Raw genomic sequence first — 461,373 nt, 5'->3', positions numbered from 1 at the left:
CGAGAGGCTTGGCGTGGGAGGTGCGTCCGTCCATTTCTTGATGGACCGCGTGGAAGCGATCGACCGTGAAGTCGGCGTTCCATTCGGCTGGTTTTTTCTGATTACGCATGGCAATCGCGTCGAGCCGGAGGTTGGTCAAACCATCGCCAAGGGCCTCCGCGATCAGCGTGTCATCTTGCCCAATCGGGATGCTCGAGTGCTTCTGCGCTGGGCCGAACGGCCGTATGGATTCTAAGAGGACGACGGCTGCGGGAAGCTGGCTTTGCTCGACTTGTCGGGACGGATGTCCGTTGCAGGTCCTGCGATGATATCGACCGCGTCCTCGTTAGAGCGTTTCACATTTTGATTGAAGCATAACCTGAGTTTGCGAAGTAGTTGGCGCATTCGCGGGGCTGGACCTCCTGGACGAGGTGACCGATATGGCGCCAGGTGTCCTCGAGGGTGCGCTTCTGGGCTTGCCGCATCCAGTGTTTGATCTTGGAAAATGCCTGCTCGATCGGGTTGAGGTCGGGCGAGTATGGCGGCAGGTACCAGAGCCTGGCGCCAGCCGCCTTGATCATCTGTCTGACAGCGTTCGACTTGTGGCTTCCGAGATTGTCGAGAATGACGATATCGCCCTCGCGCAAGGTCGGCAGGAGCAGGTGCTTCACGTAAGCGCGGAAGCATTCGCCATTGATCGGGCCGTCGAAGACGAAGGGTGCCGTGAGTTGTCCTTGCAGTAAACGATCTGCGTCTTCGTCGGATGCATCTGAAGTCCGCACACTTCCAGCCTCGCTTGAAGCTCCGCCTTAATGGCTTCTGCTTCTTGCTCGGTCCGGCAGTGCACCAGTCCGTCATCGGCATACCGACACCAAGGAAGGTCGGGATGTGTCCGCGCCATCCAGAGATCAAACGTATAATGCAGGAACAGATTGGCCAGTATTGGGCTGATCACGCCCCTTGAGGGTTCCGCGGATCCGCTCAACGAGCTTCCCGTCCTTTTCCCTTGATGCCGTCAGCCATCTTTCGATGTAGAGCAGCGCCCATTTGCATTTCACGTGTCTCCGGACCGCCTTCAGCAAGAAGATCATGCGGGAGATTGTCAAACAGTCCTTTGATGTCGAACTCCAGGACCCAATCATATTTCCAGCACCGCTGACGCGTGACGCCCACGGCGTCCAGAGCCGATTTTCCTGGCCTGTGACCGTAAGAGTCCGGCAGGAAGATGGATTCCAGTTCCGGCTCAATCATCCGTTTGACCACCATCCGATCGCTGATAGTGGGCACACCTAAAGTCCTTTCGCCGCAGGTCTTCTTTGGAATGGAGACGGCGAGCACCGGAGGTGGAAAGTACACCCCCGACGACATCCGATTCCAGATCTTGTAGAGATTCCCTGCAAGGTCTTTCTCGAACATCTCGAAGGTCTGTCCGTCCACTCCAGCCGCTCCGCGATTGGATTTGACCGCCTTGTACGCTTCGTACACTCGCCGCTTCTCAATCGAGAACGGCTTGTTTATCGCACTGTTCGAAGTCATCCTGTTTCCAGTTGGTCCAAGAGTACGACTACCTGACCCGATCCCTTTGCTCCGTCCCCATTACAGGGCCCTCAACGCTCCTACGGATCGGTCCGCCCCAGTCTCTTGCATCGGTACTCCCGCCTCGCGGTTGGCACCGCTTGCGCTTCTCCCTTGGCATCAAGAGCCTGGTTCCTGCAGTTCCACGCGAAAGCCTGTGTCCGACTCACGCCCCCTCTACGCCGGTCGCCGCCCGCCCAGTCGTCAGGCATCTGGCGGACGTGTCCCAGGTTGACGAGACGGTCCTGGTTTTGACGACACTTGAATTAATAACGACGCGTCTCAGGAGGGTTCACTTTCGTTCGTCTTTCGGACACTCACCTGCTCGGTATATTCCGAACTTCTGATCCGACGCTCACCACCACAGCTCTTTACCGCAGCAGCTCGGATTGGTTTGAGACCCGCCCCTGAAAGCTGATCTCGGGGGCCCGCCCCCATCTTTCTCGCAGCTTCACCATCGGTCTTAGTTCATTTGAACTCCTTCCGCTGTCTGCAGCACACTCTCATCGATGAAGACGAGCCGGCCCGGATCGAGCCCGGCCTGCCAAGATCGCCAACGCAGGCGCCTACGAGAGACGTCGGCGCGAGCCTGTTCGAGGGCGAACAGTGTTCTTTTGAACCGCAGCCCCTCCCGGCGCAGGAACAGCCAGACTGCGTTGTGTGAGACCTTGACCCCACGGGCTGCCAGCTCTGCCTTCAGACCATGCAGCGTCAGGTGCGGCGTCTCGGTGATCCGCTCGACGATGAAGGCCCGGTGCGGATCAAGCACAGGCTTGCGGTGACCACCCATCTTGCCGGGGGCTACCGAGCCGGTCGCTCGATAACGCTGAGACCACTTCACGACTGACGAGACCGCAACGCCAAACCGTTCCGCCACAGATCGGCAGCTCTCACCCTTGGCAACAGCGGATACCGCGCGCTTACGCAAATCGTTGGAAATTGGTCGGACCATCAGATGCTGGCCTCCAGCCCAGCCAGCATCTTGAATCATATTCGCCCCAGATCCGGGATCCCTTCCGATTCAATAAATCTGTGAACCGCTCTAGGTCGGAGTTCGACCCGTACGGAGCCTCCGTTTCCAACATCCTCCAATGCGGCTTTCCAGACCCGCCGTATTGCCCGGCCGAGTGTGGCGGGATCAACTGGACAGTCTGTGACGAGCGGAACCATGACATTGCCGGTCACGCCGGCCGCTTCGTAGGCTTTGATGATCGCGAGGGTGGCGCGAGAGGCGGCGACCACTGACATCGCTTCGACGAGATCGAGGGGGACGATGCCGTTGGTTTTCGGTGTCCGGACGATGGGGATTGTGGCTGTTTCGATCGTCAAGTTCGCGTCCGCGCTCGATTGGTCTGCATCCTAGTATCGGTTGGCCATAGTGGTGCAACAAATCTTTGCGTGTCAACCCCCGGTAGTGATACCGCCCTGCGCAGTAGGGCCGCGTGATGCTGATCGATCGCGCAATGATGTATTGTCGTGTGGATGCGCCGTCGGCGGCTCCATCACCGGGGCACCGAAGGTGCGCTCGATGGAAATTATTGCGGAAATCGAGCGCGTGGCGCGAGAGGTATATTGCGGGGCGATCGGCTTCAACGGGCACATGGACACGAACATTGCGATCCGCACTGTCACGATCGACGACGACCTGGCCGTATTTCATGCCGGCGGTGGAATAACGGTGCTGTCGGACCCAGAGGCCGAATCGAGGAGACGCTCGCCAAGGCTCAGCGGATCTTTGATGCATTTCGTGCTGAAGCAGCTGGTGCACTTTGATTGCCATCATTGACAACTACGATTCCTTCGCCTTCAACATTGCCCGCTATTTCCGCGAGCTTGATCAAGCAACGGAGGTCGTCCGAAACGACTTGGCGAGCATCAGCGATCTTGTTGGCCTCAAGCCGCGCGCGGTCAGCCTTGTACTCAAGTTGCCGGTCCTGAATTTGGATCCGCAAGGAACATCGCCGCTGCCGGACCTTCAATTCGCTGGACTGATAAGCGTTCACAGGGTAAGTGCCGGCAAAGGGGGCAAACGTGAACGAAGACTCACCGGCACCGCGTGACATTCATCTGCTTACTACCGACACACTGCTCGCCGATTTGATCGGCGGGCGAGCCGTCGCTGTCGCCGCGGGCGACCATCTTTCGATAGACTCAGACGATGCCCGCGCGGTGTTGGATTGGTATCGCCGCAATCGGGGCAAGTGGGCCGGTAATCTTTCCGCAGGCGACGTCGAGGCAATCATCAACGTCATTGGGACGGAGCCGCCGACGCTGGAGACCGCGGCTGATGATGGTCAAGCTCGCACTGTCAAAGTGTTGCGGCTGGTAAAGGTCGTCGCACACCGGTTTGCTGGGCTGCACGTTTACGGTCGTTCCACCGCGCCTCCCGACACGTTCGTCTTCGAATCTGGCAAGACTGTCACCTAGGGCGCCGATGGTTCGGGCAAGACGTCCATCGCCAACGCCATCGTCTGGTGTTTGACCGGTCACCTCATCCGCTCCCAGCGCCCACCCGAGGAGGGACCGACCGAGTTCGTTTGCGAGGCCGCGCGCAACGACGACACGGTAACGACGCACCCGATGTCGGCAATCACGCCTATGCCACACAAAGCTAGCGATCTGCCTGCGGACGGCGAGGCGATTCCAGCCGACAGTTGGGTCGAGCTAACCTTCGTCGACGCCCACGGTGACCCGCTGCCACCCCTCCGCCACCAGGAGGGCCGCACCCCGCGCGGCAAGATCACCGAGACACCGCCCGATCTCGACGCAATCGGCATCGACCCAATTGCCTCGCGCATTGCGACGACCATGCCCGCGCTGCTGCCGTTTCTGGCGGTCGGCTCTACGTCGCAACTCGGCGAGGCAGTCGCCCGCCTGACCGGCCTCGCTGACCTCGTCGATCTCGCCAAGCATGCCGGTAAAGCGTCCGAGCGGATTGCCAAGCGCACGACCAAGGAACTCGAAGCCCAACGCATCAGTCGTAGAACGCTACCAGCAGGCTGCCGACGACCTCGCCGGCGCCGTCGCGGAATTTCCCGCCATCGCATTCGAAGGAGATGCACCTGCGGTCGATGCTGAGGATTCCAAAGGCGGAATCCAGAAGATCAATGAGCATTTCGCGGCCCTGAAGGCGACGGCACTGGCCAAGGCGCGCGAAGTATTGGGCGAACAATTCAACCCCGAGGACAAGAAGGCCCGCGACGACCTCGAGGCGAGCATTCGGCCAGCCATCGAACAGCTATCGAAGCATCTCAGCGAGTTGCCCTCCATCGCGCGGCTCTCGGCCCTGTCGGCGAGCGCCGACGAGATCGCGGTGGTCGCCAGACTGTTGGCGCAGATCGATGCCGAGGCGGCGACGCTGGCCGCGCTTGCTGCGAGCCCCGACCGCGCGCGGCGGGCGCAGCTGTACGCTAGGCTTTCCGCCTGGATGCACGAGCATGGCCATGCCGATGACGGCATGTGCCCGGTTTGCGTCGGCCCGCTCCACGGGGAATGCGATCCGGTTACTGGTAATACGGTCAGCGACCACCTAGCGGAAGCCACGCGAGACCGCGAGGTTATCGCGCGCACCGTCGCCGAATGTCGTCGCACTGGTGCAGTCGCCTCCTCCAAGATCTTCCGCCTACCCTCGCGAAGGAAACCCGCGGCGACTTGCCAGGGTCACCCATCGACTTATTGAGAGCTGGATTGATTGACGAACTGTTCGGGACGGAATCGTTCCGCGGTGCGCTATCGGCGCTTCGCGCCGATGCTTCGGCGCTCGTGGATGAGCGCCTCGCGACTTTGCCTGCCTTCGAAGAACCGGACACTCGTGTGCTGCCTGCCGTATTGGTGACTGGAACGACGGCGTTGCAGCGGATAGTCGACCGCACTGTGCGTGCGTTGGCGTTCGCCGAATGGCGCGGAGCCAACGCCGCAGCACTGAAGAGTTTCCTCCAGCCGTTCGGCGCGGCCAGGACGGTGCCGCCGACGCGAGCCGGGCGATCGGCCGCCGATTGTCATCGCTGCTCGCGATCGTTGAGGGCGTCGCGCCGCTTAATACCGCGATCGAATATGTTCGCCGGATAGAAGCCGCCCGCGTGGAACATGCATCGAAGCAGGCGCGTATGGACGCCTGCTGCAGGGCCGTATCCGCGCTTGATCTGCTTGTGCCACTCGCCGAGCTCGCCCAGTCTCAGGTTGAGGCGCTACGGGCGAAGCTGCACAACCGGTCGGAGCACTGGCGGCGCGCGATCTACCGCAACGCGACCGGCTTTGCTCCCGACCTTACCGGAACTGGTATGGACGCACGGGGCGTACTTGAGCTCAAGGTCGGCCGCGAGGGCGTGACCGCACCTGCCCAGCATGTCTCCAACGCTTCTGCGCTGCGCGGCGCGCTGCTCGGCTTCTTTCTCGCCTTCCGCGAGCACGTCCTCACAACCCGCGGCGGTCTGTCATTGCTGGTGCTCGACGACCCGCAGAATGCTCGACAACGACAATCGCGAGCGCCTCGCGCGAGGTTTGGCTGGGCTCGCCGAGGCGGGCGCTCAGCTTCTAGTGACCACCCACGATCGCAAGTTCGCCCGCTCGCTCGTTGCCGAGAATCGTGCCGCCGACCGCGTTGAGCATCTATCTGTCCACCCGGTGAACGCGGTGCGGCCGACTCTCATCGTCTCGCCAGCGATCGAGGAGATCGATCGCGGGCGCCACGCGTTTCATATGAACTCCGATTCCGCTTCTGACGCACAGAACTATGCGGCCTGCGCGTCTTCCTCGAATCGCGGCTCGGTGATCTATTCGATGATGTTGCTCATCCCGCGTATGCCACATCGACGAAGCCGCTGACGCTCATCCCTCTGATGGACAAGCTGCGCGGGCTCGTCTCGATCGGGACAGGCGAACTGTTTGCCAATCCGGTCGTCAAGCGGTTCGCGGAGGATACCGCCCTCGCCGAAGGGGCGGAGCCGCGGCGTGTCCTCAACACGTCGCACCACGACAAGGCGTCGATCAGCTACATGGACGTAAAGGCTGTCGAAGCCGACTTCGCGCGGCTGCGGACCAGCATCGAAAAGGTCCACGAACAATTTCGCTTGTACCGGTGGCGCGAGCCACTCGCGCCTTCCGAGAGCAGAACGGACGTCGCGCCCTTGCGGCCGATCATCCGCCCCACCTTTTCCGTTCCGCTCTGCCCAGAAATCGCCGCGTTCGTCGGCGAATTGCCCGTGGGCGGGACGCAAGATGTTGCTGTCGAACGGCTTAGTGGCGAATGGTTCGAGGGCAAAGCGCTCTTCTACGTCCGCGGCGACACGTTGGGCTTTGCTATCCCCGGCGGCGCGGTCGCGATCGTCGAGGTTGAACCTTATCCTGGCCGCGACCAACATCTTGTGATTGCTCAGTATCGCAATCGAGTGCTGGCACGACGGCTGGTGACGTCACGTGGCGCAATCGGTGTCTCGCTAGCTGCGCAGATGCCCGACCCGCGGACCTCGCGCCCGACACTGACGTTCGACGAGAGCAAGCTGCGCGTGCACCGCATTGTCGGCGCAATCTTCACCGATATGCCGCCGCCGCCTGGAAGTGGCGAGGCAACGCCTGTCGATATGGTGCCGGAGCTTGCGCACGTCGTCGTCGCTTACCGCGTCAGAGAGGACAGCGCCGTTCCACTCGCGCTTCCCGGTCAGATCATTTTGGGCGGCGCCGAGCTAACAATTGGCTATCTCGATCGATGGGAGAACACACTTGTCGCAGTAACGCTCGATGATGGTACGAGCATTCTCAAGCGGGTCGGTGCCCGTCTGCCCGGTAAGTTGGCTCACCTCCGCCAATTCGAGACGATCGGCGGCCTCGGTTCGTCGATTGTCCTCGCGACCGAGGCGACCGATATCTTCGGCGTGATACCGACCTTGGTCACTGCGCGAGGAGTCGTTGGCGTGCTGTATGATTGCGCGTGATCAGGCGACGGAGTCGTTCGGATCGTTCGCAGGTACACCGAACGCCCGTTTTCTAACAGAGAGTGCAGATAGTCGCCTCACTGCTATCGGCCAGTCTTTGCAGTTCCCGAAATTGAAGTCGCCCGCAATCTCATCCAATTTCAACCTCGCCCATCGAGATCCTAAAGAAGATCAACGCCGCTGCGGTGCTTTGTCGGCGATGCGATTACCATCGGCAAGGCCCCTGCATAGCCGATGGCGGCTTGAGGAATAGCCTCGGCAGCGCGCTCCGCGTGCTGGCTCACCGGCCGGGCTCGTGAACGAGCCCACCCGCCGTCCGGCTTCGATCCCTCGCGCTGATGCCGTCTACCCGTCAGGCCACGTTCTTTATCGGAACCCCGCGGGGTTCGAGAACCGCGGTCGCCACATGCCCGTCGAAAGCTGTGCGGGCAACGCCGACCAGATGCTGATGATGAGTGAAGAAGAGCACTTGCGTCTTTTCCGCCAGCTGTTGCAGGACTTTGAAACCAGCCGCAGCCCGCGCATCGTCATAATTGATGAAAAGATCATCGGCGATAAATGGCGCTGGCGCGGAATGCGTAAGATACTCTTCTACGGCAGCGATGCGTAAGGCCATCAACAACTGATCGGCCGCGCCTTCGCTCAGTCCTGATACTGGGACGGCGCCTCCATCCCCGCGCAGACCCGCTAGGTGCGGAACATCCTTCTCATCGTATGCGAGCGTAAGCCGTTCGAAGGAACCGGCGGTCAGGATCGAGAACAATTCCCCGGCTCGCTTGAGCAGCGGCGCCTGCTTTTCACGCCGGAACCGCTCGATCGCCCATCTGAGGATCACCGACGCCGAACGAACGCGCGCATATTGCGCGGCAGCGTCGCCGCCGACGGCCTCGAATACGCGCTCGGTATCTTTACTGTGCTGGATATTGGTCAGTTGCCGCTCCCGGACCTCTTCGAGCGATTTCTTCAAAGTCTGTTCCCGCGCCGCAGCCTGGTCGGGATCGTTGCTGTGGCACTCCTCGGCGAGAACCACTAGGCCAAGACCGTCACCATCGGCTTCGAGCGTCGCGCAACCGCGCCCGTTCATCCTTGAGCGCGCGTTGTTGGTCAGACCGCTGAATAGCTTCGCGCAACGCGTCGATCGTTCCAGCGCCGGCCGCCCGTTGGAGCCCTGTCATAATGACCCGCGCGTCATTTCTCGACCTGTCGCAGTCGTCCAGCTTCTTCTGAAGATTTTCAACCGCTTCACTCTTCTCGTTAAGTGAGTCACGCGCCTGCTTCGACGCATTCAATCGTGCATGAAGCTTGAGGGCGGCCTCGTCTGCGTCCTCACCCGCCAGCTGCACCGACACCGATGCAACGAGCCTTTCGACCTCCGTTGCAAACGCCTTGATGTCGCGCTCGATCTTTCCGATTCGCTCGTGCTGCAAGTCCGCAATCTTAACTGACGTCTCGCGCATCTGGTCGATCGCGTCGATTTGCTCCTGAATGGTCTCAATGGGACCTTCAGCCGAAAGACTGAGCGCCGCCAAGGCGTCCTTCCACTGCGCATTCCAGGCGGCGCGTTCTTTCTCGGCGCCCTCGACCACACCGCGCTTGCGCTCGACGTCGGCCTTGAGCTTCCGCTCATCGAGCGCAAGCTCGGTCCGCTTTTGCGCATTCGCCTCTTCCGTGCGGATGCGCACTTCCGCCGTCGCCAAAATGCCGTTCAGGGGCAGGCTGCCTGCCGAGGCCGCAATCGCCGTATCCTGCAGCAAGCCCACTAGCTGTCGCTTGGCTTCTGCGATTTCGTGTTGCAGCGACGTTGCCGAGCGAGCTGCGCCGTCGCGCTTGGCGATCTGATCCAGCAGATCGGCCCTCGCGTCGAGCCAGTCGAGCATCTCGTCAGGGGGCAACGGGCCATCCGTGACACCGTTCCACATGCCGGCCCAGGCATGGCCAAGGCGCTCCGCTCTGCAGCTAACGAGGCAAGTTCTTGCTTGTTGGAGTCGAGAGCGTCTTGCTGGTCGGCGATCTGCCGAGCCAGCACCATGGCCGCAGCCGTCGACTCTGCGTTCTGAAACCGCTGATCCGCCGCCGCATCGGCATGGCCGACAGCCGTTTCATAGGCGTGGAGCAGCGCGTCGCCATCTGCGAAGGCGCGCTCTTCCGATTCCGGCACTGCGATATTGTCGACATGCCGACGCCTGATGATAGGCCATCCTGCGTCCCGGCGTTCCCGCAGCTTCGTCAAATCCTCGGCCGACACGATCTTTTCATCGGATACCAACCGCGCGTAGGACTTTCGATTGTTCTCGACAGCCCGAGTCGGATCGCGGATAGCCGCTTGCTGGCTTTGAGTACGGCCTTCAAGATCGCGCACCGCGTCGCGATGTGCCTTCACTGCGGCTTCGACCAGGATTTTCATGGCGCGCAAACTCGTCTCGTCAACGACCGCGGGATTCATCATCGCCATTTGCTGCCGACATAGTTCATCCGCGTCCCGATACTCTCGCTGGGTAGCCAGGAGAGGAGCGTCAAGATCGCCCAAGGCGGAAGTGGATTTGACCACGCCCGCCAAGCCCGACAGATCCTGGGGGGTCCCGATCGCCTCAATGCGAGCCTGGAGATTGGCCAGCTTTTCGCCCGCGTCTTCAAGGGTCTTCTGGGCATTCTCGACGGCCGCAAAGCGGCCGCCGCGAGAGGTCAGCAAGCCTTGCACGGCCGAAGCTTTGGCACGCGGCGGGATTCTATCAACCAGCTCGGCGGTCTCACCCGTCCAAGCCAGTTCGGACGCGGCCCACTTGAGAGCGTCTTCCGCCGCTGCGAGCTCCGCCCGCCGCTTTGGCAATCAGCTCTTCCCGAAGCGAGCTGGATTCTGAGCTTGGACAGGCGTTCGATCTCCGCCTCATGGAGCAGAACGTTATCGTCTATCGCGATCGCGGCGCGCTCAGCGCTGAACGTTGCTATCTGTTTCTGAAAGGCTGTGATGCGCGCCTCCGCGGCGGCGTTATCGGCCGACGCCTTGTCGAATTGCTTCGCGGCATCAGCGGGCAGATCGGCAACGACGCCGAGGGCCGTTATCTCGTATTCGATTTCGCCGAGACGCCGTACGTTGCGATAAACGCGCCGGACGCGCACGATTTTGGCGAGCTCGGCGACTTGCTCTTCGATCTCTTTCTCGATCTGGACACAGCGTCGCGCGCCTCTTCATAGGCGGATTTCAGCTCCTGCCATTTGGTCGCGGTGACCGTGTGTTGGCGCAACGTCGCTTCGGCCTCTTTGAGACGTTCCTCCGCCTGGTAATATTTCCGGTGCCCCGCCCTGCGGCTGCCCCACAGCCCGTCCGCTTCTTCCTGCATCGCCGCCAGTCGATCGCGAAGACCGGAGACGCCCGCCCCCGCGGCGAACAAGGTCGCGCCGACATCGTCCTTGGCCTGGATGATGTCCCGGCCGCCATCGCGCAGGCGCTCATGGGCGAGACAGAACATCCGGCAGAAGAATGCGCGATCTATCCCGCCGACCAACGGTCCAAGCAGCCCGTCGCCCGCAGGAAGAGGCAGCTCGTCAAGGCCGAGCAGCGTGTCCTTGTTGCCCTTGCGCCGCCGGATCGATAGCTCCGTTCCCTCACGTTCCAACGTCGCGCCGATGCGCAACGCCGCGTTCTCATGAAGAACGTTTCTTGCAGACTGACCCGGAATCCCGAACAGCAGCTCTTCAATCGCCGACATCGTCGTCGACTTGCCGGCCTCGTTCTCGCCATACACGATATGAAAATCGGGCCCTTCAGACGGAATATGAAGCGAGGCTTCGGTGAAGTGTCCGTACCGGATCAGGTCAAGGGAACGGACACGCATGGATCACCGCCTCTCTCGCAGCCAAGCGCGCGCTCAGATATGCGCCTGCCTGCTCAATCACCGCGCCAAAGTCTTTGTTGATCGCCGCCTCCAGAAGCGGATCGTCGATATCCAGCGCGGCATCATGCGGAAGCCTGCGGACGAGATCGCCCAGATCGCTCGCGATCTCCGCCTGCAAGTCAGCGTCGTCCGCAGCATGAGCCAGCAGGACAGGGAGATCGTTGATCGCGCTCCCATCCGACAGAATGCAGACCGCCGATGCCGATCTGGTCACATTGATAACGCGTTCGATCCAGGCGACCTCTTCACCGAGCGCGAGGGCTGCGGCGCGCGCTTCCGCCAGCAATTGCAGCCCGGAGGCCAGCAACTCGCCATGGAGAGCGGTCGCGCCGCTCAGCTGGATGCGGCAGGCCAGCAACCGGCCCTCTGCGTTTCTGGTGGCCTCGCCGATGATGCTCTTGATTTGATCGATGACGTCCCCAAATCGTGCGCGTTCGCCAACCGGCACGTCGAGATATATCCATCGCACGACGTCGGTATGCAATGGCTCAATGCCTTGCAGCGCGCCGTCCCTCACCGTGATCAACTGCGCCGACTTTGCGCCGGCTTCGCGGATATGGCGGCCTTGCAGGTTGCCGCAGAGACGTGCGGCTGCTCGTGCAGCACGCCGCCCTGATGCACGTGTGCAAGAGCCCAGTAGTCGTAGCCCTTGTTTACCAGTTCATCGAGCGTACCCGGTGCGTAATTCTCATGGGGGCCTTTCGGTCCTCCACGGGCGGTGTGTAGAACACCGATGTTGAAATACCCCTTCACGGGCGGTGGATAAGCCGCCGCCGCGTTATCCGTCGTCGCCTGCATACGGAAGCTCTGACTGTGGATCGCAACGCGAGGATCGTCGAGTTTGAAGGTCTGGGATTTGCGATAGCTGAACACCTGCACGTTGTCCTGGAGTGGCAACCGTTTAGTGATCTGACTTTCAACGTCGTGATTGCCGTGAAGAACGAAAGCCGGGATGTTCGCCGCGCGCAGGCGCCCCATCTGCCGGACGAAAAGGAGCCCGGTCTGAAAATCGCGCCAGTCGCCATCATAGAGATCGCCGGCGATGATCATGAAAGCAACCTGTCCGTTGATCGCTTGGGTGACAAGGTCCTCGAAGGCTGCTCGGGTCGCCGTTCGGATTCTTTCAGCCGCGGGACCTTCCTGACCGCTCAGACATCCGACGCACCGTTTGGATCTCAGCCGGTCGGCGTCGAGGATGCCGCATTCAGCCTGTCGGACAACGATAACAGCGAACTTGCGCTCAGCCCCTGGAGATGGCCGATCAGGATGTCTTCGCCTGAGAGAGCGATTCTCGAAATGCTGGATGAGCTCCCTGCGGATGAAAGCTTCCAAAAGGTCGATACGCTGTTCGAGGGCTTGGTGAGCCTGCGACCAAAACTGCTGAACCAACTGCTCGAGGAGTGCCGCAGCATCAAAGTCAAGCGCTTGTTTTTCATTTATGCGGACAAGCATGTACATCCGTGGCGAAAGCACATCGACACCGCCCATATAGAATTGGGCCGCGGTGACCGCAGCCTTGTGCAAGGCGGGCGGCTTCACCCGACCTGTCGCATGACAGTTCCGGCCGAGCTCGTGCCACAGGAAACGGTCGATGGCGCGTGAACGATACATGCGCCAGGTGGAGCTGCTGGTCCGGACATTGCCCTACATCGCGAGTCAGGACAGCTTCGCTCTGAAAGGCGGCACCGCGATCAATCTCGTTTATCGCGACATGCCACGACTGTAGGTCGATATTGACCTCGTCTACTTGCCGATCGGCGACCGCGACGCAACCCTCGCAGGGATCGACGCCGCTCTTGATCGCATTCGCGAGGATATTCAGCGTGATCTCCGCGGCGTCAGCGTTCAGCGCATCGCCGGCAGCGACAATAACGACACGCGGCTCCTCGTCCGGCAGGCTGGCGCCGAAATCAAAGTCGAGACGTCACCTGTCGCATGCGGCAAGGTTCACGCTCCCGAGCTTCGCGTCGTCAGCGATCCGGCCGCCGAAGCCTTCGGATTTGCGGAGATGCAAGTGGTGGCATTCGAGGATCTCTTCGGCGGCAAGCTCAATGCTGCTGTCGACCGACAGCATCCGCGCGACCTCTTCGAGGTGAAGTTTCTGTATGACAATGAAGAACTGACCGACGCGCTCTACCGCACGTTCCTCGTCTACGTCGCAAGTTCGGGGCGTCCTCCGCATGAACTCGTCCGTCCGTCATTGTCAGAACTTGATGACATCTTTGCCAAGGAGTTCGAGGGAGTGACGGTGCCGCCCGTCGGCCTCAACGAGCTCAAGGCAGCGCGGTCGCGGTTATTGTCCGATATGCTTGCACGGCTCGACGACGCGGCGATGCGCTTTCTGCTAACGCTCCATGACGGCGAGCCGGACTTCGAGGCCTATCGGCTTACCGCAGGCCGCGCAATTACCGGCGGTTCGGCGGAAGCTGCTCAATATCGCAAAATTGAAAACGCAAAATCCTGAAAAACATGCGCAGTTGCGTTCGGAGATCGAAAAGCTGCGGTCATAGCCCCTATAGCGGGTGTCTCTTCGTGCCTCGGCGAGATGCATTTCGACCAAGGCGTGACCAAGCCATATAAATGCGCGACCCACCCTGAGACGAACTAGTGGTCGCCGCCGACAAACTTGGGTACACCAAAGAAGGCGTCCCATTCGAATGACCTTGGCCGCGTAACTGACCTGGTCCCGGTTGTCTGAACAGCAACTGCGCGTCGATAAGTGGAGCCTCTGCCGGGTTTAGGCTGCCGTGCGAAGCGGCAGCGAGGTGAAGTAGGCTTGATCCGGTGTGCCGCCGTCAAGGCTCGAATGTGGACGGCGGCAATTGTAGAAGTCCAAATAACGGCCGATCGAGGCGCGAGCTTCGCTGACGCTGTCGTAGGCCCGCAGATACACCTCCTCGTATTTGACGCTGCGCCACAGCCGCTCGACGAACACGTTGTCCCGCCAGGCGCCGCGGCCTCCATGCTGATGGCGATGTCATTGTCAGCGAGCACTCCGGTGAACGCCGCGCCGGTGAACTGCGAGCCCTGGTCGGTGTTGAAGATCTCCGGCTTGCCGTGACGGGCCATGGCATCTTCCAGTGGCGCGACGCAGAATGCGGCCTCCATGGTGATCGACAGCCGCCACGACAGCGCCCGGCGGGTCGCCCAGTCCAGCACCACGGCCAGATAAACGACGCCTCGTGCCATCGGGATGTAGGTGATGTCCATCGCCCAAACCTGGTTCGGACGCGTGATCTCCATACCGCGCAGCAGCTATGGATAGATCTTGTGCCCGGGCTCGGGTTGGGTGGTGCGCGGACGGCGGTACAGCGCCTTTATCCCCATCCGCCGCATCAGCGGTTTGAAATGCCGGCGGCCGATCTTGCACCCCTCTGCAGCCAGTAGGCGTCGCAACATACGCGAACCGGCGAATGGAAACTCCAGGTGCAGCCGGTCGAGCCGCTGCATCAGCGCGAGGTCTTTGGGCGACACCGGACGCGGCAGGTAATCGACGCTGCCGCGGCTGATGCTCAGGGCTTCCGCCTGCTTGCTGATCGGCAGATCGTGTTCACGGTCGATCATCGCTTTGCGCTCAGCAATCCCGCCTTGGTGAGCGCTCCTTCTAAAAACTCGTTCTCCAGCGTCAACTCGCCGATCTTGGTGTGCAGCGACTTCACGTCGATGGTGGGTTCGGCGATCCGACTCCCGCCGTCCGGACCGAACACATCGGCAGCGCCGCCTTCGAGCTGCGCCTTCCACGATGTGATCTGATTGGGGTGAACGTCGAACTGCTCCGCCAGTTGTGCCAGCGTGCCGTCACCCTTGAGGGCGGCAAGCGCCACCTTCGCCGTGAAAGCCGCAGTGTCGTTCCGCCGTGCTCGTCTGCTCATCGTCGCTCCTGATTCGCGGGTCAATCTTGCCCGCCGTCAGGCAGAAACTCCACTTATCGCGCTGTTCAGATTTGCGGGACCAGCTCAAACCTCGCAAACTCATGCTGATATCGGATTGATCACTCAAATCGTCAGTGTCATCGAGGGTCGCCGACCTCTGCCCAGAGGAGGCGCTCCTGCTCGGCCTTCAGCTCTTCGAGAGATACCGGGATCGGATGGAGGTCGAGATTGTACATCGGCAATGGCCAATGCCGATACAGTACATTGACATGATCCTGGGTTACGGATTCGTCCGGCAAACTTTCGGAAATCAGCCGGTCCAGAAGTTGCTCGGTTAGACGTTCCGCGTCTTGCAGCGTCTCCTTCTCCCGACACTCAAGCTGCTCCCAAACCTCTGATGTGGCTCGTAGCCCCTCTACTGTGAACATTCCGCAGGCGGAGCAGCCCGGATCACGAGCAATCAGTTTGTCAAAGCCTTCTATCATTTCGGTCATCGACAATGATCCATCCGTTCGCAGTGCAACGAGCAATCTTCTGGCATCGTACGGATACGCGGTCCTTGCCTTTGCCTCCGCCGAGGAGTTCCTGCGCGCTGCGGCATTGGCCGAGACGACCTGCGTGATTACCGACGTCCAAATGTCCATGATGAGCGGAATTGACCTGCTGATGCATATGCGAAGCCCCGGTCATCGTATGCCGTTCATCTTCATCACGGCGATGGGGTGCGCGCACGAGCGATCAAGGCTGGCGGGATCTGCTTTCTTGCCAAACCGTTTTCCACGGCTGCGTTGATCAAGTGTTTGACCATTGTACTGCCGGGGTCAGGCGACACACACGCGTGAGGACCTTGGCCCCCTCCCCACGGCCTTCAGTCCCAAAGCGGGGATGCATTGCGAGATTCCCGTAGGTTGCGCTGCCGCGGTTATTTTGAAGGTAACCGGCATGAGCTCCCACGTCCGCAGTGATCAGTGAGCGCGGGCGTAGCGGATCGGCATCCAGTATTGCCGCAAGGCTTCGACCGCCGTGGGAATATCGGCGTGGGCGTTACGCAGAAGTTTCTTGGTCTCGCGGCCGCTTCGTGGCGGTCCAAGCAGCGGTCGGCCCTGATCGTCGCGACAGTGCAGCAGGATAGGTAGAAGTAGGCCGTGATTGACGTTGCCGATGTCCAGCAACGGTGCCCACGCCAATAGCTTGAGCCGCATCGCGGCGTAGAAGCCTTGGCACCATGGTCGCGGATCGACGTCTCCACTGGGTTTACGCCGGTGCATCGGCGCGAACCTGTCGGGTGCGGTCGAGAGGGTGTTGCTGATGTCGTTGTGACGCAGGACGACAGCCGATATGGCTGCAAACTCCGGGGTGCCGCCGTGGTTGAAGGCATCGGCATCGATGGCGAGCAGCGGGCAGATCCAGTCGAGTGGGCTCATCGACACCGGTCCGGCCACGATTGCGGCGACGTAGCCGTCGAGCATGGGGAGATTGGTGGCGTCAGGATGCTGATCGACCCTAGCCTGCAGCCATCGCTCGAGCTCCTCGAGTGGCATCGCGGCTGCCGTCATTGACGACGCTGCTTTATGACGACCCGGGCTCATGCCGCGGCCTGTGCGGTGCGCTGGCGCGCCGCCTTCCAGTGCCAGGCGAGCAGTTCGCGCAGTTGATGGCTCTTGGTTCCACCGGAGACAATGCGCTCCAGCACGTCGGTCAGATAGGCTTGCGGATCGAGCTCATGGAGCTTTGCGGTGTTCATGAGCGACGCGAGGATGGCCCAGCTCTCGGCACCGCCTTCGCTCCCGCTGAACAAGGAGTTGCGTCTTCCCATGGCAATCGGGCGCATGGAACGCTCGACCGTGTTGGAATCGACCTCGACGCGGCCATCGCTGAGAAGCAGCGTCAGTCCGTCCCAGTGATTGAGCGCATAGTTGATCGCCTCTGTCAGCTTCGATTGGGAAAACAGCTCATCTCAATCAGTAGCGCATTGAGCGCCACCATCAACGGGGCGCTCCTGGTGCGGCGGGCGGCCAGCCGCTGCTCCGCACTGCTGCCGCGGATCTCTGCCTCGATCGCATAGACCGCCTGCAGCCGTTCAATCACGTCGCGCGCGAATGGCGACTGCGTGGACTTGTACACCTGGACGAATTTGCGTCGAGCATGGACGAGACAAAAGGCGAGCTGGATCGCGCCGCCATGACGGCGGGCCACGGCCTTGTAGGCGGCATAACCGTCCACCTGCAGAACGCCGCAAAAGCCCGTCAACTGTCCGGCGATCTCCTCGGTGCCGCGGCCGTCGGCGAATACGTAGGTAACCGCCGGCGGCGAGGGGCCACCCCATGGCCGGTGATCCATAGCATGCGCCCAGAACTGGCAGATGCGGGGACGATGTCGTCCTGGATCAAGCACCGGCATCGGCGTCTCGTCGCAGAACACGCGCGGCGCAGCCTGAATGATCCGCAGCTACAGCTCATAAAGGCTCCTGAGCCACCAGGCGGTACGTTTGACCCAACCGGCGAGTGTCGCGCGGTCAAGATGGATGCCGTGGCCGGCCAGGATCTGAACTTACCGGTACAGCGGCAAATACCAGGCGAACTTCGAGACCACCATATGGCTCACGAGGGCCGTCGAGGCCATACCGCCCTCAATCAGGCGCGGCAGCACTTTGGCTGGACCGCGCCATCGGTGCAGCCGCGGCAGCCGTATTTGGGACGGATCGTGCGCAGCACGCGCAGGAGCGCCGGGATCACGTTCAACACCTCGCTGACGTCCTCGCCGATCTTGTGAGGCTGGCCCTGGCAGCACGGGCAGGCCGTCACCTCCGGCTCCAGGACCTGCTCACAGCGCGGCAGATGCTTGGGCAACGCGCCGATGTTGCGGCGCGCCTTCTTACGTAGCTTATCGGACGGCTTCACCGCAGGTGCATCGTCGTTGGCAGCTGCAGGCGGCGTGACACTGGTCTCAAGATCGTCAAGCTCAAGCGCAAGCTGTTCGGCCACGAGCGTGGCAAGGCGTTCCGAGCGCTTCCCGAAGATCATCTCCTTGAGCGTCTGCACCGCAACACGCAGCTTCTCGTTCTGGGCGTCGAGCGCGAGCACCATCTCCGTTAGAGCGGCTGGATCAGTCGGGAAACGTCCCGGGGCGTATCGCCATAAATGGACCATACCTCCGCGCGCCGCAGGCTCCAGCGAAATCCTCTCCTCTCAGCCGACAATTGCCGGCTGCTTCACGAGCTTGGCCGAGACGCGCGTCCACTCGAGTCCGTCGAGCAGCATTGCGAGCTGTGTCGCACTGAGATGCACCACGCCTTCGCGGATCAGCGACCAGGTGAAGTGCCCCTGGTGCAACCACTTCGTCACCAGCACCATGCCGCTGCCGTCCCACGCCAGAAGCTTCACTCTGTCCGTGCGTTTGCTGCGGAACACGAAGACGTCACCACAATACGGATTCGCACGCAGCGCTTCGCTCACCAGTGCCGACAGTGTATGCACCGACTTGCGGAAATCGACCGGCTGTGTCGCCAGCACCACCTTGAGGTCAGAGCGTAGCGCAATCACCGGATACCCCGAAGCGCCGCCAGCACGGTCGACAGCGTCGCCAGCTCAACGCCCGGCTCGACCCGGATGCGCGCCCCGTTCACCTCGATCTCGACAACTCCGCAAACCTTGGCCGGCGGCGCGGCGATCTCCAAAGGCCTCGTCTGTAGCCCGGAAATACGTTCATGCTCGCCCGCTGTCCCGCTATCGATCCCGGGACCAATTTCGATTGGCTCGAAGTTCGGTGCCTTGCCCCCCACCGCCGCCGCAACTTGGCGGCGCCACACCGTAAGCAGCCCGCGCGAAACGCCATTGCGCCGCGCAACCTCGGAGATGTTCGCACCCTCCTCAAAGCTCTCTGCCACGATCCGGGCCTTCTCCTCGCTAGTCCACCGACGCCGTCGGCGCTCCCCGGTGATCACCTCGACGCGACGATAGGCGTCATCTTCCTGCCTGGCATCAAGCATGGCATTTGCCATCGTTCCACCTCCACCGATCAGCTCATGCCAGGCTTTATCGAGCGCAAACCGAGCGGCGGCTCGGTGGGGGCCACATGCCGGTTACTGTTCAGTTACACACCGCGCCGTCGCCGCAGATGAAGAGAGCAAAACGGTCCCATTCTAGGCCGCGCTCTTCTTGATCGATATCGACTGATGTCGCCGGTGCTGCAAAGGGGACGTTGAGTTTCCGACTTATGTCGCGATGCTTCGACCGCTAAGGCGACGCAAATCGATCGTCCGCCCTTTCTCAAGCATTTGTCGCCTGATTTTCTCAAGCCCCCAACTGGCATGCGGCTTGCTGGTTAGAGATTGCGATCTGGTCGTAATACGGAGCGCCTAAAACATGAACCACGATACGTCAGTGAAGCTATCCGAGCGCGAAAAACAATGCCTCCAGTTGGGGGCAGAAGGGAGATCGTCATGGGGAAGGAACTGAAGATCACCGAGAATACGGTCAATTATCATGTTAAGAACGCCCGGCAAGAGCTTGATACGAGGACCCGCGTCCTGGGTATCATCAAGGCGATACGCCTCAAGCTGATCTCAGATCCGTCGCAGGAGCGCGACGAGGATAAGGACTAGCGCGACGTCGAGCTTTCGCGACGGCCTCAAGTCCCGGGAATGCTGCGTGGATGGCATCATGCGAGCCTTGGCAACTAGTTCGCGTCGGCTCTCACCGGGGCCTTCATACGCGACACCCGGGACGCCCGCGCTGACGAAGTTCTCGTGCTAGCAGGCGCGCATTATTGAAATTGCCGAAGGAGCCATCACCGTGAACGCGCACAGGCCGTGCGGTCGAGTCGACGATCCGCTCGACCATGTCGATGAGTTGGCTCCATGATCCTTATTGGCGTCTCGCGAGCCGAAAGAGCAGGCAGAATTGGTAGGCCCGCCGCCCACGGGCTTCGAACCCTGCGTTCTTGGGATCACGCTGGAGAGCGCATCGTGAGCTTCCATGGAAAAGGAGAGTTCGCTGGTGGAGCATATCTGAGCGCGCGGCAGTTCTGTAGGCGACGGCTCAGCCCGTCGATCACGGCGTTTTGGGCGGATCGTGTTCCGTGGCGTGGTGTAGCTGGCGGCAGGTCACCGCCGATGTTCCGGCGGGTCGGAAGGCATCAGCCTGCCACAGCGGGCAGAACGACGATGATCGCTCAATGACGCGATGGTTTCCAGTGTCATGTAGCGGGCGCGCTGGAGGACCCATTGGTCGTTTTGCTCGAGCAAAAACGCACCAACGAGGCGACCGATGGCGTCTTCATTGGGAAGATGCCGACGACTTCGGTCCACCGCTTATTCCGCCGTTGAGGCCCTTGATCGGATCGGTCGAGTGGAGCTTGGCGTGGTGCGGAGCCGGGAAGCTCATATAGGCTCGCACGCCGAGCTCGGCTTCGTCCATGAGGGTCGCGAGCTTGGACAGTTTGAGGCCGGAGCTGATCGGCGACCTTGCGCCACTGCGCCCTGGCCGCTTCAACATTGTGTTGGGCGAACGCGGTGGCGATGAAGGCGGACACGACGCGCCGGCCGGCTCTTGCCGCATGCGCGAAGACGTTGCGCATGAAGGGGACGCGCGGCAGCGCTGCCGGGTCGCGTTGAGCGCCTTGCTGACGGCGGCCTTGATGCCCTCATGGGCATCGGACACAACCAGCTTTACGCCACGTAGGCCGCGGTGGGCGAGCTTGCGCAGAAAAGTCGTTCAGAACGCCTCGGCTTCGGACGGGCCCATGTCCATGCCGAGGATCTCGCGCCGGCCGTCGCCGTTGACACCGGCCGCGAGGAACACCGCGAGCGAGACGATGCGGCTATTCTGGTGCACCTTCAGGTGGGTGGCGTCGGTCCGCAAATACGGCCAGTCGCCTTCGATCGGGCAGGCGAGGAAAGCCTTCACACCTTGTCTTCGATGTCACCGCAGAGCCGGCTGACCCGGCTTTTGGAGATCCCGGTCATGCCCATGGCCTGCACGAGATGATCCACCGAGCGGTTCGAGACGCCCTGCACGTAGGCCTCCTCGTCACTGCGCTCAGCGCTTTCTTAGCCATGCGGCGCGGCTCCAGGAACCCGGGAAGTAGCTTCCTTGCGCAGTTTGGGAATGCGTAGTTCAACCGCTGGCACTCTGCTCGCCGTAGGCCGCTCCGGTCTGTACGGCGACCTCCAGCTTCATCAGCCGTTGGCGGCAAAGCCAATCATCTCGCGCAGGTCTGGGGCCTTCTCCACGGGCGCGCGAAGCTTCATCATCTCGTCGTTTCGGAAGTTGCGGGTGGTCGTGCGCAAGTGAATCCCATGTTCGGCTAGAGAGCCGTAGAAGGTTAGCAGCGCGGCACGATTATTGATAGACAATCTGATCACCTGGCCCTACTTGGCGCGGTAATTTTCCACTAAGACGTCGATCGCCGCTTCGCCGGACGCCGGTTCGGCGCCAGACAAACCTCACGCAGGAATCAGCTCGCCATCTCGAGCCGCCCCGCGGTTGCGACATTCGGCCGCGCTACTTCGATCGGGCCGCTGCCGGCCTGATCGTTCGCGACGGACCATAACCATGCCACAGGACACGGCGCTTTCGTCGGCTTCAACTCCTTTTACCGTGGCAAGATAATTTCGTGATAGCTTGCCCAGAAGTTGCCGCGGCGCGCAGGACATTGGTCACTGGGTCGTCGATCTCGTCGGGCTGACGAAATGGGATATGTTTGCAATCTCCTTCGCGGCATATCGCTCTCCTTGAGAGCTTCTGGCATGCTTCGGCACTGGCCTCGTTACCCCGCTTTTCTCATGCCGTGCGTAGCTCCCTTCTGCATGCCTTTAAACCTAAGACGTGCAACACAACGAAGTCGCGCGCTGGTCGGAGCTATCGAAGCAAGCCATGCTGGCGGACACACTGTTCGTCTTTGTCGGACCATCCGTCTAGCTCACCAGCTATACTTGTAAGTCGGCTCACAACCGCCACACCAGTGTTTGTAGGCGGCGCAAGGCGCGATCTGTGTCTAGTTTGTGACATTGGCGCCAAACGCGTCTGGTTCAGAACACTGCCCGAATTGGGCGCCGGGGGGTTTTCAAAAGTGCGATCATAGGCCTAACGCGCTCCGACCGCTGGCACACTCATTGCAAACACGCAGTACTAAGAGTGCTGAGTGCACGCACGCGATCGATGCTCTCCACCCGTTTCTTAGAGACAAGCGGTCAAAATAAGTCGCGTAGGGTTTGATAATATGTCGGACAGCAACGTGGCGCTGCGCATGGAATCTTTGGCTCCTCCCATCAAGGTGGGGAGTTGGCTGCGTGGCCAGCCCCTTGCGAACTTCGAGTGCGGGAAAGTCTACATTGTCGAATTTTGGGCAAGTAGGTGCGGACGATGTATGACGGCGGCGATGCCCTATCTCGTTCAACTGCAGGAGAAATATAAAGATTGCGGAGTTGAGGTCATCGGAGTCGCATGTGGCGAAGAAGCACCAACGGCGGACGAGGCCAGAACCAAGTTGGAGGCGTGGTTGACCGAAACGTCTCCGAAACTGAACTATCGGATTGCGTTCGACTTCACAGGCGAGATGAAGCAGCTTTGGGGAGACCCCAGTTTTGCTCCGGGATTCCCATCTCTTTCGTCGTCGATCGCGACGGCCACATCGCGTTCATAGGACATCCAATGCAACTCAATGATGTTTTGCCGAAGGTTCTTCAAGGGGTCTGGCGAACCAGCGAAGAAGCTAAAGCCGCCGACGCGAAGCGGATTGAGCAGAACCAACGGGTAGCCCGCGAGCTAACGCCCACCTCGCCAATCTACGCTAAACTTCGGGCGGCGCTGTGGGCAAAGGATTGGACGACGGCGCTCTCGGCGGTCCAAGAGGGGCTCGTCTTGATGCCGGACGAAATCGACCTTCGTGAGATTCATGTCAATCTGTTGCTTCACAAAATTCGCGACTTACGGGCCGGCTTGCCCGTCATGCGCCAATTGGTTCGTGACGCGATCGATAAAGGGTCCGAGGAATTGATGACGGTGGCTCTAACCCAACTCTTCGATCCGGCAAATGATGCCTCGCACCTCCCCCTTGCCGAGCGCTTTGCAATGGGCAGGGATTTGGCTGAACACATTTTATGGCTGAATCCACCGCAAGCCGATGGCTATAAGTTCCGGTCTTATGGGGCGATCGCTGAGTACTATTACGAGAGCGGCAACAAGGAACGGGCGATCGAGTTGATCGAACTGGCACTGACCTCGCTGAGCGATTCGAAGCTCATACAGGAAGAAGAGAGACAGTATTATGTGCGGCCGTTAATTCAGGCCCTGGCCAAGTACAGCACTGAGAAGGCTTTAGAGGCGCTTTTGTTTGGCTCCGCCTCACCGCCAAAGCTAAGGGCGAGTATTCAGACGCGTGAAAATGACGCATGAGCGACAATAAAATCACAGAGGCCGATCTGGCGCAGCTCGCCGGCACCGGGCATCGCCTGATGTACCAGATCGTCGAAATGCCCGCCCCCGGGACATTCGTGCCGTTCGTCGACGGTGCCAGCAAGGCGGCGCTAACCATCGCAGAGACGCGGGGGTCGAAAAAGATCGGGCTTTCCAATACCCTCAACCGTAAACTGATCCCGCGCAAGGGACCGGACCCGAACTGGCGCTGCCGCGAGCAGGCCCGCTTCGACCGGGGCGAATATCAAAAACCATTCTTTGCGTCCGGCGTCTGGTGGGCCGACCAGATTCCCAAAGACCATTTTCTGCATGTTTCCAGGAAGGACAAAAGCAAGATTGCCTTCACCGAGAGCGTGGAAAATGGTGAGCGAGACCTCCACACTCAGATGAAGGTCGGAACCTACCTGCAGAAGTACCTTGCCGACTTCGTCGGCGCGGACGAGATCACCCAACTCGCCAACCTGTTCGCGGCCGATCAGCAGGGCCTCGAACTGAAGCTAGCGCGAACACCGGACGAGATCGAGCATGTCTATATTGTCGGCCCGTCCAGCTGCATGTCAGGACCGGTCGAAAAGCTCGGCAAGTATGGCGGCTACGGCAATGCCACGGAGCACCCGGCGCGCGCCTATGGCGCCGGCGATTTGGCCTGCGCCTATGTGGAACGCAAGAATGAAATCATCGCCCGGTCGATCGTCTGGCCGAAGCGCAAGATCTTCACCCAGATCTATGGCGAGGATCACATGCTGCTGCGCTCGATGCTGATTCGTGCCAGCTACAAACCAGCCCATAGCGGCAAAGACTTCGAAGGCGCTCGCTTCCTCGAGCTTACGGTGATGCCATACCTCGACTTCGACATAAGCATGGAGCCACTGTACGAGGACGGCAGCACCGGCCGGCAATCCGCCAAGAGGCGGGCGCGGCTCCGCAACTACAAGCTTTACGTCGGCCGCTATAGAACCACCAAGTGGCTGTTAAGGGAGTATGCAAGCGGGCAGCGCTCGAGCGGCAGATCGGCGAGTTAATCAGGGCAGGTGCGATGTTAGGGCTTAACCGAACTCCCCGAAGTATCCCACAGCGCTCGCCAATAATTTGGTCGTTCGGTCAACTGCCACGTCTAAGCATTTATCTAGATAATGCATGTCAGCTATCGCTTGAGCCACACGAGCGCGATCGGCTTACCTCGATCGAGAACTGGCAGAACATCCCGAGAATGTCCGCCGGTCACATGTCCCAACAAAGGAGTCGCGATGCAATCACAGTCAGTTCTCGGCAACCGCCCTAAACCATGCGCCTCACTTGCAGAAATGCTGCGCGCTCAGATCTGCTCCAACCGCGACCTCTCCTTCCTCATGGAAGCTCACGATGCGCTCTCCGGCGCAATCGCCAAGCGCGCGGGATTCAAAGGTCTGTGGGCGTCGGGCCTCGCAATCGCCTCCTCTCTTGGCTACCGAGATGCCAACGAAGCATCATGGAGCCAACTCGTCGACGTGGTCGAGCGGATCGTCGACTCGACCGAACTGCCTGTGCTCGTTGACGGTGATGGCGGCTTCGGGAACTTCAACAATGCACGCCTGCTGGCACGGAAACTCCGTCAGCGCGGCGCTGCCGGCGTCGCGCTTGAGGACAGCTGCTTTCCGAAAATGAACTCGTTCATTGGCGATCGGCATCCGCTCGCAGATATCGATGAATTCTCCGGCCGTCTGCGGGCAGTGAAGGATACAGTGGCGGAAGACTTGGTCCTCGTGGCTCGGATCGAAGCCCTGATCGCCGGCCATGGAATGGACGAAGCACTGGTACGCGCTAGTGCTTACGCCGCTGCGGGAGCCGACGCGATCCTCATTCACTCGCGTAAGAGCACGGCGGACGAGATACTCTCGTTCGCGAGTTCCTGGCAGAACCACCGACCTGTCGTAATCGTTCCAACAAAATACTATCGAACGCCGGTCTCGTCATACCGTGATGCCGGCATCTCTACCGTGATCTGGGCCAATCACTCCATGCGAGCTGCGACTGCGGCAATGCGGCACGTCTGCGGCCGCATTATCGCTGAGGAAGGCGTTGCCAGCATTGAGCCAGCTATCGCGACCCTTGAAGAGATCTTCGAGTTATTAAGGTACGACGAACTCGCTCGCGCGGAAGAGCGATATCTTGACCCAGGATAGGTCTTCATCCACCCGATATCTCGTTCTCGATCGATTGTTGCGGTTCAATCGCCCTTGTCGATAGTCCCGCTTAAAGTATCTGATGATCGGCCAGGCAACGGATGTCGCCGCAGCAGCTCCGTTAATGAAAGGGTCGATCGTTTCTCCTGTCGGATCGTGGCTCGATTTCCGGGTTTCCGCACGAAACAAACCGCGGCAACCCTCTCGCCAATAGACCACGACCATTTAAGACGATGAACCAGGTGCAATTCTGGGCGCTACCCCGAGGTCGACAATCGTTGCGGCCCTGCACGATATCATCGAGTCCGGAGCTACAAGGCCCGCACAGAAAAGCTTCTTGCTTGTCTGTTCGAAAGTTGCAGCTCGCAGCCATGCATGCGACGATCTCAGGCGTTACGCCATCGACAGCACCGAAGATCTTTGAATTGCAGAGCGCATTCCACTGAAGCCAATGCCTTACAGGTTGTGCGATCAACTACCACACTTATCAATTGATATGGTGGCGTCGGTGCATCAAATATTTGACCGACGTGCGCCCGACTGCTCACACGTCACTTGCAAGGAATTCCGCATGCGACCCGAATCACAGTCTGTTCTTGCCAATGCACGTGATCAATGCGCTGTACAATCGACCGCAGAAATGCAGCACGGTCAGTGCGTCCTCTCCTTTAGCGTGGAAGGGCGTGATCGGCTCGCTGACACGATCATCCGGCGCGCAGGTTCCACATTCCACCGATGTGCCACGCCGATTGGCCACGACGGAGTCGCTCGCGCGCTGTTGGTGAACACCGCCTCAGTAGCGGTTTCGAGCACATTGGTTTGGCGTTGCGGTTTCCGATACTCCGGCGGGAGGACGTTCTGCTGCCCTTTTCAATCGAAAGGACGCATTGCCTGGATTGAGGAGGGAGCGCCTATCTCGAGTGGCTATGAGGCTTCATCTGCTGCGGAGTTCGCCGTAATCGAAGCGCGACCTATGACTGAGCAGATCGCGAAATGCGGCCGAGTGGTTCGATCGTGAAAGACCACAATCAGCTCAGGAGGAGCGCCTGCTGGCGCAACCACTGTCTTTGCTTTTAGGTTCGGGCACTGCCGCCGCTCGTGACGCAGCTAAGTTAGCTGCCGATGGCGCCGTCCGATCATCGATCTGGCGGCGGGTGAAGTGATCATCGATCCACCATCATCGGCCCGCGAGGGGGCAATTGCCGCCATCAAGGCCAAGATAAACCGCTATACGGATGCCATCGGCCTGACGCCGCTTCGCAGCGCCGTTGCCGAAAAGCTGTCATCGGAAACCGGCATCGGCTGGCATTTGAACGATATCGTTATAACTGCTGACCTGCCACTGAATGTTCATCCAGCGGCAGTTAGAGTCTCGAAGCGGATGCAAAACAAGGGCTGCTCAATGTTGCGTTGGCTCTGCTGGATCCGGGTGACGAGGCCATCGCCATTCGTCCCTGCCGGCCGACATTCCCGTCCCAGGTTCTTCTCGCTGGCGCAAAACCCGTGTTCGTTGATGCCCGCCCGCCCCGATATAATTCCGATATTGACGCAATCCGCGCCGCTGGTACACCGCGCACGAAATCCATTATCGTCAACTCGCCCAACAATCCTACTGGTGCAGTCTATGATCGAAGTACCCTTCGAGCTATCGGAGGCCTCGCATCAACTACCAGTTATGGATCTTTTCCGACGAATGCTATTCCAGCTTCGTATTCACTCGTGAGCGCCATGAATCGATTGTCATGGCGCAGCCCGGCGTACGTTCACGGACGATCCTGGTCAACGCTTTCTCCAAGGAACTGGCGATCACTCGCTGGCGACTGGGCTATTTAGCAGCCCCCCGGAGATCGTTTCTGCGGCCAGGAAGTTGCAGGGACATATGACCTCGAACGCCAATGTGATCGCGCAGCACGCGATCATGCACCACCTCAAAATCCATGACGGCTGCTCTGAGCGGCTGATGCATCGGCGCCTTTCTGACGCTCGTGAGATAGGACTTCTGCACCTCCTCCGAATAAGTGGACACCTGTAGTAGCTCAGAGAGCCCGGAGGTATCGAATGCCAGAACGTCAACTTCGATGGTTCACAGAGGACTACAAACGCTAGGCCGTTGAACTGGCGGTATCGAGTGGTCGATCGATCGGATCGGTCGCCAAGGAGCTCGGTCTGCGCGGTGCTGCGCCGCTGGATAGACAAATTCCGGCAGGAGCCGGCATCGGCGGCGTGGCGGCCCACCACGCAGGCGACGCCGATGCCGAGATCCGGCAGGTCCATCGCGAGAGCAGCCAGCGGCAGTTCTCGAGTCCACGCCGCCCTGCGGACGCGGGGACGTGGGCCAGCCGTGGCCGGATCGAACGGCTGATGCGACGGCATGGCATTCGGGCGATCATGGCGCCGCCATGTCGCGTCCGCACCACCGACAGTCGCCACAATCTGCCGATCGCACCAAACCTGATCGCGCGCGACTTCACCGCCGCGGCCCCAAACCGGGTCTGGCTGGCCGATATCACCTACGTCCCACGGCGGAGGACTGGCTGTACCTGGCAGCCGTCATGGACCTCTTCAGCCGCAAGATCGTCGGTTGGGCGATGCCGGATCACATGCGGGTCGAACTCGTCTCCTCCGCACTGACGATGGCGCTTCGCCAGCAGCGGCCGGACGCCGGATTGGTCCATCATTCCGATCGCGGAGTGCAGTACGCTTCACACGAGTATCGCGCGGCCCTTACCGCCGCGGGCCTGACGCATCGACTGCTACGACAATGCCCCGATGGAGAGGTTCTTCCACACCCTCAAGACCGAGCTCGTTCATCATCGTCAGTACCAGACCCGTGCCGAAGCCCGGCGCGACATCTTCGCCTTCATCGCGGGCTTCTCCAATCGAACCAGGCTCTATTCCGCCATCGGATATATCCCTCCGATCGAGATGGAGCTAAAAGCCGCTTAAACCCGTCCGCTTTCTCGGGGGAAGATCAGAGCGCAAAAAGAGGTCAGTCTGACGCACTATCGAGATTGAAGACCGCGTTGAGCGGGGCGACTAACGGCGAAAATCGAAGCATTGTTGCTGATGGATGTTAGGCTCCGAACCACATCTTTCGTCTTGTCTGCAATGTTCTTTGTCCGTCACTTGCGCTCGCTGTCGTGACAATCGGCATTTCTTCTCTCCGCACAGCCGGGACACCCGAGGACCCAACAGCATACAACCTATCGCCACGGCCGATTCAACCCTCATGCGAGCCATCCTGGTGTGAGATAGTTGCAGTAGCTACGCTATCGCCTTGTTTGCTACCTTCAAACTCGCGTCACCAATCCTCTCAAGGTGATGCGGGGGCGGACTCGGCGTATCCCCCGATCCAGTCGTGTGCCGCCCCCACTCTTCGCGAGCGGTCTGAAGAAGATGCGGTGAAACCGGGGGCGTTGCATCTCGTTGCCTCCCCGGAAGCCCATCTCGTCGCAATATAAGACGCGAGAAGCATGCGTATACGATCATCAGCATCACCGCGGAAGAAGGGCGGACGAAGCGCGATTGAACTTTGCGTGAGCGCTGATCTCGTCTTGATTCAGTTCTCCCGCGCGGGCGTTTCGTTCAGCTCCTTGAAGAGGTCGCCGCCGGCCCCTGGCCGCTTTCATCCAGCTCCGGTCAACTGCCAAGGTTAGCGATGGAGCGAGATGAAAAAAGGCGCTATTTTTCAAGATCGGCTTGCCTAGAACGAGACGGCATCCCGAACCTGTTCACACTCCTTGGCTGTTGCGGATGTCGCGGCTAACTCGATGAGAATTCCGTCCACTGAAGCAAGCCCGGCGAACTCCTGTTACGTCGCGCGTTCATCAGCGCTAGGGTTCGTTTCGGCCGGAGCCGTATCCGAGCAGTCAATGAGACCAAGAATGGCTTTAGCAACTACTAAGACTCTCGAGCGCACCAATGTCTGAGCGTTCTTCCAGGCCAAGAGCATCCGCCGCGAAATCGTGCAGACCTCGGCCGAGCAGGGCAACCTCACACTGCGCTAATAGCGGCCGGGCCAGTTAGCTACGATAAATGATTCTGGCAGAGACGACTTCTGAGTGTGATTTTTTGCTGGAAGCTCTTGCTCCTGTAGAAGCCCCGTCCTATTTCAGCTGCGTCTGCGCTAGCACTCGTAGGCATCGATTGCTCACAAGGTTGAAGTCTCAACTCGTGCAAATATTAGGAGGACTGCATGAAATTCCGTCCGCTTCACGACCGCGTCGTGGTCAAGCGCATCGACGCAGAAGAGAAGACCGCTGGCGGCATCATCATTCCCGACACTGCCAAGGAAAAGCCCTCCCAGGGCGAAGTCGTCGCCGTCGGCCCCGGTGGCCGCGACGAAGCTGGCAAGCTGATCCCGATCGACCTGAAGGTCGGCGACCGCGTGCTGTTCGGCAAGTGGTCCGGCACCGAGGTCAAGATCGACGGCCAGGACCTGCTGATCATGAAGGAGAGCGACGTGATGGGCGTTCTCGAGGTCGCCGAGTCCAAGAAGAAGGCGGCTTAAGAGCCTCCCTCCTCCCTCCAGTCAAACACCTTAAGGAAAATTCCAGATGGCAGCCAAAGAAGTCAAATTCTCGGTTGAAGCGCGCGACAAGATGCTGCGCGGCGTCGACGTCCTCGCCAACGCGGTGAAGGTCACGCTCGGTCCGAAGGGCCGCAACGTCGTGCTCGACAAGTCGTTCGGCGCTCCCCGCATCACCAAGGACGGCGTCACCGTCGCCAAGGAGATCGAGCTCGACGACAAGTTCGAGAACATGGGCGCCCAGATGGTGCGCGAAGTCGCCTCGAAGTCCGCTGACGCGGCCGGCGACGGCACCACCACCGCCACCGTGCTGGCCCAGGCGATCGTGAAGGAAGGCGCCAAGTCGGTCGCCGCCGGCATGAACCCGATGGACCTCAAGCGCGGTATCGACCTCGCGGTCGAGGCTGTGGTTGCAGACCTCCAGAAGAACTCCAAGAAGGTCACCTCGAACGACGAGATCGCCCAGGTCGGCACCATCTCGGCCAACGGCGACCAGGAGATCGGCAAGTTCCTCTCCGACGCCATGAAGAAGGTCGGCAACGAGGGTGTCATCACCGTCGAGGAAGCCAAGTCGCTCGAGACCGAGCTCGACGTCGTCGAGGGCATGCAGTTCGACCGCGGCTACATCTCGCCCTACTTCGTCACCAACGCCGACAAGATGCGCGTTGAGATGGACGACGCCTACATCCTCATCAACGAGAAGAAGCTCTCCTCGCTGAACGAGCTGCTGCCGCTGCTCGAGGCCGTGGTGCAGACCGGCAAGCCGCTGGTCATCGTCGCCGAGGACGTCGAAGGCGAGGCCTTGGCCACGCTTGTTGTGAACCGTCTGCGCGGCGGCCTGAAGGTCGCGGCCGTCAAGGCTCCGGGCTTCGGCGATCGCCGCAAGGCCATGCTGCAGGACATCGCGATCCTGACCGGCGGCCAGGCGATCTCGGAAGATCTCGGCATCAAGCTCGAGAACGTCACGCTCAACATGCTCGGTCGCGCCAAGAAGGTGATGATCGACAAGGAGAACACCACGATCGTCAATGGCGCCGGCAAGAAGGCCGACATCGAGGCGCGCGTGGCCCAGATCAAGGCGCAGATCGAGGAGACCACCTCGGACTACGACCGTGAGAAGCTCCAGGAGCGTCTTGCCAAGCTCGCAGGCGGCGTCGCGGTGATCCGCGTCGGCGGCGCGACCGAGGTCGAGGTGAAGGAGCGCAAGGATCGCGTTGATGACGCGATGCATGCGACCCGCGCGGCTGTCGAGGAAGGCATCGTCCCGGGCGGCGGCGTCGCCCTGCTCCGTGCCTCCGAGCAGCTCAAGGGCCTGCGCACCAAGAACGACGACCAGAAGACCGGCGTCGAGATCGTGCGCAAGGCGCTGTCGGCTCCCGCTCGCCAGATCGCGATCAACGCCGGTGAAGACGGCTCGGTGATCATCGGCAAGATCCTGGAGAAGGACCAGTACGCCTACGGCTTCGACAGCCAGACCGGCGAATACGGCAACCTGGTCTCCAAAGGCATCATCGACCCGACCAAGGTGGTCCGCACCGCGATCCAGAACGCAGCCTCCGTTGCAGCGCTCCTGATCACCACCGAAGCCATGGTCGCCGAGCTGCCGAAGAAGGCCGCTGCCGGCCCCGCGATGCCCCCCGCCGGCGGCATGGGCGGCATGGACTTCTAACGACGAGTCGTCCCGGACGCGGTGCAGCGCGCAAGCGGTGTACCGCCGATCCGGGATCTCGCTGAGCAAAATCCAACAGCACAAACCCTGGCAGCAATGCCGGGGTTACCCTTTTTTAGGCGTGGACCGTCTAAACGGCCGGCACGATTGGTTCCGTTGCGCATTGCCTTCGTGCCTTGGCTGATCGTCAGATCAGGTTTTTGTTTACCCACACGGCAGGTCGCAGATGAGAAACGTTAGCCTTATAATTCTCGGACCTGAGCATTTCGTTTAGACTCGCGGACGCATGGTCGCGCGGCTTATAGAGCTATGCTCGAGCGCGGCGCAGCATTATCGAGGCATATCACTCGGCCAAAACTCGTGGGCGCTGGCGGCGACGAGATGCCCGACGACACGGGCTGATACCGCAACAGGTGTTTACCTGGCGCCGGCAACAAAAGCGGACGTTCCGCAGTTCGTACCGGCGGTGGTCGACGCCATGGCGCCAGCCGTGGCTGCGCGCCATGACGTAAAGACAGCGATGCAAGGCCAAGACAGATTCGAAGGGCTTAATTGGCGGCGGATAATTGCTGCGCTGCGGCGAACGAATCAGGCGCCTTGAGGTCGTTGCAAAACGACGGCGCATACGATCTAATCTGTGGGTGTCACCGCTCATTAGCCCGTACGCAATGTTGGCCTGACGTTTCTTGAGGTGCTGTCGCCTTCGCGCCCAGTCCGTTAGCCAAGACCTCTTCAAATTGAACCTCAACATCAAACCTGCGACGGCCCGAGCCGCTGGGCCCAAGAGACACTTACCTAGACTAGCCGTTAGGCCCTTCGTTTTTCGTGCAGTCGTGAGTTGATCTGCGCCATTAGGATTGGCCCGAGCGAGAATTCGCCGGCCTCGGCTTTTCGCGTCAGCCCCCGCAGATATCCGCCGGCTGAACGGATGACCTCCCCTCGCTGCAGGATGCAGCCGACCACAATTGCAGCCTGAGTCTCCCCCATGACGCTCTGCGCCTCCTCCCACGCGCTGGGACTGATGCCAAGCATGGATCGAACGACCGCCGCAGTCGCAATGAAATCGCGCCAGTTTGAAATCCCTCCCTTGGCGTAGTCGACGATGTCTGGACATGCGCTCAAGACCATACCCAAAGGATAGGAGCCTTCCGCAAATCGCGCCGGTTGTGGTTGCGGCTCGGTACTCGCCGCCCTGCCTTCTTGGAGGCTAGGTTCAAGTTCAGTAAGAGTGTTTGGGTTTGAATTCTGTAAGTGACGCTCAGTATGGGACTCATTGGCGCTCATATTTGCTGCTTGGACGTGAGTTTCCAGCAGATTGAGGACGTCGTCGGCAAGCTGCGATAGTTCGTCGGCGATCGCCTCAAGTTCTTGGCAGGTCGCCCGGCGTGGAATCGTCTCGACGATCGAACGGAATGCCCGATGCACCTCGTCCCAATCAGCCGGCCCCTTCCATTCCCTGTGGGTCGGCACGTTTTCCTCGATGCCCGTTGCAATCATCTTGGCGATGTCACGACGGCAGAGTGTGATGCGCTCGCGCGCATGTTTGATAGCACGAGCCTCCGCTTTGATTTCCTCAGCCAGCCTCTCGAACTCTTCGGCGCGAACGACGAGTGGCGACAAGTCAAAGCCAAAGGCGCGCTCGATGTCACCGCCGCTGCCTTTGCGAGCGTAGCGCTTGCCGTTCGGACTATCCCTGCGAACGATGAGCCCGGCGTCGACAAGCACAGCGAGATGACGCCGCAACGTGGACACCGGCATGCCGTGAGCTCGCAGCGTCAGCTGATTGTTTGACGGAAACACGATGAGGTCACCCTCACCCGTGAGCGTAGTCTCGGGATGAAAGCTGAGCAGAGCATCCAGCACCGTCAGCGCACGCTCAGAGATACCGAGGCGCGGCCTTGCGATGCAGATGGCCTGAAAGATCTTCCATTTATGGACGATCTTTTCCGATGGCCTGGTCGATACTGCGACTTGTGTTGCCACATGGGCAAGCTTCAACGAGCGCCGCCCAAAGGGCGTCGTTGGGGCACGTGATTGCATGTCTTTGCCTTATGCGGGCAAAGAAAATCTGCTCGCCGAAACGGCGCCGTCTCTCACAAGACTCTTGACTATGGTGCGCGGAAGTGATTCTCTTTAGTCGCCAAACTACGAAGAGAGGCTTCCGGGACGGTGACGTTGCGGGGGCCTTTTTTCTTTTGCCGTGCTGCTCCTGGTTCGCGGTTGTTCATGAGGCGGCTAAGCCCCGGTGGTCTCCTCGGATCTGTCCGATTTGCAAAACGTCTCGAACAGGTTCGGAAGCTGGGTGATAAGAAAGTCCGCGAACAACGCCGGGACCTTCTTGTCGATGGTCAACTTGAGTTCTCGATCGCCCTGACGGACCTGAGCGATGCGCTGTCCATCTGAGGCGAGCACAGCAGACGATCGCGCGAATTGGCGAGTTGCAGCAGGTTTATTCGCGGCCGAGAACACCGTCAGAAATCTGTCGTCTGACTCACGGCCGGCGAACTTGTCGTCCCCGATCGCCGCCCTTACGCGGTCGATCACCGACGCATCCGCCAAGAGATCAGCAAAGCTCTGCCATCGCCCGCGGCCAACCTTTGGGGCCTTGCCAATAGCATCGATAATGTCGGGCGGAATGGATCTCGCAACCGCAATCAGTTTTGACGCTTCGGCCCTATCGACTGCGAGCGCGTCTTGAACGACTGCGCGCTTGTGCCCGGCATCTTCGATGCGCATTGCGAACATCGCGCGCTCGATGAAGCTCAAATCCTCCCGCGGCGCGTTCTCAAGGCCTTGTGCCACGACGAGGGCTTCGTCGGAGAGCGGTTTTAGGATCGCTTTGACGGCAATACCCAGCTCGCGCGCGGCACGCACCCGGCGATGACCATAAGCGCTCTGATATCGTCCCGGCATTGTCGGATGCTTGCGGACGAGGACAGGAACCTCCTGGCCGATCTGCGAAATCGATTGCTTGAGAAGTTCGTAAGAAGCCGTGTCGTCGTCGCGAAAACGATCAGACACGGGCGAGGGATCTATCAGACCGGGATCGATCTCTACGATCGTCGCGCCAGATGTGAGCTTGTCCCGAAGCTCCTGATTCTCCTTCTCAACTTCTGAGAAAGATTCCTTCAGCGAGCGCACAGCACCTGACGACACCCGCGCCAGCGGCGCTGGTGCTGTGTTGTCAGCTGACAACGGACTCGTCTGAGGTGCGGCAGTAAAAAGCCCCCTGATAGCATCCGTGCGCTTGCTCATCGTCCCCACACCTTCTTCAGCAGCTGCACGATCTCCGCATTGATAGCATCGACAGATTCAACCGCCCTGTCATAGGCGCCGCGTCCGACGGATCCGCGGTCAAGCTCATAGAGCGATTGTTTTGTCAGGCCAGCATTGGAGATCGCAGTGGATTTCCAGGCTGTCGCTTGCAGCACGTTTTCGCGGAACAGATTGCGCAGCAGCGCAACGATCTGAGCCTCAGGCACGTCATTCGGATCATGGCGCGTGATCACATAGCGGATGAAATCGTGATCGAGGCGGCCGCCCGCCTCCTCGATGACGGACATCAAATCCGACGTCATCAGAAGGAATTGGCTCATCGATGCGACATCGACCATCTGCGGGTGGATTGTCACCAGCATCGCCGTCGCCGCATTCAAAGCGCCCATCGTCAGGTAGCCGAGCTGAGGTGGGCAGTCGATCACCACGACATCATAGTCGTCGCTTACCTGATCGATTGCGCTCGCTAGGCGGCGAAAAAAAAGATCATGTCCACGTTCGCGGCGCTCGACCATGGCGCGCGGCGTGTGATGCTCAAACTCCATGAGTTCGAGATTGCCAGGCACTAGGCCTATACCCTCGAAATAGGTCGGCCGCACAACTTCACGCATGGGGCGGCGCTGGTCGTCATAGCGGATGGCGCCGTAAATGGTTTCGCTTTGCCCAATGTCGAATTCCGGCTGATAGCCGAACATGGCCGACAAAGAGGCTTGCGGATCGAGGTCGATGGCCAGAACTCGAAAGCCGGAAAGGGCGAGATATTGGGCCAGATACAGGGCGGTCGTTGTTTTGGCCGAGCCGCCCTTGAAATTAGCGACCGTGATGATTTGAAGCTTTTCGCCGGGGCGCCGCCGTGGGAGAAAATCAACTGCCTCCCGCGGGCGGGCTGCAGCCAGATAGGCCCGCAGCTCATTCACTTGAGCTAAGGTATACGACCGCCGCCCGCCATGACCGATCGCGGGGGCAGGTCCCAGGCCGTCGAGGGAAAGTTGCCGCAAATAGCCGTCTGACACGCGAACGATCTTGGCCACCTCTCCGGAGGAGAACGGGCGAAGAGTCTTGGCAGCCGCTGGTGGAAAAAGGGCGGCGCCCAACGAGCGGAGTTGACCAGAGAGTAGAGTGGCATGGCAGGAAATGCGCGCGCTCGCTGTCTCCGGCCACCCCTCCTCTGTCTCAAAAACTCTCATCTTTCCAATCCAAAACGGTTTTTGCAGCTCAGACGGCGGATTACCGTCTGCAGACTCAACACGATTCCCGAGTCGGCGCAAGAATGAAAGGATTAACTTTGCGCGCTCGCTCCTCCAGACCCATTCATCGCCGACCCCCCGCCACCCACAGCCACCTTAGCCGTCGAGGCATTGTGCGCGGCAGCGCCAGCGATCAAGGTGTCACCGGCCGGCGTTGGCCGCATCCTGCCCCGCTTTGGATTAAGCCGCATACGGATCTGGAACTGGCGGGCCGGAGCGCCGCTCAGCCCGGCGGGGCTTCCGTACCGACGTTAGAGGCTTCGCCAGATTCTCAGTACCGGCTATCGCATCACTCATGATTCCCAAAAGGGGACAGCCGCGGCGCCAACCATGAGTTCATCCGCGTCGCGACGCGAAGCTTCGTGCCTGGCTTTTTCCCAAATCCGCCGTGACGAGGAAAGGTGCGGTGCCTTTCTCAACACGATGTCATCACCTACTTTTGCGGCCTCAACATCCGGCATGAGCGACAACGGCTTTGTTATCGCGCCAAGCCTTCGCCAAGGGAGAGAATGGCGGTCACTAGGCCCGGCCACAAAGAAACGGGAAAGACCGAGCGCATTGCAGGCTTCGCTACGCGAGCGGCCACGCGCCTAGGACCCGCTATAACATGGTACCGTCCGCACGCGGCCCGAGGCCAAACCACCCGCCATGACCACGGATGACCTCCTCACCGCCTTAACTCCGGAAGAGGTCCGAGCGGTGAATTAGTTGGCGGGTTTTCTGATGCTCGCCGTTGGTTCAGGGCTACCTGGGCCACCCCGGACTCCTCCTTGGTCGCTCGGGGCTTCTGAGCCTAGCGAAACGAGCGGCAGGTGAACGGACCCCACGCTCCACGGTTGCCACGGCACTGTTGTCAGCTGACAACATGCGGGACAACTAGCGGCAAGGGAAACGGATGACGCCTGGAGACGGCGAATGGCGCTAGCGTTCGCGTTGCGCTGTCCAATCCATCAAGCGGGCAATGGTGCGGCACGAGCGAGGAATGCGCCACCCGCTGCTTGCATGCCGGGCGGGGGGCTGGATGGGTACAGACCGGGCTGAGTGCTGACAGATTAGACCGGGTTGATTCCTGACAGGCAAGGCTCGTCTGATTCGAAGGAGGATCAGGCGATGCCTTTCAGGGAGAGCAGTCCTGTGGAGGAGCGTGTCGCGTTGTTTCGAGAGTACGAGACGGGGGCATTTTCGGTGACGGAGCTGTGCGCGCGGCACGGCGTCAGCCGAGAGACGTTCTACGTCTGGAAGCGGCGTCGGGAGAGCGGGGAGCGGCGCTGGTTCGAGGAGCGCAGCCACGCGGCGGCGAGTTGCCCGCATGCGACGGCGGGGCGGCTGGCCGATCGCATCGTCGCGACGCGGCAGCGGTTTCCGCATTTCGGCCCGAAGAAGATCAAGGCATGGCTTGAGCATGAGCGGCCGGAGGTCGACTGGCCGGCAGCCTCGACGATCGGCGACATCCTGAAGCGTGAGGGCCTGGTCGAGGCGCGTCGGCGCCGACGCCGGGCGATTGCGCAAGGCGAGGTGGCGGCGCCGGCAAGCGCACCCAACGAAGAATGGGCGATCGACTTCAAGGGCTGGTTCCGAACCCGCGACGGCAACCGCTGCGATCCGCTGACCATCACCGATGCGGCGAGCCGCTATCTTATCGAAGTGCGCATCGTCGATCCGACGGGGGCGGGCGTCAGGAGCGCCCTGGAACGTGTTTTCAAGGACATCGGCCTTCCCGCCGCGATCCGCTCCGACAATGGTGCACCGTTTGGATCGACGGGGGCGGGCGGCCTTTCGGCGCTCTCGGTATGGTGGCTCAAGCTCGGTATCGAACCGCGCTACATCCCCCCGGCGAGCCCGCAGGACAACGGCCGGCACGAGCGCATGCACCGCACGCTGAAGGCCCAGACCACGAAGCCGCCCGCGGCAACGGTCGCCGAGCAGCAACGCCGCTTCGATGCCTTCCGCCACCACTTCAACCAGGAGCGGCCACATGAGGCGCTCGACCAGATGCCGCCCGTCAAACTCTGGCAGTCGCCCTCGCGCACCTTGCCACGCCGTCTCGATGACCCTTGGTACGACGCCGATCACGAGGTTCGCCGGGTGCGTCCCACCGGCGATATCAAATGGCGCGGCGAGCACGTTTTCGTTGGCGAGGCGCTCGCAGGTGAGCTCGTCGGCCTCTGTGAGCACGACACTAGCGGCCACCTCGTGCGCTTCTGCGGTCGCGATCTCGGGCTGATCAATTGCGAGCGGCGTTTCCTGCGCTTTGCTCCGCCGCGCGCGCGGCTCCGCATCGCGCAGGAAACGCCGCAGACAGGAGAACAATGATCGAATATTGTCAGGCATCAGCCCGGTCCAAAATGTCAGGAATCAACCCGGTGGACCATGCAACCCGCGCGATTGAAGTACTCGCATACCACGCCACTGCCCCCGAAGGGGCCTCCAACTTTTGGTCGAGCCTCGACAGTCCCAGCGGGGACTAGACTGCACCCCAAACCGACACAGATGGACTGGTCGGGTAAGGCGCTTGAGGAAACTACATTGTTGATCCGGCAATTTACCGCTCGGATGGATCCATCCCGCTCGAGACGATCCCCGCTCGGAACCGGCTCAAGAGCCTTTGTCTCGTAGTCTGCGGTCGGCCCCCGTACTGTTGTCAGCTGACAACATCTTGTGCGATGTGGGGGAGGGCAAAAGAGGCGCGATGAGAAAGCAGGCGAGTCGGCGTTGTCAGCTGACAACACCTCCTAGGTGATCTGCAGAATTCCGACGGGTCGCCCATTCGAGCACTTGTAGCCCGCGCGTCCGGCGAAACATGGTTAATGCATTTTAATGGTGAATCCGACACCAACACTTCGCAGCAAAACGTTGTCAGCTGACAACACAGCCTAGCTCAATCTAGGCCTTTGATACAGGCGTTCTCACGACTGGCCAGAGCGAGTGAAGGCCCGCGAAGCTCCAAATCGAACTACGGTTGGCTAATCGTTCGAACCCTTCTTGAAGAAGTCTCGTAACCGTTCTTTGACCATCCGCCGATACGCCGTTAGCTGGTCGGAACTGAACTCTTCAAGACGACCGTTGCCACGCCTACTCGCCAAATCTGGCTGCTATCTCCGCGAGGGGTAGTTCTCGATATGACCTTCGCACCGCCGCTACAGACTGCCTAATCATGCGCCAGACTCATGCGGGGCCCAGTGGGGGGCCATCGCCGCTTGTAGATGAGCCGCCCAGCAACTGCCCCCGCCGGTAGTAATGATGCCAACCGGGTTGCTCTACAGCTCTACAGGCGGACGGCCGAGGAAGGAGAATAGAGGCTAGGACTCCGACATCGGTTTAAAGACCGATCGGCACTAACGCTTGCACGCTCATCATAGCAGTTGAAGCTATGTCGCTATGACGGAAATTAGCGACATGATAGCTTCCGTGTCGCCGATTCTCATCAAAGTTATCAAGGCGTTGTCTAGTAGCTACAAAATACCAGAACCGTTGCCCTGGTCGGCGATTGCACTTCCGCTCGCAGCCGCGGAAGATGCTTTAGCCCGTCTAGATGAGCGCCTTGCGAAAAGCCCAATCCGAGACGGTTGGATTAGTCGGACGCACTTCACCGACGCATGCGCCACTCTATGGCTGGAAGGCGAACTCGTCCACCTCGAAGATCTCGTTCTTCATGACGCTGGCATGGATGTTCGTGCGCCAACTCACGAGCTGAGCCGAGCTCGCGATGTACTCCGCGCCCGCCGGCGCATTCACCGCGAGGGCCCCGACTGGGCTCTCTCGTCCGTCGGGATCACCGATCTGCGCGGGTTAGCCGGCACAAATGGAATAGAAGAGGAGGACTGCGAACCGCCGAACATCGGAACTACGCATCATGAGGCGGAGCAGGACAGCCATGTGCCGAGAACCCACGACTACTCTTCTGTAACTCAGAGCAATGACGGACTCGCGCAGGCTTTCGCAGAAATCGACGCCGCGATCGCCAAGACCGACCAGATCTTAACCAGCGATCTCCGTCGAATGACCGAGCGGGATCCACTGGTCTACGACCCCGATTGGGACGAAGAAAAGCGTCTTGCCGTCTGGAGACGCGGCCTTCAGCAAAGCAGGAGCCTGCCTCCGACGCTCGCGGCGGCCATTGCCGCGGACAGCTGGCGCAGTCTCGAGCCCCTTCAGCACCGACCCTGGCTTGGCCAGCTGCTTACGTCTGCGCTGCTAGGTCATCGGAGAAAAGCACGCTCACACCTGGCTTGCCTGCATGAGGGGCTGAAGACGATCCCGCGTGAGCGACGCCGCTCGCGCGACCTTGCAACCCGTCTCGTCGCGGAGCTTGAGGCCATCACGGCCGCTGGTGAGATTGGCCTGAAGACGCACGACAGGTGGCTGAACGAACGCACTCTGATGCTTCGAAGGGTGGCCGGCCATCGATCGACGTCGAAATTGCCGGCGCTTATCGATTACGTCTTCAGCCGGCCAGTCGTTTCTGCCGGCATGATCGCAGAAGAGCTGGATATCACACCGCGTGCAGCATTGAGTCTCGTAAATGAGCTTGGTCTGCGCGAGACCACTGGACGAGGGCGTTACCGAGCCTGGGGTGTTCTCTAAAAAAGATAACCTACCCGAGTGCCAGCAGACGACCAATCTGCCGGTTCCTAATGCCCGCAGGATCAACCCCGCCATCGAGAATTCCCGAGACTCTTGAAAAATACAGCTTGCGCCCAAGCGGGCCTCCGCACCGATTGATCCCCTCCTCCATGACTCGGACTCAACAAGAGAGATGGACAAACGGCCGATCTGCCGCAGGCTTCGTTCTCGTGACCTTGGAACGGCCTAAAGTCCTGCTGCCCATGCCGTTGCGGCGCTTGAGCTCGGCGGCTCTCCTAAGCTCAGCCTGCCGCGAACGGACAGGGGACTCGATGCTCGTGACCACCCACAGGCGAAAACGATAGCGGGTGGTGGGCTTGTCGATGGGGCTAAGGCCCATGTATCATCTGCATCCTTTCCTTGGGCTCCGGCGCTACGAGAATGACAGGGTATCCCGACCGCGGCAATCGTATCCCGTTGCGTGGTGTCGCTGGCGGCGATCACCGCGATCGTAGGCAGGAGCCGGGCAGATCAGCTGGCGATTGCCGGAGGGCTGAAGGCTGAAGGCTGCATCATTCATTGGCAGCGGTTTACAGAGTCATGCAACAGCCGCGTTGGACGGCCCATTCATCATTATTTTGCTCGAGCGGGATCGCGCCGATCAGGCGTACGATGGCGTCTTCGTTCAGGAAGATGCCGACCACCTCGGTGCACCGCTTAATCTCGTCGTTAAGGTCCTCGATTGGGTGGTGGAGTGCTGCTTGGTCCGGGGCTGCGGCGAGAAGGTCACATAGGCCAGCACATCGGTCCAAGCCTCGCCAGCAAGCGCGCAAGCTTGGGCAATTTTGGCGGAGCTGGTCGGCGACCTTGCACCATTGCGCCTTTTCTGTCTCCGCATCGTCTGGGCAAACGCAGTAGCAATGAACGCTGAGACGACGCGGCGTCCACTTTTTTGCCGGCATGCGCCGGGGCGTTGTTAGAGGCAATGCCGGAGACGCCGATGTCAGCGTCCGCCGAACGCCCTGAAATAGTGTTCGATCAAAAATTGCTGCAGATCCTCGTCTGCCCGCTGACTAAGGACCCGCTGGAATTTGGCTCGGCCAAGCAGGAGCTGATCTCGCGATCGCGCAAGTTCGCTGACCCGCCCGTTTTCATAATCCGTTAGGCAAAGCGGCGATCTGGCACGGGATTTGATCTCAAGAGCCTGGGTGCTCGGGTAGTGAAACTTTACCGTCGTGGCGAACAAGTCGAGAAACGCCCGGCCACTTCCGGGCCGGGCCCAAGCGGGGATAGAACCCATGAAAATGGTTATGGCAATTATCAAGCCATTCAAGCTGGAAGACGTCCGTGACGCCCTGACCGACATTGGTGTTCACGGTCTCACGGTGACAGAAGTCAAGGGATATGGCCGTCAGAAGGGCCATACGGAAATCTATCGCGGCGCCGAATATGCCGTGAACTTCCTGCCCAAGATCAAGATCGAGGTCGCTGTCGCTTCTGATCAGGTCGACAAGACCATCGAGGCCATCACGTCCGCTGCGAAAACCGGGCAGATCGGCGACGGCAAGATCTTCGTCATCAATCTCGTCCACGCGGTCCGCATCCGCACCGGAGAGACCGACGCCGCGGCCCTTTGATTTCGCGGCCTGGATCTACCTTTCGATAACCCGAGCTTCGGTGTGGTGCCGTGCCAGTTCGCGCGCAGTTCTTCCGGATCGGAACCGTGTTTTTCGCGAGATGCACCGCGGCCTATCGACAGCGGCTCGGGTCGCTGTAGTCCGATCGCGCAAACCGGCGCCGCACTCGCTAGAGCTGGCCCTCGATCGCTTTCTCGGAACCGGAAGCATCGCGTCGGGAGCATTCCTTCAATGCGGCGGAGGAACTCGGGCCGATTGCTGAGCAGCACGTCGTGCTGTTCAGCAGATCGCCTATGCGCCGCATTGCGGACCGTGTCACTAAAGGTACCGTCGCGTTCGCCAACAGTTTGGCACGTTCCAGACAGTAGGCGCGTTTGCGTTCCGACGGAAACGGGGCGGCCGTGTGGCGGTCGGCGATGATGTTTTTGAGCGTTGGGCATTCTCGTGATGAGCGCCACATCTGACCGCTTCCCGCGACAATGAGGCGCGGGAGAAGAATGCTTCGACCATGAGATTGTACCCTCGCGAGCTCCCGGGCATGCATGTAGAGGAGAGTGCCAAGCTACGATGGTCAACTTCTTGCAAAGTCCTTCGAACAACGTCGGCGCGTTTCGACATTCAGTCCAGGCGCCAGAGCATCACGCGGCGAAGTTTTCACAACTTATGCCGTCCCGCTGCAGCGAGCCTCGGGCTTTGACAGCTCGTAGCCGCCGTACTGCCTGAGCTCTTAAGACCAAGCTGCGCATCTGCGTAATCTGTATGCACGGGCTCAAGTGCACTTGCTGCCTGGAGAGCTTTATGCGGATCATCGCAAACCGCCGCTTAAGGAAGCGGGGCTGTCGATGATCTCGCTCGGCGCGACGGGCTATCATGGCGGCCGCTGGAGGCCAACCCGAGGCAATCTTTCCGGCAAATGCGGGCCAAATGTAAGGGCCAAGTACCTCGCGGCTCAAGACAATCCACCGCATCCAGACAAGTGCTAACGTCGCGGGCATTTCGATGCCGGCCGGTTGGCCGAGAATGGACGACGAGCAGGCTAGCAAGGGCTATTGCCTCTACAAAATGGCTGCAAGGGGAAACCACCTAACGCTTGCTCGACCAGAGTGCGCAGCAATTCGGTATTGAGAACACCATGGCGACGTTCGTCCATGCGGCATGTGATGGGGCTGAAATGCCTTACGAGCAAGCGCGGAAGCGCCGCCCACGAATTCAGTCGAACTCAGAGAGTACAATGATGGGCATTCAGACGCCCAACCGATTCACGCTCGGTAACTCCAGCGAGGGCGATCTTGTCGATCCGCTGACCAGGATCGAATTCACCTGCTTATCGAGGTGAATGTCGATTCCGATAATGTGATCCGCAACGCGGTCTCAACGAGACGATGCGGCGTGGTATTGGGCGCGCGATGCCTTGGCGTTCACCGAGCGAATTTGCTGGGTCTGTACCGGCACGCACGCGCCGGCACCTGCGCGCAGTAGTGAACCGCTTGGCATCGTCATCCGGGAGATTCCCAGTTTAAACCTGTTACATCATGCAACTATGCATGACTATCTCGTGCATTTTTTGTCACGTGCATGCTCTGGATTGGGCTGGCTTCGGTCGGCGCGGTCTTCGCAGTCGAGGCTGACGCCAAGGCGGCCTCAGCACTTGCGCAATCGATCTCATTCGTCGCGTTACTGCTCACCAGGCTCACCAGGCTCGTGCAAACAAAGAAACTCGATCCATTCAAGAGCGCATTTTCGAGGCACCCAGCGTACAAGCTTTCGCCGTAGGCGAACCTAATGGCGGTGGCACATTGCCTGCAGGCGCTCGATCTCTAGAAGGACGTCGACAAACTCCACGTGCTGTTACGGCGGCAAGAACCCGCATGCGAACTGGCTAGTTGGAGTGCACCCAATGTCGAAAGAGGAATACAATGAACGGGTCGCAATTCGAGCGCGGAAACATCGTGGCAGAAGAGCTGTCGGCGACGGTCGCCTCGAAAACGACCGATCCGATTCAGGAACACAATTCCCGCCCCAAAGCCGAAGGCCTGTACGATCCGAGCCTGGAGAAGGATTCCTGTGGCGTCGGCTTCATCGCCAACATCAAGGGCCAGAAGTCGCATGAGATCGTCTCGGATGCGCTGAGCATCCTCTGCAATCTCGAGCATCGCGGCGCCGTCGGCGCCGACCCGCGCGCCGGTGACGGCGCCGGCATCCTGGTGCAGATCCCGCACGCCTTCTTCAGCCGCAAGGCCAAGGAGAACAAGTTCGAGCTACCCGCGCCGGGTGAATACGCCATCGGCGCGCTGTTCATGCCGCGCGACACCGCCTGGCGCAACGTCATCAAGAGCATCATCGCCGACCAGATCAAGGCGGAGGGCCTGACCCTGCTCGGCTGGCGCGACGTGCCGACCGACAATTCCTCGCTCGGCGTCACCGTGAAGCCGACCGAGCCTGCCTGCATGCAGGTGTTCATCGGCCGCAATGGCGTTGCCAAGACCGAGGACGAGTTCGAGCGCCGGCTCTACATCCTGCGCAAGTCGATCTCGCAGGCGATCTACCAGCGCCGCGACCGCGGCCTCGCCGGCTATTACCCCTGCTCGATGTCCTGCCGCACCGTGATCTACAAGGGCATGTTCCTCGCCGACCAGCTCGGCAAGTACTACCCTGATCTGCACGAGAAGGATTTCGAGAGCGCGCTGGCGCTGGTGCATCAGCGCTTCTCGACCAACACCTTCCCGGCCTGGTCGCTGGCGCACCCCTATCGCATGATCGCGCATAACGGCGAGATCAACACGTTGCGCGGCAACACCAACTGGATGGCGGCGCGCCAGGCTTCGGTGAGCTCCGAGCTGTACGGCAAGGACATCAGCCGGCTCTGGCCGATCTCCTACGAGGGACAGTCGGACACCGCCTGCTTCGACAACGCGCTGGAATTCCTGGTGCAGGGCGGCTACTCGCTGCCGCACGCCGTCATGATGATGATTCCGGAGGCGTGGGCCGGCAATCCGCTGATGGATGAGAAGCGCCGCGCCTTCTACGAATATCACGCCGCGCTGATGGAGCCGTGGGACGGCCCGGCCGCGATCGCCTTCACCGACGGCCGCCAGATCGGCGCCACGCTCGACCGCAACGGATTGCGGCCGGCGCGCTATCTCGTGACCAAGGACGACCGCATCGTGATGGCGTCCGAAATGGGCGTGCTGACCATCCCCGAGGACCAGATCATCACCAAGTGGCGCCTGCAGCCCGGCAAGATGCTGCTGGTCGACCTCGAACAGGGCCGCCTGATTCCCGACGACGAGATCAAGGCCGAGCTCGCCAAGAGCCATCCCTACAAGGAGTGGCTGGAGCGGACCCAGATCGTGCTGGAAGACCTGCCGAAGGTGCCGACCACGGGCGTGCGATCCAACCTCTCGCTGCTCGATCGCCAGCAGGCGTTCGGCTACAGCCAGGAAGACATCGCGATCCTGATGACGCCGATGGCGGCCACGGGGGAGGAAGCCGCGGGCTCGATGGGCAACGACACGCCGATCTCGGCGCTGTCGGACAAGGCCAAGCCGCTGTTCACCTATTTCAAGCAGAACTTCGCCCAGGTCACCAATCCGCCGATCGACCCCATCCGCGAGGAGCTGGTGATGAGCCTCGTCTCGATCATCGGGCCACTGCCGAACCTGTTCGACCTGCAGGGCATGGCCACCACCAAGCGCCTCGAAGTCCGTCAGCCGATCCTGACCGATGCGGACCTGGAAAAGATCCGCTCGATCCCGGAAGTGGCCGAGTCGCACTTCAAGCCGCGCACGCTGGACACCACGTTCCACGCCGGCCTCGGTGCGGCGGGTATGGACCAGGTGCTGGACGAGCTCTGCGCACGCGCGGAAGTCGCCGTGCGCGAAGGTGTCAACATCATCATCCTGTCCGACCGCATGGTCGGCACCGACCGGGTGCCGATCCCCTCGCTGCTGGCCTGCGCCTCCGTGCATCATCATTTGATCCGCACGGGCCTGCGCACCTCGGTTGGCCTCGTCGTCGAATCCGGCGAGCCGCGCGAAGTGCACCACTTCGCTTGCCTTGCCGGCTACGGCGCCGAAGCGATCAATCCTTACCTCGCGTTCGAAACCATCATCGCGATGAAGGACCGCCTGCCCGGCTCGCTCGACGACTACGAGATCGTCAAGCGCTACATCAAGTCGATCGGCAAGGGGCTGCTCAAGGTGATGTCCAAGATGGGCATCTCGACCTACCAGTCCTATTGCGGCGCGCAGATCTTCGACGCGGTCGGCCTCAAGGCGGATTTCGTCGGCAAGTTCTTTGCCGGCACGCATACCCGCGTCGAGGGTGTCGGTCTTGGCGAGATCGCGGAAGAGGCGGTGCGCCGCCATGCCGACGCGTTCGGCGAGGCTCAGGTCTACAAGACCGCGCTCGATGTCGGCGGCGAATATGCCTATCGCAGCCGCGGCGAGGACCATGCCTGGACCGCCGAGTCGGTCGGCCTGCTGCAGCATGCCGCGCGCGGCAATTCGCTGGAGCGCTATCGCGCCTTCGCCAAGATCCTCAACGAACAGTCGGAGCGTCTGCTGACGCTGCGCGGCCTGTTCCGGATCAAGAACGCGGAGGAAGAAAAGCGCAAGCCGGTGCCGCTCGACCAGGTCGAGCCGGCCAAGGACATCGTCAGACGTTTCGCCACCGGCGCGATGAGCTTCGGCTCGATCTCGCGCGAGGCGCACACCACGCTCGCGATCGCCATGAACCGGATCGGCGGCAAGTCGAACACCGGTGAAGGCGGCGAGGAAGCCGACCGCTTCAAGCCGATGCCGAACGGCGATTCCATGCGCTCGGCGATCAAGCAGGTCGCCTCGGGCCGCTTCGGCGTCACCACGGAGTATCTCGTCAACTCCGACATGATGCAGATCAAGATGGCGCAGGGTGCCAAGCCCGGCGAAGGCGGCCAGCTGCCCGGCCACAAGGTCGACGCCACCATCGCCAAGGTCCGGCACTCGACGCCGGGCGTCGGCCTGATCTCGCCGCCGCCGCACCACGACATCTACTCGATCGAGGATCTGGCGCAGCTCATCTACGACCTCAAGAACGTCAACCCGACGGGCGACGTCTCGGTCAAGCTGGTCTCCGAGATCGGCGTCGGCACGGTCGCCGCGGGCGTCGCCAAGGCGCGCGCCGACCATGTCACCATCGCGGGCTTCGAGGGCGGCACCGGCGCTTCGCCGCTGACCTCGATCAAGCACGCCGGCTCGCCGTGGGAGATCGGCCTTGCCGAGACCCATCAGACGCTGGTCCGCGAGCGGCTGCGCAGCCGCATCGTGGTCCAGGTCGACGGCGGCTTCCGCACCGGACGTGACGTCGTGATCGGTGCGCTGCTCGGGGCCGACGAGTTCGGCTTCGCCACCGCGCCCTTGATCGCGGCCGGCTGCATCATGATGCGCAAGTGCCATCTCAACACCTGCCCGGTCGGCGTCGCGACCCAGGACCCCGTCCTGCGCAAGCGCTTCACCGGCCAGCCCGAGCACGTCATCAACTACTTCTTCTTCGTCGCCGAGGAAGTGCGCGAGATCATGGCCTCGCTCGGCTTCCGCACCTTCAACGAGATGGTCGGCCAGGTTCAGCTGCTCGACCAGACCAGGCTGGTCGCGCACTGGAAGGCCAAGGGCCTCGACTTCTCCAAGCTGTTCGTCAAGCAGAAGGAAGAGAAGGGCCAGAAGATCTATCACTCCGAGCGCCAGAACCATCATCTGGAGGCTGTGCTCGACCGCACGCTGATCGAGAAGGCGACGCCTGCGCTCGACCGCGGCGCGCCGGTGAAGATCGAGGCCAAGATCAACAGCACCAACCGCTCTGCCGGCGCGATGTTGTCGGGCGTGGTCGCCAAGATCTACGGCCATGCCGGGCTGCCGCACGACACCATCCATGTCGGCCTCAAGGGCACTGCCGGCCAGGCCTTCGGCGCGTGGCTGGCGCAGGGCGTCACCTTCGAGCTCGAAGGTGAAGCCAACGACTATGTCGGCAAGGGGCTCTCGGGCGGCAAGATCATCGTCAGGCCGCCGGCCAACAGCGGCATCGTGCCGGAAGAGAGCATCATCGTCGGCAACACCGTGATGTACGGCGCCATTCAGGGCGAGTGCTACTTCCGCGGCATCGCCGGCGAACGCTTTGCCGTGCGCAATTCCGGCGCGGTGGCGGTGGTCGAGGGCGCGGGCGACCATTGCTGCGAATACATGACCGGCGGCATCGTGGTCGTGCTCGGCAAGACCGGGCGCAACTTCGCGGCCGGCATGTCCGGCGGCATCGCCTATGTGCTGGACGAGACCGGTGACTTCGACAAGCTGTGCAATCTGTCGATGGTCGAGCTCGAGCCGGTGCTGTCGGAAGAGCTGATCAACGCCGGCACCTACAACCACTCCGGTGACCTCGAGGCGCATGGCCGGGTCGACGTCTTCAAGAACCTGCTCGACTCCGACGTCGAGCGGCTTCACGTCCTGATCTCGCGCCACGCCAAGGCGACCGGCTCCAAGCGCGCCGCCGATATCCTTGCCAACTGGAAGGAATGGCTGCCTAAATTCCGCAAGGTGATGCCGGTCGAGTACCGGCGCGCGCTGCGCGAACTGGCCGCCAACGCGGACGCCGAGCCGAAAATCTAAATCGGGGCGTAAGAAAACGATCTCATGGTGAGTGGGGCGCGAAGACCGCCTCGTAAATACACAAGGCCGTCGCCGACAGCTTTAATTACCAAATCAAACTGATCGCGATGCAACATTGAGGCGTGTTAGGCCTCGCCAGACGGACCGTGTTTCTTGGCGGCGGATCGAGGTCAAGCGACTGAAGACGCTGGAGGAGGAGAATGCGAAGCTGAAGAAGCTTCTGGCCGAGCAGATTCGATGCGGCTGCCCTTCGCGAGCTCCTTTCAAAGAAGGGGAGGGGGCCCCCCCGCCACGCGCGCTGCCGTCTGCAGGCTGTCATGAGCCTGTCGGTGCGGAGCGCCTGCTCAATCATCAGCGCGGACCGGAAGATGATCCGCTATCAGTCCAGCCGCCCGCTGGATGCGGAGCTGCGCGGCCGGTTGCGCGATCTCGCCACCGGGCGGCGGCGGTCGTTCGGCTACCGCCGGGTGTTCGTCCTCTTACGACGGGAAGCAGAGCCATGGGGGATCAGCCGGATCTACCGGCATTATCGGGAAGAAGCACTCGCGTCCGCAAGCGGTGAGCTCGCCGCAAGGCCGTGGGGACCCGGCCCCGATTCTGGTGCAGGCCAGGCCCAATGCACGCTGGTCGCTGGACTTCGTTCATGACCAGTTCGGCATGGACGGCACTTCCGCATTCTCAACATCGTCGATGACGTGACCAAAAAGTGCCGGGGGGCTGTTCCGGATACGTCGGTCTCGGGCCAGCGCGTCGCCCGCGAGCTGACGTTCGTCGAGCGACGGGGCAAGCTACGGATGATCGTGTCCGACCATGGCACCGAGTTTCACCTCCAATGCCATGCTGCCTGGTGCAAAGGACACAATCATCGACTGGTACTTCATTGCGCCCAAAAAGCCGATGCAGAACGGCTTCATCGAAAGCTCCAACGGCTCGATGCGTGACGAACTCCTGAACAAGACCCCGTTTTCGATCTTGACGACACCCGCGCCAAGATCGTCCGCTGGGTCGCTGACTACGATATCCGGCGCCCTCACTCGTCGCTAAATACCTCACCCAGCGGCCTATGCCGTCCAACTCACCGCAAGGACGACCGGTTACGCAAACCCGACCAGCTCCGCCGATCGTCCGCTGCTACACACGCGCCGCTCAGCGTACAAAACCCTGAGCCTCTAACCGCTGCCGGATGAGTGGCAGGTCATGCCGATTATACAAGGATTGATCTGTCCAGGATCAACTTATCGCCCCGCCGCTCGGGGTACTGCGATGCGTCTCGTTTGGATGCCGAGCCACGAGATGCTTGCGGATTTCCAGGCTGTTATGGCTCAAGCCGAAGGTAAGAACTGCTGAATCGCGCGCTGTTGGCATGTGATCACCAAACAGTTGCGGGGAGACTTGATATGAATGGGCTGCTTCATCAGGTCTGACAGCTGTTTAACTGCATCGATGATCATCACTGGTCGACTCCCGGCGGACCTCCTGATGTGAGGCGGCCTAATGGGCACGTCACCTACGACTCGCTGGAGAGTTTGATTGATTGTCTCACTAGCGACGCGCCGATCAGACGAGTGACTCCTCGCCTTCCGTATTTGAAAGGAACAATCAGGCGTTGGTACGACAGCTGAACTTTGTCGTTCAAATGGGGGCGAAGAATCTTGGCATCGACCTCATCTAGGCGAGGTTGGTGCGTTTCTAGGACGGACTCGTACATACGATGCACCCATCGCCCATATTCATAATCCGGTTGTTCATCAACCGGAATGCCGGGCGCATTCTCCCGCCAGGTCTTGCTGAAGATTTCGAAGCCGGCTCCGAGATCGATAATGGTGAGGCGACCAGCCACGGCCTCAATTGCGGCGAACCTGACCGCGGCTGGGGAGCACAACGCCTTCTTCAGAGCTGTCAGATCGGCGGTTCGGTCCGAACAGTCCCAGTAGGACAAAAGCATGGATAGTGGACCTTGGCAGCCTACCAAAGTCTCAATCGGCATCTGCCTGTATCGAATGTTTGTCGCCGCTCGCTGGCAAGGCTCGCCTAGCCGCTGATTTATATATGTGACCGCTTGCGAACGAGTTGAAAACAACTTGTCGGCGAGGTCTACCGAATTTGAAATGACCATTCGCTCCACCCCAAGGTCGCTGACAAGATTGATCGCCGCAGCAACGCTGACTGGGGTGGCAGTCTCAAACCGGATTCGTATCTGTGCCGACCCGGGGCGGAACAGAGCAACTGTCACGAAACCCATATTATTGATGAGATAACTCAGGAAATCGAATTCGGTCACTGGGTAGTGTAGAAAACATTTACGCAGAGCTGAAGAACATGCGTCCCAAGCGTGGCCGCGATCGTCCAGTACGATTGTCCGCATGAGGGCCTCACGGCAAATCTGAGTGCCATTGTTTGCGCCAACTATGCGACTACAAAACATCGCGCCCGCGCGCTTGCACAGTACCGCCGGCAGCTGGCAGCTGCGAAACAAGATGCCAATCCAATGCAAGCATCAACCTGCCGAAGTTGGTAGCCCAGAATGGGCCCGCACGACGGGACCTCATTGGCTGCGGGACATTCCTACCAGGGCTGGTCATTGATCGTCTGTAGCGGTCGTGTATCAACTCGTGAATGATGAAAACGGTCGGGAAATGGTCGTCTGATACTGAAATCAGTCGCCGAACAACCCGCAGAGAGTTCTTATGCATTTCCAGTCAATATCGCTCATCCCCGACACTCACGACGATCTGATTCTAATCCCCAGGGTCGAGGCGGAGATCGCGCGATATGGCATGAATGAGAGGCTGAGTCGCGCCTATACCGTCCCTTCGACGATCAGCCCGATCCAAGGCCGCTACCGGAGACCAGGATCATTACCGGCGCTGTTGCAGACATGTTTGACGCGCTGGTTGCGTCATTGAGCGATACCCGGCTGGAGCCCGACCTCGATGATCTCCTCTGGCCGACGGTCAACCTGTTCCATCGCGCCGTCGAACGCATCGAGCGCCAGCTCGACGTCAACGAACAGGCGCAGCAGAAGAGCCAGCGCGAGCAGAACGGCTCGGAAGTGCGCTCGGTCGAGCTTGAGCGCCTAACCGCCGAGGGCATCTCGCTGATCGAGCGCCGCAACTGTCTCGAACTCTTCCGCGACCAGGCGATCGAGCGCTTCGAAGTCCACACGGGGTCTGCTTGGCGCCCACGGTCGGGATCACTGGTCAGCCATCGCACGCTCACCGCGGCGATAATCGATTCCCGCGACTTCATCGCAGCCAAGCGCCGCTCGGAAACCGAGATCATGGTGCCGCCGGGTCCGAAGATCGCCCTGACCGGTGGGCTCGACTTCAACGACTATAGCCTCGTCTGGGATCGGCTCGACAAGGTGCACGCCAAGCATCCCGACATGGTTCTGCTGCACAGCGCTTCACCGAAAGGCGCCGAGCTGATCGGCTCCAAATGGGCAACCAGCAAGTGCCACAGATCGCATTCAAACCGGATTGGACCAAACACGCCAAGGCAGCGCCCTTCAAGCGCAATGACGCGATGCTCGAACTGCTGCCGATCGGCGTCCTGCATTTCCCCGGCACGGGCATTCAGGACAACCTTGCCGATAAGGCAAAGCGGCTTGGCATTCCGGTCTGGAAGTTTGGCGGCGCGTGAGCGCCGTCTTGCCGTCAACCGACGAGTGGCGAGGCCGCACCCGCCGTAACTCCGCCTCGTTTTGTTTATACGTCGGCGGCTGGGCTGCGGTGGTGGTGGAAGGCGCGAGCGCTCACACGCGTGCCTTGGAGCCACCACCATGCTCGCCCTCGGGCTTCTTCTCAATATTGCTGGTATCGGCCTATTTGCTGGCTGATCGTTGTGCTAGCGGTCTATGCGCTGCGCTTTTTGTTGCGATCAATATCGGATTGATGGCGTTCAACAGCGGTGCGGGCATTGTCGGCGCACTGCTCGTCGGCACAGTTTGCGCTGTGCTCACACTCGCAGCCGGCCAGCTGGCCATTACCCTTAGCCGCCACGTGGCCCTGCGACTTGCAATTGCGGCCGTGTTCGTCGTTCCCGCGGCCGTTGCCGGCTATCACGTGGTGTTCGCGCTCTCACAGATCGGAGCGCCGTCGCTGGCTTGGCGCGAGGTCTTCGCATGGCTGGGCGCGGTTTGCATCGGCTCGTCAACATTCACGCGCTTGACGCTCATCTCGAAGACCCGCCCGATCGAGCCGGAAAGGACGGGCGGAGAGCCGTCCCGCCCCGTTCTCACGGCCGCGGCAAACGAGGGATGAACTTTCCGCGCTTTTGTCGTCGAACAGGTCGCAGAATAAGCACCCTCGACGATGGATGATGCTCACCAGAGCAGAGGAGGCGGACGGTCCTCTCAGAAACCTTCGAACACGTGCTGGAGATTTCCGATCCGGCACACATAGCTGCCACGGCTGGACCCGCCGCACCGCTTGACCGCTTTGCCGGGACGATGCCGCCCATTCCCGCAGATTGTTTCTCTTCCTTCCCGAACCGTTCCGACCTCTTGTGCAGAGGAACCGAAATTCGCCAAGCTTCTCCCCGGGTTTGAGGTTCAGCACGCGGACGCACGAGGCCTCTTTGATGGCTCGATCTGGCCGAAGACCGGCTGCGCCTCGATCGGCTGAGCCGCAACGCCGTTGCTGCGACTTTCTTCCCCTGGGCTCACGCCCATTCCTCGCGAGACAAGAAAGTCTCTTCAACGGCGTCCTCCGCTGCGCTTCAGCCCGCGAGCGGGTGCGTCGCCGATCGTCCTCGCCCTTGAGATCGCCATCGAGGCCGCGGTGGTCGCGGGCTCGAAACACAACGGAGAAGCAAGATGGCTAATATCGGAACTTTCAAGAAGGTCGGCAATGATTTCCAGGGCGAGATCGTCACGCTGAGCTTGCAGGCTAGGGGCGTCCGCATCGTCGCCGAGACCAACCGCTCCAACGAGAACGCGCCCAGCCACCGCATCTATGTGGGTCGGGCCGAGATCGGCGCAGCCTGGTCGAAGCGCTCCGAAGAGGGCCGCGACTACCTCTCGATCAAGCTTGACGATCCCTCCTTCAACGCGCCGATCTACGCGAGCCTGTTCGACGACGAAGGTGGCGAGGGCTACAACCTGCTCTGGTCCCGGCCGCGCAAGAACGGCGAGTGAGATCCTCCGCCAAGCCCCGCCCGGTTCGCCGGGCGGGGTAATATCTCCATCGGAGAAGCATCTCGCTAATACGCGACACTGCGGTCGCATCCGCCGGTTGTCCGCAACTGCGGGCGTCAAGCTATCCCCGAGCAAAACCCTCGATCGTGCGGCGGACACGCACTTTGCCGGGACCAACGTGGTAGTCTTTTATCACAGCGCCTTCCAGAGCTTGCTCGGCCATGGTGGAGCGGTTGCGCTGGCGCAGGTAGTCGTGCCAGGTGTGGAAGTGATAGCGCTCGATCCACGCTTCTGGGTCTGCCATGTTTTGTGCGATCGACCAACCGTAGGCGCCATTGCGCTGCCTGACGAGCCGAAGCTCTTGCATGGCCTCCCGAAAGTCCGGAGCGTTTTTCTGCTCCACCCGATATTCGATCTCGATCACCACAGGTCCGTCGCGCCCCCTGACCGGCAACCGCACCTGCGGATCTTCGAGGAGGCTTCCCTCTTCGGCACCCTCACCAACAGAAGGCATCCGCAATCGTAGGCCGACCAGAGGAGATGCCAGCATCAGCGAGGCTGCGACAAGCAGCGCTGTTTCAACGCCGGCGATGTCGGTGAGATGTCCCCACCCCCAGCTGCCTATGGCAAGACCGCCGGATGCGGCGGCCTGGTACGCCGCCAGAGACCTCGCGGCAACCCAGCGGGGTGCAGAAAGCTGTACGCCGATGTTCAAGAGCGTCCAAGACAACGTCCACCCTGTACCAGCCAGAACCAATCCGAACGCAGCCATCAACGGATTGTGGCTTAGTGCCAGAGTTGCAATACCCGCTGCCATGGACAGCGTGCAGCATCTCATGGCGGCTTCGCTACTTAAGCGCTCGCGCACCAGCGAGATATTGATCGCTCCCAAAATGGCTCCCAGGCCAAAGGCGCCCAGCATCACGCCGTAAGTTGGCGCGCCACCGAGAAGGCGATCACGTACGACCACTGGCAACAGCGCCAGGATAGCTCCGCTGACCAACCCGAATATGATCGTTCGGACCAACACGATCATAATAGGTGGCGAGTTCGTGATGTACCGGACGCCCAACAGGATGGCATGGCCGAGCCGTTCCGGTGGGAGACGCGACCGCTCACTTGCGCGCTTCCATAGATAGAGCGCGGCGATAAGTGGCACGAACGAGATCGTGTTGAATGTGAACGCGGCTACGGTCCCGGCGGAGGCCACAATGATACCCCCGACTGCCGGACCTACGCTCCGCGCGATGTTGTAGCTGATGCCATTCAACGCAACTGCGGCGGGCAGGGCTTGTGGAGGCACTTGCTCGCCCACTGCCGCCTGCCACGCGGGTCCCAACATCGCGGTGCCACAGCCTGCTGCAAAGCAGAGACCAAGCAAGAGGTCCGGCGTAAGCAATCCCAGCAAAGCGAGTACCGCCAGCGTAGCGCTGGCGGTCAGTGCAATACCGAGTGAAATCAATGCCACGATGCGCCGGTCATGCAGGTCAGCAATTGCGCCGGCCGGAATCGCAATGAGCATCACCGGCAATCCGAGAGCGGTTTGGACCAGCGCGACCTTGTCCGCTGACGATGACATTTCGGTCATAGCCCAGGCCACCCCGACTCCCTGTACCAAACTACCGAGATTTGACACCAGGCTGGCGGTCCAGATGCGGCGGAACGTGCGGTGCCGCAGAGGGGCGGTAATGCGATCGGCCTTGGCAGAGTGGAGGCGAGCTTCAAGGTCAGGCGAGGTTGGCTCAGCTTCCTCGGTCGTCGACCGCTCTTTCGGCTTGCCCGGAGCCAGGACAGGGCCGTTCAATGAGCGAAGCGAATTATCTGGACACACGAAGGTCTGCCTTTCGGCGGACCTTTTCGCGGTCCTACCGATCCCTTAGAATCACACATTATACCCATGCCCGCCGAAGAATTGCAGTGACGAAGTCCTACTTCGCGCCGGATTGCCGCACCGAGAACAAATGCCCGTGAGGCGGGATAAAACATATCTGACATGTGCAGTGGCTCGACGATGAGCTGAGGGCCGCGATATCTGGTTCTCGGCGTCCGGGGGCCGTACTGATCAGTTCTCGCAGATGTCCTGCGGTACGTGCACGCAGCACTGGCCTGGGTCATCACCTGAATGGCCTTAATCTGCAACGGTGAGGCAGCGTTCACATGGATGACGCTGCTAGGATAGACGTACTCGACTGGACGGCCGAGGCGGTGAACTACCGACTCACCCAGTTATTGCGGCCGCGATGCGCAAAGCCGGACCGTTAGGACGTTCCTCATCGTCATACAGATTTCTAAGATTGGTAGCCGACGAGGCATGATGTCGTGTGAGCAGCTTAACGGCTTGCCTATGAAGTGCTACGAACAAGCAGCACCGATTATCACGTCTCGCCCCACATAGCTCCGGCGCCGGGACGAAGCGCACCGCTTGACCGGCTTTGCGGGGACGATGCCGCCCATTCCCGCAGATTGTTTCTCTTCCTTCCCGAACCGTTCCGACCTCTTGTGCAGAGGAACCGAAATTCGCCAAGCTTCTCCCCGGGTTTGAGGTTCAGCACGCGGACGCACGAGGCCTCTTTGATGGCTCGATCTGGCCGAAGACCGGCTGCGCCTCGATCGGCTGAGCCGCAACGCCGTTGCTGCGACTTTCTTCCCCTGGGCTCACGCCCATTCCTCGCGAGACAAGAAAGTCTCTTCAACGGCGTCCTCCGCTGCGCTTCAGCCCGCGAGCGGGTGCGTCGCCGATCGTCCTCGCCCTTGAGATCGCCATCGAGGCCGCGGTGGTCGCGGGCTCGAAACACAACGGAGAAGCAAGATGGCTAATATCGGAACTTTCAAGAAGGTCGGCAATGATTTCCAGGGCGAGATCGTCACGCTGAGCTTGCAGGCTAGGGGCGTCCGCATCGTCGCCGAGACCAACCGCTCCAACGAGAACGCGCCCAGCCACCGCATCTATGTGGGTCGGGCCGAGATCGGCGCAGCCTGGTCGAAGCGCTCCGAAGAGGGCCGCGACTACCTCTCGATCAAGCTTGACGATCCCTCCTTCAACGCGCCGATCTACGCGAGCCTGTTCGACGACGAAGGTGGCGAGGGCTACAACCTGCTCTGGTCCCGGCCGCGCAAGAACGGCGAGTGAGATCCTCCGCCAAGCCCCGCCCGGTTCGCCGGGCGGGCTTTCCGCACATCGGCGCGAATTCCATGGGCTCGGAATGCGAATCTTAATTTTGCGATGGATTCAGCACTAGCCACAGGTCGGCGCCACTGAGATCGGCAAACCCCTTCGCACCGGCCTGTTACGATCAGGGCCATCTCGCTCCAAAGACGGCCCACGCGTTACACAAGCGACGTAGGCGTATATCCCGCGATTGTCGAAACAGAGGGTGTTATTTCTTCTTGCGGTCAAGTCGGGTCGATTTGCGCCCTTTAGGCAATGTTTTATGGATCGTAGCGCCCTTTGGTAATGGAAGGAATAACTCGTTGAGTTGGACACCGAGGGTGTCAGCCAACCGGTCAAGCAAATCAATCGTAGGATTTTCCAACTTCCGCTCAAGACCACTCATATACGAACGATCTATTCCCGCGTCATAAGCCAATTGCTCCTGCGGAATACCGCGATCGACGCGTATCCGGCGTATATTCCAGGCTACGAGTGCGCGAGCTTTCATTTGCGCAGGCAGCCATTTGGTGGCCCATTAAACCACTGGATATGGCCCGACTATTTAAGTAGGCTCTCGATAGAGAGACCGTTCAGCACGCCATCACCAGAACATCCCGTGTCTCCCAAGGAGGTTGCTGGCGCAGCTGAAACGGTAAGACTTTTGTAGGCCGTTGGAGCCGTCGACGTGCGAACAGTGCTGTCCGAACCATCGTCGCACCTGTGGGAAGCGTCCTACCCTCACTTGGGGCAGGTGCTTTGGCTTTTTCGGAAACAGTTACTTCCGCTTGGCCAGTTTTCCTTCGTTTCGCGCCTCCTCGTCCGGCGCGATGAGATCAACCGGAGTGACGCCCAACGCACTGGCGAGCTGGAACAGGCTTACGACGGTTGGATTGCGGCGGCCGCGTTCCAAGTCGCTGATGTATTGTTGAGTAAAGCCGGACAGGTCGGCGAACTTCTCCTGCGTAAAGCGCTTTTGCTTCCGCAGCTTTGCGAAATTCCGGCCGACCAACTTGCGCATGTCCATTCGCGCAAGTTGCGTCTTACATACTATGAGGTTTATCTCCTATAGTATGTATCTGCACCGACCCCGGAATACGACTAAAATGAGACCGCTCGTCAATCGCGCGTCCAGGAACCTTGCAATTATTCGATGTTTGTTGTCAGCCCATGACCAAGTTCAACTTAAATCCCGAAGTGGCCGATGCCCCTCCCGCTGGGGACGCCATGACCTCCTACGACGAACAGCATGTCGTAACCTACATGCGCCTTCTGCAGGCGGAGAGCGAGGGGGCCGATTGGTCCGAGGTCGCTCGGATCGTGTTGCACATCGACTCCGATCGCGAGCCGGAGCGTGCGCGTACTGCATACCAGACACATGTTCAGCGCGCGAAGTGGTTGACCGAACAGGGACGTCTGTTGCGCGGACCTAGATCAACCTAGAATAGTTTTCTAGACGGCTTTGGTTCTGACGACACCTTTTTCTCGGCACTCGGGCGTGGTGACTCACGTGCACCACGTGGTGACAAGCTGGCATCTTTTCCCAAAGGCCTGTTCGCAGCTATTGCGCCGTCATCGTTGTTAGCTCTTTGCAATGAGGCGGATGTTATGGCCCAAGTCGATTGGCGCTCCCCGGACTCCTACGACTACCTGAATAATGCTGACCCCACTGATATCGCTTGGGAGTTCGTGCGTCGCAATCCTGAATACCAACGTGACTACCAGGCTGTGATCGCCAAGAGCCCGACGGGTGAAGTCACCGAGGAATTCAGGAGGAAGTGGGGCATCTGCTTTCGCCCATGACCCGCAGCGGTCCTTTGATCAACAGACAATCTTTTGGGCGCCCGAGGCGCTGCCGGATGTCGTCCCGGTTGCGGTAACGACGTCAGGCGCTGACCCGAGTGCGCCAGATCTACCTCTATTCAACGTCTCGACGGCCGAAATGCGTCGCGCCGCTGATGGGTGGCACGCCGTGCTGCGCATCGGGACCGTGAACCACCGTGTCTGGTTGAAGGATGAACCTTCCATTGGTCATCGCTATGCCGCCAAACTTCCCTTCGATGAGAACTTGCCGCCGCGAGCGCATGCAGCTCGCAGATTGTGGCGCGCGCTCAACGGACGCGCGGCAGGCCCCGCTTTCCACGAACTTTCCAAACAGCGCCGGGATCGCCTAAGGCAAGTCGCGCGTGCGCTCGACGCACGTCATGCCGGTAGCAGCTATCGTGTGATCGCGTTGGCACTGCTTGGAAAGAAAAGCGTCCCAAAGCAAGCCTGGAAGACCCACGATTCCCGTAGCCTCATCATCCGTCTGGTACACGACGGCTTCTCCTTGATGCGGGGCGGCTATTGCAGGCTTCTGCGCTCCGGGCGCAGGAACAAATAGCCTCATCGCGGGGGTGTCGAAACATGCACCCCCGATCTTCGGCATCCCCCTCCGAAGCCCTGCTTCTCCAAGATGACCACACCCACGCCGGCGCCCTCATGGGTGGTGCGCCGCCATCTTGGAGCTCTCAAATGCCCGATCCGACCGCCGGACTTCCTCCGCGTTTCCTGCGCACTCCCGAGGCTGCACGCTACCTCGGCCTGTCTGGCCGCACGCTGGAAAAACATCGCACTTACGGTACCGGGCCGACCTACCGGAAGATCGGCGGCCGCGTCGTCTACGCCTTGGACGACCTGAAAGCGTGGGCCGATCTCGGCGCCAAAACGTCCACTTCTGACCCTGGCAAAGACACGGTGCTGCCGGCCAAAAAGCATTCGCAACTACGTCGTTATGCCGGCCAGGAACACCGCTGATGGTCGCTCTGAAGGCAATCATCATGCGACGCATTCAGCAAGCCGACCGCCATCAGCTTGAGCTTTTCCGCGCCCTGCCGGGAGATCTTGCTCCACGCGATGCGCAGGATCTGATGGCTTATCCATTCTTTTCGCTGGCTAAGACCAAAAGGATCGTGCCCATCGATTTCTGCGCCGGAACAACCTCAATCCGCGTCGAAGCTGTCCCGGAGCACGGCATGGCAACGATCTGGGACGCCGACGTCCTGATTTGGGCTGCCTCCCAGATCGTCGAAGCTCGCGATGCCGGTCTGAAAACATCACGCCTGATAGCCGCAACGCCATATGAGATTCTGACGTTCGTCGGCCGCGGCACCAGCGCACGCGACTACGACCGGCTGAAGGCAGGTCTTGACAGACTTCAGTCAACGACCGTGCTGACCTCGATCCGTCAACCCGCAGAACGGCGGCGGCACCGCTTCTCCTGGATTAACGAGTGGAAGGAAGCCGCTGATGCATATGGCAGACCATTTGGGATCGAACTGATCCTGCCAGATTGGTTCTATGCCGGCGTGATCGATGACGCTCTCGTTCTGACGATCGACCGCGCCTATTTCGACCTGACAGGTGGCCTTGAGCGCTGGCTTTACCGGCTGGTGCGCAAGCACGGCGGCCGGCAGCGCGGCGGCTGGAGCTTCGACCTTGCCCATCTTCATGCCAAGTCCGGCAGCCTCTCGCCGCTCAAGCATTTTGCCTACGACGTTCGACAGATTGTCCAGCGGCAGACATTGCCGGGCTATCGGCTCGTCCTCACGCGCGATCCAAACGGCCGCGAGCGGCTGAACTTCGCCTCGATCCCAAACCTTCCCGTTACGGCGCGCCTGTCGGCGCGTCGTTCGGGACCAATTTCAGGGGACAACCTGTGAATCAGCTCGTGCTATCGGGGACCGCAACCCTCGTGCCATCAGGGACCAGATCATCGTGCTATCGGGGACCGAAAGCGAACCTAAAGGCTTGTGAACGCGCGCTTTCCTGGCCCCCTAACTTTACTAACCAGAAATCCTTCGGATTTCTTCTAACGGAACTCGCTGTTGCCCACATTGTGGAAGAGCGGCAGTGGCACGGACGGTCGAGCTGCCTTCAGGTTCAAATCCCGCAATCGTCCGTCCTCATCACTAGCCGTTGGCTTTTCGAGCTTCCGGGAGAGACAGCATGAGCGATCTCACCGAGGTGGAAGTGCTGTGGCTGGAGAAGCGGATCGAGAACCGGGTTCGATTTGGCCGCAATGTCGAGGAACGGAAGCTCGATCGCCATCGTCGCGTCCTGGCATTTGCTCCAGGCAGCATCTTTGCGTTCGTTCGTTGGACGTCGAATGATTTCGGGACGGTGATTTCGCGCATTGATATCCTGCGTGCCGTCGCCGCGGGTCAGCGCTGCTCGACCGTGCCCTATGTGAAGCCAGGAGGCGACATTCTGCTTCGCCTTTCTGGCTGGCCGAAGGTCGAGCGCGTGCTGCAGATGATCGATGCCGTCGAGGCACTTGGTATCGATCCGGCTGATGTCGCCCCAGATCATTGGCAGCATGTCCACAACCGTCTTTCCGTCAATGAAAGCCCACGTCCCTACACGAAAGCTCGCCATCAGGCCTGGCTTCGCCGGCGGAGGATCATCCGATGAGAGGGCGGATGATGACGCTGCTTGCGATGTGCGGGGCTGCCGCAGCGATCGCCGTAACCATCGTGGAAGGGCGAACGCCGGCCTTCATCTGGAATGCATCGCCGAGCGTGCCCATCGGCCTTTACCGCCTGCGTTCCGCAGAGACTTTGTATGTCACGGAGCTGGTTGCGGTTCAGCCGCCTGAACCGCTGGCGAGCTTCCTCGACCTGAAGGGCTATTTGCCGCTCGGCCTTCCTATGCTCAAACGTATCCTCGCGCTCCCCGGGCAGACGGTTTGCAGAACAGGCCTCGCCATCTCGGTGGACAACATTGCTATGGGTGAGGCGCGTGAGCGTGACGGCCGCGGCCGTCCGCTGCCAGACTGGCAGGGCTGCCGCGTCGTCGGGCCGGCCGAGCTCTTTCTCATGAACTGGCAATCGGATGAGTCCTTCGACGGCCGGTATTTTGGCTTTCTTCCAGCCGCAGCCGTGATCGGCCGTGCGGACCCGGTGTGGACCTCGGAGGAGTGATGAGGTGTGTTCGTCATATTCATTTCACCATGCGCTTGTTCGATGGACCGCAAGGCCCTTTCTCCATTCCGGCTCCTCCATGCAAAGGCGATGTTAGGGAGGAACACCTCCCGCTGCTGAATGGCGCGCACAAAGGCTTTCTCCATCGGGAAGAGGCGCGCAGGAGGACGTACCTGGCACAGTTTGGCGCGCGCCTGTTCGCTGCACCCTTCCTGTTGCTCGTGCTCGCGCTTTGCAGTGCTTCGGTCGCCGAGGAGACAGCAACAGGGGCGGAGCACGAAGGGGCCCAGCCATTCGAAACCTTCATCATCGAAGCTTCACAGCGTTTTTCCATTCCAGTCTCCTGGATTGTCGAGGTGATGGCTGTCGAAAGCACTGGAGACGTTCGTGCCAGATCGCCCAAAGGCGCCATGGGGCTGATGCAGCTCATGCCCGACACCTGGGCCGAATTGCGCCGCCGGCACGCCCTCGGCAGCGATCCGTTCGACCCCCGTGACAACATCCTGGCAGGAACGGCGTATCTGCGTGAAATGCTCGACCGCTTCGGACCGAACGGCGTATTTGCTGCCTATCACGCAGGACCGCTGCGCTATCAGGAGCATCTTGCCGGGCGTCCATTGCCTGTCGAAACCCAAGCCTATGTGAAGAGGCTTGGGTCCGTGCTGGACGTCGATCAGCAACCGACCTGGAAGGCTGGCGTCACGTCATCAGCATCGTCGCTGCTCATTCCGCAGTCAACTCATAAGCCAACTGACATGCCGAGAACGGACGACCGGTCGATAAGGATTGTGCCTTCGGCAGACATCATGAACGCTATCTCCTCGCGAGATATTCTGCGGATCGTTCCAAGCTCGACTGGTCTATTCGTGGCGCGGACCGATTCTCGCACCATGCAATGATCAGAAGCGCGGTTGCGGAGCGGAACACATGTCAGCGAGCGATCGGCGAGAAGTGAGAGGGGCGGAGGTGAACGACCGTAAGCGTCCGGCATCTGCATACGGCATATGGGCGATGCCTTCGGCCCGCGCTCTACTCGTCGCTTCGCTCCTCACCGAGCCACCCTATGGGTGTCTCGGCCCTTCGGGTAACGATCGCTATCGCAAGCGCTCGCAAACAGTGTGCGCTTCGCAAACTAACTGCCACGTCGCGGCTGTTTTTTTCCCAATGAATCGGCCACCAGCCGACGTGTTTCTGCAGGCGCTGTTGGAGGATCCACCACAATGAATCCCAACTGCTCTTTGCCGTAAATCTCCCTCCTTTGCAGGCGAAAAGGCAGGAGATTTGTCTGCTGATCCGTGGACCAGCAGACGAAATGTTCGTCAACTAGAGGAAGGAAGAGCGAGTAACAAAGAACGACGGGCTAGGGCAAGATAAAAGCGGCTCGCCCGTCGAACGCCAAGCCATTGCCATGGCTTGGGTTCTGGCGTGCCGATCGGTCGTGGCGCGTGCCGCGCTTTGAACATTCACAAGCAAATTCAATGCATCTTTCGGTACTGACTAAGATTTACGAGGAAAGAACGACCGTGAATACCAAGGACAGCGAACTTCACATCCGGCCCGGCCGCATCCGCAGCACGCGCGCGCCCAAGGCCAAGAGCTTCTTCAATCAGGTACTGCAAGCGGCGCAGAAGGCGGGCCACACCTCCGCCTCCTCGATGAGCCGCGGAGGACGCGTCGGGCGCTCGACGTTCGGCCGCGGCCGGCTCCAGTTTGCCCGCAACCGTCTGTTTAGCGCTGCGCGCCGCGTGACCGTGAAGGCGCGGGTCGCGCGGCATAAGGGATTGGCATTCGGCTCGGCATCACTCGCGGCGCATATCTCGTACCTCCGGCGCGATGGCGTGACCCGCAGCGGCGAGAGAGCCTCGCTGTTTGACGCCGAACGCGAAGAGGTTGATGGCAGCGCCTTCGCCGAGCGTTGCAAGGGCGATCGGCATCATTTTCGATTCATCATCGCACCCGAGGACGGGGGCGAGATGAGCGATCTGAAAGCGTTCACGCGCGATCTCGCCAGGCAGATGAAGGCGGACCTCGGCACACGGCTCGACTGGGTCGCCGTCGATCACTGGAACACGGACAATCCACACATTCACCTGCTTGTTCGCGGGGTCAGCGACAACGTTGAGGACCTCGTGATCTCCCGCGACTATATCAGCCAGGGACTACGCTCTCGCGCGGAAGAGCTGGCATCCATCGAGCTCGGGCCCAAAGCCGAGCACGAGATCCGCAGGGCTCTCGAACGCGAAGTCTTCGCCGAAAGATGGACACGGCTCGACCGCGAGATCCGTCTGGCTGCCGACGAGACCGGCTATCTCGACCTGCGGCCCGATCGGGAAGGGATATCTGACCCCGAAATCCGCCGCCTTATGATCGGGCGCCTTCAGCATCTGCAAAAGATGGGCCTTGCCTCATCGGCGGTACCCGGTGAGTGGATGGTGGGTTTGGACGCAGAACCCCATCTCAGAGACCTTGCAATTCGGGGCGATATCATCAAGACCATGCATCAAGCGATGACAGAGCGGGGACAGGAACGAAGTCTCTCGGAATTCGCCGTTACGGGGGAAAGAACGACCGCACCGATTATCGGGCGATTATTGGCAACCGGGCTACACGACGAGCTCACCGGCGAAGCCTATGCGCTCATTGATGCGACCGACGGACGGCTCCATCACGTCCGCTTTCGTGGTCTTGAGGCATTCGAACAGGCGCCCCCCATTGGCGGCATTGTCGAAGTCAGGCAGTTCGGTGGGATGGACGAGCAGCGGCCGACGCGCGTGCTCGCCAATCGCTCGGATTTCGATCTTCCCGCGCAAATAGGTGCGCCGGGAGCAACCTGGCTCGACCACCGACTGGTCGAGCGCGATTCGATGCCGCTCGCCTTGGGCGGCTTCGGGCGGGAGGCTCGGCAAGCGATGCAGGCGCGAGCCGAACATCTTGCAGAAGCAGGGCTCGCACACCGAGCGGGAGGGCGCATCATCCTGCAACGCGATCTCCTCAATACGCTGCGGCGCCGGGAGCTAGAGGCGGCCGGTGCCGAAATCGCGGCCGAGACCGGCTTGCCTCACGCGCAAGCCGCAGTCGGTGAGCAGGTCGCAGGAACATACCGAAAGAGCCTGTCCCTCACGTCGGGCCGCTTTGCATTGATCGACAATGGGCTTGGCTTTCAACTCGTCCCCTGGACGCGCGAACTGGAAAAACGCCTCGGCCAGCATGTGACGGGAAGCGTTAGGGATGGCGGTGGGATCGAGTGGAGTTTCGGCCGCAAGCGCGACCTCGGTCTTTGATTTCCTTGGCCAGAGCGTCATTCAGCGAAGGAGAGCCTTGTCGATGTCCGGAACCAAGATCTTGTGGGGGCAGCTCGTGGCTGTCGGCGCGATCGTCCTGCTCACGATCTGGAGCGCGACGGAGTGGACGGCCTGGCGCTTGGCCTTCCAACCCGAGCTCGGTCTGCCCTGGTTCAAGATGTATGGATTTGCGGTCTATTACCCGCCCGAGTTCTTCTGGTGGTGGTTCGTGTTCGACGCCTATGCACCTGACGTATTCACCGAGGGCGCCTACATCGCCGCCTCTGGAAGCTTTCTCTCCATCGCCGTGGCCATCGCCATGTCTGTCTGGCGCGCCCGGGAGGCCAAGGACGTTGCCACCTATGGCTCGGCCCGATGGGCCAAGCTTGAGGAGGTGAGGGCGGGAGGTTTGCTGAGCGCGGACGGGGTTGTGCTTGGCCGACTGGAGAAGAACGACCTGCGTCACGATGGGCCCGAGCACGTCCTCTGCTTTGCTCCAACGAGGTCCGGCAAGGGCGTCGGGCTCGTCGTCCCCTCGCTGCTGACATGGCCGCACTCGGCCATCGTGCACGACATCAAGGGTGAGAACTGGCAGCTCACAGCCGGGTTTCGGTCGAAGCACGGCCGTGTGCTGCTGTTCGATCCGACCAATGCCAGATCATCAGCCTATAATCCGCTTCTGGAGGTCCGGCGCGGGGAGTGGGAGGTCAGGGACGTCCAGAACGTCGCAGATGTGCTCGTAGACCCCGAGGGCTCGCTCGACAAGCGGAACCATTGGGAGAAAACCAGTCATTCCCTGCTCGTCGGGGCAATCCTTCACGTCCTCTATGCCGAGCCCAATAAGACGCTCGCCGGCGTCGCCGCTTTTCTATCGGATCCCAAGCGGCCGATCGAAACGACGCTGAACGCGATGATGACGACAGCACACCTCAAGGACCAGGGGCCGCATCCGGTCGTCGCCTCTACGGCAAGAGAGCTGCTGAACAAATCCGAGAATGAACGCTCGGGTGTGCTTTCGACAGCGATGTCCTTCCTCGGACTTTATCGGGATCCCGTCGTCGCCGAAGTGACAAGCCGCTGCGATTGGCGGATCGCCGACCTTATCGCAGACAACTGCCCCACCACGCTCTACCTGGTCGTGCCGCCCTCGGATATTTCGCGAACCAAGCCACTAGTCCGCTTGATCCTCAACCAAATCGGGCGGCGGATCACCGAGGACCTTCAGGATAAGGATCGCCGTCACCGCGTGTTGCTGATGCTGGATGAATTTCCAGCTTTGGGACGACTTGATTTTTTCGAGTCGGCACTGGCTTTCATGGCCGGCTACGGCATCAAGGCGTTCCTCATTGCCCAGTCGCTCAACCAGATCGAGAAGGCCTACGGCCCGAATAACGCGATCCTAGACAACTGTCATGTCCGGGTAAGCTTTGCGACCAATGATGAGCGCACCGCAAGGCGCGTCTCCGATGCGCTAGGCACGGCAACCGAAATACGCTCCATGAAGAACTACGCCGGCCATCGGCTCAACCCATGGCTCGGCCATCTCATGGTCTCTCGCCAAGATACCGCGCGGCCGCTTCTGACCCCGGGAGAGGTCATGCAGCTGCCGCCGTCAGAGGAGATCGTGATGGTGGCAGGCACTCCTCCAATCCGTGCGAGAAAAGTGCGCTACTACGAGGATGAGCGATTTGCCGAGCGCGTACTTCCCCCGCCAGATCCCGTCAAGATCCGAAGGTCTTCTCGCGCCGACAGCTGGTCAGGGCTGAAGGCCGCTATTCCCGATAAGACGCCCGCGGACATTGGCGGTGGCGACGCTGACACGGCCAATGGCGGACTGCGGCGAGAGCCCGAGCTTCCGGATCACCTCGCCATCGTTAAGGAAACGACGGAGGTCGCGCCGGCCGAGGAATTCGCCGTGCTGGAAGACGACGAAGATGCCGCGCGCCAGTCGCGCCTGCTGCGGCAGAAGATGCGCGGCGTTGCGCGGCAAGCCGCACTCGACCCGAATGATGGCATTGAATTGTGAGAAGATCATGCGCAACCGCATGAACGTCTACTTCCCTCCAGAGCTGTTGGCACAGATCACGGAACTTGCCGATCGAAAAAACATCTCACGCTCTGCAATCGTCGAGGCGGCAGTCAGCTCGTTCCTGTCCCCAGATGGCTCGGACCGGCGGGAAGCCGCCTTTTCGCGTCGTCTCGACAGGATATCGCGCCAAATGCAACGCCTCGAACGCGACCTCGGACTTACCGCTGAAACTCTGGCTCTGTTCGTGCGGTTCTGGTTGACAGTCACGCCCCCGCTTCCCTCCGACGCCCAGGCTGCCGCCCAAGCCAAGGGGCGTGAGCGCTTCGAGGGTTTTGTCGAGACGCTCGGCCGTCGCCTGCAAAAGGGGCAGAGTTTTCTGCGCGAGATTCCCGAAGATATCGTTCGGCAGCCGGCGGACGGAGACAGCAACTGACATCGGTTGTTGAGGCTTTGCGCCAATGTTTCTCTTTCTACGCTAGCCTACGATCCGACGAGCCACGTTGTTGCGTCATCTTCCATCGTGGTTTTTCTAATCGTCCCCATCTGAGGCGCTCGTGGGGGGCGCTCTCAAGCGAATGGGGCTCTCGTGATAATCCAGTCGGCTCAAGCGGAGGCGATCTCGCGCGGCGCGCGCATGCTGCGCAGCGCGCTCGGGCCTGCGGTCGCGCGCTATCTCGAAGACGATGCCGTCATCGAAGTGATGCTCAATCCCGATGGGCGGCTCTGGATCGACCGCCTGTCCGGCGGTTTGGAGGATACCGGCCAGCAGCTGTCACCTGCGGACGGGGAGCGCATCATTCGGCTGGTCGCGCATCATGTCGGTGCAGAGGTCCATGGAGCTGCTCCCCGGATCTCGGCCGAGCTGCCGGAAACCGGAGAGCGGTTCGAGGGATTGTTGCCGCCGGTCGTGGCTCGGCCGACCTTTGCGATCCGAAAGCCAGCGGTCGCTGTCTTTACGCTCGACGATTACGTCGCCGCCGGGATCATGCGCGCCGGTCAAGCCGCGATGCTGCGGGACGCCGTTGCCGGGCGACAGAACATCCTCGTCGCGGGCGGCACGTCGACAGGCAAGACCACGCTGACCAATGCGCTGCTGGTGGAGGTTGCCAAGACCTCCGACCGGGTCGTTCTGATCGAAGATACCAGGGAGCTGCAATGCCTGGCAGCAAACCTCGTGTCTCTGCGAACCAAGGACGGCGTGGTCTCGCTGTCTGACCTCGTGCGCTCTTCACTTCGGCTGCGGCCGGATCGAATTCCAATCGGTGAGGTCCGAGGCGCGGAGGCGCTCGATCTCCTCAAGGCCTGGGGCACGGGGCATCCCGGCGGCATCGGCACGATCCACGCAGGTTCTGCGCTCGGGGCGCTACGTCGCCTGGAGCAGCTCATCCAGGAGGCGGTCGTCACCGTCCCGCGCGCGCTCATTGCCGAGACCATCAATGTCATCGCCGTCCTTTCGGGGCGCGGCGCCGATCGCCGCCTTGCCGAGCTCGCCCGCGTCGAGGGCATCAGTGCGGGCGGCGACTACAGTCTTTCACCAGCAGGAGATCTCAAGTGAACCATCGCCTCCAGACTTCGCAAGCTTTCACCCTGGCCTTGATTGCCATGACCACGACCGCTACCCCCGTCATGGCCGCCGGCTCCAACATGCCCTGGGAGCAGCCGCTCAACCAGATTCTGCAATCGGTCGAGGGGCCTGTCGCCAAGATCATCGCGGTCATCATCATCGTGGTCACAGGCTTGACGCTGGCCTTCGGCGATTCGTCCGGCGGCTTTCGCCGGCTGATCCAGATCGTCTTCGGCCTGTCGATTGCCTTTGCGGCTTCGAGTTTCTTCCTGTCGTTCTTCTCGTTTGGCGGCGGCGTGGTGATCTGATGCAGGAGGGCGTCGCAGGCTTCCTCGTGCCGGTGCATCGCGCATTGACCGAACCGATCCTGATGGGCGGAGCGCCGAGAGCTGTTGCGATCGTCAATGGCACGCTCGCAGCGGCACTTGGATTGGGATTGCGCCTGTGGATCGCGGGCCTGCTGCTCTGGGCGCTCGGCCACGCCGCAGCTGTATGGGCCGCAAAGCGCGATCCCGCTTTCGTCGAGGTCGTACACCGCCACCTGCGAATTCCCGCTCATTTCGATCTTTAGGAACCTTTCCCATGTTGAATCTTGCCGAATATCGCAAGTCGAACACCCGCCTTGCGGACTTCCTTCCCTGGGCCGCGTTGGTCGATGAGGGCATTGTCCTGAACAAGGATGGCTCGTTCCAACGCACGGCCAAATTTCGCGGGCCCGATCTCGACAGCGCGGTACCGGCGGAGCTCGTCGCAGTCGCCGGCCGGCTCAACAATGCGCTGCGCCGCCTTGGCTCGGGCTGGGCGGTCTTCGTCGAAGCCCAGCGTCACTCCGCGGGAGCATACCCGCCGAGCATGTTCCCGGACGTCGCCTCCGCGCTCGTTGACGCCGAGCGCAAGGCCCAGTTCGAGGAGGAGGGCGTCCACTACGAGTCGAGCTACTATCTTACGCTCCTTTATCTTCCGCCGCCGGAAGATGCCGCAAGGGCCGAGCGGCTTCTCTATGAGGGCTGCGCTCGCAACGAAGATGCCGATGCGCGGCAGGTGCTGGCTGGCTTCGTTGATCGGACGGCGCGCCTCCTGCAGTTGATCGAAGGCTTCATGCCCGAATGCCGCTGGCTCGATGACAGCGAAACACTGACCTATCTTCACGCGACGATCTCGACAAAGCGCCATCGTGTCCGCGTCCCGGAGATCCCGATGTACCTGGACGCTCTGCTGGCGGATCAGCCGCTCTCGGGAGGGCTGGAGCCGATGCTGGGAGCGGCGCATTTGCGGGTGCTCACGATCGTCGGCTTCCCGACCGCCACGACCCCTGGGATTCTTGATGACCTCAATCGGCTTGCCTTCTCCTATCGCTGGTCGAGCCGAGCCATCATGCTCGACAAGCTAGAAGCCACAAGGCTGCTAACCCGAATTCGCCGGCAGTGGTTCGCCAAGCGGAAGTCTATTGCCGCGATCCTGAAGGAGGTGATGACGAACGAAGCATCCTCGCTGCTGGATACCGATGCGCACAACAAGGCGATGGACGCGGACGCCGCGCTCCAGGAACTTGGATCCGACGAGATCGGAGAGGCCTTTGTCACCGCCACTGTCATCGTTTGGGATCTGAATGCAAGGGCGGCCGACGAAAAGCTACGCCAAGTGGAAAAGGTCATTCAGGGTCGCGATTTCACCTGCATGGTCGAGACGGTCAATGCCGTCGAGGCGTGGCTCGGCAGCCTCCCCGGCCATGTCTACGCCAATGTTCGGCAGCCTCCGATCTCCACCTTGAATCTCGCGCACATGATTCCTCTCTCTGCCGTCTGGGCAGGCGAGGCGAGGGACCAGCACTTCAACGCGCCGCCGCTGCTCTTTGGCAAGACGGAAGGCTCGACGCCATTCCGCTTCTCCCTTCACGTTGGCGACGTCGGGCATACTCTTGTTGTGGGACCGACCGGCGCCGGCAAATCGGTTCTGCTCGCGTTGATGGCCCTTCAGTTCCGCCGCTATCCCGGCTCGCAGGTGTTCGCGTTCGATTTTGGCGGCTCGATCCGGGCGGCCGCGATCGCCATGGGCGGCGATTGGCACGACCTTGGTGGCGCGTTGTCGGCCGATGATGGCGCACCGATCGCATTGCAGCCGCTGGCCTGGATCGACAATCCCGCCGAACGGGCCTGGGCGACTGACTGGGTGGCCGCTCTTCTTACACGAGAGAAGGTCGATCTTTCTCCAGAAGGCAAGGACCATCTGTGGTCGGCCCTGACCTCGCTTGCCTCGGCACCGGTACCCGAGCGGACGCTAACCGGGCTTTCTGTCCTTCTGCAGTCGAACGTCCTCAAGCGCGCTCTCCAGCCCTATTGTCTGGGTGGGCCCTATGGGCGGCTGCTGGATGCAGAATTCGAGCGGCTTGGGGAAGCCTCAGTCCAGGCATTTGAGACCGAAGGACTGATCGGAACGGGGGCTGCGCCGGCCGTACTCGCTTATCTTTTTCACCGGATCGGTGACCGGCTCGACGGCAGGCCTACATTGATCATCGTCGACGAGGGGTGGCTAGCGCTCGATGATGCCGATTTCGCAGGACAGTTGCGGGAGTGGCTGAAGACGCTCCGAAAAAAGAACGCCTCGGTGGTGTTTGCCACCCAGTCCCTTTCCGACATCGACGGCTCGGCAATCGCCCCCGCAATCATCGAGAGCTGCCCGACGCGGCTGCTCTTGCCAAACGAGCGCGCGATCGAGCCGCAGATCACAGCCATCTATCGCCGGTTCGGGCTCAATGATCGCCAAATCGAACTCCTGAGCAGGGCAACGCCGAAGCGCGACTATTATTGCCAGTCTCGCCGAGGCAACCGCATGTTCGAGCTTGGCCTCGGCGAGGTCGCACTCGCCTTTACAGCCGCATCAGCCAAGTCCGATCAACTCGCAATCGAGCACCTGGTCGCCGAGCACGGCGCCGAGGGGTTTCTAGCGGTCTGGCTTGAGCACCGCGGAGCAAGCTGGGCTATCGACCTCATCCCGAATCTGAAAAATCTGGAGTCATCACGATGAGCCTTCGACGCTTGCGTTTCGCCATCACGATCCTTGTTGCATCGGCTTTTTCTAGCGGCACAGCGCGTGCCCAGTGGATTGTGTTCGATCCCAACAATTACGTTCAGAACGTGTTGACCGCCGCTCGCGAGCTGCAGCAGATCAGCAACCAGATCACCTCGCTGCAAAACGAAGCGCAGATGCTGATCAACCAGGCAAAAAACCTGGCGAGCCTGCCCTATTCTTCGCTTCTGCAGCTTCAGACCTCCATCCAGCGCACCCAGCAGCTCCTTGGTCAGGCGCAGCACATCGCCTACGACGTCCAACAGATCGACCACGCCTTTGCCACAAGCTATGCGCCGGCAACAAGCAGCCAGTCCGATGCCGCGCTGTTTGCGGGAGCGCAGGCGCGCTGGCAGAACTCCGTCGGAGCGCTTCAGGACGCTCTTCGCCTCCAAGCCGGCGTTGTGGGCAACCTCGACACCAATCGCATTCAGCTGTCCGCCCTGGTGAGCTCGAGCCAGAGCGCCAGCGGCGCGCTCCAGGCAACCCAGGCCGGTAATCAGCTCCTCGCTCTTCAGGCCCAACAGCTCGCCGATCTCACCGCGACCGTCGCGGCCCACGGCCGGGCACAGGCTCTCGAAGCAGCCCAACGCGCAGCGGCCCAAGACCAGGGCCGCGAACAGCTGCAGCGCTTTCTGACTCCTGGGCCCGGCTATCAATCCTCCAACGTACAGATGTTTCACTGATGAGGGATCCGAAAACTATCAAGGCGGTGTCGATCGCAATCACCGTCTTTGGCGGCATAGTGGCGATCATCGCATGCACGCTCACGCTGCAGAATCATGCGGGTGAGCTCGAACACCAGCCGATGACCGCCCAAATACCGAGTGTGCACGAGGCTGACCTGATCCGTTGCCGTGCCGTGACATCCACGCAAACTGATGCCTATGAGACTTGCCGGAAGGTCTGGGCAGAAAGCCGCCGGAGCTTCCTTGGGCAGAAGACGGACTCGAAGGGTTCGTCAGTTGGCTCTTCGGCGGAAGAGGCTTTGGAAGCAAAGGATCAGAGCCGATTGCCTCAAGGCTATCTAGCCCGTCCTGCGGTAGGGGGCGACCAATGACCGGCACGGGCATCATCGACCAATTCCTGGAGACTTTTACACGCTACATCGACAGCGGCTTTGGTCTCGTGGGCGGGGAGGTCGGTTACCTCGCAACGACCCTCGCTGCGATCGACATCACGCTTGCAGCGTTGTTCTGGAGCTGGGGCGCGGACGACGACATCATCGCGCGGCTGGTCAAGAAGACGCTCTTCGTCGGGGTTTTTGCTTACCTGATCGGAAATTGGAACAGTCTCGCCCGTATCGTCTTCGAGAGCTTTGCGGGCCTTGGGCTGAAGGCCTCCGGCACCAGCTTGTCGGCCGGCGATTTCGTGCGGCCGGGCAAGATCGCGCAGGTGGGCCTCGATGCAGGCCGTCCGCTCCTGGACTCGATCTCCAGCCTGATTGGCTACATCAGCTTTTTCGAGAACTTCGTCCAGATCGTGGTTCTGTTGTTTGCCTGGGCAATCGTGCTTCTTGCCTTCTTCATTCTGGCCGTTCAGCTTTTCGTGACACTGATCGAGTTCAAACTCACTACATTGGCCGGATTTGTGCTGATTCCCTTCGGCCTGTTCGGCAAGACCGCCTTTGCGGCAGAGCGCGTCCTCGGCAACGTGGTCTCATCAGGCATCAAGGTGCTGGTGCTGGCTGTGATTGTCGGCATCGGCTCAACACTGTTTTCGCAATTTACGTCGGGCTTCAACGGCGCCCAACCGACCATCGAAGATGCCATGACATTGGTTCTTGCGGCGCTCTCGCTGTTGGCGTTGGGGATCTTCGGACCGAGCATCGCAAGCGGGCTGGTCTCCGGTGGGCCGCAACTCGGCGCAGGATCTGCGGTCGGTACAGCACTTGCCGCAGGCGGCGCCGCGGTGGCGACAGCCGGGCTTGCTGCAGGTGCGGCAGGTCTCGCCGGCGGAGCGCTCGTGGGCGCCGGCAGGATGGGCGCAAGCGCTGTCACGGGCACCGCAGCGGCATATCGCAGTGGCGGCCTCACGGGCGTCGCAAATGCGGCCGCCTCTGCAGCAGCAAGTCCACTTCGCAGGATGGCCTCGACGGTTGGCGGAGGCGGTCAATCGACGAGCACTTCAGCTCAGACCGCGAGCGGTAGCCCCACTTGGGCTCAGCGCATCAAGCAAGGTCAGGGCCTTGATCGGGGGGTATCGGCGGCAGTTCATGCAGTCAAATCCGGCGATCCCGGTGGCAGCGGCAGCTCGGTCGATCTCTCCCAGGAAGAGCGCCGATGAGAGGGATTTCCGAGAACGGCGCATGGCCGTCGAACTCCGCTCGGCCTGTTCCGATGATCAGCTGTTCTCGTGGGTCCTCTGCAGTGCGTCGGCTGGGTCGTCAATGCGTCATTCAAGCCTCTCGCATTCTGTCCTTGACGCTGACGCCAGCTCTGATCTGGCAAGCGATCCATGGCCAGATCCCGTCCGACACGTCGCTGCGCCAACGGCCCCTTCTTCTCGGTGTCGCGGGTGCGAAGGCAGGATTGGGCTCGGTTCTTTTGCCGCGCAATCCGGCGCAGCTCCCGGAAGTAAGGGGACTCAGTCGCAGCATTCGCCGCCGGCGGTGCAGAAGCTGCCACATCGTACGGTGCTTGTGCGTGTTCGCGCGCGTGATCCGCATCGAGCAGCCGACATGAGCAAAACGCCGTCTGCTGCCGGCTCGCTACGATGGATCAGGGATACTCAGGGGAAGTTCAATGTTTAAGAGATCAGCAACGCATTATGGCCGCGCGCCGGCGGCACTCACCCCTTATCAGAAGGCAGGTCAAGTCTGGGACGAGCGCATCGGCTCGGCCCGCCTGCAGGCGAAGAACTGGCGCTTGATGGCGTTCGGCTGCCTTGCTCTGTCTTGCAGCCTTGCCGGCGGGCTGATCTGGCAATCGACACAAGGAACGATAACGCCGTGGATCGTCGAGGTCGACCGGCTCGGTCAAGCTCAGCGGGTCTCGCCTGCAAGTTCCGACTACGACCCGACGGATCCACAAATTGCCTGGCACCTGGCGCGGTTCATCGAAGATGTGCGCGCCCTGCCATCCGATGCCATCGTGCTGCGGCAGAATTGGCTCCGGGCCTACGACTTCACGACCGATCGCGGGGCCGTCGCACTCAATGAATATGCCAGGGCAAACGACCCATTCGCCGGGCTCGGCAAGGCGCAGATCTCGGTGGAAGTCTCCAGCGTCATACGGGCCTCGCCCGACAGCTTTCGTGTCGCATGGATTCAGCGCGCTTACGAGAACGGCTCGCTCGCCTCGACCGAGCGATGGACAGCCATCCTGAGCATCGTCATCCGAACGCCGCGTGATGCCGATCGGCTGCGCAAAAATCCTCTCGGAATCTATGTGAATTCGATCAATTGGTCCAAGGAGTTGGGGCAGTGAAAGTATATCCTTGCGAGTTCAGGACAGCGCCAATGAAGAGGGGCATCACTTCCGCAGCCGTCATGCTTGGCTGCATGCTCAGCGGCTGCTCGACCTTCATTCCACCCGAAATCAGCTATGACACAGATGTGCCGCCGCTGCCTGTGGCGGCAGCGCCGGCGGATGATCGTCCGCGTCCCCTGCATGTGCCTCCATCCTGGAAGCCGTCGCTTGGCGGCAAGCCGGGCACCAAGGAGGATGTCGAGCCGGTCAACCGGATCGAAATCGCCAACAGTGCGGCGCGCGTCGAGCCGAGGCGGAGAGGCTATTTCAACGCCGCACAGATCTACAGCTATAGCCCGGGCGCGCTCTATCAGGTCTATGCCGCGCCGGGACAGATCACCGACATTGCTCTTGAGGAGGGGGAGCAGTTGACCGGCTCCGGCCCGCTCGCAGCCGGCGACACCGTGCGATGGGTCATCGGCGACACCGAAAGCGGCAGCGGCGAGGAGCGCAGGGTGCACGTGCTGGTCAAGCCGACGCGCGCCTCCATCGAAACCAACCTCGTGATCAATACTGATCGGCGCACCTATCTCCTCGAGCTCCGCTCGCGCGAGAAGCCCTACATGCCATCGGTCGCGTGGTACTATCCGCAAGATCGGATCAAGCGGCAGCAATTGACTCCTGTTCCGCTGCTCCCAGAGCTTGCACAACGGCGCTTTCGGTATGCGATCGAGGGGGACAATCCGCCGTGGCGCCCCCTTGCAGCCTACGACGACGGCCGAAAAGTCTACATCGAGTTCTCGCAAGGTATCGTCCAAGGCGAAATGCCGCCGCTGTTTGTGCTCGGGCCTGACGGTAAGAGCGAAATCGTCAATTATCGCACCTTTGGCAGCGTCCTGATCGTCGACCGCCTGTTTGCGGCTGCCGAACTGCGGCTTGGTGGAGAACATCAACAAAAGGTTAGGATCGTCCGCACCGACGGGAGGTTTTCGTCATGACGGAAGAACACCGCGAAGATGAGACCTCCCCGGACGGCGAACAGGAGACAGGTGAGCTCGAGGATGGGTTTCGGCTCCGGCCCGAATACCCGAGCGTCACCCGCTTGTCTCGCAAGGTGCTGCTGACCGGATCCGCGCTCTGCCTGGCGCTGGTCGCCGCGGCGGCGACGTGGGCGCTCCAGAAACAACGGCCGCGTGAGGCCGCTTCCGAGGAGCTCTATCTGGCTGAGCGTCACAATGTTGCTGAGAGCGTCACAGCGTTGCCGCCGGACTACTCGAAGGTCACCCCTCCTGTCCCCCAGCTTGGTCCACCTCTTCCCGGCGATCTCGGCAGACCAATCCTGGCCGCCAAAGGCCAGATCGCCGCGCCAGGCGCTGCGGCCGACCAGGAACAGCAACGCCGTGACCAGGAACAAGAGGCGGCTCGTGTAAGCCGACTGTTCGCCTCTACCAATGTGAGGGACACGGCAGCGTCGAGCGGAGCCCAAGCAGGTGGCGCCAATGCTCCCTCCCTGATCCCCAGCAGCGAGGATGGGTCACTGCAAAACGCTCAGGACCGGAAGCTCGCCTTCGTAAATGCGGCCACCGATCGACGAACGACCAGTCCAGACCGCCTCGTGAAGGCGCCATCACCTTACGTGGTGCAGGCCGGATCGGTTATCGCCGGGGCCCTGATCACCGGCATTCGCTCCGATCTGCCTGGAATGATCACAGCTCAGGTAAGCGAGAATGTTTATGATACGCCCACCGGGCGCTTTCTCCTCATCCCCCAGGGCGCCAGACTGACTGGCATCTATGACAGTCAGGTGAGCTTCGGCCAGAGCCGCGTGCTGCTCGTTTGGACCCGGTTGATCATGCCGAACGGCCGCTCGGTCGTCTTGGAGCGCCAACCGGGGACAGACACGCAAGGCTATGCCGGCCTTGAAGATCAGGTTGACAACCATTGGGGTGAGCTGTTCAAGGCGGCGGCGCTGTCGACCTTCCTGGCTGTTGGCTCGGAAGCGGGTGCAGGTTCCGATGCGAGCAATAGCAACAGCGCAATCATTGGTGCCCTCAGGCGCGGTGCATCAGATTCGCTGAACCAGGCCGGCCAACAAGTGGTCCGCCGTAGCCTCAATATCCAGCCGACCTTGACGATACGCCCGGGTTACCCGGTCCGCGTCCTGGTCAACCGTGATCTCATTCTTGAACCTTATAGAGGCTAGCCGCATGCCTAAATTGAAGATTGCAGCGCTTGTGGACGATCGGCCTGTCAAAATGACGGTCGAACTCGCGGCCCATGTTCACCGGGATTTGCACGTCTATGCCGATGTGCTGGCGAAGCAAACCGGACAGGCCGTCGAACCTGCCAAGCTCATTGGCCCGATGTTGGCGCGCTTCATGGCGACAGACCGGGCTTTTGCGAAATCAAAACGTCAAGCCCGCTCTTCCCCTCCTGAAGAATAACATTCTCTCAGAAGGGCTAGGAAGTGGGCGACAACAGATCTTTCATCGCCGGTTCTGACATGAGCTGACATTGTGATCCGACTGGGTCCCCTTGCGTCGTGCAGTTCGCGATACACCACCCCTGGGAATCCGGCGTGAGCTTCGGATGCCAATAACGGCGTGACGCCGCGGCCAATGCTGACGAGACTGGTCAGCTTGCTGCGGCTCACGTCGCAGGCTTCGATTAAGGCCCCGTTTCCATGAGCCGCCAGTTTGCAGACCAGAAGGTCTTCGACTTCTCTTGCGGGATCATCGCGGCTGACGAGAACGGTTCGACTGTGCAGATCGGCGCAGGAGACCGACTCGTTCTGAGCTAACTCATCATTCTTGGCGAGTGCGATGAGAATACCTTCACGCCATAGGGGAAAGGCCGCCGTGAGCAGCATGGAAGATAGACCGTCTGGCGCGATGGCGATATCGAGCGAGCCCGTCTGAAGCGCGATCAGGAGTTCCGGCATGACGCGTTCAAGGACGGCGACCTTGATTTCCGGATAACGGCTTTGAAACTCGGCGATCGCAGGTGTTATTCGTCCTGCGGAGACGAATGGGCAGAAGCCGATAGCCAGGTGATCCGCCCGCTTGGACAGGGTCAAGACTGTCGCCTTCGATAATGAATCGACCTGCTCGATGATAAGCTTTGCCGTCCTCAGGAATGTCGTACCAGAGGCTGTTGGATTCATCCCGTATCTCGATCGCTCGAACAAGCGGGTACCAACCAGGCATTCCAATCGTCCGATCGCCCGACTGATGGCCGAGTGTTCGACACCCAGCACCCTGGCTGCGCTCCGAATGCTGCCCGCTTCATTGACTGTCACAGCAACGCGCAGATGTTGTAAACTTATTGGATTGGATATTGGTCGCTGTGTCTGACAGGCAAGGTGGTCGATTGGAGGCATTTACAAATCAAGGTGCGGCGATTTAAGTCGGATGAGTTCTGCGGGCAGCGAGCCGGCAGTCAGGCGGCGTGCGACAGGACTGGAGTCCAGAGAACTGGGCCGGCGAGTCCACCGGCCGCACGTATCCTGTCCAAAGCATTGAGCGTGATTTCCAGGTGGCCGGCGACAGCAAGCGTGTTTCCAATTTCACAAGGCGATGCAATCCGGCGAAGCGGCCATCCTGCGCGCCTCAGAATTCGCTCCATCCGGACGTCGGTGACTGTGACGATGCTCGTGAGCTGTCGAGACAGACCAAACTCAATCATGCCCGCGAAGAGTTCGTAAGTTGCCCTCGCAAGCCCGTGTGCCGCCTTCGGAGCATCTGAAGGAAGATCAACTGCAAAGCGGCTGCTCTCCCACACATGAGGATCCGATGGGGCAGGGCACTTTCCCAGGAGCACAGAAAAGGTGTCGCGGATCATCGTCGGGCCGGTTGTCGGCAAAAGGCGAACCGACCCCTGCACCAGTCCCTCGACCGACGTTTGGACGAGATATACCGGACCTAGCGCGTCAAACTCGTCGGTCTCCATCTCGCCGGAACTGTGAACGCTCCAATCTAATCTTTGCTTGAAGACGCGATGCCGCAGCCTGTGCATGGCCGCTAGCGTTTGGGAGAACGCGCCGTGAAATGGTTCGGCAATCAGTTGAATCATGACCCCTCCTGTCCGGATTTCGACTATATGGGAGAGCCGGGTGCAAATGGCACCACGTACAACTAGAGGGGCGGCGCGGCCCTAATCTTGCCTAACTGCCTTAGCAGCGCCAAGTCGTGAAGTCGCTTCGGCCAATGTCCTCACGCCCAGCTTGTTCTTTGCATTATTCAAATAGGACTTCACGGTATTTGGCGATATCTGCAGGATCTGCCCAATCTCCCATGTGGTCTTGCCCTTTGCGACCCAGTCGAGGCACTCCATTTCGCGACGTGAGAGTTCAACGTTAGCGATCATCAGTTCATGAGAAAGCTTTTGCCGCACGCGCCGGTCGAAAGAAATGGCCATGAACTGGAGGACCTCCGAGCGGCGCTCTATGCTCAATTGAAATGCTCGGTCATTCTGGTCGGTGGCAAACGTCAAGGCGGCCATGGAGGCGCCGTTGTGGATTGGAACGGTGAATCCCAATCGGATCCCACACTGAGCAGCTTCGTCGAGCAAGCTTCGCTGCGCCCGAGAAATCAATCTATGAGGTTCCCTGTGGTCCCAGCTAAAGGGCTCCGTGGTCTCCAGCGCACGCTCGATAATGGGGTCGAGGCGCTCATAGTGACTGCGCACATAATGCGCAACCCAATTGGCGGGATACGTGGAAATCACGAGGGCGTTCTCACCCCGTCTCTTCGGCCAGGCCAGATAAGCCAAACATGGCAGCTCAAGTGCGCGTCCGGTGACCGCCAAGGCGTCGCTAAAGCCATCAGCGTGGTTCGCGTTGATCAGCAGATTGAGAAAATTTTGGAAGATACGGTGCGTGCTCATTCGCATACGATTCGGTAGAGAAGATGAGCGACGTTACGAGTCCCTTTGCTGCGTAAAGGCAAGTTGTTCGAAAGTCTCGCGACGTCACACTGTTAACCGACCAGCGATCGAGCTGCACCTATTCAGCTCACGTCCACTTTCGACACGGCGCAACCGACATCACTGTTCTGGGCGGTTCTGTAGGCGAGAACCGCCAAAGAGCGCAAGGACGACAAGCCCTGATAGTTTGGCGGTCATCTTCCACACACGCAACTACACTTAGAGGCCGCAGTCCTGCGCTCATCGCAGAATTTGGCAGGATAAATGCGCGTACGCCGGGATTCTTCGCGGATTTACTCCCAAAGTGGTCCTACGTTCTCTACGGCAGGCGAGGCGGGGCTGAGGAAAAGCTAAGAGATAATTTTTCGTAGGCAGACGGGGCCGTGCGCGTCAAGCGCCGCCCAGCGTTCTGCTCGCCGTCCAGTTGGAGACTTTTCTATGCGTCGTCGAAGCGGCCTTTCGAAAATGCCTACACTTTTGCGATCATTGCTCTCGATCGCCAACTAAGGGGACGACGGCAAGAGACGGGGTTCTGAAGTGCATGAATTGATCAGGCAGACCGCCTGCAGTGTTGTCGAAAAATTGCGGAATGGCGAAGTAAGCCCCCTGGAGCTGCTGGACGCGCTGGAGCAGCGGATCGGGCAAGTCGACGGCAAGCTTAACGCGCTGCCCATCCTTTGTTTTGATCGCGCGCGCACACATGCTCGTACGCTGATGGAGCGACCTACCGGCGCACGTGGGCTGCTGGCCGGTCTTCCCGTTCCCATCAAAGATCTGATTGACGTTGCCGGCACTCGCAACACACAGGGCTCCCCGATCTTCAGGAACAAAATAGCTGAGACGTCGGACATCTTGGTCGAGCGCATCGAGCAGAATGGTGGTGTTGTTTATGCAAGATCGAACACCCCCGAGTTCGGAGCGGGGGCCAACACGGTCAATGAACTCTTCGGAGCAACGCTCAATCCGTGGAATCCAGCTCGCTCTGCTGCTGGCTCGTCCGGAGGTGCCGCGGTTGCGATCGCCGCCGGCATGGCTTGGGTTGCGCATGGCTCTGACATGGGGGGCTCACTCCGAAATCCGGCGAGCTTTTGCGGTGTAGTGGGTCTTCGGCCGAGCTTGGGCCGAGTGGCCCGAACTCCCAAATCTAAAATCGACCGCAACCTCGGCATACACGGACCAATGGCGCGCAATGTCGAGGACGTTGCGCTCCTGTTGGACGCAATGAGTGGTGAGCATCCTGCCGATCCACTGTCCTTGCCGGCACCCGCAGAATCGTTCCTGACGACCACGCGCACGGCAAAGAGACCAAGACGGGTTGCCTATTCGGCCGATCTGGGCATTACACCCGTGGATCCTCAAATTGTGGAAATTACCCGCGGCGCTGCAGCGCGCTTCGTCGAACTTGGTGTAATCGTCGAAGAAGCTCACCCCGATCTTCGAGAAGCTCAAGAGTGCTTCCACGTTCTCCGCGCATTCGATTTCGCTATTAGCAAAGCTGCTCTACTTCGAAGCCATCGCGATCTGCTCAAGCCGGACGTCGTTTGGAACATCGAAGAAGGGCTGAAGCTTTCTATCGAGCAACTCGAACGCGCCGAGGAGCAGCGAGTTGCCATGGTGGTGCGCGTACTTAAGTTTTTCGAGAAGTACGATCTTCTCTTGACGCCGGCAACAATCGTAGAGCCTTTCCCCGTGGCCAACAGCCACGTCATGGAGTGCGACGGCAGACAATTTGAGAATTACGTGGATTGGGTTGCCATCGCTTTTGCAATCACCCTCGTCTGTTGCCCCGCGATGTCTCTGCCCTGCGGTTTCACGAGTTCCGGCCTTCCGGTAGGCTTGCAAATGGTCGCTCCCCCTCGAGCCGACGGGCAGTTATTGGCCGGTGCTAAACTGCTTGAAGATAGTTTGGGGCTACTCGGCAGTACGCCGATCGATCTGGGGCTCGCAACATGAATGGCACAATCGCGGTTCTCGGCTGCGGGCTTATAGGCCAAAGCTGGTCGGCGCTATTCACTGCCTATGGTTATGACGTCGTCGGCTGGGATCCAGCGCCAAAATCGCAGTCCCTGTTGCAAGAAGCGATTTCTCGATGTCAGAAGCAGGTTTTTCGTCCCTCGGAACTTGAATCAGGCCTTGGTTCCTTTCGCCTTGTCGAGACACCGGAACAGGCGGTTTCCGACGCCTTTTGGGTTCAGGAAAACGCACCCGAAGTGCTCGAGTTAAAAGGAGAGCTCTACGGCCGCGTTGAGGCGGCAGCCCATCCCGATACGGTACTCGCAAGCAGTACATCCTCTCTAACTTGGTCACAGCTTGCCACCAGCCTAAAACGAACCTCGCGATTCATTACTGCTCATCCCTTCAATCCTCCACACATCATGCCGCTAGTGGAGATTTATGGGGCCGATGCTGATCTTCGGACGACGGCTGTGTCGTTCTTTCGCGGGCTCGGCCGCGAGCCAGTTCTTTTAGCCCGCGACGTAGTAGGGCACATCGCCAACCGGCTTGCTTCAGCACTCTGGCGTGAAGCGGTCAACTTAGTCGCCGAGAATATTGCTGATGTCGCCGCTGTCGACGCGGCGCTCGTGCATGGACCTGGGCTGCGCTGGTCAGTGGTCGGTGCACATATGGCCTACCACCTTGGTGGGGGTCCTGGGGGAATTGAGCATTACCTGCGACATCTCGGGCCTAGCCAGGAACGCCGATGGGCCACGCTAGGTCAGCCACAGCTTACTCCCGATGTCTGTACCCGTCTGGTCGCTGGCGTCCATGCAGAGGCGGATGGCAGATCGATTTCCGAATTAGAAGGTGAACGTGATCGCGCACTCTTGAGACTCCTTGCCGCGCGGAGTTCAATTTAAGCATATGGACAAGCTCAGCGTGGGTTGACTTCAGCGACAATTGGAAGACAACCTGTACATCCGAGCCGGCGCTCGCAGGACTGACGCGCCGTTGACATTGGCCAAAGCTGTTGCCTGACGGCGCTATCAAGCGTGAATTGCACCAAACAATCATCATTGCCAAGCCGCCGACGGCGCGTGGCACGCTCCCTCAGTCTGAGCTGCTGCCGGTTTGATGGACACCGAGATTAGGTGTTTCATGAAGCCGGAGGTGGGCGATGAAGAGACGGAAGTTTAGTCGCAAGTTCAAGATCTAGGCGGTCAAGCTGGTCCGGAAACGCGGGGTGTCGGTGGCACAAGCCGGCCGCGACCTGGACGTTCATGAGAACGTTCTGCGCAAATGGGTCAAGGAGTTCGGCTGCTGATTCCGCTTGATGTCGCCCACCATTCCGGGATGATGTCGCCCGGGGTATCGCAAGAGCGAACCCGGGGTGACGAGGCCTCTTCTGGCTCCGATACGGTCCCGCCTTTCGTTGCGAAGGGGGACCTGGATGCCGACGGAGAGGCTTGCGATGCGCCATGTGCGCGATGTGATCAGATTGAAGTCGGCTGGGATGCCGACCCGCGAGATTGCGCGGCGGTTGGGGACGGTGCCTTCGACGGTGCGGTTGACGATCCGCCGGTTTGAAGCGGCGGGGCTGACCTGGCCATTGCCCGACGGCATCACCGACGCTGTGCTGGAAGCCCGGTTGTTCGCCAGCGCGGGAGCCGGTCTCGGCACCCGGCGTGGCCATCGCCGGCAGGCGGAGCCGGACTGGGCGGCGGTGCACCGCGAGCTCCGGCGCACGCACGTGACGCTGTCGATCCTGTGGGAGGAGTACATCGCGGGCGAACCCGGCGGGTATCGCTATTCGCGGTTCTGCGAGCTCTACCGGGCCTGGGAAGGCCGGCTGTCGGCGACGATGCGCCAGTCGCATGCAGCCGGCGACAAGCTGTTCGTCGATTATGCGGGCGACGGCGTGCCGGTGGTGATCGACCGGTTTACCGGCGAGCGGCGCACCGCGCAGATCTTCGTCGCGGTGCTCGGCGCATCGAGCTTCACCTGCGCGCAGGCGACCTGGACGCAGGGGCTCGCCGACTGGATCGATGGCCACGTCGGCGCCTTCGAGGCGATCGGCGGCGTGCCGGCACTGCTGGTGCCGGACAACACCAAGGTCGCCGTGATCAAGGCCTGCCTGTACGATCCGCAGATCAACCGCAGCTACGCCGACATGGCGGCGCAATACGGCACCGCCATTCTGCCGGCCAGGCCCACGGCGGCCACGGGACAAGGCCAAGGTCGAGCAGGCGGTCCTCATGGTCGAGCGCTGGCTGCTCGGACGGCTGCGCCATCGGACCTTCCACAGCCTCGCCGAGGTCAACGCGGCGATCGCCGAGTTAATGACCCGGCTCAACGAGGAGCGACCGATCCGGCGGCTCGGCGTGACCCGCCGCAAGCTGCTGGAGGAGATCGACCGGCCGGCACTCAGGGTCTTGCCGGAGAGCCCTTACGTGTTCGCCGAGTGGCGGATCTGCCGGGCCAGCATCGACTACCACGTCGAGGTCGAGGCGCATTACTACAGCGTCCCGCATCGCTTCGTCCGCGCCGAGGTCGAGGTGCGCTTCACCGCCCGCACCGTGGAGATATTCCACAAGGGCGAGCGGATCGCCGCGCATCAGCGCATGAGCGGCAACCACAAGCACACCACCGTGCCGGAACACATGGCGTCCAGTCATCGGCGCTACGCCGGCTGGACCATCGAGCGCATCCGCAAGGAGGCCGCCGCGATCGGGCCGGCCACCGCCGCGCTGTGCGACCTGATCCTCGATGAACGCACGCACCCCGAGCAGGGCTTTCGCACATCGGCGCGCACCTACGGCTCAGTCAAATCGATCCTCGCCAACAATCTCGATCGGCGGCCTTCACCCAAGCGGCCCGCGGACGACGCGCCGATCCTCCATCCCAACAACCGCGGGCCGCGCTACTACAACTAGGAGATCACGCCTTGCTCACGCATCCGCCCCTCGATCAACTCTACACGCTCGGCCTGCATGGCATGGCGAAGGCGCCTTCGCCGACATCGAAGCCGGCGGCGAGGCCGCAAGCCTCGGCCACGCCGAATGGCTCGCGCTCCTGCTCGAACGCGAAGCGTCGCTGCGACGCGACAAGCGGCTGTCGAAGCGGCTGCAATACGCCAAGCTGCGCCAGGAGGCCTGCGTCGAGGACATCGACTATCGCACCCCGCGCGGCCTCGACCGCAGCCTGCTGACGATGCTGGTCGAAGGGCAATGGATCGACGACCACGCCACCTTTTGATCTGCGGGCCCTCCGGCGTCGGTAAGAGCTGGCTCGCCTCAGCGCTCGGCAACAAGGCCTGCCGCGACAATCGCTCCGTGCTTTATCAGCGCGTCCCACGGCTGTTTAGCGATCTCGCTTTGGCGCGCGGCGACGGCCGCCACTCCCGCCTGCTGCGCGCGCTTGGCCGCGTCGATCTCCTCATCTTTGATGGTGTGGACGGCCTCACCTCAACGGCATCATAGTGCCAAGGCGTGGTCGCCAGAGCGCCACAAAGAAGGGGGACCGTCCGAGATGAAGTTTATTAGAATAGGCGTTGATCTCGCCAAGAACTATTTTCAGATTAATGCGCTGTCTAGTGAGGATGCACCAGCCGTAAAGCGCAAGCTGACGCGCCGGACGATGCGCGAGTTCTTCTCGAGGATCGAGCCGTGCCGCGTTGGCATGGAGGCTTGCGGCTCAGCCCACTATAGGGCGCGCGAACTGAAGGCCATGGGACACGATGTGTCTCTGATGCCGCCGGCCTACACAAAACCCTATGTCAAGCGAGGTAAGAACGATGCCGTCGATGCGGAAGCCATCTGTGAAGCGGTCTCGCGCCCTGCCATGCGTTTTGTGCCGATCAAGAGCGCTGATCAGCAAGCGACCCTGATGTGGCACAAGACGCGCGAGCTGCTGGTCAAACAGCGAACGATGAGCGTGAACGCTCTACGCGGCCATTTGGCCGAATTCGGTCTTGTCGTCGCCAAGGGCACCGGCCGCGTCGACGAGCCTTTAGGCCTCGCAGAAGGCGATGCGACTCTTCCCGACGCCGCTGTCCTGGCCGCGAGGGTTCTCGGTCAGCAAATTGATGCGCTCGGAGGCGCACTCGATGATTTGGAGAGGGAGATCGCCAAGGCTCACGCGCTCAGCGAGACGAGCCGTTCGCTCGGAGAAATTTCCGGCGTTGGCAAGCTTGTTGCCTCGGTAATTACAGCCAGTGTACCAGACCCAAGCGTATTCAATTCGGGACGGGATTTTGCTGCCTGGCTGGGTCTGACGCCCAGGCAAATTTCAAGCGGGGGTAAACCAACTCTCGGAACCATCACCAAGGCGGGTAATCGATATATAAGGAAGTTACTCGTTCTCGGAGCAACATCGCTTCTAAACGTTGTGGAAAAACGCCGCGGCGGCTTGCGCGACTGGATTGTCGGGCTTTTGGCTAAAAAAGCCGGCGCGGCTTGTGACCGTCGCCCTCGCCAACAAGCTTGCTCGGATCATCTGGGCAATGATGAAAACCGGAGAATGCTTCCGCACCGAGATGTTCGCCAAACTTTGAGTGTCGGACAGCCGCATCGAAGAGTTATAAGCTTGGTAAGTGCAAGAAAGGCATGATGAAAGACAACGGTCGCCACCGAAAACCAGGAAAACCCGACCAGTCGTGTGAGCCTCAAAGCTCGCATCCTTGATGTGACCCCTTGGTTGTCGGACTTCATCAGGGCCAGCGGAGATATGATCCGCGCTAAACGCCGGACATACGATCGCAGCCGTCCAAGTCGTTCGAAGTGCCAAATTGTGCTTGCCATCAGAGGCCGTCCACATACGACGACTGGGGCCTCGAGCCGCTTGACGCCGCGGCCCGCCACGACCTCCTGGAGATCCTCGAGGACCGCTACGGCCGCGGCTCCACCATCGTCACCAGCCAGCTCCCGATCGATCAATGGCACGCGCTGATCGGCGAGCCGATGACTTCATGATGCCTCCTCCTTCGAACGCTTGGTGTGTTGTACTCGATTGCGAAGCTGACTGATTTGTTCGTCTGAGAGCTCGATCTGCCATGGCTGGCCTTTGGTTAACTGACGACCTGCCAGCATTCCGCGCGCGAGATAGTCGAATACCGTCTGCGGGGTTACTCCAAGCTCAGCCGCTGCGCCCTGAATCGAGAAGCTGCCGTCGGGCCAGCGCATCGGATTCTTGTCTACGCCGTTGATTTTGACCGTGGGAATGCCCCAGCGGGTGCGCAACAGCCGGACGTTCTCGCCTTTGAAAGCGCAGCCTCGGGCCGCGACAAAGCCTTCCTGATTGAGGATTGCCGCGATCTCGGCATCCATTTTATGTTCAGCATTCAACTCGACGATCCGTCGCCGCAACCGATCAATGTCAATGTAGTTGCGGTAGGTATGAACGCGCCGTTGTACGTGATGCTCGCTGGTTGTGGCGGTCTGCCAGACGACGGGCCAAGCGAGAAGCGTCGAGGCTCACCACAAGGCCGGCGTTGCCAAGGCCGATCTCGGCAATGAGCTTCTGGAAACCATGACGATCCACAGCGCCAGCTCCGGACTTGCCCAGATCCTCGTCAATGACCTGGACGCGCTCCGGCGGCCAGCCCAGACCGATGGCCCGATCGACGAGGCGGTACTGCAGCTCGGTGCTCTCCTGGTGCTGGCGCACCTGGTTCACGGATGACTGCCGCACGTAGACGTAGGCCAACTTGGCTCGGTGTGCGGTCGTGAGCCGCTCGTCAGCGACGGTCGAGCTGATCAGCACGACCCAGTCTCCTTCCGGCCGTGCCGGGAACCGCTTGCATTCGCCGCAGCAGCGTGGCGAGGATTTGAGCGATCTGGGTTTGCGTCGCGGTCGACAGATTCGGCCACAGGCGCGGAATGTCGGCCGTCGGACGGCGGGGTGGATTTGCCAATATCGGCAGGGGTCGATACGCAACGCGACCTGGAAGCGGTCGGTGGGTCATCGCGAATCACCTTCTCGTCGAGAAGGCTCAGACTCGCGCTCAAATGTTGCATCAATGGGATCAGCGTACGGGCACTGATGCGCGGCAGATCGGCGGCGTTCGGGCGAGGCGTGATCGGCGTCTCGACAAGATCCGTCGACGCGATCCGAACTGCCCGCGGCCGGCCGTCCGGCAGCGCGACAACGACGTAGGCGGGACCGCCCCCGACCGCTCCTTCAGCACCTCAAGCCGGTGCCCAAAAAGAAAATGATGCGGGTCAGTGATCGTGACGTGAGACACGACCCGTTCCAAAATAGGGGCACTCTGTTGTGTTTGGTGATCCCACCTACGCCGACGCCGTCCTCGACCGCCTGGTCCATAACGCCCACCGGATCGATCTGAACGGCGAAAGCATGCGGCGAACCCGCAAACCTGACCGAAAGGCCTGAGCCTGTGGCGCTGTGGACATGCCGCTACGCTTGGACAACGCAAGAGCGTTGCCCACATGCCCACAGCAGGAACAACAGAAAAACCCGCCCGTCGAGCCGCGATTCAAGATTGACCACGCGGCTTCGCCGATGCCAGAAACCAGACAGCCAGAACGCCTCGCGCCCCGGGCGACATCAAATCGGAATGGTGGGCGAGATCATCTCGGAATACTGGAGGGTTCAAATAGGTCCCGCGTCGCAGATCTCGCCGCAAGTCCAGCGCGGGACCTATTTGAAGCTGGATTGAACGAAGCCGCGTCTTGTGAGCGAGGACCTATGGGGGCTCGATCTAGGCGCCGGTAGGCGCGATTGACCCGATGTCGGGCCCGCGAGCGAGTGTGGCCGCAGATTGCCGTTGATATTGGCAGCAGAGGATGCCGGCGTCGATAGCGTCGAACGGCGCGTCAAGCCCAAGCGGCTGACTATCGCCCGTTCGCCGCGCGTTGTGAGCGTGCTTGATCGTTCCGACGGAGAACGTCGGCATGGCGATGCCTGCAGTGGGAGCGAACAAGTCGAGGTAGTCGGTCATGATGTATCGCAGCGAGGTGCTGCGCGTCGCGGCGTTTGCGCACGCGGCACAGGCCCAATCTCGACCATGCGGCCTCCGCAGATGGGGCACAAGTCGAGGCGGTGACCAATGAGGATGGCGCAGCGCTCACGATAGTCGACAGCTTCGGCAGGCGGAGGCGGCTCTGGCGCCTTTAGCGCCGCTCGGATGCGCGCGAGTTTGGCGACGCGGCAGGCGTTCGCCAGGAAGCCAAAATGACGGATGCGGCGAAACCCCTTCGGCAATACGTGGAGCAGAAAGCGACGAAGGAACTCCTCAGTGTCGAGCGTCATCACTTTGGATCTGTTGCCAGCGCGATAATCCTTCCACCGGAAGCGGACGTGGCCCTGGTCACAGGTAAGGAGCCGGCCGTTGGCGATTGCAACGCGATGGGTGTAGCGCCCGAGATAGGCCAGAACCTGTTCTGGTCCGCCGAAGGGACGCTTGGCGTAGACGACCCACTCGACCTTGCGGAGGGCGGTTAGATGGCGGGCGAATGCCGCTGGCTCGACGAGGTGCGCGAGATGGCCGAAGAACTGGAGCTTGGTGCCATTGAACGCCGCCTGCAGGCGCTCCAGGAACAGCCGACGATACAATCGTGACAGGACGCGAACGGGAAGGAAGAAGCCGGGGCGACAATGAACCCAGCTTCCATCAGGGGCGATCCCGCCGCCTGGCACGAGGCAATGGGCATGCGGATGATGCGTCAGGGTCTGGCCCCAGGTATGGAGAATGGCGATCATCCCGGTCTCGGCACCGAGATGCTTCGGGTCGGCGCTGATGAGACGGATCGTCTCGGCTGCTGCCTTGAGCAGGATGTCGTAGACCGCCGTCTTGTTCTGCAGCGCGATGGCGGCCACCGGCGCCGGCACGGTGAAGACGACATGGAAATAGGGGACCGGCAGCAGGTCGGCCTGGCGCTCGGCGAGCCATTGGGCGCGCGCGAGCGCTTGGCACTTTGGACAGTGCCGATCGCGACAGCTGTTATAGGCGACGCGGACCAGGCCGCAGTCGTCGCACCGCTCGACGTGGCCGCCGAGCGTCGCTGTGCGACACGCCTCGATGGCCGCCATCACACGGCGCTGATCGGAGGACAGCCGAGGACCCTGCGCGGCACGGAAGGCGCCGCCGTGGCGGCGGAGGATGTCCGCCACCTCGAGCACGGGGCGCATATGCGCAGCTCAGTCGGGTGGGATCACCCTGACGGAGAGTCCATCGAATGGGCTGGTCGTGCGGGCGAGCAGGTTGGTCGCAACCTGAGCGTAGCGCGCGGTCGATCCCAGGTCGGCATGTCCGAGCAGAACTTGAATGATGCGAATGTCGATCCCGCTTTCCAGGAGATGGGTCGCAAACGAGTGCCGGAGCGTATGGACAGTAATCGGCTTGGCAAGCCGAGCGCGGCGGCGGGCGGCGCGGCAGGCCGCCTGGACGCAGCGGACGCTGACATGTTCACTTGGGTCTTGGCCTGGAAATAGCCACAGCCCCGGTCGGGCTCGCATCCAGTACGTACGCAGAATCTCCAGCAGTCGCGGAGAAAGCATCGCGTAACGATCCCTGCCGCCCTTACCGTTCTCGATGTGGATCAACATTCGCTTGCTGTCGATCGAGCTCACCTTCAGGCGGACGACTTCACTAACCCGTAAGCCAGCCGCATAAGCCGTCGCCAGCACGACGCGATTGCGCACCCCTGTAACCGCGTCCAGGAAGCGCTCGATCTCTTCGGCACTAAGCACGAGCGGGAGCTTGTCGGGCTTCTGGCCACCAATGATCCGCTCGAATGCCTCCGTCTGCCCGAGTGTGACGCCGTAGAAGAACCGCAGCGCGCAGGCCACCTGATTGATGTGGGACCACGAGCGCTTTTGGCCGATGAGATGTAGTTGGTAGGCGCGGACCTGCTCGAAACTCAACCGGTCCGGGGCATAGCCGAAATGGCGGCTAAACTTTGCGATCGCATAGATATAGGATTGTTGAGTCGACGGCGACAGATTGCGGACCGTCATGTCCTCGATCATGCGCTGCCGAAGAGGGCTCATCGTAGCCATCTGGGTCTCCTGTCTTGAGAGGGGTGGTGCGAAGACCAACATCCTCTCAGACAGGACACCTCAGTTCAGCAGGTTTGCCCCCTACTGCCGCGTAGCGGGTTCGTTCAATCCTGGGCGAGATCAAATCGGTACACCCCGGCGAGATCATTGGAATCAGCAAGTTCGGCTCCGACCCGGTGCAGGCCTTTCCCGGTCACGGGCAGATGAAGCCGGAGCAGCAGGAGATCGAGCGGCTGCGCCGTGAGGTCGCCAAGCTGAAGGCCGAGCGGGATATCCTAAATAACTGTCCAGCGTCGTGGCGCGCCTGCGCGGGATAGAAACAGCCTTGTGCTATCCTTTAGCTCGGAGGGTAGCGGCCGTCAGCTTATTGGAGGCACTGTCCCCGTTAAAAAACGTGGTCCATGGGCGCATGCGGACTTGAGAGTGGTGACGCCGTTTCGACGGCGATCCCGATTAGGAAGATGACAAATTGGCATAGCCCTGACCCTCCAGCCCATCATCGGACGGAGGAGTTGCGATGCCTAACAGGACAACCGACCGCGGCCCGGACCTAAAGCTGGTCAACCTCAGCCCGGCCGCTATCGATATCGGATCAAAGATGCACATGGCCGCGGTAAACCCGGCCTGCACCGACAAGCCAGTGCGTGCATTCGGCACATTCACGCAAGACCTGCATGAACTGGCGGACTGGTTCAAGATGTGCGGCGTGACCAGTGTCGCGATGGAATCCACTGGGGTCTATTGGATCCCAGTCTACGAGATCCTAGAACAGCGCGGGTTTGAGGTCATTCTGGTCAACGCGCGGTACGCCAAGAATGTACCTGGCCGTAAAACCGATCTCAGCGATGCCGCTTGGTTACGCCAGCTCCACTCCTATGGCCTGTTACGGGGCAGCTTCCGACCGATGCCGAGATCGCAACGTTGCGAGCCTATCTACGCCAGCGCGAGCGGCTCGTGGAATATGCTGCCGCCCATATCCAACATATGCAAAAGGCTCTGATGGAGATGAACCTGCAGCTCCATCATGTTGTGTCGGATATCACCGGCGCGACCGGCATGCGGATTATCCGAGCCATTGTTGCAGGCGAACGCAATCCCGACGTCCCGGCAACCTATCGGGACGTGCGCTGCCACTCATCGATCGAGACGATCCGCGCAGCGCTCGTAGGCAATGACCGCCACGAACATGTTTTCGCGTTAGCTCAATCACTGGAGCTCTACGACGTTTATCAGGCAAAGATGCTCGACTGTGATCGCAAGCTCGAAGTCCTGATCAGTGCATTGAACACCAAAGGAGCAAGACCGGTCGGAAACCTAGCCAAGCCGCGCGTAAAGACCAAGCAGGTCAACACCCCCACCTTCGATGTCAGGACCGCACTGTACAGAGTGCGGGGCGTCGATTTGACTGAGATCCACGGGTTGGGTCCGTCGCTCGCATTGAAGCTCATTGGCGAGTGCGGTATCGATCTAACGGCATGGCCGAGCGCCAAACACTTCACTTCCTGGCTCTGCCTCGCACCCGGCAACAAGATCTCCGGCGGCAAGGTGCTGTCTTCGCGCACACGGAGATCTTCAAGTCGCGCAGCTGCGTTGTTGCGTTTGGCAGCCACAACCGTGGGGCGGAGCGAGACAGCGCTGGGAGCATTCTATCGCCGGTTGTCAGCACGTGCGGGTAAATCGAAGGCGGTGACGGCGACGGCTCGCAAGATTGCGGTTTTATTCTACAACACACTCCGGCACGGCATGAGCTACAAGGATCCTGGCGCCGACCAATATGAGCAGCAATATCGTAGCCGCGTCCTCGCCAACCTACAGCGCCGGGCGAAATCGCTAGGCTTCGTGTTGCAGGCCATCCCGGGCGACGCCAATCCGGCTGTTTCTTAGGAAGGCCGCAGCCTACTTCGCGAAGGAAGCGACATGAAGTTCCCCTTCGTTGCGAAGCACCGGACGATCTGGCCGGTGGCATGGCTATGCGATGCGCTGGGGGTGTCGCGGTCGGGCTTCCATGCTTGGCTGAATCGTTCGCCCAGCGCCAGATCCCGCAGCGACGAGGAGCTCGGCGGCAAGGTCAAGGCCAGCTTCGCCGCCAGCGACCGCACCTATGGCGCACGCCGAGTGTGGCGCGACCTGCTCGCCGAAGGGGCGGATTGTGGCCTGCACCGGATTGAGCGGCTGATGCGGCTGCAAGGCTTGCGGGCGCGGCCGCGACGTCGGCGCTTGCCGAAGGACAGCGGCGATCGACAGCTCGAGACCGTACCGGCGAACCTCCTTGACCGGCAGTTCGCCGCCGAGCGTCCCAACCAGAAATGGATCGCCGACTTCATCTATCTCTGGACGGCCGAAGGCTGGCTCTATGTCGCAGCGGTGATCGACCTGTTCTCGCGCCGCGTGGTGGGCTGGTCGATGAGTGCCGCCATGACCGCACAGCTCGTGACGGACGCATTGTTGATGGTCGTCTGGCGACGCGGCAAGCCGGATGCGCTGTTGCATCACTCCGACCGGGGCAGCCAAGGCGGATTCAAGCGGTCGTCGCAATACCAATTGTGTTCACTCACGATAGCAACTCGTCAAGGGCCTCTGCCGGCGTTTTCCAACCCAGGGTTTTTCTCGGTCGAGCATTGAGGGCCGCGGCCACAGCGGCGATCTCGTCGGCGCCGTGGACGATAAGGTCGGTGCCTTTCGGGAAGTACTGACGCAGCAGCCCATTTGTGTTCTCGTTGGTGCCACGCTGCCATGGGCTGTGCGGATCGCAGAAGTAGATTTGGACACCCGCGTCGATCTTAAGACGATCGTGCTGAGCCATTTCAGCTCCCTGATCCCAGGTCAGCGAACGACGCAGCTCTTCGGGCAAGCTGATGATGGTGCGCGTAATCGCGTCGCGCACCGCTTCAGCTCCGTGCCCTGCGAGAGTAGGCCCATTCTTCATGCGCGGAGCTTCGCCATGCCCCGCAAGCCGGGGAAGATGCAGCAACATCGTGAAGCGCGTCGTACGCTCAACCAGCGTGCCGATCGCCGAGCTGCCAAGACCAAGGATGAGGTCTCCCTCCCAGTGACCCGGCACCGCGCGATCGGCCGCTTCGGCGGGGCGTTGACTGATCATGATCTCCGGCGAGACAGAGCTCCTGTCTCGCCTGCGTACGCGCGCCCTGGGTACCCGCAACACGCGCCCCGTTCGCAAGCAGGCCGACAGTTCGCGGCGTAGCGCTCCCCGCCCCTGAACGAAGAGGGCTTGATAGATGGCTTCGTGGCTGATGCGCATCGTCTTGTCGTCCGGGAAGTCGATCGGCAAGCGTCGGGCAATCTGCTCTGGGCTCCAAGCCCTGGCCCATCGCCGATCCTTGCGCGGGCGGGCGGCCCTTCCACGGAACGGCGGGACCAGGAACGGCAGCGCCACTCAGGGTCGTGACGACGCCAGCCAGCGCTGCTCCCCATAAGTGCGCAAGGTTGTGTTGAGCGCAAGCTTGCTCGGTTTGGGTCGACGGGCCGATCGCTCGGCGTGCCATTGGGCTGTCGACGCACGATACTCCAGGCCGCCGCTGCTCGTCGCGGCATTGCGTCGTAGCTCACGGGAGATAGTCGAGACGGATCGGCTAAGTCGGCGCCCGATCTCGCGGCTCGAAAGGCCCTGAACGCGAAGAAGTGCAATCTCCTCACGTTCCGCAAACGAGAGGTACCGCCCGGACGGCGGCTTGGTCGAAGTACTGAACATCGCTGGTGCCATGCCGCCCGCGTCGGAACAATCTGGTTCCGACAGGCTGCGACATACCAGCCGCCAATGCAGCATCCTCGCTGGTCATCCCCTGCGCGATCCCCAACCAAAATCGCTGGAGTGCAGATCGCCCCGCTACCGGCGGTCGTCCCCGTGACGGCAACGGCGCCCGTCCAGAACGGTGTGATCGTCGCTTTCGAATCCCATCGCAACCTCCTTCGTTCAGGTGTTGCGACGACCGCTTGAATCCGCCCAGTACACAAGCGAGCAGTTCCAGCGCCTGATGGCCGACAACGGCATCGTTTGCAGCATGAGCCGCTCCGGCAACGTCTGGGACAACGCGGCGATGGAAAGCTTCTTCTCCTCGCGCAAGACCGAGCGTACGGCCAACAAGATTTATCGAACCAGAGACGAGGCACGCGCCGATGTGTTCGACTACATCGAACGATTTTACAACACGACGCGCAGGCACTCGACCATCGGCTATCTCAGCCCGGTTGAGTTCGGGCGTAAGGTGGGATTAGCTTGACCGGGTGTCCATCAAACCGGCAGCAGCTCAGTCACGTGTTTCTGTTTAGAATGCACGAGCCGCTCAACAGACACGCCAGATTGTTCATCCATGCGACGCCTTCGGAGCCACTTGATCTAGGACTGACAAAGCCTATAGCGCGCCAATCAGGATGAGAGCGCGTATTGCCTCATGTACTGATGCTCCCGGGTGCGATCGGTTGCCTCATTTATTTTGCTCCTGGCTTGAGTTGAGGAGGAGACCGGGTGCGGAGATGGCCGGGGTTTCGGAGCGCCCGGCCTCCTCCGCTGGTACCTCGCACGTCATTGGAGTGTTGTGACCTCGTACCCTGGCGGCATTTTCTCGCTAGGAGCGAACAGCAGCGCGTTCGCTTGCTCGCTGCGCCAGGATTTCAGCCGACGTTGAAGCGTTCGAAGAAGCTTGTTCGGATAGGCTCCAGGATATTCCTCCTGCAAGCGCGAGAGCAGTTCGCTGCCAGTCCGCCAAGGCTCGGTTTCAAACCATTTTCGCAACTCTGGCGTTGCTCGGATGTGCGGGTCGGGACGACGTCGGCCTCTCTCCGCCTTCACGAGTGGCCGATCCGTCGGTCGCATAGCTCCGTCCTTCCAGGCCGTGCGCAGGCTTGCCAGGAAGCGATCGATCGATTGCGATGCCGCAGCAGGATGGCCGATTGGTTGGGTGTCCCCGAGGACCGCGAGGCGCTCCTGCACGTCGCGGATGTCGCGCAACAACGCGACTGGATCGAGGGCGGCATAGATTTCTTGGAGATGATGGCGGACAGCGTCAGGCGTGCGGGCGTCCGCTGCCAGGCGCTGGTGTGGTGTAGCCGGCGCGCTGTATGTCTTGCGTACACGGGCACCGTCGCGCTGCTTGGCTATCAATTTGAACGAGGGTTGGAAGAAGTTCACGAACAGCCGCGCCGATCGATAGAGTTCAGCCAGCAGCTTGGCCGCTTCCAGGCGCCCTCGAACCGACGATAGCCGACTATCCTGCGCACGACGGCGCCGTTCTTCTGCTCGACGAACGCCTGGTCATTTTTTCGGTAGGGCCGGCAACGCGTGAAGACGATGTTGGCCGCCTCGCAGTAGGCTTTCAGCGTCTCGTTCATGAACACGGTATCATTGTCAGTATCGAAGCCGAGCAGCGCAAAAGGCAATTGTTTGCGCAATTCCGTCAGCACCGTGCTCAACAGCGTTTGTTCGCGCACGATCAGAGGAGCGCACTCCGTCCAGCCGGTAGCAATGCCGGTGAGCACGAGGGTCTGGATGAAGCTGCCGCGCGCAGATGGACCGCTATGCGCGACAAGGTCGGCCTCGACGAATCCGGGCGCCGGATCATTCCAATCTGCCGACGTCCTTATTGGAGCCCTGCGACGCAGGGAATGCGTCGCGTGCCGCTGTCGGGCGACATGGAAAATTGACCCCCTGACGACACGAGGAATTGCCCCCCTCGCGACACGGTCAGAACGGGGGTTTTTATGCAGCGACTCAGTTCAGGTCCTCTGCGGTTCAAAGATCCGCGGAGGGAGGCCATGCTGGAGCCGGACGAGGTTTCGGCGATACTCCGGCTCAACGAGCTGGGGTGGGGTAGCAAACGGATTGCCCGGGAGCTCGGGATTAGTCGCAACACGGTGAAGGACTACGTGGCGGCCGGCGGCTGGACACCCTATCGGCAGCCGCAGCGCAAAAAGGCGCTCGATGGCCAGGAGACCTGGCTCAAGGAGCGCCTGCGGCAGCACCACGGCAATGCCGATGTGATTCGCCAGGAGCTGGCAGCCGAGAAAGGCATCATCGTCAGCCTGCGCACGGTCGAGCGGGCGGTACAGCGCTATCGCCAGGAGCTTGCGGCCGAGGCGCGCGCGACGGTGCGGTTCGAGACACCGCCCGGCAAACAGCTGCAGATCGATTTTGGCGAGCGGCTGGTCGAGATCGGTGGCAGCAAGGTTCGCGCCTACCTGTTCGTCGCCACGTTGGGCTACTCGCGCCGGCACCATGTCAGAGCATTCCGCAACGAACGGCAAGAGAGCTGGTTCGATGGCCTGGAAAGCTCCTTCGTGAAGTTCGGTGGCGTGCCCGAGGAGGTACTGTTCGATAATGCGCGTGCGTTGGTCGTGGAGCACGATGCCGCGATGCGCACCGTCGTGTTCAATGACAAGCTGACCGCGTTTGCCAAGCACTGGGGGTTCCGGCCACGGGCCTGCGCGCCATATCGAGCCCGCACCAAGGGTAAGACCGAGAATGGCGTCGGCTACGTCAAACGGAACGCGGTCGCCGGCCGCACCTTCCCGAGCTGGGAAGCCTTTGAGGCGCATCTTGAAGCTTGGACGCGGGAGATCGCCGACCTACGCCAGCATGGCACGACTGGCGAAGCACCAATTGAGCGCTTCAGGCGCGCTGAGGCGCACGCGCTGAAGCCCATCGCTGGGAGGCCGCCCTTCCAGGCCGCACGTGAACTGATCCGGCGCGTGCAGGCCGACTGCGCGGTCGAGATCGATGGCAACGCCTACTCTGTGCCATGGCGGCTGATCGGCGAGACGGTGAGAGCGACGATCGCCGATGGCGTGGTGCGCATCCACCACGGGATCCATGAGGTGGCCGCTCATCCGATCTGTGTCGGTCGGCGCCGTCGCGTCGTTGACCCTAAACACTTTGAGGGCCTGACTGGCTTTAAACCGAGCCGTGCTGGCGAGCTCGCGTTATCGCCTGTCGCGCCGCCGTCGCCGACGCTGCTGCGGCCACTCGGCGAGTACGAAGCGATTGTGGGAGGGGGCTTCTGATGCGAGCCATTGTCCCCGACCGCCTGAGCGATATGCTGACGCGCCTGAAGCTGACGGCTGTCCGCGACCAACTGGATGGGTTGTTGGATGAGGCCGGTCGACAAGAGCTGAGCCTACGCGAGACTCTGGTGCTGCTGTGCGAGCGCGAGATCGCCCGCAAGGATGAGCGGCGCATCGAGATGACGCTCAAACTTGCTCGCTTCCCGTTCGTTCGCGATCTGTCGGGCTTCGACTTCTCGGCCCAGCCCTCGCTGGATCCGAAGCAGATACGCGAGCTTGCGAGCGCCCGCTGGATCGCCAATGGCGAGAACGTGCTGCTCCTTGGGCCACCTGGCGTTGGCAAGACGCACCTTGCGGTCGCGCTTGGGCGCGAAGCGATCCTGGCTGGGCATTCCGTTCAGTTCGTCGCAGCCACGACTGTCGTTGCGCAGCTTGCCAAAGGTCACAGCGAAGGCCGGCTCGAGGAGCGACTCGCGCAATTTGCCAAGCCAAAGCTCCTGATCATCGACGAGCTCGGGTATCTGCCCTTTGAACCCGATGCCGCGCATCTGTTCTTCCAGCTCGTTAGCCGTCGTTACGAGAGAGGCGCGATCCTGCTGACCAGCAACCGCAGCGTCGGCGAGTGGGGCTCGGTCTTCAGCGACCCCGTGGTCGCCACCGCGATCCTTGATCGTCTGCTGCACCACAGTCACGTAATCACGATCCGCGGCGACAGCTATCGCTTGAAGGAGAAGCGCCGCAGCGGACTTCTGCAGAAGCCCGCTGTACCAGAAGCCAAATCGGAGAAGAAGTCGTGACGCAAGCCGCTCGCTCGCTACAGCGCTATGAAGGGCGCGCTTCGCGAGCGGCTTGCTTCAGTCCTGCAAACAACAAGGGGGTCGCTTCCTCATGTCGTTGCGGGGTCAAATCCGGACGTCGCTTGACAGCCGCCGACGCTTGCGACCTAATCCTTCTCGGACCCCCACCAATGCGCGGTCGATCGTCGCAGCGCTCATTGCCAAAAGTTTGTCGCGGATCTCGGGGGTAAGGTCGAGGTGGCCATGCCGTTCCATCGCCTCAATCAACGCAGGCATTAACGCCTTCAGCCGCTTCCCGCAGATCCGGTCTGACGCCTCCCAAAGGAGCACGAGCGCGTTGTGTTCTACCTCATTATACATTCGACGTCGCGCCCTTCGGCTTGGGCGCGCGTCTTCCTCACCTCGAAGTAGTCGCATCGCCTGCTTGCGATGGAATCCGGTGATGTCGACGAACTCGTCCAATATCCGCGTCTTCTTCGCGCGATCCGAACGCCGATAGCGCGCGCCTGCTGCCGCCGTCAGTTCCTTCCGCGTTGCCATGCTTAGCCACCCCATCTTCGCCCCCGCTCGCTCCCGATCCAAGGGAGCAATTTACGTGAGGCAACGGCTCAGCATTTGGTAACAATTAGGGCGAGACAATGCGGAGTCTCACCCTGATCGCCGCCGCGCAAAAGCCAACCGATCGGAGGACGAGGCAAGGCTTAGGCAGTTTATTTTTGCTGTGCGAAGAGCCTTGGCCTCACACGTCTGCAAATGAAGGAGGCCGGCGCTCACACCACGCTTTTAGGCCCTCTCGGGCATCAGGTGATGTTAGGCTTTCGAAAAACTTCGCATTGATCTCGACCGGGTCAGCAGTGCCTCGACGAATTGAATTGAGCGACGTCTTCAGGCCCCGGAGAGAAGCCGGCGAACGCTGGGCGAGCATCCCGGCAAAATGCTCTAATCGCGCTTCAAGCGCATCCGAAGTACACACCTCGGTAAGATAACCCATCTGTAACAACGTGATGCTGTCAACTTGCTCGCCTGTTAGAAAAAGGCGTTTCGTTTGCGACAGGCCAAGCCGCTCCACGTAACGTCGTAAACCAGAATAGTAGTACTGAATACCGAGGCGAGAAGGAGACATTTGCAAGAGACATCCCCGCGTTCCGATACGAAAATCACATGCAAGCGCGAGGTCAGTAGCGCCTCCGTAAATGTTTCCATTCAGGCCGCATATAGTAGGAAAGGGGCATTCTTCGACAAGATCGCACATCGCGGCGAACAGGGCTGTACATGCCGCCGCACGATCACTCGACAATGTATCCAGGTCAAATCCTGAACTAAAACTTGGACCTTGAGCCGTTATCATTAGTACTCGCACGCTCGACTGCCGAGCCAAAGTCGCGACGATTTCAGAGAAAGTCTCGATGTCTGTTGGCTCGAACCGATTGTGCTGCCGAGACCGGTTCAATTGAATTCTCGCGATCCCTTTTGACACATGCAAGGTCGGCAAGTTCCCGAGCTCAGATGCTTCTTCATTCCTTTGTTTCCCTGCTGCGACCTCACTTCCAAATTTATTCATTCGATTCCCTCGACTGGCGAAACCTGCGCTGCAGGGACGGGTAGGTGAGGCGCGGTTGTCAACGATGAAGCACAGAAGCTTCGGCCCTATGCCCTCAGCCCCTCCGTATTCTTTTTACGTTGACAGATATTTTTTTTACATTCAATAGAATATCTCGGAAACTGGCCCTGCCGGCAGCGCGGCGAGGAGAGGCGTAAGTCATGTCCAACCGCAATTTCTATGTCCTGGTTGAGGGGAGGGCCGAGGCAAACCCGACAGACGTGCTCCTAGAGCTTGAGAGCGGCGAAACGCTATCCGCTCAGTGGCTGCACAAGCTCTGTGGTAGCTATGCCAGCGTCTTCCGGCGGCTCGGATGTGCGGTCGGTGATCGCGTGGCCGTCCAGGTCGAGAAGTCCGCACATGCTTTCGCGCTCTATCTTGCCTGCCTCCGTGCTGGGCTCTGCTATTTGCCCATCAACACAGCTTATCGCTCAGCTGAGTTGGCCTACCTTCTAAAGGACGCGCAGCCTTCCTTCCTTCTCAGAGGACCAAATACGGAAGCTCTTCCCGACATGACGGTGCCTCGGTCAACCAAGGTCTTAACGTTTGGCATCCGGGGTGAAGGAACATTCGCATCACTTGTCAAAGCAGGAGAGACCTCGTTTAGCACCGTCGAACTCAATGGTGCGGCTCCCGCAGCTCTCCTCTACACCTCAGGCACAACCGGCCGGCCCAAGGGTGCTCTGATCAGCCATGCTGCGCTCTCGTACACCGCTCAAACGCTGAGTCGATTGTGGGGCTTCTCGTCTTCGGATGTTCTGCTACATGCGCTGCCGATCTTCCACAGCCATGGTCTATTCATCTCATTCAACGTCGCGCTGGCAGGCGGAGCGCGAATTCTCCTGCAAAATAAATTCGATGTAAGTCCAGTGCTCGACGCAATTCCTCGCTCAACCGTTTTTATGGGAGTGCCAACTTACTATCATCGTCTATTGACCTGCCCTTCGCTGGCCAGCTCTCTTTGCCGAAACATGCGACTGTTCATATCCGGTTCGGCACCACTATCGGCTCCGATGCATCGCGATTTTGAAACTCGGACAGGGCACCGTATCCTGGAGCGTTATGGTTTGACCGAGGCAATGATTCTCTGCTCGAACCCCCTGGAAGGTGATCGTCGACCAGGTTCGGTAGGGCTACCGATTCCCGGTGTTGATTTGCGTATTGCAGGCGAGCGAGATGAAGCTCTGCCTGTCGGACAAGTAGGTATCATTCAAGCGCGAGGACCGGGGCTTTTCTCCGGTTACTGGAACAATGCTGAGCAAACCAAAGCCGAGCTCACAGCAGACGGGTTCTTCCGTACCGGCGACATGGGTCTCGTCGACGAGAAGGGATACGTCTCGATTACAGGCCGCGCCAAGGATCTCATCATCAGCGGCGGATACAACGTCTATCCCGCAGAAGTTGAGGCTGTAATCGATGAACTGACTTCCGTTAAGGAGTCAGCCGTTGTCGGAGCAACTCACGCGGATTTCGGAGAGTGCGTCGTTGCCTTCGTAATTGCTAGCGATAAGAGCGACCCACCGAGCGAAAGCGAGGTGATTCAGCAGGTCAAGCGAAACATGGCAAGTTACAAAACCCCCAAGAAGGTCATCGTAGTCGATGATTTTCCACGGAATGCTATGGGAAAAGTCTTGAAGAAGGAGCTCCGGACGACACTAGCGGACTTTCCCACGCTTGGCTCGGATAACGCCAATAGATAATCGGCCTCCCTAGGCTAACTGGAGATTGCACACTTGTGCGCATACCATCCCGCTGAATTTCAAGCGCTGACATTTCATGATGCGGTACCCGCCTTCAGAGAAGGACGAGATAGCCCGCGCAAATACCTTGAGCGCTGTCTCGAAACGATCGACGCTCGCGAGCCCACCGTGCGAGCTTGGGTCGAAATGAACGTGCGAGAGGCGAGGTCCGTGGCTGATCGATCCACAGCGCGTTACCTCGCGGGACGAGAGCTTTCGACCATCGATGGCATGCCGGTCGGGATCAAAGACCTCTTTATGACAAAGGATATGCCCACGCGTATGGGATCTCCCTTGTTCAGAGACAATCACACTCATCAAGATACGGCTTGCGTCCAGGCATTGAGAGCCGCGGGCGCCATCGTGCTCGGTAAGACAGTGACGACGGAACTCGGCATGTCCTACCCTGGACCGACTACCAACCCGTTCAGCCATCGCCATACCCCCGGCGGATCGTCGAGCGGATCGGCAGCGGCCGTCGGCGCGCGGATGATACCTGCGGCAATCGGAACGCAAGTGGCTGGCTCGGTGATTCGACCAGCGAGCTTTTGCGCGAACTATGCGATCAAGCCGACAATGGGCGCCATCCATCGTGGGGAGCGTCTGGCACTTAGCCAAAGCCACGTGGGGATCCATGCTGGCGACCTTCGTGACATGTGGCATGTGTCGATTGAAGTCGCAAAGAGATCAGGCGGCGATCCCGGCTATCCCGGCCTTTACGGTGAGACAACTCTTCATCCGGCAACCCGGCCACTACGAGTGATTGTGATGGAGGCCCAAGGTGCGGCAGAATTGGACGACGATTCCAGAGACGCATTTGAACGGTTCCTCACTCAGCTTCGCCACGCCGGCGTCCACACCATCGACAGAACCAACCACTCGCTGGTCGACTCGTTCGAACGTGCCATCGACGAAAGTCTTGAAATTACTCGTGACGTTTGTGCCTACGAGATGCGCTGGTCACTGGAGAACCTTGTAGAAAGGTTTGGCGGAGGGCTGAGTGACAGCTTGACCTCTCGTCTGGAACTCGCGAGAAAGATGAGCATAGATGACTATCGTCAACTACTCGCCCAGCGCGATAAGGCAAGAGCAGCCCACGCCGCAATTGCTCATATCGCCGACGCTATCGTTGCTCCGTCCTCCGTTGGACCAGCTCCAAAATTAGACAATCAAGGACTTGACTCGGGCATCTCACATACAACAGGCCTGCCGAGTTACAATGCTGTTACCTCCGTCTTAGGGGCGCCAACTATCACGCTTCCGCTTCTTGCGGTGAGGGGAATGCCTCTCGGAATTCAGGTTATTGGCCAGCAGCATACCGATCAGCACCTTGTAGGTTTAGGGCGTTGGATCAGCGAGACTATTCCGGCGCGATCGGTCTAATCTCTGCTGGCTCATTCTGAGTTCGACCGGCATGGGCCCTTGGCGAGGTAAATTCGGCAGCATCTGATCTCGGGCCCGTATGTTCGTCGATCGTCTCACCATAGGTAGGGGAAGTAGCGCCTAGGTTGAGCGCCGGGCCGGCAAATCGCGTGCTCCTTCGAGTATTGTTGGGCTAAAGGTTCGAGCCTTTGAGCTACCGGTTGACGAACCGGTCCGCCTCTCGTCGCGATACAATTGCGAAACTTTTCGCTATCTACTCGCGGATCGTGGTATGAACTCCCATACCCGCGGGCAGGACCGTGCTCAAATTCAACCGAACTAGCGAAATCGCCAACTGGATCAAGACCGAAATTGATTCCGGTGCTTTGCAGCCAGGATCCAAGCTTGATGAAAAGCAACTCTCCGACAGGTTTAACGTTTCGAAGACCCCTGTCCGGGAAGCCCTGATACAGCTGGCATCGCGTGGCTTGGTAGATCTGAAGCAGCGGAGGGGTGCGACCGTCTCGGTTCTGAGTGCGGAGCAAATTGTCGCTATGTTCGAAGTTATGACGGAGCTTGAGGGAATGTCTGCAAGGCTGGCCGCGGCGCGAATGCCGACGGACCTACAGGCGCGCCTCCGCGACATACACTCTCGCAGCGAAAGCGCGCTTCACAATGCGCAGCTGTACGATGCAATTAATAAAGAGCTCCATGAAACTATCTACGAGGGTGCGCAAAACTCATATTTGGAACAGTCGATAAAAGAGACCCGCGCTCGCCTGCGTCTCTATCGTCGGTACCCATTCCAAAAACCAGGTCGCATTCAACAGTCCTATCAAGATCATTGCTCAATTGTGGCAGCGATCACCCGAGGAGATGCCATGGCGGCTGCTCAGGCTATGCACGATCATCTCACGACTGGCGGACGCGTTTTCGCAGATCTCGTGGCGGAAGCCGCTCGTTTTGCGAATACACCTGATAAGGCGGCGGGATAACCCCGCCCAATTGCCTCCACCTACTCGGCAACTCTTCTCGTCTTCTAACCCGCGTGGCGCGATATGGCGCGAGCAGCAATGTGGAGCACGAACTATCACCGGTCACATAAAACCTACTGATCAACTCAACCGACGAATTGATGATTTTCTCGCTTGCCGATGACACATCGATCGGATCGTATTACATCATCTGCTTCACCTTCCAGGCGCCATCCCTCGCAAATCCCACAAGGGCTGCAGGAATTCTTCAAGTCGGCAAGAAAATGCGACGCAAATCTCTGTACGATACTAGTATCCTAAGCGCATGGAATATATCGGAGACGACCTCGCGGGGACCGACAAATGACGCTCCAATCGAACAGTCACAACAGCCCGCAAGCGATTGGCGCTACTCCAGTACACGAGCATCTCTACCATTTCCATCGCCGCGATTTTCGTGCCGGGCGGCTCTTCTTGTTGGCCCGTAGGAAGCGGGCACGCACAGAGACGGGCCAACCGCCGATGTTGCTCGCCGTAGCGCCGGCGACACAAAGGCGGCAATCACCGCGGCTGAGCGCTCATTTCCGGTCCGCCGAATTCTTGCCTGCAAAAGCGCAGCAATTCTGAGGTCGTGGGCCGGACTAATGCGGAAGAGCTGGCGCTTCTGGTCGCGAGCGAACAGGGCCAGTTATGGATGAACCCGCGATAAGAAAACACTCTTGTGAACGAGCAACAGGCAGCCCGCTCTTGATCAAGGCTTTCCAACGAAACTTGGCTCATAGGCCGACCGAAGGTCGGTCTCAAGAAGCGCGAGTCGCCGTCACATGATAGGCCCAGGCCCGATGGAACGATCCTTGCTAGATTGATCGGAAGGGTAGATCAAACCCAGGAGCGATACATGAAGAATTATGACGGCCCCATTGACCCTCAAAAAACAGCATTGCTAGTTGTCGACCTGCAGAACCACGAGATTTCTGAGGAAGAACAGCGCAAATATCCGGAGTACGTGGACCGCGTGAAACATCAGATCGTGCCGAACGTCCAGCGGCTACTGCAAGCCGCGAGGTCGTGCGGCGTGGAAGTGATGTACACGGTAATCGAAAGCCTCACCAAGGATGGGCGCGATCGTTCGCTTTGCCACCGTAAGCTAGTCATCCCAAAGGGGTCATGGGGAGCTCAGGTAATTCCCGAGATAGCGCCTGGCGAAGACGACATCGTCTTACCAAAGACAGCTTCTGGGGTATTCAGTTCGACCATCCTGGAGCGGGTTCTTCGTAACATGGGCATTGAGGAGGTAATTGTTGTTGGCGTTTTAACGGATCAATGCATCGATATGGCGCTGCGCGACGGTGTAGATCGCAGCTTCCATATGATTTGCGTCACCGACTGCTGCGCCGCCTATACTGAAGAGAGACACAATTACTCTCTTCGTATGCAATATGGCGCTGTCCGGAAAGTGACGACGGAGGAGATTGTATCGGAACTCTCAGGCAAGTTATTCGCCCGAAACAGCTGAGATTTCCCTTCTTGAGATTCCCTCAGTAAGCCGAGCGGTTTGTTTTCTGTCTCTTTTCCGCTGAGCAAGAGATGCAAAACGAGATCCTAACGTCTTACCCCTGAGAGGGAATCTCGAAGAGCTGCGTTGAAGCGTATGACACGCGCGTCAACGTTAACACCTGTGGCGCTTGTGCATTGCGGAGACTTCGGATGCGAAAGAGCCTGGTTTGCGTGCTGCGCAGACTATAAACCGTAGATCAAAAGCCATGCGACGAGGAGATGCAAGCCGTGCCGCGTAAACTTCCCAACACGCCTGTTGATGTCTGGCGCACAACTCCGGAAACGTTGGACCTGGCGGAAAACGCCAAGCGATTTGGCTGGTGGGATTTTCCGCTCGAAAGCGCTGCAACAGATTCGGCAGAAATGGATGGAATTGACCGCGCGTACTGGTTCTATAAAAGCGCGCGCCCAATTACGAGAACATCACGGGATGTTTCTGATGCGTTGTTCTTGAACGACAAGTCTATTGTGGAATTACCGACTGCATTTCGAAAGCAGCAGACTGCGACTCTGAGTGCACTGGGGGATCTGATCCAGGCGCGCGGGCTAGAACACTCTAAGGATCTTTTGTTCGAGAGCATCGAAGCCGCTGTCTTCAATGCCGATATCTCTTTCGCGAATTATGAATCTGTGGTGGCAGACGATCATGTCGTGAGCGAGGCTATAGGCGACGGCCGCTCTTCGATGATGTGTTGCTCATCGGCCCAATATTCCGCATTAACAGAACACCAGGGTAGACGTTTCACGATTCTTAACCTCGCGAACAATCACTCATTGGACTTGGGCGTTCAGGGTCTTCGAACCACTCAAGAGCTCTGCAGAGCGAATGGGATCATTGAAATCGGCGCCCCTCGATGCGCCGAGGAGTACGGCCGGGGCACGGTTTTCACGAAGAGGGGCATCAGGTTCGGGTTCGTGTCGGTCACATTCGGTCTCAATGGGCGACCCCTACCCGACGGTGAACATTATTGTGTGCACGCGTCACCGCTCATGTCCAAACGTGTCGTGGCCGATCTTGAGCTACTCAAATCGCAAATAAGGAGCTGTAAACATCAGAATGCCGATGTCATCATCGCCTCAATCCATTGGGGCTTCGAATTCGAGTTTTTTCCAAGACGAAAGCAAATTGAGCTCGCTCATGCGCTTGTGGAGGAAGGCGCCGACATAATTTTGGGCCATCATCCTCACGTAGTTCAGCCGATCGAGTACTACCGCACTACACGTGATCCCAACCGAGTTGCGGTCATCGCTTACTCCTTGGGTAGCCTAACTTGGGACTGGTATACGGCTCCACATTTAATTTTGAGCTTGATGCTGAACTTTCAGTTCGCAAAAGGTGATACAAGTGCAGGAAGCCGTACTTACATCGAAAGTGTCACCGCTACTCCTTTGTTTAGAAATATCTTCTACAGGGGCGATAACAAAGTGATGCGCATTGAACAACTTAGAGACCACCTGGATGCGAAAAATGCCGACTTCGGTCACTTAGAACAAATGCAACAATACGTAGACTTGATTTCGGGCCGCGGAGCCCCGGTTTGACGAGCTCGCGACAGCCTCTCATCCAAATGCTCTCCGCCATCAGGTGCGACCGTGAATGTGTAAGCGGAGTGACCTGCCACTGAATGTTCATCCAGCGGCAGTTAGAGTCTCGGAGTTTTGTGCAGCGAGACCGAACTTTGGACCACCCGGAACTAGAGTTTTGCGCCTCTGATCACGTTGGCGGGCTGGTGTCGCCGACGTGATTTTGCAGCAAAATCGGCGGCCGATTGCCGATCGCCCCGTGGGGCCGTTCTTCGTTATAGTATCTTCGCCAAGTCTCCACCTTTTGCCGGGCATCCGCAAGGGACAGGAACCAATGGGTGTTGAGGCATTCGGCCCGGAAGCGGCCGTTGAAGGCTTCGATGAAGGCGTTGTCGGTCGGCTTGCCGGGTCGTGAGAAGTCCAGCGTGACGCCGCGCTGGTAGGCCCAGAGGTCAAGATCGCGCGACACGAACTCGCTGCCTTGATCGACCCGGATCGTCGCCGGGAGTCCCACTTCATTGCAAACCCTTTCCAGTACCTCCACGACATCGGTGCCGCGGAAGGTGAGCCGCGGCTCCAGTGCGGGCGAGAAGCGGGAGAAGATATCGACGATCGTGAGCACCCGGAGATTGCCGCCGGTGGCCAGCTGGTCATGAACGAAGTCCATCGCCCAGATCTCGTTGACCCGCGTCGCGGGCCGTCGGTCGTCGCGCAACTTGGCCTTGACCCGGCGCTTGGGCGATTTGTTGCGCAATTGCAGGCCCAATTCGCGATAGATGCGACGGGTCTTGTTCTGGCCGTGACGCCATCCCTCGCGGCGCAACAGCACATGGACGCGGCGATAGCCGTAGCGGATGCGAACATGGCAGATCTCCTTGATCCGAGCTTCGAGGGCCGCCTGGCCGGAGCGACGAGATTTGTAGTGATAGGTCGATCGATCGAACTCGAGGGCCTTACAAGCCTTGCGGATCGAGACCTGCCACTCCCCGCAAACCTCATCGACGAGCTTGCGCTTCCGACCAGGCTTCACAGCTTTCGGCGGATCACGTCCTGCAGCATCTCCTTGTCGAGCGATAGGTCCGCCACCAGCTTCTTCAGCTTGGCGTTCTCGTCCTCGAGCTGCTTCAACCGGCGCATCTCGGTCGGCAGCAGTCCGTCGTACTTTTTCTTCCAGTTGAAATAGGTCGCCTGGCTGATCCCGGATTTGCGGCAGATCTCCGCAACCGGGACCCCGTCGTTGCCCTGCTTCAGGATAAACGCCTTCTGGGCGTCCGAAAACTTCGAGGCCTTCATCGTCGTCCGCTCCTCCCAGCCGAGGGGATTCGGCAGCGCAAGACTCTAGCCAAAATTGGTCCAGTTTGCCGGCCTCAGGTCAGCGGTAGCTGAAGCGCCGCCGCTCGTTGGCGAAATCGCGCAATCGGCCACGCAGAATTGCGTCCGGCGGGCGGCTGGAGCGATAGCGGATCATCTGTAAGCGCGATTTTCTCCGCACGCCGGCGGTTTTGATGGACTGCCTTGAATCGGGCGATGCGGGGCCGTTCAGGCGGTGGCGGCTTTGTGGAAGTTGAAGGGCAGCAGGTCTGCAATATCGGCGTCGCCGGCGCGCTGAGGCGATTCGGTGAGGACGTGGCGCAACCACGCTAACGGCACGACACGTGAGGCGCGGCAGGTCAGCATCAGGCTATAGACGACGGCGCTGGCCTCGGCTCCGTCCACGGTATCACTGAACAACCGTAAGCGGTACGAGCAGACCACGGACCTGGCGTGGACGGCCTACGCGCGCCGCTGGAAGCGCATAGGCATCCAGAACTGCCGCAGGGCCTCAACGGCTATTGGAATGTCGCGCCAGGCGTTTTGAGCGACGGGCAGCGTTGCCAGCGTATGGCGGGCCGGGGGTAGCAAGGGTCGACCGGCGTCATCGATGCAATGGACCAGGATCGGCCGCAGCATAAGGTGTTCGGTTCCGTTCGGGGAGAGAAGCCGCGACCAGACGAGAAGCCGAAGCTTCATGACGGCGTGGAAGCCCATGCACCAGGGCTGCGGGTCGACGTCGCCGTCCGGCGATCGCAGGAACAGCGGCTCGAAGCTCTCCGGTCTCGTCGACAGCGTCTCGCTGATCGCGTTGTGGCGCATCAGCGTGGCAGCGATCGCCGAGAACTCCTCGGTGTCGTGATTGAAGGCGTCGGGATCTACGCCAAGGAGCGGGCACACCCATTCCTCGGAGGCCATCGAGACCGGCCCGGCGACGACAGCGGCCACTGCGCCGTCGAGCATGGAGAGCGACGTCGCCCGCGGATGCCGAAGCGTCGGCGACCTGGCGCGCTCGCTCATCCATTGCCCGAGCCGCTCGAATGACATGGCATAGTTCGCCATCGTCGTCTTGCGTGCTTTTCGCGTTCCCCGCCGTTGCTTCGGCTTCGTCATGCCACGGCTCGCTTTTCGGCTTCGCGTGCGGCCTTCCAGTTCCAGGCCAGAAGTTCGTGCAGCTGGTTGGCCTTCGCGGCGCCGCTCACCATGCGCTCGAGAACGTCGACGAGATAGGCCTCGGGGTCGAGGCCATTCAATTTGGCCGTGTTAAGAAGCGAAGAAAGTATCGACCAAGTCTCGCCTCCGCCTTCGTCACCACTGAACAACGAGTTCTTTTTTCCGATCGCAATCGGCCTGATTGATCGTTCGACCGTGTTGGTGTCCGCCTCGAGCCGCCCGTCGTCCAGGAATGCCGTCAGGCCCTGCCAGCGTTCGAGCATATAATCGATCGCCTTGATGAGCGTCGAGCGGCGGGAGATCCCGTCCTTCACCGCGATCAGTCGAGCCTTCAACGCCTCCATGAGCGGCTTCGTCTCGGCCTGTCGCGCCGCGCGGCGTTCCCCGGCGCCGAGACCGCGGATCCTCTCCTCGATCGCGTAGACGGCTGCGATGCGCTCGATGACCTCCGCGGCGAAGGGTGAGTTCGTCGTCTTGTGCACCCTCACGAAGTTGCGGCGCGCGTGAACGAGACAATACGCCAGCTGGATCTGCCCGGCACCTTCGCATCGCCCACCAGCGAGGCGTAGGCGGCATAGCCGTCGACTTGCAGCACGCCTTCGAAGCCGGCCAACTGCGCCACGATCTCCTTCTTGCCGCGACCGTCTGCGAACACGTAGGCGACCGCCGGCGGCGCCGGACCCTTCCACGCCCGATCGTCCGTCGCATGCGCCCAGAACTGGCAGATCCTCGTGCGGCCGCGTACCGGGTCGAGCACCGGCATCGGCGTCTCATCGCAGAACAACCGCTCAAAGCCGTGCATGGTCTTCAGTTGCAGGTCGTAGAGGCCCCTGACCAGCCACGCCGCGCTGCCCATCCAGCGCGCCAGCGTCTGACGATCGACGACAACACCTTGGCCCGCCAGGATCTGCGTCTGGCGGTAGAGCGTCGATTGCCAGGCATATTTGGCCGCGGCGATATGCGCGATCAGCGCCGTCGTCGCCATGCCGCCCTCGACGAGCCGCGCTGGTGCCGAGGCCTGGACGATCGGGCCCTCACAGGCGCGGCAGGCATATTTGGGAGGGATCGTGCGGAGTACACGCAACCACCCGGGAAACCGAACCGCAGAGTCGGAGATCGCCCCTTCATCCGGTAGGTGGCCGCTGAACAGCGCCTACGATTCACGTGACTAGTGCGCCAAACAGCTTGCTAAGACGTTCCCGTTCAGAAGCGGAAGCCGGCCGCGGACGGTATCCCCAAAGGGCCGGCCATCAGACACTCGCTTGCTCAAAGCTCGATCCCAAACCGGAAACTCACGCCAGACGTAAACCGGCTGTCGGCACATGATGAGATAATGTGATAAAAGGCCCGCAGTTCAGTGGGATCGGACGTTCCTAACCCAACGGTCACAGGACCTATAACGAGACCTAGACCAGGAGCAGGGAATATTCAGCCGACTGTCGCAATCCTGCGCAATCGCTGGGAATACGCGTAATTGCTGCAGAGGACGCCCTGAATTCGCAGCCCACGGCAGCCCTCGGCCGGCAAACTGCAGCAAAAAACGGCCGAAGCCTGTCCGATGTGATAGCCCACATCTAGCGGCGCAGTTTACCCTGCGATCAAGAGAGGAATGTCCCAAATGCCGAAATCCACTGCGCGCTGTTTCATTCACAGACCAGCCCGTCTCAAGCGGCGTTTTGCCGCCATAGCAAGCGTGGCGGCACTACTAATGACCGTCTCACCCGGGGGCGCGGAAACGCTGAAATGGGCTCGGAGCTTGGACGTTCAGACTCTAGACCCTCACGCCTATAATGAGAACGTGACCTTTGCGTTCAATCGGCAGATGTACGAAGGCCTTGTGGAGCGCTCCGACGACGGAAAGCTCATTGGAGTACTAGCGACCGAATGGCGGATGTTGCCTGATCACCCCGACGTTTGGGAGTTCAAGCTTCGCCGGAACGTTACGTTCCACGACGGCGCACCATTTAAGGCCGACGACGCCGCATTTTCAATCCAGCGAGCTATGGCACCAACCTCGAATGTGCGGACCTATCTGGCTGCCGCCGCGGTTGAGGAAGCCATCGCGAAGGACGACTACACCGTGCAGGTCAAGACAAAGGGACCCAGCCCTCTTCTGCCCGAAAACTTGGCAAGCATCTTCATAATGAATAGAGCATGGGCCGAGAAGAACGACTCCGTTGTTCCGCAGGATTTTAAAGGCGGGAAAGAAAACTATGCTGCTCGCCATGAGAACGGCACTGGCGCCTATCGCCTTGTAAGCCGAGAATCGGATCGCCGTTCGGAGTTGGAAGCTTACGATAAATACTGGGGTATCGGCCAGTTCCCAATCGATATCGATCGGATCATCTATACCCCTATCCAGTCGGCCGCGACGCGTGTATCCGCATTGATCAGCGGAGAAGTTAATTTTCTCCAAGACGTCCCCCCCCAAGACATTTCACGGTTGGAGCAGAATGAAAGCCTTCGGGTGGTTCGCGGCCCAGAGATTCGCACGGTTTTTTTAGGCGTCAATACAAGCGCGAACACACTTGCCAGCGGGGAAGCAAAGGGAAATCCTTTCGCCGACAAGCGGGTGCGCCACGCAATGAACATGTCCATTGATCGTCTAGCGATCAAGTCGGCAATCATGCGAGGGGAGTCGGTTCCGCTCGGTACAATCATTTCGCCGATCGCCGACGGCTATACGGAAGAATTGGGTAAGTTCCCAAAGCTCAATATTGACCAAGCCAAGCAGCTTATGGCCGAGGCAGGTTACCCCAACGGATTTTCGGTCACTCTAAACTGTCCAAATGACGGCATGGTGAACGACGAGCGCATCTGTCAGGCCGTGGTGGCAATGCTCGCCAAGATCGGTGTCACCGTGCATCTCGATGTCCAACCCAGCGCAGTCGTCTGGCCTCTAGTTCTCAATAGGAAGACCGACTTTTACCTGATGACGTGGGGCTCATACGATTCTCAATTAATCTTCGATAATCTCGTCCACTCTCGGGGCGCCTGGGCTGCAGCGAATTACAAAAACCCGGAGATTGATGCCAAAATTGAATTACTCCGGTCGGAAGCCGATCCTCAAAGACGTAAAACCATAATCGCCGAAATTTGGAAGACCGTTCAGGACGAGTGTTTCTATCTACCGATTCACGCGCAGGTGTTGGCGCGTGCAACGCAGAAGAAGATTCACGTTACGCCAAACGTTGGTAATCAGATCTCCGTGAAAACCATCAAGGTGGACAAGTGACAGGTTTCTTTCTGCGCAGATTGCTGTCCGTGTTGCCGGTGATGCTGATGACGGCGTTTCTGTCGTTCGCCGCCTTTCATTTTATCGGCGATCCGCTCCAGAATATGGTCGGACCGGAGGCGACCGCGCAGGACCGCGCGCGGCTAGCGGCGGAACTCGGGTTCGACCGCCCCTTTTACATCCAGTTCTTTCGTTTTATCAGTTCGGCACTCCATGGGGACTTCGGCATTTCCACTCGCGTTGGAAGGCCGGTGTTGGATTTGATCCTGGAGCGGCTGCCTGCGACTCTGGAACTAGCTATATTATCGTTTATATTTGCAATGATAGCGGGAGTCGCCCTTGGCGTCGTGACAGCATTGCGGCCGCGCTCCATATTATCGGGCTTCAGCTTGACGGTCTCGCTGATCGCAGTATCCCTGCCTAACTTCTTAATCGGCATCGGCCTCATCTACGTGTTCGCGGTCAAACTTGGCTGGTTGCCGTCCTTCGGACGGGGCGACACGGTGAAGATCGGCTGGTGGACCACCGGGTTACTGACTAAGACCGGCTGGCAGGCTATCATCCTTCCCGCGATTTCACTGGCCACCTATCAACTCACGCTGATCTTGCGTTTAGTCCGCACTGAAATGCTTGAGGTCATGCATTCCGATCATATCCGGTTCGCACGCGCGCGAGGGCTGCCAGACCGGCTCATCTATTTTTCTTACGCTTTGAAGAACACGATGATTCCGGTCGTCACGGTTGCAGGTTTGCAGTTGGGATCCATCATCGCATTCGCCGTCGTTACTGAGACAGTATTCCAATGGCCAGGCGTTGGGCTGCTCTTTATTAATTCCATTAGATTTTCCGACGTCCCAATCATGGCCGCATACCTTCTCATCGTGTCGATCATTTTCGTTACCATCAACATGGTCGTGGATTGCGTCTACTACCTTCTAGATCCTCGCCTGCGGACGGGAGGAGTAGTCAGATGACCATTCACAAGCTTTCCGCATTGTTTAACTCTGATATCGGGCACTCTTACATCCGTTCCCCCAGAGCAGTTCTGTCTACGCTCGCACTGCTAACTCTCATTGTCGCGGCCCTGGGAGCTCCTTTATGGGCACCACAGAACACTCTCGACGCCAGCACGTTCGATCTGCTTTCGTCAAATACACCGGCCTGGAGCATCAATGAGTTCACGAACCGCTTCTACGCTTTCGGCACAGACGATCAGGGACGTGACGTGCTTTCAGCGACCCTTTATGGAACACGGGTTTCACTCCTAGTGGGCCTTGCCTCTGTTTTGGTTTCAATGTCGATCGGCGTCAGCTTAGGCCTGATATCCGGTTATTTCGGGGGACACATTGACGCAGCGATCATGCGTATCGCAGACATCCAGTTGTCCATCCCCGCCATTTTTATTGCGCTCCTTATTTCCGGCTTAACGCGGTCGCTACTGCCACCGAGCGCGCGCGAAGCCCTTGCTGTCTACATGGTAATATTGGCGATTGGAATTTCCGGATGGGTCACATATGCCCGCACGGTGCGCGGCGCCGTGATGGGGGAGAAACAGCGAGAGTATGTGCAGGCAGCCCTAATGATAGGCCTTCCGACGGGCACAGTGCTGGTACGGCACATATTGCCAAACGTGCGTCGACCGATCCTCGTGATCGCGACAATCTCACTTGCGCTTTCAATTATTACCGAAGCCACGCTGTCCTACTTGGGCGCAGGTCTGCCCCCCACCCAACCATCTCTTGGAACATTGATCCGCAGTGGGCAAGACTTTCTTTTTGCTGGGCAGTGGTGGATCCTGCTGTTTCCTGCCGCCACCCTTCTTACACTCGCGCTGGCCATTAACGTCTTGGGCGACTGGTTCCGGGATGTAATCAACCCAAGGGGCATCTGATGACAACAACTGCCCAGCCTTGCGTTCTTTCCATTCGGGGACTTAGCGTCGACTTTCCTAGCCGGCATGGCGCCTTGCAAGCCGTATGCAACGTCAGCCTAGACATCGCGCCAGGCGAAATACTCGGCATCGTCGGCGAATCGGGCGCGGGCAAATCGACCGTTGGAGCTGCCATCACGGGCTTACTACAGGCTCCCGGCCATATTAGTGCGGGCGAAGTTCGGCTTTCCGGAGATATCATCGATGCGCGCGACGTTAAGGCGATGCGGGCGTTACGCGGCAAACGCGTCTCGACTATTTTCCAAGATCCACTGACCAGCTTAAATCCACTTTTCACAATTGAGAGACAACTGGTCGACACGATCCGAACTCATCTCGCCTTATCACGCAGCGACGCAAGGATCGAGGCGGTGCGTCAGTTGGAGGCGGTAGGGATTCCAGAGCCAGCCCGGCGCGTGAAGAACTGGCCACATGAATTCTCGGGTGGCATGCGACAGCGCGCAGTTATCGCGCTTGCTCTCTGCTCACAACCCGAACTCATTGTCGCGGACGAACCAACAACTGCGCTCGACGTGACCGTTCAGGCACAGATCTTGAAGCTAATCAAGAACTTGGCTCGTGAACGTCAAGTGGGTGTGATGCTCATCACCCACAACATGGGCGTGATTTCCCAGGTCACTGATCGCGTCGCGGTGATGAGGGCAGGCGAAATCGTCGAACTAAACGACACTGCGGCTGTTCTTGGAAATCCATGCCACGAGTACAGCCAAGCATTGATTTCGGTTGTGCCGCGCGGCGACATTAAGCTGCATCGCTTTCCCGTGTCTGGCGCCGCTCGAAATATCGATGCGGCCATGCAGTGGCTGCTGGAAAGAGACATGCCGCAAAGTTCAAGCCAGCCGGAGGCACTTGTAGAACTCCGGGGTGTGGAGCGCGTATATGGGGCGACAGGCATGTTCGGTGGTTCCGCTCGGCGAGCCTTTAAGGCCCTGCACGATGTGAACCTGAGTATCCGCCCCGGAGAAGTCATGGGCCTTGTTGGCGAATCCGGCTCTGGAAAAAGCACGATCGCAAGAGTCGTTGCTGGGCTTGCCCGCCCGAGCAGCGGCCAACTGATTTATGGCGGAAAAGATGTTTATGCAGCCAGCCTTGAAGATCGTCAAGATATTCGGCGTCAAACTCAAATGGTGTTTCAAGACCCGTACTCGTCTCTGAATCCACAGATGCGCGTGGGCGAGATTATCATGGAGCCAATGATTCACTTTGGACTAGTAAAGGATAAGCGAGAGGCCGAACCGATAATGTTAGAGCTGCTGAAGGCCGTTGGTCTGGAGCCCACCGTCGCCCGCCGTTATCCGCACGCCTTCTCAGGCGGTCAGCGACAACGTATTTCAATCGCACGAACCTTGGCAAGTCGCCCGCGGTTCCTCATCTGCGATGAACCTACCTCGGCACTCGATGTCTCGATCCAGGCGCAGATCCTAAATCTTCTGAAAGACCTTCAAGAGAATCTATCGCTGACGATGTTATTTATCAGTCACGATCTCCCTGTCGTGCGTCAGATTTGCGACAGAGTTACAGTACTACAGAATGGGCAAATTTGCGAAAGCAGCGAGACGGAACAGTTGTTCAAAGCGCCGAAGCACTCTTACACAGCATCGCTCTTGTCCATGATACCGAAGATGCAGACCCCAGAGTGGATCGTCAAGCCGTCTGAGATCCCATCACAGTCCATCTGCTAGCCCCGGACGCGTCCGCCCGGGTTGTCAGATATCTGATGGTCATGCGGCAGCAGCCGATGGCTTTATACGCCCGCCGTACGCTCATCCCGTGGGCAACCATGAGATACGCGACAGCTTTCCGCTTGCCCGCGGGCAAAAAGCGGGCTTCGTGCCCGAACCATTTATCGCGAACGGCGTGCGCGGATCTCGTCATGGCCTGGCTGCAACAGCAGTCCACTCGCGAGAGGCCGGATACATTTATGCAATTGGAAGCGTCATTTTTGCTGTTACGAACCCTTGCACGGACCGGGGCGGACCATACATTCTTTCCCACGAGATCCTTGGGCGCCGCATTGTCCAGCACGGCATCAGCCACCAACCGCTTCAGCCGTGTGTTCTCGTCCTCCAGCGTCTTCAGCCGCTTGGCCTCCGACACTCCAGTGGCCTTCCATTTGTAGATGCTGGGGTCGCTGACGCCGCGCTTGCGGCACAGATCGGCAACCGAAACCCCGGCCTCATGCTCCTTCAAAATCCCGATGATCTGCTCTGCCGAAAAGCGGCTACGCTTCATGCTCTGGTCCTTGTTTGGGCCAGCGCGAACTTCAATCTGGATTAAGCCTGTGGGGCAAGGTCATTCACGTCCTTGAGGGTTATCCTGATCCGGACGGCGGTCGTGTTCAGGCTCATGCTGCCAGCCTCGGATCGTGCGCATGCATCCTGTAGGTCGATGCCCAGGGAGGCAGTTTGTCCAGTCGCGCCGCAGGCCAGCCATTGATGAGTTTTGCGAGCACGCCGGAGAGCCAGGGCTAGGCGCTGACGACATTGAGCCTACACGTTTCAATGAGCGAGGCCAGCAATGCCCAATTATCGGCACCCTCGTCGCACCCAGCGAACAGGGCATTCTTGGCATCGAGTTTGATTGGCCGCATCGCACGCTCGACCGCATTCGTGTCCATCTCGATGCGCCCGTCATCAAGGTAGAGCGTCAGGCCGTCCCAATGGCGCAGCGAATAGCGCAGAGCCTTCGCCGTGTCGCTCTTCCCCGCAAGATGATCAAGAGTTGCCTCAAACCACTGCTTCAAGGCTGCTGCCAGAGGTCTGGCATGAGCTTGTCGACCCGCGCAGCGCTCGGCAGCAGAGTGGCCCCGAAGTGCCTTCTCGACCGCGTTGAGCTGGGCGATGCGCTTAAGGGCCTCGCGGCAAACTGGAGCTGGCGCCGGAGCAGCCTCACGCGCGATCTTCACAAACTAGCGCCGTAGATGCGATCAGCAGAAGGCGAGCGGCCCAGACAGGGCGCCCGCACGCGTCTCCCGGGTCATGGTCTTGTAGGCCTGATAGCCTTCGCAATAGATGATACCGCGATAGCCCCAATCAGCGATGGCTTTGGGTGTCGCGTGCGAGGTCGGCCGTCCCGGACCGCGTTTTCCGTCGAGCGCGGTGCGCCTGCGATAGCTCTCGACTGTAGCGCGGCGATCTGGGAGAGAGGTGCGCGACAATCTGGATGAGAATCTGGTGTCGCGGCGGATGTGATGATCCGCGGGTTTGATTGACGCGCGCAAGTGCTTTGTCAGGTTGATTGTCGCGGCGCGTCAATCAGGGGCGATATTGGCGGGTGTGGCGTATGACGCTGGGCGTCCAGGTCCCTTTTTGCGCTCAGCGGCCTCGCGGCGTCGGTAGCTTTCGACATTCATCTCGAAGATGGTGGCGTGATGAACGAGCCGGTCGACCGCGGCGAGCGTCATAGCGGGGTCCGGGAAGATCTTCCCCCACTCGCCAAAGGGTTGGTTGGCTGTGATCAGCATGGAGCGCCGTTCGTAACGGGCGCTGATCAGCTCGAAGAGCACACTGGTCTCGGCCTGGTCCTTGGTGACGTATGCGAGATCATCGAGGATGAGCAGGTCGAACTTGTCGAGCTTGGCCAGCACGCTCTCGAGGACGAGGTCGCGGCGGGCCTGCTGCAGCTTCTGGACGAGATCTGTGGTGCGGGTGAACAGCACCCTGTAGCCGTTCTCGATGAGGGCGAGACCGATCGCCGAGGCGAGATGGCTCTTGCCGGTGCCGGGCGGGCCGAACAGGAGCAGGTTTGCGCCTTTCTCCAACCAGGTGTCGCCGGCGACGATGGCCATGACCTGAGCTTTGGAGACCATCGGCACGGCGTCGAACTCGAAGCTCTCGAGGGTCTTTCCGGGCAGAAGGCGGCCCTCTGTGAGGTGCCGCTCGATGCGGCGGCGATCGCGCTCGGCCAGTTCGTGCTCGGCGAGCACAGTGAGGAAGCGCGCGGCGGGCCAGCCCTCCTTGTCGGCCTGCTCGGCGAACTGTGGCCAGATCACCTTGCTGGCGGGCAGTCGCAGCTCGTTAAGGAGCAGGCTGAGCTTGGCGGGGTCAATCGAGGCGCTCTTCATGCTGCGTCTCCCAGGCTGGCGCCGATGAGCGCTTCGTAGGCCTGAAGCGGCGCCAGGCGGACGACTACGTTGGGTAGGCGCGCGGGATCGGGCGCGAAGCGGGCACGCAGCGCGGCCATGTCGGGGAGCCGGTGATTGTCGAGGCAGATGGACAGCTCCTCGGCCAGTTCGCTCTCGCAGCCGCGCTCGTGGGCGAGGCCAAGAAGCTCGACCATGATGCGGCAGGCCTGGCGCTCGGGCAGACGCTCGACGAGGAGATCGAAAGTCCGCCGGTAGGCCTCGCGCGGGAAGAGCCGATCGCGATAGACCAGATTGAGCAATGCCATCGGCTTCCTTCTGAGCGAATGGATGACGTGCCGGTAGTTGACGACCTGGTCATGCTTGCCGGACGGGGAAGCACGCCCGCGCGGCAGCGTCATGAGATGCGTGCCGCCGATGAAGACATCGAGCCGATCGTCGTAGAGGCGCACGCGCAAGCGATGGCCGATCAGGCGCGAGGGCACCGTATAGAAGACCTTGCGCAGCGTGAAGCCGCCTGAGGAAGTGACGCGCACGCTGAGTTCCTCATAGTCGGTGGTGCGCCGCTCAGGTAGCTCCCGAAGCTGGGCGCGCTCGGCATCGATGCGCTTGGCGTTGCGGGCATTGCGGCGGCCGACGATCTCGTCGACGAAGCGGCGATAGGAGGCGAGATCATCGAAGTCGACGGTGCCACGCAGCAACAGTGCATCCTCGATCGCCCGCTTGAGATGGCCGTGCGGCCCCTCGATCGAGCCGTTCTCGTGGGCGATGCCGGCATTGTTGCGTGACGGTGTCATGCCGTAATGGCTGCACAGCTCGTTATAGCGGCGGGTCAGGTCCTCGCGCGCGTCCTTGTCCAGGTTGCGGAAGGCGGCGGACAGGCTGTCCGAGCGGTGCTCGCGCGGCACCCCACCGAGGGACCAGAGTGCGTTCTGTAGGCCTTCCGCCAGCGCCACGAAGCTCTCGCCGCCGAGCACGACATGGGCGTGCTCGAAGCCGGAATAGGCGAGCCGGAAATGATAGAGTCGGTGGTCGAGCGGCTGACCGGCGATGGTGATGCCGAACGAGGCCACCTCGGTGAAGTCCGACAGACCGAGCCTGCCGGGTTCGTGCGCCTGGCGGAAGATGACCTCCTGCTCCTCACCGTGGATGGCACGCCAGCCTCGGATGCGCCGCTCCAGCGTCCGGCGCACGCCCTCGCCCAACTCGGAATGGCGCAGCATCATCTCCTCGAAAATGGCCACGGGCCGGATGCCGGGCGCTGCCCGCAGCAGCGGCACGACTTCAGAGTCGAAAATGTCGGCGATTGGATCGGGACGCCGTCGTGCGCGCGGCTCCTTCTTCTGCGAAGGTAGTACTGGATCCTTCTCGATGCGGTAGGCCGTTGCCACGCTGATCGACGCCTTCGCCGCGGCGACAGGCGTCGGATGGGTCTTCCTGAGCTTCATGTAGAGCCTTCTGTGGTTGCCGCCCGCAATGCAAGAAGTTTCTGACCCTTTGGCGTGTGATCGAGTGCGGTCTTCTGTCAGGCCTTCCTTTACGGCATTTTCAGAAGCCGCTGGCCGGTATGGTGATCCGCGGACCAGGTCCAATTCTCATCTCCGAGCACGTCGGCTCTTTGGCTCTAGCTGGTTTCCTGATCCAGATCTGTTCGATCGTTGCGCCCATTCGGGTCGTCGCCTTCTCACACCCCCTTCGCCAACGTCAGGCTATTTCGTGCTGCATGCAGTCATGCCGTCACTGCCTGCGCTGGGTTCCGATAATCCTCCTTCCGGGTGAGCATGGCCCAAATCGTCCGAGCCATCTTGTTCGCCAAGGCGATCGCCACAAGCATGCGCGGCTTCCTCGCCAGCATCTGCGCCAGCCAGGATCCGCTAGGGATCGACTTGCGCCCGAGCCAGTTCAGCCGCGACATCGCCCCAACGATGAGCAACTGGCGAATGTCCGCCTGTCCTTCCTTCGAAACGCGTCCGAGCCTTTCCTTTCCCCCTGAGGAATGTTGCCGTGGGACCAAGCCGAGCCAAGCCGCGAAGTCTCGGCCACGTCGAAAGGCCGCCATGTCGGGCGCGAAAGCCTCGATCGCGAGTGCGGTCAGCGGGCCGACCCCCGGCATTGTCTGCAGCCGCTGCGCCGTGACCGTCCGCGTCGCCAACTTCTTGAGCTGCTCTGCCTTGGCATCGATCCGCTCCGTCTTGTAGGCGATCTGATCAATGAGACTCCGACATTCCTCGCGGACCAGTTCTGGTAGATCGCTGTTCGGATCTTCGAGGATTGCGTCAATGCGTTTAAGTTGTTCGATTCCTTGCGGGATGATATGGCCGAATTCGTAGAGAACAGAACGCAGCGCATTCACCAGATCGGTGCGCTGATGAACAAGGCGCTTCCGAGCCCGAAAGAGCACTGCCCTGGCCTGCTGTTCTTCCGATTTCGGCTCGACGAAGCGCATCTCGGGGCGCTGTGCCGCGATCACGATTGCTTCGGCATCAGCCGCGTCGTTCTTTTGGCGTTTCACAAAAGGCTTCACATATTGCGGAGCGATCAGTTTCACTTCATGGCCGAGCTTGACCATCTCCCGTGCCCAATAGTGGGCGCTGCCACAGGCTTCCATCACCACCACTGCCGATGGGTGGCCCGCCATGAACTTCCGAAACTGAAGCCGCGACAGTTTCTTTCGAAATTTCAAGTGTCCCGCCATTGACGCCCCGTGGAGCTGAAACACATTCTTGGCTAGATCCACTCCGATCACCGTATCCATCAATTTGCCGTCCTCTTCGCTTCGGGGTTCAAACACTGCGTTCTTGGCACATTACGATGCCGTCTGGGGAGGGCGGCAACCATCCCATCTCAATTGATGGACGGTTATGTGGCGGCCGGGCACAAAAGTGATTCCTCCGAATCGGAAAAACCACCGGCATACCGGCCGACCGCGACCACCTGAGGCCTCGAAAAGGCCGCCGCCGCTGGACGGAAACTCCGGTCGGGCTACGCCCTCCCGACGTTCCCGTCCAGTGGCGGCATTCTCATCTGGATTGACGCTGCACTCTCACTTTGATCGCCGCGCCGCACTTATAGCGCGACAATCAGGATGAGAGCGCGTATTGCCTCATGTATTGATGCTCCCGGGTGCGATCGGTTGCCTCATTTATTTTGCTCCCGGCTTGGGTTGAGGAGGAGGCCGGGTGCGGAGATGGCCGGGGTTTCGGAGCGCCCGGCCTCCTCCGCTGGCGTCTGCCACATCATTGGGTTGTTGTGACCTCATGCCCCAGCAGCGTTTCCTCCGTAGGAACGAACAACAACGCGTTCGCTTGCTCGCTGCGCCAGGATTTAAGCCTACGCTGAAGCGTTCGAAGAAGCTTGTTCGGATAGGCTCCAGGATATTCCGCCTGCAACCGGGAGAGCAGTTCGCTACCAGTCCGCCAAGGCTCGGCTTCAAACCATTTTCGCAAATCTAGCGTTGCCCGGATGAGCGGGTCGGGACGCCGCCGGCCTCTTTTCGCTTTCACGATTGGCCGATCCGTCGGTCGCATAGCTCCGTCTTTCCAGGCGGTTCGTAGGCTTGCCAGGAAGAGATCGATCGGTTGCGATGCCGCAGCAGGATGGGCGATTGGCTGCGTATCAGCGAGCGCCGCGAGGCGTTCCTGCGCGCCGCGGATGTCGCGCAACAACGCGACCGGGTCGAGAGCGGCATAGATTTCTTGGAGATGGTGACGAATCGCATCGGGCGTGCGGGCGTCGGCGGCCAAGCGCTGGTGTGGCGTTGCCGGTGCGCTGTATGTCTTACGCACACGAGCACCGTCGCGCTGCTTGGCCATCAGTTTGAATGAGGGTTGGAAGAAGTTCACGAACAGCCGCGCCGATCGATAGAGTTCAGCCAGCAGCTTGGCCGCTTCCAGGCCCTCGAGCCGACGATAGCCGACCATCCTGCGCACGACGGCACCGTTCTTCTGCTCGACGAACGCCTGGTCGTTCTTCCGGTAGGGCCGGCAACGCGTGAAGACGATGTTGGCCGCATCGCAGTAGGCTTTCAGCGTCTCATTCATGAACACCGTATCATTGTCCGTATCGAGGCCGACCAGCGCAAAAGGCAATTGTTTGCGCAATTCCGTCAACACCGTGCTCAACAGTGTTTGTTCGCGCACGATCAGAGGAGCGCACTCCGTCCAGCCGGTAGCAATGTCGGTGAGCACGAGGGTCTGGATGAAGCTGCCGCGCGCCGATAGACCGCTATGCGCTACAAGGTCAGCCTCGACGAACCCCGGCGCCGGATCGTTCCAATCTGCCGACGTCCGTATTGGAATACTGCGACGCAACGAGTGCGTCGCGTGCCGTCGGCGCTTGCGACCTAATCCTTCTCGGACCCGTGCCAACGCGCGGTCGATCGTCGCAGCACTCATTGCCAAAAGTTTGTCGCGGATCTCGGGAGCAAGGTCGAGGTGGCCGTGCCGTTCCATCGCTTCAATCAGCGCAGGCATTAACGCCTTCAGCCGCTTCCCGCAGATCCGGTCTGACGCCTCCCAAAGCAGCACGAGCGCGTTGTGTTCCGCCTCATTATAGATCCGACGTCGCGCCCGTCGGCCTGCGCTTACGTCTTCCTGGCCTCGAAGTAGACGCATCGCATGTTTGCGATGGAATCCGGTGATGTCGACGAACTCGCCTGGAAGCGGCCGAGCTGCTGGCCGCACTCTGTCGATCAGCGCGGCTGTTCGTAAACTTCTTCCAACCCTCGTTCAAACTGTTAGCCAAGCAGCGCGACAGTGCTCGTGTACGCAAGACATACAGCGCGCCGGCAACGCCTCACCAGCGCCTGGCAGCGGACGTCCGCACGCCTGAAGGGTCAGATCGCCGCGGAAAGCCTTGAGCCGGGTGCGATTGCAATCGATATCGCCCGCCGCCATGGCTGCCGGACACAGCAGGTACATGACTGGCGACGCCGGGCGCGTTCAACAACTGGTGCTGCCGGCTTCGGCAGATGCAATATCGTTCGTGCCTTTGGTGTCGGAATCGTCGCCACCGGCGGCTGCGGAGCCTCCGCCAGCATACACTTCGATACGCGGCGACAATGGTCCTCTTATGTCGTCCGAATGGTCTCCACTATGAGCACCCTTGCCGCCAATCCCAATTCGTGCGCGCTGCGCGACGTCGTCGATGCCGAGCAAATCCTCACTGCAATGCGTCGACTCATAAGTCAGCACCGCCACCTTTGCAGACGGGGGAGCTGGCGCAGCCGTTGCGAGCATCGATGCAGACGTCGCTAAGTGCTTGAGCGCCTGCGCTCGGCGTGCGAGAAATCGCTGTGATCCTACTCGAGTGGGCTAAATTTCCATTGTCGCACCCGCAATCCGCCGAATGAGCAAACTTCCGGTTTTTGACATCGTGGTCCTGTACCGGGGTCGTGGTCGAGTAACTCAGCCATTCGGCTTCGCCCTCACAGATCCGGGCGGGCAGACTTCCCGCACCCGGCTCTTCCCGAGCGTAACCCGCGTCATATGCGCGCCTGCGCCCTCGAGTGATGCGTGGAACGGAAAGACGGAAGCGAGCCGTCAGGGTCTCGAACTCCGGCCATCTCTTGCGCGAGATGATCGGCTTTGCTGCCCAGCGGCTGATGGAGCTGGAAGTCGAAGGCCAGGTCGGTGCAGCCTACGGCGAGAAGAACCCCGAGCGTCTGGCCCAGCGCAACGGTGAGCTTCGACCGGACCTGGGAGACCTGGCCGGCACGGTCGAGCTTCGCATCCCAAGCTGCGCAAGGGCTCCTACTTCCCGGGTTTCCTGGAGCCGCGCCGGATGGCCGAGAAGGCGCTCACCGCCGTGGTCTGTCGATTCCGAGGTCATCGCGCGCACCGTACCGATTTGATGGCGCGCGGAGTTCCGAAATGATCGCGCGCTTCGTTGCGGTCATGGGCGCATCCAGCTTGTCATTCCCGCTAGCGACGTGGACCGAGCAGCTCGGCGACTGGATCGCGGGAAACGACGCGGCCTACAGCTTTTTTGGTGACGCGACGCAACTGCTGGTGCCCACAACGCCAAGATCGCGGTGATCGAGGCCTGCCTCTGTGACCCCATAGTCGACCGCAGCTACAGCGATATGGCGCAGCATTCCGGCACGGCCGCCTCGCCCGAGAGATAAGGCAAAGGTCGAGGCCTGCGGTGGGAATCATCGAGCGTTGGCTGCTGCGGCGGTTGCGCAACCGAACTTTTTACAGCCTGGCCGAACTCAACCGCGCGATCGCCTAGTGGCTGGCCAAGCTCAATGACGAACGGGTACTGCGTCAGTATGGCCGCATACGGCGCCAGCTTTCGAGGAAATTGATGCGCCAATTCTCAAACCGCTTCCGGGCCAGCCGTGGGTCCATGCCGAATGGCGGGTCGGGCTCGACTATCACGTCGAGATCGAACAACACCATATTCGGTGCCCTATCGCTTCGCCCGCCGCTGAGTTAGACTAGAAGCGCGGATCAGCGCACGAACGATTGAACCCTCCTTGGAGGCGAGCGTGCATATGCGTGGCAGTGGCAACGGGCGGCACACGACGATCAGCGCCACATGCCCTCCAGCCACCGGCGCTATGCGAGTGGACGCCGGCAAAGATCTGCAGGGAGGGAGGCCGGTCCGGCCCGATACTGCGCTAGTCGACCGGATCATCGAGGACCTGAAGCGAAAGATCTTAACCATGCCCGCCAACAGTTATACTGGCTGACTCGTTCTGCTCGCTACGAATTCATGAGAATCTCCGCAGCCAGCTCGCCGAGCGCCACGTCAGTCGTGGGCCGTAGCGGAGCGCTTTTGGTACAGCCAGCATACCCTGAGCGGAAAGCAGCGGATCGATGTAGGCTAGCGCACCTCCTATTGCGACATCCCGCACGATGAGGGTAAACGAGGTCACCGCGTAGATGCCCTCGCACGCGACGACCGTTCCAATGGCGTCCCGGATTTCCGCGCCTCATGTGCTCGGCTGTCCACAATACCGGCCGATGCCTCGCCTTGCGTGAAAGCCTGGAGCTGGGGTACGGAGCTGCGACGTGTCGCAATGATATTGTCATTTGCAGCCGCAATTATTTTGAAGGCCGGCGCCATATTTGCCCAAAGACCCACCATTTCCTTCGGCAGAGGCGCGAACGAGCAGCGCTGGAGCGGCCGATCGACTGGAGAGCATTCAGGGAGCAGGGCGCAGGCCTCGGATAGAGGATGACCAAAGAGCTGAGAAGCTGACGGCTCCGGGGCCGTGATGGTAGTCCCGATCGACAGGCGCGCCGTTAGCTTGTTTTGGTTGTGCAGGGCCTCTTCCGAGGCCCTGCGATCCGGCGCCCGCCAGGATCAGATGCTCTCAGATTGTGCGCATCGGACGACAACCTTGCAGCATTGCTGCGCGATAGCCACGCTAGTCGCTGCTCCCCGCCTACCCGACCTGCTACATTGACTCAAGCGTCAACTGGAAGGCCGCGAAGATGAAGAGGACTACAAACACAAGCGCAAACAATCTGCTTTCCAGTTCCGAAAAGGACGTGGTGATCGAAATGCGGCATGCTATGCATCGCGAGCCGGAGCTTTCCAACAACGAGTGGAAAACTCAACAGCGGATCCGCGAAACGCTTGAACGGTTTGGGCTGTTCGATGCGAAGACCTTTCACAAAACCGGCCTTTACGTCGACATCCACGGTTTAGCCTCCGGGCCGCAGCGCTCCGTCGCCATACGGGGCGACATCGATGCCTTGCCGATCCAGGAAACCCGGGACGACTTGTCCTATCAGTCCCGGGTCCCAGGTCATATGCATGCGTGCGGTCATGACCTGCATGCGTCGATCGCTATGGGTACCGCACTTGCGTTTCATCGGATGCGAGAGAGCTTTTCTGGCAAGCTTCGCGTGTTTTTCCAGCCCGCCGAGGAGGCGGAGCCACTCGGCGGACGATCAGTGGCTGAGCAGGGCCTGCTTAGCGGCTTCCACGCTGCTGTTGGGTTCCACGTCAAAACTGATTTGCCCGCGGGGATGTTCGGCGCACGCCCAGGCGCTGTGACACAATCCGCCGATCAGTTCGCGATCACACTTATCGGGACCATGGCCCACGGCGCGAGGCCGCATGCGGGCGTGGATGCAATTGCGATGGCCGGGGCATTCATCAATGAGGTCCAAAAGGTCGTGTCGCGGGAAATGCCCTTCGATGACGGGGCGATCGTCACAATCGGGACGATTGCAGGTGGCGAAGCCACAAATATCATTTGCCCGTCAGTTACGATGACCGGAACTATCAGAACAAGCCGTTGTGAGCGGAGAGAGCTCCTGGTTCAGCGCGTGCGAGAAATAGCTGAAGGGGTCGCGACGATGCACCGCGGGAAAGCGGAGTTCTCCCACAAATTCGGTGAACCGCCGGTCATTAACAACGACGTGATGGTTGACAGGTTTCGGCGGCTGGTGGTCGAGACCGTGGGCAAAGACAAGTTTTCCGACCTGAAGTCGTCGAGCGCAGGCGGCGGCAGCGACGATTTCGGATTCTACTCCGCGTGCGTGCCCTCGATCTACTTCTGGTTTGGCAGCAAGGAGCAAGGCAACGAGTCCGGCGTGCACACGCCAACTTTCGGAGCCTCGGACGATCTGCTCGTTCCGACAGCTGAGCTCGCGATCAGGTACTGCTTGGAGATGCTGAATTCGTAGCGGCGCCGATGTACGATCCCGCCACAAATGACACGAAAAGATCCGCCGGCCCGCCCTCGATCCACGCGAGAGAACGACCCACTCTTTCCAGAAGGAGTTTGCACATGGCAATGCCTAAGGCTTCGCAAGCATTCGCCCGCGGCGGGTATCTGCGGAGATTATCCGCCGTCAAGTCGGAGATAGAGCGGCGAAGGTCGAAGCGGTGGTCACGGCTCCGGCTAACATCATATATCTCTCCGGATACACTTCGAGGTCGGGCTATGTTCCGCGGGGGCTGGTCGTGACTTTAACGGATGAGTAGCCGACCTTCCTGACGCGCAGAATGGTCTGGCCGGCGGCGATCCATCAGATGTTTGTCGATCGCAGTCGTGTCACTGGTTATTCGGAGGCGCTCATCGCTACCCCGAACGGGAGGAGACCATCGACTTCATCTTGGACGATGGCGTCGGCCGCAAATGGACCGGTCTGGAAGAACGGCTCTTGCCCGCTGACAGTTAAGAAGTTCAAATCTCGCTCGACAGGCGCGAACATCGTCTACTGCACTAACGCCGTGACCCGGATCCGCGGCGTGAAATCGGACTCGGAATTCGCGATGATGCGGGAAGCTACCGCTATTTCCGACGCCGGCATGCTCAAAGCGAGAGACGTTATCCGCTCAGGCGCGCGCGAGGCCAATGAATCCGCCGAGGTCATTGCAACATTGGTGCGCAGCGCTAACGGCAAGCCCAGCACGGATTTTGCGGGCCTCTTCTTTGCGCTGCGCACGCATCTCCACGTGTCACATTCGCTGGACCGAAGACGTCTTCCAGACGGGCTCGCAGAGCAATTTCGAGTTCAGCGGCGGGCGTCATGGCTAGACCTCTCCGCTGATGCGCACGATGTCGCGATCGGTAAGCCGTCGGATCACATACGCCGGTTGCATGAAGGGAACGTTGCCAGGTTGGAAGCTGCACTTGCCGCCGCCAAACCCGGCAGGACCTGCAGCGACGTCGCCATAGCTTTCAACTCCAACTTGAAAACGCGATGGCTTGGTGAAGGAGTCTCGGTGCGGCTACGCCGTCGCGATAGATTGGACGGAACCTACAGCTAGCTTGAAGGACGGCGATAACACGGTCCTCAAGCCGAATACGACATTTCACCTCATGCTTGAAAACTGGATCGATGAAGACGTGGTTATGTGATCAGCGAAACCTTCCGCATACCGACGTTGCAGGTGAACCATTCACGAAGTTGCCGCGCGAGCTATTCGAACTCTGACGCGCAATCCGCTGCGGCCTCAGCGATTCCAGGCCTGCCGCTAGTGCGTTAAGGTCTCTCAAAGGAGAACAATGGGCCACTCTCGCTCGCAGCACTCGCCTTCTTGCACGAGGACACCGGTTTTCAACACTAGGCGTCCGCAGATAGGTGGCCCGGTCGCGGTGCTGATTGCGCCGAGCCGTAGTCCATCGCAATATCCCGGGCTCGCGCCTGCGCTCGTCATCACCAAGACCGAAGGTGGACGCGATCGTCACAATCGGAAAGGCCGCTTTCGAGCGATCATTGACAGCCGCTCCATGATGCTCACAATCTCTGAGCGTATCGTTGCCATTCGATCGGCGAGCCCTGGCGGCATGCGCGCGTTGCTGGGCAACTGTTCCGCCATAAATATCCGCCGGGATTCATGCAGCTTTTGCGTGGAGCGGGACAGAGGGGATGTTTCGCCCAGAGCCCCGTGGAGGAACCGAAGGCCGTTAAATACGTGAAAATCGCTGTGCGAAACTTCCTTTGGATCGATGTGTCGGCTGCCACTGTGCCGATTGCGGCGCCAGGAATAGCAAACCATCACCATCTCGCGCACTCTGCTGGAATTGTGCGCAAGAACGCCGAGGTTGCTGAATTTCTGCGTCGTTCGCCGGTCCCTTCTCAATTTCACCGCGTGGTTCCGATTAGAAGTGGTTCAGCAAAAGCGGAGATTGCAAGATGCAAGTCGGTGTTCCCAAGGAAATCAAAACACACGAATATCGCGTGGGCCTGACCCCTGGAGCTGTCCGGGAATATGTGGCTGCCGGCCACCAAGTATTGGTGGAGGCCAATGCCGGCGCTGGCATCGGGGCAAGCGACGAGGAATACCGGAAGGCCGGTGCAACAATCGCCGCGGCTGCTCGGGAGGTGTTTGCATCGAGCGAGATGGTAGTCAAGGTCAAGGAGCCGCAGCCGTCCGAATGGGTCCAGCTCCGAGAGAATCAGATCCTCTTCACCTATCTGCATCTGGCGCCCGATCCGGAGCAGGCAAAAGGACTGCTGAAATCGGGTTGCACAGCGATCGCCTATGAAACCGTCACCGACTCGAACGGGGGCTTGCCGTTGCTTGCGCCAATGAGCGAAGTCGCGGGCCGGCTCACGATCGAGGCTGCCGGCGCGGCCCTAAAACGGTACAGCGGCGGGCGGGGGTTATTGATCGGCGGCGTGCCTGGCGTTCAGCCCGCTCGTATCGTTGTCATCGGTGGCGGTGTCGTCGGTACGCATGCCGCCCGAATGGCAGCCGGTTTGGGTGCGGAAGTCACCGTCATCGACCGTTCGATCAACCGCCTTCGCGAACTGGACGAGCTATTCGAGGGCCGCGTCCGCACCAGGTACTCGACCATCGACAGCGTTGAAGAGGAAGTCTCTGCCGCAGACGTCGTTATTGGCGCCGTGCTCGTCCCAGGAGCCAGTGCACCGAAGCTGGTGTCGCGCAAGATGCTGAGCTCGATGAAGCAAGGCTCTGTGGTCGTTGACGTCGCGATCGATCAAGGCGGTTGCTTTGAGACGTCGCGTGCCACCACCCATGCTGATCCAACCTACGAAGTCGACGGCGTGATCCACTATTGCGTTGCCAACATGCCCGGTGCAGTCCCGCTTACCTCAAGTCAGGCCCTCAACAACGCAACTTTGCCTTTTGGCTTGGCTTTGGCAAACAAGGGCTTTGCGGCCGTGCTTGAAAATCCGCACTTGCGCGCTGGCCTGAACGTCTATCGGGGCCGGTTGACCTACAAGGCAGTGGCAGAGAGTCTCGGCCTACCATTTTCACCGATCGAACAGGCTGCGGCCTGATCTCCCAGGCCCCCTAGGGGCGTTTCCTCCCTAACTTGAAGGGGCCACCCTTGGAGTGGCCCCTCCTTTTTTTGCTTTCAAGCACCATTCTGGCACGTAATTCGACCAAGCCCACTGGGGCGAGTTCGTTAGGCCTGTTTTGGGTTGAAGAGGATTGTGAGAAGTCAGAATTGTCAGAGCTTTCGGTATGGTTCTCATTCTTTCACGAGTGCTCAAAACAGCTGGACCGTCGGGACGTCGCGATCAAAGATCGCTTATCTGTCCGGTGGCATTTCGATTGGAACTGCAAACCCCGATTTTACGCGGTCCATGATGACCATGGTTTTGAACCCCTTAATATCGGGGTTCTCGTAAAAGAAGCGTCTGGTGAAAAGCTCGTAGTCCTCCATCGTGCGAGCCGTTATGTACAGAACGAAGTCTGCATCGCCCGTGACATAGAAGCCATTTACGACTTCACTCGACGTTTTGATGGCCTTCTTGAATTTGTCGATGATATCGGAGCGCTCCCGCTCGAGATTCACGAGGACAAGCATCTGAATCGGCCTTCCCACTGCTCTTGCCGAGACGATGGACACATCCGACTCAATGATTCCTTCCGAACGGAGCCTCTTCAACCTTCTCTGACACGCCGTGGGGGAAAGCCCCGCCATTTCGCCAATGACCTCGGACGTGAGGCGATTGTTTTTTTGCACGATCTCCAGGATGCGTGCATCTATCCGATCGTAACGCATAGCGGTTGTCTCCAGCCCTAAGCTGCGTTTCGTCGCAAGGCATCAATGCTTTGCAGGAATTCATCCCGCGCACCGAAAATGCGACGCAAATCTGTTTGCGTCACTAGTATCCTGATTACTCCAGCAATTTCAATAAGTGACGGCGCGGGAGTTTCAAAATGGGTGTTCAAGGCTTTCGGCACAGACGCCCGGAGTGGGGTGGCCTCGCTATGCGGCACCTTCGAACTCTCAGACGACGAGACTTTTTAGCGGGGGCAGCGTTCATCGACGGCAAGTGGACGGACGGCGGGCAGAAGGACGCGGTTGTCGACCCCGCGACGGGGGAGGAAATCGCGGAAGCTGCCCGTTGCTCGGCGGCCGACATGGAGCTGGCAATCGGAGCAGCAGAGAAGTCGTTTGTTGCATGGAGGCGTCTGCTGCCCACCGAGCGAGGAGTGATCCTCAAATCTTGGGCGTCCCTGATCCGCGGCCATTCAGAGGATCTCGCCGTTCTTATGACCAGCGAGCAAGGAAAGCCTCTGGCGGAGGCACGCTACGAGATCACATATGGCGCGGGCTTTCTGGAATGGTTTGCCGCTGAAGGCGAGCGCACCTATGGCGAGACCATTCCGAGTCACAAAGCGGGAAGCCTGCTTCATGTGCGAATGCAGCCAATCGGTGTTGCGGCGGCGATCACGCCATGGAATTTTCCAATCGCGATGATCACGAGAAAGGCGGGAGCTGCTCTTGCCGCGGGCTGCCCGATCGTCGTGAAGCCGGCTCCCGAGACGCCATTGTCGGCCCTTGCCCTGGCTAGGTTGGCCGAAGAAGCTGGTATTCCGCGTGGCGTATTTCAGGTGCTTGTCGGTGATTCAATCGAGCTTTCGAAACCACTGTTGCGCGATACGAGGGTGCGAGCTCTTTCGTTTACTGGTTCTACCGAAGTTGGGCGCCTGCTTCTGGCAGAGGCGGCACAAACCGTGAAGAAAGTGTCGCTTGAGCTGGGGGGCCACGCTCCGTGCATCATCTTTGACGACGTCGATGTCGACAAGGCGGTTAAGGGAGCGATGGACGCAAAGTTCACCACTTCGGGCCAGGACTGTCTCGCCGCCAATCGCATCTACGTGCATAGAAAGATCTACCGCGCCTTCGTCGAGGCGTTTGCCACCCCTATTTCTCAGCTCAGAGTCGGGCACGGCCTGGAAACGACAACTGATATAGGGCCGATGACAAAGCTGTCGGTTGCCAACAAATGCAGGGCCCACATCGACGACGCCGCAAAAAAGGGGGCGCGGGTGTTTTGCGCCGACAAGGGCGCAAGTTTGGGTGCAAACTTCGTTCCTCCGACGTTGCTCAGCGATGTCACCGACCACATGCTGATCACGCATGAAGAAACCTTCGGGCCGGTTGCTGCCGTGCTCCCGTTCGATTCTGAGGCGGAGGTTGTATCCAGGGCGAACGCCAGCGAAATGGGGCTGGCTGGATACATCTACACAAACAACCTTCGCCGGGCGCTCCGCCTTTCTGAGCAGATCGAGTGCGGCATGCTCGGAATCAATACAGCTTCCTTTACTGGACCGCCCATTCCGTTCGGAGGCTGGAAGCAGTCCGGACTCGGACGAGAAGGGTCGAAGCACGGTTTAGCAGAGTACATGGAACACAAATACGTCTGTTTCGGCGATTTGGCGGCATAGGAGAACTATATGATTGATATCAAGACCATCGCTGAGCGAGATCGTTCCAGTGTTCTGCATCCCTTCACGCAGCTGAAGGATTTCGCGAGCGGCAAGCTTGGCGATCCCACAATCGTCACAGGTGGTAAAGGGATATCCATTCGGGATGCGGAGGGCCGAACATACATCGATGGCTTTGCCGGTCTCTACTGTGTCAATATCGGCTATGGGCGTACCGAAGTTGCCGAGGCCATCGCAAGGCAGGCCTATCAGCTCGCATATTACCACACGTACGCTGCTCACACGACCGAAGAGCTCGCAAAGCTTTCGCATCGCCTCGTGCAAATGGCACCGGGAAACGCCAGCAAAGTCTTCTACGGACTTTCCGGATCGGATGCCAACGAAACTCAGGCCAAGCTCGTCTGGTATTACAACAATCTGCGTGGTCAGCCGAAGAAGAAGAAGATCATCTCTCGCGAGCGCGGTTATCACGGGTGCTCGGTCATTTCTGGATCAATGACGGGAATGTCGTTCTATCACGATCAAATGGACCTTCCGTTTCCGGGTATTCTGCACACAGGCACTCCCCACCATTATTGGGGCGCTGAGCACGGGGAATCGGAGGAGGCCTTTTCTCGTCGGCGTGCGGCCGAACTCGAAGAGCTAATTGTGCGGGAGGGCGCGGAAACGGTCGGCGCGTTTATTGCCGAGCCTGTCCTTGGTACCGGAGGCATCACACCGCCGCCCAGCGGGTATTGGCGGGAGATTCAGGCCGTACTCAGGCGGTATGACGTTCTTCTCATCGCCGATGAGGTGATCTGTGGATTCGGGCGAACCGGGGCCGACTTTGGCAGTACTCTATACGGGATGGAGCCGGATCTCGTAACGGTCGCCAAGGGGCTCACCTCGGGCTACATGCCGCTCTCGGCAGCCATCGTGGGGGAGAAGGTTTACTCTGTTATGGAGGGGGCCGCCGATCGCGTTGGCGCATTCTCACACGGTTACACCTACTCGGGTCATCCGATCGCTGCCGCCGCCGCCAACGCAGTGCTCGATATCGTTGAAAAGGAGCAGCTCAGCAATCGCGCCAGGGTGGTCGGCGCGCACTTTCAAAAGCGGCTTAAGGAAAGGTTCGCTCAATTGGAGATCGCTGGCGAAGTTCGCGGCGTCGGCTTGCTCGGCGCTATCGAGTTTGTCGCGGACCGTCACACGAAGCGACGGTTCGACGCCCAGCTCAAAGTCGGCGCCCGCATCTCGAAGGCTGCTCGCGAGCGGGGACTTATTGCTCGGGCAATGCCGCATGGCGATATTCTGGGTTTTGCTCCGCCTCTTGTCGTCTCGGAAGGCGAGATTGATGAGATTGTCGAGCTTGCCTATCAGGCAACCAGGCAAGTCATTGACGAACTCGCCAGGGAGCCCGCAAGCGTTTAGAAACTCCGCATTCCACGCCCGGCACGTGTCGCACATCGGGCGCGCTTCATGAGTGAAGGTCATCCTCACCGTGAGGCGACCCGATCCGTTCTGAGCTAACTCAAGTAGCACCGGGCCGCCGCGGCAAATGCCCAGTTACACGGACTTTGTCAATCCTAGGAACTACGTCCGAATGGGGCAGGTCGCGCGCCCTAACGACCCAATGGTGGTGCGGAAGGTGCTGGCAAACGCGAGCGGAGAGATCTTCTCGCCCTTCGACTGGGCGCAAGCCATTTATCGCACCTCTGGCGGCGGTGGCCCTTCAGTTCATCTGAAGAAGGAGAGCAGGTGACTCTGTGGTATTCCTCCGTTGCGGGCCGTCTTGTTTGACGGACGCGAACGCTGCAGGTCCTACGGGTAATCCTGGGAGAAGCACTATGCCGATTTCGAGGGGCGGAGGTGATCACATCGGCCGAGCGGCGGCGCCGGTGGTCGCAGGATGAGAAGGAACGGCTTGTTGCAGCACTGGGCGAGGATGTGACCGAGACGTTGGGAGATCCCGCGCCGGTTCAAGGTCATCGAGACCGTGCGAGAGAAGTTCACTTGCCGCGATTGCGAGAAGATCAGCCAGCCGCCGGCACCGTTCCATGCCACGCCGCGCGGCTTCATCGGTCCGCAATTGCTGGCGACGATCCTGTTCGACAGTGGGGTCGAGGACTGGCGCGCCGCTTAACCAGTTTTCCCGGTCATGCACGTTTCCAGCCCCCGCCACATCGCACGCAGCATGCAGATTTCCCGCACTACGCGCTCCCATTTGCTTCATGACAAGGCTTATGGACCTATCATGTTGGAGCAGCTTTTACTTCGGCGGCACTCGCCCGGTAGCCGTTGAACAGCTTCAAGGTGTCGTACAGCCACGAGTTACTCCACTGCTTCCAGCCGAAGCCCTTTTGTTTCCGTGCCTTCGCCAGATGGCGTCTGACCTTCCTCTCTACCCAGTCTCTGATGTAGGGAAGCATTTACTGGAATCGCCTATCCGGAAGTAGTTTACCCATCCTCGGAGCTTTGGATTGATCAGGCTTATCACCCGACTAATCGGTTGCGACCGATAGCTGCCAAACACTTCCTTGAGCCCCCGCAGAAGCGCCGTCCGCTTTTTGAGCTTGGGCGTGTAATACGGCCGCATCACTCCGCGCAGACTGCGGAGATAGCGGAAGTCGATTCCCAGGAAGCCGAAGCTCTCGCCTCGGGCCAGGTCAACTATGCGACTCTTCTCATCATTCACCTCAACCTGTAACTTGGCGAACTCCTCCCGCAAGCGCTTGTTTATAGCGCCGAGCAGCCAGTCATGTCGCTGGTGGGCATAGATCAAGACAACCATATCGTCAGCAAAACGTGCATATTCGATATTGGTGTACTTGCCGCGACGTGTAACTTCACGTGCTCGCTCCAGCATCTTGTCCACCTCATTGAGGTAGAGGTTACTGAGCAAGGGTGAAAATTACGCCGCCTTGCGGAACGCCTTTCTTGCCAGAAGCTTTCAGCACAAGCCGCAGAAGATGCATGACGTCCCCATCATCAACCCGCAGGGCTACCTTCTCCAGAATCCGATCATGCCGGACGTTGTCGAAGTAGGCCCGCAAATCAAGATCGAGAACCCGCGTCTTCCGCTCAGCTATTGCTTTAGCAACTCGCTTGATCGCTTCATGTGTTGTCCGCTTGGGAACGATCCCGGTTGGAAATCCGCCTCGAATACAGGTTCGAGTATGAGCTTGAGCGCCCCTGTACCTCTCTGTCGCGGATAGCCGGAATCGACAGAACGCGGACCTTGGAGCCCCCGTCCTTCGGTATTTCCCGCTTCCTTGATGGAAGTGGCTTATAAGTGCGCTCGATCAGTTCGTCTCGTAATTGCTCGAGCAGAGACTCCACGCCTCGCGCTTCGATGGCTTCGAACGTCACCCCGTTATAGCGCGACAATCAGGATGAGAGCGCGCATTGCCTCGCCTTAATTGTTACCGGATGCTGAGCCGTTGCCTCACGTAAATTGCTCCCCTGGATCGGGAACAAGCGGGGGCGCAGATGGGGTGGCTGAGCATGGCAACGCGGAAGGAACTGACGGCGGCGGCGGGCGCGCGCTATCGGCGTTCGGATCGTGCGAAGAAGGCGCGGATATTAGACGAGTTCGTCGACATCACCGGATTCCATCGCAAACATGCGATGCGTCTACTTCGAGGCCAGGAAGACGTAAGCGCAGGCCGACGGGCGCGACGTCGGATCTATAATGAGGCGGAACACAACGCGCTCTTGCTGCTTTGGGAGGCGTCAGACCGGATCTGCGGGAAGCGGCTGAAGGCGTTAATGCCTGCGCTGATTGAAGCGATGGAACGGCACGGCCACCTCGACCTTGCTCCCGAGATCCGCGACAAACTTTTGGCAATGAGTGCTGCGACGATCGACCGCGCGTTGGCACGGGTCCGAGAAGGATTAGGTCGCAAGCGCCGACGGCACGCGACGCACTCGTTGCGTCGCAGTATTCCAATACGGACGTCGGCAGATTGGAACGATCCGGCGCCGGGGTTCGTCGAGGCTGACCTTGTAGCGCATAGCGGTCTATCGGCGCGCGGCAGCTTCATCCAGACCCTCGTGCTCACCGACATTGCTACCGGCTGGACGGAGTGCGCTCCTCTGATCGTGCGCGAACAAACACTGTTGAGCACGGTGTTGACGGAATTGCGCAAACAATTGCCTTTTGCGCTGATCGGCCTCGATACGGACAATGATACGGTGTTCATGAATGAGACGCTGAAAGCCTACTGCGATGCGGCCAACATCGTCTTCACGCGTTGCCGGCCCTACCGGAAGAACGACCAGGCGTTCGTCGAGCAGAAGAACGGTGCCGTCGTGCGCAGGATGGTCGGCTATCGTCGGCTCGAGGGCCTGGAAGCGGCCAAGCTGCTGGCTGAACTCTATCGATCGGCGCGGCTGTTCGTGAACTTCTTCCAACCCTCATTCAAACTGATGGCCAAGCAGCGCGACGGTGCTCGTGTGCGTAAGACATACAGCGCACCGGCAACGCCACACCAGCGCTTGGCCGCCGACGCCCGCACGCCCGATGCGATTCGTCACCATCTCCAAGAAATCTATGCCGCTCTCGACCCGGTCGCGTTGTTGCGCGACATCCGCGGCGCGCAGGAACGCCTCGCGGCGCTCGCTGATACGCAGCCAATCGCCCATCCTGCTGCGGCATCGCAACCGATCGATCTCTTCCTGGCAAGCCTACGAACCGCCTGGAAAGACGGAGCTATGCGACCGACGGATCGGCCAATCGTGAAAGCGAAAAGAGGCCGGCGGCGTCCCGACCCGCTCATCCGGGCAACGCTAGATTTGCGAAAATGGTTTGAAGCCGAGCCTTGGCGGACTGGTAGCGAACTGCTCTCCCGGTTGCAGGCGGAATATCCTGGAGCCTATCCGAACAAGCTTCTTCGAACGCTTCAGCGTAGGCTTAAATCCTGGCGCAGCGAGCAAGCGAACGCGTTGTTGTTCGTTCCTACGGAGGAAACGCTGCTGGGGCATGAGGTCACAACAACCCAATGATGTGGCAGACGCCAGCGGAGGAGGCCGGGCGCTCCGAAACCCCGGCCATCTCCGCACCCGGCCTCCTCCTCAACCCAAGCCGGGAGCAAAATAAATGAGGCAACCGATCGCACTCGGGAGCATCGATAGGTGAGGCAATACGGAGTCTCACCCTGATCGCCGCCGCGCACCCCGTCTATTCCCGGTGCGCCGTCGTTTTCTTTCGCCATCTCATACGCTGCGCGCAGGGTCTCCATCTTGCACACGTGGACGTATAGACCCCAGAAACGCCAGGACGGTTCAGCCTTCGCCTTGACGTATAGTCTCCGCCTCAGGTCTTGCAAATCGATGGACGCCTTTATCATCTCGTCCTTGCCTTCCTTACGTTAGAGACATCACAAATGGCAGGGACCCTTTGCTCCACGGGAGTTACTCCGCTTCATCGCTACTCCAGTCCCGGCCGCCACCTTCTCATCTTCGGTCGATTTCCCGGGATCTCCGGTTATACGACCTACCTTCTTCCGGCGATTTCTCTCCGGGATGAAGGCTTCTCCAGTTGCTCGGCATGTCCTTGTCACCGTGCTGTCGCTTTCACCCCGCCGAAATGACCCGTCGTGTCAGTTAGCATTCGATGGATCATGCTGCCTTCGCCCCTAAACTGCAGGCTCGACTTTCGGTTTTCAGCATTTTCGAGGCCACAACGCGTTCTCTTTTGATACGGCCCGATGACTCGTGGTCTCCCCAAGGGAGTTTTGTCGATAGGCTTCAAAGGTTCTATTTCTATCTCCTCTGCTACCCACACTACGGGGAGCTAACTTTTTCCCCGGCAGGACTTACTCCTGCTGAACATGCCAGCCTTCGCTGGACGCACAGTTCGGCATGCATATCCCGCTCAACCAAGTGCGAGAGGATCGACCTGCCATTGTCGACGCTCGCTGACCAGGTCGGCCACGGAACCTTCGCCATCATGCCGCTCTTCCAGCTGATCGAGCGTCATGTACTCGCAGTCGAGCGCCTTCATGGCGACGACACCACCATCCGCGTCCTGGCGAAGGGCAAGTGCACGACCCGCCGGAGCTGGAGTTATGGGCGGGATGACCGGCCCTTCGGTGGGCCGGCGCCGCCGGCTGCGGTCTATTACGCCTCACCCGACCGGCGAGGCCAGCATCCCCAGAGGCATCTGGCCGCCTTCGCCGGCATCCTGCAAGCCGATTGCTATAGCGGCTTCGAGCCGTTGTTCGACCCGCAAAGGAAAGCGATGCCGATCACGCCGGCATTCTGCTTCGCGCATGCGCGGCGGGGCTTCTTCGAGTTGGCCGATATCGAGAAGAACGCCAGGGTAGGCAGCAAGGGTAAACCAGCTCCCCGATCGCGCTAAGCCGCTGCTCGACGACATGCACGCCTGGCTGCTGCGCGAGCGAGAAACCCTCTCGCGCTCCTCCGAGGTCCTGAAGCCCACGAATTACATGCCAGGCGCTGAGCCGACTTTGCCCGCTTCCTCGACGATGGCAGGATCTGCCTCAGCAACAACGCCGCCAAAAGAGCGTTGCGCGGCATCGCCTTGGGAAGGCGCAATTGGACCTTCGCCGGCAGCCTGCGCGGCGCCGAACGCGCCGCCATCATGCTGACGATGATCACCACCTGTCGTCTTAACGATGTCGATCCCAAAGCCCGGCTCTCCGACGTCCTCGCCCGGATCGCCGATCTTCCCGCTTCGCGTCTGCGCGAACTGCTGCCTGGGAATGGAAGCTCCCGCGCCAAGCCGACTAACTGTAACCGGCATGAGCTCCCACGACCGCAGTGATCAGTGAGCGCGGGCGTAGCGGATCGGCATCCAGTATTGCCGCAAGGCTTCGACCGCCGCGGGAATATCGGCGTGGGCGTTACGCAGAAATTTCTTGGTCTCGCGGCCGCTTCGTGGTGGTCCAAGCAGCGGTCGGCCCTGATCGTCGCGACAGTGCAGCAGGATAGGTAGAAGTAGGCCGTGATTGACGTTGCCGGTGTCCAGCAACGGTGCCCACGCCAATAGCTTGAGCCGCATCGCGGCGTAGAAGCCTTGGCACCATGGTCGCGGATCCACGTCTCCACTGGGTTTACGCCGGTGCATCGGCGCGAACCTGTCGGGTGCGGTCGAGAGGGTGTTGCTGATGTCGTTGTGACGCAGGGCGACAGCCGATATGGCTGCAAACTCCGGGGTGCCGCTGTGGTTGAAGGCATCGGCATCGATGGCGAGCAGCGGGCAGATCCAGTCGAGTGGGCTCATCGACACCGGTCCGGCCACGATTGCGGCGACGTAGCCGTCGAGCATGGGGAGATTGGTGGCGGCAGGTTGCTGATCGACCCGAGCCTGCAGCCATCGCTCGAGCTCCTCAAGTGGCATCTCGGCTGCGGCCATTGACGACGCTGCTTTATGACGACGCGGGCTCATGCCGCGGCCTGTGCGGTGCGCTGGCGCGCCGCCTTCCAGTGCCAGGCGAGCAGTTCGTGCAGTTGATGGCTCTTGGTTCCACCGGAGACGATGCGCTCCAGCACGTCGGTCAGATAGGCTTGCGGATCGAGCTCATGGAGCTTTGCGGTGTTCACGAGCGACGCGAGGATGGCCCAGCTCTCGGCACCACCTTCGCTACCGCTGAACAAGGCGTTGCGTCTTCCCATGGCAATCGGGCGCATGGAACGCTCGACCGTGTTGGAATCGACCTCGACGCGGCCGTCGCTGAGAAACAGCGTCAGTCCGTCCCAGTGATTGAGCGCATAGTTGATCGCCTCTGTCAGCTTCGATTGGGAAAACAGCTGACCTACCATCTCAATCAGTCGCGCATTGAGCGCCACCATCAACGGGGCGCTCCTGGTGCGGCGGGCGGCCAGCCGCTGCTCCGCACTGCTGCCGCGGATCTCTGCCTCGATCGCATAGACCGCCTGCAGCCGTTCAATCACGTCGCGCGCGAATGGCGACTGCGTGGACTTGTACACCTCGACGAATTTGCGTCGAGCATGGGCGAGACAAAAGGCGAGCTGGATCGCGCCGCCATGACGGCGGGCCAGCGCCTTGTAGGCGGCATAACCGTCCACCTGCAGAACGCCGCAAAAGCCCATCAACTGTCCGGCGATCTCCTCGGTGCCGCGGCCGTCGGCGAATACGTAGGTAACCGCCGGCGGCGAGGGGCCACCCCATGGCCGGTCATCCATAGCATGCGCCCAGAACTGGCAGATGCGGGGACGATGTCGTCCTGGATCAAGCACCGGCATCGGCGTCTCGTCGCAGAACACGCGCGGCGCAGCCTGAATGATCCGCAGCTGCAGCTCATAAAGGCTCCTGAGCCACAAGGCGGTACGTTTGACCCAACCGCGAGTGTCGCGCGGTCAAGATGGATGCCGTGGCCGGCCAGGATCTGAACTTGCCGGTACAGCGGCAAATACCGGGCGAACTTCGAGACCACCACATGGCTCACGAGGGCCGTCGACGCCATGCCGCCCTCAATCAGGCGCGGCAGCACTTTGGCTTGGACCACGCCATCGGTGCAGCCGCGGCAGCCGTATTTGGGACGGATCGTGCGCAGCACGCGCAGGAGCGCCGGGATCACTCCAACACCTCGCTGACGTCCTCGCCGATCTTGTGAAGCTGGCCCTGGCAGCACGGGCAGGCCGTCACCTCCGGCTCCAGGACCTGCTCACAGCGCGGCAGATGCTTGGGCAACGCGCCGATGTTGCGGCGCGCCTTCTTACGTAGCTTATCGGACGGCTTCACCGCAGGTGCATCGTCGTTGGCAGCTGCCGGCGGCGTGACACTGGTCTCAAGATCGTCAAGCTCAAGCTCAAGCTGCTCGGCCACGAGCGTGGCAAGCCGTTCCGAGCGCTTCCCGAAGATCATCTCCTTGAGCGTCTGCATCGCAACACGCAGCTTCTCGTTCTCGGCGTCGAGCGCGAGCACCATCTCTGTTAGAGCGGCGGGATCAGTCGAGAGGACGTCCGGGCGAATCGCCATAAATGGACCATACATCCGCGCGGCGCAGGCTCCAGCGAAATCCTCTCCTCTCAGCCGACAACGGCCGGCTGCTTCACCGGCTTGGGCGAGACGCGCGTCCACTCGAGTCCGTCGAGCAGCATCGCGAGCTGTGTCGCAGTCAGATGCACCACGCCTTCGCGGATCGGCGGCCAGGTGAAGTGCCCCTGGTGCAACCACTTCGTCATCAGCACCATGCCGCTGCCGTCCCACGCCAGAAGCTTCACTCTGTCCGTGCGTTTGCTGCGGAACACGAAGACGTCCCCACAACACGGATTCGCACGCAGCGCTTCGCTCACCAGTGCCGACAGCGTATGCACCGACTTGCGGAAATCGACCGGCTGTGTCGCCAGCACCACCTTGAGGTCAGAGCGTAGCGCAATCACCGGATACCCCGAAGCGCCGCCAGCACGGTCGACAGCGTCGCCAGCTCAACGTCCGGCTCGACCCGGATGCGCGCCCCGTTCACCTCGATCTCGACAACTCCGCAAACCTTGGCCGGCGGCGCGGCGATCTCCAAAGGCCTCGTCTGTAGCCCGGAAATACGTTCATGCTCGCCCGCTGTCCCGCGATCGATCCCCGGACCAATTTGGATTGGCACGAAGTTCGGTGCCTTGCCCCCCACCGCCGCCGCAACTTGGCGGCGCCACACCGTAAGCAGCCCGCGCGAAACGCCATTGCGCCGCGCAACCTCGGAGATGTTCGCACCCTCCTCAAAGCTCTCCGCCACGATCCGGGCCTTCTCCTCGCTCGTCCACCGACGCCGTCGGCGCTCCCCGGTGATCACTGAGCGTGCTGCCGGTTTGATGGACACCCCGTTAAGCTAATCCCACCTTGCGCTCCATCTCGACCGAGCTGATATAGCCGATGGCCGAGTGTCCGCGGTGTTCGTTGTACAACAACGTTTGAGAACGGCCACAGGACCGTTCTTCGCGAGGTTCTTTATCGGCATCATCCATGGTTTGGGCGCCGAGTTTGCGTTCATGGAGCCGTCGACAAGGCTTTGATGTTGTTTTTCGCTGCACCTTGGACGGATCGCAAGGAGATCGTTGGCTGGAAGTGCCAGCAGGGATGTTCGACCGGACGGCATGCCCTGACGCCGAGCTTTTGACAGCTCAACCGTTTGTCAGCATCGATGCGCTTGCGGCGCTTTCTGCGCTTCTCGATCTGGCGTTGAAGGATCGAACGCCATCAGCTGCCCTGCTTTCTGGCGCATCCAGAGGCTCTCACGGTCAGAATCGGGGAGCGACTCATGTCACGCCAGACGGCAATGCCAGGGAGCGGATACCGACACAATCAACAACCGCGGCCGCAGCAGATGGATCTGTTCGGGAGCGGCCTGTCGAGCGGCGCCACCGGTGCGCCCACATGGTCGGAGCTTCCGGCGGAAGCGCAGGCGGCCCTTACGAGTCTGATGACGCAGTTGATCCTCGACCATGCCGCGACGACAGCGACGCCGCGCGCGAAGGAGGTCGGTCATGATCTCTGACAAGGTCAGGCCTCATCATCTGGAGAAGGGGATACTTTACGTGCGTCAATCCTCAGCACATCAGGTGCTACACAATCGCGAGAGCGGCGCGTTGCAATACGCCATGCGGGACCGACTGACGGCACTCGGATGGTCAGAGGTTGAAGTGATCGATGATGATCTCGGTCGCTCAGCCGCCGGCGGCGTACAACGCGCCGGCTTCGAGCGGATGGTAGCGGAGGTTTGCCTCGGTAAAGTTGGTGCGGTTTGCGCCCGCGAAGTCTCGCGCTTCGCTCGCAACAGACGGGATTGGCAGCAACTCATCGAGATGTGCCGCGTGGTCGATACCGTTCTGATCGATCAGGAGACGATCTACGCGCCAAGGCACGGTAACGATCGCCTGTTGCTCGGGCTCAAGGGCAGCCTCAACGAGTACGAGCTGGATCTGTTGCGCCAGCGCTCGCTCTCGGCCCGCTACGAGAAGGCGCGCCGGGGCGAGTTGGTTGTGGCAGCGCCCGTCGGCTTCGTGAAGGCCGGCGACCGTTATGAGAAAGATCCGGATCGGCGTGTCCAGGAGCGATCAAGCTGGTGTTCGACAAGGTCGAGGAACTCGGCAGCGCGCGACCGTTCTGCTGGCTCCACGAGTACAATCTCGATCTGCCGGTGAAGCGGACCAACGGCGCAACGGCCTGGCGGCGACCGAGCTACTCCGCCATCCACCGGATCATTGAGAACCCGGTCTACGGCGGCGCCTATGCCTATGGTAAGACGGCTGTCGCGGCGGGATACAGCGCCGTGGGTGTGAGCGTGAAGATCCGCCGCAGGCGCGGAGCGAATGGCTGGCGCTGAAGCCCAACACCCACGACGGGTATGTGAGCTGGGAGAGGTTCGAGGCGATCCGCACCATGGTCAGCAGCAACGCTCCCACCGGTCGGCATCACGGCGCGCCCAAGCATGGTGACGCGCTGCTGGCCGGTCTGATCCGGTGCAAGCGCTGCGGTCGCAAGCTCACACTCCGGTACTCCGGCATGAACCACCATATCCCGCGCTATAGCTGTAGCCGCGCCTGGATGGACAATGGCGGCCCTCACTGCATCGGCTTCGGCGGACTGCCCGTCGATGATGCAATCGAGGAAGCACTGCTTGGCGTCATCGGTCCGGGCGCTATCGCCGCCGCAACCGCTGCCGCCAAGGAAGCCAGGGGAACGGCGCGATCAGGTGCGCGATGCTCTCAGTCGCGATCTCGAAGCGGCGCGCTATGCCGCCGACCAGGCTTTTCCGGCAATACGATGCCGCTGACCCCGCGAGCCGGCTGGTGGCGGGCGAGCTTGGAGCGCGCTGGAACAGGACGCTCGCTCACGCAGCGGAGGTCGAGGGCAAAATCGCCACGCATAATGCGGCGATGCCTGCCCCCATTGCTGATCCAGCCTCGCTCGGCGTTCTGGCCTCGAACCTCAGAACGGTCTGGGATGCGCCGACGACGGATGCTCGCCTCAAGAAGCGCATTGTGCGCACCCTCATCCATGAGGTCGTAGCCGATATCGATGATGCGGCCTCCGAGATCGTCCTCGTCGTCCACTGGGTTGGCGGCGTTCACAGCGAGATACGCCTGCCCAAGCGTGAGCAAGCGCGCTATGAGGCCACTCGGGCTCGTCGGCGATATGAGGCTGTCGATCCCGACAATCGCCTGGTCGCCGGCGAGCTGGAGCGACGTTGGAATGAACGTCTGCTGGCCGTCCGCGCGCTCGAGGAAGAGCGCGGTGCACTGTTGGCCAAGCCGGAGAGTCCTCTGAGCGAGGCGGATCGCGAGCGGCTGCTTGCGCTTGGCTCCGATTTGGAGCGGGCCTGGAACAGTCCTGGGGCGACGCCTGCCACGCGCAAGGGGATCATCCGAACCTTAATCCACGAAATCGTTGTATGCGTCGGCGATGCGGCAATTGAGCTTGTGATCCACTGGCAGGGCGGCGATCACACAGCGCTAGAGACCAGAAAGAACCGCACGGGCCAACACCGCTGGAGCACATCCGCAGATGTCATCGATCTCCTGCGTGTTCTGGCACGCCAGATGCCCGACGGCACGATCGCGGCGGTCCTCGACCGAGCGGCAAGTCGACGGGGCACGGTAACAGCTGGACCCGCGCCCGCGTTCGTCACTTGCGCAACCAGCAAGCTATCGCACCCTACCGGGAAGGCGAACGCATGGAGAGAGGAGAAATTACTCTGGATGAAGCCGCCGCTGCGTTGACGGTCAGCCCATCGACGGTTCGCCGTCTGATCGCGGAGCGAAGCTTGCCCGCGCACCAGCTGTGCAAGGGCGCACCCTGGGTGATCAAGGCGCCTGATCTGGAGCACCCCGAGGTCAGGAACGCCGCGCAGGCGCGGCGCTTCCGGCGCCCGTCGTCTGGCGATCTCCGCCAAAGAGAGCTTGAACTATAATGGCATAACGAGGTGGGCAGTATGAATCGGACTCGGGCGGCCCGAACAGGAGCAAATTGGCACCCTTACCCAACCAGCTGTCACCGGCGGCGAGCGCCATCACCTGCGCCTTGGAGATCATCGGCACGGCCTCGAAGTCGAAGCCGCCGAAGGTCTTCCCAGCAGACAGCCGCGCCTCGACGAGATGGCGCTCGGTGAGCCGGCGACCGCGTTCGGCGATCTCGTGCTCGGCAATGGTGGCGAGGAAGCGGGCCGCTGGCCAACCTTCCTTGTCGGACTGCTCGGCAAATTGCGCCCACAGCACCTTGATGGCCGGGAGGCGGAGCTCGTTGAGCAACAGATTGAGGCGCGCGGTATCAACGGTATTGGCTACGCTCATGCGGCACCTCCGATCTCGGCAGTACCGATGAGGCATTCGTAGGTGGCAAGGGGGTGCGAGCTGCACCACGACGTTCGGCAGGTGGGCGGGTCAGGAGCGAAGTGAGCGCGCAGCCGGTTAGGTTCAGGCAGTCGGCCGGCCTCGAGGTCGGCGGTGAGCTGATCGGCGAGTTCGGTCTCGCAGCCGCGTTCATGAGCGAGCGCGAGGAGATCGACCATGATCCGGCAGGCTTTTTTGTCCGGCAAGCGTTCGCGCAACCGATCGAAGGTCTTCCAATAGGCATCGCGCGGGAACAGCCGATCTCGGTAGACCAGATTGAGAAGCGCCATCGGCTTGCGCCGCAGGGAATGGATCACGTGCCGATAATCTCGAGACGATCATCGTAAAGGCGCACCCGCAGCCGGTGACCGATCAGGCGCGATGGCACCGTGTAGAACACCTTGCGCAGGGTGAAGCCGCCGGACGATGTCACGCGGACGATCACCTCTTCGTAGTCGGAGGTGCGCCGATCGGGCAGCTCCTGCAACACCACGCGCTCGCTATCGATCCGCTTGGCGTTGCGGGCATTGCGGCGGCTGACGATCTCGTCGATGAAGCCGCGATAGGTGGCAAGATCGTCGAAGTCGACAGTTCCGCGCAGCAGCAAGGCATCCGCGATTGCTCGCTTCAGATGACCGTGGGGCCCTTCGATCGAATCATTCTCGTGAGCAACGCCTCGATTGTTGCGGGAATGCCCCATGCCGTAATGGGCACAAAGGGCCTCGTATCGCTGCGTCAGATCATCCCGAGCATGGCAATCGAGATTGCGGAATGCGGCCGACAGGCTGTCGGTCCGATGCTCCCGCGGCGCCCCACCGAGCGACCAGAGGGCATTCTGCAGGCCTTCGGCCAGGGCAACGAAGCTCTCACCGCCAAGCACGACGTGGGCGTGCGCGAACCCGCAATAGGCCAAACGGACGTGATAGAGACGATGATCCAGCGGTGCGCCGATTTGTCGCCAGTGATGCGTCGCCTGGTGGGCGCTCGCTTCGCCGATCTCCGCCGCCTCGAAGAACGGATCCGCGAATTGACACAGGAGATCGAAGCGGTTGCCGATCGAGAGGACGTCACCCGCCGGCTGATGACAATTCCTGGTATCGGCGCATTGGGTGCGACCGCCGTACTTGCCGCGATCGGTGATGGGCTGCAGTTTCGCAAGGCCCGCGACCTTGCTGCCTGGCTGGGGTTAGTGCCCAGGCAATACTCGAGCGGCGGAAAACAGACGTTGCTTGGCGTCAGCAAACGCGGCAACCGTTATCTGAGAAAGCTTTTGGTGCAGGGCGCGCGATCCTGCTTCCGGCATTTGGACCGGACGCGCGATCGCCTAGGAAGCTGGCTCGACGGGCTCCAGGCTCGGATGCATCCGAACAAGGCCGTTGTCGCTCTAGCCGCCAAGATGGCCCGCATTGTGTGGGTGGTCTTGAACAAGCCCGGAGCACTCTACGAACGCAGAGATCCTGCCTTGCCTGACGCTTCTGGCTTCGATTGCAAGGCTCGGGAACAGTGATGACGAAACAGTGGATCAACATGCCGTAAGCCCTGTGCAAAAAAGCGGGCTTCCTGCCCGAACTATTTATTGGGAACGGCGTGCGCGGATCTCATCATGGCGTGGCTGCAACAGCAGTCCACTCGCGAGAGGCCGGATACATTTATGCAACTGGAAGCGCTGCATCGCGAATCCGTGCCAGATGGTCGGCTCGAGGACACGCCTGATCAATCAGACGCGGGCTTTCTGCCTCGAGTACGGTGTACCTTTGCGTCAGGGTGCCGGAATATTCAATCTCGAGTTGCCGCGCGTTTGAATGACGAAGGAAACGCGCTTGAAGATCCACTTGGTCCTCCTCCTTCACGGCAACGAAGCGCATTGTCGGTCGCGTAGCGGCCTCAGCGATCGCCTCGGCGTCGATGATATCGTTCTTGTTTGACTTCACGTAGGGCTTCACGAATTGCACGGGGATCAGGCGCACCTTGTGACCAAGTGCCTGTATCTTCCGGGCGAGCCACTGTGGACCGACGCAGGATTCCATGCCAACTATGCTTGGTTGTGCGCGCGCAAAGAACTGAAGAAGGGTGTCCCCTCGAAAGCGAAATTTCTGAACAGGTGTGCCGTCGCAGCTCAGGCCAACGACGTGGAATAGGTTCTTGCCAATGTCGATTCCATAGACAGCCGCGGGTCGCGGCAAATTGCGATCGGCCATGATACTCTCCTCTTTAGTCTGCCCTTCCTATGATGAGGGAGGAGGACGGGGCGGTCCATCCCATTAATGGTGACGCCCGCGGGCAAGCGGAAAGCTGTCGCGTATCTCATGGTTGCCCACGGGATGAGCGAACGGCGGGCGTGTAAAGCCATCGGCTGCTGCCGCATGACCATCAGATATCTGACAATCCGGGCGGACGATGCCGTCCTACGGCAGCGCATGCGGGCGATCGCCCACGAACGCCGTCGTTTTTGTTTGTCGGCGCCTGCACGTGCTGCTCAACCGGGAGGGCTACCTGGTCAAACCACAAGAAGCTGTTCCGGGGAAGAGAGGCTTGCGGTACGCCGCCGCGGCGGCCGCAAGCGGGCCGCCCTTGGGACCCGGGCGCCAATGACGGTGCCGATGGCCCGCAACGATCGCTGGTTGCTCGACTTCGTGTCGGATCAGCTGACCTGCGGCCGCCGCTTCAGCGTCCTCACCGTGGTCGATGACTGCACCCGCGAGTGCTTGGCGCTAGTCGCCGATACCTCGCTCTCCGGCATCCGCGTGGCGCGGGAACTGGACCGGCTGATGTTCGAGCGCGGCGAGCCCAGGATGGTGGTCAGCGACAACGGCACCGAGCTCACCAGCAACGCCATCCTGACATGGGCCGATCAAAGCCCCGTCGGTTGGCATTACATCGCGCCGGGCAAGCCCATGCAGAATGCGTTCATCGAGCGCTTCAATGGCCGGCTGCGGGACGAACTGCTCAACGAGACGCTGTTCACGTCACTGGCGCAGGCCCTCGTCGCGCTCGGATGCGGGCGGGCCCACTACAACGACGCACGACCACACTCTCAGCTCGGATGGAAAACGCCGTCCGAGTTCGCCGACACCTGCCATCCGCGACGGGATCTGGCGCTGTGCGTTATGCCGAAGGCTCTGCGCCAGCTCCCGTCGCTCCCCCAACTGGGCAAATCCAACGACCGGGGCGAACTCAGGGCTGGATAAAACTTGGGGCAAGGTCAGCACGTGCGGATGCAGGTCAATGTGTTGGGTGCCGAGCGTCGGCGGCGATGGAGTTACGACGAGAAGGTCCGTCTGTCGAGGAGACGTTTGCAGGCCGGCGAGACGGTCTGCGGCGTCGCGCGCCGGCATGGGGTGGCTCACGACTTCCAGCTCTTCGAACGTCAGCGCCAACTGCGCTTGCGGGTAAATCCGCGCACCGTCGTCGGTTTGCCACAGCCTCTTCCGCCGCCAGCTCGTCCCCGGTGGCGTCAGATCTGACGCTTTAGCTTGGCGATCTGCAACTTCTGCTGCGCAATCAGTGCCTCGCATAGCTTGCTGTTCCGGCAGGCGCGCCAAGCCGCCTGGGCGGTGATGCGGTGCCAGCTCTGGTTCCTGTCGAGATCACACGTGCACCGGCATCGATCAGCACGTCGCAACTGGCGTCTTCGCCTCCTAAGCAACGCGCAACGGCTGGAATCATCGAGATCGAGCTTAGCGGCGGCTGTCGTGTTCGCGTTGATCGCGACGAGCTGCAGCGGGTTTTTGAGCTTCTGCGACGACGATGATCCCGCTCCCGAGCGGCGTCAGGGTATGGATCGCGACTGGCCACACCGACATGCGTCGGGCCATGCAAAGTTTGGCGCTTGCGGTTCAGGAAAGCTTGGAGCGCGATCCCCATGCCGGCGATCTCTATATCTTATGGGGCCGCCGCGGCCTTCTGGTCAAGATTCTCTCGCATGACGGCTTGGGCATGTCGCTCTATGCCAAGCGCCTGGATCACGGCAGGTTCATCTGGCCGTCGACGTCGGTCGGCGCGGTGTCGATCTCGGCAGCGCAAATGGCTTACATGCTCGAGGGCATCGACTGGTGGACTCCCCAACTGAGCTGGCGGCCGCAGAGCGGGGGCTAATCCAGGAAAATCCTCATATTGCCGACATTTGGGAGTCCCAATGCATTCAATCTGTGATTCACTGCGTCGCATGAATGCGGATCGCGACGCCGCTCCGGATGACGTTGCCGCCCTGAAGGCGGCGCCGGCAGCCGAGCGCGCTAAGGGTACGGAGATCGCCGCCGAGCTCGCGGTCGCCCGTGCGAAAGCGTCGGAAGACGCGCCGAGTGGCCAGACCTTCCCGGAGCACCTGAACTCAGGACTGGATAACACTTGGGGGCGAGGTCACGATAAATGTCAGTGGCTAGTTTGATGATGTTGTCGCAGCCGCTACCGCCGGGAATGTCCGAAGTTTTGTGTAAGCGATTTCTGTGAAGGTGGGTTTTGCGTTTGAGACATTGAAAGCTGGCATCGACGGCATGGCCGATAATTCTGCTTGGCCGGACCGAGCGGTCAAGCCCCGAAGCCGCGCAGCGGCGCGCCGCAGGCGCGGGGCTTGACGGCGAAGGTTCGGTCCAAACGATCATGGTCGGCGCCGTGATGTCGGTTGTGATCATCAGCGCGCTGTTCCGGGAAACCGCGCGCCGAAGTGGATGGCGAACTGCCCCATCGCGGCAGTCCATTCAACCGGTCGCCGCCAATAAACGCCAGCGTTCCTGAGGGCGAGATACAACAGCTTGAGCGCCGCCTCGTCGGTCGGGAAGCTGCCGCGGGTCTTGATGATCTTGCGCAGCGAACGATGTAGCGCCTCGACCCCGTTTGTCGTGTAGATCATCTTTCGGATGCCAGGCGCGAAGGCGAAGAACGGCACTACGTGCTCCCACGCTTTGCGCCAGATCTGGCCAATGGCGGGATAGCGCTTGCCCCATTCGGCCTCGAACTCGGCAAGCCTCAGCGCCGCCGCGTCGGCACTCTCAGCCCGATAGATCGCCTTTCGAGGGCAGGATCGCCTTGCGGTCCTTCCAGGAGACGAAGGCAAGGCTGTTACGGATCAGGTGCACGATGCAGGTCTGCACCAGCGTCTGCGGGTAGACCGATGTGATCGCCTCGGGAAACCCCTTCAGCTCGTCGACGACGGCAATCAGGATATCGTTGACGCCGCGCGCCTTGAGTTCGTTGACGACCCGCAGCCAGAATTTGGCGCCCTCGGTCTGCTCGATCCAGAGCCCGAGCGTCCTTCTCGCCATCGGCATTGTAGGCGAGCGCAACGTAGACCGCCTTGTTCTTGACCAGCCCTTCGTCGCGTATCTTGACCCGCAGCGCGTCAAAAAAGACGATTGGGTACACGGCGTCGAGCGGCCGGCTCTGGCATTCCCGGACCTCATCGAGGACGGCGTCGGCCACCCGGCTAATGAGATCGGGCGAGACCTCGGCGCCTTAGAGCTCGGCCAGGTGGCCCTGGATCTCCCGCACCGTCATGCCGCGGGCATAGAGGCTCAGGATCTTGTCGTCGAAACCATCGAACCGGGTCTGCCCCTTGGCGGTCAACTGCGGCTCGAAGCTGCCGGCCCGATCGCGAGGCACGGTAATCTCGATCTCGCCATCCTCCGTCAGGATCGTCTTCGAGCTTGTCCCGTTGCGGCTGTTGCCTGAGCCCCGGCCGGCAGGATCACCCTTCTCGTAGCCCAAATGCTCGGTCAGCTCGGCTCCAAGTGCGCGCTCGATCAAGGCCTTCTTGAGCTGCTTGAACAGCCCATTCTCGCCGGTCAGGTTTTCGGGCTTGCTGTAGTTCGCAAGAAGCTGGTCCAGCAGTTCAGGGGTAATCGTCGTATCGGTGGTCATGTGAGTCTCCAATTAAGGTAAACTCACAGAAACCTCCTTACACATCGTTCCGGACACCCTCCTACCGCCCCGCTCGCAGAGGAGGTCCGTAACGCACAGAGCCGTGGCACGAGCCACTATCGGTCGCAGCTATTTTATCAGACAAGACTCTGCATAAGAGTCGTTGAGGTCCGCGATCGCCTTGCGGATGGCCCCGTTGAGTTCGTCAAGCGAGAAGAAGCGCCGGTTCCGCAGCCGCGCCAGCACAAACCGCTGGACGATCTGCACCGCCACTTCCACCTTCGCCTTGTCGCGTGGTTTGCGCGGACGCGTGGGCAGGATCGCGGTGCCGTAGTGCTCGGCCAGCTCCTGGTAGGTGCGGTTGATGCCCGGCTCATAGCGACAGGTGGCGGTGACGCCGGCCTTCAGATTGTCGCAGACGATCGCCTTCGGCACGCCGCCGATCGCGCGCAACGTATTGGCGTGCAGCCCGATCCAGTCGGCCAGCCCTTCCGACCAACGCGCCTCGGCAAAGGTGTAGTTGGATGCTCCTAGCACCGCGACGAAGACATGGGCCAGCCGCTGCGCGCCGGTCGCGGCGTCGAACACCGGCACCGTGTCGCCCGCGAAGTCGACGAACAGCTTCTCTCCAGGCCCATGCGTCTGCCGCATGGTCGGCGAGATCGCCTCGCTCCATTCCCGGTAGAGATCGCAAAACCGGCTGTAGCCATAGCCGTCGGCGTGCTCCGCGCGATATTCCTCCCACAACAGGAGCAACGTCACGCTGCGCCGCTTCAGCTCCCGGTGCACCGCCTTCCAGTCGGGCAACGGCCGCGCCGGCTTCTCCTCGAATGTCGGCGGCGTGAACAGCCGGCGCTCGAGTTCGCCGTCGTCCATCCCTTCCGGCACCGGCCAGGTGATGCCGATCACGGCAGCCCGCCGCAGATACTCGCCAACCGTCGATCGGCTGATGCCGACCGTGACGGCGATCTGCCGCTCGCTCACGCCAAGGGCGTGCCGCAGTCTCAAAACTTCTCGAACCTTCCGCATCGGCGCTCTCTCGGCGGGCATCAGACCTTCCCTTGCTTGGTCGCAAAGGTGGGCTGGTCCGCGATTCGATCGCCGTCTTCGAGAGCGTCAGGCGGTCTCAACAGGGTGGCCGGCTTCGATCGGAATGGGTGGCCGACTTCCGTCGGAATCGGTGGCCGGATTGCGTCGGAATACTGGAGGGTTCAAATAGGTCCCGCGTCGCAGATCTCGCCGCAAGTCCAGCGCGGGACCTATTTGAAGCTGGATTGAACGAAGCCGCGTCTTGTGAGCGAGGACCTATGGGGGCTCGATCTAGGCGCCGGTAGGCGCGATTGACCCGATGTCGGGCCCGCGAGCGAGTGTGGCCGCAGATTGCCGTTGATATTGGCAGCAGAGGATGCCGGCGTCGATAGCGTCGAACGGCGCGTCAAGCCCAAGCGGCTGACTATCGCCCGTTCGCCGCGCGTTGTGAGCGTGCTTGATCGTTCCGACGGAGAACGTCGGCATGGCGATGCCTGCAGTGGGAGCGAACAAGTCGAGGTAGTCGGTCATGATGTATCGCAGCGAGGTGCTGCGCGTCGCGGCGTTTGCGCACGCGGCACAGGCCCAATCTCGACCATGCGGCCTCCGCAGATGGGGCACAAGTCGAGGCGGTGACCAATGAGGATGGCGCAGCGCTCACGATAGTCGACAGCTTCGGCAGGCGGAGGCGGCTCTGGCGCCTTTAGCGCCGCTCGGATGCGCGCGAGTTTGGCGACGCGGCAGGCGTTCGCCAGGAAGCCAAAATGACGGATGCGGCGAAACCCCTTCGGCAATACGTGGAGCAGAAAGCGACGAAGGAACTCCTCAGTGTCGAGCGTCATCACTTTGGATCTGTTGCCAGCGCGATAATCCTTCCACCGGAAGCGGACGTGGCCCTGGTCACAGGTAAGGAGCCGGCCGTTGGCGATTGCAACGCGATGGGTGTAGCGCCCGAGATAGGCCAGAACCTGTTCTGGTCCGCCGAAGGGACGCTTGGCGTAGACGACCCACTCGACCTTGCGGAGGGCGGTTAGATGGCGGGCGAATGCCGCTGGCTCGACGAGGTGCGCGAGATGGCCGAAGAACTGGAGCTTGGTGCCATTGAACGCCGCCTGCAGGCGCTCCAGGAACAGCCGACGATACAATCGTGACAGGACGCGAACGGGAAGGAAGAAGCCGGGGCGACAATGAACCCAGCTTCCATCAGGGGCGATCCCGCCGCCTGGCACGAGGCAATGGGCATGCGGATGATGCGTCAGGGTCTGGCCCCAGGTATGGAGAATGGCGATCATCCCGGTCTCGGCACCGAGATGCTTCGGGTCGGCGCTGATGAGACGGATCGTCTCGGCTGCTGCCTTGAGCAGGATGTCGTAGACCGCCGTCTTGTTCTGCAGCGCGATGGCGGCCACCGGCGCCGGCACGGTGAAGACGACATGGAAATAGGGGACCGGCAGCAGGTCGGCCTGGCGCTCGGCGAGCCATTGGGCGCGCGCGAGCGCTTGGCACTTTGGACAGTGCCGATCGCGACAGCTGTTATAGGCGACGCGGACCAGGCCGCAGTCGTCGCACCGCTCGACGTGGCCGCCGAGCGTCGCTGTGCGACACGCCTCGATGGCCGCCATCACACGGCGCTGATCGGAGGACAGCCGAGGACCCTGCGCGGCACGGAAGGCGCCGCCGTGGCGGCGGAGGATGTCCGCCACCTCGAGCACGGGGCGCATATGCGCAGCTCAGTCGGGTGGGATCACCCTGACGGAGAGTCCATCGAATGGGCTGGTCGTGCGGGCGAGCAGGTTGGTCGCAACCTGAGCGTAGCGCGCGGTCGATCCCAGGTCGGCATGTCCGAGCAGAACTTGAATGATGCGAATGTCGATCCCGCTTTCCAGGAGATGGGTCGCAAACGAGTGCCGGAGCGTATGGACAGTAATCGGCTTGGCAAGCCGAGCGCGGCGGCGGGCGGCGCGGCAGGCCGCCTGGACGCAGCGGACGCTGACATGTTCACTTGGGTCTTGGCCTGGAAATAGCCACAGCCCCGGTCGGGCTCGCATCCAGTACGTACGCAGAATCTCCAGCAGTCGCGGAGAAAGCATCGCGTAACGATCCCTGCCGCCCTTACCGTTCTCGATGTGGATCAACATTCGCTTGCTGTCGATCGAGCTCACCTTCAGGCGGACGACTTCACTAACCCGTAAGCCAGCCGCATAAGCCGTCGCCAGCACGACGCGATTGCGCACCCCTGTAACCGCGTCCAGGAAGCGCTCGATCTCTTCGGCACTAAGCACGAGCGGGAGCTTGTCGGGCTTCTGGCCACCAATGATCCGCTCGAATGCCTCCGTCTGCCCGAGTGTGACGCCGTAGAAGAACCGCAGCGCGCAGGCCACCTGATTGATGTGGGACCACGAGCGCTTTTGGCCGATGAGATGTAGTTGGTAGGCGCGGACCTGCTCGAAACTCAACCGGTCCGGGGCATAGCCGAAATGGCGGCTAAACTTTGCGATCGCATAGATATAGGATTGTTGAGTCGACGGCGACAGATTGCGGACCGTCATGTCCTCGATCATGCGCTGCCGAAGAGGGCTCATCGTAGCCATCTGGGTCTCCTGTCTTGAGAGGGGTGGTGCGAAGACCAACATCCTCTCAGACAGGACACCTCAGTTCAGCAGGTTTGCCCCCTACTGCCGCGTAGCGGGTTCGTTCAATCAGTGGCCGGCTTGCATCGGATTACGCATGCTGGGGCCGGCAGCCATGGCGACGGGCGACGTCTGTGACAACCGCCCCCAGCTCGAGGCTTTCCGCGGCAATCTGTGCCTTCAATTCATCCGGCCACCGCTTGCGACCTGCGCCAGCGAACACTTCAATACGCGGTGACAACGGTCGTCTTATGGTAAGCGCGAATTTCTCCGCACCTTTTGCTTTTGAGTGCCGTGATGCATGAGGTGTCCACCAAAATAGGTGGACACTGAACCTCCTCCGAATGAGTGGACACCTGTAGTAGGCTCGTTGAGCCCGGAGGTGTCGAATGGAACGTCAACGTCGGTCGTTTACCGAGGATTACAAGCGTCGGGCCGCCGAACTGGTCGCGTCGAGCGGTCGCTCGATCGGGTCGGTTGCTAAGGAGCTCGGTCTGCGGGATTCGGTGCTGCGACGGTGGGTAGATAAGCTCCGGCAGGAGCCGGGATCGGCGGCGTGGCGACCCACCACGCAGGCGACGCCGATGCCGGCGGACCAGGCTTCGGAGATCGCCCGCCTACGTCAGGAGAACGAACGGCTGCGCATGGAGCGCGACATTTTAAAAAACTGTCCAGCGTCGTGGCGCGCCTGCGCGGAATAGAAACAGCCTTGTGCTATCCTTTAGCTCGGAGGGTAGCGGCCGTCAGCTTATTGGAGGCGCTGTCCCCGTTAAAAAACGTGGTCCATGGGCGCATGCGGACTTGAGAGTGGTGACGCCGTTTCGACGGCGATCCCGATTAGGAAGATGACAAATTGGCATAGCCCTGACCCTCCAGCCCATCATCGGACGGAGGAGTTGCGATGCCTAACAGGACAACCGACCGCGGCCCGGACCTAAAGCTGGTCAACCTCGGCGCGGCCCTATCGATATCGGATCAAAGATGCACATGGCCGCGGTAAACCCGGCCTGCACCGACAAGCCAGTGCGTGCATTCGGCACATTCACGCAAGACCTGCATGAACTGGCGGACTGGTTCAAGATGTGCGGCGTGACCAGTGTCGCGATGGAATCCACTGGGGTCTATTGGATCCCAGTCTACGAGATCTTAGAACAGCGCGGGTTTGAGGTCATTCTGGTCAACGCGCGGTACGCCAAGAATGTACCTGGCCGTAAAACCGATCTCAGCGATGCCGCTTGGTTACGCCAGCTCCACTCCTATGGCCTGTTACGGGGCAGCTTCCGACCCGATGCCGAGATCGCAACGTTGCGAGCCTATCTACGCCAGCGCGAGCGGCTCGTGGAATATGCTGCCGCCCATATCCAACATATGCAAAAGGCTCTGATGGAGATGAACCTGCAGCTCCATCATGTTGTGTCGGATATCACCGGCGCGACCGGCATGCGGATTATCCGAGCCATTGTTGCAGGCGAACGCAATCCCGACGTCCCGGCAACCTATCGGGACGTGCGCTGCCACTCATCGATCGAGACGATCCGCGCAGCGCTCGTAGGCAATGACCGCCACGAACATGTTTTCGCGTTAGCTCAATCACTGGAGCTCTACGACGTTTATCAGGCAAAGATGCTCGACTGTGATCGCAAGCTCGAAGTCCTGATCAGTGCATTGAACACCAAAGGAGCAAGACCGGTCGGAAACCTAGCCAAGCCGCGCGTAAAGACCAAGCAGGTCAACACCCCCACCTTCGATGTCAGGACCGCACTGTACAGAGTGCGGGGCGTCGATTTGACTGAGATCCACGGGTTGGGTCCGTCGCTCGCATTGAAGCTCATTGGCGAGTGCGGTATCGATCTAACGGCATGGCCGAGCGCCAAACACTTCACTTCCTGGCTCTGCCTCGCACCCGGCAACAAGATCTCCGGCGGCAAGGTGCTGTCTTCGCGCACACGGAGATCTTCAAGTCGCGCAGCTGCGTTGTTGCGTTTGGCAGCCACAACCGTGGGGCGGAGCGAGACAGCGCTGGGAGCATTCTATCGCCGGTTGTCAGCACGTGCGGGTAAATCGAAGGCGGTGACGGCGACGGCTCGCAAGATTGCGGTTTTATTCTACAACACACTCCGGCACGGCATGAGCTACAAGGATCCTGGCGCCGACCAATATGAGCAGCAATATCGTAGCCGCGTCCTCGCCAACCTACAGCGCCGGGCGAAATCGCTAGGCTTCGTGTTGCAGGCCATCCCGGGCGACGCCAATCCGGCTGTTTCTTAGGAAGTCGATCGCGATCTTCGTCGGAACCCGGACATGAGCTTCCGCTTCATCGAAGACCATCGCGAGACCTATCCGGTCCGCCTGATGTGCGCCGTGCTCGAGGTCTCGCCGGCCGGCTATTACGCCCGGCGCGAGCGCCCGGTGAGCGAGCGGGCAAAATCAAATGCCACGCTCCGGGCAGCGATCCGGCTGGTCCATCAAGACAGCAGCGGACGCTACGGCAGCCCCCGCGTCCATGCCGCCCTGCGGGCGCAGGGCCGTGGTCCCAGTCGCGGTCGAATTGAACGGATGATGCGTCGGTACGGTATTCGCGCCATCATGGCACCGCCGCGCCGTGTGCGCACCACCGACAGCCGCCACGGTCTGCCGATCGCACCGAACCTGATCGCGCGGGACTTCACCGCGGAAGACCCGAACCGGGTCTGGCTCGCCGATATCACCTATATTCCGACCGCTGAAGGTTGGCTGTATCTGGCGGCCGTCATGGACCTGTTCAGCCGAAAGATCGTCGGCTGGGCCATGCGGGATCATATGCAGGTCGAACTTGCATCTGCCGCCCTGACGATGGCGATCCAGCAGCAACTCGCGCTCAAGTCCAGAGCGATATCTTCGCCTTCATCGAGGGCTTCTACAACCGAACCAGGCTCCATTCCGCCATCGGATATATCCCCCCGATCGAAATGGAGCTAAAAGCCGCTTAACCCGTCCACTTTTTCGAGGGAAGATCAGGATCGCTTATTATGGGCAATACACCCGCTCAGCGCTTTATCCGTTGGCGCGCTACATCAACCAGACGTTAGGTATTTGGTTGAAGCGAAAGTACAAGCGCTTCCATCACCGTTTAGGACGCGCGCGTCTCTTCCTGGAGAAGATCGTGCGTGAGAACCGCAGGCTCTTTGTGCATTGGCAACTCGGCGGTGGCGGCAAGCTTGCCTGATGGGAGCCGGGTGAGGCGAGAGTCTCACGCCCGGTTCTGCGAGAGGCTGGAGGTGAAATCCCTCCGGCCTACTCACCCCACCATCCGGATCCTGGCGAAGGGCAAATGCACGACCGGCCGGATCTGGACGTATGTGCGGGATGACCGGCCGTTCGCCGGGCCTGCGCCGCCGGCGGCGGTCTATTATGCCTCGGGCAACCGACGGGGCGAACATCCTCAGAGGCATCTGGCCGCCTTCGCCGGCATTCTGCAGGCGGATTGCTATGGCGGCTTCGAGCCGTTGTTCGATCCAAAAAGGAAAGCAATGCCGATCACTCCGGCATTTTGCCTGGCCCATGCGCGGCGGGGATTCTTCGAGCTGGCTGACATCGAGAAAGCCGCCCGGGAAGGCAAGGGCAAACCGGTCTCCCCGATCGCGCTGGAGGCGGTCAGGCGTCTTGACGCCCTGTTCGAGATCGAGCGCGCCATCAACGGCCGTGGTGCCGACGAGCGGCGTGCTGTGCGCCAGGAGCGGAGCAAGCCGCTGCTCGACGACATGCACGCCTGGCTGCTCCGCGAGCGAGAAAGCCTCTCCCGCTCCGCCGAGGTCCTGAAGCCCATGAACTACATGCTCAAGCGCTGGGACGGCTTCGTCCGCTTCCTCGACGATGGCAGGATCTGCTTGATCAACAATTGCGCTGAGCGTGCATTGAGAGGCATTGCCTTGGGAAGGCGCAACTGGACCTTCGCTGGCAGCCAACGTGGCGCCGACCGTGCCGCTATCATGCTGACGATGATCACGACCTGTCGCCTCAACGACGTCGATCCCAAGGCTTGGCTCGCCGACGTCCTCGCCCGGATCGCCGATCTTCCCACCTCGCGTCTGCGCGAACTGCTGCCCTGGGAATGGAAGCTCCTTCACCAAGCCGGCAAGTCCGCCGATCAGCAAGCCGCCTGACCTTCACGCAACGCCATCGTAGAACTCGCCGTGCTCGCGCGCATGCGTCAATCAGGCGGCCTTCGTCGTATGCGTACGCTCCTCAAGCGGTGGAATTGGTGAAAGCTCCTGTCGCGGCTTAGCCCCGGCGGATACCGACAGGCTTGGCACCACGATCGATGATTTCGGCGCGAAAGCCGTCGCCGTCGTACCCTTTGTCACCAATGAGGGCAGACATCGGTGGCGCGAGTTCCAAAAGGGCCGGCGCTGCGGCTATATCTGCATCCTGGCCTGGAGTGAGATGAAATGCGCAAGGTCTGCAGTCAGGGTCGCTCAGCGCATGGATTTTCGTGGTCCGCCCACCGCGCGAGTGGCCGATCGCTTGTTCATGCTCCCCCCCTTTTCCGCCGCTCGCCGAGCGATGCGCTTGATCGAGGTGGAGTCGATGGATAAAGTCACGCCGTCCTTGCCACAGCGGGCGAGCGCTTCAAAGATCGCCTGCCAATGTCCACGCTTGGCCGAGCGATTGAACCGATTGTAGATCGTTGTGTAAGGACCGTAGTCGGGCGGACAATCGCGCCAGCGTGCGCCGCACTGAAGCATGTGAATGATACCGCTGATGATGCGCCGATCGTCATCGCGCGCCGGGCCGGTCTGGTTCATCGGCAGATGCGGCTCTATCTGAGCCCACTGCTTGTCGTTAAGCCAAAACAGCCCTTTGCGCATCGAAGTCCCCCGTGCCGAATCAACTCGGTGCGAGGGAATCAGAACCGGCTAATTAGGTACAGACCCTAAATCCAAAGATCAAATCGCTCAAGCGGCGCGCTGCACGGGGGTCCGTCAGTGGCGAACAAAACACGCTTGCTTAGATCCATAATGATGGCGGAAAGGGTACTATTCGGATACTGCGTATCCTGGTTCGGGTGACAGCAAATGGATGCCGGGTAAGAGAAATGGTCTTTGAGGCCCAACAAAATATGATCCACATCCACCTGCCCGAGCCTTGAGCGCAGATGTCGACCAAAGCGACGGGACCGAAACGGACTGTCGGGCACAAAGCGCTCCCATTCTGAAGGTATTCGTGTTCCCGGCTCAAAATGATTTGCGTGTGAAATTACCCCATCCTCAGGATAAATGTACCGTTTGTCATTGGGGGAGCTCTCAATGTTGATAATCTCGCCATCAGCATGGCCAATCAGGTAGTTCATAGAGATGTTTCGATCAGCGCGGATAATCGCGCTTATCGCGCGGTCGAATGTCGGCGCCTGAAGGATGGACCGGCACCTCAGCTTAAACGGGGCGGTCATGAGTGCCGAGCCATCAATAGGCGAAACCAAGCTGTTGCAGACTAGCCCGATCCCAGCTTCATTCAGTCCCGCTATGGGGCCGGCGCAGCCTGCTTCGAAGATGCCCAGCCATTGCGGGTTAGCGGGCGTCACTACTTTGCCTACAAAAAGGGTGCCCCGAACTGCCGCTTGCCCATCGATCGTTTGCGCCAGCATTGTTGTATTTTGCGCGGTTACCTCGGGCATTAATCCGGCAGACGTGCAGCCATCCAAAATCCCATACGATAGATCGGCGGCTCGACGTGCCATCAGGCGTAGCCAAATCTCATGCCGGACGTTAAGCATCACAACCGTATAGAGGGGCATAAAGGCAGCGTCGGCAATTCCCCTCAGCTCTTCAACGTAGTCGGGTCGTAGATCTTCAAGGAAGCGCAACCAACCAGTTGCTTCAGCTTGAATTTGCGCAAGATTAGTTCCGTTAGCGCAAAAGCGTTTTAAATAAAAGTCAGCATTGGCCGCGATTTCCGATCGCATCAGCTCTCCTTGCTGCTGTCCCCTTTCGCGGGGTATCGCAGTAAAGACGGTAAGCTTAAGACTCATTGAAAGATCTCCTTGCATTGGTATGTCCGCTTCTACGCGGTGGGCGGAGCGACGCGATAACTCGGATCGAAGTCGTGAGCCTTGTACGGTGACCCGGATGGTGTATAGAGATCCGATGGAGAGGCTGCTGGTAGCTGAAGTGCTTGGCACGCTCATTAACTCACAAGCGTATGGCATCTAGTCTAGAGAGCGGCAATCGGTGGGGCGTTAGCTCAAGACCTTCGTCGCCGGTATTGTTCCGGCCCGCAGCCCGCAAATGCAACGACGTTAGACGATCAGTTCAGGTCCGGCGTTACGTCTAACAATTGCTTAAGTTCATAGCCTGTCATCCAGAACAGCCAATCGTTAGCGACGATATTCTCTTGCACCAGGTGAATGTCTGCTCCGCCTGGTTCATTGTGAACCGGATCATAGACGTTCTTATCCAACGACCACCGCCCAGCTAGGCCACAGAGAAAGTCGGGAGCCCACATCGCAAGACTGACGCCACGCATAGTCCCCGTCATGATCTTGAGCAGGCCCGAGCCCCTGAAGTCGGGGCGGATCCAGATATCCCCGTGGTACACCACTTTACCTGTAATGCTGCGCGCCATCTGAGCAGTACAAACGCAGCGATCTTCAGGATGTGCATCTATCGTCGGATTCGCATAGAAGAACTTCAGCGTTTCGAGGTGTGCTGCAAGGGTGGTTTGCGACAGGTCATAGAAGCGCGCGGCCTCGACGAGCGCCACTTTGTTTTCCTTATCAAAACCCACAAGCCAATACCCTTCGCCCGTTCGAATCGGTGAGCGGTCTGGCCGAAAGATGGGATAAGTATTGGGTTTGTCTGCTAGCGAGGCTGTGATCGCGATGTACTCGTTGAAATCACACCCAATGGAAAGCCTGATGCCCATTTTCGCGGCCGCGTCATCGTAAACCTGGAGAAAGCGCAGCAAGGGATTCAAGGTGTATGTCATATTTGTTAGTCCTCTGTGTGAGGCTGGTTGTATCCTTTTATCGATCCTCACTGCTCGGCCGCAAGAGATTCCTGCCTATCTACTCTTGTAGGGTGAGTGATCTAGGCCGACCGCTCGTAGCTAGGAAACGTTCTCTTCCTGGATTGCCTAAGGAAAACCATGCTGTGAAAGCGACGGCCGTGCGGACGGCATGTCCTATCGTTAGGAGCAATAGGATTGAGGCGACGCCGATCCTATGCCAGGATCATGCGTAAACTCGGCGTGAGCCGCAACGAGCTGTTCGCACAGATCGACAAGCCGGCGCTCAACGCCCTGCCGCCGATGCCATATCAGTATGCCGAGTGGAAGAAGTGCCGAGTCGCGCCCGACTATCACGTCGAGATCGCCGGTCACTACTACTCGGTGCCCTCGCGTCTGATCCGCGAAGAGCTCGAGGCGCGCGTCACCGACAGGACGGTCGAGATCCTGCACAAGGGCAGCCGGGTTGCCAGCCACGCCCGCTCTGACGTACCCCAATGCCACACCACGATCCCGGAGCACATGCCGAGCGCGCACCGGCGTTATGCCGAATGGACCCCGGCGCGGATCAAGCGAGAAGCCGCCAAGATCGGCCCTGCCACGATCGCTCTCGTCGAAGCAATCATGAAAGCCAAACCACACCCCGAGCAGGGCTTCCGGGCTTGTCTCGGCATTTTGCGGCTCGCGCGCAGCTACGGCTCGGCCCGCATCGAGGCCGCCTGCCAGCGTGGCAACGACATCGGCGCGACCACCTACGGCTCGATCAAGTCGATCCTGCAGCACGGGCTCGATCGCGCCTACGCCAACGAGAGACCGCCAGACGGCCCACCGATCCGACACGGCAATATCCGCGGCACCGATTACTACCAGTGAAGAAAGGAGAGACGATGTTGACACATCCCACCCACGACCGCCTCGTCGCGCTCGGGCTTACCGGCATGGCGAAGGCCCTCGACGAACAGCAGCGACAACCCGACATTGCCGCGCTGGCCTTCGAGGAGCGCCTCGCACTGCTCGTCGACCGTGAAGCGACCGAGCGCGAGAACAAGCGGCTGGTTGCTCGGTTGCGGTTCGCAAGTCTCCGGCAGAACGCCGTCGTCGAGGATATCGACATGAAGGCGCCGCGCGGGCTCGACAAGCCGCTGTTCCAAAAGCTCGTCGCTGGCGAGTGGATCGACCGGCATCAGAACCTGCTCATCATCGACCCGACCGGCGTCGGCAAGAGCTGGATTGCTTGCGCCTTGGGCCACAAGGCCTGCCGGGACAACCGCTCCGTGCTTTATCAACGGCTGCCGCGGCTGTTCGAGGCGCTCACTCTCGCGCGGGGCGACGGCCGCCACGCTCGCCTGCTCAGGACCCTGGCGCGCGTCGAGCTTCTGGTCCTCGACGACTGGGGACTTGCCCCGATGACTGCCGAGCAGCAACGCGACCTGTTGGAGATGATGGAGGATCGCCATGGCCGCGGCTCGACCTTGGTGACAAGCCAGCTCCCGGTCGAGCATTGGCACGAGCTCATCGGCAACCCAACCATTGCCGACGCTATCCTCGATCGCCTCGTACACAACGCCCACAGGCTCAATCTCAAGGGCGAGAGCCTGCGCAAAGCCGCCGCCAAGCGTCAGACGCTTGACGACGAGCCCGCCAACTGACCTGATGACGACGTCGTCGCGAGACCCCGCCTCGGCAGGCGGCCGGGATCATCGGAATCCACGGCCGGCTTCAATCGGTACAGGCGGCCGGCTTCGCCCGGAATCCGCGGCCGACTTCGTCGGAATACGCACCCAGCAGGTGCACGACTGGCGACGCCGGGCACGTTTGGGCCAGTTGGTGCTGCCGACTTCGGAGACGCTGTCGTTCGTGCCGGTGGTATCGGAATCGGCGCTACCGGCGGCCGCAGAGCCGACCAGGTCGCCGGAAGCAGCCATTGTGACGGTTGAGCTCCAGGGAGCACGCGTGGAGGTGCGGGGGGCGCCTGGCCTTGCTGTGTTGAGCGACGTGTTCTTAGCGCTTCGACGGACACGTTCATGCTGACGCCGCCCGCGAGCCTCATGCTTTACGTGGCGACGCAACCTGTAGACTTCAGAAAAGGTGCGGAGGGCTTGGCGCTGTTGGCGAAGGAGACGCTGGGCCATGACCCGATGAAGGGTGTGCCGGTGGTGTTCCGTGCGATGCGCTCTAACCGGGTGAAGATCGTCGTCTGGGATGGCAGCGGCCTTGTGATGTACTGGAAGCGGCTCGATGGCAGCGGCTTCAAATGGCCTCACATTGTGGCCGGCGTGATGCGGATGAATGCCGCCCAGCTGTCGGTGCTTCTGGCTGGCATGGATTGGACGCGCATGCATGCGCCTCGCGACGCACCGCCGAAAGCACTTGCGTAAAGATACAAATCTTCGCTGCATCGGGGCGCGAAGCATGGCAGACTCGGGGCAATGAGTGATTTGCCTGATGAACTGCCGAGCGATCCGGCCGAGTTGCGGGTCTTTGCCGCGGCTCTGCTGGATCGCTGCGCCAGGCTCGAGCGGTTGCTCAAGCTTGCAAAAGATGCGCAGTTCGGTCGGTCCTCGGAAAAGCTGGACGCTGATCAGCTGCAGTTTGTTCTGGAGGATATCGATCAGGCCGTCGCCGCCCTCGAAGCAGCCGAAGATCGCCCCAATCCCAGAGTTTGCGAGAAGAGAGCTGCCGCGCGCAGAGCCAACAGGGTTTAACTTCCGTGGCATTTGCCGCGCATCGTCGAAATCCTGATGCCAGCGGAGACCAGTTGCCCGTGTTGTAACGGCGACCTCTTCGAGATCAGTCACGATGAGAGTCAGAGGCTCGATGTCGTTCCGGCGCAGTATCGCGTCATCGTAACCCGCCGGCCCAAGCTGGCCTGCCGCGCCTGTCACGGCGTCGTCCTCCAGCAGGCTGCGCCCGAGCGACTGATCAGGGGAGGATTGCCCACCGAGCGGCTGGTCGCGCATGTGATCGACGCCAAGTATCATTGGCATTTGCCGCTTTACCGCCAGGCGCAGATGTTGGCGACCCACGGAATAGCGCTGGATCGTTCCACGCTCGCCTTCTGGGTCGGCTATGCGGCCCAGGAATTGAAGGCATCGTCTGCGCCAGCTTCTGCTCGCCTCCTCGAAGCTCTGTGTCGATGAGACTCCCGCACCGGTGTTAGATCCGGGGCGCGGCAGGACGAAAACTGGCTACTTCTGGGCGCTGTCACGCGATGACAGGCCCTGGGCCGGACCTGACCCACCTGGGTGGTTTACGCTTATGCACCGGGCCGTGGAGCCGTCCGGCTTGAGGCTGCTCGAAGGCTATCGCGGCATCATCCACTGCGACGGAGCTTACAAGACGATGATCCGAGAGAGGCGTGCGGACGCCCTGTCCGGGACGCTCGCCTTCTGGTCGCATCTGCGGCGCCAGTTTGTGAAGATCGAGCGCGAGGCTTCGCCGGCGCCAGCTCCGGTTGCCCGCCAGGCTCTTGAACGCATCGCCCAGCTTTACGCAGTCGAGAAGGCCCTCCGCGGCCGATCGGATGCGGAGGGCTGTGCCGGCAGGCAGGCGCATGCTCGGCCTCTCGCTACAGCCTTGAAGCAGTGGGTTGAGGCCAAGCTTGATCACCTTGCACCGAAGAGCGACACGGCGAAGGCCTTGCGTTACGCGCTCCGTCATTGGAGCGGCCTGACACTCTACCTTGATGACGGGCGCATCGAGATGGACACGAATGCTGTCGAGCGTGCGATGCGGCCGATCAAGCTCAACGCCAAGAACTCTCTTTTTGCCGGGTGCGACGAGGGCGCCGAGGATTGGGCAGTCCTGGCTTCGTTCATTGAGACAGCCCTATGCCGCGCGCGGCATAGGGCTGTTTATGCCGCCCGCCGAACTATGCCGAGTCGGGTCGTTTTCCCCAGATTTCTGGCTGACCGGCGTTTGGTCGGTTCGGCATAGTTCGTTCTGTGCCTCCGCTTTCAACAGCGGAGAACAGGAAGATGGAAGTTGAAAAGTACTTGGGCAGAAGCCGGCTGTACCGGCGTCTCAGAAGCGGGCCGCACGGACAACTCGTCGAGCGCTACGCCGCTCGTCTCATCGAAGAGAGGCTCGTTCGGCACGGCACGTGGCGTTGCCTCAACGTGGTTGGCGGGCTCCTGAGTTGGATGGCGGGCCGTCGCTACAAGCTGGTCGATCTCGATGAGCAGGTCGTTGAGCGGTACCTCCGGCATCGAGGCGGAAGGCAGTCTATCCAACCCGGTGACCGGGCCGCGCTCAAGCGATGGCTGTCGGTGCTGCGCGAGGAAGGCGTGATCGCGCCGTCGGTGCTGCCGCCTCTCACCCCGCACGAACGGATCTTCAAGGAGTTCGATGCCTACCTGCGATCAGAGCGCGGCTTGGCCCCGAGGTCCATCGTCCGCCATCTCCCGGTCATCCGCAGGTTCCTGCACGAGGTGTGCTCCGGCGGCGCCGCCCTGGGCAAGATCAGCCAAGAGGACGTGATCCGCTACATTGAGCGCCACGCCCAGGATTGGAGCCCGGGAACAGGCAAGGCGATGTGCTGGTCGTTGCGCGCCTTTCTCCGTTACCTCCACCATCGGGGGCTGAACGCGCGCCCGTTGGCGGATTGCGTTCCATCGATGCGGCGATGGAAGCTCGCAACTCTGCCGACCTATCTGCCTGCGGCACAGGTGCGGAAGGCTCTCGACGGTTGCGACCGAGAGACAGTGATGGGACGGCGGGACTACGCCATTCTGTTGTTGCTAGCCAAGCTCGGCCTGCGGGCCGACGAGGTCGCGACGCTCACCCTTGATGATATCGACTGGCGCGCCAGCGAGATACTCGTTCGCGCCAAGGGCCGACAGCGTGCACGGATGCCGATACCGCCAGACGTTGGCGCGGCCATCGTTGCATATCTCCGCAATGGCCGCCCAAAGTCGTCGTGCCGACGATTGTTCGTCCGTACGCTCGCGCCACACGTCGGCTTTGCTTCCGGATGTGCGATCACCATGATCGCCAAGGCCGCTCTCGATCGCGTTGGAATCGAAGGTTGCGCACATCGCGGCGCCCATATCTTCCGACACAGTCTCGCTACCGAGCTTCTCCGATCTGGCGCCACCTTGTCGGAGATCGGACAGTTGCTGCGGCACGAGAACCACGACACTACCCGGATTTACTCGAAGGTCGACATCGATGCGCTGAGAACATTGAGCCTGCCCTGGCCGGGAGGCGTGCAATGACCAATCTGCGCGCCGCACTCGATAAGTACCTGAGCATGCGCAAGGGTTTGGATACAAGTACGAGCACCAGACCCGTCGGCTCGCCGACTTCGTCGCCTTCATGGAGAAGCGCAAGGCGAGGATCATCACGACGAAGCTGGCCATGGAATGGGCAACGCTGCCGCCCGATCGTCATGCATCCTGGGCGCTGCGATTGAGCGACGTGCGCGGGTTCGCGCGCCATGTCGCCAACTTCGACCCGAGAACGGAGGTGCCGCCCGTCGGCATGCTGCCCGGATGGAAGCGCGCCAAGCCCTATGTTTACAGCGACGCGGAGATCGATGCGTTGCTGACGGCAGCGCTGGCTCTGCCACCAGCGGACGGGCTGCGCCGATGGACCTACCATGCCTTGTTCGGGCTGATCGCGGTGACGGGCATGCGTATATCCGAGGCGATGGGCCTGGAGCGTGATGACGTCGACCTCGACGCCGGCGTGCTGACGGTCCGGCTGACCAAGTTCGGCAAGTCGCGGCTCGTGCCATTGCATCCGACGACGAGAACCGCGCTGCGCGACTACGCCCACCGGCGCGATGCGCTGCTCGGGTCACGCTGCGGCTCGACCTTCTTCGTTGCCGAACAGGGAGGCCGCTTGCTGCACCAGTACGTTCATCGCGTCTTCTGGCGATTGTCCAGAGAGATCGGGCTGCGGCGCCCAGGTGATCGTACCGGGCCACGCGTGCATGACTTCCGTCATCGCTTCGCCATCCGGACGCTGCTCAACTGGTATCGCGAAGGCAAGAACGTCGAGCAACAACTCCCAGTGCTCTCCACTTACCTCGGCCACGTCTGCGTGCGCGACACTTACTGGTATCTCTCGGCCTGCCCCGAGTTGATGGAGGAAGCCGCGCGGCGTCTCGATCGGCGATGGGAGGTGACGCCATGAAGCCCGCTTGCAATGTCGCCACGTTGATCGAGCGCTTCTTCACCGAGCGCCTCATGCGCCAGCGCAATGTTAGCGGCAACACGATCGCCTCCTACAGAGACACGTTCCGGCTGCTGTTCATGTTCGCTCGGGTGCAGCTGCGCAAGTCCCCATCGGCCCTGACGCTCGCCGATCTGGATGCAACGTTCATCGGCGCGTTCCTCACCGATCTCGAGGTAACGCGCGGCGCCAGTGCGAAGACGCGTAACCTGCGTCTGACGGCCATCCGATCCTTCTTCAGGTTCGTGTCCTTCGAGGAACCGGCACACAGTGCGCTGATCCAGCGCGTGCTCGCCATACCGAGCAAGCGTCACGACAAGCGAAAGGTGCACTTCCTGACGCGCCCCGAGATCGAGGCGGTTCTCGCAGCGCCCGATCGAACGACGTGGCTTGGCCGCCGCGATCACACCTTGCTGTTAGTCGCGGCCCAGACAGGCTTACGCCTCTCAGAGCTGACTGGCCTTGACCGGGATGCCGTCCACCTCGGGTCTGGCGCACACGTGCGATGCGTCGGTAAAGGGCGGAAGGAGCGGACCACTCCGCTGACCACACTCGCTCGGTGTGCGCTCCAGGCATGGCTCAAGGAACCGTTGCGGAAAGGAGCAACAGCGTTGTTCCCGAACGTGCACGGGGGCCGGCTCAGTGCCGACAGCGTCCAGTCCCTGCTGGGAAAGCATGTTCGTGTCGCTCACAAGAGTTGCCCGTCTTTGAAGGCCAAGAGCGTGTCGCCGCACGTGCTGAGGCACAGCGCTGCGATGGAACTGCTGCAAGCCGGCGTCGACTGTTCTGTGATCGCGCTGTGGCTCGGTCATGAATCGGTCGAGACGACGCAGACGTACCTGCACGCCCACCTCGCCCTCAAGGAAGCTGCCCTGGCGAAGCTCAAGCCGTACGAGCGCGGCAAGCTAACCCGCTTCCAGCCGAACGACCGCCTGCTCGCCTTTCTGGAGGCGCTCTGAACGACCAGACTATGCCGAATGGAATGGGGCTGCCCTGCACGCGATCGGCGGTGCCAGCGTGACAACGGCGTGCCATACCAACTCCGTTCGGCATAGTTCGGCGGGCGGCATAAACCTGTAAGCTCAATGGCGTCAGTGCCGAGCACTGGCTCGCTGATGTTCTCGCCAATCTCGTCAATGGTTGGCCTGCGGCGCGACTGGACGAACTGCTCCCTTGGGCATCGATCTACACGATGCTTCCATACGATCCGAGGCTGGCGGCATGAGCCTGAACACGACCGCGGTCCGGATCAAGGTGACCTCAAGGACGTGAAACCGGAGGTGATGCGTCGCCTCGTCGTACCCGTCACCCTGCGCTTGGATCGGCTGCATCTGTCGCTTCAGGCGGCATTTGGCTGGACGAACAGCCACCTCTTCGAGTTCTTCGCTGGTGAGGTCCGTTGGGGGATTCCAGATCCTCACAACGATTACGCCCACCAGCCCATGGATGCCAGCAAAGCGCGGCCTTGCGATGTCGTTCGCGAGACTGGCGCCAAGACGATCCATTATCTCTATGACTTCGGCGACAGCTGGGACCATGTGATCAAGCTCGAAAAATGGTTCGAGAACACCACGACGGAGGGACTTCCCTTCTTGCTCGAAGCCGCCGGTCGTTGTCCTCCGGAAGACGTCGGCGGTGCGCCGGGTTATGCCGAATACCTTGAAGCCATCAGAGACCCTGCCCATCCGGACCACGAACATATGCGCCTCTGGGGTCCGGCGCGGTTCGATCCCAACATCGTCGACCGGAAGGCGCTCGAAGCCGCCGTCAACGCGCTGTCCGACACATGGAAACCGCGGCGACGCGCGACGCGAACAAAATAGGCGTCAAGGGCCAGTCAAAAGCCGCAGAACTGCGCTTACGGTTAAGGCAACGCAGCCGCGGATAAAATGTCCTCCAAATTTCGTAGTCCGATTCGCGGCGCATTGATCAGAACAGCCATGTTTCCGGGCCTGTGCTGATTCTTCCACATCTTCGTATGCGCTCGCGCAACTTCCTCCCACGGCAGGACCTCGCTCATACTCGGGTCGATTCGGCGATCGAGCACAAAACGGTTCGCAGCATTTGCCTGTTTGAGATTCGCGAAATGAGAACCTTGAATTCGCTTCTGGCGCATCCAGATATAACGGGCATCGAAGGTAAGATTGAAACCTGTTGTGCTGCCGCAAACGACTACCATGCCACCGCGCTTTACGACGATCGTCGAGACGGGGAATGTTTGCTCACCTGGATGCTCGAACACAATATCGATATCGCGCTTTCCAGTAACATCCCAAATTGCCCTTCCAAACCGCCGCACCTCCTTGAGCCAAGGCCCGTATTGAGGTGAATTTACTGCCGGCATAGGGCCCCAGCAATTGAATTCAGTGCGGACTATAACACCCTTTGCACCAAGCGATCTTACATAATCGGCCTTAGTCCGATCGGAAACGACTCCGATTGCATTGGCGCCGCATGCTGTTGCAAGCTGCACTGCAGATACCCCGAGCCCGCCCGTAGCACCCCAAATCAGCACGTAGTCGCCAGCCTTTAGAATGTGCGGCGGGTGTCCGAACAACATCCGGTAAGCCGTTGCAAGCGTTAGCGTGTAGCAACAGGCCTGCTCCCAGCTGAGGTGAGCTGGCTTCGGCATCAATTGCCGTGGCTGCACGCGGCAGAACTGGGCGTAAGAACCATCAGGCGTCTCGTATCCCCAGATCCTCTGGGAAGGTGAGAGGAGCGGTTCGCCACCATTGCAATCCTCATCATCCCCGTCGTCCTGATTGCAGTGGATGACCACCTCGTCCCCAACCCTCCACCGGCGCACCCTTGCTCCTACCGCCCAAACCACTCCAGCCGCATCCGATCCGGCCACATGATAGGAGCATAGGTGCACATCAAAGGGGGACATCGGCGCCCCTAACGCCGCCCACACTCCGTTATAGTTGATGCCTGCAGCAGCGACCATGACCAATACTTCATCCTCGCCGATCGGCCAAGTCGGCACCACTTCTACCAGCATCGAACTCTCTGGCGGCCCGTGGCGCTCGCGCCGTATGGTCCACGCGTACATACGTTCGGGAACGTGTCCGAGGGGCGGCACTTCGCCGACCTTGTACAAATCCTTCTGGCGGGAGGCCTGTCGTGATGTATTGGGGTCCAACTTCAACTCCTCTGCGCTGTGATGTGGTGCGCGGGCAGAGTGCTCTCCGCCTTAGTACAGTCGTCGGCCTGCGCAGCCTCTCCAAGCAAGCAGCAATTAACGTGCCGCCACAGTGAGAGGAGTAGACGGAGGCAAACGCTTAACGTGGACACGATGCAAACGGGACAGCTTCACCTTGCACCAGGATCGTCGACCGCGCCTGTCGAGGCTGCACGAAACGCTTCCATTGGAGACTTCGACTTCTAAGTCTATCTGCCACCATCCTAGCACTACGACGTCGGTAAGTCGGAGTGGACACCTCATCGAACGGTAGACCCATCCAGCCGCTTCGTCGCGGCCACAGTCAGCGTAGAGAGGACCAATCAACCCTTCTGTCATCGCGCATCCCGAACTGACGACCTTGCGACAGAGGAGATCCATGACGGCAACCAATTGTAGCTAGCGACCCTCAAGCCGAGGGCCCACGGGCAGAACAGTGCCTTTTCAGATGCGGGGTTTTGTTCCGTCTCGAGTCCTCTCAAATCCTGCGTCCTGACTTCTCCCAATAAGGATCTTTCAGCAGCCTCTTGAATAACTTGCCAGACTCTTCACGCGGAAGGCTGGTCCGGATCTCGATTATTTTCGGAATCTTGTAGTCCGCCAACACCGTCTTCAACTTCTCGCGGATGTCATGGACTCTAAGCACCTCCCGTCGGCGCGGTTCGATCACCGCCATCAGTGCCTCGCCAAAGTCCGCGTCCGGAACGCCAAACACAGCACAGTCTTGAACGCCCGGTATCATATGGAGAGCCGCTTCGATCTCCGCGGGATAAATGTTGACACCGCCTGAGATTACAACCTCCCGTTTTCGGTCACAAAGAAATACATATCCATCAGCGTCGATATAACCGAGGTCACCGGAAGCAGTGAAACCGTCGTCATCGGCCTCGGCAGAGCTCCCAGGTCGATTGTGGTACTTGAACCGTGGGTACCATACGTTGCGTGAACAGATTTCTCCTATTTGTCCGGCCGACAATTCTCTTCCGTCTGCACCAATCACACGCAGCTGAACGTGCTCTAGCGGCTTGCCGACCGTTCCCGGCTTTGCAAGTGATTCTCGCGAACTCGCAAATGTTACCGCACCGGCCTCCGTCGAGCCGTAGAACTCGCATATAATGGGGCCCCACCAATTTATCATGGCATTCTTCACGATCGGGGGGCAGGGCGCAGCCCCGTGGACTACGTGTCGCAAGGACGCGAGATCATAGCTTCGTCGAATACTGTCGGGCAGCTGCAGAAGGCGAATAAACATAGTCGGCACCATCAAGATGGTGTCGATCCTCTCCGCCTCTATCAGCCGCAACAACTCTTCAGGCTCGAACCGCGGCATCAGCACAAGCGCACCACCGCGGCGGCTGAACCACATTCCAAATAAATTCGGCGCTGAATGATAAAGCGGGCCTGGGAGTAGCGCGCGAGTGCCAGATCCATAGACTATGGCTCGCATTTCCTCCAATCCGATCGCCTGCTCGCTGGTTGGTGGGCTACGACGCACGCCTTTAGGACAACCAGTCGTTCCTGAGGTGTAGATCATCGTCATCGGCTGCCGCGCGGGCGCTCCTGCAAAGAGCGGCTGATCCGCTATCCACTCTTCAAAATCCCGCGCGAAGTGCGGCACTTTGAGGCGCGTCCCTTCAATCTTGTACGCCTCTGCTACTTCGGGCGGCGTCGGAACGCTTAGAATTGGCAATCTGCTAGCGAGATCGGCATCCAACAAATGCAAGAGGTCCGCGTGGCCTATTAGCAAACGTGCTCCACAGTCGGCCAGAATGTACCCGATCTCCTGTCGCTTGAAATGCCAGTTTACAGGTACTGCAAGGGCTTCGGCTCTCATGATCCCATCGGTAACTTCGACGAATGCGATATCATTCCGCATTAAGATGCATACACTGTCCCCTTTCCCAATGCCGAAGCGCTTGAGCCCCCCAGCAACGCGAATTGCGCGATCTGAAACCTCAGAATGACGGCGGCGCCTCTTACCTGAGATAATACCCCGAAATCGTTTAGACGGCTGATACATCGCTCTTCCTTTAGTGGAGAAGGGCGACGTCGACGATCCGGCCGTTGGCTGGACATGCCCGAGACACGTGCCCTGCCTTGCCTCAGAGCAAAGCGCGTGCCGATTTCATACAAATTGGGACAGTGTAGAAACGCAAGAGACACCTCAGCTGCTCTGACAACTACTATGCTTTTTCTGACACTCGTGTTTGTCCGCCGCACGCGGGTACCTTTTCATCCGGCTTCACCACTCTGGAGCCCGCGTCGACATTATGGCAAGGCGCGTCGGCCCCCTTTTCCTGCAACACAAGCTCGCAATCGGAGAACTAAACTCAATCCCATTCGATGTGTTGGAATCGGCTTACTGACCGGCGACGACTTATCTGATGTCGGTCCACAGACTTGGTTGTCCCAATATCGCGATCATGATGATGATGGAGATCGACCTGAAGTCGCTGACGAGGGTCGAAATACAGTGCAGGCTAGCTGCGAACCCGGGTCGTGTTGGCTTTCTTGCAGAGGGCAGAACCAGAAGGAGACGACCACATGGACCTGAAGTCCGAAATGGGAGAAGTGGCGGCGCCCGATTCCCGCATCGAAGCCGGTGATCGCGCGAGGGAAACTGCCCCAAGACGACCAACCATCGGAGTTTTCGCGGCACGGTAAAGGCCAGCGGCGGCCGGTATCGACATGCACCGCATTCGCCGGCCTTCCGGCTCCCCGCGCCTCGGATCAGAGAGATTCAGGCTCGACCGATCCGTACGTCTTGATCGACATTCGCGATGCCGTCGGATTTTAGGGCTCCCCAAGGATCGTTTCGTGTGCGGACACACAGTAGTAGCCTCAAGTCATGCTTTGGGCCGCAGCGCGCCGATGTTGCCGATGCGTCCTGGCCACCCAGCCGCAAGGAGCCATGACTACAAGCTGCATGGCGCCAAATCGCTATTCACGTTTAACATTGCGAGGCAAACGCCGAACTGGCACTGCGAATAACCCGAAAGAAACACCTAGATACTACTCAGTAACTGGTTTCAAGTTATTATTACAGCCGCCTCAGGCTTTGAACCGCAGGAGGTCATGGCCCGAAGCTGACTTGAGGCTTTAATCGTTAGGTTGTTTGGACCACAAAGAGTTGACCGTGACACTCTGCGCGGCTGGTTGGATTGACCGCAAGTGCCAGCCCTGAGTGACCCAGCAGCCCCGCTCTTCCCAACGGGGACTGTCGCAGATGCGACAGCTGTCCGCCTCATGGCGCCTTCCCTTCGGCAAATTCACTCAGACTTTCATTGTGGCACAGGTTTTGAAAGGACTTGCTCATCTGCCGGGACGGTAGAAAACGCCCCAATGACAGAGCACTACCTTACGGCACTTCGGCGCATCCTACACTGCGCACTTAACCTCAAGACTAGCTGGACAGCGTTAGCGATACTTTCTTGGAGAGAGAGACGCACCAGCGCGCGGCGCTCACTATGGCGGCTTCCGTACGTTCATCATGTCTTCTTCCAAACCAACATGCACCTTAGCACGTTGATCGCGTTTTCGTTGTCAACGGACACAGGCTCGCTTGGGCCTACCAATGACGGCACTAGCATCGAACCGGGGCACCGTATCCTGAGGGCTGCGACGCACCTGGTTCTACCTTCTTTACAGAATCAACACCTTTTGCACTCGACGCCCAACATCGCGGGACCGTGGGCTCGAGGCGGGCAGGCGTCTTCACCGAGCACGAAATACACCAAATGAAGCAGCTTTCTGCCTTGCGTCGCAATCCAAGGACACGAACGGTTTTGAGTAGATTCGCTGTCGAGCTCCGTGCGACCGCGGTGTTGGCTTGGCCAATGGCACTGGCGCAGCTTGCTCAGGTCGCAATGATGGCGACGGATCTTGCCTTTGTTGGTCGTCTTGGGCCCCGGGAGCTCGCGGCCGCAGCATTGGCCACCACCCTGTATGTCATAAGCTTCACGTTCGGCGCCGGGTTACTGACGCCGATCGCACCTTTGACGGCACAATCTCTTGCCGGCAAGGGTGCGGCCGATGTGCCGCGTGCACTGCGCATGGGGCTTTGGCTGGCCCTGCTTTTCTCGTTGCCTATTATGGCTGTTTGTACGGCAGGCGAACAAGTTCTGCTCGCCCTCGGTCAGGAACATTGCGCAGCACGGCTATCTCAGCAGTACCTGCTTGGACTCGCGTGGGGCGTGACGCCAGCGCTGTGGTTTCAGGCCATTCGACATTTCATGGGCGCAGTGGGACGGCCGCAACCGATCTTCCGAATTACCCTGGCCGCTATCCCGGTCAACGCGGCCATTGTTTATCTTCTGGGCTTCGGAAAGCTCGGGCTGCCACCACTAGATCTTCTTGGCGTCGGCATTGCGACCGCCCTCGTAAATTGGGGCATGTTCGTAGCAGCTCTATGGCCCGCAATAGCTTGCCGCCCGTTCCGCGACTACCAGGTGCTTGCGCACCTGTGGCACTTCGACTGGCCGCTCCTACGAGCGATCATTTTGATCGGAGCGCCGATCTCGGTAGCAGTCATCATGCAATACGGCGTGTTCGCCGCCGCCGCACTCCTTGTAGGTAGGATCAGCCCGAGCGCGCTTGCCGCTCATCAGATTACGATGCAGATCGCCACAATCGCCTACACGGTGCCCTTCGGCATCAGCATGGCGGCCGCAGTGCGGGTCAGTCATGCGGTCGGGCACAATGACGCCTCCGGTATCAAGCGCGCAGGCCTGGCTGCGATCCTGCTCGGTGTTTTGGCCTCTGCGCTTGTGACGGTTGGGGTCATTGCGACGCGTTTTCGGATCGCCGCGTTTTTCTTAAACAAGTCACTGAACGACACGGACACGGCAATCGGACTGACGTCATCCCTCCTTATGGTTGCCTCAAGCTTTTTCGTAGCTGATGCAGCGCAGGTCATTGCGGGTGGCGGGCTCCGTGGGCTGAAAGACACGGCAAAACCGCTTCTGTTCGCAATCTTTGCGTACTGGCTAATCGGCTTCCCGGTCAGTTTCGCCTTGAGCTGGGTCTTTGGTGCAATTGGAGTCTGGATCGGGTTATCCGCCGGCGCAATTACCTATGCAGGTTTCCTCGTCACCCGTTTTCTGTTGCTGGCAAGTCGCTTTACTGTATAGGCCGCTCCTATGCCTCTTAAACCCAAGGAGAAGATTCCGTGCTCGCGCGTGCCTCCGGGGTGAACTTCATGTTCGGCCTTTAAGCAATGAAACGCTGACTGCAGCAGCATTTTTAGCGTTTCGACGGGAGATACTCTCATTACGAAGGCCGCCTTACGAATCGGAGGAGGCCGCCGGCCACGAAAACAGTCATACAAAAACGGGGTTGCACACCGTCCTCACCATGAGCTTACCATCGGGGCTCCCAGTGACTGAATACATCCGTCACAATCTGAGCCCCGATGGTAAGCTCACGGTGCGGGCGTCGAAACTAGCGGCCGGGATGACGCAGCCGGAACACCAGGACGAATTCCTGTGCGAAGTCCCGGAGGGTGCGAAGTTCGTATGGGATCAGTAAATCGAGGGTGTGAGTGACGCTCGATGTAGATGTGATCTGTACTGCGGCCATATTCCATAGCTCGTGTGGCAGCGAGCGAACGGGGCCTTCGTTCAGAACCGTCGCTCATATAAGAGCGCGTATTCCGCTTTTAAATGACAACGGGCAAATATCCCGGCCTCCTCGGTTGTTGATTTACTCAGCGCAGCGGCAGGGCGCTATTTTCGCGCCGTTGGCGCACGCGCAACAATAGTCCCCTTCCTACAAGGAAAGAGCGATCATGGCTAAAGTCCCTCCATTCCATTCGATCAAACCCTATTCAACGAATGTCTATCATGACAACGACAAGTGCACTGAAGGCAACAACATCGAATGGCAGTATCGCCTTCTGGCGCAGCCGGTCGGCCCCGTTGCGAGCCACTGCATCCGGCTTGCCTGACTTCAACGGTGGTCGTGGTGTACGGCGCAAGCAGTCCCACGCTTCGTGATTATCCAATGCGGCACCGAACAACCTTGTTGGGGAGCACGTCCGCTTCCATCACCATCGGAAGCAATATTCGCGCTTTGGCGGCCTTCTTTCCGGCGATAGTTAGCGCAAAACGCCGACAAGTCGCATCCGATATGGATTCTAGCCTGCCCGAGCCGCCCCTGTCTTCAAAGGCTCGGGTCCTGTCGCAAACGCAACACTATAGCGACCGTATCGCACCACGCTCCTCGGCGGCAGGTATTCTAATAAGTTGGGCAGTTCCGAGGTCTGTTTGGGCGAGCTACGAGATCGGTTTGCCCTTAGCAAGTCGGCACATGCAAGACAACTGTGGGTCCACGCTGCTTCAGGCCAGCCTTTGGCAAGGATTTCGCAGGAGATCCCAGCAGATATTGCCGGATTCGCCAAGAGAGCCGATGCCCATCAATGATGAATTGGCTGCCATGCGTAGTCATCGTAACCGCATTCACCGCTACAGCCAGCTCCTGGAACGCGAGCTGCCAGAGCACGATCGCAGCTATTTGGAAGGACGCTTGTCTGAAGAATGCCGCGCGCTTAGACGCCTGACAGACGCCGTTTTTCCCATCGCGCTTGGACTCCCGCGCAGAATTACTCTTTCCGTACGGTCAGCCGAGTAGAGTAGGCGGCTAGCACGTGGCTAAAATCCAGGTCACGCTGCCCGACTGTGCCATACCGTAAACCCAACGGCTCGCCACTCGTAAGCTAGTCCCCCGTGAAGTAACGCGAACAGCCTGAAGTTACGGGCTAGTTCGAGGAATGCCGGCGATTGATTTTGCCGGCAATCGCGATGGCGAGGCCGATTTCCTTGCAAGATCGAATGAGGTATTCCGTCGAATTCAATCGTGATCCTCTGCTCGTCGGAGTGCATGAGCGGAGGTTTTGATGCGGCCACGGGAGCGGCGCGAGACCGGCGAGCAGGATCTGTTTCGCTCCCTGCTCGATCAGATCATCGATAGAAAGCATTCGCTGGCGACGCTGGCGCGCACGGTGGATTGGGGCTTCCTGGAGCAGGCGTTCGGAATGGTCTACACGGACGGTCCTAGCCAGTCGCCGCTGCCGACGCGCTTGATCGCAGGGCTCGGGATCCTTAAGCACACCTATGACCTGTCCGACGAGGTCCTGTGCGAGCGCTGGGTGGAGAACCCCTATTACCAGTTCTTCTGCGGCGAGGAGTTCTTCCAGCACCGGCTACTGGTGTTCGATCACTCGTCGTTGAGGCGCTAGCGCAACCGTATGGGCGAGGAGCGGCTTCAGGCCCTGCTAAGAGAGCCTGTCGGTTGCCGTCAGGACCAAGGCGATCGAACCGTCGGAGTTCTCCCGGGTGATGGTCGACACGACGGTGCAGCCCAAGAATGTGATGTTTCGGACTGATGCCAAGCTTCTGAACCGAGCGCGCGAGAAGCTGGTGCGGCTGGCGCAGCTCACCCGGGTGCGTTTACTCCAGTCCTATGCGAGGGTGGGCAAGTTCGCCCAGATAAAACATTAGCGCTACGCCCATGCCAAGCGGTTCAAGCGTGCCAGGCGGGCGCTGAGACGATGCGTACCTATTTCGGCCGGGTAATGTGTCATTGTCAAGCTCACATTTTTGAACTCTCCAACGGCAAGGTGGTAGCGCTCGTGCCGTCGCAGCTGGTCAGGGTTGCGGAGACGGCACGGGCGCGGGTGATACATGGTTTGCCGGCCAGGCTTGGGATCGCTCGGACCGGTTGACGTCGTCGCTGGGGTCATGGTCCTTTCCGAGGTCGCGCAGCGCCTCATGATGATGTCCGGGTCGGGTGCCTCAACGTCTGCAGCGGAGTACGGTCAAGCCGCCACCAGCCGAATGAACGAGGTCGCCACAACACCGTCCCAGCTGGACATCGCCAGTCCGGCGGACCGGACCAGGAACTTCACAAATCGGATCAGGCTTCCTTCGCCTGGCCCCAGTCGAACGATGTGCCGTCTACCCAGATACAGTGAAGAACTAGGGCGATCTTCCGCGCGATAGCAACCTTTGCCTTTCTCATGCCAATCCGCTTGGCAAGCTTCATTCCCCAAGCCTTGAGAGAAGACCATTTCTTCGTCCGATAAAGCAGAACTGTCGCCGCTTCGAACAGGTAAGTTCGGAGAAGACGGTCGCCCCATCGGGATATCTTGCCATTGATATCCGTTTCGCCAGACTGACTGCGCCGCGGTGTAAGACCCAGATAGGCGCCGACGCTCGATGCTGATCGGAATCGCGATGGGTCATCGATCGTATGCCGGAACGTCAAGGCAGTCACCACACCAACACCAGGAACCGTCATTAAGCGACGCGTCGTCTCATCCGACCTCGCAAGCTGTCGGACTTCATCGTCGAACTTGCTTTGCTGCTTGCAGATCTGCTCATGGATCGACAGAAGCGGCGCGATCACACCGAGGAGCTGATGACCGTCAGCCAACAGGTCACGGACCAGATTGCGGAACTGCAGGCCTATCGCGCGTGGAAACAGCAGCCCGGATTCTTTGATCAGGCTGCGGACCTGGTTTTCGATATCTCGACGAATGGCCACGAGCCGGGATCTCGCGACGAGTATCGCGCGAATCTTCTGACTTTCCTCGCTCTTGACTTTGACTTCTCGATACCAGCCAACTCGCACCAGTTCGGCCAGACCTCGAGCATCATTCTGATCGCTCTTGTTCATGCGTACCGACAAGGCCGCGTGGGCATGCCGAGCGTCGATGCAAACCACCGGAAGATCGACCCTGCGAAGTTCATGCCACAGCCAACTCGCCATCGCGCCGGTCTCAAAGCCGATGCGCTCCGCCTGTGGCGCCCGCTTGCGAAGCAGTGCCGTGAGCGCCCCCGGGTCGGACTTGGCCTTCCCCTCGAACAAGACCTCGCCCTCTTCATTGACCACGCACATCGAAGTTTCTTTTTGCGATACATCGAGTCCGACATATTGCTTCATGACAGGTTCTCCGAATCGGTTGATTGCGAGAGCTCGATTCTAATGGAGCTTTTCGTGCCCACGAGCGCTGACCGCAATTACGTCATCGTTTGCAATATTGACCCCCCGTATTGCCTCACCTGAGGATGTTACTTTCGCTTGACGGATGTAGACCCCACTGTCAGCCGGTCCGAGGTTGCGTCATTGCTCGCAGGATCGGAGGGACTGGGGGACGTCGCGGAATGCCCATCACACGCAGCGGCGGCCCCAGTCCCGGGATCACCGGCCAGTGCCGCACCCTCAGCCGTGCGCGGGATGATCGTCTCGGCTGCTTTGCGTCTGAGCGATCGCAACAATCGCTGCACGATGGTGTGCTGCGGCGGACCGAATTGTTCGGGGCGTTGTTCAGCGAGGCGACCGAGAATTGCCAGCGCGGTTAGACGGGGCTCGGCCGCCAGCCAGCGCTCGATGTCGGCGAGGTGCGGATCGAGCATTGATGGCATTCTCATGCGCTTTTTGTATGGCTTGTGCAGACGCCGATGGATGATGCGCTGCTCCCCCAAATGCACATCATTGCCGAGCCTCTTCGCGAACGCTGCTGCGTTCGTTGTCGGTACCGGTGGGCTGGCTGCTGCCACGAGCTTGCCCGCTCGGGCGTCGACGCGCGTGCCGAGCTCCGCCTGGGCGTCTCTCATCTCGGCCAGCAGGGCCACAGGATCGAGCGTGCGATAAAGCTCTCGAAGACGCCGTTTGACGACCTTGCTCAACCTCGGATGCGCCAGTGCGCGTTCATAGGGCGTGGCTGGAACATGATAGCGCTTGATCACTTTGGCGCCCTCGCGTCGCTTGTCCTTCAGCTTGGGGAATGTCCGAAGTTTTGTGTAAGCGATCGACGACGGCAATCAGGATAGAAGGCAAAGGTAGCCGTTGCCCGGAAGATCGCCGTAATCCTGCACTGTATCTGGGTCGACGGCACATCGTTCGACTGGGCCAGGCGAAGGAGGCCTAACCCTATTTTTTAAGTTCCTGGTCCGGCCTGCCGGACTGGCGATGTCCGCTGGGACGGTGGTCGTGGCGACGGCTCCAGCATCTGCTGGTGGGCTTCGATCGGAATGCTGCTGTATGTTGGAGGGCTCTCGAAAAGATCCCCCTGACGACGCAGTTGCCCAGTGTCGCCCGATCAAGCCGCAGGCCCTGGCGCGCATAGATCTCGGACTGGCGGTAGAACGGCGTATGGTCGCCAAACTTGGAGACGATGTAGCGCGGCAATCTGGGTAGGAGGTGCGCGGCGATCAGGATGGCGAGGCAGTGTCGCGGCCTGATGATGATTGCCGCGATGATTGTCGCGCGCAAGAGTTTTGTTGAACTCTGATTGTCGCGCAGCGTCAATCAGCGACGGTTTTAGGTGTCGCGTGCGATGGCGGCCGTCCTGGACCGCGTTTTCGTTCGAGGGCGGTCCGTCTGCGATAGCTCTCGACGTTCATCTCGACGATGGTTGCGTGGTGAACGAGGCGATCGATAGGCGAGGGTCATGGCGGGATCCGGGAAGACCCTGTTCCATTCGCCGAATGGCTGATTGGCGGTGATCAGCATCGAGCGGCGCTCGTAGCGTGCACTGATGAGCTCGAACAGCACGCTGGTCTCGGCCTGATCCTTGGTGACGTAAGCGAGATCATCAAGGATCAGGAGATCGAAGCGATCGAGACGATTGATGGCCGCCTCGAGGGTGAGCTCGCGTCGCGCCAGCTGGAGCTTCTGCACGAGATCGGTGGTGCGGGTGAAGAGGACGCGCCATCCGTTCTCGATGAGGGCCAGGCCAATCGCTGCCGCCAAGTGGCTCTTTCCGCCGCCGGGCGGGCCGAACAACAGCAAATTGGCGCCCTTGCCCAGCCAGCTGTCACCGGCGGCGAGCGCCATCACTTGCGCCTTCGAGATCATCGGCACGGCTTCGAAGTCGAAGCTATCGAAGGTCTTTCCGGCGGGCAAACGTGCTTCGACAAGGTGTCGTTCGATCCGACGGCGTCCGCGTTCGGCGATCTCGTGCTCGGCGATGGTCGCGAGGAAGCGGCCGGCCGGCCAGCCTTCCTTGTCGGACTGTTCGGCAAATTGCGCCCACAGCACCTTGATGGCAGGCAGACGGAGCTCATTGAGCAACAGATTGAGGCGCGCGGCATCAACCGTGTTCGTTACGCTCATGCGGCACCTCCGGTCTCGGCGGTACCGATGAGGCATTTGTAGGTCGCAAGCGGCACGAGCTGCACCACGACGTTCGGCAGGTTGGCGGGATCGGGGGCGAAGTGAGCACCTAGCCGGTTGAGGTCGGGCAGTCGGCCGGCCTCGAGGTCGGCGGTGAGCTGACCGGCGAGTTCGGTCTCGCAGCCGCGTTCATGAGCGAGCGCGAGGAGATCGACCATGATCCGGCAGGCTTTTTTGTCCGGCAAGCGTTCGCGCAACCGATCGAAGGTCTTCCGATAGGCATCGCGCGGGAACAGCCGATCTCGGTAGACCAGATTGAGAAGCGCCATCGGCTTGCGCCGCAGGGAATGGATCACGTGCCGATAATCGACGACCTGGTCGTACTTGCCATTGGGATGCGGCCGCCCACGCGGCAGGGTGACGAGATGGGTGCCGCCGACGAACACGTCGAGACGATCATCGTAAAGGCGCACCCGCAGCCGGTGACCGATCAGGCGCGATGGCACCGTGTAGAACACCTTGCGCAGGGTGAAGCCGCCGGACGATGTCACGCGGACGATCACCTCTTCGTAGTCGGAGGTGCGGCGATCGGGCAGCTCCTGCAACACCATGCGCTCGCTATCGATCCGCTTGGCGTTGCGGGCATTGCGGCGGCTGACGATCTCGTCGATGAAGCCGCGATAGGTGGCAAGATCGTCGAAGTCGACAGTTCCGCGCAGCAGCAAGGCGTCCGCGATTGCTCGCTTGAGATGACCGTGGGGCCCTTCGATCGAGCCATTCTCGTGGGCGACGCCTCGATTGTTGCGGGAAGGCCTCATGCCGTAGTGGGCACAAAGGGCCTCGTATCGCTGCGTCAGATCGTCCCGTGCATCACGATCGAGATTGCAGAATGCGGCCGACAGACTGTCGGTCCGATGCTCCCGCGGCGCCCCACCGAGCGACCAGAGGGCATTCTGCAGGCCTTCGGCCAAGGCAACGAAGCTCTCACCGCCAAGCACGACGTGGGCGTGCTCGAACCCGCAATAGGCCAAACGGAAGTGACAGAGACGATGATCGAGCGGGACCCCCGCGATCGTCACACCCAACTCGCCCATGTCTGTGAAGTCGGAGAGCCCTAGTTGGCCAGGCTCGTGGGTTTGGCGGAAGATCACCTGCTGCTCCTCGCCGTGGATCGCCCGCCAGGCACGGATACGGCGTTCCAGGGTACGACGGATACCGCTGCCGAGATCCGGATGACGTCGGAGCATCTCCTTGAACACCGCCACCGGGCGTAAGCCAGGGGCCGCCTTCAGGATCGGGACGATCTCGGTCTCGAACACCTCGCTCAACGGGTCCGGTCGTCGCCGGCCGCGGGGCGCCTTCCTTTGCGATGGAAGTCGGGGGTCTCTCTCGATCCGATAGGCGGTCGACGTACTGAATGACGCCTTGGCCGCCGCCACTGGCGGGCTATCGGTCTGACGGTACTTCATGTAGAGCCTTCTGTGGTTGCCGCCCGCAATGCAAGAAGTTTCTGACCCTTTGGCGTGTGATCGAGTGCGGTCTTCTGTCAGGCCTTCCTTTACGGCATTTTCAGAAGCCGCTGGCCGGTATGGTGATCCGCGGACCAGGTCCAATTCTCATCTCCGAGCACGTCGGCTCTTTGGCTCTAGCTGGTTTCCTGATCCAGATCTGTTCGATCGTTGCGCCCATTCGGGTCGTCGCCTTCTCACACCCCCTTCGCCAACGTCAGGCTATTTCGTGCTGCATGCAGTCATGCCGTCACTGCCTGCGCTGGGTTCCGATAATCCTCCTTCCGGGTGAGCATGGCCCAAATCGTCCGAGCCATCTTGTTCGCCAAGGCGATCGCCACAAGCATGCGCGGCTTCCTCGCCAGCATCTGCGCCAGCCAGGATCCGCTAGGGATCGACTTGCGCCCGAGCCAGTTCAGCCGCGACATCGCCCCAACGATGAGCAACTGGCGAATGTCCGCCTGTCCTTCCTTCGAAACGCGTCCGAGCCTTTCCTTTCCCCCTGAGGAATGTTGCCGTGGGACCAAGCCGAGCCAAGCCGCGAAGTCTCGGCCACGTCGAAAGGCCGCCATGTCGGGCGCGAAAGCCTCGATCGCGAGTGCGGTCAGCGGGCCGACCCCCGGCATTGTCTGCAGCCGCTGCGCCGTGACCGTCCGCGTCGCCAACTTCTTGAGCTGCTCTGCCTTGGCATCGATCCGCTCCGTCTTGTAGGCGATCTGATCAATGAGACTCCGACATTCCTCGCGGACCAGTTCTGGTAGATCGCTGTTCGGATCTTCGAGGATTGCGTCAATGCGTTTAAGTTGTTCGATTCCTTGCGGGATGATATGGCCGAATTCGTAGAGAACAGAACGCAGCGCATTCACCAGATCGGTGCGCTGATGAACAAGGCGCTTCCGAGCCCGAAAGAGCACTGCCCTGGCCTGCTGTTCTTCCGATTTCGGCTCGACGAAGCGCATCTCGGGGCGCTGTGCCGCGATCACGATTGCTTCGGCATCAGCCGCGTCGTTCTTTTGGCGTTTCACAAAAGGCTTCACATATTGCGGAGCGATCAGTTTCACTTCATGGCCGAGCTTGACCATCTCCCGTGCCCAATAGTGGGCGCTGCCACAGGCTTCCATCACCACCACTGCCGATGGGTGGCCCGCCATGAACTTCCGAAACTGAAGCCGCGACAGTTTCTTTCGAAATTTCAAGTGTCCCGCCATTGACGCCCCGTGGAGCTGAAACACATTCTTGGCTAGATCCACTCCGATCACCGTATCCATCAATTTGCCGTCCTCTTCGCTTCGGGGTTCAAACACTGCGTTCTTGGCACATTACGATGCCGTCTGGGGAGGGCGGCAACCATCCCATCTCATCTGGTGATCTGTGATGTGTCGGCCGGGCACGCGAGTGATTCCTCTTGGCGGAAGAACCACTTGCATAATCCCGACCGGCCGCGATCACCAGTCGGCGCGGTCCTCCTAGGGATCGCGCCGACGCTGGGCTCGTAACTCCGGTCGGGCTACGCCCTCCCTACGTCACGAGCCCAGCGAAACTCTCTCACCTTGATTGACGCTGCCTTCCATCCTGATCGCCGCGCGACAAGACGATCACGTGCGCAATGGCCGCTTCGGTCGGCGGCCCGCTGAGTACGACGTGCTCCGGCGCATGCGCCTGCACGACAGTGCCGGAGTAGCGGCGGCAGATGTATTTCGGGCGGCGTGTGACCAGCACGCGCCATTGCGCCGGGATCACGTCAAGGCGCTTGCTGACGTCCTCGCCGATCTTCGTCATGGTCCGCAACCGCACGGGCAGAGCGTGCTCGCAGGCTCGATGATCCGTTCCACGCGCGGCAAATGGGCAGGCAAGCAGCCGCGATTGCGATGAGAACCTTGATCCGGTACGCTCCGCGATCGGCCCTTGATCACAGCCTCGGCTCTCTCCTGCGCCGCGTCCAGGATGCCTTGCGCGATCTCCACGTCTTCCAACGGTAAATGATACTGATCTGGCCGCAGCTTCTCGGATTTCGCGCCGAACCTGTCGCGCCGCAATTCGCCGAGGATGACCTCCAGCCGACGCTGCGCTTCCTCCGACGCCGCCAGCGCCCCCTGATGCTCGCTCAAGGCCGCCCGCGTTTGCGCCAAAAGGGCTTTCAGTTGTTCATTTTCGTCGCGCAGCGCCGCGATGCTCATGCGCTATTTCGAGCACATCGCCGCCGCGCGTGCCACGCTCAAAATAGCTGCCGAGTCATTCTGCCGCAGTTATCCCGCCGCCTGGGGGCGCCGTGCTTCTTCCGGGCGGACCAACCTCCAATCCAGCCCCTCGAACAGTGCCGCGAACATCGCCGGTGATATCCGCATCACGCCGTCTGCGATCGTTGGCCAAACGAACTTGCAACCTTCAAGACGCTTGTGCACCAACACCAGGCCCGTTCGATCCCAGACAAAAGTCTTGATCCGGTCCGCTCGTTTCGATCGGAACGCGAAGGCGCCTCCGCTGAATGGATCAAGACGAAGTATCTCCTGCACTTCGCCGTAAGCCCATCGTGGCGACAGTGGAAGTCGATCGGCCGGTTGCAATGTAACTCTTATCAGCAGCGGCCGCGATCATCGTGACGCTCGCACCTTGCGGATCACCCCGGACAGCTGCTCGCCATCTGTCGCCGTATCCGTCTGCAACACGACATCGTCGATTGCGGCGTCTCAAGCTTGATCGCGGAACTTGACACTCCTCCGACGCATCTCCCACGATCAGCGGCGCGAATGTCGGATGCGACTCGGATAAGTCGCCGAGAGTCTGTTATCCCGTGTCGCGGTGGCCGAGGGGCGCGCAAGCACGGAGCGACGCGCTAGCAGATCTACGATTGGCGACGGCAGTTTCGGGAGCGAGGCGTGTTGCCGCCGTGCGAGGCGGCTCTCAGCCTCCGAACGCACGCGGCGCCCCGAAGGTCCTCCAAGAACCTCCAGCCGGCTCACCGACCTCGCCGATGAGACGTCCAAATGGACATCCTTTTTGCCGTCTAATCCCATCTAAACCTCGATCCAAGCCGGACGCTTCTTCGCACAGCTATCCGCTCTCGCTAAGCGCTTACGCGCTCTCGTTCCGCATTCAACAAAAGCCTATAACGGCGTATACATCCGGGCCGCAGCCGGCACGCACTGTCAGCTATCATTTGCTACACGAGCCAACACGCAACATCGAGCGCCGCAGGCGCCTTCGTTCGCCTCGAATTCCGACGCCTGCGCGCCATGCTCGCACTATCTCTTCACAACCTGACACTACGTCAGGTTCGGCTCTGCTATCGTCGAGCTCTGTTGCACTTCAGGTACAGCAATTCGCGTAAGCGCTGATACAACGGCCACACTGGGGGCCATTAAAGAGAGTAACAACCGAAATGAAAAAGCAGTCACTCGTTTGCGCGAGCATTCTTGCGATGGCCGCTGCGACGTCCGCGTCTGCCGCAGATCTCGCCGCGCGTCCCGCATTTCCGAATACGCCGACGCCCAGCCCGGCTGTCATCGCGCTCTACGACTGGAGCGGCTTCTATGCCGGCGTCAATGGCGGCTGGGGCTCGAGCCATAACTCCTGGGATTTTCTCGGCTCTATCCCCGAGGGCTCTCACGACGCAACCGGCGGCACAGTAGGGGGCCAGATTGGATATCGTTGGCAATTCGGCAATACCGTGCTCGGACTCGAAGGGCTGGGCAACTGGGCCGATCTCAGCGGCTCAAACGTTAGCATTGCCAACCCGGGCACCACCAATCACACAAACATCGACGGTTTCGGCTTGCTGACCGGCCAGATTGGCTATTCGGCCGGCAACGTACTGCTCTACGCCAAAGCGGGCGCGGCTGTGGTAGGGAGCACTTATCGGATCACTAATTCGGCTGGCTTTCTGGGCGACGCGGATACCACACGTTGGGGAGGTACGGCCGGTGCCGGTCTTGAGATTAGCCTAACACCGAACTGGTCAGCTGGCATCGAGTACGACCACGTGTTCATGCCGGCTAGTGACGTTAGCTTCGCAACAGGACTAGGAAACGACCGCATTCGTCAGGACTTTGATCTCGTCACCGCCCGCCTCAACTACAAGTTTGGCTGGCCACTCGCGAGCAAATAAGGATCTCAGTTTCTCAATCAATGATCGAGGGCCCCGGCGCCTGCCGGGGCTCTTTGTCCAGGGTCATCGTCCTGTATCGCCGTCGGCCTTTCAATAGGTGTTATCAGCTCTCTTGATCCATGAGGGCTGCGTATAATTAGGCTCGCTTCGCCCGGCGATCACGGTCTGGCCTCCGACGAGTCCCTATATCGCCGCCTCAAGCTCGATGTTGGAAGCTTGATATTGCCACGGCGAGCCGTCCGGCATCGGCAACAGTGCGCATGCCAGCCGTATTCAAGCCGCGCTTAGTGAATGGCCTCCTGACCAAACCGCAACAGCGTCGCACCGGCTCGACGATTCTCCCTCGCTCGACGAGGGACTACCAACGCTGAGAGGTTTAATATTCCGCATGGTGGAGTATGTCACGTGCACCAGCCATATTCATGGACAAAGTGAAGGTGCGATCATGAATAACTCTGCCGACCCCTCACGTACTCTTCGAACGTTAGAAACGTTGGAATCCAACGTTCGCCTGTACTCGCGTCTCTTCCCAGCGTGCTTTAGTCATGCGCGCGGGCCCTTTCTGCTAAGCGAGACGGGCGAACGGTTCATCGACTTCTTTTCCGGGGCTGGAGCGCTCAATTACGGCCACAACAATCATCAGCTAAAGGCAGCTATTACAGAATATCTGGGATCTGATGCTGTCGTTCACGGCCTCGATATGGCCACTCCGGCCAAGGTCGACTTTATGGAGACTTTCAACTCAGTTATTCTTCGTGAGCGGGGCTTGGATTATCGATTTCAATTTACTGGACCTACAGGTGCCAATGGCGTTGAGGCGGCATTGAAGCTGGCGCGTAAAGTAACCGGGCGCCACAACATCATTTCATTCACACGTGGTTATCATGGCCTCAGTCTCGGCGCCGCGGCTGCGACCAGCAGTCGCTTTCTTCGCGAAGCCAGTGGAGTCCCCCTGTCCGGCGTCACGATAATGCCCTATGATGGTTATCTTGGAGATGAGATTGATACGGCGGAGCACCTGCGGAACATATTGCTGGACTCTAGCAGCGGCATCGATGCGCCAGCCGCCATTCTCCTTGAAACAGTACAGGGGGAGGGCGGCATCAACGTCGCTCAAAAGGAATGGCTACGATCCGTACAAGCCCTAGCGGCAGAGATTGGAGCCATATTTATCGTCGACGATATTCAGATGGGTTGCGGCCGTACTGGCGATTTCTTCAGCTTTGAGTTCGCCGAGTTGTCACCAGATGTCGTAATATTGTCGAAGTCCTTAAGTGGATATGGTCTGCCGTTATCCATGTTGTTGATCAAAGAGGCAATTGATATATGGGAACCGGGAGAGCACACGGGCACCTTTCGAGGAAATAACCTAGCGCTTGTCTCTGCAACTGCAGCTTTGAATATCTACTGGCGCACTGAGATCTTTTCGCAAAGCATTTATCGACTGGGAACGCTGATGCGTCACCGGCTTAATGCTATTGCGCGCGCGCATGGAGACCACTTCACTGTCCGCGGCCGCGGAATGGCGCTCGGCTTTGATTGCCGAAATACTCACCTCGCTGAGACTGCAGCACGCAAGGCGTACGATAGGGGCCTCATCATTGAACGATGCGGCCCGGCGGACGAGGTCATCAAATTCTTTCCTCCGCTAACGATCGACCCGGAGACGCTGACTAAGGGTTTGGACATCTTTGAAGATAGCTTAGCGGAAGCAGCCCCGCTCTGACATGACATCTGCATCGGGCCTCGCTGCCTCGGCGAGGCCTCACGCCAGACGCTTGATCACCGCGGCAGGCTAGCACCTGTTCCGCATCTCGCTGGTGCTACACTTCGAGTACCACGACCGTCTAACTCTTGTTTCTCCCTGAACATGTTCCAGCTTCAGTCGACTAGCTCCCTGGGGACGGGCCTAGTCGTCGGGCAGGTCGCCTACCCGCATCACACTGCGGCCCAGGTCAACCTGGACTCGGATACGGATACGCTAACCGCCCGCACTCACGGTGAGCCCGGCTACAGAACCAGTAGGCTAACGAAGGCCGTTTGCATGTTGGGCGCGCGGTAATTGGTTGCGCATCACTTGCCTGGCAGGCACCTGGCAGATCGTGCGTTCTGGCGTTGCGTAACTCAACTGCCCAGTAGCGGAATGCACTTATCGAAGGATCGGTCCGCTCGGCGATGGTCATCGTGACAAGCCATCTCAAGACTTCTACAAGGGAGGTGAAGTTGCCGCTGACGACTCATTTCCGCGGTGAGTAGCCGGCTCTCCCGACCTGCAGCGCGGTATATCGCCAATCAGGAGGTGATGGCTAGTGAGGTGCTTCCACCCCACTAGTGCGGAGCTCTGCATGGACCCTCTGAGCACAGTAAGAAGCGGCCTCAAGATCTCGCAATTCGTATGTCTTTGGCTTGGACCCGGTGAGCGCTAAAACAACAATCTTCTGCGCACTCCTCACGGGGTGGATGCCTTCCCGATGCAGAGCGGTAAGCGCGGCCTCCGCGTCATGCGTCAAATACCCCTCGGGGCTTTCATCCTGCTCGAGATCGATCCACATGATACCAAGCCTTCGTAAAACGTCTTCAGCATTACGTTTTTCGAAGACGCTTTGAAATGCAACCCGTGTTGCTGACGGGTTGATGACCACGCAAACCCCGCCTCCTGCGTCAGTCACCAAAGTACCGGCCATCTCATTCGGCAGTAACGATTTGCAGGAGATGGCTATTCTCCGGCCGGCAGCATAGTCGATTGCGCCATGGTGAAGCACTTTCGCCCCGCAGCGTGCTATCCGACTTGCGTTGGCATAGGAGACTGTCGGGAGCAGCCTTGCTTGCCTCACAATCCTCGGATCGGCGGAGTAGATGCCACAGACATCCGAGTAGACTTCGCAAACGCCACTTCCCACCATATCGGCGGCTATTACCGCAGTCAAATCCGAGCTATTGCGGCCGAGCATTGAGACCCGTCCACCTTCATCCAGACCCTGCGCTCCGGCAAGGATTACCACGCGGCCATAATCGAGCGCCTTTAGCAGCGGTTTGTTGTCGACCTCCTCGATGACCGTCCTACCTAGAACCAAGGATGTCTTGATTCCAATCGAATAGCCAAAGAGCGATGATGTCGGCACCGAGTGTCTTTGCAATGCTGCCTCAAGAAGTCCAGCGGAAATCATTTCTCCCGCTGTCAGGACGGTGTCCAAGGCAACGGTGCTGCAGATTTCATTCACAGAGAGCGCTAGAGACTTCAGTACGTCCGTCTGGCCGTGCATCGCGCTAACGACGACCACGACTTGCCGCGCGTCATTTGCAAGCCTATCTACTATATGTCTGGAGACAGCGCGGTACGCCTCCGCATCACGAAAGCTCGATCCCCCAAACTTCATTACTTTGATTGACATGCGCCGTGGCCCAACGTGCGAGATCACTTGCTTTAACTCACCCGGCGCCGCATTAGATCAGACGACGAGCCGCTTCGCGCGCTCGACATCCGGCTGCTTCTTGAGAGCTGCTCCTCGCGCTAGGCTTGTCATCGTCGCAGCAATAGCTGTACCACGAGATAGCTCACGATTAGCGCCGCCCGGCATCTCGCTGGCGGCTTGGGCGTGTTGCGGCAGCACAGGACGATGCACCTAAACAATGGCGCGCTAGTTGCCTGAGACCTCCATCCCGCGTTGTTCGATGTCGCCCATCTTGATTGTTGCGGTTGCCACAAAGGTCGATCGGGCCGCTAGTTCACACACCGCAGCGAGCTCCGTCGTACTGCATCACTACCTGAGATCATCAACAAGGGACATGAGCGGCATCCGGCGTACTGGCTTGGCACACCTCTTGCTGATGCTTCCACTGAACAGATCTCGGGAGGCCTCTTGCTCAGTCCGTTGAATGATGTCCGGCACGCCGCGTTGTTGCTGCCCGGTCTCCGGCACTTGCCGCCCCAGACCTGCGATGGAGCGACGTGTTTCGCCCGGTTCACTCGAACGGGCGACCCACTGCGCCGAGCCAGAATTTGGCCAAATACGGCCTTGCACGGAAGAGCTCGCCTCTGGGAACGCGTTCCCAAGATGGTGCTGCGACCGCAGCGGCAAGCGGAGCGTTGCAAAAAGCGCTCCGGACCCTATGCCACCCTCGGCGGGGACAGCACCAAGCGATTATATGCGCTCTACCTCAGCCCGGGCCCCGCCGGGACACAAAGCCCTCGCTTTTTTTCAGCTGGAGCGACCACCGCCGGTAAGCAGTCCGGTCCTGCGCCTGTTAACAATCGAGGCGCGCCAATCGTGTCAGGCCAAGAACGTATTGTGTGGAAAGGCCGGACGATGACACACGCCTGCGGCGTAGGTCGCCGCGACAACTTCGATGCGAAACCCGGCAAAAACTATGGCCTCTGGCAATCAGAACGCAGATTCTATTTGCCAACTGGACAGTTCATTGTCGTGGCGCCCTCGTCTCGGTTCACCAGAACCAGACTATCAACAGCAGGCCGCATCCTTGGCCTCCCCACAGGCGGCCATCAAACATTCTATGAAGATAGAGCGAGAGGGGACTCTGCGCCTGTAGGGCGGGAGATCGCCTTGCGCTTCCATATCCACAACCGTCTGCGTGCCGAACATCAATTGGTAACTCGCATACAGACGCCGTACATCAGCCGGGGAGAGACCTTACAATGAGCCTGGGATATCAGCAGAATGTTCGGCAATCGCAATCAGCCGTACTATCGCCGCGCCTGGCGAAGGCGATAAAGCTGCTGAAATTGTCTAATCTCGATCTGGCTGATTTCGTGGAGGAGGAGCTCGAGTGCAATCCATTGCTGGAGCGCGACATAGACATGCTGACGCAAGAGGATGCCGGAACAACGACCGACCTCTTCAGCGAAGCCAGCGGTCCGGACGACGCTAGTGATCTTGACAGCGACGCGTTCGACAATAGCCAACAAGACGGCTTGAGCGTAGACCCTGGCACTCGCCCCGAGCTCGACGCGGCGCCCAGCCCGGAGCTTGACGATCTTCATTCCGAGCCATTTGATGAGGACATTCCTCAGAATTCGGACCAAGATCGGCTGGACGTCGGCACAGAGGCGTCCCGCAGCCGATCTTGTCAGGAAGACTATAATCTAGAGGCGTGCGTACCGAAAGAGATCACCCTCCGCGATCATTTGACCGAGCAGCTCGGACTCGCGCTGACGTCGCCCACAAAGCGACTCATCGGACGCTATCTAATCGACCTCGTCGATGACGCCGGATACTTGCCGCAAGACCTAGGAAATGCCGCCAAACGGCTGGGGGCCTCGCAAACAGATGTTGATCTCGTTCTGGCAACATTGCAGACGTTTGACCCTCCTGGCGTCTTCGCTCGTTCTTTGAAAGAATGTTTCGCGATCCAGCTGCGCGAGCGCAACCGCTATGACCCAGCGATGCAGGCACTGGTTGAGAACCTCGCTCTTGTACCTGAGGGGGTTCCTGCCCTGCGCAGCGTTTGCGGAGAGAGCGATGAGGACATCGCCGATATGATTGCGGAACTTCGGTCACTCGACTCGAAGCCGGGACATAAGTTTGGTTCGGTGCGCCTGGAACTTTTGATCCCAGATGTCTTTGTTCGCCGGGGTCATCACCACAATTGGGTAGTCGAGCTGAACAGTGAAGCGTTTCCCAGCATTTCGCTGAATCAGGTTTATTATCGCGATTTCAAGGGCAAAATGCGCAACCGTAATGACAAGGCCTACCTGGCCAATAAGTGGTCTGATGCACGCTGGCTGGTAAGTTCACTTGAGAGACGTGCGAACACAATCTTGAAAGTTGCGAGCGAAATTGTGCGTCAGCAACATGACTTTTTCTCCTACGGCGTAGAGCATCTACGACCCCTCAATCTGAAAGCAGTGGCCGACGCCGCGGGGGTGCATGAGTCCACCGTTTCACGCGTAACGAACAACAAGTACATGGCCTCCAATCGTGGACGGTTCGAGCTCAAATACTTCTTCAAACCATCCATTGCTTCAGCCGTCGGCGAGACGGCTCACTCGGCAGAGGCTGTTCGCCACCGCATTAAGAGGCTCATCGACTCCGAGGCCCAAGCATCAGTGCTCTCAGATGACGCAATCGTCGAGCTATTGCGTTCCTCTGGGATCGATATAGCGCGCCGGACGGTCGCAAAATACCGTGGCAAAATGGGCATCCCTCCGTCCGTGGAGCGACGGCGCCAGAAGCAAGCTGCTCTCGGCTATGTTTCCTCAACGACTCCGCTCAATTCCCCAGACCGTACGGAGGCGGCTTGATCCTATTGAAGGATTTCGTTCACAGCGGCGGAGAAACGCATAGTTGAGCTGTCAGGCAGGACCATCAAGCTTGCTAGGCGCCGGGGATTGCCCCCAACCGCCTAAAGCCCTTAGATTGAAGACGGCCAATTGGGGCGTTAAGTCGCCCCGACGGCCGTTCTGCTAGGCTCAGGGGCAACGGCTGCATCCTTTCGCAGCCCCGATGGCCCCGCGTGAGCGTGATCCTCTCTCAGGCTGCTACGCGATTTTCATAAGCAAGAAATGGGTTGACTGGTTTAAGCAGGGCATCCGAAGCATCGATTGGAGCTCTGCCGCTAAATTGCTTGGTCAACCCTGCACTGATGAACCATAAGATGCCATCGGCGAGCATCCTGTGGGACGCTTGAACACTTCGTCTCACAAGATCGCCGTGTTGATGCCTAGGCCGCTCCTCGACGGGTAGATACCGCGCCTCAAATGCTGAGAAACGAAGAGACGTTCGATCCAATTGACGCAAGCTCCGCTGCCAGCACCCTGCCGGGGCATGGTGTAGCTGACGGTAGGTTACCTGCGATTTTCCGGCAGGCGGGTCGGAAGGCATCAGCCTGCCACGTCGGGCAGACCGACGATGAATTCATCGCTTAATGGCGCGATGCTTTCCGGCGTCATGTAGCGGGCGCCTGGACCGCACATTCGTCGTTCTGCTCGACAGGGTCGCATCGATTAGGTCGGCGATTGCGTCTCCGTTAGGGAAGATGCCGACGACCTCGGATCGCCGCTTGATCTTGCCGTTGAGGCGCTCGATCGGATTGGTAACCGGTATTTGAGTTTCTCGGTGCCGATGTCCCGCTGCGATATTCAAGATAGTGGCGTATGGTGCAACCATCGGGAGAGAGGCACCGGGAGCACCAAGGTGCGGGCAGGCCGATGCATACGATCAGCCACGAGCTCGGGTTAGTAGCTGGCCGCCTCTGCGACCAGCCCGGTTGCGCTGAGAGCGCGCATCCGTAGTTGTCGTGTCGCCCGTAGCTCCCGTCATGTGGTCTGATTTGGCAGGAGGTGCAAGTGCGACGGGTGATTGACATCGACGTCCGAACCTCGGAGAGGTGGTGGTTTGGGAGGATGGCAGCCTCCGACATGCGGGCCGTATTGATATAGACGCGGACTGCGTTGGACGGTTTTGGCAAGACCCTGCTGGCCAGTGATGCGGTGGTGGTCGAAGCGACCGCGAACAGAGTGGCGGTGTCGCCGGTTCTGGCGTCGTTCGTGGCACGCGTGATTGTCGCCAATTCGCATCAGGTGAAGGCGATCGCCCAGGCTCAAGTCGAGACCGACAAGATCGATGCCGGCACACTCGCGTGTCTGCAGGCGCCCGCGGCACCTGCCGCAGATCCGGACGCCTGACGCAGAGACGGAACGCAAGCGTCGGCTAGCGGCGCGGCGCTACCAGGTCGTGCGGCATCGCGCGGCTCAAGAACGAGGTGCAATCGATCCTGCACGCGCACCTGATCCCGAAGTGCTCCAGGCCTGCTCGCGGTCCCCGAGATCGTCCGCGCCACTTGTCGGGCCAAGCGCGCGTCCGCCGGGTTTCAGCAACGGTGCGCTTGATCTAACACCAGGCAGTACGATTATTGTTAGTTTTGCGCCAGCTGCCCATGTTAGATGTCCAACGATGGCAGCATGGGCGCTGCAACTGCTGCCGCGCATACCGTCATGGACCGCCTACATGCGGCAAGAGCCTCTCCCTCATAGCGCCAGGACCTATCTCAGGAGATTGAGCGTCACTCTCAAGCTTCTGGGCAACGGCCCAAATGTTCTGCGGCCGAGGCAATGCTGCGAGCAGGAGCATAGTCTCTCCCACACTCCTACATCACCAGAACCAAAACGGCAGAGCAACCTAGTCGGCAGTTGGTCCCGTTGTCATAAGGCGCGGCACGCTACTTGCTTAACGGCCAATGAGAATAGATGCATTGGTCTCTCGCGAGAACAGGTGCTCGATGACTTTTGTCAGGATACTTCTGCCAACACTTTGGCGCCGAGGCGCTGCAATCGCAAGCGGCGGTGCATCTTATATCCGAAGTAGCGACATGAGCTCTCGCTTGGATTCCATGCGAGCGGCCACAGCTGCCCCCACTAGCGCCGTGTCCGCTTTCACCGCCGTAGATCTCATCCAAACCGACCGGCGCACTTGCTCGACCGCTTTGCGCCGAGCGGTGCGCCTGACGGCGAATGACGGTCACCACCACCTTTCACTCTTCTTCCAACCTGCGTCGCTCGGACATGCGATAATGACGCCTTGCGTTGAGCAACGGCAAGCTGACAGTGCACCAAAGTCCGCAATCTTGTCGCGCCGCGATCGCACTTTTCATGGAGCACAAGCGAGCGCATCAAGTGAGATACGCAATTGTATGGCATACCGACGGCTTTTTACCTTCTTTCGCAATCTTACATTGTTCTACAGCGCCCTTGCGTGCGGCATGAGCTTCGCTGGCTGAGTGCGTACTTTTTGTTAGCTTTTGAAGACGCCGGAGTTCGACACATGGCAACAGGTATCGTGAAATGGTTCAACGCAAGAAAGGGATATGGCTTCATCAGACCGGATGACGGAGGTCCGGACGTATTCGTACACGCCAGCGCGGTCGCAAAAGCCGGAAGAAGCGACTTAGCCGAAGGCATACGAATTTGCTACGAGCTCAGGACCAGTGCGGCAGGCCGAACCTTTGCAGAGGACCTCAGCATCCCCTAGACCCTTTGTCCGCCCTGTGAGGTGACGGGCGGCCCCGCGGCAAGCTCCTATCGAGGGTTGCGCCGGATGGTCCGGCGCCGAACCCCAAGCATGGGGAGCGGGCCTGATGAACCATAGCATTTTCGTAGGGCTGGATGTACACAAGGCAACGATTTCGGTTGCGATGGCCCAAGGAGTGCGCGGCGAGGAAGTTCGCAACTTAGGGATCATCCTAATCGCGCCGACCAATCAACAAGCGGGCAAAGAGCCCAGGTCAAGCTGTGCATCCTCTATCACCCCTTGTCGGCGGCCAGCAAAGCCGGGGTGATCGTCACCACCGCCATTGCACGCGAGATGGTCGGCTGCCTGTGGGCGACGCTCTTCAAGTAAGAACTCGGCCCGGCCGCGTGTGAAGAGCGCTGGTCGAGCGTATCGGTGCCAGGGCGGGAGGCAGGGCGCGGTGGGGACTCCTCGTATGAGCCGGCATTGTCGACGCTCGCTCGCAGATCTCGCCGCAAGTCCAGCACGGGACCTATTTGACGCTGGATCGAACGAAGCCACGTCTTGTGAGCGTGTAACTATGGGGGCTTGATCTAGGCTGTAGCGCGGCAATCTGGGTAGGAAGTGCGCGGCAATCAGGATGGCGAGGCGTGTCGCGGCCTGATGATGATTGCCGCGATGATTGTCGCGCGCAAGAGTTTTGTTGAACTCTGATTGTCGCGCAGCGTCAATCAGCGACGGTTTTGGGTGTCGCGTGCGATGGCGGCCGTCCGGGACCGCGTTTTCGTTCGAGGGCGGTCCGTCTGCGATAGCTCTCGACGTTCATCTCGACGATGGTGGCGTGATGAACGAGGCGATCGATAGCGGCCAGGGTCATGGCGGGGTCCGGGAAGACCCTGTTCCATTCGCCGAATGGCTGATTGGCGGTGATCAGCATCGAGCGGCGCTCGTAGCGTGCACTGATGAGCTCGAACAGCACGCTGGTCTCGGCCTGATCCTTGGTGACGTAAGCGAGATCATCAAGAATCAGGAGATCGAAGCGATCGAGACGATTGATGGCCGCCTCGAGGTTAAGCTCGCGTCGCGCTAGCTGGAGCTTCTGCACGAGATCGGTGGTCCGGGTGAAGAGGACGCGCCATCCGTTCTCGATGAGGGCCAGGCCGATCGCTGCCGCCAAGTGGCTCTTTCCGCCGCCGGGCGGGCCGAACAACAGCAAATTGGCGCCCTTGCCCAGCCAGCTGTCACCGGCGGCGAGCGCCATCACCTGCGCCTTTGAGATCATCGGCACGGCTTCGAAGTCGAAGCTGTCGAAGGTCTTTCCGGTGGGCAAACGTGCTTCGACAAGGTGTCGTTCGGTCCGACGGCGGCCGCGTTCGGCAATCTCGTGCTCGGCGATGGTCGCGAGGAAGCGGCCGGCCGGCCAGCCTTCCTTGTCGGACTGTTCGGCAAATTGCGCCCACAGCACCTTGATGGCAGGCAGACGGAGCTCATTGAGCAGCAGATTGAGGCGCGCGGCATCAACCGTGTTCGTTACGCTCATGCGGCACCTCCGGTCTCGGCGGCACCGATGAGGCATTCGTAGGTCGCAAGCGGCACGAGCTGCACCACGACGTTCGGCAGGTTGGCGGGATCGGGGGCGAAGTAAGCACGTAGCCGGTTGAGGTCGGGCAGTTGGCCGGCCTCGAGATCGGCGGTGAGCTGATCGGCGAGTTCGGCCTCGCAGCCGCGTTCATGAGCGAGCGCGAGGAGATCGACCATGATCCGGCTGGCTTTTTTGTCCGGCAAGCGTTCGCGCAAGCGATCGAAGGTCTTCCGATAGGCATCCCGCGGGAACAGCTGATCTCGGTAGACCAGATTGAGAAGTGCCATCGGCTTGCGCCGCAGGGAATGGATCACGTGCCGATAATCGACGACCTGGTCGTACTTGCCATTGGGATGCGGCCGCCCACGCGGCAAGGTGACGAGATGGGTGCCCCCGACGAACACGTCGAGACGATCGTCGTAAAGGCGCACCCGCAGTCGGTGACCGATCAGGCGCGATGGCACCGTGTAGAACACCTTGCGCAGGGTGAAGCCGCCGGACGAGGTCACGCGGACGATCACCTCTTCGTAGTCGGAGGTGCGCCGATCGGGCAGCTCCTGCAACACCACGCGCTCGCTATCGATCCGCTTGGCGTTGCGGGCATTGCGGCGGCTGACGATCTCGTCGATGAAGCCGCGATAGGTGGCAAGATCGTCGAAGTCGATAGTTCCGCGCAGCAGCAAGGCATCCGCGATTGCTCGCTTGAGATGACCGTGGGGCCCTTCGATCGAACCATTCTCGTGAGCAACGCCTCGATTGTTGCGGGAAGGCCGCATGCCGTAATGGGCACAAAGGGCCTCGTATCGCTGCGTCAGATCGTCCCGTGCATCACGATTGAGATTGCAGAATGCGGCCGACAGACTGTCGGTCCGATGCTCCCGCGGCGCCCCACCGAGCGACCAGAGGGCATTCTGCAGGCCTTCCGCCAGGGCGACGAAGCTCTCGCCGCCAAGCACGACGTGGGCGTGCTCGAACCCGCAATAGGCCAAACGGAAGTGATAGAGACGATGATCCAACGGAGCACCCGCGATCGTAACACCCAACTCGTCCATGTCTGTGAAGTCGGAGAGGCCGAGTTGGCCAGGCTCGTGGGTTTGGCGGAAGATCACCTCCTGCTCCTCGCCGTGGACCGCCCGCCATGCACGGATCCGACGTTCCAGGGTACGACGGATACCGATGCCGAGATCCGGATGACGCCGTAGCATCTCCTCGAACACCGCCACCGGGCGTAAGCCAGGTGCCGCCTTCAGGATCGGGACGATCTCGGTCTCGAACACCTCGCTCAACGGGTCCGGTCGTTGCCGGCCGCGGGGCGCCTTCCTTTGCGATGGAAATCGGGGATCTCTCTCGATCCGATAGGCGGTCGACGCACTGAATGACGCCTTGGCCGCCGCCACTGGCGGGCTATCGGTCTGACGGTACTTCATGTAGAGCCTTCTGTGGTTGCCGCCCGCAATGCAAGAAGTTTCTGACCCTTTGGCGTGTGATCGAGTGCGGTCTTCTGTCAGGCCTTCCTTTACGGCATTTTCAGAAGCCGCTGGCCGGTATGGTGATCCGCGGACCAGGTCCAATTCTCATCTCCGAGCACGTCGGCTCTTTGGCTCTAGCTGGTTTCCTGATCCAGATCTGTTCGATCGTTGCGCCCATTCGGGTCGTCGCCTTCTCACACCCCCTTCGCCAACGTCAGGCTATTTCGTGCTGCATGCAGTCATGCCGTCACTGCCTGCGCTGGGTTCCGATAATCCTCCTTCCGGGTGAGCATGGCCCAAATCGTCCGAGCCATCTTGTTCGCCAAGGCGATCGCCACAAGCATGCGCGGCTTCCTCGCCAGCATCTGCGCCAGCCAGGATCCGCTAGGGATCGACTTGCGCCCGAGCCAGTTCAGCCGCGACATCGCCCCAACGATGAGCAACTGGCGAATGTCCGCCTGTCCTTCCTTCGAAACGCGTCCGAGCCTTTCCTTTCCCCCTGAGGAATGTTGCCGTGGGACCAAGCCGAGCCAAGCCGCGAAGTCTCGGCCACGTCGAAAGGCCGCCATGTCGGGCGCGAAAGCCTCGATCGCGAGTGCGGTCAGCGGGCCGACCCCCGGCATTGTCTGCAGCCGCTGCGCCGTGACCGTCCGCGTCGCCAACTTCTTGAGCTGCTCTGCCTTGGCATCGATCCGCTCCGTCTTGTAGGCGATCTGATCAATGAGACTCCGACATTCCTCGCGGACCAGTTCTGGTAGATCGCTGTTCGGATCTTCGAGGATTGCGTCAATGCGTTTAAGTTGTTCGATTCCTTGCGGGATGATATGGCCGAATTCGTAGAGAACAGAACGCAGCGCATTCACCAGATCGGTGCGCTGATGAACAAGGCGCTTCCGAGCCCGAAAGAGCACTGCCCTGGCCTGCTGTTCTTCCGATTTCGGCTCGACGAAGCGCATCTCGGGGCGCTGTGCCGCGATCACGATTGCTTCGGCATCAGCCGCGTCGTTCTTTTGGCGTTTCACAAAAGGCTTCACATATTGCGGAGCGATCAGTTTCACTTCATGGCCGAGCTTGACCATCTCCCGTGCCCAATAGTGGGCGCTGCCACAGGCTTCCATCACCACCACTGCCGATGGGTGGCCCGCCATGAACTTCCGAAACTGAAGCCGCGACAGTTTCTTTCGAAATTTCAAGTGTCCCGCCATTGACGCCCCGTGGAGCTGAAACACATTCTTGGCTAGATCCACTCCGATCACCGTATCCATCAATTTGCCGTCCTCTTCGCTTCGGGGTTCAAACACTGCGTTCTTGGCACATTACGATGCCGTCTGGGGAGGGCGGCAACCATCCCATCTCATCTGGTGATCTGTGATGTGTCGGCCGGGCAAGCGAGTGATTCCTCTTGGCGGAAGAACCACTTGCATAACCCCGCCGGCCGCGATCACCAGTCGGCGCGGTCCTCCTCGGGATCGCGCCGACGCTGGGCTCGTAACTCCGGTCGGGCTACGCCCTCCCTCCGTCACGAGCCCAGCGAAACTCTCTCACCTTGATTGACGCTGCCTTCCATCCTGATCGTCGCGCGACACTAGGCGCCCGTCGGCGCGATTGACTCGATGTCCGCGAGCGAGTGTGGCCGCCGGTTGTCGCTGAACTGGCAGCAAAGAACGCTGCCTATACCGGGACGCGACTTGCACGAGCGGCTCAGGCGCCACAGTTTGCTCGTTTTGACCGATGGCGGCGACGGTGCGAGGAACGCGATGCTCCAGCTGAAGCGGCAGGCCTGCTGTAGAGTGAGGGCAGCTGTGCTACGTCTGATTATGGGATCAACACCAGAACGCAACTGACGTCCCCGTCTGTCAGACTCGGGACAGTTGTCGCACTAACATGGCGTCGCGACGCTCTCGCAATGGTGCTCAGAATCCCCTAACTCATTTATACGTGTCAGAACTGTCATGCTCCCGCCGATGGCATCGGACTTGCTGATCCTCTCCTTGAGAGGCTTGCCCGGAGCTACTCCGGGGAGGTTTATTTGGCCCTGGAGGGGAATTGTAAATGGCGGAGAAGGCGTGCTCGAGATGCGGTCGATATCAATAAGATCAGGCTACGCGCTGACCAATACGTCCATTATCCAAGATACTGTTCGACCGATCCCACCTTCGGGCGCTCACGACCGCCTAAAACGGTAAAGCATGGAGCGCGCGGTGATCTTGGCACTCTGCGTGGCCGCTCTCGCAGCCGGTGGAGTGCTGCTTTCGTTCGCCAAGCAAGCGCTATACGTCTTGGCATTGGGGTAGGAAAGTAGCGTAGCGATCATGTGGCTGTGGCACTTGATTGGCGGCAGCCAATATTTGGATCAGCAGCACTGGCTGCGCAGGCCGCCAGGCGGGAGCTTTTTGACGACATCTTGGAGCCGACTGTCGAAACGACCGTGATAAGGAGTCGAACGATGAGCAGCTGGAAGTCCCTATTGAGCTGTACGGTGGTGGGAGTCCTGATGGTTGTCCAGTTGGAGCTGGCGACGGCAGCGCCGATGCCGAGGAGTGTCGGAGTCGTGCAGGCCTTTCCTGGAGGCACGACCACGATGTCCCCTGTCTCTCACTGCAACTGCGAACGGAGGATCTCCAGTCTTGCAAGAGCCGAACTCTTCCGTGGCGCAAGTACGAGCGGCGGCTGTTATGGCCCTTATTGCGTATATGCGGAGCCGCCTTATGGATACCCTCCGGTCAGTTATGGCTGCAGTCCGTACCATACCGGCCCGCGGTCGTACCCGTTCCGCGCATATCCCTGCCACGGTTATAGGCACGGTTGTTACGGACGCCACTGTTGTTATCGCCAGTACGACTGCCCGGATTTGTGACCGACCGGCGAGACGAAACTGTCGGCTACTGGTGAAGCGGATCTATAGCAAGGAGCAATATAAATGACCCCGATGTATGGTCCGGCCGTGCGTTGCAAGTGGTTTCGCCGAGCTGGCGGTGAGCGGTCTTGCATCAATGTATCCGGCCTTTGATTGGAGCATTTGCTCCGGCCACCATGGATATCAGCGCGCGTGCGTTCTCGTTAGCGGACAGGCCTCGATTGGACCATTCGGGTCACCAGTGTTCGCATGCGCCGGGAAGACCGAACCTCCATCTCGTCTCATCCTCTCGCAGACCTCGGCTGGAAATTATTGATAGGGGCTTACGTCATCGCTTGCTCCTCATTTTGCTCAGTTCCTTTGTTCGAGCCAAGGGCCGTTCCTTCGTCCCGGCCCGCAGAACGTCGATCGCGTCGCGCGCAGGGGCGGTCAAGGCCAGCCGTCGCGCTTGGCTTGCGGCTGGCTCCGGCGTTGCCAGGCTGCGCCTTGACCGCGCCCAGCACGGCGCGAGGATCAAGCGGGTCGGACGCCTGCATCGTCAGTCCTCGTCAGCTCGAAGGCGCGTCCTTTGGCCAGCACCGCCCAGGCGATGCGGGCAAGCTTGTTGGCGAGCGCGATCGCGAGCACGTTGTGGTGCAACCGCCTTTTGGCGGCTTCGATCCAGGACTTGAGCCCATAACTTTCCCAGTTCTTTATCCTGACCAGCACAACGCACGCCGCCTGCACGAACAGAACGCGCAGGTAGCGATTGCCGCGCCTCGAGATTTTGCCGAGGATCGTGCGGTCTCCCGTCGAGATCTGCTTGGGCAAGCCAAGCGCCGAAGTCGCGGCCTTTGGAGAATACGTCTCCGGTGCCGATCGCGGCCACCATGGCGCTCGAAATGATCGGCCCGATGCCAGGCACCGTCATTAGGCGCGAGCATGCCTGATCTTGACGGGCCAATGCTTCAATCTCGCCGGAGAGGCCATCGATGCGCTGATCCAGCCGGTGCCAGTCGCCTGCCAGCTCCTCGATGACACGCAACATGCGTGGCGACAGGGCATCGGCGCGCGTCGCAAGGATGGTGGGCAGTTCGGTGCGCAAGAAGCCGATACCTTGGCGCACGGCGATCCCGCGCTCCAACATGAAGGCGCGAATCTGGTTGATGATGCCGGTGCGTTGCGATACCAGCCGCTCGCGCACCCGGTGCAGCGCCTGCAGATCCAGTTGCTCCGCGGTCTTGGTCGCCACGAACTTCATCGTCGGGCGCTGCACGGCTTCGGCAATCGCTTCGGCGTCATTGAAGTCGTTCTCCTGTCCCCTGCTATAGGGGCGGACATATTTGGCCGGCATCAACCTCGCATCGTGACCAAGCGATGCGAGTTTGCGGCTCAGGTGATGTGCGCCGACGCAGGCTTCCATACCGATCAGGCAACGCGGCAGATTTGCGAGCCGCGCCTCCACTTGCCCACGCGGTCACTTTTGACGCAGAACGATGGCGCCGCGCGCATCGTGGCCGACGACGTTGAACGAGTTCTTGCCGATATCGATGCCGATCACGGCGATCGCGGTATTGGGTGTCTGAGACATGGTGTGCTCCTTGTCTTTGCCGCCCCTTACCAGCTTCGCTTGCTGGCGGGGGCAGGAGGCCCATTAGCGGAGCTCGGAAGAGGAGGCGAACATGCCGTCGATATCGGGAGAATCAGGCTCCGCGATGACCAATATGTCCGTGAGTTTATTCGAACCTGATAACGACGTTCCAGGCGGCAAGCAATTGTAAAAGAGAACGCATGGAACACGTGGCGTCTAGGCACTCCGGGGCGTCGCTCTGTCGAGGAATGTCTTGGCCATCTCGCTGTCAGTCATGCAGGTATACGTCGGCATTCATCTCCAGTGCCGGATCGAGGTCTGCATCCAGGTGCATCTCCGGCGCCGACATGCTCCGGCAACACTATCCATGCCTGTTGCGAGTGACTGTCGAGTTACGAAGAACTCATGACCGCACATGGACGCATGGAGCACGCAGAGCATGCTTTGCTGATCGCCGTGCTGGCGCTATTCCGGTATCCTGGGCGATCTCGGACAAGCTCGGTAAGAGTGCACAAACCGAAGCGATCAGCAAACCTGTGGACGCCGTCATCGACTGGGCCTTGTTCATGGCCAAGACCAGCCGCCGCACAATGGTGGAGATGGTAGCTGAGCTGGAATCTCCTGCGGCGTCTATGTCACGCGTTCGCCGAGCTTCGACAAGCCAGGCCGATCGCCAGGACGGGCACTACGTTGGGGCCGGCAGCAATCACGCCCTCCCGCTCGATGCCGTCGGGAGCGCTGACCTAAGCGATGTGAGGTTGATACTTTGTGCCTCCGTTATGAAAAGGCTTGAATCGCACCTAGCGTCACATTGTACGATCCTGGAATGAAGTCGAGACCTCTGGTGAACCAACGCCGGCTACTCCTTAGCACCTGGGATGGCATACTTGGCTGTGGAGTTCTCGTATCTGTTCTAGTGGAAACCGGATGAAACGCGCGCTTTTGACTACGGCCGCACTGCTTTTGTTGGTAGGCACTGCTTCAGCCCGCACGCAAGAGGGCCCACCGGAAGGCGCGCAGGAGCCCCCCGCCCGGGAGACTCCCTGGGACCCTGATGACCCGGGTGCGGCGTGCCGCCGGGTGCCGGTTCCTTGTTCTGAGGAAGAGAGAATTAAACATCCAGGCCGGCTGATTTGCGGCCATCAACGGCGCGGCAACTGCCGCACCTGACAAAGAGAGCCCGCCGACGACCGTGCAACTTGATCGATCGGCCGCTATTTGGACTTGTGTTAGTTACCGCCGTCCACATCGAGCCTCGACGTCAGCACACCGAGGCCTACTCACCGCGCCGCAACCTAATCTCGGCAGAGGCTACACTTATCGATGCGGAGATTCCGTTCCGGACAGCAGGGACCATAAGAGCCCGTCGATGGGGATAGTGCTCTAGGGTTGGGTGATGGCTCCGCGACAGCTGCAATGTCGCGGTCGATCTCTTGCGCAAGCGAGGCCAGTTCGCTCCTCGCAGTATCCACGATCCATTGATCGAGACCGAAAGCATCTTTGCCCCCATAACAAAGCCGTGAGCCGTCGAGCGAGCTCGCCGGCGGTGACGAACTTGCATTCCAGATGACTACTGTCCTGACTCACAAGTTCGCAATCGTAAAATCGCATTGGATTCGCTTGGTTGTGCCAGAGCTGGGTGCTGGAATAGCGACGAAGGATTTGATGTCGGTCCAGCTACTTGCGCCCCTGATATTGAGCGATGATGAGCGTGCCGCACTGACGTCACTGACGAAGCGGCGGAACACGGCGCAGGCGCTGGCTCTGAAAGCCCGGATTGTGTTGACCTGCGCGGAGGGAGGACAGAACAAGAAAGTGGCGGCCAAGCTGCGCCTGGAGCGGCGGGACGGTAGGCAAGTCGCGCCACCGTTTTTGTAGAGCAGCGCGTGGCCGGGCTTCACGACGAGCCGCGTTCCGGGGCTCCGCGCACGGTTGATGATGTCCGAATCGAAGTCGTGACCGTGCGAACGCTGGAGAACTGCCCCGCCACGCATTGGAGCTCCCGCAGCATGGCAAAGGCGAGCGGTCTGTTGGTGTCGACGGTTCAACGCATCTGGCGGGCCTTCGGGCCAGCCGCATCGGATGGAGACGTTCAAGCTCTCGACAGACCCGTACCTACTGGCCAAGGTCCGCGACGTCGTCGGCTTTACGTCTCGCCGCCGCAGCACGCCATCGTCCCGTGTGTGAGCGACAAATCCCAAATCCAGGCTCTGGATCGCAGCCAGCCGATGTGGCCGATGCGACCTGGCCAGCCGGCCCGAAGGAGCCATGACTACAAAAGGCATGGCACCACCTCGCTGGTCGCGCCCTCGATATTGCGACCGGACGGGTCATCGGCAAGTGCTACCGACTTCACCGCGCCGCCGAATTTTGCAAGCTCCTCGACGAGACCCAGCCCGCGCCGGCTCGACGTCCATCTCGTCATGGACAACTACGCCACGCACACGACCCCGCTGATCCGGCGATGGCTAGTTAAAAGGCCGCGTTGGCATGTGCACCTGACCCCGACCAGCTCGTCATGGCTCAATCAGGAGCGCTTCTTCGAGCTCCTGACCGACAAGAACATCAGGCGCAGCGTCTATCGGAGCATTGCCGCCGTCAGGGCCGACATCGCTTCATTCATCGAACGGCACAACGCCGATCCAAAACCATTTCCATGGACCAATTCAATCGAGCGCTTCTGCCGATCCAATGCTCTGGTTCAGGACACTAGACTTGCAGCAGCACCCAGTGTGGGGCTCTGCGCATTTGGCCATAACGTTAATCATGGGCATGTACTCGAAGAGCGACCAAACACAGTTCGGCCCGCCGAACGGAATCGAGGCAAGAATGTGTCGACCCACGATCACGAGGATAAGTCTGGCCAGACCGCCCAACTGCTCGCAACGGCCAGGCCACTGAATGCCGAAGTGATACTTCATTGAAAACAAGAACGCCGCGGCATTGCTTGGTCGATTTCGGACAAGTCTGTCGAATTAGCCACACATCGGTGTCGCAACGGGTGAATACATAAGCCTTCCCTTCACCAGCCACGTGACTGCCGCCGGTCAGGATCGCGGTCGCTATACGGACCTCGTTTGCGATGGCACAACTATTGCTACCCCTTTACTCTGACACTCCATCTAACAATCGAGGAAGTACATGAAAGAGGCCTTCTCCGTAAACGAGAACAAGGACGAGTGCGTGGACGAGTGCGTCGACGAGTGCGTGGACCAGTACATGGATCACGAATTCCATCTTAATGCTGCGCTGTGGGCGCGGAGCGGCACGACCTTCCTCCCAGTCTCTGACGCTTCCTTGGAATTGCCAGCAGGTGCTTATCGCTGCCGCGAAAATAGTTGCACCGTTTTTTTCGAAAAGGTGCCGACTGTAACTGACACGCTCTTGAACTTGCCGGACACCGCCGCGGAGAGGCTTTTGGTCGAGTTCGACAAGTTCTGGGCTCTGCGCGAGAAGTACGTCGAGTACGGCTTCACGCACAAGCGCGGCATGCTCCTGTGGGGCCCTCCCGGTAGTGGCAAGACCTGCGCAATCGGACAAATGACACAGGTCGTTGTCCGAGATCATAATGGCGTAGTTGTCTTTATCGATCGCCCGCAACTGGCTAGCGCGTGTGTCGGTCTGCTGCGTCGCATTGAGCCCGAGCGGCCCGTGGTCATGGTTATGGAGGATCTGGACGAGCTCGTGGAAAGATGGGGCGCTGAGCACTTTCTTGCGTTGCTCGATGGCAACGCGCAAACTGCGAACGTGCTGCACGTTGCGACCACCAACCACCCTGACCGTCTGGACAGGCGCTTTGTCGATCGCCCTTCTCGCTTTGACACCATCATGGAAGTTGGTATGTCGTCCGCCCAGACCCGCCGCGCCTACTTCAAAGCCAAGGAGCCATCGCTTGACGATGCTACGCTCGACCGCTGGGTCGAGCAAACCAAACGCTACAATATAGCACATCTGCGAGAAGTCATCATTGGCATTAAGCTCTATGGCCAGAATGAGCGATCAGTGTTCGAAAGGTTGAATAGCATGCGTCAGAATCGCTTCGACTGCGAGAGCGAGGACAAAGAATGATGTCTTACTCCTAAGCTATGGCGACGCTGATCCTGTTTTAGGACCCGAATAGCTCGGCCGGAAGGTGGTGGCTCGGCACGCGTCATCCGGGTGTCAACTCGGGGGACGGACAATGGAGCCCTGCCGCCTGAGGCAAACGTACGCTACGCTCCATTGATCCTGACGAACCTCTGGCGGGGGTACGGTCACCCTGCGGCACGTTTCGTCGGGCCTTCCGCTGGCGCTACCGAAGCACGGACGCGTCGATCAAAACAGCGGTCTTCGAGCTTTGAATACCCGGGAAGGAGTACGTAGCTTGATCGTTCCCGTCATTAGTGTGACCGTCGCACTTCAAACATGATGCGGAGCCGAACCATGGCGGATGAGCAGCGAGCTTCTGTCCAAACTGCACGCAGGATACTCTATTTTACAAGGTCCTACTAACCCTTCAGCGTCGCCTTAACTCTTCGCGAAACGAGCAGGCGAACGCGCTGCTGCTTGCATCGGCCGTCAGCACAGCACGAACTGACGACGTCGCAAATGCCTAGTAACGAAAGGAGCCGGTCATTGCGCAACCCCGGCCAGCTCCACGGCCGGCCTTCTCCTCCGTTCCCCCCGGGGGCGAATTTGCACGGGGCAACCACCGCACGTTCGGGAGCCTCCACATACGCTCTCACCCTGACCGTCGCGCTAGGTCGTTCTCGATCCGATCATGAGAGACCGTGAGATATCGTATGGAAGAGTTCACTCCTGCGCGCCTTTTGCTTCGTGGTCTCAATCCAGGAGTGTATAACGATGCCTGCCCTGCGGGCCAGCCGAGAGGCCTCAATCAAAACCACGGCGCCAACTCGCCCTTCGCAAATGCGGCGAGCAGCTTCTCGAACCCGCGACGCGCGGTGCCACCACCAAAGCGACCGAGATCATGGTCGATCACGCTCACCTCGCTCCAGCCAAGCTGCCGCGCACCGTCACCTAAGCCTTACTGCCGGCGCGGTCCACTCGGTTGTTGATAACCTGGTCGTCCGCCGACTGACGAACGTGCACGATGGCCCGGCGAGGAGCGTGCTCAGGCGTGTTCTTGCTCACCGCTGTCCTCCTCATGTCGTTTGCGTCGGTCACCCCGTCGGTGAGCGATTCGGTAGGAAGCTCCTTCAACAGCTCCAGCGTTGCTGGCAAGTTTCAATCGGAATGCTGCTGCATCTTGGAGGGCTCTCGAACCGATCTCCCTGTGAGGTGACGCGCTCGCCACGACGACGTCCCCACAAATGGGACGAATAACCCTAAGAGGAGGATAAAACCGCGTCGACAAGAGCGCGCACCTCCAGCGACCGTCCACCGCAAGCCGCGGAGCAGGGATCAATCGGAAGGACGCGGTGGTGCACCGTCCATGCCGGCAGGAGCGTTAACATCCCATCAGGTTGCCTGATAACTAAATCGGTCTCACCCTCAAGCCGCTTGCAAGGTGACAACGACGACTAACGCTGCGCATTGCGGATGGAACGGGGAGGATCTCAATCGGGCTCCTAGACATCGGCCAACGCTGGTTGCCCCGGGGACTGGCAAGACTAACCTCGCGATCGCAATTGCCCGCAGCTGTGTCCGCGCTGGCGCCCGTGGCCGCTTCTACAAGGACGTCCACCTCCTCAACAGGCTAGGAGCCGAGGTCCGCGATGGCCGCCAAAGACGGCTCGCCGATCACCTGACCCGGTTGGACTTCGTTGTTCTCGACGAGCTCGGCAATCTGCCATTCGCCCAATCCGGTAATCAGCTCCCTGTTCCACCTCATCGGTCGCCTACGAGCGCACTCGTGCTGGTGACCACCAATCTGGTAGTCGGGAATGGCCGAGCGTCCTTGCGGACACACCAAGATGACCACCGCGCCGCTCGACCACCTGAACCTTCATTAGGATATTATCGAAAGCGGAATCGACAGTTGGCGCTTCAACAGTCGGGAAGAAGATCACGCCCGAACGCGCGCTCCCCGCGTCTCCGCAACCCCGAAATTGTGAACGTTAATCGACATTCCGACATTCCGAACTTGACGGCCACTTCTCGCCTTAGGGGGAAAACCATCGCATTCGCGTTCAAGACGCACCGCCCACCGAATCTCCCTTATTCGGCAATAGTCAGGAAGCGGACGCCGGAAGCGTACGACTCGCCCACGCTCAGCCTTTAGGGACCAGGGCCGAGAGTTAAACCCGCCGAAGATGTTCGGCGACCGCTTCATGATCAACGATGTGCGACTTCGCCCGAGCGCCTCAACTGGAAACAGCTTTCACTTGAAACTGCGCAGTAAGATGAGCGCGTCGGCAGGATTTGGCCGCCAAGATTAACTGCACTGAACATCAAGGAGCCTCCGTCAACGCACGCGTGCATCGCAATTGCAAGAGTTCCGATTAGGACGTAACGTGTACCGCGAGTGCAGGCGATTATCTCAGACTCACCAATTCCGTTGAGGTGCTTTCCGCAAAGAGTGGTCGCTTTCATTTCCTTGTGTCGTCAAGTCCTTCGAGCGCTGCAATGAGGCAGTTGATCAATGTCATTGTGGTAAATGGTTTAGCGAGAAGGCAAATACCGCCAGCTTCGATTGCGCGGGCGCGAACTGATCTCTCTGCATTGGCCGTAATGAAGATAAACGGCGTTTGACGACCGTCGTTTCGCATTTGCCGTAGCAGCTCAAGCCCGTTCATGAAAGGCATCTGGATGTCGGCGATTACACACGACGTGGCAGCCAGCACCTCCGAGCGTAGAAACTCTGGGGCGGATGCAAACACTTGAACGTCGTAGCCGCGAGAGGACAGAAGGTTGTTCGTGGCGGCACGAACGGACGGATCATCGTCAATGATCGAGATGAGATGAGGCATTATAAGCGGAAAGCCTTTAGCTGCAGCGCTATCCAACCGAGAGCCGCCGCTCGTACTCAGGTTTGCACGTTTCCATTTGAGCGGGACAGGCCCAGCAACTCAATCATTCTTATGAGATCGGCGAGCGACTTAGCGCCGACTTTGCGCATGGCTTGGCCACGGTGGACTTTGACGGTGATCTCGGCGAGGCCGAGCTCACCCGCTACTTGCTTGTTCAAGAGCCCTGACGCAACCAGCGTCAGAATATCACGCTCTCGCTGCGTCAGACCTTCAAAGCGTGAGCGCACGCCGGCTCGCATCTTCTCAAGCTCTCGCCTTTGTCGATCTCTTTCGATTGCAATCTGGACTGCGCGAAGCAAATCCCGATCGCGGAAAGGCTTTGTCAGGAAATCAACCGCCCCCCCTTTCATTGCCTGTACCGTCATTGGAACATCCGCATGACCCGTTATGAAAACAATTGGCGTATGCATATTCGCGCTAGCGAGACCGGATTGCAGCTCGAGACCGCTCAATCCAGGCAACCGAACATCGAGCACAAGGCAGCTCGGCCCCTCGGGGCGGTCCGCTTTTAATATCTCCGCGGCGGAGGCAAAGTCCTTCACTTTCAAACCCGCCGATTGGAAAAGGTTCGTAAGAGCCTTCCGTATCGAGGCATCGTCGTCGACAATCAGCACCACTGCTTCGTTGTGATCCGGCACCAATTGCGATGCTTGCAAGCGCTCGTTCACGTGCCATCCTTTCAAACAGAACCATGGCAAATCCAAAAAACCTAGATTCTCGGCCTTATAACGGCTCTGCTTGGTCCGGGATGAGGGCCGATTACTGCTCTCGCCCAAAACCTACGGACTTCCGATTATAGGCCCGCTCCGGTATACACAAGTATGACCCGGGCCCTCACTGCTTTCTTCTCGAGCTACCCCTCCGAATTCGGCAATTCAACCTGACGTAGAGAACAAAGCCGCAAACGAGCGCGACCAGCCCAGACTTCCCGCTCAGGACTTCGCCTGCCCGAAGATCACCGTGCTCCGATATTCCTGGCACACCTCGATCGACAGTACCACGTTCCAACATACCAGCAAAATCAACAACCTGAATCCTTGCCGCATGAGGTGGCAAGGTACCTTGCAGCCGCCACTTGGGTTGTACAGGTCGAGGCAACTTGTTTCAGCTGAAACGGCCTGATTGAGGCAGATAGGGCAAGCCGGCGCTCCTGCGACTACCCGCTGAGAGGCGAGCATTTACACCATCTTTGCTTGCATTGCGCATACGTCACACCTTTTGGCGTTGGATTCCGACGCGGTACTCGCAACTGGCTTACCTCCTTAATCTCGGAGTGACGAGAGTGGGGTCGTGTCCCAGGGAGTGGTGTAGCTCATTAGCAAAGCCGCTCGCGACGCGCGCTCCCCCATAGCGCTGTAGCGAGCGAGCGGCTTTGCGAGTGGTCACCGATGATTCGTCGGTAAGGTTTGGATTGCGACAGCCAACCTGACTCGAGGAACCACCGATGACCGACGACATGATGAACCTGCGCACGCTCGTAGAGAAGATCCCCGATGCTGATCTGTTGCGCGAGATGATCGGCTTTGCTGCCCACCGGCTGATGGAGCTGGAGGTCGAGGGCCTGACCGGAGCCGCGTACGGCGAGAAGAGCCAAGAGCGGCAGGTCCAGCGTAACGGCTACCGCGATCGGAGCTGGGAGACCCGCGCCGGCACCGTCGAGCTGCGCATTCCCAAGCTGCGCAAAGGCTCCTACTTCCCCGGCTTCCTGGAGCCGCGGCGGATGGCCGAGAAGGCGCTCACCGCGGTGGTGCAGGAGGCCTATGTCCACGGCGTCTCGACTCGCTCGGTCGACGACCAGATGCAGGCGAAGGGCATGAGCGGCATCTCCAAGAGCCAGGTGTCGCGGCTGTGCGGTGAGATCGACGACAAGGTGAAGGCCTTCCTCAACCGCCCGATCGAGGGCAATTGGCCCTATCTGTGGATCGACGCCACCTATGTGAAGGTGCGCCAGAACGGGCGCATCATCTCGGTCGCGGTGATCATCGCGGTCGGCGTCAACAGCGACGGAAGGCGCGAGGTGCTCGGCATGGACATCGGCCCGTCCGAGGCCGAGACGTTCTGGACCGCGTTCCTGCACAAGCTGGCGCGGCGGGGATTGCGCGGCGTCAAGCTGGTGGTCTCCGACGCCCACGAGGGGATCAAGGCGACCGTGGCCAAGGTGCTCAACGCCTCCTGGCAGCGCTGCCGCGTGGGGTCGTTGAAGAAGTGGCCCATAGATTCGCGCGATGCAGCGACCGGCCTATCATGGCCCTCGCGTCAAAGCCCGCGCTACGGCGCGATCTGAAGCCGCAAACGCATTTTGAGGGACAATCCAAGACAGAATAAGCGCAAGGAGAGCGGTTGCCAGCCGCTTGAGGTTGATGGCGGCGGCCGTCAGGTAGGCCTGGATCTTCATATTCGGTAGACCGCGCCGTACGGCGCGCGCCAGCCCATGCCAAGTTTTGGCTTCGCCGTGGAATCCCTCTGAGCGCCAGCGATGGCGTTGATAGAGATGTCGATCCTGCTTACTCCATCGCTCGCGACGGCGGCGGGCGCGCAGCAGTGCCGGATAATGGTCACCGACAACGACCGCTTTGTTAACCCGCCCTTTGGATAGGCAATCCCGCTTGAGCGGACACCGGGTGCAATCCTTCGCCTTCGCGTAAAAGAAACGGCCGTGCTTGATGGGCCGCGCGGGGCGCAAGATACGTCCTCGCGGGCACTTCAAGATGTCGTTCTTGGCATCGTACCGGAAGCGTCTGAGCGGTACGCGACTCTTGATTGGTTCGGCTTTAGCTGGGATGAGGGCATCAATGCCGCGCCGCTCGAGCGCGCCGTAGACTTTAGCGTAGGCATAGCCCGCATCGGCGGTGACGACCTTGATGTCGATGCCCGTAATCGCTTCGATCTCATCGACTTGCGGCTCGATCATCTCTCCTTCGTTCGTTTGTTCAGTCGTGACCGCGACATCCAGAATGACACCGACCTTGTCATCGACGGCAGTGTGCTGCTTGTAAGCGGGTTCCAGCCGCCGGTTTCGGGCATTCGTAGCCATTGTCGCATCGGGATCAGTCGTGCAGACCTTTTTGTACTTCCCGCTTTGCCGGCCCTTTCTCTCATCCTCGCTTTCATCTTCGCTTTGATTTTCGCTCAGCACATCCACCGCATGCTGCTCGGTGAGGCTATCCCAACTCACGTTGGCGCGGATTAGCGACGCATCGATGTGAACCACTTCGGCTGTTGCGATCTTGGCCTTCAGACAGGCCTGGACCGTGCGTTTAAAGATCCTACGGAATCGCTCTTCGCCCCAGCGCTGGCGGATGCGCGTCAGGCTGGAATGGTGCGGTAGCCGCTCATGCAGGCCATAACCAGCAAACCAGCGAATGGCGATGTTAACCTGAGCCTCTCGGATCAGCTTGCGATCGTGTACGATGCCGGTGAGCAGACCCGCGAGCATCAGGCGGACCGCGGCCTCCGGATCGACGCCCGGCCGACCGTCGTTCGCGCTATAGCGGTCGGAGACCTCTTCCCTTAGCCAAGATAGGTCGAGCACACGATCGACCCGTGCCAGCACGTGCTCATCTGGGACGAGCTGTCTGAGCGAGCCAGTGATGAAGAGCTCCAACTGATCCCGCTCCTTGCGCCCCAGCATCTCGTTTGCTCCGCCAATCGCGAATCGCCGACGAGAACGGAATCAGCCAATTGCAGCTTTTTCAACGACCCCCGCGTGCACTTCATGCGCAACGCGCTGGCGCATGCCGGCAAGAGCGGCCGGCGCGTCGTCTCCTCCTTCATCGCCACCGCCTTTGCCCAGGACCATGCCGAGGAGGCGCGGGCGCAATGGCGGCGCATCACCGACCAGCTCCGCCCCAAGCTCCCGAAGCTCGCCGCCTTCCTCGACGAGGCCGAAACCGACGTGCTCGCCTACATGAGCTTCCCAGCCGCGCATCGCGCCAAGCTGCACTCGACGGATGAGATGGACAAGCGATTTCTTCAGACCGAGACGACGACTGCGAAAATCGCTGTAAGTCCATTCTTTTGTTCGGTCGCGCGGGTCATTCTTCCGTCCCGGCCACCGATCACGCAGCCGCCGCGCGCAGGGGCGGTCAAGGCTGGCCGCATTTGCGGCTACCGCAAGGCTTGGCCATGATCCGCCCGAGCACGGCGGCTGCGTGGAACGGGACTGGCCCGGCTGGAAGTTGCCGTCAGCTGCGATTATGATTGTTGGGCGCGGGCGACCTCGTGGCGAAGCGTGACGCGTCGGCTGCAAGCGTCACCGGACTGCCCTATTTTGTCTTGCCGAACTGAGGCGCCCGCGCGCCGGTTTTTGGCCGCCGCGCTTTCCATTGCGACATGAACCGTTCGTAGCTTCGCTCCGCCTGGGCGGCAATCGACATCTCGCCATCGCGCAGCGCCTTGATGTTGCAGGTATAGGCTGGTCCACGCCGGTTGCCTTTCTGTTGCGGATGTCCGGCTTGAAGTTGCATCGCGCGGGTCTTATTGGCGACCATCGCTGGGCGGGCCCACAGGTAATCTTCGCCCCTTGTCAACAAATGCCAGCAGAGCACAGTGAGCTTCCGAGCCACGGCGACCGCGGCGATCTGGTGGCCACGCCGCGCACGGATGCGCACGAAAAACGCATGCAGTGGACCGGGCGCCTTGGCCGCTGCCCAGGCCGCCTCAACCAGTATGGCGCATGCGTGACTGCGGCCGATCTTGCTGATTCGACCGTGATGGGCGGCTCCCAGTCCCGACTGCCGCACCCTCGGGTTCAGCCCGAAATAGCTCACCAGCTTCTGCGGGCTGCTGAACCGGCTGATGTCGCCGATCGCCGCCACGATCCCGGTAGCGACTGTCACATTCACGCTGGTGATCGTCATCACTCTGTTGACCGCGGAATCGTCGATGGCGTCCTGCGCGATCTCGCGGTCGAGCAGGGCCAAGTCCTCCGCCAGCCGGTCGAGCTCACGAACGTGCCGATCGATCGCCGCGCGCTCATCGTCCGGAAACTGTTGAGCGGCCAGCCACGCCCGGCCGCGGGCATTGAAAAGATCGGCATGCGAGCACTTTGGGATCAGGTGCGCATTCAGGATCGAATGCACTTCGTTCTTGAGCCGCGTGCGATGCCGCACGACCTGGTAGCGCCGCGCCACCAGCCTGCGCTTGCGTTCGGTCTCCGCATCAGGCGTCCAGATCTGCGGCAGGGAGCCCGCCGCCTGCAGGCTGGCGAGTGTACCGGCGTCGATCTTGTCAGTCTTGACGTGCGCCTGAGCGATCGCCTTCACCTGCAACGGATTGGCGATAGTCACCCGCGCCACGAATGGCGTCAGCACCCGCGACACCGCCATGCTATTTCCAGTCGCCTCGATCACCACTTCGTCGGTCGACCGCAGACTCTTGCCCATCCTTCAAGGGCGGCCCGGGTCATGTCGACCCGGCCCGCATGTCGAAGGATGCCGTCTTTCCAGATTACCACCTCGCCGAAGGTTCGGTGAACATCGATACCAATCACGCGTCGCATCTGCGCGTCCTCCCTTCCGTTGATTATTGCGGGAGCGGCGGGCGACACGACAACTACGGACTCGCGCTCACGGCGCAACCGGGCAAGTCGCAGAGGCGGCCAGCTACTAACACGAGCTCTCGGCTCATCGTGTGTATCGGCCTGCCCGCACCTTCGTGCTCCCGGTGCCTCTGTCCCGATGGTCGCACCATACGCCACGATGTCGAACACCGCAGCGGAACGTTGGCACCGAGAACTCTCATACCGGTTACCAATCCGCTCGAACGGGTCAATGGCGAGATCAAGCGCCGCACCGAAGTGGTCGGCATCTTCCCCAATGAAGACGCCATCGACGCCTCGTCGGTGCGATCCTGCTCGACCAGAACGACGAGTGGGCGGTCCAGCGCGGCCGCTACATGACACTGGAAACCATCGCCCCGTTGGGCGATGATCCCGCCGTCAGCTTCCCGGCAATCGCCAGCGACCGATCCGGCCCATGCCGGCGAACGCGGTGACCCGCACTCAGCTACACCACGCCACGGAACACGATCTCGAATTGGTCGCAAATCATAAGAGTTTGTCGCTGATCTCGTAGCTGCAGAACTCCAAGGCCGGCCCCAATTAGACTCGAGCCAGGCTGAGTGTCAGCGCTTTTGGGTTGAGGCGCAAGGGAGAGCATCAATTTTGCCCCACGCATCGTCGCGCGGCTCTGGGCTCTTACATCATCACGCGCCCAATCGAGACCGTAACTCCACGTCCCACTGATTGGGCCGCACGAACGAGTACGGTCCATCAGGAACTTGCTGCGAGGTCCTCGAAGCAGCACAGTTCTTCGAGTAACAGAACGTAACAGCTACTCGTTGCACTACAAGCTTCTACTCTGTTGAAGCGAACCAGCGGACACTTCGCTTCTGATCGAGGCAATCAAAGGCAGCCGCGAGGATGAGCGACGGCATGCCACAATACCCATGCTCCTACCTAACACAACGGCAGACAGCGCTTCGAGATCGCCGAGAGAACAAGTCGATTCGGCTCCATCAACGAGCCCTCGTTTGAGACCCGACAAGCGGTCCTTTGGCACCCCTGCAAAGCGAGCTCGCGAACCAGCCCCTTGCGCGCGGATTAACGGCTCGATCATCCACCGCTAAACGCGCCATCTTCTCGCAGATCACAAGACGTTCGGCGTCACGGAGCATGGAGCGAACTGCGACCATGCAGCAAGGACACAGCGCTTTGCACGGCACGTGCCGCGAATCACAAATAGGTTGGCCTAAGGCCCACTCTCATCTGTTATCGTCTACGATCGTCGGGGCGGTCCGGCAGCAGCTGGTCGTGCCGAACCCGCCCCTAACATCACCACAAGGGAGGCGGGATGGTGATGCTTCTTTGTAGGCAGCAAGAGCCGTGCCTCGACTAACCAAGAGAGAAGAGGGGGACACGCTGAGAGGCGACAAGATGAACTCACTGCCCTGCATGCCGTCGCATAGAAGTAAGTTGCCAAATGAGCGTCGAGTTCTGGCCAAGACTAGATAAATTCCATGCGATGGACAGGCAGCCCGACCACGGAACGCTCTTCTGGCATTTCCTTCGAAGCGAGCCCACCGGCCATGACCACCGTTCCGCAACCATCCTTGTATTTCCCGGGGAGCGAGGCCAGCCGAGGTACGGTTGCGATGGCATTCGCGCAAGCGGTAGTCACCGCTGAGATCAGGAGCGAAACGAGCGGCCGAGGACGGTGGGCCGGCCGAGCCGGGTCCCTTTTCGTACAGAGGCGTTGGATAGCGCGCATGCGACGTTTTTTTGGGGGCACACCTCTGTGCTCCTCGTCTGAAACGAAACACCTCACCGCGCCAGCCGTGCTCGGCTGACTTGAATGAGCTAAAGCGAGAGCCCCTTGGGTCCCAACAACTGTTTGTTTTAGATCGCTCCATAACTAGCGTTGATCTCTCACAATTTGTCTTGGCTCAGCAGAGTGACTGACAAGACGCTTACCTCCCAATATTCCGCTAAAGCAAGGCCTCGCTAGACGGCGTAAATCGCCGCATCTGAGCACCGTATACGCTGGTGTTATTAGCCGCTTGACGGTGCCTTCGATACCGCTGAGAGCGGGCACCACGCTTAGCCCGGGCATGCGGCGGCCAAGAGATCTCACGATAGAACATTGCAGCGCGCCCGACTGTCATGCCCGAAGATCGGCGATCGTCTTTTGAGAACGGAACCCAAATCAACACACCTGATTCAAACGTGCCGCTTAGGTCAGGGTCTCTCGGCCAGAGCCGCTCCTAAGCGATAACGGATTTCCTCAGGAAGTTAGCGAGCTCTGGGCAACTGCGCTCGCGTGGCATCCGATCGATACCCCTTGGGCCATTTCGGCTGACCCATAGTCCCTGTTTCATTGTGATCGCCTGCTCGCGATCACAAGCGAAGACTTCCATCTTCAAGAACAGAAGTCACCGCTCTCGCCCATCAGCTGTGCATTACCCGCTAGTTCTATTGTGCTCCTAAGCACGCGCATCACCACGGCATTCTTAACAACAATCGTAACATGGCGCCTGCATGCAGCTGGTCGACCCAGCGGCACGCAACTTGCTCACCGAGCATAAAAGCGTTGGAGATCCACATGAGCAATGGCTTCGTAGCTTGTCCCCACTCAGACACCGAACAGCGGCGCATACGCAATAGGAACACCGCAAGAAAGCGCGTCAAACCCGGTCATAGAGTTGTGAATGCTCACGACAACCGCGCGACGCTGACCTCGCGATTACCTAAAAAGTTACGTCTTTGCGTTCATCCGAGCCTATGTGGACGCCGCACGCGCCTTAAACAAAGCAGGGCCTTTAGGCAGCACGTCGTTAGTTTTGCTCGCCGGCTTCCGCAGCGCCGGTCCGCCGGATACATCCCGCTCGTCCTGCACGAGTCGGAACAAGCGGCGCATCACACCGTAGGAGCGACGCCACCGCCCGCACCCAGTCTTATGCCAAAGCGCCAAGAAAGGCAGTCGCTACTACCGTCTCGGAGTGAGGACCTACAACCAAGCCCGCTGGTCCTCATCTCGGCGGCCACCGGGAGACGGATGACAGTCGATATCAGTCGGACCGCTCGTCTACCCCGCAATCAACTCCCCAAGCATGAACCCATCGCGTGGCAGCTATGAACTACGACTTGATCAATTGCGCAGCCAACACGCAGTCGCTTTCACCTCTGTTCCAAATGCTGGTAAGCAAAGCAGGAAAGCTGGGCTTCGGTTCAGTAGCATATGCGGCAGTAACATACGCCCCGCCCAAACGCCTTCGTGAAAGTCCTGCCCCCATGATCGCCTCGAACTTTCCATCCCACTGGAGTAAGCCCTACGCAGAACACGAATACGGCAATATAGACCCCGCAATTCATCGATCACGGCGTTTTTCACGCCCAATATGCTGGGAGGAGCTGTCTGCACGATGTCGATTGCTGCCAGAAGAGCAACGCGCACTGGATTTCTACAAAATAGCGGGCTTTAAGCGCGGCATAAGCGTTCCCCTTTTCGCAGCGCAGGGCCATGTATCCGTGGCGCTGTTTGCCTCCGAAAGCGATCGGGCTGATCCGAAAGGCTCCTTACTTCACCTCGCCGCACTGGCCTCTCAATTCCACATCGGTTATGGCCTTATCGCGCCCCTACCAGATGAGAACCGATATCTGAATGTTACTTTCACTCCACGTGAAAAAGAGATCCTCTTGCACGCGGCGGAAGGCAGGTCTTCCTGGCATATCGGCCGGCTCCTCCACATCAGCGGGAATTCAGTCGACTTCCACATGAAGAACATTATGCGAAAGATGGGTACAAGTACGCGCACTGTGGCAATCAGAGAAGCCTACCGCGCCGGCCTTATTCACTACGCTTCCCCAACGAACGAGGAGTGCCGCTTCTCAAAGGGACATACAGTGAAATCGAAGAACCGTACTTTGGCAAGGCAATGAAGCATGGCCGCTGCCGGGTGCCCACAAGTTCAGACGATCCCCTGAGCTTTTCTGGTCCTGATCCGACGGATGCCCGGCGCGCGAACTGCTCAGAGAATAATTCCGGTGCTACCGATCCAACGCTGCGCTTGGTCACGTCCGGCTAAGTGAGAACAACCATAGCTTGCACCCGAAGTGATGGATAGTTCGCTTACAATGCTCGACACTGCGCCGCCTAACTTGCGTGGGAGATCAACACGTTCGCTGCGCCCCGATTTCTCAGGCTCATGCCGCGCGGCAATTAGGGTGGAAGCTCCCCACCCAGATTGTCGCGCTATACAGGCTCACTTGCTTTCAAGCGAGAGGAACGGTTGATGCGACTGCGAACAGATACTCCCGATCCATCATGCGCTCGCAAGTCCCGACTGTTCGCGGATCAATCCTTGCTGATGATGCAAATGCGACGCTGGCACATTCAGGCGCTTCCCCCGGGGTGGCGATAAAAGATGCCGCCGAAGACATGCCGCTCTTCACGAATGAGGCTGGCACGGCCGCCGACTAGCGAATGCATCCCAGAAGTGCTTGTAAGCCTTGGCAAGACCGGTGCCTTCCTGATATTGTTCGCGTAAATAGGACACCGGAGCAAGTATGGCAAAACAGGTAAAAAAGAAGATTGCGCGACGCGAGTACAGTAGAGCGGACGTGAAGGAACTCCGCGCCCATTCAAGGGCCAAAACACCGGTCATTCAAATTGCAAAGCTTACAAAGCGTACCGTTGGGTCGCTGCGTCAGAAGGCGCGAAAACTTGGCTTGCCTCTCGGTCACCGGCGCTAATCAGGGTCCTAACTCGATGGCTCTCTATTATTATCCCTCTCGTAACCACGCCATTGATGATGGCATTAGCTAGTGATCCGCCCTTCAGGGGGCCTGCGCCCGAAGCAGCAGTCGTGGGCAACGACAAACCTTCGCTATCGGGCCAGTGCAATTCTCTCGTGTTCCATGTGGATTGGAACGTGCGGGGTCGTTCCCGTATTCCACAACATCTCGGTAAATTCGTCGCCCCCCGGGCAGGATGCTGCATCTCGTTCACCCTTGAAGGGAAGGGCGCAAATAGAGCTTGAGCCCCCCTAACCCGATTTGGCGGTTTCGCGATCGCATTTGATGTCTGTATCTCGTCTGGCTTGCCCAATCACAAGCGTCACATTATGCAACTCTCAAAGCATGGTGCCCCGCGGACCACACGAGCTCTGCGCCTGCCGTCACGACATCGCGTTTTGACGAGTTGAGTCTGGATTAGTGCGCTGCATCGCTCGGCTCTCACGAGCTTATCGTGGTGCGGTGATCCATTCATGTGTGTCTACCTTACAGCGATCAGGCGCGAGCATCTCCTGCAAATGGGACGCTATTTAACTTGCTCAGCCGCGAATTCGTCTCTCTTATCTTTCTGATATCCCCTGGAGCTCGCGTACGGTTTTCGATTTAATCCACCAGGTGTGTGCGGCTACCAAGTGGGTTTCAGATAGGTCGGGTAAGAGTGGATGATCGCGCTAGCTCCTGTCACCATGCGCACGGCTCTGCGGGGCTGGTTGAGCGATCCACGAGCCGAATAGCCGGCACTAGCCGAGCCGCGGCAGCGAGGGAGAGCCCCGGCAACTAACCGGATCTAGTGACTTTTATCGCGGGAAAGGCCCCCCGTCCGCCAGCGGCGGGCTCGCCACAAAGCCGTGGGACCGTGCCACGACCCTTGTCGAGGCGTGGCCCAACGCGAGCCGTCGCTGGACTTTGTGCAAGACAGGTTCTCCAGTGGATCTCAGGATGGCGCGTCGCCCGCGAACTGACGGCGATCGTCGAGCGACGCGACAAGCCAGGAATGATCGTGTCCAACCACGGCACAAGTGTAAGCGGCAGGGTGAGGCCGTCAGATGGCGTGGTTCCATGGCATAAGGGCGTGGATTTCGCTGCTCAGCCAGCCGTTGGCGATACGCTGAAGCGTGAGAGCAAGCCAGCGAGCGGATCGACGTTGTTCTTCTTCGCTGTCTGCAACAGTGTCGCGATGGTCGCCCAGGTTCGTCTGCCGCCGTCGCTGCCGGCAAACAGACTATTCTTTCTCGTAATTGTTTGTGGCCTGATGGCGCGCTCGACGATGTTGGAGTCGAGCTCGATGCGACCATCGGTCAGGAAGCGTTCGAAGATGGCACATCTGGCGTCACGACGCTAAACGCTTCTGTCCCAAACGGAGGCCACACGGCCAATAGCGATCCGAGTAGCGCTCCGGCGACACTCCCAGATCCTTCGAAGGCCGCGCACAATCCACTGAATCGCTGCGGCGATGACAACAATTCCCGCCCCTAGCGCCGCAGCGATTGCGATTCTAACTGATAGCTCGAAAGGTCTTTCAAACGAAATAAAGTCCATCAAGCGGAACACGGCGCCCTGGATCAGATAAAGGACCAGCGTACGCTGCCCAAGACCTACCGCAACGAAGAGAACCACGCGACTAGAACAGCCAAAGCGCCAGACCTGCAGCAACACTTCCATTGCAATTGCCGAGGCAGATGCAGAGCCAAGAAACATAAGCAACACTTGCTTTGTATCGTGAACCAGTACTAGGTTGTTGTAGGCGTAGGTTGTTTTGTTCCAGTTGAAATAGCACGCACAAGCCATTCCACTAAGCAAGACCATCAAGAGCGATTTGTATCGTGAGATTATGGCCGTCCGCCATTCCTTCGAATGAGCGAACACGACTCCAAGGCAAAAGAATGGGTAAGTGTATCGCGCCAATGGCACTATCGAAACTGTCAACGGAGTGAGGGCAACAAAGATCGCTGACGTGCCAATCACCCAGGCCGATACCCGGCCGCACAACGCGAAAAGACTCCTCATGACGAGGAATGAGGCAAATGTGGTCCAAATGAACCAATATGAGCCTACTAGCTCCTTCGCAAGGTCAAACAGTACATCACGCAGGCTTGTTGGCACTGACCCCGTAGCTAGCTTGAACGCCCCCAACTTGATTGCTTCGAGAAGCGTGCCGCAAAATAGCGCCGGCAGCAACAATTGCTTCACACGATCAGCGACGCTGCGCGACAGCGACTTGTAAACTAGCGCTCCGTGGGACAAATAGCCGCTTATCGCCATGAAGAGCGGCATGTGAAACATGTAGATGAACTTGAAGTAAGGCGAATGCCAATATTCGTTATTTCTACAAATAACGTATTGTATCAAATGTCCGATGATCACCAAGATGATGAGCATGCCTTTAGCAAAATCAAGGCTTAGGTCTCGCGGCGCTCCTTTGAGCGCCTGCGAACTACACTCGGTTGATTGTGCTGAGCAATGAAACATGATGCCTCGGCATGCGATTTACGACCCGCGGAGCGCCAGTTGGGCTGACCCGATCGGGCTCGAAGGCTTCCCGACCGATTGGTGCACCCTCCGACGAAACTGACGTAATCATTGCGACGAATGCGACAATTCCGCCGTTCCGTTCCTCGTCTTTGCTCATCTTTCCAGATTGGTACAATCGGTTGTATTGATGCGACACATCCAGATGGTGAATGATGTGAGACGATCGCCGCCCGGCCACCGTTACCAGAGCTCTTGCACAATTAGTCGTCTTGCTACCCGCAATCAATCGGCTGCGTTTACGCACCCCATGGTCTCCGCAATAATAAGGCTCTCCTTGAACAGTAACACTCGTGGCACGCAGTTTGCTCTTTTAGGGCAAAGCTCACGAGAATAGGGGAGGTCCGCATGCACACTTCGTCTGCATGATCCAGATGCCCGGGAATAACCAGATTCCTCATCCCGTTACTATCATGCGCCACGCAGCCTGATCGATCTCGAAGAAGAACGCAGTCTTCTCTAGCGAGGCGCCCTTAGACATTGGATGCAGGAACGTGAAATAGTGAAGTACCTGCGCTTACGCCCACAGACCCTCTTGGCGGAACGCTGCGACTGGGAGATGAAGGTCGTGATTTTGGATCACCTAGACTGGGAGCGTGTAAGGCAGCTATTGCCCGCTGACCGGTGGCGACGAGGCTGCGCAAAAACAGCTCAATCGCTGGCTCTTTTTGGTTTGATCCACGACAGCCTAAAAATACTCGAATGAACTCGGGATCGGCCTGAGGCGAAACCGCTTAAGCCGCCTTCCTGAGCACGCCCACATGCCCCAATAACATGCCGGCCACTATGCCTCACTGGCGCTGCCAACGCCAAAGCTCGTTCTGCACACTGGGAGCCGATCGCCAGGAAGGATGGAGACATGACCAAACCCATTGGAGGCGTCGGGCGCGCCGAGCAGCCGCGTGCCGGAGCCCGCTCACATAAAATGCTATATGTCCAGGTTTTGGCGGCAATTGCTCTCGGCGGCATCGTCGGCTGGCGCTGGCCGCACCTGGCCACTAATGACTGGATCAAGGCGCTGGGCGAGGGCTTCATCAAGTTGATCAAGATGGTGATCGCTCCGATCGTCTTCTGCACCGTCGTCTCCGGCATCGCCCATATCCATGATGCCAAGAAGGTCGGACGCATCGGCGTGAAGGCGTTGGTCTATTTCGAGGTCGTCTCCACCTTCGCGCTCATCATCGGCCTCATCATCGGCAATGTCGTGAGGCCGGGCGCGGGCTTCGGCAGTGCGGCGGCCAACGCGCAGGCGGTCGCCAACTACGCCAAGCAGGCCGAAGGCCAGAAGTCGGTCGACTTCATCCTGCACATCATTCCCGACACCGTGGTCGGCGCCTTCGCGCAAGGCGAGATCCTGCAAGTGCTGCTGTTCTCCGTCCTGTTCGGCTTCGCTATCCTGGGGCTCGGCGAACGCGGCCATTTGATCCGCAGCTTCATCGATGATGCCGCGCATGCGGTGTTCGGCGTGATCTCGATCGTAATGCGCGCGGCGCCGGTCGGCGCCTTCGGCGCGATGGCCTACACGATCGGCAAGTTCGGGACCGGCGCGATCCTCAATTTGATGGGCCTGATCGCGACCTTCTACGTCACTGCGGCCCTATTCGTGCTCCTGGTGCTCGGCATTATCGCGCGCCTTGCCGGCTTCTCGATCTTCAAGTTCCTCGCCTACATCAAGGACGAGCTGCTGATCGTGCTCGGCACCTCGTCCTCGGAGAGCGCGCTGCCGTCCTTGATGGAGAAGCTGGAACGTCTCGGCTGCTCAAAATCGGTGGTCGGCCTCGTGGTGCCCACGGGTTATTCGTTCAATCTCGACGGCACCAACATCTACATGACGCTAGCGACGCTCTTTATCTCGCAGGCGCTCGGCTACGATCTGACGTTCAGCCAGCAACTCACGATCCTGCTCGTGGCGATGCTGACCTCGAAGGGGGCCTCTGGCATCGCCGGTGCAGGCTTCATCACGCTGGCGGCGACGCTCGCGGTCGTAGATCCACGGCTCGTGCCGGGCATGGCCATCGTGCTGGGCATAGACAAGTTCATGAGCGAATGCCGCGCGTTGACCAACCTCTGTGGCAACGGCGTGGCCTGCGTGATCGTTGCCTCGTCCGAGGGCGAGCTCGACCGAGAGACCTTTAATGCGGCTCTGAGCTATTAGTTGCAGCCGTTATGGCCGTCATCTCGCACCCTGTCATGGCGCGGCGGCCTGCACGGTGCACAAGTTGGTATGAACATAGGTCTTGAAACCGAGCACCGGAGCCGTTCACTCGGCAGTATGTCAACGGCCATTGATGCCATCTTTGTAAGTGACGTGCCATCGTGGTGTCGCACATCAACTTAGAGAGGGCAGGGCATCGGGTCCCCACCTAAGTTTGAATGACCATAATCATCGCGAGTGCGGGTGGCCCCGTACGCCCGGCAGCACGCGGCCAGACCCCAGGCGCCACCATCGGACGGTGATTGCGCGTGTGTTGTATTTAAATGACCTTTTCGCTGGCCTCTGGAGGCCAACTATCCATTAGCCAAATATAGCCCATCATTGAAATCGATTGTACAGCCGAGGGTGGGCCGCGCAATAGTAAGCAGCAGCTCGGTGCGAGCTCGCAAATAGAGATCCCTCAATGAATATTAGGGCGCAGAACGCTACCGGAAACACGATTGTTGATACGCTCCTATTTGCCTACTGCTTGGCCAGATCTCACCGATTGTGGACGCTCTATCCAACCATAGGGTTGCCTGTCTCGCCTCCGATCGCGTGCTCTCGGGTAGCCGCACCGTTTCCTCGACCTCGCAATTTCCACTTGTGAACGCGGCTCTGAGCCAAAGGCTACTTACCCCGGTCAATGATCCGCCAGAGCCTCGCAACAGAGCTGCCATTGCCCTCTCAACGTTGTTACTCGTTACTCGACGAGTGCCCTTATTGAGCAACCCGCCAGCACCTCCCAGGCTCCTGGTTCCACCGGTTAACACACATCGCAACGAAAAGGATAAGGACAGATGCTAGAGTCGTTACCTACACTGGAAATACACCAGAAGATCGTTTCTCATCTTCGGGTCACATGCCCGGTTATCTTGGACATTGGATGCAATGATGGTAGCGACACACAGCGATTTCTTGAGCTGTGTCCAGACGCCAGCGTATACTGCTTTGAACCTGACCCTCGCGCAATAGCTCGCTTCAAGGAGAATAAGCGTCTGGCTCGACCCAACGTGGCGCTCATGCAGCTCGCCATCAGTGATCGAAACGGTACCATCGAGTTTCATCCGAGCAATGGGGACGGAGATGCGAGGGGGTGGGACTTATCGGGCTCCATACGTAGACCCAAAAATCACCTTTCAGAATATGATTGGGTTCGCTTTGATGACTCGATTCTGGTCGAGACCCAGCGACTGGATGACTGGAGCGGCGAAGCTGGTCTCAGCGGCCCTGTTGATCTAATCTGGATGGATGTTCAAGGAGCTGAGTCGGACGTAATCGCTGGCGGTCAGAAAACCCTGGGCAGAACACGGTTCATCTACACCGAGTATAGTGACCGCGAACTGTACGAAGGCCAGCTTTCACTGCGCTCCATCCTTGACCTCCTTCCCGCGTTCGAAGTGGTTACTCTGTATCCGCGAGAGATTGAGGGCGACGTTCTGCTTAGAAACAAGGTGCTCCGGTCTGTTTGAGGAAAGCCACGCTCGGCAGAGTGGATGACCGACATGCGCGGTTCGCGGGCTTGTTTGTACCGCAGCACTCCTATCGCGGGGCCGACGATGAAGTGGCAAGTTGCCGAAGCTTTGTTTGCATACCGCCTAGGGTGGCTCGTTGGCTATCCAAAGCGCGCCAGGATACGGCTCAGACAATTCCCAGCCCGGAGGCATGCATGGGCAGATCGCAGGTGGCGCATAGATCGATGCGTTCCCGTGGGAGATGCTCCGCCAGTGGCCGGCGGGCTGGCTTGCGGCGCTCGAACGATGGCACCGCCATCTTGTCCGCAGCCACCTGAGACCGGTCTGGACTGCCCAGCTTTTTCCTCCAGGCCAGCGAGCTGCAGCTCGAGCCAGTCCAGCAATGCGCCTCGCTCCGGAGGACTGTCCGAACTGCTCGTGCTGGAGCTTCTTGAGCGTGAGCTTCTCGATCTCTCGATCAGCTAGGTCCCCGCTTGCCTTCCGCCCCGCCGGCGAACCGGACTTACGTCCGCCGCGCAGGCTGTCTGCAGCGTCCGAACCGCTGATCGCGCAACCGATTTAACTCCATTGAGCGCGGCAACTCCAAGATGGTGGTCAACGACAACAGCGAGGCCGACAGCAATGGCATCATGTCGTGGGCTGATCAGAGCCGCCTAGCCTGGCACTAAATGGGGCCCGGCAAGCCTATGCAGAATGCGCATCGAAGACTTCAATGGCCAGCTGCGGGGCGAGCCGCTGTTTACGTCCCTGCCCAGGCCCGTGTCGTGCCTGGGTGCCGGCGGGCCGATTACAACGACGCGCGACCACACTCCCAGCTCGGATGGAAGACCCCGTTCGGGTTCGTCTTCACCTGCCGGGATCTGGCACTGCGCTATGCGAAGGCTCCGCGTCAGCTTGTCGCGCGGCGATCAGGATGGAAGGCAGCGTCAATCAAGGTGAGAGAGTTTCGCTGGGCTCGTGACGTAGGGAGGGCGTAGCCCGACCGGAGTTACGAGCCCAGCGTCGGCGCGATCCCGAGGAGGACCGCGCCGACTGGTGATCGCGGCCGGCGGGGTTATGCAAGTGGTTCTTCCGCCAAGAGGAATCACTCGCGTGCCCGGCCGACACATCACAGATCACCAGATGAGATGGGATGGTTGCCGCCCTCCCCAGACGGCATCGTAATGTGCCAAGAACGCAGTGTTTGAACCCCGAAGCGAAGAGGACGGCAAATTGATGGATACGGTGATCGGAGTGGATCTAGCCAAGAATGTGTTTCAGCTCCACGGGGCGTCAATGGCGGGACACTTGAAATTTCGAAAGAAACTGTCGCGGCTTCAGTTTCGGAAGTTCATGGCGGGCCACCCATCGGCAGTGGTGGTGATGGAAGCCTGTGGCAGCGCCCACTATTGGGCACGGGAGATGGTCAAGCTCGGCCATGAAGTGAAACTGATCGCTCCGCAATATGTGAAGCCTTTTGTGAAACGCCAAAAGAACGACGCGGCTGATGCCGAAGCAATCGTGATCGCGGCACAGCGCCCCGAGATGCGCTTCGTCGAGCCGAAATCGGAAGAACAGCAGGCCAGGGCAGTGCTCTTTCGGGCTCGGAAGCGCCTTGTTCATCAGCGCACCGATCTGGTGAATGCGCTGCGTTCTGTTCTCTACGAATTCGGCCATATCATCCCGCAAGGAATCGAACAACTTAAACGCATTGACGCAATCCTCGAAGATCCGAACAGCGATCTACCAGAACTGGTCCGCGAGGAATGTCGGAGTCTCATTGATCAGATCGCCTACAAGACGGAGCGGATCGATGCCAAGGCAGAGCAGCTCAAGAAGTTGGCGACGCGGACGGTCACGGCGCAGCGGCTGCAGACAATGCCGGGGGTCGGCCCGCTGACCGCACTCGCGATCGAGGCTTTCGCGCCCGACATGGCGGCCTTTCGACGTGGCCGAGACTTCGCGGCTTGGCTCGGCTTGGTCCCACGGCAACATTCCTCAGGGGGAAAGGAAAGGCTCGGACGCGTTTCGAAGGAAGGACAGGCGGACATTCGCCAGTTGCTCATCGTTGGGGCGATGTCGCGGCTGAACTGGCTCGGGCGCAAGTCGATCCCTAGCGGATCCTGGCTGGCGCAGATGCTGGCGAGGAAGCCGCGCATGCTTGTGGCGATCGCCTTGGCGAACAAGATGGCTCGGACGATTTGGGCCATGCTCACCCGGAAGGAGGATTATCGGAACCCAGCGCAGGCAGTGACGGCATGACTGCATGCAGCACGAAATAGCCTGACGTTGGCGAAGGGGGTGTGAGAAGGCGACGACCCGAATGGGCGCAACGATCGAACAGATCTGGATCAGGAAACCAGCTAGAGCCAAAGAGCCGACGTGCTCGGAGATGAGAATTGGACCTGGTCCGCGGATCACCATACCGGCCAGCGGCTTCTGAAAATGCCGTAAAGGAAGGCCTGACAGAAGACCGCACTCGATCACACGCCAAAGGGTCAGAAACTTCTTGCATTGCGGGCGGCAACCACAGAAGGCTCTACATGAAGTACCGTCAGACCGATAGCCCGCCAGTGGCGGCGGCCAAGGCGTCATTCAGTGCGTCGACCGCCTATCGGATCGAGAGAGATCCCCGATTTCCATCGCAAAGGAAGGCGCCCCGCGGCCGGCGACGACCGGACCCGTTGAGCGAGGTGTTCGAGACCGAGATCGTCCCGATCCTGAAGGCGGCACCTGGCTTACGCCCGGTGGCGGTGTTCGAGGAGATGCTACGGCGTCATCCGGATCTCGGCATCGGTATCCGTCGTACCCTGGAACGTCGGATCCGTGCATAGCGGGCGGTCCACGGCGAGGAGCAGGAGGTGATCTTCCGCCAAACCCACGAGCCTGGCCAACTCGGCCTCTCCGACTTCACAGACATGGACGAGTTGGGTGTGACGATCGCGGGTGCTCCGTTGGATCATCGTCTCTATCACTTCCGTTTGGCCTATTGCGGGTTCGAGCACGCCCACGTCGTGCTTGGCGGCGAGAGCTTCGTCGCCCTGGCGGAAGGCCTGCAGAATGCCCTCTGGTCGCTCGGTGGGGCGCCGCGGGAGCATCGGACCGACAGTCTGTCGGCCGCATTCTGCAATCTCAATCGTGATGCACGGGACGATCTGACGCAGCGATACGAGGCCCTTTGTGCCCATTACGGCATGCGGCCTTCCCGCAACAATCGAGGCGTCGCCCACGAGAATGGCTCGATCGAAGGGCCTCACGGTCATCTCAAGCGAGCAATCGCGGACGCCTTGCTGCTGCGCGGAACTGTCGACTTCGACGATCTTGCCACCTATCGCGGCTTCATCGACGAGATCGTCAGCCGCCGCAATGCCCGCAACGCCAAGCGGATCGATAGCGAGCGCGTGGTGTTGCAGGAGCTGCCCGATCGGCGCACCTCCGACTACGAAGAGGTGATCGTCCGCGTGACCTCGTCCGGCGGCTTCACCCTGCGCAAGGTGTTCTACACGGTGCCATCGCGCCTGATCGGTCACCGGCTGCGGGTGCGCCTTTACGACGATCGTCTCGACGTGTTCGTCGGGGGCACCCATCTCGTCACCTTGCCGCGTGGGCGGCCGCATCCCAATGGCAAGTACGACCAGGTCGTCGATTATCGGCACGTGATCCATTCCCTGCGGCGCAAGCCGATGGCACTTCTCAATCTGGTCTACCGGGATCGGCTGTTCCCGCGCGATGCCTACCGGAAGACCTTCGATCGCTTGCGCGAACGCTTGCCGGACAAAAAAGCCTGCCGGATCATGGTCGATCTCCTCGCGCTCGCTCATGAACGCGGCTGCGAGACCGAACTCGCCGATCAGCTCACCGCCGACCTCGAGGCCGGCCAACTGCCCGACATCAACCGGCTACGTGCTTACTTCGCCCCCGATCCCGCCAACCTGCCGAACGTCGTGGTGCAGCTCGTGCCGCTTGCGACCTACGAATGCCTCATCGGTACCGCCGAGACCGGAGGTGCCGCATGAGCGTAACGAACACGGTTGATGCCGCGCGCCTCAATCTGTTGCTCAATGAGCTCCGTCTGCCTGCCATCAAGGTGCTGTGGGCGCAATTTGCCGAACAGTCCGACAAGGAAGGCTGGCCGGCCGGCCGCTTCCTCGCGACCATCGCCGAGCACGAGATTGCCGAACGCGGCCGCCGTCGGACCGAACGACACCTTGTCGAAGCACGTTTGCCCACCGGAAAGACCTTCGACAGCTTCGACTTCGAAGCTGTGCCGATGATCTCAAAGGCGCAGGTGATGGCGCTCGCCGGTGACAGCTGGCTGGGCAAGGGCGCCAATTTGCTGTTGTTCGGCCCGCCCGGCGGCGGAAAGAGCCACTTGGCGGCAGCGATCGGCCTGGCCCTCATCGAGAACGGATGGCGCGTCCTCTTCACCCGGACCACCGATCTCGTGCAGAAGCTCCAGCTAGCGCGACGCGAGCTTAACCTCGAGGCGGCCATCAATCGTCTCGATCGCTTCGATCTCCTGATTCTTGATGATCTCGCTTACGTCACCAAGGATCAGGCCGAGACCAGCGTGCTGTTCGAGCTCATCAGCGCACGCTACGAGCGCCGCTCGATGCTGATCACCGCCAATCAGCCATTCGGCGAATGGAACAGGGTCTTCCCGGACCCCGCCATGACCTGGCCGCTATCGATCGCCTCGTTCATCACGCCACCATCGTCGAGATGAACGTCGAGAGCTATCGCAGACGGACCGCCCTCGAACGAAAACGCGGTCCCGGACGGCCGCCATCGCACGCGACATCCAAAACCGTCGCTGATTGACGCTGCGCGACAATCAGAGTTCAACAAAACTCTTGCGCGCGACAATCATCGCGGCAATCATCATCAGGCCGCGACACGCCTCGCCATCCTGATTGCCGCGCACTTCCTACCCAGATTGCCGCGCTACATCAGCTCCCGTCGCTACGACCCCAATCGGGAATCCAACAGCCAGAGTGTACTCAGGGCTGGATAATCGTTGGGGGTCAGTCAAAGTCTACGGCTGCTGATGTAGTTCCAGAAGTTCCAAATGGGAGTCGCCAAGTTCCATGCCTTTGTCGGAACGAGCCGCCCGTCCAACAGTCAAGCACGGATGACGCCAGACTGGGGACAGACGCCGGCACTGTCGTCCCCGGAATGTCTACTGAAGGAGCAACAACGGCTCACATCTAGGGCCAAGTAATCTCACCCCACGCGCCAAATTGCTACCTCTCGGTAACATGGCATGATCCAATCCGTCGGGCAGGAATGACAAATTGGGGTTCGCTTGCTGGCTGTGGGCCCATCCGGTTTGGACCGTGCAAACCACAGCCACGGCAATCGAGGACGACGAACCGTCCGTGATGACGACTACCGCATCCTGCTCGCATCTCGACAAAAGCTCGACAAGTTCACAAACCTTCATCTTCCTAACCAACTTCTCGCCATCTAACCTCCTACTACAACAGCTTCTGTCTCTCTTTGACATTTCGCATTGCTCGGCTGACTGATCCGCCCTCAGTCGGTCGTCACTCTCCTGTTAAATACAGAGCCCACCTCGAGGTCATCGGACCTCGCCACCTTGCGAGGCACCACCACTCGCTCGTTCAGCGCCCGGAAAGCCCGCCGAATGAGCAGACCTGGAGTACTCACCCGCGCCGCCTGGGACAACCATGCTTCGAACACTTGATGTGCCCGCTCGACTGCACTAGGTGCAGCCGAGCGGGCATCCGCTTCACAGGCGCTCGACCTGGCGCCGCAGCGCCTGTCCAGAGAGGATCATGGGCTTCAGCCCACCGAAAGGTTTATCACTCTTATCCTAAGAGGTTCATGGGCCGCCTCCCGCCATAAGTTCGGACCGGAGAATAGTCGCCGTGTTCAAGGCCGCAACAAGCGGGAGATCGCCAAAGGCCACTTGGCAGAGAAGATAGTTAGCTCCCGCTTGCTCCAGGTGATCAATAAGGACACTTCGCACAGAAGCGGCGGTTCCGACAACGCACAATTCACTTTCAATTGCTGCTTCGAAGGTTGGCGGAAGGTTCGGAGGGGCAGGTACCCCGCTGAGATCATAAAGGACCCTAAAGCTCGTGAGCCATCTGTCGTAAGCCGCTGCAGCTAGCGAATACGCATGAGCTTCCGAAGTGTCTGCTACAATCATGCGAAGCAAACCGACAAGCGGAGCCCCTCCGCGCCAATTGCACGCGCGGTACGCGTCAGTCGATTTCCGAACCATAGAGGCCGGGCCAATGCTCGCGATATTGGCACCGATCTCAGCGGCCGCTCGCGCAGAGCCGGGCTGGCTCACGGGAATCCAGGTCGGTGGATGGGGACGCTGATAAGGCGTAATTGCTAACGGCACTTCGTGGAGGCGATAATGCTGACCTTCGTAGGACAAGGTCCCGCCTCGCATCGCTCTGGTCAAGATCTCCATTCCTTCGGAATACAGCTCGCGAGCGCTCTCTGCGCTAACCCCGAAGTACCCCAATTCAATCGGTAGAGAGCCCCACCCGATACCGAGCTCAAGACGACCGCCGCTCAAATGATCCAGCATGCATGCCTCTTCATAGGCCCGAAGGGGGTGCTGAAGGCTTAGCAGCATGACCATCGGCCCGATGCGGAGCTGCTTCGTACGCTGCGCAACGCTCGACAGAAATACGTTAGGCGAGGGCGATCGCCCGTGCGGTGTGCAATGGTGCTCGGCAAGATGGTACGCGTGGTATCCCAACCGGTCACACGCTTCGGCCAACACCAGTCGATCGTTATACTGCTGCGATAAGTCGAGACCGTCTTCGTCCAAGTGGTCAAAGATTCCAAGCCGTATTCGACGTGATACATTTGTCACGTTAGTCCTCCCGATTTGACGAAATCGTTCTCATTAATCAGATCAGCCCCCCAGCAATGCCACTGACCACAGATAAACAGGTGTCCATCTGCTCCGCCGCACCTATTGAGATTCTTATGAAGCCCCCAAGGTCCCCCTCGGGAAACACCGCAACGTTCACATTCTTCCTCTCTAAGGCTTGCTGCCACCATCTACCGTCGTACCCAAGCGGTACGCGAGCCAATACAAAGTTTGCATGTGATGGCAGGACATAGAATCCAAGCGCCGACAGCGCCACCATAGTTCTCTCCCTTTCCTGAACAATGCATTCAATGCACTGATCGTAGGCATTACGATGCTCGAGGATGCTGACGCCAACGGACTGGCTAATCACGCTCATGTTGAAAGGGTTCTGTATGCTACGCAGTCTTGCAATCACCCGCGGGTTACCGAGGCCAAAGCCGATGCGAAGGCCCGCTGCAGCGTAACTCTTCGAAAACGTCCTTAGCAGCAGAAGATTCTGATATCGGTCGATCAGACCCAGTGCATTGTCTGGAGCAAAGTCGACATACGCCTCATCGAGCACGATAAGCTGATCCGTTTCAGCGACCAGTCGCTCAATTTCCGCGATCTGAACGAATGTCCCTGTTGGGTTATTTGGGTTGGCGAGCACGATGAACTTTGCGTCTCCTGCCGCCTGCCGAACACTTTGGCTCGCCGGCAGAGCATTGTGATCGGCCCAATCAACTTCAAGCAAGCGCGCTCCGTTCACCGCCGCCAATTTATGATTGAACGAAAAGCCGGGCGACAACATTCCGACAGTATCGCCAGCGGCAAGAAACCCCCGGTAAATAAGTGCGAGAATCTCCGATGAGCCATTTCCTGCGATCACCTGCTCGACAGAGACCCCATAGGCTCGCGCGGCCGCTGATCGTAAGCCGCCGCTGTCCTCCTCCGGATACCTATTGTGGGTTCCAATCGCGGCAAACGCAGCCCGCATGACTACGTCAGGCATCGGGAACGGGTTTTCGTTCCTGTTGAGGTTCACGCATGGCAGCGAGTACGCAGCGATCCCGGCGGATCTGCCTTCCGCGAGACTCCTGTCTGCCATAGCATGTCGATGAAGGTATTCCTCGTCACCTGACATCCAGATCCTCCTCTATGCAGCCCGACATCCGCCTGCTGCCGCAGGTCGCGCTGCTTTCCCTATCTCTGTTGCGGACCAGCCGCACCTCACCTCTTGGTTTGTTCAAAGCCGGTCACAGTGCCCCACATTGGGCTCTATGGGTTCGGTTGAAGACACTCGAGGCTGTCACACAGCAAGGCGTCAAAATGCAGCCCTAACCGACAGCATCTAGCGCGATCGCCATAGCCATTGCTTACCAATCGAGCTCACTCGGCACGCCTGTGCGCTTCCACCTTTTCCGTGTACAACCTGACCCTGCGGTCGATTCAAGTGGTTTATCCCAAGGCCGCTCCTGCAGACCGACATTAATCAGCTGGAAGCACACACAATCCGAACCAATAATGCCGCCGTTCACAGATCACTCCTTTCGCCACAGGGCCGCCAAAAGCAAACCGCCTGCCCCCCGGCCTGTTCAAATGACCTGTTGAGCCTCTGCCGCTGAATGCCGCACCGATCAGAAACAGCCCGGTGCCACACCGCACATTGGCTCCGGATATTACCGATCTCCCTTGTTGCACCCGTGAACCTCCTCCGAATTGATGGACACCTGTAGTAGGCTCGAAGAGCCAGGAGGTGTCGGATGGAAGGACGTCAGCGTCGGTCGCTTACGGACGACTACAAGCGGCAAGCGGTTGATCTCGTAACATCGAGTTGGCGCTCGATCGGATCTGTTGCCAAGGAGCTTGGCTTGCGAGAGTCCGTGCTGCGGCGGTGGGTGGAGCAGCGAGGGGTTCGGCTGCAGCCGACGGCGGCGGCGCGGCGCCCCACGACGCGGGCGACGCTGCCGTCGGCGGACCACGCGGCAGAGATCGCGCGTTTGCAGCGAGAGAACGAGCGGCTGCGCATTATGCCTGGCGCTCGCGCCCGGGGAGCCGACGATCTGCTGCCAATCGTGACCTCGTCGACGACATCAGGCGGGTCCACCGCGACACCCGCGGGCGTTATGGCAGCCCGCGTATCCATGCCGAGTTGAAGGATCAGGGCCGCGGGGCGAGCCGTGGTCGCATCGAGCGGTTGATGCGGCGTCACGGCAGCAGGGCCATCATGGCGCGGCCACGTCGGGTGCGGACCACCGACAGCCGCCACGACCTGCCGATCGCCCCCAATCTGCTCGACCGCAACTTCATCGCCACTGCGCCGAACCGGATCTGGCTGGCCGATATCACCTACATCGAGACCGATCAGGGCTGGCTCTATCTGGCTGCCGTCATGGATCTGTACAGCCGCAGGATTGTCGGCTAGGCGATGGCGGATCATTTGCGCGCCGAGCTGGCCTTGGCGGCGTTGCGGATGGCGATCGCGGCGCGGCGGCCAAGTGCCGGCCTGATCCACCATTCCGATCGCGGCGTTCAAGGCGGATTCAAGCGGTCGTCGCAACACAGATTGTGTTCACTCACGATAGCAACTCGTCAAGGGCCTCTGCCGGCGTTTTCTAACCCAGGGTTTTTCTCGGTCGAGCATTGAGGGCCGCGGCCACAGCGGCGATCTCGTCGGCGCTGTGGCCGCTCAGGTCGGTGCCTTTCGGGAAGTACTGACGCAGCAGCCCATTTGTGTTCTCGTTGGTGCCACGCTGCCATGGGCTTTGCGGATCGCAGAAGTAGATTTGGACACCCGCGTCGATCTTAAGACGATCGTGCTGAGCCATTTCAGCTCCCTGATCCCAGGTCAGCGAACGACGCAGCTCTTCGGGCAAGCTGATGATGGTGCGCGTAATCGCGCCGCGCACCGCTTCAGCTCCGTGCCCTGCGAGAGCAGGCCCATTCTTCATGCGCGGAGCTTCGCCATGCCCCGCAACCCGGGGAAGATGCAGCAGCATCGTGAAGCGCGTCGTACGCTCAACCAGCGTGCCGATCACCGAGCTGCCAAGACCAAGGATGAGGTCTCCCTCCCAGTGACCGGCACCGCGCGATCGGCCGCTTCGGCGGGGCGTTGTCGCTTAAACTCGCTCCTCTAGGCGGGGGCACCTGAGAGCTTCTCCGTGCCCGGGCCGAGGAGCCTGCGTTTTTTCAAGTCTCCGGTCCTACGCGCCCCAGGTCCGTCTCCGTTCTGCCTCATAGCAGCCAAACCCCTTTGTAAGGAGCCGCGCCGACGTGACGGATTTGAATACAAGCTAAGGGACCACGTTGCATATGCCAGGCCGCATCTATACTCCCGAAGACCTCTTAATGCTCGGACGTCTTCTTGATGAGGCCGTCGTTGCGCTCCCCGATTGCATGCGAACTCCTGCGAATCGCACAGCACTCGCGACGCTCATTCTTGAACGCACGTCCGCCGCGGACGATCTGCGTTCATTTGTCAGGCTGATGCAGCTTGTAGCGCCCTCAACGTAGTTCAGGCCGGATGCGCTATTAGCGCAATATTGCGCTACATGGCCTGCCGCAACACCCGCGTATCGCAAGCTTCGTTCGATCTACGACACGCCGCCGCCCTGCCAGGCAAGCGGTCCGAAAGCGCTTGAACCTCCCCTGGCGTCAGGTTGTACAGGTCCGGCTATGAACAGGCCTTCATTCTATAAGCGTCGGTGGCGGCGCATTGGTGAACTTGCAGATGCCACCGGCGTCACGGTGCGGGCATTGCGTCACTATGAGCAGACAGGACTGCTCACTGCTTCTCAGCGTACGTGCGGCGGCCATCGCATGTACGACGCCGACAGTTTGACACGCGTTTACCACATAGTCGCACTTCGCCGGCTCGGCCTTTCGCTTCAGGAAATCCGGAGCGCTCTTGAAGGACGCTCGTCTCTTTCGCGTTTGTTGAGCGAGCAGCTGGAACGTGCAGAGCGCGAAGTGATGCGCGCAACCGCCGTCCGCGATCTGCTGCGCCGCCTCGCTCAGAATGTCGACGCAGATGTCCGGCTAGACGAGCTACCCAACCATCTGAACCGACCTCCGGGTAAAGTCGACATGTGAGTACCTCTGCTCGAACGGCGCGCTCGGCGGCAATCAGAGTGGGGCCGTCGCCTGTCTGGACGCCGCTGCGCGACACCGTTTCCGACGACCAACAAGGGCATGCGGGTCATTTGCTGCGGCCAACCCGTGTCACGTGGAGGCCAGTAATTGAAGGCTTAGCGCGACATGCTCCGCCGCGTCTGAACGGCCCCAATTGGGGGACGCGCTACTCAGGAGCCAGGCTTGGTTCCTCCTGTGACGAACCGAGGCGAGCGGCTTCCTCAAGCAAGACCTGGCGCATCCACTTGCTTGCAGGCTCATTGTTGTGCAGTGCAGGCCATTGCAGCGTCTCCGTAAAGCCAGGCAACGGCAGGGGAAGCTTTGCAACGCGCAAGGGTAGCGATTTTGCGAAATGCCGCACCAACGTTGCCGGCATGGTCGCTACCCGGTTCGTCCCGACGAGCATGTGGGGCATCATGCTGAAGCCCTGAACCACGACCTCCACGCGCCGCTTAACTCGATGCTCCTGCATGAACCATTCGTCGATTGACGGGACGCGAGAACGGCCGAACCGGACAGCAACGTGCCCCATGGACATGTAGCTTGAGAACGTCAGCGGTCGCGCCAATCGCTTGTTGGAACGGCAGCCCACGCAAACCAGCGTCTCATCAAATAGCGTGGCCTTCGGATGCTCATCCGTCGTGTACACGTCGGGAAGAATGATAAAGTCGACCGCACCCCGCTGAAGGGGGTGGTCGAATGGATCGGCCAGTGGCATCAGCTCGAATTTGATGCCGGGCGCCTCTCGCGCGACGCGCTCAATCACCTTGCGAATAAGCACGATAGCCGCGAAATCGGACATGCAAAGGCGAAAACGGCGATTTGATTCGTCCGGCCTAAAGGGCTCGCGAGACGTGATGGAAAGCTGAATGTGCAGTAACGCTTCGCGAGTAGGTGAGGCGAGAGCCTCTGCGCGTGGGGTCAGGACAAGTTCACGGCCGCTCATCGTGAACAACTCGTCCTTGAAATACGCACGCAGGCGGGCGACCGCCGCACTCATTGCGGGCTGGCTCAAGTTGATGCTGCGTGCTGCTGCCGTCAAGTTACGCTCTGCTATCAGGGCATCAAGAGCGACGAGCAGATTTAGATCTAGGCCACGAAACCGCATTGTTCATTCATCCGCAGTGTAGATGTAACTCATCTAAACAATCGATTTTACCCGCGCGCGCCACGATGGAATAAAAGTGACGTGTCCGACGCAACACGTTAGATTTTGGAGACCACGATCGTGGCGCTGCGCATTGAACATAGTGAACCGCGAATCATAGCGACACCGCCCCAGGCATTTCTTGAAGCTCACATATGGTCTCAGCCCTGCAGACCCCTTGGTCTCGCGACCCAGTTATCAAGCGGCAATGGGCTCTTTACAACGATCAATCGGACAGCGCGCCCCATCCAATCGACACCACCATGCGTGCCCCTTGCAAACAGCAACAGGCGCTATCCCAGTTCGAGCGCGCCATGTCTTACATTAGTAGCCCGTACCAGTTCACACATTCAAACCACCTCGATCACCCCATCAAACATCTTTAAGGCGAGTAATACATCAGAGGTGCTTTGTCTCGCAACTCGCAGGACGCCGATATGTCCGCGAAAGGACGCCGATATACCATCGTATATTGTACAACCTGACCGCACCCACCTTCTTTCTAGCAGGATTCCTGTAGGGCTCCCGCGGCCTGCTACGCATTGCGCCGCATTCCCAAGTCGTTCTTCGCCGAACCGCAGGAGAGCGCCTGCAGCAGCCCCGTGCGCTCGATTCCGTGCGCACCCTGCTGTAGCGCCTCACCTCATGCATACACGGCAATGAAGCCAAACGTAGGAGATGGGTCGATGCGCCCCCCAATACAGTGGCGGACGTGCTGGGAGAATGAGTTGGAGCTATCGGATCATATCCAGCTCTCGGCATTCTTACGAGCGGCTTACGGACCGACCGGAACGTTCAATGCACGTCCCTTTGAGGGCTATCGGAGCTGGGCGGGTGCGAGGCCCGAGCTCCGATGTGTCGGCTACGACAGCAGGGGCGTTGCGGCTCATCTTGGCGCGCTGCGACGGTTCATCAAGGTCGGCGATGCCGACGTGTTGGTGGCCGAACTCGGATTGTACGCGGTACGCCCCGACCTAGAGGGTCTGGGAGTGCCACACTCTGTACGCGCAATGTATCCTACACTACACCTGATGGGCGTTCCTTTCGGATTTGGCACAGTCCGTCATGCGCTCAAAACGCACATCACGAGGTTGCTCGATCGCCCAGGGCTGGCCTCGATCATTCCGGGTATACGCGTCCGTTCTACGCTGGCGGAGGTCTATCCTGCTTTGCCGCCCACGCGAACAGACGACGCTCTTCTCGTCGTTTTGCCTGTCGGAAAGCCGTTGAGCGAATGGCCGCCCGGAACGACAATTGAGCGAAACGGGCCCGAACTGTGACAGGCCTCTCTATGCACTTAACAAGCGTTGGCGATGGCAGGCAGTATGCTGACTCACCAAGCGTCCACTTGACGTTCGACGACGGGCCGCACTCTTTTTATACCCCGCACATCTTAGACATCCTCTCCCAACATAACGTGCCGGCGACGTTCTGCGTCATCGGCAGATATGCAGCAGAACATCCGCACATTACGCGCAGGATAGTTTCCGACGGACACGAACTCGCAAACCACACCATGAACCATCCCGATCTCTCGAAATGCGAGCCAACGAAAGTCGCGTCGGAGATTGCACACGCGAACTGTGCCATTAAGTCGGCTTGCCCGGAGGCTCGGCTCCGACATGTGCGTGCGCCATATGGGCTCTGGACCGAACATGTGCTCTCCTGCGCCGCGAGCGCTGGGCTCGGCGCACTTCACTGGTCTGTAGACCCTCGCGACTGGTCTCGGCCTGGTGCGGATGCGATCGTCAGCGCGGTACTGAGCTCCATCCAACCTGGAGCCATTGTTCTTTTGCACGATGGCTGCCCTCCCGATGAACGCAATTGGGGTCATGATCAAAGGCTGCGCGATCAGACAGTATGCGCCGTCAGCCAGCTAATTCCCGCATTGCACAGTCGCGGCTTTGCAATTCGTCCCATTCCTCACTTTCACTGAGACCAGAATGAGCCTGCTTGTGACCGCCAGCACTGCCGCGATTGGATCATACACAATCCTTTCAGCGTTTTATAAGAGCGCTCAAATGATCTATGCAATAAAGAGCCGGGCCTCATCGCCGCCACTCACGGACGTCGATCACGAAACGATGCCCAGTGTCGACGTTATCGTTCCTTGCTACAATGAAACGCCAGACACCCTGTCGGCGTGCTTAGGCTCGATTGCCGCCCAGGATTTTACTGGACGACTGCGCGTCTATGTCGTTGACGATGGCTCTCAAAACCTCGCTGCTGTCAAAGCTGTCCACGACGCTTACGCGCAAGATACACGATTTCGCTTTATCATTCTGCGAAAGAACGTAGGCAAGAGGAAGGCGCAGATTTGTGCCATCCGGCAGTCATCTGGAGACCTGGTTCTCAACGTCGACTCTGATACGACGCTCGCAGTCGATGTCGTCACAAAACTAGCAGCTAGCATGCACGAGCCGGAAGTTGGTGCCGCTATGGGCCATCTGGTCGCGACCAATCGGGATCGCACTTGGCTCACGCGGCTCATCGACATGGAGTACTGGCTTGCTTGTAACGAAGAACGCGCTGCACAAGCCAGCTTCGGTGCTGTTATGTGCTGCTGCGGACCCTGCGCCATGTATCGCCGTTCGGCTCTTACATCGCTGCTCGACAAGTATGAAACGCAATATTTCCGCGGGAAGCCCAGTGATTTCGGCGAGGATCGTCACCTCACAATACTTATGCTGCAGGCAGGGTTTCGAACTGAATACGTTCCAGATGCGATAGCCGCAACCGTCGTTCCCGACAGGCTCGGACCTTATTTGCGTCAACAACTACGCTGGGCACGCAGTACGTTCCGCGACACGCTGCTAGCACTGCGGCTGCTGCCTCATCTTAATGGCTATCTCACATTAGATGTTATCGGACAGAACCTTGGCCCTCTTCTTTTGGCTCTGTCCATAATGACCGGGCTCGCTCAGCTTGCGACCACGCACACCATACCATGGTTGACGATCGTTGCTATTTCATCGCTAACGCTGATGCGGTGCACCACAGCGGCGATTCGTGCTCGTGAGGTGCGATTTCTTGGCTTCGCGTTGCACACGCCAATCAATCTGTTCCTAGTGCTTCCCTTGAAAGCCTATGCATTGTGTACATTGGATAACAGTAACTGGCTCTCCCGTACGACGCCTCCGGCATCACTCTGCGGGGCTCCGGAAACGATCCACGAACGTGACGCCTGTCACCATGATGCCGCTCGGCGACAGCCGGCAGCGCTGGCGGTCACCGGGGAGGGGACCACCCGTTAAGGCGCTCCAACGCTCGGCCTGTGATCTAGGACCGCGCTCAAACGCGGCGAAAACAAGCGCACTAAAGTAAGGAAGGGTGAATGACATTCGATAAGGTACTGCGCTTGCTCGAGCGGGAGATGGAGGCGGACGACCCGTGGCGGCTCAACGCGAACCCATTCGAGCAAGAGCGCCACGCGCACTTGCTCCGTCTGTGCCTCGCGGAAGGCGCGGTCGGTAACGCGCTTGAGGTGGGTTGCGCAGCGGGCGTCTTCACGGCAAAGCTGGCGCCCCACTGCCAGCAACTCGTAGCAATCGACGTTCTGCCGCGTGCGATCACTCGAGCAAGGGAGCAAGCTCAATGGCCTCATATCGCCTGGCACATCTCTGACGTGCGGGACCTCAACGCAACTAATCCATTCGACCTGATCGTGGTGGCGGAAGTGCTTTATTATCTTGAAGATACCGGCCAGATGGGTGACGCCATCGAGAAGCTCACGCGAATGCTGGCGCCCAGCGGACGGCTCGTTTTCGGATCAGCGCGTGACGCCTCTTGTCAGCGTTGGGGGCATCCTGCGGGTGCCGAAACAATGCTTGATGTTTTGAATGAACATCTGGTCGAGACTGAGCGCGTACAATGCCGTGGCGCGAGCATCGACGAAGATTGTTTGATTGCGTCTTTTCGCACTAAGTCGAACTTGCCAGACTAGTGCATTCGCTGCGGCGAACACGGAGTGACTATGCGAATCTGTGGAATCAAGCTGACACATGACGGAGCGGTTGCCGTTGTGGAAGATGGGCGCTTGCTCTTCTGCATAGAGCAAGAAAAGAGAGCCAATAATCCACGCTATCAAGCCATCACCGACCTCTGCGCAGTCACTCTCGCGCTGGCCGAACACGGCTTAAGGCCCACGGATGTTGACCGATTTGTCATCGACGGCTGGGACGGGCTGACGCACTCGCAATTTGATGTCCTAAGTGAAGGGGTGCCGCTCACCATTAAGGGAGCGCCATATATCGAGTCCCACGAAAACACGCTCCTCACGCCCTATGCCGGGTCGGGCCTCGTCCTCGATCGGGTGCCTTTACGTTATCATAGCTATGCTCACGTAGCCGGCCACGTGGCCGGCGCTTACTGTACCAGTGCTTTCGCCAAAGCCCGAGCCCCTGCATTGTGCTTAGTGTGGGACGGCTGCATCTTTCCGCGCCTGTATCATGTAGATCCGACCGGAGCCCGCTTCCTCGACACTCTTTTCCCTTTCATCGGCCATGCCTATGCTATCGCTGGGCAGCACTTCGGGCCCTATCGTCAAGCCAGCAGGGCAGGCTGGGATCTTGGTGTCGCAGGTAAGCTTATGGCGTATATCGGGCTAGGCGCTCTCGATGAGGGCATTCTGGCAGTCTTTCAAGAGATGTATGAAGCGTGTCTAGCCGGTCCTTCCGAGCGTGCTCGCGCTTACCGTGCCAGCATAAACGATCCTGAAGCCTTACTTGCCGCCACTGACTGGTTTTTCGAGGCATGCGGTCGTCGGCTCACCGGTACGCCTTCCGAAGATGTACTCGCATCTTTTCACGTTTTTCTGGAGCGGCTGCTGGAGCAAGAAATAGGACTTGCTCTGCTACGGCACTCAGGTCTTCCGGGCTTACGGCACCTGTGCATCGCTGGAGGGTGTGGACTTAATATAAAGTGGAATAGTGCTCTGCGCGCGACGGGATTGTTTGATTCAGTTTGGGTACCCCCGTTTCCAAATGATAGCGGCTCAGCAATTGGCGCGGCTTGCGCCGCCATGGCCGAGCCAAACGCTTTGACTCCTTTGGAGTGGTCAGTTCACAGCGGACCGGCCTTGACCGGAAGCAACCCATCAGGCCAATGGGAGGCTTTGCCCTGTACCATCGTAGAGCTTGCGGCTCTCATCGCTACAGGCAAGCCCGTAGTGTTCCTCACCGGCCTCGCGGAGCTCGGACCCAGAGCACTCGGCGGCCGCAGTATTATTGCGGCTGCAACCTCCAAGGAGATGAAAGACCTTCTGAACGATATCAAGCTACGGGAACGATTTCGTCCCGTCGCTCCTATTTGCCTCGAGGACCGGGCTGCTGAAATTTTCGATCCCGGCAGCCCAGATCCTTACATGCTCTTCGACCATCAAACCCGTCGCGAATGGCGGACAAAAGTTCCCGCTATCGTGCACCTGGATGGTTCTGCCCGATTGCAAACAATCTCCCGAACGTCTCCGCAAAAGATCGCTGCTCTTCTGGTCGAGTATGAGAAACTTACAGGAATTCCGCTGCTCTGCAACACGAGCGCCAACCATCCTGGCCGGGGGTTTTTTCCTGATGTTGCTAGCGCTTGTGACTGGGGTCGCGTCGACCATGTTTGGTGCGACGGCTTTCTCTGGCAACGATCCGTCGAAGCTGGTCTGACATTATCCAATTCCGCTCTGGTCACTGACTAAGACAGCCTATGTCCAATCCAGCGATTCAACTGACTGACGTCCAAAAGACTTATCATGATCGAGGCGTCGTACGGGGTCTGACCTTTAGCGTCGCTAAGGGAGAGTGTTTCGGGCTACTCGGTCCAAATGGGGCGGGTAAAAGCACGATCGTTCGGATGATCCTCGGCCTCATATCGCCCGATGCCGGCCGGATCACTGTTTTGGGTGAGCAGGTGCCGGCACGCGCCCGTTTGGCGCGCGCGGGCATCGGCGTCGTCCCACAAGTTGATAATCTCGAGGATGCGTTCACTGTGCGCGAAAATCTCCTCATATTTGGACGGTACTTTGGACTGAATACGCGCGAAAGTGAGGAGGCTGTGCCTTCGCTGCTCGAATTTGCGCGACTTGAGGGTAGAGCAGAGTCACGGGTCGCGGATCTGTCCGGCGGCATGAAGCGACGTCTCGTGCTGGCCCGTGCCCTGATCAACGATCCACAACTGCTCATCATGGATGAACCCACGACCAGCCTCGATCCCCACGCCCGCCACTTGATTTGGGAACGCCTGCGTCTTCTGCTCGCTCGAGGAAAGACTATCCTGCTGACGACCCACTTCATGGAAGAGGCTGAACGACTTTGCGATCGCCTCTGCGTGCTAGAGAATGGACGTAAGATCGCCGAGGGTGCGCCCAATGCTCTGATCGACTCTCAGATTGGCTGTGATGTCCTCGAGGTCTACGGCGGAAACCCACTCGAGCTCCGTGCGATAATAGAGCCTCACGCTTCGCGCATCGAGGTGAGGGGAGAGACGCTGTTTTGCTACGCGCCGGATCAGGCGGCGGTGCGGCTTCGGCTTCGTGGATGCACCGGTCTGCGCCTTCTGGAGCGGCCGCCTAACCTGGAAGACGTCTTCCTGCGGTTGACGGGACACAGGATAGACGCATGAAGACGATATCCAAAGCAGCCTTGCCATCGGACGCACTCAGTTGGATCAGCGTGTGGCGCCGCAACTATCTGGCATGGAGGAAGGCCGCCGCTGCTTCGCTGCTTGGCAACTTGGCCGACCCGTTGACCAACCTCTTGGGTCTCGGCTTTGGGCTCGGCCTGATTGTCGGCAATGTAGACGGTCACTCATATGTCGATTTCTTGGTCGGCGGAATGGTGGCAACCAGCGCTATGACCGCGGCAAGCTTCGAAACTCTGTACGGAACGTTCGCTCGCATGCGCAGCCAACGAACCTGGGACGCAATGATGTGCACTCCGCTCACGCTGGGTGATATCCTCCTCGGTGAATTGGTTTGGGCAGCAAGCAAGGCCACTTTGGCGGGCACCGGAATCGCGCTTGTTGCTACGGGGCTTGGCTATGGCACCTTATTATCCACGTTCTATTGTTTCCCCGCTCTCGCCCTCACCGGCCTTGCGTTCGCGAGCGCGGCGCTCGTCGTTGTCGCGATTGCCCCAAGCTACGACTATTTTGTGTTCTACCAGACTCTCATCTCGACCCCTATGGTGTTCCTATCCGGGGCAGTCTTTCCCGTTGCGCACCTTCCGCCCGCTCTCCAGTTGGCTGCAGCCGCGTTACCTTTGGAACATTCGATTGCGCTAATACGGCCTGCAATGCTCGGGCTACCACTCGATAGCATCGGCGCGCATGTTGGTGTCCTTTTCGCTTACGCAGTACTGCTCTTCTTACTGTCGGCAAAGCTATTTCGGCGACGCTTATCACACTGACGATGCCCAGCCGCTTAATGAACGCACACCCTGTTTCTCGGCCTGCGCTTGCCGGCCTATTCGCGTTCAACGTCGCGGACGTTTCATTACCCGGCCGCCCTAAAGATCATGATTACTACCACACTTGCTGGAGGATAGAATGCTGTGTCTTGGATTGAGCGGCGGATTGGATAAGGTCCATGAATATCGACCTGCACTCTCGCACACATTCTTGCATGATGGCGCAGCTGTCATGGTGCGTGACGGGCGTGTGTTAGCCGCGGTTGAAGAAGAACGCCTAAACCGAATTAAGCATTCCAACAAATTTCCCGCCCAGGCCATCCGCTACTGCCTGGCTGCTGCGGGAGCGCAATTAAAGGACATCGATCGCATCGCATTCTATGCAACCGAGTCCTATTGCAACGCGATGCTTCGGCTTTTGTTTGGTTCGGAGACGCAGAGTGGCATCCCTCTCGACGCCAGAACCCTTCTACAGCTTATGCTATCGCAGGAGTTTGATACAGAGATCGAGCCATCGCGCTTGTCATTCGTCAGTCACCATCATGCGCATGCAACAAGTGCTTTTGCTGTGTCCGGCTATGACGAAGGTCTAGTCTTGGCAATCGACGGCGGCGGTGATTTCCTCTCCGGGATGGTGGCCATTGGATCGGGAAGTCGTCTTACTCAACTACATACCTTCCCAGAGGACGGTTCCCTCGGATTGTTTTACTTAGAGGCAATCAAGTGCCTCGGTTATGGCTTGTTCGACGAGTACAAGGTTATGGGCCTTGCTCCGTACGGGGACTCCTCGCGTTTCCGAGAACTATTTCAGCAATTCTACGAATTAAAGGAGAACGGTGGCTACAAGATACATTTGAACGACATCGCTCCGGCGTTAGAGCACGACATACACGTTCGCGGCAAGGGAATGCCGTTCACCCAAGAGCATAAAGATGTTAGTGCAGCCTTGCAGGAGGCCTTGGAACGTATTGTTTTTCATGTTCTCAGGCATTACCGTGAGGTGACCGGCATGAAGCGGCTATGCTTGGCTGGTGGTGTCGCCCACAACTGCACCATGACCGGTAAGTTGCTCTATACAGGACTATTTGATGATATCTTCGTGCAGCCCGCGGCGCACGATGCTGGATGCGCACTCGGCGCTGCTCTCATGGTTTCCGAAGAACAAGGACGTCCCGCACCCCGTGAGCGGCTTCAGCATGTCTATTGGGGCCCGGCACTTGGGGATGACCATGCTGTAGAGCGAGAGGTTGCTGCATGGCGCGGGCATATCGACGTGCAAAGAAGCGCGAACGTGGCGAGCGTGGTAGCTGAATGGATAGCCAACGGTTCGGTTGTTGGCTGGGTCCAAGGCCGCTCCGAATTTGGACCGCGCGCCCTCGGTAACCGCAGCATTGTTGCTGACCCCAGACCAGCAAAGAATAAGGACCGCATAAACGCCATCGTTAAAAAACGCGAGGGCTACCGGCCGTTTGCACCTTCCGTATTGGAGGAACATGCCGCTGAGTTTTTCGATCTTCCTAAGACCGCGGGAGCTTTTCCGTTCATGAACTTTGTCGTTCAAGTTCGTGATTGCAAGCGAAGTGTGCTTGGTGCGGTTACGCACGTCGATGGTACAGCACGGCTGCAGACGGTGTCACGTAGATCGAACCCGCGGTACTGGGAGCTGATTAATCAATTCCACAAGCGGACGGGCGTCCCTGTCCTCCTCAATACATCTTTCAACAACAATGTCGAACCGATCGTGCAGTCGGTTACCGACGCAATGGTCACGTTCCTTACGACAGATCTTGACGCCCTCGTGATCGGATCGCTTCTCATCACGAAGCGCGTCGCCACGCCGGAGGACTGGGCTGCGCTCCGCGTTTCCTTACCGGCCTACACTTCACTTCGCCGTACCCCGGATCACGTCACCGCAGAGTGTCGGGAGATCGTCTGCGAGACTTATACCACCTTCTCCGATGGCGGCGCTGTGCGCATCTCGCCCGATCTATTCGAGTTGCTGCATGGAATCAAAGGGGACGCCGCCCTCGGCGAGCTTCTCGCTCACGTAAAGGGCGAGCGGCGCGACGCAATCATCCTTGAACTTCGGCAGTTGTGGGAAAAGCGCCGCATCTGCTTGCGTCCCGCCGCCAACAATCTGGGAGATCTGCGCGATCAGGCGCATGCGACTTGATAGGTATCTCTTTGTCTAGCTAGCGAACGGCAATCCATAACCGACCTCTTGGTCGCGAAGCGGACAAGCTCTCGCAACCTAACATACGGCTCGCGACGGCCTGGCGGACGATAACACTGCCGGTACTTTCCTGCCGTCCAGGGTGAGCAACTTATTCAACTGCCGGAGCAATGGATTCAAGATGACTCATCAACAGCGCTTCGTCATTTCCAGGCGTCGCACCGGTTTCGGCGATTGCTTATGGTCGCTCGCGTCAGCCTGGCAATACTCCAAGCGAACAGGGCGCACTTTGGTCATTGACTGGCGCGGATCTTGCTATCTCTCTGACCCCTTTACAAACGCCTTCAGCGTGTTCTTTGAGCCGCTCGACAACATCTCGGGCGTACCCGTTATCTGCGACGATAAGATCAATCAACTCTGCTTTCCTGGGCCGTTTTTTCCACATTGGTGGAACAGGCCTGCAATTGACGGCGTTTACCGGTCGGATGACCAAATTTTCCACGAGCGTGATGAGCTGCGCAGGTTGTTGGTAACGTCAAGGGATATCCAGGCGAATACTATCGTTTGTGACGCTTGCTTAATGTGGGGCTGTGATCAGGAGGCCGAGCGCAACATATTCCAAAGCATCACACCACGCCAGGAGATCAGGCGTCGCATCGACGATGTTTACCATCGAGCGTTTGAGGGGCACGATGTAATCGGGATACACGTTCGGCACGGGAACGGTGAAGATACTATGGGTCATAGGCCTTATTGGACCGACCCACGAGTCGCTATGGAGCAGGTATGCGCTGCAGTTGAACGGGCAAAAGCATTGCATCATACACGACCGACAAGGCTCTTTTTGTGCACTGACAGTCCCAGCGTCGCTGATCACCTTTCGGCTGTCTATTCTGAGCTCTTCAGCATTCCCAAACGCTTCCGAGCGAACGATGCTGGCCCGCTGCACACTGCAGATCTTGGAGTCGAGGGCGGATTCGCTGCTCTCGTGGAAATGTACCTCCTGGCCTACTGCCATACCGTTATCCGATTTCCGTCGACAAGTGCTTTCTCGCGCTACGCAAGCCTAGTCGTCCCCCAAGTAATCGAATTTAGCTTGGACGATCCAAGCCACTTGATCTTAGCCGAAAGGTCATCCGCCGAGCACGCGCCAGATGCGCGCTCTCTCGCCGGTCCTCACGAGCGGCGGCCAGCGAAGCCGGCCTTTTGATGCTTGCCACAGGACGTCAAGCCCCACCAGCGCCAAGAAAGGCTTAAATGAGCCTAGCACTTACTTCAGCAGTCACCAGGTACAACGCCTCGGTGCCATATCTGGACATCGGTTCGAAGCCATCCAATGGACTCCGCGCGAAGCGAGGGTGCGACACTGCTGTCGTAATGTCTCACCGACCTATGCCGTTCTCCGACGGAGCCGGCTCGGTTCGTATCCCAAGCACCTTGTTTGGTGAAGGCGAGTGCTGCGGATGAAGGTGCGGCGGGAGTAGATTTCTCAAATGAGTTACCGATGCCCATACCTGGAGATAAGGTGGTCACACATTGTGCTGGACCTCTCTATGCACACGAGGGAAGGGCGCCGAGCTCACCTCGCGCGGGTTGATGCCGGATGCAGGCCTCCCAGGATCGTTAATTCAGGCCCCAACGTACTTGGTATTCCTTGCTGCTTTCACCACACAGCGCCTTGCCAACTTCTCCACGGCTGAGAGATGGTGGAGCCAGGGCGCGCCGCCACACTTCCCCGGAATATGAGCACTAGCGCCATAGTAGGTTGACCACGCCGGACGATATGTCAGAGGGACAGGCTTCGGCCGTTGCTGGAAGTCGGTAGGCCCCTGAGGCATTTGGGAGCATTTGTGAATATGGCTGAGCGCGTCGCTCTCATCACCGGCGTAACCGGGCAAGACGGGGCTTATCTCGCCGACTATCTACTGTCGCTCGGCTATGTTGTGCACGGCATCAAGCGCCGCTCGTCCTCGTTCAACACAGCGCGCGTCGATCACCTTTACCAGGATCCGCATGTCGGCAAGGTCCCGTTCCTGATGCATTACGGCGACATGACGGATTCGACCAATCTGATCCGCCTGATACAGCAAATCCGGCCGACTGAGATCTACAATCTCGCCGCCCAAAGCCATGTTGCCGTCAGCTTCGAGAGCCCGGAATATACCGCTAATGCGGACGCAATCGGGGTGCTGCGCCTCCTGGAAGCAGTCCGCATTCTTGGAATGGAGAGGCACACGCGGTTCTATCAGGCTTCGACCTCGGAGCTTTATGGCCTGGTGCAGGAGATTCCGCAGAAGGAGACGACCGCATTCTATCCACGCTCGCCTTATGGCGTCGCAAAGCTGTATGGCTACTGGATTACGGTAAACTACCGCGAAGCCTATGGCATGTTCGCCTCCAACGGTATTCTGTTCAACCATGAGAGCCCGATCCGTGGCGAGACCTTCGTGACCCGCAAGATCACGCGTGCCGTCGCGCGCATCGAGGTCGGCCTGGAAGATGCGCTCTATCTTGGCAATCTCGAAGCCAAGCGGGATTGGGGCCATGCCCGCGACTATGTGGCGGGCATGCATTTGATCCTGCAGGCCGATAAGCCAGACGACTTCGTGCTTGCCACCGGAGAGATGCATTCCGTGCGGGAGATGGTCGAGCTGGCCTTCGCGCAGGTCGGCCGCCGCATCGAATGGCGGGGCGTGGGCGTCGAGGAAACCGGCCTCGACGCTAGAAGCGGCAAGACCGTGGTCCGCATCGATCCGACCTATTTTCGCCCCACCGAGGTTGATCTTTTGGTCGGCGATGCCAGCAAGGCGCGCACCAAGCTCGGGTGGAAGCCAAAGCGGAGCTTTGTCCAACTGGTTCAGGAAATGATGGCGAGTGATCTGGCCGAAGCAAAACGGGACGCCGACAATGGCAGCCACTTCCTTTGAGCTGAAGGTCACACGCGTCTACGTCGCCGGTCATCGCGGCATGGTCGGCAGCGTGCTGGCGCGCCGGCTCGCGCAGGAGGAGGTTGAACTTGTGACTGTCGACCGGCACGGTCGACCTCTGCAACCAGGCCGCCGTATTCGACTGGTTCGCAAAGAAGACGCCGCAAGTCGTTTTTCCTTGCCGCGGCCAAAGTCAGCGGTATCCTCGCCAACAATACGCGGCGCGCTGAGTTCATCTACGATAATATTGCCATCGCGCCGAACGTGACCCATGGCGCGCATCTGAATAGCGCCGAGAAGCTGATGTTTCTTGGCTCCTCCTGCATCTATCCGAAGCTGGCGCCACAGCCGCTTCGCGAGGACTCACAGGCCAGCTGGAGCCGACCAATGAGCCCTACGCCATGCAAAGATCGCCGGGATCAAGATGGCCGAGGCCTATCGCAGCCAGTATGGCAGCGACTTCGTCAGTGTAATGCCGACTACTCTGTACGGCCTTGGCAACAATTGTCATCCAGAATACAGCCACGTCGTAGCCGCGCTGATCCGGCGCTTTCACGAAGCGACGCTTGCCGGCGCGAAAAACGTTGTGGTCAGGGACACCGGCTTGCCACGCGCAAATTCCTTTATGTCGACGACATGGCGAATGCCTGCCTCCGTTTGATGAAGCGCTATTCTGAGTCCGAGCTCGTCAATATCGGGAGCGGCGAGGACATCATCATCGCCGAGTTCTCCCGCCTCGTCGCCGAGGTCATCGGTTATCGAGGCGAGATCAGCTTCGACACCTCGCGTCCCGGCGGCATGCCACGCAAGCTGCTCGATCTCCGCCGCCTTGACAAGCTCGGCTAGCGGGCGACGACGTCGCTTCGCGACGGCTTGATGCGCGCCTATGAATCCTATCAGGCGTTCACTCGGCTCCCGCCGCAAACCTAGATACGATTACCACAAGCAGGAGTTAGCCGCAGGGAGCAGGAACGACATGCCACACGAGGCTGCCACGCGGTCGTGGCGATGATGCTCACGATCATCTAGGCGCTCATTCTATCGCGTGATGCCTGGGTCTCGGTGTCGTTCGACTCGTCCTGCTGTCCCATGACGCACCCCCTCAGGGTGGAACCGCGGACGAGCTCTATCCTGAGACGCCGCTCTGCGATTCGCTTCTTGGCAACGGTAGTAGCAATGAGAGGCGCTCCGTGGTTGCGGACCAACGCGCACCATCGCCTTACACTCCCTCGTTTGACCTTCTCGCCATTGCGACGTGCCGGTTCCAGACTCAACCGCCCTGACGGCCCTCGTCAGCGGACGTTTCGTAATCGGCCATGCTGACATACCGGGCGCCCTCCAGTGGAGACACGGGATCAGTCGCATCAAGCCGTTGAGCGAACACGCGGAGGACCGCGTCACCGGCCGCGCAAAGCGCCTTTGCCCGACCGCCTCACTCTGCCATTTTGCATGCAGCCTGTCAGTAAATCACTCTAGGTCGACGGCACCAATGCTTCGTCAATAGGCCTCCGACCGTGAAACCACCGCTTACGGGCGCGGTGTTGACGGCTCGAGGCGACCGAGTCAGCCGGCCATTGCGAATGCTTCGTCAGCGTCCTGCGAATCCGGCACAGCTTTAAGCGTCGGAGCGACGCGCTGCGGCCAAAGGAGGTCAAGGAGCACGACGACCTCGCAAACCAGTCTGGTGCCTGATTACGTGTCTCGAGCGAAACGTCCCGGCTCCTACAGCTGCCTCTACAGCTGTTACGGCCATTGTTCTCGCGTAAATCACAGTACCCGGACCTCGTCCGAACGCACTTTTGCCCGACTACGGCTGAGCTCGCATGCCGCGCCTCTCGCAGCCCTCCCAATGGGCAGCAGCGCGCTGAAAGCGATTTGCGGTGGCACCTTCATCGGTACACCAGTCCAGGACGAGCGGAGCGAGCTGCATGACCACGACTTTGAAAGAAGTCCGATTGTCACCAATCGGAAATGGCGGCCCTCGCAGCTTCGCCGAACCTGTTCACCTGAGCCTAGATGCTGCCCGCAGTAGGGACCGGCATGGACGACAGACGACCTGCTATCTCTGAAAGCACTCGAGGATCATTTGCATAAGATGCGCCAATATGGCGCACTCCTTGCGTTAAAGGACCTCACATATTCAAACTGGCGACGCTGCACCGGAGCAAATCTCTCGTCCAGGGCTGACTCTTTAATCATGGTTGGCCTTGTCGTCGCTGCACGAAACGTTGTTAGGTCCGCGACAGCGCAGGCGCCACGGCCGGCGTAACAACGATCGGCGGAAACCGGACAATATGACTAGCGACATTTTGTCTTCAACATCACAGTTCAAGTCACCGGGAGCGGAGGCCTCTCGCAGCGACGCTCAATGGGCACACCCGAAAGTGCCTGAGATCCTGCTGCGCATAGCGGAACAACTCGCCGCGCCCTTTCGGCTCGAGCTTCGGCTGGAGGCCGTCGTCGCGTTAATACAGTCTCAGCTTCAGATGCAACATTGTGTGGTCTGTCTGCATGCCGGTCACAACGCTCCGGCGATTGCCGTGGGCGCGGGCTGGACTGAAGGGAGCGATCAGCGTTTTCGACTCCGCCTGCCGCAAGGAGCTGTCGAGCGCGTGCTCAATACGGCCACACCCCTTATAATAACCCCTACGCAACCGAACAATTCCCAGACCACAAGCGATTCAGGTTCATCTGACGCCACGGCACATAGTCGATTGTCGTTCATCGCCGTTCCAATCGCTGTCGAGAGCACGACCGTCGGGGTGCTCTCGGCCGAGCTGTTCCGGGACGGGTCCCCATCGTTAGATCCCAATTCACACGTGACCCTTCTCCTCGCTATCGCGAACATGCTCGGCCACTTTCTGAGGTCATACCTCTCCACGGCCCACGATGACAGCGAGCCGCCTCTTGCGACCGATGGCAACCAGACAACGTTGCCGCAGGATGATCAAGCCGAAGCGGACCGCAACCTAACGCTACCTGGCGTAGTTGGTCGCAGCCCGGCCCTGCGCAAGCTCCTCCGCAAGATCAATGTGGTCGCTAAATCAAATGCAACGATACTCTTGCGAGGCGAGTCCGGTAGCGGAAAAGAGGTTGCTGCACAAGCGATCCACGACCTATCGCCCCGAGCCAACCGCCCATTCGTCAAACTAAACTGTGCGGCATTATCGGAGACTATTTTGGAATCTGAGCTGTTTGGACACGAGAAGGGCGCCTTTACCGGAGCCATCAATTCGCGCAAAGGGCGCTTCGAGCTGGCTGACAAAGGCACGCTGTTTCTCGACGAGATTGGTGAAATCTCACCTTCTTTTCAAGCGAAGCTGCTGCGAGTGCTACAACAGCAGGAATTTGAGAGAGTCGGCGGTACACACACGATAAGAGTTGACGTTCGACTCATAGCAGCGACTAACAAGGATCTAGAGGTCGCCGTTTCGCAGACACAATTTCGCGCGGATCTCTACTACCGTCTGAGCGTCATCCCTTTGCTTGTCCCACCATTGTGTGAGCGCCGCGACGATATTCCGTTGCTCGCTACTGAATTTCTTCGCACGTTCAACTCCGAAAACGAGCGCTCGTTGACTTTCGAACCAAGCGCGTTCGACGTATTGAAAAGTTGCGAATTTCCCGGCAATATTAGGGAGCTTCACAATTGCGTTCAGCGGACTGCCACCATGGCGGCCGGTCCAGCGATTAACAGTCGCGATTTCGCCTGCAAATCCGATGGTTGCTTCTCCGCTCGACTTTGGAAGAGTAAGCAGCCGCTATCGATGCCGTCACAACCGCTGCCGCATACGGGGCCATGCGATGCTTCATCCGAACCCGCTCACGGAACCACGCTCTCGCACCTGCAGGTTACGAGAGGTGAGCGAATAATTGATCGCGAGCACCTTATCGCGGCCATGGAAAGGGCGGGCTGGGTACAGGCGAAAGCAGCACGGCTACTCAAACTGACGTCGCGCCAAATAGGCTACGCACTCAAAAAACACGGAGTCGAGCTAAAGCACTTATAATCACCCTTGACTGCAACCGGGGGATCGTTTGAAAGCACAGGTTCACGCTTCAGCTTACCGGGCCACTAAGGCACGAGCAAATCACACGCAGACTCCGCCGGATGCTTCTCGTAAGATAGACCGCTTTCAAGGCAGAGGCGCAGTTCAACCGATCATCTACACCACGGTGCGCCAGCGACAGCTCACACCGTTGCTCATCTGATGCTTTCGTGTGGCGGCCCACCTTGACTAACCACTTAGCGACTCTGCTCATCTAGCACCCGACCACACTGGTTCAATGAATTCGCTCCGCCAGGCGCCTTTACTTCGACGATACATCAGGCCCCTTAGGCTGGATACTCGCTTGCAATCCGACGCCACGTACATCTCCTGGACACGCTGCTCACCGTGCGTCGAACGCCGGACGTAACCGACCGCGCTACTTAGTGTCAGCCAGCGCCAACACCGTACGACAATCTATATGATCGCCGGCTCACTTTGATACACCACTCGGCCGCTCGCGGGTTGACAGAACCAAGCGGCATTCCGCACTCACACCGGCCACGTTTGACTTCAGACACGAAGTGATTGCGTTCGCATCAGGTATGGCCGCGCTACAGAGCCGAAAGACGTCGGCGATACACGCCTGCTTTTCCTGTTCCGTGGGTAGAGGCCCGCCGGCTTTGGCGTACATGAATGACAACGAGTTTAGCGCGGCAACAATACTAACCGTTAGCATATAGTACTTGAATCTGTCGCTCCAGCAAGATGAGTTGAGCTGCCTTCGACGCATGATATCCTCTCAAGGTAGGTCGGCTTAGGTGGACACGGTGTGCTATAACGTTTGTAGGTCGCAAGTCGACGACTTCGAGTGCTACCGAGAGGGTATGGCTCGAACGGTTGCTTAGTGGGCCATCGTAACCTGATTGAATCCATCTGCACGGACGATGACCATCAATTCATTGATCCCGGTTTATCGACCGCACGGCCAATCCAAACCACGAGCAGCGCCCCTGTTTGTGGAGCCGCCCGATCTGGCTCACGATGCCCGGTACATCGCCCAAAGATAACACCATTGCGGCCTCGCGCGTCTCGTCTCGAACTGCTCATTTGCTTCACATCGTACAATCTCTCGCTGCGTCCGATTCAACCCCTCTCTTAACCAACTGAGCACATTTGTAAGCAGCCGTGCCCGCGCCCCACACTCGCCGCCCCGGTTCAACGAGCCGGCACCTCAGAGAGTTCTCAACGGCCACCATCATTGCCTCGGGAGCTGTATCTCGCAATCAACAGCCAGCACCGGCCACGTTGGCCTGACTATAGCGCCCGCTTTTCGCAATGCCCTTTCGCTCGGACCTACACTTAGATCGGCGCGGGTCGTGGACAGAGCGCACAGCTGATCCGTTGGATCTGCGCAGGATCTTCTTGATTCTCTCGTTACGTCACGTTGTACGCATCATTCGCCGAATTGCGAAAGGGACACTTCGATGCTTCAGCAGAAATTCACGTTCATCGGGAGCACGCGATCGCGTCAACTTCCATCGCCACTCTCCATTGATCGGCGTGCTTACAACTCAGGTGGGCACGAGCCACGTTCTGACAGTGTGCGCGAGGAGGCGCAGTACGTCTGGCAATTGTGCCTTTCCCCTCAAGAGCGGATAACGTACATTCGAAACAATCGCTCGTATTTTGCTTTTGACAGCTATCGAGAGATGATCGAGGTTGTCCGCGGCCGTCGCTTCAGCGGTTGCGCGCCGCAACTTGTGAATTGGCGCCGCCGATTCAGAGCGGGAGTATGGCGCTTCGCCGCACTGTACTGCCTTGCGACATGGATATTTATTTTTTTTGCTCTCCGCTTGCTTCTCTCCTGATGGCAATACTGCGAGGTTTCCGATCCATAGACCATGAGCGGGCGTACGGCCGTCCGCTCTGAAGCGATTCTCCAGAGAGCCAGGGAGGAGGCGGCGATCCAACATGCGCAGCACCGGAGCGCAGAAAGGTTGTCTGCCCGCTACGACACTATGCGATTGCAACCCGCCCTGCCCAGTCGACTAACAGAAAACGTCAAAGCCGAGCACATCGGCATCTCCTCACAACGCGAGCAATCGCGGCTGCGCTACTTCGGAAACGATGTTAGGTACAGTCACATCTCTTCGGCGGCGGCAGCAATCGCAGCGACGCACTTGATGAAACGATTAAACTCGACTTTGGTTTCAGATGTCCGGCCGAGGATAAGTTTAGCTATATCTGTTCTATGGCATTGCGTCCGCAAACTCGGAGTTAACGCCGATACCGCTTTGTCAAAAAGATGGCCCAATCTCAAGAGCCTTTCCGGCTCATAGATGTCGCTCATTTCTACCGGAGCACGGTTAGCGAAGCGATCCGTCGCCTCAGTAGTGACGCATTTGACTTTGGAAACAATCCCGAGCTGCGCGAGTATGAGTTGATTTGTCAACTCAGTGAGATGGCGGGTTGCTTCGCCTGGCGCTTCACCTCCGCCCACTAACCTGCCAATCTCCGCAACTTGCGCTTCGATATTTTGCCTGAGACGTTCCTGAGAATCGCTCGGGTCAGCCGCATCAGGCGGGTCAGCAAGCGATTCGAGGTGGGGCCGCCGGGAAGGTAAGGGGCTTGTAAACAGTCGCCACCACGACAGATAGTGCCTCAGTTTCGGCAACCACAACGTTAAGGCCTGATCTCCCATGCTGATTTGTTCCGCCGAGGTCGAGTTTCTGGTACTGTTCATCATCATCATCACGTCCACCCGTTATATGGTTCTGTACCAGGACGCGCGCCGTGAGTGAAACGGCTAGTCAGCGTATAACGCACGCCATGCGGCCCCTGCGACCTGAGTACCAGGCTTGATCGACATCAGTGAAATCGATTGTTCTGATAGAGCGCATTCATATTCTGAATTGGTCGGCCGCACTGACATCGAGGCCATGCAGCGAACGCCTCCTCCCACCCGCTCGCGTCTGCCTTTCCCCCAAGACACGCTTTTTGCAAATATGGCAGAACAAATGGTGGTGCAGCATTGCGAGCATGGCCAGCGCTATGCAGTGTTTGGTCCAAGGCGCTCTACGGACGCAGGGAGCGGCGCTGGCCGTAGCTCTGATCCGCCGCAATCGCATTCGAGCGATTAGGGCCGTAACCTCCTGTCCGCGCCAACGTAACTCGTCACGATCTCTCGATCGCTCCGAACCTGATCGCGCTCGACTTCACCACCACAGCTCCACACCGGCTCTGGCTGGCTGACATCACCTATATCCCGCCTGTCGAGTGCCGGCTGTATCGCGCCGCCATCACCGACCGGTTCGGCCGCAAGATGGTCGATCGGCCCATGTGCTATCACATGCGGGCTAACTCCCCTGTGCTGTGATAACGACGATCCGCCAGCAGCCTCTGACGGACTGATCCATGATTGAGGTCGGAGCGAGCAGTACGTTCCACATATCGCGTGCGGAGCCCTGCGGCTGCGGGCTGTACCCGATCGACGCGCCACAAGGGCGACTGCTTCTACAATGCTTTGATGGAGAGCTTGTCCACCACCCTGCCGAGCTCGTTCACGATCGTCAGGAGGAGACTCGTGCCGATGCACCGCGTGTATATCTCCGCGTTCGTTCGTGACTGCTACATTCCCGCCCGGCTCCATTCCACCATCGGATCGCCCCTCCGATCATCGCCTCAAAAGCCAAAGTGGCTACGATCCATCATTTAAATGGGCCCCATCCAAACACTCAATTTTACTAAGCTCGGACAAACGCGCATACGCGAGACGGGCATTCGACAAGCTGCGCGGGGCGCGACCCAGCTGTTTTCTGATCGGTCACTTGAGGGACTTCGATGCAAGCCAATTGCGTAAATAGGTCGTACCCTCCGGGTGACTGCGACGGGCAGACCGGAAGACAAAGGCAAATACGGTCATAGTATGCGGACGTAGCAGTACATTCGGATGGCTAAATGACCCGCCAGCGATTTCGTTCGACTCCGGGAATAGGGAGACGTCTGCGGTCGTCGCTTTCCACCAGCGCACTTCCGCCGGATGGCCATCCGTTTCACCACGCGGCAATTGCACCCGCATCTACAGGTTACGAGACTTGCACAGCCGTAGCGACCGCCCGCACTTGCCTGCCTATGAAACCAATGGAGTGGCAATGGCCGCCCGTTTCCGCTACCTAGCCGCAGTTTTCATACTTGCGGTCGGGCTGCTTTCCGCCGCGTCTCAGGCAAAGGATCGCCGCAATGTTCGCGAACCGGCCGCGCCTAAAGGGGTATGCGCGCGCCTAGACCCGTCAGGTGGAAATGACACTGCCAGATTGCAAGCCGCCATAGACCATTGCGTCCCAAGCGCCGCCGTATATCTAGGCCCAGGGCCGTTCCTTTCGGGTCCAATCGAAATGAAGTCCGGCACAACACTGTGGCTCGCTGGGGGCGCGATACTGACGGCTGTAGCCGACCCAAAAGCATACCAAAAGAGCTCGGGAAGCTGTGGCCACATCGATCGGAGCGGTGATGGCTGTCGGCCCCTCATCAGTTTCACGAAGACTAAAGGCGGCGGTCTCTATGGATACGGTACAATAGACGGCGGAGGCGGGACCTTGATGGCGGGCACGGCTGAGACTTGGTGGCAACTGGCCCGTCGTGCACAAAGTGAGGGCGCAAAACAAAACGCGCCTCGATTGATCCAAATGGACCGTGCTGAGGACGTCTCTGTTCATGGCATCACCTTGCGCAACGCAGCAAACTTTCACATTGCGATGAGCCACGTGGAACGTGCTACCATCTGGGCGGTCATCATTGATACACCCGCTGATGCCCGCAATACCGACGGAATAGACCCAGCCGCAAGCGAGGATGTGACGATAATCCACTCCTTTATCCGCACCGGAGACGACAATATCGCGATCAAGGCTGGCACAAGCGGCCCTGCACGCCACATTTCCATTTTAGACAACCAATTCGGCTGGGGGCACGGCATGTCGATTGGTAGCGAACTGAATTCCGGTGTCAGTGACGTGCTGGTTCGCAACCTGACCTTGGACGGCACGACATTTGGTCTGCGCATTAAAAGCGATCCCAGCCGAGGCGGCTTAGTTGAGCGGGTTAATTACGAGAATATATGTATGAGAAATAACAAATGGCCCATACACTTCGACACGCGCTACGGCCCCTTCGCTGGCAATAACTTGCCACTTTATCAACAGATCGTCCTAAGGCACGTCTATGGGACTGATGGTACGCTCGTAATGCGAGGCTTTGATCAACAGCATCCGCTCGATATTGCGATGGAAGATGTGCGCTTTTCTCCCCGCGCAACTTGGCAAGTGGAGAATGCAACAGTGACCGCGGTCAATGTATTTCCATCTCCGCCAGGTGCCGCCGCTACTCCACATTACGGCGCATCGAACCCGTGCGTAGTTGCCTTCCGCCCGTTCCCTGAAGCCACCAGTAGCAAAAACGGTGGCATTGAGCGCGACCCTCGGGCCGCAGCTCCAATCGATCGCTGACGATCACAAAGGATTGGCCGGTGTAAAAGCCGGATTGCATGGTTGCGGTCAGCTTCGTACCCGCCGTGCTTGGTACGCAACTCGCACCAGTGCTTCCTGATACTCACGCTCCCACACAGATGGTCCCAATTCGGGCCCGCCAAGACAGCCCGTCTGCAGGCCTGTCGCTAATCGGCACCGGCGCGCTGCTATTGCGGGCACTCCCGCTGCGTTCTATCGCGCTTGCGGGATCCAGCTCGTATCGTGCGAGAAGAATGTCTGGAGCGACCATTGCATTGCCTCCCGATCGCTTAGCTGGCGCGCATATCTTTCTCTTCCTCTAGGATCGGCACCAGTACCGGAGGATCTGTATTCAGCATAGTAGGCGTTCATTAAGCGGCGGCTCTTGCCCGGGTCCCATTCCACCCACCCCTCAGCCATGACCGGCGCATTAATCTGCGACGATAAGAAGATCACCGCAGCATAGGGACGCCATGGACGCCCAAGAGCAATGTCGCGCGCGCCCTTGTCGGCTGTCAGCGTGCAATGATCAAACACAAAGGCGCTGTCTTCGTCCGGGAAGGCTCTGCTTTGTGCGGTATAGACGACTGCGTGGTTTGCAACACCGTGTAGCTCACATTGCCTAAAGTAGGCCTTGGCGTTACCAAATATAAAATCGATATGGCCTTCGACGTAGCAGTTTACGAAGAACTGACGACTGGCGTTCCTGTTCGGCCCCTTGTTGACAAACAATGTGTCTTGCGCACCAAGTATTCTGACGTTTGCAAAAACATCCTTGTCGCCGGTGACAGAAAGTGCCACTGCCTGAGATGCTGGATTGCCCGAATTGGCAGAATAGTCGTTCCAAACAGTCAGATTTTCGAGCCGGAAGTTATCGCCCGACGCATCTAAGGTCGCGGAACGGACAGTCCCACCCGCAGTGACGGCGCTATCACCGTAGACAATCACCGCTTCATCCGGCCCACCACCGGCGCCCTTGATATTGACATTGGGTTTCGTCACTCTAACCTTTCCGCGATAGGTACCCGGCGCGACTACTATACTTCCACCAGCCTGAGGTAGCGCGTCTACCGCGTCTTGTATTGACCTATACGCGCCCTTTTCAGATAACGATACCTTCAGTTGCTCGGCATCGCCTGAGCGAACACTCGCAATCGTTGCCATTAATGCGACGACGCACAACACCATCTTCAACTCGATCTCCTCCTGTTTTGGCTTGCGGTGGGGCTTGATTATCCGCTTGCCTGGAATAGCGCAATGACACTGCTCGCGACCACTCTCCCAACCGGCTGAGCTACTCGTCGAACATGGCCGCGCGTATGTGGCGCACTTTAGATTCACGTGACTAGCTAGTCATCTGGAACGCAAGTTCGTCACATTAGTTGATAGCTGAACTTCCTCCCGAATGAGTGGACACCTGTAGTAGGCTCGTTGAGCCTGGAGGTGTTGAATGGAACGTGCACGACGGTCGTTTACTGAAGAGTACAAGCGCGAGGCGGCAGGATTGGTGGTGTCGAGCGGCCGCTCGATCGGGTCGGTCGCCAAGGAGCTCGGTCTGCGCGACTCAGTGCTGCGGCGCTGGGTCGATAAGCTCCGGCGCGAGCCGGCATCGGCGGCGTGGCGCCCCACCACGCAGGCGACGCCGATGTCGGCGGACCAGGCTTCGGAACTCGCCTTGCTGCGCCAGGAGAACGAGCGGCTGCGGATGGAACGCGACATTTTAAAAAACTGTCCAGCGTCGTGGCGCGCCTGCGCGGGATAGAAACAGCCTTGTGCTATCATTTAGCTCGGAGGGTAGCGGCCGGAGAGTGGTGACGCCGTTTCGACGGCGATCCCGATTAGGAAGATGACAAATTGGCATAGCCCAGACCCTCCAGCCCATCATCGGACGGAGGAGTTGCGATGCCTAACAGGACAACCGACCGCGGCCCGGACCTAAAGCTGGTCAACCTCGGCGCGGCCGCTATCGATATCGGATCAAAGATGCACATGGCCGCGGTAAACCCGGCCTGCACCGACAAGCCAGTGCGTGCATTCGGCACATTCACGCAAGACCTGCATGAACTGGCGGACTGGTTCAAGATGTGCGGCGTGACCAGTGTCGCGATGGAATCCACTGGGGTCTATTGGATCCCAGTCTACGAGATCCTAGAACAGCGCGGGTTTGAGGTCATTCTGGTCAACGCGCGGTACGCCAAGATTGTACCTGGCCGTAAAACCGATCTCAGCGATGCCGCTTGGTTACGCCAGCTCCACTCCTATGGCCTGTTACGGGGCAGCTTCCGACCCGATGCCGAGATCGCAACGTTGCGAGCCTATCTACGCCAGCGCGAGCGGCTCGTGGAATATGCTGCCGCCCATATCCAACATATGCAAAAGGCTCTGATGGAGATGAACCTGCAGCTCCATCATGTTGTGTCGGATATCACCGGCGCGACCGGCATGCGGATTATCCGAGCCATTGTTGCAGGCGAACGCAATCCCGACCTCCTGGCAACCTATCGGGACGTGCGCTGCCACTCATCGATCGAGACGATCCGCGCAGCGCTCGTAGGCAATGACCGCCACGAACATGTTTTCGCGTTAGCTCAATCACTGGAGCTCTACGACGTTTATCAGGCAAAGATGCTCGACTGTGATCGCAAGCTCGAAGTCCTGATCAGTGCATTGAACACCAAAGGAGCAAGACCGGTCGGAAACCTAGCCAAGCCGCGCGTAAAGACCAAGCAGGTCAACATCCCCACCTTCGATGTCAGGACCGCACTGTACGGAGTGCTGGGCGTCGATTGAGGCGGTGACGGCGACGGCTCGCAAGATTGCGGTTTTATTCTACAACACACTCCGGCACGGCATGAGCTACAAGGATCCTGGCGCCGACCAATATGAGCAGCAATATCGTAGCCGCGTCCTCGCCAACCTACAGCGCCGGGCGAAATCGCTAGGCTTCGTGTTGCAGGCCCTCCCGGGCGACGCCAATCCGGCTGTTTCTTAGGAAGTCGATCGCGATCTTTGCCGGAACCCGGACATGAGCTTTCGCTTCATCGAGGACCATCGCGACACCTATCCGGTGCGGCTGATGTGCGCCGTGCTCGAGGTCTCGCCGGCCGGCTACTACGCTTGGCGCGACCGCCCCGTGAGTGAGCGGACAAAATCCCATGCCGCGCTGCTGGCCGAGATACGGCAGGTCCATCAGGACAGCAGCGGCCGCTACGGCAGTCCGCGCGTCCATGCCGCCCTGCGCAGGCAGGGACGCAGCGCCAGCCGCGGCCGGATCGAGCGGACGATGCGCCGGCATGGCATCCGCGCCATCACCGCAAAGCCACGCCGTGTGCGCACCACCGACAGCCATCACGACCTGCCGGTCGCACCGAACCTGATCGCGCGCGACTTCACGGCGGAAGCCCCGAACCGGGTCTGGCTCGGCGACATCACCTACATCCCGACCGCCGAGGGATGGCTTTATCTGGCCGCCGTCATGGATCTGTTCAGCCGAAAGATCGTCCGCTGGGCCATGCGCGATCACATGCACGTCGAGCTCGCCTCCGCAGCCCTGACGATGGCAATCCGGGAGCGGCGGCCGCAGGCCGGATTGATCTGCCACACCGACCGGGGTGTGCAGTACGCTTCGCACGCTTATCGCAGCACCCTTATGGAGGCCGGCATGACGGCATCAATGAGCCGCAGGGCCGATTGCTACGACAACGCCCCGATGGAAAGCTTCTTCCATACCCTGAAGACCGAGCTCGTCCATCATCGCAACTACAAGACCCGCGCCGAAGCTCAACGCGATATCTTCGCCTTCATCGAGGGATTCTATAACCGGACAAGGCTCCATTCCGCACTCGGATATATCCCCCCGATCGAGATGGAGCTAAAAGCCGCTTAACCCGTCCACTTTATCGGGGGAAGATCAGATCCAGGTCAATGTGTTGGGCGCCGAACGTCGGCGGGATAGAGTTACTTCGAGTAGGTCTGCCCGGTCGAGGAAATCTTGCAGGCCGGGGAGAGGGTCTGCGGCATCATGCGGCTGGGATGGCTCATAGGTTCTGTTCACATGGTGTCGGATAACGCCCTATCGATCAGGACGGCGCAAATGACTTACATGCTAGCAGGCATCGGCTGGCGGAGTTCCACATTGAGTTAGCAGCCGCAGAGCGCAGGCTGAGCGCGGACTCTGTCGCTTCTTGCATTTTGGTGAATCCCACCGCGTCCAATTGCTTATTCACTGCGTCGCACAAATGTAGATCGCGACGCTGTTCGGGATCCCGTTCCCACCCCGAAAGCGGCGCTGGCAGCCGAGCGTGCGAAGGTTTGGCGATCGGCGCTGAGCCGTTCGCTGTGGCCTACGCCCAACAGCTACCTTACGGAAGAATGTCGGAACCAAAAGAACTCGAGCCATTTTCTGCGGCCACCACAATGTCTGAAGATCCTCGGCATTCATTCAGTTCCCGAGAACTGCCGGGCGCCGGGCCGGCCTTAGCGAGGCACCTATGTTGTATGCCGCATGAGAGCTCAAGCCCGCCGAACTCCCTGGGAAGCAGCGATCATCACTGCAGGATCGATGCGCCTTTGAAGACTGCTCAGAGACGTTCGGCGGATTTTGCCGGCGCGACGATCACGATGTTCGCGCGCCGGGGACCTTCAGATTGCCGATTGCAAGACACAATCGGTGGCTTGATCGGCGCAATAGCAAAATGGCAGCTCCTGGCTCGACGAACCCACGGCTTGACATCTGTACTACTAGCGCCACTCTTTCCGCTCGCTGGCCTCCGGCCCAAAGCAGCTTTTTTAATAGACAACTGTGAGACCTTCTCACTTATGATCAAAACGCCGATTGGCCATTCCACGCCCACGCGTCGAGCCTATCTAGCCGTCACTTGCACATGAACTTCGCCTCCAGCCGAGCTCTCAATGATTGCGCTTCAAAAGCACAAGGCCATAGCGGTCGGCCGGCTTGTCCGCAAGTCAGCGGCAACAACATCTTTGTGCAGCAGGAGACGGCCGTGATGCCAAGACATACACAACTACCAGGAACGAAGGCGGACACCCGATGGCATCGATGACGGTGCGTCGGGACGCTGCGGAGAAACTCTCTCGCTCGTGTCCTCGGGCGTCCTGTAGCGACCGCTGCGGCGCCGGGTACGCCAGCGTGACCCGAATCGGCGCTTACCAGTAAGCTGACAGGATCATACCCAATGAGCGCCGGTTTTCAGTTTCATGTAGCGGCCGTGCCGTGCCGTCTAGACGCCGTTCTGTTCAAGCGGGATCTGTCGACGAGCCTCGCTTGTTGGAGTGTGATGACGCGGCACGCCACGCTCCGAATCAAAGCGGCCCGCCTCGTCCTACACTCTACATGTCGCGTAAGCGACATCGAGCCGCGCACATCGCGACTACCGGCCAGGAGACGCGTGGCCCGGGTCCTGCAGGGCCACCTGCTAGCATCATTAGAGTGCGCCCGCCGAGGCGCTATCAGGAGCTTCGCGTGACCCTCAATCTGCTGGACCGCCAAAATGTAACAGATGGCGCGCCAGCGCCCGCCGCGTGCCCATCTAGCAATAAGCGGCGCACTCAAAATGCCGAGGGGAAGACGCTCGTATTGACTGGTGCTTCCCGCGGTATAGGCCACGCGACCGGCAAATTGTTTTCGGCAGCTGGATGGCGGATCATCACGTGTTCTCGGCAGCCATTCGAGGGTAGCCGTTGTCCTTGGGAAGCAGGATTGGACAACCATATTCAAGCCGAACTTAGCGACTCTCGAGCGTTGCAGCACGCGATCGCGGAGATCAAGGAGCGGCTCAATGGCGGCCCTCTGCATGCGCTTATCAACAATGCGGGCATTTCCCCGAAGGCCGCTGACGGCACCCGATTAAATTCGCTGAACACTCCGGTCGACACCTGGAAGAGCGTGTTCCATGTCAATTTGCTCGCACCCATCATGTTCTCGCAGGGGCTCTTCCATCAGCTAACGCTCGCTTCTGGTGCAATCGTGAACGTCACCTCGATCGCCGGATCGAGAGTGCATCCGTATGCCGGTACTGCCTATGCGACATCAAAGGCGGCACTTTCGTGCTTGACCCGCGAGATGGCGCATGACTATGCGCCTTACGGGATTCGCGTCAATGCTATTGCACCAGGCGAGATCAAGACAGACATTCTGTCGCCGGAGACAGAAACCAATTTGATCCCAACTATCCCGATGCACCGGGTCGGAACACCGGACGAGGTCGCGAAGGTTATCTTCTTCCTTTGCTCGGAGGCTGCCAGCTATGTCACAGGTGCCGAAGTGCCTGCAAATGGAGGGCAGCATGTGTGATCAGACACCAAGAAGAGTTACTCACGCGCGATCGATTAATTGGCAGCTCCCGCATGGAGCGTTGAGCGCTCGCGTTACTCCCGACTAGCAATTCCTGATTCCGCAGTTTCGATCCAACGGCCACGCCGTACGAGCCAGGATAGCGCCGTTGCTCGCACGCCGCGGCGCGACCGCGATGGCACGCCTCTCGCCTGAGAGATACCACGTTTTGGCCCACGTTCCATTCCGGCCGCAGGAACATTTTTTATGAGCTGCCACATAGACGCTAGCCCCGATGCCCAAGGGGCGGCGGCCAGAAGGTGAAATTTATTAAGCGCGGCCTTTATAAAACAAGTCCCGCTAATATGGCTCGACGGGGCATGTCACATTTCGAACAATGCTACGAGTAAGAACATATCAGCACGCGGCTACGTCCACTTTGCGACAATCGGGTGCATCGACGCTGTCTGCCTCCGACCTTTTTCCTTCCTATCCGTCGGCACACTTGTTGCAAACGCCTTCTAATGCAGCCTCGCGTTAATAGATCGCCAGAAGCGCGCGCCGCGCAAGGCGCCCGATCGTTCAAGCACCGCATCCGAGGAATTCGTATGAGCATAGTCACTACCCAGAGCGCCGCGGAGATGAAGGCCCGCAACAAGCAACTGATCGATGAGGCCTTAAAAATCTACCCGGAAAAGACCGCCAAGCGCCGCGCCAAACACCTGAACGTACACGAGGCGGGTAAGCACGATTGCGGGGTTAAGTCGAACCTGAAGTCGATCCCCGGAGTAATGACGACTCGCGGCTGTGCATACGCTGGCTCCAAGGGGGTCGTGTGGGGCCCGATCAAGGACATGATTAACATCAGCCACGGTCCGGTCGGCTGCGGCCAATATTCCTGGGCTGCACGCCGCAATTACTACATAGGCAAGACCGGAATCGACAGCTTCGTCACCATGCAGTTCACCTCCGACTTCCAGGAGAAAGACATCGTGTTTGGCGGCGACAAGAAGCTCGGTAAGGTCATTGACGAACTTCAGGAGCTCTTTCCGCTCAACCACGGCATTACGATTCAGTCCGAGTGCCCGATCGGCCTTATCGGCGACGACATCGAGGCTGTGTCGAAGGCGAAGTCAAAGGAACACAATGGCAAGACCATTGTACCGGTTCGCTGCGAAGGGTTTCGCGGCGTCTCGCAGTCGCTTGGCCACCACATCGCCAACGATGCGCTGCGGGACTGGATCCTGGACAGAGTGTCGCCGGAAGCGACACCCGCGTTCGAGTCAACGCCCTACGATGTCACGATCATCGGCGACTACAATATCGGTGGGGACGCTTGGTCATCGCGTATCCTGCTCGAAGAGATGGGCCTGCGTGTGATTGCGCAATGGTCCGGCGACGGCAGCCTCGCCGAACTGGAAGCAACGCCCAGGGCGAAGCTCAACCTATTGCACTGCTACCGTTCGATGAACTACATCTCCCGACACATGGAGGAAAAGTTCGGCATTCCATGGTGCGAGTACAACTTCTTTGGCCCTTCCAAGATCGCCGATTCGCTGCGCAAAATTGCCAGCTTCTTCGACGAACGCATCAAGGAAGGTGCCGAGCGTGTGATCGCCAAGTACCAGCCGCTGATGGCCTCGGTAATTGAGAAGTACCGCCCCCGCCTCCAGGGCAAGACAGTGATGCTGTTCGTCGGCGGCTTGCGTCCCCGCCACGTAATCGGCGCCTATGAGGACCTTGGTATGGAGGTCGTAGGAACGGGCTACGAATTCGGCCATCATGACGACTACCAGCGCACTGCTCAGCACTACTTAAAGGACGGCACACTGATCTATGACGACGTCACGGGCTACGAGTTTGAGCGTTTCGTCGAGACCATTCAGCCAGATCTCGTCGGCTCCGGCATAAAGGAGAAGTACGTCTTCCAGAAAATGGGCATTCCATTCCGTCAAATGCACTCCTGGGACTATTCCGGTCCTTATCACGGCTATGACGGCTTCGCGATCTTCGCTCGTGACATGGACATGGCAATAAACTCGCCCGTCTGGAAGAAACTCAAGGCACCTTGGAAGGATACTCCAGCGCCAGGCCTAATGGCCGCGGAATAAAGGAATGCACAGATCTGGCTCCGCCTATGCGAGAAGGCGGGCCAACCTAGTCGATAAACCAATCGCCGAAAAGGAGAGTGCCGCGTTGACACAGAATGCCGAACACGTCCTCGATCACTTGGATCTATTCCGAGGTCCGGAATATCAGCAAATGCTCGCCAAAAAGAAGGCGCTGTTCGAGAACCCGCATGACCAAAGGGAAGTCGAGCGGATCAGCGAATGGTCAAAGACGCGAGAATACCGCGAGAAGAACTTCGCGCGTGAAGCATTGACTGTGAACCCCGCCAAGGCCTGCCAGCCACTCGGTGCGGTGTTCGCTGCCTCCGGTTTTGAGGGCACGCTGCCCTTCGTTCACGGCTCACAGGGTTGCGTCGCATACTACCGAAGTCATCTTTCGAGACACTTTAAGGAGCCAAGCTCCTGCGTCTCTTCCTCGATGACTGAGGACGCCGGGGTGTTCGGTGGTCTAAACAACATGATTGACGGGCTCGCTAACGCTTACAACATATACAAGCCCAAGATGATCGCGGTTTCCACCACGTGCATGGCCGAAGTGATCGGGGATGACCTGAACGCCTTCATCAAGACAGCGAAGGAGAAGGGGTCAGTCCCGGCACAATATGATGTTCCCTTCGCTCATACACCTGCCTTTGTCGGCAGCCACGTGACCGGGTATGACAATGCGCTGAAGAGCATCCTTGAGCACTTCTGGGATGGCAAGGCAGGCACCGCCTCCAAACTAGAGCGCAAGGTGAACGGCAAGATTAATTTCATCGGTGGGTTCGACGGGTACACGGTCGGGAACATCCGGGAAATTAAGCGCGTCTTCGAGTTGATGGGAATCGAATATACTATACTCGCCGACAACAGCGATGTCTTCGATACTCCGACCGACGGCGAGTTCCGCATGTATGATGGCGGCACCACGCTGGAGGACGCGGCTAACGCGATCCATGCCAAAGCCACGATCTCCATGCAGCAACACTGCACCGAGAAGACACTGTCCTTCGTCGAGGGGCACGGTCATGAGGTTGCCGCCTTCAACTACCCCATCGGTGTCAGCGCGACGGACGAATTCCTAATGACTGTGTCCCGCATGACCGGCAAGCCGATCGCGAAGGCATTGGAGCGGGAGCGCGGCCGTCTCGTGGACGCCATGGCAGACTCCAGTGCGTATCTGCACGGCAAGAAGTTCGCGATCTACGGCGATCCGGATCTCTGCTACGGGCTCTCTTCATTCCTCCTGGAGCTCGGTGCAGAGCCGGCTCATGTGCTGTCTACGAATGGTGGCAAGGCTTGGGCAGAGAAAATGGAGGAACTGTTTGTTAGTTCACTGTTTGGCAAGAACTGCTCTGCATATCCCGGCAAAGATCTCTGGCACATGCGCTCCCTATTATGCACTGAGCCGGTCGATTACCTGATTGGCAACACCTACGGGAAGTACCTCGAGCGCGATACCGGGACGCCACTGATCCGCATCGGTTTCCCTGTGTTCGATCGGCACCATCAACATCGGTATCCCGTCTGGGGTTATCAGGGCGGCATAAACGTTCTTGTCAAGATACTGGACAAGGTCCTGGACCAGATGGACAGGACTGGAGCGGACTATAGCTTTGATATCATCCGCTGACGTAAATGATTTGGTCTAGCGCCGGCCAGAGCAGGGTCGACGGCCGGTGTCTAGCCAGAAAGATCCACGTCGCGGCACAAGGCTCGCGCGGCGGGTCGAAGAAAATAGGAGATACGTATGAGCGTCGACACGTCCGCCATCGAGGACGTCTTCAACGAGCCGGGTTGTGGCAGAAACGACAACAAGACGGCGGCCGAACGTACTATGGGGTGCACTAGGCAGTTGAAGCCAGGAGAGGCGGGCGGCGGATGCGCATTCGACGGCGCCAAAATCGCGCTACAGCCGTTCACCGACGTTGCGCATCTGGTCCACGGCCCAATCGCCTGCGAGGGCAATTCCTGGGACAACCGAGGCAGCGCCTCCTCAGGCTCCGATCTCTGGCGCCGAAGCTTCACGACCGACATGAACGAAACCGATGTAATCTTTGGCGGCGAAAAGCGCCTTTATCAAGCGATCGGGGAGGTGATCGGCAAGTTCGATCCGCCGGCTGTCTTTGTTTACCAAACCTGCGTGCCAGCCGCGATTGGCGACGACATCAAGGCCGTGTGCAAGGCTGCCGTGGCCAAGTTCGGTAAGCCTATCATTCCTGTAAATTCGCCGGGGTTCGTCGGGTCCAAGAACCTCGGAAACAAGCTTGCCGGCGAGGCGCTGCTTGAGCATGTGATCGGCACTGAGGAACCGGACTATACCACTCCCTACGACATCAATATCATCGGCGAATACAACTTGTCCGGCGAGTTCTGGCAGATCAAACCGCTGCTCGATGAACTTGGCATCCGCATCCTTTCTTGTATCTCCGGCGATGGGAAATATCACGAGCTGGCCTGTTCGCATCGCGCAAAGGCTGCGATGCTAGTGTGTTCCAAGGCGATGATAAACGTCGCCCGTAAGATGGAGGAACGCTACGGCATTCCCTACTTCGAGGGCTCGTTCTACGGCGTGCAGGATTCCAGCAACTCCTTGCGGACGATCGCGCGCATGCTGATCGAGCGCGGCGCGCCGCTGGAGCTTGGAGGGCGTACCGAGGCTGTCATCATGCGTGAGGAAGCAAGGGTACGCGCGGCGATCGAGCGCTTCAAACCACGATTCAAGGGTAAGAAGGTTCTGTTGATCACCGGCGGTGTTAAGTCGTGGTCGGTGGTCGCGGCGCTGCAGGAGGCCGGTCTAGAGATCGCCGGCACCTCCGTGAAGAAGTCCACCAAAGAGGACAAAGACCGCATCAAGGAGCTGATGGGCCGGCACGCCCTTATGATCGAGGAAGCGGCGCCGCGCGACATCTACAAAATGTTGATGAACTCCCGGGCTGATATGATGCTCTCCGGCGGCAAGTCGCAGTTCGTCGCGCTGAAGGCGATGATACCTTGGCTTGACATCAACCAGGAGCGTTCTCAGGCGTACATGGGGTATATTGGCATGGTCAAGCTGATGGAGGAGATTGATAAGGCGCTCTACAATCCAATATGGACCCAACTACGCCGTCCCGCGCCTTGGGACGAAGCGGAGGTCAATCGGCAGACCAACATCCCGCACACGGATTCGCACGCCGCAGAGAATTCCACCGCCGTGCGAGGTCATTCCAGCGCCGCCGGATTCAAGGAACGCGCCAATGCCTCGGGCAGGTGGGTCGTTGGGCACATTTCCGCTGCGCAGGCAACATGCGCCGTCCAGGCGTCGGAATAGGGCGTCTGCCAATGGCCATCGTCTCCACCTCCGAGAAATCCTGCACGGTCAATCCGCTCAAGATGAGCCAGCCGATCGGCGGCTCTTTCGCCTTTATGGGCCTTCGCGGCGCGATGCCGCTGCTACACGGCTCCCAGGGCTGCACCTCGTTCGGCCTGACCCTGTTCGTGCGGCACTTCAGGGAGGCAGTGCCGATGCAGACCACCGCAATGAGTGAAGTCGAGGCCGTGTTCGGCGGTCAGGAAAATGTCGAACAGGCGATACTTAACATCTACAATGGTGCGAAACCGGAAATCATCGGGATCAATTCGACCGGCCTGACCGAGATAAAGGGAGAGGACGTCGAACGATTCATTTACCTGATTCAGCAAAAGCACCCACAGCTCGAAAGGCTTCCGCTGGTTTACGTCTCGACCCCGGATTTCAAGGGCGCGTTCCAGGACGGCTGGGACAAGACGGTCGCACGAATGGTGGAAGTCCTGGTCCATCCCGTCGAGACGGGTCGGGCGCGGGATCCCGCTCGCATCAATGTTCTGCCGGGCTGCCACCTCACGCCAGGCGATCTCAATGAGCTGCGGACGATCCTGGAGGATTTCGGACTGAAACCATCCTTCCTGCCGGACCTGGCCGGTTCGCTCGACGGTCAAATTCCCGATGAGTTCACGCCCACCACGATCGGCGGCATCGGGGTCGACGAGATTGCGACAATGGGGCAGGCGGCATGGACGATCGCGATCGGCGCGCAGATGCAACGTGCGGCGGAGGCCATGTATGCGAAAACAGGCGTACGATTTCGCTTGTTCGAACGCCTCTGCGGCCTCGTTCCCAACGACGAGTTCATCGCGTTTCTGAGCAAGATCAGTGACCGGCCAGTTCCGCTAAAGTACCGCCGGCAGCGCGGCCAACTCGCGGATGCTATGTTGGATGCGCATTTCTACATCGGGGGCCGTAAGCTGGCGATCGGCGCCGAGCCGGACTTGCTCTTCGATCTCTCCAGCATGCTGTACGACATGGGTGCCAATATCGCAGTCGCCGTGACCACAACAGCCTCCCCCGTGTTGCAGCGTATCAGGACGGAGGAGGTCCTGATCGGAGATCTCGAAGATCTCGAGGAACTTGCCAAGACCCACGGCTGCAATCTCCTCATCACCCATTCGCACGGCCGCCAGGCGGCCTCGCGCCTTAACATCCCGTTTTTTCGCGCTGGCTTCCCGATGTTCGATCGTCTTGGCGCCGGCCACCAGCTCTCAGTCGGCTACCGCGGCACGCGCGATCTCATCTTCGGCCTCGCCAATCTTGTCATTGCCGATCGCGAGGCGAAGCACCAGCCGACGCCCGATACTTGGCGAAGCGTTGACCGCGACTTCAAGACCGTCCCGTCCTACCCGCAATAACCCAATAAGGAGAATAGATCTTGAAAGTCGCTTTTGCCACCCAGGATCTGAAGTGCGTGGATGCGCATTTCGGTTGGGCCAAGAACATCGCTATCTACGACGTCACTCCGGACGCTCACCGCATCCTTCAGGTCATCGAGTTCGGTGACGATCTCACGGAAGATGGCCGCAAGGATAAGCTGACGCGGAAAATCGACGCCATCAAGGACTGCACGATCCTTTATGTCGCTGCGATCGGCGGCTCGGCCGCGGCACGCGTCGTTGCCAACAAAATCCATCCGTTAACGGTGATCAAGCGCGAGGCGATCGAGACCCTCTGCATCAAGCTCGAAGATGCGCTGAAGGGCTCCCCACCACCCTGGTTGCGCAAGGCGCTCGGAGGTACGAGCAAAGCCCCCCTCCATTTTGACGACTGCAGGACGCTTCCATGACAGACGCTGCTTAACCCGCTTTCTCCCGCACTGCGACTCGAGTCGGCCGCGCTCGCAATCGAGAAAGCGACTGGCGTCATGATCTTGACGATACTTAGAGATGCACCTCGAAGAATTTGAGCGCATGGACCTGCTCGGCGGCCGGTTCATCGTCATCAACAAACAACCGCGCGACGTGAACCGCTTAGACTTCGACGATTTCGGCACGCTCGCAGCCACGGTTAATATGTCTGTCGGCCGAGCGGCGTAGGCCAATCGGACCTGCACGATCTATCGACGGCGCTTACGCCGAACTTGGCCTCGATCCTGAGCGTCGCGCAGAAGGCTCATGATGCCTTCACCAAGCTTGATCGCAAGCGCAAACAGAAGAGACAGAAAACAGCGCAAAATGATCGCAATCATGTCCTACGTAACCCGCGACGGACGCGCCTGGATACCGGACTATCTGGTATCAATCGATACCCAGAAGTGCATCGGCTGCGGCCGCTGCTATAAGGTTTGCGGCCGGCAAGTCATGACGCTGAAGGGCATCAACGAGGATGGCGAGGTCATCGGCCTCGATGATGATGATGGTGACTTAGAGAGGAAGGCCATGGTGATGCAAGACGCCGGTGCATGCATCGGCTGCGGCGCCTGTTCGCGGATCTGTCCTGCGAACTGCCAGACTCACACCCGGCCGCTTGAACTCGGGCCGGAGTGGACGAACCCGCAAGTCGATCCGCCGCCGTTTTAGGCAGCGTTCTTGGCCTCCGCAAGCCATCTGTCGGCCCGTGGGCGGCTCGGCGCCGGACATCACTGCGACGAACCCGATCGCACCCGTTCCCCCGCGTAACTTTTCTACTTGGAACTGTGAACACACCGAGCCCGGTGAACCTGACGACGGTCTGCTCTCTCGTGCGACCGTGCTCTGAGCCTCGAGGGCTTGTCCTTGAACAGACCGAACCCGCTAGCCGGCGTTGTGCGCCTGTACCACCATGCTCCGGTGCAAGTTGTTTTGCCGCAACCAGTGGGCAGCTCCTGAGCACGTTGTTCTTAGTGCTATGGAGCTTAGGTTAGCGCGGATGTGCTTAATGCCTAAGGCTCGGCAAACGCATCGCCGACAGCGAACTATTCGTCACCACGCCGATCATCGCTTACGACGCCCTGACCGTGACGCCCTAGCTTTGGGGTACGCCACGGCAGCGTTGAGACAACGAAAAAGAGCCGTTCGTGTCTGGTCCGATCGACCTCCAAGAAGGCGACGCGGGATGGGATGATAGTACACATCTATGGACGAGTCCGCCGACAGCGCCAGAGTTAGCGCCGCCGACCTGTCACAGGCGCGATGGTTTTCGGCCGCCTTAGTCCGCCGGCGTCGACGAACGTTTCCATACATGGGATTCCGGACTGCTGTGTGCGGTACGCCCGGTACAGCTGTGCCATTCCGCTTCTCGTGCGCCACCGAGGCCGGTTGTCGCAGATCCGACACGCGAGGCGGAGCAACGGGCGGTGGCGGCGAAATGCCAGTGATTTCCGTCTTCTGTGTGCTCTGGCACGAGAGTTGCGATCTGTTGAACGATCCATAACAGCGGGACGTGCGATGATTGATTTGACGGAGAGCGCGGTGAATGCGGTGAAGGCAGCGATCTCGATGGCGCCGCAACAAACGAGCGGTTTGCGCATCATAGTCGAAACCGGCGGCTGCGCCGGGTTCAAGTACGTGATGGCCCTCGCCGTGGAAGCCAATCCGGACGATACTGTTATCGAGCGTCACGGCGTCAAGCTGTTCGTCGATCGCAAGAGCCTGACGCACCTCAACGGCACCACCATGGACTTCGTCGTGGGTCTAGATGGCTCCGGTTTCACGTTTGATAACCCCAATGTGAACTCACACAACGACTAACGAAGTAGCGATGTGATGCACGCACTGCCCGAGTCCCTATGGAATCAGAGAGCATCGCATCCGCCGTGCGAAGAGCGCACGAGCAGCGGCTCCCGCAACCAGAAGTTCAGATCATGAAAGTCACGATCCGCCGCTCAACGGAGACCGGTCTGTCGATTTACGTGCCGAAGAAGGATCTCGAGGAGCCAATCGTCGAAGCCGAGCACGAGACGCTGTGGGGCGGGTGGATCAAGATCGCCAATGGCTGGGTGCTCGACCTGCCGCACATGGCCTCCGACACCCAGTTGCCCATCACGATCAGCGCCAGGAAGCGGGGCGGAGAGGGATAGGAGTGATGAATGCGCTCGCCCCATACACGAATTCGCCGGCCCCACCCCGGCGCTGAAGCACATCAGAAGACCTCACCAAGTCCGCCCATGCCCCGTGAGAAGGCACCCCTGCAAGCGCCTTCGCCAAGCCACATTCGTTTTCGCCGCTTAAGTTGCCGCCAATCAGAAGAGGCTAGTAAAATTGCGCAACGGGAAGCCCTCTTCGCCGGGCGCTGCCATTTGACCCCGCCCACCTGGCGTAGCCCGCACCGATCTCGGCGATGATCGCTGGTACGGTTTTTTTTATGGCAAGCCGCGAAAGAAGGATGGACCACAGTCATAAGGCGTGCTGCATCGGCTACGGTCTTCACGTTTTTCGCCTGCAGCAGAAAACGGGCAACTCCTGCGCACCTACCGGGCTGTTGAAGAACTCAGCCGCGTCTACAGCGAACGCAAAGTCGTCGCCAATGTGGATCTAGAAGTGGCTCATCGCCGACACATGACAACTCGGTGCGGGGCGATCCGTGGCGGGTGACTTGGCAGCCATCAAGGAAGCCCTTCAGGGCAGCGAAGGCACATTTGTTGTCGGGCTTGTCCTCGAAGGTGAGATGCGCCTCTTCGACAAGATCGAGAAACTCTCTGTCCCGGTTGTCCATCTTGACAATGTTCGTCAGCGACCGGCCAAGCCCCAGCCGAAGCCGTGCACCTTAGCCTTCAGCCCGGTCCCGCGATAAGATTCGGCAATCGCACCAGCTTGTAGGCGGTGGCAACGAAGATAGAGGCCCATTTGGCGCGCTCACCACCATGAAACCTGTCTCTTGCCCGGCAACCGTATTGATCCCGCCGAATGCCTCCCGACCCGCTTGCAGATGCGCTGGCTTACGGCTAGTGACCGACCCAAACTCAGAGCTACGGCCGCTGGTATTCTGTGAAACATGCGCGTCACGTTCATCGAGCGCGGCTCATTGACGAACTCTTCCGCATCGTGGGCCGGCCATTCAGCACGCGGCTCCATCATGTGCAGCGCTGCGATGCATTCGGCATGCCCGCCAGCATGAGGCAGGCGTCGGCCAGCCGGTCGTGGCGGTTCTGCATCAGCCCGTGTCCACAGTGGCGTCCTCTTGCCTTTGCCCTTCCTGCAGCGCGGTAGCGCCTAGCATCGGGACTGGTGGTCGACGCATGGAGGTCCTTCCAGCGTGTTTTGGCTATGGAAGTCGGGCCGGCGGCTCGCCAGAGTCGTCCTTCGGACTGCCGATTGAGCACCCGGCCGCCGTTTTTCGAGAACATCGAACATCCCGGACCACGTCGTCACCCCCGATTGCGACAAACCAGCGGACAGCGGGCGGGTATTCCAGCCGCTCTTCACAAGCCGTTCCGCGCGGATCAAATAAAACGCCTGCAACAGCGTCGCCCGCAGCAGCTTCACTCTGCGAGATCGCAGCCCGTCCAATCGTCGAATAGAGCGCAGCGCAGTCCCGCTCCAACGCCGACAGCGCCTCGTTCACAATCGTTAGAATCGCGGCGGATGATCACGCCGCACCCGCGTCTCCAGATCAAGCTAGCTATACAGCTCGCCCATTCGATTATCGCCGCGACCCAGGCACCATCTCCGAAGTTTGTCGGAGCCGCCAATGGATCACGGTACCACCATCAGCGGCGAGCGACTTTTTTTCAACGGCCTGCTAGAACGCGACGGACGCCCCTACGCTTGGCGGGCGTCCCCCTTCGGCGCGCGACCAAACGCTGTCTTTAGAGCGAACTCCTCTTTGCGCCCTGGGCTTCAATTCGATTCATTTTAATTTGCGCGCGCGGCCAGGTTCGGGCTGACGCTCTGGCTCATGATAGCCAGATACGATCGGTCGAACCGGGGATGCGCAGACCATTTTCGTAAAAGCGCTCTCTGGTAACGCCAAATTCGTCCATTTTCCAACGTGCGTCGGCTACCCGACATACTCGACTTCTGTAACGACCAATCTTGCAGGCGCAAACCAGCGCATGGACCCAACGCTGGCATAGAGGTTGCTGAAGGCCGTTCTAGAACGACGCATCAGACGCTTGGCAAGATCCGAGCTTCCAATCTATTCGGTCTCCAGGGAGAATGACCAAATGTACGCTTCAGCTCAACACGGCGCTAGCAGGAGCGATATCCTCACCGCTCTCGGCGATACCAAGCAGGTCGGGCGCAAGAGCTGCAGCACCTCAGGTTGTTGCGGTCAAGGAAAGTGCGGATCGCAAAAAGGGCAGGGAGATCTGCCGTCCGGACTCTGGGACAAAGTGAAGACCCATCCATGCTATAGCGAGGAGGCGCATCATCACTACGCGCGCATGCATGTCGCGGTGGCACCCGCTTGCAATATTCAGTGTAACTACTGTAATCGCAAATACGACTGCGCAAACGAGTCGCGCCCTGGCGTGGTCAGCGAGAGGCTGTCGCCCGAACAAGCTGTCAAGAAAGTACTGGCGGTCGCCTCGGCCGTCCCGCAGATGACGGTGCTCGGCATTGCTGGCCCGGGCGATCCGCTGGCGAACCCCAAAAGGACGTTCAAAACCTTCGAGCTAGTCAAGACCGCGGCCCCCGACATAAAGCTGTGCCTGTCCACAAATGGGCTTATGCTGCCGGATTACATCGACGCCATTTCCAATTTCAACGTCGACCATGTCACGATCACCATCAACACGGTCGATCCTGAGATCGGCACTCGGATCTATCCTTGGATCTTCTATAAGCACAAGCGTTACACCGGCCATGAAGCGGCTAAGATTTTGACTGAACGCCAGCTTCAGGGGCTTCAGATGCTCACCGAGCGCGGTGTCCTCACCAAAGTCAACTCTGTAATGATACCGGGGATTAACGACCATCACCTTGCGGAGGTCAACAAGGTAGTGAAATCGCGCGGCGGTTTTTTGCACAACATCATGCCGCTTATCTCCTCACCGGAGCACGGCACTGCTTTCGGCGCCAGCGGTCAGCGTGGCCCGAGCCCTCAGGAGTTGAAAGCCGTTCAAGACTCCTGCGAAGGCGAGATGATTATGATGCGGCACTGCCGTCAGTGCCGCGCTGACGCTGTCGGTCTGCTTGGCGAGAGCCGCACCGCCGAGTTCACCATCGAGAGGATCATGTCAATGGAGCTGAACTACGATATGGACACCCGTAAGGCTTACCGAGCCAAGGTCGAGAAGGAGCGCGCCGCTATGATTGTGGCAGGGCATGACGCGCTTGTCGGACTGGCGGATGTGTCAAGCGACATCAAGGTGCTGGCTGCGGTCGCGACTAAGGGCTCTGGTCTGATCAATGAGCACTTTGGCCACGCTGCGGAGTTCCAGGTTTACGAGCTCTCGAAGGCAGGGGCGAAATTCGTAGGCCACCGCCGCGTCGATGTCTATTGCCAGGGCGGCTACGGCGAGGAGGGCAGCTTGGCTTCGATTATCAGCGCAATCAATGATTGCCACGCAGTGTTCGTGGCTAAGATCGGCGCCTGCCCGAGGGAGGCCCTGATCAAGGCAGGCATCACGCCAGTCGATCAATTCGCCCATGACTTCATCGTCAAGTCGGCGATCGTGTGGTTCACAGCCTATCTGAAGAAAGTCAACAGCGGCGAGATTGCACACGTGCAGCGCATTCAGGCCGGCAGTCGCAACGCCACGGTTATTTCTGCAGCTTGAGGAGACATCAATGCCATTCAAGATCGTTTCTTCGCAATGTACGGGCTGCTCCGCCTGCGAGCTGGAATGTCCGAATGCAGCAATCTTTGAGAGGGATGGCTCTTTCGTAATCGATTCAAAGAAGTGCACTGAGTGCATCGGGCACTTCGACGAGCCGCAATGTGTGGCCGTTTGTCCTGTGGACAGAACCTGCGTCATCGATACCTCGCTACCGCGCTACCAAGCGCCTGCTAGAGGGGAAACAGCATGACCTTCATGGTCATACCGACAACGCGCCAATCGACGTCAAGAATGCCCCGCAGCGACCGCGGCATTGGAGGCAGCTTTCTGCTCGGGCGACTGCTCCCAGCCTGGCAGCCGCCCGAGCGTAACCGCTGAGCCCCGACCGGCGGGCCGGGTCGCCGAGCGGCGGCTCGAGATCCAGGAGCTACTGGAGCTCGACCCCAGCGATACAATCGACGCCAAGGTTTTGCTGAACGTGTTCGAGAGGACAGACACTATGATGAGTTATGGCGGCGTCGAGGCTCTCGACCGGAACGCCAGGTCGACGCAATCGTTGTCTGAATTGGCGGTCCATGGCGCGGGCGCCTACCAGATCAGTCGCGCTTAGGTGTACCATTGCTAGCACCGCACCGCCTTTTCCTCGCCCAGCGCCTCGACGAGGCCCACCCGCCATATTCGCGTATCGTCGCTGCGCAATCGCAGTAGGGCTCTCATTCTGGTCTTGCGTCACCTCTGCTGGGCGATCTCGTCAACAGATCCGCGGGCATCCCCTCAACGCCTGGCCGAGCAATTTGGTGTGCCGTCGCGAAACGCTCCGCATCGCGCGACGAAGATGCGAGTTCGAAAGCCGATCGAGAATGGCAGCCTGCAGCCGATCGTTGCCGGCGAGGCCGGCGAAAACTCAGATGCTAGCATGTACCGGCTAACACCGGAGCTCCCTGGAGGGATAATCAAGACGAGGCCAATGTCCACCCGGTCGTGGCCCAAGGCATTTTACGCATGGCTACCCGGCATGCTTACCTAACGCCACGCTGCAGTGCACTTGACGGCCCGCCATCCGACATCCATTTCAGCGTTACGGCTCGTGCCGTGGCTGGCGAGCTCATGGTGCGGGGCGAAAGCCATGATAGCCTCGTGCAAAACGCGCGCGGCCGCCGGCCACCCCTCCGCTGGAGCGAGGAAATGCGAGTATGAGCGACCACGTGAACGACGACGACTTTATCGAGCTAACGGCCCAGCCGTTTTTCAGCTATGGAGAGAAAGTGCGGGCAACGCGCACCATTCGAAATGATGGGACGTATGCTGGCAAGGAGATCGGCGAGGTTCTCGCTGTGAAGGGCGAGATCGGCTATGTCGTCTCGATTGGCACCTTCCTCCAGCGATTCTACATTTATGGCGTCGATTTCATCGAAAGCGGTCGCCGCGTCGGGATGAAGCGCAAGGAGCTTGATCGCGTTGCGCCGCGCGACGGCATCAGGCACGTCCAGTTACCGGACGAGTGCTGATAGTCGCGCTGGATTGACAATTGTTAGTCGCCGGCACGTAAGGGGCAGTCGATCGGCACCACGACCGCGTCTTTTCCAAGAATCGACCGACGATGTCTAGGCGCGCGCCGACCAACTAGGCGCATTATGTTGCTGACCGACACTATGCAGACCTGTCGATCCAAATCGTTGATTCCGCGGGTGGCGGTCGGTCGCCTCCCAGGCGAGAAAGCGGGCGGTACGCATGCGCTTGCGGCACGAAGGCATCACCGGATGCACATCGAAACATGAGAGGGCACACGAGCGACGCATCTACGTACGATTATTCCAGTGAGAACGTGCTTTTATGGAAGATCGCACACACGGCGGTGCTTCTGCACGGCAGGACAACGGCGGCCGGTGCACACTTCCGGCTCTTCGCTGGCCAATGGCCGGCCTGAGGCCTCGCGATCGACGCTCGCTTCAGCGCTCGTCAGCCAGGGGTAAGACCAGAATATCCCAGAGCATTGGCGTAACTAGGCGCCGCCGCATCCGACCCGGCTCGCTCTATCTCGGCTCTCGGGTTTCCCTGCCGCGGCCAGTCCAGCCATAACGTGACAGGCGTCTTCCTAAGGAAGCCGCACCATCGCTGTGCGGTCCATTGCTCGCGCCAGAAGCTCCTTCTTATCGCGCTTTGGCGAGGCGCCTGCAGTTCAGGTTGCCCGAACGTCTTCAAGCACCTGCATGATTGCAACAGCCGTTAGCGCCAGTATTCATCGCTTATCCGTGGCTTCGTCGCACTTGTCGACGACAGCGAGATGTTCGCGCCGGGAGCGCGCTTCCTGCCTTAGGCGATCGGTTTAACGCTGCGCTCCATCAAGAAGGCGCCGAACAGCAGCCGAGCAGGGTTCAGCCAGCCCACGCCCCTTTCGGGAGAGTCGGCCTCCGCCCGAGGCGAGGCTGTCGCTCTCGATTCCCGCATGCGACAGGCTCTGGGCGGCATAGCTGATCCACTTTCGTCCGTCACAGACATTGGACAATGGCTCCTTAACTGTCGCAATACCGATCTGCACCGACGCGTCTAAACGCTAGCGCCCAACCTGAAGCAACCTTTCCCCCGCCTATGGCGGCGCAGATACGCTGTGATCTTACCATGGCGGCGCTCCTTTGTCTGGATCCTCACACTGGCCTGACTTTCGTAGAGGCGACATCCCTTCCAACTTCGGCTCCGGGCGAACCACTTTGCGAGCGTACTCAGCGCCTTAGTCCGCGCGGAGCCAACGGCACACCAGTTGCACTTCGCATACAGCAACACGGTGGGAGCTGAGAGCTCGGCTGGCGGCTCCAAACTCTCCCTACCGAATCCTCGGGTCGCCGCTTCTGACGGTGGCTCAATGCGACGCGAGACTGCGCGGTGCTTTTGGCACCCGCTTAATGGAGATGAACATGTCGTCACTGAGGCAAATCGCATTTTACGGCAAAGGTGGTATCGGAAAGTCGACTACGTCCCAGAACACGCTCGCAGCGCTTGCTGAGATGGGCCACAGAATCCTTATCGTGGGATGCGATCCTAAGGCGGACTCTACGCGCTTGATCCTGCACGCTAAGGCGCAAGACACCATTCTCAGCCTCGCCGCCAGTGTCGGCAGCGTCGAAGACCTTGAGATCGAGGACGTCATGAAAATCGGATATAAGGACATCCGCTGCGTGGAGTCCGGTGGTCCAGAGCCTGGCGTCGGTTGTGCTGGGCGGGGGGTCATCACCTCCATCAATTTTCTAGAACACAACGGTGCCTATGAGGACATCGACTACGTATCCTACGACGTGCTCGGCGACGTCGTCTGCGGCGGCTTCGCAATGCCGATCCGCGAGAACAAGGCGCAGGAAATCTACATTGTGATGTCCGGCGAGATGATGGCCATGTACGCCGCCAATAACATCTCCAAAGGCATTCTGAAATACGCCCATTCAGGCGGCGTCCGTCTTGGGGGGCTTGTCTGCAACGAGCGTCAGACCGACAAGGAGCTGGAGCTAGCGGACGCGCTGGCGAAGAAGCTGGGAACTCAGCTCATCTACTTCGTGCCGCGAGACAACATCGTGCAGCATGCTGAGCTGCGCCGCATGACGGTGCTGGAGTATGCGCCGGACTCCAAGCAGGCGGATCATTATCGCAACCTTGCATCCAAGATACACAACAACGGCGGGAAGGGCGTTGTTCCGACCCCGATCAGCATGGACGAGCTGGAGGATATGCTGATGGAACACGGGATCATGAAGGCGGTAGACGAGAGCCAGATCGGCAAAACCGCGGCCCAGCCCGCGACGCCATAAGGATCCTGCCGGTCTCCTCGTCTCATGGGGCCGGCTATCCAGCGGTCTTTCCAATAGCGGCGGGGCATTTCTTGGCTGAGGTGCAAGCGAGTAACATGGAAGTGTCGAACTCTCGATCGGCTGAGCCGAGCGCCGTTGTGCAACAGGTCGGAATCGCGCTCTATCGACTGCTCACGGGCAGCAACCCAGCGGAAGCCGAAATCAGCGCCGACGATGATTTCGATCGTCATGCACTGGCCTCAATCCTGGTCGCTGCCGCGTTGGATGGCGGCTCGATCGTAGAACGCGTTGGAATTCCAGAGCATGCCCTGAGAAAACTGCTCGCCGGCTTTTTCCCGGCGGCCGCGGCCCGCGCCTTCACATGGATACCAAACTCATCCTCCGACGTCCATGACGAAACCGCTGTCCTGCGCGAGCTCCTGCTCGCGCAGCGTTCGACTGCCGGCGACGTCGGCCATTGGCTCGCGGCAATGGTAGCGCGACGTGCAATGGAGCCTCACCACCTCTGGCAGGATCTCGGGCTGCGCGGGCGTACGGAGCTGTCCCGTCTCCTGACGCGCCATTTCGCGCCACTGGCCCGCCGGAACACCGGGAATATGCGTTGGAAGCGCTTCTTCTATCGCGTGCTCTGCGAACGCGATAGTTTAGGTATGTGCAGGGCGCCAGTCTGCACCCAATGCGCCGATTTTGGTCGTTGCTTTGGCGAAGAGAGCGGTGAGAGCCGCCTGGTCGAACGCAAGCTGTAGCTGAGGTGGCACGTGCATTGCTCACTTCGATGATTGGAATGAATATGGAAAGACCCAGATGACGGCACCCCGCCCGACACCATCAGACCTTGATCAGTCCCGATCTCTCGTCGACCAACAACATCATCTCGACCGATGGCACACCAAGCGCCAACCTCCAGAAAGCAAGACGGTGCCGATCGCATCAGCGCTAATTTCCGCAAGCATCAACAACGCCACAGCTTCATGGGGAAGTGACGGCCTTGCGCGAACACCGGTCCGTCGTGCCAGCCAACTCGTCCGACGACGGTCGGCTCCGGACTACCAGCATCGGCCACTGTTGCCGACGCCCGGAGTGAGCGCGCCGATGCGGACTCGCGGCGTGCAGATCGCCACCAATTAGATCGCACCGGGCCGGACGTTGAGGCGCAACGCTCGCTCGGCATATCAGCGCACCCGCGAAGCAGACCCGGCCGGTAGAGACCGCAGAGTATGAAGGAACTTGAATGTCTGATGGAATTATCGCGCGCCTCAGCAAAGCCGCTTCTGCCGAAGAGTTCTTCGCTCTGTTAGGCGTCGACTACGATCCTAAAGTGGTCAACGTTGCGCGGCTGCACATTCTCAGGCGCATGGGCGAATATCTTGCTAAGGAGAGCCTTAGCGATCTGGCGGACGACAGCGTTGCTAAACGGTGCAAACTCGTGCTTGAGCGCGCATATTCAGATTTCGTCACGTCACCGCCGATTGAACAGCGCGTGTTCAAGGTCTTAAAGGACGCCGCGCCCGACACCAAGCCTGTACCCGTACTAGTGCAGATTGGTAACGAAATTGAACTGCCCTCTGTCGGACTGGCTACGCCTAGTCGCAGCGGCGTACTGCCCTCCGGGCGCCTAGCGGTTACACCCGAAACCTCCGCCGACTGAAACGTTCTCGTTCTCGTTGGTGTGATTGCCATTCCACTCTGAACTGTTTTGGGGAGATTAGTCTTGGAGAAGATCATGCACTTGCTCGTTTGCATCAAGCAGGTTCCAGACTCCGGACAGATCCGCGTGCATCCCGTGACAAATACCATCATGCGTCAGGGCGTGCCGACCATCATCAACCCGTACGATCTCTTTGCATTGGAAGCTGCCCTTGAGCTACGCGATCAGTTCGGCGGCGAAGTCACGGTGTTGACTATGGGCCCCCCTTCTGCCGAGGACAGTCTTCGCAAGGCGCTCACCTTCGGCGCGGATCGTGCGGTGCTCCTGACCGATCGCTTTTTCGCGGGCGCGGACACCCTAGCCACAACCTACGCTTTGGCGACAGCGATCCGTAGGATCTCGAGCGAGTTCGGCGCCCCTGACATTGTCTTCACAGGAAAGCAGACCATCGATGGAGACACCGCACAGGTCGGCCCTGGCATCGCAAAACGGCTTGGCCTGTTTCAGCTCACCTATGTTGGCAAGATCAGCGCACTGGACTTGCATGCCCGCACCATCGACGTCGAGCGACGCTCTGAGGGTGGCGTCCAGTTGCTTCGGACACGGCTCCCCTGCCTGGTCACGATGCTCGAAGCGACGAACCAGATCCGCCGCGGTGCGATGGCTGATGCGCTGCGCGCTGCCCGCGCGACGATCCTGAAATGGAGCGCGCAACAGGCGGGGGTTGATGACATTTCACAATGCGGCTTGCGGGGCTCGCCCACCGTCGTCAAGCGCGTTTTCGCACCAGCCGCCCGCAACGAGAAGGCCACGATGATAGAGCCTGACGAGCAGCCCGCGGAGGCATTGATCAACGCTATTTTCAGGTGCCGGCCGGCCCTCGAGATCGAGCTCGCGGCACTGGCGCGCGGCTATTGAGCTAAAGAAAGGCGCAACATGAATACCGCATCTGAAATCGGCGCTTCCCCTTCGAGTCGCGCCGCGGCTAAGAAGCAGCTGTCTGACCGCTTCAAGACCTACAAACATGTGTGGGTCTTCATCGAGCAAGAACGCGGCCAGGTCCACTCTGTATCCTGGGAGCTAATGGGCGTTGGCCGCAAGCTTGCTGACAAGCTCAAAGTTGATCTCGCCGCAGTGGTGATCGGGCAAGAGGGCGAGGCATCGCAGGCCGCCGCTACCGAGTCGTTCTGCTACGGAGCCGACCTTGTCTATATGGTCGCCGATGATCTGCTCAAGGACTATCGCAACGAATCCTATATCAAGGCGCTCACCAAGCTCGTCAATAGCTACAAGCCCGAGATCTTGCTCCTAGGCGCGACCACTCTAGGCCGCGACCTAGCAGGTTCAGTCGCAACGACATTGCGCACTGGTCTGACTGCCGATTGCACAGAGCTCGACGTCGATGCCGACGGTTCCCTCGCCGCGACGCGTCCGACCTTTGGCGGCTCGCTGCTATGCACGATCTATACGCTGAACTACCGTCCGCAGATGGCTACAGTCCGGCCGCGCGTGATGCCTGTGCCAGAACGCTGCGCGCGCCCGATCGGCCGCATCATCACCCTCCCGCTTGGACTTGTCGAGGACGATATCGTAACGAAGGTGCTGTCGTTCCTACCGGATCGCGATTCCGCACGATCCAATCTCGCTTATGCCGATGTTGTCGTTGCCGGAGGCCTCGGCCTTGGTTCGTCTGAAAACTTCCGGCTCGTGCGCCGGCTCGCCGACGTGCTAGGTGCCGAGTTTGGCTGCTCGCGCCCCCTGGTGCAAAAGGGTTGGGTCACATCCGACCGGCAAATTGGCCAAACCGGCAAAACCATCAGGCCAAAGCTCTACATCGCCGCCGGAATCTCCGGAGCCATTCAGCACCGCGTCGGTGTCGACGGCGCCGACCTTATCGTCGCCATCAACACCGAAAGGAACGCGCCTATCTTCGAGTTCTCGCATTTAGGCATTGTCGAGGACGCGATCCGGTTGCTGCCAATCCTGACCGAGGCGTTTCGCGCCCGGCTGTCGCCGCATTCGCGCGACCGGATCGCAGGATAGGACAAGGAGAGACCTCGTGACCGCGGAAACATTTGACATCATCGTCGTCGGGGCAGGTATGGCCGGCAATGCAGCGGCGCTCACGCTTGCCAAGCACGGCCTGAAGGTTCTTCAGCTCGAGCGTGGCGAATATCCCGGGTCGAAGAACGTGCAGGGTGCGATCCTCTATGCCGATATGCTGGAGGCGCTTGTCGCTAACTTTCGACAAGACGCGCCGCTTGAGCGGCATCTGGTCGAACAGCGCTTCTGGATGATGGATGACCGCTCTCACACCGGCCTGCACTACCGCTCCGACGACTTCAACGAAGAAAGGCCGAACCGCTATACTATCATCCGCGCTCAGTTCGATAGGTGGTTCTCGCAGAAAGTTCGCGAAGCTGGCGCCACGGTGCTATGCGAGACAACGGCAACCGAACTAATGCAAGATGCTAACGGCAAGGTGGTGGGTGTGCGGACTGACCGCGCCGATGGCGAGATCCATGCTGGCGCGGTGGTCCTCGCGGAAGGCGTCAACGGCCTTCTTGGCACGCGGGCCGGCGTACGCAAGCGGCCTACGCCGGACACGGTCGCACTCGCCGTGAAGGAGATGCACTTCCTACCGCGCGAAGTTATCGAGGCCCGCTTCAATCTTAAGGGCGATGAAGGGCTCGTCATTGAGGCTGCGGGCACCATCTCCCGCGGCATGACAGGCATGGGCTTCATCTACACCAATAAGGAATGCATCTCCCTTGGCATCGGATGCCTGGTCGCGCACTTCACAAGCACCGGGGAAACACCGTATGGTCTGCTCGATCGCTTCAAGCGGCATCCTTCGGTCGCTCCGCTGATCGAGGGATCGGAAGTCAAGGAATATGCCGCTCACCTCATTCCCGAGGGTGGCTTCAAGGCCATTCCGCAGCTATATGGCGAGGGCTGGGTCGTCGTAGGCGACGCCGCTCAACTCAACAACGCTATGCATCGCGAGGGCTCAAACCTCGCAATGACATCGGGGCGACTCGCGGCCGAAGCGATCATCCAAGTCAAGTCGCGCGGCGCCCCAATGACAGCGACGAATCTGTCAATTTACAAGACGATGTTGGACCATTCGTTTGTCATTAGGGACCTAAGGAAGTACAAAGACATGCCCGCGCTGATGCACACCTACTCCCGGAACTTTTTTCTGACATATCCGGAGCTCGTCTCGGAATCGATGCAGAATTTCTTGCGGGTCGACGGGACACCAAAGGCCGAAAAGGAAAAGCAATCACTAAACTCCTTCGTCAAGAGCCGTTCGTGGAGCGGCCTGCTCGGTGATGCCGTTCGCCTCGCGCGCGCTTGGCGGTAACGCTTCTCTCACACCCCCATGAGGGCTAACCATGTCGACCGACCGATCCGCGCGCGTCGAGGACAGGCTATTCTACAACCGCTACCTGCTTGATCCTGGGCACCCTCACATCAAGGTGCGGCCACACACGATGCCATCCTCGGAGCTCGTGAGCATGCTGACAACCTGCCCGGCTCACTGCTATGTAGCTAACGACAAGCACCAGATAGAAGTCGCCGTGGACGGCTGCATCGAGTGCGGCACTTGCCGCGTGATCTGCGAGGAGAGAGGTGACATCGAGTGGAGCTATCCGCGAGGTGGTTACGGCGTACTGTTCAAGTTTGGCTAATAATTCGGCTCAACGTAGCTGTGATCTTTCAGGAAGTGCCCATCCGTTCTGAACCGAGAAAGCTGAGTTTCCGAAGCTGCAGTGTTCTGGGAGAGACCGGATGAACACCCACAAGAATGCGCCGTTGATGCCCAAAGGTCGATAGGCGATGCTGCGGAGGAGTAGGCTGCCGCAAGCCGATGGCTGACCTGTGAAACATCTTGCCGAAGACGATTGAAAATAGGTCAAGCGGTTCCGCGCGGAAGGTGTTGCTTGGTTGCGCAATCGCTCCTCCAGACCCTTTCGTCGCCAAGTCCCGCCAGCCACATGTGCAGGCTTCGACGCATTGCGCCGACATCTACACCGGCACGCAGATCGCCGACCAGGTCGAAGTGTCGACGGCCGCCGTCAGCCATCCTCGTCGCTTAGAATTGAACCGGATCGCGAGGAGCTGACTGAGCGGGGAAGGCCGATATGAGCGTGAAAGCCCAGGCGAGATCATTCACATCGACATCATAACGCTGTGGCGTTTTTGGAGGGATCGGAGACGGCATTACCCGGCGCTCCCAGCCCGTCTACATTGACGACCACTCCCGTGTCGCCTTTTCCGAGATCAAGCCATTGGCGCCCAAGGGACGCTGCTGCCTTTCGGACGTCCCTAAGACCCGCGCGGCATTTTTGGTTCGGCGTGCAATAGACGTGTTTCTGTTGCCTAACCTCGTCTGCAATGTCCCCGGCCGCGCGCCGCAAGCCGTCCATCACCGGAACAGTTGCGCCCCTCCACGTGCTCAACGCCGCGGGATTTGGTTACGCGAAGAAGTACTCACACCATGATCGCGCAATCATCAAAACCTCCGGCCTGCTGATGTTGCCATTCAGAGAGACATTTTCTCTTTCTTAAATTGACCATTGACCCATTTCTGTCGTCTCCCCTAAGAAGCGCAGCTGCAACGAATGCGGATTGAACACAACCGGGGATCGCAGATGAGCCACATATCTCAAGCGCCCAGTGCGCGAGTGACGATTCCGCTCCTTCAACAATGGAAGGAGGAACGGCGGCGCATAACGATGACCACCGCCTATGACGCCGTGACAGCGCGGATTGCCGATTCCATCGTCGATATCCTCCTCGTGGGCGACAGCGTCGGCAATGTCTGTCTCGGCTACGACAATACCCTTCCGGTCAGCATGCCGATGATGAACTATCATCTGGAGGCTGTCGCGCGCACAAGACCTCGTGCGCTGCTCGTGGCTGATATGCCGTTTCTCAGCTTCCATGTCAGCCCGCAGGAAACTATCCGCAACGCAGGTGGCTTCCTGCAACGGGGAGCAGATGCCGTCAAGCTGGAAGGGGGCGCCAAGCGCATCGACATGATACGCGCGCTGGTCCAATGCGAAATCCCGGTGATGGGACACCTCGGCCTCACCCCGCAAAGCGTCAACGTCATGGGCGGCTTCAGGGTGCAGGGTCGCACGAGCGAGGCTGCATTGCAACTGCTCGAGGACGCGCACCGGTTAGAGCAAGCGGGATGCTTTGCGCTCGTGCTCGAGGGCATTCCGGCCGAGCTTGCAGCGCGTGTGACCGAGATCCTGAAGATTCCGACCATTGGGATCGGCGCGGGAGCGAAATGTTCGGGCCAGGTACTCGTGTTCCACGACGTGGTCGGATTGACGGAGGGGCACCGGCCGAAATTCGTGCGCCCCTATTCGAACGGATTTCAGGTCTTGCAGGATGCCCTCGCAAGCTGGGCGACCGATGTCCGGGAGGGCACATTTCCGGACGCTCAGGAGTCCTACCGTTTGCCGGAATCCCTGGCGGAGGTCGTCGCAAACTGGACGCCAGGCGAGCGGGACGGAATTTAGCGTCGTGCGCACCATAAAAACCGTCCGCGAGCTGCGCCGCGCCCTCGCTGGTCACAAACCGAATGGTCGCGTCGGATTTGTGCCCACAATGGGATACCTGCACGATGGTCATCTCGCGCTTGTTAAAGCGAGCCGGGCACGCTGCAACACCACGGTCGTCAGCATCTTCGTCAACCCGGCCCAGTTTGGCCCGAAGGAAGATCTCAGCGTGTATCCACGGGACTTCCCCCGAGACGAACGACTGTGCCGCGAGGCTGACGTCGATATTATCTTTGCTCCCGGGGCGGAGGAAGTGTATCGGTCGGGGTTCGACACCTTTGTCGAACCGGGTGCACCGGCACAGCCCCTCTGTGGCCCGTTCAGGCCCGGCCACTTTCGGGGTGTTACGACCGTCGTCTGCAAGCTGTTCAACATGGTGCAGCCTGATCTGGCGTTCTTCGGACAAAAGGACTTTCAGCAATGTGCCGTAGTGCGGCGGATGGTCACCGATCTCAATCTCCCGATCGAAATCGTCACCGTCCCGACGGTTCGCGATCCGGACGGGCTCGCCATGAGCAGCCGGAACCGCTATCTCAGCGCTCCTGAACGCAGCAGCGCCCTTTCCATCAGCCGCGGCCTTTTCGCAGCAAAGGCTGTCTTTCAGGCAGGCGAGCGCGATTCCATCCGGCTGTTGTCACTCGCCAGGCAGACTATAGAGATCGACGAGCTGCAATACCTGGAAATCGTCGATGCCGAAACGCTCACGCCAGCTACAAGCGAGCTGACGCGTCCTGCTGCGATTTGTGTCGCAGGTTATGTTGGCTCAACCCGGCTGATCGACAACATCCTGCTCGATACCACGGAGGCTCGCAGGCTGACCGCGCGGTGATAAGCGAGCACGATCTCCGTCGCGCCAGGAGGCAGGGCGGTGCTCCAGCGCGCGTGCTGATCCCAGCCGCGCTCACTGCGATGATGTTGCAGCTCGTTCGACCTTTTGCACCTTGAGTGCACGACGCTTCATTGTCGCCGTCAGCTTTTTTGCTTTTGCCGGGCGAGGTTTCTTTGGAAAAACGATGCCGGCTTGAGATAGCTCCTTCGGTCCGCGCTTCGTCATCATCATTCTCCGAACATATCTGGTTGATTTCGGGACGGCGCCGCAGCAGCTAACGCCGCACACCTGGCCGCTCGCCAGCTCGCGGCGGTGAAGCTGGATGTCGCGCGCCGCCTGGCGCGCTGAGCAGCAAAAACAAAGCCCTGTTAGCCTCATACCGGGCGGCCAGCCGGCTACGTTTTGAACCTGCCATGACCAGCATCCCTTCATCCGTCGAGAGCGACCAGAACCAGCCGCGGCCACGGCGAGTGAGCAAAATCTCATAATAGGGAAAACGGTCGGACATCGAATCCATTGTTCGTCTGCGCGCGGCGAGTTCCGGACCACCCGCTCGGCCGCGCCTGCCTAGCGGATGGGTTCACATCCAACCGTTGGGGGGCGTGCTGAACAGCTGGATCGGCCTGTTGCAATCCCGCTGCGGTGAAAATCATCAACAAATCCCAGTTCAACGCCGAATTCCGCCAGGACAGCCGGGTCCGTTCTTGCCCCTAGTTGCGCAATGTCGTCCGTGTTCGTTGACACCCGGCCTGGGTGCGTCATCCGGGCTAACAGTTTATATTGTCCTACTTTCAGACGAAAGATCAAATTTGCAACGTGCCTGCTCGTGCCCTTATTTTCCTTCACGTTTTCGGAGTCGCCCGTGTTGGACCCAGCGACGAGTGTCCTTCTCCGCGCCGTGCTTGATGAGGTCTGCCAGGAGATCTCCCGCAGTGAAACTGGCCTTCGTGCCCATGTCGCCTCCAAGTTGATCGAAGCCGCAACCAAGGGTGAGACAACAGCGGAGCGCCTAAGGCAGGTCGCGCTTGAGGCACTTCGCTCGACGCCGACGATGTGGCGCTAGGGAAGGGCGTGGCTGTGACTTTCAAGGTTCGTGTTGAACATCCTGGCCACCGGCAAAGACGGCCTCGCACAGATGCCGGATCTCAAGCAAATATACCAGGTTTAGCTACGGTGGATCCGATTAGGCCAAGCGCTCGAGAAGAATGATCGCATACTTGAGCTAGCCTTTTCTCAGAAGTTGATCGAGCGCATCGATCGAGATAGCGCGTCACCGAACAGAGCCCCGTGCCCTGGAGGCGATGGAAGTAAAGTCGCCTGCTGTCAGCGAGGGCACCAATATCAACAGCGCTTTTCTCGATGCGATTGTAGCTGGCGAGCCGCAGCGCATGACAACAAGCAAGCCGGTGTTCTAGCGACGCCTTTGGCTGCACGCGGATGGAGCCGGTCGCCAAGGCGGCCGGCAGCGGCCCGCACGTCTGCATCTAAACGCATCATACGCTCGTGAAGGTAAGATCGTGCTGAGGGGAAATTTAGCTAGGCCTTCCGGCCTTCTGAGGTTGGAGCGCGCTAATTTTGCTCGGGCGCATCTCATGCCTCGCCCTGGTTATTGGAACATGCTGGCTTCTGGGCGGTTCAATGAAAGGGCCCTTGTGCCCCCACGGTCCTGCCGCATACCCCCAAAGCCCCCCAAAGGCGGGACCGTGCCCCCGCGGAGTCCGCCATGGCATTCCCGACCGAAGAGCAGATCAAAAACAAGGCCCACGAGCTCTGGGAGAAAGCAGGCAGGCCGGAAGGGCGCGAACTCGAATTCTGGCATCAAGCCGAACGCGAGCTGCAGGAGCAGGCAGAGCGCGGCGCTCCGGAAAATGGCTCGCCTGACGCGATTTAGCCGCCGCCGTTTGGCACTCTCTACACGGGATCATGTTGTGCGTGCCCGCAAGACCGCCCGAGCGGAGTGAGCGACGAGCAGACGGGTGGAAACGGTTCGGCCGGGTTATTCGTCAACGTCAACTCTCATCTCGCGTGAGCTCTGCACGTCTGATTGGACGGGCCTCAAACCGCTGGCCATTCAGATCCACGTCCGTCTTCCTCTTCTTCAATGCCGGTCGTTGTCGATGGCGTCGTTCGTTCCGCGCTCGCTCGGCATGTTTTCTGGCTTGGAGCGCGGATCAATCGCTCACGCGCACATTAAAGCGCGATGAGAATGAGATGAATCCTCGTCGCGCTTTAGGTTATTGTTTGAGCCTCCGAAAACCGCTGCACACTTCTCGGGATCATGCTCTAGAAGTTTTCAGTGTTTTGGCAGTGGTGAGGATAACCCGAGCAGCCCCAGAATTTGAAATGGGTTGTGTGATTCTCCCGGATTTTCATAGAGCGACCGCAGGCGGGGCAGGTCTTGCGAGCAAATACCCGCTGGTCCTTCGCCAGCGTCATGATCCTGACTTCGCCGGCGCCGCTGGCGGCGAGTGTCCGGACACATTCCCCGGTGGTCTCCCCGGTCGTGTAGACATCGTCGATCAGCAAGATCTTGTTATTGTTCCATCTGAAATTAGAATGGAAAGCGCCTTTGATTGCTTCGGCGCGCTCCAGCGAATTCATCTGCTTGTAGCCCTCGATTTCCTTGACGACACGCAGGCCCTTCAGCTCCAGTTCGATGTCCTCATCGAAATGATCTGCTGCCTCATTGAGCAGCAATTCAAAGCGATTGCGCTGTTGAGAAGGCTTCATCGGAACCGGCACAACATAGTCCGGTGCCCAGTCGAGGGTTGCGATGGCTCGACCTACGGCCTCACCGAGAATCTTGGCGTGGGTATCATCACTCTTCAGCGACAACACGGCTGCGCTCACGCTTCGCCAATATAGCCGCGGCCAGGAATGTTCGCGTCTCAGCAAGGTGGATGCCTTCGACATGAAGACGTCCGGTGCACTGGAGGAAAGCTCGAAGATTGACGTAGGCCCCCATCGGACCGCAACAGAAGTCACCCCGGCATGGTAACTGGCTTCGATGTCACCGACATCATCACCGATGTAGAGCGTTTCCGTCGTCGCAGCCACGCCGACACGACGTAGCGCTTCCAGGATCGGCTCGGGGTCGGGTTTGTGGTTCTGGGTATTGCCGTAGCTGACCAGCACGTCGTAAGGGATGCGGAATTGCTGGAGGACTGAAGTCGCGTACCATTCAGGCGAAGAGGTGACGATGCCGATCCTCTGTCCGTCCGCCCTGAGAAGGGCGGGAAGCTCATGAGGCGCCGCGCGGCCTTGCGCGGGGAACGGCCGGATCAGATGCATATTCTGCCGGACATTGTCCCACATCTGAAAGCGACGTTGCTGCGCAATGGCCGAGCTATCGAAAAGCGTCATGTCGAGGTCAAACAGGAACATCCCAGCCGTTAGAGCATCGACATCTGCGTGGGTGACGACGGCGGAGCGACTGTTTGGGTTTCGCCACCAGCCAAGCGGCTTTCCAATAAGCCAAGCATGGAGGCGTAGTCTTCCTTGCTGGCTAGCGGCACAGCCACCGGGCGGTTGCCATACCTCTCGGCGAGTATGCGTCGGTAGTCACCTTCAGCCCGCACAGCTTCGGCGAAGCGGCTCGCGGGCAACTGCGTCATGGCCAAGATGCCCTGGCTCTTAGGCTCTGTGGCATGACGGCCCTGCGGCACTGGCGCAAACAGCACGCGGTCCTGTTGGATCGTGAAGCGCACCGTGTGCATCGAGCCGCCCTTGATGTCTGTCTGCATGACAAAGGTTGCTATCGAAAGCCCGCTTTGCAGGCGATCGCGCTGCACAAGATTGCGCGGGGATGGCGGCACGCCGAAAGGCTGCTCGCTGATCAGCGCGCCATCCTTTTCCAGAATCTCTTCGGCGAGCTTGCTATTCTGCTTCGGGTAAATGCCCTCAAGACCACCCGCCATCACAGCGACGGTCCGCCCGCCGTGATGCAATGCGCTTTGGTGGCTCAACGTATCGACGCCGATCGCAAGGCCACTCACGATCGCCCAATTGGCGCCGACCAGTGTCTCCACGATCCTATCGCTGACGATTTCGCCGAATTCGGACGGCTCGCGCGTGCCGATGCAAGCGACGCTGCGGCGCGGCGGAAGCTGGCCCTTCACAAACAGGATGGGCGGGCGATCGGCAAGAGAGCGCAGAGCCACTGGATAATCCGTATCGAAGATCGACAGAACACGCACCCCACGCCGATCCGCCTCGTCGAGCACTCGCTGTGCCTTCTCGCTGGCTTTAACAATGGCGGCGGGCTCCTGAAGGCATTCAGCCACCGCGGCCGAAACGACCGATCGAAGCTTCGCAGGCTCGGCGCCCAAAATCGCTTCAAGAAGCGAGAATCGTTCAGCGAGACGCTCGGCCGTAGCAGGGCCGATACCGCGCAAAGCGGTGAGTGTGAGAATGCCGGCTGCAGTTCGTGTCTCGGTGCCAATCATCGCATTCAACGCCTTTCAAATTGCCCTACTTCGGCGTTCTAGAACGACAGTCTCTCTTAAGGACGAGGATGAACGAGTCCGAGGTTAACGCAGTAAATGGCGAGCACCCTAGGAGATCGGCGGCGGCGAAGGATCAAGATTGCCGTGAACACGAACTTGCGCTTGGCATCCGCACATCGATGGACATCTGCACAATAGGTCATCACAGCGTAAGCAGGCAAGCCGGCCTACTCGATCAGCAGGTTGATAGAGCCGATCACCCGTGTTGAGGAAGCCTCAGCAACGAGAGTTCTTGTCTCGACGAATTAACGACGTCGATGTTGCGGTTAAGTTGCGTTGAGAGGATCTTCTCAAATGCTTCTTCCTCCTCATCCTTCCCGTTCCGCCATCAGCTGTGTGTGTCAACGAGCGAGTAGCTGGTGCTTCTGCCCCCGGCGGCATCTTTCTTAAGGATGCCATGTTCGATCAATTCCTCAATGTCCCTTGCCGCCGTCGCCTGGGAGACCTTCGTTAGCTTTGCCCACTTTGAGGACGTTAGCTTGCCCTCAAATCCATCGAACAGGCAATTAAGCACAGTTCGTTGACGTTCATTGAGCTGGCGAGCCGCATGACGATCCCAGAAGTCCGCTTTCTGGAGAATTCTCCCGAGAATGGCATCCGCGTTGTCAAAGGCGCGATCTAAGCAATCCAGGAACCACGCCATCCAATCGGTGATGTCGAGGTTTCCTTTCTGGATCCGCTCGAGAATTGAGTAGTAGTCGTTCCGCTCGCGCCGAATCTGCGCGGACATACTGTAAAACCTTTGCGGGCTCCGCTCTGATCTTGCCAGCGCAAGGTCAGCGATCGCACGCGCAATACGACCGTTGCCGTCTTCAAATGGATGGATGGTCACGAACCAAAGATGAGCGAGAGCGGCCTTCAACACGGGATCGATGCTAACGATATTACGGTTAAACCACTCCAAGAAGGTCTGCATCTGCGCATCGAGACGCTCGGCCGATGGAGCTTCATAGTGTACGCGCTCGCGACCCATCGGGCCCGAGACAACTTGCATGGGTCCAGTCTCGACCGTCCGCCACGCGCCGACGACTATCTTGGTCATACCGCTGCGCCCAGTGGGGAAGAGCGCGGCATGCCAGCCGAAGAGGCGTTCGGCAGTTAGCTCCTCGGCATAGTGTTCGGTGGCGTCGAGGATCATCTCGACCACGCCTTCGACGTACCGGTCGGCAGGGATAAGGCCCCCAATGTCCATACCAAGATGACGAGCGATGGAGGACCGAACCTGCGCATGATCGAGGATCTCACCCTCGATCTCACTCGACTTCACCACTTCTTCAGTGAGGGTCTGAAGAGTAGCCTCAGTTTTGAGGGGGAATCCGAGCCGCTCCATCCGGCCGAGCAGGCGGCCCTGCTTATGACGGACCGCCGCCAATCGGTCTGCAATCCGCTGCATATCCCAAGTGAATGTGGGCCAAGCAGGCAGTTCATGAATGTAGGCCATAATCTCATCATCTCTTGCAGAGATTATGCAAGCTAATCATTGCGCTGACAAGCTATTCTCTGCAACAAATGATGAGAAAATTGCCATAATCTCAGCAAGAGAATTCGGGGACCTGCGTAATGAGAGTCCGGAGAAGATAACCGTCTCGGGCGGGCGGTAATCGCTTCGAAGGGTTGGATCACACTTCGCCAGCGCCGGAGAAGAGCACCGTCGGCGGCGTTGCGCGGGGCGGCGGGAGGGACCGAACGCCTGGCGATCCCGGTCTGCTCTTCAGATCGTAACGCTGGGCGAGGTCGAGAAGCCGCCGCTTGGTGAATGGGTCGGCTTTCTCTGCTAGATCGCGCGCCCGCTGCGCAAAGCCACTATAGAACTCTTCCACGACGCCCCCCCGCAACATCACTGATAACCCGAATATCATTGCCGGATGCGCGTTCCGTCAAGGGCCTGCTGATGCGTCGGACGGATTTAAAGGATCTGCTTGAGCTCACGGCGCCAGAGAAACTAAGCTCACAGCGGAGGTGTAGCGCGGCAATCTGGGTAGGAAGCGCCTTCCATCCTGATCGCCGCGCGACACGGGGGGAAATCCGATCACAAGGCTCTACGCAAGCCGAAACCCTGTGCCCGACCTGCGGCAAGCCGATGACGGCCGTGCCTGACGACGAGGCGCCCGGCCGGCCGGGCTACGTCTGCCTCGCCTGCGGAGGCGATCCCCTGCACGATCCAGCTGCGCGGAAGTGGGCGGATAGCCCGCTGTGGCCGCCGTCCAAATAGCGCAACAACGAAACCGTCCCCGAGAGCTGGAGCCGACGGTCCTCTCATCTCGTCCAAATGCTTCGTCGTCGACTGCATTTCCAGCCTTGGTTTCATCAAACGAGCTGGCGGTGCTGTAGCAGCCGACGCCACCTCTAGGACGCAAATAAGGGCGCAGAAATATCAAATCAACGGCGGCGTTTCGCGTTGCCTTCGAGAGATGAACAAAGTTGTGATCGGACGCGTCTGTTGGTCAACGCTCGCCTCACATCACGAATCTCCAAGTGCATCCTCAAGGATGGCTTTCAATCGCGCAGCTCCCTTTGCCAGCTCGCCATCAAGATCTGATTTGACGGCAGCGGCATACTCCGCTCCGAGCTCAATGGGATGACCAGCGTCGTTCTGCTCCGGCGCACCTTGAGGCAGAAGCTGATAGGCCCTTATCCCGAGCGCATGGGTGTCATTGGCCCAAGCAGCGATGCGTGCCTCATCATAGGGAGCGGGCTCAACCGCCGGCAACGATGCACCGTCGATTGCGTCCGCATAGCTTCCCCACGAATAGGCCTGAAGGTCGATCAGAGAATCATCCCACATGCTGTGAAACGTCGATGCGCGCGTGTATGACGTTCCATCCGAGCGTTTGGCACGCAATATGACGTGCAACTTGTTACCACCCTGGTCGCCATCCCGTTCACTTGCGTGAAGCGGTTGCTCAAGATCACCCGCAAGATGAACCACCAGCTTGAGCGCACGCAGCCTGTCGTCCTTACTGCGCGAAGTGTCCTTTAACACCGCAATCGCCTCAGGCAGGCCCCGCACGATGCAAGTGCCCTGATTGTTTGCCTCATTGCAGTCCAGCGCGGAATCATAAGTGGCGCGGGCGACATCGATGTCGACGAAGTGCCAGCGATACGTGTTCTTCCCTTCTGCCGTGAACTTGTAGTCGTCAGCCCAGTTCGAGATCGACGCCAACGAGGTCTCTCCGATCAGGTCCTTGAGCTTGGTCGTGGCAGCCGGGGTGAGATGTCGCTGCGCGAGCTCAGCAATCACGGAATGCCCGAGCTGTCCCCACGCGAGCGCAGTCGACGTGCTGCCCGCCAGGATGGTAATGCAGGCGGGAAGTAGAACTCTAAGCTTTGTCACGGCAACCTCCAAAAAACGCATCGCATGTCAAACAGATGGTTGTGTCGGCTCTCGCCGCATCTCGCGGGCACGGCGGAACGTTTCCGCGGATTGGGCTGTCTCAACGCTTCCGATAGCGCTGCTCACCGCGCTCTGCCCTCGACCGGCGCCGGCGGATAGTTCTTCGAATCTGACTGACGAGATAAACGCCCCAAATGATCAGCATCTTGCCAACGCATTCCTTGCTCCCGCCAAGCCTTAAGGTACGTTGACAGGCGGCATGGCTTCCGTCGGACGCAACGCGACACTCTCACGCTGGTGTCCGCGCACGGCCAAGATAATTGCAAAGATGGCAAGGACAATCAGAGACCCACGCATGTCGAAAGGATACTCCCGAACTCTTATCGCAATTATGAAGCCGCTCACATCTACCTGGACGGAGGTTCTGGACCATCTTGTACGGCCAACGTCCAAGCAGCTTAAGTCGTATGCCAAGCCTTAAACGAGGCCTGCTGCTGCAACACGCCTCAGTCGTCTCGAGCAGTGTCCAAAAAATGCATTTTCAACGCGCAATAGCCGAAAAAGTGCGAGCAAGCGGGCTAACAACAGCCGCTCCAAACCTGCTCTGATTCGAAGCTGGCAGAGACAGCTGAGGCACTCATGCGCGAACATGATCTCATCTCAGGAAGCTTCCTGGGCCTGACTGGAGCGGGATTTGTCCTCCTGTGCGCAAGCCTGTTTGCATTCACCTTTTTATAGAGAACCGCTAGATCGGAGCCGGCGCGGATCAAGCCACAGTTACTTTGATGTTTCGGTCTGGGCAGAGACGTGCGCTGGCCTTCTGCTCTTCGACTTCTAATTGCAATGATTTTGTTTGAAGGCGCCGTCAGGCGGAGTCTTGATGCTCCCGACCAAGAGAGGAACCCGATTCGTCCGTTTTGAACATGAACATCGGATGACCCTCCTGGCAGCGGACGGGCGATGGTGGCGCAACTGTATACTAATCGAGGCGTCCGAAACTGGCGCCCGCGTTCTTATCGACGGATCGCCAGACGTGCTGCGATCACGGCATTTTTTCTTGCTGCTTTCAACGACTGGCTTGGCGTTTCGGCGCTGCGAATTGGTCAGGCTGGACGGTTCTGAGGCGGACATTCTGTTCAAAACCGGCAACGCACCTTGCTGAAGAGACGACGTGCGCACGGCCCGACTGGTTTTCCACCCTCACGCAATGGCCCGCACGGCGCCCGAGAACAGGCTGGCCGGGCGGCTCAAACCGTAGTGATCGCGCAGACTGCTGCCCGCATAATCACGGCGGAAGAGGCCGCGCTTGCGCAAGATCGGCACGACCTGTTCGGCGAACAGGTCGAACCCGCCCGGCAGCCACGGAGGCATGACGTTGAAACCGTCGGCTGCGCCGTTCTCGAACCAGGTCTGGATGTTGTCGGCGATCTTTTCCGGGGGGCCGGCGATGACCCAATGCCCGCGCGCACCGGCGAGGCGCTGCACCAGCTGGCGGATCGTGGGCTTTTCGCGATCGATGATGTCGACGATCAGCTTGAAGCGGCTGGCAACGCCATGCGCACCGTCGGTATCGATCAGGTGACGTGGGAAGGGGCCATCGAGATCAAAGCCGGCGAGGTCGAGCCCGGTCATCTGGCGGAGCTGGGCGAGCGAGAACTCCGGCTGGATCAGCGCGTTGAACTCGTCCTGAAGCCGGTCGGCCTCCGCTTGTGTGCTGGCGATGAACGGCGAGATGCCGGGCAGGATCTTGATCTGGTCAGGGCTGCGATCGAACGCACGCGCCTGCCGTTTGATGTCGGCATAGAACTCCTGCGCGCTCGCCAACGTCTGGTGCGCCGTGAAGATGGCCTCGGCAAAGCGCGCTGCGAAGGCGCGTCCGTCCTCGGAAGAGCCGGCCTGGACATAGACGGGCCGGCCCTGCGGCGTCCGTGAGACGTTGAGCGGGCCGCGCACGCGGAAGTATTTCCCTATATGGTCGATCGCGTGGATCTTGCTGGTATCAGCGAAAATGCCGGAGACGGGGTCATTGACGAGCGCATCGTCCTCCCAGCTGTCCCATAGCGCGGTGACGACATCGAGATATTCGCGCGCCCGCTCGTACCGCTCGTGATGCGGAGGATGCTCAGGCAGGCCGAAGTTCTGCGCTGCCTGTGGCGAGCTTGTCGTCACGATGTTCCATCCTGCACGCCCGCGGCTGAGGTGATCGAGCGACGCGAACAGCCGAGCGAGATTGTAGGGTTCGGTGTAGGTGGTTGAAGCGGTCGCGATCAGGCCGATGTGCGTGGTAGCCGACGCGATCGCGGCGAGAAGCGTGATCGGCTCGAGCCGGAAGCGCTGCGCGTAGCGGACGTTATCCGAGAGCACCGGCCCGTCGGCGAAGAAGACCGCGTCGAACTTGTGCGCTTCGGCGCGTTGCGCCAGTTCCTGATAGTAGGTGACGTCGAGAATGCGGTCCGTCGTCGAGGCCTTGTGCCGCCACGCGGCCTCGTGATGACCGTCCGGATAGATGAAGAAGTTGAGGGAAAGCTGGCGTTTGCTCATCATCTGGCTCGCAATGGTTGGTTATCTCCGGATCGCGGCGTCACCGCGCGCGTTGCAGTTGACTCTATGTCGATGCTCGCAAAGCTGTCGATGTAATGAATTTGCGTTGTTGTCGGCGAAGCGAGCATGAACGATACGAGCGCGTCGCTAGCGGGAGATGAGTGCGTTCGTGCTGGTGATCAAGGCAAATGAACCGCGTCGTTTCGTGCGTCCGTTGGCTCGATTTTGCTCGTCTTCGCGCATGTGAGGCGCTCGCATGGGCCGTCATGATCGCAAATCTTTCCGTGCTCGCCGTCCCAACGAAGCGATCATTGCGCGGCGCCGAAAACAACGCTGGTTTCGTTTCATTGACTGGAGCGCCATCGCTTTTACCATCGGCAACGTCCAAGCGAGGTCGTTCACCATGCGGCAATCCGATCCAAACATCGTTCGCAATGTGGCCCGGCTAATGGTGCTGTGCGCATCGCTTCGCACTGCGGCGATGGCGGAGAGCTGTACCGCCGGGATCCGCCTGCTGCCGACTGTCTAGCCGCCGACGTGATCCCCTAGGGCCAACCAGGAAACCACCCGTCACTGTCCGCCGCCGCCGGCATGACCGGCGTATGGCGGAGCTTTGTCCACGAATTCAATGAGAGATACGATCATGAGCAACCCGATCACCATCGACAACGTCATTCCGCGCGCCGATATCGTCAAACGTGCGGCCCGGCTCGGTGCCGAAATCCGGAACGTCAAATTATCAGGCGATTTGTCCGACGACGTCATTCGCGCCATCAATCATGTGCTGCTGGAGCACAAGGTCACCTTCTTCCGCAACCAGGGGCATCTCGACGATGCCGAGCAGGAGCGCTTTGCTATCAGGCTCGGTAAGCTCGTGCCGCATCCGACGGTCGGTGCGACCAAGGGCACTTCATCGATCCTGGAGCTCGATTCAGGTCGTGGCGGCGGTCGTGCAGACCAGTGGCACACGGACGTCACCTTCGTCGATGCCTATCCGAAAATCTCGGTGCTGCGTGGCGTTGTGATCCCGCCATACGGCGGCGATACCGTGTGGTCGAACACGGCGGCGGCCTATCTCGACCTGCCGGCGCCGCTGCGCAAGCTTGCCGACGAGCTCTGGGCGGTCCACAGCAACGCTTACGACTACGCGGTGAAGACGCCCGCGAGCGAAGCGGATCGCAAGCATTTCGACGAGGTTTTTACCGGCACGATCTATGAGACGGAGCATCCGGTCGTGCGGGTTCATCCCGAAACCGGCGAACGCACCCTGGTGCTCGGCAACTTCGTGCAGCGCTTCGTCGGCTTGCCGAAATATGATGGCCAGAAGCTGTTCGAGCTTTTCCAGTCCCACATCACCGCGCCCGAGAACACCGTACGCTGGACCTGGCAGGCCGGTGACCTCGCGATCTGGGACAACCGGGCAACCCAGCACTACGCCGTCAACGATTATGGCGATCAGCACCGCGTCGTCCGCCGCGCCACCATCGATGGGGAAGTGCCTGTCAGCGTCGACGGTCGTCACAGCGTGACGCGCGTCAAGGCGCCGAAGGCGCAGGCGCCCAAGGCCGCTTGATCTCCAACACTTGACCGGGTTTGACACATGAACTCTCTGTTTCAATTTTTTCAAGCGCGGCATCGTGCTGCACGGAGCGCCGCACGGCGGCTGCTTGTCAGCGCGCTGGCATTGGGCCTTGCCGCTCCCGCCTTCGCCGAGCCGCCGCTCGACAAGAGCGAGATCCGGTATCAGGGCTGGGCGGGGCAGGTGACCTTCATCGAGCTCGCCGACGACCTCGGCTATCTGGCGCCCCTGAAGCTGAAATGGGTCGGCAACACCATCAGCGGCCCACAGGACATCCAGACCGTGGTGACCGGGGATATCGACATCGGCGGGGCTTTCTACGGCGCGATCCTCAAGCTGATCGCGGCAAAGGCGCCCATCAAGGCCGTGGTCGGCTATTACGGCTCGGACGCCAACACCTATAACGGCTACTTCGTCAGGGACGACAGCCCAATCAAGACCGCGCGCGACCTGATCGGCAAGAAGGTCGCCGTCAATACGCTCGGTGCCCATCTGGAATTTGTGCTCCGCGAATATCTCGCCCGCAACGGCTTGACATCAGCGGAAGCCAAGCAGGTGACGCTGGTCGCGATCCCGCCGGTCAGCGGTGAACAGGCCTTACGCCAGGGCCAGGTCGAAGTGAGCACCCTTAGCGGCGTGCTGCGCGACAAGGCACTGGAGCGTGGCGGCATCCACTCGCTGTTCAACGACACCGGTCTGTTCGGCAATTTCACCGGCGGCTCCTACGTCCTGCGCGACAAGTTCATCAAGGACAATCCGGAGGCCTCACGCAAGCTGATCGAGGGCATTTCGCGCGCCATCGCTTGGGCGCAGTCGACGCCGCCCGAGGAGGTGCGCGCGCGCTTCGGGCGCATCATCGCGGAGCGCAAACGTAATGAGGACGCGACGCCGATCAAATACTGGAAGAGCACGGGCGTCGCGAGCAAAGGCGGGGTGATCTCGGATGCCGAGATCCAGGTGTGGATCGACTGGCTGGAGAAGGACGGTCTGTTCAAGCCGGGCCAGGTCAAGGCCTCCGAGACCTACACCAACGCCTTCAACTATTTCCGTCCCGGCAAGACGGCGGAGGCCCAGTGACCCAAGCGAGCCCGATCAAAATCAGCTTCGAACACGTCCGCAAGGAATTCGTGACGCGCGGCGAGGGAGGCGGCCCGTTGGGCCGTTTCACCGCCCTCGAGGACATCACGCTCGATGTTCGCACTGGTGAGTTCCTGGCCCTGGTCGGTCCCAGCGGCTGCGGGAAATCGACCCTGCTCGATCTGTTGGGTGGGCTGACGACGCCGACCAGCGGCCGCATCCTGCTCGACGGGCGGCAGATCAAAGGGCCCGGCCGCGACCGCGGCATCGTGTTCCAGCAATACGCGCTGTTTCCCTGGCGCACCGCCCTGGAGAATGTCGAGTTCGGGCTCGACATCGCCGGGCTGAAGGCCGCGCAGCGACGCGAGATCGCGCGGCATTTCCTCGACCTCGTTGGCCTGTCCGGATTTGCCAGCCGCTATCCGCACGAGCTCTCCGGCGGCATGAAGCAGCGCGTCGCGATTGCCCGCAGTCTTGCTTACGATCCCGAGGTGCTGCTGATGGACGAGCCGTTTGCCGCGTTGGATGCCCAGACGCGCGAGACGCTCCAGACCGAGCTGCTGCGGATCTGGCGCGCCACCGGCAAGACCATCGTCTTTATCACCCATGGCATAGACGAGGCCGTAGCGCTTGGCCAACGCGTGGCCGTGATGACCTCGCGCCCGGGCCGGATCAAGCAAATCTTCGACATTCCGGCCTCGCTGCGCAGCGAAGATGAGGACGTGCGTTCGCTGCCGGAGTTCGGTCAGGTCAGGCACGAGATATGGAGCCTGCTCCGGGAAGAGGTGCAGAAGGCGCAGCAGGGACAATCGAGCCGCCCCGCCGATGTCCGTCGCGGCAACAGTGACGTGAAGGAGATCGCGCATGTCTAGCCTTGAAACGCTGACGCTGCTGGAGCTCGCGCATGGGCGTCCGAACGCGTTGTCAGGCGGAGATCGCGCATCCCCACGGATCGCCGGCCGGCTTCATGCTGCCCTGCGCGCGCTCGGCGCATTGGGGCATCGCTCGCTGCTGCTCATCGTGCTGCTGTCGGTGTGGGAGGTTGCCCCGCGACTTGGGGTGGTCGATCCGGTATTCCTGCCGCCGTTCTCCGAGGTGATTGCCGCCGGCTGGCAGCTCGCACAGAGCGGCGAGCTCTATGACGACGTGTCAGCAAGCCTGCTGCGTGCCTTGAGCGGGTTTCTGATCTCGGTTGCCTTGATCGTTCCGCTTGGCCTTCTCGTCGGCTGGTACGCGCGGCTCGGCAATCTCCTGAACCAGTTCATCGAAATCTGCCGTAACACCGCGCCGCTGGCGCTGCTGCCGGTCTTCATCCTGCTGCTCGGCATCGGCGAGATGTCGAAGATCACGATGGTAATCTACAGTTGCGCCTGGCCGCTGCTGCTCAACACGATCGCCGCCGTCAAGCAGGTCGATCCGCTCCTGATCAAGTCGGCGCGCACCATGGGCGCGAGCCCGCAGCAATTGTTCCGCAAGGTCATTCTTCCGGCAGCGCTTCCGACCATCTTCGTCGGCATTCGCCTCGCCAGCGCCTCTGCCATGCTGGTGCTGGTCGCCTCCGAGATGGTCGGGGCGAAGGCGGGGCTCGGCTATCTCATCATCAACAGCCAGTACAGCTTCCTGATCCCGCAGATGTATTTCGGCATCCTGGGCATCACTGTGATCGGGCTGGCGTTCAACGCTGTGCTCGAGGTGATCGAGCGGCGCTTCATGCGCTGGAAGGCGCCGGTTTCGGCGTGAGCGCGCCAATTGTAATGGTTCGAACTTGGGGACGTGTTCAATGACCAACCAAATCCATCGCGCCGAGCGTAGGTCCGCACCTTCAGGATCGGTCGAATATGATGCAGACGTGCTGGTGCTGGGTGGCGGGCCCGCGGGCACCTGGGCAGCGGTAAGCGCGGCCGAACGCGGCGCGCGTGTTGTTCTCGCCGATAAGGGCTTTTGCGGCACCTCGGGCTCGACCGCGGCGGCGGGAACCGGCGTCTGGTACGTCGATCCCACGCCGACTGACCGCGAGGCGTCGATGGCGAGCCGCGAGAAGCTCGGCGGATATCTTCAGGACCGCCGCTGGATGGTCCGCACGCTCGATCTCACTTTTCAGCAGAGCAATCGCCTCGCCGAATGGGGCTATCCCTATCCCGTGGATGACCACGGCAAGTCGCAGCGCAACTCGCTGCAAGGCCCCGAATATATGCGCTTGATGCGCAAGCGGACCAAGCAGGCCGGCGTCACCGTCCTCGATCACAGCCCGGCGCTGGAATTATTGCTCGACGAGGCCGGGGCGGTTGCGGGCGCGAGCGGCCTGCGTCGCCAGAAGCAGGATCGCTGGACCGTGCGCGCCAAAGCGGTGGTGATTGCGACCGGCGGCTGTGCGTTTCTGAGCAAGACGCTAGGTTCGAACGTGCTCACCGGTGACGGCTATCTCATGGCCGCCGAAGCCGGCGCCGAATTCAGCAGCATGGAGTTTTCCAATCCCTACGCGATCTCGCCGGCGTTCGGCTCGGTCACCAAGACGCTGTTCTATGGCTGGGCCAACTTCACCTATGAAGACGGCAGCTGGTGCTGCATCCAAAGGCGGTCGTTCCGCGATTGCCCGAGCCCTGCTTCGGGGGGCCGGTCTATGCGCGGCTCGACAAGGCCGACGCGGACGTCCAGCTGCACATGCGGGCCTCGCAACCGAATTTCTTCCTGCCCTTCGACCGCACCGGAATCGATCCGTTCAAGGATCGTTTTCCGGTTACGCTGCGACTGGAAGGCACCGTGCGTGGCACCGGCGGCCTTCGCATCGTCGACGAGACCTGCGCAACCACCGTCCCCGGGCTCTATGCCGCCGGAGATGCGGCGACGCGCGAATTGATCTGCGGTGGCTTCACCGGCGGCGGCAGCCACAACGCCGCCTGGGCGATGACGTCGGGGACGCTGGCCGGGCAGGGCGCCGCGGACTACGCGCGGCAAGCCGCTGACGGTCGAGAGCTGTCCTCGGCTGGAACGGTCGGCCTCCGGAGCCGGTCGCGGCGCGCATTCGAGCCGGCCGCGCTGGCGCGAGCCGTCCAGGACGAGGTCTTCCCCTATGAGCTGAATTATTTCCGCGAGGCCTCACGGCTCGGTGGTGCGCTGGCGCGCCTCGATGCCGCCTGGCGCGATGTCTCGGAAGCAGGCGCTGCCGGCGCGGCCGAATTGCTCCGCACGCGTGAAAGCGCGGCGATGCTGGCCACAGCGCGATGGATGTACCGCAGCGCACTGGCGCGTCAGGAAAGCCGCGGCATGCATCGTCGTGACGATTTCCCCGAGCAGGACCATCGGCAGCGCCACTACCTGACATCGGGCGGCCTTGACGAAGTCTGGACCGCCGTCCGGCCCCATGCCGAGGCGGCTTACGCGGAGGCTGCGGAATGATCGAGGTCATCGATAGCGAGCGCTGCACCTCTTGCGACATTTGTGTCGCGGTATGTCCGACCAACGTATTCGACAAAACGGACGGGCTTCCGGTGATCGCGCGGCAGAGCGATTGCCAGACCTGCTTCCTCTGCGAGCTCTATTGTCCTGAGGACGCGCTCTACGTCTCCCCTTTTGCCGATGAGACAGAGCGGGTCGATCTTGTCACCGTCAAGGAGGCCGGGGTGATGGGCAGCTATCGCCGTGCCGTCGGCTGGACCGACGAGACGAGCAATCGGCGCAACGCTGATCGCAGCTACCTCCTCTTTGTGCATTGAGGACAGTGCATGCATTCGCTCCCGCTCCGCCATCAATGCGACTAACGTTGCGGCGTAGGTGCGTAACGCGATGGAGGCAACTTCGCTGGGATCGACGCATAGATCTGATAGAAACCGTCAATGACGGTCTACTCGCAACTCAAGAATTTCATATCCAGCGCCGGGCGAGGCTCGCCTGACCCCACAGTCCGCGCGCAGGGACTTCATCGAATTCAAATAACCAGTGGGAAGGAAGCGTCTCTCACTCTATTCTGTCAGAAACCCCGGCTATTCAAGCCTTAGAGCTCCTTGTAGATCGGGATCGTCTCGGTATGTGCATCGATGACTTCGATGACTTGTCGTTGCAGCGGGAGTTCTGTCTTGCGCTCCTTCCAAAGTTTCTTGAAGCGCTGCACCGTTTCCGCAGCCGTTTCGAGCGCAAGCGTCTCCGACATCTTCGCCTTGGCAGCCAGATGCGCCAGCTCGTCCTTTGAGAATTCGGCCATCTTCTTCGTGCGCGAATAGTTCAACGCCATCTTGTCGTCCGGGATGTACGCAATAGTCGAGAGCAGATCGTAGGCGGGCGACAGGACGGGTGTCCGCCCATCAGGGTAGATCAATGACCAGTTCTTCAGGTGCATGTCGGCGTTGCCGATCAGTGTGCTGAATACGAGTCGTCGGACGAACTCGGCGAGGTCGGCCTCACCAGTCTCAATGCCGAGGACACGCGCGATGCTTCGGTAATTCGCCTTGTCGTATTTTTCATCCGGAAAGACGCCGAATACCTGAGCGAAATCCTCCATGTGGACCGGAGCATCAGCCGTGCGGTCGAACCGCTTCACGGCAAACGCCCGCCCCTCGAGTTCGCCGATTCCGTCCGGAAGACCTTTGATTGCCTCGACGTCGATCAGTTGAAGCTCGGGCACATCCATGCCGATGTCCTTCGCCAGGGTCATCATGGAGTATTCGTTCTCAGGCACGCCGATATACTGATGTGACGGTAGCTTGACGATCCATGAACCGCCGACACCTTCGACCGGAATAGTGAGTCCGCCCTTCTTGGGATCATTCTTGAGCGCGGAGAACTTCAGCTGCACGCCCGCAAGCGAGAAGCGCATCATGTTCTGCCGTTTATCGGGCGTAAGATTCTCCTCGACCTGGGGGGGCAGCGCGTCTCCATCGGCCGGGTGGACCGACAGGGCACCCGGAAGGTCTCGGCCCAGCATCCACAGGAGGAAGAACTCGCGCCGTTCCTTCACGCCCGCCCGTTCCGCAAGATAGCGACGAAGCGGCCCTTCCGGCAGAAGATTGGAGAAGAATGGCGCGAGAACTTGTTGATACGGTTTGAACGAGGTGAGCAGATTCCCGAACGAGTCCTTGAAAGACAGGCTCAAGGTGGAACGGTGGGCGTCATCGATGTAGGTCTGATTGAAGGCGAGCAGCGAACGATCGCCCTGCACGAGTGTGAGAGTCGCGATCGGGGTATCGTGCAGGTGGACATTTAGAACGGATACGTCAGGCATCGTCGTCCTCATCGTCGAGAGCGTAGGCGGGGCGAGGGGCTTCTTCGGGATGAGCGACCCTGTTGCGTACACCCTGTAACGCGCCTGCAGAATCTTCCAGCAGAGCCCTGGGTATAGGTTCGACGCTATAGGGACGCAGGCTCTCGACGATATCTGAGACAAGTGCCAGGTCGGTTTTTGAAAGATGGACCTGTTTCAGAAAGCGAAAATATTCGGCGATGCGGTCGAGGGTGGCTGAACTGCCATAGCGTTTCCTTTGACCAGAGACGATGCGTTCGGCCTTGCTGAAGACATCCGACGATCCTTGTTCGGACGAGAATTCGGCAGCGTTTGATCGCAGTAAGCCCTCTATCGCGGGAAGAAGTTTCTTCGGCACAAGGACGAGCTCCAGGTCGAGCGCCCGCGCCATCTGCATGAAGCTCGACAGGCCCGGTTCGAGGCGACTGGTCTCGATTTGCGAGATGTGCGCCTGGGTCATACCCGCGCGGGCCGCCAGCGCGCGTTGGCTCATGCCCGCCTTTGCGCGCTGAGCGGAGGCGGCTTTGATGAGCTCTTCACTTTGGTAAGTCACAATATATTATCCTGATCAAATAAGTCATTCGATCTGTATTATATATCGAAACGCCGACATGTCTCAAGCTGACCGATCAGTATTGTTATCAAGCAGCCATCATGATAAGTAAAATTATCGATGAAGCGCGGACGAATTTCGCTTGCGCGCGGCCTTCGCCGGGCCGGCTCTTGACTAGGCCGCCCGGCCCAGGCCCTGCGGCGTTCCCGCCCGCGCAAGAAACTGCGAAAAACCTAGCTGCCTAGACGATCATCGCTGCCATAGCCGAGAGGCGAACGGATCCATCGTGGACCGATAACGAAAGAGACTTTGAGAGCCTCAGATCCATCAACCCGCTTTGCAAAGGCCGGAACTCATAAACACGAGGGAATTGCTTCCTTGCGAACCAAAATAAAGCCTCAGCGATCGCGGTGTGTTATGGTTTTTTGCAACAACCCAAAATATAACTAGCAAAATTAGCCTCTTAGTTTGGGTTCCATGAAGCGTAGCGATCTCAGCCGCACCATCCGGGAAACCCTAAAACGGCTTCCGCCACCCTACGATTCCCACTACGGGATCGTTCCACCGGCACCTCCAGAGGACGGCGTATTCGCCCCCGGTGCAGCGAAAGCCCTGGAAGCGGCACAAGCGGCATTCGGGACGGTCAACGCCATCCTTACCAGGCGCGAGGCGGTCAGTTCCTCGTCGATCGAAGGCACCCAGAGCACTCTCGACGAACTGCTTTCCGTCGAAGAGACGGGCGATGACGGCGCCCGCAACGAGGCACGCCAGGTCTGCAGCTACGCCGTCGCCCTCGATAGGTTTGTCCCGCGGGCCACCGAGCTTGGCTACGGCGTCTTCACTATTGATCGATCAAGGATCTCCATCGCGCGTGATGAAGGACGACCCGGATTATCAGGACGATCCCGGCGACTTCCGAACGCGCGTAGTCTGGATCGGCGGGAACAAAGACATCGCATATTCAAGTATAAATCCTCCACCCCCACCCGACGTGCCAGATTGCCTCGCTCAGGCGGTCGACTACCTCCGGAACGAGGGCATGCAGCAGATGACTCAAGGGTTCATCACGCGCATGGCCATTGCGCACGCCCATTTCGAAGCGGTACACCCCTTTCGCGCCGGCAACGGTCGCGTGGGTCGTCTCCTCCTCCCGCTCATGATGGCGGCGGAGAAGCGTGTACCGCTGTACCTTTCTCCCTACATCGAAAGCAAGAAGGGCACGTACTACGCATCCCTCAAGAACGCCCAGCAGCGGCTCGACTGGGAGCCGATCATCACGTTCATGGCCGACGCCGTGACCGCCACCGTTGAAGAGCTCATCCGCACCCGGCAGGCGCTGTCGGAGTTGTCCGAACGCTGGAGGGGTCGCCGGAAATTCCGTAAGGGTTTCTGCGGCTCTTCGGGCGCTGGACGAGCTTCACAACTATCCGGTCGTGACGGCGAAACGGCTCCGCGAACTTCTCGACATCTCTACCGCCCAGATCAACCAGGGCATCGCGCAGCTGGAAGAGGTGGGCATCCTACGGGAGCGGACCGGCTACGCGCGCAACCGCGTACGCCGCCTCGGAGGCGCTTGCCATCATCAACCGCCCGTTCGGCGAAGAGCCGGTTCTCGCAAACGTCAGTCCCGAGGTCGGTCCTGACAAGATCTCGGTCGGCCCCAAGGGGCCATAGAGCGAATTCCGGAAGATGGCTGCGGCTCAGAATCGAAGAGGCGCTCCGGCTGCTTCATCGAAATAAATCCGTTCTCTTATGCCGGTATTGGCGGATGAAAAATTTAGAACTGGCAAATTTGGAACTATGGGCAGGCAAACTATGCCGCGAGAGCTAAGCGGATCGTCCAGGTGGTCCACGGCCATGGATGCTCGCGTCATGTTCAACCGCGGCCTTCTTCGCATCCGTCGCAACTGGCCGACCACTGTCCACGCCGCCGGCCTTTATTCGGTATTGGCTATCCGTTGAGCCTACGGCTGGCCGTCTGACAACGAACTCGGCCCCCGCAACCGAATTGCTGCCGGAGCCGGAATTCACCTCGTCCAAATGCTTTCGCCATCAAACTGCAATCCCACGCCTCGTTCCATCGAACGTGGCTCACGGTGCTGTCGACGCAGATCAAGGCGCGCAGGCTCGGAGTGCCGAGGAGTCCGGGGGTGCAACGTAACAGTGCCGGGGACCACGCTCGTGCCGATCGGCAGAATTCAACCTGCGTCTCGGCATGTCGCTTTGAACAGCGTCAACATCGCATCGGCCCACATAGCGGTGCCCATTCCGCAATGCGTCCGTCTGATCGTATTGCGGTCTTTTTCGAATGAACTCAGAGCCTTGATTTAGGCTGCTTCTCCTATGAGTCTCTTCGCGGCCTGAGTTAGGAGGCCCGATCTCGTAAAGCCGTGCGCTTCAGCATATTTGTCGATCTGATTCAGAACGTCCTCAGGAAGGGTGACATTCACACGTATAGCCTTTGGTTGTTCGGGTTTGACCGACACCAAAATAGCTACCCCAGTTCGATGATCAGGATCTGCCATAACATCCTCTAGAGTAGAGGGCTCCGGAATGGCTTCTCCATCTTCAGCAAGACCCTCGATATGAAGGGTGAGGGCTTCCTCTGCCATAGCACGAGCGTCATCAAGGCTTTTGCCTGCCGTGATCACTCCGGGGAAGTCTGGAAATGAGACGCCGAAATCGCTGTCGGCATCCTTATGGATAAGACCAATATAGTTACGCATGGCGCTTACCTCAGTTTGAGACCTGACTGCTTTTCAATACTCTTCAGTGTCCCGAGTGGGACATCCCGTTCGGGGTGCGGAACAATTACGCGACCCTTCTTGAATGGATGTTTGAACTGCACATGGCTGCCTTTCCGGCCCACCTCAAACCATCCATCCCCTTGAAGGATCGAGATAATTTCCCGGCTTTTCATAGTGTGTATTTATACACACTATGTGTAGACTGTCAACCCAATGGTAACCGGTATGAGCTCCCACGTCTGCAGTGATCAGCCTGTGCGAGCGTAGCGGGTCGGCATCCAGTACTGACGCATGGCCTCGACGACGTCCGGAATGTCGGCATGGGCGTTGCGCAGGAATTCCTCGGTCTCGCGGCCTTTCCTTGGTGGTCCAAGCAGTGGACGCCCTTGATCGTCGACGCAATGCAGCAGGATGGGCAGGAGCAAGCCGTGGTGTATGTTGCTGACGTCGAGCAGTGGGCCCCAGGCTGATAGTCGCAACCGCATGGCGGCATGGAATCCCTGACACCACGGCCGCGCATCAACGTCGCCATTCGGCTTGCGGCCATGGACCGGTGCGAACCGATGTGGTGCGGTGGAAAGAACATTACTGATGTCGTTGTGGCGCAGCGCGACGGCCGAAATCGCGGCGAACTCCGGCGTGCCGCCATGGTTGAATGCGTCGGCGTCGATGGCGAGCAGCGGACAGATCCAGTCGAGCGGACTCATCGACACCGGCCCGGCCACGATCGCGGCGACATAGCCGTCGAGCATGGGAAGACTGGTGGCGACGGGATGCTGCTCGGCACGAGCCTGTAGCCAAGGCTCAAGTTCGTCGAGCGGCATCGCGGCTGCCGCCATCGATGATGAAGATGATGAACGGCGGCGGCGGGTCATGCGGCCACCCGTGCGCTGAGCTCGCGGGTCGCCTTCCAGTTCCAGGGGAGAAGTTCGTGCAGCTGGTGGCTCTTGGTCTGACCGGAGACGATGCGCTCCAGCACATCGGCCAGATAGGCCTGCGGATCGAGTTCGTGGAGCTTTGCCGTATTGACCAGCGACGCAAGGATTGCCCAGCTCTCGGCGCCGCCCTCGCTGCCGCTGAACAATGAGTTACGGCGCCCCATCGCAATCGGGCGCATTGAACGCTCGACGGTGTTGCTGTCGACCTCGACGCGGCCATCGCGGAGAAATAGCGTCAGTCCGTCCCAGTGATTGAGCGTATAGTTGATGGCCTCCACTAGCTTCGATTGGGAGAACAGGTGGTCGAGCATCGAGGTCAGTCGCGCCTTCAGCACCTCCATCAGCGGTGCGGACCTGGTGCGGCGGGCGGCAAGCCGCTGTTCGGCGCTCAAGCCACGGATCTCGGCCTCGATGGCGTAGACCGCTTGCAGGCGCTCGATCACTTCGTGAGCGAACGGCGACTGCATCGTCTTGTACACCTCGACGAATTTGCGTCGGGCATGCGCGAGACAAAAAGCCAGCTGGATCGCCCCGCCTTGACCGCGGGCAAGCGCTTTGTAGGCGGCATAGCCATCCACCTGCAGAATGCCGGAGAAGCCGGCCAATTGCCCGGCGATCTCCTCGGTGCCGCGGCCATCCGCAAACACATAGGCGACCGCCGGCGGCGATGGGCCACCCCATGGGCGATCATCCATCGCATGCGCCCAGAACTGGCAGATACGAGTGCGATGTCGTCCGGGATCGAGCACCGGCATCGGCGTCTCGTCGCAGAACAGCCGCGGCGAAGCCTGGATCGTCCGCAGCTGAAGCTCATAAAGACTCTTAAGCCACCATGCCGCACGCTTCACCCAGCCGGCGAGCGTCGCGCGGTCGAGATGAAGGCCCTGACCGGCCAGGATCTGCACCTGGCGGTACAGCGGCAGATACCAGGCGAACTTCGAGATCACCACGTGAGCCACGAGTGCCGTCGATGCCATGCCGCTGTCGATCAGACGCGGCAGCACCTTCGCCTGCACCACGCCGTCGGTGCAGCCGCGGCAGGCGTATTTGGGACGAATCGTGCGCAGTACCCGCAGGATCGCCGGGATCACGTCCAGTACCTCGCTCACATCCTCGCCGATCCGGTGCAGAAGGCCCTGGCAGCACGGGCACGCTGTCGTGTCTGGCTCGAGCACCTGCTCGCAGCGAGGCAAATGCTTGGGTAGCGCGCCGATGTTGCGCCTCGCCTTCTTGCGCGGCTTCCCAGCCGGCTTCGTCGCAGGCAAATCGTCGTTGGCTGGCGCAGGTGATGTGACGCCAGTCGCGAGATCGTCCAGTTCGAGCGCGAGCTGCTCGGCCACGATCGCCGCCAGCCGCTCTGAGCGCTTGCCGAAGATCATCTCCTTCAGCGTCTGCATCGCCACACGTAGCTTCTCGTTCTCGGCGTCAAGCGCGAGCACCATCTCGGCCAGAGCCGCTGCATCGGTCGGAAGAGCTTCGGGACGAATCGCCATGATCGAACGATATATCCGCCCATCACAGGCTCCAGCAAAATCTTCGCCTCTCAGCCGACAACGGCCGGCTGCTTCACAGGCTTGTGTGAAACACGCGTCCACTCAAGTCCGTCGAGCAGCATCGCGAGTTGTGTCGCACTCAGATGCACCACGCCGTCGCGGACCGGCGGCCAGGTGAAGTGTCCCTGGTGCAGCCACTTCGTCACCAGCACCATGCCGCTACCATCCCATGCCAGAAGCTTCACTCTGTCCGCGCGCTTGCTGCGGAACACGAAGATGTCGCCGCAATACGAGGTTCGCGTGCAACGCTTCGCTCACCAGCGCCGACAGCGTGTGCACCGACTTGCGAAAGTCGACTGGCTGTGCCGCCAGCACCACCTTGAGGTCAGACCGTAATGCAATCAACGGATGCCCCGAAGCGCCGATAGCACTGTCGAAAGCGTCGCCAGCTCCACTCCGGGCTCGACCCGGATGCGTGCCCCGCCCAGCTCGATCTCGATCATTCCGCCAAGCTTGCCTGGAGCCGATGCCATCTGCGGCGGCACCTTATGCGCGCACGCTAACCGGTCCGACTCGTCTGCCGTCGCCGGACCGCTCTCGGAAGCGATCCGGACCGGCACGAAGCCTGGCGCCTGAAAGCTCACTGCCGTCGCGAACTTGCGCCGCCACACCGTCAGCAACCCACGGACAACGCCATGGCGCCGAGCGACCTCGGAAATATTGGCCCCTTCCTCGAAGCTCTCGGCCACGATCCGAGCCTTCTCTTCAGCCGTCCAGCGCCGTCGTCGACGCTGCCCTGTGATCACCTCGATCCGACGATAGGAGCCGCTTTCCTGCCTGGCATCAAGCCTGGCTTCATGCATGGCATCTGCCATAGCCCACCTCCAAAAAACAGTTCATGCCAGGCTGTATCGCAGCTCATTCGCGCGATGCCCAGGTGGGGGGCTCATGCCGGTTACACCCAATGTTGACCCCAGGGTTCCGCCTTCGATACCGGAATTTCTGAGGCGGCGGTAACAGGACCGAATCTGCAGCGGGCTGGCGTGTGGCTCTAAGCGGTTGGCTGATACAGTGTTGGAAACCAACGATCGACAACCGCAGTTGGGAAGCCGAGCTTCACCGGCGAGCGTGTTGTGGACGAGACGAGGTAACCCTTTTCAATAAGGGAGTTGAGCACCGCCCGCGCCTGGCGCTCTTTGTAGCCGGTGAGGCCGCGCGCAGGGCCCCGAGCATATTCGCCCGCCATGACCGCTTCGCGCAGCAAAGGCCATGAACCCTTTGGAAGGCGCTTTGCACGCGTCTCCTCCTCGGTCCAAATCTCCATCCGCCTCAGTAATTCTTCCGGCTCCAAAAGCCCGGCCATGAAGTTGACCTGGTCAACACAGGTGGCCAGGAAGAATTTGCAGAAATCAAGAAGCCCTGCCATCGTAAGATTGCCTCGGCTATCGAGGTCGCCGCGACGCGGCTCGTCAGCAGCCTGCAGATAGGCGTGGTATTCCTCGTGAAGCCAAGTCAGTCGATTACCTCCACGCTTTCCTATTCGATCGCATCAAAGTCGATCGCCCCTTCGTCGCGGAGCTTGGAACCAACCAGCGCTCCGACGCGATCATGCGTGCCATCGTGAGCAGGACCAGGAGTCTTGGAATACCGCTGCTGGCCGAGGGTATCGAAACGGAGCAGCAATGGTCGTGGTTGCCCAAACTCGGCTGCAACGCAGCACAAGGCTATTTGATCGGTAGGCTAAAACTGCCACACGCCGTTTTGTCCCACATGATGAGTGGCAGGTCACGTCGACGAAAGATGGGGCTTGGGCACTCCGTGTAATGCACATTGTAGCATACCGTTCGGGACCGTGAAGATCATGAAGTCTGCTTGATTTGCCGATGACAGCAGATCTTTCTGGTCGCTTTCCGTGACGCGCCTTTTCTTATCATTTTTCGAAATAATTTCGATCGGGAAGTGGGCATTGCGACGACGGCGCCGGAAGGCGCGCGACCAAAAAATTCGACGGTTGCGGGCGAGGGGGCCAGACGGCTTGGCCGGCAGGTCACTACACCCCGAAACACGCCAGTTGGCTCATCATGGTCGAGTGCGAGATCAGCGTGTTTCAGCGCCAGTGTCTTGGCCGCCGCATCGACGACCCCAAAAGGTCCCGAAACGAGATCGCAGCATGGCAAAGCCGGCGAAGCAAAACTCGAGCTCGCATCAAGTGGATGTTCGCAACCTGACAAAGCACGCGCCAAACTCGGCCGCGCCTATCCAGCCACCGCAAAGAGTCAAAATCACTGAGCTGAACCACTAGGTGCTCGCGCATTTTAGTCGTTCCAAAAAACGTTAGGGTGATCCCGCTCAAATTTCGGAGTTTCAGTCGTTTCCGACACCGATAAGCCGGGCTAGTAAGAGCAATAACCAGAAGGCACCGTTCATTCGAACACTCCCTTCTTCTCTACGCCGAAACGACGCACTCCATCCTGCTTCGATCCGTCGCGGAACGAGGAGCGGAGCTCCTCGCCGGGGGCGCTCGGGAACGGCATGCATGCCTATCTGTAGGTTCAATCCTAATTCGGACTCCGTAACGATGAATTAGGACACCGCGGTTAGGCGGAGATCGTCGGGTGCTTCCTCAGTCCCACCCGACACAGCTTAAATGCGTATATCGGAAAAGGGAGGTCCCGGCGGCAAACCGGGGCTTTTTCGTTTGGCTCAAGGCGGTAAACACAAAAAGGCAAAAACGCCGCCCGCTTGAAAAACCGATGCGAGCGGCGTTTAGCCAGCCAAGGGAAGGTGATGCAAAATCCCAGCGAGCACTAGTATGCACAGACTGTAACACGATTTTGTGTCGGGGAAAGGGACACCCGCCAGACGAGTACCTGCTATCTCGCAGCAGGGTATTGTGTGTGAGCAGACTTGGTGGAGACGCACGCATTGCTAAGCGCTCATGTCACGGCATGCACAACGTCATATTCTGGCCGCCGCCAAAGCTCCCGCGTAAATACCCGCTCGATCACCTCGATTGCTCTCATCACTTCGGCCTTGCCGATATAAAGCGGGGTGATACCGAACCGCATGATGTCGGGCGCCCGAAAGTCGCCGATCACGCCATGGGCAATCAGGGCTTGCATCGCTGCGTAGCCCCTTTCAAATGCGAACGAAACCTGTGAGCCTCGCTCTTCATGCGAGCGCGGCGTCACCAGCCTGAGCTGCGGGCAGAGACGCTCGACTTCGCCAATCAGCAGATCGGCGAGCTCGAGCGAGCGAGCGCGGACTTCATGCATGTCGATGCGGTCCCAGATATCGAGCGAGGCTTCCAGCGCTGCCATAGCGAGCACGGGCGGAGTGCCGATCCTCATGCGCTCAATGCCAACTGCTGGTGCATAGCCGAGATCGAAGGCGAAGGGCTTGGCGTGGCCCATCCAGCCCGACAGAGCAGGCCGCGCGTGATCAGCATGGCGCGGCGCAATGTAGAGAAACGCCGGCGCCCCAGGGCCGCCGTTGAGATACTTGTAGGTGCATCCGGCCGCGAAGTCGGCGCCAACGCGTGCGAGATCGACGGGCAACGCGCCGGTAGAATGTGCGAGGTCCCAGACAGTGACGATGCCCAGTGCGTGGGCTCTTGCGGTGAGCTCGGCCATGTTATGACGCCGCCCCGTGCGATAGTCCACCTCCGTGATATAGAGCACCGCGATTTCCTCGGACAGCGATTCCTCTATCTCCTCAGGCCGAACGAGCCGCAATTGGTGCCCGCGTCCCAAGGTCGCGATCAAGCCTTCGGCCATATAAAGATCGGTCGGGAAATTGCCGGTATCCGACAACACGATTTTGCGATCACGATTCATCTCGAGCGCGGCGGAGAGCGCCTGATAGACCTTCAACGACAGCGTATCGCCAACGGTGACAGACCCAGTTTCAGCGCCAATAAGCCGTGCAATCCGATCACCCAGCTTGCGCGGCTGCACATACCAGCCGGCAGTATTCCAGGCGCGGATCAGCTCGACGCCCCACTGCTGCTGGATGACGCGGCCCATTCGATCAGCCGTGCTAAGCGGCAGCGGACCAAGCGAATTGCCATCCAGATATGTCACACCGTCCGGAATGTTGAACAGCGGCTTTGTCTGTTCGTAAACGCGCAATCTGTTTTCTGTAGTGCTCATAGGACCGTTCGGACGCGCCAGAGTTCCGGGAATAGTTCGACCTCCAGCATTCGCTTGAGATAGCTGACGCCGCCGGTGCCTCCCGTACCTCGTTTGAAGCCGATGATGCGCTCCACGGTGGTCACATGGTTAAAGCGCCAACGGCGGAAATAGTCCTCGAAGTCGACGAGCTTCTCAGCAAGCTCGTAGAGCAGCCAATGCGTTTCCGGCGCCTCATAGACACAGCGCCAGGCCTCGACCACTGCATCGTTGAGGCGATGCGTTTCACGGACATCACGTTCCAGTACGGAGCGCGGAATCGCAAGCCCCTTGCGGTTGCCGAGGCGCAGCACCTCGTCGTACAGGCTTGGGATTGTGAGCTCCCTCTCAAGAAGCCGTGTCGCCTCCGCATCATGCGCGTGCGGCTTCAGCATGGCTGGATTGCGATTGCCCAAAACATATTCGATGAGGCGGTACTGACGGGATTGGAAGCCGGACGACTGTCCGAGCTTCGCCCGGAAATGCGTATACTCGCTTGGCGTCATCGTGCGCAGCACGTCCCATGCGCTGTTCAACTGTTCGAAGATACGTGAGACGCGCGCCAGCATTTTCATTGCCGGCGCGACGGCGTCGCGTGCAATCGCGTCGCGGGCCGCACCCAATTCATGAATGGCAAGTCGCATCCAGAGCTCCGAGGCCTGATGCTGCACAATGAACAGCATCTCATCGTGCGCATCCGACAGCGGATGCTGCGCGCTGAGAATGGTCTCCAATCGCAGATAATCGCTATAGGACATCCGCGCAGCGAAATTCGTTTCTGCGCCTTCTGCTGTTGGATCGTAGTCATTGTTGGCCATCGCGGGCGTCCTTAGTCAGACCGATCAGACAAGGGGTGAGCTCTGACCAGGGATCTCTTAGTGGGACGACTGCGCCTGCAGGGGTTGCGATTTGGCTCGACGACGAGACGACTCGGAACCTCCCGCCTGATCCGGACATCCCCCATCAGCTCGGCTTGGCAACTTAAGCTGAGACGTTCACCGCCGCCCACCCGCGCTGCGAGCGTGCCAAATTGCGCATTCATCGTCGCTGTTCCATCATCTGCCGGTCGACGATTTATGCAGATCTTTCGAACTGCGGCTGCCAACGCAAGAGGTATGATTGCAAATATTGTACAAGCAGCGCCAGCATGGTTCCGACGATCATCATTATAAAGATCGCGACCATCATTTCGCTGGCATTGGCGCGTGCCTCTGCCTCAATGATGAGCTTGCCGAGGCCACGTTCAGCGCCGATAAACTCTCCGACGATCACGCCGACAAGTGCAAACGACACTGCAGGGAGCAGAGACGCGAACACCCAGGCCAGCGCAGACGGAATGACAACGGTACGCAAGATGGTCAGCTCGCTCGCGCCCAATAGGCGGGCGGCGGCAATTTGATCTCTGTCGACCGCCCGCGTGCCTTCGAACGTATTAAAGAACACGATGAAGAACACGACGAGTGCGGCGGTCACCACCTTCGACACATCGCCAAGGCCAAACATGAGAATGATCAGTGGCACGAGCGCGATGCGTGGGATCGAATTGAACGCCAGAATGAACGGTCCAAATATGCGCGCAAGAACGTCCGAGCGTCCGAGGAGGAGGCCAACGACGATGCCGGCGGCCGAGCCGAACAGAAATCCCCACCAAGTATTCTTCAGCGTGACAAGCGTCGCTATCCAAAGATTGTTATCGGCATTCCTGAAGCAGACCAGAAAATCCGATGGGTCGTTGAGGCAGCTAAGCCGCAAGAAGCTCTGCCAGATCAATGACGGCTTCGCCACGAAATACGGGTCGAGAATCTTGGGAACATAGGCTCTTGGCAGAACTGCTTTGCTCCATTCAAAGCCCCATTGCCAAATCACAAGCAGAAAAGCGAAAATTGCGATCTGCCAGAGCACGATCACCTGACGACGGGTAGCCATGATCAATCGGCCTTGGTACGGCGAAACTCTTCGCCAAGCGAATGCCAGATGTGAGAATACAGGCGGCCGAATTCGGCCGTTTCGCGCAACCCGACTGGATCTCGCGGACGAGGAAAGGGCACCTGGAAGTCATCCTTCAGCCGTCCGGGCCTTGCGGACAGGACGATGATGCGGCTGGCCAGTGTAAGCGCCTCGCCGAGGTCGTGAGTTACGAACAGCACAGTCTGCCGTTCGCGCTCCCAGATATCGAGCAATGTCTTGTGCATTTCCAGCTTGGTATGAGTATCAAGCGCGCCGAAAGGCTCATCCATCAGGAGAATTTCAGGTTCGAGGATGAGGGTGCGCATTAAGGCCACCCGCTGACGCATCCCGCCCGAAAGCATCCGAGGAAAGCTCTGGCCGAAGCCAGTCAACCCGGCCTTTCCAATCGCATCGGCAACCCGCGCGGAACGCTCCGTCTTCGTGATACCGGAGATTTCGAGCCCGTAGCCGATATTCTGCTCGACCGTTCGCCAAGGAAATAGTGTGTCGCGCTGAAACACGTAACCGACGTTGGAATTTACCTTGCCGGTATCAACTAAGTCGCCGTCGACGAGAATTCGGCCGCCTGAATGTGGCAAGAGCCCGGCCACCATGTTGAGGATCGTGCTCTTTCCGCAGCCGGAGGGGCCGAGCAAGGCAACGAATTCGCCTTGGCGAACCTCGAATGATACATTGTCGACGGCAGCAAAATCGCCTCGACCGGCGCTGAAGCGCTTAACTAGTCCTTGCACAGCAATCCGAGTGCGACCAGCGTCCGCATTCGTCGTTTCTCGGGCAACGGCGAGGCTGGGGCCAGGCGCGGACATCACTTGTATTTTGCCTTCGCTACATTGAGAAAGCTCATATCGACAACGTCCTCGTATGCAGTCTCCGGAATTTCTGTACCCTTGCGGGACCAAATTCTGCTGCCCCGATCATAGGCGGCTTTGTCGATGTTTCCGTCATATGCCCAAGTCAATTTGTCAAAGCCAAGCTCTGCGCTAACGGCGGTGGGATCGATTCCAGAAAACCACTTGGGCGCAACCAGTGCCTGGACTTCGGCGAGCGGCGTCGTTTTGACCCACTTCATCGCCCGATAAATCGCGTTCACGAAGGCCTGTACCGTCGGCTTGTCCTGCTCGATCGTGTCCGCCAGCGTGTAGACGACCAGCACCGGAACCGTGCCCCCGAAATCTTTCTCAAACATCCCCGGTTGGGAGGTATCGTAGATCAGAGTGCCAAAGCCCTTTTTCTTGATTTCGATGATCCAACTTGGCGGTGCCATGATGGCATCAAACTGCTTGGTTTCGAGAGACGGAAACATGATCTCCTGCCCGCCGCCAGCGACCCAATTCACTTTTCCGCCAAGCCCTCGTGCTTCAAACAGATAAGTGCCATAGACCCAACTGCCCGATCCGATGGCCGTGGCCGCGATGATCGGCTTGGCCCCGTCTGGGCGCTTGTAGGCCGCTAGCTTCTCGAGCGACGTGATGCCGCTTTCATAGAGGTCTTGCCGCACAACAACATTGGCGTACGAGCACGCCATTTCAGTTGCGAGCAGAATTTTGCATGCCTTGCCGCGCGCCGTGAGTTGAAGGGGGTGACTGGCGTCACCGTGGGCGAACATCGCTTGGTCCGAAGCGAGCATCTGGCGACCGAAACTGCCCGAGTTGCCTGTAATCAGTTTCGAATTGAGTCCTTCATCCCTGAAATAGTTCTTGAGCTCGGCGATCATGCCGATGGCATAGATTGGCGTTGTGGGGCCGAAGGCGAGGGTGACCGGCTTGCCTTGAGCGCGCGACTGGCTCGGCAGCAACGAGGTGCCCGCAAATGCGGAGCCCGAAACAAGGACTCGGCGCCGTGTGATGGTCATGCATTACTCCCCTGCTGCTTGTTGCGAACCAGGCGCTTAAGATCCGTCATACGGCCGACGAGGCGATTGTCCCCGCTTTTTCTAACGCAGCGATTTCGTTTGTCGAAAACCCGATATCGCCGAGGATGTCGTGTGTATGTTCGCCGACCTGAGGCGGGTCATTGCCATTTGCGAGGCGGCGGCCGTCGAGCGATATCGGCAGCAAGGGGGTTTTGGTGTTACGGCCATCGGGCAAGCGGATCTCGGTCAAACCACCCGATTTATTGAGGTGGGGATCGCTGAACAAATCACCCGGTTTGTTCACGGGCGCATAGGGCAGCTCAAGTTCTTCCAGCTTCGCGGCAAGTTCGGCCTTGTTCCAGCCGCCAAATATCTTGGCGACTTCCGGGATCAGCCAGTCGCGATGATCAACTCGACCTTGAGCCGTGATGAAACGCGGATCGCTCAGCCAGGCAGCCCGATCAAACGCGAGGCAGAACGCCTGCCATTGCTCCTCCCCAACGACAGTGACGAAAAGCTTTGATCCGTCCTTTGTATCGAACAGGTCATAGATCGGCCAAGGACTGTCCTTCACCGAGTACGGAATTGAAGGGCGTCCGGTGACGACCTCGCACATCATCGCCTGTGCCATTAGAAAGACGTTGTTCTCGAAGAGGGCGCTTTGGATGTAACGACCGCGGCCGGTGCGCTGTCGTTCGGCGAGCGCGGCTTGGATCGCGATCACCCCAAACATGCCACCCATGACGTCATTCACTGAGGCGCCCGCGCGCATTGGCTGGCCCGGCAGGCCGGTCATGTAGGCGAGCCCGCCCATCATCTGAACGACTTCATCGAGCGCAAGACGGTTCTCGTAGGGTCCGGGGAGATATCCCTTGAGTGAGCAATAAATCAGCCGCGGCGCGAATGCGGCCACTGAATTGTAGTCGAGACCGACCCTCTTCATCAAACCCGGTCGGAAGTTTTCGATCAAAACATCGCTGCGCTCAGTGAGCCGGCGCGCCACCTGTTTGCCTCCCGGGCTCGACGTGTCGAGCGCGATGCTGCGTTTGTTCCTGCTGTATGTCGCAAAAAAACCCGCGGCAGGCCCCTTGAAATAGCGAGTGCGATCGCCCTTGAGCGGCTCGACTTTGACCACATCGGCGCCCAGGTCGGCGAGGATGAGCCCACAGGTAGGGCCCATGACCATCTGACTGAATTCAACGACGCGCACGCCTTCGAGGGGGCGGGGAATTGTCGGCCCTGATGTGGGATTGCCGCCCATCATGCCACCCTCCGCAACACCCTTGGAATTCCAGCCTCGTGCAGATGACCTGTCAGGTGCTTCTGCTCAACGTGCCGGGCGAGAATTTCGCGTGTCGCCATCAACCGATCCAGATCGATCCCAGTGGAGAGGCCCATCCGTTCGAGCATGAACACGAGATCCTCAGTCACAATATTGCCCCGTGCGCCCGGTGCGAAGGGACAGCCGCCAAGCCCCGAAACAGCAGCATCGAAGCGCCGGACATCCGCTTCGAGCCCCGCGACGACGTTGGCAAGACCGGCGCCAAGCGTGTCATGCAGATGTAGCCTGAGCATCATTTTTGGGCCGGTCTCGTTGCGAACCGCGCGTACGATCCGCTTAACCTGCGTTGGGGTGCCGTAGCCGACGGTATCTGCTAGTCCGATCTCGTCCGCACCCGCCTCGGCGAAACCCTGCACAAGGCGACACACCGCGGCCTCACTGACGTCGCCTTCCATTGAGCAGCCAAAAGCTGTCGCTACAGCGCCCACAAGATGCGGCCGCTCAGGAGCTTTTTGCGCGTTGATCCTCGCACGAACTACACGGAATGCTTCGAGCTGTTCCTCAATCGTGCGGCGCACATTCGCCCGGTTGTGCGTTTCGCTCGCCGAGATCACGAAATACATGCTGTTGACTCCGGCCGCGAGCGCGCGCTCAGCACCTTTAACGTTCGGTACGACCGCGCCGATGGTCGTAGACTTATGGGTCAACGCGTGCGCAACAACTGCTCCAACGTCGCCGAATTGCGGCACGACCGTAGCCGGTACAAATGAGCCCGCATCGACCTCGCTCACCCCCGCGGCGACGATCGCACTGATCAGCTCGCATTTTGCGCCTGTTGGCACAATGACATCCAAGTTTTGAAGGCCATCGCGCGGTGCAACTTCGCAGATGTGCACATCCGGTGAATTGTCCATTGGCGCCCTATTGTATATTCTTGCATTAAAGAACAATATGTGACATCATCTGTCAATGAAGATTCCGAACCGCTTCGGGGGCCCCGGAACGAGGCTCTGCCGGTGGGCGGCCAGGACATGATCCGCTCGCATTCCGCGGAATTCTATTTTCGGGTGAGGTTTGCATGGATTATCCTGTTGGCTGAACTGCCTGGCGCTGCCTGTTCGCGCGCCGCGCGGCGATATTCATCGGGCGTCCGCTTCAGGGGTGCATCCCGACGGAATCCTTTCGCCCTGCGGTTCTGGCGTAAGCCAAATAGCGTTCTTGGTGAAACGGAAGCGCCGCACCAAGAATGCCTTTCGTCCACGAAGCCACGCCCGTGCCCGATTGAAGAGGCGCGCCAACTCCAGCCCTCATTGCATAGAGCCAATGAGCCGCACAAACGATCGTTCAGTAAGGAGAAGCTATGTTTCAAGCCCTGCCTGATCTGCCGGCCGACGCCGTGTTGGCGTTAGCCGAGGCATGCCGCAACGATCCTCGGCGGGACAAGATCGACCTGAGTGTGGGGGTCTATCGAAACGATAACGGCGTTACGCCCGTCCTGTCCGCGGTGAAGGCCGCCGAACATCTCTTGGTCGAGGGACAGGACACCAAATCATACGTAAGCCCACTCGGTGACACAAAGTTCGTCAGCCTTATCCGCGAGCTCGCGATCGGAAACATCGAGGTGGATCGACTAGGTGGCGTTCAGACACCTGGCGGCGGCGGTGCGGTCCGGTTAGCTTGCGAGGTCATAAAGCTGGCGGCACCCTTTAGCCGGATATTTGTGGGCCTGCCGACATGGGGCAACCACATTCCAATCTTTGAGGCCGTGGGATTGGAAATAGGTACGTACACCTATTACGACGTCATTTCTCAAACGCTTCGCTTCGACGAAATGCTCTCATCGCTCAAGAGCGCAAGGAGAGGGGATATCGTGCTGCTTCACGCGACTTGCCACAATCCATCGGGCACGGATCTTAGCCTTGATCAATGGCGGGCGATCGCGCAACTTGTGGAGGAGAGAGGCCTCATTCCTCTCATCGACTTTGCCTATCAGGGATTCGGTGATGGTTTAGAGCAGGATAGAGAAGGACTAGAAATAGTGCTGTCCAGCGTGAGCGAAGCGTTCGTCGCTTATTCTTGTAGCAAAAACTTCGGACTGTATCGGGAGCGGACCGGAGCGCTCTTCGTCTATGGCACGAACCCGGTCTCAGTAGGGCGGACTGTTCAAGCCATGGCTGCCCTAGCGAGAGTTAACTGGTCCATGCCGCCCGACCATGGTGCTGCGGTCGTCGGCACTATCCTGTCGAACACCGCCCTTCGTCAGGATTGGCTTCGCGAGCTCACGACGATGCGGGAAAGAATTTTAAAAATTCGTGCGGCCGTCGGACGGGGTATGCCCGAATTTTCTCAGCTCGGGGCGCAAAAGGGAATGTTCTCCACCTTACCCTTGCATTCTGCCACGATCGACCGTCTCCGCAAGGATGATGCGATCTATATCGTTGGAAACGGCAGGATCAATCTGGCCGGCCTTACAACTGACGACGTGCCACGCTTTGTCGACAGTGTCCGGCGAGCAGTTTAAGCTGTCGAAATGCAACTCGGAAACGGATCCGCCTGTGGCACCTATCTGAAGACGTACACCTTAAGCGGGCGTCGAATATGACGCATCATCAGAGCCGATGCATCAGCATACCGGCGGGCCTCCAGGACGTCGAGCAGCCTCAGGTGTTCCTTCACGTGCCGGCGCATGCCGTCGCGATCAGCGAAGCTTCGGTATGCAAACAAGCGACGAATCGAATTTACGCGCTTAAGTGACTCGACGAAGAAGGGATTCTTGGCACCGCGCGCGATCTCCTCATGGAAATCACATCCCCATTGAAACACTTCACCTATCGTGAATTTTTCCAGCTCGCCATCAAAAATGCGCAGCTGGCGCTCGCGAAGTCGCTCGATGACCTCTGGCGCCAGAGCGTAACCAGGTTGAGCAATTGCTGCTGGTTCGATCACCGCGCGGAACGCCATAACTTGTGTCTGCGCTTCGGGACTTGATACAGTTTCAGCAAAACGCCACCCGTAGCCCGGTGAGCGCGCGATCCACCCTTCCGCTGCGATCCGATCCAGCAGTCGTTGTAATTCGGTGCGTGTTAGATCGTAACGGCGCAGCAATTCGGCTTCCGTGACATCGGCGGGAAGGCGCTTTGCGACCACGTCCGTTGCAATCGTCGCGTAGGCCTCTTCCGCGCGGCTTACCGCCGCCAGTGTGGATTGTGCGGCTACGCTCGTAGGGTCTCTTGTCAAGACAAAGCCGCGGTGCAATTCACCGCGCGCGAACCCCGCCTCTTCTAGAGCCTTTAAGCCTAGGCGAATTGGCGCGCGCGACAGGCCAAGCGCATCGGCAAGCTTTTGCTCGATGAGGCGATCGCCGGTCTTCATCCCATCGCGACGGACAACGGACAAAATGAGCCCAGCCAAGTGCTCGGCACGACCGAGCGGGCTCTTTTTCTTGGGCCGTCGTGAGATGGGCGACAACGGCCGAGCATCTCGATTCAAAGGTCTTTCTTTCCCGTTTGCCAGCATGTGGATGTAACTCGTGGCCAAGAGCGAAGTCAACTTGGAGCTATTGTACTAAGGATGCGAACATTGCCGCTGTGGCAAGGCTCCAAGTCCGCCGCCTTCCAACTTAAGGAGGCGCAACGCGAAGTTTGGCGAAGCCAGTTGCGGCTTTCGGATGGACGCGTCTGATTTCGCGCTCAATCTCGTCGAGGCGCACTTCGATCCGGCGTACTCCTGGTTCGCGTCCTCCTTTCTACGTAGATGCATCGACAAACTCGGTAACAATCTTATGCGCGAGATGCTGGCATAGCCCTCCTAATCTTGAACGCCTCAAGCCCATCGAGGTAGATTGCGCGACCGTCAACACAAGCCTTCGTCCATGGATCGAGATGAAGCGTCGGCAGATAGAACAGCCGGCGTTCCAGTTCGATGTCCTCTGATGCGGTACTTCCGGCTGCGCTCATGGCACCCCTCAACGTAACCTAATTTTTTGCGAGCAGCGTCAGCTATTTCCCGGAAGGGTATTGCTGCGGCAAGATCGCCAAGAAAGTGCCAGATCCCGAGCTGTCGTTCCAGGAAAGCGGACTTGAGGATGTCAACCATCTGGTTCGGCTGCACCCGTCCTCGGAGCTTGGGTTGCGTCTATGGACTTCTGGCCTGGGCTGCCATTCTTAATGCCGCCCGACCCGCGGGCGCGTCTCACCGCGCCCCAAATACAACCCTCCGCGGACGCACACGCCTGAAGGGGCGGTCGGCTCGGCGAGCCACGGTGAGGAGCAGCCGAATAGTCGCCACTGGTCTGCTGATCTTTCACCGGGAAAATACGGGACCGACGGCATTCATCTCCTGCTGAAATGGCCAAGATTCTGGAGAGGGTAAGATCAAACCGGAAATCAAACGGAATATTTACGCTTCGCCGAAGTGGTCCGGTAACGCATAGAAACTATACTGCCGCTTGTCCGAGTGGCAGGTTGGAATGAACGAGATCGCAGTAACATTAGCTTCCGTCGACGCCTGCGTGAACGGGCGACGGACGCGATCGATCAGATTCCCCCCGGACATCGAACGGCAATTTGAAGCCGACATGCACGACAAGCGGTGTAAGCGCTTGACGATCGGACTGCTCGTTTCGGCTCCCCTCTATAACCTTTTTCTGCTCGGAGATTGGCTGCTGGTCCCGGACGTCGTGCGGCTGGCCATGTGGGTACATTTCTCAATAGTGACTCCGTGGATGCTATTGGTCGCCTGGCTCGTATCGCGCAAACCGAGGCCCTTCGTACGGGAGCTCCTAGCAGCCAGTGTTCCGCTACTCATCATCTTGCAGATCGACCTCGGTTTTGCCCTGACGGCGAGCGAGAGCGCTGCGCACTACCAGTACGTGGTGATTCCAACTTTGCTCTACACCAATGTCTCACTGCACAGACTCGAATTCCGCTTCGCTCGTGTCGTGACTGCCGCGATCCTGTTGCTTCACACCGCGTTCGTCATATCCGCAAGCTACATCTCCGCCCCGATAGCGGTGACCATCATCGTTCAGCTCCTCATCTGCGGTTACATCACTCTGATCGCAAACTATACAATGGAGCGCGATCTCCGTAGAGCCTACCTCTATTCGCTGAGAGATCGGCTCAGGCACGCCGATGCGGACGCCGCTTCACGCCGCGATCCATTGACGGGGTTAGCAAACCGGCTGCATCTTGATGATGAACTGTCGCGAGTTTGGTCTCGCCCCGAGTGCCGAGCATCGCCCGTTTCAGCTGTCATGATCGATATCGACCATTTCAAGCACTTGAACGATCGCTACGGACATGCTGCAGGCGACCTCTGCCTGAAACGAGTCGCCGCCATACTTCAGGCAGAGATACGAAGGACGGGTGACCTCGTCGCCCGATATGGAGGCGAAGAATTCCTGATAATCCTGCCGGATATGGCGATGATGGATGCCGTGCGGCTGGCCGAACGCATTCGCCGATCGATCGAAATTGCTGCGATCCCCAATGAAGGCCGGAGCCTCTTAGGCATCGTCACCGCCAGTTTTGGCGTCGCAGCTTGTTCGCCGTCGGATTTGTCTCCTCTGGAATTAATTGCTGCGGCCGATCACGCCCTGTATGCCGCCAAAGGCAAAGGACGTAATCAGGTCTGGCCTCCACTTGTGGCCGACGCCACCGTTCGCTCGTTGACTGAACCATTGACGTTTATGGCGTCGTCCTCAGAAGCAGCACGAGGGGTTTGATTTTCCTGCTTGGGCAAACCCGTGGGAAGCTGCGTAAGCCAGGGACATACGCTAAGCTCTCGATTGCTTCCGTGCCTCCCCCGATCCGGGCTGGGGTAGCCGATCTCGCGTCGAGTCTGATCCACTTGAGCAGTCATATTCAGATTCCAGGATCTGAAAAAGCGATACTCGCTCGCTGCACGGCAGAGACTTGGCTACGGCTCTGCTTTGCCAAATGAACCTGCGTATAACTGTTCAATCCTCTCGACTTCCTCTTGGGTCAGCGCCGCGAACTCATTGGCTCGTGCGCGGTTTGATAGCTTACCTTGATTTTGCCGAAGAAAGCCGAAGAGGTTATTCAGCGTCCTCTCGGGCATATCGACTAAACGCTCGACGCCGGCGCAGAACGTGTCGAACCCTTGAAGAACTCTGGCTTCATTCGGAAGATCTTTCTCAGTTCAGCTCTCGACCGAGCAGCCACTCATACAGGAACCAGATGCGACGCCTGTAAAGACCGGTCAGCTTCTGTTTGACCAGCTCGACGATTTCGCCTTCGGCCACAGCAAGAAAAAGCCGCTTCAGGACGGCAAGATCCACGCCCTCGTATTTCAGCGCAATGTTAGATGCGCCTCAAGGGAAGCTTCTGGGGCGTGCCGAGGTGTGTAAAGGCGCCAGCCATCCTGCTCTAGGATACGATGCTTGGTCCCGATCGCCGAGAGCGTCCGTGGAATTGGAGCGGAGAGGTGATAAGCGTCGATGAGGGCGGCATAGCCGGCCGGAGCACCGGCTTCGGGCAAACGCCGGTCATGAAAAATCGTCCCTGCTCCTGAAAACTGTGCGCTCAACGACATATTCCCGAAAGTTCAGCGGCATTAGAGGAGGCGGACGTCGCCGATCTTACGAGATGAGATTCTTCAAGGCCGGATAGCTCGCGCCGAACACGAAACCGTCCACGCTGCGGGAATCGAAGGCGAGCAACCAGAGACCTTGGGCTTCATTGCCTGAGAACCTGAGAATTTCAAAGGTGCAAAAGCTGCGCCGTTTGGCCCGGGATTTCAACCTCTTGGATTGATGCGGCACCTCCGGGCACCTTAGGCAGGCCCATCGCTGGTGAGATCCGTCTTTCAAAGGTCGAGCACAATCGAGCTAGCGGACCGGAACGGCAATGGGCGGCGCAATCCGCGCTCGAGCCTCATTGTAGACCTCAATGATGCCTGGCATGGCTACGGTTACAGCAACGCCGAACGGAACTTGCTCGTCTATCTTGCTGCCTCTGTCAGGCTCGCGTTGAATGATCAGCTCGATTTCAGAATCGACTGTCAGAGCCGGCGCCTTGTCGCCCAGCCAGCGCCGAGAGAAAACGGTCCCCTTGCTTGCCTGATTGACATCAGGCTGCGTCTTGGATGGCTGCACGCGGAACTGATCGATCTCATCTGAACTCGCCAAAAGCGAAAGCTTCACTGAGCGATACGATTGTCGACCGGGATGCACGGGCGTGAACCATGCAAGCGTTGCGGTCACCGAGTGGGGGAGAGATTGGCCGCTCATGCAAGCCGGTAACGGAACAACAACCGAACGTCTTGTCTCCTGCGCCAGCGTTCCGACGGCCCAAAACGTCGCCCTGTCGGAAGCGCAATAAATTGCATCGTCCGGACTAACAACGCCGTAGCCTAAGAAGCGCCGGATATTATCCTTCTGCCTGACGAATTGCTTTGCATCAGCTGGACCTAGCACGCTCTTGATGAGCTCGGCGCTATCTTGCGGCCACGAGGCTGTATGCACTAACAGCGCCTTGAGAAGCGCGGCGCGCTGATGGTGGGGCAGGGACAGAAAGTCCTGCCCGTACGTGTCTTCCAAAGCGTCATGAATTCTGTGAGCCGTCCTGGAGGCCAGAGCTGCCGCAGCACTTGTGCCGGAAGTGTAATGCTCCCAATTGCTGCTGCCCTCGCGCGGCGGAGCTGCAACCTTGAGCCCATGCGGTCGAGCAGGTCCACTTGGCCTTACAGCAAGCGCCGTTCCACTGGCCACCATGGTTAAATGCTCACGAGAGCCAGGCATCAAAATATCCGGTTTGACGCCGTTTGCAAATCCTGGACCCAATCCGCTGGATGGATTGGTGATGATCATCGGATGATACGGATCGACCCTGCCTCTAGCGCTACGGCGATCGGCTGCGCTAACGGCGTCGATATTGGCGGAGCCTACCGTGATCCCGTTCACTGTTTCCGACGGTGAAAGCAGCCGGCGAGAAGTGATCAATCGCGACAGCGCGGACAACGTATGTCTGGCCCGATCGGGCTGGTCCGTCGCTTCATAAGCAGCCATGGTGGGGATGGATGCTATCTCGAATGAGCCGGCGTGATTGCCGGCACTCACGCAGAACAGAATTCCATATCGATGGGCCAATCTGTCGACCAACCTCGCCCAGGGCGACAGCCGCCCATGAAATGGCTTTCGGACATTGCCGAGCGAAAGATTGACGATCACAACTGACGGAGCGCTCGGATCGTCGTTGCGCCGCATCGAGACCACAGCTTGATAAACCAGGTCGACAATCAGCCGGTCCTCAGGAAATTGATCAGCAGCCCCCAAGAGCGGTATGCAATGGATGCGGCGCGCCAGCGGCGGCTCATTGGTGTTTCGGTCGCCATGCACGATCAGAGAAGCCATAGCTGTGCCGTGAGCCCTTTCAGCCACGACGGCTGCGCCCTCTAAATCGAATTGATCGTCGACATTCATTCGATCACGAAGCAGAGGGTGCTGGGAAACGGGCACGCCATCCAATAAGGCCAAAATTGGTTGGCCTTCAGAAGGAAGCGGTCCCAGTCCGCCTTGGAGCTGACTGGCGTCTTCGACTTGCACCGGCGCAACAATACTCTGTGGCCGAATGTGCATGACCGGGTCCATGCCGCTCAACCCGGTCGCGGAGCGCTCGGTAATTTGCCGGATCGCGGCAACTGGCAGGTTAGCCAAAAGGGCATGATAGGCGATGTCCGGGATCCGGCACTGCGTCACAAGAGTGCCACCGACCGCCCTAATCTCGCTGATGACTCCTTGTTGGTTCGAAGCCGCCATGTCCTCCGACGATCGAAACACAAGCTCGATCTCAACGGGGAGAATTTCCTCATCTCCCATGAGCTCGATCTCGTGCGCAAGGATCTCTCGATCACCATCTTGAACACGATCTCCCGGCCCCCATACTCTGATGTCACGGAGCGTCGCAAAGACATCCCGCCAGGGTGCGAACCCCTCCCCAATTGCTTGCCCGGATACCCATCTCTTCCAGAGCGACAGGATGTTCTGCAAAGCCGTGACATCTGGCACAAGAAGATAGGCCTCAGGCGACTTGTCCTTCTCATCGCCCTCCAGCTCCTCTTCATCGATGAGCTCCAGACCAGGCACTCTTCGGATCGCATTCGCAAAATTCGCAACTGCCCCCCGAACCTCAAAAACCAGCAGCCGCTCTGGCGCCAGCGCGGACGGGTCTGATCGCAAAGTTAAGCCGCTTGGGTCTCGACCCAAGACTTGTTCGAGGCGACGGAAGCGGGGGCCAAATGCTGCATTCTGTGCAGCAGCCGTGAATTTAGCCGGCCTGGGGATCGGTTGCGGCCTGCCTTTTGGTCTTGCCGCCTGATTGCCTGGCGTCAGTCGCAGCAGAGGCTTCGTTGGATCGGCCGCCATGCAGGTTCTCTGGCTTTACTCTCGATGACCAAAATTCGAGTTCAGTCTTGACCGCAGAATCGATCGAGATCTCACCAAGACCAAGAATTTGTCGCCGTCGAACGTTCTGACAGAAATCAAGCACTTCAGCATAGGAGGTTGCGTCAATCTTTTGCGCGAGTTCAAAAGCCGACAGCGAAGGGCGCTCGGGCCAGCCCATATAAATTCGTTCTATGAAATGTGCGATTTCCGCAACTTGCGGAGCGGGAAATGCAATCTTTATCTGAAAACGTCTCCATACGGCTCGATCAAGCAATTCAGCATGATTCGTAGCCGCTATTGTTACCACGTAACTGGGAAGTTTATCGATCTGCATCAAGAGAAACGAAACAACGCGCTTGATTTCGCCCGTTTCGTGATCATCTCCACGCTCTTTTCCAATCGCATCGAACTCGTCGAAAAACAAAACGCAAGGTTGGGTTCGCGCATAGTCGAATAGCGCGCGAAGACGCGCGTTTGTTTCGCCTAGATAGCTTCCTACGAGCGCGTCGTACCGCACCACGAAAAACGGCAGAGAAAGGCCCTCTGCAATCGCTTCTGCAAAGGAAGTTTTGCCGTTGCCTGGAGGACCAGACAGGAGAACCCGATGCCGCGGCTCATATCCGCTTGCCCGCAGCACGTCTGCCCGCACATGCTCCTCGATCAGCTGCATCCCTTCGGCGCGCGCAGGCAAGGGTAAAACCAGCTCATCGAGAGATATGCGTGGCGTAACTTCTAAAATCGTGTCGCGCCCAGCAGCTTGCGGAGACCGCTGAGAGGCAACCAGACTTGGCGGCGTCACAGCTATCGTCTGCAGCGCTCGCTCAAGCCGATCGGCCAGCGCGTGATGACTCTTTGCGCGCTCATCAGCCACAATCGCTTCGACCGCCGAGCGCATCATTGGCCGATCGCCGGTCACACCGGCGCGCACGAGAGATATGAGTAAGTCGCTCTTGGCCATGACAGACAGCCTATTACAGGATTGCGCGCCCACGCTGCTAGAAATGGTCCCAGCTTGTGAACAACTCGCCGATAACCAAGGTTCCTTGCCGGGGTCGCTCGGCGAGCCTATCCGGCGGGGATTAACATATTGAAAAGCTGCAACAAATAAGACTTCTCGTCCGCCGTCATGACTGGTCGAGTCTGTTCTGCCTGCTCAAGCATTCCCCGTCATCCTGTTGACTGCCTGCCTCTGACAAAACTAGCCAGCCTTCATAGCTAGCGCCGACCGAAAGTCCGGCAGAGCCTTCGAGCACTCGCCTCGCGCGCTTTGGCGCTTTATGCCCATCCGAGAGGGGTCGTCAGGGGATTGTTCACTTTTTGTTCAATGCCGTCAAGTCGCAGTCCAATACCGGCGTTCGACCTGTTCCGGAGCGAGAATCGTGAGCAAATGGATCAAGCCCACCGGGGGCGCCGATGCTCGTATCCGTGCATAGTCGAGCTGCTGCAAGCAATGGATGACCCTAATCCCTAAAAGGCGTTGGAATCGCATGCGCTGAACTTTCTCGCGTCGATGCAAATATTCACGGCCGCCGAGCAAAGTAGCCCCCTATCGAAAGTCATGGTCCCGATTGACCTAAGCCGCAACACTTCCGCTCGCGGAGATCAGCAAATCCGCTGGAATATGGAAACGTTCGCGCAGACGCTTCACCATCGTCATGCTCAATTCGCGCTTGCCGGACATGACCTCACTGACGCGACTAGCAGTGCCCAGAAGCGGCACAAGATCAGCGCGCGTCAAACCATGTTGTTCCACCAGATAGGTTAGCAAATCGGGCAACGGCGGCGCTTTGCGCGGCCAGCGTGCGCGTTCATAAGCCTCGATAAGGCGAGCCTGAGCTACCATACGCGCTCGATCGGCAGCCTCGTTAGATTGCATCAGCTTGCCGACAAGCGCCTTGGCCGCCTCATGATCGGCCTGGTTCTGGATAATTATCAATGTTGCCTTCATCACACCGTCTCCGCGTCCACCTTGTCACAGTCTTCATGACTGCCGAAAAAGCGGATCATCAACACGCCATCACGATATTGAACCATGGCGATCAGGCGGTAGTCATTGGCCTTGATGTTGAACACCACGCGTCCGCCTTTCAGGATGCTTGCCTTGGGATGCGATCGCTTCACCTGTTGCGGCGTCCGCCAGTCCGAAGCCTCAGCAATTGCCAGCCATGCCCTGTATTGAGCGCGCGCTGCATCGATGCCCCGATGACCAGAGCGTTCGGCAAAATAGCGCTCACCAAGGTCCGTGCCGACCACCAGCATGAAGGGATACTACCGTCGATTTCCCAAAAATGGAAGAGGGGAATTTCCATTTTTGGGAAACGCATGCCGCCCGCCGACAGTAAGATAGTCTTGCCACTCGGGGCTAATTCACGATCCGATCGGCTCGCACTTTCGCGGCGAAGCCGAAGCCCGCCGCGAACGCTTCTAGGCACGCCCCGCGGTTGATAAATCAAAATCGCATTTCGAACTCAGAATGACGCGGTCAATTGCGACTGGACAATTTTGTGCGTTAGAAGCAAAAGAATCGTCTCGCCGCAGATGCTCTCAAGACTTCCGCTAGGGAAGATTGGGCGGCTGACCAATTCGCTCCAGATCGGCGAGACACTTGTCCAGGTTGCTTTTGGCGTCCTGCAGGAACCTGCTCGTTTCGGCAAGCCGCCTGAGATCAGGCTTGACCGGTCCCTCGCTCACAGCGCTCAGCTGGTGGCAAACAGTTGCAAGATCACCCGAGATGTCTTCGAGGACGAAGGCGAGGTTTTCCAGCGGCACGAGCTCCGAAAAGAAAGACTTCAAGGCGCTTTCGTCCTGGCCAGAGGGACCTTCGAATCTGACTTCGACCAGTGGCACCAACACCTCGCGGTTGTCGCGCCCGACCCTTCCCATGCTCATGATGAGCGAGCTGAACGTCGTCGAAACAAAGGTCAACCGATCGAGCAGGGTGTTTCCATACAATACTAGCGATTCCGATTCGCCTTGCGCCTGCTCCGTTGTCGAAGCCCCGAGATCCTCATTCGACATGCTCGGAGTCCTCTCCTGCGCTCAAGTGCAGCATACCCGAAGGGAACGAGACGGGCTTTGGACTGTTCACCGCCTCAATCGATGTGGAGGCGCCGTGACCTTCGGCTTTCTTCACCTGCACGACCGTCACCGACGAGCCATGATACGAGCTCTTCGTTCGCGCCTTCATATAGCCGGGAGCTGTCGGTGCCGGCGGATGAAGCAGGTAGTCCTCCATCACCTGACGGACGCCAAGCGGGTCACGCATCACTAGTCCCGCCGCATGCAACGTAGGATGCATCGGGCTCGGCAAATCAAACAGGCTGCGAAGAACGACATTTTCTTCAGCCGTGAGGGCAGGGTGGGTTCTGAGACCCATTTTCCTGCGCATAAGCTGCGCCAATTGGCCAGCGCCCCTTGCTGTGGGCCCTTCGTGCCTTTCAAGCGCCATAAGGCCATCGCGCGTCAGCGCGAAATGAGCAAACTTTCCAGCCGCCGTTCGTTCCACAAAACGCGCATTGGTCATCAGGCGAAGAATGCGGCTGAGATTGGCATCCTTCAGATCCAGTTTCTTAGCAATGACCGTCTTCTCCAGCTGACGCGACGGTGCATCCCGCAACAACCGAAGTATCTCGACGACATGCTGACGGTGCATGACCTCGCTTGGACGAGCAACCTTGGCGGTGTTGATCGACATCTGCAGAAGATCGTAAAACGCTCTGAAGCGCTCGGCATAGGCGGCATTCTTCGGCGCGAGCGAGGCGCTCACCCGACGCAGAATATCAAACCATTCCCGCAGCTCCGGATCGCGGCGCCGGCTCTCCAGAGAATTCCAGAGCCAAGCCCCAAGTGTTGCGTAAATACGCTCCAGGCTGCTTTCGGATCCCTCTTTAAGGAATTCCGAAATGACGCTCCGCGCCTCAGTCGCGGTGGCCTCGCCGCTCTCTATCTTTTCCAATGCTACGTCCGACATGGCCATACCCTACGTCACAACCCTTAAGATCATTTTACAACGCTTTACTCTGATTTTAGTCTCTGAATCTAGGGTGTCACCGGCCCCATTTGTAGGCAGTCCAAACGGTCTTTTGACCGAGTTCCCGGGCGGAAACAGCGTTCGGCTCTTTGAGGAGGGGTAATATAGTACCAAGCCGGCCATCCCCGTAGCGGTTGTGGGTGGGATGTTGCACGACAAAACTTCGCGTGCCGAACTTCACTTCCACCTGGCTCGCAGTCGTCTGGTGGCCCTGCATGGTGCGGTCGTTCCCCATCGAGGGGACCAGCATCACATCGACATCCAGGTCCCTGAAGGGCGTGTCGCAGACGTCACAGAAGTCGAGGCAAATTGCGACGCCAATCAGGGCGCCTTCAGTCGCAAGCACGCACATCCGCTCGCCAGCAGTTATGTTTTCGATCCCCCAGTCGTCATCGGCGTAAGGGGCGATCTTGTCGTAGACGAGCCGCTCCTCGCCATAACCGTCATAAATCCGGGCCCGATTCACAATCTCCTTGCCTGCCACCTCGTGCCACGTTCCCGGAATGACGATCTCCGGAGGCTCCAGCGGGTCGGCCACATCTCGCTCGCGGATGAACTTGACGATCTTTTCTCGCAGTCCTGGTGGTACCGTGAGCTCGGGCCAGACGATTGCGATGCAGTTCTCCTGCAACGCGTTCGCCATCTGAAGCAAGACCGCGTTCCCCGCCGCCGGCGCATCGACGCCGCTGACGATGAAACGCTTGTCCCCGTCTACCGTTGCGAACTCCGCCTCAAGCTTGAGCGCCTCGAAAAGGCAGGCGCCCATTTTCCAATTCGTGGGGTCTTGAGCGGCACTATGCAAGGTACGGCTATCGACCACCTCGACGGCATAGCCGTCAATGAAGGTGGGCAGGATCCGATGAAATAGCAGGCCTCGCTTTGAATAGGCTTGGCTCCGCCGGGCAGGGCGGCCGGCGCTCACGCCCTGTCGCGGAATGAACCAGCATCCGAGCGCCTCCAGGCGCCACTCGCCCGATGCAATCGGCCATTGCGACCGCCGCTCGAGCAGCACGCGGTCGATGGCCCGGATGAGACCTCCAAGCGACACAGCAACCTGCTCGGGGGTCTCCTCGGAAACGGACCAAAGGAGGCGGCCTTCTCCGACGCTGTCACCGAAACTCCGGGCAGATTCTTCAAGACGCCGCTCCGAAAGATTGCGGTAAGCCTTGTACACGCTCGGCGGCGCCTTGCGGAACAACTTGTCGAGCTCGATCAGAGCCTTCCTCAGTTCGTCCCTTCTGGCATGCGTCATCGAGGCCTGTGATTGAGCAAGCTCACCAGCTGCCTTCTTCCACTTGCCGAACTCCGTTGTCTTCAGGCGGCTGTCCGCAGGCCCAGGCAAACGACTCGTCCAAACGACTTCGCCAATATGTGCCATTGATAGGCGTACGGTTCGCTATTTGCAATCGGCCCGACTGTGACTTACGCGCGTCTCATCATCTAGCTGCGGGCGCAGTTGCTCTGAATGTCAGAACGCGCAGAAACTCTGCATCGAATTATACGATGGCAACGAAAAGCTGCATATGGCTTCCGATACTCTTGACGAAGCACGAGCAAAGCATTTCAATCTGGGCGGGAGATCCGCGCGCGAGCGACGCGAAGCGGACAGGGGGCACAATCGATGTGGAAGATCAGCCGGGCCGCGGCTTGCCTTGGCGCCTGCTTTGCGATGGGCGGATGCACCAGCCTGTACTATGTGCACGATCCGCAGACTGGCGTGATCACAGCCGGCGAACTGCCATATTTTCTCAAATCGATCCGGTGCGAGGTCGTCACCTTTTATCAGATCGAGCGCGAAAGGCGGAAGCACTACCTCAAGATCTACAAGACCAGGCCGGAAGAGGCGTTCGACCGCTTCGCCCATTTCGACATCGACCCGTTCCTATACGGCACCTTCTTCCTGGAACTGAAAGTAACCGATACCGGCGGTGTCGGGTCCGGCACCGCCTTCGACTATAAGCGCGTTCTAAGTGCCACCACCGCCGAAGTGACCCATGTCGGCCCCACGGCTTCGGCGCAGGACACCTACGACCTGATCTGGTCATTTCTCTTGAAACAGAATGCCGAGCTTGCGTCTGATACCTTGCCGCTGGCATCTAGCCCGGCAACATATGAGCGCGGCTGCTACCGGGGAACGCCGACCGAGCTCCTCGAGCTCGAAGCTCTCGCCGAAAACAAATATCCGGAACGGGCCGCTTTCAAGCGCATCACCGTCGATGCCTCCAAGCCATTGGCGGCCTGGCTGCGCGACAATGCAATTTTGATCGCCGCCAACAACCTGACGCCGGCTATGCCATCGGAAATAGCTGAGCCAGCGCAGATGACCTATACTTTTTCGATCCAAGTGACCGGAGGCATCGAGGCCAAATACTCCCTTACATCGGCGCGCTGGACACCGGCCGCCATCCAAGCCTCCGCATCTGCGCAGCAATTCAGCAATCTCGGTATCTACATCAATGGGCCGAATGCCGTCTTGGCCAACGGAGCAAAGTCTGGCTCGGCCAGCTATGCAGCCAAACAGCCGGCGCTCGGATCAAAGGACAATCCGATTTACACGACACCAATCCCGGGAGGGGAAAAGTCGCAGGAGTTGCCGGAGAGCGGGGGGGCCGCAGCCCGCCGGCCAAGGGCTGGTGGTGGCCCGCGGACGAACGGCTTTATCTTCGCGCCGGTGCCAGTCTTCCCGCCATCTCCAACGCCTACTCAATAAAACATGACTCGTTACTGCCTGCTCGGATTGCTGGTTCTTCTCGTGCTCCTCCCCTGCAGCAGCGCGAAGGCTCAGCCTGCGCTTCCCTCAGGGGTGTCGGAGATGGAGCTCTTCGGAACTGTGATCCGCAGCTCCAAATGGGACGTGAAGGAAATCCCGGTCTGCTGGGAAAACCTCAATCCTCATGACCAGAAATATGCAGAACTCGTCCGAAAAGCCGTGGCCGAGACCTGGGAAAGCGCAGCACAAGGAGGCGTTTGGTTCGCCAAGACCTGGCCTGCCTGTAAAGAGGGCGCAGCCGGCGTCCATGTGCGCATCGCCGACGAGGGCGCGCACACCGACGTCGTCGGCAAGTATCTCGATGGCAAGTCTTCGGGCATGACCTTGAATTTCAGCTCCAATCATTGGAGTAAAGGATGCATCAATAAGCGCGAATTCTGCATTCGTGCGGTCGCTGTCCACGAATTCGGGCACGCGCTCGGCTTTACTCACGAGCAGAACCGCGACGATGCTCCGGAACAGTGCCGCAACGAGAAATTTTCAGGATCGGTCGGCGACTACAAAGTCACTAAATACGACCCCAATTCCATCATGAACTATTGTAATCCAGCATGGAACGGAAGCGGACAACTCAGCCCACTCGATATCGCAGCCGTCAGAACGTTTTATCCGTCCTGACCCTCGCCTTGCTCTTTGTCATCTCCGGGCAGGCGCTAGCCGATCGCGCCGCGGTGCAGATCGCCGCGCGCTATAACGTCAGGACTGTTCATGTCCAGTTTGTCGGCGTTATGTACAACGGCAAGCAGGAAGTCGGAGGCGGCTCCGGCCTTCTGATCGGCGACAACCTCGTGCTCACCAACAGCCATGTGGTCGGACGCGAGGAAAACTACAAGAGCTTTGAGGTCGATGCTCGCCTTGGCTCGCGCAACGCAAACCCAATCAAAGTCAGCGCGATTCACCGCGACGACGCCAACGATCTTGCCCTTCTCGAGTTGGCCCAGCCGGCCAGCAACAGCGGCGGAGCATCGCGCTGCCCAATGCCGGTCATCAATGAAAGCCAGCAGGCCCCAATGGGAACCCAACTCTATCTGCTCGGCTATCCCCTCGACCTGGATCTGAGCATATCGAGCGGCCTGATCAGCAATCAAACCAGCCCAAATGGGCGCTGGCAAACCGATACTGTCATGAACGTCGGCAACAGCGGAGGTCCCGCGTTCAACGAGTTCGGCGCGCTCCTCGGTATCGCTGTCGGCGGCATCGTCAAATGGAACGATGCCCAGGTCAACGGAGTGAATTTCATCATTCCTGCCACGGTCATAGCCGCGAGTCCGCTCTACAAGCTGATTGCGGCTATCCCCCAACCATCCGTCTGCTGGACCAAATGGGTCGACACTACAATCTCATTCGAGAACTGGAGCAAGCTCAACTCGACCCATGTGCAGACGCAAGCCAATCAGGGCGTGAAAATTCCCGAGATCCTGGCCGGCGCGCTTCACACGTTGCTTCCAGAAGACCGGCGGCTCATCGTCAATGTTCCGCTATCGCAACTCGTCGAGCTCAAGCAGATCGAGCGCTCATACACCGTCGACAAGACCAAGGATGATCATCCCGTCGTGTTTGCCGAGCATTCGGCCGACTACGCCGAGACGTTCCCAGCCGAGCCGGGCTACCGTATCACCGGCTGCTCCTGGCATGTCGAGACGGCAAACGGAGCCGGCAACATTGCTTGCGCCATCAACGATGGCGGTGCAGAGGCGCGCTTCACCTACAAGCTGACCAGTGGACCCGCCGTCGATCGGTACCGTGGATGGCTCGGTGCTACCGTCAATCTATCTCAAGTTCTTGCGAAGTAAGGAGGAGGGGCCATGGTCGTCTCGACATTGCGAGCCGATTCTTCAAATGCGCTGCACTGGCTCTCGTCGTTCCGGCAGCTCCGCGCGGCTTTAATTGCTCTGGTCTGCATGTTTGTCGTCGGCTGCGCTCATCAAGCACCTATCTCGAGACCGTCAAAGCCCCAAGCCCAAAACACGCATCAGCACCACGGGCGTGCATTGACAGGATATCACCATCATGCCGCAAGGTATTACGGCCCGAGGTATTATGGTCCGAGACGCCATGATTATGGCTATCATCGCCCCACAACGGGTGAGGCAAGTGAGGAAGCACCTCCCGAGAAACCGACGCCAACTGGCGCCGAGGCTCCCAACAAGCCCGCCATCAAGGGCTTGGTGCCCGTTTATTTTGCGACCAACCGCGAGGTGATGGGAGGCCCGAATCTGCAGCTGAAACAGATCACCTATGATCGTTCGGCCACGAATACCTATGGCTGCGTGACTGTGAGCATACCGATCGTTCACAAGATGGGCGAAGTCGAAACGCCAAAGACATATCTGTACGGCATTTGGACAGAGGCCGAGCAGGACGGAAAGCACTTTCGAATCCAGACTCTATCGAAGCTCTCACGAGAGGAGTTTGCCTCCGCGATCGCCAATCCTGCCGACAGCCTGATGCTGTTCGTCCATGGCTACAATGTTCCTTTCTCGGATGCAGCGTTCAAGGCCGCTCAGATTGCCTTCGATGCAAATTACAAGGGCCGCGTCATGATTTATTCCTGGCCCTCGAAAGGCGGGTTGGCGGATTACGATTACGACCGCGAAAGTGCTTTGCATGCCACCGATGGATTGTTCGATCTTCTCAAGCTCATCAAGACGGAGGGGAACGTTTCGCGGATCATCCTGATCGCACACAGCCTTGGCAGCGAAGTGGTATTGGGCGCCTTGCAGCAGGCAGCGCTGAGCCAAACAGCGCTTGGCATTACCGAGCTGATTTTCGCAGCACCCGACGTCGACCGTGACCTCTATCTGGAGCGGGCTAACCAGATCAAAGCGGCCGCGGGTGCGGTGACCGTGTACGCCTCGTCAACTGATCTGGCTCTGCTCGCCTCGATGAAGAAGGCGCAGTCGAAATCGCGAATGGGCTATGTGACTAAGAGCGGTCCAACTCTCGTCTCGGGCATCGAGACGATCGATGTCTCTGCGGTCGGAAGCGAAATGTTCGCGCTCAATCATAGTACCTATTCAACGAGCCGGGCGGTCCTCGACGATATCGGCCGGATCATCTCCTCATCTAGCCACCTCAAGCCACCGCAGCGGACCCCAACTTTGCGCTCGATGCCTAACGAGCTCAACGCGACCTATTGGATGTATCCTTACTAGTCATCTGGAACGCAAGTTCATCACATTAGTTGATGGCTCGAATCTTTGTAGAGGAGAGCGCTTGTGGGGAATGCAGGTGTGAGAGGCCGGCCGATCGCGCCGTTAGTGCTCAGTCCGCAGGAGCGCACGTACCTAGAGAGGCAAGTTCGTCGTCATCGTGTCGCGCGGTGCTATCTGAGCGATGCCGCGCGATCCTGCGATGTGCGGATGGCCTGCCAAGCAAGTCTGTGGCTGCTGAACTCGGCATCCATGAACACACCGTTGGCAAGTGGCGCCGTCGGTTTTTTTAGAAGGATCGCTGTGATGGCCTGCTTGATGAAGCCCGCCCGAGCCGCCCTCGCACCATCGACGACGATCAGGTTGCTGAGGTAATCGAGCGGACATTGCGTACGACGCCGGCCGACGCGACGCACTGGTTGATCCGCTCGATGGCTGCGGAAACTGGCTTTTCCCACACCACGATCCGCCGAATGTGGTCGGCGTTCAGCTTGCAACCGCACCGTAGCCAGACATTCAAGTTGTCGAGCGATCCACTGTTCGTCGACAAGGTACATTGTCGGCCTTTATCTATCCCCACCGAACCGAGCCGTTGTCCTCAGCGTTGATGAGAAAGCCAGATCCTGGCACTCGATCGCGAGCAGCCGGTCTTGCCGATGATGCCTGGGATGCCAGAACGTCGCACGCACAGTTATGTGCGACATGGCACGACCACACTGTTTGCCGCGCTCGATGTCGCTTCCGGCTTTGTCATTGGCAAATGCTACAAGCGTCATCGGGCGGTCGAGTTCTTGAAGTTCCTCAAGGAAATCGACGCTCAAATCCCCGAGGGGCTTGCGGTCCACATCGTCATGGACAACTACGCCACCCACAAGACACCTAAGATCAAGGCGTGGCTCGCTCGCCGGCCGCACAACCATGTCCACTTTACGCCGACTTCCGCGTCATGGATCAATCAGAACGAGCGCTGGTTCGCTGAACTCACCAGAAAGCAGATCCAGCGAGGTGTTCACACCTCCGTCAGACAGCTCGAGGCCGACATCCGTACCTTCATCGAACTGCACAACAATAACCCGAGGCCCTTCAAATGGACCAAGTCTGCAGACCAGATCTTGGCTTCCGTCAAACGCTTCTGCCACAAAGCCCAGCAGACTTTATGCGGCGAACTTTAGATTCACGTGACTAGGGGGGCGTGCGCATTAATCCTCGTTGATGTGCGGCTCGTTCCTATTTCGAAGCCTTTATGTAACGGCAGCAAATGTCGCGCAGCTTTCGCGGAATCGAGCAGTCTTGCACGATAGTGAGAAGCGGGCCGTGGTGAGATCGGGGACCGTACATGCATGCGCCCGGGAAGACCACAGTTTGGATCGGGATAGCGCGCATCTCGTCGTACGAGTGCCGCTTACTCAGTTGATGGTAAAAGTCCGTTCGGGCTTTTGATGTTTGAGCGTGCGACGCTCCATCATAACAGCCAGCCTTTGCGCTTTTTAGGTCTTGCCGAAGGAGGCGCCCTCTGGGTCCTCTGGCCGGGTCCGCTCTTCAGCATGAAGCCCATCAGAATGAGAGCTGAATACAGGGCTGCGCCGTCACCGCACTTGATCGCGGGGCGAGCATCTCTGAGGGGCCGCTCAGTCCGTGGTGGCGGCGCAAAGATCCGGCAGGCCAAAAGCATGATGGGCAACGACTGCAGTGTCCGAACGGATCCTCCGCTATTAATACTTCCATTATAATGGGTTGATTCTTGAGCTCACCTGCCATATACATCCCTAAAGGGATTTGTAAATGGACCTGACTGTAGAAACTTTCATAGAAGGCACGTGGCACGAGGCGGCCATTGTCAACTTGGAAGCCCCCGAAAAGGGCTACACGACGCCTTCCAGAACTAGCTACGAAATGGGCTATTTTGCCAAGTTCGGCGCCATTCCATTTGCGGAAGACCGTCCCCTTAAAGGCGTACATGCTTACTCGATCAACGCCCCAGTCGATCTGGTGGATCGCGCAGCAAGCACCTGGCCAGCTTTTCTACTGGACCTAATTCCTCAAGGTCACCACGCCGAGAGGATCGCGCGATTTCTGAACCTTCCGGTCGAGGCGCCTTCTACCCAAGTCCATCTTCTCATGAGAGCTGCGAGTTCTCCCGTCGGCAATATTCGCATCAAAGAAGCATATGATCAGGAGGTCGAACGTCTTCAGGACATATCGGTCGCGGGAATCACTATGGAAGAAATTCTCGATCGGAGCGATGCGTTTCTCGAAGTTGCTGATCGCTTTTCCTTGCTTGCCTCGGGTTCGAGTGGGCTGCAAGGTGACTGGCCCAAGGTGTCACTGACTCGCTCCCGAGACGGACTTTGGTATCCGAATTCGATGGTCCCGGACGCGGACGCCCTCGAATTTATCATCGTAAAGCTTCTGCGTAGTGATGAGCCGGTGGATCAGCGGATCCTGGAGTCTGAATCGGGCTATTCGGTGGTCGCAAAAGAGTTTGGCGTCAACGTCGAACGCACGAGCACCTACGGCAATGGTGTGCTTGTCATTCCACGGTTTGACCGCAGGGTGACGTCGGGTGGTCTAATCCGCTACGGACAAGAGAGTCTGGTCTCTGCGATTGGCGTTGCGGAGTTTGCATTTCAGAGCAGGCACGAAACTTATCTGAAAACAATCCAACAGGTCTCGTCGTGTCCGCTGGAGGACACGACGGAGTATCTGCTGCGAGATGTCTTGAACCTGGCTATGGGCAATCCCGATAATCATGGTCGAAACGCCGCGCTTAGAAAATTCCCGGATGGAAGCATACGTCTCGCCCCCTTGTTCGATTTCGCACCAATGAAGATCGCGACAGCGGGCATCGTCCGTTCCACAAGGTGGGGGTGCATGCTCGATGGTGGAGGACAGGACACCAATCCTGATTGGAGGCTCGTCTGTGAGACAGTTTCTAGCCCCAAGGTGCCCGCCCACAAATTGATGTCCGCTTTGGCAGCTAAGGAAGATCTTCTCCGGGCCCTTCCAGAGATTGCAAGAAAGTGCGGCGTGCCGGTCTCCGTCGTGACGAATGCAATCATTCGCAACGAAGATATGGCGAACGGTGTTGCCAAACTGCGCAATGTGACAGATTAGGCGAGCCTCATGGCCAGATGGCGTAAACCTACGAAAGAGGAGATCCGAGATCGTCGCGCCGCAATTGCAGCCAAAGCGCGCGCGGGTACTCTCCGCTTGCCGGAGGCTGTCGCCGAGATGCGTCAAGCCCTCGGGCTCACCCAGATTGAGTTCGCCCGACTGTTTAAGCTGACACCGCGCCAAGTCGCCGACATTGAAAGAGGAGCGGCCAATCCTACTGCGCAAACGCTAGACAAAATAGGTCGCGCATTCGGTTTCCAAATCGGCTTTATTCCGATCGCTGCTGGGGCGACAACGGCCTCTCGCGAAGATGAGAAATCTGCCGGGCCACATTGATGATGAGCGCGTCTCGAACCGAATAGATTCTTCCGAATGGCCATTCGTGAGGAATCTCTTTGGCGTGTTCGCAAACGGTCCGTAATGCTCTGGAGTTTTGAGGAGGCGCAAATCCGGTACGCTGGTCTATTTCAAGATGACACTGCCGGTGTGCCGGGCGAGCCCTTGGCCGACCAAAGGAGCGACGCTGATCGCAAAAAACAGCGGCAAGAGGTTGCGTCGAAGTGCAATTCTGCGAGATCTTGGCCTCTTTTCATCCACCTTGGTCGCCTTCGAACATCTTCGGCCGGTCGGCTTCCCCGTGGCGTTGCTGCAAGATCTTCGTTCAAACTTGACTGGAGGACGAATGTCTTGAACTGAAGAACTGACCTCGTACCCAGGAGGACAATGTCATAATCTTGAGCCGTGGGGTTCACAAACAAAGACAGCGCTCCATATCCCCAGCGAAAGTCGCGAGGCTTTTCGCATAGGAGAGAAGCCGAGCCCGGGCTGGATGCGCGTTAAACCCAAGCTCGCTCCAAGAGATTCGTATCATCAAATGTCGTGGAATGCGTAACCATTTGCGTCTTTTCGTTTCCGCTAGCGTTCACCGGACGACAGAGCCTTGAATTGCCAAGGCTCCCACCACGAAACTGACGTCATCAGCTCTACGGCGATCGGCCAAAAGATGACGTGGGGCGACGCATCCATGGCCGCGCGACCCCGTCGAAGGCCTCGAATGCGTCGATATCGCTGACATAACGCAGCGTCAGCTGGATATCGTCGAGCCCTTCAAGCAATGCTGTCCGACGCGAAGGCGACACGACAAACGGTATCGATAGCGAACACGACATCCTGATCTCACATCGCTCAAGATCGACCTTAATTTCACGCCCGGGGTCTTTCGCAAGCGCGCCTAGGATTTGCTCATAGTCGGCTTTGGGCAATGTGATCGGAAGAACGCCATTCTTGAAGCAGTTCTCGAAGAATATTTCCCCGAAGCTCTCGCGATAACGCAGCGAATACCAAATTGCTTCAGCGCCCAGACTGCTGCTTCTCGCGAGCTGCCGCAGCCAAAGTTATCGCCTGCCACGAGGATCGAGCTGCTCCGAAATGGCGGAATATTCAGCACAAAGTCGGCGCGTTCGGATCCGTCGTCCTGAAATCGGCTGTTGGCGAACAGGGCCTTACCCAAATTAGCGTTCGCAGAACGCATGAAGCGGGCAGGGATAATTGCATCTGTATCAATATTCGGGTCCGCCAGCACTGCGGCGACACCTTCCAACGTCACAAACTTTTCCATTTGCCGCCTCTATGCGTGCGCGAGCTTGCGAACGTCGGTGATGACACCCGTCACGGCGGCCGCCGCCACCGATGCCGGACTTGCAAGATGCGTGCGGCTATTTGGTCCTTGGCGATGCTCGAAGTTGCGATTAGAGGTCGCCATGCAGCGCTCACCTGGCGCGACTTGGTCGTCGTTGATCCCCAGACACATTGAACACCCGGCCTCTCTCCAGTCGAAGCCTGCATCGAGAAATACTTTGTTTAGACCGAGGGCCTCAGCCGCGCGCTTGACCGACGTCGATCCAGGCACAACCAGCGCCCGCACGCCTTTGGCGACCTTGCGCCCCTTGACGATGGCCGCTGCCGCCTGAAGGTCCGATAGGCGGCTGTTGGTGCAGGATCCAATGAAGGCGACGTTGATCGGAATGCCTTCAAGAGGCTGATTAGGTTTGAGGCCGATATAGTGCAGCGCCTGCTCCGCCATGGCGCGACGGACAGGATCGCCAATCAACACGGGATCTGGGATGTTTTCGTCGATACCTACGACATCGCCAGGTGTTGTCCCCCACGTCACCTGGGGGGCAATCTCGCTACAGTTAACCCTGATTTCCTTGTCGAAGAGAGCTTGCTCGTCTGTGTTAAGAGTGCGCCACTGATCTAATGCGGCCTGCCAATGCGCACCTTTGGGAGCATAGTCGCGGCCAGCGATATATTCATACGTGGTATCGTCCGGCCCGATCATGCCAGCACGTCCACCAAATTCAATGGACATGTTGCAGATCGTCATCCTGCCTTCCATGGACATCGCACGAATGACGGGTCCGCAATATTCGATGGCATATCCGCGCGCCGCCTGTGTTCCCTCTTTGCCGATCAAGTAAAGTATGAGGTCCTTGGCACAGACATCCTTTCCCAGACGTCCGGCGAACGTCACCCGTAGCGCCTTTGGCTTGCGCTGAAGTACGGTTTGGGTTGCTAGAACGTGCTCGACATCGCTTGTGCCAAAACCCCACGCATAGGCACCGAGCGCGCCATTTGTTGGTGTATGGCTGTCTGCGCAAACAACAGTCATCCCTGGCGTGATAAGCCCGAGCTCCGGCGCCACGACGTGTTCGATACCCTGCCTGGCATCAGCCAAGTCAAACAGCTCAATTCCGTGTTCGCTGCAGTTCCGTTCCATCAAGGTGATTAGCTCGCGCCCCTCGGGGTTCGAATCGACCGTGCGCCCAGGACGTGTCGAAACGATGTGATCCGTGACACCGAAAGTGAGATCAGGTCGACGCACAGATCGCGAGGCGCGCCGTAGCCCATCAAATGCTTGTCCGCTCGCCGATTCCTGGATGATGTGGCGATCGACATAGAGCAAGAAGACGCCGTCACCCATTTCCCGGATGACATGACTGTTCCAGATCTTTTCAAAGATAGACCGCGGTTGGATCATGTTACACCATGGCCGAGTTGCTCCCACGCTAAGAGCGGGTAGGCTTCACGCCAATTGCGTGATCGGCGACACCGGTCTTGATGCAGGAGGAGCTCGTCGACTAGTAAGAAATTGCAATTTCGAGCGGATGAGGGCTTATGGTCCGGTCGCCCACTTTTTGATATTTAGTCCTTACCCCTTCAGGCCCGATGCACCGGTAACACGGGACGGCTCTCGACTGAGCAGTCGAAACTTCTCAACCCAAGACTTGGCCTGGAACGCCAATGCGCGAGCGTCAGTGGAAAGCGTGACGAATCGAAAGCCACGCGTGACCATGCGCCACGCTTGTTCGGGACCAGGTGCGAAAATGCCTGCAATCAGACCCTTCTTAATGCACCCCTTCAAAACGCGATCGATGGCAGCGTCCACCTCGGTATCAAACTCCTCCAGCTGCGGCTTCCTGTTCAGGGACAGCGAGAGATCGCCTGGTCCGATATAGACACCATCCAGACCTGGCACATCAAGAATACTCTCGATGTTGGCGACGGCTTCAGCGGTTTCAATCATAGCGATGACGCTGAGCTCCCGGTTCGCATGCGCAGCATAGTCCTCGCCATAGGCCGTCGCCGCACGGACGGGGCCTAAGCTGCGCTGGCCCATCGGTGGATATTTGCAATATTGGACGAGGCGCTCAGCGTCCGCTGCCGTGTTGACCATAGGGCATGTCACACCAAGAGCACCTGCATCAAGCGCTTTCATGATGATTGCCGGGTCGAGCCAGGGGATGCGTACCAACGGGAGCACGTCCACGGCCGTAATGGCTTGTAGCATCGCGACGGCGGCATCGTACCCGATGAGACCATGCTGCAGGTCAAGCGTGATTACGTCGAAGCCTTGTCGAGCATAAAGTTCTGCCGAAAACGCATCGGGGATCGCGCAATAGCCGTTCAGTAAATGGCCATTTTCGGCCATGCGGCGATTTAGTCCTCGAAAGGGGGCCATAAGGAAGCTTTCTTTGCTGTGAATATGACGACTGGCCTCGATATCCTGTTGACGGCTGCTGGCATCGGAATGTCGTCGACGCCGCGCGCAACAAGTACACCACTGACCGCGTGATCACTTGACTGCTCCGATTGCGCCGGCAACCGCGCCTTGTTGTGCGCCGGAGCGGATTAGACCCTCAAGAACTCTAGACAAGCTTTTGCAAAAGGTCTGTCGCCAGTGGCGAACTTCTCATGCGCTCGATTTGCCAGCTAGCTGGTGGCTACCGCAACATAGCGCTTTGGCGTCACGCCGTGGACACGCTTGAAGTGCTTCGTGAAGTGACTTTGGTCAACGAAACCGACCTCGTAAGCTACTTGTGCCGCTGGCTCTCCCTGAAGAAGAAGATCAGCGCCGCGCGCGACGCGCCGTTTTATCAGATAGGCATGGGGCGTTACTCCCAAATCTCTTCGGAATGCCCTAATCAGTTGAAAGATACTTGCGCCCGTCTGACGCTCAAGATCGCGAAGCGTAATCCTGATCTCAGGGCTCTTCTTAATAAACGCGAGCGCAACTTCTGTAATGCTTCCGTCAGGGTCGCCGGGCGGAGCAGAGAATGCGTCTGCCGATACGACTGCCGTTTCCATCCCACAAGTCATGTCCAACTCTTGCTGCAGTGGACGAGTTTCATCGCGGGGCTGAGGATGAAGGCGATCAGCATGCCGCGCAAAGCAAGTTAACTGATGACTTGCATGAGTTTTTGCGATATAAGCGAAAACCTAGGGAGAATAATGGGTTATGGGCCAATACTTGCCCATGAATGCGCTACGAGCCTTCGATGCTGCGGCGCGTCATGGCAATTTCAGTCGAGCGGCGGAAGAGCTTTGCATTACCCAAGGGGCCGTCAGCAGGCATATCGCGGTACTTGAGACCCACCTCGGAATAAAGTTATTTGTTCGTAAGCATCGTCGCATCGAACTGACGGAAGAGGCTCGACGATATCATAAGCGGCTTCAGGTTGCGTTTGACGAGATAAGGTCCGCGACGTCCGAGATCTGCGCGTCGTCAAAACACAATGTCCTAAAGCTTAGGTGTTTACCCACCTTTGCCATGCGCTGGTTGATCCCTCGCCTCGCGAGGTTTCGCGAGCAATATCCGCAGGTGGAAATTCAGGTCTCAACCTCACAACAATCCCCTGCCAATTTTGAAGCGCAAGGCATCGATGCCTCGATCGAGTACGGATTGGGCCAGTGGCCTGGGCTCGAGGCCAAACATCTGTTCGACGAACTGCTCATCGTCGTATGCGGCCCCAAGCTTGCGAATGGAATGCCGGTCCCGCGCTATCCGCACGAACTCGATCATCACGTTCTTCTCCATTCCTTGCAGCGCCCGGATTTTTGGCGGCAATGGCTCCAGACTGCAGGCGCGCCGCAGGTCCCGGCCAACACGGGCCTACGATTTGAAAACTCGGGGCTCGCGTGCCAAGCAGCTATCGACGGCCTTGGTATTGCAATTGTGCATCTTCCCTTGATTGAAAGGGATCTCGAAACCGGCCGACTGATCGCACCGTTCAATCTCATTGTCCGCAACCAGATGGCATTCTATCTCGCTTATCCAACCGAAAAGAGCGATTTGCCGGCACTTGTCGCGTTCCGCGCAATGGCTGCTCGGTGAGGCGGCGGCAACCGTCAGATCCATCGATCTGAAATGGACGGGAAAGAAGCGACTCTCAGCCCCGGACATGGACCTTGTGACATCCGCGTAATATAGCGTGAGCAGCCCTTAACTGGTCTGCCCTCCGCGACCTGCGACTAACAGTCCCGGCGTCCCGCAAGATTATACAAGAATGCACTCCTCTAATGCCCTCTATCTGGGCCGAACGATGGGCGCAGTCGTCGCCTTGCTTGCGGCGCATGGCGGTGCACAAATAGGGGGACGGAAACAATGAAGCGCTTCAGCTTGCTGGCCTTCGCGGCGGTTCTTGCCTCACTGTCCATTTCTACAGATGCGCATTCTGCCGAGGTCAAGATCGGCATCATCGGCTCTTTTAGCGGCCCCTATGCCGAGTGGGGCGTCCAATTCAAACGAGCCGTTGACCTCTATGTCGAGAAGCACGGAGGAAAGCTTGGAGGCCACACCGTTGAGGTCCTCTATCGTGATTCTGGCGGCCCAAATCCCGCTCGAGCGAAACAACTCGCTCAAGAGCTGATCACCCGAGAGGGGGTACAATTTCTCGGCGGTATGGACTTCACGCCTAACGCGGTAGCCGTTGCCGATGTTGTGACGCAAGCGAAAATTCCCTTCGTCATTTTCAACGCAAATACCGCAGATACCACACGTAAATCGCCATATTTTTTAAGAGTGGGCTGCACCATCTGGCAATTGGCGTATGGCATCACGCGCTATGCTATTGATCAGGGCAAGAAGAAAGCTGTTGTCTTTGCCGTCGACTACGCCCCCGGTCACGACGCAATTGCAGCTTATGATGCCAATTACGGCAAGCTCGGCGGCAAGATCGTCGATGTCGTAAAGGTGCCTTTGGATACAACTGACTTCTCCAGCTACTTCCAGCGGCTGCAGGACGCGAACGCTGACGTTCTATTTACGTTCGTCCCGAACGGGCCCATCTCCGTTGCACTGTTCAAAGGGTATTTCGAGCGCGGCTTGGCACAACGGGGCTTGCAGTACTTTGGCCTCGGTGAAACCGAGGAGGCACCCCTCGCGGCATTGGGACAAACCGGCGAACTGGCCATCGGTGTATATTCCTCTCTCTTTTATGGTCCTCATTCGCCAGAAAGCACCGCGAATAAGGAGTTCGTCAATGCGCTGGAAGCAAAATACGGGAAGGGCGCCATACCTAATATCGGGACCGTTGAGGCGTGGGACGGCATACACCTGATCGCCCATATGACCGAAGCAACCGACGGGAAACTTGATGGTGAAAAAGCCTTGGCGGCCGCCAAAGGGTACTCCTGGGAGAGCCCGCGCGGATCGATCCGGTCGAACGGGACCTGATCCAAAACGTCTATATCCGAAAGGTCGAGAAGATCGACGGCGTCCTCGTAAATAAACAGGTCGCCGTAATTCCGAATCTCAAAGATCCCTGGAAGGAGGCCAATCCTGCCTCGCGCTGACGACGTTTAGGCGCGCGAAAATAGGGGAGTAGAATCAGGCCGCATGACTCCAGGCCAATGCGGCGGGACGTAATGGCCATTGGCAGCATGCTTGTGATGCAGGCGGTGTTTGAGGGATCAAGTGAATAGCTACTGGACGACGGGTATATCGCTTTTGATCGACGGCCTGTCCTTCGGGATGATCCTCTTTCTGATCTCCTCTGGCCTGACGATCACGCTCGGCGTGATGCGTCTTCTAAACATTGCACATTGTGGTTTCGCCATGATCGGCGGTTACACTGCACTCTCGCTCGTCAATCATTTTGGCCTGGGTTTGCTCGCCGCGCTTCCGATTGCTGTTGCAATCACGGCGATACTCGGGGCCATTCTTGAACGGACCGTATATCGATGGATCTATGAGACGAGTGCTCTCGGTCAAATCCTGATGACAATTGGCCTCACATTCATAATGATCGCCTCGATCAACGCCGGTTATGGCTCGCTGACGCATACATTACCAACGCCTGAATTCCTGGCGGGAGCATGGCATTTTGAAGAGATATCGATTTCTGCTTACCGTAGCTTTCTTTCAATCGTCAGCCTGACAATCGCAGGCCTGATTTGGTACGTCATCGAACAGACCGATTTTGGCGCCCGCTTGCGCGCCTCCGTCGATAATCCGCGCATGGCTCGCTGTGTCGGGATCAATGTGCGGCGGGTGTTCGCTCAGACCTTCGTTGCTGGGTGCGCGTTAGCGGCCATAGCCGGCGTACTTGGAACGCAGATGCTGCCGCTGCAGCCATACTATGCCACGAACTATATGGTCATGGTTTTGATCGTCGTTGCGGTTGGCGGCTTTGGCAGTCTCAAAGGATCGCTTATCGCCGCGCTCGGCTATAGCATCTTCGATACCTATTTTCGCTATCTCTTTCCGGCGGCCGGCGCTTTCGGCATCTACATTCTTCTGGCCCTCATTCTGTCCATTCGACCTTTTGGGCTTTATGGCCGTGCTTAAGGTAACTCCCTCAAAGGACACACCTAAACGGGACATCGCCGCGTCCTTTGGATCCCACCGCTTGGGACTTAGCGATGCGCTGGTGTGGGCGCTTGCAATTTTCGCTTATTTCTTCTTGGGCGCCTATCACCAGCTCGGCACCCAAGTCATCATCATGATCATCTTGGCTCTGTCGCTCGATCTCGCCATCGGTTACTCTGGAATCGAAAGTTTAGGTCATGCCGTCTTTTTTGGTATCGGAGCCTACGCCGCCGCCCTTTTTGCGCTCAATGTTTTATCTGAACCCTTGACCGGCCTTGTGGTAGGAGGGCTAGCTGCCGGCGCGTTCGGCTTCGTCACGGGTTTGCTGGTTCTTCGTGTTCGCGGCTTGACTCAAGTCATCCTCACGATCGCCATTGGTGCCGTCGTCCTCCAAGTTGCGACAACCTGGAAATCAGTAACGGGCGGAGATGATGGCCTTGCGGGGTATCAGGTCGCACCCATCTTGGGACGTTACTCGTTCGACCTCTATGGCCATACTGCCTATCTCTATTCGCTTTGCGTGCTGGCCTTCGTGTTTGCCCTTGCCCGGATCTTGGTAAACTCGCCATTTGGATATGTTCTGCGTGGGATACGCGACAACGACCAACGCATGCGCATGCTAGGCGTACCGGTCGCCGCACGGTTGCTTCTCATCTATTCGATTTCGGCAGCAATAGCGGGTGTGGCCGGTGCAATTTCCGCACAAGTCACCGGGCTTGTCGCAACCGACTCACTCTCATTCCTGCTATCCGGAAACGTCCTCATCATGTTGCTAATCGGCGGGATGGGGCGCCTGACCGGCGCATTCATTGGGGGCATTATTTTCGTCATTTTTTCTGATCGGGCCGCGGCGATAGACCCCTTCAATTGGTTGTTTATGCTGGGTGGACTCCTCATTCTCGCCGTCAGGTTTACACCTCAAGGCGTTGGTCCCTGGATTGATCGTATGGGTGGCTATCTCCTCGATCGCAGGCGGAAACCATGAATGATACGGTCCTCGAAATCGTCGGTCTGCACAAAAGCTTCGGTGCTCTCGCCGTCACGCGTAATATCAACTTCCGCCTTGAGATTGGTGCAAGACACGCTCTGATTGGTCCGAATGGCGCAGGAAAGACCACCCTTGTAAATCTCATCACGGGAGCGTTGGCTCCATCCTCTGGGTCGATCCGACTTGAAGGACGTGACATCACACGGTATTCGCCGCAACGCCGAGTCTCTCTGGGGCTCGCGCGAACGTTTCAAATAAACTCGCTATTCCCGTCCATGACGGTGGTCGAAAATATTGCCCTCGCGGTCGTTGCAAATATGCATATCGACGCAAAACTGTGGGGCGCGCTCAATAGGCGCAAGCAGGTTCTGATCGAACTCGAGCGGCTCCTAGACGTTTTTAACCTCAGTGGTTCGGCATGCCAATTGATTTCCAATCTCGCATATGGTCAACGGCGGCTCGTTGAGCTCGCGCTGGCGCTGGCTCTCAAGCCAAAGGTGCTCATTCTCGACGAACCTGCTGCTGGCTTGCCGAAAGAAGACAGCGGAAAACTTTCGGAATTGCTGCGGCGGTTGCCCGCCGACCTCGCAGTCATCGTCATCGAGCACGACATGCAGATCGTTTTTGGTTTCGCTGACCGTATCACGGTGTTGGCAGAGGGAAGCGTGCTGACGCAGGGAACCCCGTCCGAGATTCGAGCAGATGCTAAGGTACGAGAGGTTTACCTCGGACAGGCGCGCAATGACTGATTTGCTGAGACTGGAAGCTGTCACCGCAGGATATGGCTATGGCGCCGCGGCTATTGAAAACGTGGCTCTTTCGCTCCCGAGAGGGTCGTCATTGGCCGTGTTGGGACGCAATGGTGTCGGCAAGACGTCCCTGCTTGCGACCATTATGGGCCTAACGCAAATGGCCTCCGGCAAGATCACATTTGACGGCGGCGAGATCGGAGGCATCGATACCTACGAGCGGGCTCGCCTGGGCCTCGGTTACGTGCCTCAGGAACGAGAGATCTTTCCTTCCCTGACGGTAGAGGAAAACCTTTCCGTTGCAAGGGTTGATCGGGGAAAGTGGAACATTGAATCCGTGTTTGAGCTATTCCCCCGGCTTGCTGAGCGACGGCAGAACTTCGGAAATCATTTGTCGGGTGGAGAGCAGCAGATGCTGGCTGTCGGCCGAGCGCTCGTCAGCAATCCCGCTTTGCTTATTCTCGACGAGCCGTTCGAAGGATTGGCTCCGGTCATTGTTGACCAGCTTGTGGAAGCGCTCAAACGCATCAGAAAAGAAAGCGATATGACGTTTATCCTCGTAGAACACCATGTTGATCTAGCGCTGTCACTAACGGTCCAGGCCCTAATTCTGGATCGAGGCCAAGTGGTTTGGAACGGCAAAAGCAACGATCTGGCGGGCAATAAGTCCGTTCTATCGAGCCTCGTTGGCATCAGCTAGGGAGGTAGACGACCTCCGATTACATACCTACCGGCAACGATACCAGTGCCGAGGTTACGGTACGGGACAATTGCCTCCATCGACATTAATGGCTGTTCCCGTTACGAACGAGGCTAGGTCCGAGGCTAGAAAGCAGGCCACATTCGCAACCTCGGTCACAGTTCCAAGCCGACCGAGACGCACGCTCTTTCCTTTCTGCAAAACGAAGTCTTCGTAGCTCGCTTGCGGTGCGGTGGACCGGTGCATTCGTTTCCACTGGTCGGTTTCGATCGATCCAAGGCAGATGGCGTTGATAAGGACGTTATCCGGCGCGCATTCGTTAGCCAGCAGCTTCGTCATGGATAGGCCGGCCGCCCGGCTCAGCGCCGACGGAGCGGCGCCGGTACCGGCCTTTGCCGCAATGCTGAGAATATTGACAACTCGTCCCCAGCGTCTTGCTCGCATTCCAGAGAGGCAACGCTGAGTTAAGTAAAGTGCCCCTCCGACTTTCAGCATGAAATCGGACTGGAGTGCGTCCCACTCAACTCCCGATATTGGCTCGTGGGCAGCGTTGCCTGCGTTGTTAACGAGGACGTCAACATGACTGAAGTCGGGGGAGAGCCTCGACCAGGCCTGGTCAATCTGCAATTTGTTTCCGAGATCACATGAGATTCCAATCACGCGCTGACCGGTTGTGCTACTTATCTGGTCGGCGGTATCACTCACTTGTTGTTTATCTCGGGCGAGAATTGCAACAGAAGCGCCGGCCTCGGCGAACGCCAGAGCTATCGCTCGGCCAATGCCTCGGCTTCCGCCCGTTACGATTGCGGTTCGGCTTTTCAGCGAAATCTGCACTAAACTATCCTTGCTTGCTCTAGCACCGAGATTTCCATCGCAGCAGTCCGAAAATGCGGAACCGCGGACGAGTTACGTGGCGGGCGCAGAGGCCTGGGACCGGGCAACTTTGTCGAGCGCCTGCCAGTCTCGAAGTCCGACCGCCTCAGCAAAGGCCGCGCGAGCCGCCGGAAAATCGGCCAGTGCCGGGAGAGGGGACCCGTCGGCCGTGGACAACAACAACCCTGCGAGCGCGCTCGCCATCGCTTCTGTGGTCCGCAGCATCAAATAACTCGGATAAGCGATAAGATCGTAGCCCATCACAAAGAGATCTTGTGCCCGCGGCAGTTGCGCTTTCCCATCTTCAGTTAGGGCAAGCAGCTGGTGTTTCCCCCGGAAGGCACTCCCAACCGTCACGAGATCGTCATGTGCTTTCAATCCTGGAATAAATACACCATCCGCGCCCGCGGCTAAGCTGCGCTCCGCTCGCTTTAGGGCGCCATCTAGGCCAAGCGTTGTTAAGGAGTCCGTGCGGGCGATAATCAACATGTCGCCTGAACTGCGGGCATCAACAGCTGCCCGAAGCTTTGTTTCGAATTCTGCCATCGCGACAACAGCAGGAGCAGGATTATCGCCGGGTTGCTTGCTCGGGCGAGCCTGGTCCTCCAGGATCACGGCGCCAACACCAAGCGCCTCGTACGCGCGGATCATGCGAACAACGCTCTTGATGTCACCGTAGCCGTCATCGCCATCGGTGATGAAGGGTAGATCGGAGGCCGCCGCAATATCCTGAATACCGGCGACCATCTCGCCAAGCGCCGCAATGCCTAGGTCCGGCAACCCGTAACGGGCAGCAAGCATTGCCGACCCACCAATTGCAAACGCTTTGAACCCAGCCCGCCCTATCAGCCGGGCGGCAAAAGCATCTTGAGCAACCGGAAGGACGAGCGGTCGTCCGGCTTCCATGACCTTGCGCAGAGGAATACGAGCTTTCAAAAGACACCCAATGATGCGAGTACGGCAACGACGCGAGTCCGACAACCGTGAAAGCGGTTAGTGAAGGTCGCTCCAGTGCAGAAGACCATCGTTGGACTCAGCACGTTTCATAAAGCACGTGTACTATCAACCGACAGGCGCCGGCATCACTAGGAGAAAATTGCACGATGGGCTGCCCCGATAGCATTGCAATTTCTTGCTAGCGGATCAGCGCCTAAAACCCTGTACTCGCGCAAAATCCTGTGGCGACACGGCGGGCCTCAGGGCTAGTACTGCTCAAGCCAGAGGAGAACGTCGCACTCTTCTTTCATGGACGAGGTCGCATGACGAGTGGCCACCTTAGCTAGCCAAAGGGTGCGCCATGCCATAGTGCACTCAGCCAAGCGCGTGGTCTCTTGGTTCGCTGGGTCAGTGTCCGACGTGACGACATGGAGTAGATCTCGACAGGCGCCAAGGCCGGTCGAGCCTGGCCTTTTACTCAACCGAGCTCGCAAGGCACACATCTGGGCAGCTCAGACTAATGTTGCGTCCCGATGCGTGTGGCCGGTTCTGTCAACAATCCCATTCAATCGACCAGACACGGAGACTTCCACGATGACAGGACACACCAAACAGGAGCCTCGCCTGGCGGGAGGCGAAGATGCGTCCCTCCGGGGCAAGGTTGCGATCGTAACGGGCGCAAGCCGAGGCATCGGTGCTGCCATTGCGCTCGAGCTCGCGCAAGCAGGCGTCGATTCCGTTATCGTCGCCCGGGATGAGGCCATGCTCAACAGCGTTGCCGAACGCGCACGATCATTTGGAACAAGGGTAGAGGTCGTTGCTGGCGACCTGCGAAACGTGGAAACCGTTTCCTGGACGATCGACCGGGCCTTGGCCGCTTTTCAGAAGATTGATATTCTTGTCAACAACGCCGGTGCGACCACGCGGGGGCACTTCCTGGAGCTGCCCGATAGTGATTGGGAGGATGGTTTCGGCCTAAAATTCTTTGGTGCAATGCGCCTCTGTCGGGCGGCCTGGCCTACACTTGTTCAGACGAGTGGATCCGTCGTGAATATCGCCGGTGCAGGCGGCCGAACACCCGACATCTATTTCGCTATCGGTTCGCCAGTGAATGCCGCACTCAATAGTTTCAGCAAATTCCTCGCCGAGCTTGGCATTAGGGACGGCGTGAGGGTCAATTGTATCAATCCCGGCTTGGTGAGGACAGACAGATTGACAAAGCGCCTGACGCTGGAGAGCCGCGAACGACGCATCGACCCTGCCGAAATGGAATATCAGCTCAGCCGCGAGTTGCGCATTGCGCGAATCGGCGAGCCTGAGGATATCGCGGCGCTGGTTAGATTTGTCTTGTCAGATCGCGGTCGTCTCCTGCAAGGGGCTGCTATCGATGCGGATGCAGGTCTGACAAAAACGCTTTAGATTCGCCTAACCGCGCAACTCTGGTTCGTCGGCCCCACTCAGGGAGAATGCCGAGGTTCAGGTCGCGCGTATAACCAGGGCTGGCACGCTCGGCTCTTCTGCTGGAAGTCCTCAATGTCGGCGACGAATCTTAGCGTTTGACCAATCTCGTCGAGGCCCTCTAGCAGCGTTGCGCGACGGGCAGTTGGAATGTTAAAAGCGATTGTCCTGTCGTTCGGTAATTCGATGGTGCAGCTTTCGAGATCCACCGACATCGTCGGATCGTTCGTGGTCGCCAGGTGGTGATGGATCTCATCAACCTCTGCCTGCGGTAACGTGACGAGTAGCAGCCCGTTCTTGAACGAGTTTTCGTAAAAAATGTCGCCAAAGGTGGGTGCAATCACGCAGCGAATACCGAACCGTACCAGGGCCCAAACCGCGAACTCGCGGGAGCTGCCACAACCAAAATTGGCTCCCGCAACAATAACTTTGCTCTTGCGAAAGGGGGCGCGGTTCAAGATAAAGTCCGGCACCTCTTGGCCTTGCAGATCATACCGCCAGATCGCAAACAGGCCTTCCCCCGGATTGCTCTTCAAGCTGCGTTGCCAAGCGACCGAAATGATCGCGTCTGTATCGATGTTAGGGCGCGGGAAACTGGCCGCGACACCCTCGACACGTGTGTATTTCTCCATACGAATTCTCCGGCGGCCTAGGTTAAGTACCTTCTGACGTCCGTTACCGCCCCGGCAATCGCAGCGGCGGCCACCGAGGCGGGACTGGCTAGGTGGGTGCGACTCTTTTGGCCTTGGCGCCCCTCGAAATTGCGGTTCGACGTAGAGATGCAACGCTTACCGGGTCCTACAAAGTCATCATTGATGGCGACGCACATGGAACATCCGGCCTCCCGCCACTCAAACCCAGCTTCCAGGAAGACTTTGTCGAGCCCCAGAGATTCAGCGGCATGTTTAACCTGCGCTGAGCCGGGTACCACAAGCGCGCGTACATGCGAAGCGACCTTGCGCCCCCGCACGACTTCGGCGGCAGCCTCTATATCGGAAAGGCGGCTGTTGGTGCATGAACCGATAAACGCCACGTCGACGGTGAGCCCTTCGAGAGACTGACCGGCCTCAAGACCGAGATAAGTCAGCGAACGGTCCATTGCGGCGCGACGCGCAAGGTCGTTAACCGCCGCGGGATCAGGAATCGGATCGCTGACGCTGCCAACATCCTCGGGGGTCGTCCCCCAGGTGACCTGCGGGCCGATGCTCGTGCAATCAACATCGACCTCTCGATCGAAAACCGCTTCTGGGTCGGTCGGGAGCGAACGCCAGTAAGCCAATGACTGTTCCCACATTTCTCCCTTGGGCGAATAAGGCAGATCGTGGAGATATTCGAATGTGACGTCATCGGCAGCTATAAGTCCAGCTCTCGCACCGAACTCGATCGACATATTGCAGATGGTTTGGCGTTCTTCTATCGACAAAGACCGTATGACGCTGCCGGCATATTCCACAGCGTAGCCACGTCCCGCCGCAACGCCGATCTGACCAATCAATCTCAAAATGAGATCCTTGGCGTATACCCCTCGGTTGAGCTTGCCTTCGAAATTGATACGCATGCGTTTCGGCCGCCGCTGGACGATTGTCTGGGTCGCGAGCACATGCTCCACCTCGCTGGTGCCAATGCCCCAAGCCCAACAACCAAGTCCTCCACACGTTGCCGTATGGCTGTCGCCGCATACCAGTGTTGTGCCGGGCAAGACGATGCCGAGCTCAGGTGCGATTACATGGACAATGCCTTGCCGAGGATCGTCAACATCAATGAGTTCAATCTTATGAGCCTGACAATTTTCACGTAACAGCTGCACGAATTCCCGACCACCAGCGAACGTCTCTCCCGTACGACCTTTCGCCGTGGAAAGGATGTGATCGACAACAGCATAGGTCAGTTCGGGATTACGGGTCTTGCGGCCAGCACGCTTCAAGCCCTCGAAGGCGGCAGCCGATGTGCATTCATGAACCATGTGCCGGTCCACATGAAGAAGAAACACGCCATCTTCAATCTCCCGGATAACATGCGACAGCCAGATCTTGTCGAACAGAGTTTCGCTGTTTGCCATGGCGCTAATCGACTTGTCCCAAGGGGCTTGAATTCTCACGAGGTGAGCGAGCCGTACACGAGCTTTGGGAAGTTAAGAACCTCGGACATTGCCCAATAGGAGAAAATTGCAAACACCCCTTTTGCCCGGCTAGCAAATCGATGCTGTGCGTCAGATGCGCTTAAGTACTCGCGGTCCACGCAAAATAGAACGATCGGCCTGCATCAGGCCTGCGCTATCTACAAGAGCAACTTTCTGGAAACGCGGAGCGAGCCAACGGGTATTGCCTGCGCAAACAACTACGCCGGGCACAACGATTGCAAGAGGCGAAAGCTGCCTATTGACGTCCGTTCGGATGATCTTCTTGGCGAGCCAAACCGAAAGGTTCCAATATAGGCTGATCGCTTGTCCGGAACAGAATCGATTTCTCATACGCAATATATTCGCACCACGACCAAGCCGGCTCTGCGATCACATCGCGCTCTGACCATTCGTGCTTGACGCCATCGATAATGGTGGCACCGCTTCCCTTCGCAACAACACAAAGACTACTCGATGTGCGTCGTCGTGCCTTCGAGTGGAAGCCTTTACGGAATCCGTTCACGTGACAGGCGATTGTCGGCATGACATGCCCACCCGTGATAGGATTTACGTATTCGTAAACGACACCCTCGTACGGGTCATCATCGTCGCGGTCCAGTCCGGCTTGTATCATTGCTTCGGCGGCAGCCCATTTGTACACCAACTGGGGCGAGGCCGGCGGTTGCGCGCGCGTCCGACCTTGTAGCATTCCGAGCGCGCCAATATCTTCGTAAGAGCCCACAGTATTGGTATAGGGTTCTAAGGATTTGCTAGGATGCATCTCGAAACAATCGGCTCGCATGTATGAAACGAATGGGGTATCGAGCGCATCGAACCAAACCATTGGCTCCGTCCCGCCATTGTGCGCGTGACTATGCCAGCACCCTCCAGGCGTGAGCAAAAGATCAAGCTCGTGCATATCCGCGCGCGTGCCATCGACGACCGTGAACGCACCACTTCCCGACAAGATGAAGCGCAGCGCTGAATAGGTGTGCCGGTGCGCCGGTGCGACTTCGCCAGGTAGGATCATCTGCAACGCGCCATTGAGCGTAGGCGTTGCTGCTGCGGACCGTGGCATCCCGGGATTCTCAAACAGAAGAATTCGGCGCTCAGTGCCCGGCCCGGCCAATGATGTCTTAACAGCTTCCTCGAACTCAGCGTGCAAGTCGCGCCACCGCCATACATGGCCGCGCGCCTTGTAGCCCATCTCTTCGGCGACCCCGCTGGTATTCCAGATGGGAATGATACTCAGCCGCTTCATACGATCGGCCCGCTCGGCTGTGGGATCGGCATGTTTCGGATCTGGCTGAGCCGTGCTGTTCGACATTTTGGTTCCTCAACTTTAGTTCGAGCTTGCCGCCACGCTGCGGTTGATTAGACCTGCCGGCTAGCATGAAATTGCAGGACGAGGACTGCGCCTCCTCTAATTTTTGGCTATGCGCGGTGATCGGAGCATTTCGTCCGCCGACCAATCGCCGGCCTCGATCAGGAGCGTCATTTCGCCAATATCCTGTACGCCAACGACGACGCGGTCGCCCGGTACAATTTCGGATACTCCTTCGGGAGTGCCGCTCATGATGATGTCGCCGGGATGAAGTGTATAATAGGCGGACGCGAACGCGATCAGCTTGGGAACCGACCATATGAGGTGTCGCGTATTCGATCGCTGCTTCTCCTTGCCGTTTATGCTCAGATAAAGGTCAAGAACCCCGGGATCGGGAATCTCATCTCGCGTAACCAACCAGGGTCCCAAGACGGAATAGGTGTCGATTGATTTCCGCAGGCTCCGCTCTTCGGGACCACGGACAACCGCGTCGACAGCAACGGCGTACCCAGCGACATACTGCAAGGCGTCTGCCTGCGGGATGTTGCGACCCCGTCGACCTATAACAACACCCAACTCGGCTTCGGGGTCGTGCCTTCGCGTCGGATCGCCCAGTCTGATCAGCGATCCCGGGCCCACTAGCGAACTATTGGCCTTCAAAAAAAGACCGGCTCTGTCGATCGTCTGAACCTCCGATCGGCCCTGCCGCAATTCTTGATTGTTCGTCCCCTCGTCGAGATGGAGCTGATAGTTGACAGGGGCAGCGATGATCTTAGACGGATTAGCGACGGGGCTATCAAGCCGAACCGAGCTCACGGGAATGCGTCGAGCGCGCCCGGCCAGCTCCTGTGCCTTGGCGATGACGCGGTCCAAATGCTCGATCATGATGTCGTGCTGCGGAAACGGCCACTTGAGGCTGGGCAGCACGTCCAGCGCCTCGGTAACGACGAGAATTTCGCCATCTCGCACGATACCAAGCTGATTTCCATCGAAACGACAGAGCCGCATATTATTCTCTCCTATCCAGATAGAGCGGTTAGGGCAGCCAAGCCGCCGGCTTATGCCCTAACCCTATGGCGTCGCCCCGACGTAAGTGTTGGAGTGGGCGTGGCGCCGAATCGCGCGAAAGAACTCGTCCGTCTCCGGCAGAAACTCGAACAGCGCAAAACTATGAATGCTATCGTCGAACAAGTGCAGTTCGGCATCTCCGCCCGCCGATTTAGCAGCAGCGACCAATGCACGAGCGTCGTCAGCGAGGGCTTCTCCACGCGCCGCAAAGACGCGCATCGGTGGTAGCCCGGCAAGATTTCCGCGAAGCGGCGAAATGGCGGGATCATCGGGCTCTCGGTCTTGGATGAACGCACCAGCCAAAGTCAGTAGTCGCCGCCGGGTCATCCAGGGCTCGGTTCGTCTATTGCCGTCGATACTGGCCGCCGTCAGCGTGAGATCGGCAAAGGGCGACAGGAGATAAAGGGCGGCGGGCCGAGTGACATTCTCGTGACGGAGCTTTGCGGCGAGACTTAAAGCAAGACCACCGCCCGAGCATTCGCCACTGACTGCAACTGGGTCTGCGCGCCGCGAAAGCCACGCAAAGGCCGCTCGCACATCCTCCTGCATTTGCATTGGCGTATGTTCCGGGACAAGTCGGAACTCGGGTACCAACGCCCAGCCACCGATCGCGCGCGCTAGACCAGCTGCAAGCAAAACCGAGCTCTTAGCCGAACCAAACACATATCCTCCCCCATGAAGATGAAGAACGGCAGGACCACTTTTCCCGCCGGGGGGAATGACGCATAACGCAGGCACCCCGTCGCAGTCGACGGTTTCTACCGACACATCCTCTGGCAACGCACATAGACTCGACATGAACCGCTCGTAAGCAGCCCGTTCGCTCATCCAGTCTTCATCTTCGAACTTGAGAGCATTCGACCAAAGATCGAACGCGCGGGCGGCGGCCGGCCGCGACGGCCGCACCAATGGACTGGCGTTAAACAGGTCGAATGGCTTGTTTGATTCGGCGACTTCATCATAGCCATAGAGCCACGCAAACCGCTCATACCCAGCTTGGTCGAGCTTCAGCATGCCCCGCCCCATCCGTCCGTAAGCCGCCTGACGCTCGGGTGCCTTTTCATGAAATGCCGTAAGATCGCCGCGACTTTGGTGAAGCAACCGAGTGGTCCGCGGCTTCCGCCGCGCTTGAAACTCGGAAAAAGCGGCTTCCAAGTTGCTCCCGCTCCGGTGCAAACAAGCCGCCAACGCCACCGAATCTTCGAGCGCCATCGCCGCACCGGAGCCGGATGTCGGCAGCACCGGGTGGGCCGCGTCGCCAATCAGAACTATTCGCCCGCGATGCCATTCTGGCAGGGGATAACGATAATTGATCGCCGTGATGAAAGCTTCGGTTACAGCCTCAGTGATCTCTCGGACGTCTTTGCAGGCGTCCTTAAATGAGGCGCGCAAATCCGCGACATCCCCAGCTGTGGCCCAGTCCTCACGATGGATCTCATCGGCAGGTACGTAGAAGGCTGCATAAAACTGTTTGCCGCGACGAATCGGATAGCAAACCACGTGGCGACCCGCACCGCTCCACACATTGGTATCCAATGTTAGCGCTTTGCTGAGAAGCGTCGTTGGTAGAACGGTCCGCCAGGCGAGGAGGCCCGTAGATATCGACTCGCTTTCTCCAAAAATTGCGCTTCGCACCTTGGAACGCAGGCCATCGGCTCCGATTAGGAGATCGCCAAGAACAGCCTCACCCCTCTCGAGAATGACGGTAACACTTCGATCATCTTGCTTCACATCGACAACAGAGCAGTTGAGCCGGATCTCCGTTCCGTCCAAATGTCTTGCAAGAGCGTCGATCAAATCGCGGCGATGCGTCTTGTAAAGCGGGGCGCCATACAGCTTGGCTCCCGCTTCGCCCAGTTGGGTGCGATTGCGTACCTCACCGCTCACCATATCATAAAATGTAATCGTCTCGGGCGGCTCATCCGAGCGCTTTATCTCCGCCGCAATGCCCAGCGATTCAAGAACGCGCATAGCATGAGGTCCAAGGACAACACCTGCTCCAACCTCGCTTAACTCCGCCGCTCGCTCGATGACGGTCACGTCGATGCCGTTACGACGCAAAGCAACCGCCGTAGCCAGTCCGGCCACTCCGGCTCCGACAATCAGGGCACGCATAGCCATCCTCCCGTAGTTGGACATCTGTGACCGATATCCTTTATTCGCAGGTTAAGCTCACCAGTCGTCGAACCGACCAGAGCGCTGCGGGTTAAGGCGAGCTTTCCGGGCTACTCACTGCCCGGTCAATCATCGACCTACGTCGCGCTGCCGCCTTGTCATTTTGGTAAACGTGTTTCCTATTCTGTCGTTTGTCAAGCAGCGCCCAGTCCTGGCGGCAAACCCCAAGCCAAACTCTTTCCGTCGCACAAGTATGCGGCGCAGTATTGTCCTATTCCGCTAGTCGCACCGATTGTAAGTTCCGGCGATACCCTCAAGCCCTGCGGCATGCATACGCCCGCCGCTACACAACTTTTGCTGACCTATGAAACAGCTGATCTCTCCTGTTCGGTGCAGCTTTCCACTATGCGGGGCCGTTCAAAGCGCACCGCCGCCACATAGCAGTGCGACGTGCACCAATCGATGCGACCCTGCTGCGAGCGAGGTTAAACAATAATGGCTGGCCGTCTGGCTGGACGTCACATTTTGATCTCGGGCGGCGGAAGCGGAATCGGCCATGCCACCGCCATGCGATGCGCCGAGGAAGGAGCGGTGGTGACTGTTGTCGGACGGCGGCTCGATTGCTTGAAAGAGGTCGCCAGGTTGACGCGAGGACACGCTATTGCGGCGGATCTTACCGACGAGGCGCAAGCATTTGCCGCGGTGAACGACGCCGCGGCCCTTATGGGCTGTCTCGATGGTATCATCAATTGCGTCGGCAATGCCGAGGCCGCTGTTCTAGAAGATATCGACTTAGCTCGTTGGGACGCGAGTCTTCGCACCAACCTTACGTCTCACTACCTGGTCTGCAGAGCAGCATTGCCACATCTTCGAAAGACTCGAGCAGCAGCCATCGTCAACGTGTCGGCACTGGCAGGTATACGACCCGGTGTAAGCAGCGCGGCGTACGGAGCCGCAAAGGCCGGCGTCATCCAATTTACCAAGACACTTGCTGCCCAGTTGGCGCCCGATATACGAGTGAACTGCGTCTGCCCGGGGGCCGTCGATACTGAGATGATGGACCGATTTTTGGCCGGAAAGTCAGCCTCGCAACAAGACGCTTTTCTGGCGAGGTACGCGCTGAGGCGGCTGGCAATTCCCCTAGAAATAGCAAATCTCTTGCTGTTCCTGGTCAGTTCGGAGGCTCAGTACATCACAGGCAGCAACTATGTCTGCGACGGAGGTCGGGCCTATCAGTGATAGGGAGGTCCTACCGAACGGAACTTGTCACCTGTCCAGTCGACACTGGATCATGACGGCTAGGCTAAGGCTGGCACGCTTGGATAAGGCGACCAGCCTAATTTGCAGATGAGATCGGGCCTAGACAGGCCCGCGATGGCTCGGTGTCGACAGAGCAGGCATGGCGCGCTGCCAAGCCCGCTCAGCCCTTTTGAAAGATCTGACAGTGCGAACCGCGGGTCGGACCGCTTGAACTAGGTCGGCAGCCGCGAATTCGCGGGGACGATCCGCGGCGGCCCCAGAGCGCCACGCTGGGTGCGCGGCTTCTTCACGAAGTCTGCAAACTCGGCATCGACGCCGTATGGCCAGCTGCGCTTGAGAGGGTCCTCCACTAACGTCGTCAGCCGACCGAGCCCCGTTATTTCCTGAACGATGGTATCGCCATGCTGCATCGGACCTAAACCCTGACGGTTGCAGCCTGTCGCGATTATATCGCCTGGGAAGAACGTATTGAACATCGAGGCCTTGTGAATGAGCGCCGGGATTCGATGGGCCATGTCACTTGTGTGGTAGTCCTGCCGTAGCTCGCCGTTGGCCCAAAGCCGGACCTGCAGATCGTGAGGGTCCCGCACTTCATCCTTTGTCACGACCAAGGGACCAAGAGGCGCAAACGTATCCCAATTCTTTTGCGTGAAAAATGACATCTGACCGTTCGACAATATGCCGCGTGCGGACCCGTCTTGAACGATCGTGTATCCAAAAACATAATCCAACGCTTCGCTCTCCGAGACGTCCTTGCAGGTCTTGCCTATGACCACGCCTAGTTCCAATTCGTGATGGACGATGGTCACTTCGACCTTAGGAAGAATCATTGTGTCGCCATCGCCAATGATCGCAGATGGCGATTTGTGAAAGAACTCAAGATCGCTGATATTGCCTTCGATCCCCTCTTTATAGTTCGCTGCGGCGCACAGAATTTTAGATGGTCGCGGCAGCGGCGCTCTCAGCCGCACTTCGGAGACTGGGCGGCCCTTCGTGCGCGACACGTAATCCTCCAAGAGCGGCCGGTAGGTCGCCCAGTTAGTCATCAGACCTTCCATCAGGTATTGAGGCCCGCATTTCGCGAGCGCGGAAACCGGCTTTGTGATGTCGACAATTTCATTCTCTTTGATTGCCCCGGGTATGAACTCGTTGAACAAAGCTAGTTTCATCGAAGTACTCCTCGCATCCCGCTGAAAGCCGCCGCCTAAGGTGCATAAACCAAGGCGCATCCGACGCTGCACGTCGCGACCGACGCAATGTCACTAGGCGTCAAACCCACCAATCAAAATAGTATGGAATTTTGCAAGCGCTGGAACAGCGCAATTTTTTACTCGAATTGCACAGCGAAGCACCGAATACTCTGATGTAAAGCATGGCAGGTCGGGGCTTGCATGACGGTAAGGAGAGCGGCCTCGGAAAGGCGACCGGACCGTAGCTCGCGGCCAAGTCTCTGACGGGAGGGGAGTGAAGGAGCGAGCCCGCCACCTGCGCTCGGCTTCACCTCGTCTGCGGCCATTGGCTTCCATGACCGAATGTGGACGCTGCGGCGCGGCGTGTCGAGCGGCAAGCCAATGATTGGACTTCCACAACATTCGTCCAACTGCTGGCTCTTGCGAGACCAATGCTCCTAAGTTGGCGGCTCGGCTAGGCCGCCCAGGCGCCGCGAAGCTGCTTGCGCGGCGGCGCGGAGCTTCTTTTGAAGTGCAGGTTCGCTATTGATGGACGAACCATGGACTGACCCAAAAAACGTGAGGGCCATTGGCACACGGCCGCGATGATCGAAAATCGGCGCTGCTGTGGTTTCCAATCCTAGTCTGATGACTGTGGGAAATACGGGGTCGAGCAGACCATTGCGTTGCTGCGATGGAACCGATGCTGAGAGACCGAACTCGCGAACCGCCGCACACATGCGCGTCACGTCCTGGCGCCGAATCTGCTGTTCGGGGTTCTCGCGATTCCACACGGCAAGCTCTTGCTTCACCAGCGGGGCAATTTCCCCTCCCTCGCGATAGGCCATGAGCACGCGCCCGGTTGCCGACCATAAGAGCGGGAGCACGCGGCCTTCGTCGATCCGGAAATGATAGCCCAAGCGTCCGGATTGCCAACGCACCACCGTCGGACCAAATGAGCCCCAAACGGAGAGATGTCCGTCAAAGCCGGTCTCCTCACTGAAGGCGACGAGCGCATCCACGCCGATCCGAATGTGATCCAATTGACCGAGGGCAACCAATCCTAATTCGACAACGGCTTGCCCCAAAGCGTAATGGCCTGATCTGACGTCCTGCTCCATAAAGCCCGCCGCGAGCAGGCTTGACAAATACCTATGAGCCCGGCTCGGGCTGAGTCCGCTGACGGTGGCAACATCCTTAAGCGGAAGCGGCCGGCGCTCCTTCGCGATCGCCTGTAGCATTGATAGACCAACGAGCATGGCACGGATGCCGTTGCCGGCCTCTTCCCCGTCCTCCCGTTCACGCAGCGGCATTCCCTTTGACCGGAGCCTGCCGCCAGCTGGAAGGCCCTTAGCTTTTTTCGGATCCGAGCGGAGGTTCTTTTTTCGGGCCATGTCTTTGATAGCGGTGGCTGCGCCGTGGTTCGGATCAAGATCGTTATTCGGTTCCGTGCCGTGCTTCAAGCGGCGGTCGGTTGAGACTTGGGGAGCGAGTGGCTAAAAGCCCGAGAGAAACTAACCGGCCGCTGGGCTGTTTCAAGCGCCAGGCACAACTGGGCAGCCTATCAAGATTACTGCCGGCTGAATGGCCGTGTGAGAGCGCAAACTTTGGTAGCTCCTCTGCTGGAGTAGCCGATCTGGAAGCGCAAAAGAGCCGATGTCGCCCTGCGCGGTGGCAGGTTTTGCTAGGCTACGTCGGATCAACAAACCGGACCGATGATCGTGACAGCGACGATATCGCGGGCCGTGCCGAGCCTGGAAGGACACGAACCGACGTCACGAACGTCGCACGTAGAAGGCGCCCCAGCCAAGGCCGAGCGTCACGGCTATGGCCGAGCCCAACAACACGCCCAATTTTGCTGCCCTTAAAAAACCTTCACTGGAGAAGGCCAGCATCGAGATGAAGATGGACATGGTGAAGCCGATGCCCGCTAGCAGTCCGACGAGAAAGACGCCGCCCCAAGAAACCCCGGGAGCAAGGCAGCAGAACCCCGATCGTACGGCGATCCAGGCCGCTCCGAAAATGCCAAGCGGCTTTCCCACTATCAAAGCAAGTGCGGTGCCCATCGTCACCAGCAGGCCGGCAGCGGGTAGATCCGCGCCCTTTATGCTGACCCCCGAATTCGCCAGCGCAAACATTGGCATCACTCCGTAAGCTACCCACGGATGAAGTACCATCTGCACGCGCGACGCGGGCGGCAAAATCTCACGGTGAGCTATGCGAAGGTCGCGCAACGGCTGCTGCAACAAATGCAGATCTCCTGTTTTCATCGCATCGCCAGTTTTCAACTGTCCGAGCGCTTGCGACGCCACCTCCAGCGGAGGTTCTCGCATCGCTATGGGGCGAGCCGGAGTCATCAACCCGAGCACCACTCCAGCAAGTGTTGGGTGGACCCCGGCAACGAACAATCCGACCCAAACCAACAAACCTGGCACCACATATGGCGATGCCGCACCGATCCCCATCCGCTGGAATCCCAAGACCCCGAGAACGCCAACGGCTGCGATAGCAAGGCCGCCTAATTGCAGAGTTTCGGTGTAAAAGACGGCGATGATCAAAATCGCAATGATGTCGTCGATGATCGCTAGAGCGAGTAGGAACACTCGCACATTGACCGGGATTCTTCGTCCAAGCAGGGCGAGGACGCCAACAGCAAAGGCGATGTCCGTCGCGGTCGGCACGGCCCAGCCGTGTCCCCGAGCAGCATCATTGTTGAGGCTTAGATAGATAAGCGCGGGAACGAGGACGCCACCGGCCGAAGCAATCAGCGGCAGAACGGCCTGGTCAAAGCGGCTCAGTGCGCCCTCATGAACCTCCCGCCGAATCTCCATGCCCACAACAAGGAAGAAGACGGTCATCAATGCGTCATTCACCCAGAAATGCAGCGACTGGGAAAAGACGTACTCACCAAGGCCAATGGTGACAGGGAGAGTCCAAAAGAGGTGGTAACTCGGGGCCGCGGTCGAATTCGCCCAGATCAAGGCCGCGGCTGCTGCAACGAGAAGCACCGCGCCGCTTACTGCCTCAATATGCAGAAATCGGTTAAGTGTGTTCGCAGCCTGTTCTGCCAATCGCTGAGCTGTCGGAAGATCGCCGAATTTAGGATCGTGGTTCATAGGCGCAGATCGTCCGCGTGGCGGCCCGACCATCGCGTTACCTGACGCCGCCCCAATGCAGCGAACACCCATGCGTCCCTATACAGGGTAATGGTGGCAATTCAACGTCGGGACGAGACCCTGGAACAAGGGCCAGCGGCAGATGGCTGTAAACTGCCGAGGGTCTTCATTTTGACTGTGCTCTAGATGCCTTGGCTGGCTCAGTGGCGCGCGACAATTCGCCGGCCAATTTTCGATAGGCTTCCATAGCCGTCAGCTTCAGGTCGCGCGAGAGTCGAATGGCAGATAGCAGGCAGAATTGGCGATGATTGCTCTGTGCCGGCTCCGGCAAACGGAAACGATCAACAAAATCGACCAAGTGTAGGTTGATGGCCGCTATCTCTCCTTCAACGAGCTCGATTTGCCGGTTGAGCACGGCCACAGCTTCACTGGGCGGAAGCAACCGCAATGCCGCCATCTTTACGCTGAACTCGTCCCGGACAGGCACATGGGTCGGACCTTTTCTCGCCCACTCCTTGAGAGCTTCGAGGCCGCGCTCCGTAACCTCGTAGACCTTCTTGTCCGGTTTGCTTTCCTGCGCAATGTCCTCGAACGTGACATAGCCGTGTTCCGCTAGCAGCTGCAGCGTCGGATAGACTTGGCTGTGCTTGGCCTCCCACATGTAATTGCGCGGGGGGCCCATCAATTGAGTCAGCTCATAACCGGTATGAGGATGGTGGGCCAAGCTCGTCAGAATGACATAACCAAGCGTCGGAATTGCTGGAGGAGTTGCCGCAGGGGCCTTCCGTTTTACGGTCGTCTTCTTCTTCGCCATCGCTAGTTCCAAGCTCGCCTAATCTCCAAGCACAATCACGCTCTTACGGAGCATTCAGTGACCTTGCCCTGACCCTGCATAGTCTGGAGGGCGAGCTTTTACCATCGGCAACATTTGACATATGCACATTCGCCTGTTACTCACATATGTAATATATGACATATGGAGGAAATCGATGCTTCCCGGCGTCGAATGCCCACTAAGCCCCGTTGCGCAGCCGGCGTTCGGGTTATTGCGAGGGCCTCTGAAGAATGAGTGGCATGCCCGCAGAGGGACGTTCCGGAGAGCAGCGCGCCCGGCCAATTCTCAAAAATGCAGGGCAGGGGCATGCCTCTTGGAAAGCCTCGGTCGCTGCCGAAACACCACCTCTAGCGCCGCAGCCCATTGACCGGTGCGGCCAGACGGTCTCCGGCGAGCAGTTCAATTCAGGAGGAATGTCCGTGGAAACGATCGATACGCCCGTCTTGATAGTCGGCGGAGGGCCGGTCGGCTTGTCGCTTGCAATCGATCTCGGTTGGCGCGGTGTCGAAGCGCTGCTCATAGAGCAGGAGCGGCCGACGGCCCGGATGGTTCATCCTCGCATGGACAATGTCGGCATTCGCACTATGGAATTCTGCCGACGCTGGGGAATTGTCGAGGCCATCGAAATGGCCGGGTTTCCTCGCGATCTGCCGGTCAGCATCGTCTATGCGACGGGGGTCCTCGGCCACGAACTGGCGCGCGATGTCTACCCTGATAAAGCGCACGCGGTCCCGCCACCGTTTAGCCCGCAAAAGCACGAGCTATGCCCTCAAAATTTTTTCGACCCCGTACTCCAGAACGCAGCTTCGAGCTACTCGACCAACCAGTTGCTGTATCAGCACCGCCTAGAGGAATTCGAGGACAAGGGCGACCACGTCATCGCTCACGTGCGCCCGCTGCTTGGTGGCGAACCACTATGCGTGCGTGCGCAGTACCTTGCCGCCTGCGATGGGGCAAGCAGCACAGTCGCACAGCGACTCTCGCTTGGTCCGACAAACAGCAAGGTATTGAGTTGTAGCACGAACATCTTCGTTCGGTGTCCGGCTCTGGCGCAGAAGACGCTCGCCCAACGGGCGTATCGGTACGTGTTAGTCGGGCCTGAGGGGGTTTGGGGAAGCTTCGTCAATATAGACGGGCGCGATACCTGGCGGCTTCAACTGCTCGGCGACGAGACCTGGCCCAATTGGAGCGAGGCGCAGATCAACACTTTTGTGCGACGAGGAATCGGAGCCGATGTTGACTACGAGGTGCTCTCTTGGTTGCCGTGGTCCCGTCGTGAGATCACTGCGCCGAAGTTCAGCTCCGGGCGCTGCTTCCTCGTCGGCGATTCGGCCCATCAGCTCTCTCCGACCGGCGGATACGGCATGAATACGGGCATTGCCGAGGCGGTTGATCTGTCATGGAAGATCGCAGCTGTGTTGGAGGGGTGGGGCGGCCCCACACTCCTGGAAAGCTACGACACAGAGCGGCGCCCGATCGCCATGCGCAACGTGTCGCAGGCGTCCGCGAACCTAGCCGCGATGCGCTCGGTTCCTCCAGAGCCGATGCTGCTCGACCAAGGCCCTGCGGGCGAGACGGCGCGGCGCGCAACAGGAGCCTATACCCAGCAGGCCATGCAGCGGGAATGGAGGTCGTTCGGAATTCATCTTGGGGCGGTCTATCGCAATTCGCCGATCGTCGTCGCTGAATCGTTCGAACGAGCCGAGCCCGATGTCGCGAACTTCGTGCAAGTAGCCGAGGCCGGCGGCCGCGCACCTCATGTTTGGCTCTCGCCGGGCCACTCCACGTTAGACTTATTCGGTCGTGGGTTCGTGCTGCTGGAGTTCGCATCGGAGGTGGGTGCTGCTGTGGGCGGTCTGACCCGTGCGGCGCACGCGGTTGGGCTGCCAATCCGTCATCAGCTCATCCCGGAGCCAAACACCATCGCCGTCTACGGGCGCCGCTACGCTTTGGTCCGCCCGGACGGACACATCAGCTGGATTGGGGACGCTATTCCTGAAGAGCCGGCGCGGCTCATTGATCGCATCCGCGGCGCGGGCGGCGTGCAGGGCACGTCGGCATTAAGAACGCTTCCCTTGAGCATGGGCAGCGTGGCCTCATGAGTCTGACCGGCAAAACCCTGTTCATTACCGGCGCAAGCCGAGGCATTGGGCTCGCCATTGCGCTGCGAGCCGCGCAAGACGGCGCCAACGTTGCAATTGCAGCCAAGACTGTCGAGGCGCACCGGCATCTTCCCGGCACGATCTATTCTGCCGCCGAAGCCATCGAGCGAGCTGGGGGCAGGGCGTTGCCGCTGGCCGTCGACGTCCGTGATGAATCCTCCGTCGAGGCCGGCGTTGCCCAAGCGGCAAAGACGTTCGGCGGCATCGACATTTGCATCAATAATGCATCAGCGATCCATCTGGCCGGCACCCTACAAACGGATATCCGGCGCTTCGACTTGATGGCTCAAGTCAACGCACGCGGGACCTTCATCACTACCAAGGCATGCCTTCCGCACCTGATGAAGGCAGCTAATCCGCATGTCTTGATGATATCTCCGCCGCTTGACATGACGCCCAAGTGGTTCGCGCCGCACACCGCCTACACCATGGCGAAGTTCGGCATGAGCATGTGCGTGCTCGGCATGAGCGCGGAATTTGCCGATCGCGGTATTGCTGTCAATGCTCTCTGGCCCCGAACCGCCATTGCGACGGCTGCCATCCAATTTGCATTGCTCGGAGAGAACGGAATGCGTCATTGCCGCAAGCCGGAGAGCATGGCCGACGCAGCCCATGCCATCCTCTCAAAGCCTGCGCGCGCCTTCACGGGCAACTTTCTGATTGACGACACGGTGCTCTATGACGAGGGGGTGCGCGAGTTTACGCATTATAGCGTGGATCCGGCGCTGCCTTTGATGGGAGACATGTTCGTTCCGGGCGACTTGCCGGCCCCACCCGGCGTGCAGATCAGCTCCGCTATCGATACCGCACGGAGCTAATGCCGGCGTGCCGGAAAGTCTTTTGCGCCAGCGCATCCAATGGAGTTGCGAATGAGTAATTCCTCTATCTCGCTCGATGATCGTTATTCCAAGCGCGGCGGAACAGTTCTCCTCGGCGGAGTGCAGGCGCTCGTCCGCCTGATGCTATTACAGGCCGAGCGAGATCGGATGAATGGCTTGTCGAGCGCGGGTTTCGTCAGCGGTTATCGGGGTTCACCCCTTGGTACGCTCGATGCCGCGTTTGCCTCTGCGAAGCGGCTAACGAGCGACCAAAAGATTGTGGTGCAGCCGGCGGTCAATGAAGAACTCGCGGCCACCGCCGTGGCCGGTACGCAGCAGATCCATCAATCACCCGGCGCCCGGGTCGATGGTGTTTTTGCGTTGTGGTACGGCAAGGGCCCTGGACTGGATCGCGCGGCGGACGCGATTAGGCACGGCAACTCGCAAGGTTCTTCGCCGAACGGCGGGGTGGTCGTCGCCGTGGGTGACGATCATCTGGCAAAATCCTCAACGGTCGCCTGCTACAGCGACGAGACTGTCGCCAGTCTCCTCCTCCCGCTGCTCTACCCGGCTGATCCCGGCGAGATCGTCAGCTATGGACTCCACGGCTTTGCCATGTCGCGGCTGACGGGATCTTGGGTTGCGCTAAAAGTGCTGACGGAAGTGGCCGACAGTACACGCACCGTGCCGGCCGCAGAATTAGGTAATTTGCCCGTTCGGCCCGACGTCACTGTGCCGGACATTGGCCTGCATAACCGCTGGCCTGACTTGCCGCTCGATCAGGAACGGCGGCAGCATGAATTCCGTTTGCCGGCTGCGCTTGCTTATGTCCGGGCAAACGGTCTCGATCGCGTCGCGGTGAGGCCTAAGGACGCGCGGGTCGGTTTCGTCGCGGCCGGCAAATCTTGGAATGATTTGCGCGAAGCACTCGACCTGCTGGGCCTTCACGATTCACGGCTGATCGAGCTCGGGCTGGCTCTCTACAAGCCGGCGATGATCTGGCCGCTAGAGCCTCAGGGCCTCACAGCCTTTGCCGAAGGCCTGCAGGAGCTCGTCATCGTGGAGGAGAAGGCGCCGCTGATCGAGCGCCAAGTAAAGTCTATACTCTACGGCCGGTCACAGGCTCCCTCGGTTTGGGGCAAATGTGGACCGGAGCAACACCCGATGTTTTCTGCAACGGGCGATCTAACGCCCGAGCAGATTGCTGTCCAGATCGCGGCGGTCATCGCAAGGATATCCGGTGATCAGGTCGTAGCAGCACGAGGCGAACGCTTGCGCCGGCACACGAACCAACGCGGATTTGCAGATGTGCCCGCATCCCGGCGTCCATTCTTCTGTTCCGGGTGTCCGCATAACCGGTCGACAGCCGTGCCAGATGGCAGTCGAGCTCTCGCTGGGATTGGCTGCCACGGTTTAGCCGCGCGCAATCGCCCTGACACGTTCAGCTATTCCCAGATGGGCGGCGAGGGAATCCACTGGCTCGGCCTCGCTCCGTTCACCGACGAATCGCATGTGTTTTCGAATATGGGCGATGGCACGTATTTCCATTCAGGCCTGCTCGCAATCCGCCAGGCGGTCTCTGCTAAGCTGAACATCACCTACAAGCTGCTCTACAACAGTGCTGTCGCGATGACAGGCGGTCAAGCAGTCGATGGCGACCTTTCCCTCGAGCGGCTTCTGCGCCAGCTCCGGGCCGAGGGCGTCAGCACAATAATTTTGGTCACCGATGATCTGGCGTCCTATCGTGAGCATGCCGAGGTCCACTCCCTGGCGGGAGAGGTGGTGGATCGCGACGAACTTGATGCCGTACAGCTCAAATTGCGAGCCCAACCGGGTGTAAGCATCATCGTATATGACCAGATGTGTGCTACCGAGCGCCGGCGGAAACGCAAACGTGGCCAACTGAAGGAAACCAGCCGCCGCGTCTTCATCAATCAGCTGGTCTGCGAAGGCTGCGGCGATTGCTCGATCAAGTCAAACTGCCTATCCGTGGAGCCGGTCGACACTCCACTAGGTACGAAGCGAAGAATCAATCAATCGAGCTGCAACACCGATCTCAGTTGCATTCGAGGCTTCTGTCCCAGTTTCGTAACTGTCGAGGGTGCCCGTGTGAACCGCGGGCCAAAACCGCAGCTTACGATCGACCAACCATTGCTGCCCCTGGTGAGCGCTGCGCCGCCGCAACACAGCCGCATTCTTCTTGCCGGCGTAGGTGGGACCGGAATCGTGACGACGAGCGCGGTGCTGGCAATGGCCGGACACCTGGCAGGTCGAGGGGCCGCGGTGCTGGACCAGATCGGAATGGCTCAGAAGGGCGGGGCGGTTACAAGTCACGTTCATCTTGGCGGCCCCATTCATGCTTTGCGGATTCCAGCGGAGCACTGTGACCTTCTCCTGGCTTGCGACCAGATCGTCGGCAATGCATCGGACGTGATGGCATCTCTCAACCGAGGGCGGAGCCGCGTCCTCGCCAATGCTGACGTGTCCATCACTGGAGATTTCGTCACTAATCGTCAGGCCGTCGTGAATTCGAGTTTGCTGACGAGACGGCTGAGCACACAAGTTGAACCGGAACATTTCGCGGTGTTTCCCTTCACGGCTTTGGCACAATCTTTGTTCGGCGATTCGATCGCCGCCAATTTCATGATGATCGGGTGCGCTTATCAGAAAGGCTGGCTTGGCCTTAACCTTGAGGACCTCCACCAGGCGATCGAACTCAATGGCGCCGCCAAGGAGGCAAATCTCGCTGCGCTTGAGTGGGGGCGTCGGTTAGCTTCCGACCCTCAATTCGTCTTTGTTGCAGCAGGCCTGGCCGAAAAGACTGAGCAGCGCACCCCTGAGGCGGAGATCCAAGATCTTACGACATTTCTTCGCAACTATCAGAGCAATGACTACAGCCAGCGTTTCCTTGATGTCATCAACCACATCCGTGAGGCGGAGACTAAGGTTCATACTGGCCATTCGCTAACGCTGGCTGCTGCGCGATCCCTGTTCAAGCTGATGGCCTACAAGGATGAGTACGAGGTTGCCAGACTCTATACGAGCGGAGAGTTCGAGCGGGCAGTCCGATCTCAGTTTGATAGCTTCGCAAAGCTGTCAATCTATCTTGCACCGCCTTTTCTGTCTCGCCGCGACAAGACAACGGGAGAGCCGCGCAAGATCCGGTTCGGAGCTTGGATCTTGCCCGTCTTCAGAATCTTGGCGGCCTTGAAGATCTTGCGCGGAACACCCTTCGACGTCTTCGGAAGGAGCGCCGAGCGCCGCACCGAGCGTGCTCTGATCGCCGAATTCATCGATGCCTTGAACCGCTTACCCCGTCGATTGTCAGCGGCATCGCTTCCACAGGCTGTCGCCATTGCTGAGCTACCGCTCGAGGTGCGTGGCTTCGGCCACGTGAAGCAAAAGGCGATCGAATTGTTCCGGCGGCGCCTTGGGGAGGCGCTCGCAGGTTACGAAAATGCGGCGCCTCACTTGGACGCTAGCGCGCGCACTACGCTAAAGGCATGAAAACCGAGGTGACAAATGACGAAGCGTTTCCCTGACGATCCGATTTATCATGGCTTCGACGCTCCTGGCCGTGTAGAGGCACACGTGTTCGATCTTGACGTTGAAGGACGCATTCCAACCGATCTCGACGGCACCTTTTTCGTGTAGCTCCCGAACCACAATGGCCGCCGAGCTTGGCCGTGACATCTTTTTTAACGGCGATGGCATGGTTGGCGCCTTCCGTTTCAAGGATGGTCATGTCGACTTTACGTCGAAATATGTCCTGACCGACAAGTTCGTTGCGGAGCGGGCGGCGCGCCGCGCCCTCTACGGCGCCTACCGCAATCCGTTCACTGACGATCCATCGGTTGCCGGTACTATCCGAAGCACGGCCAATACCAACGTCGTCGTTCACCATGGGCTGTTGCTCGCGCTGAAGGAGGACGGACCGCCGGTCGCGATGCGGCCAGATACGCTTGAAACGATCGGTAACTACCGTTTTGACGGAAAGATGACCAGTCAGACATTTACGGCTCACCCCAAGATCGATCCGACCAATGGCGAGCTGATTGGCTTTGGTTATGCCGCCAAGGGTGTGACGACCACCGATATCGCCTATTACGTCATCGATCGCGGCGGACACGTGGTGCATGAAGCTTGGTTTAATGCGCCGCGGGCAGCGATGATACACGACTTCGCCGTGACGGAAAACTATGTCGTCTTTCCCGTGAGCTCGCTGACGTCGGACATCGAACGCCTGAAGCAGGGCGAACCGGCCTTTGCCTGGCAGCCGAATGTGGACCAAATCTATGGGGTTCTGCCCCGCCGCGGCAGCGGAAAAGATATTCGTTGGTTTACAGTGCCGACGAACGGCTTCCAGGGCCACACCATCAATGCATGGGACGAAGGACACAAAGTCTATCTCGACCTGCCCGTCGTCAATGACAACGTGTTCTGGTTCTTCCCAGAATATAGTGGGCACGTGCCTGATCCCCGGTCCCTGCGTCAAGCCATGACGAGATGGACATTTGATCTATCTAGCAACAGCCCCGTTCCTCAGGCCGAGATCTTTACCCAAACGATGGGCGAGTTCCCCCATGTGGACGAGCGTTACGCCACGCGGCCCTATCGTCATGCCTTTCTCGCCCTTATCGACCCCTTCGCTCCGTATGACGCGGATCGCTGTGGCCCGCCCTCGGTCAACGCTTTCCTCAACGGCCTCGCTCACCTGGATATAGCGACCGGAAAGAGCGAGCGCTGGCTACCCGGTCCCACCTCGTCTGTCCAAGAACCGGTGTTTGCTCCCCGATCCCCTAATGCGCCGGAGGGAGACGGCTACGTCATTGCGCTCGTCAACAGGCTCGACGAAAGGCGGAGCGGCCTCGTCATCTTGGACACTCAACATTTTGCAGATGGCCCGGTCGCAGTCGCTCACTTACCGCTGCGGCTACGCAACGGCTTGCACGGCAACTCGGTGCCTTCAAGCGAGCTCACTGCACCAAACTGACACGGCTCCACTACGGACAGCAACCAGCTGACCTCAGCCACAGGCAACCACAAGAGGATGTAACATCTCTTGTGGTGACCTGCCTGTGGCTGATTTCGCTCGTGAGGCGACCGTCGCGCCAGGGACGGCGATCTTGGACGGCCTTGCATGTTGCCGCTTCAGCATGACGGGCGTTTGATCATTCACGAACAAGCGCCCGCGCTCAACTCCAGACAAATGCTGCATGGCGCCATATGTAATAGTTGACATATCGTCGAGCCCTGATAACCTAGAACTATAAGTCAAAAGTGTCATATGAGGAATCTGTCCCCATGAGCGTCCAATCGCTACCCGCCGACCTGCACAAGGCAACCTCCGCGCTGCCTTCGCCGCGCGTTTCGGAGATCGTTCTGCAAACTGCACAGTACGAGCTGATGCGCGACTGGTACTCATCTGTGCTGGGATTGAGCTGGAGCATCACAAATCCTGGCGGTGCCCCGGAAAACCGGCGCCGTTTCGCCGGCTCGCCCAAACAGACCCGAGCTAGCGACGTGCGATCCTGTTTCATGTTCTTGGACCGCTCGCCGGTTCATGGGCAGGTCCTGGCGCTATTCGAGCTGCCAGAGCTATCCGACTCGCCCAGCCGCGATCCCGGCTTGAATCACTTTCAATTTCGTCACGCAAATCTGGCGGCGCTGCTGGATCGCGTGGAATTGTTGCTCGGCGCTGGTCTGCAAGCCCACCGCGCTTCCAACCACGGTCCAGTGACAAGCTATTATTTCTCAGATCCAGACCAGAACGTCGTTGAGCTTTGCTGCAACAATTTTGACGACGCCGAGAAACTCAAGGCCTTCATCGACTCTGACGCTTTCAAGAACAATCCCTCTGGCATTGATGTCGACCCGAAGGATTTCTTGGCGCGCTTCCGCGCCGGCGAGCCATTAGACCAGCTGCTTAAGATCTGAGGGCCCATGCAGCGGGATAGGCTAGAACGAGCGGCGGATATCCTCGAGGCTCAAGCGACGGTCTTGAGCTTCATGGAGCATTTTGACTATGGCAATGCCGAGGCCGCTGCAGGGCTCTTCACAGAAGATGGTGTCTGGCACCGCGGCGATGGCCTTGTACGCGGCAAGGGCATGCTTGTTGATCTTATCAATCGCCGCGATCGCAACCTGGTCGTCCGACACCTGATCTCCAACATCAGATCGGAATGGCTGAACGAAGATCGCATTCTTATTCACGCGTACGTAACTCTGCTCAGCCAGCGCAGTGAGACCACTCCTCAACAGTTTCCTCTGCCATTTGATGGCGTAGCAGGATTTGGCCGTTACGAAGACGAGCTGCATCGGAGCGACGGGCGCTGGTTGATCGCAAGAAAGAAAACGGTGACCGAACTCAAGAAAAAATAAAACATGAGCTGAAAAGGGGAGGAAGATGATGACGAGCGTTAATACGCCTGCGCTGCCGGCCGTTGGCGACCTGTCGCCGCAGGTTCAGCTACGTGGAATAGAGGCAACAAAGGTCGTGCTCGGTTCCGGAATTGGCATGTTGACCAATTTCGGGCCGATCGTAATCTATACTTTCGGAACATTCCTGCTGCCAATTGTCAACGATACGGGCTGGTCGAGGGCCAGCGTGGCTGCCGCTCTTGCGCCAGCTGCTCTCTGCTCCGGCTTCTCGCAGCCAATCGTCGGGTGGCTGGTCGACCGATATGGGCCGCGCGTCTTTGCAGGCTTTTCTTTCGCTTTGTTTGCGCTCGGCCTGATTGCACTCGGTCAACTTCCACGTGATCCCTTAAGTTTTGCAATCTTTATGGGCCTGCTCGGACTCCTTGGCGCGGGGCAAGGGATCACGGCTTTCACCTACATAGTCACTCGGACTTTTTCGACCTTTCGTGGGTTTGCGCTCGGCATCATTAATGCAGCCTCGGCCGCCGGCATCATGTTAATGCCCGCGATCGCCACCTTTTCCATTGCAGAATACGGCTGGCGCAACAGCTACGCAGCGATCGGCGCTGGGGTCGCAATCCTTGGCGCAGTAGCCGTCATCTGGCTCATTCCCGGCAAGGAGCGCTTTCAGAAGTCCGCCGCTTCCGCGCAATCCTCCAAGCTTGTCTTCGGTGAGCTTTTGTCTGCTCCAATTTTTTGGATGCTTGCGTTGGCATTCCTACTGATGACGCTCGCCATTCAAGGTATGATTGTCCACATGACACCGTTGTTGATCGATCGCGGCTTTCGGCCCGTCGATGCGGCGGCTGTGATGGCGACATACGGCATGACGATGCTGGTAGCCCGCTTCTTGCTCGGGTCCATGCTTGATCGATGGTCTCCACGGTTGGTAGCGGTCGTTGGTTGCCTCGGTCCTGTGGCTGCCGGACTGCTGTTGGTCTCGACACGGCAGACTTCTATGGTTTATTTGGCCGCAGCTCTTCTTGCGCTTGGAGCGGGAGCAGAGTCGGATCTCATCCCATACACTGTCGCACGGCAATTCGGCGTTGCCCAGCTGGGGCAAAAGATCGGGCTGTTTATCGTCGTGTTCGCCATTGGCGTAGCCATTGGCCCGCTGATGTTTTCCGCGGTTCAAGCCTTGCGGGGAAACTACGACATCGCGCTCATCGCCAGTAGCGCCCTGATGCTGGCGGCGTCAGTCATCTTTGCTTTGATCCCATCCGCCTCGTTAAGCCAAAACGGCGAAAAGAGCGGCTGAGTCAGCCTTCATCAGCGCCTCAAAAAAAGAAGGTATCTCAATGAAAGTAGCTCGATTTGCTCGGAATGGCTCGGTCAGCATCGGCCTTGTGAAGGGCGACGGCATCATCTCCCTGTCGCCGTTTGATAAAGGCCTATCTGATATCGATGAAGTAGTGGCTGCGGAAGGCTGGGCTCGCGCAGAAAAGCTTATGACACGCGAGCCTGACCTGAAGATTGGTGACGTTGAGTTTCTTCCTCCCCTGTCTGCTAGGGCCAGGGTGTTCTGCGTTGGCTTCAACTATAAAGCTCACGTAGACGAGACCGGAAACGAGGCGCCTGCTTACCCGACTTTTTTCCAGCGAACGCACGAGAGCTTCGTTGGGAATCGCCAGCTGCTGCTTCGGCCTAAAGTGTCTGAGCGCCTCGATTACGAGGGGGAGCTTGCTCTCATCATCGGCCGGACGTGCCACAGAGTGGAGGAGGGAAGGGCGCTCGACTACGTCGGCGGGTACACCTGTCTAAACGAGGGCAGTGTCCGAGATTACCAAAAACACTCTGCCACTGGCATGACGGGCAAGAATTTCGATTCGAGCGGATCCATAGGACCCTGGATCGTGGCGGCGACTGACGTCCCGCATCCGGACCGCCTCGCGCTTTCCACGCGCTTAAACGGCGAGGTGGTTCAACAGGCATCGACGAGCCAGCTGATCTATGGGTTACCGCGGCTTATAAGCTATCTGTCCAGTGTTCTCAGGCTCCTGCCAGGCGATATCATCGCGACCGGTACTCCAGCAGGAGTTGGGTCGCGTCGCGTTCCGCCGCGTTGGCTGCGCGCTGGCGACCGGGTCGAGGTGGAGATCTCAGGCGTCGGAATTTTGGAAAACGCGGTGATCGACGAACCGACGTGAAAGCTCGCCCGAAAGCGGCCGCTTAAAACCTTCCCGATAGGCGGACCCAACAATCTGCTTTCAACAACGGCCCGCGGTTAAGCGCGCCAATACGACCTTACCAATTCAGCGCACGGAGGTGTTCATGCCCGCAGCCATGATGAAAGCTGTTCAAGTCGAAAAGCCGGGAGGACCCGAGGTCCTCAAATACATCGATCTGCCAATTCCCACACCGGCGGCTGGGCAAGTCCTCATTCGGACCGACACCATCGGGGTCGGGAAATACGATGCGCTGGTCAGGACTGGACGCTACCCGTGGCCCGTGGAGTATCCGGAGGTGCCGGGGATCAGTGTAACCGGCTATGTTGAGCGGGTGGGAGATGGTGTTGAAGGCTTCTCCCCGGGCCAGCCCGTTCTCGCATGGAAGTTTTCTCGCCGATGTTACGCCGAATATGTCGCCTGCGATGTCCACGAGATCACGAAGCTGCCTGAAGGCATAGACATTGAGGGCGCGGTCGCAATTCCCGACTATCAGGTCGCATGGGGCATGTTGAATGACGCTGCAGATCTGCGCCGGGTAAAGGTCGCCTCCATCAACGGAGCTACTGGCGGCGTCGGCTGCGCCATGATCGATCTTTGCCGCGCTGCTGGGATACAGCTGATAGCTGTCTGCCGGGCCCCGAACAAGGCAGCGTTCGCCTTGGAGCGGGGTGCAAGCTATGCGATCGACAGCAGCTCTGAAGCGGTTGGTGCCCGGATCTTGGATATCACCAAAGGTACGGGCGTCGACTTGATGTTCGACCAATTGGTCGGTCCGGATTTCCGCGACAACATCAAGCTCGTTGCTCCCTTGGGACAGATCGTCACGTTCAATGCGCTGTCGGGACTTCCATCGTCCGACCTATTCGCGGACTTGCGCAAGAACATGGACCGCAGCATCTCAGTGCGTGCTTATAGCGTTCACGTCTACGATCCATTTCCTCAAGAGCGCGTACGGATTGCGTCAGAGGTCTTCAAACTCGTGGAAGCAAGAGCCATCAATCCGTCCGTGACGGTGCGATTGCCGCTTAGGGAGGCTGTGCAAGCGCATCGAATGCTTGATGGCCGGGAAGTTATGGGCAAGCTGGTGTTAAAGCCGTAGCGAGGGATGCATCACCGCACACCCGAGACGCCGTGATTCGCCGCCTTCCATTTCCTGTCGATGGCAAGGAGATGCGGCGCAATCGACGACACGACAATTCTATACATAGGCATACCGCCACCAAGATGCGTCCCGGACTTAATGATGAATTAGCGAGAGCGCGATAGGTTCTCGGAAACTTATGCGAAATGTGGGGTACGCATGCGAATCGGAAAGCTCTTTGCGCTGTCGATGCTGACGGTGACCACGTTTGCGGTTATTCTCGGCGCCGAGGTTCTGCTTCCGCAGACGCGCATCTTCGTTAGTCGCTCCGAATCCATCAAAATGGTCGAGGCTTTCGGCGCGGTGCTGATGGTCAGTCAACACCTGGCGGGCCTTCGTACACCCTACATCACGATCTTTCAGGAAACGCCCGCCACGCCGACCCAGATCGAAGCGATGGGCAAGGCGTCGAGCGCCGCCGATGCGGCCTTCGACCTGGCCCGCAACAGTTTGCTGGCCCTTGATGGTGGCGAACCGATGATCCAAAGCCTGGACCGTACCGGGCGCCGTTTCAAGGATGTTCATGCGGCGGCCGATCGGGCCGTGCGCGTATCCCTCGGATCGCGCGATAGTGCGGTGGTCAAAGAACTCCTTCCCACTGTTGCCGAGATGATCGGCGCGATCGAGCCGATCCTGAATCGGCTGGAGGGGCAGGTGGTCAGCGCCGATTCTTCACTTGCAACGCTGCTGAGCCTGGCGCGAACCGCGCAGGATTTGCGGGTGACCGCCGGCAGCCACGCCTCGCCACTGTCGCCGGCCTTGAGCGCCTCGCGTCCGCTCACTCCCGCTGAATTTGCGCTGATGGATCGTATGCAGGGCCGCTTAGATGCCGACCGAGAACGCATCGAGGGCACGATCGACCAGCTCGGCAATCCGCCCCGCCTTGCCACGGCCATGAAAGCGGCCGTCGAAGCCTATTTCGGAAAGGCGATTCCGGTCGTCGAGAAGGAAATGCCGGCGGCCAGAGGCGACGGCAAATACAGTCTCAGTCCCTCCGACATGGCCAAGGTCATTGTGCCCGCTATCCAGATGTTCTTCGGCGTCCGCGATGCCGCCTTGGCCGAAGCTGCCGAGCGCGCCTCGGCGGTCCGTGACGGCGCGCTGGGGATGCTGGTGCTTGCAGGAGTTGCAGTGCTGGCCCTGCTCGGTACGCTCGCTGGCGTGACCATAATGCTGCGCCGACGCGTGGTGACGCCGCTAGGCCAGCTTGCGGAGGTGATCGGCACTCTTGCGGCCGGAAACCATGACGTCGAGATCCCATCGACCGGCCGGAATGATGAAGTCGGCCAAGTTGCCGGCTCGCTACAGCATTTCAAAGACAAGCTAGTCGCCCAAAAGGCTGCCGACGCCGCGGCCGCCAGCGAAGCCGAGGGCAAACTCAAACGCGGCCAACGCTTGGACCAGATTGCGCGCGAATTCGAGGCCATGATCGGCGATGTGATCAGGACCGTTTCGTCCGCCTCCGCGGCGTTGGAAGCGTCGGCCGGTATGCTGACTAGCACGGCCGAGCAATCCAAACAGATCACGGCTGCCGTGGCTGGCTCCTCCGAACAAGCTTCGACCAACGTGCAGACCGTGGCGGCGGCCGCCGAGGAGATGTCGTCGTCCGTCGACGAGATTGGTCGCCAAGTGCAAGATTCAGCCCGCATTGCTGGCGAAGCGGTGCTGCAGGCGGGACGGACCAACGAGCATGTCGCCGAACTCGCCAAGGCGGCCCGTCGGATCGGCGACGTAGTCGAACTCATTAGCCAGATCGCAAGCCAAACCAACCTATTGGCCCTCAACGCCACTATAGAAGCGGCACGCGCCGGGGAGGCCGGCCGCGGGTTCGCGGTGGTGGCGTCGGAGGTCAAGGCTCTGGCCGAGCAGACGGCCAAAGCAACCGACGAAATCGGTCAGCAGATAACAGGCATTCAGAGCGCAACCCAGGACTCGGTCGGCGCGATCAAGTCGATCGGAGACACCATCGGCCGCATGTCAGAAATCGCCTCCACGATCGCGGCGGCGGTTGAGGAGCAGGGCGCGGCAACGCGCGAAATCTCCCGCAACGTGCAGCAGGCGGCGCATGGTACCCGACAGGTTTCGGCCAGCATCGTTGATGTACAGAGGGGCGCCAGCGAGACCGAAACGGCGTCATTCAACGTGCTCGCCGCCGCGAAGTCACTGTCCGGCGAAAGCAACCGGCTAGAGACCGAGGTCGCCACATTCCTGGAAGCGATCCGCGCAGCCTAACGGGCCTAACACGGATCACCTGTCCTCGCCGGAACTCTCCGGGCTGAACGTCTCATTGCTCGTCTTGAACGGGCACTCACCACAAGGTCACCTGGACACACCGTCGATAGTCATGTCGGGATAGCACTCAATATGTTTGCCTCGAGTTCGTTGCGGAAACCCCGCAGACTCTGATCGTCCGCTGGATAACAATTGAGTGACAGGTCAGCACCCACACTAGTCACGACCGCCGCCTCACAAACTTTGCTGGCGGTGCAGCTGTGAGCCGTGTCGTGGAAACGTTGCGATCACGACGTGGCTGGGCAGCCTCCTACTTCCTTTTGGTAAACTCAGGCGGCGACGACATTCTCTTTTTCGCCCGTCGATCGGCTACTAATTCAGCAGCCTGCTAGGCGTTTTCGGGACACATCACTGCGCTAATGACGGCGATCAGCTCCTTGCGGAATTGCTTGTCGTCTTTAGCAACCGGCGCAAATCGCGCGATGAATTGCCGGTTAGCCATGGACATCGACATCGCGCCGAGGGCGGCAAAGAATCGCAAGTTCGGATCGACTTTCCGGCTGTTGCCACTCCGATTGACTGCTGCGATCAAGGGTACCAAGGTTTCTCGGAGTGGCTTAGTTAGGGCATTGTGAAAGAACTCAAATCGCTCGCTCTGGTCGATCCCGGCAACCTCGTTGATGACAAATCGCGCAAATTGCGGCTTACGCTGGCCCACATTGATCAATTGTTCAATCGTAAGCTCTAGGCGCTCCCTCGAAGACACTTCTGCCCCATCCGATCGCACGGATGCGAGCAGAGCCATCGCCTCCCCCGAAAACGACTCGATTACGGCCTTCCATAGTTCGAGTTTTGATCCGTAGTGGTAAGAGATCAGGGCGACATCAACTTTCGCGGCAGCAGCGATTGAGCGGAGGTTTGCCTTTTCGAAACCGTGCTCGGCAAATGCGTCGAGCGCTGCATCGAGAAGGTTGTCGGCCTCTAGTTCTGAGCCCTTCCGTGGTCGACCGCGCGTTCTCACGGCTTTTCGAGACATCCCTCCTCCTCCATCGACCATTCCGACCTCTTGACGTTTAGAACGATGCAACTAAATATTCAACGCCTGTTGAATATTACGCCTTGGAGTTCTTTGGCGGGGCGCTCAGACAACTTGAAACTTTGAGTTAAATCAGCATGTTGCAAATGCCCAGCGAAGAAGGGGACCTAATGCCGCGGCTGGCCAACAGGGCGCAATTCCGCACGTCGCTCGCGCTCGTCGCGACCGTGCTTACAGCGTTCCCGAACTCGATGGCGCGAGCGGGTGACAAGTCTTCGGCGCTGTTGCGCGTGACCGTCGCCACCGCCCGCCGGCAACACATCACGCCAGACCTTCCCCTCACTGGGACGATCCAGGCTCGCATCCTTTCGAACATTGCATTTCAGACCAGTGGACGAGTTGTCCGTCGCGACGTCGAGGTTGGGCAGTATGTCAAAGCAGGTCAAACTCTCGCGCATCTTGAACGGACCGAGCAGCAGACCGATGTTACCAGTGCTGAAGCAGCGCTGAATGCTGCGAATGCGCAGTTGCTGGAAGCCCAACGAAATTTCGAGCGACAACAGTCTCTGCTTAGCAGTGGCTCTACCACACGTGAGCGATTCGATCAGGCGTTAGCCACGCTTCGAACAGATGAGGCGCAGGTCAACAGCGCACAAGCTGCCCTGAATACGGCACGCGAGCGGCTAACCTACACGGAATTGAAGGCAGGACGGGACGGCATCATTGTCTCACGTAGTATCGAAGTCGGCCAGGTTGTGCAGGCCGGACAGACGGCTTTCGCCCTTGCCGAGGATGGCCCGCGGGATGCGGTATTCCAAGTTCCCGAGATTCTTGTCACCAATCCGCCAAACGACAGGACTGTCGACATCACCTCGCAATCGATGCCGAATGTAACTGTTGCCGGCTCTGTGCGCGAGATCTCGCCGATTTTGGATCAGGCCACCGGCACCGTTACGCTCAAGGTCGCGGTCGAACGAGCGCCGGCCGATTTGACACTCGGTTCGGCCGTCGTCGGTAGAGCCCGTTGGGAGTTATCGCCTGCCTTTGTCATTCCATCGAGCGCGCTGTTTGCAGCCAACGGTAAGCCCGCAGTCTGGATATTGGATAGCGAGAACAAGGCCCGGCTTCGCGGGGTCGTCGTGCAGGAATATCTCACTGGAGCGGTCGCGTTGGCCGCCGGATTGGAAGAAGGCGAGCGTGTCGTAACTTCCAGCGTACAACTGCTGTATCCAGGGAAGGTTGTCGCGGTCGCCTACGGAGCCGAGCCATGACGTCGCCCGCACCCACGGTCTTGCGGCTGCTACTTTTCGCCTGCGCCGCGGCGCTTTCCGGGTGCGAGGAGAAGAGCCTCGAATCGCCCGTCATTCGTCCCGTGCTCACCATGGTTGTGCAACCGGCCTCGTAGAGGATCGACACCTTCACCGGAACGGTGCAGCCTCGGTACCAGGCCGAGCTTGGCTTTCAAACAATGGGGCGAATGAGCTCGCGCGACGTCAATGTGGGAGATCTCGTTGCCAAGGGGCAAAGACTCGGGTCCCTTGATTCGACCGTCGCGCAGCTCGCGATCGTCTCAAGCCAGGCCGATCTGGCCAACGCTCGAGCGGTCCTTGCCAATGCCGAGGCCACTCTGGAACGAAAGCACAAACTGTTCAGCACGGGCAGCGGGACACAGGCGGACCTCGATGCGGCAACAGCAGCCCAGCAGAGCGCCCAATCACGCGCCACGCAAGCTGAGGCGAGTCTGCAGAAGGCGACCGAACAACTCGGCTACACGACCCTAAACAGCAGCTATGACGGTGTCGTCGTCTCCTGGTCCACGGAAATCGGCCAGGTCGTCTCGGTAGGCCAGACGGTTGTCACCATCGCTCGCCCAACTTTTCGCGACGGTGTGTTCGACATACCGGACGACCGAATTGGCCAATTCATCGAAGGTTCATCCTCTCGGGCATCGCTCCTCGTCCAGGATAGCATCGCAGCCAAGGCGGTCGTCCGTGAGATCGCGCCGCAGTCGGACTCCTCGACCAGAACTCGGCGCATTCGGTTCACCATCGAAGATCCACCTGAAGCGTTTCGGCTGGGAACCACGATCCGCCTCGCGGCTGCACAGGAGGGCCAAATGGAGATTCCGGTTAGTGCTCTTTTGAAAATCGAAGGTCAGGACGCCGTCTGGATCGTGGGAGCAAACAAGAGGGCTCTAGCACGTCCTGTGATGCTCGGCGCCCACAGGGGAGACCGCGTGGCAGTTACATCCGGCTTGTCGATTGGCGATCGCGTCATCACTGCCGGCGTGCATTCCCTCTCCGAAGGACAACTCGTCAAACTTTTGCAAGAGAATCAGTCGTGACCTCCTTCAATCTATCTGAATGGGCCCTAAAGCATCGCTCGTTCGTTTGGTTCCTGATGATAGCGTCCGCGATAGCGGGCCTGCTCGCCTACCGCAGCCTCGGTCGCGAGGAAGATCCTCCGTTCACCATCAAGACTATGGTGATCCAGCAACAATGGCCCGGCGCGACGGTTGACGACATGCTCAATCAAGTGACCGACCGGATTGAAAAGGAGGTGAAACAGATCGGCGCGGTCGACTACGTCAAGAGCTACACGACGCCCGGTCAGACCACGATTTTGGTCAATCTGAAGGACACCACCAAGCCAAAGGACGTGCCGTGGCTATTCTATGAGGTCCGCAAACATGTTCAGGACATCCAGTACACCCTGCCTTCAGGCGTAGGCGCAGCCTCCTTCAACGACGAATTTGGCGATGTCTTCGGCAACATCTACGCGTTTACGTCCGACGGACTCAGCCCACGGCAATTGCGCGACTATGTCGAGCGGGTGCGCTCGGAACTTCTCACCGTGCCAAGCATCGGCAAGATCACGGTGATCGGAGCACAAGATGAGGTCATCTATCTCGACATCTCCACGCGCAAGCTGGCGGCACTCGGTCTTAATATGCAGTCGCTCATCAAGACACTGCAAAATCAAAACACAGTGCAGCCGTCAGGCGTCGTACAAGCGGGCCCAGAACAAGTTTCGCTGCGCGTAAGCGGTCAATTCGCTTCGGAAGAGGCCCTTCGAAGCACCAACCTGCGCATCGACAACCGCTTCCTTCCGCTTAGCGACGTCGCGACCATCACCCGTGGATATCGCGATCCACCCGATCCGCTATTTCGTGTCGATGGAAAGCCTGCGATCGGGCTCGGCATCGCGATGATGGCCTCTAGCAATGTGCTTCAATTTGGTGAGGCGCTGAGAGCAAAGATGCGCGACATCTTGGCCACGCTTCCGGTAGGCGTCGAACTCCACCTGGTTTCCGATCAGCCGAAGATAGTTGAGCAGGCAGTCGGCGGCTTCACCGAAGCGCTCGTTGAGGCCATAGCCATCGTGTTGGTGGTAAGCCTGATCAGTCTTGGAGTGAGGGCAGGGCTGGTGGTCTCGTTCTCAATTCCGCTCGTGCTGGCGGTCGTGTTCGTCATCATGCAGTATTTTGGAGTAACGCTGCAGCGCATTTCCCTAGGTGCGCTGATCATCGCGCTTGGACTGCTCGTCGATGATGCAATGATAACAGTCGAGATGATGGTGCACCGCCTTGAGCGCGGGGACAATCTCTATAACGCAGTGACCTTTGCTTACACCTCGACCGCATTTCCGATGCTAACCGGAACCCTGGTAACTGTCGCAGGCTTTATCCCGATTGGGTTCAACGGCTCATCGGCTGGCGAATACACCTACACTCTGTTCCTCGTAATCGCAGCATCGCTACTAACCAGCTGGGTGGTAGCCGTTCTGTTCGCTCCACTGATCGGCGTCATGGTCCTTCCAAAAACCATGAAACATCACGACCATATCGGTGTCGGCCGGCTATCCCGCTACTTTGTCGTTCTACTGGAGGCCGCGATGCGCTTCCGCTGGGTCACAATCGGCGGAAGCCTCGGTCTGCTCGCGGTGGCAATCGTCGGTATGGGATTTGTGCAGCAGCAGTTCTTCCCGTCGTCAGACCGGTCCGAGCTGCTCGTCGACTTGACGCTTCCGCAGGGCAGCACGATCCTTGAGACCAAGAAGCAGATCGACCAGTTCGAAAAAGGGCTGGCCTCCGATCCTGACGTCGAAAGCTGGAGCTCTTATGTTGGGCAAGGTGCGATCCGCTTCTATCTGCCACTCGACCAGCAGATGGCCTTTAACTATTTCGGCCAGGTGGTCGTCGTAGCCAAGTCACTTGAAGCTCGCAATCGGATCGAAAGCAGATTGCGAAAGACCGCGGCCGATCAATTCATCGGGATCGACGTCTTCATCCACCCGCTCGACCTTGGACCTCCGGTTGGACGTCCGCTGCAATACCGCCTCAGCGGGCCGGACATCCAGCAATTGCGCGCCAAGGCACTGGAGATCGCCAAAATCATGAGCGACAACCCGCATCTTGACCCTCCGACATTTGATTGGAACGAGCCAGGCAAGGTCGTTCAAGTCGAAATAGCGCAAGACAAGGCGAGGCAGCTCGGGCTCGACTCCGTCGATGTTGCCTCGATACTGAACGGCCTTGTCGGCGGGACGTCCATTACACAGATGCGCGATAGCATTTATCAGGTCAACATCGTTGGGCGCGCCGCAAACGACGAACGCAGCCGAATCGAAACGCTGCAGTCGTTGCAGATCCCGACTGGCAATGGACAGGTGGTCCCGTTGCTCTCGTTCGCAACACTTCGCTATGACCTGGAGCAGCCCATTATTTGGCGACGCGACCGTGTCCCAACAATCACGATTCGAGGCACCATCCACGATGGCACGCAACCGGCAACTGTCGTCCAACAGCTTGCGCCGGCTATCGAGACCTTCGCCGCGAACCTGCCGGCGTCGATGAAGATCGCAACCGGAGGCGCCGTCGAGGAGAGCTCAAAGGGTCAGGGTCCAATCGTTGCGGTCGTGCCTGTGATGCTGCTTGCGATGGCGTTCTTCATTATGGTCCAGCTGCAAAGCTTTGCGAAGCTGTTCCTTGTCGTAAGCGTGGCTCCCCTCGGCTTGATCGGCGTTGTGTTCGCTCTCCTCGTATCCGGAAAACCGATGGGTTTTGTCGCGATTCTCGGTACGTTAGCCCTTATCGGGATCATCATTCGCAATTCGATTATCTTGATGGCGCAGATCGACGAAATGCTTGACGAGGGTCACGATCAATGGTCGGCAGTCGTGCTGGCAACACAGCATCGCATGCGGCCAATCCTGCTGACGGCCGCCGCAGCAAGCCTCGGCATGCTTCCGATCGCGCCGCAGGTCTTCTGGGGTCCTATGGCGCTATCGATGATCGGTGGCATCATGGCTGCGACCTTCCTGACTCTCTTTTTCTTGCCGGCGCTTTACATCGCCTGGTTCCGTGTAGAAGCCCCACTAAAGGACTCTTCTTCGCGCCAGGAGGAGCCCAGCAGGCTCGCCAGGGCCAGCTCACCATAGGGAAGCCCGAGCGCGATGCCACAAGGCCTTTGGCGTCCTGCTTGGTAACCGCCACGCTCCGCGCCGGTTTGTACCGGGAGTTCGTGATGCCTTTCCCTGCACCGGATCCGACCGTAGAGCTCTTCGGGCTTGGCGATCCGGTGCACGACGATCGGCGATTGCCGGCAGCGTCGCACGACGTTCACCGCGCTTTCACAATCCACGAGCGTCGTGAAATGATGTCACCGCCGTAGCTGTCGAGCTACCGAGTGATGGTCCTTAGGAGAATCAAACAATCGATCGCGAGACCGAGCACCAGAACGACGTTAAAAAAGCTCGCCACATCATCGTCCTGAATGTCTCTCCCGTAGCGTCCACGGCTATCGAAAGCGCAGCGCCACTGAATTGATCAGGAGCGTGGCACATTGGTCTCGTCTCAGAATGCCGGTGACGCGTCGAACTCGGCCCAGCTACAGTCGACGTGGCTCGGACGTGCGTTTCCGACCGTGCTTATGAAAGCGCACGGCGCAACATGGGTATGGTCGAGAACAAGACCACTGCTAGCAATGTCGTAGACCTTCTTATCAGGTCTGCTCTCCTGCCAGACGTTGTCGAATGCGACGACATCAGCCGTCCCAATCGGCGTATTCTCGTGGGCACAACAAAAGCCCCAAGCTTCAAATCTGGCGCTCTTTGCGGTTCTGCATAGTTGCCGGCCACGCGCATCCATACGTCAGATTTGACATATATGTTCATGCCTGCTAGCCAGTAAGTAATAAATGACATATGGAGGAAGGCCGTGAATTGCCGCTCGGGGGTGGACGCACCTGACCTGTTCGGAATGACGTCCGAACTCTGCACCAAACGCTCTGACCGGTGCTGGGTATCCTCAATTGCTGATCAACGGTGAAGCCATTTTCGCAAGCAGCTGCGCTTTGTGCAGATGCCATTGGTAATTGGCCGCGATGGCTAGTTGAAGCAACGGGCAATCGTCCCGTCTAGAGCTCTCATCCATGATGCTCTCGATGGATAGCAAAGCACTCTGTGAGGCGCGCGCCGGCAGCTCAAGAGTTTCGATGGCAGTGGGGAGCGAGCGTCGCGGCTCTCCATAGCTGTCGGATGCCTTCATCATGCCTGCATCGGTGCGGAGCTGCAATTCACGAGGGCCGACTATCATACGGGAGGAAAAAATGGCGCAGATTAACTCGTTGGGGTCAAAGATTTCATTAGTGACAGGGCACATGGCTGGGATGATAGACCAGCCCGCACTTCCGATTTGGGTCGGTGTTCTGATCTCGGAATATGCGTTTTCACCGGCGCGAGCGGGGGCGCTTCCGACCCTCTTTCTAGGAGCCATGGTCTTTGCAAGCGTTACACTATCGCCATTCTTCCATCGCGCTCCGGGGCGCTGGATGCCGACGCTGGGCTTCGGCATCAGTGCCGGGACCTTCTATGTGATGGCCGGCTTCACCGAATTTAGCATTCTGGCAGTTGGCCACTTCGTCGCTGGATTGGCGACAGGAGTCGCACGGATAACCCACATCGTGTCTTTGCAATGGGGGGGTTAACGCTTGGAGTCTTCGCGGTAATATTGCTCGGCGCATCGGCGACTCTCATCACGAAATTCGGTCCACCAGCCATCTTTGAGGTCTTTGCCGCAGTTACGGCCGTGGCAGCCGCAATAGCGACTTTCTTCTTTCCCTCTGCTTCCATCAGCGAAGACCTCGTCAGGGATGCCGCTGGATTCACACGCCCTGTGTGGTTCATTATCACTGGAATCGTCCTGATGTCGCTCGTCCAGGCAATGATATTCAGTTTCCTACAACCGATGGGCACCGATCGCGGACTGTCGCCTGTCCAGATCCAAAGCGTTCTGGTCACGTTAGGTCTGGTGGCTATGACACCGACCCTGCTCGCCGCGTTTCTCCAAAAGCGGCTTCCGCCGATGCGGGTCGCGATGACTGGAACCCTGCTGCAGGGAGCGGTAGCTGTCCTAATCTCTTGCTCTAGCGGTTTCTTGCCGTATGCGGTCGGAGCGGTCGTTTTCCCGTTCATAATGTTGTTCACGCATACTTTTGTCTTCGGGCATCTCGCGCGCCTTGATCTCACCGGGCGCGCGGTTGCTGCGACCCCAGCCATGTTGGTCGGCAACATGATTGGACCGCTCCTGGGCGGGACATTGGTCCAGACGACTGGCTATCTTGGTCTCGGGTCGGCGGCAGCGGCCGTCGATCTCATTGCTCTCTGCTGCTTCATTGCTGCATCACAGAGAGCCACATCCGCTATCCAGCCGTTGCCGCAGCTAAACCAGTAGGCAGATCTCTTGGCTTGCCGGAGCCTGACGAGAGCCAACGCTACGCGCGGATTCGAAATGCTGAAAGACGTTGAGATGCCGATCTAGTTTCTGCGAGCAGCCAAGTTCTCATTCGCTTTTATCCAATTCGACGCAACCCCTTTGGCAAATTCCCCAGGTGCCTGGCACCGGTGCGAGCGAGAGATGTCGAAAGAGGTATAGGGGCCGGGCTCAAAGAGGCCTCTCCGCCAATACGTTCTCGCGGGGACGCTCTCTCGCCGCTGTTACGCCGAATAGGGTGATTGCGTCAGGCACAATCACGACCCTTTCCGCGACATGCACATAAGGCGCAGTCGCCATGATCGCTTTTGCCGAGAGGGCGGCATTCAGCTGATAATGATCCGCCGGCTCCGGAGACGGCATGGTTCGAATTGGAGCAGGGTTGCGAGCTTTGCTATCGACAACAACATCTCGGATGTCAGTCTCGGTTCTTCGAGTTGACCAAAGGTGTGAGCATTAATCTGATGTTTGACCATTTCGTTGTTCGGTTTTCGCGACGACACTCGCTGGTCGCATCGTTAAGTCAGATATTAACGTTCAACACAAGTCCGGACGTTCTTTCCTCGGAGCTGCGCAAGAACATCGACGGAGGCACCTCCGTCTAAGCTCGCATGAAGTGCGAAGTCTACGATCCTTTCGCCGAATAAAGTGACCGCATCGCCAGGGAAGTCTCATCGCCTAGGCGGCCATCGCGCCATCCGTGATCACGTCGATGCCGACTAAGGTTCGATAGGGCAATCGTGGTAACTTCTTCCTACCTTCTTGTTTGCCGCTACTGCTCGGCGGTTGCCACGGCGAATTCTTCGCGTTCATACCTTTCAATCAGGCAATCGGCGAGCGCGGTACACACCTCGCCGCCCCGCATTCGGGAATTCCGCTTTGCTGAGCAGAAACAGAAAAACATAAGGTTGGTCCACCGGCAGGTAATATGTAAGGATTGCCATATGCGATAACCTGATGTATTCTTACTATAAGTCAAAACTGACATATAGGAGGATCCGTCCGATGGGCTTAGTCCGCCTGTTCGAGCAGTCGAAGGCTCCGTCAGGCTCAAGTCGGAGCGTCCGGATTGTGTGTGCTGGTCTTAAGGATCAGCCAACATTTGGTTCGCTTGACCGAGTAGCTCATTTCGAGCGACGTCCCGATTGGTCGCCTGTTTCCGCGCGCTTTCGATTTTTCTCACTCAAGTCGATGCACAGCCGCCGGCAAGCTCCTCCCGCAGCTTGCGCAGGGCCCCGGCACGAGTTGTCGCGGCACCGCATTTTGCAAGAGCGCCGCCTAGGTGCTCAATCGCCTTTGCAAAATCAGTTTGAAGTTCGTGTCTGCGCTACTGGTTGCGCGCATTGGGGAAACGCCGGTCGACTCCCTGCGTATGCGATGCGGCTCTTTGTACAAGCCGAGCTCCGCGCCAAGCCGCGAAGTCATGGAATGGCGGAGTAACGATCATGAAGAAGGGCTACAAGTGGATCAACAGGAGGATCGAGCAACTCGATCCGCACGTCGATTATGCTGAAATTTGGCGGCTATCCAGCTGTTACGGCCTGACGGATTTCATACAGAATTTTTCGTATTGTTTCACATTTCCCAACTTCGTAGTGACTGAGTGGGGCGCTCGGGCCGTTTGGCGCGAGGATGGCGGAAAGCTTCTTTATAGAGCCACTCATCGCGCCGAACAGACCGGAATCAACAACACAACCTGGTGGTATTACGGTCCTCAGGACGATCGCACCATCAAATCCGTCGAAAACATCAACAAGCTCCACGCCCATTATGCCAAACAGTACCCGGGCGATTTTTCTGATCACGAAGATTAGATCTACACGCTTGCCTTCACGGCGATCGCCATGGATCTGGCATTCAAGGCGATGGGATTGAAGGGCTTCAACGAGAAGCAAAAATAGCAGCTCACAAGTTTTGGGGTGAGATGGCAAAGCTATTCGTCGCCGAAGGTGGCGTACCTTTACACGGGTATCCTAAGGACTGGGACGGTCTCGTTGCATTTTGCCGGGATTTCGAAAGCAGGGAGCGATCAGTGACCGAGAGAGGGAATCTGATCGTCAACGCGCTCTTCGATCAGTTCAGCTATCGCTATTTTCCGCCAGGCTTGCGGTGGTTGGGTCACCAGATGTTGCGATCAATGGCGCTGCCTTCGACGCTGAAGGCGCATGGCATTCCGCCGGCGCATCCCTTGGCTCAAGTACTCATACCGCGATCGTTGGGCTGCGTGGCCTGGATTGCAAAGACGCTCCTTCCTGATCCGCGGATCAGCTACATGGAACAAAGGAGCAGTATGCCGGCGGAAAACAGGAAGAAGCTGCGTAATCGGATCAATGTCCTTGATGAACAGTTTCCATCCTACTTTATCGGACGTCATGCCGAGGATCAGGCATGGGCTGGCTGTCCCTATCATGCTGCGCTGAAGTGCACCTGGACAATCCGCCCCCGCCGTTCAGGTGAGGGCTCTTGAGAAGCAGTCGAGCGTGCTCGACGCCAATTGACCCGGGACATTTTGGAGAATGAAAGAAATGGTTAGCGACAACATCGTGGCAGGCTCGGTGCTGACTGGGCAATTCTTCACGGGCGAATGGTCATCTAGCAAATCCGCCTTTGAGGCAGTCGAACCTGCGACCGGTGCGGTGATTGGTAAGGTTGGTCTTGCAAGCGCGGTCGACATTGGGAGCGCTTCTGCGAATGCACGGCAGGCGCAGGTCTCGTGGGCCGCGACGGCGCCAGATGCACGCGAAAACATACTTCTAAAGGCGTGCGAAGTCGGCGAGCGTTATAGGGATGACATCGTCACCTGGATCATGCGAGAGAGCGGCGCGGTCCGCTTGAAGGCTGAGATCGAGCTCGCAGGTACGCTCAAAGCAATCCGGCTTGCGGCTGCGATGCCCTCGCAAGCTCAAGGGAACGTGCTTCCAAGCCCGGGAGGGCGCATCAGCTTCGTGCGGCGACGCCCACTCGGGGTGATCGGCGTGATATCACCCTTCAATTTCCCGCTCTACCTTGCCGAGCGCGCCATTGCGCCGGCCCTGGCCGTCGGAAACGCGGTGGTAGTCAAGCCGGATCTGCGGACTGCTATTTGTGGTGGCTTCGTTATTGCGCGCCTCTTCGAATTGGCGGGTGTGCCGAAAGGCGTTCTTCAGGTGCTGCCCGGTCGAGAGGATGCTGGTGAGGCTCTGTGCAAGGACCCCAATGTGGCGATGATCCAATTTACCGGGTCGAGCAGGGCGGGGCGAATGGTCGGACAGGTGGCTGGACAGCATCTCAAGAAGGTGTCCCTCGAACTTGGCGGCAAGAACTCACTTATCATCCTAGACGACGCAGATCTGGATACCGCCGTTCGTGCCGCCGCCTTTTCGGCGTTCTTTCATCAAGGACAAGTTTGCATGAGCGCTGGACGCATTCTCGTGCAGAGAAACATCTTCGACGCTTTCAGCGATGCGCTCGTCAGATATGCGAAGACTTTGAAAGTTGGCAACCCTCTCGACCCTTCCGTTGCCCTCGGTCCGATGATCAATCAGCATCAGCTAAATCATGCACTAACCCTGATTGACCGCTCCGTCACCGAGGGAGCTCGGCTGCTAACGGGAGGCAAGGCGGAGGGCCTGTTTCTTCAGCCCTCCGTGCTGGCGGAGATCTCACCCACCAATCCGGCCTATCGTGACGAGCTCTTCGCTCCGGTCGCGGTGCTTGTCCCATTTGAGACGGATGTACAGGCCGGGCAAATGGCGAATGATACCGAATATGGGCTCTCTGCTGTGATCATCTCGCGCAACATCGGCAGGGCAATGGCAATTGGCGAGCAATTACGAACGGGTTTGCTACACATCAATGATCAGACGATCAACGACGATGTGGTCAATCCCTTCGGCGGCTCCGGCACATCGGGCAATGGCACATCGATCGGCGGTATCGCTAACTGGGAAGAGTTCACTCAATGGCAATGGGTGACGATCAAAGCTGAGCTGCAGCCCTATTCACTCTAAACTCGACACTCGATCACTGACTGAATGACCAATGCGCCCGTGGCGCTGATTGTTTCTCTAAGTTCCCGGCGGAGTGTTCACCAAGCTCCCTCCCACTTGGCCGTACTCTACTACCAAGAGTACGGCCTCTCTTTTCGGATCAAGGCAAGATCTGTTCGAAGGCTATCGAGTTGATCCGGACTCGTAAAGCTCGATCAACGTCTGTCTTCGACACACGCAAATCTTTTTTGGGTAGATTGGCCAAAGCCTTGGCCATCCCGATCTTAGCTTTGAGCAATAGCAGGAAGCGCTCGCTCGCGGCGGCTTGACCTGCCACTGAATTTTCATCCAGCAGCAGTTAGAGTCTCGGAGTTCGCGCCAAGTGAGGCTGCTGCGCGCGCGTGGAGAAAGAGTGCGGTTGCTACGATTAGGTGAAGCCCAAAGCGGAAACGCCAATGGTATCGCTATAGCGCACCGAAACCTGATCTCGCCCTGCACGCTTGGCGCGATACAAAGCTTCGTCTGCAAGGCCAAGTACTTTCGACAATCCCTCGCTTCCCTTGGAAACCGCCAGCCCAATGCTAACCGTGACCTTGGTCAAGGCACCATTTCGGGCAACTTCTCTCTGCCCGCAAGCCTGCCGCAACTGCTCAGCGAGTAAAACTGCATCGCTCGGAGATACGCCCAACAGCAGCGCCGCGAATTCTTCGCCTCCATGCCTGCCAATCACGAGGCTATGCTCCTTCGCGAACGACTTGAGCACGTCCCCGATTTCAACCAGCACCGCATCACCGAAATCATGACCGTATTGATCATTTATGCCCTTGAACCGATCGATATCCATCATCAAGCCTATAGCGGGAAGGTGACGATCGTATGCCTCTGCGAGAGCCTTGGCTGCAACCTCGTTAAATCCTCTTCGATTCAAGAGACCGGTGAGTTGGTCAACTCTCGAAAGTCTTAGGAGCTCGGCCTGGGTCGCGATCAACTTTTGCTGCAGCAGGTTGCTGCGCAGGCTCATGGCGCCTCCAATTCCAATGGAGGCGAGCGTACCAAGCAGAGCGACGCAACCTGTCGCATAAAGGCTGCTCACGTTGCCCTCCGGTCCGAACAGATAGGCGTATGCTAGCCAAACCAGCGGAACAGTTAAGACAAGCCCGATCGCAACGTCGCGAACCGTCCGACGGTACACATCTCCCAACGTCATTAAGGGATCATTCATCAATCGCGCTCCGTGACTTTTTGAAAGCCTAGGAGGGATCGACTGGTCGTCATCTTAAAATGCTTGGGGACTTAACAGCGTTACTAACAGGAGGTTAAATTCGGAGCCAGAAATAGGCATTGACGCTCTCCTGTCGAGTCGCCTGCCGGCACGCGCCCGGCGCAGGCCCGCTGCCACGACCGGTATGCGCAACATGCATGGGCTAATTTCCACTATTGGCAGGCCTCTAGACCGCCTGCAGCTTCCTTGAAGCCAGAAACTGCGTGAATCGCAAAGCCGAGCCATCGTCTGCCGAGCAGACGCGTCTCTAAATTCAAGCCTTGGCGCCGCTCTCGCGCGTTTGCAGCGCATGGTAGCGCAACTTCTTCCGTGTCTCGTCGAGGCGATCGCCGCGCAGCACGGCTTCGCGGATCTTCTCCTCTGCGGCTGCGATCTGTCCGGCGACTTCGATCACCTCTTGGACGCGGCTCGCCGGGATGCAGATCACGCCGTCGCCATCCCCGACCAGCCAATCGCCAGGCGCGATGCGGATACCGGCAATTTGCACGGTCACATTGTAGGCGTCGGCAGTGACGCGATCCTTGCCAGTCCGCATCGTGTTGGCCCGGGCATAGATCGGATAGTCGAGTTCGATGCTGCGGTCGATATCGCGGCAGACGCCGTCAATGACGGTGCCGCCGATGCCGCGGCGGTCGGCGACCAGGGTCAGAATGTCGCCCCAGACCGTGGCGTCCATGCGACCGTCATTGTCGATGACGACGATCTGGCCGGGCTGCACATCATCGATATAGTCGCCGACCGAACCGCCGCTCTGGCCGGTCGGTAGCATTCGGATCGTAAAGGCCGGGCCGGCAAGACGCATCGAGCGCGCAAACGGCATGATCCCGAGACACTGCCCCTCGATGCCCAGTCGATCCAGTGCATCTGACAGGGTCGTCACCCCGAATGTCTTGAGGTTTTCAGCCGCGTCCTGTGTCATTTGCTGCGCTACCCTTTCAGCATATCTTCGTAGTTCCCGGCCATGACGTTGCCGATCGCTTCGCCGCGATCGATGGCTGCCGCCATCGCCCGCTCGCGCCCAAAAATGTCCTCGGCTCCGTAGCGATGATCTCCTCGGCGCGGAGTTGGTCGACGAACACCACGCCGCTGCCATCGGCTAGGACATAGTCTCCCGGCTTGACGGCGACGTTGCCGAACGTGATCGGCTCCTGGAACGAATGCTCCGCGATCCGGCCGCGAGCGGTCACGGGTACGGCTGCGCGCGCAAAGACCGGAAGCCCGAGCGCGCGACTTTCATCAAGGTCTCGGCAGGCGCCGTCAATCAGAATAGCGGAAACGCCCTTCTTGACGGCGCCGAGGCTGAGCAGGCCGCCCCAGCCAGACACATCGGTCCGTCCGCGATGCTCGACGACGATGATGTCGCCACGTTCTGCCGCCATCACCGCTCCCGCGCCGAGGTGGCGTTTCGGGAGGTTCGGCAGAGGTGCGCCGAGCTTCGTCGTAACGGCTCGTCCGGCGACTCGCGTCGGGCCGGTGAGGGCCGAGACTCCGATGACAGCGCCCGGCAAGTTGAGCTTGTCGAGCGCGTCGGACACCGCGCAGGTGTCGAGTTCCATCAGTCTGGCGACAATGTCAGATGTCGTTGAGGTGGTCACTCGAGAACCGCCATGGCATCGCATTGGACCAGCATGTTGGCCGGCAGATGATCGTTCTGGAATGTATGCCGTGCAGGTCGCGAAGCTGCATCGGGGAACGCTTCCAGCCAATGCTTGTTGACGGCCGGTCGGGCTTCCGGAACCTTGACGTAAACCGTCATCTTGACGATGCGATCCATCGCACCTCCGGCTGCCGCCATGATGCGCTTGAGATTGTCGAACATCAGTTCAACCTGTTTCTCGACCTCGTCAGGAATCTTTCCTGCCGCGAGATCCAACCCATAGACACCGCCGGTCATGACGATATTGCCGACGCGAGACGCTGCGGGTATCGGCTGAGCGCCATGGCTGAAGCCTTCGATTTCGATGCTGCGGCGTGCAGTCATTGCTGCTCCTCCCCAACCGGTCAGACGTCAAGCCGCGCGAACAGACGGCGCGCGTTGCCTTCGAAAATGCCCTTCTTGTCAGCTTCGCTGATCTCGGTGATCGATTCGATTACCGGCCTGATGTCGTCATAGGGCTTGCCCGAATTTGGATCGATGCCGCCGCCGCTGCCCGGCCGCTCGGTGCCGAAGACGCACCGATCGGCGCCGACCACGTCGAACAGCAGCTCCAGCGATTTCTTGTAGTGCAGTACCGTATCGAACCAGAAGCGCTTGAGCGTCTCGTCGAAAGTCTCGGCCTTCGCCCCCGAGGCGGCGGCGAACATTTGGCGATTCGAGCGCCAGCGACCGACTTGATACGGCACGGAGCCGCCGCCATGGCTGATCAGCAGCTTCAAGCTGGGAAAGCGCTTGAACACGTCGGACCGGGAGATCGAGGTGATGGCAAGGCTCTCTTCCGTGATGAAGTGCTCGTCATACGTTTCGCGGCCGCAGCAGGCGCAGCTGTGGATGTGACCAGGGATATCGTGCTCGCAGAGGAATTCGTATAGGGGATACCAATAGGAATCGCCCATCGGCGGCGACTTGCCGGCCCCCTCCGAAGGATCGGGATTGATCAACACGCCCAGAAAGCCGAGATCGTTGATGCACCGCTTGATCTCGTCGAACATCTTTTCAACCGGCACGCCCGTCGCTTGAGGCAGGCCGCCCACGCCGCGGAAGCGCTTGGGGTGCAACTTGATCGTGCGTGCGATCATGTCGTTGTTGTCCTGCGCCCAGCTGACGATGTCGTCCCAGCGGTTCTCGCCATGCAGCATCATGAAAGGCCGGGGTGAGAGAACCTGGATGTCGGTGCCGACGCCGTCCATGATCTGCACGTTCTGGGCTGCTGATTTCTCAAGCTCTGCATCCGGGATCTTGGCGTGATAGATGCCGTATTGGCCGCGCGCGACCTGGAGATTTCCGCGATGGGCGTAGAAGCTCGGCGGCGCGACGAGATGCGCGTGGGCGTCGATGATCATGCGGACATTTCTCCCTGGATGGATAGCGCGGGTCTTGCGACCACTAAATCTTCCACATGGTATAATTAAAAAGCGACCGTCGCAAGCCCTGGGAATTGCGTCGAGGCGATTGCCATTCGCGATCGCTCGTAGCAATATAGTCCATCTGGTAAAATTAAAAGAGAGGAAATGTCCAATGGCGAAAATCGTTCTCGGCCTCGCCGCGTCGCACACCCCCATGCTCGCGCTGGAGGGAAAGCGTTGGAGCGAGCGCGCGGCTGACGATCTCAAGAACAAAGCTCTCAATCTCTCCGATGGCCGCTATGTGTCCTACGACGAGCTCGCCCGCGAAAACGGCGCTCCTTATGCGGCGCTGGCGACCGAGGCGAAGTTCCTGGAGATCGAGGCCGCATCGCAGAAGGCTCTGGATTACATGGCCGACCGCCTGGCGCAGGTTGCACCCGACGTCGTGCTGATCGTGGGGGACGATCAGGCCGAATTGTTCAGCCTATCCAACATGCCCGCAATCTCCATCTTCTATGGAGAGGAGATCCTGACGCATGAGCGCCATCTCACGCCGCAGACGCCGAATTGGATCGGCACGGTCATGAAGGGATATGCCATGGATGCAGTCCATACGTTTCCGGGCTGTCCAGAGCTCGCCCGCGAGCTGATCCATGGTCTGATCGAGAACGACGTGGACATCGGAGCAGCAGCGAAGGTGGATGACCCGCACAAGGCCGGATTCGGCCATGCCTACGGCTTCATCATCGAGCGGCTGTTCAAGGGAAAGTCCATTCCGGTTCTGCCGGTCCTGCTGAACACCTACTTTCCGCCCAATGCCCCGACGGCACGACGCGCCTATGGCGTCGGACAGGCGATCGCGAGCCTCATTTCACGGTCGAAGTTGGATGCCCGAGTGGCCGTGGTGGCCAGCGGCGGCCTGAGCCATTTTGTCGTGGACGAGAAGCTCGATCGCAAGGTGCTCGATGCGATCAAGCGCAAGGACGTGTCCGTCCTCAAGTCGCTGACCAGGGGAGAGTTGAACTCCGGCTCTTCGGAACTCCTGAATTGGGTGATGGTCGCGGGCATGTCCGAGCATCTCGACAACGACTGGACGGAATACTATCCAGGCTATAGGACCCCGGCCGGTACAGGCACGGGTATCGGCTTCGCCGTCTGGTCCTAAATTTCCCGGCACAGCGAGCGACTGCCGCCGGCGAGGCGACTTGCCGGCGGAGTTCACGCCTGTGTCGCTCCGGTCTGTGTGTTCCGCTTGTGCGCGTCGGGCGCGGTGTTGACAAACCGGTCGCTCCGGCGGATAGGCTTCGTGCGGACATGGCATGCCACGCGGAGCTGTTTTGGCGACGGATCTGACCAAGGAAACCCTCGACGAGGTCGTGAATCAGCGCCGGCGCCAGCAGCGTTCCCTCGACACAAGGGAACGGATCCTGGAGGCCGCTTTCGAGGAATTCGCCGAGCGTGGCTTTGAGGGAGCGTCGACACGGACGGTTGCAGCCAAGGCCGGCGTTCAGCATCCGCTCGTGACTTATCATTTCAAGAACAAGGACGGGCTTTGGCGCGCCGTCCTATCAACGACGAGCGTGAATTTCAGCCGGCACTTCCAAGACTACCTTGCCGGCGTCTCTAAGCAGGACGAGGTGGGACAGCTCAGGGTTCTCCAGGAGCAGTTCATCCGCTTCGCCGCTGCCAATCCGAACTTCCATTGGCTGATGTCACACGAGGGAAAGCGCGAGAGCGAACGGCTGACCTGGCTAGTCGAAGATCGGGTCCGCAACTATTTCAACGTCGTCGCGAAGCTCATCCGTGCGGCTCAAAAGCAAGACCGTTACGTCGAGGGCGATCCCTATCATCTCCAGTATCTGTTCATCGGTGCGGTAACGCGTATCTTCATGCTTTCGGCCGAGGTCCAGCAGGTGATGGGCCACTCGCCTTTTTCAAAGAAATTCGTTGATGAGCACATCCGCACCTGCTGCGCGCTGTTTTTCCGCGAGCCGGCAGAGCAACCTCGCCGGCGTAAGCTCGCTCCGCGAAACAAAGACGCAAAACGCGTTACCAAGCGAGCGGCAAGCTCCTGAAGCCGCGCACCATCAGGTGACGAACACGAACTGCGCGGGCGAGGTCAATCTCGAAGTCCCCGAAAGTGCTCAGCACTTTCGGCAGAATGGTGCGGAGCATGGCGCGTGTCGCGGGGGCGCCGAGGCAAATATGCGGCCCCGAACCGAAGCCGAAATGGCGAACCTTGCCCCGGTCGACATTGAAGGTCTCGGCATTTGTAATTGCGCTCTCATCGCGATTGGCGGAGCCGTAAAGCAACACCACCCGGCTGCCTGCTGGAATGTCGGTTTCGCTGAGGGCGACCGGGCTGGAAGTGATCCGCGCGAAACACTGTGTCGAGGTATCCCAGCGCACACCCTCTTCGATGGTAGCTTCGACCAAGCTCTGATCGGCCAGGATGCGCGATCGCTGCTCGGGGTGGCGCCAGAGCGCATGGACCAGGTTGGGTAGAAAGTGGCCGATGGAGGCATTGCCGGCCAGGAGCACGGTCATCATGTTTGCGACGATCTCGGTATCCGTGAGGGGCGCTCCATCCTGTTGAGCAGCGATCAGGACCGAGAAGAGATCGTCCCCACGTTCGACACGCCGGCGTTCCAACTCCTCGGACAGCAGCGCAATGACCTTGGCGCGTTCTTCCTCGGAGAGCGCAGGCCCCGCGGGGCCGGAATTCCCGCGAAATAAACGCTCCGACAGCTCGGCTGCGCGCTGCGCCGAATCGGGTCCCAGCCCCAGCATCCTGCCTAGCGCGCCGAACAGCACCGGGCGGCTCACTTCGGCGACAAAGTCGCATCGGCGCCGGGTGCCAAGCGCTTCCAGGCCCTTAGCGAGAGTATCGCGGATCCAGGGCAGAACCAGCTCGATACGCGCCGGGCTCAGTCCCCGCATGATGATCCGGCGAAGCTCGTCATGCCGTGGCGGGTCGATCGAGCCGAGCGTCTTGCCCACGCGCAGCGGAGAATCGCTGAGGGCGTTCCCGGCGGAGGACGAGAGCAGGACGGGATTGTTCAGTGCATAGGCGATATCCGCATAGCGGCTCACGAACCAGAGCTTTGTGGTAGGGCAATGATAGACCGGACATTCGGAGCGCAGGCGACGATAGGTCGGATAGGGGTCATCGAGAAACCCATTGCCGGTGAGGTCGAACTCGCTCACCTCGTTCACCAGCGGATCGTCAGCTTGTAAAAGCCGCGTACCATCATGTGAGCGACGCGTTCGGCGTTCGCGACGTCGAGCTCATAGTCGCCGAGCGCCGGCAGCAGAGGGGTCATGACCGTTCGCATCATGGCCCGTGCTGCGGGCGCCCCAAGGCAGATATGGGGGCCGGAGCCGAAGCCAAAATGCCGGGTCTTTGGCCGGCTGATGTCAAAGCGGTCCGGATCCGGGATAGCGCGTTCGTCGCGATTGGCGGCCGCGAAACAGACCACGAGCCGGCTGTCTGCCGGAATTGCGATTCCGTGCAGCTTGACCTCCTTCGTGGTCTGCCGTCCGAAAGCCTGGGTTGACGTATCCCAGCGAACGCCTTCGTTCACGGCGGCATCCAGCAGGGCCGGATCGGCCTGCAACTTGCGACGCTCGTCCGGATTGGTCCAGAGCGCGTAGATCAAGTTAGAGAAATAATGCCCGATGGACGCGTTGCCCGCGAGCAGGACGGTCGACATGTTGCCCAGAATCTCGCCGTCGGAAAGTGGTGCTCCCCCCTCCTGTGCGTCGAGCAGGAACGAGAACAGATCGTCACTGCGGTCCTTGCGACGTCGCTCGAGCTGCTCGGTGAGCAGTTCAAACACCCCTTCCATCAAGCCCGGCCTCGCAGCCGGGCCCATCGGTCCCGTATCGGTATGAAAGATGTCCCGCGACAAATCCGCCGCCCGGTCCGCAGCTTCGCCGTCCAACCCGAGCATCCGCCCGAGTGCGCCATAGAGGATGGGCCTGCTGATATCTGCCATGAAGTCGCACTCACGACGGGTGCCGAACTTGTGCAGCAGTCGATCGACGTCGCGCTGAATGGCGGGCAGCATGGATTCGATGCGCGCGGGCGTGAAGCCCTTCATCACCACACGGCGAAGTTCGTCATGACGCGGCGGATCGGTCGATCCGAGCGTCCTGCCCACCCGCAAGGGTGAATCGACCAGCGCATTGCCACGCGCCGAAGAGAAGACCTCGTAGTCGTTGAGGATGCGCGCCACGTCCTCGTTTCGCGTGATGATGTAGAACCCGCTCCCTTCGTGCAGATAGACCGGATGGTCGTCGCGCAACACCTTGTAGGTGGGATAGGGGTCGTCCACGAAGTTCCGCTCCTCGGGATCGAAACGAAAGGCCATGTGGTTCTCCCAGGAAATTATTATTACGCTAAATCTACCATATGGACAGTATAATGAGCAAGCCTTCGGCTACGCGGCGCGACCGGGTTTGCGGATGCCGACATATTGTTCGAGGGCACCGCGATCCGCCGCAATAGCGCTGCTTTCTCCGTTGCGAACGGCAATGCCGCGCTCCAGGATGATCGCCTGCCGCGCCAGCCTGAGCGCGAAGCCTGCGTGCTGCTCGATCAGAATGACCGCCATGCTCTCGGTCTCGGTGATCGCGGTGATGCAGCGCGCGACGTCCTGCGCGACGACGGGGGCGAGGCCTTCGAGCGGCTCGTCGAGCAGCAGCAAGCGCGGGTTCGTCACCAGGGCTCGACCGATCGCCAGCATCTGCTGTTCGCCGCCCGACAGCTGATCTCCGAAATTGGTGCGACGTGCCTTCAGACTTGGAAACATCTCGAAGATGCGCTCGATTGTCCAAGGTCCGTTCGTCGCGGCAATCTGCAGGTTCTCCTCGACAGTGAGGGGGGCGAATATCTCGCGGCCTTGCGGCACCCACCCGATGCCCAGTCGGCATCGCCGGTGTGGCGCTAGGTCGGCGATCTCGTTGCCGCGAAAACGAATTCGCCCCGAGCGGGGCGTGAGATGACCCGCAAGGGCGAGCATCAGGGTTGATTTTCCGGCCCCGTTTCGGCCCAGAACCGCAAGAGAGCCGCCGGCCTCAATCGCGAAGGACAGTCCGCTGATGACGATTCCTTCACCATAGCCCACGTTGAGCTGGTCGACCTCGAGCAGCGGCTCAGTCACGGTCATCTCCGAGATAAATCCGCCGCACCTCCGGGTCGGTCGCGATCTCGCCGGGCTTGCCTTGGCGAAATACCGAACCGGCGACGAGAACGGTGATCGTGTCGGCAAAACGAAAGACCAGATCCATGTCGTGCTCGATGAAGAGAACGGCGATCTGATCGGGGAGGGATTCGATAGCCTGCATCAGCTCAAAGCTCTCGCCGGCGGGAACTCCCGCCGCCGGCTCGTCCAACAGCAGCACGCGGGGACGGCCGGCGAGGGCGAGAGCAATCTCCACAAGGCGCTGGCGACCGTAAGATAGTTCGGCAGTCCGCCGCAGGCAGTCGCGGTCAAGCCCGACCGAACGCGCCAACTCATACGCCTCGTCCGTGGTGTCGGGCTGCCGATGTAAGGCCTGAAGAGGCCTGCCAAGCCGTCCGCGGCGCCGGGCGACCGCGAGCATGATCGATTCCAGCGGCGTCAGATGCGGGAACAGGGCGTTAATCTGGAAAGTCCGCCCCAATCCGCGTGCGACACGCTGATCGGTGCTCAATCGATCGATTGGCTCGCCCTCCAGCAGAATGCTGCCGCTGCTCGGGGCCAGCACGCCGGTGAGCAGGTTGATCAGCGTGCTCTTGCCGGCGCCGTTCGGCCCGATCAGGGCATGTCGACCGCCTGCCTTTAGCACGAGGCTGACGGCATTGGTGACCTTCAAGGCGCCAAATTGCTTGCAAAGGTCGCGTGTCTGGAGCGCGGCAACCGTCATCTCGCTCGCCTCCAGCGCACGATCTTGCTCCGAACCAGGCTCACGACGCCGAGTAGGCCGCCTCTAGCCGTCAACACGATCGCGATCAGCACCAGGCCGAGCCAGAACATCCAATATACAGGATTGACCGTCGACAGCAGGTCGCGCATCCAGATGAACGCGGCAGCCCCAATGAAGCCGCCGATAAGCGTGCCAATTCCGCCGACGATCAGCATGACGAGGGCCGACACCGATCGTTCGAAGCTCAACGTTTCCAGTGCGACGATCTGTGTGGTCTGCGCCAGCAGCGCGCCTCGCCGCCGATATCGTGAAAGCGATCATCTTGCGCCGTGTGATGGAGACGCCGAGCATCGGAACGCGGGTCTGGTTCTCGCGAATGGCCTGCAGCGCGAGACCCTCCGGCGAGTGGACATAACGCCGGGCGACAAGATAAAGCGTCAATGCGCTGCAATAGGCATACCAGAACGCGGTTCGGCCGAAGAGATCGAACTCGAACAGCCCGAGCAGCGGCCACATCTCGATTCCCTGGAGACCGCTGTCGCCGCCGGTGAGCCAAGGCAGGCGGCTTGCGCCTTCATAGAGCAGAAGCCCGATGCAAAGCGTCACCATGAGCACTGCGGCGCCGCGGACTTTTGCAATCAGCGTGCTGAAGGCGAAGCCGAGAGCGCCGGTCACGAGCCCGGCAGCAAGAACGCCGGAGATCGGCTCGCCCCAGCCATGCGCAGCGAGCAATCCCGCCGTGTAGGCGCCGAGTCCGAAAAAGGCGGCATGTCCGAAGGACGGAATCCCGCCATAGCCGAGCAACAGATCGAGCGACATCGCAAACAGGCCGCCGATTAGGATCTGTGTGAGAAGGACGAGCTTGCCGGGAAAGAGGACATAGCAGGCCGCTGCAGCGATCCAAAAGACCAGCTCGACCAAGGTCCATCTGGCGCGAAAGCGCACCGCAGTTCGCGCGAGGTCGAGAGTGATGTCGCTCATTGCGGACGGCCGGCTAGGCCTTGCGGGCGCACCGTCAGGACGGAAAGCGCCGTTGCATAGATGATAAACGCGCCGATCTCCGGAAGCAGATATTTCCCGGCCACGTCAAGGACCCCGAACATGAGGCAGGCGGCAAACGTTCCGCGCAAGGAGCCGAGCCCGCCGACGCTGACCACGATCAGCAACTCCGTCAGAAATTTGATGGGGAAGTTCGGGTCGAGGCCAAGGAGCTTCACGCTGAGCGCGCCGCCTAGTCCAGCAAGCGCGGAGCCGAGAGCGAAGGCGAGGGCGTACAGTCTTGCGACGTCGATGCCGCAGGATGCCGTCATCCGCCGGTTGAAAACGGCCGCCCTTATCCTGGCGCCAAAATTCGTATGATCGATCAGAACAAGCAGCGACAGAAGAAGTGCCGTGCCGAAGCCGATCAGAAAAAGCCGGTAGCGGCTGACCTCGACAGCGCCGATGCGGACGTTTCCGTCCAGCCATGAAGGCACCGCGATCGCCATCTGCTCTGGACCGACCAGATAGGTGGCTGCGGCAATCGACACGTAGACGACGCCGATCGTCAGCAGGACCTGTTCCAGCTCCGAGGCCTCGTACAGTCTCCGGAAAAGGCTGCGCTCGAGGATCGCACCCACGGCGGCCGCGATGGCGGCAGCCGCTGCCACCGCCGCAAGGAACGGCCACCCGGCCTTGCCGATCAGCAATGCCGCCGTGTAGCCTCCAACCATGGCCAGCGCCGCATGCGCCATATTGGCGAAGCCCATCAGCCCGAGCGTGATGGAGAGGCCACCAGCCATCAGAAACAGCACGAACCCATAAGCGATGCCGCCGATCAGAACGTTGACGAAGCCGACCATGATCTAGCGCGCCGATCCAGGATCCTTGACGTCGGGAATGGTCGCAAACTCCAAATTGACCATCTGTCCGTCCCGATTCTCGACCCTTCGGAAGTAGATGTTCTGCACGATCTCACGGGTCGACGGGTCGATCGCAATCGGGCCGCGCGGGCTTTCGAATCTTGTTTGCTTCAGAAGCTCGATCGTGCGCTCGGGATTGAGATCGCCCTTCTGCGCATCAACGACCGTATAGATGGCACGCAGGACGTCGTAGCTGACGACCGGTATGAAACCGAGCGGCCGGCCCTGCGCGACCGCGTTGAACGCGGCTGCGAACTCTCGGTTGACCTCCGAATCATGCGTCGGGGTGTAATGGAAGGCCGTAACAACTCCGAGAGCGGCCTCGCCCGCGGCAGGTAGTGACGATTCGTCCGTGATGTCCCCGATGCCGATGATCTTGGCCGGATCCAGCCCTGCCTCCTTGAACTGGCGGAGAAAGATCGGCGTCAATTCGCCGGCAGCCATGAACACGAAGATGCCATCCGGGTTCGCGTCCTTGATGCGCTGGATATAGGCGGAGAAGTCCGTGGCCTTGAGCGGCGCCCGCACAGATCCGGCAATCACGCCGCCGGCCGCTTTGTATTCACGGACGAACATCGCCTCCGCATCGAGGCCCGGCTCGTATTCATGCACGAACGTATATACGGATTTCAGCTTTTGCTTGGCGGCGTAGAGCGCGAGCTGCTGCGCCATTTCGGTGGTCGTGAAGCCGAACCGAACGGCGAAGGGATGCTTGGCGAGGATGCCCGAAGTTGCCGAGTTGACGATGAGGAGGGGCACCTTGGCGCTGGTCGATAGCGGCGCAACAGCCATTGTGTTGGGCGTGTAGTCCATTCCTGCGAGGAAATCGACATTCTCGCTGACGATCAGCTCCTGGGCCAGGCGGCGGGCCACGTCAGGTGCGGGTCCCGTCGTGTCGCGCTTGATGATCTCGATCCTGCGACCGGCGACCGTAGTGCCGAACTTGCGGAAAAACACCTGGATCGCGGCATCGGACGCGGCGCCGGCCGCGGCGCCCGGCCCGGTATAGCTCATCAGCCAGCCGATCTTCAGCGGACGGTCGTCGGCCTTTGCCTGAATGCTGACGGCCAACATGGCCGCGGCCACGATTGCGATCCTGGCGATCATGCCGCTTATCCTCCCTTAGACTGATCATGCGGGGTCTCTCCCGGACCCTTGATACAAATTAGACCATATGGAAAATATATGCAAGATAGCGCGAGGCCGGTGGGGCTGCCCTAGCAGGACACGGTCTGACAGAAGCGAGCACAAGGGAGGGGAGATGAACGCAGATATCGGAGTTACGATCGCGAAAGCCCGCGAGCATTCGATTGGCGATCTCTTGCGCCGCTCGGCTGCCCGCGAGCCGAGCAAGCTAGCCTTGAGCTGCGGCGCGGTGCGCTGGACGTTTGCCGAACTGGACGCGATCTGCAATCGACTGGCGCGTGGCCTACCCGGCCTCGGCGTCGGGAAGGGCGACCGTCTCGCCGTGCTGTCGCGCAACTCGCATGCCTTTGCGGCGCTGCGCTTCGCGGTAGCGCGGATCGGCGCGGTGCTGGTGCCGATCAACTTCATGCTCAATCCCGACGAGATCAATTTCATCCTGAAAAGCTCCGGCGCCAGGCTGCTCGCGACCGGCCCCGATTTCGTCGAGGCCGCACGCGCCGCGAGCAGTAAGGGCTGCGCGGTGGAGAAGCTCATCTGGTTGCCGGGCGAGGATCCCGCTGCGCAGCCGGCGGGCCTCACCAGCTTCGACGATCTTCTCGATGCCGACAGCTCGTTGTTTGAGGCCTCCGTCGACAGCCGCGATCTCGCACAGATTGTTTACACCTCGGGCACGGAATCCCTGCCCAAGGGTGCGATGCTGAGCCATGAAGCCGTGATGTGGCAGTATGTGAGCTGCATCATCGACGGCGGCATGAGCGCCGACGATAAAGTGCTGCACGCGCTGCCGCTCTATCATTGCGCTCAGCTCGACGTCTTCCTCGGCCCGCAAGTCTATCTCGGCGCCTCCGGCGTGATCACGGGCAAGCCGACCGCAGACAACATTCTGGCGCTGATCCAGGCGCACGGGATCACCTGCTTCTTCGCGCCGCCGACGATCTGGATCGCGATGCTGCGCTCGCCAAATTTCGACAAGAGCGATCTGTCGTCGCTGCAAAAGGGCTATTACGGCGCTTCGATCATGCCGGTGGAGGTGCTGCTCGAGCTCCAGCGCCGCCTGCCCAACGTCAAGTTCTGGAACTTTTACGGTCAGACCGAGATCGCGCCGCTTGCGACCGTGCTGACGCCCGAGGACCAGCTCCGCAAGGCGGGCTCCGCCGGCAAACCCGCCATCAACGTCGAGACCCGCGTCGTCAACACGGCAATGGAGGACGTTGGCGTCGGCGAGATCGGCGAAATCGTACACCGCTCGCCGCATCTGTTGTCGGGCTATTACAACGATCCCGTGAAGACCGCGGCGGCTTTCGCTGGCGGCTGGTTCCACTCCGGCGACCTCGCCACCGTCGATGCCGAGGGCTACATCACCGTTGTCGACCGCGTGAAGGACATGATCAAGTCCGGCGGCGAGAATGTCGCCAGCCGCGAGGTCGAGGAGATGATCTACAAGATCCCGGCGATCTCCGAGGTCGCCGTCGTGGGCCTGCCCGATCCGCACTGGATCGAGGCCGTAACCGCGATTGTCGTGGTTAAGAGCGGCGAGAAGCTCGACGAGGATGCCGTCATCACGCATTGTGCGGGATCGATGGCGCATTTCAAGGTGCCCAAGCGCGTGATCTTTGTCGACAGCCTGCCGAAGAATCCGTCCGGCAAGCTGCTCAAGCGGGAATTGCGCCAGCGTTTCATCGGCGGCGAGACGCTCGACAAGGCGATCCAGAAAAACTTCGGGGCTTGAGGCGGCCACCCAGCCGCTCGCGGCAGGTTGGGGCCTTCGCCAGGGTTTATTGAGGTCTGTTAATGCGACACGGTCAGAAGAAGATTCCGAGCACGATTCTCATTTTCGGTGCAGCGGCTCATATCGGCGGCCCACTTGCGCACTTCTTGCGCGAGGAGGCGCCGCAGATCAAGCTGCGCCTCGTAACAAGCAATCCCGCCAATTGTGACGTCCTTCGCCGCGAGCACCCGCATGCGGAGGTCGTCATTGCCAGCTATTTTGATCTCGCATCGCTTGAGAAGGCGGTCGACGGAATGGAAGGAATCTTCGTACTGACCAGAAGCGGCACGAACGAGGCCGACGCGATGACAAATCTCGTTGTCCTGCTCAAGAAGGCAAGGTCCGCCGTTCACGTTATACGTCTTGTCGGCCTACAACCCGAAGCGAATCGAAGGCGAATTCCTCAGTCTCTCCGCGAGCATGGTCTTGGTTTACCCATCCAACACCCCATCGCAAAAGAAATCCTCGACGAAAGCGGTCTGCCTGTCACCTACCTGAACATCGGCGCAACCTTCATGGACAACTTCTACTGGATGAAGGACGGCTTGAGGAAGGAGCGAAAGCTGATCTGGCCCGAACGCTTGATTCCCTATATCGATCCACGCGACATTGCGGAAGTGGCCGGACGTCTTTTCCTGTCGAGCAATCATCGGCACATTGGTCAATTTCACACTCTGAACAACGGACAGGACATACTGAGGTTCAGCGACGTCGCCGATCTCATGACCAAGGTTTTTCAGGAAAGAATTGTTCACGACGGCAGCAGAGCGGGCTTCTTCGAGGCGTACCGGGAGCTCGGAGAGATCCGGCTGCACTATCTCTGGGATTTCTTCCAGTACGAAGAACAGAACGAGGTGGTTTGGGCGCGCAATGACTTCGTTGAGCGCACCCTAGGACGGATGCCCGTCTCCTTGAGCGAATGGCTGGCCGAACATCGGCAAGCCTTGCTGTTCGGAATATAGGCCTAAAGCGCCCTCGCGCGATGGAGATCTAGGGATCATTGCCCAGCGGGACCTCCGCTATATCGTACTCATGAAACGCTTTAAGTGGCGCGCAACTGGACACCCGGTTTGCCTGAGGCTGATTGCTGCTACCATCCATTTGGAGGGGCGAAGACATGCTGCGATGAGCGAAGCTGCATCGTGGGAGCGTGCCGCCGGGATAATTCGACGCCAATCGATCCCCTGAGAGCCTTCGGGAAGCACCGCCATGGCTGGTTAGGAGCTCGGCATCAGGATCGGCGCGGCGCGACCGGTATCTTGCGCCCGCGCCCCCAGACAACAAAGACGCTAAGGGCCAGCAAGATGAAGTTGAGAGGCGTGAGCTCGGCCTCGCCGCGAGAGACATGAAAAACGATAGCGAAGACCTGCAACACGGAGCAGCCAAGCGCGGCAAGCACTGTCAGCCGCGGCATAATCCGGGTTAACGCAGGCACGAGAACGCCAATTCCTCCGGCGAGGTCGATCAGTCCGATGACCCGGACAAATGCTTCAGAGTGCTGACCTGTCCATGGCATCATTGCCGCTAACTGCGGAATCGGCATGAACAGCTTCGCGAGCCCGGACGAAGCGAACACGCAAAAGAGGAGGGCTTGAGCGATCCAAAGGCTCACGCATAGGGGACGTTCCCGCGGGGCGGCTTGGGCGGTGGCGGTGGACATGGCAGGCACTCCGACGATCACAGGGCTGTCACCATGTTTGGTCGCTTCACGATTTTGGATCATTATCTGTTTTGGGATGGATTCATTTCCTATATGTTGATGATCTGAATGGATACGCTGGTCAGCATGAAGGTCTTTTGCCTGGTTGCCGAGCTCAAGAGCTTTGCAGCCGCGGCAGAGCGGCTGGGCATCTCGCCCGCCATGGCGAGTAAGCATGTGATGCAGCTTGAGAAGCGTCTGGGCTCACGGCTGCTCAACCGCACGAGCCGACGCGTCAGCCTGAGCGAAAGCGGCGCATTATATTTCGAGCAGACGCGTCAAATGCTCGAGTCCCTGGATGAGGTAGAGGCGGCCGTCAGCAACGTGACCGTAGTTCCTCGCGGCACATTGCGGCTAACCGCACCGGTCTGGATGGCCAATCCGAAGTTTTCGAAAGTCTTGGCAGACTATCAGGCTCGCTATCCACAGGTGCGGCTGAACATCGATCTCAGTGGACGATTGGTCAATCTGGTCGAGGAAGGTTTTGACCTGGCCTTGCGTGCGACGGGCACGCCTGACGAGGCATTGATCGCGCGGCCGATCACAAGGGTCCCATTTTATATGGTTGCCACGCCCGCTTATCTCGATCGCGCAAAGCGCCCGAAGAATCTGGCTGAATTGTCCGGACACAGCCTCTTGCACTATGCGCTGCACTCTCCAGGCGAGAGTATCACCATCCAGGGCGAAAGTGGGACGCAGACTATCAAATTCAACCCCGTTTTGCTCAGCGGCAACGAGACTCTGCTGCACCTGGCCGCCCTGGAAGGCATGGGGCTCGCGGTGCTGCCCAAATGGCTGATCAGCGAGGATCTCGCCGCCGGGCGCCTGGAACAAGTGCTGCCGGAGCAGAGCATCTTCGAAAGCCAATTGTTCGCGGTTTATCCGACGCGCAAATACCTCTCAGCCAAGGTCCGGACATTTATCGACTTCATCGCTGCTGATAAGCGACTGAGATAGCCGGGCCAAAAGCGTGACTGCTGCGGCATCAACTTTACTTACGTCATCGTGAATGTGTGGCTGCTTTCTCGATGTGCTGCCAGAATGCCTCCGCCGCCTGGGCGAGCCGCAGTTTAGGCCGGAATACGTGGATCTCGATCGGCACGTACCACTGCTGCCCGCCTGCCGCGACAATCTCGCCAGAGGCAAGCTGATCACTGATCAGGCTTTCCGGCAGCCACGCCATGCCCCGGCCTGCCTGAACCATCGTGACCAAAAGCTTCGCCAGATGCGACGTGAATGTTGTGTGAAGATGAGCTTGCAAGGGGGAGGTGGCACGCACCGCTTCCAGGATCCGTCCCATCCCTGATTCTGAACGGAAGCTCAAGAACTGTACAGGCGCGCCCTCCGTTCCCGGAAGCTTGAAGCGAGGCTTGCGGTTGCGGCGCGAAACCGGCACCGATGCGGGGATCAGCCGATCGTCACCAACATGCAGCGAGCGAAAATGCGACGGCGTCAACGCCGTCGTGGCGGCCGGATGATAATGGCAAAGCAAAAAATGGGCATCGCTCGCCAAGAGGATCCGTTCGCAGCCTTCCATATGATTGGCAACGAGCTGTACGTTGGGCACGAATGGTAGCTCGGTCTCGATGCGACGCAGCCAATCCGGAAAGAACGTCAGCGACAGCGCATTGGTCGAGGCGAACTTCAGTACGTCCGAGGCACCGCGCGCCCGCTCCTGCGCCTCGAGCCGGCCGGCACTCAATCTGCGCACGATATCGTCAGCAGTGTGACGAAAGGCTTCACCAGCGGGCGTCAGATTGACGCTGTGCGTGGTGCGATCGAGCAGCGATGCGCCAGCCCAGACCTCGAGCGCCTGTATCCTCCGGCTGAGCGCCGGCTGGGAACAGTTTCGCTCCTCTGCGGCCCGTGAAAAACTGCGCGCTGTCGCAACCGCGATGAAATCGTATAACCAGTTGATCTCCATGGAGAGCTCTCGTTTATGCAGGCCTTGCATAACGATATCAGCATCCGGCATTGGATTTCTAGTCGCGCGCGCGTCACGGTGGCCGGAAAGAAGCTTTGGAGGAAGGCGGGATGGCCGCGCGCACGTTGTATGACAAGCTGGTGGACTCCCATGTGGTCCGCAATCTGGATGATGCCGGGCTCGTCCTGCTGTACGTCGACCGAACCGTCCTCAACGAGTATACCAGCCCCCAGGCGTTTGCCGGCCTGCGCGCCGCGGGGCGGAAAGTTTGGAATCCCAAAGCGGCGCTGATGGTGGTCGATCACGTCAACCCTACAGCCGCACAACGCACCCGCGCCATGCCGGATAGCGGCGCCGCGCGCCAAGTTGACTACTTCGCTGAAAACGCCCGGGATTTCGGCATCGAATATTTCGATATTCTCGATCCGCGCCAAGGCATCGAGCACGTCGTCGCCCCCGAGCAGGGCCTCGTCATGCCAGGTATGGTCATCGCCGCCGGCGACAGCCACAGCACCGCCTATGGCGCCTTCGGCGCGCTCGGCTATGGCATCGGGACCTCCGATATCGAGCACTATCTTGCAACCTCGACGGTGCGCTACCGACGCCTCAAAACGATGCGCATCCACCTCACCGGAGACGTCCCGTTCGGGGTCACGCCGAAAGATATCGTCATGGAGATCATCCGGCGGATCGGCGCCGACGGGGCTACTGGCTATGCCGTTGAGTTCACTGGCCCCGTCGTCTCAAACATGAGCGTCGAAGGCCGCATCGTCATGTCCATCATGATCGTCGAAGCGGGCGCGCGTGGTGTCGTGGTCGCCCCGGACCAGAAGGTGCTGGACTATTTAAAGGGCCGGCCGCGCGCGCCAAAGGGCGAGATGTGGGAGCGAGCGGCCAAGAAATGGCTGACGCTCGCCTCGGACCCCGATGCCCGGTTCGACCGCGAGGTTGCGCTCGATGTCGCGGATGTCGCCCCTCTCGTCACCTGGGGAACCAGCCCCGACCAGGCAATTGCAGTGACCGATATTATCCCCGATCCTGCGCAACAGGTGGCGCCTGAACGCAAGGCCGCGGCCCTTCGCGCCCTGAGCTATATGGGGCTTCGAGCCGGTGATCCCATTCAATCCGTCCCGATCGATTTTGCGTTCATCGGCTCCTGCACGAATTCGCGCATCGAGGATTTGCGCGACGCGGCCGAGGTCTTTCGTGGCCGCCGTGTTGCGGCCGGTGTACGGGCAATCGTAGTGCCGGGATCGACCCACGTCAGAGCGCAAGCCGAGGCTGAAGGCCTTGCAAAAGTGTTCACGGATGCCGGCGTCGAATGGCGGCAATCCGGCTGCTCGATGTGCCTTGCCATGAATGACGATGTGCTCAAGCCCGGAGAGCGGTGTGCGTCCTCGACCAACCGAAATTTCGAAGGCCGCCAGGGACCAGGCGCCCGCACGCATCTCATGAGTCCGGCAATGGTGGCCGCGGCCGCGGTCACCGGCCACATCGCTGACGTTCGTTCACTGCTGGGAGTTGCAGGCCAATGATGCCATTCGATCAAGTTTCAGGCGTCGCTGCACCCATGATGTCGCCAAACATCGACACCGACGTGATCATGCCCAAAATGTTTCTTAAGGGCGTGGACCGGAGCGGGCTGGGCGAGGGCGCCTTCAATCTGCTGCGCTTCTCCGCCGGTAAACCCAATCCCGAGTTTATTCTCAATCAGGACGGTTATCGCAACGCTTGCTTCCTCGTGGTCGGCCCAAATTTCGGCTGCGGTTCGAGCCGCGAGCACGCGGTGTGGGGGCTTCAACAGCTCGGCATCCGGGCATTGATCGGCACCAGCTTCGCCGGGATATTCAATGACAATTGCGGCAACAACGGCCTGTTGACGATCTCGCTCGAACCCGATCTCGTAGCTGAGATCGCTAACGCTGTGGCACATCGTGAGCGCAACGACGTCTTCGTTGATCTTGCAGCGCAGACGATCCGCTTCGACCGTGGCCGCCGCCCGATCAAATTCGACATCGAGCCGACGAGGAAAGAGGCGTTCCTGACGGGCCGGGATTTCGTCGCATCAACCCTGGTCCTTGCTGACGACATCCGCGCTTTCGAAGCACGCCATGCTGCGGAGAATCCCTGGATCTTCTGACTGGCAAGCCAGTCCTCGCGGCCAGCAGACTGGCCGCAGCCCGGATGACGAAAATAACAAAATTGGAGGGAACTTTGGTTGACACGACTTTTCGTCCGGCCGCGCCGGAGGCAATCCCTTCGACGAAGCTCAACGGCGTCAAGATCGGCCCGTTGCCAATCAGCATATACGTCGGAGCGGCCATCGTCTGTGCTGCCGCGGTTTACTCTGGAAAGCTCCCGAACGATGTGATCGGCGGTCTCCTGGTCCTCATGCTGCTCGGCTTTCTGCTGGGCAAGCTTGGCCAGACGATACCGGTTCTCAAGCAGATCGGTGGGACCGCGATCCTATGCCTGTTCGTTCCGGCAGCACTGGTAAGCTATGGCTTGATGCCGGATGCCGCCCTTAAAGCAATCACCACGACGTTCCGGACCGCCAATTTTCAATACTTCTTCATCGCCTGTCTCGTCGCAGGCTCAATCCTCGGAATGCCCTACCGCGTCTTGGTTCAAGGCTTCATCCGCATGTTCGTTCCGCTTCTGATCGGGACCATTGCCGCCGTCTCGGCCGGCATTCTGGTCGGGCTGGCATTCGGGTATACTCCCAAGGACACGTTCTTCTTCATCATCATTCCGATCGTCGGCGGCGGCCTTGCCGAGGGCGTATTGCCGCTCTCCATTGCTTATTCCGAGATCTTGCAGCGGCCGCAAGCCGATCTTGTCGCACACATGGTGCCTGCGGCATTGCTCGGCAACGTGGTCGCAATCGTTTGCGCCGGGCTTCTTGCGCGCCTTGGCGAGAGACGGCGCGATCTGAGCGGGCAGGGCATGCTGGTCAAGACCGGCGACAATGACATCCTAGGCGACGTGCGGCCCGATCGGCCTATTGATCTCGGATTGCTGGGAGCAGGTATGGTGCTGTCCTGCGGTCTATTCGTGCTTGGCATGACCCTAGCGCCATTTACAGGGATACCTGGACCGATCATGATGATCATCGCGGCGGTCGCGTTGAAGCTGACCAAGATCCTACCGAACGAGATGGAGCTCGGCGCCTACCAGATCAACAAGTTCATGTCGACCAACCTGACCTTTGCGATCCTCGTCGCCATGGGCGCATTGCTGGTCAAATGGGAACAACTCGTCGCCTCCTTCAACCCGGGATACATCATGATCTGCACCGCGACCGTGCTGGCCATGATTGCCTCCGGCTTTTATGTCGGCAAGTGGCTAAACATGTATCCGGTCGAGGCTGCGATCGTCACCGCCTGCCATTCGGGACTGGGCGGCACCGGGGATGTTGCCATCCTTGGCGCCGCCGATCGCATGGGCCTCATGGCATTCGCCCAGATCGCCACTCGTGTCGGCGGGGCGATCATGATTGTGATCGCGACCCTGCTGCTGAAGTCGCTATCCTGATCTGGCGTGTTGGAGATGCAACAAATGGATCGGCGCGACTTTACAAAGGCCCTATTGGCCATGTCCGCCAGCGCTGGCATGTCAGGTGCAGCGGTCGCGGAGCAGGAGCCAAGCGGCGGCGTCCCTTCGCTTGCCGTGCGCGTCAACGACAAGATCAGGCTGGGTGGCCAACGCAACTTCGACAGAGGACCGGTGACCTCGCGGCAGAACATGCAGTGGCACCAGCGGTGGGGCATTCGCTATCTCGATGTCTCGCTGGAGACGAGAAACGCCGCTCCGGACGTCTTTGGAAGCGATACGCCCGACGAGGGTGCGCTTGCTCGCGCTCAGGCGCTCGGCACGGGCATGGGAGGCGCGCGGCTTCAGCCCACCACGCGCTGGAGCCTCGAAGGCATGATGCGCATCGCCGACACGCTGCAGAAAAACGATCTCATCTGGGAGAGCATCCGGATGGATTCGGCGTACATCGCGATGGCGCCGGGGCCGGAACGCGACCGTTATCTGGATCTGATTTGCGAAAACGTCCAAACCGCCGGCCGCGCCGGGGTCAAGATCATCAGCTATCATTGGAATTTGACCCCGATCCGGCGCAATCGCAAAGTTCAGGGCCGTGGTGGGTCGGAATACGACGCGTTCAAGCTAGAAGACAATTGGCGCGACCTCCCGCCGACCCCTGCAGGCCGTGTCTCAGCGGACGACTATTGGGAGCGCCTGCATGTTTGGGCGTCCCGCGTCATCCCCGTGGCCGCGGAGAGCGGGGTCAAAATGGCTTGCCACCCCTACGATCCGGGCGGCCTGCCTCTCGGCTATCTCGGTGTCGACAGCTTCGATGCCGGCGATTATGCGAACGCGCTGCTCAAATACGAGAAGCTGTACGATTCACCTCATAATGGCTTTCAATACGATACCGGGGTCTCACGGGAATCGATGCCTGAAGGGGTTGATCAGCTTGCGCTGTTATACGGTTTGATCAAGAGAAAGAAGATTCATCAGATCCACTTCCGCAATGTCCGCGCCAGCCAGAACGACTTCGTCGAGGTCTATCATGACGAGGGCGATGTGGACTTGTTCAACATCATTCGCCTGCTTCGCGACAGCGGCGGCTCACTGCTGGCCGATCATAGTCCGCGTCATCAGGATGATCCCTCTTACGTGATAGGCTTTGCGTTCGCAAACGGCTACATTCTCGGCCTCCTGCGCGCTGCCCATGAAGAGGCGCTCAAGTCCATCGCACGATAGCCCGTTATGGAACCAGATCGGATGAAGAAAATGAACAGGCTGCTAAAGCTCAATCCCAACAGGTTCACAATGAAGTCGGTGCTCGCAATCTCGATCCTTTCGGCCTTGGCATTATCCGAGGCCTTCGCGCAGAACACCGCGCTGCCGACTGGCCCCCAATGGGGCGATCAAAACCTATCGGCTTTTTATCGTTGGACCGATCCGCTGCCCACAAGGCCGGGCGTGATGCTGCGTGAAGAGCCAATGAAGGCCCAGCCGGAGATCACGAAAGCGGCTCTCGCCGAACGCATTCTCTACAGTTCGACGGATGTACGTTGGCACGCCGGGATCGTACCGGTGAGCGGGACACTGTATCTGCCGGTTGGAGAACCGCCGGCCGGAGGCTGGCCCCTCGTGGCCTGGGCTCATGGCACGCTGGGCGTTGCGGACGTGTGCGCGCCGTCCTGGGCCGGGCACAAGCCGCGCGATGCAACCTACATCCAAAAATGGCTAGAGAATGGGTTTGCGGTCGTTGCCACCGATTACCAGGGTCTCGGCGGTCCCGGCCCGCATCCTTACCTGATCTGGGAAGCTGAAGGGCATTCCGTGCTCGATGCCGTCCGGGCAGCGCGCGCCGCCCATGGCGACAAGCTCGCTCCCAAGGTCTTCATCAGTGGTCAGTCGCAAGGCTCAGGCGCAGCTTTGGGCGCAACAACGGTCGCACCGAACTATGCGCCAGATGTACCCTTGCTCGCCACAGTCGCCACAGGGGTCGTGTCGACCTTTCCCGACGGCCCTTACCGGCCTGCGGAGGCATTCAAGGTTGGCTCGCCGATTTACCTCACCCTCATGATGCTCGGCGGTTCGCTTCCCGATGAGGCACCCCCCGTAGACAACCTCGTGACTGACAAGGGAAGGCTCGTCTTACGCGCAGCACGAGAAGGCTGCACCGGCGAGATGCGCGCGATCGCGCAGAAAGATACTGTCACCGCCGACAACGCCTATGTCCAACCGATCGCGAACATCGAAGCGAGCCTTGCGTCTCCGACCGACATGAAGCCCGTGCGGCTGCCGGTGCCCGTTCTGCTTGGCACGGGTCTGGCCGATTCAGTACTGCCGCCCCGTCGCCAATATGCAGCCGTGGCGGCCTTATGCTCGGCCGGAAACGAGGTCGTTTGGAACACCTATCCTGGTGCCACTCACAACGGGGGCCTGATTGCCGCTTTCCCGGACGCATTGGCGTTCTTCAAACAGACACTTGAAGGCAAAAAGACGCCAAGCAACTGCGCGCGCATTACCGAGCCGGGGCTTCCGACGACACCGGCGCCTGGTATACCCTTCAATGACTGACTAGCGGTTCTTTGCATCTTAGCGCATCGGTTTGCACGAACCGATGCGATCCAAGCCAGGCAGTCCTTTCTGAGAAGCTCTGGGCTGCCGGTTTGACCTGCGCCTTCGGCTAAATTGAGCCCCTTCCAAGTGCGCCAGGGGAGGCTTTCGTTGGGTTAGTCTCGTCGAGCGCGATCCTTTCGATTTCTAGCGCTCGCGCCCGTGACGACCGGCGGCTTATTTCTTGTTTCTTATCGGTCGGCATATGCCGCGACCGTCTCTCCGCTCTTGAGGTAGAAAGCCATGTCAGGAACTTTAGCCATCGTCGCGCGCTTTGTCGCGAAGGCGGGTTGTGAGGAGGAATTGAGGGCTACACTACTAGAGGCTGCGGCAATCGCCCTGGCGGAGGAGCCTGGCTGTCGTCGCTTCGAAATCCTGCAGGCGGTTAATCCTGATGGCGTGGTGCTGCCGGATACTTTCATGTCCAATGAACTCTTCGACGACTACGAGGCCGTCGAGGCGCACCGTAACTCCAGGCACGCTCCCGTCCGCAAGGCTCGGATCCGTGCTCTTGTGTCGAGCCAGACCCGGATCGAGATGGGCGCTGTGATTGATGAAGTCTGATGACGCTCCCCCGAGATCGAGCATCCAAAATGAGCCGCTTTGCAACGAGGCAAGCACAGGGTGCTTATGGCTAGGACAATGTGATGGAACATAGGGGTGTCGGCCGTTCAGGGCTGAGGATCCCAGCCCTGGCCTTTGGGACAGCGACTTTCGGCGGTGGGAACGAGTTCTTTCGCAAGTGGGGCACGACCGATCTATCGGAGGCCCGACGGCTCGTCGACATATGCCTCGATGCGGGGCTGAATCTCTTTGACACCGCCGACGTCTACTCGATGGGCGCGGCGGAAGAAATCCTCGGAAAGGCTCTGGGCTCACGCCGATCGCAGGCCCTGATCGCCACCAAGCTCGGCTACCGCTCGCATAGCGGGCCGAACGGAATGGGGGCGAGCCGGCAGCACATCATAATGGCGTGCGAGGCCTCGCTGAAGCGACTTGGCTGCGATCACCTCGACCTGCTGCAACTCCACGGCTATGACGAAAATACACCGATCGAGGAAACACTGCGCGCCTTCGAGGAACTGATCAAGGCCGGGAAGGTCCGCTATATTGGGGCGTCTAACTTCTCCGGATGGCAGCTGGCCAAGATGGCCACCACCGCTGACTGGCTTGGCTTGCCGCGCCCCATCTCGCATCAGGTCCACTATTCCTTGCTGTGCAGGGACTATGAACACGAATTGATGCCCGCGGGTTTCGATCAGGGCATAGGCGCCATCATATGGAGCCCGCTATCCGGCGGCAAGCTTAGCGGCAAGATCAGCCGTGACCGGCCGCCGCAGGCCGACAGCCGAGCGGCGAAATTCGGAGGCCTGACCGAGCGCGACGCCAAGCTCTTTGACATCGTGGATGCGCTCAACGATATCGCGCAGGAGCGCGGGACAAGCGCGTCTCAAGTTGCGATCAATTGGCTACTCGCCCGGCCAACCGTCTCAAGTGTCGTCATTGGCGCCCGCACGGCCGAACAGCTCGTTGAAAACATCGCAGCCCTCGACTGGCAACTTTCCATCAAGGAGGTGGAGCGCTTGAACCAAGTGAGCGCCTCGCCAGCACCCTATCCCTATTCACATCAGTCTATGTTCCCTGAATTACTTCGTCCGCTCAGCGGAATCTCTCGGTAATGCATGCAACTGGCAGGCTAGGGTCTCGCAATGTTTGGCACTTTCGAACAATGCTCGCCTGAACGGTCCATCCCTGCCGGGGCGCGGCGCTTGCAAAGGGAGACCAAATGTCCGACGCCATCCGCAGCTTTGACCATCCGCGGCTATCAACTCATGGAAATCACAACAGAGCCCTTCAGCTCGTCTCCGGGTTCCAGAATCACAGTTCCAGTGTCAGCACAACCGCGAGCGAACAGGTTGAACCCGTCCGCAACGTGGCTGACGGGCTCTGCGCATAGATGTGCGGCATCAGCGGGCCGATGCAGCACAAAATGCGAAAATGCAGGATCCCCTCGCATTTCAATCCGATCACCATTCGAGCGGTGAATAACGCAGAGCCCGCGCCATCCACTGCGATAAAGCGTCACCTCACCGGGCGGCAATGAATCTGCTGTGGGCCCGGCAGAATGGGCATCCGGCAGCGCGGCGAGATAGTCCGTCGTCACGGCCCAGTCGATCGGTGCGTCAAACTCTATGTTGTCATCGACTTGGTGCTCGAAATAGGGATGCAGGCCGATTCCACCCGGCATCGGCGTCTGCGCCTCGTTTCGAAGATTGAGACAAAATATGGCACGCGAGGGTTCAAGTTCGACCTTAAGAGTTGCGCTGAACGCCCAAGGCCAGTCGGCGCCTCCCTTGTGCGAGTATCGCATCGTCACCTGCGATGGCGTCAGCGAGATCGTCTCCCAAGGCATCCTGTGCGCATGCCCGTGCAACGTATGCGGCAGCGCGTCGGGATGGGCCGCAAGCTCGTACCGCTTACCCTGGAAGAGAAGAACCCCATCCCTCACGCGGTTGCTATAGGGGACGAGGGGATAGATACCACCCTTGGGCCAGCGCAGTAACTGAGCGGGCTCTACCCCGGCCGGGAACGGACGCAAGACCCGTCGCGGCAAGCCGCTACCCTTGCTGCTGCACAGCTCGAGAGAGGTCACGCGTCCGCCAGCGGACGCCGAGAAGCCAAGTCGAGCCGCACCGGCCGTCAAAAGCTGGTTGGTGATCATAGAACGCCATTCAAACCATTTGAGATGGACCGTTTGAGCGCCCGTTCACTGCCGCAGCTTAATGCTCAGCTGATTCGGCGACGAACGCCGCCAGCTCGGGCGTCGCAGGCATCCGCAGGATGTCCGACGATCCCATTTCGTGCACCTTGCCATCGCGCATATAAATGACGCGGTCCGCCACCTTGCGGGCAAAGGCCATTTCATGGGTCACCAGGATCATGGTCATGCCGTCGGCCGCGAGCTGCTCCATGACACGCAACACTTCTCCCGTAAGCTGCGGGTCGAGCGCTGAAGTCACTTCATCGAACAGCATCAACTTAGGCTCCATGGCAAGGCTGCGGGCAATGGCTACGCGCTGCTGTTGCCCGCCGGAAAGCTGTTCCGGATAGCAGTCCATCTTCTCCCGCAGCCCCACTTTGGCGATCACAGTATCCGCAATTTCGCGGGCCTGCCGCTGCTTCATGCCTTTTACCATGCGCGGGGCCAACATGATATTTTCGGCCACGGTCAGGTGCGGGAAGAGGTTATAGCTTTGAAAAACGATTCCGACATCGCGTCTCAAAGACTTCAAGTCGATGTCGTCATCATGGAGCTCGTGGCCGCAGATCAGCATCGAGCCGCCTTGGATGGTCTCCAGGCGATCCATGCAACGTAGCGCCGTGCTCTTGCCCGATCCGCTCTGGCCGATGATAGCGGCGACTTCGCCCCTGTTCACCTCAAAGGTGACACCTTTAAGGACTTCCAGCTCGCCAAAGCTCTTGCGCACGTCCTTTAATTCAACGATTGGCGACATTGAGTTTCCTTTCGAGGGCTCTGCTTTGAACCGACAGCGGATAGCAGATCGCAAAGTACATCAGGGCAGCGATGCCGAAGTAGAGAAACGGCTCAAATGTTGCGTTGTTGATGATCTTTGCGTTGTAGGAGAGCTCGGCGTATCCGACCACAAGTGAGGCGATCGATGTGTTCTTGACGATCTGGACCAAGAAGCCGACTGTCGGTGGAATGGCAATGCGCAGAGCTTGCGGCAGGATGACAGCCCTCATGCGCTGCCAGCGCGTCAGGCCGAGGCACTCTGCGGCTTCCCATTGCGGCTTCGCCACCGCCTGAATGCAGCCGCGCCAGATCTCGCCCAGATAGGCGCTGCTGTAAAGTGTGAGCGCGAAGGTCGCTGCCGTCAGCGGAGATAAGGAGTCGTAGCCCAAAATGCTCGGCCCGTAAAAGCACAGACCCATGAGGACGAGCAACGGAAGTCCCTGCATGATCTCGATATAGGCCGCCGCCCCGCGCGAAATCGCCCAATTCCGCGAGATGCGTGCCAGAGCGACGATGAAGCCGGCGATGCCGCCAAACAGGAAAGTTAACAGGCTCAATACGACCGTCGCCCATAGCCCCTGGAGCAACGAGAGAATGTAGGCGCTATTCATCTGCTATCTCCATGCTCACAGCGGGGTTCCGAGCTTGCGGCGGCGAGGAAACATCGCAAGCCCGAGGAGAGCAAAACCCCCACGTACCAGTATGGCGAGACCTAGATAGATGCCGCCGAGCACGACGAAGATTTCGAAATTGCGATAAGTCTCGCTCTGGATACGGTTAGAGATCCCGAATAGCTCCTCAACGCCAACCGAGGACACGATGCTCGAGGCCAGCATCAACAGAACATACTGGCTCGACAGCGCCGGATAGACGCGCTCCAGCGCTGGCCGAATAATCACATGCAGATAGGTTTGGGTGCGCGACAGTCCAAGGCAGGTCGCCGCCTCAAGCTGGCCGCGATGGATCGATTCAATGCCCGCACGCACGATCTCAGTCGTATAAGCTCCGATATTGACCGTCAGCGCGATGGTCGCACCAACCAGGATGGGCAACCGAATTCCCATGCTCGCAATGCCAAAGATTAGGAAGTAGCACTGCACGAGCAGCGGCGTATTGCGGATGAACTCCACATACAAGGAGACGATCCAACGGGCCCAGGTTGGCCCGCCGGTCCGGACCACGGCGCAGGCACCACCTAAAAGGATGCCGAACACCGTGCAGAATAAAGTGAGCCGTAGCGTCGTCCAGATACCCTCCAACAGGAGCGGCCAATAAGCCAGCACGGCTGCGAAGTCGAAATTGTAAGTCATAGGACTTTGCTCGTTTCAAGGGCCGTAGGCCATGTCATTGAGACGCGGCGATGACTTCCTGGGGCAGGTCGGCGCCCTGAAACTTCTTGAAGATCGCTTGGAGTTTTCCGTTGGCGATGTTCTTCTTCACCCAGCTGTCGACCCATTCCTTCAGATCCGTATCCTCCTTACGCATGCCAACACCCATAGGCGCGGTCCGAAGCGGCAGCTTCAGCTCAAGCTCTTTGGCCGGGTTCTTCTTATTGATCAGGTCGACAAGGGTCGGCACCTGCGCGACCAAGTCAAGCTGGTTGGACACGACCGCCGTCATGGTCGTTGCTTCATCCTCAAAGCGCACGATTTCCGCATCTCGCGGGGCCGCCGCAGTCACATCCGCATCGTTCGTCGTGCCGCGCGTGACGGCAATGCGCTTTCCCGACAAATCAGCGAACGTCTTGATCTGCATGCTCTTCGGTGCTGCCACATAGGACGTCGCTCCAGAATATGGCAGCGAGAACGCGATCAGCTTCTTGCGCTCATCAGTGATCGACAAGGCCGAAAGGACTGCGTCTGCGCGATGCGACATCAGGAAAGGAATGCGATTGGCGCTGTTCGTCCCCACGATCTCCATCTTCACGCCGAGATCGGCAGCCAAGAGCTTAGCTGTTTCGACTTCCGAGCCAGTGGGATTGAGGTCTTCGTCCTTGAATGCCCAGGGAGGGACACTGAGATCGACGGCGATGCGAATGATACCCGCGGACTTGATCTTCTCAAGCGTCCCGGCTGTCGCTGTTTGCCCCAAGAGGGCCAGCGAGACAACAGCAGCTGTCAAAACTCTAGCAAGAGTCTTCATTTTCAATCCTCCCGATGGCAATTGACTGTTCGAATTAGAGCTACGCCCAGATTTTCGGCTAGAAGAGGTCGATTCGGACTCGGTATTCGGAGCGCATCCGCTTCCGCCCCGGCGTTATTCTCGTCGCGGCGGTGCCAGGCAGAGCGACCACTCAGGGAGCAGGCGGCGATCGATTCCTTTGGCCCGACCGCCTCGATGGCGTTCGCAAGTGTCTCCTCCAGAGTGCCAAGTATTGTTGTTATGATTGCGCGAAACGTTAGCGAGCGCGGCTTTCAACGTGAAGCCCGTCTTTCATTGTCCGCGAGAGATCGTCTCACTTCGTGAGACTGTCGCCGTTAGTGAGCGGTCTGATGCTCAATGACCAGAGGTCATGAAGGAGAACAGAAGCGCGATCTGTCCATCCAGCATGTGCGTGCCGTCTCGCGTGGCGCAGCCAATCTTGGCTGCCTCCGACAGGAGCCTTGTCGGGACCGGATCGGTGATAACGTCGGCAACGATCATGTGCGGCGCAAGTTGAGCGGGATCGACTGGTAGCGGGTCGCCGTCCCGCAAGCCTGCCGACGTCGCATTGACGACAATATCGCAATCGCGAGGAACGGCAGTATCGATGGAGACCTTGCCTGGATATGCCTTACTAAGCCTGTCAAACAGGCTGTTCTGGTTTGACGCGTCGAGGTCGTGGAAGGTCAACCGGCGGGCGCCTTCTTCGAGCATGGAGACGCCGATCGAGGAGCCTGCACCGCCCGCGCCGACCATGAACACGTTTTTGCCGGCGATGGCATGGCCCGCCTTCTTCAATCCGGCAGTCAGACCGGCACCGTCGAAATTGTCGCCGAGCCAGCGGCCGTCCTGTTCTCGTCGCATGGCGTTGATCGCCCCGAGGACCTTGGCGCGATCAGACAGGCGGTCGCAATGCGCGATCGCCCCGAATTTGTGTGGCAGCGTGATAAGAATACTGTCGATGTTGAGCATTGCTTTGAGGGCCGCCAGAGCCGTGTCAAGATTGCCTCTCTCGACCTGCAGCGGCACCAGCACACCGTCATATCCGGCATCCTCCATTCGCTTGGTCAGCCAGCCCGGTGCCAGCACCTGCGAAATAGGCGAGCCTATTAGCGCATGAACGCGTGTCTTTCCGGTCAGTGAGGTCATGAACAGGCCCGGGCGCTTCAGGACAATTTGGGCGGAGGCGAGGGCGGCGCCATGGCATAGCCCCTGGCCTCATAGTCGAAGTCATGCAGCTTGTTGACTGTCTCGGCCTTGTTGACGGGAGAGGCATAGTAGGCCCGGATCTCGGCAATCCGTGTGACGTCGTCGTTGAAGACGTACCATTCATCGCCGCGCAGCACCTCACCAAGGGCCGTCTTCCAATGGGTCCATTCGATCACCGCTTCGTGGCCGTCCGAGCTGGCCAGAACCTTCTCAATGGTCCAGCGCGATCCCATCGTTTTGACACACCAGACCCAGCCGTCGGCTATTGCCTGAGCGCCGCGCCAGGGCGCACCAGGCAGGCCGGGTGGGAAATAGTGGACAGCATTGCTCGTGAAGCAGTCCAGCAGCGCCTGGTGATCGGCATCGTTGCAGGCTTGAAAGTATCGGCGGATCAAGGCCTCCGCCTGCGCGGCTTTCGTGAGCGCACCCATCGCTTTACTCCGCCGCTCGCCGGGCTCGCCATTCCGCGTATTCCTTCAGCGTTGCCTCGTTCGGCGGGTAGGTGCCCCAAAGAGGCGCGCCAGCATCGATCTTGGTGAATAGAAATCTCTCGCGCAGCTCCTGCTCATGAGACTCCTCCGCCACCTCCTCGGCGATGGCACGTGGGATGACGACGACGCCATCGCTGTCCCCGACGATGATGTCGCCGGGGTAAACGGCAACATCGGCGCAGCCGATTGGCAATTGCATGTCAACCGCGCGATGATAGGCAGGGCGCGTCGAGGCCGTGTTGGCCCTGCAGTAAGCGGGAAACGCCATTTTTGAGATTTCTGTCCCGTCGCGGAATGCGCCGTCGGTAATGGCTGCCGCAACGCCCTTGCGCATCATGCGCGTCATCAACATGTTGCCGGCCGATGCGGCACGCGGGTCGTTGCGGCTGTCGATCATCAGGACTTGGCCTGCACCAATCGCCTCCACGGCCTCCCACTGCATATTGTCCTCACCCCGCTTGCGGAGATCAGAAAGATCCCAGTCCTTGTCTTCCCGCGAGGGAATGAAGCGCAAGGTGAAAGCCTCCCCGGCAAACGCACCAGCGCTCGGATTGAGCGGCGTGATCCCAACCAGGAATTGCTGACGATAGTTGCGCTTGAAGAGCTGCGTGGTCAGCGTCGCTGTCGAGCAGGCCTTCAGCTTTTCGAGGGTTTGGGAAGCAATCGGAGCCATGCGTATCTACCTCCAAGAACGGAATCTAAACCAGCGCAAGCAGTGCAATGCTTGCCTTCAGGCATCACCATAGCGGCAGCAGTGCTCGGCGGAAGGCCTATCAAGCTCGCAGCGAGTGCGCCGTCTCACATGTTGAGATCAGGTGCGGGGAGCGTAGCGCTTGAGGACATCGAGATCTGGTTCAAAGCCGATGCCGATGCGATCAGATGCGCTGACAACCCCCTTCACCGGCTTCGGTGTGCTCGCGAGCCACACTTCAGGGTCGACGAACAGGAACTCGATCAGCGTCTTCTCCTGCATCAAAGGCAGCATCGCCAGGGTCGCAAGATATCCCGGCCCGAAGTAAGGCGTATGTGGCATGACGCTCTTACCGTGTCGCTCGCATGCGGCCAAGATCTTGACGAATTCGGAGATCCCGCCGACTTTTGTCATACTCGGCTGTGGATAGGTAACAGCGTTGATGATCCGCATGAAATCAAAGGCCGTGCTGGCGTTCTCACCGCTGCCAACGGGGATTGCGGCCTTCTCAATCTCCTCCATACTCTTGTAGTCGTCGGGCGGGAATACCGGCTCCTCCACCCACAAGGTGTTGCAGGCGCGGAACGTTTCTCGCAAAGCGATCGTCTCCTGCATGGACCAGGCGCAATTGGCGTCAACCATCAGCGCGACACCGGGCCCGATGACCTCGCGCGCGTGCCTGATTACATCCGGGGCGATCTCGTGAAGCTTGATGTGCCGGTAGCCGCGCTCGAGCGCCCGCTTGCATTGCTCAGCGACGAGGTCCTTGTCGCCATACCTGACGAGGCTCGCATAGGCCGGCCGGTGCGTCGGCGCATTCGCCCGGAAAAGCCGCCATAGCGGCACGCCCTGCCGTTTCGCCTTCAAGTCCCACAGCGCGATGTCGACCCCTGACAGCGCGAACATGGTTATGCCGTAGCGTCCAAAGAGATGAAGTTTCTTTTGCACCTCCAGGTTCCAGGCAGCGATATCGTCGATGGCTGCCTCGGTCACAAACGGCGCGATCATGTGATCGACGGCCGCGCGCACCGCCTCCAAGCAGAAATAGGCAAAGGCATCGCCCCAGCCGACATGCCCATCCTCATCTTCGATACGAATCAGCACCATGTCGAGGCGATGCCAGCGGGACGGCGTGCCGCCCGTGCCCGGGCCGCCATCGGCGAACGGAATGCGCACCGGAAAGGTTTGCAGTGAGATGATCTTGGGTACGGTGTTGCTTTGGGGCATAATGCGAGTGGCCTGGGTCAAAGCCTTGCGACTGGATCGGCGAGGCCGCGCTCGCCGACATCGATCGACAGGAGGTGTCCCGAAAGAGGAGCATTGGCGAGGCTTTCGCGCGACAGGCCGGTGCGGGCACTGGTCACGAAGAGCTCGGACAGGGAGGCTCCTCCAAACGCGATACCGGTTGGTCTTGGCACGGGGAGGGCGACGGTTCGCTCAATCTCTCCGCTCTCATTAAGCTTCACGACGCTCCAGCCGTCCGACAATCCAACCCATGGGTTAAATTGCTCGTCGACGGCGAGGGCGCAAGGAGCGCCCGCGACCTTCGGAATATCGGCGAATTTTCGCTTTCGCGCCGCCTTTCGCTCAAGCAGATAGACGCATTGACGCGATGGCTCCGTCGCGAACAGGCCGGCATCACCGCAAAAGGCGATGTCGCTCACCTGGCCTTGCACTTCGAACACCGGTTCCATCCCCGATTGCCGTCGCCACGGTCCAACCAGGCTTATGTTGGCCTCGGCGCTGTAGGCTGCTGCCCAGATCTCACCAGCCTCCGAGACGCGCAGCACTTTGAAGGAAATACCCGGCTTTCCTTCAATGCGCTCCTGGCCGCCCGATAAATTGTCGATCACGATGTCATGGCCAACTGAATAGGCGACGCCGCCCTCGACAAGGCACAGCGAGTTGATGCCCTCAGAGAGCGCCTGCAGCGAGACGGTGAAGGGATGCCCGCCGTCGGCGCGGATAGCAGGCGCCAACAGGTCGGCCCAAACCAAGTTCTGCGCGCGCGCATCCCAGCGCGGCGCCGCGCCCACAAAGGCTGTGCTCTTCGTCCAGACCTTGTAATTTCCCGGATCATGCCGAGCGCTCTTGATGGCAGGTGCGAGCAGGCTCGAAATCCGTCTTGCGACATCAACGAGCTCTTGCCCTAATCGTTCGGCGCGCTCGGCGGTGATGCGAAAAGTCGGGCCGGCCACGCTGATGGCCGCAAGCGGTTTGCCGGCGGGATCGAGAATAGCCGTTCCGACGCAGCGGGTGCCGAGAACTATCTCTTCGTCATCGATCGCATAGCCGCGCGCACGGACGATGGCCAGATGTGCCTTCAACTGCTCGCCGTCACAAATCGTCTTCTCGGTAAACTTGGCAAGCCCGTCGCGGACCACCAAGTCGAGTTGCGCGTCGGAGAGATGAGCGAGGATCGCCTTGCCCTGGCTTGTGCAATGCATCGGTTTAAGCGCGCCGAGCCTCGCATTGGATCGCTCGGAATGTGCGCTCTCGAAGCGGCCGAGCGAGAGCACGTGGTGACCGTCTTGAACCGCGAGATAGGCGGTCTCACCGGTCAAATCGCGTAAGCGCCTCAACTCTACGGACGCAATTGACGCAAGGTCAGACGACGACCAAGCATTCTGTGCAAGATCGAGAAAGTTGAAACCAAGCGTGTAGGCCTGGGTGCGCGGATCTGCCCGGATCAGTCCACGCGAGATCAGCGCCGCAAGGATGCGATACAGGGTCGCCCTGGGGATGCCCGTCTGGTCCGCAAGACGCGCCTGGTCGAGGACGCCGGGTGATCTGCCGATCAGCTCGAGAATATCGCAGGCCTTTCCCAGAAGCGCCGTCCCGGCGACATTCTTAGGATGGATCAGCTCCGGCGACCACTCGACTTCGTGTTCAGACATGGCCCAATTTTAGGTTCACGAGACGAGACCATCCAGCCTGTCGCAGGCTTGGTGCGCCTCATCCAGCCGGGTTGCCCACATGGTGAGACCCGGAGGGGCAGATTCCGAGCCAGTGAAGCGAGGGGTTATGTGCTTGGTTTCAAAAAGGCATTTGTCTTGTGGGAACGTCGCATTGATATAACTCCTTGTGCAAAATCTTGACACTTGCAAGGTTTTGTATCATGCGGGTTTCCATGAGGAAGCAACCACAACGCCAGAGGGATAGGGCGATCTCGCTTCTTCAGAAGCGGGGCATGATGCGCCTTTCTGAATTTCTCCAGGAAGGGATCACGGCCGCAACCATTTCCCGAATGGAACAGAAGGGCACGCTCAATCAGCTCAGCCGCGGCCTTTACCAGCTACCCGATGCACTGCTCGACAGTAACCACTCGCTCGCAGTTGCTGCGAAACTCATTCGAAACGGCGTCATCTGTTACGAGTCTGCGCTCGCCTTCCATGAGCTGACAGACCGCATCCCGCCCTATGTATGGATGGCGATCGGTCCGCGCGACTGGCGGCCCAAGATTGCGCGGCCTCGCATTCAAATTACGCGCTTTGGTCCCAAGGAGTTTGACAAGGGGATCAAGCATTACACCATCGAAGGGATCTCGGTACCGATCTACACACCGGCCAAAACTATCGTCGATCTCTTCAAGAGCGGCCAACGTCAAAAAGCCTTCTACAACGTCCCCACAGGCCTTGCGCACGCCACGCAAGCGATGAAAGACGCGATCAGACTGCGCAAAGCGACACCCTCCGAAATCGCAAAATACGCCGCCGAAGCCGGCATATGGGACAAAATCGTTCAGCCGCGCCTTGAGACGCTGACCTTGAATGCGTAGGCCGCTGACGAATGTCGGAGCATCCATCCGTGGCCGCCTGCTCAATCTTGCAAACAGCGTAACGAGCCTTTCGATCTCTTGCTCACACAGTATGCGTTCGAACGGCTGCTCTACAGGCGAAATCTGCGGATCCCTGCTGTTGATTCCGACGTAGACCGAGTTAGCTAAGGAAAGCGCCTTGGTTTAGTTAGGGTTTGCCCGATGGTGGGCCGGGCATTTTATGATCGCGCGAAAGCGATGAGGGGCCCGAAATCATGGTTGTCGGCAGCCTGAAGCGCTGCAATGTAGGCCCTGCGTGCGGTGCCGGCTGTCTGCAAGCCGGCGGCGCCCCATGTAAAGCGCCGGCCCCCAAGCTGCACGATCAACAAGTCAGCAGCCAATCGTGACCAGCGACCGTTGCCGTTTGGGAACGGATGTACGGATACGAGGCGGTGATGGAAGCGAACCGCAAGTTCGTCCGGTGGATAGGTGTTGTTCTCAATCCAATACCTTGCGTCGTCGAGCACCTGATGCAGCGAAATTTCGATCAGATGTGGCGCGACACCAAGATTGCGCTCCGTCGTTCGAAATTTTCCAGCCCAGCGCCAGACGCGTTCGAACATGCGCCGATGCAAACTCTTGAGAAAACTTTCCCGCGTCGGAACCTTGCGGCGGCCAAACGCCCAGCGGTTTGCCGTCGCGATGTTCTGCTGCTCCAGTTCGTTCAACTCGCTACGTAAGGTAATGTGCGTTGGGATAAGATCTTCGCGCTCCTGAGGGGTCAGCGGTGTCGCGTGATCGTCGGCGGCATGCAGATCAGTCTCAGTCATTCGTCGTCCCAGAGGCGCGCGGGGCGTTTCAACAAATCCTCGATCGCTTGTTCCCGAAGCGCGCGGGCAGCCTGATTGTCCTCCACCGCTTGGTCCTCGAGCCGCATCGTTTGCTCGATAGCTCGTGATTGCCGCTCGGCGACCTCAGCAGCTCGCTTGGTTACAACTTCTGCGAGGGGGCGGTCGGGTACAAGCACATAGACCAGCCTGCAGCCGAGGGCCTCGGCCGCGCGTTGAAGCGTATTGAGGGTTACGCTGCCGCCTTGCTCGGATTTTTCGAGTTCCACGATGCGTGGCTGCGAAACCCCCAGCCTCTTGGCATATTGGGCGGTGGTCATGCCGAGGGCGTCGCGGATCGCGCGAATCCAGCCCTTGGGAGGGCGCTGGGAGTGCGAGAGCGCTCGGAGCGCGGCAAAGCGGCTGTCGAGATGCCGGATAGCGTCTTTCATCCGATAAGATATACCATATAACGAGCTGATAAATCTATAAGGAATACCATATTAATATTTCCCGCGGTAATAAGCTTTTTCTTATAATACACAAGGTTGACAATAAGATAAATCTTATCGAAGTGACGCAGGGCCTTCACTACGACCTTTCGTCAACCATTTAACATCATTGCAGAAGTAAGCGACGAGCCACCCCAGGGCGGCGGTGGCGGACCGAATCCGGGTCCGCGTTCTGGTTAGTGGCCTCTAGGGCTGCAGCTGCAAGGGCCGGCGGACACCGCTGCCCTCGTCCCGAAAGGCAAGCTCGCGCAGGCGCGGTAAAACAGGATTGCGATTGTCACTTCTCCAGATGGCGTGCAATTCAGCAAAGATAGAGCGCCCAAAGCGGATAGGCCGAAACACGACATTGTCGAAGCAGGCATTGCGGGTCTCTCCGGGAACAATCGCAAGACCCAACCCCGTGCTGACCAGCGCGAGGATGGCTTGTGCCTGGCTCATCGACTGCACGACATTCGGCCGGATGCCGGCGGCTCCAAACGCCATGGTCAGCAGCGAGTTCATGTAGGGGCCAGCGCTCGAATACATGATGAAGGGTTGCCCATCGAGCTGCTCAAGCTCGGGCCGGCGCCGCCCCGCGAGCGGGTGATCGAGTGGCAGGGCGAGCGCCAGCTCCTCGCGGAACACGCATGCGCTTCTGACCGTCTCGGCCGTCTGCAATGGGCGCACCAAGCCGAAATCGATTTGCCCTGATTTGAGAGCTTCGAGCTGCTCGCGCGAGGTCAGCTCGACAAAGCTTGCTTCGATGTGCGGTAGTTCGCTGCGCAAGCACGAGGCAAGCCAAGGCAAATACCCGTAAGTTGTAGCACCCACGAAGCCGATCGTCAGGGCACCACCAGCCAATAAGGCTGCTTGTCGCGCAGCCTTCACCGCATTCTCCCGTTGCTGAAGCAGCCCTCGCGCTTCAGAGAGAAACGCCCTTCCAGCGACGGTCAGCTCAACCGACCGGCTCGTTCGCTCAAGCAGCGTCACATCGAGCTGTTGCTCGAGCATCTGGATGTGCCGGCTGAGTGGCGGCTGAGTCATGTTGAGGCGCTTGGCCGCTCGCCCGAAATGAAGCTCGTCGGCAACCGCAACAAAGGCACGAATTTGTGCAAATTCGATCATTGATAACTTTAAGGTATTAGCTCGATCCAAAATTGAGTTTAGACGTGAATTGATCCTGCGTCTAGGTTGGGCTCCGTGATCGGCGAGAGATCGATCCGGGAAAACCTCGACGGGAGGATCGTATGTCAGGGAGCAGAGTGGCGCGCTTCCAATTTCGTTTCGTGATCTTGGCACTCATCACGATGTTGCTGGCACTAAGCAGCGGCGATCGAGCGACGCTCTCGATCGCGGGCCCCAATATGTCCAAGGCTCTTGGCATCAGCCCGGTCGAACTCGGCTGGATGTTTTCCGCTTTCGCATGGGCCTACGTGCTGGCTCAGGTGCCCGCTGGCTGGATCACGGACAAGCTCGGCGCAAAGCTCAGCATCCTGGTCGGATTGATCCTCTGGTCGGTCGTCACGTTCCTGATGAGCGGCGTGGCCTGGCTCGCCTATCCGTTTCTGGCCATGCTCGCCTTGCGCTTCCTGCTTGGCGTGTTCGAATCTCCAGTCGGGCCGGCTGCTGGGCGCATCATCGCTGCCTGGTTTCCATCGAGCGAGCGCGGCATTGCCGGCGCGATCTTCAACAGCGCGCAATATGTCTCCCTCGTGATCTTCACGCCTTTGATGGGCTATCTAGATCATCGCTTCGGCTGGGAGCACATCTTCACTGTGATGGGCGTCCTAGGGCTCGCATTCTCCGCCCTCTGGTTCGTCACGTACTATCCGCCTGCTCAACATCCAAAAGTCGCGCCAGCTGAACTCGATCACATTCGCTCTGGTGGCGGCCTTGTCGACCTCGGCGCAGCTCCTGTGCGCTCCGCCGAGCGCGGTCCAAAATGGTCGGATCTGGCCGAAGTCTTCCGCAGCCGCATGCTCGTCGGCATCTTCCTCGCGCAGTACGGCATTACATCCATCACCTGGTTCTTCGTCTCCTGGTTTCCGAGCTATCTCGTCAAGGCCCGCGGCTTTTCGGTACTCGACGCAAGTTTAGTGGCGACCATCCCGGCCATCGCCGGCTTCGTTGGCGGCGTCATGACCGGCTTCTTCTCAGATTGGCTTCTTCGCAGGACCGGATCGCTAAGCACCGCGAGGAAGACGCCGATTACGATTGGTCTGTTGATGACGATGCTGATCATCGGCTGCAATTACACAGACTCCACCACGTTGATCCTAGTCCTGATGAGCGCCGCCTTTTTCGGCAAGGGCTTTGGATCGCTAGGTTGGACCGTAGTGGCCGATACCGCGCCAAAAGAAGTCATCGGGCTGACCGGCGGCGTCTTCAACGCGATCGGTAATACTGCCGGCATCACGACCCCGGTTGCGATCGGCTACATCCTTGCAGCGACCGGATCCTTCAATGGCGCGCTGCTCTATGTCGGCCTCCATGGCCTACTCGCCATTATCAGCTACTGGGTCATCGTGGGCCCGATTCAACGTGCCGTCATTCAGGAAAGGCCCGAGCTTCCTCGCGCTGCGCCAATACCAGCCGAATAGACGCCGGGCCGCAGAAGAGTATTCAACGACGAAAGAGGACGAACAGATGAACTTTATGCAAAACACGACACGCATCATTGCCAATCCGCTAGCTGCGGGACTTGCGCCCGGCGAAGCCACCACCGATCGAATCGCATGGGTCAAGCTATCGCTGGTTTTCCTTCCACTTGCCGCACCGATCAGCGACGCGAAGGTGCTTACCGGCCGCCAAAAGCCGCTCACGGAGATCGCGTTCCTGTTCGCGGAGATCGAAACCGAGCAGGGCCATAGTGGCATCGGCTATAGCTATTCGAAGCGCGCGGGAGGGCCCGGGCAGTTCGCTCATGCCAAGGAAATTGCCGGTGAACTTATAGGTGAGGATCCCAATGACATCGCGCGCATCTGGGACAAGCTGGTCTGGGCCGGCGCTTCCGTCGGGCGTAGTGGACTGTCAACCCAGGCAATTGCCGCCTTTGACATTGCGTTGTGGGATCTCAAGGCCAAGCGAGCGAAGCTGCCGCTGGCCAAATTGCTCGGCGCCCACCGAGATTCGGTTCGCTGCTACAACACATCCGGCGGCTATCTCTCCATGCCCATCGAGGAGGTCAAGGAGCGCGTCTCGATGGCGCTCGAAAAGGGCATCGGCGCCATCAAGCTCAAAGTCGGCCAGCCCGACCCGATGGTTGATCTCGCCCGCATCGAGGCAGTGCGCAAACATATTGGCGACGTACCGCTGGCGATCGATGCCAATCAGCAATGGGACCGCACGACTGCACTGAGGTTTGGTCGCATTGCCGAGCAGTTCAGCCTGACCTGGATCGAAGAGCCGCTGGATGCTTACGATTACGAAGGGCATGCCGCGCTCGCCAAGGAGCTTGCAACCCCGATCGCCACGGGTGAGATGCTAACAAGCGTCGATGAACATTACGAGCTGATCCGGCACAATTCGGTCGACTTCATTCAGCCAGACGCCCCCCGCGTCGGGGGCATCACCCCCTTCCTGAAGATCCTCGCGCTTGCCGACCATAAGAAGCTGCAGCTCGCTCCCCATTACTGCATGGAGATCCACCTTCATCTGACGGCGGCTTACGGCCGCGAGCCCTGGGTCGAGCACTTCGAGTGGTCGGAAGCCATGTTCAACGAGAAACTCCATGTCGTGAATGGACGCATGATCGTGCCAAACCGACCGGGCCTCGGCTTCAGCCTCTCGGATCAGGCTCGGGCATGGACTCGCGCCACTCACGAAGCCGGAAAGCGGCCCTAATAAACAGAAGGCTGGTCCGGCCCCGCCGGCCCAGCCTTTTGAGGCCGAGTAGACTTAGCAGCACGTTACGAGGAGTTGAACGCATGAACCGCGCAGTGTCACTCAGCCGCCGTACGTTTGTAGGCCTCCTTGCCGCAGCGGGGCTATCGCCACGAGCAGTTGCTGCGCAGAACACAGCTCGCGCGGTCCTCTACGTCGCAGTTGGGTCCGAGCTGATGTGTTACGAGGCCGACGACACGAAGCTCGCCTTGCAGAAAATTGACACTATTCGCGTGCCAGAGGCGGTTCAGTACGCCTGGAAGCATCCATCAAAGCCGCTGCTCTACGTGGCTTTTAGCAACCGGTATACCTCCAAGGCTGACGACCGGCACGGGGTCGCGGTCTATGCGATCGATCAAGACACGGGGCGGCTGCAGCAATTTGGAGAGCCTGTCTTTCTCAAGAACCGCCCAGTTAACCTCACGCTCGATCCGGCAGGGCGCTATCTGCTTGTTGCTTACAACATGCCGTCAGATCTGACCGTCCATGCGCTCGGGGAGAACGGCTCCATCGGAGTTGAAATCAAGCAGTCCGGCTCAATCGATGCCGGCATCTATGCTCACCAAGTCCGTGTCTCACCGTCTGGCAAGCTCGTCGTGCTTCCGACGCGCGGCAACGATCCGGGCGCCGGCAAGCCCGAAGATCCCGGAGCCCTGAAAGTCTTCCGATTTGAAGCGGGGCAGCTTTCGCATGAGACTTCGATCACTAAAGGAAACGGACTTGGCTTCGGCCCGCGGCACGTCGACTTTCATCCGGAAAAACCGTGGATGTTCGTATCGATGGAACGCAACAACCAGCTGCTGGTCTATGGGACGAGTGACGAAGGCATCGATCCTAAGCCGCTGTTCGAAAGATATACTGCTGAAAACCACGAAGCTAGGCTACCGGTCCAGTTCGTCGGCCCCATCCACGTGCACCCCAACGGCCGGTTCGTCTATCTTGCCAACCGCTCGGACGGAACGATCGATTTCGCGGGCCGAAAGGTCCATGGGGAGGGAGAAAATACTGTCGCCGTGTTTTCGATCAATCCCGCAAGCGGAGAGCCGACGCTCATCCAGACCATTGATACCCTGACCTTCCATTGCAGGACATTCTCAATCCATCCGGCCGGACGAATGCTGGTCACAGCTGCGGTTGCGCCGCTTGACGTTCGCGACGGTGGCGCCGTTCGGACGGTTCCAGCAGGGTTGACAGTATTCGACGTCGCCGACGATGGCAAACTGAACTTCGCTCGCAAATACGAGGTCGATATCGGCAAAGATTGGATGTTCTGGTGTGGAATGGTTGCTCTCTGAGCATGCAGCTCTGCACGACGCGCTCGCGGGAGCTCTCGCACGAGCGGGCGCCTTATGTAGGCGAACGAACGAGCTTTGCCAGCTTACGACGTCTGTTGCCTAGTCGGCGCAATCAGAACGGCCCGAATGTCATTGACATTTGTGAGAGTGGGACCTGTTCGAACGAGATCACCAAGACGCTCGAAAAAGGTGTAACTATCGTGAGCCGTCAGAAGCGCGCGGGCATCGAGCTGGCTCGCAGCGGCGCGATGCAAGGTATCTGGCGTCACCAAAGCGCCGGCGGCATCCTCCGTTCCATCAATCCCGTCACTATCCCCGGCAATGGCCCAAATGCCCGCCGCTCCATCAAGGGCCACCGCAAGTCCGAGCAAGAACTCGGTATTGCGACCACCACGACCTGCTCGGCCATGACCGATGCTAACTGTCGTCTCTCCTCCTGAAAGCAGAACGGCCGGCGCCTTTACAGGATGCCCGTGCTGAGCGACCGACCGGGCAATTCCGGCCATCATGGTACCGAGCTCTCGGGCCTCCCCCTCGATTGCGTCCCCAAGTACAACAGCGCTCAATCCCTCGCGCTTGGCGAGCTGCGCTGCAGCATCAAGGGCCGTGAGTGGCGCGGCGATAATACGGACATCTTCGGCAATGTCCCCAGGCTTCGCCGTATCTTGTCCGCCGTCTAGAACGGCTTGCGCAGAGTCGGGCAGCTTGATCCCGAAACGGCGAACGATCTCGCGCGCATTGGCCTTCGTGCTGGCATCCGGCAGCGTCGGGCCGGAGGCGATCGCAGCCGGATCGTCCCCCGGAATGTCTGAGATCACGAGGGTGAGGAGGCGCGCAGGGCGCGCTGCAAGCGCCAGCCGACCGCCTTTGATCGCCGACAGGTGCTTGCGCACCACATTCATCTCCGCAATCGTCGCCCCGCTCGCGAGTAATGCCCGGTTTACCGCTTGCTTGTCCGCGAGGGTCATCGGAGGGGCGGGAAGGGCCATCAGTGCGGACCCGCCACCGGACATCAACGCTAGGACCAGGTCATCCTTCGTCAGCCCTCTGACCGCATCCAGCATCCGCAGCGCCGCGGCCTCGCTCGAGTGGTCCGGGACGGGGTGCGACGCCTCAAGGACTTCGATCCCGCCCGCCGGCACCGCGTGCCCGTGCCGCGTCACAACGACCCCCGACAATTCGACGTCGGGCCAGGCCGCATCGACCACCGCAGCCATTGCCGCGGACGCCTTGCCGGCTCCGACAACAATACAGCGTCCGCTGGGCTTTGGCGGCAGATGCGTCGTGACGGCTATGCGCGGATCAGCGCTCGCGATTGCGGCATCAAAGAGTTGCCGCAGCAAGCTGCGAGCCCGTGCGTCGGTCCACACAGCGGACATTGGGGGGCTTCACGCGTTTTCCGCTTGGATCGCGCTCACGACAGCGTCTGTCACCTTGCGGGTGTTCGCCGATCCTCCAAGGTCTGGCGTATGCAGTTCGGGGTTGGCGGTGACGCGCTCGATTGCCTTCATGAGCCGCTGCGCGGCTGCATTCTCCCCCAGATGCTCAAGCATCATAACCGCCGACCAGAATGTCCCGACGGGATTGGCAATGCCCTTGCCTGTGATGTCGAAGGCGGAGCCATGGATGGGCTCGAACATCGATGGGAATTTGCGCTCGGGATTGAGATTGGCGGTCGGGGCGATGCCAAGCGAACCGGCAAGGGCAGCGGCAAGGTCGGACAGCACATCAGCATGGAGATTGGTAGCCACGATCGTATCGAGGCTCTGCGGGCGCATGACCATGCGCATCGTCATGGCATCGACCAGCATCTTGTCCCACGTCACGTCAGAAAACTCGCGCGCGACCTCCGCTGCAATTTCATCCCACATGACCATTGCATGCCGCTGTGCATTGGATTTCGTCACGACGGTCAACAACTTGCGGGGACGAGACCGTGCAAGGCCGAAGGCAAAGCGCATGATCCGCTCCACACCGGCGCGCGTGAACATAGCGACATCGGTTGCTGCCTCCAAAGGAGATCCCTGATGGACCCGTCCGCCGACGCCCGCATACTCGCCTTCCGAATTTTCCCGAACGATGACCCAGTCGAGCTCCTTGTCCTTGACGGCACGCAAGGGCGAGGTGATGCCGGGAAGGATGCGGGTCGGACGCACATTCGCATATTGATCGAACGGCTGACAGATCGCGAGCCGCAGGCCCCAAAGCGTGATGTGGTCCGGAATTTCTGGGTGCCCTGCGGAGCCAAACAGGATTGCATCGTGATTACGGATCAGATCGCGCCCGTTTTCGGGCATCATGCGGCCATGCCGCTTATAATATTCCCCACCCCAATCAAAGTGGTCGAAGTGAAAGGTGAATGCCCCATCGCGCTTCGCCAGCGCCTTAAGAACTTCGACGCCGGCATCCACAACTTCGGAGCCGATACCGTCGCCTGGGATTGCCGCAACGTTGTAGGTCTTCATGAGAGATATCCTTCCTCTTCCGTATGATTAGTGCGCGACGGCCGCCTGATGGCGGCCGATCGAGCGCGCGAGCAGCAACGTCAGCGTGGCGGACAACAACAAGAGTGCGCAGACGAAATAGAGCCCGCCCTCGAAGCTGCCGGTGAGGTCCTTGATCCATCCGATCATGGCCGGACCGACGAAGCCGCCGAGATTGCCGATGGAGTTGATGGTTGCGATGCCGCTCGCCGCGGCCGGACCGGCCAGGAACAGTGTCGGCATGCTCCAAAGCGGCGGCTTGGCGGCGCTGATGCCGACGTTCACCAGCACCAGCGCAGCGATAACTGAAGCAACGCCAGTCGACATGCCTGCCAGCGCGAGCCCGGCCGCCGCAACGAGGCAAGCGATGACTACATGCCACGTCCGTTCGTTGGTGCGGTCCGAATGCCTTGACCACAGATACATGGCCACCACGGCGATCGTCGGCGGGATCGCATTGAGCGATCCAACCGCCATATTCGACAGGCCGAAGCCTTTGATGATCTGCGGCGCCCATACCCCCAGCGTGTACAGTCCCGCCGACGTGCCGAAGTAGACGAGGGACAAAGCCAGAACGCGTAGATCCGTCAGTCCCCGCCAGACGCTATGGCTCGCCGACCCTGCCTTGGCCGCCCGCTCCGCATTCATGGCCTCGACCAGCCAGGCCCGCTCATCATCGGCAAGCCACTTCGCCTGTTCCGGCCGATCCGTCATGAATCCGAGCACGATGAACCCAAGCACGATGGCGGGTAGCGCCTCGAGGAGAAATAGCCATTGCCACCCCTTAAGGCCGAACAAGCCGTGCAACTCCAGAAGAGCGGCCGAGACGGGCGATCCGAGGACCGTTGAAAGAGGCGCCGCTGCCATGAACAGAGCGGTGATCCCGGCACGCTGGCGCGCGGGAAACCAATAGGACAGATAGAGGATAATTCCTGGGAAGAACCCAGCTTCGGCCGCGCCGAGCAAGAAGCGAAGAACGTAGAAGCTTGTTTGCCCTTGGACGAACGCCATTGCCCCGGATATCAAGCCCCAGGTGATCATGACCCGAGCGATCCACAGTCGGGCTCCCACCTTGTCCAAAATGATGTTGGAGGGCACCTCGAACAGGAAGTAACCCCAGAAGAAAATGCCCGCACCAAATCCGTATACGGAGGAGGAGAAACCAAGATCCTTGTTCATCGTCAGCGCTGCGAAGCCGATGTTCACTCGGTCGATAAACGCGACGAAGTAGAGTAGCATCACGAATGGCACGATCCGGTAAGCTACTCGACGGATCGTGCGCTTCTGAACCTCGTTCACCACCTTGGGCCTCCTCGTTTTTCGGCTGGCGCCCCGGCTGGCAGCCATGCCTTTTATCTACGGCCAGCCTAGAAGGAAGAGACGGCGTCACTCAATACGCCCTTATTTGTACAAAAAAATGGTATAATGGCTCGGATTCGACAAAAGGGCCTGCTCATGGAGCTGCGTCAATTGAGATGTTTCGTCGCCGCCGCCGAGCAGCTGCATTTTGGCCGCGCGGCCCAACACCTGCAGATGCTACCTTCCGCCTTCGGCCGCCACATCAAACTCTTGGAAGAGGATCTTGGTACGCGGCTGTTTGCAAGGACCACGCGAGCCGTCTCTTTGACCGACGACGGCGCGCTACTTCTTCGGGAGGCGCGCATCATTCTCTCAAAGGTCTCGACCGTGGAGGCCGTCTTGCGCGGTCGCTCGCGTTCGGTCGGAGCCCGGAATCTCAAGGTAGGCGCCATAGACAGTGCTGCGGCCGGGCTTATGCCGCAGCTGTTGCGAGACTTCCGCGCGAAATACCCCGACGTCACCGTTCATCTTCTGGAGGAAAAGACGTTCCGGCTGCTTCCCAAGGTCCTTTCCGGAGCGCTCGATCTCGTTTTCATCCGTCCTCCGGAGAAGATGGACCGAAGGCTCGAATGTAAAACTCTGCTCATGGAAACCGCAGTGGTCGCCCTTCCCCGCAGGCACGCGCTTGCACGTAACGAATGTCTGTCGCTCTCGGCGATCGCTCATCAACCGATGATCGTTCCTGATCGGCGATCTCGGCCCCACAGCCACGACTTGACCATGAAGCTGTTCGAGGACGCCGGGCTGACGCCCCGCATCGCTCAGCTCGCCGATGAAAAGCAGACGATCGTGAACATGGTTGCGGCTGGACTGGGACTGGCCGTCGTCCCCCGCTGGACCTCTCGCATGGCTGTTGCGGGCGTTCGCTTTGTTCCGCTCAAGCTGGAGCGCTTTGGAGCAGTTGGACGGCTTCCGCTCGCTGCAAGTTGGCTGCGTGGTTCCCGCGATCCTATTCGCGATACGCTTTTGACGGTCCTCGAAAAGCGGTTGCGGTCTTATGCCAAAGGTGCCTGATGATTCTTGCAGAAAGCCAGGCGCCGAGCTCCGATGCGAGCGCAAATGTCAAGCTCGCCGGTCCGAAAGTGTTTGAACCGTGTTCGGTCGGGTACCGATGGTCATCGTTGAGCGCATCTGGAAAGGGAGGCAAGGAGCACGAATACTCATGAGCCGTCGATTGTCGAGGCATCCTGCAAGCCCACTTCGCGTGCGTTTCGATGTTCATCAGCGCGATCCAAGTTGGACGACCGATCGGGGGTGCGATCCGCTGCTAGCCCCCGAGCCGTAACTATTGCGTTTCACAAACACCTCTGTTCGACCGCGACGGTCGAGGAATGCAGATGACCGAGGCAAGCCTTCTCTTGCACCGGAGCGCATCTCAGATCCTGCGTGACCTTGCCGGTTAGGAAGTCATGGCCGACGGAAAGCATCTCACCAGTGATGTCATCATCGGTGCTACCCCGTCCGTCATTGCATTGGCAGGCGCGGAGCTGATCAGGGCCTACCGGGAGCGTCTGCCCGAGTACGCCCGCACTTGCTAGAGGGACGTTGACGCGCTCGATCGACGTCGCGTTGGTCCACGTCTTCAACCAGAAAGCCCACGCTTAATCAGCAAGCGCCTCGCAGTGGAGCGGCTGTTCGCAATCGGGCCGCCAGAAATGTTCGCCGGCGATCCGGTCAGCCCCGCGAGCCTGCTTGCTATACTCTTTCCCTCTGCTCAAAATCCGATTCGAAGCCTTCTCGACGCCGGTGCCGCGGGCATCGATCTGTCGGTGTCGATTGTGCTGGAGATCGACACGATGATTCCTCTAAAAGACCTCGTCCGGCAGCGCCTTGCCCCGGCGTCCTCCCGTTCTGCGCGGTCAGACATGAGTTCGTGACGGAACTTTGAGCGCCGGCTCAATCGTCAGGCCGAAATCAGAAGGGATCTGGGCCTTATCTGCCTTGCGGATCCGGCCGCCGACGCGCGTCGCCTCCGAGCTGATTGCCCGCTTCGGTATATCCTGCGCAAGATCGTCTCCGGAAAGAGAGGACACGGTTTCGTCGATCCGATAACCGCCTAAGATAGTAGGCCCCTAAATATACAGCGATGGCGCGATGAGGCGGCGCTCCACCAACTTTGGAAGCACAACAAAACCAAGATCCGCGGTGTCTATAACGCGGCCGCTTGAACCCCATGGGCTTCTTCCGAATCTACCTCGAGTGGCCCGAAATGATGTAGCCTTCCGGCCCGGTGGTTTTCCCAGTCTGCCTAACTCCCAAAAAAACGCCCGCCATAGGTGGCGGGCAGTCTGCGGGAGAGAGTAGTGCGATCGGGTGCGACTCAAGCTTCCTTTGCGTAAGCTGCAAGATCGGCCCGCAGCATCTTCAATATGTCGTCTCGGATGGGATCCCTGGTCCCGCGCGACCAAGCAGCCGCAAGGGGAAGTTTGTTCATGTCCGACGCCACGAGCCGGACATAGCGAACCCCGCGGCTCGCCAGGCGCGACGTCCAGCTAGGTACGATAGCGATCCCCAAACCGGCCGACACCAGGTTGACGATCGTTTGCTTTTCCTCCGCAATCTGAGCAATCCGGGCGTCTAGCCCGGCTTCCGCAAAGAGCTTCATCGTTAGATCGTGGCTATGAGGCCTGGACCGCCGTTCGGGAACGATCAGTGGCTCGTTCTTGAGATCCGCAACCTTGACCATCTTCCTCGACGCAAGTCGATGATGGTGCGGAAGGGCTACGACGGCTGTCTCAAAGAAGAGAAATAGAAACTCCAGCCGCTTGTTGGCGTCTTTTGGGGGGCGCACGAAGGCGAGATCAAGCCGTCCGGTCAAAAGGCGCGGCAACAGACGAATGGTCTTATCCTCGACCAGTTGAATCGTTGCATCAGGCCGACGCTTGCGAAAGTCTTTAAGAAGTTTCGGAATAAGTCCGGCGGCAGCACTGTCGATGGCACCAACGCGTATGATTGTTGCCCCTTTGCGCGAGCGCGTCCGAAATCTGACCGCAAGCGCATCGGCTTGCGTCAGCAGCGCACGCGCATCTTTAAGCAAGACAACACCGTCGTCCGTCAGCGCGACGTTTCGCGTCGTGCGCGTCAGAAGCCGCGTGCCGAGATCCTCCTCCAGCAGCCGAACAAACCGCCCCAGGGCCGAGGGAAGCATATTCATTCGTTGCGCCGCTCTTCCGAAGTGAAGCTCTTCGGCTGTTGCTACGAAGCAGCGCAGTTGTTGCAGGTCCATCAGTTCCTCCGTACGACGACGATAACATCAAAAACGCCGGTCTTATTATGTCATTCTTTTGTATAAACGATTGGAGATTGAATCCGCTCTGCCTTGATTGCAGCGTTTTCTCGATAGCGCCGTCGATGCGCAGAACAATCAAACGCCGATCGGGCCAGGAGCCCATCCGGCTTGACGAACGATCTGGAGGTCCGGTTTGCGAAAGTGATGCTGCTCTACTTGGCTGGGACGGAGACGCCGAGTGCGCCAGGCACGATCGTGCGCCGAGCGCGCTAGGCCAGGCACATGCGGCACACTTCGATCCGCTCTTGCCTCGCGGCCCGCGATAGCAACGGCCTTCTTGATCGCGTCGGCGCTCTCATTCGCATCGATTCGATACGCACGAACGTCGGCAATGTCAGGGCTGTTTGATGGGCGGCCCCGCAATTTCGCGAGGTAAAACATGCATCGTCGGCGAGCCAAGATTATTGCGACCGTCGGACCCGCCAGCCGTTCGCCAGAGATGCTCGCGGCATTGGGCCAGGCGGGCGGATACGTTCCGACTTACAGGCAGATCACGCAAGGCGTCATGGCGCAATTCGTCAACTCGAACGAAGATTCAGCCGCCCTATTGGTATTCTTCAGGACTTGCAGGGGCCAAAGATCCGGGTTGGTACCATAAGGAATGGCAGATTTTCCCTCAGTGCCGGTGACGCCGTTCGCTTTGTTCCGTCGGTCGGCGTCCGGGCATATCGATGACATCGTGCGCCTCTCCGATGGGATAGTGATCGCGCGCGTTGATCTTGGCGTCGCAATTCCGCATGCGGAGGTTCCCGGCCGACAAAAGGAATTGATCCGATCGTGCCGCCTCGACGCTCAATGGTTGCTGCGCCGACGCCGACACGCGCCGACACTTCGGATGCGGCCACAGCGATCTATGGCGGAGCCGACGCGATCATGCTGTCCGCGGAATCTGCGACCGCGCAATATCCGTGCGAGGCCGCCACCAACATGAGCCGCATAATCGAAAGCACCGAGCGACATAAAATGTATCGTTCGATCGTCAATGCGTCGGAGCCGGACGAGGAGCAGACCGCCCCGACCGCGGCGGCTGCGGATCTCGCAACGATGATCGGAGCCTCAGCGATCCTCGCCTTCACCTCGAGCGGTACGACTGCAACGCGCATCGCGCGCAAACGTCCCAAGGTACTGATCCTCGCGATCACACCGGAGGAACGGGTCTCGCGCCAACTATGCCTGTTGTGGGGGCGCCCACGGCATGAAGTCCCCCAACATAAGCTCCTACGAGGAGATGGTCGAACGCGCGACGCAAACCGCTCTCAACGTGAACTTTTGCGGAGAATGCCGATGTCATCGTCGCCGTGGCCGGCATACGTTTCGGCGATGCCGGCACAACCAATAATTTACGCGTGGTGACGATTGCTTAAGCGCTTCGCCGCCATCCTGGCCGCCCCCTTCCTCTAACCAGCTGACGTCGCAGCGCGGCCTATGCCGTTTGCCGGCCCAACCTTGCGCAACTGCCCAGCAGATCACGTCCTCGCAAGAAATTATTCTAATCGTTTGTATATTATAATGAGCATTGAGGTCAGCGAGCCAGTGACCTTAAGATTATAGATTAGCGGGCGAATAAGTTCCGTTTTGCAATCGGGAAACGTCGGGGTGAAACCATTAGCACAAGATCTTGAGGTGTTTATCGTTGCGGCGCGGCGGGGAAGTTTTGCTGCGGCGGCGACAGAGTTAGGTGCGTCGCCTGCCTACGTCAGCAAGCGCGTCGCGCTACTTGAGCGGGCACTCGGACGCGTGTTGTTCCTGCGTACCGCTCGACAAGCGGTGCTCAGCAGCGATGGGGAAGTGTTGCTGTCCAAAGCGCAGCGCGTTCTCGATGCCTATGCGGATTTTGTAGCTGACGGTCCTGAGACCGATTCCGTCGCCCGCGGCAGCGTACGAATTACGGCAAGCTCGGGTATTGGCTGCAATCATGTCGCACCACTTGTATCGGAGTTGGCGCTCCTACACCCGGAATTGGATATTCGGCTGGAAATCGTCGATCGGAGCGTGGATCTGGTTGAGGAGAATGTCGACATTGACATTCGGGTCGGCAGGGTACGCGAGCCTCACTTGCTCGTGCATCCTATTGCGCAGGGAAGACGCATTCTCTGCGCGGCTCCCAGCTATCTCAATCGACGCGGCATGCCGGAGGAACTCGGCGATCTCGCTGGACATTCGTGCCTGGTCATGCGCGAACGTGACGAGGTGTTCGAGCGCTGGACTTTGCATGGTCCCATCGGGATGCGCACCATCAACGTCACCGCTGCCCTCTCCACCAACCATGGCGATATCATCCGCAATTGGGCGATTGCCGGCCGTGGGATAATGCTGCGTTCTTATTGGGACGTGGCCAAGGGGCTCGCGAATGGCCAATTAGTCCACGTGCTTCCCCTCTGGTGGCAGCCGGCTGATATATCTGCCGTCACCAAAGTCCGCTCAAGCAGTGTGTACCGATATTATCTTTGCGTCCGCTATATTCGCGAGCGGCTCCGTGACGGGCCATTCGCACTTGCCACAAAGCGATGGCCCGAGACTCCAGGTGAAACAGAGCTCACACTTGAGGAGGCTCCCGCGCTTCATGAGGCCTGAAACCGTGACTGAGTTTGCAGAGCGCCTTCGGGGCGATGCGCATGTCGCAGCCGGCATGGGCGGCCTTGTCGCCGAAAAGCTCACGCTGCGCCAGCTTTTCGAATCGTCCGACCTGTCGGCCCAGGAGTTTGCCGACGCGGTCGCAGCCTTTTTCAAACATGACCGTGCGGCTTTAGCCGACCTCTTGGCTGGGACGAGCTTGGTCGAACACTTCTCGCCTCGCTTCCTCCGGGAAATGACGATTTTTCCGTATCAGCTCGCGAATGGACGCGCCGTGATTGCCCTGTTCGATCCCACGGACACGGCAGCGATCAGCGCCGCGGAGATTGTACTCGGCCCCGCGGTAAAGGTCGCCATCGCGTCGTTTGAGGACATTGATACCGCGCTCTCTCAGCGCCTTAGCGAAGGCGAGACCACCGCAGCGAATAGGGATAATACCATCGCTGTCCGCGAGGAGGATATCGAAAGCCTCCGCGACCTAGCTAGCGGCGCGCCGGTCGTCCGTGCCGTCTCCGAATTGATCGAAAAGGCCGCCGAGCTTCGCGCCAGTGACATACACATTGAGCCTTTCAGGACGGAACTGGCAGTGCGTATGCGGGTTGATGGCCTGCTTCGCCATATCCCCTCACCATCCCATGTACTCCCACAGGCCATAGTCTCCCGCATCAAGATCCTGGCGGGTCTCAACATAGCCGAGCGCCGATTGCCTCAAGATGGCGCCGCGCGTGTCCAACTTGGGCGAGCTGAAATGGATTTGCGCGTCGCTATCATGCCGACGCAGCATGGTGAGTCTGCCGTCATTCGGCTTCTGCCCAAGGAGCGGGGACTCCTTGCGATCGAGAAGCTCGGCTTTGCGCCCGACGACGAAGCAAAGCTCCGCGCAGTCCTGACGCTCCCGCACGGTCTCATCGTGGTCACCGGACCAACCGGCAGCGGTAAAACCACGACGCTTGCGACCGTGCTCGGCCTCCTCAACGAATCCTCCCGGAAGATACTGACGATCGAGGATCCGGTAGAATACGAAATCAAGGGCATCAATCAGTCCCAGGTAAACTCTGCTATCGGCCTGACTTTCGCGAAGGCATTGCGCGCTTTCGTGCGGCAAGATCCGGATGTCATCATGGTGGGCGAGATCCGTGATGCCGAGACAGCGGAAGTAGCGATCCACGCTGCCCTGACCGGGCACCTCGTCCTGACCACGCTGCACACCGAAACCGCTGCGGCCGCCGTGCCGCGACTGCTGGACCTCGGCGTCGAGGCGTTTCTGTTGAGTTCAACCCTCCGTGCCGTGATCGCGCAGCGGCTGGTGCGGCAGCTTTGCGACCGGTGCAAAACAACGAGCCGGCTCGAGCACTCGGAGTTTGCGGCCGATCGGCGGTACGCCGCGATCGGCCTTCGGGTTGGTGATGAAGTTTACAAGGCAGGCCGATGCGAGCGTTGCGGCGGAACGGGCTACCGCGGCCGCGTTGGCCTGTTCGAGGTCCTTGAAGTGGCCGATGAGGTTCGTCAGCTGATGAATGCGCACTGCGACGCCGTGTCGATTGATCGAACAGCGGTTCGATCTGGAATGACCACCATGATCCAAGACGGCCTCGCGAAATGCCGAGCCGGCGTCACGTCGCCCGCGGAAGTTCTCCGCGTAACGACCATACGATAACGTGATGCAAACCTTTCGCTATCTAGCTATGACCCAGAGCGGTGAGCTCGTAAACGGTATGATCTCCGCGTCCACCGCGAAGGAAGTTTTCGCGCGTATCGAGTATCTCGGTCTCGTTCCGATCGAAACAGTCGCTCAGGACACTAAGGTTGCGGTCGCTCATATCGCTGCTGGTTTTCTTGGGCGACCACGCGCCGAAGACGTGACCATCTTTACACGTGATCTTTCTTTGCTGCTCAAGGCGGGCGCGAGGCTTGACGATGCACTGGAGTTGTTGTGCTCAGATGACGACATCGGCCGCCTGCGCCCGATTGTGAGTAAACTCCGCGTCGCAGTGCTTGCGGGCGAAAGCTTCGCTGAAGCCGTCGGCAAATATCCGAGTTGCTTTCCGCCTATCTATGCGGCGCTCGTGCAAGTCGGCGAAACGTCCGGGAAGCTCGGCCACCTTCTCGATATGCTGGCAAGCGAGCGCGCGCGCACGGAGGCCTTGCGCCGAAGAATTACTGATGCGCTGCAATATCCTGCATTCGTGTTGCTCGCTGCATCCTGCGTGCTGGCATTTTTTGTTCTCGTGGTACTGCCACAGTTCGGAGCTGTGTTGCGCGATTTCGGCGCCAAGCAGGACTCGCTGATTGTCACGGTGCTTGGCGTTTCTGAATGGACGCGCTCCAACGGTCTGGCGATTCTTGGAGTCGCAGGGGCCGCCATCTTTGCAGCCTATGCCGTCCTCCGCCGGCCCGTGATCCGGTTCCGGCTGCTCGCAACACTGATGCGATTGCCGGGCCCCAGTTCGATTTTTCGGGCCTACCAAACTGCGGTGTTCTGCCGCAATCTCGGCATCCTTGCTGGCAGTCAGGTACCTTTGACCACCACCCTGCGCATCCTCGTCGATATCATGTCCTTTTCGGGCGATGTTCCCGCCTGGACAACCGCGGCTGATCAAGTACGACACGGCGCGAAGCTTTCTGACGCCCTTTCCCAGTCAACGGTCTTGCCCATGATGGCGATCCGCATGATCCGCATTGGCGAAGAAACCGGCCAGCTGCCAATACTCGCCGGGCGCATCGCGGAGTTCTACGAAGCCAAGCTACAGAGGAGTCTTGACCGGCTCGTCGCCGTTATCGGACCGGCGGCCGTGATCGGCATTAGCGTGGTTGTCGGCGGTCTCATCGTTTCCATTATGACGGCCCTGCTGTCTATCAC

The 461,373-nt window shown here is 59.5% G+C and carries 354 protein-coding genes and 82 pseudogenes (2 of these 436 running past the window's edge); 253 read left to right on the top strand and 183 right to left on the bottom strand.

Annotated features, from left to right (window positions below; all coding sequences use genetic code 11):
* A pseudogene (locus XH90_RS36640) lies at positions 1 to 235 on the top strand (hypothetical protein); it begins 832 nt to the left of the window's first position.
* A 100-nt stretch (positions 236 to 335) separates the two neighbouring features.
* On the opposite strand, the pseudogene XH90_RS36635 reads toward XH90_RS36640, so the two are convergent.
* From XH90_RS36635 to XH90_RS36620, 4 genes and pseudogenes are all read right to left on the bottom strand, one after another.
* Positions 336 to 710, bottom strand: a pseudogene (locus XH90_RS36635) (IS630 family transposase); the annotation flags it as partial.
* A pseudogene (gene ltrA, locus XH90_RS36630) lies at positions 701 to 1,515 on the bottom strand (group II intron reverse transcriptase/maturase); the annotation flags it as partial. The pseudogenes ltrA and XH90_RS36635, both read right to left, overlap by 10 nt.
* A 526-nt stretch (positions 1,516 to 2,041) precedes the next feature.
* Positions 2,042 to 2,506, bottom strand: a pseudogene (locus XH90_RS36625) (helix-turn-helix domain-containing protein); the annotation flags it as partial.
* Between the two features lie 35 nt (positions 2,507 to 2,541).
* The gene (locus XH90_RS36620) at positions 2,542 to 2,883 is read right to left on the bottom strand and encodes a hypothetical protein (protein WP_128929782.1); all 342 of its coding nucleotides are present in this window, start codon (positions 2,881 to 2,883) and stop codon (positions 2,542 to 2,544) included.
* Positions 2,884 to 3,037: 154 nt separating this feature from the next.
* Between XH90_RS36620 and XH90_RS36615 the strand changes: the two are divergent.
* From XH90_RS36615 to XH90_RS39415, 3 genes and pseudogenes are all read left to right on the top strand, one after another.
* Positions 3,038 to 3,327: pseudogene (locus XH90_RS36615) on the top strand (chorismate-binding protein); the annotation flags it as partial.
* On the top strand, positions 3,324 to 3,614 hold the full coding sequence (locus tag XH90_RS40030) for a hypothetical protein (RefSeq protein WP_347339917.1): 291 nt from the start codon (positions 3,324 to 3,326) through the stop codon (positions 3,612 to 3,614). The pseudogene XH90_RS36615 and the gene XH90_RS40030, both read left to right, overlap by 4 nt.
* Positions 3,586 to 3,981: a hypothetical protein gene (locus tag XH90_RS39415; RefSeq protein WP_206733205.1), complete on the top strand. Its 396-nt coding sequence runs from the start codon at positions 3,586 to 3,588 to the stop codon at positions 3,979 to 3,981. The genes XH90_RS40030 and XH90_RS39415 overlap by 29 nt, the downstream gene beginning before the upstream one ends.
* Positions 3,982 to 4,218: 237 nt before the next feature.
* Here the strand turns inward: XH90_RS39415 and XH90_RS39410 are convergent, their stop codons facing one another.
* Positions 4,219 to 4,524: a hypothetical protein gene (locus XH90_RS39410; RefSeq protein WP_206733204.1), complete on the bottom strand. Its 306-nt coding sequence runs from the start codon at positions 4,522 to 4,524 to the stop codon at positions 4,219 to 4,221.
* A 4-nt stretch (positions 4,525 to 4,528) separates the two neighbouring features.
* Positions 4,529 to 4,669, bottom strand: coding sequence for a hypothetical protein (locus tag XH90_RS39405; protein WP_206733203.1), 141 nt, complete (start codon positions 4,667 to 4,669; stop codon positions 4,529 to 4,531).
* 45 nt (positions 4,670 to 4,714) lie between these two features.
* On the opposite strand from XH90_RS39405, the gene XH90_RS39400 reads away from it, so the two are divergent.
* The 4 genes from XH90_RS39400 to XH90_RS39385 all read left to right on the top strand — a co-directional run bounded on the left by XH90_RS39400 (position 4,715) and on the right by XH90_RS39385 (position 7,484).
* Positions 4,715 to 5,233 (top strand): hypothetical protein, encoded by a 519-nt coding sequence (locus XH90_RS39400; protein ID WP_206733202.1) that lies wholly within the window; start codon positions 4,715 to 4,717, stop codon positions 5,231 to 5,233.
* Positions 5,234 to 5,241: 8 nt separating this feature from the next.
* Complete coding sequence (locus XH90_RS39395; RefSeq protein ID WP_206733201.1) at positions 5,242 to 5,622, top strand: hypothetical protein; 381 nt, start codon at positions 5,242 to 5,244, stop codon at positions 5,620 to 5,622.
* A 393-nt stretch (positions 5,623 to 6,015) separates the two neighbouring features.
* A complete protein-coding gene (locus XH90_RS39390; protein WP_206733200.1) occupies positions 6,016 to 6,378 on the top strand; it encodes an ABC transporter ATP-binding protein in 363 nt (120 codons plus the stop codon).
* Between the two features lie 14 nt (positions 6,379 to 6,392).
* On the top strand, positions 6,393 to 7,484 hold the full coding sequence (locus XH90_RS39385; protein ID WP_206733199.1) for a hypothetical protein: 1,092 nt from the start codon (positions 6,393 to 6,395) through the stop codon (positions 7,482 to 7,484).
* 352 nt (positions 7,485 to 7,836) lie between these two features.
* On the opposite strand, the gene XH90_RS36600 is transcribed toward XH90_RS39385, so the two are convergent.
* Together XH90_RS36600 and XH90_RS36595 are read right to left on the bottom strand one after the other, a co-directional pair.
* Positions 7,837 to 8,568 (bottom strand): ATP-binding protein, encoded by a 732-nt coding sequence (locus XH90_RS36600; RefSeq protein ID WP_128929783.1) that lies wholly within the window; start codon positions 8,566 to 8,568, stop codon positions 7,837 to 7,839.
* Positions 8,528 to 9,376 (bottom strand): hypothetical protein, encoded by an 849-nt coding sequence (locus XH90_RS36595; RefSeq protein WP_128958633.1) that lies wholly within the window; start codon positions 9,374 to 9,376, stop codon positions 8,528 to 8,530. The genes XH90_RS36600 and XH90_RS36595 overlap by 41 nt, the downstream gene beginning before the upstream one ends.
* 104 nt (positions 9,377 to 9,480) lie before the next feature.
* Between XH90_RS36595 and XH90_RS36590 the strand changes: the two genes are divergently transcribed.
* Positions 9,481 to 9,951, top strand: coding sequence for a hypothetical protein (locus tag XH90_RS36590; RefSeq protein WP_128958632.1), 471 nt, complete (start codon positions 9,481 to 9,483; stop codon positions 9,949 to 9,951).
* A 589-nt stretch (positions 9,952 to 10,540) separates the two neighbouring features.
* On the opposite strand, the gene XH90_RS36585 is transcribed toward XH90_RS36590, so the two are convergent.
* Genes XH90_RS36585 through XH90_RS36575 form a run of 3 tightly spaced genes read right to left on the bottom strand, consistent with a single transcriptional unit; the run spans position 10,541 to position 12,427 of the window.
* The gene (locus tag XH90_RS36585; protein ID WP_128929785.1) at positions 10,541 to 11,317 is read right to left on the bottom strand and encodes an AAA family ATPase; all 777 of its coding nucleotides are present in this window, start codon (positions 11,315 to 11,317) and stop codon (positions 10,541 to 10,543) included.
* On the bottom strand, positions 11,298 to 11,903 hold the full coding sequence (locus XH90_RS36580; protein ID WP_167506286.1) for a hypothetical protein: 606 nt from the start codon (positions 11,901 to 11,903) through the stop codon (positions 11,298 to 11,300). Before XH90_RS36580 ends, XH90_RS36585 begins: the two co-directional genes overlap by 20 nt.
* Entirely contained in the window at positions 11,900 to 12,427 is a 528-nt protein-coding gene (locus tag XH90_RS36575; protein ID WP_167506287.1) for a metallophosphoesterase, read from the bottom strand. The genes XH90_RS36580 and XH90_RS36575 overlap by 4 nt, the downstream gene beginning before the upstream one ends.
* Before the next feature lie 24 nt (positions 12,428 to 12,451).
* Here XH90_RS36575 and XH90_RS36570 point away from each other — a divergent pair, with 24 nt between their 5' ends.
* Positions 12,452 to 12,979, top strand: a complete 528-nt coding sequence (locus tag XH90_RS36570) for a type IV toxin-antitoxin system AbiEi family antitoxin domain-containing protein (protein WP_232995616.1) — start codon at positions 12,452 to 12,454, stop codon at positions 12,977 to 12,979.
* A pseudogene (locus XH90_RS36565) lies at positions 12,969 to 13,887 on the top strand (nucleotidyl transferase AbiEii/AbiGii toxin family protein). Before XH90_RS36570 ends, XH90_RS36565 begins: the two are co-directional and overlap by 11 nt.
* Positions 13,888 to 14,114: 227 nt before the next feature.
* Here the strand turns inward: XH90_RS36565 and XH90_RS36560 are convergent.
* Both XH90_RS36560 and XH90_RS36555 read right to left on the bottom strand, forming a co-directional pair.
* Positions 14,115 to 15,249 (bottom strand): annotated as a pseudogene (locus XH90_RS36560) (IS3 family transposase).
* 137 nt (positions 15,250 to 15,386) lie between these two features.
* Positions 15,387 to 15,743, bottom strand: coding sequence for a hypothetical protein (locus tag XH90_RS36555; protein WP_128955101.1), 357 nt, complete (start codon positions 15,741 to 15,743; stop codon positions 15,387 to 15,389).
* On the opposite strand from XH90_RS36555, the pseudogene XH90_RS36550 reads away from it, so the two are divergent.
* A pseudogene (locus XH90_RS36550) lies at positions 15,715 to 16,091 on the top strand (response regulator transcription factor). The gene XH90_RS36555 and the pseudogene XH90_RS36550 overlap by 29 nt on opposite strands.
* A 123-nt stretch (positions 16,092 to 16,214) precedes the next feature.
* Here XH90_RS36550 and XH90_RS36545 read toward each other — a convergent pair.
* The 4 genes and pseudogenes from XH90_RS36545 to XH90_RS40025 all read right to left on the bottom strand — a co-directional run bounded on the left by XH90_RS36545 (position 16,215) and on the right by XH90_RS40025 (position 19,249).
* Positions 16,215 to 16,805, bottom strand: coding sequence for a YecA family protein (locus XH90_RS36545; protein WP_128955102.1), 591 nt, complete (start codon positions 16,803 to 16,805; stop codon positions 16,215 to 16,217).
* A 29-nt stretch (positions 16,806 to 16,834) separates the two neighbouring features.
* Positions 16,835 to 18,398, bottom strand: a pseudogene (locus tag XH90_RS36540) (IS66 family transposase).
* A gap of 39 nt (positions 18,399 to 18,437) precedes the next feature.
* Complete coding sequence (tnpB, locus tag XH90_RS36535) at positions 18,438 to 18,791, bottom strand: IS66 family insertion sequence element accessory protein TnpB (protein ID WP_128929788.1); 354 nt, start codon at positions 18,789 to 18,791, stop codon at positions 18,438 to 18,440.
* Positions 18,788 to 19,249, bottom strand: a complete 462-nt coding sequence (locus XH90_RS40025; RefSeq protein WP_128929789.1) for a transposase — start codon at positions 19,247 to 19,249, stop codon at positions 18,788 to 18,790. The genes tnpB (XH90_RS36535) and XH90_RS40025 overlap by 4 nt, the downstream gene beginning before the upstream one ends.
* Before the next feature lie 441 nt (positions 19,250 to 19,690).
* Between XH90_RS40025 and XH90_RS36525 the strand changes: the two genes are divergently transcribed.
* A complete protein-coding gene (locus tag XH90_RS36525) occupies positions 19,691 to 19,852 on the top strand; it encodes a hypothetical protein (RefSeq protein ID WP_232995617.1) in 162 nt (53 codons plus the stop codon).
* A gap of 501 nt (positions 19,853 to 20,353) precedes the next feature.
* On the opposite strand, the pseudogene XH90_RS39690 reads toward XH90_RS36525, so the two are convergent.
* Positions 20,354 to 21,502: pseudogene (locus XH90_RS39690) on the bottom strand (IS256 family transposase).
* 968 nt (positions 21,503 to 22,470) lie between these two features.
* Between XH90_RS39690 and XH90_RS40020 the strand changes: the two are divergent.
* The 9 genes and pseudogenes from XH90_RS40020 (at position 22,471) to groL (ending at position 32,025) form a co-directional block, all read left to right on the top strand.
* The gene (locus XH90_RS40020; protein WP_308421721.1) at positions 22,471 to 22,893 is read left to right on the top strand and encodes a TlpA disulfide reductase family protein; all 423 of its coding nucleotides are present in this window, start codon (positions 22,471 to 22,473) and stop codon (positions 22,891 to 22,893) included.
* Between the two features lie 8 nt (positions 22,894 to 22,901).
* Complete coding sequence (locus XH90_RS40015; protein ID WP_308421720.1) at positions 22,902 to 23,645, top strand: hypothetical protein; 744 nt, start codon at positions 22,902 to 22,904, stop codon at positions 23,643 to 23,645.
* Positions 23,642 to 24,688 (top strand): hypothetical protein, encoded by a 1,047-nt coding sequence (locus XH90_RS36510; protein WP_128929790.1) that lies wholly within the window; start codon positions 23,642 to 23,644, stop codon positions 24,686 to 24,688. The genes XH90_RS40015 and XH90_RS36510 overlap by 4 nt, the downstream gene beginning before the upstream one ends.
* Positions 24,689 to 24,970: 282 nt before the next feature.
* Positions 24,971 to 25,828, top strand: a complete 858-nt coding sequence (gene aepX / locus XH90_RS36505; RefSeq protein WP_128930179.1) for a phosphoenolpyruvate mutase — start codon at positions 24,971 to 24,973, stop codon at positions 25,826 to 25,828.
* 1,410 nt (positions 25,829 to 27,238) lie between these two features.
* Positions 27,239 to 27,418: pseudogene (locus XH90_RS39685) on the top strand (DegT/DnrJ/EryC1/StrS family aminotransferase); the annotation flags it as partial.
* 71 nt (positions 27,419 to 27,489) lie between these two features.
* A complete protein-coding gene (locus XH90_RS39680) occupies positions 27,490 to 27,711 on the top strand; it encodes an aminotransferase class I/II-fold pyridoxal phosphate-dependent enzyme (protein WP_308421724.1) in 222 nt (73 codons plus the stop codon).
* Between the two features lie 407 nt (positions 27,712 to 28,118).
* Positions 28,119 to 28,774 (top strand): annotated as a pseudogene (locus tag XH90_RS39355) (IS3 family transposase); the annotation flags it as partial.
* Positions 28,775 to 30,023: 1,249 nt separating this feature from the next.
* On the top strand, positions 30,024 to 30,338 hold the full coding sequence (locus tag XH90_RS36485; RefSeq protein ID WP_128955103.1) for a co-chaperone GroES: 315 nt from the start codon (positions 30,024 to 30,026) through the stop codon (positions 30,336 to 30,338).
* Positions 30,339 to 30,384: 46 nt separating this feature from the next.
* On the top strand, positions 30,385 to 32,025 hold the full coding sequence (gene groL, locus XH90_RS36480) for a chaperonin GroEL (RefSeq protein WP_128955104.1): 1,641 nt from the start codon (positions 30,385 to 30,387) through the stop codon (positions 32,023 to 32,025).
* Between the two features lie 807 nt (positions 32,026 to 32,832).
* Here the strand turns inward: groL and repC are convergent.
* The 3 genes from repC to repA form a co-directional block, all read right to left on the bottom strand.
* Positions 32,833 to 34,065, bottom strand: a complete 1,233-nt coding sequence (gene repC, locus XH90_RS36475) for a plasmid replication protein RepC (RefSeq protein WP_128929792.1) — start codon at positions 34,063 to 34,065, stop codon at positions 32,833 to 32,835.
* A 195-nt stretch (positions 34,066 to 34,260) separates the two neighbouring features.
* Complete coding sequence (repB, locus tag XH90_RS36470; protein WP_128929793.1) at positions 34,261 to 35,280, bottom strand: plasmid partitioning protein RepB; 1,020 nt, start codon at positions 35,278 to 35,280, stop codon at positions 34,261 to 34,263.
* Entirely contained in the window at positions 35,277 to 36,488 is a 1,212-nt protein-coding gene (gene repA / locus XH90_RS36465) for a plasmid partitioning protein RepA (protein WP_128929794.1), read from the bottom strand. Before repA ends, repB begins: the two co-directional genes overlap by 4 nt.
* Positions 36,489 to 37,658: 1,170 nt before the next feature.
* Between repA and XH90_RS36460 the strand changes: the two genes are divergently transcribed.
* On the top strand, positions 37,659 to 38,861 hold the full coding sequence (locus tag XH90_RS36460; protein WP_128929795.1) for an integrase core domain-containing protein: 1,203 nt from the start codon (positions 37,659 to 37,661) through the stop codon (positions 38,859 to 38,861).
* A 1,083-nt stretch (positions 38,862 to 39,944) separates the two neighbouring features.
* Complete coding sequence (locus XH90_RS36455; RefSeq protein ID WP_128929796.1) at positions 39,945 to 41,132, top strand: RHE_PE00001 family protein; 1,188 nt, start codon at positions 39,945 to 39,947, stop codon at positions 41,130 to 41,132.
* 590 nt (positions 41,133 to 41,722) lie between these two features.
* Here the strand turns inward: XH90_RS36455 and XH90_RS36450 are convergent.
* Positions 41,723 to 42,073, bottom strand: a pseudogene (locus XH90_RS36450) (transposase); the annotation flags it as partial.
* A 38-nt stretch (positions 42,074 to 42,111) separates the two neighbouring features.
* Here XH90_RS36450 and XH90_RS36445 point away from each other — a divergent pair.
* From XH90_RS36445 to XH90_RS40000, 8 genes and pseudogenes are all read left to right on the top strand, one after another.
* The gene (locus tag XH90_RS36445) at positions 42,112 to 42,276 is read left to right on the top strand and encodes a Trm112 family protein (RefSeq protein ID WP_128929798.1); all 165 of its coding nucleotides are present in this window, start codon (positions 42,112 to 42,114) and stop codon (positions 42,274 to 42,276) included.
* 133 nt (positions 42,277 to 42,409) lie between these two features.
* On the top strand, positions 42,410 to 42,748 hold the full coding sequence (gene glnK / locus XH90_RS36440) for a P-II family nitrogen regulator (RefSeq protein ID WP_128929799.1): 339 nt from the start codon (positions 42,410 to 42,412) through the stop codon (positions 42,746 to 42,748).
* A 1,132-nt stretch (positions 42,749 to 43,880) separates the two neighbouring features.
* Positions 43,881 to 44,084: a hypothetical protein gene (locus XH90_RS39350; RefSeq protein WP_232995619.1), complete on the top strand. Its 204-nt coding sequence runs from the start codon at positions 43,881 to 43,883 to the stop codon at positions 44,082 to 44,084.
* A gap of 75 nt (positions 44,085 to 44,159) precedes the next feature.
* Positions 44,160 to 44,531, top strand: a complete 372-nt coding sequence (locus tag XH90_RS39345) for a nickel-dependent hydrogenase large subunit (RefSeq protein ID WP_232995620.1) — start codon at positions 44,160 to 44,162, stop codon at positions 44,529 to 44,531.
* Between the two features lie 133 nt (positions 44,532 to 44,664).
* Positions 44,665 to 49,386, top strand: coding sequence for a glutamate synthase large subunit (gltB, locus tag XH90_RS36430; protein WP_128955105.1), 4,722 nt, complete (start codon positions 44,665 to 44,667; stop codon positions 49,384 to 49,386).
* A 317-nt stretch (positions 49,387 to 49,703) separates the two neighbouring features.
* A complete protein-coding gene (locus XH90_RS40010) occupies positions 49,704 to 50,033 on the top strand; it encodes a hypothetical protein (RefSeq protein WP_371746377.1) in 330 nt (109 codons plus the stop codon).
* 48 nt (positions 50,034 to 50,081) lie between these two features.
* Positions 50,082 to 50,327, top strand: a complete 246-nt coding sequence (locus XH90_RS40005; protein WP_371746376.1) for a hypothetical protein — start codon at positions 50,082 to 50,084, stop codon at positions 50,325 to 50,327.
* Positions 50,224 to 50,573, top strand: a pseudogene (locus XH90_RS40000) (transposase). The gene XH90_RS40005 and the pseudogene XH90_RS40000 overlap by 104 nt, the downstream one beginning before the upstream one ends.
* A gap of 135 nt (positions 50,574 to 50,708) precedes the next feature.
* Here XH90_RS40000 and XH90_RS39675 read toward each other — a convergent pair.
* Entirely contained in the window at positions 50,709 to 50,840 is a 132-nt protein-coding gene (locus XH90_RS39675; RefSeq protein WP_256438973.1) for a hypothetical protein, read from the bottom strand.
* A 53-nt stretch (positions 50,841 to 50,893) separates the two neighbouring features.
* Positions 50,894 to 51,751, bottom strand: a complete 858-nt coding sequence (locus tag XH90_RS36420) for a hypothetical protein (protein ID WP_128929800.1) — start codon at positions 51,749 to 51,751, stop codon at positions 50,894 to 50,896.
* A gap of 438 nt (positions 51,752 to 52,189) precedes the next feature.
* Between XH90_RS36420 and XH90_RS36415 the strand changes: the two are divergent.
* From XH90_RS36415 to XH90_RS36405, 3 genes and pseudogenes are all read left to right on the top strand, one after another.
* Positions 52,190 to 53,028 (top strand): annotated as a pseudogene (locus tag XH90_RS36415) (DUF2493 domain-containing protein); the annotation flags it as partial.
* On the top strand, positions 53,025 to 53,648 hold the full coding sequence (locus XH90_RS36410) for a hypothetical protein (protein WP_313753974.1): 624 nt from the start codon (positions 53,025 to 53,027) through the stop codon (positions 53,646 to 53,648). The pseudogene XH90_RS36415 and the gene XH90_RS36410, both read left to right, overlap by 4 nt.
* A gap of 554 nt (positions 53,649 to 54,202) precedes the next feature.
* Positions 54,203 to 54,523: a DUF736 domain-containing protein gene (locus XH90_RS36405; RefSeq protein ID WP_128929802.1), complete on the top strand. Its 321-nt coding sequence runs from the start codon at positions 54,203 to 54,205 to the stop codon at positions 54,521 to 54,523.
* Positions 54,524 to 54,644: 121 nt separating this feature from the next.
* Here XH90_RS36405 and XH90_RS36400 read toward each other — a convergent pair whose 3' ends face one another.
* The gene (locus XH90_RS36400) at positions 54,645 to 56,213 is read right to left on the bottom strand and encodes an MFS transporter (protein ID WP_232995657.1); all 1,569 of its coding nucleotides are present in this window, start codon (positions 56,211 to 56,213) and stop codon (positions 54,645 to 54,647) included.
* 1,119 nt (positions 56,214 to 57,332) lie between these two features.
* On the opposite strand from XH90_RS36400, the gene XH90_RS36395 reads away from it, so the two are divergent.
* On the top strand, positions 57,333 to 57,653 hold the full coding sequence (locus tag XH90_RS36395) for a DUF736 domain-containing protein (protein WP_128929802.1): 321 nt from the start codon (positions 57,333 to 57,335) through the stop codon (positions 57,651 to 57,653).
* Between the two features lie 247 nt (positions 57,654 to 57,900).
* Here XH90_RS36395 and XH90_RS36390 read toward each other — a convergent pair whose 3' ends face one another.
* The gene (locus XH90_RS36390; protein ID WP_128955107.1) at positions 57,901 to 58,182 is read right to left on the bottom strand and encodes a helix-turn-helix domain-containing protein; all 282 of its coding nucleotides are present in this window, start codon (positions 58,180 to 58,182) and stop codon (positions 57,901 to 57,903) included.
* A 267-nt stretch (positions 58,183 to 58,449) separates the two neighbouring features.
* A complete protein-coding gene (locus tag XH90_RS36385) occupies positions 58,450 to 58,698 on the bottom strand; it encodes a helix-turn-helix domain-containing protein (RefSeq protein WP_128929805.1) in 249 nt (82 codons plus the stop codon).
* Positions 58,699 to 58,841: 143 nt separating this feature from the next.
* Between XH90_RS36385 and XH90_RS36380 the strand changes: the two genes are divergently transcribed.
* The 22 genes from XH90_RS36380 to XH90_RS36275 all read left to right on the top strand — a co-directional run bounded on the left by XH90_RS36380 (position 58,842) and on the right by XH90_RS36275 (position 78,426).
* Positions 58,842 to 59,114, top strand: a complete 273-nt coding sequence (locus tag XH90_RS36380; protein ID WP_128929806.1) for a DUF2285 domain-containing protein — start codon at positions 58,842 to 58,844, stop codon at positions 59,112 to 59,114.
* 165 nt (positions 59,115 to 59,279) lie between these two features.
* Positions 59,280 to 59,474: a transcriptional regulator domain-containing protein gene (locus XH90_RS36375; RefSeq protein ID WP_128929807.1), complete on the top strand. Its 195-nt coding sequence runs from the start codon at positions 59,280 to 59,282 to the stop codon at positions 59,472 to 59,474.
* Between the two features lie 139 nt (positions 59,475 to 59,613).
* Positions 59,614 to 60,054: a DUF2285 domain-containing protein gene (locus tag XH90_RS36370; protein WP_188637459.1), complete on the top strand. Its 441-nt coding sequence runs from the start codon at positions 59,614 to 59,616 to the stop codon at positions 60,052 to 60,054.
* A gap of 131 nt (positions 60,055 to 60,185) precedes the next feature.
* Entirely contained in the window at positions 60,186 to 60,467 is a 282-nt protein-coding gene (locus XH90_RS36365; protein WP_128929809.1) for an AlpA family transcriptional regulator, read from the top strand.
* 23 nt (positions 60,468 to 60,490) lie between these two features.
* Positions 60,491 to 61,372: a replication initiator protein A gene (locus XH90_RS36360; protein WP_128930181.1), complete on the top strand. Its 882-nt coding sequence runs from the start codon at positions 60,491 to 60,493 to the stop codon at positions 61,370 to 61,372.
* Between the two features lie 286 nt (positions 61,373 to 61,658).
* Positions 61,659 to 62,123 (top strand): DUF2840 domain-containing protein, encoded by a 465-nt coding sequence (locus XH90_RS36355; RefSeq protein ID WP_128929810.1) that lies wholly within the window; start codon positions 61,659 to 61,661, stop codon positions 62,121 to 62,123.
* Positions 62,120 to 62,632 carry a S26 family signal peptidase gene (locus XH90_RS36350; protein WP_128929811.1) on the top strand — a complete coding sequence of 171 codons (513 nt, stop codon included), beginning with the start codon at positions 62,120 to 62,122 and terminating at the stop codon, positions 62,630 to 62,632. The genes XH90_RS36355 and XH90_RS36350 overlap by 4 nt, the downstream gene beginning before the upstream one ends.
* Positions 62,632 to 63,531 (top strand): lytic transglycosylase domain-containing protein, encoded by a 900-nt coding sequence (locus XH90_RS36345; protein ID WP_232995621.1) that lies wholly within the window; start codon positions 62,632 to 62,634, stop codon positions 63,529 to 63,531. The genes XH90_RS36350 and XH90_RS36345 overlap by 1 nt, the downstream gene beginning before the upstream one ends.
* A gap of 624 nt (positions 63,532 to 64,155) precedes the next feature.
* Positions 64,156 to 65,913, top strand: a complete 1,758-nt coding sequence (locus XH90_RS36340) for a DUF3363 domain-containing protein (RefSeq protein ID WP_128929812.1) — start codon at positions 64,156 to 64,158, stop codon at positions 65,911 to 65,913.
* Positions 65,914 to 65,956: 43 nt separating this feature from the next.
* Positions 65,957 to 67,939, top strand: coding sequence for a conjugal transfer protein TraG (locus tag XH90_RS36335; RefSeq protein WP_128955108.1), 1,983 nt, complete (start codon positions 65,957 to 65,959; stop codon positions 67,937 to 67,939).
* Between the two features lie 7 nt (positions 67,940 to 67,946).
* A complete protein-coding gene (locus XH90_RS36330) occupies positions 67,947 to 68,375 on the top strand; it encodes a CopG family transcriptional regulator (RefSeq protein ID WP_128929814.1) in 429 nt (142 codons plus the stop codon).
* 201 nt (positions 68,376 to 68,576) lie between these two features.
* On the top strand, positions 68,577 to 69,497 hold the full coding sequence (gene trbB, locus XH90_RS36325) for a P-type conjugative transfer ATPase TrbB (protein ID WP_128930183.1): 921 nt from the start codon (positions 68,577 to 68,579) through the stop codon (positions 69,495 to 69,497).
* Positions 69,498 to 69,544: 47 nt separating this feature from the next.
* Complete coding sequence (locus tag XH90_RS36320) at positions 69,545 to 69,814, top strand: TrbC/VirB2 family protein (RefSeq protein WP_232995658.1); 270 nt, start codon at positions 69,545 to 69,547, stop codon at positions 69,812 to 69,814.
* A complete protein-coding gene (locus tag XH90_RS36315; protein ID WP_128929816.1) occupies positions 69,814 to 70,077 on the top strand; it encodes a VirB3 family type IV secretion system protein in 264 nt (87 codons plus the stop codon). Before XH90_RS36320 ends, XH90_RS36315 begins: the two co-directional genes overlap by 1 nt.
* An 11-nt stretch (positions 70,078 to 70,088) precedes the next feature.
* Positions 70,089 to 72,530, top strand: coding sequence for a conjugal transfer protein TrbE (trbE, locus tag XH90_RS36310; RefSeq protein WP_128929817.1), 2,442 nt, complete (start codon positions 70,089 to 70,091; stop codon positions 72,528 to 72,530).
* Positions 72,527 to 73,258 (top strand): P-type conjugative transfer protein TrbJ, encoded by a 732-nt coding sequence (trbJ, locus tag XH90_RS36305; RefSeq protein WP_128929818.1) that lies wholly within the window; start codon positions 72,527 to 72,529, stop codon positions 73,256 to 73,258. The genes trbE and trbJ overlap by 4 nt, the downstream gene beginning before the upstream one ends.
* Positions 73,258 to 73,632, top strand: a complete 375-nt coding sequence (gene trbK-alt, locus XH90_RS36300) for a putative entry exclusion protein TrbK-alt (RefSeq protein ID WP_128955109.1) — start codon at positions 73,258 to 73,260, stop codon at positions 73,630 to 73,632. Before trbJ ends, trbK-alt begins: the two co-directional genes overlap by 1 nt.
* A complete protein-coding gene (trbL, locus tag XH90_RS36295; RefSeq protein ID WP_128929820.1) occupies positions 73,629 to 74,858 on the top strand; it encodes a P-type conjugative transfer protein TrbL in 1,230 nt (409 codons plus the stop codon). The genes trbK-alt and trbL overlap by 4 nt, the downstream gene beginning before the upstream one ends.
* A gap of 458 nt (positions 74,859 to 75,316) precedes the next feature.
* Complete coding sequence (gene trbF, locus XH90_RS36290) at positions 75,317 to 76,000, top strand: conjugal transfer protein TrbF (RefSeq protein ID WP_128929821.1); 684 nt, start codon at positions 75,317 to 75,319, stop codon at positions 75,998 to 76,000.
* 32 nt (positions 76,001 to 76,032) lie between these two features.
* Positions 76,033 to 76,980, top strand: coding sequence for a P-type conjugative transfer protein TrbG (trbG, locus tag XH90_RS36285; RefSeq protein WP_128929822.1), 948 nt, complete (start codon positions 76,033 to 76,035; stop codon positions 76,978 to 76,980).
* A complete protein-coding gene (locus tag XH90_RS36280) occupies positions 76,977 to 78,185 on the top strand; it encodes a TrbI/VirB10 family protein (protein WP_128929823.1) in 1,209 nt (402 codons plus the stop codon). The genes trbG and XH90_RS36280 overlap by 4 nt, the downstream gene beginning before the upstream one ends.
* 4 nt (positions 78,186 to 78,189) lie before the next feature.
* On the top strand, positions 78,190 to 78,426 hold the full coding sequence (locus XH90_RS36275) for a DUF2274 domain-containing protein (RefSeq protein WP_128929824.1): 237 nt from the start codon (positions 78,190 to 78,192) through the stop codon (positions 78,424 to 78,426).
* On the opposite strand, the gene XH90_RS36270 is transcribed toward XH90_RS36275, so the two are convergent.
* The 4 genes and pseudogenes from XH90_RS36270 to XH90_RS36260 all read right to left on the bottom strand — a co-directional run bounded on the left by XH90_RS36270 (position 78,396) and on the right by XH90_RS36260 (position 80,866).
* Positions 78,396 to 79,145 carry a LysR family substrate-binding domain-containing protein gene (locus XH90_RS36270; protein WP_232995622.1) on the bottom strand — a complete coding sequence of 250 codons (750 nt, stop codon included), beginning with the start codon at positions 79,143 to 79,145 and terminating at the stop codon, positions 78,396 to 78,398. The genes XH90_RS36275 and XH90_RS36270 overlap by 31 nt on opposite strands.
* 39 nt (positions 79,146 to 79,184) lie before the next feature.
* Positions 79,185 to 79,361: pseudogene (locus tag XH90_RS39995) on the bottom strand (LysR family transcriptional regulator); the annotation flags it as partial.
* Positions 79,362 to 79,420: 59 nt separating this feature from the next.
* A complete protein-coding gene (locus XH90_RS36265) occupies positions 79,421 to 80,053 on the bottom strand; it encodes an acyl-homoserine-lactone synthase (protein WP_128929826.1) in 633 nt (210 codons plus the stop codon).
* A gap of 81 nt (positions 80,054 to 80,134) precedes the next feature.
* Positions 80,135 to 80,866, bottom strand: a complete 732-nt coding sequence (locus XH90_RS36260) for a LuxR family transcriptional regulator (RefSeq protein ID WP_128929827.1) — start codon at positions 80,864 to 80,866, stop codon at positions 80,135 to 80,137.
* Positions 80,867 to 81,442: 576 nt separating this feature from the next.
* On the opposite strand from XH90_RS36260, the gene XH90_RS36255 reads away from it, so the two are divergent.
* From XH90_RS36255 to XH90_RS36225, 7 genes and pseudogenes are all read left to right on the top strand, one after another.
* Positions 81,443 to 82,858, top strand: a complete 1,416-nt coding sequence (locus XH90_RS36255; RefSeq protein WP_128955110.1) for an amidase — start codon at positions 81,443 to 81,445, stop codon at positions 82,856 to 82,858.
* The gene (locus tag XH90_RS36250; RefSeq protein ID WP_128929829.1) at positions 82,855 to 83,763 is read left to right on the top strand and encodes a 3-hydroxyacyl-CoA dehydrogenase NAD-binding domain-containing protein; all 909 of its coding nucleotides are present in this window, start codon (positions 82,855 to 82,857) and stop codon (positions 83,761 to 83,763) included. The genes XH90_RS36255 and XH90_RS36250 overlap by 4 nt, the downstream gene beginning before the upstream one ends.
* A gap of 257 nt (positions 83,764 to 84,020) precedes the next feature.
* A pseudogene (locus XH90_RS36245) lies at positions 84,021 to 84,155 on the top strand (transposase); the annotation flags it as partial.
* A gap of 159 nt (positions 84,156 to 84,314) precedes the next feature.
* Positions 84,315 to 85,776, top strand: a pseudogene (istA, locus tag XH90_RS36240) (IS21 family transposase).
* 11 nt (positions 85,777 to 85,787) lie between these two features.
* Positions 85,788 to 86,316, top strand: a pseudogene (locus tag XH90_RS36235) (ATP-binding protein); the annotation flags it as partial.
* 55 nt (positions 86,317 to 86,371) lie between these two features.
* Positions 86,372 to 87,395 (top strand): annotated as a pseudogene (locus XH90_RS36230) (IS110 family transposase).
* Between the two features lie 265 nt (positions 87,396 to 87,660).
* A pseudogene (locus XH90_RS36225) lies at positions 87,661 to 87,801 on the top strand (ATP-binding protein); the annotation flags it as partial.
* Positions 87,802 to 87,807: 6 nt separating this feature from the next.
* On the opposite strand, the gene XH90_RS36220 reads toward XH90_RS36225, so the two are convergent.
* Together XH90_RS36220 and XH90_RS36215 are read right to left on the bottom strand one after the other, a co-directional pair.
* Positions 87,808 to 88,167, bottom strand: a complete 360-nt coding sequence (locus XH90_RS36220) for a hypothetical protein (RefSeq protein WP_128929830.1) — start codon at positions 88,165 to 88,167, stop codon at positions 87,808 to 87,810.
* A gap of 49 nt (positions 88,168 to 88,216) precedes the next feature.
* Positions 88,217 to 88,603, bottom strand: coding sequence for a recombinase family protein (locus tag XH90_RS36215; protein ID WP_128929831.1), 387 nt, complete (start codon positions 88,601 to 88,603; stop codon positions 88,217 to 88,219).
* Between the two features lie 510 nt (positions 88,604 to 89,113).
* Here XH90_RS36215 and XH90_RS36210 point away from each other — a divergent pair.
* Positions 89,114 to 89,233, top strand: a pseudogene (locus XH90_RS36210) (ATP-binding protein); the annotation flags it as partial.
* A gap of 328 nt (positions 89,234 to 89,561) precedes the next feature.
* Here XH90_RS36210 and XH90_RS36205 read toward each other — a convergent pair.
* Genes XH90_RS36205 through XH90_RS36195 form a run of 3 tightly spaced genes read right to left on the bottom strand, consistent with a single transcriptional unit; the run spans position 89,562 to position 91,861 of the window.
* Positions 89,562 to 89,801 (bottom strand): hypothetical protein, encoded by a 240-nt coding sequence (locus tag XH90_RS36205; protein ID WP_128929832.1) that lies wholly within the window; start codon positions 89,799 to 89,801, stop codon positions 89,562 to 89,564.
* On the bottom strand, positions 89,798 to 90,991 hold the full coding sequence (locus tag XH90_RS36200; protein ID WP_128929833.1) for an IS91 family transposase: 1,194 nt from the start codon (positions 90,989 to 90,991) through the stop codon (positions 89,798 to 89,800). The genes XH90_RS36205 and XH90_RS36200 overlap by 4 nt, the downstream gene beginning before the upstream one ends.
* A 9-nt stretch (positions 90,992 to 91,000) precedes the next feature.
* Positions 91,001 to 91,861, bottom strand: coding sequence for a site-specific integrase (locus tag XH90_RS36195; RefSeq protein ID WP_164935788.1), 861 nt, complete (start codon positions 91,859 to 91,861; stop codon positions 91,001 to 91,003).
* Between the two features lie 517 nt (positions 91,862 to 92,378).
* Here XH90_RS36195 and XH90_RS36190 point away from each other — a divergent pair.
* Together XH90_RS36190 and XH90_RS36185 are read left to right on the top strand one after the other, a co-directional pair.
* Positions 92,379 to 93,745, top strand: a pseudogene (locus tag XH90_RS36190) (IS110 family transposase).
* Positions 93,746 to 94,372, top strand: a pseudogene (locus XH90_RS36185) (IS3 family transposase); the annotation flags it as partial. It lies immediately after the preceding pseudogene.
* Between the two features lie 40 nt (positions 94,373 to 94,412).
* On the opposite strand, the pseudogene XH90_RS36180 reads toward XH90_RS36185, so the two are convergent.
* Positions 94,413 to 95,772: pseudogene (locus XH90_RS36180) on the bottom strand (IS30 family transposase).
* A 42-nt stretch (positions 95,773 to 95,814) separates the two neighbouring features.
* Here XH90_RS36180 and XH90_RS36175 point away from each other — a divergent pair.
* Positions 95,815 to 96,099, top strand: a pseudogene (locus XH90_RS36175) (IS3 family transposase); the annotation flags it as partial.
* A 302-nt stretch (positions 96,100 to 96,401) separates the two neighbouring features.
* On the opposite strand, the pseudogene XH90_RS36170 reads toward XH90_RS36175, so the two are convergent.
* Positions 96,402 to 97,501, bottom strand: a pseudogene (locus XH90_RS36170) (ISNCY family transposase); the annotation flags it as partial.
* 75 nt (positions 97,502 to 97,576) lie between these two features.
* Between XH90_RS36170 and istA (XH90_RS36165) the strand changes: the two are divergent.
* Positions 97,577 to 98,875, top strand: coding sequence for an IS21 family transposase (gene istA / locus XH90_RS36165; protein ID WP_164934316.1), 1,299 nt, complete (start codon positions 97,577 to 97,579; stop codon positions 98,873 to 98,875).
* Entirely contained in the window at positions 98,875 to 99,672 is a 798-nt protein-coding gene (gene istB / locus XH90_RS36160) for an IS21-like element helper ATPase IstB (protein ID WP_128929835.1), read from the top strand. The genes istA (XH90_RS36165) and istB (XH90_RS36160) overlap by 1 nt, the downstream gene beginning before the upstream one ends.
* Before the next feature lie 129 nt (positions 99,673 to 99,801).
* Here the strand turns inward: istB (XH90_RS36160) and XH90_RS36155 are convergent.
* Positions 99,802 to 100,227: pseudogene (locus XH90_RS36155) on the bottom strand (ISNCY family transposase); the annotation flags it as partial.
* A gap of 184 nt (positions 100,228 to 100,411) precedes the next feature.
* Positions 100,412 to 101,233, bottom strand: coding sequence for an enoyl-CoA hydratase/isomerase family protein (locus tag XH90_RS36150; protein WP_128929836.1), 822 nt, complete (start codon positions 101,231 to 101,233; stop codon positions 100,412 to 100,414).
* Between the two features lie 200 nt (positions 101,234 to 101,433).
* Between XH90_RS36150 and XH90_RS36145 the strand changes: the two genes are divergently transcribed.
* The 5 genes from XH90_RS36145 (at position 101,434) to XH90_RS36125 (ending at position 108,446) form a co-directional block, all read left to right on the top strand.
* Positions 101,434 to 102,972 (top strand): AMP-binding protein, encoded by a 1,539-nt coding sequence (locus XH90_RS36145; RefSeq protein WP_128955112.1) that lies wholly within the window; start codon positions 101,434 to 101,436, stop codon positions 102,970 to 102,972.
* Positions 102,973 to 103,005: 33 nt separating this feature from the next.
* Positions 103,006 to 104,394 (top strand): amidase, encoded by a 1,389-nt coding sequence (locus XH90_RS36140; RefSeq protein ID WP_128955113.1) that lies wholly within the window; start codon positions 103,006 to 103,008, stop codon positions 104,392 to 104,394.
* A gap of 299 nt (positions 104,395 to 104,693) precedes the next feature.
* A complete protein-coding gene (locus XH90_RS36135) occupies positions 104,694 to 105,368 on the top strand; it encodes a GntR family transcriptional regulator (RefSeq protein WP_128929839.1) in 675 nt (224 codons plus the stop codon).
* A gap of 877 nt (positions 105,369 to 106,245) precedes the next feature.
* The gene (locus tag XH90_RS36130) at positions 106,246 to 106,863 is read left to right on the top strand and encodes an isochorismatase family cysteine hydrolase (protein WP_128929840.1); all 618 of its coding nucleotides are present in this window, start codon (positions 106,246 to 106,248) and stop codon (positions 106,861 to 106,863) included.
* A gap of 269 nt (positions 106,864 to 107,132) precedes the next feature.
* Positions 107,133 to 108,446 carry a CapA family protein gene (locus XH90_RS36125; protein ID WP_164934300.1) on the top strand — a complete coding sequence of 438 codons (1,314 nt, stop codon included), beginning with the start codon at positions 107,133 to 107,135 and terminating at the stop codon, positions 108,444 to 108,446.
* A gap of 172 nt (positions 108,447 to 108,618) precedes the next feature.
* Here the strand turns inward: XH90_RS36125 and XH90_RS36120 are convergent.
* The 5 genes and pseudogenes from XH90_RS36120 to XH90_RS39665 form a co-directional block, all read right to left on the bottom strand.
* Positions 108,619 to 109,721, bottom strand: a protein-coding gene (locus tag XH90_RS36120) for an IS3 family transposase (RefSeq protein WP_128929842.1) whose coding sequence is annotated in 2 segments (ribosomal slippage) — positions 108,619 to 109,460 and positions 109,460 to 109,721 — 1,104 coding nt in all. Because the reading frame shifts where the segments join, the coding sequence is not laid out codon by codon here.
* 246 nt (positions 109,722 to 109,967) lie between these two features.
* Positions 109,968 to 110,159, bottom strand: a pseudogene (locus XH90_RS36115) (transposase domain-containing protein); the annotation flags it as partial.
* Between the two features lie 42 nt (positions 110,160 to 110,201).
* Positions 110,202 to 110,852: a UPF0149 family protein gene (locus XH90_RS36110; protein ID WP_237867281.1), complete on the bottom strand. Its 651-nt coding sequence runs from the start codon at positions 110,850 to 110,852 to the stop codon at positions 110,202 to 110,204.
* Positions 110,849 to 111,394, bottom strand: coding sequence for a transposase (locus XH90_RS39670; RefSeq protein ID WP_128955114.1), 546 nt, complete (start codon positions 111,392 to 111,394; stop codon positions 110,849 to 110,851). The genes XH90_RS36110 and XH90_RS39670 overlap by 4 nt, the downstream gene beginning before the upstream one ends.
* A 2-nt stretch (positions 111,395 to 111,396) precedes the next feature.
* Positions 111,397 to 111,897 (bottom strand): transposase, encoded by a 501-nt coding sequence (locus tag XH90_RS39665; RefSeq protein ID WP_128955115.1) that lies wholly within the window; start codon positions 111,895 to 111,897, stop codon positions 111,397 to 111,399.
* 633 nt (positions 111,898 to 112,530) lie between these two features.
* On the opposite strand from XH90_RS39665, the gene XH90_RS36095 reads away from it, so the two are divergent.
* Genes XH90_RS36095 through XH90_RS36080 form a run of 4 tightly spaced genes read left to right on the top strand, consistent with a single transcriptional unit; the run spans position 112,531 to position 117,780 of the window.
* The gene (locus tag XH90_RS36095; protein WP_164934301.1) at positions 112,531 to 114,147 is read left to right on the top strand and encodes an ABC transporter substrate-binding protein; all 1,617 of its coding nucleotides are present in this window, start codon (positions 112,531 to 112,533) and stop codon (positions 114,145 to 114,147) included.
* Positions 114,144 to 115,121 carry an ABC transporter permease gene (locus XH90_RS36090; RefSeq protein WP_128955116.1) on the top strand — a complete coding sequence of 326 codons (978 nt, stop codon included), beginning with the start codon at positions 114,144 to 114,146 and terminating at the stop codon, positions 115,119 to 115,121. Before XH90_RS36095 ends, XH90_RS36090 begins: the two co-directional genes overlap by 4 nt.
* Positions 115,118 to 116,038, top strand: a complete 921-nt coding sequence (locus XH90_RS36085; protein ID WP_128929847.1) for an ABC transporter permease — start codon at positions 115,118 to 115,120, stop codon at positions 116,036 to 116,038. The genes XH90_RS36090 and XH90_RS36085 overlap by 4 nt, the downstream gene beginning before the upstream one ends.
* Positions 116,038 to 117,780 (top strand): ABC transporter ATP-binding protein, encoded by a 1,743-nt coding sequence (locus tag XH90_RS36080; RefSeq protein WP_128929848.1) that lies wholly within the window; start codon positions 116,038 to 116,040, stop codon positions 117,778 to 117,780. Before XH90_RS36085 ends, XH90_RS36080 begins: the two co-directional genes overlap by 1 nt.
* 10 nt (positions 117,781 to 117,790) lie before the next feature.
* Here XH90_RS36080 and XH90_RS36075 read toward each other — a convergent pair.
* The 7 genes and pseudogenes from XH90_RS36075 to XH90_RS36045 form a co-directional block, all read right to left on the bottom strand.
* Positions 117,791 to 117,919 (bottom strand): annotated as a pseudogene (locus XH90_RS36075) (IS3 family transposase); the annotation flags it as partial.
* 159 nt (positions 117,920 to 118,078) lie between these two features.
* Positions 118,079 to 118,330, bottom strand: a pseudogene (locus XH90_RS36070) (transposase); the annotation flags it as partial.
* 112 nt (positions 118,331 to 118,442) lie between these two features.
* A pseudogene (locus XH90_RS36065) lies at positions 118,443 to 119,126 on the bottom strand (transposase); the annotation flags it as partial.
* Positions 119,127 to 119,348: 222 nt separating this feature from the next.
* A complete protein-coding gene (istB, locus tag XH90_RS36060) occupies positions 119,349 to 120,161 on the bottom strand; it encodes an IS21-like element helper ATPase IstB (protein ID WP_128929849.1) in 813 nt (270 codons plus the stop codon).
* Entirely contained in the window at positions 120,158 to 121,627 is a 1,470-nt protein-coding gene (gene istA, locus XH90_RS36055) for an IS21 family transposase (protein WP_128929850.1), read from the bottom strand. Before istA (XH90_RS36055) ends, istB (XH90_RS36060) begins: the two co-directional genes overlap by 4 nt.
* Positions 121,628 to 121,908: 281 nt before the next feature.
* On the bottom strand, positions 121,909 to 122,934 hold the full coding sequence (locus tag XH90_RS36050) for an IS110 family transposase (protein WP_164934317.1): 1,026 nt from the start codon (positions 122,932 to 122,934) through the stop codon (positions 121,909 to 121,911).
* Between the two features lie 481 nt (positions 122,935 to 123,415).
* Positions 123,416 to 124,873 carry an ISNCY family transposase gene (locus XH90_RS36045; protein ID WP_371746383.1) on the bottom strand — a complete coding sequence of 486 codons (1,458 nt, stop codon included), beginning with the start codon at positions 124,871 to 124,873 and terminating at the stop codon, positions 123,416 to 123,418.
* Here XH90_RS36045 and XH90_RS36040 point away from each other — a divergent pair.
* The 7 genes and pseudogenes from XH90_RS36040 to ald form a co-directional block, all read left to right on the top strand.
* Positions 124,834 to 125,010: pseudogene (locus XH90_RS36040) on the top strand (ISNCY family transposase); the annotation flags it as partial. The gene XH90_RS36045 and the pseudogene XH90_RS36040 sit on opposite strands and share 40 nt — an antisense overlap.
* On the top strand, positions 124,934 to 125,434 hold the full coding sequence (locus XH90_RS39990; protein ID WP_128929851.1) for a transposase: 501 nt from the start codon (positions 124,934 to 124,936) through the stop codon (positions 125,432 to 125,434). The pseudogene XH90_RS36040 and the gene XH90_RS39990, both read left to right, overlap by 77 nt.
* Before the next feature lie 254 nt (positions 125,435 to 125,688).
* Positions 125,689 to 125,990, top strand: a pseudogene (locus XH90_RS36030) (transposase); the annotation flags it as partial.
* Positions 125,991 to 126,061: 71 nt separating this feature from the next.
* Positions 126,062 to 126,790, top strand: a pseudogene (locus XH90_RS39330) (IS21 family transposase); the annotation flags it as partial.
* A gap of 831 nt (positions 126,791 to 127,621) precedes the next feature.
* Entirely contained in the window at positions 127,622 to 128,824 is a 1,203-nt protein-coding gene (locus tag XH90_RS36020) for a M20 family metallopeptidase (protein ID WP_128929852.1), read from the top strand.
* A gap of 349 nt (positions 128,825 to 129,173) precedes the next feature.
* The gene (locus XH90_RS39325; RefSeq protein WP_245502108.1) at positions 129,174 to 129,914 is read left to right on the top strand and encodes a M24 family metallopeptidase; all 741 of its coding nucleotides are present in this window, start codon (positions 129,174 to 129,176) and stop codon (positions 129,912 to 129,914) included.
* Between the two features lie 869 nt (positions 129,915 to 130,783).
* Positions 130,784 to 131,896: an alanine dehydrogenase gene (gene ald / locus XH90_RS36010; protein WP_128929853.1), complete on the top strand. Its 1,113-nt coding sequence runs from the start codon at positions 130,784 to 130,786 to the stop codon at positions 131,894 to 131,896.
* Positions 131,897 to 132,150: 254 nt separating this feature from the next.
* Here the strand turns inward: ald and XH90_RS36005 are convergent, their stop codons facing one another.
* Positions 132,151 to 132,627 carry an Lrp/AsnC family transcriptional regulator gene (locus tag XH90_RS36005; RefSeq protein ID WP_128929854.1) on the bottom strand — a complete coding sequence of 159 codons (477 nt, stop codon included), beginning with the start codon at positions 132,625 to 132,627 and terminating at the stop codon, positions 132,151 to 132,153.
* Between the two features lie 158 nt (positions 132,628 to 132,785).
* Between XH90_RS36005 and XH90_RS36000 the strand changes: the two genes are divergently transcribed.
* From XH90_RS36000 to XH90_RS35990, 3 genes and pseudogenes are all read left to right on the top strand, one after another.
* On the top strand, positions 132,786 to 134,300 hold the full coding sequence (locus tag XH90_RS36000; RefSeq protein ID WP_128929855.1) for an NAD-dependent succinate-semialdehyde dehydrogenase: 1,515 nt from the start codon (positions 132,786 to 132,788) through the stop codon (positions 134,298 to 134,300).
* Positions 134,301 to 134,309: 9 nt separating this feature from the next.
* Entirely contained in the window at positions 134,310 to 135,710 is a 1,401-nt protein-coding gene (locus XH90_RS35995) for an aminotransferase (RefSeq protein WP_128929856.1), read from the top strand.
* Between the two features lie 495 nt (positions 135,711 to 136,205).
* A pseudogene (locus XH90_RS35990) lies at positions 136,206 to 136,392 on the top strand (IS66 family transposase zinc-finger binding domain-containing protein); the annotation flags it as partial.
* A gap of 288 nt (positions 136,393 to 136,680) precedes the next feature.
* Here XH90_RS35990 and XH90_RS39320 read toward each other — a convergent pair.
* Entirely contained in the window at positions 136,681 to 137,145 is a 465-nt protein-coding gene (locus tag XH90_RS39320; protein ID WP_232995625.1) for a group II intron maturase-specific domain-containing protein, read from the bottom strand.
* 623 nt (positions 137,146 to 137,768) lie between these two features.
* Between XH90_RS39320 and XH90_RS35980 the strand changes: the two genes are divergently transcribed.
* Both XH90_RS35980 and XH90_RS35975 read left to right on the top strand, forming a co-directional pair.
* Positions 137,769 to 139,283, top strand: coding sequence for an ISNCY family transposase (locus tag XH90_RS35980; RefSeq protein ID WP_128955117.1), 1,515 nt, complete (start codon positions 137,769 to 137,771; stop codon positions 139,281 to 139,283).
* An 849-nt stretch (positions 139,284 to 140,132) separates the two neighbouring features.
* Positions 140,133 to 141,032, top strand: a pseudogene (locus tag XH90_RS35975) (transposase); the annotation flags it as partial.
* Between the two features lie 34 nt (positions 141,033 to 141,066).
* Here the strand turns inward: XH90_RS35975 and XH90_RS35970 are convergent.
* The 4 genes and pseudogenes from XH90_RS35970 to XH90_RS39985 form a co-directional block, all read right to left on the bottom strand.
* Positions 141,067 to 141,657 (bottom strand): UPF0149 family protein, encoded by a 591-nt coding sequence (locus tag XH90_RS35970; protein WP_128955118.1) that lies wholly within the window; start codon positions 141,655 to 141,657, stop codon positions 141,067 to 141,069.
* Between the two features lie 29 nt (positions 141,658 to 141,686).
* A pseudogene (locus tag XH90_RS35965) lies at positions 141,687 to 143,244 on the bottom strand (IS66 family transposase).
* A gap of 50 nt (positions 143,245 to 143,294) precedes the next feature.
* A complete protein-coding gene (tnpB, locus tag XH90_RS35960) occupies positions 143,295 to 143,648 on the bottom strand; it encodes an IS66 family insertion sequence element accessory protein TnpB (RefSeq protein ID WP_128955119.1) in 354 nt (117 codons plus the stop codon).
* Positions 143,645 to 144,076, bottom strand: a complete 432-nt coding sequence (locus XH90_RS39985) for a transposase (protein WP_128955120.1) — start codon at positions 144,074 to 144,076, stop codon at positions 143,645 to 143,647. Before XH90_RS39985 ends, tnpB (XH90_RS35960) begins: the two co-directional genes overlap by 4 nt.
* Positions 144,077 to 144,514: 438 nt before the next feature.
* Here XH90_RS39985 and XH90_RS35950 point away from each other — a divergent pair, with 438 nt between their 5' ends.
* The 3 genes and pseudogenes from XH90_RS35950 (at position 144,515) to XH90_RS39310 (ending at position 147,166) form a co-directional block, all read left to right on the top strand.
* Entirely contained in the window at positions 144,515 to 144,751 is a 237-nt protein-coding gene (locus XH90_RS35950; protein WP_210326194.1) for a hypothetical protein, read from the top strand.
* Positions 144,741 to 146,975 (top strand): annotated as a pseudogene (locus tag XH90_RS39980) (recombinase family protein). The gene XH90_RS35950 and the pseudogene XH90_RS39980 overlap by 11 nt, the downstream one beginning before the upstream one ends.
* Positions 146,930 to 147,166: a helix-turn-helix domain-containing protein gene (locus tag XH90_RS39310; protein WP_232995628.1), complete on the top strand. Its 237-nt coding sequence runs from the start codon at positions 146,930 to 146,932 to the stop codon at positions 147,164 to 147,166. Before XH90_RS39980 ends, XH90_RS39310 begins: the two are co-directional and overlap by 46 nt.
* Positions 147,167 to 147,200: 34 nt before the next feature.
* On the opposite strand, the pseudogene XH90_RS35935 reads toward XH90_RS39310, so the two are convergent.
* Positions 147,201 to 147,545, bottom strand: a pseudogene (locus tag XH90_RS35935) (ATP-binding protein); the annotation flags it as partial.
* Positions 147,542 to 148,533, bottom strand: a pseudogene (locus XH90_RS35930) (IS21 family transposase); the annotation flags it as partial. The pseudogenes XH90_RS35930 and XH90_RS35935, both read right to left, overlap by 4 nt.
* Between XH90_RS35930 and XH90_RS39305 the strand changes: the two are divergent.
* Positions 148,534 to 149,091 (top strand): annotated as a pseudogene (locus XH90_RS39305) (IS110 family transposase); the annotation flags it as partial.
* Between the two features lie 331 nt (positions 149,092 to 149,422).
* Here the strand turns inward: XH90_RS39305 and XH90_RS35920 are convergent.
* Positions 149,423 to 149,782: pseudogene (locus XH90_RS35920) on the bottom strand (transposase); the annotation flags it as partial.
* Positions 149,783 to 149,848: 66 nt separating this feature from the next.
* On the opposite strand from XH90_RS35920, the pseudogene XH90_RS35915 reads away from it, so the two are divergent.
* From XH90_RS35915 to tnpB (XH90_RS35905), 3 genes and pseudogenes are all read left to right on the top strand, one after another.
* A pseudogene (locus tag XH90_RS35915) lies at positions 149,849 to 150,772 on the top strand (IS3 family transposase); the annotation flags it as partial.
* A gap of 27 nt (positions 150,773 to 150,799) precedes the next feature.
* Positions 150,800 to 150,901, top strand: a pseudogene (locus tag XH90_RS39975) (hypothetical protein); the annotation flags it as partial.
* A 430-nt stretch (positions 150,902 to 151,331) separates the two neighbouring features.
* Positions 151,332 to 151,679 (top strand): IS66 family insertion sequence element accessory protein TnpB, encoded by a 348-nt coding sequence (tnpB, locus tag XH90_RS35905; protein WP_128929859.1) that lies wholly within the window; start codon positions 151,332 to 151,334, stop codon positions 151,677 to 151,679.
* 535 nt (positions 151,680 to 152,214) lie between these two features.
* Here the strand turns inward: tnpB (XH90_RS35905) and XH90_RS35900 are convergent.
* The 6 genes and pseudogenes from XH90_RS35900 to XH90_RS35875 all read right to left on the bottom strand — a co-directional run bounded on the left by XH90_RS35900 (position 152,215) and on the right by XH90_RS35875 (position 157,322).
* Positions 152,215 to 153,440: pseudogene (locus XH90_RS35900) on the bottom strand (IS256 family transposase).
* Between the two features lie 129 nt (positions 153,441 to 153,569).
* Positions 153,570 to 154,424 carry an IS21 family transposase gene (gene istA, locus XH90_RS35895; protein WP_194482919.1) on the bottom strand — a complete coding sequence of 285 codons (855 nt, stop codon included), beginning with the start codon at positions 154,422 to 154,424 and terminating at the stop codon, positions 153,570 to 153,572.
* A gap of 336 nt (positions 154,425 to 154,760) precedes the next feature.
* Positions 154,761 to 155,000 carry a hypothetical protein gene (locus tag XH90_RS35890; RefSeq protein WP_128929832.1) on the bottom strand — a complete coding sequence of 80 codons (240 nt, stop codon included), beginning with the start codon at positions 154,998 to 155,000 and terminating at the stop codon, positions 154,761 to 154,763.
* On the bottom strand, positions 154,997 to 156,190 hold the full coding sequence (locus XH90_RS35885; protein ID WP_128929833.1) for an IS91 family transposase: 1,194 nt from the start codon (positions 156,188 to 156,190) through the stop codon (positions 154,997 to 154,999). The genes XH90_RS35890 and XH90_RS35885 overlap by 4 nt, the downstream gene beginning before the upstream one ends.
* A 9-nt stretch (positions 156,191 to 156,199) precedes the next feature.
* Complete coding sequence (locus XH90_RS35880; protein WP_164935788.1) at positions 156,200 to 157,060, bottom strand: site-specific integrase; 861 nt, start codon at positions 157,058 to 157,060, stop codon at positions 156,200 to 156,202.
* Between the two features lie 130 nt (positions 157,061 to 157,190).
* On the bottom strand, positions 157,191 to 157,322 hold the full coding sequence (locus tag XH90_RS35875; RefSeq protein WP_371746382.1) for a transposase: 132 nt from the start codon (positions 157,320 to 157,322) through the stop codon (positions 157,191 to 157,193).
* 166 nt (positions 157,323 to 157,488) lie between these two features.
* Between XH90_RS35875 and XH90_RS35870 the strand changes: the two genes are divergently transcribed.
* The 5 genes and pseudogenes from XH90_RS35870 to XH90_RS35850 all read left to right on the top strand — a co-directional run.
* On the top strand, positions 157,489 to 157,800 hold the full coding sequence (locus XH90_RS35870; protein ID WP_128929863.1) for a transposase: 312 nt from the start codon (positions 157,489 to 157,491) through the stop codon (positions 157,798 to 157,800).
* 280 nt (positions 157,801 to 158,080) lie between these two features.
* Positions 158,081 to 159,367, top strand: a complete 1,287-nt coding sequence (locus XH90_RS35865) for an IS110 family transposase (protein ID WP_371746375.1) — start codon at positions 158,081 to 158,083, stop codon at positions 159,365 to 159,367.
* A 33-nt stretch (positions 159,368 to 159,400) separates the two neighbouring features.
* Positions 159,401 to 160,057, top strand: coding sequence for an IS3 family transposase (locus tag XH90_RS35860; protein ID WP_128929865.1), 657 nt, complete (start codon positions 159,401 to 159,403; stop codon positions 160,055 to 160,057).
* 82 nt (positions 160,058 to 160,139) lie between these two features.
* A complete protein-coding gene (locus tag XH90_RS35855) occupies positions 160,140 to 160,304 on the top strand; it encodes a hypothetical protein (protein ID WP_164934318.1) in 165 nt (54 codons plus the stop codon).
* Positions 160,305 to 160,383: 79 nt separating this feature from the next.
* A pseudogene (locus XH90_RS35850) lies at positions 160,384 to 161,241 on the top strand (IS66 family transposase); the annotation flags it as partial.
* Between the two features lie 136 nt (positions 161,242 to 161,377).
* On the opposite strand, the pseudogene XH90_RS35845 reads toward XH90_RS35850, so the two are convergent.
* The 3 genes and pseudogenes from XH90_RS35845 to XH90_RS35835 form a co-directional block, all read right to left on the bottom strand.
* Positions 161,378 to 161,946 (bottom strand): annotated as a pseudogene (locus tag XH90_RS35845) (IS5 family transposase); the annotation flags it as partial.
* Between the two features lie 65 nt (positions 161,947 to 162,011).
* Entirely contained in the window at positions 162,012 to 163,106 is a 1,095-nt protein-coding gene (locus XH90_RS35840; protein WP_164934298.1) for a C45 family peptidase, read from the bottom strand.
* A gap of 275 nt (positions 163,107 to 163,381) precedes the next feature.
* Positions 163,382 to 164,062, bottom strand: a complete 681-nt coding sequence (locus tag XH90_RS35835; RefSeq protein ID WP_128929867.1) for a hypothetical protein — start codon at positions 164,060 to 164,062, stop codon at positions 163,382 to 163,384.
* A 216-nt stretch (positions 164,063 to 164,278) separates the two neighbouring features.
* Here XH90_RS35835 and XH90_RS35830 point away from each other — a divergent pair, with 216 nt between their 5' ends.
* The 10 genes and pseudogenes from XH90_RS35830 to XH90_RS35790 all read left to right on the top strand — a co-directional run bounded on the left by XH90_RS35830 (position 164,279) and on the right by XH90_RS35790 (position 172,080).
* Entirely contained in the window at positions 164,279 to 164,953 is a 675-nt protein-coding gene (locus XH90_RS35830; protein WP_164939080.1) for a transposase, read from the top strand.
* Between the two features lie 14 nt (positions 164,954 to 164,967).
* Complete coding sequence (istB, locus tag XH90_RS35825; RefSeq protein WP_128929869.1) at positions 164,968 to 165,729, top strand: IS21-like element helper ATPase IstB; 762 nt, start codon at positions 164,968 to 164,970, stop codon at positions 165,727 to 165,729.
* Between the two features lie 375 nt (positions 165,730 to 166,104).
* A complete protein-coding gene (gene tnpB, locus XH90_RS35820; RefSeq protein ID WP_128929870.1) occupies positions 166,105 to 166,458 on the top strand; it encodes an IS66 family insertion sequence element accessory protein TnpB in 354 nt (117 codons plus the stop codon).
* A gap of 51 nt (positions 166,459 to 166,509) precedes the next feature.
* Entirely contained in the window at positions 166,510 to 166,785 is a 276-nt protein-coding gene (locus tag XH90_RS39300; RefSeq protein WP_232995629.1) for a transposase, read from the top strand.
* Positions 166,786 to 166,821: 36 nt separating this feature from the next.
* Positions 166,822 to 168,016 (top strand): annotated as a pseudogene (locus XH90_RS39290) (IS66 family transposase).
* A gap of 41 nt (positions 168,017 to 168,057) precedes the next feature.
* Positions 168,058 to 169,296: a tyrosine-type recombinase/integrase gene (locus tag XH90_RS35810; RefSeq protein ID WP_128929871.1), complete on the top strand. Its 1,239-nt coding sequence runs from the start codon at positions 168,058 to 168,060 to the stop codon at positions 169,294 to 169,296.
* A pseudogene (locus XH90_RS35805) lies at positions 169,293 to 170,218 on the top strand (tyrosine-type recombinase/integrase). Before XH90_RS35810 ends, XH90_RS35805 begins: the two are co-directional and overlap by 4 nt.
* On the top strand, positions 170,215 to 171,216 hold the full coding sequence (locus XH90_RS35800) for a tyrosine-type recombinase/integrase (protein ID WP_128929872.1): 1,002 nt from the start codon (positions 170,215 to 170,217) through the stop codon (positions 171,214 to 171,216). Before XH90_RS35805 ends, XH90_RS35800 begins: the two are co-directional and overlap by 4 nt.
* Positions 171,217 to 171,329: 113 nt before the next feature.
* A pseudogene (locus XH90_RS39970) lies at positions 171,330 to 171,482 on the top strand (transposase domain-containing protein); the annotation flags it as partial.
* Positions 171,483 to 171,525: 43 nt separating this feature from the next.
* The gene (locus tag XH90_RS35790) at positions 171,526 to 172,080 is read left to right on the top strand and encodes a plasmid pRiA4b ORF-3 family protein (RefSeq protein ID WP_232995630.1); all 555 of its coding nucleotides are present in this window, start codon (positions 171,526 to 171,528) and stop codon (positions 172,078 to 172,080) included.
* A gap of 41 nt (positions 172,081 to 172,121) precedes the next feature.
* Here the strand turns inward: XH90_RS35790 and ccrA are convergent, their stop codons facing one another.
* Both ccrA and XH90_RS35780 read right to left on the bottom strand, forming a co-directional pair.
* Positions 172,122 to 173,399: a crotonyl-CoA carboxylase/reductase gene (ccrA, locus tag XH90_RS35785; RefSeq protein ID WP_232995631.1), complete on the bottom strand. Its 1,278-nt coding sequence runs from the start codon at positions 173,397 to 173,399 to the stop codon at positions 172,122 to 172,124.
* A gap of 517 nt (positions 173,400 to 173,916) precedes the next feature.
* Positions 173,917 to 175,458, bottom strand: coding sequence for an acyl-CoA synthetase (locus tag XH90_RS35780; RefSeq protein WP_128929873.1), 1,542 nt, complete (start codon positions 175,456 to 175,458; stop codon positions 173,917 to 173,919).
* Positions 175,459 to 177,175: 1,717 nt separating this feature from the next.
* Here XH90_RS35780 and XH90_RS35775 point away from each other — a divergent pair.
* The 3 genes and pseudogenes from XH90_RS35775 to XH90_RS35765 all read left to right on the top strand — a co-directional run.
* The gene (locus tag XH90_RS35775; protein ID WP_128929874.1) at positions 177,176 to 178,567 is read left to right on the top strand and encodes an MATE family efflux transporter; all 1,392 of its coding nucleotides are present in this window, start codon (positions 177,176 to 177,178) and stop codon (positions 178,565 to 178,567) included.
* A gap of 656 nt (positions 178,568 to 179,223) precedes the next feature.
* Positions 179,224 to 179,382 (top strand): hypothetical protein, encoded by a 159-nt coding sequence (locus XH90_RS35770; RefSeq protein ID WP_164934297.1) that lies wholly within the window; start codon positions 179,224 to 179,226, stop codon positions 179,380 to 179,382.
* Between the two features lie 948 nt (positions 179,383 to 180,330).
* A pseudogene (locus tag XH90_RS35765) lies at positions 180,331 to 181,011 on the top strand (transposase); the annotation flags it as partial.
* A gap of 338 nt (positions 181,012 to 181,349) precedes the next feature.
* On the opposite strand, the gene XH90_RS35760 reads toward XH90_RS35765, so the two are convergent.
* Both XH90_RS35760 and XH90_RS35755 read right to left on the bottom strand, forming a co-directional pair.
* The gene (locus XH90_RS35760) at positions 181,350 to 182,378 is read right to left on the bottom strand and encodes an IS110 family transposase (protein ID WP_128929876.1); all 1,029 of its coding nucleotides are present in this window, start codon (positions 182,376 to 182,378) and stop codon (positions 181,350 to 181,352) included.
* A gap of 128 nt (positions 182,379 to 182,506) precedes the next feature.
* Positions 182,507 to 183,184, bottom strand: a complete 678-nt coding sequence (locus tag XH90_RS35755) for a hypothetical protein (protein ID WP_128955123.1) — start codon at positions 183,182 to 183,184, stop codon at positions 182,507 to 182,509.
* An 84-nt stretch (positions 183,185 to 183,268) separates the two neighbouring features.
* Between XH90_RS35755 and XH90_RS39285 the strand changes: the two are divergent.
* Positions 183,269 to 183,379: pseudogene (locus tag XH90_RS39285) on the top strand (IS110 family transposase); the annotation flags it as partial.
* Between the two features lie 132 nt (positions 183,380 to 183,511).
* Here XH90_RS39285 and XH90_RS35750 read toward each other — a convergent pair.
* The 7 genes and pseudogenes from XH90_RS35750 to tnpB (XH90_RS39965) form a co-directional block, all read right to left on the bottom strand.
* Positions 183,512 to 183,614: pseudogene (locus tag XH90_RS35750) on the bottom strand (transposase); the annotation flags it as partial.
* Positions 183,615 to 183,742: 128 nt separating this feature from the next.
* A pseudogene (istB, locus tag XH90_RS35745) lies at positions 183,743 to 184,553 on the bottom strand (IS21-like element helper ATPase IstB).
* Positions 184,550 to 186,022, bottom strand: coding sequence for an IS21 family transposase (istA, locus tag XH90_RS35740; protein ID WP_128955187.1), 1,473 nt, complete (start codon positions 186,020 to 186,022; stop codon positions 184,550 to 184,552). Before istA (XH90_RS35740) ends, istB (XH90_RS35745) begins: the two are co-directional and overlap by 4 nt.
* Positions 186,023 to 186,303: 281 nt before the next feature.
* Complete coding sequence (locus tag XH90_RS35735) at positions 186,304 to 187,329, bottom strand: IS110 family transposase (protein ID WP_164934317.1); 1,026 nt, start codon at positions 187,327 to 187,329, stop codon at positions 186,304 to 186,306.
* A 277-nt stretch (positions 187,330 to 187,606) separates the two neighbouring features.
* The gene (locus tag XH90_RS39280) at positions 187,607 to 187,840 is read right to left on the bottom strand and encodes an IS66 family transposase zinc-finger binding domain-containing protein (protein WP_232995632.1); all 234 of its coding nucleotides are present in this window, start codon (positions 187,838 to 187,840) and stop codon (positions 187,607 to 187,609) included.
* Positions 187,837 to 188,238, bottom strand: coding sequence for a transposase (locus tag XH90_RS35730; protein ID WP_232995633.1), 402 nt, complete (start codon positions 188,236 to 188,238; stop codon positions 187,837 to 187,839). Before XH90_RS35730 ends, XH90_RS39280 begins: the two co-directional genes overlap by 4 nt.
* Before the next feature lie 69 nt (positions 188,239 to 188,307).
* Positions 188,308 to 188,574, bottom strand: a complete 267-nt coding sequence (gene tnpB, locus XH90_RS39965; RefSeq protein ID WP_367401008.1) for an IS66 family insertion sequence element accessory protein TnpB — start codon at positions 188,572 to 188,574, stop codon at positions 188,308 to 188,310.
* Between the two features lie 866 nt (positions 188,575 to 189,440).
* Here tnpB (XH90_RS39965) and XH90_RS35720 point away from each other — a divergent pair.
* Together XH90_RS35720 and ectB are read left to right on the top strand one after the other, a co-directional pair.
* Entirely contained in the window at positions 189,441 to 190,166 is a 726-nt protein-coding gene (locus XH90_RS35720) for an outer membrane protein (RefSeq protein ID WP_128955124.1), read from the top strand.
* A gap of 445 nt (positions 190,167 to 190,611) precedes the next feature.
* Entirely contained in the window at positions 190,612 to 191,892 is a 1,281-nt protein-coding gene (gene ectB / locus XH90_RS35715) for a diaminobutyrate--2-oxoglutarate transaminase (RefSeq protein WP_128929879.1), read from the top strand.
* A 580-nt stretch (positions 191,893 to 192,472) separates the two neighbouring features.
* Here the strand turns inward: ectB and XH90_RS35710 are convergent.
* A complete protein-coding gene (locus XH90_RS35710) occupies positions 192,473 to 193,558 on the bottom strand; it encodes a uridylate kinase (protein ID WP_128955125.1) in 1,086 nt (361 codons plus the stop codon).
* 1,262 nt (positions 193,559 to 194,820) lie between these two features.
* Between XH90_RS35710 and rpoN the strand changes: the two genes are divergently transcribed.
* Entirely contained in the window at positions 194,821 to 196,425 is a 1,605-nt protein-coding gene (rpoN, locus tag XH90_RS35705; protein ID WP_128929881.1) for an RNA polymerase factor sigma-54, read from the top strand.
* A gap of 579 nt (positions 196,426 to 197,004) precedes the next feature.
* Here rpoN and XH90_RS35700 read toward each other — a convergent pair.
* Positions 197,005 to 197,266: pseudogene (locus tag XH90_RS35700) on the bottom strand (transposase); the annotation flags it as partial.
* 203 nt (positions 197,267 to 197,469) lie between these two features.
* Here XH90_RS35700 and XH90_RS35695 point away from each other — a divergent pair.
* Together XH90_RS35695 and XH90_RS35690 are read left to right on the top strand one after the other, a co-directional pair.
* Positions 197,470 to 197,924, top strand: a pseudogene (locus XH90_RS35695) (transposase); the annotation flags it as partial.
* A 1,019-nt stretch (positions 197,925 to 198,943) separates the two neighbouring features.
* Positions 198,944 to 199,150, top strand: coding sequence for a cold-shock protein (locus XH90_RS35690; RefSeq protein ID WP_128929882.1), 207 nt, complete (start codon positions 198,944 to 198,946; stop codon positions 199,148 to 199,150).
* Positions 199,151 to 199,856: 706 nt separating this feature from the next.
* Here the strand turns inward: XH90_RS35690 and istB (XH90_RS35685) are convergent.
* The 4 genes and pseudogenes from istB (XH90_RS35685) to XH90_RS35670 all read right to left on the bottom strand — a co-directional run bounded on the left by istB (XH90_RS35685) (position 199,857) and on the right by XH90_RS35670 (position 206,439).
* Positions 199,857 to 200,669, bottom strand: a complete 813-nt coding sequence (gene istB / locus XH90_RS35685) for an IS21-like element helper ATPase IstB (RefSeq protein ID WP_206736872.1) — start codon at positions 200,667 to 200,669, stop codon at positions 199,857 to 199,859.
* Positions 200,666 to 202,138, bottom strand: a complete 1,473-nt coding sequence (gene istA, locus XH90_RS35680) for an IS21 family transposase (protein ID WP_128955127.1) — start codon at positions 202,136 to 202,138, stop codon at positions 200,666 to 200,668. Before istA (XH90_RS35680) ends, istB (XH90_RS35685) begins: the two co-directional genes overlap by 4 nt.
* A gap of 281 nt (positions 202,139 to 202,419) precedes the next feature.
* Complete coding sequence (locus XH90_RS35675; protein ID WP_164934317.1) at positions 202,420 to 203,445, bottom strand: IS110 family transposase; 1,026 nt, start codon at positions 203,443 to 203,445, stop codon at positions 202,420 to 202,422.
* 2,105 nt (positions 203,446 to 205,550) lie between these two features.
* A pseudogene (locus XH90_RS35670) lies at positions 205,551 to 206,439 on the bottom strand (IS110 family transposase).
* A 1,734-nt stretch (positions 206,440 to 208,173) separates the two neighbouring features.
* Here XH90_RS35670 and XH90_RS35665 point away from each other — a divergent pair.
* The 4 genes from XH90_RS35665 to XH90_RS39960 all read left to right on the top strand — a co-directional run bounded on the left by XH90_RS35665 (position 208,174) and on the right by XH90_RS39960 (position 212,830).
* Positions 208,174 to 208,485 (top strand): hypothetical protein, encoded by a 312-nt coding sequence (locus XH90_RS35665; RefSeq protein WP_128929884.1) that lies wholly within the window; start codon positions 208,174 to 208,176, stop codon positions 208,483 to 208,485.
* Between the two features lie 131 nt (positions 208,486 to 208,616).
* The gene (locus XH90_RS35660; RefSeq protein WP_128929885.1) at positions 208,617 to 209,531 is read left to right on the top strand and encodes a transposase; all 915 of its coding nucleotides are present in this window, start codon (positions 208,617 to 208,619) and stop codon (positions 209,529 to 209,531) included.
* A 217-nt stretch (positions 209,532 to 209,748) separates the two neighbouring features.
* Positions 209,749 to 210,675 (top strand): AAA family ATPase, encoded by a 927-nt coding sequence (locus XH90_RS35655; protein ID WP_128955128.1) that lies wholly within the window; start codon positions 209,749 to 209,751, stop codon positions 210,673 to 210,675.
* 1,441 nt (positions 210,676 to 212,116) lie between these two features.
* Positions 212,117 to 212,830, top strand: a complete 714-nt coding sequence (locus XH90_RS39960) for an ATP-binding protein (protein WP_128929887.1) — start codon at positions 212,117 to 212,119, stop codon at positions 212,828 to 212,830.
* 307 nt (positions 212,831 to 213,137) lie between these two features.
* Here XH90_RS39960 and XH90_RS35645 read toward each other — a convergent pair whose 3' ends face one another.
* Together XH90_RS35645 and XH90_RS35640 are read right to left on the bottom strand one after the other, a co-directional pair.
* Positions 213,138 to 213,518, bottom strand: a complete 381-nt coding sequence (locus tag XH90_RS35645) for a response regulator transcription factor (RefSeq protein WP_128929888.1) — start codon at positions 213,516 to 213,518, stop codon at positions 213,138 to 213,140.
* A gap of 56 nt (positions 213,519 to 213,574) precedes the next feature.
* Positions 213,575 to 214,246 (bottom strand): response regulator transcription factor, encoded by a 672-nt coding sequence (locus XH90_RS35640; RefSeq protein ID WP_164934295.1) that lies wholly within the window; start codon positions 214,244 to 214,246, stop codon positions 213,575 to 213,577.
* Between the two features lie 776 nt (positions 214,247 to 215,022).
* Between XH90_RS35640 and XH90_RS35635 the strand changes: the two are divergent.
* Positions 215,023 to 215,769 (top strand): annotated as a pseudogene (locus XH90_RS35635) (IS256 family transposase); the annotation flags it as partial.
* Positions 215,770 to 215,820: 51 nt separating this feature from the next.
* Here XH90_RS35635 and XH90_RS35630 read toward each other — a convergent pair.
* Entirely contained in the window at positions 215,821 to 217,209 is a 1,389-nt protein-coding gene (locus XH90_RS35630) for a transposase (RefSeq protein ID WP_128929889.1), read from the bottom strand.
* A 72-nt stretch (positions 217,210 to 217,281) separates the two neighbouring features.
* Between XH90_RS35630 and XH90_RS35625 the strand changes: the two are divergent.
* Positions 217,282 to 217,531 (top strand): annotated as a pseudogene (locus XH90_RS35625) (transposase); the annotation flags it as partial.
* 312 nt (positions 217,532 to 217,843) lie between these two features.
* On the opposite strand, the pseudogene XH90_RS35620 reads toward XH90_RS35625, so the two are convergent.
* Positions 217,844 to 219,060 (bottom strand): annotated as a pseudogene (locus XH90_RS35620) (IS110 family transposase).
* Between the two features lie 252 nt (positions 219,061 to 219,312).
* Here XH90_RS35620 and XH90_RS35615 point away from each other — a divergent pair.
* The 3 genes and pseudogenes from XH90_RS35615 to XH90_RS39955 all read left to right on the top strand — a co-directional run.
* A pseudogene (locus tag XH90_RS35615) lies at positions 219,313 to 219,572 on the top strand (transposase); the annotation flags it as partial.
* 2,635 nt (positions 219,573 to 222,207) lie between these two features.
* Positions 222,208 to 223,014 (top strand): LuxR family transcriptional regulator, encoded by an 807-nt coding sequence (locus XH90_RS35610; protein WP_128929890.1) that lies wholly within the window; start codon positions 222,208 to 222,210, stop codon positions 223,012 to 223,014.
* Positions 223,015 to 224,628: 1,614 nt separating this feature from the next.
* Positions 224,629 to 224,932: pseudogene (locus XH90_RS39955) on the top strand (IS3 family transposase); the annotation flags it as partial.
* On the opposite strand, the pseudogene XH90_RS35605 reads toward XH90_RS39955, so the two are convergent.
* A pseudogene (locus XH90_RS35605) lies at positions 224,912 to 225,198 on the bottom strand (transposase domain-containing protein); the annotation flags it as partial. The pseudogenes XH90_RS39955 and XH90_RS35605 overlap by 21 nt on opposite strands.
* Before the next feature lie 9 nt (positions 225,199 to 225,207).
* On the bottom strand, positions 225,208 to 226,338 hold the full coding sequence (nolL, locus tag XH90_RS35600) for a nodulation factor fucose acetyltransferase NolL (RefSeq protein ID WP_128929892.1): 1,131 nt from the start codon (positions 226,336 to 226,338) through the stop codon (positions 225,208 to 225,210).
* 985 nt (positions 226,339 to 227,323) lie between these two features.
* Here nolL and dctA point away from each other — a divergent pair.
* Both dctA and XH90_RS35590 read left to right on the top strand, forming a co-directional pair.
* Positions 227,324 to 228,553, top strand: a complete 1,230-nt coding sequence (dctA, locus tag XH90_RS35595; protein ID WP_206733223.1) for a C4-dicarboxylate transporter DctA — start codon at positions 227,324 to 227,326, stop codon at positions 228,551 to 228,553.
* A gap of 839 nt (positions 228,554 to 229,392) precedes the next feature.
* Complete coding sequence (locus tag XH90_RS35590) at positions 229,393 to 230,064, top strand: FkbM family methyltransferase (RefSeq protein WP_128929894.1); 672 nt, start codon at positions 229,393 to 229,395, stop codon at positions 230,062 to 230,064.
* 169 nt (positions 230,065 to 230,233) lie between these two features.
* Here XH90_RS35590 and XH90_RS39950 read toward each other — a convergent pair whose 3' ends face one another.
* On the bottom strand, positions 230,234 to 230,365 hold the full coding sequence (locus XH90_RS39950) for a transposase (protein WP_237867166.1): 132 nt from the start codon (positions 230,363 to 230,365) through the stop codon (positions 230,234 to 230,236).
* Positions 230,366 to 230,735: 370 nt separating this feature from the next.
* Between XH90_RS39950 and XH90_RS39260 the strand changes: the two genes are divergently transcribed.
* The 4 genes and pseudogenes from XH90_RS39260 (at position 230,736) to istB (XH90_RS35565) (ending at position 234,867) form a co-directional block, all read left to right on the top strand.
* Positions 230,736 to 231,044, top strand: coding sequence for an integrase core domain-containing protein (locus XH90_RS39260; RefSeq protein ID WP_128929896.1), 309 nt, complete (start codon positions 230,736 to 230,738; stop codon positions 231,042 to 231,044).
* Positions 231,045 to 231,282: 238 nt separating this feature from the next.
* Positions 231,283 to 232,308 (top strand): IS110 family transposase, encoded by a 1,026-nt coding sequence (locus XH90_RS35575; protein WP_164934317.1) that lies wholly within the window; start codon positions 231,283 to 231,285, stop codon positions 232,306 to 232,308.
* 281 nt (positions 232,309 to 232,589) lie between these two features.
* Positions 232,590 to 234,062, top strand: a pseudogene (istA, locus tag XH90_RS35570) (IS21 family transposase).
* Positions 234,059 to 234,867 (top strand): annotated as a pseudogene (istB, locus tag XH90_RS35565) (IS21-like element helper ATPase IstB). The pseudogenes istA (XH90_RS35570) and istB (XH90_RS35565) overlap by 4 nt, the downstream one beginning before the upstream one ends.
* 1,024 nt (positions 234,868 to 235,891) lie before the next feature.
* Here istB (XH90_RS35565) and XH90_RS35560 read toward each other — a convergent pair.
* Both XH90_RS35560 and hisC read right to left on the bottom strand, forming a co-directional pair.
* On the bottom strand, positions 235,892 to 236,905 hold the full coding sequence (locus tag XH90_RS35560) for an LLM class flavin-dependent oxidoreductase (protein ID WP_128955129.1): 1,014 nt from the start codon (positions 236,903 to 236,905) through the stop codon (positions 235,892 to 235,894).
* Positions 236,906 to 236,942: 37 nt separating this feature from the next.
* Positions 236,943 to 237,995 carry a histidinol-phosphate transaminase gene (gene hisC / locus XH90_RS35555; protein ID WP_232995662.1) on the bottom strand — a complete coding sequence of 351 codons (1,053 nt, stop codon included), beginning with the start codon at positions 237,993 to 237,995 and terminating at the stop codon, positions 236,943 to 236,945.
* Between the two features lie 655 nt (positions 237,996 to 238,650).
* Here hisC and XH90_RS39945 point away from each other — a divergent pair.
* From XH90_RS39945 to XH90_RS39935, 3 genes and pseudogenes are all read left to right on the top strand, one after another.
* Complete coding sequence (locus XH90_RS39945) at positions 238,651 to 239,043, top strand: transposase (RefSeq protein ID WP_128929899.1); 393 nt, start codon at positions 238,651 to 238,653, stop codon at positions 239,041 to 239,043.
* A pseudogene (locus tag XH90_RS39940) lies at positions 239,025 to 239,069 on the top strand (hypothetical protein); the annotation flags it as partial. The gene XH90_RS39945 and the pseudogene XH90_RS39940, both read left to right, overlap by 19 nt.
* 45 nt (positions 239,070 to 239,114) lie before the next feature.
* Positions 239,115 to 239,312, top strand: a complete 198-nt coding sequence (locus tag XH90_RS39935; protein ID WP_167506288.1) for a DDE-type integrase/transposase/recombinase — start codon at positions 239,115 to 239,117, stop codon at positions 239,310 to 239,312.
* Positions 239,313 to 239,463: 151 nt separating this feature from the next.
* Here XH90_RS39935 and XH90_RS35540 read toward each other — a convergent pair.
* Positions 239,464 to 240,002: pseudogene (locus XH90_RS35540) on the bottom strand (IS30 family transposase); the annotation flags it as partial.
* Between the two features lie 560 nt (positions 240,003 to 240,562).
* Between XH90_RS35540 and XH90_RS35535 the strand changes: the two are divergent.
* Complete coding sequence (locus XH90_RS35535; protein WP_128929901.1) at positions 240,563 to 240,979, top strand: MerR family transcriptional regulator; 417 nt, start codon at positions 240,563 to 240,565, stop codon at positions 240,977 to 240,979.
* Positions 240,980 to 241,184: 205 nt separating this feature from the next.
* Here XH90_RS35535 and XH90_RS35530 read toward each other — a convergent pair whose 3' ends face one another.
* Positions 241,185 to 242,126, bottom strand: a complete 942-nt coding sequence (locus XH90_RS35530) for a LysR family transcriptional regulator (protein WP_128929902.1) — start codon at positions 242,124 to 242,126, stop codon at positions 241,185 to 241,187.
* A gap of 725 nt (positions 242,127 to 242,851) precedes the next feature.
* On the opposite strand from XH90_RS35530, the gene XH90_RS35525 reads away from it, so the two are divergent.
* The 12 genes and pseudogenes from XH90_RS35525 to nifA all read left to right on the top strand — a co-directional run bounded on the left by XH90_RS35525 (position 242,852) and on the right by nifA (position 258,669).
* Positions 242,852 to 243,445, top strand: coding sequence for a NodA family N-acyltransferase (locus tag XH90_RS35525; RefSeq protein ID WP_128929903.1), 594 nt, complete (start codon positions 242,852 to 242,854; stop codon positions 243,443 to 243,445).
* Between the two features lie 11 nt (positions 243,446 to 243,456).
* Complete coding sequence (gene nodB, locus XH90_RS35520) at positions 243,457 to 244,101, top strand: chitooligosaccharide deacetylase NodB (RefSeq protein ID WP_128930191.1); 645 nt, start codon at positions 243,457 to 243,459, stop codon at positions 244,099 to 244,101.
* A gap of 7 nt (positions 244,102 to 244,108) precedes the next feature.
* On the top strand, positions 244,109 to 245,419 hold the full coding sequence (gene nodC, locus XH90_RS35515; protein WP_128929904.1) for a chitooligosaccharide synthase NodC: 1,311 nt from the start codon (positions 244,109 to 244,111) through the stop codon (positions 245,417 to 245,419).
* A gap of 80 nt (positions 245,420 to 245,499) precedes the next feature.
* Entirely contained in the window at positions 245,500 to 246,108 is a 609-nt protein-coding gene (locus tag XH90_RS35510) for an SAM-dependent methyltransferase (protein ID WP_128929905.1), read from the top strand.
* A 30-nt stretch (positions 246,109 to 246,138) separates the two neighbouring features.
* Positions 246,139 to 247,851 carry a nodulation protein NodU gene (nodU, locus tag XH90_RS35505; RefSeq protein ID WP_128930192.1) on the top strand — a complete coding sequence of 571 codons (1,713 nt, stop codon included), beginning with the start codon at positions 246,139 to 246,141 and terminating at the stop codon, positions 247,849 to 247,851.
* Between the two features lie 8 nt (positions 247,852 to 247,859).
* A complete protein-coding gene (gene nodI / locus XH90_RS35500) occupies positions 247,860 to 248,774 on the top strand; it encodes a nodulation factor ABC transporter ATP-binding protein NodI (RefSeq protein WP_128929906.1) in 915 nt (304 codons plus the stop codon).
* Entirely contained in the window at positions 248,771 to 249,559 is a 789-nt protein-coding gene (locus tag XH90_RS35495; RefSeq protein WP_128929907.1) for an ABC transporter permease, read from the top strand. Before nodI ends, XH90_RS35495 begins: the two co-directional genes overlap by 4 nt.
* 139 nt (positions 249,560 to 249,698) lie before the next feature.
* Positions 249,699 to 251,732 carry a carbamoyltransferase gene (locus XH90_RS35490; RefSeq protein ID WP_128929908.1) on the top strand — a complete coding sequence of 678 codons (2,034 nt, stop codon included), beginning with the start codon at positions 249,699 to 249,701 and terminating at the stop codon, positions 251,730 to 251,732.
* A 181-nt stretch (positions 251,733 to 251,913) separates the two neighbouring features.
* Positions 251,914 to 252,942 carry a nodulation protein NodZ gene (locus tag XH90_RS35485; protein WP_128929909.1) on the top strand — a complete coding sequence of 343 codons (1,029 nt, stop codon included), beginning with the start codon at positions 251,914 to 251,916 and terminating at the stop codon, positions 252,940 to 252,942.
* A gap of 646 nt (positions 252,943 to 253,588) precedes the next feature.
* Positions 253,589 to 254,659, top strand: coding sequence for a GDP-mannose 4,6-dehydratase (gene gmd / locus XH90_RS35480; protein WP_128929910.1), 1,071 nt, complete (start codon positions 253,589 to 253,591; stop codon positions 254,657 to 254,659).
* Positions 254,640 to 255,589, top strand: a pseudogene (locus XH90_RS35475) (GDP-L-fucose synthase family protein). The gene gmd and the pseudogene XH90_RS35475 overlap by 20 nt, the downstream one beginning before the upstream one ends.
* A 1,364-nt stretch (positions 255,590 to 256,953) precedes the next feature.
* Positions 256,954 to 258,669 carry a nif-specific transcriptional activator NifA gene (gene nifA / locus XH90_RS35470; protein WP_128929911.1) on the top strand — a complete coding sequence of 572 codons (1,716 nt, stop codon included), beginning with the start codon at positions 256,954 to 256,956 and terminating at the stop codon, positions 258,667 to 258,669.
* 2,122 nt (positions 258,670 to 260,791) lie between these two features.
* On the opposite strand, the gene XH90_RS35465 is transcribed toward nifA, so the two are convergent.
* A complete protein-coding gene (locus XH90_RS35465) occupies positions 260,792 to 261,403 on the bottom strand; it encodes a hypothetical protein (protein WP_128929914.1) in 612 nt (203 codons plus the stop codon).
* 1,642 nt (positions 261,404 to 263,045) lie between these two features.
* On the opposite strand from XH90_RS35465, the gene XH90_RS35460 reads away from it, so the two are divergent.
* Positions 263,046 to 264,155 carry a glycoside hydrolase family 28 protein gene (locus XH90_RS35460; protein ID WP_232995663.1) on the top strand — a complete coding sequence of 370 codons (1,110 nt, stop codon included), beginning with the start codon at positions 263,046 to 263,048 and terminating at the stop codon, positions 264,153 to 264,155.
* A gap of 213 nt (positions 264,156 to 264,368) precedes the next feature.
* On the opposite strand, the gene XH90_RS35455 is transcribed toward XH90_RS35460, so the two are convergent.
* Positions 264,369 to 265,343 carry a pectinesterase family protein gene (locus XH90_RS35455; protein ID WP_128930193.1) on the bottom strand — a complete coding sequence of 325 codons (975 nt, stop codon included), beginning with the start codon at positions 265,341 to 265,343 and terminating at the stop codon, positions 264,369 to 264,371.
* Positions 265,344 to 265,605: 262 nt separating this feature from the next.
* On the opposite strand from XH90_RS35455, the gene XH90_RS35450 reads away from it, so the two are divergent.
* From XH90_RS35450 to XH90_RS35380, 15 genes and pseudogenes are all read left to right on the top strand, one after another.
* Positions 265,606 to 265,917, top strand: coding sequence for a transposase (locus tag XH90_RS35450; RefSeq protein ID WP_128929916.1), 312 nt, complete (start codon positions 265,606 to 265,608; stop codon positions 265,915 to 265,917).
* Between the two features lie 140 nt (positions 265,918 to 266,057).
* Positions 266,058 to 267,147 (top strand): annotated as a pseudogene (locus XH90_RS35445) (IS110 family transposase).
* Positions 267,148 to 267,156: 9 nt separating this feature from the next.
* Positions 267,157 to 268,041: pseudogene (locus tag XH90_RS35440) on the top strand (IS3 family transposase); the annotation flags it as partial.
* A 1,596-nt stretch (positions 268,042 to 269,637) separates the two neighbouring features.
* Positions 269,638 to 270,468: an SDR family NAD(P)-dependent oxidoreductase gene (locus XH90_RS35435; RefSeq protein ID WP_232995639.1), complete on the top strand. Its 831-nt coding sequence runs from the start codon at positions 269,638 to 269,640 to the stop codon at positions 270,466 to 270,468.
* Between the two features lie 587 nt (positions 270,469 to 271,055).
* Complete coding sequence (gene nifD / locus XH90_RS35430; protein WP_128929919.1) at positions 271,056 to 272,558, top strand: nitrogenase molybdenum-iron protein alpha chain; 1,503 nt, start codon at positions 271,056 to 271,058, stop codon at positions 272,556 to 272,558.
* 85 nt (positions 272,559 to 272,643) lie between these two features.
* Entirely contained in the window at positions 272,644 to 274,188 is a 1,545-nt protein-coding gene (gene nifK, locus XH90_RS35425) for a nitrogenase molybdenum-iron protein subunit beta (protein WP_128929920.1), read from the top strand.
* Between the two features lie 117 nt (positions 274,189 to 274,305).
* Complete coding sequence (gene nifE / locus XH90_RS35420) at positions 274,306 to 275,868, top strand: nitrogenase iron-molybdenum cofactor biosynthesis protein NifE (RefSeq protein ID WP_128929921.1); 1,563 nt, start codon at positions 274,306 to 274,308, stop codon at positions 275,866 to 275,868.
* A gap of 11 nt (positions 275,869 to 275,879) precedes the next feature.
* A complete protein-coding gene (gene nifN / locus XH90_RS35415) occupies positions 275,880 to 277,262 on the top strand; it encodes a nitrogenase iron-molybdenum cofactor biosynthesis protein NifN (RefSeq protein ID WP_128929922.1) in 1,383 nt (460 codons plus the stop codon).
* Between the two features lie 20 nt (positions 277,263 to 277,282).
* Positions 277,283 to 277,693, top strand: a complete 411-nt coding sequence (nifX, locus tag XH90_RS35410) for a nitrogen fixation protein NifX (RefSeq protein ID WP_128929923.1) — start codon at positions 277,283 to 277,285, stop codon at positions 277,691 to 277,693.
* 100 nt (positions 277,694 to 277,793) lie between these two features.
* Positions 277,794 to 277,943: a DUF269 domain-containing protein gene (locus tag XH90_RS35405; protein ID WP_232995640.1), complete on the top strand. Its 150-nt coding sequence runs from the start codon at positions 277,794 to 277,796 to the stop codon at positions 277,941 to 277,943.
* A gap of 44 nt (positions 277,944 to 277,987) precedes the next feature.
* Positions 277,988 to 278,188 carry a hypothetical protein gene (locus XH90_RS35400; protein ID WP_232995641.1) on the top strand — a complete coding sequence of 67 codons (201 nt, stop codon included), beginning with the start codon at positions 277,988 to 277,990 and terminating at the stop codon, positions 278,186 to 278,188.
* Positions 278,094 to 278,426 carry a ferredoxin III, nif-specific gene (gene fdxB / locus XH90_RS35395; protein WP_128929924.1) on the top strand — a complete coding sequence of 111 codons (333 nt, stop codon included), beginning with the start codon at positions 278,094 to 278,096 and terminating at the stop codon, positions 278,424 to 278,426. The genes XH90_RS35400 and fdxB overlap by 95 nt, the downstream gene beginning before the upstream one ends.
* 846 nt (positions 278,427 to 279,272) lie before the next feature.
* A complete protein-coding gene (locus tag XH90_RS35390) occupies positions 279,273 to 279,575 on the top strand; it encodes an iron-sulfur cluster assembly accessory protein (protein ID WP_128929925.1) in 303 nt (100 codons plus the stop codon).
* A gap of 113 nt (positions 279,576 to 279,688) precedes the next feature.
* Entirely contained in the window at positions 279,689 to 279,904 is a 216-nt protein-coding gene (nifT, locus tag XH90_RS35385; protein ID WP_128929926.1) for a putative nitrogen fixation protein NifT, read from the top strand.
* A gap of 515 nt (positions 279,905 to 280,419) precedes the next feature.
* Complete coding sequence (locus tag XH90_RS35380) at positions 280,420 to 280,617, top strand: hypothetical protein (protein WP_164934261.1); 198 nt, start codon at positions 280,420 to 280,422, stop codon at positions 280,615 to 280,617.
* Here the strand turns inward: XH90_RS35380 and XH90_RS35375 are convergent.
* Positions 280,591 to 281,435 (bottom strand): annotated as a pseudogene (locus XH90_RS35375) (transposase). The gene XH90_RS35380 and the pseudogene XH90_RS35375 overlap by 27 nt on opposite strands.
* 554 nt (positions 281,436 to 281,989) lie before the next feature.
* Between XH90_RS35375 and nifB the strand changes: the two are divergent.
* The 13 genes and pseudogenes from nifB (at position 281,990) to panC (ending at position 295,396) form a co-directional block, all read left to right on the top strand.
* Entirely contained in the window at positions 281,990 to 283,546 is a 1,557-nt protein-coding gene (gene nifB, locus XH90_RS35370) for a nitrogenase cofactor biosynthesis protein NifB (RefSeq protein WP_128929927.1), read from the top strand.
* A gap of 10 nt (positions 283,547 to 283,556) precedes the next feature.
* The gene (locus XH90_RS35365; protein ID WP_128929928.1) at positions 283,557 to 283,796 is read left to right on the top strand and encodes a 4Fe-4S binding protein; all 240 of its coding nucleotides are present in this window, start codon (positions 283,557 to 283,559) and stop codon (positions 283,794 to 283,796) included.
* A gap of 943 nt (positions 283,797 to 284,739) precedes the next feature.
* A complete protein-coding gene (locus XH90_RS35360) occupies positions 284,740 to 285,054 on the top strand; it encodes a nitrogen fixation protein NifZ (RefSeq protein WP_128929929.1) in 315 nt (104 codons plus the stop codon).
* Between the two features lie 1,404 nt (positions 285,055 to 286,458).
* Positions 286,459 to 287,343, top strand: coding sequence for a nitrogenase iron protein (nifH, locus tag XH90_RS35355; RefSeq protein WP_128929930.1), 885 nt, complete (start codon positions 286,459 to 286,461; stop codon positions 287,341 to 287,343).
* Between the two features lie 95 nt (positions 287,344 to 287,438).
* Entirely contained in the window at positions 287,439 to 288,089 is a 651-nt protein-coding gene (locus tag XH90_RS35350) for a nitrogen fixation protein NifQ (protein ID WP_128929931.1), read from the top strand.
* A gap of 485 nt (positions 288,090 to 288,574) precedes the next feature.
* Positions 288,575 to 288,886, top strand: a pseudogene (gene nifW, locus XH90_RS35345) (nitrogenase stabilizing/protective protein NifW); the annotation flags it as partial.
* A 180-nt stretch (positions 288,887 to 289,066) separates the two neighbouring features.
* Positions 289,067 to 289,909 (top strand): electron transfer flavoprotein subunit beta/FixA family protein, encoded by an 843-nt coding sequence (locus XH90_RS35340; protein WP_128955188.1) that lies wholly within the window; start codon positions 289,067 to 289,069, stop codon positions 289,907 to 289,909.
* Positions 289,910 to 289,927: 18 nt separating this feature from the next.
* On the top strand, positions 289,928 to 291,034 hold the full coding sequence (locus tag XH90_RS35335) for an electron transfer flavoprotein subunit alpha/FixB family protein (protein ID WP_128929933.1): 1,107 nt from the start codon (positions 289,928 to 289,930) through the stop codon (positions 291,032 to 291,034).
* Positions 291,035 to 291,050: 16 nt separating this feature from the next.
* Positions 291,051 to 292,358 carry an FAD-dependent oxidoreductase gene (locus XH90_RS35330; protein ID WP_128929934.1) on the top strand — a complete coding sequence of 436 codons (1,308 nt, stop codon included), beginning with the start codon at positions 291,051 to 291,053 and terminating at the stop codon, positions 292,356 to 292,358.
* A gap of 31 nt (positions 292,359 to 292,389) precedes the next feature.
* Complete coding sequence (locus XH90_RS35325) at positions 292,390 to 292,686, top strand: ferredoxin family protein (protein ID WP_128929935.1); 297 nt, start codon at positions 292,390 to 292,392, stop codon at positions 292,684 to 292,686.
* A 200-nt stretch (positions 292,687 to 292,886) separates the two neighbouring features.
* Positions 292,887 to 293,120: a hypothetical protein gene (locus XH90_RS35320; RefSeq protein WP_128929936.1), complete on the top strand. Its 234-nt coding sequence runs from the start codon at positions 292,887 to 292,889 to the stop codon at positions 293,118 to 293,120.
* A gap of 529 nt (positions 293,121 to 293,649) precedes the next feature.
* A complete protein-coding gene (panB, locus tag XH90_RS35315) occupies positions 293,650 to 294,528 on the top strand; it encodes a 3-methyl-2-oxobutanoate hydroxymethyltransferase (RefSeq protein WP_128929937.1) in 879 nt (292 codons plus the stop codon).
* 4 nt (positions 294,529 to 294,532) lie between these two features.
* Entirely contained in the window at positions 294,533 to 295,396 is an 864-nt protein-coding gene (panC, locus tag XH90_RS35310; RefSeq protein WP_164934262.1) for a pantoate--beta-alanine ligase, read from the top strand.
* 72 nt (positions 295,397 to 295,468) lie between these two features.
* Here the strand turns inward: panC and XH90_RS35305 are convergent, their stop codons facing one another.
* Entirely contained in the window at positions 295,469 to 295,621 is a 153-nt protein-coding gene (locus XH90_RS35305; RefSeq protein WP_164934263.1) for a hypothetical protein, read from the bottom strand.
* A 1,498-nt stretch (positions 295,622 to 297,119) separates the two neighbouring features.
* Here XH90_RS35305 and XH90_RS35300 point away from each other — a divergent pair.
* Positions 297,120 to 297,287: a DUF2934 domain-containing protein gene (locus XH90_RS35300; RefSeq protein ID WP_128929940.1), complete on the top strand. Its 168-nt coding sequence runs from the start codon at positions 297,120 to 297,122 to the stop codon at positions 297,285 to 297,287.
* 392 nt (positions 297,288 to 297,679) lie between these two features.
* Here XH90_RS35300 and XH90_RS35295 read toward each other — a convergent pair whose 3' ends face one another.
* The 6 genes from XH90_RS35295 to XH90_RS35275 all read right to left on the bottom strand — a co-directional run bounded on the left by XH90_RS35295 (position 297,680) and on the right by XH90_RS35275 (position 305,779).
* Complete coding sequence (locus tag XH90_RS35295) at positions 297,680 to 298,780, bottom strand: HAD-IA family hydrolase (RefSeq protein ID WP_128929941.1); 1,101 nt, start codon at positions 298,778 to 298,780, stop codon at positions 297,680 to 297,682.
* 8 nt (positions 298,781 to 298,788) lie between these two features.
* Complete coding sequence (locus XH90_RS35290; RefSeq protein WP_128929942.1) at positions 298,789 to 299,841, bottom strand: DNA-processing protein DprA; 1,053 nt, start codon at positions 299,839 to 299,841, stop codon at positions 298,789 to 298,791.
* 388 nt (positions 299,842 to 300,229) lie between these two features.
* Entirely contained in the window at positions 300,230 to 301,342 is a 1,113-nt protein-coding gene (locus XH90_RS35285) for a Fic family protein (RefSeq protein ID WP_128929943.1), read from the bottom strand.
* 178 nt (positions 301,343 to 301,520) lie between these two features.
* Positions 301,521 to 301,721, bottom strand: a complete 201-nt coding sequence (locus XH90_RS39240) for a hypothetical protein (RefSeq protein WP_128929944.1) — start codon at positions 301,719 to 301,721, stop codon at positions 301,521 to 301,523.
* Between the two features lie 641 nt (positions 301,722 to 302,362).
* Positions 302,363 to 303,235, bottom strand: coding sequence for a S1/P1 nuclease (locus XH90_RS35280; RefSeq protein WP_164934264.1), 873 nt, complete (start codon positions 303,233 to 303,235; stop codon positions 302,363 to 302,365).
* Positions 303,236 to 304,435: 1,200 nt separating this feature from the next.
* Positions 304,436 to 305,779 carry an LLM class flavin-dependent oxidoreductase gene (locus XH90_RS35275; RefSeq protein WP_128929947.1) on the bottom strand — a complete coding sequence of 448 codons (1,344 nt, stop codon included), beginning with the start codon at positions 305,777 to 305,779 and terminating at the stop codon, positions 304,436 to 304,438.
* 253 nt (positions 305,780 to 306,032) lie between these two features.
* Here XH90_RS35275 and XH90_RS35270 point away from each other — a divergent pair, with 253 nt between their 5' ends.
* The 7 genes and pseudogenes from XH90_RS35270 to XH90_RS35240 all read left to right on the top strand — a co-directional run bounded on the left by XH90_RS35270 (position 306,033) and on the right by XH90_RS35240 (position 312,145).
* On the top strand, positions 306,033 to 306,305 hold the full coding sequence (locus tag XH90_RS35270; RefSeq protein WP_128929948.1) for a hypothetical protein: 273 nt from the start codon (positions 306,033 to 306,035) through the stop codon (positions 306,303 to 306,305).
* Positions 306,306 to 306,419: 114 nt separating this feature from the next.
* On the top strand, positions 306,420 to 307,349 hold the full coding sequence (locus tag XH90_RS35265; RefSeq protein ID WP_128929949.1) for a TauD/TfdA family dioxygenase: 930 nt from the start codon (positions 306,420 to 306,422) through the stop codon (positions 307,347 to 307,349).
* Positions 307,350 to 307,376: 27 nt separating this feature from the next.
* Positions 307,377 to 308,432: an ABC transporter substrate-binding protein gene (locus XH90_RS35260; RefSeq protein ID WP_128929950.1), complete on the top strand. Its 1,056-nt coding sequence runs from the start codon at positions 307,377 to 307,379 to the stop codon at positions 308,430 to 308,432.
* Complete coding sequence (locus XH90_RS35255; protein ID WP_206733218.1) at positions 308,429 to 309,304, top strand: ABC transporter ATP-binding protein; 876 nt, start codon at positions 308,429 to 308,431, stop codon at positions 309,302 to 309,304. The genes XH90_RS35260 and XH90_RS35255 overlap by 4 nt, the downstream gene beginning before the upstream one ends.
* Positions 309,297 to 310,172 (top strand): ABC transporter permease, encoded by an 876-nt coding sequence (locus tag XH90_RS35250; RefSeq protein WP_128929951.1) that lies wholly within the window; start codon positions 309,297 to 309,299, stop codon positions 310,170 to 310,172. Before XH90_RS35255 ends, XH90_RS35250 begins: the two co-directional genes overlap by 8 nt.
* A 40-nt stretch (positions 310,173 to 310,212) precedes the next feature.
* Positions 310,213 to 311,828 (top strand): annotated as a pseudogene (locus tag XH90_RS35245) (FAD-dependent oxidoreductase).
* Positions 311,825 to 312,145, top strand: coding sequence for a ferredoxin family protein (locus XH90_RS35240; RefSeq protein ID WP_128929952.1), 321 nt, complete (start codon positions 311,825 to 311,827; stop codon positions 312,143 to 312,145). Before XH90_RS35245 ends, XH90_RS35240 begins: the two are co-directional and overlap by 4 nt.
* A gap of 278 nt (positions 312,146 to 312,423) precedes the next feature.
* On the opposite strand, the gene XH90_RS35235 is transcribed toward XH90_RS35240, so the two are convergent.
* Together XH90_RS35235 and XH90_RS35230 are read right to left on the bottom strand one after the other, a co-directional pair.
* The gene (locus tag XH90_RS35235; RefSeq protein ID WP_128929953.1) at positions 312,424 to 313,647 is read right to left on the bottom strand and encodes a type II toxin-antitoxin system HipA family toxin; all 1,224 of its coding nucleotides are present in this window, start codon (positions 313,645 to 313,647) and stop codon (positions 312,424 to 312,426) included.
* Positions 313,640 to 314,158 carry a helix-turn-helix transcriptional regulator gene (locus XH90_RS35230; protein ID WP_249798546.1) on the bottom strand — a complete coding sequence of 173 codons (519 nt, stop codon included), beginning with the start codon at positions 314,156 to 314,158 and terminating at the stop codon, positions 313,640 to 313,642. The genes XH90_RS35235 and XH90_RS35230 overlap by 8 nt, the downstream gene beginning before the upstream one ends.
* A gap of 537 nt (positions 314,159 to 314,695) precedes the next feature.
* On the opposite strand from XH90_RS35230, the pseudogene XH90_RS39235 reads away from it, so the two are divergent.
* Together XH90_RS39235 and XH90_RS39230 are read left to right on the top strand one after the other, a co-directional pair.
* Positions 314,696 to 314,956, top strand: a pseudogene (locus tag XH90_RS39235) (Fic/DOC family N-terminal domain-containing protein); the annotation flags it as partial.
* Between the two features lie 4 nt (positions 314,957 to 314,960).
* On the top strand, positions 314,961 to 316,049 hold the full coding sequence (locus XH90_RS39230; protein WP_308421745.1) for a Fic family protein: 1,089 nt from the start codon (positions 314,961 to 314,963) through the stop codon (positions 316,047 to 316,049).
* Between the two features lie 496 nt (positions 316,050 to 316,545).
* On the opposite strand, the gene XH90_RS35220 is transcribed toward XH90_RS39230, so the two are convergent.
* The 7 genes and pseudogenes from XH90_RS35220 to XH90_RS35190 form a co-directional block, all read right to left on the bottom strand.
* Positions 316,546 to 316,944, bottom strand: coding sequence for a type II toxin-antitoxin system HicB family antitoxin (locus XH90_RS35220; RefSeq protein ID WP_128929955.1), 399 nt, complete (start codon positions 316,942 to 316,944; stop codon positions 316,546 to 316,548).
* Between the two features lie 5 nt (positions 316,945 to 316,949).
* Positions 316,950 to 317,138, bottom strand: coding sequence for a type II toxin-antitoxin system HicA family toxin (locus XH90_RS35215; protein WP_128929956.1), 189 nt, complete (start codon positions 317,136 to 317,138; stop codon positions 316,950 to 316,952).
* A gap of 75 nt (positions 317,139 to 317,213) precedes the next feature.
* Positions 317,214 to 317,840 carry a UPF0149 family protein gene (locus tag XH90_RS35210; RefSeq protein ID WP_232995571.1) on the bottom strand — a complete coding sequence of 209 codons (627 nt, stop codon included), beginning with the start codon at positions 317,838 to 317,840 and terminating at the stop codon, positions 317,214 to 317,216.
* Positions 317,837 to 319,396 carry an IS66 family transposase gene (locus XH90_RS35205; RefSeq protein WP_128929539.1) on the bottom strand — a complete coding sequence of 520 codons (1,560 nt, stop codon included), beginning with the start codon at positions 319,394 to 319,396 and terminating at the stop codon, positions 317,837 to 317,839. The genes XH90_RS35210 and XH90_RS35205 overlap by 4 nt, the downstream gene beginning before the upstream one ends.
* 50 nt (positions 319,397 to 319,446) lie before the next feature.
* A pseudogene (gene tnpB, locus XH90_RS35200) lies at positions 319,447 to 319,801 on the bottom strand (IS66 family insertion sequence element accessory protein TnpB).
* Positions 319,798 to 320,271, bottom strand: coding sequence for a transposase (locus XH90_RS39930; RefSeq protein WP_128929538.1), 474 nt, complete (start codon positions 320,269 to 320,271; stop codon positions 319,798 to 319,800). The pseudogene tnpB (XH90_RS35200) and the gene XH90_RS39930 overlap by 4 nt, the downstream one beginning before the upstream one ends.
* Before the next feature lie 176 nt (positions 320,272 to 320,447).
* Entirely contained in the window at positions 320,448 to 320,822 is a 375-nt protein-coding gene (locus XH90_RS35190) for a hypothetical protein (protein ID WP_188637391.1), read from the bottom strand.
* Between the two features lie 68 nt (positions 320,823 to 320,890).
* On the opposite strand from XH90_RS35190, the gene XH90_RS35185 reads away from it, so the two are divergent.
* Together XH90_RS35185 and XH90_RS39220 are read left to right on the top strand one after the other, a co-directional pair.
* Positions 320,891 to 321,220, top strand: a complete 330-nt coding sequence (locus XH90_RS35185) for an EAL domain-containing protein (protein WP_128930197.1) — start codon at positions 320,891 to 320,893, stop codon at positions 321,218 to 321,220.
* A 224-nt stretch (positions 321,221 to 321,444) separates the two neighbouring features.
* Positions 321,445 to 321,685: pseudogene (locus XH90_RS39220) on the top strand (IS630 family transposase); the annotation flags it as partial.
* A 647-nt stretch (positions 321,686 to 322,332) separates the two neighbouring features.
* Here the strand turns inward: XH90_RS39220 and kynU are convergent.
* From kynU to XH90_RS35150, 7 genes are all read right to left on the bottom strand, one after another.
* Positions 322,333 to 323,547 (bottom strand): kynureninase, encoded by a 1,215-nt coding sequence (gene kynU, locus XH90_RS35180; RefSeq protein ID WP_128929957.1) that lies wholly within the window; start codon positions 323,545 to 323,547, stop codon positions 322,333 to 322,335.
* Complete coding sequence (gene kynA, locus XH90_RS35175; RefSeq protein WP_128929958.1) at positions 323,544 to 324,383, bottom strand: tryptophan 2,3-dioxygenase; 840 nt, start codon at positions 324,381 to 324,383, stop codon at positions 323,544 to 323,546. The genes kynU and kynA overlap by 4 nt, the downstream gene beginning before the upstream one ends.
* A 256-nt stretch (positions 324,384 to 324,639) precedes the next feature.
* Positions 324,640 to 325,491: an ABC transporter permease gene (locus XH90_RS35170; protein WP_128929959.1), complete on the bottom strand. Its 852-nt coding sequence runs from the start codon at positions 325,489 to 325,491 to the stop codon at positions 324,640 to 324,642.
* A gap of 2 nt (positions 325,492 to 325,493) precedes the next feature.
* A complete protein-coding gene (locus tag XH90_RS35165) occupies positions 325,494 to 326,339 on the bottom strand; it encodes an ABC transporter ATP-binding protein (RefSeq protein WP_164933581.1) in 846 nt (281 codons plus the stop codon).
* Positions 326,339 to 327,385 (bottom strand): ABC transporter substrate-binding protein, encoded by a 1,047-nt coding sequence (locus XH90_RS35160; RefSeq protein ID WP_128929961.1) that lies wholly within the window; start codon positions 327,383 to 327,385, stop codon positions 326,339 to 326,341. The genes XH90_RS35165 and XH90_RS35160 overlap by 1 nt, the downstream gene beginning before the upstream one ends.
* A 46-nt stretch (positions 327,386 to 327,431) precedes the next feature.
* Positions 327,432 to 328,646 (bottom strand): CaiB/BaiF CoA-transferase family protein, encoded by a 1,215-nt coding sequence (locus tag XH90_RS35155; protein WP_128955189.1) that lies wholly within the window; start codon positions 328,644 to 328,646, stop codon positions 327,432 to 327,434.
* Positions 328,646 to 329,581, bottom strand: a complete 936-nt coding sequence (locus XH90_RS35150) for a hydroxymethylglutaryl-CoA lyase (RefSeq protein WP_128929962.1) — start codon at positions 329,579 to 329,581, stop codon at positions 328,646 to 328,648. The genes XH90_RS35155 and XH90_RS35150 overlap by 1 nt, the downstream gene beginning before the upstream one ends.
* Before the next feature lie 446 nt (positions 329,582 to 330,027).
* Between XH90_RS35150 and XH90_RS35145 the strand changes: the two genes are divergently transcribed.
* Positions 330,028 to 331,188 carry an amino acid aminotransferase gene (locus XH90_RS35145; RefSeq protein WP_128929963.1) on the top strand — a complete coding sequence of 387 codons (1,161 nt, stop codon included), beginning with the start codon at positions 330,028 to 330,030 and terminating at the stop codon, positions 331,186 to 331,188.
* Between the two features lie 41 nt (positions 331,189 to 331,229).
* Here XH90_RS35145 and XH90_RS35140 read toward each other — a convergent pair whose 3' ends face one another.
* A complete protein-coding gene (locus XH90_RS35140; protein ID WP_232995542.1) occupies positions 331,230 to 332,039 on the bottom strand; it encodes a GntR family transcriptional regulator in 810 nt (269 codons plus the stop codon).
* A gap of 1,096 nt (positions 332,040 to 333,135) precedes the next feature.
* On the opposite strand from XH90_RS35140, the gene XH90_RS35135 reads away from it, so the two are divergent.
* Complete coding sequence (locus tag XH90_RS35135; protein WP_128929965.1) at positions 333,136 to 334,392, top strand: diguanylate cyclase; 1,257 nt, start codon at positions 333,136 to 333,138, stop codon at positions 334,390 to 334,392.
* Between the two features lie 435 nt (positions 334,393 to 334,827).
* On the opposite strand, the pseudogene XH90_RS35130 reads toward XH90_RS35135, so the two are convergent.
* The 8 genes and pseudogenes from XH90_RS35130 to XH90_RS35095 all read right to left on the bottom strand — a co-directional run.
* Positions 334,828 to 335,222, bottom strand: a pseudogene (locus XH90_RS35130) (cell filamentation protein Fic); the annotation flags it as partial.
* A gap of 295 nt (positions 335,223 to 335,517) precedes the next feature.
* Positions 335,518 to 338,052 (bottom strand): S8 family serine peptidase, encoded by a 2,535-nt coding sequence (locus XH90_RS35125; protein ID WP_128929966.1) that lies wholly within the window; start codon positions 338,050 to 338,052, stop codon positions 335,518 to 335,520.
* Positions 337,955 to 339,031, bottom strand: a complete 1,077-nt coding sequence (locus XH90_RS35120) for an AAA family ATPase (protein ID WP_128929967.1) — start codon at positions 339,029 to 339,031, stop codon at positions 337,955 to 337,957. Before XH90_RS35120 ends, XH90_RS35125 begins: the two co-directional genes overlap by 98 nt.
* A gap of 615 nt (positions 339,032 to 339,646) precedes the next feature.
* Positions 339,647 to 340,021, bottom strand: a complete 375-nt coding sequence (locus XH90_RS35115; RefSeq protein ID WP_074274398.1) for a type II toxin-antitoxin system HigA family antitoxin — start codon at positions 340,019 to 340,021, stop codon at positions 339,647 to 339,649.
* Complete coding sequence (locus XH90_RS35110) at positions 340,021 to 340,332, bottom strand: type II toxin-antitoxin system HigB family toxin (RefSeq protein WP_128929968.1); 312 nt, start codon at positions 340,330 to 340,332, stop codon at positions 340,021 to 340,023. The genes XH90_RS35115 and XH90_RS35110 overlap by 1 nt, the downstream gene beginning before the upstream one ends.
* 297 nt (positions 340,333 to 340,629) lie before the next feature.
* Complete coding sequence (locus XH90_RS35105; RefSeq protein WP_128929969.1) at positions 340,630 to 341,091, bottom strand: hypothetical protein; 462 nt, start codon at positions 341,089 to 341,091, stop codon at positions 340,630 to 340,632.
* On the bottom strand, positions 341,081 to 342,043 hold the full coding sequence (locus tag XH90_RS35100) for a helix-turn-helix domain-containing protein (RefSeq protein WP_128955131.1): 963 nt from the start codon (positions 342,041 to 342,043) through the stop codon (positions 341,081 to 341,083). The genes XH90_RS35105 and XH90_RS35100 overlap by 11 nt, the downstream gene beginning before the upstream one ends.
* A 76-nt stretch (positions 342,044 to 342,119) precedes the next feature.
* Positions 342,120 to 343,481, bottom strand: a complete 1,362-nt coding sequence (locus XH90_RS35095) for a hypothetical protein (RefSeq protein WP_128969532.1) — start codon at positions 343,479 to 343,481, stop codon at positions 342,120 to 342,122.
* 243 nt (positions 343,482 to 343,724) lie between these two features.
* On the opposite strand from XH90_RS35095, the gene XH90_RS35090 reads away from it, so the two are divergent.
* The 7 genes and pseudogenes from XH90_RS35090 to XH90_RS35055 all read left to right on the top strand — a co-directional run bounded on the left by XH90_RS35090 (position 343,725) and on the right by XH90_RS35055 (position 351,475).
* Positions 343,725 to 344,813, top strand: coding sequence for a hypothetical protein (locus XH90_RS35090; protein ID WP_128955132.1), 1,089 nt, complete (start codon positions 343,725 to 343,727; stop codon positions 344,811 to 344,813).
* Between the two features lie 102 nt (positions 344,814 to 344,915).
* Positions 344,916 to 345,491, top strand: coding sequence for a M12 family metallopeptidase (locus XH90_RS35085; protein WP_232995544.1), 576 nt, complete (start codon positions 344,916 to 344,918; stop codon positions 345,489 to 345,491).
* Positions 345,492 to 345,499: 8 nt separating this feature from the next.
* The gene (locus XH90_RS39215; RefSeq protein WP_232995545.1) at positions 345,500 to 346,666 is read left to right on the top strand and encodes a serine protease; all 1,167 of its coding nucleotides are present in this window, start codon (positions 345,500 to 345,502) and stop codon (positions 346,664 to 346,666) included.
* 12 nt (positions 346,667 to 346,678) lie between these two features.
* On the top strand, positions 346,679 to 348,028 hold the full coding sequence (locus XH90_RS35070) for an alpha/beta hydrolase (RefSeq protein ID WP_128929974.1): 1,350 nt from the start codon (positions 346,679 to 346,681) through the stop codon (positions 348,026 to 348,028).
* Between the two features lie 63 nt (positions 348,029 to 348,091).
* A pseudogene (locus XH90_RS35065) lies at positions 348,092 to 349,197 on the top strand (IS630 family transposase).
* A gap of 610 nt (positions 349,198 to 349,807) precedes the next feature.
* Positions 349,808 to 351,139, top strand: a complete 1,332-nt coding sequence (locus XH90_RS35060) for a type II toxin-antitoxin system HipA family toxin (RefSeq protein ID WP_128929975.1) — start codon at positions 349,808 to 349,810, stop codon at positions 351,137 to 351,139.
* A gap of 9 nt (positions 351,140 to 351,148) precedes the next feature.
* Positions 351,149 to 351,475, top strand: a complete 327-nt coding sequence (locus tag XH90_RS35055; RefSeq protein ID WP_128929976.1) for a helix-turn-helix domain-containing protein — start codon at positions 351,149 to 351,151, stop codon at positions 351,473 to 351,475.
* 647 nt (positions 351,476 to 352,122) lie between these two features.
* Here the strand turns inward: XH90_RS35055 and leuD (XH90_RS35050) are convergent.
* The 4 genes and pseudogenes from leuD (XH90_RS35050) to XH90_RS39925 all read right to left on the bottom strand — a co-directional run bounded on the left by leuD (XH90_RS35050) (position 352,123) and on the right by XH90_RS39925 (position 355,786).
* Positions 352,123 to 352,757, bottom strand: a pseudogene (gene leuD, locus XH90_RS35050) (3-isopropylmalate dehydratase small subunit).
* A 9-nt stretch (positions 352,758 to 352,766) separates the two neighbouring features.
* Complete coding sequence (gene leuC, locus XH90_RS35045) at positions 352,767 to 354,176, bottom strand: 3-isopropylmalate dehydratase large subunit (protein WP_164933598.1); 1,410 nt, start codon at positions 354,174 to 354,176, stop codon at positions 352,767 to 352,769.
* 174 nt (positions 354,177 to 354,350) lie between these two features.
* Positions 354,351 to 355,130 (bottom strand): HpcH/HpaI aldolase/citrate lyase family protein, encoded by a 780-nt coding sequence (locus tag XH90_RS35040; protein WP_206733115.1) that lies wholly within the window; start codon positions 355,128 to 355,130, stop codon positions 354,351 to 354,353.
* A gap of 281 nt (positions 355,131 to 355,411) precedes the next feature.
* On the bottom strand, positions 355,412 to 355,786 hold the full coding sequence (locus XH90_RS39925; protein ID WP_164933582.1) for an AraC family transcriptional regulator: 375 nt from the start codon (positions 355,784 to 355,786) through the stop codon (positions 355,412 to 355,414).
* A gap of 151 nt (positions 355,787 to 355,937) precedes the next feature.
* Between XH90_RS39925 and gcvA the strand changes: the two genes are divergently transcribed.
* The 6 genes from gcvA to XH90_RS35005 all read left to right on the top strand — a co-directional run bounded on the left by gcvA (position 355,938) and on the right by XH90_RS35005 (position 361,725).
* Positions 355,938 to 356,813, top strand: a complete 876-nt coding sequence (gcvA, locus tag XH90_RS35030; protein ID WP_128929980.1) for a transcriptional regulator GcvA — start codon at positions 355,938 to 355,940, stop codon at positions 356,811 to 356,813.
* Between the two features lie 270 nt (positions 356,814 to 357,083).
* Positions 357,084 to 358,154 carry an ABC transporter substrate-binding protein gene (locus XH90_RS35025; RefSeq protein WP_128929981.1) on the top strand — a complete coding sequence of 357 codons (1,071 nt, stop codon included), beginning with the start codon at positions 357,084 to 357,086 and terminating at the stop codon, positions 358,152 to 358,154.
* Positions 358,155 to 358,394: 240 nt separating this feature from the next.
* On the top strand, positions 358,395 to 359,267 hold the full coding sequence (locus XH90_RS35020) for a branched-chain amino acid ABC transporter permease (RefSeq protein ID WP_128955133.1): 873 nt from the start codon (positions 358,395 to 358,397) through the stop codon (positions 359,265 to 359,267).
* Between the two features lie 61 nt (positions 359,268 to 359,328).
* Positions 359,329 to 360,273 carry a branched-chain amino acid ABC transporter permease gene (locus XH90_RS35015; protein ID WP_206733114.1) on the top strand — a complete coding sequence of 315 codons (945 nt, stop codon included), beginning with the start codon at positions 359,329 to 359,331 and terminating at the stop codon, positions 360,271 to 360,273.
* The gene (locus XH90_RS35010; protein WP_128929984.1) at positions 360,270 to 361,025 is read left to right on the top strand and encodes an ABC transporter ATP-binding protein; all 756 of its coding nucleotides are present in this window, start codon (positions 360,270 to 360,272) and stop codon (positions 361,023 to 361,025) included. The genes XH90_RS35015 and XH90_RS35010 overlap by 4 nt, the downstream gene beginning before the upstream one ends.
* Positions 361,018 to 361,725: an ABC transporter ATP-binding protein gene (locus XH90_RS35005; protein WP_128929985.1), complete on the top strand. Its 708-nt coding sequence runs from the start codon at positions 361,018 to 361,020 to the stop codon at positions 361,723 to 361,725. The genes XH90_RS35010 and XH90_RS35005 overlap by 8 nt, the downstream gene beginning before the upstream one ends.
* Positions 361,726 to 361,779: 54 nt before the next feature.
* On the opposite strand, the gene XH90_RS35000 is transcribed toward XH90_RS35005, so the two are convergent.
* The gene (locus XH90_RS35000) at positions 361,780 to 362,559 is read right to left on the bottom strand and encodes an SDR family NAD(P)-dependent oxidoreductase (RefSeq protein WP_128955134.1); all 780 of its coding nucleotides are present in this window, start codon (positions 362,557 to 362,559) and stop codon (positions 361,780 to 361,782) included.
* A 72-nt stretch (positions 362,560 to 362,631) separates the two neighbouring features.
* Positions 362,632 to 363,534 carry an oxaloacetate decarboxylase gene (locus XH90_RS34995; protein WP_128929987.1) on the bottom strand — a complete coding sequence of 301 codons (903 nt, stop codon included), beginning with the start codon at positions 363,532 to 363,534 and terminating at the stop codon, positions 362,632 to 362,634.
* 594 nt (positions 363,535 to 364,128) lie between these two features.
* On the opposite strand from XH90_RS34995, the gene XH90_RS34990 reads away from it, so the two are divergent.
* Positions 364,129 to 364,953 carry an SDR family NAD(P)-dependent oxidoreductase gene (locus XH90_RS34990; protein ID WP_128929988.1) on the top strand — a complete coding sequence of 275 codons (825 nt, stop codon included), beginning with the start codon at positions 364,129 to 364,131 and terminating at the stop codon, positions 364,951 to 364,953.
* A gap of 38 nt (positions 364,954 to 364,991) precedes the next feature.
* On the opposite strand, the gene leuD (XH90_RS34985) is transcribed toward XH90_RS34990, so the two are convergent.
* The 5 genes from leuD (XH90_RS34985) to XH90_RS34965 form a co-directional block, all read right to left on the bottom strand.
* Entirely contained in the window at positions 364,992 to 365,624 is a 633-nt protein-coding gene (leuD, locus tag XH90_RS34985) for a 3-isopropylmalate dehydratase small subunit (protein ID WP_128929989.1), read from the bottom strand.
* Positions 365,625 to 365,641: 17 nt separating this feature from the next.
* Positions 365,642 to 367,051 (bottom strand): 3-isopropylmalate dehydratase large subunit, encoded by a 1,410-nt coding sequence (gene leuC / locus XH90_RS34980; protein ID WP_128929990.1) that lies wholly within the window; start codon positions 367,049 to 367,051, stop codon positions 365,642 to 365,644.
* A gap of 316 nt (positions 367,052 to 367,367) precedes the next feature.
* On the bottom strand, positions 367,368 to 368,438 hold the full coding sequence (locus XH90_RS34975; protein WP_128929991.1) for a cupin domain-containing protein: 1,071 nt from the start codon (positions 368,436 to 368,438) through the stop codon (positions 367,368 to 367,370).
* 96 nt (positions 368,439 to 368,534) lie between these two features.
* Positions 368,535 to 369,443 (bottom strand): fumarylacetoacetate hydrolase family protein, encoded by a 909-nt coding sequence (locus XH90_RS34970; protein WP_128929992.1) that lies wholly within the window; start codon positions 369,441 to 369,443, stop codon positions 368,535 to 368,537.
* A 63-nt stretch (positions 369,444 to 369,506) separates the two neighbouring features.
* Positions 369,507 to 371,618, bottom strand: coding sequence for an alpha/beta hydrolase fold domain-containing protein (locus tag XH90_RS34965; protein WP_164933583.1), 2,112 nt, complete (start codon positions 371,616 to 371,618; stop codon positions 369,507 to 369,509).
* 495 nt (positions 371,619 to 372,113) lie between these two features.
* Here XH90_RS34965 and XH90_RS34960 point away from each other — a divergent pair, with 495 nt between their 5' ends.
* Positions 372,114 to 372,857, top strand: a complete 744-nt coding sequence (locus XH90_RS34960; RefSeq protein ID WP_128929994.1) for an SDR family NAD(P)-dependent oxidoreductase — start codon at positions 372,114 to 372,116, stop codon at positions 372,855 to 372,857.
* 233 nt (positions 372,858 to 373,090) lie between these two features.
* Here the strand turns inward: XH90_RS34960 and XH90_RS34955 are convergent, their stop codons facing one another.
* The 4 genes from XH90_RS34955 to XH90_RS34940 all read right to left on the bottom strand — a co-directional run bounded on the left by XH90_RS34955 (position 373,091) and on the right by XH90_RS34940 (position 377,977).
* A complete protein-coding gene (locus XH90_RS34955) occupies positions 373,091 to 374,047 on the bottom strand; it encodes a fumarylacetoacetate hydrolase family protein (protein ID WP_164933584.1) in 957 nt (318 codons plus the stop codon).
* Between the two features lie 458 nt (positions 374,048 to 374,505).
* Positions 374,506 to 375,510, bottom strand: coding sequence for an IclR family transcriptional regulator (locus tag XH90_RS34950; RefSeq protein ID WP_128929996.1), 1,005 nt, complete (start codon positions 375,508 to 375,510; stop codon positions 374,506 to 374,508).
* Between the two features lie 312 nt (positions 375,511 to 375,822).
* Positions 375,823 to 377,163: a Na+/H+ antiporter NhaA gene (gene nhaA / locus XH90_RS34945; RefSeq protein WP_128929997.1), complete on the bottom strand. Its 1,341-nt coding sequence runs from the start codon at positions 377,161 to 377,163 to the stop codon at positions 375,823 to 375,825.
* Positions 377,164 to 377,329: 166 nt separating this feature from the next.
* Positions 377,330 to 377,977: a PadR family transcriptional regulator gene (locus tag XH90_RS34940; RefSeq protein WP_128929998.1), complete on the bottom strand. Its 648-nt coding sequence runs from the start codon at positions 377,975 to 377,977 to the stop codon at positions 377,330 to 377,332.
* Between the two features lie 440 nt (positions 377,978 to 378,417).
* Here XH90_RS34940 and XH90_RS34935 point away from each other — a divergent pair, with 440 nt between their 5' ends.
* From XH90_RS34935 to XH90_RS34890, 11 genes are all read left to right on the top strand, one after another.
* The gene (locus tag XH90_RS34935; protein ID WP_164933585.1) at positions 378,418 to 380,100 is read left to right on the top strand and encodes an FAD-dependent oxidoreductase; all 1,683 of its coding nucleotides are present in this window, start codon (positions 378,418 to 378,420) and stop codon (positions 380,098 to 380,100) included.
* Positions 380,097 to 380,978 (top strand): NAD(P)-dependent oxidoreductase, encoded by an 882-nt coding sequence (locus XH90_RS34930; RefSeq protein ID WP_128930000.1) that lies wholly within the window; start codon positions 380,097 to 380,099, stop codon positions 380,976 to 380,978. Before XH90_RS34935 ends, XH90_RS34930 begins: the two co-directional genes overlap by 4 nt.
* A 51-nt stretch (positions 380,979 to 381,029) precedes the next feature.
* Positions 381,030 to 384,485 (top strand): indolepyruvate ferredoxin oxidoreductase family protein, encoded by a 3,456-nt coding sequence (locus XH90_RS34925; protein ID WP_164933586.1) that lies wholly within the window; start codon positions 381,030 to 381,032, stop codon positions 384,483 to 384,485.
* Positions 384,486 to 384,500: 15 nt separating this feature from the next.
* Positions 384,501 to 384,632, top strand: coding sequence for a hypothetical protein (locus XH90_RS39920; RefSeq protein WP_276575769.1), 132 nt, complete (start codon positions 384,501 to 384,503; stop codon positions 384,630 to 384,632).
* A gap of 13 nt (positions 384,633 to 384,645) precedes the next feature.
* Positions 384,646 to 385,971, top strand: a complete 1,326-nt coding sequence (locus XH90_RS34920; protein ID WP_206733113.1) for a carotenoid oxygenase family protein — start codon at positions 384,646 to 384,648, stop codon at positions 385,969 to 385,971.
* 311 nt (positions 385,972 to 386,282) lie between these two features.
* The gene (locus tag XH90_RS34915; RefSeq protein ID WP_128930002.1) at positions 386,283 to 386,915 is read left to right on the top strand and encodes a VOC family protein; all 633 of its coding nucleotides are present in this window, start codon (positions 386,283 to 386,285) and stop codon (positions 386,913 to 386,915) included.
* A 6-nt stretch (positions 386,916 to 386,921) separates the two neighbouring features.
* Complete coding sequence (locus XH90_RS34910; RefSeq protein WP_128930003.1) at positions 386,922 to 387,359, top strand: nuclear transport factor 2 family protein; 438 nt, start codon at positions 386,922 to 386,924, stop codon at positions 387,357 to 387,359.
* 25 nt (positions 387,360 to 387,384) lie between these two features.
* Complete coding sequence (locus XH90_RS34905; RefSeq protein WP_128930004.1) at positions 387,385 to 388,656, top strand: MFS transporter; 1,272 nt, start codon at positions 387,385 to 387,387, stop codon at positions 388,654 to 388,656.
* A gap of 40 nt (positions 388,657 to 388,696) precedes the next feature.
* On the top strand, positions 388,697 to 389,545 hold the full coding sequence (locus XH90_RS34900) for a fumarylacetoacetate hydrolase family protein (RefSeq protein ID WP_128955136.1): 849 nt from the start codon (positions 388,697 to 388,699) through the stop codon (positions 389,543 to 389,545).
* A gap of 124 nt (positions 389,546 to 389,669) precedes the next feature.
* Entirely contained in the window at positions 389,670 to 390,665 is a 996-nt protein-coding gene (locus XH90_RS34895) for a zinc-binding dehydrogenase (protein WP_128930006.1), read from the top strand.
* 201 nt (positions 390,666 to 390,866) lie between these two features.
* Positions 390,867 to 392,939: a methyl-accepting chemotaxis protein gene (locus XH90_RS34890; RefSeq protein ID WP_128930007.1), complete on the top strand. Its 2,073-nt coding sequence runs from the start codon at positions 390,867 to 390,869 to the stop codon at positions 392,937 to 392,939.
* 388 nt (positions 392,940 to 393,327) lie between these two features.
* Here the strand turns inward: XH90_RS34890 and XH90_RS34885 are convergent, their stop codons facing one another.
* A complete protein-coding gene (locus tag XH90_RS34885; RefSeq protein WP_164938227.1) occupies positions 393,328 to 393,975 on the bottom strand; it encodes a TetR/AcrR family transcriptional regulator in 648 nt (215 codons plus the stop codon).
* A 170-nt stretch (positions 393,976 to 394,145) separates the two neighbouring features.
* Between XH90_RS34885 and XH90_RS34880 the strand changes: the two genes are divergently transcribed.
* The 3 genes from XH90_RS34880 to XH90_RS34870 all read left to right on the top strand — a co-directional run bounded on the left by XH90_RS34880 (position 394,146) and on the right by XH90_RS34870 (position 399,414).
* A complete protein-coding gene (locus tag XH90_RS34880) occupies positions 394,146 to 395,246 on the top strand; it encodes an efflux RND transporter periplasmic adaptor subunit (RefSeq protein ID WP_164935433.1) in 1,101 nt (366 codons plus the stop codon).
* Positions 395,247 to 395,443: 197 nt separating this feature from the next.
* Positions 395,444 to 396,319 (top strand): efflux RND transporter periplasmic adaptor subunit, encoded by an 876-nt coding sequence (locus XH90_RS34875; RefSeq protein WP_232995547.1) that lies wholly within the window; start codon positions 395,444 to 395,446, stop codon positions 396,317 to 396,319.
* Entirely contained in the window at positions 396,316 to 399,414 is a 3,099-nt protein-coding gene (locus tag XH90_RS34870; RefSeq protein ID WP_128930011.1) for an efflux RND transporter permease subunit, read from the top strand. The genes XH90_RS34875 and XH90_RS34870 overlap by 4 nt, the downstream gene beginning before the upstream one ends.
* An 868-nt stretch (positions 399,415 to 400,282) precedes the next feature.
* Here XH90_RS34870 and XH90_RS34865 read toward each other — a convergent pair.
* Positions 400,283 to 400,525: a hypothetical protein gene (locus XH90_RS34865; RefSeq protein WP_128930012.1), complete on the bottom strand. Its 243-nt coding sequence runs from the start codon at positions 400,523 to 400,525 to the stop codon at positions 400,283 to 400,285.
* Positions 400,526 to 400,583: 58 nt separating this feature from the next.
* Here XH90_RS34865 and XH90_RS34860 point away from each other — a divergent pair, with 58 nt between their 5' ends.
* The 5 genes from XH90_RS34860 to XH90_RS34840 all read left to right on the top strand — a co-directional run bounded on the left by XH90_RS34860 (position 400,584) and on the right by XH90_RS34840 (position 405,735).
* Positions 400,584 to 400,961: a hypothetical protein gene (locus XH90_RS34860; RefSeq protein WP_128930013.1), complete on the top strand. Its 378-nt coding sequence runs from the start codon at positions 400,584 to 400,586 to the stop codon at positions 400,959 to 400,961.
* A 23-nt stretch (positions 400,962 to 400,984) separates the two neighbouring features.
* Positions 400,985 to 401,707, top strand: coding sequence for a hypothetical protein (locus XH90_RS34855; RefSeq protein ID WP_128930014.1), 723 nt, complete (start codon positions 400,985 to 400,987; stop codon positions 401,705 to 401,707).
* Positions 401,708 to 403,191: 1,484 nt separating this feature from the next.
* Complete coding sequence (locus XH90_RS34850) at positions 403,192 to 403,560, top strand: hypothetical protein (RefSeq protein ID WP_128930015.1); 369 nt, start codon at positions 403,192 to 403,194, stop codon at positions 403,558 to 403,560.
* Positions 403,561 to 403,778: 218 nt separating this feature from the next.
* A complete protein-coding gene (locus XH90_RS34845) occupies positions 403,779 to 404,213 on the top strand; it encodes a hypothetical protein (RefSeq protein WP_128955137.1) in 435 nt (144 codons plus the stop codon).
* 49 nt (positions 404,214 to 404,262) lie between these two features.
* Positions 404,263 to 405,735, top strand: a complete 1,473-nt coding sequence (locus tag XH90_RS34840; RefSeq protein ID WP_232995548.1) for a benzaldehyde dehydrogenase — start codon at positions 404,263 to 404,265, stop codon at positions 405,733 to 405,735.
* Positions 405,736 to 405,874: 139 nt separating this feature from the next.
* Here XH90_RS34840 and XH90_RS34835 read toward each other — a convergent pair whose 3' ends face one another.
* From XH90_RS34835 to XH90_RS34810, 6 genes are all read right to left on the bottom strand, one after another.
* Entirely contained in the window at positions 405,875 to 406,051 is a 177-nt protein-coding gene (locus XH90_RS34835) for a hypothetical protein (protein ID WP_188637392.1), read from the bottom strand.
* A gap of 90 nt (positions 406,052 to 406,141) precedes the next feature.
* Positions 406,142 to 406,936 carry a GGDEF domain-containing protein gene (locus tag XH90_RS34830; RefSeq protein ID WP_128930017.1) on the bottom strand — a complete coding sequence of 265 codons (795 nt, stop codon included), beginning with the start codon at positions 406,934 to 406,936 and terminating at the stop codon, positions 406,142 to 406,144.
* 313 nt (positions 406,937 to 407,249) lie between these two features.
* On the bottom strand, positions 407,250 to 407,915 hold the full coding sequence (locus XH90_RS34825) for an RraA family protein (protein ID WP_128930018.1): 666 nt from the start codon (positions 407,913 to 407,915) through the stop codon (positions 407,250 to 407,252).
* A gap of 16 nt (positions 407,916 to 407,931) precedes the next feature.
* Positions 407,932 to 408,552: an RraA family protein gene (locus XH90_RS34820; RefSeq protein ID WP_210326182.1), complete on the bottom strand. Its 621-nt coding sequence runs from the start codon at positions 408,550 to 408,552 to the stop codon at positions 407,932 to 407,934.
* Positions 408,553 to 408,587: 35 nt separating this feature from the next.
* Complete coding sequence (locus XH90_RS34815; RefSeq protein ID WP_128930019.1) at positions 408,588 to 408,977, bottom strand: RidA family protein; 390 nt, start codon at positions 408,975 to 408,977, stop codon at positions 408,588 to 408,590.
* Positions 408,978 to 408,997: 20 nt separating this feature from the next.
* Positions 408,998 to 409,996 (bottom strand): amidohydrolase family protein, encoded by a 999-nt coding sequence (locus tag XH90_RS34810; RefSeq protein WP_128930020.1) that lies wholly within the window; start codon positions 409,994 to 409,996, stop codon positions 408,998 to 409,000.
* A gap of 217 nt (positions 409,997 to 410,213) precedes the next feature.
* Between XH90_RS34810 and XH90_RS34805 the strand changes: the two genes are divergently transcribed.
* On the top strand, positions 410,214 to 411,164 hold the full coding sequence (locus tag XH90_RS34805; protein ID WP_164933589.1) for an extradiol ring-cleavage dioxygenase: 951 nt from the start codon (positions 410,214 to 410,216) through the stop codon (positions 411,162 to 411,164).
* Between the two features lie 172 nt (positions 411,165 to 411,336).
* Complete coding sequence (locus XH90_RS34800) at positions 411,337 to 412,074, top strand: TetR/AcrR family transcriptional regulator (protein WP_164933590.1); 738 nt, start codon at positions 411,337 to 411,339, stop codon at positions 412,072 to 412,074.
* On the opposite strand, the gene XH90_RS34795 is transcribed toward XH90_RS34800, so the two are convergent.
* The 7 genes from XH90_RS34795 to XH90_RS34765 form a co-directional block, all read right to left on the bottom strand.
* Positions 412,049 to 413,215, bottom strand: coding sequence for a cytochrome P450 (locus XH90_RS34795; RefSeq protein ID WP_128930023.1), 1,167 nt, complete (start codon positions 413,213 to 413,215; stop codon positions 412,049 to 412,051). The two genes, XH90_RS34800 and XH90_RS34795, sit on opposite strands and share 26 nt — an antisense overlap.
* Entirely contained in the window at positions 413,212 to 414,372 is a 1,161-nt protein-coding gene (locus tag XH90_RS34790) for a cytochrome P450 (protein WP_128930024.1), read from the bottom strand. The genes XH90_RS34795 and XH90_RS34790 overlap by 4 nt, the downstream gene beginning before the upstream one ends.
* Before the next feature lie 69 nt (positions 414,373 to 414,441).
* Positions 414,442 to 415,164 (bottom strand): ABC transporter ATP-binding protein, encoded by a 723-nt coding sequence (locus XH90_RS34785; RefSeq protein WP_232995550.1) that lies wholly within the window; start codon positions 415,162 to 415,164, stop codon positions 414,442 to 414,444.
* On the bottom strand, positions 415,157 to 415,909 hold the full coding sequence (locus XH90_RS34780) for an ABC transporter ATP-binding protein (RefSeq protein WP_128930026.1): 753 nt from the start codon (positions 415,907 to 415,909) through the stop codon (positions 415,157 to 415,159). Before XH90_RS34780 ends, XH90_RS34785 begins: the two co-directional genes overlap by 8 nt.
* A gap of 63 nt (positions 415,910 to 415,972) precedes the next feature.
* Positions 415,973 to 416,890: a branched-chain amino acid ABC transporter permease gene (locus tag XH90_RS34775; RefSeq protein ID WP_128930027.1), complete on the bottom strand. Its 918-nt coding sequence runs from the start codon at positions 416,888 to 416,890 to the stop codon at positions 415,973 to 415,975.
* Positions 416,887 to 417,750 (bottom strand): branched-chain amino acid ABC transporter permease, encoded by an 864-nt coding sequence (locus XH90_RS34770; RefSeq protein ID WP_128930028.1) that lies wholly within the window; start codon positions 417,748 to 417,750, stop codon positions 416,887 to 416,889. Before XH90_RS34770 ends, XH90_RS34775 begins: the two co-directional genes overlap by 4 nt.
* A 3-nt stretch (positions 417,751 to 417,753) precedes the next feature.
* Positions 417,754 to 418,917: an ABC transporter substrate-binding protein gene (locus tag XH90_RS34765; RefSeq protein ID WP_128930029.1), complete on the bottom strand. Its 1,164-nt coding sequence runs from the start codon at positions 418,915 to 418,917 to the stop codon at positions 417,754 to 417,756.
* 154 nt (positions 418,918 to 419,071) lie between these two features.
* On the opposite strand from XH90_RS34765, the gene XH90_RS34760 reads away from it, so the two are divergent.
* Both XH90_RS34760 and XH90_RS34755 read left to right on the top strand, forming a co-directional pair.
* Positions 419,072 to 420,685 (top strand): acyl-CoA synthetase, encoded by a 1,614-nt coding sequence (locus XH90_RS34760; RefSeq protein ID WP_128930030.1) that lies wholly within the window; start codon positions 419,072 to 419,074, stop codon positions 420,683 to 420,685.
* A gap of 62 nt (positions 420,686 to 420,747) precedes the next feature.
* Positions 420,748 to 421,686 (top strand): SDR family oxidoreductase, encoded by a 939-nt coding sequence (locus XH90_RS34755; RefSeq protein ID WP_128955140.1) that lies wholly within the window; start codon positions 420,748 to 420,750, stop codon positions 421,684 to 421,686.
* 269 nt (positions 421,687 to 421,955) lie between these two features.
* Here the strand turns inward: XH90_RS34755 and XH90_RS34750 are convergent, their stop codons facing one another.
* Entirely contained in the window at positions 421,956 to 422,384 is a 429-nt protein-coding gene (locus XH90_RS34750; RefSeq protein ID WP_128930032.1) for a DoxX family protein, read from the bottom strand.
* 108 nt (positions 422,385 to 422,492) lie between these two features.
* Here XH90_RS34750 and XH90_RS34745 point away from each other — a divergent pair, with 108 nt between their 5' ends.
* Positions 422,493 to 423,380 (top strand): LysR family transcriptional regulator, encoded by an 888-nt coding sequence (locus tag XH90_RS34745; RefSeq protein ID WP_128930033.1) that lies wholly within the window; start codon positions 422,493 to 422,495, stop codon positions 423,378 to 423,380.
* Between the two features lie 43 nt (positions 423,381 to 423,423).
* Here the strand turns inward: XH90_RS34745 and XH90_RS34740 are convergent, their stop codons facing one another.
* Complete coding sequence (locus XH90_RS34740) at positions 423,424 to 424,398, bottom strand: LysR family transcriptional regulator (RefSeq protein ID WP_237864940.1); 975 nt, start codon at positions 424,396 to 424,398, stop codon at positions 423,424 to 423,426.
* A 59-nt stretch (positions 424,399 to 424,457) separates the two neighbouring features.
* Here XH90_RS34740 and leuC (XH90_RS34735) point away from each other — a divergent pair, with 59 nt between their 5' ends.
* The 7 genes from leuC (XH90_RS34735) to XH90_RS34705 all read left to right on the top strand — a co-directional run bounded on the left by leuC (XH90_RS34735) (position 424,458) and on the right by XH90_RS34705 (position 432,167).
* Positions 424,458 to 425,882 carry a 3-isopropylmalate dehydratase large subunit gene (gene leuC, locus XH90_RS34735; protein WP_128930035.1) on the top strand — a complete coding sequence of 475 codons (1,425 nt, stop codon included), beginning with the start codon at positions 424,458 to 424,460 and terminating at the stop codon, positions 425,880 to 425,882.
* Positions 425,879 to 426,487, top strand: a complete 609-nt coding sequence (gene leuD, locus XH90_RS34730) for a 3-isopropylmalate dehydratase small subunit (protein WP_128930036.1) — start codon at positions 425,879 to 425,881, stop codon at positions 426,485 to 426,487. The genes leuC (XH90_RS34735) and leuD (XH90_RS34730) overlap by 4 nt, the downstream gene beginning before the upstream one ends.
* A 74-nt stretch (positions 426,488 to 426,561) precedes the next feature.
* Complete coding sequence (locus XH90_RS34725) at positions 426,562 to 427,881, top strand: 2-hydroxycarboxylate transporter family protein (protein WP_237864939.1); 1,320 nt, start codon at positions 426,562 to 426,564, stop codon at positions 427,879 to 427,881.
* A 24-nt stretch (positions 427,882 to 427,905) separates the two neighbouring features.
* Positions 427,906 to 429,120, top strand: a complete 1,215-nt coding sequence (locus XH90_RS34720) for a mannonate dehydratase (protein WP_164933591.1) — start codon at positions 427,906 to 427,908, stop codon at positions 429,118 to 429,120.
* 21 nt (positions 429,121 to 429,141) lie between these two features.
* A complete protein-coding gene (locus XH90_RS34715; protein WP_232995552.1) occupies positions 429,142 to 430,449 on the top strand; it encodes a lipase family protein in 1,308 nt (435 codons plus the stop codon).
* 282 nt (positions 430,450 to 430,731) lie between these two features.
* Positions 430,732 to 431,052 carry a putative quinol monooxygenase gene (locus tag XH90_RS34710; RefSeq protein ID WP_128930039.1) on the top strand — a complete coding sequence of 107 codons (321 nt, stop codon included), beginning with the start codon at positions 430,732 to 430,734 and terminating at the stop codon, positions 431,050 to 431,052.
* Positions 431,053 to 431,135: 83 nt separating this feature from the next.
* Positions 431,136 to 432,167: an aldo/keto reductase gene (locus tag XH90_RS34705; protein ID WP_128930040.1), complete on the top strand. Its 1,032-nt coding sequence runs from the start codon at positions 431,136 to 431,138 to the stop codon at positions 432,165 to 432,167.
* A 146-nt stretch (positions 432,168 to 432,313) separates the two neighbouring features.
* Here XH90_RS34705 and XH90_RS34700 read toward each other — a convergent pair whose 3' ends face one another.
* The 11 genes and pseudogenes from XH90_RS34700 to XH90_RS39915 all read right to left on the bottom strand — a co-directional run.
* Entirely contained in the window at positions 432,314 to 433,210 is an 897-nt protein-coding gene (locus XH90_RS34700; RefSeq protein WP_128930041.1) for a hypothetical protein, read from the bottom strand.
* Positions 433,211 to 433,268: 58 nt separating this feature from the next.
* Complete coding sequence (locus tag XH90_RS34695) at positions 433,269 to 434,003, bottom strand: amino acid ABC transporter ATP-binding protein (RefSeq protein WP_128930042.1); 735 nt, start codon at positions 434,001 to 434,003, stop codon at positions 433,269 to 433,271.
* Positions 433,987 to 434,634 (bottom strand): amino acid ABC transporter permease, encoded by a 648-nt coding sequence (locus XH90_RS34690; protein ID WP_128930043.1) that lies wholly within the window; start codon positions 434,632 to 434,634, stop codon positions 433,987 to 433,989. Before XH90_RS34690 ends, XH90_RS34695 begins: the two co-directional genes overlap by 17 nt.
* A gap of 15 nt (positions 434,635 to 434,649) precedes the next feature.
* A complete protein-coding gene (locus XH90_RS34685; RefSeq protein WP_128930044.1) occupies positions 434,650 to 435,333 on the bottom strand; it encodes an amino acid ABC transporter permease in 684 nt (227 codons plus the stop codon).
* 34 nt (positions 435,334 to 435,367) lie between these two features.
* Positions 435,368 to 436,165 (bottom strand): transporter substrate-binding domain-containing protein, encoded by a 798-nt coding sequence (locus XH90_RS34680; RefSeq protein ID WP_128930045.1) that lies wholly within the window; start codon positions 436,163 to 436,165, stop codon positions 435,368 to 435,370.
* Positions 436,166 to 436,519: 354 nt separating this feature from the next.
* Positions 436,520 to 437,314: a shikimate dehydrogenase gene (locus tag XH90_RS34675; RefSeq protein ID WP_128930046.1), complete on the bottom strand. Its 795-nt coding sequence runs from the start codon at positions 437,312 to 437,314 to the stop codon at positions 436,520 to 436,522.
* Between the two features lie 17 nt (positions 437,315 to 437,331).
* Positions 437,332 to 437,805, bottom strand: coding sequence for a nuclear transport factor 2 family protein (locus XH90_RS34670; RefSeq protein ID WP_128930047.1), 474 nt, complete (start codon positions 437,803 to 437,805; stop codon positions 437,332 to 437,334).
* Positions 437,806 to 437,809: 4 nt separating this feature from the next.
* Positions 437,810 to 438,538 (bottom strand): ribonuclease activity regulator RraA, encoded by a 729-nt coding sequence (locus XH90_RS34665; protein ID WP_128930048.1) that lies wholly within the window; start codon positions 438,536 to 438,538, stop codon positions 437,810 to 437,812.
* Positions 438,539 to 438,676: 138 nt separating this feature from the next.
* A complete protein-coding gene (locus tag XH90_RS34660; protein WP_128955142.1) occupies positions 438,677 to 439,783 on the bottom strand; it encodes a mandelate racemase/muconate lactonizing enzyme family protein in 1,107 nt (368 codons plus the stop codon).
* A 17-nt stretch (positions 439,784 to 439,800) separates the two neighbouring features.
* Positions 439,801 to 441,075, bottom strand: coding sequence for an IclR family transcriptional regulator C-terminal domain-containing protein (locus tag XH90_RS34655; RefSeq protein WP_245470724.1), 1,275 nt, complete (start codon positions 441,073 to 441,075; stop codon positions 439,801 to 439,803).
* Between the two features lie 216 nt (positions 441,076 to 441,291).
* A pseudogene (locus XH90_RS39915) lies at positions 441,292 to 441,453 on the bottom strand (hypothetical protein); the annotation flags it as partial.
* A gap of 293 nt (positions 441,454 to 441,746) precedes the next feature.
* On the opposite strand from XH90_RS39915, the gene XH90_RS34650 reads away from it, so the two are divergent.
* A complete protein-coding gene (locus tag XH90_RS34650; protein ID WP_232995553.1) occupies positions 441,747 to 442,334 on the top strand; it encodes a type IV toxin-antitoxin system AbiEi family antitoxin domain-containing protein in 588 nt (195 codons plus the stop codon).
* 218 nt (positions 442,335 to 442,552) lie between these two features.
* On the opposite strand, the gene XH90_RS34645 is transcribed toward XH90_RS34650, so the two are convergent.
* From XH90_RS34645 to XH90_RS34635, 3 genes are all read right to left on the bottom strand, one after another.
* Positions 442,553 to 443,143 carry a mobile mystery protein B gene (locus tag XH90_RS34645; protein WP_128930051.1) on the bottom strand — a complete coding sequence of 197 codons (591 nt, stop codon included), beginning with the start codon at positions 443,141 to 443,143 and terminating at the stop codon, positions 442,553 to 442,555.
* Positions 443,140 to 443,592: a mobile mystery protein A gene (locus XH90_RS34640; RefSeq protein WP_128955143.1), complete on the bottom strand. Its 453-nt coding sequence runs from the start codon at positions 443,590 to 443,592 to the stop codon at positions 443,140 to 443,142. The genes XH90_RS34645 and XH90_RS34640 overlap by 4 nt, the downstream gene beginning before the upstream one ends.
* Positions 443,593 to 443,838: 246 nt before the next feature.
* On the bottom strand, positions 443,839 to 444,756 hold the full coding sequence (locus XH90_RS34635) for a LysR family transcriptional regulator (RefSeq protein WP_128930053.1): 918 nt from the start codon (positions 444,754 to 444,756) through the stop codon (positions 443,839 to 443,841).
* A gap of 239 nt (positions 444,757 to 444,995) precedes the next feature.
* Between XH90_RS34635 and XH90_RS34630 the strand changes: the two genes are divergently transcribed.
* The 3 genes from XH90_RS34630 (at position 444,996) to XH90_RS34620 (ending at position 448,808) form a co-directional block, all read left to right on the top strand.
* Positions 444,996 to 446,231, top strand: coding sequence for an MFS transporter (locus XH90_RS34630; RefSeq protein WP_347341926.1), 1,236 nt, complete (start codon positions 444,996 to 444,998; stop codon positions 446,229 to 446,231).
* Between the two features lie 55 nt (positions 446,232 to 446,286).
* Complete coding sequence (locus tag XH90_RS34625; protein ID WP_128930202.1) at positions 446,287 to 447,474, top strand: mandelate racemase/muconate lactonizing enzyme family protein; 1,188 nt, start codon at positions 446,287 to 446,289, stop codon at positions 447,472 to 447,474.
* An 83-nt stretch (positions 447,475 to 447,557) separates the two neighbouring features.
* Positions 447,558 to 448,808, top strand: a complete 1,251-nt coding sequence (locus tag XH90_RS34620; protein ID WP_164933592.1) for a beta-propeller fold lactonase family protein — start codon at positions 447,558 to 447,560, stop codon at positions 448,806 to 448,808.
* Positions 448,809 to 448,891: 83 nt separating this feature from the next.
* On the opposite strand, the gene XH90_RS34615 is transcribed toward XH90_RS34620, so the two are convergent.
* Genes XH90_RS34615 through XH90_RS34605 form a run of 3 tightly spaced genes read right to left on the bottom strand, consistent with a single transcriptional unit; the run spans position 448,892 to position 452,593 of the window.
* The gene (locus XH90_RS34615; protein WP_128955144.1) at positions 448,892 to 450,187 is read right to left on the bottom strand and encodes a glycerate kinase; all 1,296 of its coding nucleotides are present in this window, start codon (positions 450,185 to 450,187) and stop codon (positions 448,892 to 448,894) included.
* A gap of 9 nt (positions 450,188 to 450,196) precedes the next feature.
* On the bottom strand, positions 450,197 to 451,273 hold the full coding sequence (locus XH90_RS34610; RefSeq protein WP_128930057.1) for a tartrate dehydrogenase: 1,077 nt from the start codon (positions 451,271 to 451,273) through the stop codon (positions 450,197 to 450,199).
* Positions 451,274 to 451,300: 27 nt separating this feature from the next.
* Positions 451,301 to 452,593 (bottom strand): MFS transporter, encoded by a 1,293-nt coding sequence (locus tag XH90_RS34605; RefSeq protein ID WP_128930058.1) that lies wholly within the window; start codon positions 452,591 to 452,593, stop codon positions 451,301 to 451,303.
* 153 nt (positions 452,594 to 452,746) lie between these two features.
* Between XH90_RS34605 and XH90_RS34600 the strand changes: the two genes are divergently transcribed.
* Both XH90_RS34600 and XH90_RS34595 read left to right on the top strand, forming a co-directional pair.
* Entirely contained in the window at positions 452,747 to 453,664 is a 918-nt protein-coding gene (locus XH90_RS34600) for a LysR family transcriptional regulator (RefSeq protein ID WP_128930059.1), read from the top strand.
* 608 nt (positions 453,665 to 454,272) lie between these two features.
* Positions 454,273 to 454,527, top strand: coding sequence for a hypothetical protein (locus XH90_RS34595; protein WP_232995554.1), 255 nt, complete (start codon positions 454,273 to 454,275; stop codon positions 454,525 to 454,527).
* Positions 454,528 to 454,970: 443 nt separating this feature from the next.
* Here the strand turns inward: XH90_RS34595 and XH90_RS34590 are convergent, their stop codons facing one another.
* Positions 454,971 to 455,876 (bottom strand): LysR family transcriptional regulator, encoded by a 906-nt coding sequence (locus tag XH90_RS34590; RefSeq protein WP_128955145.1) that lies wholly within the window; start codon positions 455,874 to 455,876, stop codon positions 454,971 to 454,973.
* A 442-nt stretch (positions 455,877 to 456,318) separates the two neighbouring features.
* On the opposite strand from XH90_RS34590, the pseudogene XH90_RS34585 reads away from it, so the two are divergent.
* The 4 genes and pseudogenes from XH90_RS34585 to XH90_RS34570 form a co-directional block, all read left to right on the top strand.
* A pseudogene (locus XH90_RS34585) lies at positions 456,319 to 457,303 on the top strand (pyruvate kinase).
* A gap of 232 nt (positions 457,304 to 457,535) precedes the next feature.
* Entirely contained in the window at positions 457,536 to 458,513 is a 978-nt protein-coding gene (locus XH90_RS34580; RefSeq protein ID WP_128930062.1) for a LysR substrate-binding domain-containing protein, read from the top strand.
* Positions 458,503 to 460,170, top strand: coding sequence for a GspE/PulE family protein (locus XH90_RS34575; protein ID WP_128930063.1), 1,668 nt, complete (start codon positions 458,503 to 458,505; stop codon positions 460,168 to 460,170). Before XH90_RS34580 ends, XH90_RS34575 begins: the two co-directional genes overlap by 11 nt.
* 4 nt (positions 460,171 to 460,174) lie before the next feature.
* On the top strand, positions 460,175 to 461,373 hold the 5' portion of the coding sequence (locus XH90_RS34570; protein ID WP_128955146.1) for a type II secretion system F family protein. 16 nt of this gene lie beyond the right edge of the window; the window shows 1,199 of its 1,215 coding nt (coding positions 1-1,199); it begins with the start codon at positions 460,175 to 460,177; its stop codon lies off the right edge, out of view.

It is taken from the genome of Bradyrhizobium sp. CCBAU 53338 (assembly GCF_015291665.1).
Taxonomy (GTDB): Bacteria; Pseudomonadota; Alphaproteobacteria; order Rhizobiales; family Xanthobacteraceae; genus Bradyrhizobium.
Note: the sequence above shows the minus strand (reverse complement) of the source record. Positions and strands in the feature narration are given on the sequence as shown.

Bases quoted from the DNA above. Each gene is read 5' to 3' on its own strand.
- XH90_RS36445 (WP_128929798.1), top strand. From the start codon at position 42,112: ATGTCAGCGTCCGCCGAACGCCCTGAAATAGTGTTCGATCAAAAATTG.
- repC (WP_128929792.1), bottom strand. From the start codon at position 34,065: ATGCAATCACGTGCCCCAACGACGCCCTTTGGGCGGCGCTCGTTGAAG.
- istA (WP_128929850.1), bottom strand. From the start codon at position 121,627: ATGAAGCTCAGGAAGACCCATCCGACGCCTGTCGCCGCGGCGAAGGCG.
- XH90_RS34825 (WP_128930018.1), bottom strand. From the start codon at position 407,915: ATGACACAGGACGCGGCTGAAAACCTCAAGACATTCGGGGTGACGACC.
- aepX (WP_128930179.1), top strand. From the start codon at position 24,971: ATGCTGCGCGCTCAGATCTGCTCCAACCGCGACCTCTCCTTCCTCATG.
- XH90_RS36205 (WP_128929832.1), bottom strand. From the start codon at position 89,801: ATGACCGACTACCTCGACTTGTTCGCTCCCACTGCAGGCATCGCCATG.
- istB (WP_128929835.1), top strand. From the start codon at position 98,875: ATGCGAGCCATTGTCCCCGACCGCCTGAGCGATATGCTGACGCGCCTG.
- XH90_RS35290 (WP_128929942.1), bottom strand. From the start codon at position 299,841: ATGATTGGCACCGAGACACGAACTGCAGCCGGCATTCTCACACTCACC.
- XH90_RS34745 (WP_128930033.1), top strand. From the start codon at position 422,493: ATGGATACGCTGGTCAGCATGAAGGTCTTTTGCCTGGTTGCCGAGCTC.
- XH90_RS35865 (WP_371746375.1), top strand. From the start codon at position 158,081: ATGCACATGGCCGCGGTAAACCCGGCCTGCACCGACAAGCCAGTGCGT.
- XH90_RS35060 (WP_128929975.1), top strand. From the start codon at position 349,808: ATGGACCTGACTGTAGAAACTTTCATAGAAGGCACGTGGCACGAGGCG.
- XH90_RS34890 (WP_128930007.1), top strand. From the start codon at position 390,867: ATGCGAATCGGAAAGCTCTTTGCGCTGTCGATGCTGACGGTGACCACG.
- XH90_RS34690 (WP_128930043.1), bottom strand. From the start codon at position 434,634: ATGAATAGCGCCTACATTCTCTCGTTGCTCCAGGGGCTATGGGCGACG.
- XH90_RS40025 (WP_128929789.1), bottom strand. From the start codon at position 19,249: ATGGCAAATGCCATGCTTGATGCCAGGCAGGAAGATGACGCCTATCGT.
- XH90_RS39405 (WP_206733203.1), bottom strand. From the start codon at position 4,669: ATGCTCATTGATCTTCTGGATTCCGCCTTTGGAATCCTCAGCATCGAC.
- XH90_RS35890 (WP_128929832.1), bottom strand. From the start codon at position 155,000: ATGACCGACTACCTCGACTTGTTCGCTCCCACTGCAGGCATCGCCATG.
- XH90_RS34775 (WP_128930027.1), bottom strand. From the start codon at position 416,890: ATGAGCGACATCACTCTCGACCTCGCGCGAACTGCGGTGCGCTTTCGC.
- XH90_RS35880 (WP_164935788.1), bottom strand. From the start codon at position 157,060: ATGGCTACGATGAGCCCTCTTCGGCAGCGCATGATCGAGGACATGACG.
- XH90_RS35495 (WP_128929907.1), top strand. From the start codon at position 248,771: ATGAAGACGATATCCAAAGCAGCCTTGCCATCGGACGCACTCAGTTGG.
- XH90_RS36365 (WP_128929809.1), top strand. From the start codon at position 60,186: ATGCCCGATCCGACCGCCGGACTTCCTCCGCGTTTCCTGCGCACTCCC.
- XH90_RS35835 (WP_128929867.1), bottom strand. From the start codon at position 164,062: ATGACATACACCTTGAATCCCTTGCTGCGCTTTCTCCAGGTTTACGAT.
- XH90_RS34695 (WP_128930042.1), bottom strand. From the start codon at position 434,003: ATGTCGCCAATCGTTGAATTAAAGGACGTGCGCAAGAGCTTTGGCGAG.
- XH90_RS34885 (WP_164938227.1), bottom strand. From the start codon at position 393,975: ATGTCTCGAAAAGCCGTGAGAACGCGCGGTCGACCACGGAAGGGCTCA.
- hisC (WP_232995662.1), bottom strand. From the start codon at position 237,995: ATGGCAGACAGGAGTCTCGCGGAAGGCAGATCCGCCGGGATCGCTGCG.
- XH90_RS35160 (WP_128929961.1), bottom strand. From the start codon at position 327,385: ATGACCATCACACGGCGCCGAGTCCTTGTTTCGGGCTCCGCATTTGCG.
- XH90_RS35870 (WP_128929863.1), top strand. From the start codon at position 157,489: ATGGAACGTCAACGTCGGTCGTTTACCGAGGATTACAAGCGTCGGGCC.
- leuD (WP_128930036.1), top strand. From the start codon at position 425,879: ATGATGCCATTCGATCAAGTTTCAGGCGTCGCTGCACCCATGATGTCG.
- trbJ (WP_128929818.1), top strand. From the start codon at position 72,527: ATGAGCCTTCGACGCTTGCGTTTCGCCATCACGATCCTTGTTGCATCG.
- XH90_RS34675 (WP_128930046.1), bottom strand. From the start codon at position 437,314: ATGACCTCACTGACCGGAAAGACACGCGTTCATGCGCTAATAGGCTCG.
- XH90_RS36260 (WP_128929827.1), bottom strand. From the start codon at position 80,866: ATGAGCACGCACCGTATCTTCCAAAATTTTCTCAATCTGCTGATCAAC.
- XH90_RS36315 (WP_128929816.1), top strand. From the start codon at position 69,814: ATGCAGGAGGGCGTCGCAGGCTTCCTCGTGCCGGTGCATCGCGCATTG.
- XH90_RS36455 (WP_128929796.1), top strand. From the start codon at position 39,945: ATGATAGCTTCCGTGTCGCCGATTCTCATCAAAGTTATCAAGGCGTTG.
- XH90_RS34915 (WP_128930002.1), top strand. From the start codon at position 386,283: ATGAGCGTCCAATCGCTACCCGCCGACCTGCACAAGGCAACCTCCGCG.
- XH90_RS34910 (WP_128930003.1), top strand. From the start codon at position 386,922: ATGCAGCGGGATAGGCTAGAACGAGCGGCGGATATCCTCGAGGCTCAA.
- gmd (WP_128929910.1), top strand. From the start codon at position 253,589: ATGGCTGAGCGCGTCGCTCTCATCACCGGCGTAACCGGGCAAGACGGG.
- XH90_RS35340 (WP_128955188.1), top strand. From the start codon at position 289,067: ATGCACTTGCTCGTTTGCATCAAGCAGGTTCCAGACTCCGGACAGATC.
- XH90_RS39390 (WP_206733200.1), top strand. From the start codon at position 6,016: ATGCTCGACAACGACAATCGCGAGCGCCTCGCGCGAGGTTTGGCTGGG.
- leuC (WP_128930035.1), top strand. From the start codon at position 424,458: ATGGCCGCGCGCACGTTGTATGACAAGCTGGTGGACTCCCATGTGGTC.
- XH90_RS35760 (WP_128929876.1), bottom strand. From the start codon at position 182,378: ATGAAGCAATATGTCGGACTCGATGTATCGCAAAAAGAAACTTCGATG.
- XH90_RS39930 (WP_128929538.1), bottom strand. From the start codon at position 320,271: ATGGCAGATGCCATGCATGAAGCCAGGCTTGATGCCAGGCAGGAAAGC.
- nifT (WP_128929926.1), top strand. From the start codon at position 279,689: ATGAAAGTCACGATCCGCCGCTCAACGGAGACCGGTCTGTCGATTTAC.
- dctA (WP_206733223.1), top strand. From the start codon at position 227,324: ATGCTATATGTCCAGGTTTTGGCGGCAATTGCTCTCGGCGGCATCGTC.
- XH90_RS39935 (WP_167506288.1), top strand. From the start codon at position 239,115: ATGGCGCGGCCACGTCGGGTGCGGACCACCGACAGCCGCCACGACCTG.
- XH90_RS36005 (WP_128929854.1), bottom strand. From the start codon at position 132,627: ATGCGTTACGATCGGATAGATGCACGCATCCTGGAGATCGTGCAAAAA.
- XH90_RS35690 (WP_128929882.1), top strand. From the start codon at position 198,944: ATGGCAACAGGTATCGTGAAATGGTTCAACGCAAGAAAGGGATATGGC.
- XH90_RS35770 (WP_164934297.1), top strand. From the start codon at position 179,224: ATGGCTAAAGTCCCTCCATTCCATTCGATCAAACCCTATTCAACGAAT.
- XH90_RS36195 (WP_164935788.1), bottom strand. From the start codon at position 91,861: ATGGCTACGATGAGCCCTCTTCGGCAGCGCATGATCGAGGACATGACG.
- XH90_RS35335 (WP_128929933.1), top strand. From the start codon at position 289,928: ATGAATACCGCATCTGAAATCGGCGCTTCCCCTTCGAGTCGCGCCGCG.
- XH90_RS35095 (WP_128969532.1), bottom strand. From the start codon at position 343,481: ATGGCACATATTGGCGAAGTCGTTTGGACGAGTCGTTTGCCTGGGCCT.
- XH90_RS36250 (WP_128929829.1), top strand. From the start codon at position 82,855: ATGAATGGCACAATCGCGGTTCTCGGCTGCGGGCTTATAGGCCAAAGC.
- XH90_RS35810 (WP_128929871.1), top strand. From the start codon at position 168,058: ATGGAAGTTGAAAAGTACTTGGGCAGAAGCCGGCTGTACCGGCGTCTC.
- XH90_RS36050 (WP_164934317.1), bottom strand. From the start codon at position 122,934: ATGGATACGGTGATCGGAGTGGATCTAGCCAAGAATGTGTTTCAGCTC.
- XH90_RS36335 (WP_128955108.1), top strand. From the start codon at position 65,957: ATGTCCGGAACCAAGATCTTGTGGGGGCAGCTCGTGGCTGTCGGCGCG.
- panB (WP_128929937.1), top strand. From the start codon at position 293,650: ATGAGCCACATATCTCAAGCGCCCAGTGCGCGAGTGACGATTCCGCTC.
- XH90_RS35265 (WP_128929949.1), top strand. From the start codon at position 306,420: ATGAGCAACCCGATCACCATCGACAACGTCATTCCGCGCGCCGATATC.
- XH90_RS34760 (WP_128930030.1), top strand. From the start codon at position 419,072: ATGAACGCAGATATCGGAGTTACGATCGCGAAAGCCCGCGAGCATTCG.
- nodB (WP_128930191.1), top strand. From the start codon at position 243,457: ATGCACTTAACAAGCGTTGGCGATGGCAGGCAGTATGCTGACTCACCA.
- XH90_RS35025 (WP_128929981.1), top strand. From the start codon at position 357,084: ATGAAGCGCTTCAGCTTGCTGGCCTTCGCGGCGGTTCTTGCCTCACTG.
- XH90_RS34940 (WP_128929998.1), bottom strand. From the start codon at position 377,977: ATGGCGAAGAAGAAGACGACCGTAAAACGGAAGGCCCCTGCGGCAACT.
- XH90_RS36350 (WP_128929811.1), top strand. From the start codon at position 62,120: ATGAGAGGGCGGATGATGACGCTGCTTGCGATGTGCGGGGCTGCCGCA.
- XH90_RS35490 (WP_128929908.1), top strand. From the start codon at position 249,699: ATGCTGTGTCTTGGATTGAGCGGCGGATTGGATAAGGTCCATGAATAT.
- groL (WP_128955104.1), top strand. From the start codon at position 30,385: ATGGCAGCCAAAGAAGTCAAATTCTCGGTTGAAGCGCGCGACAAGATG.
- fdxB (WP_128929924.1), top strand. From the start codon at position 278,094: ATGTCCTACGTAACCCGCGACGGACGCGCCTGGATACCGGACTATCTG.
- XH90_RS36420 (WP_128929800.1), bottom strand. From the start codon at position 51,751: ATGCGGACAATCGTACTGGACGATCGCGGCCACGCTTGGGACGCATGT.
- XH90_RS36145 (WP_128955112.1), top strand. From the start codon at position 101,434: ATGTCCAACCGCAATTTCTATGTCCTGGTTGAGGGGAGGGCCGAGGCA.
- XH90_RS34815 (WP_128930019.1), bottom strand. From the start codon at position 408,977: ATGACTGCACGCCGCAGCATCGAAATCGAAGGCTTCAGCCATGGCGCT.
- XH90_RS35950 (WP_210326194.1), top strand. From the start codon at position 144,515: ATGTCACGCCAGACGGCAATGCCAGGGAGCGGATACCGACACAATCAA.
- XH90_RS36345 (WP_232995621.1), top strand. From the start codon at position 62,632: ATGAGGTGTGTTCGTCATATTCATTTCACCATGCGCTTGTTCGATGGA.
- XH90_RS34590 (WP_128955145.1), bottom strand. From the start codon at position 455,876: ATGGACCTGCAACAACTGCGCTGCTTCGTAGCAACAGCCGAAGAGCTT.
- XH90_RS35145 (WP_128929963.1), top strand. From the start codon at position 330,028: ATGTTTCAAGCCCTGCCTGATCTGCCGGCCGACGCCGTGTTGGCGTTA.
- XH90_RS36525 (WP_232995617.1), top strand. From the start codon at position 19,691: ATGGGGAAGGAACTGAAGATCACCGAGAATACGGTCAATTATCATGTT.
- XH90_RS35155 (WP_128955189.1), bottom strand. From the start codon at position 328,646: ATGGGCGGCAATCCCACATCAGGGCCGACAATTCCCCGCCCCCTCGAA.
- kynA (WP_128929958.1), bottom strand. From the start codon at position 324,383: ATGGCCAACAATGACTACGATCCAACAGCAGAAGGCGCAGAAACGAAT.
- XH90_RS35085 (WP_232995544.1), top strand. From the start codon at position 344,916: ATGGAGCTCTTCGGAACTGTGATCCGCAGCTCCAAATGGGACGTGAAG.
- XH90_RS40010 (WP_371746377.1), top strand. From the start codon at position 49,704: ATGAGCCTGTCGGTGCGGAGCGCCTGCTCAATCATCAGCGCGGACCGG.
- XH90_RS35105 (WP_128929969.1), bottom strand. From the start codon at position 341,091: ATGTCGAATGAGGATCTCGGGGCTTCGACAACGGAGCAGGCGCAAGGC.
- XH90_RS39280 (WP_232995632.1), bottom strand. From the start codon at position 187,840: ATGACGAAGATCGGCGAGGACGTCAGCAAGCGCCTTGACGTGATCCCG.
- XH90_RS35655 (WP_128955128.1), top strand. From the start codon at position 209,749: ATGAAAGAGGCCTTCTCCGTAAACGAGAACAAGGACGAGTGCGTGGAC.
- XH90_RS35575 (WP_164934317.1), top strand. From the start codon at position 231,283: ATGGATACGGTGATCGGAGTGGATCTAGCCAAGAATGTGTTTCAGCTC.
- XH90_RS34970 (WP_128929992.1), bottom strand. From the start codon at position 369,443: ATGCGGCTCTGTCGTTTCGATGGAAATCAGCTTGGTATCGTGCGAGAT.
- XH90_RS35325 (WP_128929935.1), top strand. From the start codon at position 292,390: ATGTCGACCGACCGATCCGCGCGCGTCGAGGACAGGCTATTCTACAAC.
- XH90_RS34640 (WP_128955143.1), bottom strand. From the start codon at position 443,592: ATGAAAGACGCTATCCGGCATCTCGACAGCCGCTTTGCCGCGCTCCGA.
- XH90_RS36510 (WP_128929790.1), top strand. From the start codon at position 23,642: ATGAGCGACAATAAAATCACAGAGGCCGATCTGGCGCAGCTCGCCGGC.
- gltB (WP_128955105.1), top strand. From the start codon at position 44,665: ATGAACGGGTCGCAATTCGAGCGCGGAAACATCGTGGCAGAAGAGCTG.
- XH90_RS39230 (WP_308421745.1), top strand. From the start codon at position 314,961: ATGACGGCGCCCGCAACGAGGCACGCCAGGTCTGCAGCTACGCCGTCG.
- XH90_RS36555 (WP_128955101.1), bottom strand. From the start codon at position 15,743: ATGACCGAAATGATAGAAGGCTTTGACAAACTGATTGCTCGTGATCCG.
- XH90_RS35125 (WP_128929966.1), bottom strand. From the start codon at position 338,052: ATGGCGGCCGATCCAACGAAGCCTCTGCTGCGACTGACGCCAGGCAAT.
- XH90_RS34900 (WP_128955136.1), top strand. From the start codon at position 388,697: ATGAAAGTAGCTCGATTTGCTCGGAATGGCTCGGTCAGCATCGGCCTT.
- XH90_RS36575 (WP_167506287.1), bottom strand. From the start codon at position 12,427: ATGATCATCGCCGGCGATCTCTATGATGGCGACTGGCGCGATTTTCAG.
- XH90_RS35210 (WP_232995571.1), bottom strand. From the start codon at position 317,840: ATGACCCGCCGCCGCCGTTCATCATCTTCATCATCGATGGCGGCAGCC.
- XH90_RS35645 (WP_128929888.1), bottom strand. From the start codon at position 213,518: ATGCCTCATCTCATCTCGATCATTGACGATGATCCGTCCGTTCGTGCC.
- XH90_RS35120 (WP_128929967.1), bottom strand. From the start codon at position 339,031: ATGGCCAAGAGCGACTTACTCATATCTCTCGTGCGCGCCGGTGTGACC.
- trbG (WP_128929822.1), top strand. From the start codon at position 76,033: ATGAAGAGGGGCATCACTTCCGCAGCCGTCATGCTTGGCTGCATGCTC.
- XH90_RS39665 (WP_128955115.1), bottom strand. From the start codon at position 111,897: ATGGCGACGACGGCGCTGATCGCGCATATCGCCGCGGCCAAATATGCC.
- XH90_RS35115 (WP_074274398.1), bottom strand. From the start codon at position 340,021: ATGAAGGCAACATTGATAATTATCCAGAACCAGGCCGATCATGAGGCG.
- XH90_RS35090 (WP_128955132.1), top strand. From the start codon at position 343,725: ATGTGGAAGATCAGCCGGGCCGCGGCTTGCCTTGGCGCCTGCTTTGCG.
- XH90_RS39945 (WP_128929899.1), top strand. From the start codon at position 238,651: ATGGAAGGACGTCAGCGTCGGTCGCTTACGGACGACTACAAGCGGCAA.
- XH90_RS39920 (WP_276575769.1), top strand. From the start codon at position 384,501: ATGACGAAGCGTTTCCCTGACGATCCGATTTATCATGGCTTCGACGCT.
- XH90_RS35675 (WP_164934317.1), bottom strand. From the start codon at position 203,445: ATGGATACGGTGATCGGAGTGGATCTAGCCAAGAATGTGTTTCAGCTC.
- XH90_RS36355 (WP_128929810.1), top strand. From the start codon at position 61,659: ATGAGCGATCTCACCGAGGTGGAAGTGCTGTGGCTGGAGAAGCGGATC.
- XH90_RS35665 (WP_128929884.1), top strand. From the start codon at position 208,174: ATGACTACTGTCCTGACTCACAAGTTCGCAATCGTAAAATCGCATTGG.
- nolL (WP_128929892.1), bottom strand. From the start codon at position 226,338: ATGTTTCATTGCTCAGCACAATCAACCGAGTGTAGTTCGCAGGCGCTC.
- XH90_RS35840 (WP_164934298.1), bottom strand. From the start codon at position 163,106: ATGAGTCTTAAGCTTACCGTCTTTACTGCGATACCCCGCGAAAGGGGA.
- istA (WP_164934316.1), top strand. From the start codon at position 97,577: ATGCAGCGACTCAGTTCAGGTCCTCTGCGGTTCAAAGATCCGCGGAGG.
- XH90_RS34630 (WP_347341926.1), top strand. From the start codon at position 444,996: ATGTCCAAGGCTCTTGGCATCAGCCCGGTCGAACTCGGCTGGATGTTT.
- XH90_RS35295 (WP_128929941.1), bottom strand. From the start codon at position 298,780: ATGTTCCTGTTTGACCTCGACATGACGCTTTTCGATAGCTCGGCCATT.
- XH90_RS35525 (WP_128929903.1), top strand. From the start codon at position 242,852: ATGCGCCCCCCAATACAGTGGCGGACGTGCTGGGAGAATGAGTTGGAG.
- XH90_RS35305 (WP_164934263.1), bottom strand. From the start codon at position 295,621: ATGACGAAGCGCGGACCGAAGGAGCTATCTCAAGCCGGCATCGTTTTT.
- XH90_RS39320 (WP_232995625.1), bottom strand. From the start codon at position 137,145: ATGCTGGAGCGAGCACGTGAAGTTACACGTCGCGGCAAGTACACCAAT.
- XH90_RS40020 (WP_308421721.1), top strand. From the start codon at position 22,471: ATGTCGGACAGCAACGTGGCGCTGCGCATGGAATCTTTGGCTCCTCCC.
- XH90_RS34685 (WP_128930044.1), bottom strand. From the start codon at position 435,333: ATGACTTACAATTTCGACTTCGCAGCCGTGCTGGCTTATTGGCCGCTC.
- istA (WP_128955127.1), bottom strand. From the start codon at position 202,138: ATGAAGTACCGTCAGACCGATAGCCCGCCAGTGGCGGCGGCCAAGGCG.
- XH90_RS35220 (WP_128929955.1), bottom strand. From the start codon at position 316,944: ATGCGTAACTATATTGGTCTTATCCATAAGGATGCCGACAGCGATTTC.
- tnpB (WP_128929870.1), top strand. From the start codon at position 166,105: ATGCTGACGCCGCCCGCGAGCCTCATGCTTTACGTGGCGACGCAACCT.
- XH90_RS35365 (WP_128929928.1), top strand. From the start codon at position 283,557: ATGCCATTCAAGATCGTTTCTTCGCAATGTACGGGCTGCTCCGCCTGC.
- XH90_RS34660 (WP_128955142.1), bottom strand. From the start codon at position 439,783: ATGCCCCAAAGCAACACCGTACCCAAGATCATCTCACTGCAAACCTTT.
- trbF (WP_128929821.1), top strand. From the start codon at position 75,317: ATGTTTAAGAGATCAGCAACGCATTATGGCCGCGCGCCGGCGGCACTC.
- XH90_RS34705 (WP_128930040.1), top strand. From the start codon at position 431,136: ATGGAACATAGGGGTGTCGGCCGTTCAGGGCTGAGGATCCCAGCCCTG.
- nifN (WP_128929922.1), top strand. From the start codon at position 275,880: ATGGCCATCGTCTCCACCTCCGAGAAATCCTGCACGGTCAATCCGCTC.
- nifH (WP_128929930.1), top strand. From the start codon at position 286,459: ATGTCGTCACTGAGGCAAATCGCATTTTACGGCAAAGGTGGTATCGGA.
- XH90_RS39385 (WP_206733199.1), top strand. From the start codon at position 6,393: ATGGACAAGCTGCGCGGGCTCGTCTCGATCGGGACAGGCGAACTGTTT.
- XH90_RS35110 (WP_128929968.1), bottom strand. From the start codon at position 340,332: ATGCTGGTGGTCGGCACGGACCTTGGTGAGCGCTATTTTGCCGAACGC.
- XH90_RS34850 (WP_128930015.1), top strand. From the start codon at position 403,192: ATGAAGAAGGGCTACAAGTGGATCAACAGGAGGATCGAGCAACTCGAT.
- XH90_RS36390 (WP_128955107.1), bottom strand. From the start codon at position 58,182: ATGAAAGCTCGCGCACTCGTAGCCTGGAATATACGCCGGATACGCGTC.
- rpoN (WP_128929881.1), top strand. From the start codon at position 194,821: ATGAGCCTGGGATATCAGCAGAATGTTCGGCAATCGCAATCAGCCGTA.
- XH90_RS34990 (WP_128929988.1), top strand. From the start codon at position 364,129: ATGACAGGACACACCAAACAGGAGCCTCGCCTGGCGGGAGGCGAAGAT.
- XH90_RS36375 (WP_128929807.1), top strand. From the start codon at position 59,280: ATGGCCCAAGTCGATTGGCGCTCCCCGGACTCCTACGACTACCTGAAT.
- XH90_RS40015 (WP_308421720.1), top strand. From the start codon at position 22,902: ATGCAACTCAATGATGTTTTGCCGAAGGTTCTTCAAGGGGTCTGGCGA.
- XH90_RS34780 (WP_128930026.1), bottom strand. From the start codon at position 415,909: ATGACGGTTGCCGCGCTCCAGACACGCGACCTTTGCAAGCAATTTGGC.
- XH90_RS34925 (WP_164933586.1), top strand. From the start codon at position 381,030: ATGAGTAATTCCTCTATCTCGCTCGATGATCGTTATTCCAAGCGCGGC.
- XH90_RS35205 (WP_128929539.1), bottom strand. From the start codon at position 319,396: ATGGCGATTCGTCCCGAAGCTCTTCCGACCGATGCAGCGGCTCTGGCC.
- XH90_RS35660 (WP_128929885.1), top strand. From the start codon at position 208,617: ATGGCAAAGGCGAGCGGTCTGTTGGTGTCGACGGTTCAACGCATCTGG.
- XH90_RS36220 (WP_128929830.1), bottom strand. From the start codon at position 88,167: ATGGATGCCGAGATCGCGGCAATCCTCAATCAGGAAGGCTTTGTCGCG.
- XH90_RS35240 (WP_128929952.1), top strand. From the start codon at position 311,825: ATGATCGAGGTCATCGATAGCGAGCGCTGCACCTCTTGCGACATTTGT.
- XH90_RS34665 (WP_128930048.1), bottom strand. From the start codon at position 438,538: ATGGCTCCGATTGCTTCCCAAACCCTCGAAAAGCTGAAGGCCTGCTCG.
- XH90_RS36270 (WP_232995622.1), bottom strand. From the start codon at position 79,145: ATGAATCCAACAGCCTCTGGTACGACATTCCTGAGGACGGCAAAGCTT.
- XH90_RS36385 (WP_128929805.1), bottom strand. From the start codon at position 58,698: ATGGACATGCGCAAGTTGGTCGGCCGGAATTTCGCAAAGCTGCGGAAG.
- XH90_RS35235 (WP_128929953.1), bottom strand. From the start codon at position 313,647: ATGCCTGACGTATCCGTTCTAAATGTCCACCTGCACGATACCCCGATC.
- XH90_RS35135 (WP_128929965.1), top strand. From the start codon at position 333,136: ATGAACGAGATCGCAGTAACATTAGCTTCCGTCGACGCCTGCGTGAAC.
- XH90_RS35485 (WP_128929909.1), top strand. From the start codon at position 251,914: ATGACTCATCAACAGCGCTTCGTCATTTCCAGGCGTCGCACCGGTTTC.
- XH90_RS34930 (WP_128930000.1), top strand. From the start codon at position 380,097: ATGAGTCTGACCGGCAAAACCCTGTTCATTACCGGCGCAAGCCGAGGC.
- XH90_RS35275 (WP_128929947.1), bottom strand. From the start codon at position 305,779: ATGATGAGCAAACGCCAGCTTTCCCTCAACTTCTTCATCTATCCGGAC.
- XH90_RS39325 (WP_245502108.1), top strand. From the start codon at position 129,174: ATGTTTGTCGATCGCAGTCGTGTCACTGGTTATTCGGAGGCGCTCATC.
- XH90_RS34770 (WP_128930028.1), bottom strand. From the start codon at position 417,750: ATGGTCGGCTTCGTCAACGTTCTGATCGGCGGCATCGCTTATGGGTTC.
- XH90_RS36380 (WP_128929806.1), top strand. From the start codon at position 58,842: ATGACCAAGTTCAACTTAAATCCCGAAGTGGCCGATGCCCCTCCCGCT.
- istB (WP_206736872.1), bottom strand. From the start codon at position 200,669: ATGAGCGTAACGAACACGGTTGATGCCGCGCGCCTCAATCTGCTGCTC.
- XH90_RS34975 (WP_128929991.1), bottom strand. From the start codon at position 368,438: ATGTCGAACAGCACGGCTCAGCCAGATCCGAAACATGCCGATCCCACA.
- XH90_RS35510 (WP_128929905.1), top strand. From the start codon at position 245,500: ATGACATTCGATAAGGTACTGCGCTTGCTCGAGCGGGAGATGGAGGCG.
- XH90_RS35885 (WP_128929833.1), bottom strand. From the start codon at position 156,190: ATGCGCCCCGTGCTCGAGGTGGCGGACATCCTCCGCCGCCACGGCGGC.
- XH90_RS36360 (WP_128930181.1), top strand. From the start codon at position 60,491: ATGCGACGCATTCAGCAAGCCGACCGCCATCAGCTTGAGCTTTTCCGC.
- XH90_RS35590 (WP_128929894.1), top strand. From the start codon at position 229,393: ATGCTAGAGTCGTTACCTACACTGGAAATACACCAGAAGATCGTTTCT.
- XH90_RS35390 (WP_128929925.1), top strand. From the start codon at position 279,273: ATGATTGATTTGACGGAGAGCGCGGTGAATGCGGTGAAGGCAGCGATC.
- XH90_RS34625 (WP_128930202.1), top strand. From the start codon at position 446,287: ATGCAAAACACGACACGCATCATTGCCAATCCGCTAGCTGCGGGACTT.
- XH90_RS34905 (WP_128930004.1), top strand. From the start codon at position 387,385: ATGATGACGAGCGTTAATACGCCTGCGCTGCCGGCCGTTGGCGACCTG.
- gcvA (WP_128929980.1), top strand. From the start codon at position 355,938: ATGGGCCAATACTTGCCCATGAATGCGCTACGAGCCTTCGATGCTGCG.
- nifE (WP_128929921.1), top strand. From the start codon at position 274,306: ATGAGCGTCGACACGTCCGCCATCGAGGACGTCTTCAACGAGCCGGGT.
- XH90_RS35230 (WP_249798546.1), bottom strand. From the start codon at position 314,158: ATGAGCCAACGCGCGCTGGCGGCCCGCGCGGGTATGACCCAGGCGCAC.
- XH90_RS35005 (WP_128929985.1), top strand. From the start codon at position 361,018: ATGACTGATTTGCTGAGACTGGAAGCTGTCACCGCAGGATATGGCTAT.
- XH90_RS35610 (WP_128929890.1), top strand. From the start codon at position 222,208: ATGAACTACGACTTGATCAATTGCGCAGCCAACACGCAGTCGCTTTCA.
- XH90_RS34750 (WP_128930032.1), bottom strand. From the start codon at position 422,384: ATGTCCACCGCCACCGCCCAAGCCGCCCCGCGGGAACGTCCCCTATGC.
- XH90_RS35460 (WP_232995663.1), top strand. From the start codon at position 263,046: ATGAAGTCCGGCACAACACTGTGGCTCGCTGGGGGCGCGATACTGACG.
- XH90_RS36485 (WP_128955103.1), top strand. From the start codon at position 30,024: ATGAAATTCCGTCCGCTTCACGACCGCGTCGTGGTCAAGCGCATCGAC.
- XH90_RS39260 (WP_128929896.1), top strand. From the start codon at position 230,736: ATGGGGCCCGGCAAGCCTATGCAGAATGCGCATCGAAGACTTCAATGG.
- XH90_RS35465 (WP_128929914.1), bottom strand. From the start codon at position 261,403: ATGATGATGATGAACAGTACCAGAAACTCGACCTCGGCGGAACAAATC.
- XH90_RS34620 (WP_164933592.1), top strand. From the start codon at position 447,558: ATGAACCGCGCAGTGTCACTCAGCCGCCGTACGTTTGTAGGCCTCCTT.
- XH90_RS34650 (WP_232995553.1), top strand. From the start codon at position 441,747: ATGATGCGCCTTTCTGAATTTCTCCAGGAAGGGATCACGGCCGCAACC.
- trbB (WP_128930183.1), top strand. From the start codon at position 68,577: ATGCTGCGCAGCGCGCTCGGGCCTGCGGTCGCGCGCTATCTCGAAGAC.
- XH90_RS39350 (WP_232995619.1), top strand. From the start codon at position 43,881: ATGGCGACGTTCGTCCATGCGGCATGTGATGGGGCTGAAATGCCTTAC.
- XH90_RS36545 (WP_128955102.1), bottom strand. From the start codon at position 16,805: ATGACGGCAGCCGCGATGCCACTCGAGGAGCTCGAGCGATGGCTGCAG.
- XH90_RS35055 (WP_128929976.1), top strand. From the start codon at position 351,149: ATGGCCAGATGGCGTAAACCTACGAAAGAGGAGATCCGAGATCGTCGC.
- XH90_RS35630 (WP_128929889.1), bottom strand. From the start codon at position 217,209: ATGCTGGGGCGCAAGGAGCGGGATCAGTTGGAGCTCTTCATCACTGGC.
- XH90_RS34765 (WP_128930029.1), bottom strand. From the start codon at position 418,917: ATGATCGCCAGGATCGCAATCGTGGCCGCGGCCATGTTGGCCGTCAGC.
- XH90_RS35530 (WP_128929902.1), bottom strand. From the start codon at position 242,126: ATGCGGTTTCGTGGCCTAGATCTAAATCTGCTCGTCGCTCTTGATGCC.
- XH90_RS35140 (WP_232995542.1), bottom strand. From the start codon at position 332,039: ATGAAGACCGGCGATCGCCTCATCGAGCAAAAGCTTGCCGATGCGCTT.
- XH90_RS35860 (WP_128929865.1), top strand. From the start codon at position 159,401: ATGAGCTTCCGCTTCATCGAAGACCATCGCGAGACCTATCCGGTCCGC.
- XH90_RS34635 (WP_128930053.1), bottom strand. From the start codon at position 444,756: ATGATCGAATTTGCACAAATTCGTGCCTTTGTTGCGGTTGCCGACGAG.
- XH90_RS39300 (WP_232995629.1), top strand. From the start codon at position 166,510: ATGAGTGATTTGCCTGATGAACTGCCGAGCGATCCGGCCGAGTTGCGG.
- XH90_RS35100 (WP_128955131.1), bottom strand. From the start codon at position 342,043: ATGTCGGACGTAGCATTGGAAAAGATAGAGAGCGGCGAGGCCACCGCG.
- XH90_RS34790 (WP_128930024.1), bottom strand. From the start codon at position 414,372: ATGGCCTTTCGTTTCGATCCCGAGGAGCGGAACTTCGTGGACGACCCC.
- XH90_RS35775 (WP_128929874.1), top strand. From the start codon at position 177,176: ATGAAGCAGCTTTCTGCCTTGCGTCGCAATCCAAGGACACGAACGGTT.
- XH90_RS36320 (WP_232995658.1), top strand. From the start codon at position 69,545: ATGACCACGACCGCTACCCCCGTCATGGCCGCCGGCTCCAACATGCCC.
- XH90_RS34840 (WP_232995548.1), top strand. From the start codon at position 404,263: ATGAAAGAAATGGTTAGCGACAACATCGTGGCAGGCTCGGTGCTGACT.
- istA (WP_128955187.1), bottom strand. From the start codon at position 186,022: ATGAAGTACCGTCAGACCGATAGCCCGCCAGTGGCGGCGGCCAAGGCG.
- nifD (WP_128929919.1), top strand. From the start codon at position 271,056: ATGAGCATAGTCACTACCCAGAGCGCCGCGGAGATGAAGGCCCGCAAC.
- nifA (WP_128929911.1), top strand. From the start codon at position 256,954: ATGACTAGCGACATTTTGTCTTCAACATCACAGTTCAAGTCACCGGGA.
- nodI (WP_128929906.1), top strand. From the start codon at position 247,860: ATGTCCAATCCAGCGATTCAACTGACTGACGTCCAAAAGACTTATCAT.
- XH90_RS34670 (WP_128930047.1), bottom strand. From the start codon at position 437,805: ATGGGTGCGCTCACGAAAGCCGCGCAGGCGGAGGCCTTGATCCGCCGA.
- XH90_RS36080 (WP_128929848.1), top strand. From the start codon at position 116,038: ATGACAACAACTGCCCAGCCTTGCGTTCTTTCCATTCGGGGACTTAGC.
- XH90_RS35455 (WP_128930193.1), bottom strand. From the start codon at position 265,343: ATGGTGTTGTGCGTCGTCGCATTAATGGCAACGATTGCGAGTGTTCGC.
- XH90_RS36020 (WP_128929852.1), top strand. From the start codon at position 127,622: ATGAAGAGGACTACAAACACAAGCGCAAACAATCTGCTTTCCAGTTCC.
- XH90_RS34965 (WP_164933583.1), bottom strand. From the start codon at position 371,618: ATGCGTGCCCTGATTGTCGGAGCCGGAGTGGCCGGACTGGCTACGGCG.
- XH90_RS35165 (WP_164933581.1), bottom strand. From the start codon at position 326,339: ATGTCCGCGCCTGGCCCCAGCCTCGCCGTTGCCCGAGAAACGACGAAT.
- XH90_RS36150 (WP_128929836.1), bottom strand. From the start codon at position 101,233: ATGAATAAATTTGGAAGTGAGGTCGCAGCAGGGAAACAAAGGAATGAA.
- XH90_RS35450 (WP_128929916.1), top strand. From the start codon at position 265,606: ATGGAACGTGCACGACGGTCGTTTACTGAAGAGTACAAGCGCGAGGCG.
- XH90_RS35360 (WP_128929929.1), top strand. From the start codon at position 284,740: ATGAGCGACCACGTGAACGACGACGACTTTATCGAGCTAACGGCCCAG.
- nodU (WP_128930192.1), top strand. From the start codon at position 246,139: ATGCGAATCTGTGGAATCAAGCTGACACATGACGGAGCGGTTGCCGTT.
- XH90_RS35535 (WP_128929901.1), top strand. From the start codon at position 240,563: ATGAACAGGCCTTCATTCTATAAGCGTCGGTGGCGGCGCATTGGTGAA.
- leuD (WP_128929989.1), bottom strand. From the start codon at position 365,624: ATGGAGAAATACACACGTGTCGAGGGTGTCGCGGCCAGTTTCCCGCGC.
- XH90_RS35710 (WP_128955125.1), bottom strand. From the start codon at position 193,558: ATGTCAATCAAAGTAATGAAGTTTGGGGGATCGAGCTTTCGTGATGCG.
- XH90_RS36395 (WP_128929802.1), top strand. From the start codon at position 57,333: ATGGCTAATATCGGAACTTTCAAGAAGGTCGGCAATGATTTCCAGGGC.
- XH90_RS36280 (WP_128929823.1), top strand. From the start codon at position 76,977: ATGACGGAAGAACACCGCGAAGATGAGACCTCCCCGGACGGCGAACAG.
- XH90_RS36585 (WP_128929785.1), bottom strand. From the start codon at position 11,317: ATGCGTGTCCGTTCCCTTGACCTGATCCGGTACGGACACTTCACCGAA.
- XH90_RS35250 (WP_128929951.1), top strand. From the start codon at position 309,297: ATGTCTAGCCTTGAAACGCTGACGCTGCTGGAGCTCGCGCATGGGCGT.
- XH90_RS35780 (WP_128929873.1), bottom strand. From the start codon at position 175,458: ATGTATCAGCCGTCTAAACGATTTCGGGGTATTATCTCAGGTAAGAGG.
- XH90_RS39925 (WP_164933582.1), bottom strand. From the start codon at position 355,786: ATGGAAACGGCAGTCGTATCGGCAGACGCATTCTCTGCTCCGCCCGGC.
- XH90_RS35260 (WP_128929950.1), top strand. From the start codon at position 307,377: ATGAACTCTCTGTTTCAATTTTTTCAAGCGCGGCATCGTGCTGCACGG.
- XH90_RS36110 (WP_237867281.1), bottom strand. From the start codon at position 110,852: ATGACGAAGCCGAAGCAACGGCGGGGAACGCGAAAAGCACGCAAGACG.
- nifB (WP_128929927.1), top strand. From the start codon at position 281,990: ATGTACGCTTCAGCTCAACACGGCGCTAGCAGGAGCGATATCCTCACC.
- XH90_RS35285 (WP_128929943.1), bottom strand. From the start codon at position 301,342: ATGGCCTACATTCATGAACTGCCTGCTTGGCCCACATTCACTTGGGAT.
- trbK-alt (WP_128955109.1), top strand. From the start codon at position 73,258: ATGAGGGATCCGAAAACTATCAAGGCGGTGTCGATCGCAATCACCGTC.
- XH90_RS34810 (WP_128930020.1), bottom strand. From the start codon at position 409,996: ATGATCATCGACGCCCACGCGCATCTCGTCGCGCCGCCGAGCTTCTAC.
- XH90_RS34645 (WP_128930051.1), bottom strand. From the start codon at position 443,143: ATGACTGAGACTGATCTGCATGCCGCCGACGATCACGCGACACCGCTG.
- XH90_RS34700 (WP_128930041.1), bottom strand. From the start codon at position 433,210: ATGATCACCAACCAGCTTTTGACGGCCGGTGCGGCTCGACTTGGCTTC.
- XH90_RS35980 (WP_128955117.1), top strand. From the start codon at position 137,769: ATGGGGTGGCTGAGCATGGCAACGCGGAAGGAACTGACGGCGGCGGCG.
- XH90_RS36275 (WP_128929824.1), top strand. From the start codon at position 78,190: ATGCCTAAATTGAAGATTGCAGCGCTTGTGGACGATCGGCCTGTCAAA.
- XH90_RS35970 (WP_128955118.1), bottom strand. From the start codon at position 141,657: ATGGCCGCAGCCGAGATGCCACTTGAGGAGCTCGAGCGATGGCTGCAG.
- XH90_RS35270 (WP_128929948.1), top strand. From the start codon at position 306,033: ATGGGCCGTCATGATCGCAAATCTTTCCGTGCTCGCCGTCCCAACGAA.
- XH90_RS34710 (WP_128930039.1), top strand. From the start codon at position 430,732: ATGTCAGGAACTTTAGCCATCGTCGCGCGCTTTGTCGCGAAGGCGGGT.
- XH90_RS36265 (WP_128929826.1), bottom strand. From the start codon at position 80,053: ATGATTCAACTGATTGCCGAACCATTTCACGGCGCGTTCTCCCAAACG.
- XH90_RS34955 (WP_164933584.1), bottom strand. From the start codon at position 374,047: ATGAAACTAGCTTTGTTCAACGAGTTCATACCCGGGGCAATCAAAGAG.
- leuC (WP_128929990.1), bottom strand. From the start codon at position 367,051: ATGGCAAACAGCGAAACTCTGTTCGACAAGATCTGGCTGTCGCATGTT.
- XH90_RS34600 (WP_128930059.1), top strand. From the start codon at position 452,747: ATGGAGCTGCGTCAATTGAGATGTTTCGTCGCCGCCGCCGAGCAGCTG.
- XH90_RS34880 (WP_164935433.1), top strand. From the start codon at position 394,146: ATGCCGCGGCTGGCCAACAGGGCGCAATTCCGCACGTCGCTCGCGCTC.
- XH90_RS35040 (WP_206733115.1), bottom strand. From the start codon at position 355,130: ATGGCCGAAAATGGCCATTTACTGAACGGCTATTGCGCGATCCCCGAT.
- kynU (WP_128929957.1), bottom strand. From the start codon at position 323,547: ATGAGCACTACAGAAAACAGATTGCGCGTTTACGAACAGACAAAGCCG.
- XH90_RS34820 (WP_210326182.1), bottom strand. From the start codon at position 408,552: ATGGAACTCGACACCTGCGCGGTGTCCGACGCGCTCGACAAGCTCAAC.
- XH90_RS34755 (WP_128955140.1), top strand. From the start codon at position 420,748: ATGCGACACGGTCAGAAGAAGATTCCGAGCACGATTCTCATTTTCGGT.
- XH90_RS36130 (WP_128929840.1), top strand. From the start codon at position 106,246: ATGAAGAATTATGACGGCCCCATTGACCCTCAAAAAACAGCATTGCTA.
- XH90_RS34715 (WP_232995552.1), top strand. From the start codon at position 429,142: ATGAAGAAAATGAACAGGCTGCTAAAGCTCAATCCCAACAGGTTCACA.
- XH90_RS35215 (WP_128929956.1), bottom strand. From the start codon at position 317,138: ATGAAAAGCCGGGAAATTATCTCGATCCTTCAAGGGGATGGATGGTTT.
- repB (WP_128929793.1), bottom strand. From the start codon at position 35,280: ATGAGCAAGCGCACGGATGCTATCAGGGGGCTTTTTACTGCCGCACCT.
- ald (WP_128929853.1), top strand. From the start codon at position 130,784: ATGCAAGTCGGTGTTCCCAAGGAAATCAAAACACACGAATATCGCGTG.
- XH90_RS35405 (WP_232995640.1), top strand. From the start codon at position 277,794: ATGCACCTCGAAGAATTTGAGCGCATGGACCTGCTCGGCGGCCGGTTC.
- nhaA (WP_128929997.1), bottom strand. From the start codon at position 377,163: ATGAACCACGATCCTAAATTCGGCGATCTTCCGACAGCTCAGCGATTG.
- XH90_RS35995 (WP_128929856.1), top strand. From the start codon at position 134,310: ATGATTGATATCAAGACCATCGCTGAGCGAGATCGTTCCAGTGTTCTG.
- XH90_RS36460 (WP_128929795.1), top strand. From the start codon at position 37,659: ATGCCTTTCAGGGAGAGCAGTCCTGTGGAGGAGCGTGTCGCGTTGTTT.
- XH90_RS36330 (WP_128929814.1), top strand. From the start codon at position 67,947: ATGCGCAACCGCATGAACGTCTACTTCCCTCCAGAGCTGTTGGCACAG.
- XH90_RS35720 (WP_128955124.1), top strand. From the start codon at position 189,441: ATGAAAAAGCAGTCACTCGTTTGCGCGAGCATTCTTGCGATGGCCGCT.
- XH90_RS35170 (WP_128929959.1), bottom strand. From the start codon at position 325,491: ATGGCTACCCGTCGTCAGGTGATCGTGCTCTGGCAGATCGCAATTTTC.
- trbE (WP_128929817.1), top strand. From the start codon at position 70,089: ATGTTGAATCTTGCCGAATATCGCAAGTCGAACACCCGCCTTGCGGAC.
- XH90_RS34740 (WP_237864940.1), bottom strand. From the start codon at position 424,398: ATGCCGGATGCTGATATCGTTATGCAAGGCCTGCATAAACGAGAGCTC.
- XH90_RS34895 (WP_128930006.1), top strand. From the start codon at position 389,670: ATGCCCGCAGCCATGATGAAAGCTGTTCAAGTCGAAAAGCCGGGAGGA.
- XH90_RS39950 (WP_237867166.1), bottom strand. From the start codon at position 230,365: ATGGCGGTGCCATCGTTCGAGCGCCGCAAGCCAGCCCGCCGGCCACTG.
- XH90_RS35150 (WP_128929962.1), bottom strand. From the start codon at position 329,581: ATGGACAATTCACCGGATGTGCACATCTGCGAAGTTGCACCGCGCGAT.
- XH90_RS34830 (WP_128930017.1), bottom strand. From the start codon at position 406,936: ATGAATGATCCCTTAATGACGTTGGGAGATGTGTACCGTCGGACGGTT.
- ectB (WP_128929879.1), top strand. From the start codon at position 190,612: ATGAATAACTCTGCCGACCCCTCACGTACTCTTCGAACGTTAGAAACG.
- XH90_RS34805 (WP_164933589.1), top strand. From the start codon at position 410,214: ATGCTCGCGCTGGAGGGAAAGCGTTGGAGCGAGCGCGCGGCTGACGAT.
- XH90_RS36370 (WP_188637459.1), top strand. From the start codon at position 59,614: ATGCGTCGCGCCGCTGATGGGTGGCACGCCGTGCTGCGCATCGGGACC.
- XH90_RS34610 (WP_128930057.1), bottom strand. From the start codon at position 451,273: ATGAAGACCTACAACGTTGCGGCAATCCCAGGCGACGGTATCGGCTCC.
- XH90_RS34875 (WP_232995547.1), top strand. From the start codon at position 395,444: ATGGGGCGAATGAGCTCGCGCGACGTCAATGTGGGAGATCTCGTTGCC.
- XH90_RS36085 (WP_128929847.1), top strand. From the start codon at position 115,118: ATGACCATTCACAAGCTTTCCGCATTGTTTAACTCTGATATCGGGCAC.
- XH90_RS34720 (WP_164933591.1), top strand. From the start codon at position 427,906: ATGGATCGGCGCGACTTTACAAAGGCCCTATTGGCCATGTCCGCCAGC.
- XH90_RS36200 (WP_128929833.1), bottom strand. From the start codon at position 90,991: ATGCGCCCCGTGCTCGAGGTGGCGGACATCCTCCGCCGCCACGGCGGC.
- XH90_RS34615 (WP_128955144.1), bottom strand. From the start codon at position 450,187: ATGTCCGCTGTGTGGACCGACGCACGGGCTCGCAGCTTGCTGCGGCAA.
- XH90_RS36600 (WP_128929783.1), bottom strand. From the start codon at position 8,568: ATGAACGGGCGCGGTTGCGCGACGCTCGAAGCCGATGGTGACGGTCTT.
- istB (WP_128929869.1), top strand. From the start codon at position 164,968: ATGTTGACACATCCCACCCACGACCGCCTCGTCGCGCTCGGGCTTACC.
- XH90_RS35070 (WP_128929974.1), top strand. From the start codon at position 346,679: ATGGTCGTCTCGACATTGCGAGCCGATTCTTCAAATGCGCTGCACTGG.
- repA (WP_128929794.1), bottom strand. From the start codon at position 36,488: ATGAGAGTTTTTGAGACAGAGGAGGGGTGGCCGGAGACAGCGAGCGCG.
- XH90_RS35010 (WP_128929984.1), top strand. From the start codon at position 360,270: ATGAATGATACGGTCCTCGAAATCGTCGGTCTGCACAAAAGCTTCGGT.
- XH90_RS34575 (WP_128930063.1), top strand. From the start codon at position 458,503: ATGAGGCCTGAAACCGTGACTGAGTTTGCAGAGCGCCTTCGGGGCGAT.
- XH90_RS34960 (WP_128929994.1), top strand. From the start codon at position 372,114: ATGGCTGGCCGTCTGGCTGGACGTCACATTTTGATCTCGGGCGGCGGA.
- nodC (WP_128929904.1), top strand. From the start codon at position 244,109: ATGAGCCTGCTTGTGACCGCCAGCACTGCCGCGATTGGATCATACACA.
- XH90_RS36405 (WP_128929802.1), top strand. From the start codon at position 54,203: ATGGCTAATATCGGAACTTTCAAGAAGGTCGGCAATGATTTCCAGGGC.
- XH90_RS36000 (WP_128929855.1), top strand. From the start codon at position 132,786: ATGGGTGTTCAAGGCTTTCGGCACAGACGCCCGGAGTGGGGTGGCCTC.
- XH90_RS34920 (WP_206733113.1), top strand. From the start codon at position 384,646: ATGGCCGCCGAGCTTGGCCGTGACATCTTTTTTAACGGCGATGGCATG.
- XH90_RS35350 (WP_128929931.1), top strand. From the start codon at position 287,439: ATGGAAGTGTCGAACTCTCGATCGGCTGAGCCGAGCGCCGTTGTGCAA.
- trbL (WP_128929820.1), top strand. From the start codon at position 73,629: ATGACCGGCACGGGCATCATCGACCAATTCCTGGAGACTTTTACACGC.
- XH90_RS35800 (WP_128929872.1), top strand. From the start codon at position 170,215: ATGAAGCCCGCTTGCAATGTCGCCACGTTGATCGAGCGCTTCTTCACC.
- XH90_RS35735 (WP_164934317.1), bottom strand. From the start codon at position 187,329: ATGGATACGGTGATCGGAGTGGATCTAGCCAAGAATGTGTTTCAGCTC.
- XH90_RS39310 (WP_232995628.1), top strand. From the start codon at position 146,930: ATGGAGAGAGGAGAAATTACTCTGGATGAAGCCGCCGCTGCGTTGACG.
- glnK (WP_128929799.1), top strand. From the start codon at position 42,410: ATGAAAATGGTTATGGCAATTATCAAGCCATTCAAGCTGGAAGACGTC.
- XH90_RS36095 (WP_164934301.1), top strand. From the start codon at position 112,531: ATGCCGAAATCCACTGCGCGCTGTTTCATTCACAGACCAGCCCGTCTC.
- istB (WP_128929849.1), bottom strand. From the start codon at position 120,161: ATGAAGAGCGCCTCGATTGACCCCGCCAAGCTCAGCCTGCTCCTTAAC.
- XH90_RS35730 (WP_232995633.1), bottom strand. From the start codon at position 188,238: ATGAGCATCGCGGCGCTGCGCGACGAAAATGAACAACTGAAAGCCCTT.
- XH90_RS35300 (WP_128929940.1), top strand. From the start codon at position 297,120: ATGGCATTCCCGACCGAAGAGCAGATCAAAAACAAGGCCCACGAGCTC.
- XH90_RS34860 (WP_128930013.1), top strand. From the start codon at position 400,584: ATGGCGCAGATTAACTCGTTGGGGTCAAAGATTTCATTAGTGACAGGG.
- XH90_RS35190 (WP_188637391.1), bottom strand. From the start codon at position 320,822: ATGGCAGGGCTTCTTGATTTCTGCAAATTCTTCCTGGCCACCTGTGTT.
- XH90_RS34865 (WP_128930012.1), bottom strand. From the start codon at position 400,525: ATGATGAAGGCATCCGACAGCTATGGAGAGCCGCGACGCTCGCTCCCC.
- tnpB (WP_128929859.1), top strand. From the start codon at position 151,332: ATGATCCCGCTCCCGAGCGGCGTCAGGGTATGGATCGCGACTGGCCAC.
- XH90_RS34680 (WP_128930045.1), bottom strand. From the start codon at position 436,165: ATGAAGACTCTTGCTAGAGTTTTGACAGCTGCTGTTGTCTCGCTGGCC.